The sequence below is a fragment of the Serratia sp. CY37869 genome, assembly GCF_052168895.1.
Lineage (GTDB): Bacteria > Pseudomonadota > Gammaproteobacteria > Enterobacterales > Enterobacteriaceae > Serratia > Serratia ureilytica.
Window position 1 is genome coordinate 448,852 of the sequence record NZ_JBJNLU010000002.1, and the last position, 446,970, is coordinate 895,821.

At 58.7% G+C, this 446,970-nt stretch carries 446 protein-coding genes and 1 other annotated feature (2 of these 447 cut by a window edge); of the genes, 243 read left to right on the plus strand and 203 right to left on the minus strand.

Annotation, left to right across the window (positions count from 1 at the left end; genetic code table 11):
* Together hlyD and cecR are read right to left on the minus strand one after the other, a co-directional pair.
* Window positions 1-516, minus strand: partial view of a secretion protein HlyD gene (hlyD, locus tag ACJ8J1_RS12425; RefSeq protein ID WP_033642244.1) — the 5' portion only. 471 nt of this gene lie to the left of the window's left edge; 516 of the gene's 987 nt are visible here — the first part of the coding sequence; its start codon is at window positions 514-516; its stop codon lies off the left edge, out of view.
* Between the two features lie 18 nt (window positions 517-534).
* Window positions 535-1,233, minus strand: coding sequence for a transcriptional regulator CecR (gene cecR, locus ACJ8J1_RS12430; protein ID WP_033642245.1), 699 nt, complete (start codon window positions 1,231-1,233; stop codon window positions 535-537).
* A gap of 297 nt (window positions 1,234-1,530) precedes the next feature.
* Here cecR and rhlE point away from each other — a divergent pair, with 297 nt between their 5' ends.
* From rhlE to dusC, 3 genes are all read left to right on the plus strand, one after another.
* A complete protein-coding gene (rhlE, locus tag ACJ8J1_RS12435; protein ID WP_033642246.1) occupies window positions 1,531-2,910 on the plus strand; it encodes an ATP-dependent RNA helicase RhlE in 1,380 nt (459 codons plus the stop codon).
* Between the two features lie 113 nt (window positions 2,911-3,023).
* Window positions 3,024-3,983, plus strand: a complete 960-nt coding sequence (locus ACJ8J1_RS12440; protein WP_033642247.1) for a D-2-hydroxyacid dehydrogenase family protein — start codon at window positions 3,024-3,026, stop codon at window positions 3,981-3,983.
* An 84-nt stretch (window positions 3,984-4,067) separates the two neighbouring features.
* Window positions 4,068-5,000 carry a tRNA dihydrouridine(16) synthase DusC gene (gene dusC / locus ACJ8J1_RS12445; RefSeq protein ID WP_033642248.1) on the plus strand — a complete coding sequence of 311 codons (933 nt, stop codon included), beginning with the start codon at window positions 4,068-4,070 and terminating at the stop codon, window positions 4,998-5,000.
* Between the two features lie 41 nt (window positions 5,001-5,041).
* Here dusC and ACJ8J1_RS12450 read toward each other — a convergent pair whose 3' ends face one another.
* From ACJ8J1_RS12450 to ACJ8J1_RS12490, 9 genes are all read right to left on the minus strand, one after another.
* Window positions 5,042-5,308, minus strand: a complete 267-nt coding sequence (locus ACJ8J1_RS12450) for a hypothetical protein (protein ID WP_033642249.1) — start codon at window positions 5,306-5,308, stop codon at window positions 5,042-5,044.
* Window positions 5,309-5,554: 246 nt separating this feature from the next.
* Window positions 5,555-6,601: a ferric ABC transporter ATP-binding protein gene (gene fbpC / locus ACJ8J1_RS12455; protein ID WP_033642250.1), complete on the minus strand. Its 1,047-nt coding sequence runs from the start codon at window positions 6,599-6,601 to the stop codon at window positions 5,555-5,557.
* Between the two features lie 11 nt (window positions 6,602-6,612).
* Complete coding sequence (locus tag ACJ8J1_RS12460) at window positions 6,613-8,691, minus strand: ABC transporter permease (RefSeq protein ID WP_033642251.1); 2,079 nt, start codon at window positions 8,689-8,691, stop codon at window positions 6,613-6,615.
* A gap of 67 nt (window positions 8,692-8,758) precedes the next feature.
* On the minus strand, window positions 8,759-9,790 hold the full coding sequence (locus tag ACJ8J1_RS12465) for an ABC transporter substrate-binding protein (protein ID WP_033642252.1): 1,032 nt from the start codon (window positions 9,788-9,790) through the stop codon (window positions 8,759-8,761).
* On the minus strand, window positions 9,787-11,115 hold the full coding sequence (gene uhpC / locus ACJ8J1_RS12470) for an MFS transporter family glucose-6-phosphate receptor UhpC (RefSeq protein WP_258007692.1): 1,329 nt from the start codon (window positions 11,113-11,115) through the stop codon (window positions 9,787-9,789). The genes ACJ8J1_RS12465 and uhpC overlap by 4 nt, the downstream gene beginning before the upstream one ends.
* Window positions 11,116-11,175: 60 nt before the next feature.
* The gene (locus ACJ8J1_RS12475; RefSeq protein WP_033642254.1) at window positions 11,176-12,717 is read right to left on the minus strand and encodes an MASE1 domain-containing sensor histidine kinase; all 1,542 of its coding nucleotides are present in this window, start codon (window positions 12,715-12,717) and stop codon (window positions 11,176-11,178) included.
* Window positions 12,717-13,346, minus strand: coding sequence for a response regulator transcription factor (locus ACJ8J1_RS12480; RefSeq protein WP_033642255.1), 630 nt, complete (start codon window positions 13,344-13,346; stop codon window positions 12,717-12,719). Before ACJ8J1_RS12480 ends, ACJ8J1_RS12475 begins: the two co-directional genes overlap by 1 nt.
* Window positions 13,347-13,469: 123 nt before the next feature.
* On the minus strand, window positions 13,470-14,234 hold the full coding sequence (locus tag ACJ8J1_RS12485) for an arylamine N-acetyltransferase family protein (protein WP_033642256.1): 765 nt from the start codon (window positions 14,232-14,234) through the stop codon (window positions 13,470-13,472).
* A gap of 89 nt (window positions 14,235-14,323) precedes the next feature.
* The gene (locus ACJ8J1_RS12490) at window positions 14,324-15,613 is read right to left on the minus strand and encodes an oligosaccharide flippase family protein (RefSeq protein ID WP_442520346.1); all 1,290 of its coding nucleotides are present in this window, start codon (window positions 15,611-15,613) and stop codon (window positions 14,324-14,326) included.
* Between the two features lie 155 nt (window positions 15,614-15,768).
* Here ACJ8J1_RS12490 and ACJ8J1_RS12495 point away from each other — a divergent pair, with 155 nt between their 5' ends.
* On the plus strand, window positions 15,769-16,620 hold the full coding sequence (locus ACJ8J1_RS12495) for an ATP-grasp fold amidoligase family protein (protein WP_033642258.1): 852 nt from the start codon (window positions 15,769-15,771) through the stop codon (window positions 16,618-16,620).
* Window positions 16,621-16,686: 66 nt separating this feature from the next.
* On the plus strand, window positions 16,687-16,830 hold the full coding sequence (locus tag ACJ8J1_RS12500; protein WP_154219865.1) for a hypothetical protein: 144 nt from the start codon (window positions 16,687-16,689) through the stop codon (window positions 16,828-16,830).
* Window positions 16,831-16,861: 31 nt separating this feature from the next.
* Here the strand turns inward: ACJ8J1_RS12500 and ACJ8J1_RS12505 are convergent, their stop codons facing one another.
* Window positions 16,862-18,682: a hypothetical protein gene (locus ACJ8J1_RS12505; protein ID WP_033642259.1), complete on the minus strand. Its 1,821-nt coding sequence runs from the start codon at window positions 18,680-18,682 to the stop codon at window positions 16,862-16,864.
* Between the two features lie 200 nt (window positions 18,683-18,882).
* A complete protein-coding gene (locus ACJ8J1_RS12510; protein WP_033642260.1) occupies window positions 18,883-19,782 on the minus strand; it encodes a LysR substrate-binding domain-containing protein in 900 nt (299 codons plus the stop codon).
* Between the two features lie 116 nt (window positions 19,783-19,898).
* On the opposite strand from ACJ8J1_RS12510, the gene ACJ8J1_RS12515 reads away from it, so the two are divergent.
* Window positions 19,899-20,678 carry a HalD/BesD family halogenase gene (locus tag ACJ8J1_RS12515; RefSeq protein WP_033642261.1) on the plus strand — a complete coding sequence of 260 codons (780 nt, stop codon included), beginning with the start codon at window positions 19,899-19,901 and terminating at the stop codon, window positions 20,676-20,678.
* A 37-nt stretch (window positions 20,679-20,715) separates the two neighbouring features.
* On the opposite strand, the gene ansP is transcribed toward ACJ8J1_RS12515, so the two are convergent.
* On the minus strand, window positions 20,716-22,182 hold the full coding sequence (gene ansP / locus ACJ8J1_RS12520) for an L-asparagine permease (RefSeq protein WP_033642262.1): 1,467 nt from the start codon (window positions 22,180-22,182) through the stop codon (window positions 20,716-20,718).
* Window positions 22,183-22,614: 432 nt separating this feature from the next.
* The gene (locus tag ACJ8J1_RS12525) at window positions 22,615-23,052 is read right to left on the minus strand and encodes a PACE efflux transporter (RefSeq protein WP_033642263.1); all 438 of its coding nucleotides are present in this window, start codon (window positions 23,050-23,052) and stop codon (window positions 22,615-22,617) included.
* Window positions 23,053-23,164: 112 nt separating this feature from the next.
* Between ACJ8J1_RS12525 and ACJ8J1_RS12530 the strand changes: the two genes are divergently transcribed.
* Window positions 23,165-24,058: a LysR family transcriptional regulator gene (locus ACJ8J1_RS12530; protein ID WP_033642264.1), complete on the plus strand. Its 894-nt coding sequence runs from the start codon at window positions 23,165-23,167 to the stop codon at window positions 24,056-24,058.
* Between the two features lie 16 nt (window positions 24,059-24,074).
* On the opposite strand, the gene ACJ8J1_RS12535 is transcribed toward ACJ8J1_RS12530, so the two are convergent.
* Window positions 24,075-24,638 (minus strand): DedA family protein, encoded by a 564-nt coding sequence (locus tag ACJ8J1_RS12535; RefSeq protein ID WP_015377041.1) that lies wholly within the window; start codon window positions 24,636-24,638, stop codon window positions 24,075-24,077.
* Between the two features lie 50 nt (window positions 24,639-24,688).
* Window positions 24,689-25,366, minus strand: coding sequence for a DJ-1/PfpI family protein (locus tag ACJ8J1_RS12540; RefSeq protein WP_442520347.1), 678 nt, complete (start codon window positions 25,364-25,366; stop codon window positions 24,689-24,691).
* 91 nt (window positions 25,367-25,457) lie between these two features.
* Here ACJ8J1_RS12540 and ACJ8J1_RS12545 point away from each other — a divergent pair, with 91 nt between their 5' ends.
* The 3 genes from ACJ8J1_RS12545 (at window position 25,458) to pbpG (ending at window position 28,632) form a co-directional block, all read left to right on the plus strand.
* Window positions 25,458-26,402: a GlxA family transcriptional regulator gene (locus ACJ8J1_RS12545; protein ID WP_033642266.1), complete on the plus strand. Its 945-nt coding sequence runs from the start codon at window positions 25,458-25,460 to the stop codon at window positions 26,400-26,402.
* A gap of 45 nt (window positions 26,403-26,447) precedes the next feature.
* Window positions 26,448-27,551, plus strand: a complete 1,104-nt coding sequence (locus ACJ8J1_RS12550; RefSeq protein WP_033642267.1) for an adenosylhomocysteinase — start codon at window positions 26,448-26,450, stop codon at window positions 27,549-27,551.
* 151 nt (window positions 27,552-27,702) lie between these two features.
* The gene (gene pbpG, locus ACJ8J1_RS12555; RefSeq protein ID WP_033642268.1) at window positions 27,703-28,632 is read left to right on the plus strand and encodes a D-alanyl-D-alanine endopeptidase; all 930 of its coding nucleotides are present in this window, start codon (window positions 27,703-27,705) and stop codon (window positions 28,630-28,632) included.
* 34 nt (window positions 28,633-28,666) lie between these two features.
* On the opposite strand, the gene ACJ8J1_RS12560 is transcribed toward pbpG, so the two are convergent.
* The gene (locus tag ACJ8J1_RS12560; protein ID WP_025301952.1) at window positions 28,667-29,122 is read right to left on the minus strand and encodes a GNAT family N-acetyltransferase; all 456 of its coding nucleotides are present in this window, start codon (window positions 29,120-29,122) and stop codon (window positions 28,667-28,669) included.
* Between the two features lie 76 nt (window positions 29,123-29,198).
* Here ACJ8J1_RS12560 and ACJ8J1_RS12565 point away from each other — a divergent pair, with 76 nt between their 5' ends.
* From ACJ8J1_RS12565 to ACJ8J1_RS12575, 3 genes are all read left to right on the plus strand, one after another.
* Window positions 29,199-29,603, plus strand: a complete 405-nt coding sequence (locus ACJ8J1_RS12565; protein ID WP_033642269.1) for a VOC family protein — start codon at window positions 29,199-29,201, stop codon at window positions 29,601-29,603.
* Window positions 29,604-29,686: 83 nt separating this feature from the next.
* Complete coding sequence (locus ACJ8J1_RS12570; protein ID WP_230079615.1) at window positions 29,687-30,652, plus strand: alpha/beta fold hydrolase; 966 nt, start codon at window positions 29,687-29,689, stop codon at window positions 30,650-30,652.
* 120 nt (window positions 30,653-30,772) lie between these two features.
* Window positions 30,773-31,693 (plus strand): DUF808 domain-containing protein, encoded by a 921-nt coding sequence (locus tag ACJ8J1_RS12575; protein WP_033642270.1) that lies wholly within the window; start codon window positions 30,773-30,775, stop codon window positions 31,691-31,693.
* Window positions 31,694-31,735: 42 nt separating this feature from the next.
* Here the strand turns inward: ACJ8J1_RS12575 and ACJ8J1_RS12580 are convergent, their stop codons facing one another.
* From ACJ8J1_RS12580 to ACJ8J1_RS12605, 6 genes are all read right to left on the minus strand, one after another.
* Window positions 31,736-31,819, minus strand: a complete 84-nt coding sequence (locus ACJ8J1_RS12580; protein ID WP_016928643.1) for a membrane protein — start codon at window positions 31,817-31,819, stop codon at window positions 31,736-31,738.
* 103 nt (window positions 31,820-31,922) lie between these two features.
* Window positions 31,923-32,465, minus strand: a complete 543-nt coding sequence (locus ACJ8J1_RS12585) for a GNAT family N-acetyltransferase (protein ID WP_033642271.1) — start codon at window positions 32,463-32,465, stop codon at window positions 31,923-31,925.
* A 154-nt stretch (window positions 32,466-32,619) separates the two neighbouring features.
* Window positions 32,620-33,432: a MetQ/NlpA family lipoprotein gene (locus ACJ8J1_RS12590; RefSeq protein WP_033642272.1), complete on the minus strand. Its 813-nt coding sequence runs from the start codon at window positions 33,430-33,432 to the stop codon at window positions 32,620-32,622.
* A 130-nt stretch (window positions 33,433-33,562) separates the two neighbouring features.
* Window positions 33,563-34,414: a DUF1460 domain-containing protein gene (locus tag ACJ8J1_RS12595; protein WP_033642273.1), complete on the minus strand. Its 852-nt coding sequence runs from the start codon at window positions 34,412-34,414 to the stop codon at window positions 33,563-33,565.
* Window positions 34,415-34,518: 104 nt separating this feature from the next.
* Entirely contained in the window at window positions 34,519-35,061 is a 543-nt protein-coding gene (locus ACJ8J1_RS12600) for a GNAT family N-acetyltransferase (RefSeq protein WP_033642274.1), read from the minus strand.
* Window positions 35,061-35,528: an acyltransferase gene (locus tag ACJ8J1_RS12605; RefSeq protein WP_033642275.1), complete on the minus strand. Its 468-nt coding sequence runs from the start codon at window positions 35,526-35,528 to the stop codon at window positions 35,061-35,063. The genes ACJ8J1_RS12600 and ACJ8J1_RS12605 overlap by 1 nt, the downstream gene beginning before the upstream one ends.
* A gap of 204 nt (window positions 35,529-35,732) precedes the next feature.
* Here ACJ8J1_RS12605 and ACJ8J1_RS12610 point away from each other — a divergent pair, with 204 nt between their 5' ends.
* Complete coding sequence (locus tag ACJ8J1_RS12610; protein ID WP_019453944.1) at window positions 35,733-36,323, plus strand: Yip1 family protein; 591 nt, start codon at window positions 35,733-35,735, stop codon at window positions 36,321-36,323.
* Window positions 36,324-36,385: 62 nt separating this feature from the next.
* Here the strand turns inward: ACJ8J1_RS12610 and ACJ8J1_RS12615 are convergent, their stop codons facing one another.
* Window positions 36,386-37,237 (minus strand): DMT family transporter, encoded by an 852-nt coding sequence (locus tag ACJ8J1_RS12615; protein WP_033642276.1) that lies wholly within the window; start codon window positions 37,235-37,237, stop codon window positions 36,386-36,388.
* A 548-nt stretch (window positions 37,238-37,785) separates the two neighbouring features.
* Between ACJ8J1_RS12615 and ACJ8J1_RS12620 the strand changes: the two genes are divergently transcribed.
* The 3 genes from ACJ8J1_RS12620 to ACJ8J1_RS12630 are packed head-to-tail and all read left to right on the plus strand — an operon-like array spanning window position 37,786 to window position 40,542.
* Window positions 37,786-38,565, plus strand: a complete 780-nt coding sequence (locus ACJ8J1_RS12620; RefSeq protein WP_228287460.1) for an ABC transporter ATP-binding protein — start codon at window positions 37,786-37,788, stop codon at window positions 38,563-38,565.
* Window positions 38,566-38,581: 16 nt separating this feature from the next.
* The gene (locus ACJ8J1_RS12625) at window positions 38,582-39,538 is read left to right on the plus strand and encodes an ABC transporter substrate-binding protein (protein ID WP_047572261.1); all 957 of its coding nucleotides are present in this window, start codon (window positions 38,582-38,584) and stop codon (window positions 39,536-39,538) included.
* Window positions 39,535-40,542 (plus strand): FecCD family ABC transporter permease, encoded by a 1,008-nt coding sequence (locus tag ACJ8J1_RS12630; protein WP_033642279.1) that lies wholly within the window; start codon window positions 39,535-39,537, stop codon window positions 40,540-40,542. Before ACJ8J1_RS12625 ends, ACJ8J1_RS12630 begins: the two co-directional genes overlap by 4 nt.
* Before the next feature lie 13 nt (window positions 40,543-40,555).
* Here ACJ8J1_RS12630 and ACJ8J1_RS12635 read toward each other — a convergent pair whose 3' ends face one another.
* From ACJ8J1_RS12635 to ACJ8J1_RS12655, 5 genes are all read right to left on the minus strand, one after another.
* The gene (locus tag ACJ8J1_RS12635) at window positions 40,556-42,079 is read right to left on the minus strand and encodes a flavodoxin domain-containing protein (protein WP_033642280.1); all 1,524 of its coding nucleotides are present in this window, start codon (window positions 42,077-42,079) and stop codon (window positions 40,556-40,558) included.
* Window positions 42,080-42,084: 5 nt separating this feature from the next.
* Complete coding sequence (locus ACJ8J1_RS12640; RefSeq protein WP_023447580.1) at window positions 42,085-42,510, minus strand: PAS domain-containing protein; 426 nt, start codon at window positions 42,508-42,510, stop codon at window positions 42,085-42,087.
* Between the two features lie 219 nt (window positions 42,511-42,729).
* Window positions 42,730-44,436 (minus strand): D-lactate dehydrogenase, encoded by a 1,707-nt coding sequence (dld, locus tag ACJ8J1_RS12645; RefSeq protein WP_033642281.1) that lies wholly within the window; start codon window positions 44,434-44,436, stop codon window positions 42,730-42,732.
* Between the two features lie 126 nt (window positions 44,437-44,562).
* A complete protein-coding gene (map, locus tag ACJ8J1_RS12650) occupies window positions 44,563-45,357 on the minus strand; it encodes a type I methionyl aminopeptidase (protein ID WP_033642282.1) in 795 nt (264 codons plus the stop codon).
* Window positions 45,354-45,557 (minus strand): ParD-like family protein, encoded by a 204-nt coding sequence (locus tag ACJ8J1_RS12655; protein WP_006324220.1) that lies wholly within the window; start codon window positions 45,555-45,557, stop codon window positions 45,354-45,356. The genes map and ACJ8J1_RS12655 overlap by 4 nt, the downstream gene beginning before the upstream one ends.
* A 168-nt stretch (window positions 45,558-45,725) precedes the next feature.
* Between ACJ8J1_RS12655 and ddlA the strand changes: the two genes are divergently transcribed.
* On the plus strand, window positions 45,726-46,829 hold the full coding sequence (ddlA, locus tag ACJ8J1_RS12660; RefSeq protein WP_015377061.1) for a D-alanine--D-alanine ligase: 1,104 nt from the start codon (window positions 45,726-45,728) through the stop codon (window positions 46,827-46,829).
* 34 nt (window positions 46,830-46,863) lie between these two features.
* Here ddlA and ACJ8J1_RS12665 read toward each other — a convergent pair whose 3' ends face one another.
* Window positions 46,864-47,643, minus strand: a complete 780-nt coding sequence (locus ACJ8J1_RS12665) for an ABC transporter substrate-binding protein (RefSeq protein WP_033642283.1) — start codon at window positions 47,641-47,643, stop codon at window positions 46,864-46,866.
* Between the two features lie 34 nt (window positions 47,644-47,677).
* The gene (locus ACJ8J1_RS12670) at window positions 47,678-48,832 is read right to left on the minus strand and encodes a methionine aminotransferase (protein WP_033642284.1); all 1,155 of its coding nucleotides are present in this window, start codon (window positions 48,830-48,832) and stop codon (window positions 47,678-47,680) included.
* A 118-nt stretch (window positions 48,833-48,950) separates the two neighbouring features.
* Here ACJ8J1_RS12670 and ACJ8J1_RS12675 point away from each other — a divergent pair, with 118 nt between their 5' ends.
* From ACJ8J1_RS12675 to ACJ8J1_RS12685, 3 genes are all read left to right on the plus strand, one after another.
* Window positions 48,951-49,871 carry a LysR substrate-binding domain-containing protein gene (locus ACJ8J1_RS12675; protein ID WP_033642285.1) on the plus strand — a complete coding sequence of 307 codons (921 nt, stop codon included), beginning with the start codon at window positions 48,951-48,953 and terminating at the stop codon, window positions 49,869-49,871.
* Window positions 49,872-49,983: 112 nt separating this feature from the next.
* A complete protein-coding gene (bglX, locus tag ACJ8J1_RS12680; protein WP_033642286.1) occupies window positions 49,984-52,281 on the plus strand; it encodes a beta-glucosidase BglX in 2,298 nt (765 codons plus the stop codon).
* Between the two features lie 71 nt (window positions 52,282-52,352).
* Window positions 52,353-53,276: a DUF7916 family protein gene (locus ACJ8J1_RS12685; protein WP_033642287.1), complete on the plus strand. Its 924-nt coding sequence runs from the start codon at window positions 52,353-52,355 to the stop codon at window positions 53,274-53,276.
* A 55-nt stretch (window positions 53,277-53,331) separates the two neighbouring features.
* Here the strand turns inward: ACJ8J1_RS12685 and ACJ8J1_RS12690 are convergent, their stop codons facing one another.
* Window positions 53,332-53,847, minus strand: a complete 516-nt coding sequence (locus ACJ8J1_RS12690; RefSeq protein ID WP_033642288.1) for a hypothetical protein — start codon at window positions 53,845-53,847, stop codon at window positions 53,332-53,334.
* A complete protein-coding gene (locus tag ACJ8J1_RS12695; RefSeq protein ID WP_050594407.1) occupies window positions 53,844-54,647 on the minus strand; it encodes a winged helix-turn-helix domain-containing protein in 804 nt (267 codons plus the stop codon). The genes ACJ8J1_RS12690 and ACJ8J1_RS12695 overlap by 4 nt, the downstream gene beginning before the upstream one ends.
* Window positions 54,648-55,010: 363 nt before the next feature.
* Here ACJ8J1_RS12695 and ACJ8J1_RS12700 point away from each other — a divergent pair, with 363 nt between their 5' ends.
* From ACJ8J1_RS12700 to ACJ8J1_RS12710, 3 genes are read left to right on the plus strand one after another with little or no spacing between them, the layout of a single operon-like run.
* Window positions 55,011-55,163, plus strand: a complete 153-nt coding sequence (locus ACJ8J1_RS12700; protein ID WP_154219866.1) for a hypothetical protein — start codon at window positions 55,011-55,013, stop codon at window positions 55,161-55,163.
* Between the two features lie 36 nt (window positions 55,164-55,199).
* Window positions 55,200-56,486 carry an O-antigen ligase family protein gene (locus tag ACJ8J1_RS12705; RefSeq protein ID WP_181006753.1) on the plus strand — a complete coding sequence of 429 codons (1,287 nt, stop codon included), beginning with the start codon at window positions 55,200-55,202 and terminating at the stop codon, window positions 56,484-56,486.
* Window positions 56,483-57,085: a helix-turn-helix transcriptional regulator gene (locus ACJ8J1_RS12710; protein WP_049866660.1), complete on the plus strand. Its 603-nt coding sequence runs from the start codon at window positions 56,483-56,485 to the stop codon at window positions 57,083-57,085. Before ACJ8J1_RS12705 ends, ACJ8J1_RS12710 begins: the two co-directional genes overlap by 4 nt.
* A 41-nt stretch (window positions 57,086-57,126) precedes the next feature.
* On the opposite strand, the gene ACJ8J1_RS12715 is transcribed toward ACJ8J1_RS12710, so the two are convergent.
* Window positions 57,127-57,927 (minus strand): alpha/beta fold hydrolase, encoded by an 801-nt coding sequence (locus ACJ8J1_RS12715; protein WP_080273373.1) that lies wholly within the window; start codon window positions 57,925-57,927, stop codon window positions 57,127-57,129.
* A 238-nt stretch (window positions 57,928-58,165) separates the two neighbouring features.
* Between ACJ8J1_RS12715 and ACJ8J1_RS12720 the strand changes: the two genes are divergently transcribed.
* The 5 genes from ACJ8J1_RS12720 (at window position 58,166) to ACJ8J1_RS12740 (ending at window position 63,657) form a co-directional block, all read left to right on the plus strand.
* Window positions 58,166-58,921 carry a CDP-diacylglycerol diphosphatase gene (locus ACJ8J1_RS12720; RefSeq protein ID WP_033642291.1) on the plus strand — a complete coding sequence of 252 codons (756 nt, stop codon included), beginning with the start codon at window positions 58,166-58,168 and terminating at the stop codon, window positions 58,919-58,921.
* Window positions 58,922-59,089: 168 nt separating this feature from the next.
* Window positions 59,090-59,614: a MarR family winged helix-turn-helix transcriptional regulator gene (locus ACJ8J1_RS12725; RefSeq protein ID WP_080273375.1), complete on the plus strand. Its 525-nt coding sequence runs from the start codon at window positions 59,090-59,092 to the stop codon at window positions 59,612-59,614.
* Window positions 59,611-60,942, plus strand: coding sequence for a c-type cytochrome (locus ACJ8J1_RS12730; protein WP_089194420.1), 1,332 nt, complete (start codon window positions 59,611-59,613; stop codon window positions 60,940-60,942). Before ACJ8J1_RS12725 ends, ACJ8J1_RS12730 begins: the two co-directional genes overlap by 4 nt.
* 16 nt (window positions 60,943-60,958) lie before the next feature.
* Window positions 60,959-61,411: a (2Fe-2S)-binding protein gene (locus tag ACJ8J1_RS12735; RefSeq protein ID WP_033642292.1), complete on the plus strand. Its 453-nt coding sequence runs from the start codon at window positions 60,959-60,961 to the stop codon at window positions 61,409-61,411.
* 2 nt (window positions 61,412-61,413) lie between these two features.
* On the plus strand, window positions 61,414-63,657 hold the full coding sequence (locus ACJ8J1_RS12740) for a xanthine dehydrogenase family protein molybdopterin-binding subunit (RefSeq protein ID WP_033642293.1): 2,244 nt from the start codon (window positions 61,414-61,416) through the stop codon (window positions 63,655-63,657).
* 38 nt (window positions 63,658-63,695) lie between these two features.
* On the opposite strand, the gene ACJ8J1_RS12745 is transcribed toward ACJ8J1_RS12740, so the two are convergent.
* From ACJ8J1_RS12745 to lsrK, 6 genes are all read right to left on the minus strand, one after another.
* Entirely contained in the window at window positions 63,696-63,998 is a 303-nt protein-coding gene (locus ACJ8J1_RS12745; protein ID WP_033642294.1) for a hypothetical protein, read from the minus strand.
* The gene (locus ACJ8J1_RS12750; protein ID WP_033642295.1) at window positions 63,995-64,630 is read right to left on the minus strand and encodes an AAA family ATPase; all 636 of its coding nucleotides are present in this window, start codon (window positions 64,628-64,630) and stop codon (window positions 63,995-63,997) included. Before ACJ8J1_RS12750 ends, ACJ8J1_RS12745 begins: the two co-directional genes overlap by 4 nt.
* A 271-nt stretch (window positions 64,631-64,901) precedes the next feature.
* Window positions 64,902-65,243 carry an HNH nuclease YajD gene (yajD, locus tag ACJ8J1_RS12755; protein WP_004939576.1) on the minus strand — a complete coding sequence of 114 codons (342 nt, stop codon included), beginning with the start codon at window positions 65,241-65,243 and terminating at the stop codon, window positions 64,902-64,904.
* A gap of 54 nt (window positions 65,244-65,297) precedes the next feature.
* Window positions 65,298-66,215 carry a LysR family transcriptional regulator gene (locus ACJ8J1_RS12760; protein WP_033642296.1) on the minus strand — a complete coding sequence of 306 codons (918 nt, stop codon included), beginning with the start codon at window positions 66,213-66,215 and terminating at the stop codon, window positions 65,298-65,300.
* A 59-nt stretch (window positions 66,216-66,274) separates the two neighbouring features.
* Window positions 66,275-67,459 (minus strand): MFS transporter, encoded by a 1,185-nt coding sequence (locus tag ACJ8J1_RS12765; protein ID WP_033642297.1) that lies wholly within the window; start codon window positions 67,457-67,459, stop codon window positions 66,275-66,277.
* Window positions 67,460-67,678: 219 nt separating this feature from the next.
* Window positions 67,679-69,244, minus strand: coding sequence for an autoinducer-2 kinase (gene lsrK, locus ACJ8J1_RS12770; RefSeq protein ID WP_033642298.1), 1,566 nt, complete (start codon window positions 69,242-69,244; stop codon window positions 67,679-67,681).
* A 193-nt stretch (window positions 69,245-69,437) separates the two neighbouring features.
* Between lsrK and lsrG the strand changes: the two genes are divergently transcribed.
* The 3 genes from lsrG (at window position 69,438) to ACJ8J1_RS12785 (ending at window position 71,400) form a co-directional block, all read left to right on the plus strand.
* Window positions 69,438-69,731, plus strand: a complete 294-nt coding sequence (lsrG, locus tag ACJ8J1_RS12775; RefSeq protein WP_033642299.1) for a (4S)-4-hydroxy-5-phosphonooxypentane-2,3-dione isomerase — start codon at window positions 69,438-69,440, stop codon at window positions 69,729-69,731.
* 87 nt (window positions 69,732-69,818) lie between these two features.
* Entirely contained in the window at window positions 69,819-70,724 is a 906-nt protein-coding gene (locus ACJ8J1_RS12780) for an EamA family transporter (RefSeq protein ID WP_033642300.1), read from the plus strand.
* Between the two features lie 82 nt (window positions 70,725-70,806).
* Window positions 70,807-71,400: a LysE family translocator gene (locus tag ACJ8J1_RS12785; RefSeq protein WP_033642301.1), complete on the plus strand. Its 594-nt coding sequence runs from the start codon at window positions 70,807-70,809 to the stop codon at window positions 71,398-71,400.
* Here the strand turns inward: ACJ8J1_RS12785 and ACJ8J1_RS12790 are convergent.
* Complete coding sequence (locus tag ACJ8J1_RS12790; protein ID WP_033642302.1) at window positions 71,376-72,203, minus strand: AraC family transcriptional regulator; 828 nt, start codon at window positions 72,201-72,203, stop codon at window positions 71,376-71,378. The genes ACJ8J1_RS12785 and ACJ8J1_RS12790 overlap by 25 nt on opposite strands.
* Window positions 72,204-72,272: 69 nt before the next feature.
* Between ACJ8J1_RS12790 and ACJ8J1_RS12795 the strand changes: the two genes are divergently transcribed.
* Window positions 72,273-72,491 (plus strand): DUF7661 family protein, encoded by a 219-nt coding sequence (locus ACJ8J1_RS12795; RefSeq protein ID WP_033642303.1) that lies wholly within the window; start codon window positions 72,273-72,275, stop codon window positions 72,489-72,491.
* A gap of 8 nt (window positions 72,492-72,499) precedes the next feature.
* Here ACJ8J1_RS12795 and ACJ8J1_RS12800 read toward each other — a convergent pair whose 3' ends face one another.
* The 5 genes from ACJ8J1_RS12800 to ACJ8J1_RS12820 form a co-directional block, all read right to left on the minus strand.
* A complete protein-coding gene (locus tag ACJ8J1_RS12800) occupies window positions 72,500-73,348 on the minus strand; it encodes a PA4780 family RIO1-like protein kinase (RefSeq protein ID WP_033642304.1) in 849 nt (282 codons plus the stop codon).
* A gap of 120 nt (window positions 73,349-73,468) precedes the next feature.
* Window positions 73,469-74,959 carry an alpha-amylase gene (gene amyA / locus ACJ8J1_RS12805; RefSeq protein ID WP_033642305.1) on the minus strand — a complete coding sequence of 497 codons (1,491 nt, stop codon included), beginning with the start codon at window positions 74,957-74,959 and terminating at the stop codon, window positions 73,469-73,471.
* A gap of 112 nt (window positions 74,960-75,071) precedes the next feature.
* Window positions 75,072-75,728, minus strand: coding sequence for a DUF799 domain-containing protein (locus ACJ8J1_RS12810; protein WP_033642306.1), 657 nt, complete (start codon window positions 75,726-75,728; stop codon window positions 75,072-75,074).
* Window positions 75,725-76,081, minus strand: a complete 357-nt coding sequence (locus ACJ8J1_RS12815; RefSeq protein WP_016928606.1) for a DUF4810 domain-containing protein — start codon at window positions 76,079-76,081, stop codon at window positions 75,725-75,727. The genes ACJ8J1_RS12810 and ACJ8J1_RS12815 overlap by 4 nt, the downstream gene beginning before the upstream one ends.
* A gap of 18 nt (window positions 76,082-76,099) precedes the next feature.
* On the minus strand, window positions 76,100-76,771 hold the full coding sequence (locus tag ACJ8J1_RS12820) for a CsgG/HfaB family protein (RefSeq protein ID WP_033642307.1): 672 nt from the start codon (window positions 76,769-76,771) through the stop codon (window positions 76,100-76,102).
* Between the two features lie 481 nt (window positions 76,772-77,252).
* Between ACJ8J1_RS12820 and ACJ8J1_RS12825 the strand changes: the two genes are divergently transcribed.
* Window positions 77,253-78,158: a bifunctional helix-turn-helix transcriptional regulator/GNAT family N-acetyltransferase gene (locus ACJ8J1_RS12825; RefSeq protein ID WP_033642308.1), complete on the plus strand. Its 906-nt coding sequence runs from the start codon at window positions 77,253-77,255 to the stop codon at window positions 78,156-78,158.
* 85 nt (window positions 78,159-78,243) lie between these two features.
* Window positions 78,244-79,542, plus strand: a complete 1,299-nt coding sequence (locus ACJ8J1_RS12830) for an SLC13 family permease (RefSeq protein ID WP_033642309.1) — start codon at window positions 78,244-78,246, stop codon at window positions 79,540-79,542.
* Here the strand turns inward: ACJ8J1_RS12830 and dapF are convergent.
* The 3 genes from dapF to bhsA (ACJ8J1_RS12845) form a co-directional block, all read right to left on the minus strand.
* Complete coding sequence (gene dapF, locus ACJ8J1_RS12835) at window positions 79,517-80,392, minus strand: diaminopimelate epimerase (protein WP_033642310.1); 876 nt, start codon at window positions 80,390-80,392, stop codon at window positions 79,517-79,519. The genes ACJ8J1_RS12830 and dapF overlap by 26 nt on opposite strands.
* Before the next feature lie 113 nt (window positions 80,393-80,505).
* Complete coding sequence (bhsA, locus tag ACJ8J1_RS12840; RefSeq protein WP_033642311.1) at window positions 80,506-80,763, minus strand: multiple stress resistance protein BhsA; 258 nt, start codon at window positions 80,761-80,763, stop codon at window positions 80,506-80,508.
* A gap of 193 nt (window positions 80,764-80,956) precedes the next feature.
* The gene (gene bhsA / locus ACJ8J1_RS12845) at window positions 80,957-81,214 is read right to left on the minus strand and encodes a multiple stress resistance protein BhsA (RefSeq protein ID WP_033642312.1); all 258 of its coding nucleotides are present in this window, start codon (window positions 81,212-81,214) and stop codon (window positions 80,957-80,959) included.
* 176 nt (window positions 81,215-81,390) lie between these two features.
* On the opposite strand from bhsA (ACJ8J1_RS12845), the gene ACJ8J1_RS12850 reads away from it, so the two are divergent.
* Window positions 81,391-82,035, plus strand: a complete 645-nt coding sequence (locus ACJ8J1_RS12850) for a TetR/AcrR family transcriptional regulator (protein WP_033642313.1) — start codon at window positions 81,391-81,393, stop codon at window positions 82,033-82,035.
* A gap of 738 nt (window positions 82,036-82,773) precedes the next feature.
* On the opposite strand, the gene ACJ8J1_RS12855 is transcribed toward ACJ8J1_RS12850, so the two are convergent.
* From ACJ8J1_RS12855 to ACJ8J1_RS12870, 4 genes are all read right to left on the minus strand, one after another.
* The gene (locus ACJ8J1_RS12855) at window positions 82,774-83,592 is read right to left on the minus strand and encodes a MetQ/NlpA family ABC transporter substrate-binding protein (protein ID WP_033642315.1); all 819 of its coding nucleotides are present in this window, start codon (window positions 83,590-83,592) and stop codon (window positions 82,774-82,776) included.
* A 19-nt stretch (window positions 83,593-83,611) separates the two neighbouring features.
* Window positions 83,612-84,280, minus strand: a complete 669-nt coding sequence (locus ACJ8J1_RS12860) for a methionine ABC transporter permease (protein WP_033642316.1) — start codon at window positions 84,278-84,280, stop codon at window positions 83,612-83,614.
* Window positions 84,273-85,298: a methionine ABC transporter ATP-binding protein gene (locus ACJ8J1_RS12865; RefSeq protein WP_033642317.1), complete on the minus strand. Its 1,026-nt coding sequence runs from the start codon at window positions 85,296-85,298 to the stop codon at window positions 84,273-84,275. The genes ACJ8J1_RS12860 and ACJ8J1_RS12865 overlap by 8 nt, the downstream gene beginning before the upstream one ends.
* A 266-nt stretch (window positions 85,299-85,564) precedes the next feature.
* Window positions 85,565-86,008: an acetyltransferase gene (locus ACJ8J1_RS12870; protein WP_033642318.1), complete on the minus strand. Its 444-nt coding sequence runs from the start codon at window positions 86,006-86,008 to the stop codon at window positions 85,565-85,567.
* A gap of 242 nt (window positions 86,009-86,250) precedes the next feature.
* Between ACJ8J1_RS12870 and ACJ8J1_RS12875 the strand changes: the two genes are divergently transcribed.
* The 3 genes from ACJ8J1_RS12875 to ACJ8J1_RS12885 all read left to right on the plus strand — a co-directional run bounded on the left by ACJ8J1_RS12875 (window position 86,251) and on the right by ACJ8J1_RS12885 (window position 88,952).
* Window positions 86,251-87,123, plus strand: a complete 873-nt coding sequence (locus ACJ8J1_RS12875; protein WP_033642319.1) for an oxygenase MpaB family protein — start codon at window positions 86,251-86,253, stop codon at window positions 87,121-87,123.
* Between the two features lie 163 nt (window positions 87,124-87,286).
* Window positions 87,287-88,390: a suppressor of fused domain protein gene (locus ACJ8J1_RS12880; protein WP_033642320.1), complete on the plus strand. Its 1,104-nt coding sequence runs from the start codon at window positions 87,287-87,289 to the stop codon at window positions 88,388-88,390.
* A gap of 34 nt (window positions 88,391-88,424) precedes the next feature.
* Window positions 88,425-88,952, plus strand: coding sequence for a cysteine hydrolase family protein (locus tag ACJ8J1_RS12885; RefSeq protein ID WP_033642321.1), 528 nt, complete (start codon window positions 88,425-88,427; stop codon window positions 88,950-88,952).
* 32 nt (window positions 88,953-88,984) lie between these two features.
* Here ACJ8J1_RS12885 and ACJ8J1_RS12890 read toward each other — a convergent pair whose 3' ends face one another.
* On the minus strand, window positions 88,985-89,860 hold the full coding sequence (locus tag ACJ8J1_RS12890; protein ID WP_033642322.1) for an NAD(P)-dependent oxidoreductase: 876 nt from the start codon (window positions 89,858-89,860) through the stop codon (window positions 88,985-88,987).
* Window positions 89,861-90,150: 290 nt separating this feature from the next.
* Between ACJ8J1_RS12890 and trpS the strand changes: the two genes are divergently transcribed.
* The 15 genes from trpS (at window position 90,151) to urtE (ending at window position 110,914) form a co-directional block, all read left to right on the plus strand.
* Window positions 90,151-91,158, plus strand: a complete 1,008-nt coding sequence (trpS, locus tag ACJ8J1_RS12895) for a tryptophan--tRNA ligase (RefSeq protein WP_033642323.1) — start codon at window positions 90,151-90,153, stop codon at window positions 91,156-91,158.
* A gap of 117 nt (window positions 91,159-91,275) precedes the next feature.
* A complete protein-coding gene (gene phnC, locus ACJ8J1_RS12900; protein ID WP_033642325.1) occupies window positions 91,276-92,109 on the plus strand; it encodes a phosphonate ABC transporter ATP-binding protein in 834 nt (277 codons plus the stop codon).
* A gap of 41 nt (window positions 92,110-92,150) precedes the next feature.
* Window positions 92,151-93,083 (plus strand): phosphonate ABC transporter substrate-binding protein, encoded by a 933-nt coding sequence (gene phnD, locus ACJ8J1_RS12905; protein ID WP_004939482.1) that lies wholly within the window; start codon window positions 92,151-92,153, stop codon window positions 93,081-93,083.
* A 78-nt stretch (window positions 93,084-93,161) separates the two neighbouring features.
* Window positions 93,162-94,025, plus strand: coding sequence for a phosphonate ABC transporter, permease protein PhnE (phnE, locus tag ACJ8J1_RS12910; RefSeq protein WP_033642326.1), 864 nt, complete (start codon window positions 93,162-93,164; stop codon window positions 94,023-94,025).
* A complete protein-coding gene (gene phnE, locus ACJ8J1_RS12915) occupies window positions 94,022-94,921 on the plus strand; it encodes a phosphonate ABC transporter, permease protein PhnE (protein WP_033642327.1) in 900 nt (299 codons plus the stop codon). The genes phnE (ACJ8J1_RS12910) and phnE (ACJ8J1_RS12915) overlap by 4 nt, the downstream gene beginning before the upstream one ends.
* Window positions 94,922-95,152: 231 nt before the next feature.
* Window positions 95,153-95,617 (plus strand): DUF1456 family protein, encoded by a 465-nt coding sequence (locus tag ACJ8J1_RS12920; protein ID WP_004939471.1) that lies wholly within the window; start codon window positions 95,153-95,155, stop codon window positions 95,615-95,617.
* Between the two features lie 192 nt (window positions 95,618-95,809).
* Window positions 95,810-98,953, plus strand: coding sequence for a right-handed parallel beta-helix repeat-containing protein (locus ACJ8J1_RS12925; RefSeq protein ID WP_033642328.1), 3,144 nt, complete (start codon window positions 95,810-95,812; stop codon window positions 98,951-98,953).
* 252 nt (window positions 98,954-99,205) lie between these two features.
* Window positions 99,206-101,035: an allophanate hydrolase gene (atzF, locus tag ACJ8J1_RS12930; RefSeq protein WP_033642329.1), complete on the plus strand. Its 1,830-nt coding sequence runs from the start codon at window positions 99,206-99,208 to the stop codon at window positions 101,033-101,035.
* Between the two features lie 2 nt (window positions 101,036-101,037).
* Window positions 101,038-104,658 (plus strand): urea carboxylase, encoded by a 3,621-nt coding sequence (gene uca, locus ACJ8J1_RS12935; RefSeq protein ID WP_033642330.1) that lies wholly within the window; start codon window positions 101,038-101,040, stop codon window positions 104,656-104,658.
* A 14-nt stretch (window positions 104,659-104,672) separates the two neighbouring features.
* Complete coding sequence (locus ACJ8J1_RS12940) at window positions 104,673-105,383, plus strand: GntR family transcriptional regulator (protein ID WP_033644224.1); 711 nt, start codon at window positions 104,673-104,675, stop codon at window positions 105,381-105,383.
* A gap of 35 nt (window positions 105,384-105,418) precedes the next feature.
* A complete protein-coding gene (gene urtA, locus ACJ8J1_RS12945; RefSeq protein WP_033642331.1) occupies window positions 105,419-106,687 on the plus strand; it encodes an urea ABC transporter substrate-binding protein in 1,269 nt (422 codons plus the stop codon).
* Between the two features lie 56 nt (window positions 106,688-106,743).
* On the plus strand, window positions 106,744-108,324 hold the full coding sequence (urtB, locus tag ACJ8J1_RS12950; RefSeq protein ID WP_033642332.1) for an urea ABC transporter permease subunit UrtB: 1,581 nt from the start codon (window positions 106,744-106,746) through the stop codon (window positions 108,322-108,324).
* Window positions 108,324-109,400, plus strand: coding sequence for an urea ABC transporter permease subunit UrtC (gene urtC / locus ACJ8J1_RS12955; RefSeq protein WP_033642333.1), 1,077 nt, complete (start codon window positions 108,324-108,326; stop codon window positions 109,398-109,400). Before urtB ends, urtC begins: the two co-directional genes overlap by 1 nt.
* Entirely contained in the window at window positions 109,397-110,203 is an 807-nt protein-coding gene (gene urtD / locus ACJ8J1_RS12960; protein WP_015377102.1) for an urea ABC transporter ATP-binding protein UrtD, read from the plus strand. The genes urtC and urtD overlap by 4 nt, the downstream gene beginning before the upstream one ends.
* Before the next feature lie 12 nt (window positions 110,204-110,215).
* A complete protein-coding gene (urtE, locus tag ACJ8J1_RS12965) occupies window positions 110,216-110,914 on the plus strand; it encodes an urea ABC transporter ATP-binding subunit UrtE (RefSeq protein WP_033642334.1) in 699 nt (232 codons plus the stop codon).
* A 7-nt stretch (window positions 110,915-110,921) separates the two neighbouring features.
* Here the strand turns inward: urtE and ACJ8J1_RS12970 are convergent, their stop codons facing one another.
* Complete coding sequence (locus ACJ8J1_RS12970) at window positions 110,922-111,221, minus strand: type II toxin-antitoxin system RelE/ParE family toxin (protein WP_033642335.1); 300 nt, start codon at window positions 111,219-111,221, stop codon at window positions 110,922-110,924.
* Window positions 111,206-111,469: a type II toxin-antitoxin system ParD family antitoxin gene (locus ACJ8J1_RS12975; RefSeq protein WP_004939442.1), complete on the minus strand. Its 264-nt coding sequence runs from the start codon at window positions 111,467-111,469 to the stop codon at window positions 111,206-111,208. Before ACJ8J1_RS12975 ends, ACJ8J1_RS12970 begins: the two co-directional genes overlap by 16 nt.
* Window positions 111,470-111,603: 134 nt before the next feature.
* On the opposite strand from ACJ8J1_RS12975, the gene ACJ8J1_RS12980 reads away from it, so the two are divergent.
* On the plus strand, window positions 111,604-112,116 hold the full coding sequence (locus tag ACJ8J1_RS12980) for a DUF2165 family protein (protein WP_033642336.1): 513 nt from the start codon (window positions 111,604-111,606) through the stop codon (window positions 112,114-112,116).
* A gap of 22 nt (window positions 112,117-112,138) precedes the next feature.
* Here the strand turns inward: ACJ8J1_RS12980 and ACJ8J1_RS12985 are convergent, their stop codons facing one another.
* The 4 genes from ACJ8J1_RS12985 to ACJ8J1_RS13000 form a co-directional block, all read right to left on the minus strand.
* Window positions 112,139-112,651, minus strand: a complete 513-nt coding sequence (locus tag ACJ8J1_RS12985) for a GNAT family N-acetyltransferase (RefSeq protein ID WP_033642337.1) — start codon at window positions 112,649-112,651, stop codon at window positions 112,139-112,141.
* Window positions 112,652-112,675: 24 nt separating this feature from the next.
* Window positions 112,676-113,023, minus strand: coding sequence for a type II toxin-antitoxin system RelE/ParE family toxin (locus ACJ8J1_RS12990; RefSeq protein WP_080273376.1), 348 nt, complete (start codon window positions 113,021-113,023; stop codon window positions 112,676-112,678).
* The gene (locus ACJ8J1_RS12995) at window positions 112,983-113,243 is read right to left on the minus strand and encodes a type II toxin-antitoxin system Phd/YefM family antitoxin (protein ID WP_016928576.1); all 261 of its coding nucleotides are present in this window, start codon (window positions 113,241-113,243) and stop codon (window positions 112,983-112,985) included. The genes ACJ8J1_RS12990 and ACJ8J1_RS12995 overlap by 41 nt, the downstream gene beginning before the upstream one ends.
* A 68-nt stretch (window positions 113,244-113,311) precedes the next feature.
* On the minus strand, window positions 113,312-114,547 hold the full coding sequence (locus ACJ8J1_RS13000) for an FAD-dependent oxidoreductase (protein ID WP_033642339.1): 1,236 nt from the start codon (window positions 114,545-114,547) through the stop codon (window positions 113,312-113,314).
* Window positions 114,548-114,827: 280 nt separating this feature from the next.
* Here ACJ8J1_RS13000 and ACJ8J1_RS13005 point away from each other — a divergent pair, with 280 nt between their 5' ends.
* Entirely contained in the window at window positions 114,828-115,697 is an 870-nt protein-coding gene (locus ACJ8J1_RS13005; protein ID WP_033642340.1) for a LysR substrate-binding domain-containing protein, read from the plus strand.
* Here ACJ8J1_RS13005 and sseA read toward each other — a convergent pair.
* Complete coding sequence (gene sseA / locus ACJ8J1_RS13010; RefSeq protein ID WP_033642341.1) at window positions 115,694-116,539, minus strand: 3-mercaptopyruvate sulfurtransferase; 846 nt, start codon at window positions 116,537-116,539, stop codon at window positions 115,694-115,696. The two genes, ACJ8J1_RS13005 and sseA, sit on opposite strands and share 4 nt — an antisense overlap.
* 107 nt (window positions 116,540-116,646) lie before the next feature.
* Here sseA and ACJ8J1_RS13015 point away from each other — a divergent pair, with 107 nt between their 5' ends.
* Window positions 116,647-117,069 (plus strand): NUDIX hydrolase, encoded by a 423-nt coding sequence (locus ACJ8J1_RS13015; RefSeq protein WP_033642342.1) that lies wholly within the window; start codon window positions 116,647-116,649, stop codon window positions 117,067-117,069.
* A 10-nt stretch (window positions 117,070-117,079) separates the two neighbouring features.
* Here the strand turns inward: ACJ8J1_RS13015 and ACJ8J1_RS13020 are convergent, their stop codons facing one another.
* The 3 genes from ACJ8J1_RS13020 to ACJ8J1_RS13030 all read right to left on the minus strand — a co-directional run bounded on the left by ACJ8J1_RS13020 (window position 117,080) and on the right by ACJ8J1_RS13030 (window position 120,285).
* Window positions 117,080-117,745: an epimerase gene (locus tag ACJ8J1_RS13020; protein WP_033642343.1), complete on the minus strand. Its 666-nt coding sequence runs from the start codon at window positions 117,743-117,745 to the stop codon at window positions 117,080-117,082.
* Window positions 117,742-118,767: an AraC family transcriptional regulator gene (locus tag ACJ8J1_RS13025; RefSeq protein ID WP_033642344.1), complete on the minus strand. Its 1,026-nt coding sequence runs from the start codon at window positions 118,765-118,767 to the stop codon at window positions 117,742-117,744. The genes ACJ8J1_RS13020 and ACJ8J1_RS13025 overlap by 4 nt, the downstream gene beginning before the upstream one ends.
* An 81-nt stretch (window positions 118,768-118,848) precedes the next feature.
* Complete coding sequence (locus ACJ8J1_RS13030) at window positions 118,849-120,285, minus strand: aminotransferase-like domain-containing protein (protein WP_033642345.1); 1,437 nt, start codon at window positions 120,283-120,285, stop codon at window positions 118,849-118,851.
* A gap of 180 nt (window positions 120,286-120,465) precedes the next feature.
* Here ACJ8J1_RS13030 and ACJ8J1_RS13035 point away from each other — a divergent pair, with 180 nt between their 5' ends.
* From ACJ8J1_RS13035 to ACJ8J1_RS13045, 3 genes are all read left to right on the plus strand, one after another.
* Window positions 120,466-120,648 carry a DUF1127 domain-containing protein gene (locus tag ACJ8J1_RS13035; protein WP_071845081.1) on the plus strand — a complete coding sequence of 61 codons (183 nt, stop codon included), beginning with the start codon at window positions 120,466-120,468 and terminating at the stop codon, window positions 120,646-120,648.
* A 9-nt stretch (window positions 120,649-120,657) separates the two neighbouring features.
* Complete coding sequence (locus tag ACJ8J1_RS13040; RefSeq protein WP_033642346.1) at window positions 120,658-121,281, plus strand: glutathione S-transferase family protein; 624 nt, start codon at window positions 120,658-120,660, stop codon at window positions 121,279-121,281.
* Between the two features lie 227 nt (window positions 121,282-121,508).
* The gene (locus ACJ8J1_RS13045) at window positions 121,509-122,639 is read left to right on the plus strand and encodes a Gfo/Idh/MocA family protein (protein WP_033642347.1); all 1,131 of its coding nucleotides are present in this window, start codon (window positions 121,509-121,511) and stop codon (window positions 122,637-122,639) included.
* A gap of 101 nt (window positions 122,640-122,740) precedes the next feature.
* Here ACJ8J1_RS13045 and ACJ8J1_RS13050 read toward each other — a convergent pair whose 3' ends face one another.
* The 3 genes from ACJ8J1_RS13050 to ACJ8J1_RS13060 are packed head-to-tail and all read right to left on the minus strand — an operon-like array spanning window position 122,741 to window position 125,872.
* A complete protein-coding gene (locus ACJ8J1_RS13050) occupies window positions 122,741-124,612 on the minus strand; it encodes an amidohydrolase (protein ID WP_033642348.1) in 1,872 nt (623 codons plus the stop codon).
* A 21-nt stretch (window positions 124,613-124,633) separates the two neighbouring features.
* On the minus strand, window positions 124,634-125,179 hold the full coding sequence (locus ACJ8J1_RS13055; RefSeq protein WP_033642349.1) for an antibiotic biosynthesis monooxygenase: 546 nt from the start codon (window positions 125,177-125,179) through the stop codon (window positions 124,634-124,636).
* Window positions 125,180-125,227: 48 nt separating this feature from the next.
* Window positions 125,228-125,872, minus strand: coding sequence for a hydrolase (locus ACJ8J1_RS13060; protein ID WP_004939390.1), 645 nt, complete (start codon window positions 125,870-125,872; stop codon window positions 125,228-125,230).
* 140 nt (window positions 125,873-126,012) lie between these two features.
* Here ACJ8J1_RS13060 and ACJ8J1_RS13065 point away from each other — a divergent pair, with 140 nt between their 5' ends.
* The 9 genes from ACJ8J1_RS13065 (at window position 126,013) to ACJ8J1_RS13105 (ending at window position 133,762) form a co-directional block, all read left to right on the plus strand.
* On the plus strand, window positions 126,013-126,924 hold the full coding sequence (locus ACJ8J1_RS13065; RefSeq protein ID WP_033642350.1) for a LysR substrate-binding domain-containing protein: 912 nt from the start codon (window positions 126,013-126,015) through the stop codon (window positions 126,922-126,924).
* Between the two features lie 41 nt (window positions 126,925-126,965).
* Entirely contained in the window at window positions 126,966-127,340 is a 375-nt protein-coding gene (locus ACJ8J1_RS13070; RefSeq protein ID WP_033642351.1) for a cell envelope integrity TolA C-terminal domain-containing protein, read from the plus strand.
* 140 nt (window positions 127,341-127,480) lie between these two features.
* Window positions 127,481-127,957: an OsmC family protein gene (locus tag ACJ8J1_RS13075; protein WP_033642352.1), complete on the plus strand. Its 477-nt coding sequence runs from the start codon at window positions 127,481-127,483 to the stop codon at window positions 127,955-127,957.
* Between the two features lie 89 nt (window positions 127,958-128,046).
* Complete coding sequence (locus ACJ8J1_RS13080) at window positions 128,047-129,078, plus strand: fatty acid desaturase (RefSeq protein WP_033642354.1); 1,032 nt, start codon at window positions 128,047-128,049, stop codon at window positions 129,076-129,078.
* A gap of 40 nt (window positions 129,079-129,118) precedes the next feature.
* Complete coding sequence (osmF, locus tag ACJ8J1_RS13085) at window positions 129,119-130,048, plus strand: glycine betaine ABC transporter substrate-binding protein OsmF (protein WP_033642355.1); 930 nt, start codon at window positions 129,119-129,121, stop codon at window positions 130,046-130,048.
* A 61-nt stretch (window positions 130,049-130,109) separates the two neighbouring features.
* Window positions 130,110-131,270 (plus strand): ABC transporter permease, encoded by a 1,161-nt coding sequence (locus ACJ8J1_RS13090; protein WP_033642356.1) that lies wholly within the window; start codon window positions 130,110-130,112, stop codon window positions 131,268-131,270.
* A complete protein-coding gene (locus ACJ8J1_RS13095; RefSeq protein WP_033642357.1) occupies window positions 131,267-132,202 on the plus strand; it encodes an ABC transporter ATP-binding protein in 936 nt (311 codons plus the stop codon). Before ACJ8J1_RS13090 ends, ACJ8J1_RS13095 begins: the two co-directional genes overlap by 4 nt.
* Entirely contained in the window at window positions 132,199-132,972 is a 774-nt protein-coding gene (locus ACJ8J1_RS13100; protein WP_033642358.1) for an ABC transporter permease, read from the plus strand. Before ACJ8J1_RS13095 ends, ACJ8J1_RS13100 begins: the two co-directional genes overlap by 4 nt.
* Before the next feature lie 28 nt (window positions 132,973-133,000).
* Window positions 133,001-133,762 (plus strand): phosphate/phosphite/phosphonate ABC transporter substrate-binding protein, encoded by a 762-nt coding sequence (locus ACJ8J1_RS13105; RefSeq protein WP_080273377.1) that lies wholly within the window; start codon window positions 133,001-133,003, stop codon window positions 133,760-133,762.
* 6 nt (window positions 133,763-133,768) lie between these two features.
* Here ACJ8J1_RS13105 and ACJ8J1_RS13110 read toward each other — a convergent pair whose 3' ends face one another.
* The 3 genes from ACJ8J1_RS13110 to ACJ8J1_RS13120 all read right to left on the minus strand — a co-directional run bounded on the left by ACJ8J1_RS13110 (window position 133,769) and on the right by ACJ8J1_RS13120 (window position 135,340).
* On the minus strand, window positions 133,769-134,488 hold the full coding sequence (locus ACJ8J1_RS13110; RefSeq protein ID WP_033642360.1) for an SDR family oxidoreductase: 720 nt from the start codon (window positions 134,486-134,488) through the stop codon (window positions 133,769-133,771).
* A gap of 106 nt (window positions 134,489-134,594) precedes the next feature.
* A complete protein-coding gene (locus ACJ8J1_RS13115; protein WP_033638702.1) occupies window positions 134,595-134,972 on the minus strand; it encodes an HVO_A0114 family putative DNA-binding protein in 378 nt (125 codons plus the stop codon).
* Between the two features lie 2 nt (window positions 134,973-134,974).
* Window positions 134,975-135,340 (minus strand): DUF6516 family protein, encoded by a 366-nt coding sequence (locus ACJ8J1_RS13120; protein ID WP_004939355.1) that lies wholly within the window; start codon window positions 135,338-135,340, stop codon window positions 134,975-134,977.
* A gap of 98 nt (window positions 135,341-135,438) precedes the next feature.
* Here ACJ8J1_RS13120 and ACJ8J1_RS13125 point away from each other — a divergent pair, with 98 nt between their 5' ends.
* The gene (locus ACJ8J1_RS13125) at window positions 135,439-136,350 is read left to right on the plus strand and encodes a LysR family transcriptional regulator (RefSeq protein ID WP_033642361.1); all 912 of its coding nucleotides are present in this window, start codon (window positions 135,439-135,441) and stop codon (window positions 136,348-136,350) included.
* Here ACJ8J1_RS13125 and ACJ8J1_RS13130 read toward each other — a convergent pair.
* The 4 genes from ACJ8J1_RS13130 to ACJ8J1_RS13145 form a co-directional block, all read right to left on the minus strand.
* Entirely contained in the window at window positions 136,338-136,514 is a 177-nt protein-coding gene (locus ACJ8J1_RS13130) for a hypothetical protein (protein WP_162997235.1), read from the minus strand. The two genes, ACJ8J1_RS13125 and ACJ8J1_RS13130, sit on opposite strands and share 13 nt — an antisense overlap.
* Window positions 136,515-136,617: 103 nt before the next feature.
* Window positions 136,618-137,541, minus strand: coding sequence for a drug/metabolite exporter YedA (yedA, locus tag ACJ8J1_RS13135; RefSeq protein WP_033642362.1), 924 nt, complete (start codon window positions 137,539-137,541; stop codon window positions 136,618-136,620).
* A 108-nt stretch (window positions 137,542-137,649) separates the two neighbouring features.
* Window positions 137,650-138,144: a DUF2878 domain-containing protein gene (locus tag ACJ8J1_RS13140; RefSeq protein ID WP_033642363.1), complete on the minus strand. Its 495-nt coding sequence runs from the start codon at window positions 138,142-138,144 to the stop codon at window positions 137,650-137,652.
* 177 nt (window positions 138,145-138,321) lie between these two features.
* Window positions 138,322-138,975: a helix-turn-helix transcriptional regulator gene (locus ACJ8J1_RS13145; protein ID WP_033642364.1), complete on the minus strand. Its 654-nt coding sequence runs from the start codon at window positions 138,973-138,975 to the stop codon at window positions 138,322-138,324.
* A gap of 103 nt (window positions 138,976-139,078) precedes the next feature.
* Here ACJ8J1_RS13145 and ACJ8J1_RS13150 point away from each other — a divergent pair, with 103 nt between their 5' ends.
* The 3 genes from ACJ8J1_RS13150 (at window position 139,079) to ACJ8J1_RS13160 (ending at window position 141,758) form a co-directional block, all read left to right on the plus strand.
* Entirely contained in the window at window positions 139,079-140,533 is a 1,455-nt protein-coding gene (locus ACJ8J1_RS13150) for an MFS transporter (RefSeq protein ID WP_033642365.1), read from the plus strand.
* A gap of 134 nt (window positions 140,534-140,667) precedes the next feature.
* Window positions 140,668-141,237: a helix-turn-helix domain-containing protein gene (locus ACJ8J1_RS13155; RefSeq protein ID WP_033642366.1), complete on the plus strand. Its 570-nt coding sequence runs from the start codon at window positions 140,668-140,670 to the stop codon at window positions 141,235-141,237.
* A 2-nt stretch (window positions 141,238-141,239) separates the two neighbouring features.
* Entirely contained in the window at window positions 141,240-141,758 is a 519-nt protein-coding gene (locus tag ACJ8J1_RS13160; protein WP_033642367.1) for a GNAT family N-acetyltransferase, read from the plus strand.
* A 3-nt stretch (window positions 141,759-141,761) separates the two neighbouring features.
* Here the strand turns inward: ACJ8J1_RS13160 and ACJ8J1_RS13165 are convergent, their stop codons facing one another.
* The 3 genes from ACJ8J1_RS13165 to ompC all read right to left on the minus strand — a co-directional run bounded on the left by ACJ8J1_RS13165 (window position 141,762) and on the right by ompC (window position 144,733).
* Window positions 141,762-142,592 carry a 5'-nucleotidase, lipoprotein e(P4) family gene (locus ACJ8J1_RS13165; RefSeq protein WP_050594410.1) on the minus strand — a complete coding sequence of 277 codons (831 nt, stop codon included), beginning with the start codon at window positions 142,590-142,592 and terminating at the stop codon, window positions 141,762-141,764.
* Window positions 142,593-142,607: 15 nt separating this feature from the next.
* Window positions 142,608-143,456 (minus strand): GNAT family N-acetyltransferase, encoded by an 849-nt coding sequence (locus ACJ8J1_RS13170; protein ID WP_033642369.1) that lies wholly within the window; start codon window positions 143,454-143,456, stop codon window positions 142,608-142,610.
* Between the two features lie 179 nt (window positions 143,457-143,635).
* The gene (ompC, locus tag ACJ8J1_RS13175; RefSeq protein ID WP_033637639.1) at window positions 143,636-144,733 is read right to left on the minus strand and encodes a porin OmpC; all 1,098 of its coding nucleotides are present in this window, start codon (window positions 144,731-144,733) and stop codon (window positions 143,636-143,638) included.
* A gap of 240 nt (window positions 144,734-144,973) precedes the next feature.
* Here ompC and ACJ8J1_RS13180 point away from each other — a divergent pair, with 240 nt between their 5' ends.
* The 4 genes from ACJ8J1_RS13180 (at window position 144,974) to dinG (ending at window position 148,734) form a co-directional block, all read left to right on the plus strand.
* Window positions 144,974-145,630, plus strand: coding sequence for a glutathione S-transferase family protein (locus tag ACJ8J1_RS13180; RefSeq protein WP_033642370.1), 657 nt, complete (start codon window positions 144,974-144,976; stop codon window positions 145,628-145,630).
* A 124-nt stretch (window positions 145,631-145,754) separates the two neighbouring features.
* Window positions 145,755-146,087 carry a carboxymuconolactone decarboxylase family protein gene (locus ACJ8J1_RS13185; protein ID WP_033640942.1) on the plus strand — a complete coding sequence of 111 codons (333 nt, stop codon included), beginning with the start codon at window positions 145,755-145,757 and terminating at the stop codon, window positions 146,085-146,087.
* Window positions 146,077-146,469, plus strand: coding sequence for a tautomerase family protein (locus ACJ8J1_RS13190; RefSeq protein ID WP_016928540.1), 393 nt, complete (start codon window positions 146,077-146,079; stop codon window positions 146,467-146,469). The genes ACJ8J1_RS13185 and ACJ8J1_RS13190 overlap by 11 nt, the downstream gene beginning before the upstream one ends.
* 66 nt (window positions 146,470-146,535) lie before the next feature.
* The gene (gene dinG / locus ACJ8J1_RS13195) at window positions 146,536-148,734 is read left to right on the plus strand and encodes an ATP-dependent DNA helicase DinG (RefSeq protein WP_033642371.1); all 2,199 of its coding nucleotides are present in this window, start codon (window positions 146,536-146,538) and stop codon (window positions 148,732-148,734) included.
* On the opposite strand, the gene ACJ8J1_RS13200 is transcribed toward dinG, so the two are convergent.
* Complete coding sequence (locus ACJ8J1_RS13200) at window positions 148,735-149,169, minus strand: Lrp/AsnC family transcriptional regulator (RefSeq protein WP_033642372.1); 435 nt, start codon at window positions 149,167-149,169, stop codon at window positions 148,735-148,737.
* 136 nt (window positions 149,170-149,305) lie between these two features.
* Between ACJ8J1_RS13200 and ACJ8J1_RS13205 the strand changes: the two genes are divergently transcribed.
* The gene (locus tag ACJ8J1_RS13205; protein WP_033642373.1) at window positions 149,306-150,214 is read left to right on the plus strand and encodes a DMT family transporter; all 909 of its coding nucleotides are present in this window, start codon (window positions 149,306-149,308) and stop codon (window positions 150,212-150,214) included.
* A 3-nt stretch (window positions 150,215-150,217) separates the two neighbouring features.
* On the opposite strand, the gene prpR is transcribed toward ACJ8J1_RS13205, so the two are convergent.
* On the minus strand, window positions 150,218-151,819 hold the full coding sequence (gene prpR / locus ACJ8J1_RS13210; RefSeq protein WP_033642374.1) for a propionate catabolism operon regulatory protein PrpR: 1,602 nt from the start codon (window positions 151,817-151,819) through the stop codon (window positions 150,218-150,220).
* 244 nt (window positions 151,820-152,063) lie between these two features.
* Between prpR and prpB the strand changes: the two genes are divergently transcribed.
* From prpB to ACJ8J1_RS13230, 4 genes are all read left to right on the plus strand, one after another.
* A complete protein-coding gene (gene prpB / locus ACJ8J1_RS13215; protein WP_033642375.1) occupies window positions 152,064-152,954 on the plus strand; it encodes a methylisocitrate lyase in 891 nt (296 codons plus the stop codon).
* A 33-nt stretch (window positions 152,955-152,987) separates the two neighbouring features.
* Window positions 152,988-154,151 (plus strand): bifunctional 2-methylcitrate synthase/citrate synthase, encoded by a 1,164-nt coding sequence (prpC, locus tag ACJ8J1_RS13220; RefSeq protein WP_015377141.1) that lies wholly within the window; start codon window positions 152,988-152,990, stop codon window positions 154,149-154,151.
* Between the two features lie 50 nt (window positions 154,152-154,201).
* Complete coding sequence (locus ACJ8J1_RS13225) at window positions 154,202-155,653, plus strand: bifunctional 2-methylcitrate dehydratase/aconitate hydratase (protein ID WP_033644225.1); 1,452 nt, start codon at window positions 154,202-154,204, stop codon at window positions 155,651-155,653.
* Between the two features lie 79 nt (window positions 155,654-155,732).
* Entirely contained in the window at window positions 155,733-156,362 is a 630-nt protein-coding gene (locus ACJ8J1_RS13230) for a LysE family translocator (RefSeq protein ID WP_033642376.1), read from the plus strand.
* Here the strand turns inward: ACJ8J1_RS13230 and ACJ8J1_RS13235 are convergent.
* Window positions 156,359-157,198, minus strand: coding sequence for a helix-turn-helix transcriptional regulator (locus tag ACJ8J1_RS13235; RefSeq protein WP_033642377.1), 840 nt, complete (start codon window positions 157,196-157,198; stop codon window positions 156,359-156,361). The two genes, ACJ8J1_RS13230 and ACJ8J1_RS13235, sit on opposite strands and share 4 nt — an antisense overlap.
* Window positions 157,199-157,297: 99 nt before the next feature.
* Between ACJ8J1_RS13235 and ACJ8J1_RS13240 the strand changes: the two genes are divergently transcribed.
* The 4 genes from ACJ8J1_RS13240 to ACJ8J1_RS13255 are packed head-to-tail and all read left to right on the plus strand — an operon-like array spanning window position 157,298 to window position 162,309.
* Entirely contained in the window at window positions 157,298-158,722 is a 1,425-nt protein-coding gene (locus ACJ8J1_RS13240; RefSeq protein ID WP_033642378.1) for an MFS transporter, read from the plus strand.
* A 57-nt stretch (window positions 158,723-158,779) separates the two neighbouring features.
* The gene (locus ACJ8J1_RS13245; protein WP_033642379.1) at window positions 158,780-159,409 is read left to right on the plus strand and encodes an FMN-binding negative transcriptional regulator; all 630 of its coding nucleotides are present in this window, start codon (window positions 158,780-158,782) and stop codon (window positions 159,407-159,409) included.
* 37 nt (window positions 159,410-159,446) lie between these two features.
* Window positions 159,447-160,406: a DNA-binding protein YbiB gene (gene ybiB / locus ACJ8J1_RS13250; protein ID WP_033642380.1), complete on the plus strand. Its 960-nt coding sequence runs from the start codon at window positions 159,447-159,449 to the stop codon at window positions 160,404-160,406.
* A gap of 46 nt (window positions 160,407-160,452) precedes the next feature.
* Entirely contained in the window at window positions 160,453-162,309 is a 1,857-nt protein-coding gene (locus tag ACJ8J1_RS13255) for a M3 family metallopeptidase (protein ID WP_442520348.1), read from the plus strand.
* A 62-nt stretch (window positions 162,310-162,371) separates the two neighbouring features.
* Here ACJ8J1_RS13255 and ACJ8J1_RS13260 read toward each other — a convergent pair whose 3' ends face one another.
* The 3 genes from ACJ8J1_RS13260 to ACJ8J1_RS13270 form a co-directional block, all read right to left on the minus strand.
* Window positions 162,372-163,007, minus strand: coding sequence for a carbonic anhydrase (locus ACJ8J1_RS13260; RefSeq protein WP_004939270.1), 636 nt, complete (start codon window positions 163,005-163,007; stop codon window positions 162,372-162,374).
* A 285-nt stretch (window positions 163,008-163,292) separates the two neighbouring features.
* Entirely contained in the window at window positions 163,293-163,553 is a 261-nt protein-coding gene (gene bhsA, locus ACJ8J1_RS13265; protein ID WP_015377148.1) for a multiple stress resistance protein BhsA, read from the minus strand.
* A gap of 166 nt (window positions 163,554-163,719) precedes the next feature.
* Window positions 163,720-164,349, minus strand: coding sequence for a flavin reductase family protein (locus tag ACJ8J1_RS13270; protein ID WP_033642382.1), 630 nt, complete (start codon window positions 164,347-164,349; stop codon window positions 163,720-163,722).
* Between the two features lie 118 nt (window positions 164,350-164,467).
* Here ACJ8J1_RS13270 and rlmF point away from each other — a divergent pair, with 118 nt between their 5' ends.
* The 5 genes from rlmF (at window position 164,468) to ACJ8J1_RS13295 (ending at window position 169,431) form a co-directional block, all read left to right on the plus strand.
* Window positions 164,468-165,433: a 23S rRNA (adenine(1618)-N(6))-methyltransferase RlmF gene (gene rlmF / locus ACJ8J1_RS13275; protein ID WP_181006754.1), complete on the plus strand. Its 966-nt coding sequence runs from the start codon at window positions 164,468-164,470 to the stop codon at window positions 165,431-165,433.
* 295 nt (window positions 165,434-165,728) lie between these two features.
* Complete coding sequence (locus ACJ8J1_RS13280; RefSeq protein WP_033642383.1) at window positions 165,729-167,033, plus strand: methyl-accepting chemotaxis protein; 1,305 nt, start codon at window positions 165,729-165,731, stop codon at window positions 167,031-167,033.
* 180 nt (window positions 167,034-167,213) lie between these two features.
* On the plus strand, window positions 167,214-167,783 hold the full coding sequence (locus tag ACJ8J1_RS13285) for a TetR/AcrR family transcriptional regulator (protein WP_033642384.1): 570 nt from the start codon (window positions 167,214-167,216) through the stop codon (window positions 167,781-167,783).
* A gap of 11 nt (window positions 167,784-167,794) precedes the next feature.
* The gene (locus tag ACJ8J1_RS13290) at window positions 167,795-168,433 is read left to right on the plus strand and encodes a GNAT family N-acetyltransferase (RefSeq protein ID WP_033642385.1); all 639 of its coding nucleotides are present in this window, start codon (window positions 167,795-167,797) and stop codon (window positions 168,431-168,433) included.
* Window positions 168,421-169,431, plus strand: coding sequence for an alpha/beta hydrolase family protein (locus ACJ8J1_RS13295; protein WP_033642386.1), 1,011 nt, complete (start codon window positions 168,421-168,423; stop codon window positions 169,429-169,431). The genes ACJ8J1_RS13290 and ACJ8J1_RS13295 overlap by 13 nt, the downstream gene beginning before the upstream one ends.
* A 2-nt stretch (window positions 169,432-169,433) precedes the next feature.
* Here the strand turns inward: ACJ8J1_RS13295 and ybiO are convergent, their stop codons facing one another.
* From ybiO to dps, 6 genes are all read right to left on the minus strand, one after another.
* Window positions 169,434-171,650: a mechanosensitive channel protein gene (gene ybiO, locus ACJ8J1_RS13300; protein WP_033642387.1), complete on the minus strand. Its 2,217-nt coding sequence runs from the start codon at window positions 171,648-171,650 to the stop codon at window positions 169,434-169,436.
* A 154-nt stretch (window positions 171,651-171,804) separates the two neighbouring features.
* Window positions 171,805-172,527, minus strand: a complete 723-nt coding sequence (gene glnQ, locus ACJ8J1_RS13305) for a glutamine ABC transporter ATP-binding protein GlnQ (protein WP_004939230.1) — start codon at window positions 172,525-172,527, stop codon at window positions 171,805-171,807.
* A complete protein-coding gene (gene glnP / locus ACJ8J1_RS13310; RefSeq protein WP_004939229.1) occupies window positions 172,524-173,183 on the minus strand; it encodes a glutamine ABC transporter permease GlnP in 660 nt (219 codons plus the stop codon). The genes glnQ and glnP overlap by 4 nt, the downstream gene beginning before the upstream one ends.
* A 103-nt stretch (window positions 173,184-173,286) precedes the next feature.
* Window positions 173,287-174,030: a glutamine ABC transporter substrate-binding protein GlnH gene (gene glnH / locus ACJ8J1_RS13315; protein WP_033642388.1), complete on the minus strand. Its 744-nt coding sequence runs from the start codon at window positions 174,028-174,030 to the stop codon at window positions 173,287-173,289.
* A 339-nt stretch (window positions 174,031-174,369) separates the two neighbouring features.
* Window positions 174,370-174,636, minus strand: coding sequence for a DksA/TraR family C4-type zinc finger protein (locus tag ACJ8J1_RS13320; protein ID WP_033642389.1), 267 nt, complete (start codon window positions 174,634-174,636; stop codon window positions 174,370-174,372).
* Window positions 174,637-174,778: 142 nt separating this feature from the next.
* Window positions 174,779-175,282: a DNA starvation/stationary phase protection protein Dps gene (dps, locus tag ACJ8J1_RS13325; protein WP_016928514.1), complete on the minus strand. Its 504-nt coding sequence runs from the start codon at window positions 175,280-175,282 to the stop codon at window positions 174,779-174,781.
* A 357-nt stretch (window positions 175,283-175,639) separates the two neighbouring features.
* Between dps and ACJ8J1_RS13330 the strand changes: the two genes are divergently transcribed.
* Complete coding sequence (locus tag ACJ8J1_RS13330; protein ID WP_033642390.1) at window positions 175,640-176,191, plus strand: shikimate kinase; 552 nt, start codon at window positions 175,640-175,642, stop codon at window positions 176,189-176,191.
* Here the strand turns inward: ACJ8J1_RS13330 and nanQ are convergent.
* Both nanQ and rhtA read right to left on the minus strand, forming a co-directional pair.
* Window positions 176,173-176,640, minus strand: a complete 468-nt coding sequence (gene nanQ, locus ACJ8J1_RS13335) for an N-acetylneuraminate anomerase (RefSeq protein WP_033642391.1) — start codon at window positions 176,638-176,640, stop codon at window positions 176,173-176,175. The two genes, ACJ8J1_RS13330 and nanQ, sit on opposite strands and share 19 nt — an antisense overlap.
* Window positions 176,641-176,772: 132 nt before the next feature.
* Window positions 176,773-177,660: a threonine/homoserine exporter RhtA gene (rhtA, locus tag ACJ8J1_RS13340; RefSeq protein ID WP_033642392.1), complete on the minus strand. Its 888-nt coding sequence runs from the start codon at window positions 177,658-177,660 to the stop codon at window positions 176,773-176,775.
* A gap of 400 nt (window positions 177,661-178,060) precedes the next feature.
* Between rhtA and ompX the strand changes: the two genes are divergently transcribed.
* On the plus strand, window positions 178,061-178,579 hold the full coding sequence (ompX, locus tag ACJ8J1_RS13345) for an outer membrane protein OmpX (protein ID WP_019454480.1): 519 nt from the start codon (window positions 178,061-178,063) through the stop codon (window positions 178,577-178,579).
* An 86-nt stretch (window positions 178,580-178,665) separates the two neighbouring features.
* On the opposite strand, the gene ACJ8J1_RS13350 is transcribed toward ompX, so the two are convergent.
* The gene (locus tag ACJ8J1_RS13350; RefSeq protein ID WP_033642393.1) at window positions 178,666-179,649 is read right to left on the minus strand and encodes a nitrilase family protein; all 984 of its coding nucleotides are present in this window, start codon (window positions 179,647-179,649) and stop codon (window positions 178,666-178,668) included.
* Window positions 179,650-179,740: 91 nt separating this feature from the next.
* On the opposite strand from ACJ8J1_RS13350, the gene ACJ8J1_RS13355 reads away from it, so the two are divergent.
* Window positions 179,741-180,613, plus strand: coding sequence for a LysR family transcriptional regulator (locus tag ACJ8J1_RS13355; protein ID WP_033642394.1), 873 nt, complete (start codon window positions 179,741-179,743; stop codon window positions 180,611-180,613).
* A 4-nt stretch (window positions 180,614-180,617) separates the two neighbouring features.
* On the opposite strand, the gene ACJ8J1_RS13360 is transcribed toward ACJ8J1_RS13355, so the two are convergent.
* From ACJ8J1_RS13360 to ltnD, 6 genes are all read right to left on the minus strand, one after another.
* Complete coding sequence (locus tag ACJ8J1_RS13360; RefSeq protein ID WP_033642395.1) at window positions 180,618-181,148, minus strand: GNAT family N-acetyltransferase; 531 nt, start codon at window positions 181,146-181,148, stop codon at window positions 180,618-180,620.
* A gap of 63 nt (window positions 181,149-181,211) precedes the next feature.
* The gene (locus ACJ8J1_RS13365) at window positions 181,212-182,582 is read right to left on the minus strand and encodes a GntP family transporter (protein ID WP_033642396.1); all 1,371 of its coding nucleotides are present in this window, start codon (window positions 182,580-182,582) and stop codon (window positions 181,212-181,214) included.
* Window positions 182,583-182,688: 106 nt separating this feature from the next.
* Window positions 182,689-183,465 carry a 2-oxo-tetronate isomerase gene (gene otnI / locus ACJ8J1_RS13370; RefSeq protein ID WP_033642397.1) on the minus strand — a complete coding sequence of 259 codons (777 nt, stop codon included), beginning with the start codon at window positions 183,463-183,465 and terminating at the stop codon, window positions 182,689-182,691.
* A 3-nt stretch (window positions 183,466-183,468) separates the two neighbouring features.
* Window positions 183,469-184,101 (minus strand): 3-oxo-tetronate 4-phosphate decarboxylase, encoded by a 633-nt coding sequence (gene otnC / locus ACJ8J1_RS13375; protein ID WP_089194452.1) that lies wholly within the window; start codon window positions 184,099-184,101, stop codon window positions 183,469-183,471.
* Window positions 184,098-185,357 (minus strand): 3-oxo-tetronate kinase, encoded by a 1,260-nt coding sequence (otnK, locus tag ACJ8J1_RS13380; protein WP_080273378.1) that lies wholly within the window; start codon window positions 185,355-185,357, stop codon window positions 184,098-184,100. Before otnK ends, otnC begins: the two co-directional genes overlap by 4 nt.
* Complete coding sequence (gene ltnD / locus ACJ8J1_RS13385; protein ID WP_033642399.1) at window positions 185,357-186,271, minus strand: L-threonate dehydrogenase; 915 nt, start codon at window positions 186,269-186,271, stop codon at window positions 185,357-185,359. The genes otnK and ltnD overlap by 1 nt, the downstream gene beginning before the upstream one ends.
* Window positions 186,272-186,554: 283 nt before the next feature.
* Here ltnD and ygbI point away from each other — a divergent pair, with 283 nt between their 5' ends.
* Window positions 186,555-187,331: a DNA-binding transcriptional repressor YgbI gene (gene ygbI, locus ACJ8J1_RS13390; RefSeq protein ID WP_033642400.1), complete on the plus strand. Its 777-nt coding sequence runs from the start codon at window positions 186,555-186,557 to the stop codon at window positions 187,329-187,331.
* Between the two features lie 13 nt (window positions 187,332-187,344).
* Here ygbI and ACJ8J1_RS13395 read toward each other — a convergent pair whose 3' ends face one another.
* The 4 genes from ACJ8J1_RS13395 to ACJ8J1_RS13410 form a co-directional block, all read right to left on the minus strand.
* Window positions 187,345-187,539 carry a hypothetical protein gene (locus ACJ8J1_RS13395; protein ID WP_154219752.1) on the minus strand — a complete coding sequence of 65 codons (195 nt, stop codon included), beginning with the start codon at window positions 187,537-187,539 and terminating at the stop codon, window positions 187,345-187,347.
* Between the two features lie 179 nt (window positions 187,540-187,718).
* Window positions 187,719-188,486 (minus strand): molybdopterin-dependent oxidoreductase, encoded by a 768-nt coding sequence (locus ACJ8J1_RS13400; protein WP_033642402.1) that lies wholly within the window; start codon window positions 188,484-188,486, stop codon window positions 187,719-187,721.
* Window positions 188,479-189,084, minus strand: coding sequence for a cytochrome b/b6 domain-containing protein (locus tag ACJ8J1_RS13405; protein WP_033642403.1), 606 nt, complete (start codon window positions 189,082-189,084; stop codon window positions 188,479-188,481). The genes ACJ8J1_RS13400 and ACJ8J1_RS13405 overlap by 8 nt, the downstream gene beginning before the upstream one ends.
* A 13-nt stretch (window positions 189,085-189,097) precedes the next feature.
* Complete coding sequence (locus ACJ8J1_RS13410) at window positions 189,098-189,724, minus strand: hypothetical protein (RefSeq protein ID WP_033642404.1); 627 nt, start codon at window positions 189,722-189,724, stop codon at window positions 189,098-189,100.
* Window positions 189,725-189,864: 140 nt separating this feature from the next.
* Between ACJ8J1_RS13410 and ACJ8J1_RS13415 the strand changes: the two genes are divergently transcribed.
* Together ACJ8J1_RS13415 and ACJ8J1_RS13420 are read left to right on the plus strand one after the other, a co-directional pair.
* Window positions 189,865-190,536, plus strand: coding sequence for a heavy metal response regulator transcription factor (locus ACJ8J1_RS13415; protein WP_021504273.1), 672 nt, complete (start codon window positions 189,865-189,867; stop codon window positions 190,534-190,536).
* The gene (locus tag ACJ8J1_RS13420; protein ID WP_033642405.1) at window positions 190,533-191,951 is read left to right on the plus strand and encodes a heavy metal sensor histidine kinase; all 1,419 of its coding nucleotides are present in this window, start codon (window positions 190,533-190,535) and stop codon (window positions 191,949-191,951) included. Before ACJ8J1_RS13415 ends, ACJ8J1_RS13420 begins: the two co-directional genes overlap by 4 nt.
* Before the next feature lie 13 nt (window positions 191,952-191,964).
* Here ACJ8J1_RS13420 and ACJ8J1_RS13425 read toward each other — a convergent pair whose 3' ends face one another.
* Together ACJ8J1_RS13425 and ACJ8J1_RS13430 are read right to left on the minus strand one after the other, a co-directional pair.
* A complete protein-coding gene (locus ACJ8J1_RS13425; RefSeq protein WP_033642406.1) occupies window positions 191,965-193,431 on the minus strand; it encodes a sensor histidine kinase in 1,467 nt (488 codons plus the stop codon).
* A gap of 3 nt (window positions 193,432-193,434) precedes the next feature.
* A complete protein-coding gene (locus ACJ8J1_RS13430) occupies window positions 193,435-194,148 on the minus strand; it encodes a response regulator transcription factor (protein WP_016928494.1) in 714 nt (237 codons plus the stop codon).
* Window positions 194,149-194,298: 150 nt separating this feature from the next.
* Here ACJ8J1_RS13430 and ACJ8J1_RS13435 point away from each other — a divergent pair, with 150 nt between their 5' ends.
* The 4 genes from ACJ8J1_RS13435 (at window position 194,299) to ACJ8J1_RS13450 (ending at window position 196,582) form a co-directional block, all read left to right on the plus strand.
* Window positions 194,299-194,910 (plus strand): cytochrome b/b6 domain-containing protein, encoded by a 612-nt coding sequence (locus ACJ8J1_RS13435; RefSeq protein WP_016928493.1) that lies wholly within the window; start codon window positions 194,299-194,301, stop codon window positions 194,908-194,910.
* A gap of 10 nt (window positions 194,911-194,920) precedes the next feature.
* Window positions 194,921-195,697, plus strand: a complete 777-nt coding sequence (locus ACJ8J1_RS13440; protein ID WP_033642407.1) for a molybdopterin-dependent oxidoreductase — start codon at window positions 194,921-194,923, stop codon at window positions 195,695-195,697.
* A 59-nt stretch (window positions 195,698-195,756) separates the two neighbouring features.
* On the plus strand, window positions 195,757-196,047 hold the full coding sequence (locus ACJ8J1_RS13445; RefSeq protein ID WP_033637682.1) for a pentapeptide MXKDX repeat protein: 291 nt from the start codon (window positions 195,757-195,759) through the stop codon (window positions 196,045-196,047).
* Between the two features lie 64 nt (window positions 196,048-196,111).
* Entirely contained in the window at window positions 196,112-196,582 is a 471-nt protein-coding gene (locus ACJ8J1_RS13450) for a YkgB family protein (protein WP_033642408.1), read from the plus strand.
* A 44-nt stretch (window positions 196,583-196,626) separates the two neighbouring features.
* On the opposite strand, the gene ACJ8J1_RS13455 is transcribed toward ACJ8J1_RS13450, so the two are convergent.
* Window positions 196,627-198,666 (minus strand): choline transporter, encoded by a 2,040-nt coding sequence (locus tag ACJ8J1_RS13455; protein WP_033644228.1) that lies wholly within the window; start codon window positions 198,664-198,666, stop codon window positions 196,627-196,629.
* A 400-nt stretch (window positions 198,667-199,066) separates the two neighbouring features.
* Here ACJ8J1_RS13455 and betI point away from each other — a divergent pair, with 400 nt between their 5' ends.
* The 3 genes from betI to betA all read left to right on the plus strand — a co-directional run bounded on the left by betI (window position 199,067) and on the right by betA (window position 203,048).
* Complete coding sequence (gene betI / locus ACJ8J1_RS13460; RefSeq protein ID WP_033642409.1) at window positions 199,067-199,669, plus strand: transcriptional regulator BetI; 603 nt, start codon at window positions 199,067-199,069, stop codon at window positions 199,667-199,669.
* 14 nt (window positions 199,670-199,683) lie between these two features.
* Window positions 199,684-201,156, plus strand: a complete 1,473-nt coding sequence (gene betB, locus ACJ8J1_RS13465) for a betaine-aldehyde dehydrogenase (RefSeq protein WP_016928486.1) — start codon at window positions 199,684-199,686, stop codon at window positions 201,154-201,156.
* Between the two features lie 224 nt (window positions 201,157-201,380).
* Window positions 201,381-203,048, plus strand: coding sequence for a choline dehydrogenase (gene betA, locus ACJ8J1_RS13470; protein WP_004939099.1), 1,668 nt, complete (start codon window positions 201,381-201,383; stop codon window positions 203,046-203,048).
* Between the two features lie 109 nt (window positions 203,049-203,157).
* On the opposite strand, the gene ACJ8J1_RS13475 is transcribed toward betA, so the two are convergent.
* The 3 genes from ACJ8J1_RS13475 to ACJ8J1_RS13485 all read right to left on the minus strand — a co-directional run bounded on the left by ACJ8J1_RS13475 (window position 203,158) and on the right by ACJ8J1_RS13485 (window position 206,296).
* Window positions 203,158-204,783, minus strand: coding sequence for an FMN-binding glutamate synthase family protein (locus tag ACJ8J1_RS13475; RefSeq protein WP_004939096.1), 1,626 nt, complete (start codon window positions 204,781-204,783; stop codon window positions 203,158-203,160).
* Window positions 204,784-204,967: 184 nt separating this feature from the next.
* A complete protein-coding gene (locus ACJ8J1_RS13480; protein ID WP_004939094.1) occupies window positions 204,968-205,558 on the minus strand; it encodes a LuxR family transcriptional regulator in 591 nt (196 codons plus the stop codon).
* Window positions 205,559-205,579: 21 nt separating this feature from the next.
* Window positions 205,580-206,296 carry an EAL domain-containing protein gene (locus ACJ8J1_RS13485; protein ID WP_016928483.1) on the minus strand — a complete coding sequence of 239 codons (717 nt, stop codon included), beginning with the start codon at window positions 206,294-206,296 and terminating at the stop codon, window positions 205,580-205,582.
* Window positions 206,297-206,810: 514 nt separating this feature from the next.
* Between ACJ8J1_RS13485 and ACJ8J1_RS13490 the strand changes: the two genes are divergently transcribed.
* The 4 genes from ACJ8J1_RS13490 to ACJ8J1_RS13505 all read left to right on the plus strand — a co-directional run bounded on the left by ACJ8J1_RS13490 (window position 206,811) and on the right by ACJ8J1_RS13505 (window position 211,783).
* Entirely contained in the window at window positions 206,811-207,338 is a 528-nt protein-coding gene (locus tag ACJ8J1_RS13490; protein WP_004939088.1) for a fimbrial protein, read from the plus strand.
* 66 nt (window positions 207,339-207,404) lie between these two features.
* Window positions 207,405-208,088 (plus strand): fimbrial biogenesis chaperone, encoded by a 684-nt coding sequence (locus ACJ8J1_RS13495; protein ID WP_033642410.1) that lies wholly within the window; start codon window positions 207,405-207,407, stop codon window positions 208,086-208,088.
* Between the two features lie 27 nt (window positions 208,089-208,115).
* On the plus strand, window positions 208,116-210,731 hold the full coding sequence (locus ACJ8J1_RS13500; protein ID WP_033642411.1) for a fimbria/pilus outer membrane usher protein: 2,616 nt from the start codon (window positions 208,116-208,118) through the stop codon (window positions 210,729-210,731).
* A gap of 11 nt (window positions 210,732-210,742) precedes the next feature.
* Window positions 210,743-211,783, plus strand: coding sequence for a fimbrial protein (locus ACJ8J1_RS13505; protein WP_033642412.1), 1,041 nt, complete (start codon window positions 210,743-210,745; stop codon window positions 211,781-211,783).
* Window positions 211,784-211,857: 74 nt separating this feature from the next.
* On the opposite strand, the gene ACJ8J1_RS13510 is transcribed toward ACJ8J1_RS13505, so the two are convergent.
* The 5 genes from ACJ8J1_RS13510 to ACJ8J1_RS13530 form a co-directional block, all read right to left on the minus strand.
* Window positions 211,858-212,316, minus strand: coding sequence for a helix-turn-helix domain-containing protein (locus ACJ8J1_RS13510; protein ID WP_033642413.1), 459 nt, complete (start codon window positions 212,314-212,316; stop codon window positions 211,858-211,860).
* 205 nt (window positions 212,317-212,521) lie between these two features.
* Entirely contained in the window at window positions 212,522-214,102 is a 1,581-nt protein-coding gene (locus ACJ8J1_RS13515; RefSeq protein WP_033642414.1) for a malate:quinone oxidoreductase, read from the minus strand.
* A gap of 460 nt (window positions 214,103-214,562) precedes the next feature.
* Window positions 214,563-215,990 carry an alkaline phosphatase gene (phoA, locus tag ACJ8J1_RS13520; protein ID WP_033642415.1) on the minus strand — a complete coding sequence of 476 codons (1,428 nt, stop codon included), beginning with the start codon at window positions 215,988-215,990 and terminating at the stop codon, window positions 214,563-214,565.
* A 131-nt stretch (window positions 215,991-216,121) separates the two neighbouring features.
* Window positions 216,122-216,829, minus strand: coding sequence for a glutathione S-transferase N-terminal domain-containing protein (locus tag ACJ8J1_RS13525; protein WP_033642416.1), 708 nt, complete (start codon window positions 216,827-216,829; stop codon window positions 216,122-216,124).
* A gap of 74 nt (window positions 216,830-216,903) precedes the next feature.
* Window positions 216,904-217,587 (minus strand): ArsR/SmtB family transcription factor, encoded by a 684-nt coding sequence (locus ACJ8J1_RS13530; protein ID WP_033642417.1) that lies wholly within the window; start codon window positions 217,585-217,587, stop codon window positions 216,904-216,906.
* Window positions 217,588-217,762: 175 nt separating this feature from the next.
* Here ACJ8J1_RS13530 and ACJ8J1_RS13535 point away from each other — a divergent pair, with 175 nt between their 5' ends.
* Window positions 217,763-218,110, plus strand: coding sequence for an antibiotic biosynthesis monooxygenase family protein (locus ACJ8J1_RS13535; RefSeq protein ID WP_033642418.1), 348 nt, complete (start codon window positions 217,763-217,765; stop codon window positions 218,108-218,110).
* A 35-nt stretch (window positions 218,111-218,145) separates the two neighbouring features.
* Here the strand turns inward: ACJ8J1_RS13535 and ACJ8J1_RS13540 are convergent, their stop codons facing one another.
* Complete coding sequence (locus tag ACJ8J1_RS13540; protein ID WP_033642419.1) at window positions 218,146-218,877, minus strand: isochorismatase family protein; 732 nt, start codon at window positions 218,875-218,877, stop codon at window positions 218,146-218,148.
* Window positions 218,878-219,009: 132 nt separating this feature from the next.
* Here ACJ8J1_RS13540 and ACJ8J1_RS13545 point away from each other — a divergent pair, with 132 nt between their 5' ends.
* Both ACJ8J1_RS13545 and ACJ8J1_RS13550 read left to right on the plus strand, forming a co-directional pair.
* The gene (locus ACJ8J1_RS13545; protein WP_033642420.1) at window positions 219,010-219,906 is read left to right on the plus strand and encodes a LysR family transcriptional regulator; all 897 of its coding nucleotides are present in this window, start codon (window positions 219,010-219,012) and stop codon (window positions 219,904-219,906) included.
* Between the two features lie 169 nt (window positions 219,907-220,075).
* Window positions 220,076-220,573, plus strand: a complete 498-nt coding sequence (locus ACJ8J1_RS13550; protein WP_033642422.1) for an AAA family ATPase — start codon at window positions 220,076-220,078, stop codon at window positions 220,571-220,573.
* 32 nt (window positions 220,574-220,605) lie between these two features.
* On the opposite strand, the gene ACJ8J1_RS13555 is transcribed toward ACJ8J1_RS13550, so the two are convergent.
* The 4 genes from ACJ8J1_RS13555 to ACJ8J1_RS13570 all read right to left on the minus strand — a co-directional run bounded on the left by ACJ8J1_RS13555 (window position 220,606) and on the right by ACJ8J1_RS13570 (window position 222,809).
* Window positions 220,606-221,112 (minus strand): GNAT family N-acetyltransferase, encoded by a 507-nt coding sequence (locus tag ACJ8J1_RS13555; RefSeq protein ID WP_033642423.1) that lies wholly within the window; start codon window positions 221,110-221,112, stop codon window positions 220,606-220,608.
* A gap of 62 nt (window positions 221,113-221,174) precedes the next feature.
* Window positions 221,175-221,432, minus strand: a complete 258-nt coding sequence (locus ACJ8J1_RS13560; RefSeq protein ID WP_004939031.1) for a YjhX family toxin — start codon at window positions 221,430-221,432, stop codon at window positions 221,175-221,177.
* 233 nt (window positions 221,433-221,665) lie between these two features.
* Complete coding sequence (gene cynS, locus ACJ8J1_RS13565; protein ID WP_033642424.1) at window positions 221,666-222,136, minus strand: cyanase; 471 nt, start codon at window positions 222,134-222,136, stop codon at window positions 221,666-221,668.
* A 19-nt stretch (window positions 222,137-222,155) separates the two neighbouring features.
* Window positions 222,156-222,809: a carbonic anhydrase gene (locus ACJ8J1_RS13570; RefSeq protein ID WP_033642426.1), complete on the minus strand. Its 654-nt coding sequence runs from the start codon at window positions 222,807-222,809 to the stop codon at window positions 222,156-222,158.
* 111 nt (window positions 222,810-222,920) lie between these two features.
* Between ACJ8J1_RS13570 and cynR the strand changes: the two genes are divergently transcribed.
* Window positions 222,921-223,871, plus strand: a complete 951-nt coding sequence (gene cynR / locus ACJ8J1_RS13575) for a transcriptional regulator CynR (protein ID WP_033642427.1) — start codon at window positions 222,921-222,923, stop codon at window positions 223,869-223,871.
* Here the strand turns inward: cynR and ACJ8J1_RS13580 are convergent.
* Together ACJ8J1_RS13580 and ACJ8J1_RS13585 are read right to left on the minus strand one after the other, a co-directional pair.
* A complete protein-coding gene (locus ACJ8J1_RS13580) occupies window positions 223,795-224,226 on the minus strand; it encodes a hypothetical protein (protein WP_019454439.1) in 432 nt (143 codons plus the stop codon). The genes cynR and ACJ8J1_RS13580 overlap by 77 nt on opposite strands.
* Window positions 224,227-224,284: 58 nt before the next feature.
* Window positions 224,285-224,752, minus strand: a complete 468-nt coding sequence (locus ACJ8J1_RS13585; RefSeq protein WP_033642428.1) for a winged helix-turn-helix transcriptional regulator — start codon at window positions 224,750-224,752, stop codon at window positions 224,285-224,287.
* 63 nt (window positions 224,753-224,815) lie between these two features.
* Here ACJ8J1_RS13585 and ACJ8J1_RS13590 point away from each other — a divergent pair, with 63 nt between their 5' ends.
* Together ACJ8J1_RS13590 and ACJ8J1_RS13595 are read left to right on the plus strand one after the other, a co-directional pair.
* Entirely contained in the window at window positions 224,816-225,043 is a 228-nt protein-coding gene (locus ACJ8J1_RS13590) for a tautomerase family protein (protein WP_033642429.1), read from the plus strand.
* Window positions 225,044-225,179: 136 nt separating this feature from the next.
* Window positions 225,180-226,772, plus strand: coding sequence for an ABC-F family ATPase (locus ACJ8J1_RS13595; protein ID WP_033642430.1), 1,593 nt, complete (start codon window positions 225,180-225,182; stop codon window positions 226,770-226,772).
* A 51-nt stretch (window positions 226,773-226,823) separates the two neighbouring features.
* Here ACJ8J1_RS13595 and moeB read toward each other — a convergent pair whose 3' ends face one another.
* Together moeB and moeA are read right to left on the minus strand one after the other, a co-directional pair.
* Window positions 226,824-227,579 carry a molybdopterin-synthase adenylyltransferase MoeB gene (moeB, locus tag ACJ8J1_RS13600; RefSeq protein WP_033642431.1) on the minus strand — a complete coding sequence of 252 codons (756 nt, stop codon included), beginning with the start codon at window positions 227,577-227,579 and terminating at the stop codon, window positions 226,824-226,826.
* A 2-nt stretch (window positions 227,580-227,581) separates the two neighbouring features.
* A complete protein-coding gene (moeA, locus tag ACJ8J1_RS13605; RefSeq protein ID WP_033642432.1) occupies window positions 227,582-228,820 on the minus strand; it encodes a molybdopterin molybdotransferase MoeA in 1,239 nt (412 codons plus the stop codon).
* A gap of 157 nt (window positions 228,821-228,977) precedes the next feature.
* Between moeA and ACJ8J1_RS13610 the strand changes: the two genes are divergently transcribed.
* The 6 genes from ACJ8J1_RS13610 (at window position 228,978) to gsiD (ending at window position 236,176) form a co-directional block, all read left to right on the plus strand.
* Window positions 228,978-229,514, plus strand: coding sequence for a DUF924 family protein (locus tag ACJ8J1_RS13610; protein ID WP_033642433.1), 537 nt, complete (start codon window positions 228,978-228,980; stop codon window positions 229,512-229,514).
* A 358-nt stretch (window positions 229,515-229,872) separates the two neighbouring features.
* Window positions 229,873-230,829 (plus strand): isoaspartyl peptidase/L-asparaginase family protein, encoded by a 957-nt coding sequence (locus tag ACJ8J1_RS13615; RefSeq protein ID WP_033642434.1) that lies wholly within the window; start codon window positions 229,873-229,875, stop codon window positions 230,827-230,829.
* A 19-nt stretch (window positions 230,830-230,848) separates the two neighbouring features.
* On the plus strand, window positions 230,849-232,726 hold the full coding sequence (locus tag ACJ8J1_RS13620) for a dipeptide ABC transporter ATP-binding protein (protein ID WP_033642435.1): 1,878 nt from the start codon (window positions 230,849-230,851) through the stop codon (window positions 232,724-232,726).
* 23 nt (window positions 232,727-232,749) lie between these two features.
* Window positions 232,750-234,285: a glutathione ABC transporter substrate-binding protein GsiB gene (gsiB, locus tag ACJ8J1_RS13625; protein ID WP_033642437.1), complete on the plus strand. Its 1,536-nt coding sequence runs from the start codon at window positions 232,750-232,752 to the stop codon at window positions 234,283-234,285.
* A 52-nt stretch (window positions 234,286-234,337) separates the two neighbouring features.
* Window positions 234,338-235,258, plus strand: coding sequence for a glutathione ABC transporter permease GsiC (gene gsiC, locus ACJ8J1_RS13630; RefSeq protein WP_025302141.1), 921 nt, complete (start codon window positions 234,338-234,340; stop codon window positions 235,256-235,258).
* Between the two features lie 9 nt (window positions 235,259-235,267).
* Complete coding sequence (gene gsiD / locus ACJ8J1_RS13635; RefSeq protein WP_171403307.1) at window positions 235,268-236,176, plus strand: glutathione ABC transporter permease GsiD; 909 nt, start codon at window positions 235,268-235,270, stop codon at window positions 236,174-236,176.
* A 142-nt stretch (window positions 236,177-236,318) separates the two neighbouring features.
* Here the strand turns inward: gsiD and fghA are convergent, their stop codons facing one another.
* From fghA to ptrR, 3 genes are read right to left on the minus strand one after another with little or no spacing between them, the layout of a single operon-like run.
* Complete coding sequence (gene fghA, locus ACJ8J1_RS13640; protein ID WP_015377214.1) at window positions 236,319-237,161, minus strand: S-formylglutathione hydrolase; 843 nt, start codon at window positions 237,159-237,161, stop codon at window positions 236,319-236,321.
* Between the two features lie 14 nt (window positions 237,162-237,175).
* The gene (locus ACJ8J1_RS13645; RefSeq protein ID WP_033642438.1) at window positions 237,176-238,300 is read right to left on the minus strand and encodes an S-(hydroxymethyl)glutathione dehydrogenase/class III alcohol dehydrogenase; all 1,125 of its coding nucleotides are present in this window, start codon (window positions 238,298-238,300) and stop codon (window positions 237,176-237,178) included.
* Between the two features lie 30 nt (window positions 238,301-238,330).
* Window positions 238,331-239,251, minus strand: coding sequence for a putrescine utilization regulator PtrR (ptrR, locus tag ACJ8J1_RS13650; protein ID WP_016928453.1), 921 nt, complete (start codon window positions 239,249-239,251; stop codon window positions 238,331-238,333).
* 105 nt (window positions 239,252-239,356) lie between these two features.
* Here ptrR and ACJ8J1_RS13655 point away from each other — a divergent pair, with 105 nt between their 5' ends.
* The 7 genes from ACJ8J1_RS13655 to mglC all read left to right on the plus strand — a co-directional run bounded on the left by ACJ8J1_RS13655 (window position 239,357) and on the right by mglC (window position 247,729).
* Window positions 239,357-240,514: a YbfB/YjiJ family MFS transporter gene (locus ACJ8J1_RS13655; RefSeq protein WP_033642439.1), complete on the plus strand. Its 1,158-nt coding sequence runs from the start codon at window positions 239,357-239,359 to the stop codon at window positions 240,512-240,514.
* 244 nt (window positions 240,515-240,758) lie between these two features.
* Entirely contained in the window at window positions 240,759-241,424 is a 666-nt protein-coding gene (gene folE / locus ACJ8J1_RS13660; protein WP_004938969.1) for a GTP cyclohydrolase I FolE, read from the plus strand.
* Window positions 241,425-241,503: 79 nt separating this feature from the next.
* Window positions 241,504-242,676: a DUF418 domain-containing protein YeiB gene (gene yeiB, locus ACJ8J1_RS13665; protein ID WP_033642440.1), complete on the plus strand. Its 1,173-nt coding sequence runs from the start codon at window positions 241,504-241,506 to the stop codon at window positions 242,674-242,676.
* Window positions 242,677-242,803: 127 nt separating this feature from the next.
* Complete coding sequence (gene galS / locus ACJ8J1_RS13670) at window positions 242,804-243,841, plus strand: HTH-type transcriptional regulator GalS (RefSeq protein WP_033642442.1); 1,038 nt, start codon at window positions 242,804-242,806, stop codon at window positions 243,839-243,841.
* A 265-nt stretch (window positions 243,842-244,106) separates the two neighbouring features.
* A complete protein-coding gene (gene mglB / locus ACJ8J1_RS13675; RefSeq protein WP_033642443.1) occupies window positions 244,107-245,099 on the plus strand; it encodes a galactose/glucose ABC transporter substrate-binding protein MglB in 993 nt (330 codons plus the stop codon).
* A 99-nt stretch (window positions 245,100-245,198) separates the two neighbouring features.
* Window positions 245,199-246,707, plus strand: a complete 1,509-nt coding sequence (gene mglA, locus ACJ8J1_RS13680; protein ID WP_004938959.1) for a galactose/methyl galactoside ABC transporter ATP-binding protein MglA — start codon at window positions 245,199-245,201, stop codon at window positions 246,705-246,707.
* 11 nt (window positions 246,708-246,718) lie between these two features.
* Window positions 246,719-247,729, plus strand: coding sequence for a galactose/methyl galactoside ABC transporter permease MglC (gene mglC / locus ACJ8J1_RS13685; RefSeq protein ID WP_033642445.1), 1,011 nt, complete (start codon window positions 246,719-246,721; stop codon window positions 247,727-247,729).
* A gap of 919 nt (window positions 247,730-248,648) precedes the next feature.
* On the opposite strand, the gene sanA is transcribed toward mglC, so the two are convergent.
* The 8 genes from sanA to metG all read right to left on the minus strand — a co-directional run bounded on the left by sanA (window position 248,649) and on the right by metG (window position 258,410).
* Window positions 248,649-249,392 carry an outer membrane permeability protein SanA gene (sanA, locus tag ACJ8J1_RS13690; protein WP_004938948.1) on the minus strand — a complete coding sequence of 248 codons (744 nt, stop codon included), beginning with the start codon at window positions 249,390-249,392 and terminating at the stop codon, window positions 248,649-248,651.
* A gap of 169 nt (window positions 249,393-249,561) precedes the next feature.
* Window positions 249,562-251,259 (minus strand): NAD-dependent malic enzyme, encoded by a 1,698-nt coding sequence (locus ACJ8J1_RS13695; RefSeq protein WP_004938945.1) that lies wholly within the window; start codon window positions 251,257-251,259, stop codon window positions 249,562-249,564.
* 221 nt (window positions 251,260-251,480) lie between these two features.
* The gene (gene cdd / locus ACJ8J1_RS13700) at window positions 251,481-252,365 is read right to left on the minus strand and encodes a cytidine deaminase (RefSeq protein WP_033642446.1); all 885 of its coding nucleotides are present in this window, start codon (window positions 252,363-252,365) and stop codon (window positions 251,481-251,483) included.
* Window positions 252,366-252,502: 137 nt separating this feature from the next.
* Window positions 252,503-253,198, minus strand: coding sequence for a CidB/LrgB family autolysis modulator (locus tag ACJ8J1_RS13705; protein WP_033642447.1), 696 nt, complete (start codon window positions 253,196-253,198; stop codon window positions 252,503-252,505).
* Window positions 253,195-253,602: a CidA/LrgA family protein gene (locus ACJ8J1_RS13710; protein ID WP_033642448.1), complete on the minus strand. Its 408-nt coding sequence runs from the start codon at window positions 253,600-253,602 to the stop codon at window positions 253,195-253,197. Before ACJ8J1_RS13710 ends, ACJ8J1_RS13705 begins: the two co-directional genes overlap by 4 nt.
* 138 nt (window positions 253,603-253,740) lie before the next feature.
* Window positions 253,741-254,955, minus strand: coding sequence for an MFS transporter (locus ACJ8J1_RS13715; protein ID WP_033642449.1), 1,215 nt, complete (start codon window positions 254,953-254,955; stop codon window positions 253,741-253,743).
* 131 nt (window positions 254,956-255,086) lie between these two features.
* On the minus strand, window positions 255,087-256,154 hold the full coding sequence (locus tag ACJ8J1_RS13720) for a sugar ABC transporter substrate-binding protein (protein WP_033642450.1): 1,068 nt from the start codon (window positions 256,152-256,154) through the stop codon (window positions 255,087-255,089).
* Window positions 256,155-256,382: 228 nt separating this feature from the next.
* On the minus strand, window positions 256,383-258,410 hold the full coding sequence (gene metG, locus ACJ8J1_RS13725) for a methionine--tRNA ligase (RefSeq protein WP_033642451.1): 2,028 nt from the start codon (window positions 258,408-258,410) through the stop codon (window positions 256,383-256,385).
* A gap of 159 nt (window positions 258,411-258,569) precedes the next feature.
* Between metG and apbC the strand changes: the two genes are divergently transcribed.
* Window positions 258,570-259,682, plus strand: coding sequence for an iron-sulfur cluster carrier protein ApbC (gene apbC / locus ACJ8J1_RS13730; protein WP_033642452.1), 1,113 nt, complete (start codon window positions 258,570-258,572; stop codon window positions 259,680-259,682).
* A gap of 44 nt (window positions 259,683-259,726) precedes the next feature.
* Here apbC and ACJ8J1_RS13735 read toward each other — a convergent pair whose 3' ends face one another.
* The gene (locus tag ACJ8J1_RS13735; protein ID WP_033642453.1) at window positions 259,727-260,356 is read right to left on the minus strand and encodes a phosphatase PAP2 family protein; all 630 of its coding nucleotides are present in this window, start codon (window positions 260,354-260,356) and stop codon (window positions 259,727-259,729) included.
* Between the two features lie 232 nt (window positions 260,357-260,588).
* Here ACJ8J1_RS13735 and udk point away from each other — a divergent pair, with 232 nt between their 5' ends.
* From udk to dcuC, 4 genes are all read left to right on the plus strand, one after another.
* Window positions 260,589-261,230 carry a uridine kinase gene (udk, locus tag ACJ8J1_RS13740; RefSeq protein WP_033642454.1) on the plus strand — a complete coding sequence of 214 codons (642 nt, stop codon included), beginning with the start codon at window positions 260,589-260,591 and terminating at the stop codon, window positions 261,228-261,230.
* Window positions 261,231-261,355: 125 nt separating this feature from the next.
* Complete coding sequence (gene dcd / locus ACJ8J1_RS13745) at window positions 261,356-261,937, plus strand: dCTP deaminase (protein ID WP_019454407.1); 582 nt, start codon at window positions 261,356-261,358, stop codon at window positions 261,935-261,937.
* A 44-nt stretch (window positions 261,938-261,981) separates the two neighbouring features.
* Window positions 261,982-263,814: an outer membrane assembly protein AsmA gene (asmA, locus tag ACJ8J1_RS13750; RefSeq protein WP_033642455.1), complete on the plus strand. Its 1,833-nt coding sequence runs from the start codon at window positions 261,982-261,984 to the stop codon at window positions 263,812-263,814.
* Window positions 263,815-263,986: 172 nt separating this feature from the next.
* Window positions 263,987-265,339 carry an anaerobic C4-dicarboxylate transporter DcuC gene (gene dcuC / locus ACJ8J1_RS13755; RefSeq protein WP_033642456.1) on the plus strand — a complete coding sequence of 451 codons (1,353 nt, stop codon included), beginning with the start codon at window positions 263,987-263,989 and terminating at the stop codon, window positions 265,337-265,339.
* A gap of 31 nt (window positions 265,340-265,370) precedes the next feature.
* On the opposite strand, the gene ACJ8J1_RS13760 is transcribed toward dcuC, so the two are convergent.
* The gene (locus tag ACJ8J1_RS13760) at window positions 265,371-266,954 is read right to left on the minus strand and encodes a TerC family protein (protein WP_033642457.1); all 1,584 of its coding nucleotides are present in this window, start codon (window positions 266,952-266,954) and stop codon (window positions 265,371-265,373) included.
* A gap of 644 nt (window positions 266,955-267,598) precedes the next feature.
* Between ACJ8J1_RS13760 and galU the strand changes: the two genes are divergently transcribed.
* From galU to rfbD, 25 genes are all read left to right on the plus strand, one after another.
* A complete protein-coding gene (gene galU, locus ACJ8J1_RS13765) occupies window positions 267,599-268,498 on the plus strand; it encodes a UTP--glucose-1-phosphate uridylyltransferase GalU (protein WP_033642458.1) in 900 nt (299 codons plus the stop codon).
* Between the two features lie 40 nt (window positions 268,499-268,538).
* Window positions 268,539-269,432 (plus strand): sugar phosphate nucleotidyltransferase, encoded by an 894-nt coding sequence (locus ACJ8J1_RS13770; protein ID WP_033644230.1) that lies wholly within the window; start codon window positions 268,539-268,541, stop codon window positions 269,430-269,432.
* A gap of 297 nt (window positions 269,433-269,729) precedes the next feature.
* Window positions 269,730-270,866, plus strand: coding sequence for a polysaccharide export protein (locus ACJ8J1_RS13775; RefSeq protein WP_033644231.1), 1,137 nt, complete (start codon window positions 269,730-269,732; stop codon window positions 270,864-270,866).
* Window positions 270,867-270,869: 3 nt separating this feature from the next.
* A complete protein-coding gene (locus ACJ8J1_RS13780) occupies window positions 270,870-271,304 on the plus strand; it encodes an arsenate reductase/protein-tyrosine-phosphatase family protein (protein ID WP_033642459.1) in 435 nt (144 codons plus the stop codon).
* 15 nt (window positions 271,305-271,319) lie between these two features.
* The gene (wzc, locus tag ACJ8J1_RS13785; RefSeq protein ID WP_033644232.1) at window positions 271,320-273,512 is read left to right on the plus strand and encodes a tyrosine-protein kinase Wzc; all 2,193 of its coding nucleotides are present in this window, start codon (window positions 271,320-271,322) and stop codon (window positions 273,510-273,512) included.
* A complete protein-coding gene (locus ACJ8J1_RS13790) occupies window positions 273,512-274,630 on the plus strand; it encodes a glycosyltransferase family 4 protein (protein ID WP_050594411.1) in 1,119 nt (372 codons plus the stop codon). The genes wzc and ACJ8J1_RS13790 overlap by 1 nt, the downstream gene beginning before the upstream one ends.
* Window positions 274,631-274,658: 28 nt before the next feature.
* The gene (locus ACJ8J1_RS13795) at window positions 274,659-275,873 is read left to right on the plus strand and encodes a lipopolysaccharide biosynthesis protein (protein WP_071991637.1); all 1,215 of its coding nucleotides are present in this window, start codon (window positions 274,659-274,661) and stop codon (window positions 275,871-275,873) included.
* Window positions 275,860-277,029: an O-antigen ligase family protein gene (locus tag ACJ8J1_RS13800; protein WP_033642461.1), complete on the plus strand. Its 1,170-nt coding sequence runs from the start codon at window positions 275,860-275,862 to the stop codon at window positions 277,027-277,029. The genes ACJ8J1_RS13795 and ACJ8J1_RS13800 overlap by 14 nt, the downstream gene beginning before the upstream one ends.
* Window positions 277,019-278,212, plus strand: a complete 1,194-nt coding sequence (locus ACJ8J1_RS13805; RefSeq protein ID WP_080273379.1) for a glycosyltransferase family 4 protein — start codon at window positions 277,019-277,021, stop codon at window positions 278,210-278,212. The genes ACJ8J1_RS13800 and ACJ8J1_RS13805 overlap by 11 nt, the downstream gene beginning before the upstream one ends.
* Before the next feature lie 4 nt (window positions 278,213-278,216).
* Entirely contained in the window at window positions 278,217-279,233 is a 1,017-nt protein-coding gene (locus tag ACJ8J1_RS13810; protein WP_033642463.1) for an acyltransferase family protein, read from the plus strand.
* A 1-nt stretch (window position 279,234) separates the two neighbouring features.
* The gene (gene gmd / locus ACJ8J1_RS13815; protein WP_033642465.1) at window positions 279,235-280,266 is read left to right on the plus strand and encodes a GDP-mannose 4,6-dehydratase; all 1,032 of its coding nucleotides are present in this window, start codon (window positions 279,235-279,237) and stop codon (window positions 280,264-280,266) included.
* Between the two features lie 11 nt (window positions 280,267-280,277).
* Complete coding sequence (locus tag ACJ8J1_RS13820) at window positions 280,278-281,156, plus strand: GDP-mannose 4,6-dehydratase (RefSeq protein ID WP_071991638.1); 879 nt, start codon at window positions 280,278-280,280, stop codon at window positions 281,154-281,156.
* Between the two features lie 11 nt (window positions 281,157-281,167).
* Window positions 281,168-282,277, plus strand: coding sequence for a glycosyltransferase family 4 protein (locus tag ACJ8J1_RS13825; RefSeq protein ID WP_033642467.1), 1,110 nt, complete (start codon window positions 281,168-281,170; stop codon window positions 282,275-282,277).
* A gap of 107 nt (window positions 282,278-282,384) precedes the next feature.
* Window positions 282,385-283,818, plus strand: coding sequence for an undecaprenyl-phosphate galactose phosphotransferase WbaP (wbaP, locus tag ACJ8J1_RS13830; RefSeq protein WP_033642468.1), 1,434 nt, complete (start codon window positions 282,385-282,387; stop codon window positions 283,816-283,818).
* Window positions 283,819-284,032: 214 nt separating this feature from the next.
* Window positions 284,033-285,433, plus strand: coding sequence for an undecaprenyl-phosphate glucose phosphotransferase (locus tag ACJ8J1_RS13835; RefSeq protein ID WP_103681963.1), 1,401 nt, complete (start codon window positions 284,033-284,035; stop codon window positions 285,431-285,433).
* A gap of 18 nt (window positions 285,434-285,451) precedes the next feature.
* On the plus strand, window positions 285,452-287,329 hold the full coding sequence (locus tag ACJ8J1_RS13840; RefSeq protein WP_146049821.1) for a right-handed parallel beta-helix repeat-containing protein: 1,878 nt from the start codon (window positions 285,452-285,454) through the stop codon (window positions 287,327-287,329).
* Between the two features lie 308 nt (window positions 287,330-287,637).
* Window positions 287,638-290,253 carry a beta strand repeat-containing protein gene (locus ACJ8J1_RS13845; RefSeq protein WP_033642469.1) on the plus strand — a complete coding sequence of 872 codons (2,616 nt, stop codon included), beginning with the start codon at window positions 287,638-287,640 and terminating at the stop codon, window positions 290,251-290,253.
* A gap of 380 nt (window positions 290,254-290,633) precedes the next feature.
* The gene (locus ACJ8J1_RS13850; RefSeq protein WP_033642470.1) at window positions 290,634-292,400 is read left to right on the plus strand and encodes a type I secretion system permease/ATPase; all 1,767 of its coding nucleotides are present in this window, start codon (window positions 290,634-290,636) and stop codon (window positions 292,398-292,400) included.
* Between the two features lie 54 nt (window positions 292,401-292,454).
* A complete protein-coding gene (locus ACJ8J1_RS13855; RefSeq protein WP_033642471.1) occupies window positions 292,455-293,786 on the plus strand; it encodes an HlyD family type I secretion periplasmic adaptor subunit in 1,332 nt (443 codons plus the stop codon).
* A 2-nt stretch (window positions 293,787-293,788) separates the two neighbouring features.
* On the plus strand, window positions 293,789-295,165 hold the full coding sequence (locus tag ACJ8J1_RS13860; protein WP_033642472.1) for a TolC family outer membrane protein: 1,377 nt from the start codon (window positions 293,789-293,791) through the stop codon (window positions 295,163-295,165).
* 274 nt (window positions 295,166-295,439) lie between these two features.
* Complete coding sequence (locus ACJ8J1_RS13865; protein ID WP_033642473.1) at window positions 295,440-296,864, plus strand: mannose-1-phosphate guanylyltransferase/mannose-6-phosphate isomerase; 1,425 nt, start codon at window positions 295,440-295,442, stop codon at window positions 296,862-296,864.
* Window position 296,865: 1 nt separating this feature from the next.
* A complete protein-coding gene (gene cpsG, locus ACJ8J1_RS13870) occupies window positions 296,866-298,239 on the plus strand; it encodes a phosphomannomutase CpsG (protein ID WP_033642474.1) in 1,374 nt (457 codons plus the stop codon).
* A 190-nt stretch (window positions 298,240-298,429) separates the two neighbouring features.
* Window positions 298,430-299,443, plus strand: a complete 1,014-nt coding sequence (gene galE / locus ACJ8J1_RS13875) for a UDP-glucose 4-epimerase GalE (protein WP_033642475.1) — start codon at window positions 298,430-298,432, stop codon at window positions 299,441-299,443.
* Between the two features lie 662 nt (window positions 299,444-300,105).
* Window positions 300,106-300,639, plus strand: a complete 534-nt coding sequence (gene rfbC, locus ACJ8J1_RS13880) for a dTDP-4-dehydrorhamnose 3,5-epimerase (RefSeq protein ID WP_033642476.1) — start codon at window positions 300,106-300,108, stop codon at window positions 300,637-300,639.
* A complete protein-coding gene (gene rfbD, locus ACJ8J1_RS13885) occupies window positions 300,639-301,517 on the plus strand; it encodes a dTDP-4-dehydrorhamnose reductase (RefSeq protein WP_033642477.1) in 879 nt (292 codons plus the stop codon). The genes rfbC and rfbD overlap by 1 nt, the downstream gene beginning before the upstream one ends.
* Window positions 301,518-301,605: 88 nt before the next feature.
* Here rfbD and ACJ8J1_RS13890 read toward each other — a convergent pair whose 3' ends face one another.
* The 7 genes from ACJ8J1_RS13890 to ACJ8J1_RS13920 all read right to left on the minus strand — a co-directional run bounded on the left by ACJ8J1_RS13890 (window position 301,606) and on the right by ACJ8J1_RS13920 (window position 310,626).
* Window positions 301,606-302,430: a glycosyltransferase gene (locus ACJ8J1_RS13890; RefSeq protein WP_046686728.1), complete on the minus strand. Its 825-nt coding sequence runs from the start codon at window positions 302,428-302,430 to the stop codon at window positions 301,606-301,608.
* Window positions 302,411-303,496 (minus strand): glycosyl transferase, encoded by a 1,086-nt coding sequence (locus tag ACJ8J1_RS13895; RefSeq protein ID WP_033642478.1) that lies wholly within the window; start codon window positions 303,494-303,496, stop codon window positions 302,411-302,413. Before ACJ8J1_RS13895 ends, ACJ8J1_RS13890 begins: the two co-directional genes overlap by 20 nt.
* Window positions 303,493-304,605, minus strand: a complete 1,113-nt coding sequence (wecB, locus tag ACJ8J1_RS13900) for a non-hydrolyzing UDP-N-acetylglucosamine 2-epimerase (RefSeq protein ID WP_033642479.1) — start codon at window positions 304,603-304,605, stop codon at window positions 303,493-303,495. The genes ACJ8J1_RS13895 and wecB overlap by 4 nt, the downstream gene beginning before the upstream one ends.
* A 69-nt stretch (window positions 304,606-304,674) precedes the next feature.
* Window positions 304,675-305,727 carry a glycosyltransferase family 4 protein gene (locus ACJ8J1_RS13905; RefSeq protein WP_033642480.1) on the minus strand — a complete coding sequence of 351 codons (1,053 nt, stop codon included), beginning with the start codon at window positions 305,725-305,727 and terminating at the stop codon, window positions 304,675-304,677.
* Window positions 305,717-308,482, minus strand: a complete 2,766-nt coding sequence (locus ACJ8J1_RS13910; RefSeq protein ID WP_052752680.1) for a glycosyltransferase family 4 protein — start codon at window positions 308,480-308,482, stop codon at window positions 305,717-305,719. Before ACJ8J1_RS13910 ends, ACJ8J1_RS13905 begins: the two co-directional genes overlap by 11 nt.
* Window positions 308,475-309,809, minus strand: a complete 1,335-nt coding sequence (locus ACJ8J1_RS13915) for an ABC transporter ATP-binding protein (protein ID WP_033642481.1) — start codon at window positions 309,807-309,809, stop codon at window positions 308,475-308,477. The genes ACJ8J1_RS13910 and ACJ8J1_RS13915 overlap by 8 nt, the downstream gene beginning before the upstream one ends.
* Complete coding sequence (locus ACJ8J1_RS13920) at window positions 309,799-310,626, minus strand: ABC transporter permease (RefSeq protein ID WP_033642482.1); 828 nt, start codon at window positions 310,624-310,626, stop codon at window positions 309,799-309,801. Before ACJ8J1_RS13920 ends, ACJ8J1_RS13915 begins: the two co-directional genes overlap by 11 nt.
* Before the next feature lie 1,027 nt (window positions 310,627-311,653).
* On the opposite strand from ACJ8J1_RS13920, the gene gndA reads away from it, so the two are divergent.
* Window positions 311,654-313,060 (plus strand): NADP-dependent phosphogluconate dehydrogenase, encoded by a 1,407-nt coding sequence (gndA, locus tag ACJ8J1_RS13925; protein ID WP_004938815.1) that lies wholly within the window; start codon window positions 311,654-311,656, stop codon window positions 313,058-313,060.
* A 74-nt stretch (window positions 313,061-313,134) separates the two neighbouring features.
* Here gndA and hisIE read toward each other — a convergent pair whose 3' ends face one another.
* From hisIE to hisL, 9 genes are all read right to left on the minus strand, one after another.
* Window positions 313,135-313,755 (minus strand): bifunctional phosphoribosyl-AMP cyclohydrolase/phosphoribosyl-ATP diphosphatase HisIE, encoded by a 621-nt coding sequence (hisIE, locus tag ACJ8J1_RS13930; protein WP_015377251.1) that lies wholly within the window; start codon window positions 313,753-313,755, stop codon window positions 313,135-313,137.
* Window positions 313,749-314,525, minus strand: coding sequence for an imidazole glycerol phosphate synthase subunit HisF (hisF, locus tag ACJ8J1_RS13935; protein WP_033642483.1), 777 nt, complete (start codon window positions 314,523-314,525; stop codon window positions 313,749-313,751). Before hisF ends, hisIE begins: the two co-directional genes overlap by 7 nt.
* The gene (gene hisA, locus ACJ8J1_RS13940) at window positions 314,507-315,244 is read right to left on the minus strand and encodes a 1-(5-phosphoribosyl)-5-[(5-phosphoribosylamino)methylideneamino]imidazole-4-carboxamide isomerase (protein WP_033642484.1); all 738 of its coding nucleotides are present in this window, start codon (window positions 315,242-315,244) and stop codon (window positions 314,507-314,509) included. The genes hisF and hisA overlap by 19 nt, the downstream gene beginning before the upstream one ends.
* A 5-nt stretch (window positions 315,245-315,249) precedes the next feature.
* Complete coding sequence (gene hisH, locus ACJ8J1_RS13945; protein WP_021504315.1) at window positions 315,250-315,840, minus strand: imidazole glycerol phosphate synthase subunit HisH; 591 nt, start codon at window positions 315,838-315,840, stop codon at window positions 315,250-315,252.
* On the minus strand, window positions 315,840-316,907 hold the full coding sequence (gene hisB / locus ACJ8J1_RS13950; protein ID WP_015377254.1) for a bifunctional histidinol-phosphatase/imidazoleglycerol-phosphate dehydratase HisB: 1,068 nt from the start codon (window positions 316,905-316,907) through the stop codon (window positions 315,840-315,842). The genes hisH and hisB overlap by 1 nt, the downstream gene beginning before the upstream one ends.
* The gene (gene hisC / locus ACJ8J1_RS13955; RefSeq protein WP_033642485.1) at window positions 316,904-317,992 is read right to left on the minus strand and encodes a histidinol-phosphate transaminase; all 1,089 of its coding nucleotides are present in this window, start codon (window positions 317,990-317,992) and stop codon (window positions 316,904-316,906) included. The genes hisB and hisC overlap by 4 nt, the downstream gene beginning before the upstream one ends.
* The gene (hisD, locus tag ACJ8J1_RS13960) at window positions 317,989-319,296 is read right to left on the minus strand and encodes a histidinol dehydrogenase (protein ID WP_033642486.1); all 1,308 of its coding nucleotides are present in this window, start codon (window positions 319,294-319,296) and stop codon (window positions 317,989-317,991) included. The genes hisC and hisD overlap by 4 nt, the downstream gene beginning before the upstream one ends.
* 4 nt (window positions 319,297-319,300) lie before the next feature.
* Window positions 319,301-320,200, minus strand: a complete 900-nt coding sequence (gene hisG, locus ACJ8J1_RS13965) for an ATP phosphoribosyltransferase (protein ID WP_015377256.1) — start codon at window positions 320,198-320,200, stop codon at window positions 319,301-319,303.
* Window positions 320,201-320,271: 71 nt separating this feature from the next.
* Window positions 320,272-320,398: a sequence feature (His leader region), on the minus strand.
* The gene (gene hisL, locus ACJ8J1_RS13970) at window positions 320,374-320,421 is read right to left on the minus strand and encodes a his operon leader peptide (RefSeq protein WP_100396937.1); all 48 of its coding nucleotides are present in this window, start codon (window positions 320,419-320,421) and stop codon (window positions 320,374-320,376) included. (Overlaps the previous feature by 25 nt.)
* A 229-nt stretch (window positions 320,422-320,650) precedes the next feature.
* Between hisL and ACJ8J1_RS13975 the strand changes: the two genes are divergently transcribed.
* The gene (locus ACJ8J1_RS13975) at window positions 320,651-321,475 is read left to right on the plus strand and encodes an SDR family oxidoreductase (protein ID WP_033642487.1); all 825 of its coding nucleotides are present in this window, start codon (window positions 320,651-320,653) and stop codon (window positions 321,473-321,475) included.
* Window positions 321,476-321,481: 6 nt separating this feature from the next.
* Here the strand turns inward: ACJ8J1_RS13975 and ACJ8J1_RS13980 are convergent, their stop codons facing one another.
* Window positions 321,482-322,396 (minus strand): LysR family transcriptional regulator, encoded by a 915-nt coding sequence (locus tag ACJ8J1_RS13980; RefSeq protein ID WP_033642488.1) that lies wholly within the window; start codon window positions 322,394-322,396, stop codon window positions 321,482-321,484.
* 250 nt (window positions 322,397-322,646) lie between these two features.
* Here ACJ8J1_RS13980 and speB point away from each other — a divergent pair, with 250 nt between their 5' ends.
* From speB to ACJ8J1_RS14000, 4 genes are all read left to right on the plus strand, one after another.
* A complete protein-coding gene (gene speB / locus ACJ8J1_RS13985) occupies window positions 322,647-323,579 on the plus strand; it encodes an agmatinase (protein WP_033642489.1) in 933 nt (310 codons plus the stop codon).
* Between the two features lie 76 nt (window positions 323,580-323,655).
* Window positions 323,656-325,041 (plus strand): sodium:solute symporter, encoded by a 1,386-nt coding sequence (locus ACJ8J1_RS13990; RefSeq protein WP_033642490.1) that lies wholly within the window; start codon window positions 323,656-323,658, stop codon window positions 325,039-325,041.
* 16 nt (window positions 325,042-325,057) lie between these two features.
* The gene (locus tag ACJ8J1_RS13995; protein WP_033642491.1) at window positions 325,058-326,485 is read left to right on the plus strand and encodes a purine-cytosine permease family protein; all 1,428 of its coding nucleotides are present in this window, start codon (window positions 325,058-325,060) and stop codon (window positions 326,483-326,485) included.
* A complete protein-coding gene (locus ACJ8J1_RS14000) occupies window positions 326,482-327,294 on the plus strand; it encodes a nitrilase-related carbon-nitrogen hydrolase (protein WP_033642492.1) in 813 nt (270 codons plus the stop codon). Before ACJ8J1_RS13995 ends, ACJ8J1_RS14000 begins: the two co-directional genes overlap by 4 nt.
* A 76-nt stretch (window positions 327,295-327,370) precedes the next feature.
* Here ACJ8J1_RS14000 and ACJ8J1_RS14005 read toward each other — a convergent pair whose 3' ends face one another.
* Both ACJ8J1_RS14005 and ACJ8J1_RS14010 read right to left on the minus strand, forming a co-directional pair.
* Complete coding sequence (locus ACJ8J1_RS14005; protein WP_033642493.1) at window positions 327,371-328,354, minus strand: magnesium and cobalt transport protein CorA; 984 nt, start codon at window positions 328,352-328,354, stop codon at window positions 327,371-327,373.
* An 11-nt stretch (window positions 328,355-328,365) separates the two neighbouring features.
* Window positions 328,366-328,785, minus strand: coding sequence for a GNAT family N-acetyltransferase (locus ACJ8J1_RS14010; protein ID WP_033642494.1), 420 nt, complete (start codon window positions 328,783-328,785; stop codon window positions 328,366-328,368).
* A gap of 131 nt (window positions 328,786-328,916) precedes the next feature.
* On the opposite strand from ACJ8J1_RS14010, the gene ACJ8J1_RS14015 reads away from it, so the two are divergent.
* Window positions 328,917-330,017: a PQQ-dependent sugar dehydrogenase gene (locus ACJ8J1_RS14015; RefSeq protein ID WP_033642495.1), complete on the plus strand. Its 1,101-nt coding sequence runs from the start codon at window positions 328,917-328,919 to the stop codon at window positions 330,015-330,017.
* A gap of 13 nt (window positions 330,018-330,030) precedes the next feature.
* On the opposite strand, the gene ACJ8J1_RS14020 is transcribed toward ACJ8J1_RS14015, so the two are convergent.
* Both ACJ8J1_RS14020 and ACJ8J1_RS14025 read right to left on the minus strand, forming a co-directional pair.
* A complete protein-coding gene (locus ACJ8J1_RS14020; protein WP_033642496.1) occupies window positions 330,031-330,651 on the minus strand; it encodes a glutathione S-transferase family protein in 621 nt (206 codons plus the stop codon).
* Window positions 330,652-330,742: 91 nt separating this feature from the next.
* On the minus strand, window positions 330,743-331,399 hold the full coding sequence (locus tag ACJ8J1_RS14025) for an HAD family hydrolase (protein ID WP_033642497.1): 657 nt from the start codon (window positions 331,397-331,399) through the stop codon (window positions 330,743-330,745).
* A gap of 107 nt (window positions 331,400-331,506) precedes the next feature.
* On the opposite strand from ACJ8J1_RS14025, the gene ACJ8J1_RS14030 reads away from it, so the two are divergent.
* Together ACJ8J1_RS14030 and ACJ8J1_RS14035 are read left to right on the plus strand one after the other, a co-directional pair.
* Window positions 331,507-331,743 (plus strand): hypothetical protein, encoded by a 237-nt coding sequence (locus ACJ8J1_RS14030; protein ID WP_071845076.1) that lies wholly within the window; start codon window positions 331,507-331,509, stop codon window positions 331,741-331,743.
* Window positions 331,688-332,710 (plus strand): isopenicillin N synthase family dioxygenase, encoded by a 1,023-nt coding sequence (locus ACJ8J1_RS14035; protein WP_033644235.1) that lies wholly within the window; start codon window positions 331,688-331,690, stop codon window positions 332,708-332,710. The genes ACJ8J1_RS14030 and ACJ8J1_RS14035 overlap by 56 nt, the downstream gene beginning before the upstream one ends.
* Before the next feature lie 59 nt (window positions 332,711-332,769).
* Here the strand turns inward: ACJ8J1_RS14035 and ACJ8J1_RS14040 are convergent, their stop codons facing one another.
* Together ACJ8J1_RS14040 and ACJ8J1_RS14045 are read right to left on the minus strand one after the other, a co-directional pair.
* Window positions 332,770-333,915 carry a trans-sulfuration enzyme family protein gene (locus tag ACJ8J1_RS14040; protein WP_033642498.1) on the minus strand — a complete coding sequence of 382 codons (1,146 nt, stop codon included), beginning with the start codon at window positions 333,913-333,915 and terminating at the stop codon, window positions 332,770-332,772.
* 12 nt (window positions 333,916-333,927) lie between these two features.
* A complete protein-coding gene (locus ACJ8J1_RS14045) occupies window positions 333,928-335,295 on the minus strand; it encodes a pyridoxal-phosphate dependent enzyme (protein WP_033642499.1) in 1,368 nt (455 codons plus the stop codon).
* 467 nt (window positions 335,296-335,762) lie between these two features.
* Here ACJ8J1_RS14045 and ACJ8J1_RS14050 point away from each other — a divergent pair, with 467 nt between their 5' ends.
* The gene (locus tag ACJ8J1_RS14050) at window positions 335,763-336,968 is read left to right on the plus strand and encodes a serine hydrolase (protein WP_033633487.1); all 1,206 of its coding nucleotides are present in this window, start codon (window positions 335,763-335,765) and stop codon (window positions 336,966-336,968) included.
* 102 nt (window positions 336,969-337,070) lie between these two features.
* Here ACJ8J1_RS14050 and ACJ8J1_RS14055 read toward each other — a convergent pair whose 3' ends face one another.
* From ACJ8J1_RS14055 to ACJ8J1_RS14065, 3 genes are all read right to left on the minus strand, one after another.
* The gene (locus ACJ8J1_RS14055) at window positions 337,071-337,562 is read right to left on the minus strand and encodes a fimbrial protein (protein ID WP_226772988.1); all 492 of its coding nucleotides are present in this window, start codon (window positions 337,560-337,562) and stop codon (window positions 337,071-337,073) included.
* 19 nt (window positions 337,563-337,581) lie between these two features.
* On the minus strand, window positions 337,582-338,400 hold the full coding sequence (locus ACJ8J1_RS14060; RefSeq protein ID WP_033644236.1) for a fimbrial protein: 819 nt from the start codon (window positions 338,398-338,400) through the stop codon (window positions 337,582-337,584).
* Between the two features lie 232 nt (window positions 338,401-338,632).
* Window positions 338,633-338,965 carry a hypothetical protein gene (locus ACJ8J1_RS14065; RefSeq protein ID WP_046686743.1) on the minus strand — a complete coding sequence of 111 codons (333 nt, stop codon included), beginning with the start codon at window positions 338,963-338,965 and terminating at the stop codon, window positions 338,633-338,635.
* Between the two features lie 664 nt (window positions 338,966-339,629).
* On the opposite strand from ACJ8J1_RS14065, the gene ACJ8J1_RS14070 reads away from it, so the two are divergent.
* The 9 genes from ACJ8J1_RS14070 (at window position 339,630) to ACJ8J1_RS14110 (ending at window position 348,004) form a co-directional block, all read left to right on the plus strand.
* On the plus strand, window positions 339,630-340,151 hold the full coding sequence (locus ACJ8J1_RS14070) for a fimbrial protein (RefSeq protein ID WP_025302212.1): 522 nt from the start codon (window positions 339,630-339,632) through the stop codon (window positions 340,149-340,151).
* A 78-nt stretch (window positions 340,152-340,229) separates the two neighbouring features.
* Window positions 340,230-340,766, plus strand: coding sequence for a fimbrial protein (locus ACJ8J1_RS14075; protein ID WP_033642500.1), 537 nt, complete (start codon window positions 340,230-340,232; stop codon window positions 340,764-340,766).
* Between the two features lie 47 nt (window positions 340,767-340,813).
* On the plus strand, window positions 340,814-343,348 hold the full coding sequence (locus ACJ8J1_RS14080; RefSeq protein ID WP_074446877.1) for an outer membrane usher protein: 2,535 nt from the start codon (window positions 340,814-340,816) through the stop codon (window positions 343,346-343,348).
* Between the two features lie 79 nt (window positions 343,349-343,427).
* Window positions 343,428-344,192 (plus strand): fimbria/pilus periplasmic chaperone, encoded by a 765-nt coding sequence (locus ACJ8J1_RS14085; protein ID WP_103681969.1) that lies wholly within the window; start codon window positions 343,428-343,430, stop codon window positions 344,190-344,192.
* A gap of 74 nt (window positions 344,193-344,266) precedes the next feature.
* Window positions 344,267-344,905 carry a fimbrial protein gene (locus ACJ8J1_RS14090; protein ID WP_033642502.1) on the plus strand — a complete coding sequence of 213 codons (639 nt, stop codon included), beginning with the start codon at window positions 344,267-344,269 and terminating at the stop codon, window positions 344,903-344,905.
* A gap of 50 nt (window positions 344,906-344,955) precedes the next feature.
* The gene (locus tag ACJ8J1_RS14095) at window positions 344,956-345,510 is read left to right on the plus strand and encodes a fimbrial protein (protein ID WP_033642504.1); all 555 of its coding nucleotides are present in this window, start codon (window positions 344,956-344,958) and stop codon (window positions 345,508-345,510) included.
* 24 nt (window positions 345,511-345,534) lie between these two features.
* Window positions 345,535-345,957, plus strand: a complete 423-nt coding sequence (locus ACJ8J1_RS14100) for a hypothetical protein (RefSeq protein ID WP_046686746.1) — start codon at window positions 345,535-345,537, stop codon at window positions 345,955-345,957.
* Window positions 345,954-347,342, plus strand: a complete 1,389-nt coding sequence (locus ACJ8J1_RS14105; protein ID WP_033642505.1) for an FKBP-type peptidyl-prolyl cis-trans isomerase N-terminal domain-containing protein — start codon at window positions 345,954-345,956, stop codon at window positions 347,340-347,342. The genes ACJ8J1_RS14100 and ACJ8J1_RS14105 overlap by 4 nt, the downstream gene beginning before the upstream one ends.
* Window positions 347,339-348,004, plus strand: a complete 666-nt coding sequence (locus ACJ8J1_RS14110; protein WP_033642506.1) for a response regulator transcription factor — start codon at window positions 347,339-347,341, stop codon at window positions 348,002-348,004. The genes ACJ8J1_RS14105 and ACJ8J1_RS14110 overlap by 4 nt, the downstream gene beginning before the upstream one ends.
* Window positions 348,005-348,058: 54 nt before the next feature.
* Here ACJ8J1_RS14110 and ACJ8J1_RS14115 read toward each other — a convergent pair whose 3' ends face one another.
* The 4 genes from ACJ8J1_RS14115 to deoC all read right to left on the minus strand — a co-directional run bounded on the left by ACJ8J1_RS14115 (window position 348,059) and on the right by deoC (window position 353,398).
* On the minus strand, window positions 348,059-349,426 hold the full coding sequence (locus tag ACJ8J1_RS14115; RefSeq protein WP_033642507.1) for an L-serine ammonia-lyase: 1,368 nt from the start codon (window positions 349,424-349,426) through the stop codon (window positions 348,059-348,061).
* A 93-nt stretch (window positions 349,427-349,519) separates the two neighbouring features.
* Entirely contained in the window at window positions 349,520-350,818 is a 1,299-nt protein-coding gene (locus tag ACJ8J1_RS14120) for an HAAAP family serine/threonine permease (RefSeq protein WP_033642508.1), read from the minus strand.
* 981 nt (window positions 350,819-351,799) lie between these two features.
* Window positions 351,800-352,564 carry a DNA-binding transcriptional repressor DeoR gene (gene deoR / locus ACJ8J1_RS14125; protein ID WP_033642509.1) on the minus strand — a complete coding sequence of 255 codons (765 nt, stop codon included), beginning with the start codon at window positions 352,562-352,564 and terminating at the stop codon, window positions 351,800-351,802.
* Window positions 352,565-352,717: 153 nt separating this feature from the next.
* Window positions 352,718-353,398 (minus strand): deoxyribose-phosphate aldolase, encoded by a 681-nt coding sequence (deoC, locus tag ACJ8J1_RS14130; RefSeq protein WP_033642510.1) that lies wholly within the window; start codon window positions 353,396-353,398, stop codon window positions 352,718-352,720.
* 217 nt (window positions 353,399-353,615) lie between these two features.
* Between deoC and ACJ8J1_RS14135 the strand changes: the two genes are divergently transcribed.
* Window positions 353,616-354,449 (plus strand): hypothetical protein, encoded by an 834-nt coding sequence (locus tag ACJ8J1_RS14135; protein ID WP_033642511.1) that lies wholly within the window; start codon window positions 353,616-353,618, stop codon window positions 354,447-354,449.
* A 39-nt stretch (window positions 354,450-354,488) separates the two neighbouring features.
* Here the strand turns inward: ACJ8J1_RS14135 and ybjG are convergent, their stop codons facing one another.
* Both ybjG and ACJ8J1_RS14145 read right to left on the minus strand, forming a co-directional pair.
* The gene (gene ybjG / locus ACJ8J1_RS14140; protein ID WP_033642512.1) at window positions 354,489-355,094 is read right to left on the minus strand and encodes an undecaprenyl-diphosphate phosphatase; all 606 of its coding nucleotides are present in this window, start codon (window positions 355,092-355,094) and stop codon (window positions 354,489-354,491) included.
* Between the two features lie 5 nt (window positions 355,095-355,099).
* Window positions 355,100-355,834, minus strand: coding sequence for a phosphatase PAP2 family protein (locus ACJ8J1_RS14145; protein WP_033642513.1), 735 nt, complete (start codon window positions 355,832-355,834; stop codon window positions 355,100-355,102).
* 291 nt (window positions 355,835-356,125) lie between these two features.
* Between ACJ8J1_RS14145 and eco the strand changes: the two genes are divergently transcribed.
* The 5 genes from eco (at window position 356,126) to ACJ8J1_RS14170 (ending at window position 360,999) form a co-directional block, all read left to right on the plus strand.
* On the plus strand, window positions 356,126-356,638 hold the full coding sequence (gene eco / locus ACJ8J1_RS14150; protein ID WP_033642514.1) for a serine protease inhibitor ecotin: 513 nt from the start codon (window positions 356,126-356,128) through the stop codon (window positions 356,636-356,638).
* 415 nt (window positions 356,639-357,053) lie between these two features.
* Complete coding sequence (locus tag ACJ8J1_RS14155; protein ID WP_033642515.1) at window positions 357,054-358,535, plus strand: phospholipase A(1); 1,482 nt, start codon at window positions 357,054-357,056, stop codon at window positions 358,533-358,535.
* Window positions 358,532-359,305 (plus strand): ankyrin repeat domain-containing protein, encoded by a 774-nt coding sequence (locus ACJ8J1_RS14160; RefSeq protein WP_033642516.1) that lies wholly within the window; start codon window positions 358,532-358,534, stop codon window positions 359,303-359,305. The genes ACJ8J1_RS14155 and ACJ8J1_RS14160 overlap by 4 nt, the downstream gene beginning before the upstream one ends.
* A gap of 88 nt (window positions 359,306-359,393) precedes the next feature.
* Entirely contained in the window at window positions 359,394-360,167 is a 774-nt protein-coding gene (locus ACJ8J1_RS14165) for an ankyrin repeat domain-containing protein (protein ID WP_033642517.1), read from the plus strand.
* Between the two features lie 88 nt (window positions 360,168-360,255).
* On the plus strand, window positions 360,256-360,999 hold the full coding sequence (locus ACJ8J1_RS14170) for an ankyrin repeat domain-containing protein (RefSeq protein ID WP_033642520.1): 744 nt from the start codon (window positions 360,256-360,258) through the stop codon (window positions 360,997-360,999).
* 408 nt (window positions 361,000-361,407) lie between these two features.
* Here the strand turns inward: ACJ8J1_RS14170 and ACJ8J1_RS14175 are convergent, their stop codons facing one another.
* The 3 genes from ACJ8J1_RS14175 to ACJ8J1_RS14185 form a co-directional block, all read right to left on the minus strand.
* Window positions 361,408-362,442, minus strand: a complete 1,035-nt coding sequence (locus ACJ8J1_RS14175; protein ID WP_442520349.1) for a phage integrase — start codon at window positions 362,440-362,442, stop codon at window positions 361,408-361,410.
* Between the two features lie 109 nt (window positions 362,443-362,551).
* Entirely contained in the window at window positions 362,552-363,877 is a 1,326-nt protein-coding gene (locus tag ACJ8J1_RS14180; RefSeq protein WP_442520350.1) for a KAP family P-loop NTPase fold protein, read from the minus strand.
* Between the two features lie 51 nt (window positions 363,878-363,928).
* Complete coding sequence (locus ACJ8J1_RS14185; protein WP_442520351.1) at window positions 363,929-364,501, minus strand: phage repressor protein CI; 573 nt, start codon at window positions 364,499-364,501, stop codon at window positions 363,929-363,931.
* 141 nt (window positions 364,502-364,642) lie between these two features.
* Here ACJ8J1_RS14185 and ACJ8J1_RS14190 point away from each other — a divergent pair, with 141 nt between their 5' ends.
* From ACJ8J1_RS14190 to ACJ8J1_RS14200, 3 genes are read left to right on the plus strand one after another with little or no spacing between them, the layout of a single operon-like run.
* Window positions 364,643-364,873, plus strand: a complete 231-nt coding sequence (locus tag ACJ8J1_RS14190) for a regulator (protein WP_442520352.1) — start codon at window positions 364,643-364,645, stop codon at window positions 364,871-364,873.
* Window positions 364,874-364,902: 29 nt separating this feature from the next.
* Complete coding sequence (locus tag ACJ8J1_RS14195; protein WP_442520353.1) at window positions 364,903-365,412, plus strand: phage regulatory CII family protein; 510 nt, start codon at window positions 364,903-364,905, stop codon at window positions 365,410-365,412.
* A gap of 17 nt (window positions 365,413-365,429) precedes the next feature.
* Complete coding sequence (locus ACJ8J1_RS14200; protein WP_442520354.1) at window positions 365,430-365,627, plus strand: hypothetical protein; 198 nt, start codon at window positions 365,430-365,432, stop codon at window positions 365,625-365,627.
* Between the two features lie 31 nt (window positions 365,628-365,658).
* Here the strand turns inward: ACJ8J1_RS14200 and ACJ8J1_RS14205 are convergent, their stop codons facing one another.
* Window positions 365,659-365,847 carry a hypothetical protein gene (locus tag ACJ8J1_RS14205; RefSeq protein WP_442520355.1) on the minus strand — a complete coding sequence of 63 codons (189 nt, stop codon included), beginning with the start codon at window positions 365,845-365,847 and terminating at the stop codon, window positions 365,659-365,661.
* 150 nt (window positions 365,848-365,997) lie between these two features.
* Here ACJ8J1_RS14205 and ACJ8J1_RS14210 point away from each other — a divergent pair, with 150 nt between their 5' ends.
* The 8 genes from ACJ8J1_RS14210 to ACJ8J1_RS14245 all read left to right on the plus strand — a co-directional run bounded on the left by ACJ8J1_RS14210 (window position 365,998) and on the right by ACJ8J1_RS14245 (window position 370,198).
* Window positions 365,998-366,177: a phage filamentation protein Fil family protein gene (locus ACJ8J1_RS14210; protein WP_072265516.1), complete on the plus strand. Its 180-nt coding sequence runs from the start codon at window positions 365,998-366,000 to the stop codon at window positions 366,175-366,177.
* An 11-nt stretch (window positions 366,178-366,188) separates the two neighbouring features.
* A complete protein-coding gene (locus tag ACJ8J1_RS14215) occupies window positions 366,189-366,491 on the plus strand; it encodes a hypothetical protein (RefSeq protein WP_128868858.1) in 303 nt (100 codons plus the stop codon).
* A 64-nt stretch (window positions 366,492-366,555) separates the two neighbouring features.
* A complete protein-coding gene (locus tag ACJ8J1_RS14220; RefSeq protein ID WP_442520356.1) occupies window positions 366,556-366,849 on the plus strand; it encodes a DUF2732 family protein in 294 nt (97 codons plus the stop codon).
* On the plus strand, window positions 366,849-367,073 hold the full coding sequence (locus ACJ8J1_RS14225) for a TraR/DksA C4-type zinc finger protein (RefSeq protein WP_442520357.1): 225 nt from the start codon (window positions 366,849-366,851) through the stop codon (window positions 367,071-367,073). The genes ACJ8J1_RS14220 and ACJ8J1_RS14225 overlap by 1 nt, the downstream gene beginning before the upstream one ends.
* Before the next feature lie 122 nt (window positions 367,074-367,195).
* Window positions 367,196-367,477, plus strand: a complete 282-nt coding sequence (locus ACJ8J1_RS14230) for a DUF5405 family protein (RefSeq protein ID WP_442520358.1) — start codon at window positions 367,196-367,198, stop codon at window positions 367,475-367,477.
* On the plus strand, window positions 367,474-369,690 hold the full coding sequence (locus ACJ8J1_RS14235; protein ID WP_442520359.1) for a replication endonuclease: 2,217 nt from the start codon (window positions 367,474-367,476) through the stop codon (window positions 369,688-369,690). Before ACJ8J1_RS14230 ends, ACJ8J1_RS14235 begins: the two co-directional genes overlap by 4 nt.
* 80 nt (window positions 369,691-369,770) lie before the next feature.
* The gene (locus tag ACJ8J1_RS14240; protein ID WP_102780101.1) at window positions 369,771-369,953 is read left to right on the plus strand and encodes a hypothetical protein; all 183 of its coding nucleotides are present in this window, start codon (window positions 369,771-369,773) and stop codon (window positions 369,951-369,953) included.
* Window positions 369,954-370,000: 47 nt separating this feature from the next.
* Window positions 370,001-370,198: a hypothetical protein gene (locus tag ACJ8J1_RS14245; protein ID WP_060442994.1), complete on the plus strand. Its 198-nt coding sequence runs from the start codon at window positions 370,001-370,003 to the stop codon at window positions 370,196-370,198.
* Between the two features lie 100 nt (window positions 370,199-370,298).
* On the opposite strand, the gene ACJ8J1_RS14250 is transcribed toward ACJ8J1_RS14245, so the two are convergent.
* A complete protein-coding gene (locus tag ACJ8J1_RS14250; RefSeq protein WP_076740541.1) occupies window positions 370,299-371,195 on the minus strand; it encodes a LysR family transcriptional regulator in 897 nt (298 codons plus the stop codon).
* A 129-nt stretch (window positions 371,196-371,324) separates the two neighbouring features.
* Between ACJ8J1_RS14250 and ACJ8J1_RS14255 the strand changes: the two genes are divergently transcribed.
* A complete protein-coding gene (locus tag ACJ8J1_RS14255) occupies window positions 371,325-371,897 on the plus strand; it encodes a flavin reductase family protein (RefSeq protein WP_076740403.1) in 573 nt (190 codons plus the stop codon).
* 246 nt (window positions 371,898-372,143) lie between these two features.
* On the opposite strand, the gene ACJ8J1_RS14260 is transcribed toward ACJ8J1_RS14255, so the two are convergent.
* Window positions 372,144-372,683, minus strand: coding sequence for a GNAT family N-acetyltransferase (locus ACJ8J1_RS14260; RefSeq protein WP_128868859.1), 540 nt, complete (start codon window positions 372,681-372,683; stop codon window positions 372,144-372,146).
* A 591-nt stretch (window positions 372,684-373,274) separates the two neighbouring features.
* Between ACJ8J1_RS14260 and ACJ8J1_RS14265 the strand changes: the two genes are divergently transcribed.
* The 3 genes from ACJ8J1_RS14265 to ACJ8J1_RS14275 are packed head-to-tail and all read left to right on the plus strand — an operon-like array spanning window position 373,275 to window position 375,131.
* Window positions 373,275-373,529, plus strand: a complete 255-nt coding sequence (locus tag ACJ8J1_RS14265; protein ID WP_071605322.1) for a type II toxin-antitoxin system HicA family toxin — start codon at window positions 373,275-373,277, stop codon at window positions 373,527-373,529.
* Window positions 373,526-373,870, plus strand: a complete 345-nt coding sequence (locus tag ACJ8J1_RS14270) for a type II toxin-antitoxin system HicB family antitoxin (RefSeq protein WP_233496209.1) — start codon at window positions 373,526-373,528, stop codon at window positions 373,868-373,870. The genes ACJ8J1_RS14265 and ACJ8J1_RS14270 overlap by 4 nt, the downstream gene beginning before the upstream one ends.
* A 43-nt stretch (window positions 373,871-373,913) precedes the next feature.
* Window positions 373,914-375,131, plus strand: coding sequence for an FRG domain-containing protein (locus ACJ8J1_RS14275; protein ID WP_128868611.1), 1,218 nt, complete (start codon window positions 373,914-373,916; stop codon window positions 375,129-375,131).
* Between the two features lie 34 nt (window positions 375,132-375,165).
* Here ACJ8J1_RS14275 and ACJ8J1_RS14280 read toward each other — a convergent pair whose 3' ends face one another.
* Both ACJ8J1_RS14280 and ACJ8J1_RS14285 read right to left on the minus strand, forming a co-directional pair.
* Complete coding sequence (locus ACJ8J1_RS14280; protein WP_442520360.1) at window positions 375,166-376,200, minus strand: phage portal protein; 1,035 nt, start codon at window positions 376,198-376,200, stop codon at window positions 375,166-375,168.
* Window positions 376,200-377,972, minus strand: a complete 1,773-nt coding sequence (locus ACJ8J1_RS14285) for a terminase ATPase subunit family protein (protein WP_442520361.1) — start codon at window positions 377,970-377,972, stop codon at window positions 376,200-376,202. The genes ACJ8J1_RS14280 and ACJ8J1_RS14285 overlap by 1 nt, the downstream gene beginning before the upstream one ends.
* Before the next feature lie 142 nt (window positions 377,973-378,114).
* Between ACJ8J1_RS14285 and ACJ8J1_RS14290 the strand changes: the two genes are divergently transcribed.
* From ACJ8J1_RS14290 to ACJ8J1_RS14375, 18 genes are all read left to right on the plus strand, one after another.
* Window positions 378,115-378,930 (plus strand): GPO family capsid scaffolding protein, encoded by an 816-nt coding sequence (locus ACJ8J1_RS14290; RefSeq protein WP_442520362.1) that lies wholly within the window; start codon window positions 378,115-378,117, stop codon window positions 378,928-378,930.
* 42 nt (window positions 378,931-378,972) lie between these two features.
* Window positions 378,973-380,184, plus strand: a complete 1,212-nt coding sequence (locus ACJ8J1_RS14295; protein WP_442520363.1) for a phage major capsid protein, P2 family — start codon at window positions 378,973-378,975, stop codon at window positions 380,182-380,184.
* A gap of 2 nt (window positions 380,185-380,186) precedes the next feature.
* On the plus strand, window positions 380,187-380,846 hold the full coding sequence (locus ACJ8J1_RS14300) for a terminase endonuclease subunit (protein WP_442520364.1): 660 nt from the start codon (window positions 380,187-380,189) through the stop codon (window positions 380,844-380,846).
* Window positions 380,847-380,939: 93 nt separating this feature from the next.
* Window positions 380,940-381,428, plus strand: a complete 489-nt coding sequence (locus ACJ8J1_RS14305) for a head completion/stabilization protein (RefSeq protein WP_442520365.1) — start codon at window positions 380,940-380,942, stop codon at window positions 381,426-381,428.
* Window positions 381,428-381,631, plus strand: a complete 204-nt coding sequence (locus ACJ8J1_RS14310) for a tail protein X (protein ID WP_442520366.1) — start codon at window positions 381,428-381,430, stop codon at window positions 381,629-381,631. Before ACJ8J1_RS14305 ends, ACJ8J1_RS14310 begins: the two co-directional genes overlap by 1 nt.
* A gap of 4 nt (window positions 381,632-381,635) precedes the next feature.
* Window positions 381,636-381,845, plus strand: coding sequence for an HP1 family phage holin (locus ACJ8J1_RS14315; RefSeq protein ID WP_031231709.1), 210 nt, complete (start codon window positions 381,636-381,638; stop codon window positions 381,843-381,845).
* Entirely contained in the window at window positions 381,829-382,341 is a 513-nt protein-coding gene (locus ACJ8J1_RS14320; protein ID WP_033649040.1) for a lysozyme, read from the plus strand. The genes ACJ8J1_RS14315 and ACJ8J1_RS14320 overlap by 17 nt, the downstream gene beginning before the upstream one ends.
* A complete protein-coding gene (lysB, locus tag ACJ8J1_RS14325) occupies window positions 382,338-382,766 on the plus strand; it encodes an Rz-like lysis system protein LysB (protein WP_442520367.1) in 429 nt (142 codons plus the stop codon). The genes ACJ8J1_RS14320 and lysB overlap by 4 nt, the downstream gene beginning before the upstream one ends.
* Window positions 382,660-382,890, plus strand: coding sequence for an Rz1-like lysis system protein LysC (gene lysC / locus ACJ8J1_RS14330; protein ID WP_442520368.1), 231 nt, complete (start codon window positions 382,660-382,662; stop codon window positions 382,888-382,890). The genes lysB and lysC overlap by 107 nt, the downstream gene beginning before the upstream one ends.
* Window positions 382,862-383,335 carry a phage tail protein gene (locus tag ACJ8J1_RS14335; protein WP_442520369.1) on the plus strand — a complete coding sequence of 158 codons (474 nt, stop codon included), beginning with the start codon at window positions 382,862-382,864 and terminating at the stop codon, window positions 383,333-383,335. The genes lysC and ACJ8J1_RS14335 overlap by 29 nt, the downstream gene beginning before the upstream one ends.
* Window positions 383,322-383,768, plus strand: coding sequence for a phage virion morphogenesis protein (locus ACJ8J1_RS14340; protein WP_033649043.1), 447 nt, complete (start codon window positions 383,322-383,324; stop codon window positions 383,766-383,768). Before ACJ8J1_RS14335 ends, ACJ8J1_RS14340 begins: the two co-directional genes overlap by 14 nt.
* Before the next feature lie 73 nt (window positions 383,769-383,841).
* Window positions 383,842-384,471 (plus strand): phage baseplate assembly protein V, encoded by a 630-nt coding sequence (locus ACJ8J1_RS14345; protein ID WP_442520370.1) that lies wholly within the window; start codon window positions 383,842-383,844, stop codon window positions 384,469-384,471.
* 15 nt (window positions 384,472-384,486) lie between these two features.
* Window positions 384,487-384,753: a hypothetical protein gene (locus ACJ8J1_RS14350; protein ID WP_442520371.1), complete on the plus strand. Its 267-nt coding sequence runs from the start codon at window positions 384,487-384,489 to the stop codon at window positions 384,751-384,753.
* Window positions 384,750-385,100, plus strand: coding sequence for a GPW/gp25 family protein (locus ACJ8J1_RS14355; RefSeq protein WP_060457481.1), 351 nt, complete (start codon window positions 384,750-384,752; stop codon window positions 385,098-385,100). Before ACJ8J1_RS14350 ends, ACJ8J1_RS14355 begins: the two co-directional genes overlap by 4 nt.
* A gap of 4 nt (window positions 385,101-385,104) precedes the next feature.
* Window positions 385,105-386,013, plus strand: a complete 909-nt coding sequence (locus ACJ8J1_RS14360; RefSeq protein ID WP_442520372.1) for a baseplate assembly protein — start codon at window positions 385,105-385,107, stop codon at window positions 386,011-386,013.
* Window positions 386,006-386,539: a phage tail protein I gene (locus ACJ8J1_RS14365; RefSeq protein ID WP_015379109.1), complete on the plus strand. Its 534-nt coding sequence runs from the start codon at window positions 386,006-386,008 to the stop codon at window positions 386,537-386,539. Before ACJ8J1_RS14360 ends, ACJ8J1_RS14365 begins: the two co-directional genes overlap by 8 nt.
* A 9-nt stretch (window positions 386,540-386,548) precedes the next feature.
* Window positions 386,549-389,176 carry a phage tail-collar fiber domain-containing protein gene (locus ACJ8J1_RS14370; protein WP_442520373.1) on the plus strand — a complete coding sequence of 876 codons (2,628 nt, stop codon included), beginning with the start codon at window positions 386,549-386,551 and terminating at the stop codon, window positions 389,174-389,176.
* A gap of 1 nt (window position 389,177) precedes the next feature.
* Window positions 389,178-389,723: a tail fiber assembly protein gene (locus ACJ8J1_RS14375; RefSeq protein WP_442520374.1), complete on the plus strand. Its 546-nt coding sequence runs from the start codon at window positions 389,178-389,180 to the stop codon at window positions 389,721-389,723.
* A 145-nt stretch (window positions 389,724-389,868) separates the two neighbouring features.
* Here ACJ8J1_RS14375 and ACJ8J1_RS14380 read toward each other — a convergent pair whose 3' ends face one another.
* A complete protein-coding gene (locus ACJ8J1_RS14380) occupies window positions 389,869-390,105 on the minus strand; it encodes a hypothetical protein (protein WP_442520375.1) in 237 nt (78 codons plus the stop codon).
* Window positions 390,106-390,828: 723 nt separating this feature from the next.
* Between ACJ8J1_RS14380 and ACJ8J1_RS14385 the strand changes: the two genes are divergently transcribed.
* The 8 genes from ACJ8J1_RS14385 to ACJ8J1_RS14420 all read left to right on the plus strand — a co-directional run bounded on the left by ACJ8J1_RS14385 (window position 390,829) and on the right by ACJ8J1_RS14420 (window position 397,803).
* Window positions 390,829-391,998: a phage tail sheath protein gene (locus ACJ8J1_RS14385; RefSeq protein ID WP_342205854.1), complete on the plus strand. Its 1,170-nt coding sequence runs from the start codon at window positions 390,829-390,831 to the stop codon at window positions 391,996-391,998.
* 15 nt (window positions 391,999-392,013) lie between these two features.
* A complete protein-coding gene (locus ACJ8J1_RS14390) occupies window positions 392,014-392,523 on the plus strand; it encodes a phage major tail tube protein (protein ID WP_043148035.1) in 510 nt (169 codons plus the stop codon).
* 54 nt (window positions 392,524-392,577) lie between these two features.
* A complete protein-coding gene (locus ACJ8J1_RS14395; protein ID WP_060431370.1) occupies window positions 392,578-392,859 on the plus strand; it encodes a phage tail assembly protein in 282 nt (93 codons plus the stop codon).
* Window positions 392,860-392,891: 32 nt separating this feature from the next.
* On the plus strand, window positions 392,892-393,014 hold the full coding sequence (locus tag ACJ8J1_RS14400; RefSeq protein WP_026142543.1) for a GpE family phage tail protein: 123 nt from the start codon (window positions 392,892-392,894) through the stop codon (window positions 393,012-393,014).
* Window positions 393,007-395,859 carry a phage tail tape measure protein gene (locus ACJ8J1_RS14405; RefSeq protein ID WP_442520376.1) on the plus strand — a complete coding sequence of 951 codons (2,853 nt, stop codon included), beginning with the start codon at window positions 393,007-393,009 and terminating at the stop codon, window positions 395,857-395,859. The genes ACJ8J1_RS14400 and ACJ8J1_RS14405 overlap by 8 nt, the downstream gene beginning before the upstream one ends.
* A gap of 4 nt (window positions 395,860-395,863) precedes the next feature.
* Entirely contained in the window at window positions 395,864-396,340 is a 477-nt protein-coding gene (locus tag ACJ8J1_RS14410; RefSeq protein ID WP_342094551.1) for a phage tail protein, read from the plus strand.
* Window positions 396,337-397,485 (plus strand): phage late control D family protein, encoded by a 1,149-nt coding sequence (locus ACJ8J1_RS14415; protein ID WP_442520377.1) that lies wholly within the window; start codon window positions 396,337-396,339, stop codon window positions 397,483-397,485. Before ACJ8J1_RS14410 ends, ACJ8J1_RS14415 begins: the two co-directional genes overlap by 4 nt.
* 99 nt (window positions 397,486-397,584) lie before the next feature.
* On the plus strand, window positions 397,585-397,803 hold the full coding sequence (locus ACJ8J1_RS14420) for a DNA-binding transcriptional regulator (protein WP_072265518.1): 219 nt from the start codon (window positions 397,585-397,587) through the stop codon (window positions 397,801-397,803).
* A 293-nt stretch (window positions 397,804-398,096) separates the two neighbouring features.
* Here the strand turns inward: ACJ8J1_RS14420 and ACJ8J1_RS14425 are convergent, their stop codons facing one another.
* Window positions 398,097-399,785, minus strand: a complete 1,689-nt coding sequence (locus tag ACJ8J1_RS14425) for an aspartate:alanine antiporter (RefSeq protein WP_004938680.1) — start codon at window positions 399,783-399,785, stop codon at window positions 398,097-398,099.
* Window positions 399,786-400,079: 294 nt separating this feature from the next.
* Between ACJ8J1_RS14425 and ACJ8J1_RS14430 the strand changes: the two genes are divergently transcribed.
* On the plus strand, window positions 400,080-400,469 hold the full coding sequence (locus ACJ8J1_RS14430) for an inner membrane protein YbjM (protein ID WP_033642521.1): 390 nt from the start codon (window positions 400,080-400,082) through the stop codon (window positions 400,467-400,469).
* A 39-nt stretch (window positions 400,470-400,508) separates the two neighbouring features.
* Here the strand turns inward: ACJ8J1_RS14430 and ACJ8J1_RS14435 are convergent, their stop codons facing one another.
* Window positions 400,509-400,772 carry a GrxA family glutaredoxin gene (locus ACJ8J1_RS14435; protein ID WP_004938676.1) on the minus strand — a complete coding sequence of 88 codons (264 nt, stop codon included), beginning with the start codon at window positions 400,770-400,772 and terminating at the stop codon, window positions 400,509-400,511.
* A 230-nt stretch (window positions 400,773-401,002) separates the two neighbouring features.
* On the opposite strand from ACJ8J1_RS14435, the gene ACJ8J1_RS14440 reads away from it, so the two are divergent.
* From ACJ8J1_RS14440 to rlmC, 9 genes are all read left to right on the plus strand, one after another.
* Window positions 401,003-401,317, plus strand: coding sequence for a YbjC family protein (locus ACJ8J1_RS14440; protein WP_033642522.1), 315 nt, complete (start codon window positions 401,003-401,005; stop codon window positions 401,315-401,317).
* A 57-nt stretch (window positions 401,318-401,374) separates the two neighbouring features.
* Window positions 401,375-402,277: a 30S ribosomal protein S6--L-glutamate ligase gene (rimK, locus tag ACJ8J1_RS14445; protein ID WP_033642523.1), complete on the plus strand. Its 903-nt coding sequence runs from the start codon at window positions 401,375-401,377 to the stop codon at window positions 402,275-402,277.
* Window positions 402,278-402,413: 136 nt separating this feature from the next.
* Window positions 402,414-402,893, plus strand: coding sequence for a YbjN domain-containing protein (locus tag ACJ8J1_RS14450; protein ID WP_004938666.1), 480 nt, complete (start codon window positions 402,414-402,416; stop codon window positions 402,891-402,893).
* Window positions 402,894-403,299: 406 nt separating this feature from the next.
* On the plus strand, window positions 403,300-404,409 hold the full coding sequence (gene potF / locus ACJ8J1_RS14455; RefSeq protein ID WP_033642524.1) for a spermidine/putrescine ABC transporter substrate-binding protein PotF: 1,110 nt from the start codon (window positions 403,300-403,302) through the stop codon (window positions 404,407-404,409).
* A 120-nt stretch (window positions 404,410-404,529) separates the two neighbouring features.
* A complete protein-coding gene (gene potG, locus ACJ8J1_RS14460; RefSeq protein WP_033642525.1) occupies window positions 404,530-405,663 on the plus strand; it encodes a putrescine ABC transporter ATP-binding subunit PotG in 1,134 nt (377 codons plus the stop codon).
* A 24-nt stretch (window positions 405,664-405,687) separates the two neighbouring features.
* Window positions 405,688-406,650: a putrescine ABC transporter permease PotH gene (gene potH / locus ACJ8J1_RS14465; RefSeq protein WP_033642526.1), complete on the plus strand. Its 963-nt coding sequence runs from the start codon at window positions 405,688-405,690 to the stop codon at window positions 406,648-406,650.
* On the plus strand, window positions 406,647-407,492 hold the full coding sequence (gene potI / locus ACJ8J1_RS14470) for a putrescine ABC transporter permease PotI (RefSeq protein ID WP_033642528.1): 846 nt from the start codon (window positions 406,647-406,649) through the stop codon (window positions 407,490-407,492). Before potH ends, potI begins: the two co-directional genes overlap by 4 nt.
* Window positions 407,493-407,653: 161 nt before the next feature.
* Window positions 407,654-408,133 (plus strand): YbjO family protein, encoded by a 480-nt coding sequence (locus ACJ8J1_RS14475; protein WP_047024958.1) that lies wholly within the window; start codon window positions 407,654-407,656, stop codon window positions 408,131-408,133.
* Window positions 408,134-408,201: 68 nt separating this feature from the next.
* Window positions 408,202-409,329, plus strand: a complete 1,128-nt coding sequence (rlmC, locus tag ACJ8J1_RS14480; protein WP_033642530.1) for a 23S rRNA (uracil(747)-C(5))-methyltransferase RlmC — start codon at window positions 408,202-408,204, stop codon at window positions 409,327-409,329.
* Here rlmC and ACJ8J1_RS14485 read toward each other — a convergent pair.
* The 8 genes from ACJ8J1_RS14485 to ACJ8J1_RS14520 all read right to left on the minus strand — a co-directional run bounded on the left by ACJ8J1_RS14485 (window position 409,326) and on the right by ACJ8J1_RS14520 (window position 414,580).
* On the minus strand, window positions 409,326-409,610 hold the full coding sequence (locus ACJ8J1_RS14485) for a type II toxin-antitoxin system RelE family toxin (RefSeq protein ID WP_033633469.1): 285 nt from the start codon (window positions 409,608-409,610) through the stop codon (window positions 409,326-409,328). The genes rlmC and ACJ8J1_RS14485 overlap by 4 nt on opposite strands.
* The gene (locus ACJ8J1_RS14490; protein ID WP_004928423.1) at window positions 409,600-409,851 is read right to left on the minus strand and encodes a type II toxin-antitoxin system Phd/YefM family antitoxin; all 252 of its coding nucleotides are present in this window, start codon (window positions 409,849-409,851) and stop codon (window positions 409,600-409,602) included. The genes ACJ8J1_RS14485 and ACJ8J1_RS14490 overlap by 11 nt, the downstream gene beginning before the upstream one ends.
* Window positions 409,852-409,952: 101 nt before the next feature.
* Window positions 409,953-410,687 (minus strand): arginine ABC transporter substrate-binding protein, encoded by a 735-nt coding sequence (gene artJ / locus ACJ8J1_RS14495; RefSeq protein ID WP_015377297.1) that lies wholly within the window; start codon window positions 410,685-410,687, stop codon window positions 409,953-409,955.
* Window positions 410,688-410,886: 199 nt separating this feature from the next.
* Window positions 410,887-411,555 carry an arginine ABC transporter permease ArtM gene (gene artM, locus ACJ8J1_RS14500; protein WP_033650651.1) on the minus strand — a complete coding sequence of 223 codons (669 nt, stop codon included), beginning with the start codon at window positions 411,553-411,555 and terminating at the stop codon, window positions 410,887-410,889.
* Entirely contained in the window at window positions 411,555-412,271 is a 717-nt protein-coding gene (gene artQ, locus ACJ8J1_RS14505) for an arginine ABC transporter permease ArtQ (protein WP_033642532.1), read from the minus strand. The genes artM and artQ overlap by 1 nt, the downstream gene beginning before the upstream one ends.
* A 9-nt stretch (window positions 412,272-412,280) precedes the next feature.
* Window positions 412,281-413,012, minus strand: coding sequence for an arginine ABC transporter substrate-binding protein (gene artJ, locus ACJ8J1_RS14510; protein ID WP_033642533.1), 732 nt, complete (start codon window positions 413,010-413,012; stop codon window positions 412,281-412,283).
* Window positions 413,013-413,044: 32 nt separating this feature from the next.
* On the minus strand, window positions 413,045-413,773 hold the full coding sequence (gene artP / locus ACJ8J1_RS14515) for an arginine ABC transporter ATP-binding protein ArtP (protein WP_089192582.1): 729 nt from the start codon (window positions 413,771-413,773) through the stop codon (window positions 413,045-413,047).
* A gap of 264 nt (window positions 413,774-414,037) precedes the next feature.
* Complete coding sequence (locus ACJ8J1_RS14520) at window positions 414,038-414,580, minus strand: lipoprotein (RefSeq protein ID WP_033642535.1); 543 nt, start codon at window positions 414,578-414,580, stop codon at window positions 414,038-414,040.
* A 159-nt stretch (window positions 414,581-414,739) separates the two neighbouring features.
* On the opposite strand from ACJ8J1_RS14520, the gene ACJ8J1_RS14525 reads away from it, so the two are divergent.
* Entirely contained in the window at window positions 414,740-415,063 is a 324-nt protein-coding gene (locus tag ACJ8J1_RS14525; RefSeq protein ID WP_004928400.1) for a heavy metal-binding domain-containing protein, read from the plus strand.
* A gap of 53 nt (window positions 415,064-415,116) precedes the next feature.
* On the opposite strand, the gene ACJ8J1_RS14530 is transcribed toward ACJ8J1_RS14525, so the two are convergent.
* Window positions 415,117-416,682 (minus strand): DUF3300 domain-containing protein, encoded by a 1,566-nt coding sequence (locus tag ACJ8J1_RS14530; protein ID WP_033642536.1) that lies wholly within the window; start codon window positions 416,680-416,682, stop codon window positions 415,117-415,119.
* Window positions 416,683-416,869: 187 nt separating this feature from the next.
* Here ACJ8J1_RS14530 and ACJ8J1_RS14535 point away from each other — a divergent pair, with 187 nt between their 5' ends.
* Window positions 416,870-417,706 (plus strand): N-acetylmuramoyl-L-alanine amidase, encoded by an 837-nt coding sequence (locus ACJ8J1_RS14535; protein ID WP_033642537.1) that lies wholly within the window; start codon window positions 416,870-416,872, stop codon window positions 417,704-417,706.
* Here the strand turns inward: ACJ8J1_RS14535 and ACJ8J1_RS14540 are convergent, their stop codons facing one another.
* Window positions 417,707-418,717 carry an NAD-dependent epimerase/dehydratase family protein gene (locus ACJ8J1_RS14540; protein WP_004928393.1) on the minus strand — a complete coding sequence of 337 codons (1,011 nt, stop codon included), beginning with the start codon at window positions 418,715-418,717 and terminating at the stop codon, window positions 417,707-417,709.
* 158 nt (window positions 418,718-418,875) lie between these two features.
* Window positions 418,876-420,315: a DUF2867 domain-containing protein gene (locus tag ACJ8J1_RS14545; RefSeq protein WP_033642538.1), complete on the minus strand. Its 1,440-nt coding sequence runs from the start codon at window positions 420,313-420,315 to the stop codon at window positions 418,876-418,878.
* A 150-nt stretch (window positions 420,316-420,465) separates the two neighbouring features.
* On the opposite strand from ACJ8J1_RS14545, the gene ACJ8J1_RS14550 reads away from it, so the two are divergent.
* Window positions 420,466-420,813, plus strand: coding sequence for a DUF1294 domain-containing protein (locus ACJ8J1_RS14550; protein ID WP_033642539.1), 348 nt, complete (start codon window positions 420,466-420,468; stop codon window positions 420,811-420,813).
* 29 nt (window positions 420,814-420,842) lie between these two features.
* On the opposite strand, the gene ltaE is transcribed toward ACJ8J1_RS14550, so the two are convergent.
* From ltaE to ACJ8J1_RS14575, 5 genes are all read right to left on the minus strand, one after another.
* Window positions 420,843-421,859, minus strand: coding sequence for a low-specificity L-threonine aldolase (ltaE, locus tag ACJ8J1_RS14555; RefSeq protein WP_033642540.1), 1,017 nt, complete (start codon window positions 421,857-421,859; stop codon window positions 420,843-420,845).
* Between the two features lie 75 nt (window positions 421,860-421,934).
* Window positions 421,935-423,656, minus strand: a complete 1,722-nt coding sequence (gene poxB, locus ACJ8J1_RS14560; protein WP_033642541.1) for a ubiquinone-dependent pyruvate dehydrogenase — start codon at window positions 423,654-423,656, stop codon at window positions 421,935-421,937.
* A 198-nt stretch (window positions 423,657-423,854) separates the two neighbouring features.
* Entirely contained in the window at window positions 423,855-424,856 is a 1,002-nt protein-coding gene (hcr, locus tag ACJ8J1_RS14565; protein ID WP_033642542.1) for an NADH oxidoreductase, read from the minus strand.
* Between the two features lie 55 nt (window positions 424,857-424,911).
* Window positions 424,912-426,561, minus strand: a complete 1,650-nt coding sequence (gene hcp, locus ACJ8J1_RS14570; RefSeq protein ID WP_033642543.1) for a hydroxylamine reductase — start codon at window positions 426,559-426,561, stop codon at window positions 424,912-424,914.
* 181 nt (window positions 426,562-426,742) lie between these two features.
* Window positions 426,743-427,639 carry a lysine exporter LysO family protein gene (locus ACJ8J1_RS14575; RefSeq protein WP_033642544.1) on the minus strand — a complete coding sequence of 299 codons (897 nt, stop codon included), beginning with the start codon at window positions 427,637-427,639 and terminating at the stop codon, window positions 426,743-426,745.
* A 187-nt stretch (window positions 427,640-427,826) separates the two neighbouring features.
* On the opposite strand from ACJ8J1_RS14575, the gene ACJ8J1_RS14580 reads away from it, so the two are divergent.
* Window positions 427,827-429,485, plus strand: a complete 1,659-nt coding sequence (locus tag ACJ8J1_RS14580; RefSeq protein WP_033642546.1) for an ATP-dependent endonuclease — start codon at window positions 427,827-427,829, stop codon at window positions 429,483-429,485.
* Between the two features lie 14 nt (window positions 429,486-429,499).
* Here ACJ8J1_RS14580 and ACJ8J1_RS14585 read toward each other — a convergent pair whose 3' ends face one another.
* A complete protein-coding gene (locus ACJ8J1_RS14585) occupies window positions 429,500-430,453 on the minus strand; it encodes a VirK/YbjX family protein (RefSeq protein WP_033642547.1) in 954 nt (317 codons plus the stop codon).
* A gap of 194 nt (window positions 430,454-430,647) precedes the next feature.
* On the opposite strand from ACJ8J1_RS14585, the gene macA reads away from it, so the two are divergent.
* Both macA and macB read left to right on the plus strand, forming a co-directional pair.
* Window positions 430,648-431,763: a macrolide transporter subunit MacA gene (gene macA, locus ACJ8J1_RS14590; protein ID WP_033642548.1), complete on the plus strand. Its 1,116-nt coding sequence runs from the start codon at window positions 430,648-430,650 to the stop codon at window positions 431,761-431,763.
* The gene (gene macB, locus ACJ8J1_RS14595; protein ID WP_033642549.1) at window positions 431,763-433,709 is read left to right on the plus strand and encodes a macrolide ABC transporter ATP-binding protein/permease MacB; all 1,947 of its coding nucleotides are present in this window, start codon (window positions 431,763-431,765) and stop codon (window positions 433,707-433,709) included. The genes macA and macB overlap by 1 nt, the downstream gene beginning before the upstream one ends.
* A gap of 87 nt (window positions 433,710-433,796) precedes the next feature.
* On the opposite strand, the gene cspD is transcribed toward macB, so the two are convergent.
* Complete coding sequence (gene cspD / locus ACJ8J1_RS14600; RefSeq protein ID WP_004928349.1) at window positions 433,797-434,018, minus strand: cold shock-like protein CspD; 222 nt, start codon at window positions 434,016-434,018, stop codon at window positions 433,797-433,799.
* A 355-nt stretch (window positions 434,019-434,373) separates the two neighbouring features.
* On the opposite strand from cspD, the gene clpS reads away from it, so the two are divergent.
* Window positions 434,374-434,694, plus strand: a complete 321-nt coding sequence (gene clpS, locus ACJ8J1_RS14605) for an ATP-dependent Clp protease adapter ClpS (RefSeq protein ID WP_004928347.1) — start codon at window positions 434,374-434,376, stop codon at window positions 434,692-434,694.
* 27 nt (window positions 434,695-434,721) lie between these two features.
* Entirely contained in the window at window positions 434,722-437,001 is a 2,280-nt protein-coding gene (gene clpA / locus ACJ8J1_RS14610) for an ATP-dependent Clp protease ATP-binding subunit ClpA (protein WP_025302261.1), read from the plus strand.
* Window positions 437,002-437,206: 205 nt separating this feature from the next.
* Here clpA and infA read toward each other — a convergent pair whose 3' ends face one another.
* From infA to ACJ8J1_RS14640, 6 genes are all read right to left on the minus strand, one after another.
* Window positions 437,207-437,425, minus strand: a complete 219-nt coding sequence (infA, locus tag ACJ8J1_RS14615) for a translation initiation factor IF-1 (RefSeq protein WP_002211347.1) — start codon at window positions 437,423-437,425, stop codon at window positions 437,207-437,209.
* Between the two features lie 105 nt (window positions 437,426-437,530).
* Window positions 437,531-438,256, minus strand: coding sequence for a leucyl/phenylalanyl-tRNA--protein transferase (gene aat / locus ACJ8J1_RS14620; RefSeq protein ID WP_033642550.1), 726 nt, complete (start codon window positions 438,254-438,256; stop codon window positions 437,531-437,533).
* Between the two features lie 29 nt (window positions 438,257-438,285).
* Window positions 438,286-440,025 (minus strand): heme ABC transporter ATP-binding protein/permease CydC, encoded by a 1,740-nt coding sequence (gene cydC, locus ACJ8J1_RS14625; protein WP_033642551.1) that lies wholly within the window; start codon window positions 440,023-440,025, stop codon window positions 438,286-438,288.
* Between the two features lie 2 nt (window positions 440,026-440,027).
* The gene (cydD, locus tag ACJ8J1_RS14630) at window positions 440,028-441,794 is read right to left on the minus strand and encodes a heme ABC transporter permease/ATP-binding protein CydD (RefSeq protein WP_033642552.1); all 1,767 of its coding nucleotides are present in this window, start codon (window positions 441,792-441,794) and stop codon (window positions 440,028-440,030) included.
* 240 nt (window positions 441,795-442,034) lie between these two features.
* Window positions 442,035-443,006, minus strand: a complete 972-nt coding sequence (gene trxB, locus ACJ8J1_RS14635; RefSeq protein ID WP_019454557.1) for a thioredoxin-disulfide reductase — start codon at window positions 443,004-443,006, stop codon at window positions 442,035-442,037.
* A 158-nt stretch (window positions 443,007-443,164) separates the two neighbouring features.
* Complete coding sequence (locus ACJ8J1_RS14640; RefSeq protein ID WP_129993320.1) at window positions 443,165-443,605, minus strand: hypothetical protein; 441 nt, start codon at window positions 443,603-443,605, stop codon at window positions 443,165-443,167.
* A gap of 55 nt (window positions 443,606-443,660) precedes the next feature.
* Between ACJ8J1_RS14640 and lrp the strand changes: the two genes are divergently transcribed.
* Window positions 443,661-444,155 carry a leucine-responsive transcriptional regulator Lrp gene (gene lrp / locus ACJ8J1_RS14645; RefSeq protein ID WP_004928318.1) on the plus strand — a complete coding sequence of 165 codons (495 nt, stop codon included), beginning with the start codon at window positions 443,661-443,663 and terminating at the stop codon, window positions 444,153-444,155.
* A 120-nt stretch (window positions 444,156-444,275) separates the two neighbouring features.
* On the plus strand, window positions 444,276-446,970 hold the 5' portion of the coding sequence (locus tag ACJ8J1_RS14650) for a DNA translocase FtsK 4TM domain-containing protein (RefSeq protein WP_033642553.1). 962 nt of this gene lie beyond the right edge of the window; the window shows 2,695 of its 3,657 coding nt (coding positions 1-2,695); its start codon is at window positions 444,276-444,278; its stop codon lies off the right edge, out of view.

Sequence of the window (446,970 nt, forward strand, 5' to 3'; positions counted from 1 at the left end):
GTATTGCGACAGTTTGTCTTTCGCCGCTTGCAGATTGGCCAGCGCCTGATTGCGGGCGGTGCGCGCATCCTCCAGCGCGTCGGCGGAGGTGGCGTTTTTCGCCCACAGCCCTTGCTGGCGCTTCAGGAAACTGTCGGCGTAGGCGAAAGCGGACTGGCGCTGCGCCATTTCTGACTGCACCTGGGCTATCTCTTCGCTGCGATAGCCGGCCTGCAGCAGCGACAGTTTGGCGCGCGCGCTGCCGACGTTGGCTTCGGCCTGTTGCAGCGCGTTGCGGTAGGGAGCATCGTCCAGCTTGCCGAGCAGCTGGCCCGGCTGAACGGTATCGCCTTCATCCACCGTCAGCGACGCCAGGCGGCCGTCGACGCGAAAGCCGAGGTTGACCGTGCGGATATCGACGTTGCCGTACAGCGTCAGCGGCCGCTCTTGCTGCTGTTGGTAATGCCATACCCCGTAAGCGACGGCCGCGATCAGCAGAATCAACAACACGATCAAGGCACTGCGTTTTTTGTTCATAACACTCCCTGCCTGAATTTACGCGCCGTGACGTTGGCGCAGCCCAATAACTAAAATCTCGATATGCTCGCTCAGCACCGCCGCGATTTGCGCCGCTTCGCCCTCACCAATCTCTTGCCAGCCGGCCTGACGGCGGATGGTCTCCCGCGCTACGCGGAACGACAGCACCTCGCCGATCAGCGCATGGGTATGCAACACGAGGCGGGCGGCGCGTTCGTCGATGCCGGTGGCGGCCGACAGCAGGCGGCACAGCCGTTCGTGCATCGGCGCGATCACCTGGCGGTGGATCAGCGGGTAGGCGTCGGTTGGGGCAAGCTGTTCGCGCGACATGATTTTGCTCAGATTCAACGTGTGCGGCTGGGTCATCAGCTCGCTGAAGGCCAGCAGGCCACGCTGCAGCAAACGCAGCGCCGCGTCGGGCGATCGCTGTGCGGCAGGCTGCTGCCCAAAGCGATCGACCTCTTCGGCCAGCGGGGCGAACGCCTGCTGGATGAAATCGGCGAGCGACTGCGCCACGGCCAGATACAGCCCCTCTTTGGAGCTGAAGTAGTAGGTGATGGCGGCGATATTCTGGCCGGCGCGCTGGGCGATATCGCGGGTGGTGGCGCCCTGCAGGCCATATTCACCGAACAGGTCGGTCGCCGCGGCGAGCAGTTGCCGACGCGTTTGCTCGCCGCGCGCCCGGCCGGCAGCCTGATGAGGGACGGAAGCTGGCATAGGTCACGCTCAAAGTTAATCAATCATATGATTAACTTTATGCCAGATTGTTTAAAACGCAACCGCTAACCACAATGAGTTATGTGACCGACTTCAGATAATGCTGAATTTACGGCAGATTGTGCTCTCTGCACGTAAAAGTGCTTTTTATTGCGCGACTTCTGTTACAATCGCCGCCTGGTGCACTGCAGTTTGTGCCAATCCCTCGTGGTCATGCTTAATGCCCCGTCTGATCATCCTCCCAGGAAACTGCACCGAACACTGTTAGGTTAGGGGGGATCTGGAGTTTTTCTCTTTATGTCATTTGAAACCCTCGGCTTAAGTGCTGAAATTGTGCGCGCTGTTGAAGAACAGGGCTATCGCGAACCGACGCCAATTCAGCGTCAGGCTATCCCTGTCGTGCTGGAAGGTCGTGACCTGATGGCCAGCGCCCAGACCGGCACCGGTAAAACCGCCGGTTTTACCCTGCCGCTGTTGCAGCTGCTGAGCAAGCATGACCATCCGGTCAAAGGCCGTCGCCCGGTGCGCGCGCTGATCCTGACGCCAACCCGTGAGCTGGCGGCGCAGATCGGCGAAAACGTCGATGCCTACAGCAAACACCTGCGCCTGCGTTCGCTGGTGGTGTTTGGCGGCGTGAGCATCAACCCGCAGATGATGAAGCTGCGCGGCGGCGTCGATATCCTGGTGGCGACGCCGGGGCGTCTGCTGGATCTGGAACATCAGAACGCGGTTGACCTGTCCAAAATCGAGATTCTGGTGCTGGACGAAGCGGACCGCATGTTGGACATGGGCTTTATCCATGACATCCGTCGCGTGCTGGCCAAGCTGCCGGCCAAGCGCCAGAACCTGCTGTTCTCCGCCACCTTCTCCGACGACATCAAGGCGCTGGCCAACAAACTGCTGCATAACCCGGCCTCGGTGGAAGTGGCTCGCCGCAATACCGCGTCCGAGCAGATCGAGCAGAGCGTGCACTTCGTCGACAAGAAGCGTAAGCGGGAACTGCTGTCGCAGATGATCGGCGAAGGCGACTGGAAACAGGTGCTGGTCTTTACCCGCACCAAGCACGGTGCCAACCACCTGGCGGAACAGCTGAACAAAGACGGCATCACCGCTGCGGCGATCCACGGCAACAAGAGCCAGGGCGCCCGTACCCGTGCGCTGGCCGATTTTAAAGACGGCCGCATCCGCGTGCTGGTGGCGACCGACATTGCGGCGCGCGGTCTGGATATCGACCAGTTGCCGCACGTGGTGAACTACGAGCTGCCTAACGTGCCGGAAGACTACGTGCACCGCATCGGCCGCACCGGCCGCGCGGAGCGTACCGGCGAAGCCATCTCGCTGGTGTGCGTGGATGAACACAAGCTGCTGCGCGACATCGAGCGTCTGCTGAAGCGTGAAATTCCGCGCATTGCGTTGCCGGGCTACGAGCCGGATCCGACCATCAAGGCCGAGCCGATCATCAACGGCCGCCAGGGTGGCGGACGCGGCGCGCCGCGCGGCAACGGCGGTGGCCAGCGTTCCGGTAACGGCGGCGGTCAGCGTAGCAGTAACGCCAACGGCGGCCAGCGTGAAAACCGTGGCAACGGTAACGGCAACGCTCGCCCGCAGGGTGACGGCCAGCGCCGTTCCGGCGCGCCGGCCTCGCGTCGCCCGCGCAACCGCAAACCGGCCGAATAAGCCCGATTGCGCAAAAGCAAGCCGCCTGTATGGGCGGCTTTTTTTTTGCCTGGCGGAACGACATTTTCGTACTAGGCTGGACGGTGGCTATCCCTACATTCCAGGAGACGGAGATGAAATTGAAGTGCGCAATTCTCGATGATTACCAGCAGGTGGCGCTCAAGATGGCGGACTGGTCGGCGCTGGCCGATCGGGTGGAGGTGTCCGCCATCAGCGCACACTTTACCGATGAGACGGAGCTGGCGGTGCATCTGCAGGAGTGCGACATTCTGGTCATCATGCGCGAACGCACGCCGATGACCGCCTCGCTGCTGGCGCGGTTGCCGCAGCTGAAGCTGCTGATCACCTCCGGCATGCGCAACGCTTCTATCGATTTGGCCGCCGCCGCCGAGCGCGGCGTGGTGGTGTGCGGAACCAGCAGCGGATCGGCGGCGCCGATGGAGCTGACCTGGGCGCTGCTGCTCGGGCTGGCGAAGCATATCGTGCCGGAAAGCGTCGGGCTGAAAAACAACGGCCCATGGCAGCGGGATCTCGGCGTTACCCTGCAGGGGAAAACGCTGGGGCTGCTGGGGCTGGGCAAGATCGGCGGCCAGATGGCCCGGGTGGCGCAGGCGTTCGGCATGCGGGTGTTGGCCTGGAGCCAGAACCTGACGGCGGAACGGGCGGCGCAGGAGGGGGCCCTACTGGCGCCGTCCAAACGGGCGCTGTTCGAGCAGAGCGATTTTGTCTCTATCCACCTGGTGCTGAGCGATCGCAGCCGCGGGCTGGTGGGGCGCGACGAATTGGCAGCAATGAAGCCCACCGCTTACCTGATCAACACCTCGCGTGCGGCGATCGTCGATCGGGCGGCATTGGTGGACGTGCTGCAACAGCGGAAGATCGCCGGCGCCGGGCTGGACGTGTTCGAGACGGAGCCGCTGCCGGCCGACGATGTGTTTCGTCAACTGCCCAACGTGCTGGCGACGCCGCATGTGGGTTACGTGGCGGACGATAACTACCGCGCCTACTTCACCGAGGCGGTCGAGGACATTGCGGCGTTTCTCGCCGGTCAACCGATCCGTCGGCTGGGCTGATGGCGTTTTTAATGCCCGCAGAGGCTTGTCTGGCGCGGGCATTCACCCGTATCATTGCGGGTCTTTTTTTAGCTGGGATTGGTCATGCGCGTATTATTGGCTCCGATGGAGGGCGTTCTCGACTCTTTGGTGCGTGAGTTACTCACCGAAGTGAACGACTACGATCTGTGCATCACCGAATTTTTGCGCGTGGTCGATCAGCTGCTGCCGGCCAAGTCGTTCTATCTGCTGTGCCCGGAGCTGCGTCACGCCAGCCGCACGCCGTCGGGCACACTGGTGCGGGTACAGCTGCTGGGGCAGTACCCGCAGTGGCTGGCGGAGAACGCCGCGCGCGCGGTGGAATTGGGCTCTTACGGCGTCGATCTCAACTGCGGCTGCCCGTCCAAGCTGGTGAACGGCAGTGGTGGCGGGGCGACGCTGCTCAAAGATCCGGAATTGATCTACCAGGGCGCCAAAGCGATGCGCGCGGCGGTGCCGGCCCATCTGCCGGTCACGGTGAAGGTGCGCTTGGGCTGGGACTCTTCCAATCGCAGCTTTGAAATCGCCGATGCGGTGCAGCAGGCGGGCGCCAGCGAACTGACGGTGCACGGCCGCACCAAAGAGGACGGCTATAAGGCGGATCGCATCAACTGGGCGGCGATCGGCGAGATCCGTCAGCGGCTGAGCATCCCGGTTGTCGCCAACGGCGAGATCTGGGATTACCAGAGCGCGCAGGATTGCCTGCAGACGACCGGCTGCGACGCCATCATGCTGGGGCGCGGCGCGCTCAACGTGCCGAACCTGAGCCGGGTGGTGAAATATAACGAACCGCGCATGCCCTGGCCGCAGGTGGTTGAGCTGCTGCAAAAATACGTCCATCTGGAAAAGCAGGGCGACACCGGCCTGTATCACGTGGCGCGCATTAAACAGTGGCTGGGTTATTTGCGTAAAGAATATGATGAAGCAACTGAACTGTTCAGCGAAATACGCGCGTTGACGACGTCCGGGGATATTGCGCGCGTCATCTGCCGCAGCTGAAAATAAACCCGCGCGTGGCGGGTTTATTTAAATCGGCATTATCAGGCGGCTTTATCAAGACGGTTTAATTCTATCTCGATATCCTGAATGGTTTTTTCCAGTCCTTCCAGACAGGCGCCCTGTTTATTCAATAGGTCGTTAATGGCTTCGGCGAATGCCTTATTTTTGCATTCCCCCTGATCGAAGGCCAGCCAGTGTGCGGAGAGCGTCTCGATATTCGACTGCGCGTAGTGGCGCATTTCCTTCAGCTGGGAAGCGACATTGCGTAAATTATCCAGCTGCGCCTGTGCATTTGCATTGTTGCTCATGAATTTCTCCTTGAGTTGGCCGTTAAATAATTTCGACTGCGGGATCAAGCTTACCCTATTTAAATAAAAATATCACCCTGAGTGGTCTGGGTGGTTATTTTTGAGTGGGTGTGGCTATATTTATTTTTCGGCTGAACAAGGACTTGGGTGGAATTGTAAAAATAGATAAATACGGTGTTTTTGGCGATTATTTTCGGCCATCCCGTTCGGGATGGCCGTTATTCTACCCCTTAAGCGTGAGGCCGACTATGCCGCGTCCGCCAGCATAAACATGCCGTAGGGGTGAATTTCCAGATAATACTGCTCGCCGACGTTCGGTTGCAGGCGGGTGGCGTTAACCTGCAGCAAAATCTGTTGCCCGTGCCACGCCACCGTCACCTCATACTGCGGCCCCATGTAGGCGACATGCTGGATCTCGCAGCGCTGGCTTTCATCGCCATGCTCGCTCAGCGTGATCGCTTCCGGCCGCACGCCCACCGTGCCGGCGCCCTGGGCGGCAAAGTGCGCCGGGCGCGGCAGGCGATAGCCGCTGATATCGACATGATCGGCGCTGAAGCTGGCCGGGAACAGGTTGGCGTCCCCCATAAAGCTCGCCATAAAGCGCGAGGCGGGCTGCCGATAGAGATCCTGCGGCGAGCCCATCTGCATGATATGCCCCTTGTTCATCACCAGTACGGTGTCGGAGACTGCAAAAGCCTCGCTCTGATCGTGGGTGACGTACAGCGACGTGATATCAAACTGCTTTTGCAGCTCGCGGATCTTTTCGCGCATGCTGCGGCGCAGGTTGGCGTCGAGGTTGCTCAACGGCTCGTCGAACAGCAGCACTTTCGGCTTGAGGATCAGCGCGCGCGCTAGCGCCACGCGCTGCTGTTGGCCGCCGGAGATCTGATCGACATAGCGATCGTCGAACCCCGCCAAGTCCACCATCGCCAGCGCTTCCTGCACGCGCGCTTTCACTTCGGCGCGCGGAATGCCGAGCATCTTCAGGCCATAGCCGACGTTCTCCCCCAGCGACATGTGCGGGAACAGGGCATAAGACTGGAATACCATGCAGATGTCACGCTGCTGGATGGAACGATGGGTGACGTCTTCACCATCAATGAATATCTGCCCGTCGCTCGGTTTTTCCAGCCCGGCGACCAGGCGCAAAATGGTGGTCTTGCCGCAGCCGGAAGGGCCGAGCAGCGTCACCATTTGCCCCCGTGGGATGGTGAGCGTGATGTTATCGATTACCGTGTTGCTGCCGAACCGTTTGGAGACGTTACGCAGTTCAACGAAATTTTTCTGGCTCATCATGGGCTCCATTACGCCTGGTTTTTGGCTTTTGAACGGGAGATGCGTGCCTCGCCGATCAGCCAGTCAAAGAGGAAAATAATCGCCAGCATCACCACGATCAGAATTGAACCGTAGGCGATCGCCACGCCGTATTCGCCGTCTTCCACGCGGTTGAGGATGTAGGCGGTGGCCACGCGGGTATCGGGGGTGACCAGGAAGACGATGGCGCTGACGGTGGTGATGGCGCGCACGAAGCTGTAGATCAGCGCCGACAGGATCGCCGGGCGCAGCAGCGGCAGCAGGATGTGCGTGATGGTGCGCAGCGAGCCGGCGCGCAGGCTGAGCGAGGCTTCGTCCAGCGATTTGTCTATCTGGCCCAGCCCGGCGATCCCGGCGCGAATGCCCACCGGCACGTTGCGCATCACCATCGAAATAATCACGATGGCGGCCGTCCCGGTGAGGTACACCGGCGCGCCGTTAAAGGCGAGAATGTAAGAGACGCCGGCCACGGTACCCGGCACCGCAAAGCACAGCATGGTGGTGAACTCGATGGTCTTTTTGCCCTTGAACTGTTGGCGCACCACGATCCAGGCGATCAGCAGGCCGAACGCGGCGGTGATCGGCGCGGCGATCCCGGCGTACAGCAGCGTGTCGAGCAGCGAAGGCCACGCGCCGTCGCTCATGCCCTGGCCGAACAGTTTGATGAAGTTATCCAGCGTCAGCGTGTAATCCACTCCCCAGTTGACGGTGAAGCTGCCGTAGAAAATGCTGCCGTAAAGCAGGGCGTTAAAGGCTACCCACACCGCCAGCAGCGCGATCACGCCCCACACCAGCGTGACCGGCAGCGGCTGCACGTCGCCGCGATACGATTTGCCGGACACGGTGACGTAGGAACGTTTGCCGATCCACATATACTGGATGCAGAACACCAGCAGTGAGAACAGCAGCAGGAAGGCGCCGAGGGTGCTGGCGGCCTGATAATCGAGCTGCGAACCGGTGATGTAAAAATAGATTTGCGTCGCCAGCACGTCGAAGTTGCCGCCGAGCACCAGCGGGTTGCTGAAATCAGCCAGCGATTGCACCACCACGATCAAAAACGCGTTGGCCAGCGCCGGTTTCAGCAGCGGCACGAACACGCCGTTAAAGGTTTGCCAGCGGCTGGCGCGCAGGGTGTAGGAGGCCTCTTCCAGCGAAGGATGAATGGTCTTGATCGCGCCGTCGAGGATCATGAACGCCATCGGGGTGAACGCCAGCACCTGCGCCAGCCAGATGCCGGTAAAGCCGTACAGCCAGTTGGTGTTGGTCAAACCGAACCAGGCCACCATCCACTCGGTGACATAGCCGGAGCGCCCCATCATCAGCGTGACCCCCAGGCCGACGACGAACGGCGGCGTGACGATGGGCAAGATGGAGAAGATGCGGCCGATAATGGCGCTGCGCTTGGCGATGCGGGTAGTGTAAATTGCCAGCACCAGGCCGAAAAAGGTGCAGCCGGCGCCCACCGCGATCGACAGGGCGATGGAGTTGAGGATCACCTGAATGATATGCGCCTGCGACAGCACGTTCATAAAGGCCAGCGGCGCGAAAGCGCCCGTCTGGTCGGTGAACATCGGAATGAAAATCGCGATGCTCGGCCAGACGATGAAGACGCCGATCAGCGCCACGATGGTGACCAGCGCGCCGATAACGAAACGGTCGCCGCCCAGCCAGTCGAGGCGGGTCAGCGCCAGCGTCATGATGGCGCCCAGCGCGGTCAACTGCACCAGGGTGGCGTAGCCTAAACCGCGTCCCGCCACCGTGGCGCTGACAACGATAAAGGCCATGCACAGCAGCGCCCAGCCGGCATCGAACGCGTGGCGGCGCCGCTGCTCACGGCCCGCCGCAGCGTAAGGGCGCAACAGCAGCAGGCTCGGCAGCAGGCACCAAAGCCAGCTGATATTGCGGTGTGACCAGCCGTAGGCCGCGAGGATCTCTTCGCCGGTGGACTCCAGCAGGCCGTAATCCAGGCTCCAGCTCGGCAGCAGGGCGAACGCCAGCCAGCCAAGCAAAACCCAAAGGGATATCGCATCTCGTTTTTTCACGAGATGGAGTGCATGTGTATGTGACATAAGTTTCCCGGATGTTCAGGCCGGGCAAGCCGTGAAGCTTACCCGGCAACAGGCGCAGAATGTGGGCTTATTTACCCATCTTGACTTCGCTGACCCATTTATTGATCAGCGCCTTGCGGACCTCGGTCGAACCGTACTTGTCCATGTCGTAGTTGATCAGCTTCAGGTCGTCGAGCTTCAGCGAGTTCGGCGAGGTATCGGCGGTGGTGTTGGTCAGGATCTGATAGGACTTGCCTTGCTTCCACGCCAGCTCCTGCGCCTCTTTCGACAACACCCAATCCACGAACAGCTTGGCGTTGTCGAGGTTGCGCGCGCCTTTGAGGATGCTGACGCCGCCGATTTCGTAGCCGGTGCCTTCACACGGCGAGATAAGCTCAAGCGGCGCGCCCTGTTCCTTTTCGAGCGAGTAATCATGCAGGAAACCGATGCCGATCGCCGTTTCGCCGCGGGCGGCGTTGCGCGCCGGGGCAATGCCGGACTTGGTGTACTGCGAGACGTTGGCGTTCAGCTGTTTGAGGTAAGCGAACGCCTGATCGTCTCCCCACAGCTGGGCAAAGGTCGCCAGCGCGGTGTAGGCGGTGCCGGAGCTTTGCGGATCGGCGATTTGAATCTCGCCTTTGTATTCCGGCTTGGTCAGGTCTTTCCAGCACTTGGGCACCGGCAGATTTTTCTCTTTCAGGCGCTGGGTATTGACGCCAAAGCCGAGAATGCCGACGTAGACCGCCGAGGAGTAGTTGCCTTTCAGCTTGGCCGGATCGCGGAATTGCGTCATGACCTGGTCGAGATTCGGCGATTTGTACGGCTGCAGCAGCCCCATTTCACCGGCCTGGGATTGCGGATCGAGCGTGCCGCCGTACCAGACGTCCGCCTGCGGGTTCTTCTTCTCGGCGTCCACTTTTGCCAGCGTGCTGCCGGAACCGTTGCGGATGAACGCGGTTTTCACGTCATATTTCTCGCCGAAGGCTTTGGTTTCCGCTTCGCACATTTCATTGGTGGCGCTGCAGTAGACCACCAGGCGGCCCTTGGCGTGCGCGGCGCTGCTCAGGGTCGCCAGCGCGATGCCGGACGCTATCAGGGTAGTGACCCACGTTTTTTTCATTGTTTTATCCTTCTCTCGGTAGAGGTGGTAACGCTCGCCATCAGCAGCGGCATCAGCAATAAACCCATAAGAACAGCGGCGATCGACAGCAAACTGAACATGCCTGACCAGCCGTAGCCTTCGATGACCCGCGACAGCGGCCAGCCCGCCAGCGCCGCCCCCAGATAGGCGAACAGGCCGAGAAAGCCGGTGATGGAGCCCGCGGCGCCTTTGTGCCCGCATTCCACGGCGGCGAGGCCAATCAGCATCTGTGGGCCGAAGACAAAAAAGCCCACCGCAAAGAAACAGCCCGCCAGCAGCGCGTAGTGATGCACCGGCGCCAGCCACAGCGCGGCGACGGACACCATCAGCCCGAGCGTGAACAGCAAAATCATCGGCGCGCGCTGCCCGCCGAACAGCACATCCGAGCCCCAGCCGGCGAACAGCGCGCCGAGCAGGCCGCCTATCTCGAACAGCATCACTGTCGCATTGGCGCTGAGCAGGTTGACGCCGTGGCTTTCCGTCAGCCACAGGTTGCCCCAGTCGTTCAACGCAATGCGGATCAGGTAGACCAGCACGTAAGAGACGCCGAGCAACCAGATCATCGGGTTCTTCAGCATCGTGGTGCGCAGCATCCGCCACAGCCCCATCGGCGGGCTTTGCTGTTCCTGGCGCAGCTCCAGCGGATCGTGGCGCCACTGGCCGACCGACGGCAGGCCTTCTTCCTGCGGCGTGCCTGTCAGCTGCCGCGTGAGCCAGATGCCCAGCACCATGCTGACGGCCCCCGGGATCAACATCGCCGCCTGCCAGCCCCAGCGCTGGGCGGCGAAGGCGCTGATCAGCGGCACAATCGCGCCGCCGAGGTTGATCGACATATTCCAGCAGCCCCACCAGAAGCCGCGCTCGTTGCGCGAATACCAGTGGGTCAGCAGCCGCGCGCAGGGCGGCCAGCCCCAGCCCTGAAAGAAGCCGTTCAGCGCCCAGACCGCCAGCAGCAGCGTCAGCGATTCGCCGAAGGCGAACGCCACGTTCAGCAAACCGGTGGCGAACAGGCCGATCCCCATAAACCCGCGCTGCCCATGGCCGTCGTGCCACAACCCGGCGACGAATTTCGACAGGCCGTAGCTCAGATAAAACAGCGAGCCGAGCAGGCCGATGTCTCCTTTATCCAGCCCCAAATCCGTTTGCAGCGCCGGCAGCACGTAATTCACGCTTTTGCGCGTCAGGTAAAAGGCGGCGTACCCGATGACCATGTACAGCAGCAGCCGCGGGCGCAGCGCGCGGTAACGATGATCGATTTCAGATGCTGAGCGTGCTTGCATAGCCGCCTCCCTGGTGCTGACTATAAGAAGGTGAAAAGGAAAGGGGATGAGATAAAGTCCGGAGTGGCTAAGACTTTTTCCTAGTTAGTCGGCGGTTTGTTGCAAATTTGTGGGCAGGTTAACAATTACCCGGGTGCCGCGCTGCGTTTCCAGCGTCAGTTCGCCGCCGAGCGCGCTGACCCGTTCGCGCATTCCCTGAATGCCGAAGCCCGGCGCGTTGCCCGCATGGATGCCGACGCCGTTGTCCCGTACCTCGAGGTGCAACATGGCGCCTTGCTGATACAAAACGATGGCGACTTCGCTGGCCTCGGCGTGTTTGCACACGTTGTTGAGCAGCTCTTGCAGCAGCCGGTAGAGGGTGAAGCGCACCGTCTCGCCGGCGGGCGTGTCGGTCAGGCGGTAGTCGAAACGGCAACGGATGCCCCGTTCGCTAAAGGCGAATTCGCTCAGCAGGTGGTGAAGCGCGTCTTTGAACGCCAGCTCGTCCAGCGCGGGCGGGCGAAGTTGGCGCAGCAGCTGGCGCGTGGAGTGATGAATGCGCCGGGCGAGATCGCCTATCTGGTTCGCGGCGGCCTGGGTTTGCGCCGGATCGCGCGCCCGCTTGACCAGCTGCGACTGAATTTGAATGGCGGTGATGTTCTGGCCGATTTCATCGTGCAGCTCGCGCGCCAGGTTCTTTCGCGTGTCTTCTTCGGTGTGGATCAGTTTTTCGGTCAATGCCCGCCGCGCCGCCAACTCTTCTTCCAGGCGTCGGCGATAGTGGTGCAGGTTTTGCGCCAGGTGCTGCTGACGGCTGATGGCAATGCCCAGACCGATGCCGAGCAGCGCCTGGGTCGCCAGAAAGATTTCCAGCTCGACCAGATTGCCGAACCCCACGCCGACCTGCCGCGCGAGGGTGATCATCATGCTGCCGAGCAGGCCGGACAGCACGCCGCCCTGCCAACCGAACTTCCACGCCATCACCACGTTCGGCAAAAACACCACGATCAGCAGCAGGCGCTCGATTTCCGGCGACAGCACCATCTGCGTACCGATGCCGATAACGAAAAACAGGCTGCACCAGATGATTAAGGACGCGCGCAGCGGCGGGTTGGCGGTGTCCAGCCCCAGCAGATGGTAGCGGTGCTGCTGGCGCAGAAATTCAAAGATCAGGTAGACGAACGGGGTCAACAAAACACCGCCGGTAAACGACGCCAGGCCGAGCAGCATCGCCGGGCTCTGCGCGAAAGGCGACAGCAGGGCGGTATTGAGCAGCGAGGCGGCGGTCACTGCGGCCAGCAGCAGCGTCAGCCGTTGCCAGTAGAGCGGAAAACGGCGCCAGAATCGCTGCGCGAGCGCGGCCGGGAGCAGGGTGATGAACGGCGCGGCCAGCAGGCCATAGCCGCTCAGCAGGCGTTCGCCGTGCAGCCAGAACAGCAGCAGCACCGGCGGTATTATCAGGGCGAGCCAATAGCGGCGCGCCAGCAAGATCAGCAGCGCGAGATAGACACCGTGGGGCAGAAACAGCGCCGCCTGATTGCCGTTGTGGGTCAGATAGAAGCCGAGCGTCCACAGCATCAGCCAGCCGCTGCCCCAGGCCAACAGGATAAACAGCGAGATAACCCAGCGCCGTGAGCGGAGTGACATCAATGCCCCGCCAGCAGCTGATGATCGAGGGCGAAATGCACCAGCTCAATGGTGCTGTTGCACTGCAGCTTGCCCAGGACGTTGGCGCGATGTACGTGTACCGTTTTATGGCTGAGATCGAGCTTGAAAGCGATCTCCTTTACGCTGTCGCCTTTGACCAGCAGCTCGAAGATTTCACGCTCGCGCGGGGTCAGCACTTCCAGCGCCGTGGCCGGCTGCTCGCCGCCGCGCAGCGCCCGCAGCGCGTCGGCGCACAGGTAATGGCCGCCCATATCGACGGAGCGCACCGCCTGCACCAGCTCTTCCGGCCCGCAGCGTTTGGTCAGATAACCGCTGGCGCCGGCATCCAGCGCGCTCTGCACGAAGGTGGGGGAGTCATAAATGCTGAGTATGATCGCGCGAAACTGCGGCTTCTGCGCCCGCAGGCGTTTCAACAGGCTCAGGCCGTTTTCATCCGGCATAGCGATGTCCATCACCGCGACGCTGACGTCGTCGCGCAGCAGCGCCGGCCAGGCCGCCGCCGCGCTGCTGTATTGCCCCGCCACGTCGATGTCTGCTTCGAGGCTGAGCAATTGCGCAAAGCCGGAGCGCACCACCACATGGTCATCGACCAGTATCACACGGATCATTTTTCGCACTCTGTTGCCGAATCATGATCCTATGATGCCTGCCGCCGCGATGCTGGCAATCAGCCAAGCACGGTTATGCAATCGATGTAACAGAATCGTAATAAAAGGACGCCGCCCGCGCCGTCAACGATCCACATCGATGGCGAAATGCCGCCACAGCGCGGCTCGCCGTTCCTCTTCCGAATGCAGCGTCGTTTCGTGGCGTTGATGATCTTCGGTCACGATCAGCTTCATGTCGCTGAGGGTCACTCGGCCCAGTTCGGTCGGCCGTGAACACACCAGGCGCTGGGTGAAGTGCGACTGCGGCGAGGTGCTGTGGAAGTGGCACATCTCATCGAATTCATGCGGTTCGCGCGGCTGAACGGTAAAGCGATACAGGGTTTTGGCATGCGAGCGCTGGTCGCCGTTGCGGCGTTCCAGCAGGTAATATTCGCCTTCCCGCTCCAGGTGGAAGGTGCCGCTGGCCTGCGGTTGCGGCTCGGCAACGACGATTTTGAGCGGCGTCAGGAAGGAATCGCCGAAACCGACGTCCACCAGCCAGGCCTGGCCCGCCAGATCCACCCGCAGCGCCAGATGGTCGTAGGGTGGGCCGAAATGGCCGTCGCGCGCGCGGATCTCGCCGGAGATAAAGCTCACCCTGAAACCGATCTCCCGCAGCAGCAGGGCGAACAGCGTATTCAGCTCATAACAGAAACCGCCGCGGTTACGCTCGACCACTTTGCTGAACAGCGCTTCGGGCGCCAGCTGAATACCCTGATGATAAATAATGCTCAGGTTCTCGAACGGCACGCTCAGCATGTGGCGATGATGCAGCTGTTGCAACGTGGGGAGATCGGGGCGGGCGACGCCGGTAAAGCCGATATGCTGCAGGTAGCGTTGGGTGTCCACAGGGTGTCTCGCATGAGAAAAAGTAGGCTTAAAATAGCGGGCTTTGTGGCGTTTGTGAGCGCATTACGTGCTGCGCCTCGGCAGCCGGATTACTTTCCCGACGGGCGTCTTAGGTAAAGCGCCGGGTTCAGTGAGCGCAGATGCATTTTCAGTACGGCACCCCGCTGAAAGAGATAGTTGAGTACGGTCAATGACAGCAGTTCGGTCAGCAAGGTGCTGTAAGCGGCGCCCATCATGCCGTATTGCCGAATCAGGCCGTATGACAGAGGAATGTTAATGATAAACACCAACAACATTTTGCGGGAAAGGAAGCTGTAACCGGAAAACAGCACGATGTATTTATAGGCCACGGTCCCCAGGGCGGAGAGCAGGGTGGCGACGGCCAACACCCCCATGGCGGCATAGGCCGCCAGGTATTGCTCGCCGTACAACAGTGCGATGACCGGTTTGCCCAGCCAAACGATCCCGGCGACGATGGCTAAGGCGATGGCCAGCACCAACCCATTCAGTTTGGCCGCGGCGCGCATCGCGTCTTCGCGCCGATAGGCGAATATTTTCGCGAAGAACGAGGTGATGACGGCATCGGTAACGAACATCCAGGCGGTCGCCAGGGTAATGGCGACCGAGTAAATGCCCAGCACCGCGGCGGAAACGAACCACATCAAAAACAGCTGCGCCAGCCGGGTATAGATGGCGATGGAAACATTGGATACCGCCAACGGCAGGCCGCTGGCGAGCAGATAGCGCACATATTTGCGCCGAATACGGCCGGGGGCCGAAAAGCCCGGATGGCGGCGATGATAAAGGTGATGACGGATCAGATAGGGGATGAGGTACACCATCACGATAGGGATGGCCAGAAAGTACAGGTGCAGATCAAAAAACACGATCAGCCAGCGAGCCAATAATGCGCTGGCTAAGCCGGCCACGTTGGCCAGGGTATTGAAACGCGATTCCAGCCGGGCGTCATGGTAAATGGCGAAGACGTCTTTGAGTGAAAAAAACGAGGCCAGGAATGTGGCGGCGCAAAAGTAAAAGGTCGTGAAGTCTTCCCGCAGCCCGGTATAAAGCAAGATGATCGCAGAAAAGGCCAGGAAACAGGCTTGCCTCAGCCGGTTGGTGGAGAACATCAGCGCTGCGCCGGAGCGCGGATTACGGCTAATGCGTTTGAAGAGGATGGTGTCCGACCCCAGCAGCGCCAACGTTTGGGTAATGGCGAAAATCGCCGTGGCAAAGGTAATCTTTCCGAAGCTTTCCGGCCCAATATATTTGGCAATGTAGGCGGTGATGAATATAACGCCGAGGATTGATACCGTCTTTTCCGCTATCATCCAGGAAGCGTTTCTTATTATGCTGAAGTCTATGATCTTTAGTTTCACTGACGCTTCCCTGAATACCTTATGATATAGGATTATTCCGTTTTTTATCCTTTAATAATCACCAAGGCTTTTTTTATATTTTACAATTGAAGTCAATTGCATTTAAACTTTAGCTGGGTCTTTTGTTATGTTGGATTAATGGATGAATCAACGGAATGAGAAAATTCGTAAAATACCTCTATAAGGTTTCGCCTGACTTTATTTATTATCAGCTGTCGCATTATTTTGCTCACGGAAGCTTTGTCAACTTTTTGAATCCTAAAAGTTTTTCCGAAAGGATTTACCACAGAATGCGCTACCCGCGCGAAGAGTTCAGCCTGTTGGCGGACAAGGTGGCGGTGAGGGATTATATATCCAGTCGCGTTTCGGAAAAATACCTAACGCCGGTCATCATGATAACGGAGAACTTCACTGAGCAAGACTATTTGTCGTTGCCTCAATCTTTTGTTATCAAAACAAATAATGCCTCGCAGCAAGTTAAGATTGTCAGAGATAAAGCGCGAGTGAGTTATGATGAGGTTGCAAGCACTCTCAAGAAATGGTCAAAAATAACGTATTGGAAGCGCTTTCGTGAGAAGCACTATGCGAAGATCCCACTGCAAATTGTGGTTGAAAACCTGTTGGACATCGAACGCGACGGTGAATTGATCGACTATAAAGTGCATGTTTTTAACGGCAGCCAGCCTTATCTGTTCGTGGAGTTGCTGCGGGGCGGCCCGGAGCCGACGTCGCTGGAGTTTTTGGACCGCCATGCGCATCACTGCTTTTTTACCCAGAAAGATATTCCCCAGATCAACACGTTGCACGCGAAGCCTGACTTTTGGGATGAGATGATTGAGGTCGCCCAAGCCGTTGCCGCCGATCTGGACTACTGCCGGGTCGATTTCTACCTGACGCAAGACAGGCTCTATATCGGCGAGCTGACGCTCACCCCCGGTGCAGGCAATGAAGTGTACCAACCGCGCGCCACGAACCTGCTGCTGGGCGAGCTGATGGCCAAAACCTGAACGCTATGCCGAGCGTTGGGCCAGTTCCCGCAGCCAGCCCAAAAACGCCGCGGCGTTCCTCTTCGAATGCAGTGTCGTTTCGTGGCGCAGGCGATCTTCAGTCATGAAGCGCATCCCAAGTTGGATGCGTTGAAAACAGGACAGGAAAGAAATAGCGGGAAAGCCACCGGCGCGTTTTACAGCATCGACGGCGGTTATTCCGCGCATTAACAAAAACAGGCCCCTGATGGGGCCTGTGCAGTTACCAGGATTTATGCGGGTTGCGGGAGACGATGTCGATCTTTTGACACAGCAGTTTGGTAATGTCCACCGAGGTTGGCTGAGCGGCGCTGCCGACAAAGTTTTTCAGCACGATGGCGATGCGGGCGTAATTAACGTAGCCCTCAGGCAGCGGCAAATACTCGGCAACGTCGAGCGCGGTAATGCGATCCGAGGTCATCGTTGCTGAAGTGGTCGGGGTGACTGTGCCGGTGCGCCCCCACTGACAGACTTTTTCCAGCAAGGTGGTGACGCCGGCATCGCCGTTCAGCACATACTTTCCTTGGTAGGTGCCGATTGTGACATCAAGGCTGTTCTGGCCTTTTAGGTTTGCCAACGTGGCGCGCCACAGCACCAGATCGTTTTTCGCGATCGGGAAGTAGATCTCGATGCGCTTGTCGGCCGTTGTCGCCGTTTTGGTGGTGGCGGTGAGCACGCCGTTTTGCAGCGTTACTGCCAAATCGGCGGTTTCCGTTTGCGAAACGCGTGCGCCGCCGAAGGCGTAGACATTATTCAGCGCCAGCGCACTGCTCTCTTTCCAGGTGGGTTCCGGCAGATGGTTGACGCCATCGCCCAGATAGAGCAGACGCCACATGTTGACATAGCCAGGCGCGACGATCTTTTTCATTTCGATGTGGTTGTTGGACCAGCCTTTTTTAATGTCGGCGTTCACCAGATCGAACCCATCGATATAACATTTTCCGCTCAGATCGCTGGATTTATCGAAGTAGAAATATTCAACGTATTGATAAGGCACCTTGCTGCCGGTATCGGTGTTGTTAGTCATCACGCTGTGCCATTGGCTGTCTTTGATTTTTACCGTGCCGCCGTTGTCGCTGGTAAATACCGGTCGATAGTTGCGGCAGTTGGCGTTGCCCCATTCGAAGTGGCAGTTTTTAAAGTCAAGCGTGCCGCCTTTGAGATCAAACAAGCCGTAATCGGTATTGGCCAACTGTTCGGTTTCATTGTTAAAGCCGCTGTAATCGAAAGAGCAATCTCGGAAGGCCAAAGTATGCACGCCCTGATAGTAGTTTCGGCTGTCGCCGAACAGGCATTTGTAGAAGACGATTTTTTCGCCGGCGTTGGCGGTGGTTTCCGACCAAATTGGCCACACACAACCGCGCACCATGATGCTGTGCCAGCTCTGAATATAGGCGTTGTTGCCGAAGACGATGCCCTTGTGCAGGTTAGTCAGCCAGACGTTTTGCACCAGCAGTTGGCAGGCCGGCAGGCCGTGCATGTTCGAGGCATCGCTGTAGACGCACAGGCCGCGCAGATTGGCCGCCGCGCCGGGCGCTCCGACGATGCGCAGGTTGTAAATCGCCGGCGCACCCAAAGAGTATTGCACGCGTACGCACTCGATATTGGCCGCGCTGCTGAAATCAAGAATGGTGCCCTTAAAATCGACGGCGTTTTTCCATAGCTTCAGGTTGGCGGTGGTTTTACAAGGGCGTACGCCGCCGGGGCCGACCAGAGTAATCCCCGCAGGGGTCGTCGGGATCGGCAGTTGCCACCACTCTTCGCCTTTGACCTGCAAGAAGTTGCAAGCGCGGGTGATGGTCAGAGAGTAATCCAGCTCATCGCCCGGCAGGTGCCACCAATCGATGCTGTAATCGCCGTCATTGATGGTGCGCTTCCAGCGGCGGTTTTGCGCGTCGACGAGCAGGGTAACACCGTTATCCTGACTGGTGGAATCCGCGTCGTCTCGGGTAAATACGCCATGGTGGTAGCGGTTTTCGAGCATCACTGCGGTTTCGCTGCCGGCATAGTTGCGCAGATTGGCATAATCATTTAATGAAATCATGGAATAACCCTCATTTGGTACGATAAGAGGCCGATGCAATATGTGGCAGTTGCAGAGGCGGAGGCTTAAGTAAGTGGCATTGTGACCGAAGAGGGAGCCCGTTCATGATCCCGGTCGGCAGGAATAAATTAACAGGCTAAGGCGAGGGCATTAAGCGTCCAGGGTTGTGTCTGACGCCAGCAAACATCACGTTGCGGATTTTAGGTGCTGGCGGCGAGGGCGAGTGCTTGCAGCCAGCCCAAAAACGCCGCGGCGCCGGGTTTTTCCAGCGTGCGCGGCGGGTAAACCACGTAGTAGGGCTTGCTAAGCGGCAGCGCCGGTTCGGCCAGGGTGACCAGCCGGCCTTCCGCCAGTTCACGGGCGATCAGCCGCCGCTGGCCGAGCAGCACCCCGCGTCCCTGCACGGCGGCGTCGATGGCCAGCGAAGTCAGGTTATAGGTCAGCCCACGGCGCGGCGGCGGCGACCGGTCGGCGGCGGTGAACCATTCGTGCCAGCCCGGCAGAAACTGGCTCTCCTTGCCCCAGTCGACGTGAAGCAGCGGCAGCTGCGCCCAGTCGCCGCGATCGCGCAGCGCCGGGCTGCATACCGGCTGCACCCGATCCTGAAACAGCTGCACCTTTTCCTGCAGCGGATAATCCTGATCGCCGAAGCACAGCGCGAAATCCGCCGCCGAATGGGCGAAATCGACCGCCGCATGGGTCGCGTGCAGCCGCAGATCGCCGTCGGGGCACTGCGCCAGCCAGTCGCCCAGCGCCGGATTCAGCCATTTAGACGCCAGCGCCGGCAGGGCGAACACCGTCAGCGCCTGTTTGCCGCGCTGGCGTTCGACGTGTTGCTGCGCCACGCGCAGCGTTTCAAACGCCTCCTGCACGTAGGCCAGGTAGTCCGCGCCCTGTTCGGTCAGCGTGACGCCGCTTTTAGCGCGAATGAACAGCGTGATGCCCAGATGTTGTTCGAGCTGGCGGATCTGTTGGCTGACGGCGGCGGCGGTCAGCGCCAGCGCATCCGCCGCACGGGCCAGGCTGCCGGTGCGAGCGGCGGTTTCGAACGCCAGAATGGCGCTCAGCTTGGGCAAGCGCGCGCGGGACGGTGAGTGCATGGGCAGGGCTATCGCTAAGAATTGGTTAGCTTATCCATAACGTATTTTTGTTATGGCGGCAATGCGGCATTCGCTACAGTGAGAGGCATCCGGCTATCGCACACGAGGGGAATGTCATGCCGCAACTTGCCGATATTATCGATCTGCCCGCCCATCCCATCGACGACGCCGAGTTCCGCGCCCGTTGTCGGCAAACGCTGGAACGCAGCGGTGCGTTAGTACTGCCGGGATTTCTGCGCGCCGCCGCGCTGGCGACGGTGCGGCTGGAAGGCGCCGAACAGCACCACGCGGCGTTTTACGCCACCAGCAAACACAACGTGTATCTGCGGCCGCAGGACGACGCGCTGCCGGCCGATCACGCGCGCAACCGGCTGGTGGTGTCGTCCAAAGGCTGCATTACCGACGAAGATATTCCGCCGCAGTCGCCGCTGCGTGCGCTGTACGACGCTCCGGCGTTTCGCGCGTTCCTCTGTGCGGTGCTGGATGAGGCGCAGCTGTATCCCTACGCCGATAGGCTGTCGTCGATCAACCTGCATTACGCCCACACCGGCCAGGAGCTGGGCTGGCACTTCGACAATTCGTCGTTCGCCATCACGCTGCTGATCCAGAAACCGGCGGCGGGCGGGCGTTTCGAGTACGTGGAGAACCTGCGCGATGCCGATCGCGGCGAGATGAACTATGCCGGGGTCACGCAGGTGCTGGACGGGGAGCGGGCGGCCAAACGGCTGGCGATGGAGGAGGGGGATTTGGTGCTGTTTCGCGGGCGCAACGCCATGCACCGGGTGACGCCGACCGAAGGCGACATCACGCGCATGCTGGTGGTGCTGGCCTACAATGCGCAGCCGGACGTGATGCTGTCGGAAAGCGCCAGAATGACGTTCTACGGCCGATTATAGCGGATAAAAAAACCGCCCCGGAGGGCGGTTTGTCGAATCAGTGCGGGTTTTGTTCTTCGTGAGCCTGCTGTTCCAGCTTCACTTCCTGCGCGCGCTTGCGCAGGCCGAACCAGCCCAGCGTCAGCAGCACCGCCAACACCGGAATGGTGGCGATGGTCCAGGTGCCGTTCGGGTAGTCGAAGGCCATCATTACCACCACGATCAGCAGGAACGCCAGCGTCAGCCACGAAGTGAACGGCGCGCCCGGCATTCTGAACGACACCGGCTGAGCGCGGCCTTCGCGCACGGCTTTGCGCAGGCGCATCTGGCAAACGATGATAAACGCCCAGGAGGCGATGATGCCCAGCGAGGCGATGTTCAGCACGATCTCGAACACCTGCGACGGCACCAGGTAGTTGAGCACCACGCCGATCACGTAGATGCCGCAGGTGACCAGGATGCCGGCGTAAGGCACCTGCTGGCTGCTCATTTTGGCCATCAGCTTCGGCGCGGAGCCGCCCATCGCCAGCGAACGCAGGATGCGGCCGGTGGAGTAGAGGCCGGAGTTGAGGCTGGACAGCGCAGCGGTCAACACCACGATGTTCATGATGGTGCCGATGTAAGGCACTCCCAGCTTGCTGAAGAAGGTGACAAACGGGCTTTGGCCGGCCTGATAGGCGTTCCACGGCAGCAGCAGCACCAGCAGCACCACGGAGCCGACGTAGAACAGACCGATACGCCAGATCACGCTATTGATCGCTTTAGGCATCATTTTGGCCGGATCTTTACACTCGCCGGCGGCGGTGCCGATAAGCTCGATGCCGGCGAAGGCGAAGATCACCCCTTGCACCAACACCAGCGCAGGCAGCAGGCCGTGCGGGAACATGCCGCCGTTTTCGGTGATCAGGTGCATGCCGGTGGTGTGGCCGGCCACCGGCGTGCCGGTGCCGAGGAAGACAACGCCGACAATCAGGAACAGCGCGATGGCGGCGACCTTGATCAGCGCGAACCAGAACTCCATCTCGGCGAACCACTTCACGCCGATCATGTTCATGGTGGCGACGATGCCGAGCGCGCCGAGGGCGAACAGCCACTGCGGCACGTCGGCGAAGGTGCCCCAATAGTGCATGTACAGCGCAACGGCGGTGATGTCGACGATGCCGGTCATCGCCCAGTTGAGGAAATACATCCAACCGGCGACGTAAGAGGCTTTTTCACCGAGGAACTCGCGAGCGTAAGAAACGAAGCTGCCGCTGGAAGGGCGATGCAGCACCAGTTCGCCCAGCGCGCGCAGGATGAAGAAAGAGAAGATCCCGCACACCAGATAGACCAGCGCCAGCGCCGGCCCGGCCAGTTCGAGACGGCCGCCGGTACCGAGGAACAAGCCGGTGCCGATGGAGCCGCCGATGGCGATCATTTGGATTTGCCGGTTGCCCATGCTTTTGTGATAACCGGATTCATGAGAGTCTAGCCAGCGTCTTCTGGCGGCGTGTTTTTCATCCGCAGACTGTTTTTGTGAGTGCATTATCCGTCCTGTTTACCTGTCTATGTTAACCCTGCTCTTACCGAGAGCAAACGATTGCTATGACCAATCGTCATGAGAATGAGGTCGTGGCATCATTCCGCTGTTTATTGTGTATACAGCCATCATTAAAATAACGGCGAAGCATGCTACCTTTTCTCCGTAATGGTGGCAAAAAATACTGCGCATAAAACGTGAACAAGTGTGTTTATTTTTTAATCCAAATATAAAAGGATATATTATTCAAAAAGATGTGATGTTTTATCAAGACGGAAATATCGAGGAATAAAAAGTGATTAAAATCACAAAATAATAATTACCGTGCAAATTACAGGGTGTTGTTCTTATATTTCGCGGTGAGAAATAAGGGGAAAGGAAATGGCGACCCGCGCAGAAAATGGCATCAGCAGCGGGTCGGTGGGCGCGTAACGAGTCTTAGGCCGATTCGCTGGCCGGCAGAGCCGATGCGGGCAGGCCGAACAGCTTGTCGAATGCCCAATTGAACACGAAGGTATAACAAGGAATGATGACGATCAACGCCATATCCAGCAGCAGCGCCTGCCACAGCGTGATGCCCATCCACCAGGCGATCAGCGGGATCAGATACACTACCAGCGTCAACTGAAAGCCGACGGCGTGCAAAATGCGGCGTTTGAGCGTGCGGGCGCGCGACACCTGGCGGCTTTCCCACCACTCGAATACATAGTTGTAAATAAAGTTCCAGCTTACCGCGATGGTGGTGATCACCACTGCCAGCGGCCCGGTGCTGCTTGGCGCATGGCCCGACAGCAGCGCCAGCCCCAGCGCCGAGATCGCCATGCCGATGATTTCATAAGCGGTGACATACACCAGTTTGCGTTTGACGCCTTGCATCGTTTTCTCCCGATCTGTTTTTAGTTGCCTCTGTGGCGACGGCGGCTAAGATAACGTCAATCACATTGATAGAAAAAGTCAGGAGTTGTCAGTTAATCTGACAGGTTGAACAATGAATTTTTCCAGCGACAACATCGAACTGTTTTTGGCGGTGCTCGATCGCGGCTCGTTTTCCGCCGCCGCCCGCGCGCTGCGGCGCGTGCCCTCCGCCGTCAGCATGGCCATCGCCAACATGGAGGCGGAACTCGGTTTCGCCTTGTTCGACCGTTCTCACCGTGAACCGACGCCGACCGCGCTGGCGTTGGCCCTGGCGCCGCACGCCCGCCTGATCGCCGGGCAGCTCAAGCAGCTGCAGGTGCATGCCATCGAACTGTCCCAGGGGCTGGAGAGCCGGCTTTCGATCGGCGTGGCGTCGGATATCAACGGCGCCGGCCTGCTGGCGGCGGTGAAAACGCTGTCGCAACGTTATCCGCTGCTGAACATCGAAGTGCTCAGCGCGCCGCAGGACGACGTGTTGCACATGCTGCACGAGGGGCGCATCGGCGTTTGTCTGGCGTTCGGCGGGCTGAACGTCAACAGCGCGGAACAGTTCCACTTCGTGGGCGCGGAATCGCTGGTGGCGATGCTGTCGCCGCAGCACCCGGCGCTGGACGGCGCGGCGGGCGAGCTGTTTCTCGAGGATCTGGTCAACGTGCGGCAGATCATGGTGGCCAGTCGCGATCTGCCGATCGGCGATCTGCGTCCCCAGGTGGCGGAGGCTTACTGGCGCACCGACAGCCTGCCGATGGCGCTGAACATGGTGGAAGCGGGCCTGGGGTGGGGCAATTTTCCGCTGTCGTTGGCCGAGCCGCTGCTGGCGCAGGGGCGGTTGGTGCGGCTGAAGTTCAAAAACACCAAGAACGAGCTGCGCTTGCCGATGCATTTGATCTGGCTTAAGAATCGCCCGTTGGACAAAGCGGCGCGCGAACTGGTCGCGCTGATGCGCGAGGCGCCGCAGGAAAGCTGACGCCCGCTGTGTTTGCTTACTCCGGGTGGCGTTTACGCCACCAGAAACGCACCAGCAGGATGGCGGCGATCGCCAGCGCGACAAACAGCAGGCTGGAGAGCTTTTTGTCGAAGCCGGTAACGAAGCGTTCGATCGCCTGGCCGCCAAAATAACCGAGCATGACGAAGATCGTCGCCCATAAAATGGCGCCGAGGATGTTCAACGGCACGAAGCGCGACGGCGGCAGACGGCTGGCGCCGATCAACACCGGGCCGATGATGCGGAAACCGTACATGAAACGCACCCCGATAACGAACAGCATCGGGTGGCGGGCGATCAGCCTTCTGGCGCGCGCGATGCGCTTTTCCTGTCCCTTGAGCCGCGAGATGACGCGGCCTTCAAACCGGCGGCCGGCGAAGTACAGCAGCTGGTCTCCCATCATGCCGCCCAGCGCCACCACTGCGATCACCCACGGCCAGTGCAACAGCCCTTCATGAGCGGCGATGCCGCCCAGCAGCGTGATGGTTTCCCCTTCCGCCAGGCAGCCGATAAACAACGCCCAGTAACCGTAGTCCGTAATATAGTGGGCTAAATCGGTCATTCCTTACTCCTTATGTGGCTGACGCATAAGGGCAAGTATACGCCCGATTGCTAACCTTGGGCGATCTGGGCCACCAACGCTCTGCGCCGCTGAAGGCTCTCCGCCATCTGCGCCTGTACCCTGGCGTAAATGTGCGGCGGGGCCAGTTCCGGCGTGCCGCCCTCGAACGGCGGCGCCGGGGCGTATTCCAGATAGAGCTGGATCATTTGGGCGGTCTCTTCGACGTGCAGTTCGGCGATCAGCGCCAGCGCGAAATCGATGCCGGCGGTGACGCCGCCGCCGCTGATCACATTGCCGTCGCGCTCCACGCGCGCTGAGCTCGGCACGGCGCCGAACAGCTTCAGGCTGTCGCGCATCGACCAGTGGCAGGCGGCGCGTTTGCCTTGCAGCAGACCGGCGGCGGCCAGGATCAGCGAACCGGTGCACACCGAGGTCAGGTAGCGGGCATCGGCGCCCAGCCGACGGATCTGCTGCATGAAGGCCTCATCTTGCAGCGCCTGGGTGCAGCCGCTGCCGCCCGGCACGCACAGCACGTCGCAGCGCGCGATCTCCGGCAGCGGGCGCAGCTGGGTGAAGTGCAAGCCTTCCGACTCGACATCCGCGCCGTCTACCGAGGCGACGACGATTTCCGCGCCCGGCATGCGGCGCAGGAACTGCAAGGGGCCCGTGAAGTCGAGCTGGGTGACGCCTTGATAGATGGGAAATACAATCACGAGTGATTCAGACATGATATTCGCCTCATTTTTATCGTTGGACCTGGGTCATAATAGCCGCCCTGTTTTTGGCTGATATGACAGATAACCCTCAAAAAGCGCCATCATGAAAACGATCGGTTTTGTGGTTTTTCCCGGTTTTAACCTGCTGGACTTTGCCGGGCCGCTGGCGGCGTTCGATAACGTCAGCCAGTTCACCGACCCGCCGGCCTACCGCTGTGTGGCGATCTCGCCGCAGGGCGGCATGGTCGCCAGCTCGGCCGGGGTGGAAATCGCCACGCAGCCGTGCGGCGACGAGCGTTTCGATACGTTGGTGGTGGCCGGCGGCAGCGGCAACGTGATGGCGGCGCAATCACCGGCGCTGGCGGCGTTCCTGGCCAACCAAAGCCGACGAGCGCGGCGCATCGCCAGCGTATGTACCGGCGCGTTTATTCTGGCGGCCTGCGGGCTGCTGGACGGCAAGCGCGCCACCACTCACTGGTATCACGCGGCGCGGCTGCAGCAGAACTACCCGCGCATTCGCGTCGACAGCAACCGCATCTTCATTCGCGACGGGGATATCTGGACCTCGGCCGGCATCAGCGCCGGCATCGATCTGGCGTTGGCGCTGATCGAAGACGATCTGGGCGCCACCCTGGCGGCGGCCGTGGCGCGGCAGCTGGTGGTCTATCACCGCCGCCCCGGCGGGCAGTCGCAGTACTCGCTGCTGCTGGCGCTGAATCCGTCGTCGGATCGCATGCGCACCGCGCTGTCGTACGCGCGCGAGCATTTGCATCTGCCGCTGTCGGTGGCGGATCTGGCCGACGCCGCCTGCCTGAGCGAGCGGCAATTCGGCCGGCTGTTCCGCGCCGAAACCGGGCAGACGCCGGCCAAGGTGATCGAGCAGCTGCGGGTAGAGGCGGCCAGAGGGCGTATTGAAGAGAGCGCCGAACCGCTGGAGGCGATCGCCCGCTCGGTGGGGTTCAGCGATCCGGAGCGTATGAGGCGGGCGTTTATCCGCGTATTTGGCCTGTCTCCGCAGGCGATCCGCCGGCTTGGCCGCGCGGGATAACTTTTTTGCCACGCCTGGCGGCGGGGCGCATCAGAGGAGCAACGGATGTATCAGGATTTTGAGAGCGAATTGAGCTGGGCGATGCGTCATATGCCGCGCACCCGGGCGGCGGTGGCGGCGTTGCCGGACCTGCACGGGGTGCGGTTGGCGTGCAATATGCACCTGGATCTGAAAATGGCGCCGCTGGTGGCCGGCCTGCTGGACAAGGGCGCGGCGATCTTTCTGACCACCTGCAATCCCACCACGGTACAGAACGACGTGGTGGCCTGGCTGGAACGGCGGGGCGCGCAGGCTTACGCCTGGCGCGATATGAACGCCGGCGAATGGTCGGAATCTTTCGATCGCGCGCTGGCCTGGCGGCCGACTCACCTGTGCGAAATGGGAGCGGATCTGACCACCCGTCTGCACCAATCGCCGAACGGCCCGCAGATCGTTGCCGGGCTGGAGGCCACCGGTTCAGGCATCAGCCGGTTGAACGGCGTGGCGCCGCGCTACCCGATCTTCAATTGGGACGATCTGCCGGTGAAAGAAGGGTTGCATAACCGGCACATGGTTGGGCTGACCGCCTGGCATACCTTCTTCCAGACCACCCATTTGACGCTGCACGAGAAGCGCGTGCTGGTGATCGGTTACGGCCTGGTCGGGCAGGGCACGGCGGCGGCGGCCAGGGCGTACGGCGGCCAGGTGATGGTGGCGGAAATCGATCCGGCGCGTGCGCTGCAGGCGCGTTATGACGGCTGGCAGGTGGTGGATCTGGCGAGCGCGGTCGCGCAGGCGGACGTTATCGCCACCGCGACCGGCGCGAAAAACGTGCTTTCGGCGCAGCATCTGCAACAGGCGCAGGACGGCGTATTTATCCTCAACGTCGGCCACGTGGCCGAAGAGATCGATGTCGGCTTCCTCAAGAGCCTGCCGCACCACGAGCCGATGCCTTATGTGAATGCTTACCAACTGAATGAAAAGACGGTCTATTTGCTGGCCAATGGCTCGATGTTCAACCTGACCGCCGGCTATGGCGACAGCCTTAACGCTTTCGACGTCACGCTGGCGGTGATGGCGGCCGGCATCGGCCATATCGTCGGCGCGGGAGCGCGGCAAACGCCGGGGCTGTACCTGTTGCCGCAGTCGGCGTGGCAGCCGGCACTGTAACTTTTTCCCCGCGGGCGTTCATCCCAGAGCGCCCGCGGGCTGTACCGATTTTCGGCCGACAGAATTTGTCACAAATCCGCCATACAATCCCAGTGCCAAGCGCTGAACCCTCACATATAATTCGCTGAATTCAAGCCCCCATTTCAGAGTAATGCCTGTGAAAATACGTGTTTTGGTTCTGACTCTGCTCGCTTTACAGACGGGCGCGGGCTTTGCGCCGCGCGCGCTGGCCAGCGACAACGCCGCCGCCGTGCACGCCACCCAGCCGGAGCTGGCTTCCGGCAGCGCGATGGTCGTCGATATGCAAACCCATAAGGTGATGTACGCGCGCAACCCGGATGAGGTGGTGCCGATCGCCTCGATCACCAAGCTGATGACCGCTATGGTCACGCTGGACGCGCACCTGCCGCTCGACGAGATGCTGTCGGTGGACATCCACCAGACGCCGGAGATGAAAGGGGTGTATTCGCGGGTGCGGCTGAACAGCGAAATCAGCCGCAAGGATATGCTGCTGCTGGCGCTGATGTCGTCGGAAAACCGCGCGGCCGCCAGCCTGGCGCACCACTATCCGGGCGGCTACAGCGCCTTCATCAAAGCGATGAACGCCAAGGCCAGGGCGCTCGGCATGACCAATACCCATTATGTGGAACCGACCGGGCTCTCTATTCATAACGTGTCGACGGCGCGCGATCTGACCAAACTGCTGATCGCCACCAAGCAATATCCGTTGATCGGCCAGCTCAGCACCACCACCGAACGCATGGCCAGCTTCAAGGATCCCAACTACACGCTGCCGTTCCGCAACACCAACCACCTGGTGTACAACCCGAAATGGAACATTCAACTGACCAAGACCGGCTTCACCAACCAGGCGGGGCACTGCCTGGCGATGCGTACCGTGATCGGCAACCGCTCGGTGTCGCTGGTGGTGCTGGACGCCTTCGGTAAATACACCCACTTCGCCGACGCCAACCGTCTGCGCAGCTGGATTGAAACCGGCAAGGTGACGCCGATCCCGGCCGCCGCCCGTGACTATCGCCGCCAAAAAGACGCCCGTCTGGCGAAGAACGACAGCGAATAACCCGCCTGGCGGTCCGCCCGTTTGCGGCGGGCCGCTATCGGCCCTCGGGCCGTCTGATGACAAATCCCCGCTCGCGATCGCCGTCGAAGCCCGCTTTCAGGTAGAGCTGGTGCGCGCCGGTGCGTTGCTGCCCCGACAACAGCATCACCTTGTAACAGCCTTTTCGCCAGGCCAGCTGCAGCGCGTATTCAATCATGGCGAGCGCCACGCCGTGGCCGCGGTAGGGCTCCGCCGTCACCACGTGTTCGATGACGCCGAACGGTTGTGCCTGATGCGCCAGCCCCGGGATCAGCGCCAGCATGCAGGTGGCGATCGGGTGATCTTCTTTCGCCGCCACCACCAGACGGATCGCCGGATCGTCCAACAGGCGTTGCAGGGTACGGCGCGCATCGTCGGCGCGCAGCGGCGCGTCCTGCGGGCGCAGCTCGCGATATAAGGCTAACAGGCCGTTGAGATCGTCCGGCTGCGCCAGGCGATGAATGATGCTCATGGTTGCTCCTTTCCGCCGCTTCAACGGTAATCCGCTATCCTCCATTAATACCACAACGTTTGCCGGAGGGGATGTTATGAGTCAGGTTTCGACCTTTGTCATGTTCCAGGGAGAGGCGCAGCGGGCGATCGATCTCTACAGCCAGGTGTTCGAGCGTTTTCGGCTCATGCAGGTGCAGCATTACGATCCGACGCCGGACGGCCGGCGGTTGATCAAGCATGCGTCCATCGATTTTGATCGGCAGAACCTGGTGTTTACCGATAGCCCGATCAGCCATGACTTCAGCTTTACCCCGGCGGTGTCGCTGTTCATCAACCTGACTAACGAAGAAGCGTTGGAGCGGGCGTTCCACCGGCTGGCGGAGGGCGGCAAGGTGCTGATGCCGCTCGATGACTACGGCTTCAGCGCCCGTTTCGGCTGGCTCAACGATCGTTTCGGCCTTTCCTGGCAGCTCAATGTGCCGGCGGGCGATCTGCCCTGAGCTCAGCGCGCGGCGTGCAAAAGGGATGGTAGCGCCTACTGTTGTTTCATATGCTTATCGCCATGGCGGCAGGGCTCTCTGCCGTGGGCAATACCGACAACATCATGGAAAGGTGCGCTTTGATTGATTTTGACCGCTATGTTGAGCAAGCGAAGTCTTACGGCGAGTGGCCGGGCGGGCATGTGGACATGTCGTCCGGTTGCGTCGAGGGGTTGAGCTATCGTCTGTATCGGCACGCAGCCGAGAGTGAAGACGCGATCGTGGTTTATCACGGCGGCGGGGTTAACAGCGCCGCCGGGTATGACATTCTTGCGCGCCAGCTGGCCGCCGAGCCAACGCTCGCGGTGTGTCTGGTGGATATCCGTGGACATGGCGATTCCACGGGAGAGCGGGGGACGGTTGAGCGGCCTGAGCGTATTTGGCGCGATGTCGATGTCATCCTGGTGGAAATGCGCCGCCGGTTTCCGTTGGCGCGCAGGCACCTGCTGGGCCATTCGAGCGGCGCCGGCATGTTGCTCAACTACCTGACCCGTTACCCTGGCGAACAGCAGGCGGACAGCCTGATCATGCTGGCGCCCGAGCTGGGGCCATTTTCCGGGATGGCCCGCGATCTGGCGGCGACGGCCCGTTTTGCGCAGGTGCGACAATGGCCGTTTGTCGCCAATGCGCTCAGCGGCGGGCGCTGGTTTGGGCACGTTCGGGCGGTCAGCCTGAATTTTCCCCCGGCTGTGCTGGCCGCCGCCCCCGATTTTGTCTGCCAATACAGCGTCAATATGGCTAACGCGTTGACGCCTCGCGCCCCGGCCAGGCAACTGGCGGCGCTGCGATTACCGACCTTGCTGCTGGCGGCAGCGCAGGATGAGTTGTTCAATGCGCAAGCGATGCAGCGCTTCGTCAAACAGCATGGCAACGCCCAAACCGCCTTTGGTTTGCTTGAAGGCAGCACGCATTTATCGTGCGTATTTGATGCCCATCCCCTTGTCCTTCAACATATCTCGCGTGCGGCCGCTACCGGATCCGATGAGGGGCCGGCGGGCGAGGGGGTTTAACGTCGGCGCGGGGCGGCCATTGCTGGCCTGGCGTTTTCCTCTCTCATCCTATATCCCTGCATGGCGCTTAACCGCTATGCTAAACAAATAATAAATGTGAATGTAAAAGGATGAATCATTTTGGCAGGAAGTAGCTTACTCACTCTCATCGACGACATCGCCTCATTGCTGGACGATGTCTCTTTAATGAGCAAGATGGCGGCGAAAAAAACCGCCGGGGTGCTGGGGGACGATCTGGCGCTCAACGCGCAGCAGGTCACCGGCGTTAAAGCCGACCGCGAGCTGCCGGTGGTGTGGAGCGTCGCCAAAGGCTCGCTGATCAACAAGGCGATCCTGGTGCCGTTGGCGCTGCTGATCAGCGCCTTCGCGCCCTGGGCGATTACGCCGCTGCTGATGGTGGGCGGCGCCTACCTGTGTTACGAAGGGTTCGAAAAGGTGTTCCACAGCCTGAGCCCCGGCAAGGCGGCGCAGGAGGAGACATCGGACGGGCCCGGCGCCAATGAGGACGCCGCGGCCTATGAAAAGCGCAAGGTGAAAGGGGCGATACGCACCGATTTTGTGCTGTCCGCCGAGATTATCGCCATCACCTTGGGCACGGTCGCCGGCGCCACCTTCAGCCAGCAGGTGATCGTCTTGTGCGGCATCGCCGTCGTGATGACGCTCGGTGTGTACGGCATTGTCGCCGGCATCGTCCGCCTGGACGATCTGGGGCTGTATCTGAGCCGCAAACGCAGCGCGGTGGCGCGCTCCCTCGGCGGCGGCATCGTGCGCGCCGCGCCTTATTTGATGAAAACGCTGTCGATCGTCGGCACTGTCGCCATGTTTATGGTCGGTGGCGGTATTCTGACCCACGGTTTGCCGCCGGTGCATCATCTGTTCGAAGACTGGGCCTCGTACACCACTGTGGTGCCGACGTTTGGCCATCTTTTGCAGGGGGTGATCCCGGCGCTGTTGAACGTGGCGTTCGGGCTGGTGGCCGGCGGTGTCGTGCTGGCGGTGGTGTCGGCGCTGGGCGCCGTGCGCGCGCGTTTCAAGGCTTGATGAAAAGTCTCGCCCCGGGAGGGGCGGGACGTATCAGACGAATTAAAAGATCAGTTTGAGAACGCCGGTAATCGTCAACAAACCCACGATGAAGATGATGGCGACAATCCACAGAATAATTTTCATTGGCTTCTTCCTTACCGGTTAAAGGTGGGGCGCGATTGGCGCTAACTTAATGAAATCATTCTTCACTATAGACGCTATCTCTCTATCGTGCGTCGTCATGCCTTCACGGGCGCCGCTTGTCGCCCGCGCCCAGCGCGCGCTGCATAATCTGCGTGTCGCGCCATTCCCCCAGCTTGAACCCCACCGCTTTTAACGTTCCTGCACTGGTGAAGCCGAGTGACTGATGCAAGGCCAATGAGCCGCGGTTGGCGGCGGAATCGCCGACGATCGCCAGCATCTGGCGCCAGGGGCCTTGTTCGCAGCGGGCGATCAAGGCGCTCAGAAGCGCTCTGCCGATGCCTTTACCCTGTTGCCCTTCGGCGATGTACACCGAGTCTTCCACGGTAAAGCGGTAAGCCGGCCGGGGGCGATAAGGCGTGGCATAACAGTAACCCACAATGACGCCTGCGCTTTTCGCCACCAGCCAGGGCAGGCCGGCCTCCCGCACCTTGCTCAGGCGCAGCTGCATTTCCGCCAGCGTCGGCGGCTGCTCTTCAAATGAGGCCGCGCCGTACAGCACGTGCTGGGTGTAAATACGCAGCACGGCTGCCATATCGTCCGGTGTGGCGTCAAGAAGGCTGAGTACGGGGGCGGAGAGCGTTGTCACGTGTCTGTTTACCTTGAAAATCAGCGGATAAACGCCATTATGCGCGCTGCTCGCCGCCGGGATAAATCGGGTTTTCTTATGGTGAGATAAGAAAAGGCGATGATGAGCGGGAAGGGGCTCTTTGGGGAGAGCCCCTGAGGCGGTTTGCCTGGCATTACCAGCCTTTCACCGCGCCGCCGTTGAAGATTTTTTCGGCGGCTTTGGCCACTTCATCCGATTCATAGGCCTTGATGAAGTTCTGCACGTTCGGCGCGTCCTTGTTGTCTTCGCGAGTGACGATGATGTTGGTGTACGGCGAGTCTTTATCTTCGATGAAGATGCCGTCTTTGGTCGGCGACAGGCCGGTTTGGTTGATGTAGGTGGTGCTGATGACGGCGACGGTGACCTTCGGATCGTCCAGCACATGCGGCAACTGCGCGCCTTCCAGCTCCATGATCTGGTAATGATGCGGGTTGGCGCTGATGTCCAGCGCGGTAGGCAGCAACCCTTTGCCAGGCTTCAGGCTAATCAGCCCGGTTTTTTCCAGCAGCAGCAGGGCGCGTCCCAGGTTGGTCGGATCGAGCGGAATGGCGATCACCGCCCCGTCCGGCAACTCTTTCAGCGATTTTATCTTTTTGGAGTAGCCGGCCATCGGGAAGACGAAGGTATTGCCGACCGCCACCAGCTTATAGCCGTGATCTTTGTTTTGCTGTTCGAGGAACGGGCGGTGCTGGAACACATTGGCGTCCAGTTCGCCTTTGTCGGTGGCGTCGTTCGGCAGCAGCGAGCCGCTGAAACCGACCAGTTCGACGTCCAGCCCGTATTTCTCTTTCGCCACCTGCCTGGCGACTTCTGCCACGTCTTGTTCCGCGCCGTTGATGACGCCGACTTTGATATGGTTTTGGTCGGTTTTTTGATCGCAGCCCTGAAGCGCCAAGACGGCGGCGAAGGCCGCCGCCAGAGGGGTGATACGCCAGCGTAAGGTCATCGAACTCTCCCTGAAAAGAACAATAAAATCAGTTGGTTTTTGTTCTTACAGCTAAGCCTGAACCGCCGATGAAGTCAAACGCTCGTTCAGCATAAACGGCTATAGCTTATAGCCGTTATGCGATGGGGGATTATCGGCTGAGCGAACGCAGCACCACGATGCCCGGCGTGGCCATCACATAATCCATAAAGGGTGAATCGACGACCTGCATGTTGGCCTTGCGCGATGAGGCGTTGCGCAGCACCGGGCCGTTGTCGGTCATGACGAAGATGCCGGTATGGGTCACGTCCAGCCCGGCGAGGTTGGTGTAAATGCCGATGTAGTCGCCGGTGCGCAGCTGGGCCAGCACCTTGTCGTCGACGCGGTCGCTGGGAATGTAGGTCACGCTGCGCTGCACGACGGGCAAGCCGGGCAGGTAGCTGCCGCCGTCGGCTTTCTGATTGAGGTTTTTCACGAGGCTGACGGCGTGCGGGCTGAGCTGGGCGGTGATGTCTTCGGCCACTTTTTTCGGCCGCTGCGCCCAGTCGGTGAAGAAGTGTTTGCGCTGCGGGAAGGCGATTTTGCCGTCGACATAGCGGATGTCCACCAGGCGCTGAACGAACTCGGCTTCGCTGCGGGCGGTGCTGAGCGCTTCGACATAATCGATGTAGGTGAAGCAATCCAGCCCGCGGAAGTCGATCACCAACTGCTCGGGCGTGCTCTGCGAACCGATCAGGCGGTTGGCGAGATAGGGCGTGCCGAGGAATTCGCGCGAAATCAAATCGACGGTGCGGCCATGCGGCTGCGCGGCGGGCCAACCGGCGCGCAGTGCGAGGATCTCACGCAGCTTGCTGCGGGTGCTGTCATCCATCTGCGGTTGCAGGTTCGGCGGCGAAACGGCGGCGTCGGTCGGCGGCGTTGCGGGGGTGACGGCGGTGGGGCGATCGGCGCATCCGCTCATGGCGATAGCTAACATCAGTAAAACAGCCTTGTTCTTGTTCATACGGCCCTCCATGGGTGTCGCTGGTTTATCAGAGTAAGTGATAACAGTTCTCATCCGATGGTAGGGGTTAAAAAGTAAACATAACCTCAATGGCAATCGATAAATCAGTAACCGATTTCGCTATTGAACGGCAAATACCAGAACAGCGCGATTTCGTGATCGGCGATCTCCGGTTCGGCGCGGTACAGCAAGCGATCGATGCCGCCGAGGATAAACCCATAGTGCTGGTAGCAGCGGCAGGCCGCCAGGTTGTTGTTCTGCGTTTCGAGCATCATACCTGAGGTTTCCTGCTGCCGCGCCCACTGTTTGGCGCAGTCCAGCAGCGCCCCGGCGATGCCTTGGCGGCGCGCGTCAGCGCTGACGGCGATCTCGTCGATCAGGGTGTAGCCGTTCCAGTTTTTGCTCAGCGTGATGTGGCCAACGGCGTCGTTCTGGCGATAAGCCAGGAAGGTCACGCTGTCTTCGTTGGCGAACGGCGCCAGGGGATAGCGTTTGCGAAACGGCGCCACCGGGCGGGTTGGCCAGCTGTCCACCGGGCTGTCGAACTGCGGCAGGGCGTAACAGGCGATGGTGAAGCTGAAATCGCCGCGGGCCAGATAATCGTCGGGCAACGTCTCAATGGCCGCGATGCGGATGGTCGGGTTCATTACGGCAGCTCCCGCAGCAGACGCGCCGGGTTGCCGGCGTAGATCCCCTTGCGGGTGATGTCGCGGGTCACGACCGCCCCGGCGCCGATCACCGCGTCGCTACAGATCGTCACCGCCAGGATCGTGGCGCCGGAACCGATGGACACCCGATCGCCGATGCAGGTGCGCCCCCAGCTGGCCGGATCGGCGTTGGGCGCGCCGTCTTTGAACAGATCGTTGGCGAAGGTGACGCCGTGGCCGACAAAGCACGCTTCGCCGAGGGTAACGTATTCGCAGATAAAGCTGTGCGACTGAATTTTACTGCGCGCGCCGATGCTGACGTGGCGCTGGATCTCGACGAACGGGCCGACGAAGACATCGTCGCCGAGCCGGCAGCCGTAAAGATTGCAGGGTTCTACCACGGTGACGTTGCGCCCGGCGTCGACGTCGACGATCCCCGCCTGGCGGGTGATGATAGCGGATGACATAACCTTCCTCACAGCCTGGGTTTAATGGGGGGAGTATAAGACAAAGCGCCGCGCCTTTCGCTTTCCGCACGTTTTTTCGCCAAAAGACTATAATTAGTACAGGGGAGAGAGCCCCGTGGCCGCAATCCTCGCACGGGTAGCTGTCCGTCAGAGGTGTGAAATTCGTTCGCCGATCGCGGCCTACGGCGAGATAGGAGGTGTCTCATGGTCAGTCATGTTTGGGGACTTCTGGCGCATCCCAGCGCCGAGTTCGAACAGATCAAAAGCGAGAATGAAAGCGTCTCGCACCTATACACCCATCACGTGTTGCTCTTGGCAGCAATCCCGGTGGTCTGCGCCTTTATCGGCACCACCCAGTTGGGCTGGCTCTCCGGCGAGGGACATGCCATCAGGCTCGACATGTTTACCGCGTTTTATACCGCCGTGGCGTTCTACCTGCTGATGCTGGCAGGCGTAGCGGCCATGGGGAAAGTCATTCACTGGATGGCGCGGCGTTATGAATCGCGCCCAAGCCTGCACCGCTGCATGGTGTTCGCCGGCTACGTGGCGACCCCGATGTTCCTCAGCGGGGTAGTGGCGCTTTATCCGGTCGTCTGGCTGTGTCTGTTTGTCGGCATTATCGGCCTGTGCTATTCGGGCTATCTGCTGAATCTGGGGATCCCGCACTTCCTGAATATCGACAGTAAGGAAGGGTTCATCTTCTCCAGCTCGACCTTCGCCATCGGCATTCTGTTGCTCGAGCTGCTGCTTGGGGTGACGGTGCTGCTGTGGGGGTACGGTTCCTGGTTGTTCTGAGTTAACGGTTGTTGTTATCGCCCCCGCGCCGGTGGAACGGCGCGGGGGCTTTTGTTTTTAGGCTATGCGCGGCGGAAAACCAGCATCACGCCGAGCACGATGCCCGCCATGCCCAGCAGGCTCAGCGCGGCCAGCGCGTGGCCGAGCAGCAGATAATCCAGCAGAGCGGTGACCGCCGGGATCAGGTAGAACAGGCTGGTCACCTGCACCAGGTTGCCGCGCTGGATCAGCCGATACAGCAAGAACGTCGCCAGCACCGAGATCACCACCGCCATCCACAGCAGCGGCAGCACGAACTCAGGCCGCCATTCGACCCGCAGCGGCTCAAACGGCAGCGCCAACGCACACATCAACAGCCCGACGGCATACTGCAGCGGCAACACCGCCAGCGGCGGCTGCGTCATGCCCTTTTGCAGCAGGGTGCCGGCGGTCATGCAGCCCAAGGCGATAAAGGCGAACAGCATGCCGCTCAGCGAGAAATGGGCCACCATCAGGCTTTGGTACACCACCAGCGTCAGCCCCGCCAACGCCAGCGCCAACCCGAGCGCGCGCAGCCCGGCGCAGCGCCGTTCGGTAATGAACTGGGTCAGGATCGGCTGTACGCCAAGCAGCGTGGCCAGCACGCCGGGGGTAATGCCCCGTTCGAGGGCCAGCAGATAGCAGATCTGATAGCTGCCGATCATCAGCACGCCGATCAACGCGACGCGCCGACGGGTGCCGGCGGCGGGCAGGCACTGGCGCTGCCACAGGCCGATGGCCAACAGCACCGCCAGCGCGATGGCGCAGCGGAAGAACAGAAAAGCGAAGGCGGAGGCGTGCTCCAACCCCCAACGGGAGAAGATCGCGCCGCTGCTCCAAAGCAGGACGAACAGCGTAGCCAGGCCGGCATTGGCCCAGAGAGAAGGTAATCGCATATCAATTTCACCTGTCGTGAAAATTACAGGCTCCGGCGCGCGCGGCGGTCTACGCCTGAACGCAATAAATCAACATAAGCCGGAGGTAAAAGTCGGTGTGGCTTAGCGCACGACCACAAGGCGTGGCGGGTAAGCGGCAACCGCGGAAACGACAGAGAAAACGGCGGGTGGAGCGGAGGAAGCACACAGCAAAACGACGGCCGGAACGGTCGCGTTTGTCGGATCTGTGCTGTGCGCCAGGTAGGTCATGTGAGTTCCAGAAAACCGTGAATGAAACCAATCGCTTCAAACATAGCCAAGTTCAGCGTGGCGTGCAACCGAAAATCACAGAATCATAAATGATAATGAAAATCATTATCATTAAATTAAAGGTGTGCTATGTTGCTGCAAAAACGCAGTTTTAGCGCCAGCGCGAGGCGCAAGGGGGTAGGCTCCCCGCCGCCGTTTCCCGTCATGCGTGCGGCAAGAGACTTTACGATTCATTTTTGCAGAGGGCGCGCAATCGTGATAAAAATATTGATATGTTATAATATAACAATTAACACATAATGAATTCAGCTCACGACATCCTCCATGTTGATGGGGTTAGCCTGACCGGCCACGGCGGGGCCTCGATACTCTACAACATCCATTTCACGTTGCGCGCCGGTGAGAAGCTGGCGGTGATCGGCCCTAACGGCAGCGGCAAATCCAGCCTGTTGCGCACGCTGATCGGCGAAACGCGGCCGGACAGCGGCGAGATTTACTGGCGAGGGCGCGCTTTGTCCGGCTTGTCGGCGGCGGAACGCGCCAGAAGCATCGCCTTTCTGGCGCAAAACGATCTGCCGGATTTGCGGCTGTCGCTGGAGGACTATGTGGCGTTAGGGCGTTTGCCGCATGGCGAACGGCCCGCGGCGGGAAAACGCATCGTTGACGAGATCATCGGGGAAACCGGCCTGGCGCCGCTCAGGCACCATCCGTTGGGGCGGCTCTCGGGCGGCCAGCGTCAGCGCGCTGCGTTGGCCCGGGCGTTGGCGCAGACTCCCGACCTGTTGTTGTTGGATGAGCCGACCAATCACCTCGATCCTCCCGGGCGTTCGGCGCTGCTGTCGTTAGTAAAACATAAAGCCATCGCCGTGATTGCGGTGCTGCATGACCTGCCCGTGGCGGAGGCGTTCGCCGATCGGATCCTGGTGCTCAACGAAAGCCGCCAGGTGGCCTGCGGCTCGCCCGCGGCGGTGTTGCAAACCCCGGTAATTCTGCCGGTGTTCGGCATGCACAGTTTCAGCGTGGCGCATCCCGTCAGCGGGAAAACGCTGCGTATTTTTGAAGTTCCCCATTGCGCTTGATAAACCAGAGAGAAACATGAACATACGCGTATTCCCCTTGCTCCTGCTGTTGGCCGGCGGAGCGGCAGCGGCTGAAAAATTTCCCGTCACCGTAGAAAGCTGCGGGAAGCCGATCACCTTCAATCAGGCGCCGCAGCGCGCCGTCATCAACGACATCAATATGGCCGAGATGGCCTTTGCGCTTCATCTGCAGGATCGGATCGTCGGGCTGACCGGCATCACCGGCTGGTACAAATTGACGCCTGATTTCAAGGCGGCGATGGGCGCCATTCCCGAACTGGCGCCGAAGTATCCCGCTCTGGAAACGTTGCTGGCGGCGCAGCCGGACTTTTTCTTCGCCGGCTGGAATTACGGCATGAAGATCGGCGGCGACGTCACGCCGGAGACGCTCGCGCCGTTCGGCATCAAAACGCTGGTGCTGAGCGAGAGCTGCGTACAGGCCGGCGGTCGGCCGCAGAAGGCCGATATGAACCTGCTGTATGACGATGAGCTGAAGCTCGGCAAGATTTTCGGCAAGCAGCGAGAGGCCGCCGAGCTGGTTGAGGGCTGGCGCCGCCGGTTAGCCGCGCTGCCCGCCAGACCGGCGGGGCAGGCGCCGCTCAAGGTGTTCGTGTATGACTCGGGAGAAGAGAAGCCTTTTACCAGCGGTAAATACGCCATGCCGACGGCGATTGTCGAAGCGGCGGGCGGCCGCAACGTGATGGACGGTTTGGCGGCGAGCTGGACGACGGCATCTTGGGAGGCGGTGGCGGCGGCGGAACCCGACTTCATCATTCTGCTGGATTATCAGACCGGGTCAGGCGCCGAGGCGCTGCGGCGTTTCCTCGAGTCTCATCCGTTGATGAAGTTGACGCCTGCGGTACGGCACCATCGTTATCTGAAACTGCAGTATGCGGAGCTGACGCCGGGGCCAGCCAACATCGGCGCGGTGGAAAAGTTGGCGCGGGCGCTGTACGCGCCGGAGGCTGAATGAACTCGCCGACACGGCGGTTTATGGTGCTCGCGCCGCTGGCGCTGTTGACGTTGTGCGGATTAATGGTCTGGAGCCTGCAATTGGGCAGCGTCGCGCTGTCATGGCGGCAGGCGTTGGCGGCGTTAGGGATAGGTTCGGCGCCGCTTTCCGGCATGCTGGACACTATCGTCGTGCAACTGCGCGTGCCTCGGGCCTTGTTGGCGGCGTTGACCGGCGCCGGGCTGGCGATGACCGGCGCGCTGCTGCAGACCACCACCCGCAATGAGCTGGCCGATCCTTTTTTGTTTGGGCTCTCCTCCGGCGCCGCCGCCGGCGCGGTGCTGGTCATCACGCGCTTCGGCGATGCGCTGGGCGCGCTGACGTTGCCGCTGTCCGCTTTCGTCGGCGGCATTCTGTCCGCGTTGGCGGTGATGATCCTGTTTCGCGTCAGCCGGGTCAGGCGCGCCGAGCAGCTTATCGTCTGCGGCCTGGCGGTCTCATTTTTGTTCAGCGCGCTCACCAGCTATCTGGTCTTTTCCGGCGATCAGCGGGCGGCCGGTTCAGTGTTGTTCTGGTCGCTGGGCGGCTTGGGGTTGGCGCGTTGGGATAATCTGTTCATTCCGCTGGTGAGTTTCGCGCTGCTGGCCGGATTTACGGCGCTGCGTTGGCGGGCGCTGGACGCGCTGCTGGCGGGCGAGCAAACCGCCCATTCGATGGGAGTCAACGTGGTGCGCCTGCGCACCGAGACCTTTCTGTGCTGCGCATTGTCTACGGCGTTTCTCGTTTCGCTGACGGGCGTGATCGGTTTTGTCGGGCTGATGGTGCCTTATCTGGCCCGGCGCCTGGTAGGTGTGCGCCACCGCTTGTCCGTGCCGATGTGCGGCCTGCTGGGGGCGATGCTGCTGACCGGCGGCGACATGCTCAGCCGCAGCCTGATCCCCAATCAGGAGCTGCCCATCGGCATCATTACGGCGGGGCTGGGGGGCGCGTTCATCGTCTCCTTGCTGTTGCGCGCGGAGCGGTGAACGCCGCCCTGTCTCAATAGAGTTCCAGGTGCAGGCGCTGCTGCTCAATCAGCGTCTGCCACAGGTTTTCCGCCCCGCAGGCTTGCTCCAGCGCCGTCGCCACGGCATGTTCCAGATACTGGCGATTGCCGCACAGGTAGACATGCGCGCCCCGTTGCAGCAGGCCGCTGACGGCATCGGCGTGATCGTCGATGGCGTGTTGCACGTAATACTTGTCGGCGGCGTCGCGCGAGAATGCCGTGATGAGCCGTGTGAGTACGCCCGTCGCGTTCAGCGTGACCAACTCCTCGCCATACAGGAAGTCTTCATCGCGCCTTTTCTCACCGAAGATCAGGACGGTTTCACGCCGTTCGCCCTGGGCGGCCATTTCGCGCAGTAAGCCAATCAACGGTGCGATGCCGGTACCGGTACCGATAAGCAGCACCGGCAAGGCGGTGTCGCGCGGCAGGTAAAAGCCGGGGTTGGCGCGGCAGAAGAGGCGGAAAGGGCCGGGGTGCTTGAGCAGCCAGCCGGTCGCCGTGCCGCGCCGCGTGCGGCCGCCGCGTTCATAACGCACGTCGCGCACGCACAGATCGAGGCTCTCTTCCCGCGTTGCCGAAGCGATGGAGTAGGCGCGCGGCAGGCAAATGGGCAGCAGCGCCAACAGGTTCTCCAGCGTGATCGCGTGCGGCGGGCAAAAATCGTGCAGCACGTCCAGCAGATCGGCGCCGTATAGATAACTCTCCAGGGATTTGCGCTGACGGATCTTGAGCAGGCTTTTGAGCTCTTCGCTGTCGGCCAACTGCGCCAGTTCGCGCAGCGTCGTTTTGCTGATCTGGCGCAGCTCCCGGCGCCGCAGCGCGTCGATGGCCTCCGGCCTGCCGAGCCACTCTGCCAGCCGGATCAATAATCCTTCGTCGTTCTCCGGCAACAGATAGACGGTATCCCCTGCCCGGTAAACGATGCCGCTGCCGGCGATATTCAGCCGCAGATGCCAGGCTTGCGGCGTGCGTGCGCTAAGCGGCCGCCGTTCGAGGAGGGCGGCGTTGAACGCATGGTCTTCACCGTAGGCGGTCACGCGCAGATGCAAATCGCGGCCCGCCTGGGCATCGCCGGCCAGCACCTTATCCAGCGTCGTTAGCCAGGTGGTGAAGAACCGTTCGACGTTAACGTCGGCGTCAACGCGATTGATGATGGCACGGGCGCCGTATTGCGTCAGGCACGCATCCAGCGCCTGGGTAAACCCGCAGAAATGCGGGTAAGCGGTGTCGCCGAGACCGAAGATGGCGTAGCGCAACCGGTGGCGATCCGGCCATTGCGCCAGTGCGTCGGGGAAACGTTCGGCGTTGGCGGGCGGTTCGCCGTCGCCAAATGAGCTCGAGACAATCAACAGGGCGTCGCGTTTGCCCACATCGGCGGGCTGGATGGCGTTGAGTTCTTTAACGACGGGGCGGTAGGGTTGCAGGCTGCTTTGTTCACCCAGGCGCATCGCCAGCGCCCGGGCGTTGCCCGACTCCGAACCGTAACCAATCAGGATGCGTTCGATAAAGTCGGCCATGGCGGTTACTTGTCGTAGTGGTTGTCGAACTGTTCTTTGGCGAATTCCACCGATTCGAAGTCGGTCATCAGATCGTTGATCACGCGGCGGATGCTGATATAGGCCTCGATATTGCCCTGGGCGTCATACAGCGGCTGCACCGTGGTGTCGACCACGTACAAGACGCCGCCCTTGCCGACGTTCGGGATGATGCCGGTCCAGATGCCGCCCGCCTTGATGGTGTCCCACATCGCTTTATAAACCGCTTTCGGCACGGAAGGGTGACGCACGATGCTGTGGGGCTGGCCCACCAGCTCTTCCCGGGAAAAACCGGTCAGCTGGCAAAACAGATCGTTGACGTAGGTGATGGTGCCCTGCAGATCGGTGGTGGAGATCACCATCACTTTATCCAGAGCGGCCAACAGCTGGGCGGAATCGAGGGTCTGACTCATGGTAGGTTCCTTCTCATTAACTTCGCGGTGAATGCCACGGCGGACGTCATGTATCCGTCATGACAGTTTTGTAATTGATTCTCATTTGCGATGAATGGTAATCGGGAATTTTATAAGTTGCAATAAAAATGCATCTTTAAGGACGCAGAAAGATCGCGATGAGGCAGGCTGGGGGGAGGAAGCCCGCGCCGGGTGCGGCGGCGGGCCTATCGGGCGGTCTTAGCGGGGGTCTTCGGCCCAGCCTTTGCGTTTGCTGGTTTTGCCGATGCCGGGGTTGAAGCTGTTGGTCGGATCGGCGGTGCGGTAGAACGCCTGCAGATCCGCCTTGGCGTGGTACAGGTGGCCGACGTTATGCTCCGCCGGGTACTCGGCGCCGCGCCGGTTGAGGATCTCGAGCATCTTTTCTTTCAGTGCATGGCTGTCCACGCCTTTTTTCACCACGTAGTCCTGGTGGAAGACGTGGCACATAAAGTGGCCGTAATACAGCTTATGCACCAACTGACTGTCGATTTCCGGCGGCAGCGTTTCGAACCAGTCGGTGTCGTTGCGGCGCAGGGCGATGTCCAGCGCCAGAATATCCTCCACCTTGTCGGCGTGCACCGCGTGGTAGCGCACGGCGGCGCCGGCGGCGGCGAAGCGGTGCAGGAAAGCCTTTTTGCCCTCGTCAGGCGTGCAGGCGAAGAAGGCACCTTCGGCCTGGGCGAAATAGTCGGTCAGGTAGCGCTGGGCCTCTTCCACGCCGGGGCCGGCCATCTTCAGCAGCAGATGGTGTTCGAAACGTTCGCGGTATTCCTTCATGCGTTTCGGCAGGTGGCTCGGCGCCAGATGGCTCAGGCCCTGCATCAGCCGATCGGTCAGGTTGTGCGGCAGCAGCGGCAGCTTGTTGAGGCTGGCGTCCATTCGGCCCTTCAGGGTGAAGAAGCGCGGCATCTGATCGGTGCCGAGCTTGTCGATCATCATGAAGGTGTCTTTGCCGTACACCTCGGCGATGTCGAAGATATCGCGGTGCATGTATTCACCGGCCACCGGCAGGTTTTCGAATTTGCTCAGCATGTGGCGGCGCAGTTCGGTCAGCACCGCGGTGTCGTTGGTGCCGATATAGAACACCTGCTCTTTGCCCTCTTTCTCGAAGGTGTCGAGCCGCACCGCGAACACCGCCAGTTTGCCGGCGCAGCCGGAGGCTTCGTACAGGCGGCGTTTGTCGGCGTTGAAGCGGGAAGGGGTGTTGGCGTCGACGTCGCGCACCCGGCTGGCGTACTCGTTATCCGAGGCGCGCAGCTCGCCGTATTCGACGTCGCTCGGGCGATAGTCGCCTTTTTCCAGCCGGGTGAGGATCTCTTCCGGCGTGTCGCCAAGCCGGATGCCCAGATGGTTGACCAGGCGCAGCTGGCCGTCTTCCCCGAGTTGGGCGTACAGCGCCATTTCGGTATAGGCCGGGCCGCGTTTCACCAGCGAGCCGCCGGAGTTGTTGCACACGCCGCCGATCACCGAGGCGCCGATGCAGGAAGAGCCGATCACCGAATGCGGTTCGCGGCCGTAGGGCTTGAGCAATTTCTCGAGGTGGTGCAGGGTGCTGCCGGGGAAGCCGACCACCTGCTTGCCGTTGTCCAGCACCTGAATATGGTCGAGGCGCAGGGTGCTGACGATGACGATGTCGCGATCATAGTCGTTGCCGCTGGGGGTTGACCCTTCGGTCAGGCCGGTATTGGCGGCCTGCATGATGACGATTTTGTCGGCGGCCACGCAGGCCTGCAAAATGCGCCACAGCTGCAGCAGGCTGGTGGGAAACACCACCGCCAGCGCCTGGCCTTCGCCGGAGCGGAACCCTTTGCGATACCGCTCGGTGTTGCGATCGCCGGTCAACAACTGCGGGCCGCCGACGATGTCCTTAAGCTGGTTGAGAAACGCCTGATTGCCTGACTGCATGCTGCCTGTCTCCCTGTCATCCCCGTCGCTTTAACCGCGGCGCCGGAGTGCCGCGCAGTCAGCTAAGAGGCTATCAATTAAATAACTTATCAAGCCATTAGCTTATTAAGCTAATGGCTTGAGGATTTAGTAGCGTTCGGCGTAACCGGCCCGACGCTCTTCGTCGCGCAGCGTCAGGATTTCCACGCCGTCGGCGGTGACCGCTACGGTGTGTTCCCACTGCGCCGACAGTTTTTTGTCGCGCGTCACCACCGTCCAGCCGTCTTTCTTCTGCTTGATGCGGCGGTCACCCTGATTGATCATCGGCTCGATGGTGAACACCATGCCTTCCTGCAGCGCCATGCCGCTGCCGGGTTGGCCGTAGTGCAGCACCGCCGGCTCTTCGTGCATGTCGCGGCCGATGCCGTGGCCGCAATACTCCCGCACGATGCTGTAGCCGGCCTGCTCGGCGTGGCGCTGGATGGCGTGGCCGATATCCCCCAGGGTCGCGCCCGGTTTCACCGCGCGAATGCCCTGCCACATCGATTCATAGACGTTGTTCACCAACCGTTTAGCCAGCGGCGTCACCTGGCCGATGCAGTACATCTTGCTGGAGTCGGCGATGTAGCCGCCGTTTTCCAGCGTGATGTCCACGTTGACAATCATGCCGGAACGCAGGATTTTGCTGGCCGACGGCACCCCGTGGCATACCACGTCGTCTACGGAGGTGTTGAGCACATAGGGGAAATCATACTGCCCCTTGCTGGCCGGGCGCGACTTCAGTTCTTCGACGATAAACGCCTCGGCGCGGTCGTTAATCTCCATGGTGGAGATACCTTCGACGATGACCTCATCGAGCATAGCAAACACTTTAGCCAGCAGAGCGCCGGAATGGCGCATTTTGGCAATCTCTTCCGGCGTTTTAATCACAATCTGTTTCACCCGACAATCTCCTTCAGCGTCAGCGCATTATCTTTCATCATTTTTTTTACCAGTTGCGGGTAGGTCAGTTCCGGATGGAACTCCGCCAGCATGCCGATCTTGATCCAGTACTCGGCCTGCGCGTTGATCGAACGCGTCATGGTCAGGCTGGCGAGGCGCAGATCGTCATGCAGCGCGTCCGAAATTTTTACGATGCCCATCGGCGTCTCCATAAATGAACGATATACGAAGTGTATACGTTTTGGATGGTCGCGATGTGGCATTCTGTGGCGTAAGAAGATTCTGGTAACAACGATTGCCGCCGCCAGGCAATGCGTTTATTGTGATGAACGACTTTTTTGCCATGATTTTTCAGAAGGATTTAAGGCGTGACTAAACTACGTGTTGGGGTGATTTTTGGCGGTAAATCGGCGGAGCATGAGGTGTCGCTGCAGTCGGCCAAAAACATTGTGGATGCAATCGACAAAGAGAAGTTTGACGTCACGCTGCTGGGGATCGACAAACAGGGGCAGTGGCACATCAACGACGCCTCCAACTACCTGCTCAACGCCGAGAACCCGGCGCTGATCGCGCTGAACCGCTCGAACAAGAACGTGGCGCTGATCCCGGGCCAGGAAAAACAGCAGCTGATCGAAGCGGGCAGCGCCGGCGCGCTGGGCCAGCTCGACGTCATCTTCCCGATCGTGCACGGCACGCTGGGGGAAGACGGCTCGCTGCAGGGGCTGCTGCGCATGGCCAATATGCCGTTCGTCGGCGCCGGCGTGCTCGGCTCGGCGGTCAGCATGGATAAAGACGTGACCAAGCGCCTGCTGCGCGACGCCGGGCTGGCGGTGGCGCCGTTCGTCACCCTGACGCGCGCCAACCGCGCCGGGTTCACGTTTGAGCAACTGAGCGAGCGCCTCGGCCTGCCGCTGTTCGTCAAGCCGGCCAACCAGGGCTCGTCGGTCGGGGTCAGCAAGGTGGAGAACCGCGCCGAGTTTGACGCGGCGGTGGCACTGGCCTTCAGTTTCGATCATAAAGTACTGGTGGAGTCGGCGATCGTCGGCCGCGAGATCGAGTGCGCGGTGCTGGGGAACGACGATCCGCAGGCCAGCGTGTGCGGCGAGATCGTGCTGAGCGACGCTTTCTACTCCTACGACACCAAATACATCAATGAGCAGGGCGCTCAGGTGGTGGTGCCGGCGGCGATCGCGCCGGAAGTGAGCGACCACATCCGTGAGGTGGCGCTGAAGGCGTTCCGCGCGCTGGAGTGCTTCGGGTTGGCGCGGGTGGATGTGTTCCTGACGCCGGATAACCAGGTGGTGATCAACGAGATTAACACGCTGCCGGGCTTCACCAACATCAGCATGTATCCCAAGCTGTGGGCCGCCAGCGGCGTCAGCTACCAGGCGCTGATCACGCGCCTGATCGAATTGGCGCTGGAGCGCCACCAGCAGGATCGCGCGCTGAACAGTTCGGTGTTCGATCGCTAAACGCGGCAGGGGGCGGCGGTGCCGCCCCCGTCCATCACTTCACCGTCACGTCGATATCGCCGAAATACTTCTTAGACAGCGCCGCCACCGTGCCTTGCTGTTTCACTTTGGCGATGGCGGCATCCAGTTTTTTCTTCAGCGCCTCATCCCCTTTACGCAGGCCGAAGGCGATGCCTTCACCGAGGATCTTGTCGTCGCGCACCGCCTCGCCGACGAAGGCGAAGCCTTTGCCGTCCGGCTGTGACAGGAAGCCGCTTTGCCCCGAGGGCGCCATCACCAGCGTGGCGTCGAGCCGACCGGCCGCCAGATCGAGATACACCTGATTCTGATCCTGGTAAGACACCACATCCACGCCCGCCGGCGCCCAATGGTTTTTGGCGTAAATCTCCTGAATCGAGCCTTGCAGCACGCCCACGTGTTTGCCCGCCAGCGCTTTGGCGTCCGGCAGCAGGCCGCTGTCGGCCTTGGCGATCAGGCGGTTCGGCACCTGATAGATGGCGTCGGTAAAGGCGATCGCCTGGCGCCGCTGTTCGGTCACGTTCATCGCCGAGTTGATGGCGTCGAACTTGCGCGCCTGCAGCGCCGGGATCAAGCTGTCGAACGAGGTTTCCACCCAGCTGCATTGCAACTGCGCGGCGGCGCACACCGCGTCGCCCAGTTCAATGTCGAACCCTTCCAGTTTGCCGCTGGCGGATTTGGATTCGAACGGCGGATACAGCGCTTCCAGACCGAAGCGCAGGCTGTTTTCCGCCGCCAGAGAAGAGCCGGCGGCCAGCAGGCATCCGGCGGCGAACAGCGTTTTCAAAGCTTTCATAGGCAGTACCCCTTTCCCATGGTCGGACAAAAAATTACGCCTGGCTCAGGCGGCGCGCGCCTTCCAGCAGGGTCTCGTTATCTTTGGAAAAACTCAGCCGAATAAGGCCGGTATCGGTGCCGTCGCTGTAGAACGCCGACAGCGGGATCGTCGCCACCTTCGCTTCGCGGATCAAGCGCACGGCGAAATCATTGTCGCTTTCGTGACTGAAGCCGCTAAAGCGGGCCAGCATGAAGAAGCTGCCGCGGCTGGGCAGCAGCTCAAAGCGCGAATCCTGCAGGGCGCTGGCCAGCAGATCGCGCTTTTGCTGGTAAAACGCCGCCAGCCCCAGGTAGCTCTGCGGGTTGGCGAGCGCGGCGGCGAAGGCGTGTTGCATCGGCGTATCGGCGGAGAACACCATAAACTGGTGCACCTTGCGGATCTCGTCCATCAGCGCCGCCGGCGCCAGGCAGTAGCCGACGCGCCAGCCGGTGACGTGGTAGGTTTTACCGAACGACGACACGATCACGCTGCGTTCCGCCAGCTGCGGGTAGCGTGCCATGCTGTGGTGAATATCGCCGTCGAACACCACGTGCTCGTAGACCTCGTCGGACAGGATCACGATGTCGGTGTCGCGGGTCAGGGCGGTCAGGCGGTCGATATCCTGCGCGTCGAACACCGCGCCGGTCGGGTTGTGCGGCGTGTTGACGATGATCATGCGCGTTTTGCCGTTGATGGCGGCGGCCACTTCGTCCCAGTCGACGCGAAAGTCCTGCAGCGACAGTTTGATCGCCACCGGCGTGGCGCCCTGCAGGCGCACGATCGGCGCATAGCTGTCGAACGCCGGTTCGAAATAGATCACCTCGTCGCCGGGATGCACCAGTGCGCTGATCGCCGAGTACAGCCCTTCGCTGGCGCTGGCGATCACCGTGATTTCTTCGTCGGCGTCATAGTGCGCGCCATACAATCGTTCAGCTTTTTCCGCCAGAGCAGCACGTAACGTCGCCACGCCGCTCATCGGCGCGTATTGGTTATGACCTGCGCGCATGGCTTGCGCCGTTGCCTCGATCAGCTGCGGGTCACCGGCGAAGTTGGGTGCGCCCTGCGACAGGTTGAGGGCCTGATGTTCGGCGCTGAGTTGGCCAATGACGGTGAAAATGGTGGTGCCGACGTCCGGCAGCTTCGAGCGGGATGAGCAGGCGCTCTGCATGATGGGCTCCAGGCAAACAGGGAAGTGTTGAGCGATTAAGCATCAGGCGGCGTAGGCGGACAAGGGAAAGTTTGTCATACTTGTCATGCACTACGATCATACCTAATCGAGGCACGCTATGCCGATATCCCTGCCGTCGCTCGACGTATTGAAAACCTTTGTGGTGGTGGCGCAACGCCTCAACTTTACCCATGCCGCCCGGCAGCTGCACCTGACGCAGGGGGCGGTCAGCCGGCAAATTCTCGGGCTGGAACAGCGTCTGGGCTATCCGCTGTTCAGCCGTCAGGCGCGCGGTTTGGCGCTGACGCCGCAGGGCGCGCAGCTGCTGGCGCCGGTACAGCAGGCGCTGGGGCAGTTGGATGAAGCCCTGACGCGGGCCGCCGCCCCGCCAGGGGCGCTGCGCATCAAATGTCCGACCTGCGCCATGCGCTGGGTGCTGCCGCGCATCATTCGCCTGCAAAATGAACGGCCGGACATGCATATCGAGCTGACCGCCTCGGTGTCGCACGGCCTGGATTTCAGTACCGAGCAGTTTGACGCCGCGGTGGTATTCGGCCGGCCGCCGAGTAAAAAGCTGACCGCGCACTTGCTGTTCGACGAAATCCTTACGCCGGTCTGCACGCCGACGTTCCTGCCGCCGGCAGCCCGGTTGACGGATTTGACGGACAAAACCCTGTTGCACCCGACACGCGATCGGCGCGACTGGCTGCGCTGGCTGAAGGCGGCGGGCGCCGATGCGTTGCCGTCCGGCAAGGCCCAGCATTTCGATACCCTCGATCTGGCGATGAGCGCCGCGCTGCAGGGATTCGGCATCGCCATCGGCGATCTGTGCCTGCTGGAGGAGGATATTCAGGCGCAGCGCATCGTAACGCCGTTCCCGCTCTGCGTCAGCAGCGGCGCGGCCTATTATTTGGTCTATCCTGAACGCACGGTGGCGCCGCCGACGTTAACCGCGCTGGTCGATTTTCTGGCGACGGAGGCCGCCGACAGCCGCGCCCGGCTGCAGAATTACCTGCCGATAACCTGTAATGCTTTGTAAACATTAGCGATGCGAATTCCCTTGGCGATGAAACAGAGTGTGGCAAACTGTTTCTTCACTCCGATTAAACTCCGCGGCGTTGGCGGCGGAAACACGCCTGAGATAAAACAAGATGAAATGGCTTTGTGTGGTGAGTATGTTGTCCGGTCTGGCCCTCAGCCCGGTTTTTGCGCAGGAAACGCCGATAACGCAGGGCATTCACGCCCAGCAGCGCGACGCCTTCGTGTCCAATTTGATGAAGCAGATGACGCTGGAAGAGAAGATTGGTCAGCTGCGGCTGATCAGCGTCGGGCCGGATAACCCGAAAGAAGCGATCCGCGAGGGGATCCGCAAAGGGCAGATCGGCGCCATCTTCAATACCGTCACCCGGCCGGATATCCGGGTGATGCAGGATCAGGCGATGCAGCTCAGCCGCCTGAAAATCCCGTTGTTCTTTGCCTATGACGTGGTGCACGGCCAGCGCACCGTGTTCCCGATCAGCCTGGGGCTGGCGGCCAGCTTCGATCTGGAAGCCATCGCGCTCAGCGCCCGCGTGGCGGCGCAGGAGGCCAGCGACGACGGCCTGAACATGACCTTCGCGCCGATGGTCGATATCACCCGCGATCCGCGCTGGGGCCGGGTCTCCGAAGGCTTCGGCGAAGACACCTGGCTGGTCTCGAAAATCGCCAAGGTGATGGTCGATGGTTTCCAGAACGGCGATCCGGCCAAACCCGGTTCGGTGATGGCCAGCGTCAAGCACTTTGCATTGTACGGCGCCGTCGAAGGCGGCCGCGATTACAACACCGTCGACATGAGCCCGCTGCGCATGCATCAGGACTATCTGCCGCCTTACAAAGCGGCGGTGGACGCCGGCAGCGGCGGAGTGATGGTGTCGCTCAACTCGGTGAACGGCGTGCCGGCCACCGCCAACCCGTGGCTGCTGAAAGATCTGCTGCGCGAGCAGTGGGGCTTTAAAGGCATCACCATCAGCGACCACGGCGCGATTAAGGAACTGATTAAGCACGGCGTGGCCGCCGACGCGCGCGACGCGGTGCGCCTGGCGATCACCTCCGGCGTCGACATGAGCATGAGCGACGAGTTCTACGACAAATACCTGCCGGGTCTGGTGAAAGACGGGCTGGTGCCTGAAAGCGATATCGACCGCGCCTGCCGCGACGTGCTGAACACCAAGTATGACATGGGGTTGTTCACCAATCCTTACGTGCATTTGGGCCCGGCGGGTTCCGATCCGCAGGACACCAACGCCGAAAGCCGTCTGCATCGCGCCGAAGCGCGGGTGGTGGCACGTAAAACAATGGTGCTGCTGAAGAACGATAAGCAGACGCTGCCGCTGAGCAAACAGGCGACCATTGCGCTGGTCGGGCCGATGGCCGACAGCCAGCGCGACGTGATGGGCAGTTGGTCCGCCGCCGGGGTGGTCAAGCAGTCGGTCACCCTGCGCGAGGGGCTGGAGCGGGCGGTGGGCGATAAGGCGCGCATTCTGTACGCCAAGGGCGCCAACGTCACGCAGGATAAAGGCATCATCGACTACCTGAACGAGTATGAGCCAGCGGTGGCGTTCGATACCCGTTCGCCGCAGCAGATGATCGACGAAGCGGTGCAGGCGGCGAACAAGGCCGACGTGGTGGTGGCGGTGGTGGGCGAATCGCAGGGCATGGCGCACGAGGCCTCCAGCCGCGCCGACATCACGATCCCGCAGAGCCAGCGCGATCTGATCGCCGCGTTGAAAGCCACCGGCAAGCCGCTGGTGCTGGTGCTGATGAACGGCCGCCCGCTGGCGCTGAGCTGGGAGAGCGAGCAGGCGGACGCGATGCTGGAAACCTGGTACAGCGGCACCGAGGGCGGCAACGCGGTGGCGGACGTGCTGTTCGGCGACTACAACCCGTCGGGCAAGCTGCCGATGACCTTCCCGCGCTCGGTCGGCCAGATCCCGATGTACTACAACCACCTGAACACCGGCCGCCCGTTCGGCAAGGAGAATCCGGGCAAGTACACCTCGCGCTACTTCGATTCGCCGAACGGCCCGCTGTATCCGTTCGGTTACGGCCTGAGCTACACCACCTTCAGCCTGTCGGATCTGAAACTGTCCAGCCCGACGATGGCGCGCAACGGCAAGCTAACCGCCAGCGTCACGCTGAAAAATACCGGCAAGTACGACGGCGCCACGGTGGTGCAGCTGTATCTGCAGGACGTGACCGCGTCGGTCAGCCGGCCGGTAAAAGAGCTGCGCAACTTCAAGAAAGTGACGCTGAAGGCCGGTCAGTCGCAGCAGGTTGAGCTGCCGATTAGCGAAGACGATCTGAAGTTCTACAACGCCAGCTTGAAATGGGGGGCGGAGCCGGGCAAATTCAACGTGTTCGTCGGCCTGGACTCCGACAACGTGCAGGCGCAAAGTTTTACGCTGAAGTAACCCTGTCCCCCTCGTTCGCCGCGCTGAGCGAGGGGGCATCCATTCCCGCTAACGTCATCGGAGCTTGCCTCATGAAACGCTATCTGGACTGCAGCGCCAGCGATCTGGCCGATATCGGCAAAGCCGACCTGCTCTACGCCATCCGCGCCAGCGAAGGGCGCATTTTGGTCAGCGAAACCATCGCGGTCACTCAGCCGCTGCTCAATAACGTCACCAATGCCGAGCTGGCGGCCAGCCAGGGCGCCGACCTGCTGCTGCTGAACCTGTTCGACGTCGACCAGCCGCACATCGCGGGCCTGCCTGCCGACGTGCCGCCGCAGGAGGCGCTGCGCACGCTGCAGCGCCTGACAGGGCGGGTTATCGGCGTGAACCTGGAGGCCGTCGATCCGGCCTTCGCCAGCGAACATAACGATTTCTGGCAGATGACGGCGGGGCGCGCCGCCACCGCCGAGAATGCCCGCAAGCTGTATCAGCTCGGCGCGCGCATGCTGGTGCTGACCGGCAACCCGAACAACGGCGTCAGCAATCAGGCGATCGCCGCCGCGCTGAAAGCGATTCGCGATGAAGTGGGCGACGAGATGGTGCTGGTGACCGGCAAGATGCACGGTGCCGGCATTGTGCGCGAAAGCGGCAGCCAGCTGATCGGCGAGCAGGACATCGCGCTGTTCGTGGAGAACGGTGCGGATATCGTGCTGTTGCCAGCGCCGGGTACCATTCCCGGCATGTCGCAGGAGAAAGTGGCGGCGCTGATCGCCTTTGCCCAGCGGCAGGGGGCGCTGGCGATGACAGCGATCGGCACCTCGCAAGAGGGGGCCGACGTGCAGACCGTGCGGCAGATTGCGCTGATGAGCAAAATGGCCGGCGCGGATCTGCACCATATCGGCGATACCGGCTATTTGGGGCTGGCGCTGCCGGAAAACATCTTCGCCTACAGCGTGGCGATTCGCGGCGTGCGCCACACCTACAGCCGCATGGCGCGTTCAATTAACCGCTGAAATGGCTGCCGCTTGCGGGCTTTTCTTCCGATAGGCAACACTCGCAACGCATAGCCTAATAACGCCGGCAGACAAAGGTCGGGCTTTGAAGCGTACTGACCACATACAGGTTGCCGAGTACGTGTTCGACGGCGACATGGTAGGAGATTCGGGGATCTTCCGACTGCAAAAAGGTCGCCCAAAGGGGGGCGGGAACCGTATCTCCGGCATGTTTACGGTCGGCGGCGAATCGTAGCGTGTACCCATCGCCGCCGCCATCCTCTTCAGCCGCCTCATCGCCGGGGGTGTCATACACATAGTGAAGTTCGCGGTTCAGCACATAGGTCTTTTCTTGTCGCTCGATAAAGCCATTGAGCCTGATAAAGCCAGTGCCGTTGTGGTAGAGGAAAAAATACATCTTTGCTTTTAAAACCGCGGCGGGCTCCATGGCTGGGCCATAGCGGTTGCGCGCGGTGATCTCCGCTTCGCAACGCAGTAAGGTTTTAGGATGGTGCGACAGCTGGGCGACCTGGCTTGCCAGGGGTGCCATCAGCAATAACAAGCCGACGATAAAGCGTGTTTTTTTGTTCATGGCGTCATACCGTCGGTGTTTTTGATCGTGCGGCACCGGCCATATTGACCGGGTTGCGCCAGATTGCAGATGGCGATGAAGGTGACCTGAAAAGGAAGATTGGGGTTGGCGATTTTGGTGTAGAACAGATCGGCGGGCGTTGTGCCGCAGTCGGTCGCTTCAGCTTTCAATGCAGCGGCAATTTGCGCTTGCGTTTCACGCCGGTCGTTCAGCGCGGCGGTTTCCAACGTAAAAACGTTGCACTGCTCATGGCGATAAAAAAAATCGACCTGGGCGTTTTTGAACGCGTGAACCGGCCGGTTGAACCACAATAAAGCGCAGACGAGGCTAAAGCACGCAATCATCATCAATGCTGCGGCAAGGGGCGCTTTATTTGCCTGGCAGATATTCCCACGCCGTTTTAACAGTGCGCCGGCCCGGGTCAACAGGGTGGGAATAACCGCTTTTTGGTTTTCCGGTGAGCGCATGTTTTCGCATGAGGTAATTTCCGCTTCAAGAATGAACCCCAGTTTGGGGATGGTAATAATGATTTGCGGATCCAGCGCCAGCGATTCAAACGCTTTTCTTATCTCACTGATGCAACCATTCAGATTATTGTTTGAACCCACAAAACCATTATCTTCCCAGACCCGCTGCATCAAATGCCTGCGGGTGAGCATCTCTTTATGATGGGTAACCAACTCTAACAACAAGCGGGTGGCAGGGTTAGATAACGGCATAAAAGATTCCCGTTCATTGATGATGAACAATGCGCGTTCGGCAGGTGAGAAAATAATCATCTGATTAATGACGTATTCCATAATGTGCTGCTTGCCCTTATAGCGACGGCGAAATTTAGCGAGGACAGAGTTATCTATTATTTTTCACCCGTCAAGATGATGGCGATTTTTTCATGTTGTGAAATTTTTGGCGAAAGTTCAAACGTACGGGGGGCGCCAGTTTTATAATATTAGGTTTTCTTTGTTTTGGTTTTTAATTCCTTATTTTTATTATCTTTAGGAATTAAAAACTGTTTTTATGGTTAAATTTAATACATATATCTTGATTTTGGCTGCGGCGATACTATGGAACTCGCTGGGAAATGCGACAGGATTTTGCCGGTAATCCACGTTTAAATTGCGGGCTTTCTTTGCTTGAAGCCTGAATGGCCAAGAGGAAAAGGTATGTTTAAAAGAAACTGGACGCTTTTACGCTACAGGCGAAAGCTTTTTGAAGCTATTCAATCTGTCGGGATTGTGATGGCGATAGTTACCGGGCTGGTGTTGCTGACAGGCATTTCTTTTATTGCAATTGAAAAATGGCTTAGCCTTTTCTGATGGTTTTTCAGATAGATATTTTGGGATGAAATTATTATGTCTATTCCATGTTTAAAGTTCATGGTGATGGTCTATGTCAGCGTATTGATTTTGTTGGGTGGCTATATTTATCACTATGATATGAACTATTTCTCGCTGACGTTTCCATATTCTCTTGTGATTGGGGTTGTGCTGTTTGCTTTATTGGGCGTCGGCGGCGCGCTCCTTTTTTTGCGAAAAGCGTGGGGGATGACCCCCGCGTGTTTTTTCTTTGCGCTGGGCGCGGTGATATTGCTGCTGCCCCTTTTTTATTCTCGTGCCGAGTGGGGCGTGCTTACCGTGGGGCGAATGGCCTGCCTGTTTGGCAGTTGGATTATTTACTTTATCCTATTGCAATATCGGGTCATGCAACACGTGCGTATTGCGTTTATCTATACGCTGGTATTAGCCGCAGCCGTGGGAGGCATTTGGCTTTTTTCCTCCCCGGCCGAGGCGGCGGCAGGCTATGCCGGCAGCGGGGGGCGTTGGCCGGATGCCGCGAGCAGTTTATTGGCGAGCGGATTATTGGCGGGATGGGGTCTGACGGTGTTGCCTCGGTTCCGCATGTTGCGCCGAGATAACGAGCGATGGCGTATTTTACTCTTGCTGCCGCTCTTGATCGGTTTATCCGCCGCGCTGGGCTGGGGGGCATCGCAGACCGTTTGTCTCAGCGTGCTATTGGGTGCCGCGCTGTTGACCGTGATGTTTGTGCGCAGATACCCGCTGCATTGCGTGCTCGCGCTGCTGATGACGGCATTGGGATTCTGCCTGGCGATATTGGCGGATGAATTGAACGCCGGCGTTCGTTTGTCGAATGCCGCGCCGTGCTGCGATACGCTGCTTGACTCGCTGGCGCTGGTGGTAGAGCGGCCCTGGTTGGGATGGGGCTATGGCCGATTCGAGCATGGCTTTGAGCATTTACAGGCCCATGCGCTGCCCGCGGTGGCGCGGGCAGGCGCAGCGCGGCAACCCTATAATGAGCTCCTGCTGTGGTGGATAGAAGGCGGCGTCGTTGCGTTGGCGGGCATGCTGTGCCTGCTGGCGGGCGTGGCGGCGCTGGTGCGCCAAACATGGCGACGGGAGCGCATCGCCGCCCGCTTGCACAGCCCGGCCGCCGGGGAAGAGGCCGCGTTGGCGACGAGCGGCATTCCCTTGCTGCTGTGCGCGCAGTTTTCCTACCCGTTCGGGCTGTCGCTCATCCAATGGGCGGTTTTGACGCTGCTGCTCGTTACGTTGGATGGGCGCAGCAGGCTCAATGCCGGCCGGTTTTGCCGGTTTGTTTTCGCGCGGAGGGAAACGGCGTGAACACGGTCATCAATATCGCCTTCCTGGATATCGACCGCTTTTTTGTCGCCGGGGCGTATCGGGCGTTGAGCGACTATTTTAGTGAACGTGGCATCGAGGCGCGCTGCAGCGAGCCGATGAATGCCGACCTTGTGTTCCAGGCGATCGCCAAAGGCGACATGGCGCGTTTTTGCCATCCTCCCCATGCTCCTCACGCCCTTTATCTCGCCGTTTACGATCTCAGAGAAGCCCGCATTCGCGCCATTTCGGGGTGCCTGAGGGAAGCGGGCAGGGTGTACCGCAATGAAGGCGTCGCAAAGCTGTTGCACACGGTAGCGCGGGTGATAAAAGGCCGAACCGGCGGCGCCTGCGGTTTTTCTTGTTGCGCCTGGTGCCAGCCGTTGCCATTGACGCCGCAGGAAAAACAAGTGATGCGTTACCTGAGTTGGGAAATGACGCCGACCGCCATTGCCCGTCGGCTTCGGGTCAGCATCAAGACGGTGAGCACGCATAAACGGGCGGTGATGAGAAAGATGCATTTTCAGCGCGATGCGGAGCTTTACCGCTGGTTGCGTCTGGGGGGATTCGGTCAGGGAAATGGCGATAGCCACGTCGTCTGAGCGATGGCATGGCAGGTCCGGGCCTGGCGGCCCGGAGCGACTTACCAAAACAGCGGCGTGGTGCTTTCGGCAAGAAACGCCAGCAGCGTTTCATTGACCGCCGCCGGATTTTCCTTGTTGCTGATATGCCCGGCGTTGGGGATCAGCACATGTCGGCAGCCGAGAAGATCCGCCATGCGCTGGCCTTCCGCCGGCGGGCGCGGCTTATCCTGCGCGCCGGTGATGACGATGCTGGCGGCGGTGATGTGTTCCAGCAGCGCCAGCTTGTCGGGGCGGCCGAAGATCATCCGGCCCAGCGGCACGATGCTTTCGCGCAGGCGCTCGGCGGGCAGGCTTTGCAGATGGGCCAGCAACGGCTGCGACAGCGCAGCGGGCACTTCGTCGGAATAGAACTGCGCGGCGATATATTCCAGCAGCGGCGACGTGATGGCGCCGGCCTGTTCCACGGCGGCCAGCATGCCCATATAGCGCTGCCGCGCCTCTGGAGTTTCGTCGCCCAGGTAGCTGTCCAGCAGCGCCAGCACTTTCACCCGCTCCGGCGCCAGCGCCGCCAGTTCGGCGCCCCACATGCCGCCGACGGACAGGCCGACGATGCCGAACTCTTCAATATCCAAATGATCCATCAGCGCCAAATGATCGGCGGCGATATCCGACAGGCTGTTTCGCCCGGGTGGCAGCGCCGGTGAATCGCCGTGGCCCCAGAGATCCGGTACGATCAGGCGGTAGCGTTTAGCCAGCGCTTCGAACTGCGGTGCCCACATATTCAGATCGAACAGATAGCTGTGGCCCAGCAGCAATGGAAAGCCTGAACCTACGTCGAGATAATGCAGGGATTTGCCCATCGTTGGCATCTTATCGGTTCCTTATATAAAAAGAGTCCCGGCTGCTTATATCACACTCATATTCAACCCACGGTATTAATTTACCTTAAATTACTCAGGTGGAGGCTTATTTTTAATTATCCATTGCTAACAAGACGTCAATAAAAGGTGACATTAAGGATAATATTCTGGTCGATGCCGGAGCCTTGGTTTATGCTGGCGCTCCTTTCGGTATGGAATAGATAAACAGGGAGTCGCGATGAAAAGACTTTTCAGACTATTAATTATTTTGCTTGTCATTTTGCTGCTGGCGGCGGTGCTGTGGTGGTTCTTCGGGCGTGGCAATCCGAATGCGCTGTGGCAGATAGTCAGCCAACAGTGCGTGCCCAATCAGCAGCAGAACCACGATCCTGCACCCTGCTTAAAGGTGGATTTAACCGAAGGATATGTCCTGTTTAAGGACAGCAAGGGCCCTTACCACGATCTGGTGATGCCGACCGAAAAGGTCAGCGGCATCGAGAGCCCGATATTGCAAGCGGATCGAACGCCGCCTTATTTCGCCCAGGCCTGGAATAACCGCGAACATATATCCAGCGAGCTGGGTAAACCGTTAAAAGACGCATGGGTTTCTCTGGCGGTCAATTCGAAATATGGCCGCTCTCAAAATCAGTTGCATATTCACGTTGCCTGCTTGCGCCAGGATGTCTATAACGCGCTGGGGGAACAGGCTGAGCAATTAGATCAACAGTGGCGGCCGCTGGCGGTGAAATTGGTCGGCCATCAATATCTGGCCAGAAAATTGGCGGGCACCGATTTAACCCAGGAAGATCCTTTCCGCTTGTTGCAAAACTACGTGGTCGAGCAGGGCGACAGCATCGGCAATTACGGCCTGGCGCTGGCGGTCAGCCCGCAGGGCGAGATGCTGCTGTTGGCAAACCGTTTGAAGTTGACCGATCTCAACCTGGGGTCGGCCGGTGAAATTCAGGACTACCGGTGCGAGGTCGCGGGGAACTGAGTTTTTCTTATCGCTCCCCGTCGTTGGGGAGCGTACGCCGTGCGATACAAACTAACCAAATGTATTAACTCGCTTTTATTTTATTCTCCCTCCTCTGCTTGATCCTGTTCTCATGTTTGATCTACTATTTGTTTGTACAAGCAAATAAATAATCGAGAGTAACCCGACATGTCACAACCACGCAAACTTCCTGCTGCACTGGGCATCCATCTGGATGTGACCAATCGCCTGTGGCGCACGGCGATGGACCAGTCGGTGAAAATGACCAATCTGACGCGCCCGCATTGGCTGGCGCTGAGTGCGATTGCCGATCTGGGGGATGGCTGCACGTTGAAAGACGTTTCGCAGCATTTGAACGCCGAAGTCTCGACGATGTCGCGCGCGCTGCTGTTTCTGGAAAAAAATCGGCTTATCGCTCGCGATGCTCTGTCCGAAGATAAGCGCGCCAAAGGGGTGAGAATGACCGAGGCCGGGCAGGAGATGCTGGCGCAGTTGGATCATTCCAGCCAGCAAGCGCGGCAAAAACTGCTCAACGGCATTTCGGCCAACGATCTGGAGGCTTTTTACCGCGTATTGTTTGGCATCAAGCATAACGCGATAGCGATGCTCGAACAGGAAAATCTGTTGCCGGACGAGTTTGCTCTTCTGGCGGAGGAGCGAGCGGGGGCGATGAAGCCGGAAGGTGAAGCGTGAACGGCCGCTGGCGGAGAGCACAACAGCTGTGCGTTATCGCGTTGGGGATCTTCTCCTGCTCGGTCTTCGCCAGCCAGAATGACCAACAGGTCATCGCACGGGGAAAATATCTGGCTACCGCCGCAGATTGCGCGGCTTGTCACCGCGGCAGCAATCAACAGGACGCCCCCTATGTCGGCGGTTATGCCATCGCGTCGCCGATGGGCGACATCATCGCCAGCAATATCACGCCCGCCAAAGGAACCGGCATTGGCGACTACAGTGAACAAGAGTTTCGCCGCGCGTTAACGCAGGGCATTCGGCGGGACGGCCAACCCTTGTATCCCGCCATGCCTTATACCGCTTATCGGGGGCTGAGTGATGACGATCTGCACGCGCTGTATCGCTATTTTATGGCCGGTGTCGCACCGGTCGATCGTGCGGTGCCTGAGACCCAACTGACGTTCCCTTTTTCCTGGCGTTATGCGATCCACGGCTGGAACTGGCTGTTTCTGAAAAAGACGCCCGTCGATGCAGACGAGAGGAAGGCGCGTGGCCGCTATCTGGTGGATGTGTTGGGGCATTGCTCGGCGTGTCACAGCCCACGTAACGGGATGATGGCGGAACGCGGCGATCGCTATCTGGCAGGAGGAGAAGCCGGCGGTTGGATCGCACCGAATATCACCTCGGATCCCGTGAGCGGCATCGGCGGCTGGAGCCAGAAAGAATTGGTGCAGTATCTGCGTACCGGCCGCAATGACAAAGCTCAGGCTGCCGGCGGCATGGCGGAGGCGGTGGAGCATAGCCTGCGTTTCCTGAGTGACGACGACCTCGGCGCCATCGCCGATTGGCTTAAACAAACGCCGCCGATCGTCACCGTACAAGGAACGAAAGCGGCCTATCAATATCAGGGGGGCGGTAAAGGCCGTGCCGCCGGACAGGCGCTGTATGCCGTTTCCTGCGCCAGCTGCCATCGTCTGGGCGGCGAGGGGGCTTATGACGGCCATTTCCCTTCTTTGACGCACAACACCACCGTAGGCAGCGAACGGGCCAATAACCTGATCATGGTGATGCTGTATGGCGTGCAGCGTCAGGGGGAGACGCTGCAGACCTGGATGCCGGGGTTCGCCGATAGTCTGGATGACCGGCAACTGGCTGAATTGGGCAATTACGTATTGCAGCAATTCGGCAATCCGGCGGTCAGGATAACGCCGGAGCAAGTGGCTCTGCAGCGGGCGGGCGGTGAAAAACCGCTGTTGATTACGTCATTGCCTTATGTGTTCTGGGGCGGCGTATTGCTGGTATTGATCGTCATTGGGGCGTGGGTGAAACGTCGGGTGAAGCACTGATCCAAGAGAGGATGGCATGAAGTTCAATCTGAACGGCCAGGCGGTCGAATTTAACGGCGAGCCGGATACGCCGCTGCTGTGGGTGATCCGAGAACATTTTAAATTAACCGGCACCAAGTTCGGCTGCGGTATCGGCGCCTGTGGCGCTTGTACGGTACATGTCGACGGTAAGGCTGTGCGTTCATGCTGTTATCCGCTGCAATTGGTGCGCGATCGGCAGGTGACCACCATCGAAGGGCTGTCCATCGATCGCCGTCATCCGGTGCAGCAGGCCTGGATTGCGGAGGACGTGCCGCAGTGCGGCTACTGCCAATCAGGCATGATCATGGCGGTCAGCGCGCTGCTGGCGGAACACCCGAGGCCGGACGATCGGCAGATAGATACGGGCCTGACCAATCTGTGCCGCTGCGCCACTTACCACCGGATCCGTGCGGCGGTGCACCGCGCCGCCGACAAGGGAGAACCCTGAGTATGGCGATCACCCGCAGAACCTTGATAAAAGGCAGCGCGTTGGCAGTGGCCGCCATGTTGCTGCCGATATCGACGCGCAGCCTGGCGGCCGTGGTTTCACAAGACGTGGCGCCACCGGACAATCAGCATGAATTGAACGATTGGATCTGGATCGACCGCGACGGCCGCATCGTCATCGGCGTGTCGCAATGTGAGGTTGGACAGGGGATTTATACCGGCCTGGCCGAAGTGGTGGCGGCGGAGATGGATGCCGATTGGGCGCAGGTGACGGTGAAATTCGTCACCGGCCGTGACGCTTACCGTCAGGTTGCCGGGGGCGAGGCTTTCGCGCAGTTTGTCGCCGCCTCAACCTCCATGACCAAATTTTATCAGCGTGCCCGGCTGGCCGGCGCACAGGCGAGAGATTTCTTTCTGCGGGCCGGCGCAAAACATTTCGCGCTTTCACCATCGCAGTGCCGCACGGAGAAAGGCTGGGTGCTTGAGAAAGGCGGGAAGCGCAAGGTCGCCTATGGCGATTTGGTGCGCTATGCCGCCGAACTGCCGTTGGATCCGCAGCCTGCTTTAAAGAGTGAGGCGCAAGAGCGAGAGAGTGTCATTGGCAAGCCGCTGTTGCGGGTCGATACGCCGGAGAAAGTGGACGGCAGTGCGATTTACGGTATCGATATCGACTTGCCGGAGATGCTGATCGGCGTCCCCTGGATGGTGCCCGATCTCAGCGGAAAGCTGGTCGCCGTACGTAATGAACGGCAGATTCGGGCCATGCCGGGCGTGGTGGATCTGGTGCTGACCCGACAGTGGTCGATGAACAACATGGTTGGATTGGATCACGATATGTCGCTCAATACGGTGATCGTGGTGGCGGCGAGCTACTGGCAGGCCAAAAAAGCGGCGGATTTGCTGGAGGTCGACTGGCTGCCGGGCGCAGGAAAAGCGCTGACCGGCAGCGTGATTGCGGCGGAGAATCTGACGATGCTGGATGGCGATACGCTGGTGTCGGCGGTCGATCGCGGCGAGGCGTCGGCGTTGATTCGTGGCGCTGAATCAGGTTCGCGCTTGCATGAGGCGCGTTACAGCGCACCTTATGTGGCGCACGCCACCCTGGAGCCTTGCAATGCCACCAGCCATTACGGCGAGGGCCGTATCGAAACCTGGGGCCCTTTCCAGGGGCAGGACATGGTGCGCAACGTTCTGGCGAAAATGTTCGGGCTGAAGCCGACGGATGTGGTGGTGAATACGACCTATCTGGGGGGGAGCTTTGGGCGCAAATATCTGCCGGATGCCGTGATGCATGCTACCGCCGCCTCCCGGGCGGTGGGGAAACCGGTCAAAGTGGTCTATCCGCGCGAGATCGACATGCGGCATGAATACTATCGTCCGGCCTGCATCAGCCATTATCGGGCGCTGTTGGATGAAAACGGCTACCCGCAGGCGCTGTGGGCGCGCTATGCCGGGCAGTCGCTCTTCTGGCAAATGCGGCGCGAAACGGTCAACGAGGCCGGGGGATGGGATGAAAGTATGGTGGAGTGCGTTTACAGCACGCCGTATCGCATCCCTCATCTGAAGGTGGAGGCCGGCATCGTCGAACAGCCGATCTCCCTGAGCTATCTTCGCGGTGTCGGCAGCGTCGCCAGTCTGTTCTTTTTGGAAAGCTTTATCAGCGAACTCAGCCATAAGGCCAACCGGGACGAGTATTCGTATCGGCGGCATCTGTTGCAGGACAGCCCGGAAGCGTTGCGCGTCCTGGACGCCACCGCCACGGCGGCCGGTTGGCAGCATGAACCGCCGTCGGGCGTTTCTCGCGGTATGGCGTGCAATATTTGGGTCGGCCGCAATAATGCTTTCACCACCTACGTCGGTTTGGTGGTTGAAATCGCCATTCAGGAGGGGCGACTACGGGTGCTGCGCGCGGTATGTGCGATTGACTGTGGCAAGGTGATAAACCCGAACCTGGTGCGCGCCAACGTAGAGGGCGGCATCGGCTTTGCGCTGACCACCTGTCTGCACAGCGAGCTGCATTTTGAACGGGGCGGCGTGGTGGAAGGGAATTTCGATCGCTATCCGCTGCTCGCGATCGCCGAAATGCCCAAGGTGGAGGTCGTGATACTCGACAGCGCGCGTGCGCCGCAGGGATGCGGGGAAGTGTCGACTGCGGTGGTCGCCCCGGCGATGGCCAGCGCGCTGCATAAGGCCACCGGCAAAACCTATCGTACTATGCCGTTCCCACGCGAGTTCTCGTCGGTGTAACGGCCCGCCGGCTCGATCAGCCGGCGGCTGCCGTGCGGTCAGAGCTTTTTCAGCAGCGCTAGCAGTTGCGCTTCGCTTTTCTCCGCCAATCCGTCGATCGCCAGTTTGATGATGTCGGAGCGGGTGATACGCACGATGCCGTTGCGCGCCGCCTGCACGATCACTTCATCGATAGCCTCAATGTGGTTGTCCGTCAGGCTGACGGAAATCGCCTTATAAGTACGCTTGCGGCCGGCCGGCTTGGCTTCCGGCGCGGGAGCCGCAACCGGCAACGTATGCGAGGTGGCGCTGTTGATGAATTCGTCTTCCGACATGCGGTGGGTGGGGGTGCGTTTCTTCACAGGATCACCTCTTTCACCAGGCATTCAATTTCGGTCTGCGCCTTTTCATTGTTCGCTTCGTGCACGGTGATGGCTTCACCCCAGGCGTCGCGGTAAATCTTGCGGTCGCACAGGCGATTGCTCACCAGGGTGAACTCCGGGTATTCACTCAGCACCTGCGCCGCTTCGTTGGCTTCATTAATGAAGATATTGGTCGGGCACATGTTCAATACGATGTAGCCTTTGACCTTCTCGTTGTATTCCTGCGCGGTGGAGAACATCTCCGACAGATAGCCGATGGTGTCGAGATCCATCTGCGAAGGGCGCAGCGGCGAGAGGAACAGATCGGCGGCCAGCAGGCCGGAGCGCAGTTCGGCGCTGTCGCGGCCGGCGGTATCGACGATCACGTAGTCGTAATGGCGATCGAGCTCCAGCAGCGTTTCCTTGATTTTACCCGACGCGGCCACCACCGGAATGTGCGGCAGCCCCTCGACGTTCTGACGGTCGTTGTACCAGGTCATGATCGATTTCTGGTCGTCGGCATCGACGATGATCGCCGACTTGCCTTGCTTAAGAATCAGATACCCGGCGATATTCACTGCTTTCGTCGATTTGCCGACGCCGCCTTTTTGCGAGCCAATCAGAACAATCATGCTGCCATCTCTCAAGTTATTAAGCAGGTAACTTATTAAGTTAATGTGCTTATTAGGTTGATAATCAAACAGGTTAACAAGAACAACTCGCGAACAATATGCACCAACTGCGGCGGCTTGCCAAGCCAGTATGTTGTTAACTGCGCAGCTTATTTTGCGGTGAATGGACCGGATGGGTAAGTAGGAATTCTCTGGGAAGTGGCGGAACGGAAGAGTCTTTTGTTAATTTAACAGCTTAATAAGTTAGTGGCTCATTAAGCTGTCGATGGCGTTACTTCTTCATCATCGCCTTCAGGTTGGCGAACGGGTTGTGGGTGGCGACGCCGATATCTTTTTGCGCATCTTCACCGGCCACCACCGTCGAACCGTATTGATCGGCCTCGGTGTATTTCGAGTGTTCGTGGTCGTGGCAATACAGACACAACATTTCCCAGTTGCTGCCGTCTTCCGGGTTGTTGCTGTGATCGTGATCGATGTGGTGCACCGTCAGCTCGCGCAGGTTGGAATAAACGAATTCGCGCGAGCAGCGCCCGCATACCCAGGGGAACAGTTTCAGCGCTTTTTCGCGGTAGCCGGTTTCCAGCTTCGCATAGTTTTTGGGGATATAGGCCATGGTGGTCGTCCGTCGGAAATCAATATGCGGCCAATAATACCACAGTGCGTGCGGCTACAACGTGCGGCTCATCTTGCCGCTGTCAAACGTCTCCACCGCCCAGTCGATGAACGCCCGCAGCTTGCCGCTGAGGTGGCGATTGGACGGGTAGACCACGTACATCTGCTCCGGCGGCGGCTGCCAGTCGTGCAGCAGGCTGACCAGTTCGCCGCGCTCGAGGTGCGGCTGCGCCATAAACCGATAGATCTGGATGATGCCCAAGCCGGCCAGGCTCGCCGCCAGCAGCGCGTTGCCTTCATTGATGCTGACCGGGTAGCGCTGTTGGATGGCGATCTCTTTGCCGCGCTCGACATAGCGTTGCGGATGGATGCGGTCGTTGACCGGATGGCGGTAGTGCACCATCGGAAAACCCTGTTCCAGATCGCACGGATGGCGCGGGGTGCCGTGGCGCGCCAGATAGGCCGGGGTGGCGCAGCTGACCCAGTCCAGATCGAACAGACGCCGGGCGATCAGGCTGGAATCGGCCAACGGACCGCTGCGGATCACGCAGTCAGCGCTGTCGCTGATCAAATCGATAACGCGATCGCCGATGCTGAGATCGATCTGGATTTGCGGGTAGCGTTCCAAAAAGCCGGGCAGCGCCGGCAACAGCAGTTGGCGGGCGGTGCCGCTGCCGGTATCGATGCGCAGCACGCCCTGCGGAGAATTCTGCGACTCGGTCAGACAGCCCTCCATCTGCTCCAAATCCGCCAGCCATTTCACCGTATTCTGGTAATAGCATTCGCCTTCGCGGGTGACCGACACGCTGCGGGTGGTGCGCTGGAACAGTTTGGTCTGCAGGTGATCCTCCAGATTTTGGATCAGCTTGGTGACCGTCGCTTTCGGCATGCCCAGCGAATCGGCGGCGCGGGTAAAGCCGCCGGTTTCCACGACGCGGTTAAAGACCCGGATAGCGAGCAAATGATGGTCCATAGGTTCTCAACGCCATGCCCCGGCGGTGGCCGGGGCATGTTTCTGCAGATAGATAATGATTAACACTGTTTAGCGCCAATCGCGCCGGAGCGCAAGCTGAGGCCAAATACCAGCGTGGCGGAGAGGATCAGCGCGCCGCCAAACAGCATGGCGCTGCTGACGCCCTGCCAGTCCACCACCTCGCCGCCCAGCAGTGCGCCGGAGGCCAGCGCGATCTGGATGACGCACACCAACAGCGCCTGACCGGCTTCCGGCGCCTGCGGCACGGCGGCGAACATCCAGTTGGTGGCGCAGACCGGCACGGCGCCAAAGGCCAGCCCCCATACCAGCACCATCAGCGTGGCGCCGGCGAGGCCGCTGAGCAGCGGCGAAACGATCAAAATGCCCGCCAGCATGGCGGCGATCAGTATGAAGGTGGCGCGCAGGCTGTGTTCCGCCAGACGCTCGCCGAGAAAGGTGCCCAGCAGGCCGATGGCGCCATAGGCCAACAGCTGCAGCGAGATCGCCGATGGGCTGAGCACGAACACCTGCTGCAGCAGGGGCCGCAGATAGGTATAGGCGGCGAAGTGGCCGATGAACAACAGCACGATGGCGATCAGGCCGATGCGCGCCATCGGCAGGCGCAGCGGCAGCACCAGATCGCGCGGCGTGACCGGTCGGGAAGGCGGTACCGACGTGAGCAAACGCAGCTGCGCCAACAGTACGCCGACTGCCAGCGCCGCACCGCCGAAGAAGGCGGCGCGCCAGCCGAACAGATCGCCGATCAGGGCCCCGGCCGGCACGCCGCATACCGCGCCGACCGAGATGCCGCTGAGGATCAGCGCAGTGGCGCGGCCCTGGCTGGCTTCCGGCACCAGATGGCGGCCGTAGTTGGCGGCGAACGACCAGAAGCCGCCGACGCAGATGCCCAGCAGCACGCGGCCCAGCAGCATCATCGGGAAGTTGATGGCCAGCGCCGCCACCAGGTTGGACACCATCAGCAGCAACGACAGCCCCAGCATCAGCAGGCGTCTGTCCAGCCGGCCGGAAGCCAGACTCAATACCGGCGCGGCCACCGCCGCCACGATGCCGGGCATGGTCACCATCAGCCCGGCGGTGCCGGTGCTGACGCCGAGCGAAGGGGCGATGTTGGTCAGCAGGCCGATCGGCAAAAACTCGGTGGTGACCATGACAAAACAGGCGACCGTCAGCGAGAAGATCGCCGGCCACGGGGATGATGCAGGGTTATCTTTATTATTCAGCATAATGCCGCTCTTCTCAGGTGAATGCGCAGGCCGCGCTCGGGGCGCGGCGTGATCAAAGTCACAATCTACGGCAGGCTGAAGGCGCAGATAAATCCATCTGCGGTGGTTACACTGTTTCTGAGGGGGAACAATGACGGCAGCGAGTTAAAACGCGGCTTGCGCCGCGCCGAGGGGAAAGGAATAAAACGGTATAAGGTTATGACCGGGCCGCGCGCGGCGCTAGAGCCCAGGCGCTTTCCACAATGAGGTGGTCAGGCCGCTATCCACCAGCGTCAGCTGATCGGCGTAAATCCGCCGCCAGTTTTCTTTCTGTTCCTGATACCGCGCATGGTTGGTGAGATCCGGCTGATGCTCGCGCTCCCAGCGCACCAGCTGCTCGCCGGTTTCGGCCAGCGACGCGTAAAGCCCGGCGCCGACCCCGGCGGCGATCGCGCAGCCCAGCGCGGTGGCTTCTTTCACCACCGGCACCCGCACCGTCAGGCCGGTGACGTCGCTGAGGATCTGGCTCCACAGTTTGCCCTTCGCACCGCCGCCGGCGAACACCAGCGAGCGGGCCTGCACGCCGGAGAAGGCGGCGATCTGCTCCAGATTACAGGCTGAGACGATGGCGGCATTCTCCTCCAGCGCGCGGAACAACGTCTGTTTGTTGCAGCGTTCAGGATCGATAGACATGTTGATGAATGACGGCGCCGCGTGATACCAGGTTTTGAAATGCATGGCGTCGGAAAAGATCGGCATCACGCCGTAGGCGCCCGGCGGCACCCTGGCCGCCATCTCTTCCAGCAGGCTGTAAGCGTCGATCCCCAGTCGCTCCGCCAGCAGTTTCTCTTCGGCGCAGAAAGCGTCGCGGAACCAGCGCATGGTCAGGCCGGTAAAGAAGCTGATGGATTCCGCCTGCGCCATGCCGGGAATGACATGAGGGTTAATGCGGATGTTCATTTCCGGATCGATGGCCGGTTCCGGCAGGTTGACGATTTGCTGCCAGAAGGTGCCGCCGAGCACCGCCGTCTGCCCGGCGCGCACGATGCCGAGGCCCAGGCTGCCGAGCTGCACGTCGCCGCCGCCCATCACCACCGGGGTGCCGCGCAGCAGCCCGCTCTCCTGGGCCGCCTGCTCGGTGACGCGCCCCAGCACGACGCCGGTCTCTTTCACCGGCGACAGAATATCGGCGCGCAGCCCGGCCATATCGAGCAGCGCCGGCCGCCAGTCGCGGCTGGTCAGATCCAGCATGCCGGTAGTGCCGGCGTTGGAAGGATCGACCGCCAGCTCGCCGCTCAGCATGTAGGCCAGCCAGTCGCTGATCATGGTCAGCGTCGCCGCCTGGCGATAGATGTCCGGCCGGTGGTGCGCCAGCCACAGCAGGCGCGGCATGGCGCTCAGCGCCAGCGTCTGGCCGGAGTACTGGTAGACCTCACGTTCGAAGCCGTGGTTGTGCAACTCTTTCAGTTCGCTGACTTCATGGCTGGCGCGCGCATCGACATTGGCGCAGGCCCAGATCGGCACGCCGTTGCGATCGTACAGAACGATGCCTTCACGCATCGAGCAGCAGGCTACCGCACGGATCGCCTGCGCGCTCAGCCCCGCGCGCTGCAACGCCTGGCGGATGCACTGGCAGGCCAACTGCCAGTTGCGGTTGAGATCGAATTCCATCGAGCCGGGCACGCCCGGCACCGCGAGGTGTTGCCACTCGGCCTGGCCGTGCGCGATCTGATTGCCCGCCAGATCGAAGATCACCGCGCGAATGCTGCCTGTTCCTGCGTCCAGCGCCATCAAGTAGTTATCCATAGCCTATGCTCTCAGGGGGAGGAATAGTAACTATAGATGCCGCCGTCTTCCCTCGCCGGGGGCGGGGTGGGCATCGCCGGTGCGATTTGTGAGCCAGGCGGCAAAATTGCCGTTGCGGCAGGGCAATCGACGGGAATAAACCTATGGTTGGAAAGCGCCATGCTGCGGCGCGCCGTTTAAACAAGGAGCTGTCATGCACGTCACATTGGTAGAGATCAACGTTAAACAGGATAAGATCGACGAATTTATCGACGTTTTCCGCGCCAATCATCTGGGGGCGATCGAAGAGCCGGGCAACCTGCGTTTCGACGTGCTGCAGGATGAGCATATTCCGACGCGGTTTTACATCTACGAAGCCTATCGCGACGAGCAGGCGGTGGCGGCGCACAAGCAGACCCCACACTATCTGCAGTGCGTGGAGAAGCTGGAAGCGCTGATGACCGGCCCGCGCAAGAAAACCACCTTCATTGGCCTGATGCCGGAATAAACGCCGGCGTTTGCCGGTGTCCATGCGCCCGGTTTGGTTGTAACCTGCAAGGCAAAGCGAATTTTCAATGGGATAAGCGGGGCGAGGATGACATTGCGCGATCGGCTGTTGGCGCTGTTGGTGGTGGTGATCTGGGGCGTGAATTTCGTGGTAATCAAGTTCGGCCTGCAGGGGATGCCGCCGTTCCTGTTGGCCGGGATGCGTTTTTTACTGGTGGCGTTGCCGGCGATCTTCTTTATCCCGCGCCCGACCATCCCGTGGAAATGGCTGTTGCTCTACGGCATGACCATGAGTTTCGCGCAGTTTGCCTTTCTGTTTGTCGCCATCAAGGTGGGCATGCCGGCGGGGCTGGCCTCGCTGGTGTTGCAGGCGCAGGTGTTCTTCACCCTGCTGTTGGGTGTCGTGCTGATGGGCGAAAAGCTGCGCGTCAATCATTTCGTCGGCATCGCCATCGCCAGCGGCGGCATGCTGGCGCTGGCGCAGGCCAGCCTGCATAAGCCGGGCAGCGGCGCGGTCCCCCTGGCGGGCCTGTTGCTGACCCTGGCGGCGGCGTTCTCCTGGGCGCTGGGCAACCTGACCAACAAGAAGATCCTGGCCGGTTTCCCGCAGCGCAATATTTTGTCGCTGGTGGTGTGGAGCGCGCCGATCCCGGTACTGCCGTTCCTGATTTGCAGCTGGCTGTTCGACGGCCCGCAGGCGGTGCTGGCCAGCCTGAGCCATGTGCAGGTCGGCACCTGGCTGGCGGTTGCCTATCTGGCGTTCGCCGCCACGCTGTTCGGTTATTCGGTGTGGGGCAGCCTGCTGGGGCGCTACGAAACCTGGCGCGTCGCGCCGCTGACGCTGCTGGTGCCGCTGGTCGGGCTGTTCGCCGCCTGGCTGCTGCTGGACGAAGCGCTGTCGCCGGCGCAGTTCGGCGGCGCGTTGCTGGTGCTGGCCGGCATGGCGGTCAATACCTTCGGGTTGCCGCGCCGACGGGCCGTCGCGGTGCGCTAAACCTAACAGGGCAATTCTGTTCAATACGTTGTCGGCGCGGCCCGGCATTCTGGCGCCTGTGAATTTTTCCTCAGGTGCCCTCATGAATAATATCTACCTTTCCATGGCCGCATTTGCGCTGGCGGCCTCCATCACGCCCGGCCCGGTCAACATCGTCGCATTGAGCGCCGGGGCGCAGTTCGGCTTTGGCGCGACCCAGCGTCACGTGTTCGGCGCCACGCTGGGGTTTACCCTGTTGCTGGTGCTGTTGGGTTTGGGCATGCACCAACTGCTGATCCTGTGGCCGGCGTTGACCCGCTTGATCCAATGGGCCGGCGTGGCCTTCCTGCTGTTTATGGCCTACCGGCTGGCGTTTGACGACGGTAGGCTGGGCAACGGCGAGGCGCAGGCGCCTTCCTGTTGGTACGGCGCGCTGATGCAATGGCTGAACCCCAAGGCGTGGCTGGCGTCGGTGGCCAGTCTCGGGGCGTTTGTCGGCGACGGTGACATCCGGTTGCTGTGGCAGTTCGCCGGGCTCTACTTCGTGATTTGCTATGCTTCGGTGGCCTGCTGGGCTTACGTTGGCGCGATGTTGCGCGGCCTGCTCAGGCAGGCGCGCAACGTACAACGCTTCAATCGCGCGATGGCGGCGTTGCTGGCGGCCAGCGCCTGCTATCTGTTGGCGGAGGGTTTTTGATACTGGCCGGGTGTCGCGGCCAGCAGCTGTTTGAAGGTGCGCTGGAAGTGCGCCTGATCGGCAAAGCCGCTTTCGCTGGCGGCTGCGGCGATCGGCAGGCCGCTTTTCAATAGCCGATGGCCGTGCTGCACGCGGCGATTGACCAGATAGGCGTGCGGCGTCATGCCGTAGCGCTGGCGGAAGGCGCGGATCAGGTAGGAGGGCGAGAGCGCGGCGGCGTGGCAAATGTCTTCCAGCGTCAGCGACTGAGTGCAGTGCGCGTCGATAAACGCCGCCGCCGCTTCCAGTCGGGGGTGCGGCGGCGTCTCCGGCTGGCGGCCGCTGCCCAGCGCGAGCTGCAGGGCGCTGAAATACTCCACCAGGGCGATCTGTTTTTCCAGCGCGCCGCACTGCGCGTTCGTCAGCAGCGCGTACAGTTGGTTCAGCCCGTTGAACAGCGCCGGATCGCGGCTGAGCGGCCGGCTGAAGGGGACAAAGCGGTCGCCGTCGCCGCCCATCATTTCCTGCTGCAGCGCGCCGAGCCAGGCGAGATCGAGATAGAACATGATGTATGACCAACGGCGGTCGGCGATCGGGTTGCAGGCATGCGCCTGCTGCGGATTGATGATCACCACATCGCCGGCGCCGACCTGCATGCGCCGCTCGCCGTTGACATAGGTGCTGACGCCGCCGGTGATGGCGCCGATGGAAAAGAATTCGTGGCTGTGCAGGCTGTAGCACACTTTGCGGCCATCATTGATGGCGCGCGCTTCGACAAAAGGCAACTGCGGGTCGCGCCAGAACTGGGGCGTTTTTTCACTCATGCGCTTTCCTTTTCACTGCGGCGGCATCACAGTGTTATAGCCTGAAAGCGACGAAAAGGGGAATGGCGGATGATGATTTTTAACGTGTTCGGCCGCCTGGTAGGCGTGAAGCGTATCGGGGACGAATGGCGGCTGTTCCGCGTGACGCTGCCGGAGCGCAAATATGCCCCCAGCTACGATATCGTGTTGCCGGCGGATCTGCGCGAAGAGGAGATCGCCGGCTATCTGGGGGATATCTATCACGAAGCCGCGACCCCGCAGCGGCCGGACGTGTTTCGCGTCGAGTAGCGCGGGCGTTACTCTTCCGCGTTGCGCGCCATGAGGCGGCGCTGATGTTCCTCGCTGGCGGCCTGGATCTCTTCCAGCACCGAGCCGACGTCGGCGCGCTTCTGAATTTCGCTGAATCGGCCGCTGAGGACGCTGTCCGGCGTCAGCGTGCCTTCCTGATACAGCGCCCAGATCTCTTTGGCATATTGGCTGTCGCGCAGCTCCGGCGCAAATTGGCCGTAATATTCCGCCAGATTGTCGATATCGCGCTCGAACATGCTTTTGGCGTGGTTGTTGGCGGCGGCGTCCACCACCTGCGGCAGATCGATGATCACCGGCCCGTCTTTATCCATCAGCACGTTGAATTCCGACAGATCGCCGTGCACCAAGCCGGCGCACAGCATGCGCACCGCGTAGTTCATCATCAGAGCATGATCGGCGCGCGCCTGTTCCGGCGTCAGGATGACATCGCTCAGACGCGGCGCCACCAGGCCTTCCTCGTCGGTGATCAGCTCCATCAGCAGCACGCCGTCCAGGCAGATGTCCGGCTGCGGCACCCGCACCCCGGCCCTGGCCAGCAGATACAGCGCGTCCACTTCGGTGTTCTGCCAGGCTTCTTCCTGTTGCTGACGGCCGAATTTGGAGCCTTTGCTCATGGCGCGCGCGTCGCGGCTGTTGCGCACCTTGCGCCCTTCCTGGTAGTGCACGGCCTGCTTGAAGTTGCGCTTCTCGGCTTCTTTGTACACTTTGGCGCAGCGGATCTCATCGCCGCAGCGCACGATAAACACGTCGGCTTCTTTGCCGCTTTTCAAACGGCGGATGACTTCGTCGATTAATCCGTCATCCACCAGCGGCTGGAGTCGTTTTGGAATTTTCATGCAGCCTTGTACCCTATTTAGGCTCCGGTGTGAATGGCTTGCGCAGTTGATAGCGTAAGTTAGACCCGAAAGGCAAACATTAGTTTTGCCGCCGCGGCATCATTGCGCGGCGGCGGGCGTTCACAGGCTGCCTGTCGGCACCCAGACGCTGACGCTGCCGGCGTTGACCGGGAAATGGGCGCTGCCCTGGTCGTCGGTGGTGATTTCCTCCTGGCGGTTACCGAGGAAATCGCGCCAGGCGGTGCGCGCCAGATCGGCGCCGAGCGCGACCGTCTTGCCGCTTTCGCCGCCGTTGGTCAACACCACCACGCAGCCGGGGGCGTCGGCGGTGCCGGCGCGGCTGAAGGCCACGCAGTGGCTGTCGTCGAAGTAGTCGGTTTGCGGGCCGTTGGCGAAGCGCTGGCGGGCGGCAATCAGCTTCTCCAGCTCTGGGATCGCCGGCATGTCAATCTGGTACTCGCCGCCGTCACGCCCTTTATCGCGGTAACTGGCGCCATAAAGGTCGGGGTAAAACACGCAGGGCACGCCCTGTTCGCGCAGCAGGATCAGCGCGTAGGCCAGCGGTTTGAACCAGGGTTCCACCGGCGCCTCCAGCGATTGCAGCGGCTGGGTATCGTGGTTGGCGACCAGCGTCACCGCGTGGGCCGGATCGGCGGCGGTCAGGGTATCGGTGAAGATCTGCGCCATGTCGAAGCCGTCGCCCTGTTTTGACGCCTGATGAAACTTCAGGTGCAGCGCCACGTCGAACAGCATCACTTTGCCGTCCACCAACTCGATGTATTGTTGCAGCGCGCTGAGATCGTGCGACCAGTATTCGGCGACGATAAACAGATCGCGCTGCGCGCTGTCGCGCACGTGATCCGCCCACTCTTTGAAGAACCAGGCGGGAATGTGTTTGGCGGCGTCGAGGCGGAAGCCGTCGCACGGCAGCGTGTCCAGCAGCCAGCGCGCCCAGTATTTGAGCTCCTCCGTCACGGCGGTATTGCGGAACTCCACGTCGGCGCCCATCAGGTAGTCGTAGTTGCCTTTCTCGTCGTCGACCTGATCGTTCCAGCCGTCGTCGCCGTAGTCGTTGGCGATTTTAAACACCCCTTTATCGTCCGGCTGCTCAACGTAATCGACGCCGCTGAAGCATTTGTAATCCCAGATAAACTCGGAATGCGCGCCCTGGCGGCCGGGGAAGGTAAAGCGGGTATAGGCCAGCGCGTCGAAGCCCTGGTCGTCAATGTCGTTGCGGTTGTTGGCGTCCACCTTGAACACGTGCACCCGTTCTTTCTCGTCCGCGCCGAGCTTGTGGTTGAACACCACGTCGTAGAGCACCCCCACGCCGTGTTCGCGCAGCGCAGTGGCGGCGTGTTCGAGCGCCGCCTTGTCGCCGTATTTGGTGGCCACGCTGCCTTTCTGGTCAAACTCGCCCAGATCGAACAGATCGTAGGTGTCGTAACCGACGGAGTAACCGCCGGAAGCGCCTTTGTAGGCGGGCGGCAGCCACAGATCGGTAATGCCCAGTTCGGCGAGGTGCGGGGCGCGTTCGGCGGCCTCCTGCCACAGTTTGCCGCCGTCGGGGTAGTACCAGTGGAAGAATTGCAGCAGGGTGGTTTTTTTCGTCATGAGCCAGCGTCCCGGTTAGCCAGAAGGAAAGGAGCAGTTAAAGCATGGGCTACTTTTGGCAAAAGGGACAAGTTTGGCATAGGCGGCCCGAGAAGGCCGCCCGAGAGACTGCTTAACGCTGGCTGGCGTAATGAGGCGAGCGCGGGCCATAAAGAATGGCGCCGTTCTGACCTGTTGCCGACAGGAGGCGAGTGTTGGCGATGGCACCAATGTCGAACCCTTTGTCGCTGATGGTATCCGCGATTTGTGAAATCGCGGCGCTGATCACCATGCCCAGCAGGCCACCGGAATTGTTGTTGCCTTCGTTGCTGGATGCGGTGGCGGTGCCGGCCCACAGCTGTTTGCCGTTGCGCAGGTCAACCAGGCGAGCGGCTACGGTAACGCGAGTTTCGCTGCTGATCACCATGTAGCTGGTACCGTATTGCGTGACATCCAGGTACAGCACGGTGTCGGCGCCGAAAATCTGGTGCAGTTTTTTCGGACTGACGGCGCGGATGTCGTTGGCGTTGGTTAGACCGTTTTGCAGGAAGGTTTCCTCCACTACAGCGACCGGCAGCACATAGTAACCGGCCTCGGCCAGCGGTAAGGTTGCACTGGCGAGCACGCTGTGGCTGGCTTTGACATCCGGCGACTGATTAACCGGCGGCAAGACCAGGATCGACTTCGGCTTGCTCTCATGGAATGCCGCATAGTCATAAGGCGTTTGCTTGGCACAGCCGCTCAGCAACAGGATGGCGGTAACGCTGAGGAAAGTGAGTACACGCTTCATTTAAAGCTCCCCTTATCCTTGGCCATCAGGAAATTCATAAACGGTGCCGATTCCGGGAACAGCGTTTTTTCCGTGTTGAATTCACTCATGGCTTGTCCGTCGTTGCCGGTTTTGCTGTACAGCAGCCCCAGTTGCGCATGCAGCCCCGGCGGTACGGCTTTATCCTTGGCGCGGGATTTCTCGACGATCTCTTTCAGCGTAGCGATCTGCTGCTCAGGGCTTTGCCCATCCTGCTGGTAGTATTGATAAAGAGAAGTTTGGTAGCCATCCCAATTGTAAAGCGTTTTCGGCGCGGCGCAGCCGGCCAACAGGGTCGCTGCAAACAGCGCCCCGCCCATTTTTTTAGTTATCATCTTTCTGCTTCTAGTCCGTTAGTTAGCAGGGCGCCATGCGCCGTTTTCGAGACCGGTAACCAGGTTATTGACGGCTTCACGCACGGCCAGATCCAGCACCTTGCCGTTAAGGGTGGAGTCGTAGCTGGCGGTGCCCCCGAAACCGATGATTTCGCGATTGGACAGTTCGTATTCACCGGCGCCCTGAGAGGAATAGACGACTTCTGAGGTCTGTACGTTCACGACGTTCAGATTAACTTTGGCGTAAGCGACCTGTGATTTACCACGGCCCAAAATGCCCCACAGCTGATGATCGCCGACTTCTTTGCGGCCGAATTCAGTGACATCGCCGGTAATCACATAGTTGGCGCCTTTCAGCGTTTGTGCTTTCCCTTTAATGCCGGCTTCAGTTTTCAACTCTTCCATGTTGGCGCGATCCAGCACGTTGAAACGGCCAGTCTGCTGCAAATGCGTGATCAGGATAGTCTTGGACTGATTGCCCAGCCGATCGACGCCATCGGAGAAGATGCCATTCATGTAGCTGGAGCGGTTGTCGAATTTACCGACGGCGATAGGGCTGCGTGGGCCCTGATAAGTGGTGTTGTAGGAAGCCACTTTCGGCACTTCCAAAGAGCGGGAGGATTCGGTCGCGCAGCCCGCCAGCAAAGTGACGGAAAGGGCGACGGAACAGACGGCGAGTGATTTTTTCATTGGCATGCGATCTCTCCATGAGCATAAAACGGCGCGGGAGCAACCCGCGCCCGATGTTTCCATAACGAGCGTTGTCGCCGTTATGGAAGCGCCGCGATCCTGCCATGAATATGTAACAAATTACAACAAGATATCGGCATTAATGCCGCTATTAACATTGTTGTAACCTATTGTAATGCAATGGATTGATATCGATTTTTTCTCTTATCCGCAGATTTTTTCACGATTGTATGTTTTTTAACTGGTTTATTGTTTTATCAACATTAAATTAATGAATTTTTATTCTGATTTTTTTGAATTAATCAGTTTACTGTATTGGGTAATGTAACGTTTTGCATCAGCTCCTCTGTTATACCGGGGTTCATGGCGGTTTGATGATCCGTTAAGGTAGTGAGAATTAGGTAACACTATCAACTAAATCTCATTTTTTATCGGTAGCTAATTGGGGATATCAATTGTGAACATCAGGGATTTCAGAGCATTGGCGCGCAATTTGGTCAGAGAATTCGGCATGTTGAACAAGCAGAGCAACGGCTCGCGCTTTTCGCCGCTGCAGATCCATCTGATGATCGAAGTCAGCGAGCAGCCGCTGGGCGTCACCGAGCTGGCGGCCCGGCTGTGCATCGACAAGGCCAGCGCCAGCCGGGCGCTGCGCAGCCTGGTGGCCGCCGGCGTGATAGAAACGGTGGATCATCCGGATGACAGGCGGCACAACCTGCATCGGCTGAGTAAACAGGGCGGCAAGGCGCTGGCCGGCATCGAGAGCGACGCCGACGGTTTTATGCAGGCGGCGCTGGCGCAGTTGGATGACGATGAGCTGGCGAGCACCACTGCGGCGATGAAAAAGATGACCGCGGCGCTGCGGAGCGCACGCAAACAGCGCGACGCCAATCTGCGGGTGCGGCCGATCGCCGAGCGCGACGATGCGGCGATGGCGGCGATCATTCGCGAGGTGTTTCGCGAGTACGGCATGGACAAGATGGAAGGCGTCAGCCTGCACGATCCCGATCTCGATCGGCTGACCGGCCTGTATCGCGACAACGGCGGCCGCTACTGGGTGCTGGAGCGGGACGGGCAGGTGGTGGGGGGCGTCGGCATGGCGCCGCTGGCCGGCGAAGAGCCCGGCTATTGCGAGCTGCAGAAACTGTTCTTCAAACCCGGCGCGCGCGGGTTGGGCATGGCGCGCTATATGGTGGTGCAGGCGCTGAAGGCGGCCCGGGCGGCAGGGTATCGCTATTGCTATCTGGAAACCACCGAACAATTGAAAGAGGCGATCGGGTTGTATTACGCGCTGGGTTTCACGCTGCTGACGGAACGGCGCGGCAATACCGGCCACCACGGCTGCAATGTGTGCATGCTGAAAAATCTGCAGAACGACGATATGTGAGCGGTTTCAAGGTTAACGCCCGCGCCTTGTGTCACCCTGTTAACCGTTTGATAACAATCACAACGTTTTATCAGGGAGGAGAATTATGTTGGGGGATCCCATGGCGCTGTCTGCGCTGGTCACGCTGGTGGTCATCGCGCTATGGGCCAGCGCCCGTTTGCCGGAGTATTTGGTCGCGTTGCTGTTCTTTGCGGCGGTGATGGTATTGCAGCTGGCACCCGCCGCGGTGACCTTTTCCGGTTTCGCGTCTTCCGCATTCTGGCTGGTGCTCAGCGGTTTCGTGTTGGGCACCGCCATCCGCAGCACCGGCTTGGCGGATCGCCTGGCCAACCGACTCTTGCCGCATCTGGCCGGTTCCTGGCCGCGCCTGGTGGGCGGCGTGGTGGCGATAAGCTACGCGTTGGCGTTTGTCATGCCCTCCAACATGGGGCGGATTACGCTGCTGATGCCGATCGTCATGGCGTTGGCCGAGCGCGCCGGTCTGACTGAAGGTTCGCGCGGCCGCATCGGTTTGGCGCTGGCGGTGGGGTTCGGCACCTTCCAGCTTTCCGCCAGCATCCTGCCGGCCAACGTGCCTAACCTGGTGATGAGCGGTGCGGCGGAAAGCGCCTACGGCAGCCACTTCGCTTATCTCTCTTATCTGCTGTTGCACGCTCCGGTGCTCGGGTTGGCCAAAGGCGCGCTGCTGACGCTGTGCATCTGCGTCCTGTTCCGTGCCCGGCCGCAGCCAGTGGCGGCCGAGGCGGGGCAAACGCCGCTCAGCGCCGCCGAGTGGCGGCTGATCGCGCTGTTGGGCATTACGGTGCTGCTGTGGATGACCGACAGCTGGCACGGCATCGCCCCGGCCTGGATAGGGTTGGCGGCGGCCTGCTTCTGCCTGTTGCCGCGCATCGGTTTTCTCAACGGCGAGCAGTTCGCCGCCGGGGTCAACGTGCGCACCTGTATTTACGTGGCGGGGATCCTGGGGCTGACCGCATTGGTCAGCCACTCGGGGCTCGGCGATCGGTTGGGCGGCGCGCTGCTGGCGATGATGCCGGATCTGCACGGCAAGCCGTTTACCGCATTCGGTTCACTGGTGGGGATCACCGCGCTGTTGAATTTCGTGGTGACCGCCAACGGCGTGCCGGCGCTGTTTACCCCGCTGGCGCAGGCGTTGTCCGCAGGCAGCGGCTTGCCGCTGCTGACGGTGCTGATGACCCAGGTGATCGGTTACGCCACGCCGCTGTTGCCGTATCAGGCCTCGCCGATCGTGGTGGCGATGGGGATGGGCAAAGTGCCGGCGCGCGAAGGGCTAAAGCTGTGCCTGCTGTTGGCCGCGCTCAGCTTCGCACTGCTGGTGCCGTTGGACTATCTGTGGTTCAGGCTGCTGGGGTGGATCCCGTAAACAGCCCCGCGCCGCCGGCAAAGCAGTCTTCGTCCAGCGTCAGGGTGGCGATTTTATGCACCGGTCCGCGCATGCTGACCTGAAAATCGCCGCTGAAGGCGATCTGCAGTTCGCCGCCCGGCATCCGCACACTAACCCGCTCGCCGACTCGTCCCAACTTGCGCATCACGCTGGCGGCGGCGCAGCTGCTGCTGCCGGAGGCGAGGGTAAAGCCGGCGCCGCGCTCCCAGATGCCGATGCGCAGCGTCTGGCGATCGACCACTTCCACCAGTTGTACATTGGTGCGTTTCGGGAACAGCGGATGGCGCTCAATCTGCGGTCCGAGCCGATGCACCTGCGCCAGATCCAGTTTTTCCACCGGCACCACGCAGTGCGGGTTGCCCATCGACACCAGCGAAACGCTTAACGTCTCCTCCTTCAGGGGCAGCGGATAGTTCAGCGCCTCCGGCAGATCGATCAAGGCCGGCAGCGCCGCCGGGCTGAAATTGGCGCGCCCCATCTCCACGGTTATCTGATGCGCGTCTTCCGCCACCTGGCAACGCACGTCGCCGCCGGCGGTGTGCACCAGAAACGGCTGATGCGCCACGCGCTTGCTGTCGAACAGATACCGCGCGTAGATACGCAAGCCGTTGCCGCTTTTCTCCGCTTCGGAGCCGTCCGGGTTGATGATGCGCAGGGTGGGATTGACGGCGTCGCCGCTGTCGATCAGCAGGCCGTCGGAACCGATGCCGTAATGCGGGTGGCACAGCAGGCGGATTTGTTCCTGGCTCAGGCGATCGGCGACCGAACGGTGGCATACCAGGTAGTCGTTGCCCAGACCGTGATATTTGTGAAACAGCAGGGGAGTCATGACGTTGCTCGGCTCAGCGGGAAGAGGTCGCTACAGCTTACAACAGAACGTTGGCGTTAAAGCAAACAAAAGGCGGCCTGAGCCGCCCTTTTGCACGATTGCCGATCCGGCCATTAATTGTAGATGATCGCGGTGCCGTGCAGTTTGTTGTCACCGGTAGTGGCGATGATCTGGAAGGATTTGGCACCCGCCGCGTCGGCTTTGGCCGCCAGTTTGTTTTCCAGGCTGCTCAGGTCGGACGCGCCGCTGACGGTAACGACGCCGGCTTTTTGCAGGTCGGCGGGTTGCGTGTTAACCAGTTCGGCGGCGAAGCTGCCGAAGGAGGCGGAAGCCAGTGCGATGGCTGCGATGGTCATTTTCAGGTTTTTCATGGTCTTATTTCCTATCAGTGTTCTTTACGATGTTTGTTTTGTAAGGTCGTTAAATTAATTAACGATCGATAATTTAATGTTAGATGCCGGTTTGACGGATTGCAAGTATTTTTTTAATGCTCGTTAATTAATTTTTTTTACGCCCTGGCGTTGTGAGCAATAAGGGTATGCAGTCCACAGGCTTAATACTTTGTTATTGATAGATTTCTGCAGTGCCATGCAGCTGGTTGTTGCCGCCGGCGCTGGTGATGCGGAAGGATTTGGCGCCGGCCTGATCGGCTTTGGCGGCCAGGCTGTTTTCCAGCGAGGTCAAATCGGACGCGCCGCTGACGGTGATGACGCCCACTTTTTGCTGGTCGGCCGGTTGGCTAGTGACCAAATCGGCGGCGAAGCTGCCGAAGGAAACGCTGGCCAGAGTGAGGGCGGCTAAGGTTAGTTTTAAGCTTTTCATGATGTTAATTCCTTTTCGATAACGGTCAATAGAGGGTTTTAATCCGGTTCGCTAATTTTTATTAACGATCGATAACTAAATGCTAATCGGTTCTCGACGAGGGCGCAATATTTTTTTATAATGATCGTTAAGTTATTTGTGCTAAGCCTGCTGTGGAGCGGGATAGGAGAGGAACGATGAGCATCAATGAAGCGGTCTGCGGCAAGAAAAGCCGTGGCAGACCCAAACAATTTGATCGCGACCGGGCGTTGGAAAGCGCACTCGATCTGTTCTGGCGGCACGGGTATGAAGCCACCTCGCTGGCCGATCTGGTGGAAGTGACCGGCGCCAAGGCGCCGACGCTGTATGCCGAGTTCGGCAACAAAGAAGGGATGTTCCGCGCGGCGGTGGAGCGCTATCTGCAAAAATACACCACCTGCACCAACCAGTTGTTGGAACAGGATGTGCCGGTGGCCGAGATCGTCGAGGCTTACGTGCGTTCTTCGGTTCAGGTCTTCACCGATCCCGATACCCCCTCCGGCTGCTTTATGGTGTGCGCCTCCGCTGCGCTGTCGTCCGCTTCCGACGACGTCGCCCAGATGCTGCGCAAAAAGCATCATGCGCAGGAAGCGGCGCTGAAGGCCTGCTTCGATCGCAAGGTGCAACAGGGCGAGCTGCTGGCGAAAACCGATACCGCGCTGCTGGCGAAATACGTGATTTGCACCATTGAAGGCATGTCGGTGCAGGCGCGAGAAGGGGCAAGCCGGGACGATCTGTTGCGGTTGCTGGAGGCGCTGATGCTGGTGTGGCCGCGGCTCAGCCAGATTGGCAATAAGGTGTAGAAACAGGCCCGGTTTTTACCGCAATGCTGATCAGTTAATCCTGAGTGGCATTTTTTTATCCAGCTTCTGGGCGTTCTGTGCAGGGGAATTGCCGTAAATGTCCTGCATTTCTCTATGGCCAACATGAACGGCAATTGGAGGGGCCGATGGCGCGGCCCCTCCACCCGCGCCTTTGCTTAACACCGTCTGTCCGCTATGCGGATACCCTCGCCGCGCCTGCATTGTCTGGCGGGTCGGCTGCGACAAACGTCCCTGTTAGTCTCGCCTCAACCGGCCTTCCCTGGCCGGTTGCCCCTGACAACGCCGTCTTGCTCGGCAGCCGGTGATGCGCGCCCAAGGTCAACACCTGAGCTGGCAGCTACCGGGAAATCTGTCGCTTATGAGGTTGTGGTAGAGAAGTTGGAGATGAGCACGGTGTTGGGCGCCCTTGAAGACGCCGAACGCAGACGTAGCGCATTAGGCGAAACCGCCATGGACGGCGGTTTCAGGTGAGACAGGCAGGGACGCCTGTCGCAACCGGCCTCAATGCGCTATGGCGGAGGGAGGGGAGTTGGCAAAGCCAACCGTCTGACAGGGCAAAGGCGCGGGTTGCCAGGGGCCGCGCCTTCGGCCCCTGGCTCGGTCGAGGTGTGGAAGCCACATGGGGCATCTCACTTTTATCGACCGAAAATTTCACGAACGCCTGCATAAAAACGCTAACTGACCAGCATTACGGTTTTTACCGGGCCGTATACAGCGTCACTGACTGACCGGGATCACCGCGCCCTGGTACTTCTCGCGGATAAAGTCTTGAATCGGCTTGGAGTGCAGCACTTTCACCAGCGCCACGATCTCCGGCTTGTTCACGTCGGCTTTGTGCACGGTGATGATGTTGGCGTACGGGTTGTTTTCGCCGCTTTCGACCGCGATCGGATCCTTGGTCGGATTCAGCCCGGCGTCGATGGCGTAGTTGGCGTTGATCACCACGGCGTCACCTTCGTTGTTGTTGTACATCTGCGGCAGCAGCGCGCCTTCAACGTTAGCCTGGAACTTCAGGTGTTTCGGGTTTTCCACCACGTCGGCGATGCGTGCATCCACCTTGCTCACCCCTGGCTTCAGCTTGATCACGCCTTCCCGTTCAAAGATTGACAGAATGCGGCCTTCTTCCGCCACCGCGTCGCGCATGATGATTTTGCCGTTTTCCGGCAGATCTTTCAGGCTCTTGTACTTCTTCGAGTAGATGCCGATAGGCTCAATATGGATCGCGCCGGCGCTGACGAAGTCGTAGCTCTTGTCGTCGGCGTGGTCTTTCAGCACCGAGTTCAGGTAAGGCACGTGCTGGAAGTAGTTGGCGTCGATGTCGTGGCTGGCCAGCGCGGTGTTCGGCAGGATGTAGTCCTGGAAGCGCTTGATCTGCAGATCGATGCCTTCCTTCGCCAGTATCGGTTTGGCCTGTTCGAGGATCTCGGCGTGCGGCACGTTGGAGGCGCCAACCACCAGCTTGGTCGCCGCGGCGGCGCCGTAAGAGGCGAGGGTGGCGACAGAGGCGAAAGCCAACATCAGTAGGTGCTTTTTCATCATCGTTTTCCTTGGTTAATTAACGTTTATCGAGCGTTCTTGTCAGGGTGTCGCCAATGAACTGAATGACGAAAACGATCAGCAGGATCGTCAGCGTCGCCACCAGCGTCACGTCACTGTGGTTGCGTTGGAAGCCTTCCAGATAGGCCAGGTTGCCCAGGCCGCCGGCGCCGATCACCCCGGCCATCGCGGTGTAGCTCACCAGCGCGATCAGGGTAACGGTGATGCCGGAAACCAGCGCCGGCGAGCTCTCCGGCAGCAAGACGCGGAAAATCAGGGTGCGGTTTTTGGCGCCCATCGAGCGCGCCGCTTCGATTACCCCTTTGTCGACCTCGCGCAGCGCGATCTCCACCAGCCGGGCGTAGAACGGCGCGGCGCCGACGATCAGCGCCGGCAGGGCGGCGTCCGCGCCGAGAATGGTGCCGATCAGCGACTTGGTGAACGGGATCAGCAGCACGATCAGAATGATGAACGGAATGGAGCGGAAGACGTTGACCAGCACGGAGATCAGGGTGTAGACCGTGCGGTTTTGCAGCAACTGCCCCTTCGAGGTTAAAAACAGCAGCACGCCGAGCACGATGCCCAGCACCAGCGTGGCCAAACCGGCGATGCCGGTCATGTACAGCGTTTCCCAGGTGGCGTCCCACAGTTGGTCCAGACGCAGGTGGGGGAACAGGGATTCAATCATGTTGGATAACCTCGACGGCGATGTCTCTTTCGTTCAGCAGGCTGAGCATGTCGGCGACGTGTTGTTCGTTGCCTTCGGCGTGGATGTACAGTTCGCCGAACGAACCGTTGAGGGTGTGGCTGATCTTGCCGTGCAGAATGTTGACGGTGAGCGGGTAGCGCCGAATCACCTCGGCGATCACTGCCTGATGAGTTTGTTCGCCAACGAAGGTCAGCTTGAAGATCGCCCCCGGCAGGTGGGCGGTGAGCTGCGGGTTGAAGCTCTCAGCCGTGTCCGCATACTGCGACACCTGTTTGACGAACTGCCGGGTGATCGGCTGCTGTGGCCGGGTGAACACCTCGAGCACCGGCCCCTCTTCGACGATGCGGCCGTTTTCCATTACCGCCACGCGGTGGCAGATTTTGCGCACCACGTGCATTTCGTGGGTGATCAGCACGATGGTCAATTTCAGCTGGCGATTGATGGCCAGCAGCAGGTCGAGAATGGCGTCGGTGGTTTGCGGATCGAGCGCCGAGGTGGCCTCGTCGCACAGCAGCACGCTCGGGTTATTGGCCAGCGCGCGGGCGATACCGACGCGCTGTTTCTGGCCGCCGCTGAGCTGCGACGGGTAGGCGTTTTCGCGCCCCTGCAGGCCAACCAGCGCGATCAGTTCCGCCACGCGCGGGGCAATCTGCGCCTTGGGGACGCCGGCTATCTGCATGGAAAAAGCGATGTTTTGGCTGACGGTGCGCGACCACAGCAGGTTGAAGTGTTGGAACACCATGCTGATTTTCAGCCGCGCCTGGCGCAGGTGGCTGCCTTTGGCGCGGGCGATATCGAATCCGCCCACGTCAATGCGGCCGCTGGTGGGCTTTTCCAGGCCATTGAGCAGGCGGATCAGCGTGCTTTTGCCGGCGCCGCTGTAGCCGATGATGCCGTAAATTTGCCCGGCTTCTATCGCCAGGCTGACGTCGTCAACCGCCACGACGCGGCCCTGTGCGCTGTCAAAAGTTTTGCAAACGTTCGAAAGAACGATCATAGCGAAGCGGATCCTTATTGATACATCACAGCATTCCGTCCGGGGCGCGTCGCGCCGGACAAGGATCGTTCGGCTTTTCGGCGGGGCACAACCCGGCGGGAAGTGACGGACGGAACCTCTGTTGCGGGTGAATACCGGGCAATCCTACCGAGGGTTGATAGTGACAGGAAGAATGTAAAATCTATTACTTATTCTGATTTGATATATTAGGCGGCGGGCGAGAGAAGGGGGAGAAAACCGGCCGCAGGGCGGCCGGCGGGGGCGGACTAGCGTTTTTCCAGCTTCATGTGCAGCAGCGGGAACGGGTTGCCCTGGCCGTCGAGCGGTGAGCGGCCGGTGATGACAAAACCGTAGTGGCGGTAGAAGCCGCTGGCCTGCGGATTTTGCTCGTTCACGTCCAGCTGCAGCTCATCGTGCAGCGTTTCCGCGTGGGTGAGCAGCGCTTTGCCCACGCCTTTGCCGCGCTGATCGGCGTCGATAAACAGCATCTCCACCTTGTTGCCGTTCAGACCGATAAAGCCGCAGGGATGCCCCGGCTGCTCTTCGGCCACCCAAACGTTGACCGCCGGCAGATAGTCGTTCAGCACCAGCGGGAACAGTTGTGCGATGTTGTCTTCGGTTAAAAAGTGGTGAGTGGCGCGCACCGAACGCAGCCAGATATCTGCCAATTGCGCGTTGTCTTCCGCCGCGCGTGCTCTGATGGTAATCATCGAACTCTCTGCTATCTAAGTTGAAGGAAAAGAAACTAGATAGAGGTTTTGTGGGGTTAGTGCCGAATTAACGTGGGTTAACGCCCTGCAAAGCGCCTCTGCAGTGGATCGAATAGGCCCGCCTGGTTGCAAGCGGTATAACAACTGTAATTCAGTAAGTTAAAGCTTTCAACCGCCGCAGGGCGCAATGAGGCGCTCGCCGCGTGATACACTGGCCGCTGAATGAGCAAGAGGGCGGCAGGATGGAAGCGGTACGCGCAGCGATAGAAAAACAGGTGCTCAGCCTGACCGGGTTGGCGCTCGGCGGCGTCGATTTTGAGAATCCGCCCGGCGATCCGGGGCTGTTCGGCCCGCAGTCTGTCATCTGGCAGGTACACCGCGATTTCACCCCGATGCTGTGCGGCGGCGTCAGCGCCTTGCTGTTGCAAATGCTGCACCCGTTGGCGCTGGCCGGCGTATGGGAGCACTCCAACTTCCGCGACGATATGATTGGCCGCCTGCGCCGCACCAGCCAGTTCGTGTCGGTCACCACCTTCGGCCCGACCGCCGAGGCGGAGCGGCTGATCGCCAAAGTCAAAGCCATCCACCTGCGGGTGACCGGCGTCGGCAGCGACGGCACGCCCTATGCCGCCAGCGATCCGGCGCTGCTGACCTGGGTGCACGTGGCGGAGAGCAGCCGTTTTCTGGCCAGCCACCTGCGCTACCGCAACCCGCATCTTTCCCGCGATTTGCAGGATCAATACTATCGCGAAGCGGCGCGCGTGGCCGCCGCGCTGGGGGCGACCGCTATCCCTCAGTCCTGCGCGGAAGTAGACGACTATCTGCAGGCGATGCGGCCGCAGCTGGTCTGTGACGAACGCACCCAAGAGGTGGCGCGCATTCTGCTGAAGGCGCCGGCGCCGAGCGCGTTGGCGCGCCCGCTCGGCGGGGTGGTGATGCAGGCGGGCATCGATCTGTTGCCCGATTGGGCGCAGCGGCAGTTCGGCTTTCATCCGGGCGCGTTGCGGCGGCGGCTGGTGCGAACGGGGGCTGCAGGCCTCGGCAAAGTGCTGGGCGCGTCGATGCGCAACGGTTCCTATCAGCGCGCGGTGCGGCGCATCACTCAGGCGTCATGAGCCGCAGCCGCTATAATTAACCTTTGTTTATCTTCGTTTACGGCCGTTTTTGAGACTTTTACGGGTGATCCGGCCAGTAATGCGTTTTACACTTGAGGGCAAAGCCACATTCCATTTTTTGCGCGCAGCCGATTCTGCCGCGCCCTGACCCTATTGAGGTGATATGAACGAGTCATACGTACTTGCTGAAGTCAGCAATGAGAACCAGACGCTGGTCGCGGTGGTTCAGCAAGATCACCGGGCAGCCTATTTTTACATCTATCCCGCCGAAGCCTACAGCGATCGCTATCAGGTGCGCGCCTGCTGGCTGCGCAATCTGGCCGCCGCGCCGTTGCAGGAAGATCGCGCCGCGCTGGAGCAGGGGCAACCGCCGATGCTGGCGGCGGAATTTTGCCGCAACCTGGAAGGGGAAGCGCCGCTGAACCCGGAAGGGCTGATGGTGGTGTGGAGCGAAAGCGACGACGGCGCGGCCCTGTGGTATTACGGCCAACTGCTGGCGGTGATCCCCGGCTGGAGCCTGTATATCGACCATTCGGTGTGCTATTCGGCCAGCTGCATCAAGGAGAGCCCGTTGGCCTATCCGCTCGGTTCGGCCTCGACCAACACGCAATATGCGCAGGCGGAAAGCACCCGCCAGTTTTGGCGCAGCTGGCAGCGTGAAGAGGGCAATCCGTGGCCGAAGATGCAGCGCGATTTTCAGGCGCGCTATGAGCAGCATTTCGGCCCTTCGGTAAAATACTACGCCATCGATCAGGGCAAGTGGCCGCCGATGGCCATCACTCAGCACGAGCGCGACGGCATCTATTACTTCCTCACCATGGGCGTCAGCATTCGGCCGATGCCGTGGGTGGAGATCCTGTTCAACGATGAGGCTTCGCGCTATCGCCGCATGGAGATGGCGATCGCCATCGACAGCCAATACATGACCGAAGACAACGCGGTGCAGATGGCCAGCGCGCTGGCCGGTTTCGCTCACGCCCCTTGGGCGCGGCTGACCTGGATCGGCGAAGGGCATACGCTGGAGTCCGACGTGGCGCCGTTGGGCTATGAAGGCTATATTTTATCGTCGTCCTTCTACCCGCATCACGCGCACCTGACGTTGCCTCAGCAGTATGGCGACCCGGTGAACCTGTTCTGGGCCAGCCCGGTGTTTACCGCCGAGCGCCAGCTGGCGCACGCCACGCCGAACGGCGGGCACGATCTGGTGCACAGGCTGCGCGAGCAGGGCGTCGACCATATTTTCCGCCCGCGCCAGCCGGTGTGCTGACGCGACTTGTCTTGTCTTCTCTTCGGGAGCCGCCATGACCAGCGCGCTGTTGATTATCGATGTGCAGGAAGGGTTGTTTACGCCGCCGCCGGCGGATGCCGCGGGCACCGTTGCGCGCATCAACCAACTGAGCGAGCGCGCCCGCCAGGCGGGTGTGCCGGTGATCGTGATTCAGCACCATACGCCGGACGACGAACTGCCGCACGGCAGCGCCGCCTGGCAAGTGCTCGCGGCGCTGAAGGTGGCGCCGGGCGACCATCGGGTGGATAAAACCACGCCGGACTCGTTCCTGCGCACTTCGCTCGGCGCGTTACTGATCGCCAACGGCGTATCGCAGTTGGTGGTTTGCGGCTACTCCACGCCGTTTTGCATCGATACCACGGTGCGCAGCGCGGCGGCGCACGGTTATCCGGTGACGTTGGCGGCGGATGCGCATACCTGCCACGACAAATCCTATGCCGATGGTTTGCTGATCCGTACCCACCATAACGAGACGTTGTCGAATATCGACAGCTTCGGCGTGCCGATCCGCGCCGTGCCCGCGGCGGACATCGTGTTCTGAGTACGGAAAACGGGGGCCAACGCCCCCGTTCGTTATTTCAGGCCCGCTCGTCGCGCCGCTACCTTGGCCAGCGCCGCCCAGTCCAGATCCGCATCCCCCTGCGCCATCGCGTCGAGGAAATTGTCTTTCAGCACCCCGGCGAACGGCATCGGCGTATGGCTGTCGGCGCCGGCGGCCAGCGCCAGCCCGACGTCCTTCAGCCCCAGCGCCAAGCGGAATCCGGCGGGTGAATACTTCTCGGCGGCGATCAGCGCGCCATAGCCCTGATAGGCCGGGGCGGCGAAGACGGTACCGCTCAGCATCTGCAGGTAGTCGGCGCCGGAAACGCCGTAGTTGCGCACCAGCGCGCTGCCTTCCGCCATCGCTTCAATGGCGCTGGCCAGGGTAAAGTTGGTGGCGATTTTGACCACGTTGGCCTGCGCCGGATCGGCGCCGAAGTGCCAGGTTTTCTGGCCGAGGGCATCGAACAGCGGCTGCGCTTGCTTCAGTAGCTCGCTATCGCCGGCCGCCAGAATATTCAGCTTGCCGGCGGCGGCCACGTCGACCCGTCCCAGCACCGGCGCGGCGAGATAGCCGATGCCGTGTTCCGCATGCAGCGCCGTCAAACGCTGGGCGAGTTCGACCGAGATGGTTGCCATGTTGATATGCAGCGCGCCCGGTTTCATCCGTTGCAGCAACCCGCTGTCAACCACCACCTGTTGCGTGGCGGCATCGTCGGCCAGCATGGTGATCAGCACGTCGGCATCGGCCAGCTGCTCCGGCCGTTCGGCCTGCTGCGCGCCGGCACTCACCAGCGGCTGCGCCGCCTGCGGCGAACGGTTCCATACCGTCAACGCAAATCCCGCCTTCACCAGGTTAGCCGCCATGGCGCTGCCCATCCCACCCAGTCCGGCAAATCCGATCTTCATCATGCGCTCCTTTTTCAGGTTGAAGGTTTTACCCTAGCGCGCCAGGCCAGGAACGCAAATGCCGGAGTGTAACGCCGTCTTACGCGCCGGCGGCGGGCTATTGACGCGCTGCCGCTGCGGGTATACCTTGATGGCATGAATATATCGATGCACTCCACCCACAATCAGTCATGGTGGCGCCTCTTCTGAGGCGGCACGAGTATTCACATCTCTTTTTAATGCCGCCGGTTTGGCGGCATTATTTTTTGTGGCGTTGATCCGGCGGTCTACAGACCTTCAGGAGCACTGTCATGAGCTACACCATTCTTACCGGCGATCGCGCCACCGGCCCACTGCATTTAGGCCACTTCGTCGGCTCGCTGCGCCAGCGCGTCGAACTGCAGCACCAGCATAACCAAACGGTGATGGTGGCGGATCTGCAGGGCCTGACCGACAACGGCAACAACCCGCAAAAAATCAGCGCCAACGTGCTCAACGTCGTGGCCGACTATCTGGCGGTCGGCATCGATCCGCACAAGACTACGATCTGCCTGCAGTCGGCGCTGCCGGCGTTGGCCGAGTTGACGATGTACTACCTTAATCTGGTCAGCGTGGCGCGGCTGGAACGCAACCCGACGGTGAAAAGCGAAATCGCCGAGAAGGATTTCGCCCGCAGCCTGCCGGCCGGTTTTTTGATCTATCCGGTCAGCCAGGCGGCGGACATCACCGCCTTCGGCGCCACCCACGTGCCGGTCGGCGAGGATCAGCTGCCGATGCTGGAGCAAACCAATGAGATCGTGCGGCGTTTCAACCACATCGTCGGCCAACCGATATTAACGGAGTGCCAGCCGCTGTTGAGCAACGTCGGGCGTCTGCCGGGGCTGGACGGGCAGGGCAAGATGTCGAAATCGCGCGGCAACGCCATCCAGCTTGGCGCCGGCGCCGACGAGGTGCATAAGGCGGTGATGAGTATGTTCACCGACCCCGGCCATCTCAACGTCAGCGATCCCGGCCGGGTGGAGGGCAACATGGTGTTCACCTACCTGGACGCCTTCTGCGAAGACGCCGCGCTGGTGGCGGATCTGAAGGCGCACTATCGGCGCGGCGGGTTGGGGGACGTGAAAATCAAACGGCTGCTGGAGGATTGCCTGCAGAGCCTGCTTGAGCCGATCCGCACCCGCCGCGCCGAATTCATCGCCGATAAAGGCGAGCTGACGCGCATCCTGCAGCACGGTACCCGCCGCGCGCATCAGGTCAGCCAACAGACGCTGCAACAGGTCAAGACGGCGCTGGGGCTGGACTTCTTCACCCTGGCGTGAGGCGAACGCCGGGGCGGCACGCGTCACGCCCCGGCCATAAAACGATCATCCCACTGTCATAAACTTATCCGTTAATAGGTGCCCATAATGATTAGCCACTGAAACCAGAGAAATCATATGGCTCAGGCACTGTTAAAATTGGCACAGCACGACTTTCCAGGGCAGCACGCCGCCGCATCCCGCAAAGTGTTATCGGTAAAGGGGCTCGGCAAGGCCTACAAAGCGCAGCAGCGCGTGCTGGATGACATCAATTTCGATCTGCACGCCGGCGAATTCGTGGCGGTGATCGGCCGTTCCGGCGCGGGCAAGTCCACGCTGCTGCACACCCTGAACGGCACCATTCCTTCCAGCTGCGGCGAGATGCTGCACTTCGAAGACGATGGTGCGGCGCAGGATATCGCTCAGCTGGCCGGCCGCCAGATGCGCCAGTGGCGCGCGCGCTGCGGCATGATCTTCCAGGACTTCTGCCTGGTGCCGCGGCTGGACGTGATGACCAACGTGCTGCTGGGCCGTCTGAGCCATACGTCCACTCTGAAATCCTTCTTCAAACTGTTCGATGACGCCGACCGCGCTCGCGCCATCGAGCTGTTGCAGTGGCTCAACATGCTGCCGCACGCGCTGCAGCGCGCCGAGCACCTCTCCGGCGGCCAGATGCAGCGCGTCGCCATCTGCCGCGCGCTGATGCAAAACCCGCAAATCCTGCTGGCCGATGAGCCGGTGGCGTCGCTCGATCCGAAAAACACCCGCCGCATCATGGACGCGCTGCAGAAAATCAGCGAAGACGGCATCGCGGTGATGGTGAACCTGCACTCGGTCGAACTGGTGAAAGAGTATTGCTCGCGGGTGATCGGCATCGCCCACGGGAAGATCGTGTTTGACGGGCATCCTTCGCAACTGAACGAACGGATCCTGCACCAGCTGTATGGCGAAGAAGCCAATCAGATCCATTGAAGCACTTTTGACCTTTACCCTTTACACACAAGGCACACCTAATGAAAAAAGTATTGAGTCTGACCACCCTGATGGCCGGCGCGATGATGGTATTTAATGCTGCCGCAGCGGATGCGCCGAAAGAGCTGAACCTGGGCATTCTCGGCGGCCAGAACGCCACCCAGCAGATCGGCGATAACCAGTGCGTGAAGCAGTTCCTGGATAAAGAGTTGAACGTCGATACCAAGCTGCGCAACTCGTCCGACTATTCCGGCGTGATCCAGGGCCTGCTGGGCGGCAAGATTGACCTGGTGCTCAGCATGTCGCCGTCGTCGTTCGCTTCGGTTTACATCAAGGATCCGAAAGCGGTGGACATCGTCGGCATCGCGGTTGACGACGTCGACCAGTCGCGCGGCTACCACTCGGTGGTGGTGGTGAAGGCCGGCAGCCCGTACCAGAAACTGGAAGACCTGAAGGGCAAGGCCATCGGCTTCGCCGATCCGGATTCCACCTCCGGCTTCCTGATCCCGAACCAGGCGTTTAAAAAGCTGTTCGGCGGCACGGTCGACAACAAATACAACAACACCTTCTCCAGCGTCACCTTCTCCGGCGGCCACGAGCAGGACATCCTCGGCGTGCTGAACGGCCAGTTCGAAGGCGCGGTGACCTGGGCGTCGATGATCGGCGACTACAACACCGGCTACACCAGCGGCGCGTTCACCCGCATGATCCGCATGGATCATCCGGACCTGATGAAACAGATCCGCATCATCTGGCAGTCGCCGCTGATCCCGAACGGCCCGATCCTGGTGAGCAACTCGCTGCCGGCCGACTTCAAGGCCAAAGTGGTCACCGCCATCAAGAAGCTGGATAAAGACGATCACGCGTGCTTTATCAAAGCGATGGGCGGCAAACAGCACATCGGCGACACCACCCTGGCGGAATACCAGACCATCATCGATATGAAGCGCGAGCTGACCAAAGGCGACCGTTGATTCCCGGCTGCCTCGGCCGCCCGAATGAAGGGGTTCAGCATGCTGAACCCCTTGTTCCATAACGATGGAAGACCTGTTTTGAATACCGATTTCGCACACTATTACCAACGGATCCGCAGCAAGCAAAAGCGCGAAGCGCTGCTGTGGTCGCTCGGGCTGGTGGTGCTGTACCTGGGCGCCGGCAACCTCGCCGAGTTCAACCTGCACACCGTCTGGGTGTCTATTCCGCACTTCTTCGACTACCTGGCCGAAACCGTGCCGACGCTGCACTGGCACCTGCTGTTCGCCGATGGGCGTACCGAAGGCTCGCTGGCCTACTGGGGCTATCGCCTGAACATTCAGCTGCCGCTGATCTGGGAGACCCTGCAGCTGGCGCTGGCGGCGACCATTTTCTCGGTGCTGGTGGCGACCGTGCTGGCATTTCTGGCGGCCGGCAACACCTATACTCCGGCCTCGGTGCGGCTCGCGATCCGCACGCTGGTGGCGTTCTTGCGCACCATGCCGGAGCTGGCGTGGGCGGTGATGTTCGTGATGGCGTTCGGCATCGGCGCCATTCCCGGCTTCCTGGCGTTGGCGCTGCACACCATCGGCAGCCTGACCAAGCTGTTCTACGAATCGCTCGAAACCGCCTCCAACAAACCGGTGCGCGGGCTGGCGGCCTGCGGCGCCACGCCGCTGCAGCGCATGCGCTTCGGCCTGTGGCCGCAGGTGAAGCCGGTGTTTCTCTCCTACAGCTTCATGCGGCTGGAGATCAACTTCCGCCAGTCGACCATTTTGGGGCTGGTGGGGGCGGGCGGCATCGGCCAGGAGCTGATGACCAACATTAAACTCGACCGTTACGATCAGGTCAGCATGACGCTGCTGCTGATCATCGTGGTGGTTTCCGTGCTCGACTACGTGTCGGGTGAGCTGCGCAAGCGCGTGGTGGAGGGGGCAAAATGACAGCGGGCACTCCGGCATCGGCGGAAACGCTGCGCCAGTTGAAACAGCAGCATCCGGCGATCTTCGCGCAGCAGGGGCGCTACCTGCGCACCGTCGGCCTGATCGCCTTGGCGATCGTGCTGTACTACGTGTTCTTCTTCCTGGTCTTCGGCATTAGCTGGCCGCAGTTTATCAACGGCTGCCAGCAGCTGGGGCGCTATTTCCTGCGCATGTTCGTCTGGCATGACTTCGCCAACTGGCCGTTCATGTACTACTTCCAGCAGATCGGCATCACCATCGCCATCGTGTTCGCCGGCACCATCACCGCGTCGCTGATCGCGCTGCCGCTGTCGTTCTTCGCCGCGCGCAACGTGATGTCGACGCCGCTGCTGCGGCCAATTTCGGTGCTGGTGCGCCGCTTGCTGGACGTGCTGCGCGGCATCGACATGGCGATCTGGGGGCTGATCTTCGTGCGCGCCGTCGGCATGGGGCCGCTCGCCGGGGTGTTGGCTATCGTGATGCAGGACGTCGGGCTGCTGGGTAAACTGTACGCCGAAGGCCATGAGGCGGTGGACAAGTCCCCCAGCCGCGGCCTGACGGCGGTGGGCGCCAACGGGTTGCAGAAGCACCGTTACGGCATCTTCACCCAGTCGTTCCCCACCTTCCTGGCGCTCAGCCTGTACCAGATCGAGTCCAACACCCGCTCAGCGGCGGTGCTGGGCTTCGTCGGCGCCGGCGGCATCGGCCTGGTGTATGCGGAGAATATGCGGCTGTGGAACTGGGACGTAGTGATGTTCATCACCCTGATCCTGGTGGTGGTGGTGATGATCATGGACAAGGTCTCGTCGATGCTGCGCAACAAGTACATCATCGGCGAAGATATCCCGCTGTATCAGCAAAAAAGCCAAATCGATTGAGAAACCCCTTGCCGATCCCTATACTGCCGCACATTCAAGGTGTGCGGCCATACCCGTCATACTTGGAGCTGCCTCTTTGTTGGCTGCATTTGCGCGCCCCGGTCACATAGTTAACTATGCTTCGGGGGCTTACAAATTTGCCGCCGCGATGCAACTCCAATTATTTTGGGTATGGGGCATTTTTTTACAATGCGCACGTCCCCGTTAGACAAGTAAAGGCAATGCAATCCCATGATGAACAACGACGTGCTGCGCAGCGTGCGCTATATGCTGAGCATTAACAACGCCAAAATGGTCGAGATTATCAAACTGGACGATTTCGAGGTGGCGGTGTCGGCGATGGACGCTTACGTGATCAAAGAAGGCGAGCCGGGCTACGAGAAGTGCCCTGACGAAGTGATGGCGCACTTCCTCAACGGCCTGGTGTTCTTCAAGCGCGGCAAGGACGACAAGTTCCCGGCGCCGGCGGTTGAACTGCCGATCACCAATAACCTGGTGCTGAAAAAGCTGCGCGTGGCGTTCGAGCTGAAAGATACCGACATGCACCAGATCTTCACCGCGGTGGACTTCCGCATCTCCAAGCCGGAGCTGAGCGCGCTGTTCCGCAAAGAGGGCACCAAGAATTACCGCCCGTGCGGCGATCAGATGCTGCGCTACTTCCTCAAAGGGTTGGCGCAGCGCGTTCGCGGCGAGTAACGCGCAGCGTTCACCGAACATCAGGCGCAATCGCAAGGTTGCGCCTTTTTTATTGTCTCCTCCCTCCTACCTTTGTTGTACTGGCCCTCAGCCACCCGCCATCGATGGAGGGCGTGCCGCCCATCCGGTTACTTTTTTAGGGTTCGTTCAATTCAATGTCGATTGAAACGTAAAATCCAGAGGAGTAATTCAATGGCTCAAATGTCAAAAGAAGATCCGCAGTTCAACGCAAAAAATGTCGCTGCTCAGGTCAATGACGGCGGCGAATTCGCTGAATATACCCCTGAGCAGTTCGGCGCCGTAGGCGATGGCCTGGCTGACGATCGAGATGCCGTTAGCGCCATGTTCGCTAAAGTGGCGATTGACGCCGCTAACTCGATGAAAAAACGCCAGGTCAGAATGGCGAATGTCTATCGGTTGACGTTGGGTTCGGCTTGGCAGTCTCTACAGATCCCCAGCAACTGCCATATTTATGGCGGTGGTGAAATTCACCTGGATGACGATACGCCTCAAATCAACATTTTTAATACCGTGGAACAGTCGAATTTCATCGTGGAAGATCTGAGGATCACGAGAAAGGTGACTCAGAAAGATGCAGATCCTATTTGGTGGTATGCCACTCGCGCGTGTACCGGCATGGCTTTCACCCGTTGTGAAAACTTCACCGTGAGAAATTGCGTCATCAGCATGCATACCGATGCTTTGGGCCTTTCTGACTGTACGTCAGTTACCCTTGAGAACAATTTACTTAAAGATCTGGGTGAAGAACCTATCGCCGTTCGTGGCGGACGCCATATTACAATCCAGAATAACGAACTGACGAATCACCAAGGTGACGGGATCTTGCTGAAAACGGGCGTGAACCGAGATGCTTATGACATCTTGATTGTGAACAATCATATTCATGATGGACATAAACCCGCTAAACCCGCTGGGGCCGGGCATACGCAAAGAGGGGGCGGGGTGACATTGAATAATGAAGTGACCGGCACGCCTCATTCATTCACTAACCTGACCGTTGCCAATAACCATATTGTTAATACCAGCTATGGCATCTCGCTGGGTGGAATCAGTGACATTAATATCTCTAATAACTACATCAAAACGATCGAAAGGTTCGGCATTCAGATCGACTATTCCTTAGTGAATAACCCCACCAAAATCCCTACGAATAATTCACGAATTATCGGGAATCACGTTGAAGATACCGTTGAGAATGGCATCGACTATCACGGCAATAACGATATTTCTGTCGCTGAGTCCGTTATCGCAGATAATTTTTTAAATTTCTGCGGCACCTCCAATTCCTCGGCCTTCAATGGCATTGCCGCAACGGAGGCGACCCTCTCAGGCAATATTATCAATAATTGCAAGGTTGCCCTGTTCACCAATAGCTGCGTGATGACCGGCAACAAGATAACCAACTCCGGATGGACCAGCAGCCAGGTATGGATCAAGCTGTACGGCGACCGTACGGTGTTTTCCGGCAATCGGGTCACGGACTCTGGGTTTGGTTATATCCGTTTCTTGAATGGGAAAAACGCCATTATTGAAGGGAATGTGATTAAACTTGCTTCTCCCGCTCGGGCGCTGGAGTTAGGCGGGGCATTTGACGAAACGACTCTCATTGGCAAGAACGTCTGGGATTGCGCTTTTAAACCGATTCTCTCTACGCTTGCAGGGGTAACGGGCAATCAACTCATTCAGTATTCCTTCCCGAATGAAGGCGTGCCCCACATTACCCCTCAGATGTTCGGCGCGAAGGGCGATTGGAATGATACAGCTGGCGTTGGTACGGATGATACGCAGGCGTTTAAACAGGCTATCGCTTATGCGATTAGCCAAGGCTGCAAGAAGCTCTATGTTCCTGCCGGCAACTATTACATTACAGATACCTTAAATTTAGGGGGAGAAAACTACACCGGAGATAAAGGCATTGCGATAGAGGGTGAAAATTGGATTAGTACGAAATTCTTCTTTAAGCCGACGTCTAATGATCATGCGTGTTTTGAGTCGAAAGGCGGTTCCGGGATCCATACCAACAGATATATCAGCGATGTGACGATTACGCCGGCCAAGGGCGCGTTATATACGGGCACCGGCTATCGGATCAATGGTTCCTGTTTCATGCGGCATGAAAGATTGCTGATTATGAAGTTTTTTGTGAACTTACATCTGTTGAACGGCTATGCCGGTGCGTTTACCGAGTTCGTCAGTTTTCACTCTTGCCGGTTCCACCGTGGCTTGTCGAACATCTTGATGGAAAGCAATGGCGGGGATAGCTCCTTCCACGGCGTGGGGTTCCATGAAATTCAATGTCAGATCAAGGTCTCCGGCAATCCGGGCGATGGTGGCACAAATACGGATGCCGGCGTGGGGCTGGAGTTGAGAGGAAACGCCAACAGCGTAACGTGGTACAACGGTTTCTGCTATATCCACCTGTTCGGCGGCGTCGGCGCTACGGCGATCAAACTCACCCGAACCAACACCGATAACATCCTGGGGCAGTTTACTTGCGAAGGTGAAACTATTCTTCAGAGTGATGGAAGCACCTTTGAATGTCGGGGCGGTTTCTATAACGTGGGTAATACCACTTACAATGTGGCTGCAGAACCGGTAAACGGCATCGCGGCGGCATTTGTGTTTGATAACATGCTGAGCAATACGACAAGATTCGCCAACGCGGCAATCGCCGATATGGCTCCTAGGCAACTTCCGTGGTCCTTGGCGGACAGGGCCAGCCATGGCGCTTATCCGGCCATTTTCCATGGTATCAAGGACGGCTCCGATAACCTGTTCTATGCCGCCAAAGGAGGGAGTACCAGCTACCATTACTTTGGCGGCATTTCTCCAGGCAATAACCTTCAGGGGTTTGAACCGGGCGTCAGGTTGGCTCAGGACGGGGCTTCTTTAATTAGTTTTTCACCTAAGTTTACGCTTGGCGCTAATAACAATACGACCAGCAGCGGCGTATCCATCTCCCCGGCGGATTTTTCGCCGCAGAAGGATATCGCGACCGCCTTAGGACAACCCTCATTTAAATGGAGCGGGTTGTACACCAAGCAGTTAACGGTTGCGGATAATGGCATCTATCCGGCCGGTAACGGCGCTTATCCTATTGGTGGGCCGAATAACCAATTCTCCTCCGGCCACATAAAAGTGTTGAATATTTATGATTCAGCGAACGTGAACGGAGATCCTGTAGGTGTCAGAGTTGCTGTCCCCGCTTCGGCCGTTGCGCCCGGTAAAATAGGCCAATGGTCGGCAGACTCCACGTTCTTTTATGTTTGCACGGCGGCCAATACCTGGAGAAGGGTAGCGCTCACCACATGGTAGGTACTGAGCTTGCGGCTGACGGCTGACCTATCCCCATCGGCCTGTGGGGCGGCGTGTGCGTCGCCCCGGTTTTTCCTCTGCGTCATCCCGCCATTGCACTCTTTTTGTTCTCCCGCTGCGCGCCGCTGGTGCAGCCCGTTTGCCGCTGCTGTCATAAGTTTTAATTATAATTTATTGAAATCATGAGATTAAAAATTGGCACGCCGGTTGCTCTGTTGAATCCCATCTTGTGTACCAGATGGAATTCAGTCGATGAGCGAACCTGTTGTAGCGTGCGGTTTTACCCTCAGTGAATGGCAACACCATTACCAAACCCGCCCGGCGGGCGAACGCCTTGCCTGCGTCAGTGCGACGATCGAAACGCTGGTCGCCGGGCTGAACCCAGACGATAACGCCTGGCTGTATCTCGCCACGCCGGCGCAGCGCGAGCAGCAGTACCGGCAGCTGGCACAGAGGCTCGAGGCGGTCGCCGGCGATCTCAGCCGCCTGCCGCTGTTCGGCGTGCCCTTCGCCATCAAAGACAATATCGACGTTGGCGGCTGGCCGACCAGCGCCGCCTGCCCGGCGTTCACCTATCAGGCCGCGGCGGACGCCACCGTGGTCGCCCACCTGCGCGCCGCCGGGGCGATTGCCCTTGGTAAAACCAACCTCGACCAGTTCGCTACCGGGTTGGTAGGCACTCGCTCACCGTATGGCGCAGTGGTCAACAGCTTCGACAGCCGCTACGTCAGCGGCGGTTCCAGCTCCGGCTCCGCCTCGGTGGTGGCGCGCGGCCTGGTGCCGTTCGCGCTCGGCACCGACACCGCCGGTTCGGGGCGCGTGCCCGCCGGGTTCAACAACATCGTCGGGCTGAAGCCGACCAAGGGGCGGTTGTCCAACCGCGGCGTGGTGCCGGCCTGCCGGTTGAACGATACGGTGTCGGTCTTCGCGCTGACGGTGGCCGATGCCGCGCTGGTGGCGGAACTGGCGAGCGGCTTTGACGCGGCAGACCCGTATTCCCGCCCCGATCCGCATACCGCGCCGGCGGATATCCCCGCCGCGCCGCGTTTCGCCGTTCCCGCCCAGCTGGAGTTTTTCGGCGATGTTCAGGCCGAGCGGGCGTTTCACCGAGCGCTGGCGCAGCTGCAGGCGGGCGGCGCCACGCTGGAACCCCTCGATTTCGCGCCGTTTCGCACTCTGGCGGAACAGCTGTATTACGGCCCCTGGGTGGCGGAGCGCACGGTGGCCATTGAGCAGGTGCTGGAAGCGAGCCCGCAGGCCATCGATCCGGTGGTGCGCGGCATCGTCGGCAACGGCCTCGGCTACAGCGCCTGCGACGCCTACAAGGCGGAATACCTGCGCGCCGAGCTGGCGCGGCAAATCGCCCAGCGGCTGGCGCCGTTCGACGCGCTGGTGGTGCCGACCGCGCCCACTATCCGCACCCTGGCGGAGATGGCGCAGGAGCCGGTGCTGTTCAATTCGCAATTCGGCACTTACACCAATTTCACCAACCTGGCCGATCTGAGCGCGCTGGCGCTGCCGGGGCCGCTGCGCGAAGACGGTCTGCCGGCGGGCATCACCCTGATTGCGCCCGCCTGGCATGACCGGGCGCTGGCGGCGTTTGGCGTGCGCTGGCAACGGCAAAGCGCCTTGCCGCTCGGCGCTATCGGTCGGGCATTGCCGCCGCAGCCCACGCCGGCCCCGTCTTTGGGACACGTGCGTCTGGCGGTAGTGGGCGCTCACCTCAGTGGCATGCCGCTCAACGTCCAGCTGACGCAGCGCGACGCGGTGCAGGTGGAGCAAACCGCTACCGCCCCCTGCTATCGCCTGTATGCGCTGGCCGATACCGAGCCGCCGAAGCCGGGGCTGGCGCGCGCGGCGCAGGGGGCGGCGATCCGCGTTGAGCTGTGGGACATTCCGCTGGCCCGTTTCGGCGAGTTTGTGGCGGAAATCCCGGCGCCATTGGGCATCGGCACGCTGCTGCTGGCGGACGGCCGGCGGGTGAAGGGGTTTATCTGCGAAGCCTGGGCGCTGGAAGACGCGACGGATATCACTGAGTTTGGCGGCTGGCGCGACTATCTCGCCAGCGTTAAGGGGGCATGAACATGTTTACTACCGTACTGATCGCTAACCGCGGCGAAATCGCCTGCCGCGCCATTCGCACCCTGAAACGCCTGGGCGTAACCAGCGTGGCGGTCTATTCCGACGCCGACCGCAATGCGCCGCACGTCGCCGAGGCCGACAGGGCGGTGGCGCTCGGCGGCGACAAGGCCGCCGACAGCTACCTGCGCATCGACAAGATCCTCGCGGCGGCAGCGGCCACCGGCGCGCAGGCGATCTACCCCGGCTACGGCTTTTTGTCCGAGAGCGCCGAGTTTGCCGACGCCTGCGAAGCGGCGGGCATCGCCTTTATCGGCCCGACGGCGGCGCAGATGCGCGAGTTCGGCCTCAAGCACCGGGCGCGCGAGCTGGCGGCGTTGGCCGGGGTGCCGATGACGCCGGGCACCGGCTTGCTGGAGAGCGTTGAGCAGGCGGTCGCCGCCGCCGCGCGCATCGGCTACCCGGTGATGCTGAAAAGCACCGCCGGCGGCGGCGGCATCGGCCTGACGCGCTGTGACGACGAGGCGGCGCTGCGCGACGCGTACGACAGCGTCAAACGGCTGGGAGAGCAGTTCTTCCGCGACGCCGGCGCCTTTATCGAACGCTTCGTCGATCGGGCGCGCCACGTCGAGGTGCAGATTTTCGGCGACGGCCAGGGGCGGGTGGCGGCGCTCGGCGAACGCGACTGCTCGCTGCAGCGGCGCAACCAAAAGGTGGTGGAGGAAACCCCGGCGCCGCACCTGCCGGCGGCGACCCGCCAGGCGCTGCATCGGGCGGCGGTGGCGCTGGGCGAGTCGGTGAATTACCGCAGCGCCGGCACCGTGGAATTCATTTATGACGCCGCGCGCGACGAGTTTTACTTCCTGGAAGTGAACACCCGCTTACAGGTCGAGCACCCGATCACCGAAATGGTCACCGGCCTGGATCTGATCGAAGGCATGCTGCAGGTGGCGGCGGGCGACGCGCTGGATTGGGCGGCGCTGCAACGCACGCCGCAGGGTGTGGCGATCGAAGTGCGCCTCTACGCCGAAGATCCGCTGAAAAACTTCCAGCCCAGCCCCGGTGTGCTGACCGAGGTGCATTTCCCCACCGACGTGCGCCTCGACGGTTGGGTGGCGACCGGCAGCGAAGTCTCGGCGTTTTACGACCCGATGATCGCCAAGCTGATCGTGCACGGCGCGGATCGGGCGCAGGCGCTGGAAAAACTGCGCGTGGCGCTGGCGGCGACCCGTTTGCACGGCATCGCCACCAACCTCGATTATCTGCGGCAGGTGATCGCCACGCCGCAATTTCAGCGCGGCGACGTTTGGACGCGTCTGCTGGACGATGTGCGTTTCCAGCCGCACTGCCTCGAAGTGCTGCAACCCGGTACCTACAGCAGCGTGCAGGATTATCCCGGCCGCCTCGGCTATTGGGACATCGGCGTGCCGCCGTCCGGCCCGATGGACGACTTCGCGTTCCGGCTGGCCAACCGCATCGTCGGCAACCACCCGGCGGCCGCCGGGCTCGAGTTTACCCTGCAGGGGCCGACGTTGCGCTTTCACTGCGACGCCACCATCGCGCTGACGGGTGCCAGCTGCCCGGCCGATTTGGACGGCGAAGCGGTCGCTTACTGGCGGCCGATCGCGGTGCGGGCCGGGCAGGTGCTGACGCTGGGGCGCGCCACGCACGGCTGCCGCACCTATCTGGCGGTACGCAACGGCTTTGACGTGCCGGTGTATCTCGGCAGCCGCTCCACCTTCGCGCTGGGCCAGTTCGGCGGCCACGCCGGGCGCACCTTGCGCGTGGCGGACATGTTGGCGATCGCCCAACCGGCGCTGGCGGCCAGCACCACGCCGGCGCCGATCGCCGCGCCGCAGGCGATGGACGACAGCCTGATCCCGCACTACGGCGACCAGTGGCACATCGGCGTGCTGTACGGGCCGCACGGCGCGCCGGACTTTTTCACTGCCGAATCAATAGAGGCCTTTTTCGCCACCGACTGGCAGGTGCATTACAACTCCAACCGCCTCGGGGTGCGCCTGTCGGGGCCGAAGCCCGAGTGGGCGCGGGAGGACGGCGGCGAAGCCGGTTTGCATCCTTCCAACGTGCACGACTGCGAGTACGCCATCGGCGCCATCAACTTCACCGGCGATTTCCCGGTGATCCTGACCCGCGACGGGCCCAGCCTCGGCGGCTTCGTCTGCCCGGTGACCATCGCCAAGGCCGAGCTGTGGAAAGTGGGGCAGGTGAAGCCGGGCGACCGCATCCGGTTCCATCCGATCGGCTTTCGCCAGGCGCAGTCGCTGGAACAGGCGCAGCTTGGCAGCATCGAAGCGCTGGCGGCGGTGAAGGCCATCACCCTGCCGCCGCCGGATCTGGCCCCGGCGGAGACCGTTTCCGCCGCGGTGCTGGCGGCGCTGCCGGCGGCGGAAGGGCGCCCGGCGGTGGCGTATCGCCAGGCGGGGGACGGCTACATCCTGATGGAGTACGGCGACAATGTGCTCGATCTGGCGCTGCGGCTGCGCATTCATCTGCTGATGCAGTCGCTGCGTGAGGGGGCGATACCGGGCGTGGCGGAGCTGGCGCCGGGCGTGCGTTCGCTGCAGATCCGCTACGACAGCCGGCAGATTAGCCAGGCCGACCTGCTGCAGCGCCTGCTGGCGCGCGAACGGGCGCTGGGGGACGTCAGCCACCTGAAGGTGCCGACGCGCACCGTGTGGCTGCCGATGGCGTTTGAGGATTCGGCCACGCTGGGGGCGGTGGATCGCTATCAACAGACGGTGCGCGCCTCGGCGCCCTGGCTGCCGAACAACGTCGATTTCATTCAGCGCATCAATGGCCTGAGCCGACGCGAGCAGGTGCGCGACATTCTGTTCGACGCCAGCTACCTGATCCTCGGGCTGGGCGACGTCTACCTCGGCGCGCCCTGCGCGGTGCCGCTCGATCCGCGCCATCGCCTGCTGAGCTCCAAATACAACCCGGCGCGCACCCACACCGCCGAAGGGACGGTCGGCATCGGCGGCATGTACATGTGCATCTACGGCATGGATTCGCCGGGCGGTTACCAGCTGGTGGGGCGCACGCTGCCGATCTGGAACAAGTTTCTCAAAAACCCGCAGTTCACCGCCGGTGAGCCCTGGCTGCTGCGCTTCTTCGATCAGGTGCGCTTCTACCCGGTCAGCGAGCGAGAGCTGGACGAGCAGCGCGAAGCGTTCCGTGAAGGGCGCATGCAGGTGCGCATCGAAGAGAGCGAGTTCGACTTCGCCGCCTACACCCGTTTCCTGGCCGACAACGCCGAGGCGATCGCCGACTTCCAGCATCGCCAGCAGCAGGCGTTCAGCGCCGAAGTGGCGCGCTGGCGCAGCGATGACGACGAGGCCGAGGCGCAGCTGTTGCCGCCGGAGGAAGAAGACGCCATCGACGGCGATCTGGTCAGCGCCGATCTGAACGGCAGCGTGTGGAAGATCCTGGTGGAACCGGGGCAGGTGGTGGCGGCCGGGCAGCCGCTGATCGTGGTCGAGGCGATGAAAATGGAGCTGGCGGTCACCGCGCCGCGCGCCGGGATCGTTAAACGCATCAGCTGCCGGCAGGGGCGGCCGGTCGGGCCGGGCGACGCCCTGCTGTGGCTGGAAAAGGCGGTCTGAACGGAGGAGCGATGATGCAAATCACCAACGGAGAGCACAAGGCGCGCCCGGAAGGGTTGGCGGAGCGCATTTATCTGCAGCTCAAGGCCGACATCTTCGAGTTTCGCCTGCTGCCGGGCGATCGCTTCAGCGAAAGCGACGTGGCGCAGCGCATGGCGGCCAGCCGCACGCCGGTGCGTCAGGCGCTGTTTCGGCTGGAGCGCGAAGGCTATGTCGAGGTGTTGTTTCGCAGCGGTTGGCAGGTGCGGCCGTTCGACTTCGCCTACTTCGAAGAGCTGTACGACCTGCGCATCGTGCTGGAGCAAGAGGCGGTGAAACGGCTGTGCGAACGCCCGGCCGGGGAAACGCCGGACGCGCTGGCGGCGCTGAGCCGTTTTTGGACCGAAGCGCCGCGCCTGGCGGACGGCAAGGCGGTGTCGCAGCACGATGAGCAGTTTCATCAGGCGTTGGTGGCCGCGGCGGGCAACGGCGAAATGGCGCGCATTCACCGCGAACTGACCGAAAAGATCCGCATCATTCGCCGGCTGGATTTCACCCAGCAGGCGCGGGTGGACGCCACCTACCGCGAGCACGCCGCCATTTTGCAGGCGATCCTGCAGCGGCAAAGCGGAGCGGCGCAAACGCTGCTCGGCGAGCACATCGCCGTCAGCAAGGCAGAAGTGCGAAAAATAACGCTGCACATGTTGCACCAGGCGCGGGCTCAGCAGCCTGCGCGCTCGGCGTAACGATTTTGATTTCATACACATCAGGAGTTTGAACTATGCAACGTCGTCGTTTTATCAAAGCTTTTGCGCTGTCCGCCGCCGCTGTCGGCCTGGGCCTGGCCTGGAGCGCGCAGGCCGCCGACACCATCAAGGTCGGCATTCTGAGTTCGCTCTCCGGCACCATGGCGATTTCCGAGACGCCGCTGAAGGATGTGGCGCTGATGACCATCGACGAGATCAACGCCAAAGGTGGGGTGCTCGGCAAAAAGCTGGAGCCGGTGGTGGTGGATCCGGCCTCCAACTGGCCGCTGTTCGCCGAAAAGGCGCGCCAGCTGCTGAGCCAGGACAAGGTGGCGGCGGTGTTTGGCTGCTGGACTTCGGTGTCGCGCAAGTCGGTGCTGCCGGTGTTTGAGGAGCTGAACGGCCTGCTGTTCTATCCGGTGCAATACGAAGGCGAAGAGATGTCGCCGAACGTGTTCTACACCGGCGCGGCGCCGAACCAGCAGGCGATCCCGGCGGTGGAATACCTACTGAGCGAGGACGGCGGCGGCGCCAAGCGCTTCTTCCTGTTGGGCACCGATTACGTCTATCCGCGCACCACCAACAAGATCCTGCGCGCCTTCCTGCACAGCAAAGGCGTGCAGGACAAGGATATCGAAGAGGTCTATACGCCGTTCGGCTACAGCGATTACCAGACCATCGTCGCCAACATCAAGAAGTTCGCCGCCGGCGGCAACACCGCGGTGATTTCCACCATTAACGGCGATTCCAACGTGCCGTTCTACAAAGAACTCGCCAACCAGGGCGTCAAGGCCACCGACGTGCCGGTGATCGCCTTCTCGGTCGGCGAGGAAGAGCTGCGCGGCATCGACACCAAGCCGCTGGTGGGCAACCTGGCGGCCTGGAACTACTTCGAATCGCTGGATAACCCGACCAACAAACAGTTTGTCAGCCAGTGGAAAGCCTACGCCAAGGCGCACAATCTGCCGAATTACGCCACTGCGGTCACCAACGATCCGATGGAGGCCACCTACGTCGGCCTCCACATGTGGGCGCAGGCGGTGGAAAAGGCCGGCACCACCGACGTCGATAAGGTGCGCGCGGCGATGGCCGAGCAAACCTTCGCCGCGCCGTCGGGCTTCACGCTGACTATGGACAAGACCAATCACCACCTGCACAAGCCGGTGATGATCGGCGAGATCGAGGGCAACGGCCAGTTCAACGTGGTGTGGCAGACCGAAGCGCCGGTGCGCGCGCAGCCGTGGAGTCCCTATATCGCCGGCAACGACAAAAAACCGGATTACCCGGTGAAAGGCGGCAAGTAACGTCACTCAGCGCCGGCGCGGCTCGACGCGCGCCGGCCCAACAGAAGAGGCAGCTGATGCAATCTCCGTTTTTATCCTCTCTGCGCGCCGGGCTGTGGCTGTTGTGCGTCTGGCCCCTGCTGGCGCAGGCCGGACCGGCCGATGAGTTCGCGGCGGCCACTCGCGCGCAGCAGGCTAAACTGCTGCAGGCGTGGGCGGCCGAGTCGGACGCCGCGCGCCTGCCGTTGCTGCAGGGGCTGCAGCAGGAAACCGTGGTGATCGACGGGGCGAAACGCGCCTTTATCCGCCAGGGCGACCGCTATCTGCCGCTTGAAGGTGAGGCGGCCCCGGTTGGCGAGCCGAAGAAGGTGTGGCTGAACAACCGGCTGCGCATTCTGATCGCCAACGCGTTGTCGGCGCAGCGGTTGGTTAGCGCGGACGCGGCGGTGCGGCTGCAGGCGGCGACCGCGCTGCAGCGCGAGGCGCAGGGCGAGCAGTTGCCGCTGTTGACCCGGCGGCTGGCGCAGGAGAAAGACCCGCAGGTACGCGACGCGCTGAGCATTGCGCTGGCGAACCTGCAATTGGCCGACGCCAGCCCGCAGGTGCGCTTCAATGCGGTGCGGCTGCTGGGGGAATCGGGCGAGCCGGAAACCCGCGCGCGGCTGCAAGCCTTGACCGACGCGGCCAATGAGCCGGACGCCGCGGTGCGCGCCGAGGCGCAGCGCAGCCTGCAGCGCGTGCAGCACCGCCTGATGATCGGCGATCTGCTCGGCCAGGCGTTCAGCGGCCTGTCGCTCGGTTCGATCCTGCTGCTGGCGGCGCTTGGCCTGGCGATCACCTACGGCCTGCTCGGCGTCATCAATATGGCGCACGGCGAAATGCTGATGCTCGGCGCCTATTCCGCCTATCTGGTGCAGGGGTTGTTTCAGCAATTTGCGCCGCAGTGGCTGGCGCTCTACCCGCTGGCGGCGCTGCCGGTGGCGTTCGCCATCACCGCCGGGATCGGTATGCTGCTGGAGCGCACGGTGATCCGCCACCTGTACGGCCGACCGCTGGAAACCCTGCTGGCCACCTGGGGCATCAGCCTGGTGCTGATCCAACTGGTGCGGGTGCTGTTCGGCGCGCAGAACGTCGAGGTCGCCAACCCGGCGTGGCTGTCGGGCGGCGTGCAGCTGTTGCCGAACCTGGTGTTGCCGTGGAACCGCATCGCGGTGATCGCGTTCGTGCTGCTGGTGCTGGCGTTGACCTGGCTGCTGCTGAACAAAACCCGGCTCGGCATGAACGTGCGCGCGGTGACGCAAAACCGCGCGATGGCGGCCTGCTGCGGCGTGCCCACCGGCCGGGTGGACATGCTGGCCTTCGGGTTGGGATCCGGCATCGCCGGGCTTGGCGGGGTGGCGCTGTCGCAGTTGGGCAACGTCGGGCCGGAGCTGGGGCAAGGTTACATCATCGATTCGTTCCTGGTGGTGGTGCTCGGCGGCGTCGGCCAGCTGGCGGGGACGGTGGCGGCGGCCTTCGGCCTCGGCATCGTCAACAAGATCCTCGAGCCGCAGATCGGCGCCGTGTTGGGCAAGATCCTGATCCTGGTGCTGATCGTTCTGTTTATTCAAAAGCGTCCGCAGGGGCTGTTCGCCCTTAAGGGCAGGGTGATTGACTGATGAGCCAACCATTGACCGTAACCGGCGTGCAGAAAGCGCCCCGGCTGGCGTTGAGCATCGGCGGGCTGGCGTTGCTGGCGCTGCTGGTCATGCCGTTCATGACGTTGTTGCCGGCGGGTCATCCGCTGGCGGTGTCCACCTATACCCTGACGCTGGCGGGCAAGATCCTGTGCTACGCGGTGGTGGCGGTGGCGCTCGATCTGGTGTGGGGCTATGCCGGGCTGCTGTCGCTCGGCCACGGGCTGTTCTTCGCGCTCGGCGGCTACGCCATGGGCATGTACCTGATGCGGCAGGCGGCGGGAGACGGGCTGCCGGCGTTTATGGCGTTCCTCTCCTGGAACGAGCTGCCGTGGTTCTGGAGCGGCACCCAGCATTTCGCCTGGGCGCTGTGCCTGATCGTGCTGGTGCCGGGCCTGTTGGCTTTCCTGTTCGGCTACTTCGCCTTTCGCTCGAAAATCAAAGGGGTGTACTTCTCGATCATGACCCAGGCGCTGACCTATGCCGGCATGCTGCTGTTCTTTCGCAACGAGACCGGTTTCGGCGGCAATAACGGCTTTACCGGTTTCACCACGCTGCTCGGCTTTCCCATCACCGCCGCCGGCACGCGGGTGGCGCTGTTCCTGGCGACGGTGCTGCTGCTGGCCGCCAGCCTGGCCATCGGCTTTGCGCTGGCGCGCAGCAAGTTCGGCCGGGTGCTGACCGCGGTGCGCGATGCGGAAAACCGCCTGACCTTCTGCGGCTACGATCCGAAGGGCTTCAAGCTGTTCGTCTGGACGCTGTCGGCGGTGCTGTGCGGGCTGGCCGGCGCGCTCTATGTGCCGCAGGTCGGCATCATCAACCCCGGCGAAATGTCGCCGACCAACTCGATCGAGGCCGCCATTTGGGTCGCCCTCGGCGGGCGCGGCACCCTGGTGGGGCCGCTGCTCGGCGCCGGCATCGTCAACGGCGCCAAGAGCTGGTTCACCATGGCCATTCCCGAATACTGGCAGTTTTTCCTCGGCCTGATGTTTATCGTCGTCACGTTGTTTCTGCCCAAAGGGGTGATTGGCCTGCTGCGTCGGAGGAAATCCTCATGAAGGCGATGCAAGTGACCGACGAACTGTTTACCCATCCGCTGCCGGCGGACAAATACCGGCAGCAAACCGATCCGGTGTTGCAGCTCGACAACGTCAACGTCAGCTTCGACGGTTTTCGCGCGCTGACCGATCTGTCGCTGCGCATTGGCGTCGGCGAACTGCGCTGCGTGATCGGCCCCAACGGCGCCGGCAAGACCACGCTGATGGATGTGATCACCGGCAAAACCCGGCCGGACAGCGGCAGGGTGTTTTACGACCAGACCGTCGATCTGACCCGGCTGGCGCCGATGCAGATCGCCCATGCCGGCATCGGCCGCAAGTTTCAAAAACCGACGGTGTTCGAGGCGCTGACGGTGTTCGAAAATCTGGAGATCGCCCAGAAAACCCGCAAGTCGGTATGGGCCTGCCTGCGCGCCCGTTTAAGCAGCGAACAGCGAGACCGCATCGACGAGATGCTGAAGACCCTGCGGCTGGGGCACGAGCGCCACCGGCCCGCCGGGCTGCTGTCCCACGGGCAGAAACAGTTTCTCGAGATCGGCATGCTGCTGGTGCAGGAACCGCACCTGCTGTTGCTCGACGAGCCGGCGGCCGGCATGACCGACGCTGAAACCGACTACACCGCCGAACTGTTCCGCGAGCTGGCGGGCAAGCATTCGCTGATGGTGGTGGAGCACGACATGGGGTTTGTGGAAACCATTGCCGATCGCGTGACGGTGCTGCATCAGGGACAGGTGCTGGCGGAAGGATCGCTGGCGCAGGTGCAGGCCGATGAACGGGTGATTGAGGTATATCTGGGGCGCTGAGGAGGCGTAATCATGCTGCAGGTAGAGGAATTGAATCAGTATTACGGCGGCAGCCACATTCTGCGCGGCCTGTCGTTCGAGGCGCGCATCGGCGAGGTGACCTGCCTGCTGGGGCGCAATGGCGTGGGCAAGACCACGCTGCTGAAATGCCTGATGGGGCTGATCCCGGCGCGCAGCGGCAGCGTCCGTTGGCGGGGCGAAACCATCACCGGTAAAAAGCCGCATCAGCGGGTGCAGGCGGGCATCGCCTATGTGCCGCAGGGGCGGGAGATTTTTCCGCGCCTGACGGTGGAGGAAAATCTGCTGATGGGGCTGGCGCGTTTTTCCGGCGCCGACGCGCGCGCGGTGCCGGATCCGATCTATGAACTGTTTCCGGTGCTGCGGCAAATGAAGGATCGGCGCGGCGGCGATCTTTCCGGCGGGCAGCAACAGCAGCTGGCGATCGGCCGGGCGCTGGCCTGCCGGCCGCAGCTGTTGATCCTCGACGAACCGACGGAAGGGATCCAACCTTCGGTGATCAAGGAGATCGGCGCGGTGATCAAACAGCTGGCGGCGCGGGGCGATATGGCGATCCTGCTGGTGGAGCAGTTCTATGACTTCGCCGCCGACCTGGCGGACAGCTATCTGGTGATGTCGCGCGGCAGCATCGTGCAGCGCGGCGCCGGCAGCGCTATGGAACAGGACGGCGTACGCGGGCTGGTGGCGATTTAACGTTGGGTCAGCTGAAAAAGGATTGGCTGAGCGGATCGCGGGAATGATGCAGCACTCTGATGATATTCACCTCCCGCCTGTGCTGTCGAGAATAAATCAGGTGGTTGGCGACGGGCAATACCCATAGGCCGGGGCCGATTGCATCGATGTTTTTGCCGAGTTGGTGGTGGCTAAGGTTATCGAAAGCCTGATGCAGGCGGCGCAGATAATCTTCGGCCACCTGCAAGCCAAAGTGCGCCAACCCGTAAAAATAGATCTCTTCCATATCGTCCAACGCTTTTGGACGAACGGTTACTCTCCTGCGCATCCTTTTGCTTTGCTCCGTATTCTTTCCATGAACACATCACGATCCCATTCGACGGCTTCGCCGCTGTTCTCTCCTTCGGCGATCAAGCGCCTAAGCTCTTCCAGTTTTGAGGCGGCGGTACGTTCGCGCAAAGTGCGCACGGATTCGCGGATGACTTCGCTGGGCGTTCGGTAATCGCCGCTGGCCACCAGGTCTTCGACGAAGCTACGCAGTTCGTCACCCAGATCTACCGTTAGTGTTCTGCCCATTGTTCCTCCTCACTTTCGGCTATGCTGCGTCATTGTAAGATTAGTTCTTACATTGTGCACGTCAAACTATCAGGATCTCAATAGCGGTCCCGTCATGAGGACGGGAGCCACCCGTTTATTCATTAAGGATAACCATGAACGAAATCACTGTGTCACGCCTCGGTTGCATCGTCCTGTCCCTGTTTCCGGCCCTGTGGGGGCTGTTCAGTCTGTTGAACAATACGGCGGATTTCGCCGGCACCGCGCGCAATGCGGTGGGGCCACTGCTCGCCATGCAGGATACTTATCAAACGCCGGGGCTGATGTGGCGCGCGATCAGCGCCGACTGGGCCTGCATGTTGGGGTTGGCGGTCATCACCGCGCTGGAAACGCTGGCCGGCCTATTCGCGGCGGCGGGCGTGGCGCTGATGATCGGGCGATTGAAAGGCCCTTACGCCGCCTTCGCCAAGGGCAAAGCCTGGGCGATGCTGGGGGCGCTTTGCGCGATAACGGTGTGGGGCGTCGGCTTTATGGTGGTCGCCGGCGACTGGTTTATGGCCTGGCAGGCCAAGAAGGATCCGCTGGCGGTGCAGCTGGGGGCGCTGATCTACCTGGCGCCCAATGCGTTTGCCTTGCTGTTCCTGATGCTGCAGCGGGAGCCGCGCTAAACGACGGCGGAGCGGGGCGCGGTTACAGCGCCTTGCTCATATACCAAATGCCTATCGAGCCCTGGGCGCTGGTGTAGCAGGTCTCGCCACAAATGCTCAATCCTTGACGCTGATAAAAACGTTGGGCGCGGGTGTTGCGTTGCAGCACTTCCAGCCACAGCGTTTTTTGCCGACGGTCGATAGCCCGCTGCTGCACCTGTTCGTACAGGCGCTGGCCATAGCCGTTGCCGGCATGGCCCGGCAGAAAATAGATTTTCTGCAGCTCTGCGCCGATGTGCTCGGTTGGTGCCAGCAGGCTGTCGAAGTTCACCCGCGCATAGCCGACGAGGGCGTCATCCTCATGGGCCAACAGCCAGCACACGTCGGGATCGCGCAGCGTCCGTTCCAGCGCGGAGACGGAAAAATCCTCCGCCAGAAAGGCCTCCAGCTCGTGCGGGTAGCGCCACAGCTCACCGAAGTGGGCGCGGTAGGTGCGGATGCCGATATCGCGCACTTGCGTTAAATCTTCCAGCAATGCCTGACGAACGGTGAACATCAGTGCCCCTTTGAGTAAGAAAAATTACAGCCGTTGTTCCAGATGGCGGTGAGGCACCATCGCCTGATGCAGAATGGCGAGAACGGTGATGCCGGCAGGGCGGTTGCGGTAGTAGATCCTATGGCTGGCGTAAGGAAAACTGCGTATCTCTTCGCCCAGATCGTGGAAGTGAGCTTTACCCGCTTCCGGCATATCTGCCAAATGATGCATGACCTCTCTCAACTGCTCAAGATAGCGGCGAGATTGCGCTTGGCCCCAGTGCTCGATGGTGAAATGACGAATAGCCAGCAGATCTTGTTGGGCCTGCGGGGTGAGGCGAAACGCGGGTATCTCAGTCTGTTTCATCGGTGAGCAGACGGTTGAAGAAGGCATCGCCGTCTACCGCCTTACCGGCGTCTTCCTCGGCGGTAGCCTGCGCGATTTTTTGCTGCAGTGCGCTTAATTTGAGATCTTCCAGCGCCTGGTAATCTTCTACAGACATGACGACGGCGACCGGTTTGCCGTTGCGATTGATTTGCACCGGTTCACGCTGCGCCTTGAGCAGCAAATCGCCGAATTGGGTTTTGGCCTCGTTCGCGGTGAGTGCGTACATTTAATCGCTCCAGTTAATTAAATCGTTCGATTTAACCATTATACGGCGCGATGAAAAAATCACCAATGCTATTCCGGCGGGCAGGTTTCGTTGGACAGATGCCGCGGTGTTTCACGGCGAAAACCCAGGCCGATGATGCGGCCGAACAGGCGCGGCAGCCAGCGGCTGTTGCCGACGCGGGCGATCAAGCGCGAGCCGCCCGCCGCGCGGCGTTCGCCCGGCTTGCGCTGGCTCATTTTGATCTGCAAAAACTGGATGGCGCGAGTGGGGAATTCGCGCCGGCGCTGCACGCTCAGCAGATGCTTCAGCTGCAGCCGATGCTGGCGCAGCGGCGGGATCAGGGCGTTGGCGGCGGCCACCGCGTCCTGAATCGCCAGGTTGACGCCCACGCCGCCGATCGGCGACATGGCGTGCGCGGCGTCGCCGATGCACAGCACTCCCGGTTTGGCCCAGCGATCCAGACGATCGATGCGAATGCTCAGCAGTTTGACCTGATCCCACTCGACGATCTCCTGCAGGCGATCGTCCTGGAACGGCGCCACCTCGGCGAGGTGCAGTAAAAATTTCTCCAGCCCGCTGTGGCGGATCGCATCGAAGCTGCCTTTGTCGATCGAGTAACCGCACTGCCAGTAGTCGCCGCGATCGATCATGATGAAGTTCTGTTTCGGCCCGGTGTGGCCCATCGACCAGGCCGGATCGCCCGGCTGCTTGCTGAGCTTCATCCACAATACGTCGCGCGGCGCGCCGAAGGATCGGCTGCTGAGCGCCGCCTGTTCGCGCACCACCGAGTTGCGGCCGTCGGTACCGACCACCAACTGGCTGCGCACGCGGATCGGGCCTTCTGGCGTGTCGGCCAGCACACCGCACACCTGGCCGCGGTCGTACAGCAGCTGGTGAACCTGCGTTGAGGTCAGCAGCCTGAAGTTGGGGAAGGCGGCGGCCTGCTGGGCCAAAAAGTTGAGGAACTCCCACTGCGGCATAAAGGCGATAAATTTGCAGCGCGTCGGCAGGCGGGTGAAATCCGCCAGCTTGATGTCGCGTCCGGCGACTTCGGCGTGCAGAGATTCCGCGCGCTGATGCGGCAGCGTCAGCAGCTCGTCGAGCAGGCCCAGTTGATGCATGACTTCCAGCGTCGACGGGTGAATGGTGTCACCGCGAAAATCGCGCAGGAAATCGGCGTGCTTCTCCAGCACCGTCACGTCGATCCCCGCCCGCGCCAGCAGATAGCCGAGCATCAGCCCGGCGGGGCCGCCTCCCACGATGCAGCAGGTGGTGGCGTAAGGTGTGATTGGTGATGACGACATGACGGTTGACCCCGGAGAGCGACCCGCATCCCGCGAGCCGCAAATGAATATGCAATATTGATAATGATTATCAATATCACATTGAGCTGTCAACCCGCAGCGCAGTGTGGTCAAAGGGAGCGGACAGAGGGGCGGAACCGGCGGGCAGGGTAAAACGGTATTGCATCGCGAGTATAAGGATTCTCCGGAAAGACATTGACCCGGAGCGCGTGACACGCCATCTTTATCAGTAAAATCGGTATTATTTTGATTGATGGTTCAGAAAATCAGGATGGTCAGCATGGGGCGGATAACGTTCGATCTCGAGGATTTGCGCAGCTTCGTCACCGGCGTCGAGCTGGGCAGCTTCGCCAAGGCGGCTGAACGGCTGGGGCGTTCGACGTCGGCGGTCAGCGCCCACCTGAAAAAACTGGAACAGCAGGTTGGCGCGCCGATCCTGCGCAAGGCCGGGCGCGGCATGGTGATGACCGAGACGGGGGAGACCCTGCTCGGTTACGCGCGCCGCCTGCTGGAGCTTAATGACGAAGCCGCCGCCGCGGTGCGCGGGCTGGATCTGCAGGGCACGGTGCGGCTGGGGCTGCAGGAGGATTTCGGCGAGACGTTTCTGCCGCAGGTGTTGGGCAGCTTCGCGCGCGCCAATCCAAAGGTGAGGATCGAGGCACGCATCGCGCGTAATGCCGAGCTGATCGACTGGGTGCTGAAAGGCCAGCTGGATCTGTCGCTGGCGTGGGATGGCGGTCTGAGCACGCCGTTTCATCAGGCGCTGGGGCAGCGGCAGTTGCACTGGATCGCGTCGCCCGGCTTCGCGCTGGCGCCCTGGCGAGAAGGGGATGAGCCGTTGCCGTTGGTGATGTTCGATGCGCCCTGTCTGATGCGCAGCGCGGCGACGCAGGCGCTGGATCGCGCCGGCATACCCTGGCGCATCGCCTTTAGCAGCCGCAGCCTGAACGGCGTGTGGGCGGCGGTGAGCGCCGGGTTGGGCGTTACGGTGCGCACGGCGGCGGGCTTGCCGCCCGGCCTGTCACCGCTGGCCCCCGATCTGCTGCCCGCTCTCGGCCAACTCGGCGTGGTGCTGCACCGCGCCGAGGATCAGCCTTCGGCCGCCGTGCAGCGGCTGGCGCAGATCGTGGTCGAGCGGATCGAAACTTAATCTTGGGCGATAGGCTGCTTGCCGCTCAGCTGGCCCCATTCGCTCCAGGCACCGTCATACAACTTGACCTGCGGCGCGCCGAGCGACAGCAGGCCAAACGCCAGCACCGCCGCCGTCACGCCGGAGCCGCAGCTGGTGATGATTGGGCCGTTGATGTCCACCCCTTTGTCGCTGAAGGTTTGGCGCAGCGCTTCCAACGATTTGAAGCGGCCGTTTTCCAGCAGCTCGCCGTACGGAATGTTGATGCTGCCGGGAATATGGCCGCGGTGCAGGCCGGGGCGCGGCTCTGGCGCTTCGGCATAAAAGCGCGGCGCGGCGCGCGCGTCGAGAATTTGCACCGGCGTGCCTAACGCTTGCTCCACTTGCCGCATATCCACCACCGCGTCGGCGTTGAATCGGGCGTTGAACGTCTGCGGGGCAGGCTGCGCCGGGCCGGTTTCCAGCGCTTGCCCCAGCGCGGTCCAGCCGTTCAGCCCTTCATCCAGCACATAAACGCGCTCGGCGCCGAAATTGCGGAAAGTCCACCAGCCGCGCGGTGCGGAGAACTGGTTGCCCTCGTCGTAAATCACCAGGGTATCGCGCTCGCTGATGCCCAATTGGCCCGCCGCCGCGGCGAATTCCGCCGCCGTCGGCAACATGTGCGGCAGCGCGGTGTTTTTGTCCGCCACCTCGTCGATATCAAAATAGACCGCGCCGGGGATATGGCCGCGTTCGAACTCGGCAAGCATGTCTTTTTTCGGCGTCAGCCCGACCGGCGACATCCGAACGTCGATCACCACCAGATTTTCATCGTTGATATGTTGCGCAAGCCATTGGGGAGTCACCAGAAACGGAGAGTTCATCGTCATTGTTCGCCTGTTGTGAAAACGGATTTTCACTATACACCAGGCCGCGCGGGGATGAAGTATGATGTTCAGTCAAAGGCGATGGGGCCGGGAGCGGAGAAATCATGACGGACGAGGCGTTTGGCGGGGCCAAGATCGCGCTGCTGTGCGACGGTCTCTTGCTGGTTTACCAACGGGACGACAAGCCGGGCATTCCGTGGCCCGGTCAGTGGGATCTGCCCGGCGGCGGGCGGGAAAACGGCGAAACGCCGCTGCAGTGCGTGCAGCGGGAAACGCGGGAAGAGTTCGGCGTGGCGATCGCCGAACACCAGGTTGTCTGGCGGCGGCGCTACGCCGGCATTTTGCCCGGCTCCCCGCCGACCTGGTTTATGGCCGGCGAGATCGCCCCGGCGCAGATCGCCGCCATTCGCTTCGGCGACGAAGGCCAGCGCTGGCGGATGATGCCGGTGGCGCAGTTTATTGAGCATCCGCAGGGCATCGAGCATCTGCGCCGCCGGGTGGCGGAGTATTGGCGGCGGCGCGGTTGATGACGGTATTTCAGCGCGTCGCCAGTTGATTGATCTGCGGCGGCTCCAGGATGCGCAAGGCCGTTTCCCGGCGCGCCACCGCCAGCATCGCCAGCCCGATTCGTTCGGTGCTGCTCACCTGCGCGGGAAACAGTCGCAATGCGCCGAGCCACAGCGGCTTGAACAGCCGATAAATCAGATCGTATGCGCGGACTTTGGAGCGAATGCCGTGCAGCGGCACAATGGCGCCGGGGCGGAACATCACCGCGTGGAACGGCAGCGCCAGCAGCGCGTTTTCGGTGGCGCCCTTGACCCTGGCCCACATGCTGCGGCCGCGTTCGCTGCTGTCGGTGCCGACGCCGGAAACGTAGAGGAAGACCATCGTCGGATTCAGCCTCGCCAGCGGGCGGGCGGCGGCCAGCGTCAGATCGTAAGTCACCGCGCGATATTCGGCTTCGCTCAGGCCGGCGGACGAAATCCCCAGGCAGAAGAAACAGGCGTCATAGCCGGCGAGCTGCGGCTCCAGCGCCGACAGATCACGCAGATCGGGCAGGGAGAGCTGGCGCAGCTTGGCGTGGCTCTGCGCCACCGGACGACGGCCGATGCTGAGCACCTCGCTGACGCGCGGATCGCGCAGGCATTCCCGCAACGCGCCCTGGCCCACCATGCCGCTGGCGCCGAAGATAATCACTTTCATGCTCTGTTCTCCCACTGGCCGGCGGTGCGCTGCATGCGCCAGCGGCTGGGCGTCAGCGCTTCCCACTGAATAAAGGCGCGGCTGAACGAATTCAGCTCTTCGAATCCCAGCACAAAGGCGATTTCCCCTGGCTCAAGATCGGTCTCCGCCAACAAGCGGCAGGCGGTGCGGTGGCGGGTTTTGTCCAACAACTGCTGGTAGCTGTAGCCGTGCCGTTGCAGACGGCGCTGCAGCGTGCGTGGGCTGAGATAGAGCTCCGCGGCCACGCTGTTGACGCTGGGGCGCTGGCCGCGCATGCTGCGGCCGAGGATCGTCATCACCTGTGTGGGCAAGTCTTGCTCGGCGCGCGCTTCGGCCAACTCGGCCTCCAGCTCCGGCAGCAGCAGCGCCAGCATGTCCTGGTCGTGGGTGATAAGCGGCTGCTGCATCAGCGCACGGTCAAATACCAGCACGTCCAGCGGCGCGTCGAATCGCACCGGGCAGCCGAAGTGGCGCAGCAGCGGTGAGTGGGGATCGCGACGGCGGGTCACCTCAAGCGCCTTGGGCTGCAGCGGTAAACCGGTGCCACGGCGGCACAGGGTGGTGATAGAGGCGAACATGGTGTCTATCAGCAATTCCGGCGTATGGTCCTCGATCATCGTCCAACGCGTATGCAGCCGAACGCTGTCGCCATCTTCCTCCAGCATCAGTTCTTCCGGGCACACCAACCGTTTGTAGCGCGCGACTTTACGCAGGGCCTCGCCCATCGTGGCGGAGTGCAGTGCGGCGACCGACGCGATATCGTAATGCTCCGGCGCGACGTCGCCGCCCAGCCGCAGGCCAAAGGCGGGATCGTCGCTCAGTTGGGCGAGGGCGCGCCAGACGGCGAAGAACTGGTGGGTGGTCAACCGCACTTTTACGCGCCGCTCGCTGAGCAGCCCGGCGGGCAAGCCGGCTAACTGACCGACCCGTTCGAGATCGACGCCTTGCGCCGCGAGGCGCACCGCCAACGCGTTGGAAACCGGAATTTGATCGCTGCTCATGGTTGTTGCCTGCCAGTGGTAAGAGAAGGCATTACTCTAAAACAGCCTGTCCGTGCGCCGATAATCCGATCGCGTCAAGATTTAATCCGATTGCGCCAAACTGTCGGTCGGCATCAGCGCCTGGATGGTGGCGCCGACCCGTTGTACCGCCTGTTCGATCTCCGTCGTCAGCGTCGGCGCATAGTTGATGCGCAGACAGTTGCGATACTTGCCGGCGGCGGAAAAAATGCTGCCGACGGCGATTTGCACGCCTTGCTGTTCAAGATGGCGGTTCAGCCGCAGGGTGTCGAACGCCTCGTCCAGTTCGATCCACAGCATAAAACCGCCGCGCGGCCGGCTGACGCGGGTGCCGGCCGGGAAGTATTTCAGGATCAGATCGGTCATGCGGTCGCGGTTTTGCTGGTAGCGGGCGCGCATGCGCCGCAGGTGCTTCAGATAGTGCCCGCCGCGGATGAAGTCGGCGATCGCCAGCTGCGGCTGCGTGGCGGTGGCGCCGGAGCCGATGAACTTCATGTGCAGCACCCGCTCCAGATAACGGCCGGGCGCGATCCAGCCCACGCGCAGCCCCGGCGCCAACGTTTTGGAAAACGAGCTGCACAGCAGCACGCGGCCATCTTCGTCGAACGATTTGATGGTGCGCGGCCGCGGGTAGTGATAGGCGATGTCGCCGTAAACGTCATCCTCGATGATCGCCGCGTCGTGGCGCTGCGCCAGCGTCAGCAGCCGCTGTTTATGGGCGTCGGGCATGATGTAGCCCAGTGGGTTGTTGCAGTTGGGCGTCAGCAGGACGGCCTTGACCGGCCACTGTTCCAGCGCCATCTCCAGTGCCGCCAGGCTCACGCCGGTCAGCGGATCGGTGGGGATTTCCAGCGCTTTGATGCCCAATCCCTTCAGCGTTTGCATGGTGCCGTGGAAACAGGGGGAATCGACCGCCACGATGTCGCCGGGTTGGCAAACGGCGCGCAGCCCGGCGGAGATCGCTTCCTGACAGCCGGTGGTGATCAGCAACTGATCGGCGCCGATTTGGCAGCCGGAATCCAGCAGCAGGCGAGCGACCTGTTCGCGCAGCGCGGTCACGCCCTGGATGCTGTCGTAATACAGGCTGCGCAAGTCGCCGTGACGGGCGGCGTTGCGCAGGGCGACGATCAGCGGTTTCATCGTCGGCTCGGCGATGTCCGGCATGCCGCGCCCCAGTTGGATCAGGCCCTCGCGCGGCCGGGTGCGCACCAGTTCCAGCACCTGTTCCCATTGCGAAATGTCCACCGGCCGCTGCGTCGGCGCCGTCATGGCGGGCAGCTCGGCCTGCGTGCGCTGCGCATGCACGAAGTAGCCCGATTTCGGTCGCGCTTCCACCAGGCGCCGTTCTTCCAGCAGGCGGTAGGCTTGTTGCACCGTGCTGATGCTGACGCCGTGTTCCAGGCTCAGCGCGCGCACCGAAGGCAAGCGGTGGCCGACCGGATACAGCCCTTGCTGAATGCGTTGGCTGAGAATGGCGGCCAGCGTGGCGTAGCGTGTCATACAGATATCCCTCATCAGGAAAAGTAACCGAAAAACCGGTACAGATGCCTCAAAAGTAAACCATTCAGCGCATTTTGGTATGCAGCTGTATGAAAAAAATAGCGCTAACGTGCATCTGTATTGTTTTTTGCCCGGCGCGCATCATCACAACAAGGCGAAAACATCAGGGGGAATAATAAGATGGCTCTGTTTGATGGCATGACGACGTGGCGACGGGGAGGCTGGTCACGCTGGCGTTGGTATTTGTTGCGTCGCAGAACGCGCAGAGAGTTACTGCTGCTGAACGACAGGCAACTGGCGGATATCGGCCTGACGCGGGCGGATGCCTGGCGAGAAGGGTATAAACCGTTCTGGAGAGAATAAGGAAAGCGGATGCTGAAATTATTGGGCAAAGCCTCATCGATCAACGTGCGTAAAGTGCTGTGGACCAGCCATGAGCTGGGGCTGACGCTGGAACGGGAAGACTGGGGCAGCGGCTTTCGCTCCACGCAGGAACCCGAGTTTTTGGCGCTCAATCCCAACGGCCTGGTGCCGGTGCTGATCGACGGCGCACGGGTGCTGTGGGAGTCGAACACCATTTGCCGCTATCTGGCGGGGCGGGAAGGGCGCCGCGATCTGCTGCCGCAGGAACCCGGCGCGCGCGCGGCGGTGGAGATGTGGATGGACTGGCAGGCCACCGATCTGAACGGCGCCTGGCGCTATGTGTTCATGTCGCGCGTGCGCGGGCATGCGGATTACCAGGATGCCGCCAGCCTGGCCGCCGCCGAGCGCGAGTGGAATCGGCTGATGGGCTTGCTGGATGCGCATTTGGCGCAGCACGGCCCTTACGCCGCCGGCGCCGCCTTCACGCTGGCGGACGTGGTGCTGGGGCTGTCGCTCAATCGCTGGCTGATGACGCCGTTCGAGCGGCCGGAGTATGCGGCGCTGGCGGCCTATCAGCAGCGCCTGCTGCAACGCCCTGGCTACGTTCAGCACGGTGCCAACGGTTTACCGTAATATGAAATAAATGGTTCATTTTACCTTATCCGGATACGGCAACGCCGCGTTCGGATTTTCCTTTTGCATCATCCTGTCAACGTTTCATGAACGACATCACGAATCCGAACTTTCTTTTTCCGTGCGCTTGTTATTGAAATTTATATTCCATATAAAACCGTTATCAGCTGGCGCGTTTCACTCAGGGCGCCGGGTTTCAGGCAAGATTTCGGTCACGGGAGAGGATGATGAAACAGGTACGCGTTGGGTTAATCGGCACCGGCTATATCGGGCGTTGTCACGCTATCGCTTATGCGCAGGCCCCCACGGTATTTCCCCTTAAAGGGGATCTGGTGCTGGAGATGCTGGCGGAGGTGACGCCCGAGCTGGCGGCGCAGCGCGCGGCCGAGTTCGGCTTTGCGCGTTCGACCGGCGACTGGCGGCAGCTGGTGGCCGATCCGGCGATCGACGTGGTGGACATCTGCGCCCCCAACTTCTTGCACAAAGAGATGGCGCTGGCGGCGATCCGCCACGGCAAGCACGTGTATTCGGAAAAACCGCTGGCGCTGGACGCCGCCGACGCGGCGGAGATGGTGCAGGCCGCCCGCGCCAAGGGGGTGAAAACGCTGGTGGGTTTCAACTACATGAAGAACCCCACCAGCCAGCTGGCGCGCGAGATCATCGCCAACGGCGAAATCGGCGAGGTGGTGCATTTTTACGGCACCCACAATGAGGATTACCTGGCCGACCCGCGCACGCCGATCGACTGGCACTGCCGCCGCGCCAGCGCCGGGCTGGGCGCGTTGGGGGATCTGGCGGCGCACATCGTCAATATGGCGCACTACCTGGTGGGCGATATCGTGGCGGTCTCTGGCGATATGCAGACCGTGATCAAACAGCGGCCGGATCCGCAAGACCCGTCGCGTATGCATCCGGTGGAAAACGAAGATCAGGCCAGTGCGCTGTTGCGTTTCGCCGGCGGGGCGATGGGCACTATCGAAACGTCGCGCATCGCCTGCGGGCGCAAGATGGGGCTGACCTATGTGGTTACCGGCACCAAAGGCACGCTGAGTTATACCCAGGAACGGATGGCCGAACTGAAGCTGTATCGACACGATGAACCGGCGGAGCGGCAGGGGTTCAAGACGTTGCTGGTGGGACCGAAGCACCCGGACTATGCGGCGTTTTGCATCAGCGCCGGGCACGGCATTGGTTTTAACGATCAGAAGACGGTGGAGATCCGCGATCTGGTCAACGGCATCGCCGCGGGCGATCGCATGTGGCCGGACTTTGAAGAGGGCTGGAAGGTGTCGTGCGTGCTGGACGCGATAGCCGCCTCCGCCGAGCAGCGGCGCTGGCTGGAGATCAACCGCGATTGAAAAGGAAATGGCGCTCTCCGCGGACAGCGCCATTAATTTGTTATGTTGCCAGCTTAATAGCTTATTAAATTAATTTTATAATAAGTTATTGGCTTGATAACTTAGAACGAGAAACACGAACAGCCGAACGCGCCCCAGAAGGCATTCTCGTCCGACACCGGGATGCTGGAGCGGCGCGCGATGTCATGCTGGTGCGCGTGCACGCCGCACGGGCCGCAGCATTGGTGCGCCTGGCTCACTACCCCGACGCGGGCCGCCGCCGACGGCGGCGCGGAGCGGTAATGGCCCGGCACCTGGGTGACCGGCGACCACTCCGGCAGCACCGGCAGCGGCGGCGGCGCCAGCGGCGAGAAGCTGCCGGCGGCGTAGACCACCTTGCCGTCCACCACCGTCATTACCGACTCGATGCCTTTGATCTGCTCTTCCGGCACGCTGAAGTAGTCCTGCGACAGCACCGCCAAATCCGCCAGTTGGCCGACCTTGATCTGGCCTTTCTTGCCCTGTTCGGTGGAGAACCAGGCGCTGCCCTGGGTCCACAGCATCAGCGCCGTTTCGCGATCCAGCCGGGCGCTGTCGTCGTACATCGCCATGCCGCCGACGGTGCGGCCGGAGACCAGCCAGTACAGCGCCGTCCACGGGTTGTAGCTGGCGACGCGGGTGGCGTCGGTGCCCAGCCCGACCGGCAGCTCGGCCGCCAACATTTTCGCTACCGGCGGCGTATGTTTGGTGGCTTCGATGCCGTAGCGGTCGGCGAAATATTCCCCCTGGAACGCCATGCGGTGCTGGACCGCAATGCCGCCGCCCAGCGCCTTGACGCGCTCGATATTGCGTTCGGTAATGGTTTCGGCGTGGTCGAACAGCCAGTGCAGGCCGTTGAACGGAATATCGCGGTTCACCTTCTCGAACACGTCCAGCATGCGGCTGATGGATTCGTCATAGGTGGCGTGCAGGCGGAACGGCCAGCGGTGCTCAACCAGATGGCGCACCACTCGCTCCAGCTCGTCTTCGGTGCCCGGCGGCAGATCCGGGCGCGGCTGCAGGAAGTCTTCGAAGTCGGCGGCGGAAAACACCAGCATCTCGCCGGCGCCGTTGTGGCGATAGAAGTCGGTGCCCTGGCCCGGTTTGAGCATGTCGGTCCACAGCTCGAAGTCTTCCAGTTCCTGCTTCGGCCGCTGGGTGAACAGGTTATAGGCGATGCGGATGGTCAGCTGCTTTTTCTCGTGCAGCTCGGCGATCACCTGATAATCCTCCGGGTAGTTCTGGAAACCGCCGCCGGCGTCGATGGCGCTGGTGAGGCCGAGGCGGTTCAGCTCACGCATAAACTGGCGGGTGGAGTTGACCTGCTGTTCCAACGGCAGCTTCGGCCCTTTCGCCAGCGTGGCGTACAGGATCATGGCGTTGGGTTTGGCGATCAGCATGCCGGTCGGGTTGCCGTTGGCGTCGCGCTGGATCTCGCCGCCCGGCGGGTTCGGCGTGTCTTTGGTGTAGCCGACCACTTTCAGCGCCGCGCGGTTGAGCAACGCGCGATCGTATAAATGCAGAATAAATACCGGCGTGTCCGGCGCCGCCTGGTTGATTTCGTCCAGCGTCGGCATGCGGCGTTCGGCAAACTGGAACTCGGTCCAGCCGCCGACCACCCGCACCCATTGCGGGCTCGGCGTGCGCAGCGCCTGCTCTTTCAACATGCGCAGCGCGTCGGCCAGCGAAGGCACGCCTTCCCAGCGCAGCTCCAGGTTGTAGTTCAGGCCGCCGCGGATCAGGTGCAGGTGCGAGTCGTTCAGGCCCGGAATGGCGGTGTGGCCGTGCAGATCGATCACCTGGGTTTCCGGCCCGGCGTGTTGCATGACTTCGCCTTCGCTGCCGACCGCCAGAAACTTGCCGTCGCGAATGGCGACCGCCTGCGCGGTGAGGTTTTGGCGGTCAACGGTGTGAAATTTGCCGTTGGTGAGGATCAATGAAGCGTGGTGGTTCATAACATTCTCCCGGCGAACCGCCTAGCGGCGGATCAGCCATTGATGAAAAACGCGAGTCACGATGGGCATCCACAGGTACACCACCAGGGCGACCACGGTGGCGTCATTGAGAAAATGGCCGAGCAGCGTGCCGTTCAACTGCGGCAGCGCCAGCCCCCAAAACCAGGGCACCAGATTGGTGGAAGGGAAGATCACCAGCAGGGTGATGATGAACTGCTTCCACTGGGGCGGTTGGCGCACGCCGGGGTTGGGCGGGGTAAACCAGAACTCCGCGCCGGGGCGGATCTCGATATGGTCATTCTCCAGCAACAGCGGAGTGACTTCTTCGATGTATTGCTTGCGCAGCGGCGAGTTGAGCCAGCGGTAGAGATTATCGACATTGTCGAAGCGGACCAGCACCGTATAGGCCTGTTCGCTGTCGGATGGGCGGATGATGTTGACGCCCAGATGGCCGGTGAAGCCCGCGGCGTCCGGCATGATGCGGTTCAGCCAGGCCTCATAGGCCTGCTCGTTCCCCGGCGCCAAACGGTGGGTGATCACCAGCGTGACATGCTGCGGATGGGCCATAAAACCGACTCCTGAAAATACCCCGGCGCGGGGCCGGGGCAGGGGGAATTATTTCACCGTGCGGGCCGGTGCGTGGTGCACCATGGTGTAAGCGTAGTCGACGCCCATGCCGTACGCGCCGCTGTGTTCGCGCACCAGCGCCATCACCGCGTCGTAGGTGTCTTTGCGCGCCCAGTCGCGTTGGTACTCCAGCAGCACCTGCTGCCAGGTCACCGGTACGGCGCCGGCCTGCACCATGCGATCGATCGAGCGCTCGTGCGCATCGACGGAGGTGCCGCCGGAGGTGTCGGTCACCACATACACTTCATAGCCGGCTTCCAGCGCCATCAGCGCCGGGAAGGTCAGGCACACTTCGGTCCACAGCGCGGAGATCACCAGCTTTTTGCGGCCGGTGGCTTCCACGGCTTTGACGAAGGCCGCGTCTTCCCAGGAGTTCATCGAGGTGCGTTCAATCGGGGTGATTTCAGGGTGTACCGCCAGCAGCTCCGGCCAGATATAGCCGCTGAAGCTTTCGGTTTCGACCGAGGTGAAAAGGGTAGGAACGTTGAAAATCTTGCCTGCCTTCGCCAAACCAACAACGTTGTTTTTCAGTTGCTGACGATCAATATTAGCCACGCCGAAGGCCATTTGCGGTTGATGATCGATAAAAATCAGTGCGGAGTTGTCTTTATCAAGCAGTTGAAACTTGGACATAATTTACCTTCCCAGTGATATTTCGGTTGAACATCTGATGAGTGTAACGCCGATAAAACCCATGGTAGGCAGAGGGCGATTTCAAAGATACCGCAGAATTTTTGCCGACTTGTTGAGTTTTTTTATACACGGGAGAAAACATGAGATTAAACCTGGAAGCGCTGCTGATTTTGGATGCGCTGGACCGGCACGGATCTTTCGCCGCCGCGGCCGCCGCACTGTTTAAAACCCCTTCGGCACTGAGCTATATGGTGCAAAAGCTCGAGAACGATCTCGACATCACCCTGCTCGATCGCTCCGGCCATCGGGCGAAGTTCACCGATACCGGCAAGCTGATGCTGGAAAAAGGGCGGGTGCTGCTGCGCGCGGCGCAGGATCTGGAACAGCAGGCGCGCTATGTCGAAAACGGCTGGGAAAGCGAGATCACGCTCGGGATCGACGCCTCCTTCCCGTTTGCCCGCCTGTTGCCGCTGATAGAAGAGTTCTACCGGCAGCATCACCATACCCGGCTGCGCTTCAGTCACGAGGTGCTGGCCGGCTCCTGGGAGTCGCTGGTTTACGGCTGCGCCGACATTATTATCGGCGCCATCTGCGAGCCGCCGTCGCGGGTGGGCTATGCGTTCAGCCGCCTGGGGCAGCTGGATTACGTGTTCGCCGTCGCGCCGCAGCATCCGCTGGCCGCGCTGCCGGAACCGTTGCCGAAGGATGAGATCCGTCAGCACCGGGCGGTGGTGGTGCGCGATACCTCGCGCGTCAACGCGCCGCAGAGCCTGAACCTGCTGGAAGAGCAAGACACGCTGACGGTCTTCGGCTTCGACGCCAAGCTGCAGGCGCAGTTGGCCGGGCTGGGCTGCGGCTATCTGCCGCGCGCCTTGGCGGAACCTTACCTGAACAGCGGCGAACTGGTGGCGAAACGCGTCGAATCGGAACGTTGCAACGACATCGCCTACTTCGGCTGGCGGGAAAGCGCCAGCGGCCTGGCGGCCAAGTGGTGGCGCGAGCGGCTGCAGCGTTACGCGGATGACGGTGAGGCTTACCCAGCGGCGCAGTAAGGGCGCTCGATAAAGATTAATCCCCAATAAGGACATAGGGAATGAAAAAGACACTAAGCCTGTTGGCGCTGTTACTGTTGAGCGGCTGCGGCGCGGGCGCCGGGCGTCAGGCCGGCACCCCCTTGCCGTCGCCGCAGACCGAGGCGCCGGTTGCGGCGCCGCTCAGCTATCCGGTGCGGGTGCATAACGCGGTGAGCCGCGAGCTGCGTTTGCCGGAGCATGCGCGCGGCCAACGCTGCACCATCAGCATCCGTCTGCGGCCGGACGGGAAACTGGCGAGCAGCAAGATCGTAAGAGGCGATGCGCCCTTGTGCGCAGCGGCCAACGAGGCGGTGCAGCGCGCGCAGTTTCCGCCGATGGCCAGCGCCACTGAATACGCGTTGTTCAACGCCGTGGTGCTCGATTTCGTTCCCTGAAGGGATGTGACCGACGGGCTGCCTGCGCGGCCCGTTTTTTCTCGTTTCGTCGTTTGCGTATTCACGCTTTTCCGCCAATAGTGTTCTCCGGGCATGCACCCAGACAATTTTTCATTGGCCGGCCAACGGGAGCAAAAGACATGAAAGGCGAGCATCATTATCAGGTCTCGGTGACCTGGCAGGGAAATCTGGGCGCAGGCACGGAAGATTATCGCGCTTATGGACGCGATCACCTGATCGGCGCCGTGGGCAAGGCCGATATCGCCGGCTCAGCCGATCCGGCCTTCCGCGGTGACGCGACGCGCTGGAATCCGGAGGATTTGCTGGTAGCATCGCTCAGCGCTTGCCACAAATTATGGTACTTGCATCTGTGTGCCACCTCGGGAATTTCGGTGCTGGCCTATCAGGACGATGCCGTGGGCGTGATGCGCGAAGACGCCGCGCGCGGCGGCTTTTTCACCTCGGTGACGCTGCGGCCGCAGGTCACGGTGCGCGACGGCGACGATCTGCAACTGGCGCAACAGCTGCATGAGAAGGCGCATCACCTGTGCTTTATCGCCAATTCGGTGAATTTCCCGGTGGCGTGCGAACCGCAGGCCGCGTACGCAACCCGCTGAATTTTCACTTAGCTTTGCCATTTTCGTTATTTTGAACGCCGCTACGGCTCGCGGATACTGGGAGAAAATCTCTCACCGCGAGCCGCAGCATGTCCCATGCCCACTATTTGCACCCCGAACAGCGCGAACGAATCAGGCAGCTTTATCGGCGCCGCTATTGGCGAATGGAATTGCCCACCTGGGGGATCATGGCGGCGGTGTACGGCGGCTGGTTCGGCGTGGCGCTGGGATGGCAAACGCTGGGCCCGTGGCTTGGCGCGCCGCTGTTGATTCTCCTGACCACCTGGTACCTGTCGTTGCAACACGAGCTGATCCACGGCCATCCGACGCGCTGGCCGCGCGTCAATCAGCTGTTCGGCCTGTTGCCGCTGGCGGTGTGGTATCCCTATGGGCTGTATCGCGATTCGCATCTGCGCCACCACCGCAACGACCACCTGACCGATCCGCACGAAGATCCCGAAAGCTATTACTTCAGCGCCGCGCAGTGGCGGCGCTATCCCCGCCTGTTGCCGCTGCTGGCCGCCGTGCGCAATACGCTGATCGGCCGGGTGCTCCTCGGCCCGGCGTTGGATATCGCCGCGACCCTGGCTGGGGCGGTGAAAGCGCTTGCCGCCGGGGAGTGGCGTACCTGGGTGATGTGGGGAGTGCACCTGTCGCTGTTGGCGATGTTGCTGAACTGGCTGCAGGCGCAGGGTATCGGTGCGGCGTTTTACCTGCTGGCCATCAGCTACCCGGCGCTGGCGCTGACCAAGGTAAGATCGTTTTTTGAGCATCGCGCCGTGGACGCACCGCAGGCACGTTCTATTATTAATGAGGCGGGCCAGCCGTGGCGGCTGCTGTTTCTCAATCTGAACTACCATTTAGTGCATCACGATCTGCCCGGCCTGCCCTGGTATGGTTTGCGCGAAGTCTATCTGGCGGAGCGTGAGGCATATCAGCGGCGCAGCCAGGGATTTGTCGCGCAGGGCTACGGCGAGTGGCTGCGCGATTACGCCCTGACGCCGATCGACGTCGGCGTGCATCCGCTGAGCGCCGGCGAACGGCGGGAGGAACGCGGTGCCCGGCCGAAGAAAAACTTTATTGCGCGCTGGAAGCGTGTTTCTCAGGATTTTCCAACCTAACCGGCCCATGAGCCGGAAAACATATAACCAGAGGAAAAGTATGGCAATCACCTTATCACGCGGACGTTCCTTTGCCGTCGCGCTGGCCCTGCTGGCCACCGGCGGTCTGGCGCAGGCGGCCGACTCGGTGCGCGTCGGCTCCAAGATCGATACCGAAGGTTCGCTGCTCGGCAACCTCATCGTGCAGGTGCTGGAAGCCAACGGCATCAAGACCACCAACAAGCTGCAGCTCGGCACCACCAAGGTGCTGCGCGGCGCCATCACCTCCGGCGAGATCGACATCTACCCGGAATACACCGGCAACGGCGCGTTTTTCTTCGCCGATGAGAAAGATCCGGCGTGGAAGAACGCCCAGGCCGGCTTCGAGAAGGTGAAGCAGCTCGACTACGACAAAAACAAAATCGTCTGGCTGGATGCGGCGCCGGCCAACAACACCTGGACCATCGCCATTCGGCAGGACGTGGCGGAGGCCAACCATCTGAAGACGCTGTCGGATCTCGGCAAGTGGATCAACGGCGGCGGCAAGTTCAAGCTGGCGGCCTCGGCGGAATTTATCGAGCGGCCGGATGCGCTGCCGGCGTTCCAGAACGCCTACGGTTTCAAACTGAATCAGGATCAGCTGCTGTCCCTGGCCGGCGGTGACACGGCGGTGACCATCAAGGCGGCGGCGGAGCAGACCTCCGGCGTCAACGCGGCGATGGCCTACGGCACCGATGGCCCGGTGGCGGCGCTGGGGCTGCAGACGCTGGCGGACCCGAAAGGCGTACAGCCGATCTACGCACCGGCGCCGATCGTGCGCGAAGCGGCGCTGAAGGCGCACGCCAATCTGCCTGAACTGCTGAAGCCGGTGTTCGCCTCGCTGGACGGGCCGACGCTGCAAAAGCTCAACGCGCAGATCGCCGTGGAAGGCCAGGACGCCAAACAGGTGGCGGCCGCTTACCTGAAAGAGAAAGGGTTTGTTAAGGGATAATGCCGAGGTGCCCCCTCTGCCGTCGGGAGAGGGGGTAAACCGAGGGAGCCGGAGCGTTTCTTTGACTATCGCCGTAAAACATCGCGTCTTGTTGACGCTGTTCGTGCTGTTGCTGCTGGCCGCGTTTGGCCTGCCGTTCCTCAGTTATGCCCCCAATCGCCTGTTGTCGGGCAAAAGCCTCTCCTTGTTCTCCTTGCTGCACGGCCCGGCGCTGTGGCTGCTGTTGCCGCTGGCGGCATTGGCGATCCTCAGCCTTTTGCCGCCGACGCGGGGGCGGGCGCTGCTGGCGGCGCTGGCCGCCTGCGGGGTGCTGACGCTGGCCTTCTGGATCAGCGGGCAGGCTGCTGAACGTTTGGCGCAAGAGGGATCGCGCCTGGCGCGCACCTCCTGGGGCAGCGGATGCTGGCTGACGATGGCGCTGAGCCTGCTGATCGCCGCCGACGCCATGGCGCGCCTCACCGCGTCGCACCTGTGGCGCATGCTGGGCAACGCGCTGGTGCTGGTGCCGCCGGCGCTGCTGCTGTTCGGGCATCAGCTCGATCAGCTGTCGCTGCTGAAGGAGTACCACAATCGCCAGGAGGTGTTTGACGCCGCGCTGCTGCAGCACCTGACGATTCTGCTGGCGACGATGGCGCCGGCGCTGGCGATCGGCGTGCCGCTCGGGGTGCTGTGTTTTCGCTCCGAACGCTGGCAGCGGCCGATTTTCTCCGCGCTGAACATTATCCAGACCGTGCCGTCCATCGCGCTGTTCGGCCTGCTGATCGCGCCATTGGCGGGGCTGGCGACGGCGGTGCCCTGGCTGGCGGAGCACGGCGTCAGCGGCATCGGCATGGCGCCGGCGATCGTGGCGCTGGTGCTGTACGCGCTGTTGCCGCTGGTGCGCAGCGTGGTGGCGGGGCTGCAAAGCGTGCCGGCCGGGGTGATCGAATCCGCCACCGGCATGGGGCTGACGCGCGGGCAGATCTTCCTGCGCGTGCAGCTGCCGTTGGCGCTGCCGCTGTTCCTGACCGGCGTGCGCATCCTGGCGGTGCAAACCGTCGGCATGGCGGTGGTGGCGGCGCTGATCGGCGCCGGCGGCTTTGGCGCCATCGTGTTCCAGGGGCTGCTCAGCAGCGCGCTGGATCTGGTTCTGCTGGGGGTGATCCCGGTAGTCATGATGGCGGTCATCGTCGATTCGCTGTTTAAATTTTGGGTTTCAATCCTGGACGTATCGCGCCGATGATTCACTTTGAGCAAGTCAGCAAAATTTTTCAGGGCAAGCCGGCGGTGGACGATCTCACGCTGCACATCGCCGAGGGCGAATTCACCGTGTTGATCGGCACCTCGGGTTCCGGCAAGTCCACGACGTTAAAAATGATCAATCGCCTGATCGAACACGATCGGGGCAAGATTCTCTTTGCCGGCGAAGAGATCCAGTCGTTCAACCCGCAGGATCTGCGGCGGCGCATGGGCTATGCGATCCAGTCGATCGGCCTGTTCCCGCACTGGACGGTGGAGGAGAACATCGCCACCGTGCCGCAGCTGCTGAAATGGCCGCGCGCGCGCATTCGCGATCGGGTGACCGAACTGCTGGAGCTGTTGCATCTGGAGCCGGATCTGTTTCGCCGTCGCTACCCGCACCAGCTTTCCGGCGGGCAGCAGCAGCGGGTCGGAGTGGCGCGCGCGCTCGCCGCCGATCCCGAGGTGTTGTTGATGGACGAACCGTTCGGCGCGTTGGATCCGGTCACCCGCGCGGCGCTGCAGGCGGAGATCGCCCGCATTCATCAGATCTCGGGCCGCACCATTGTGCTGGTGACGCACGACATCGACGAGGCGTTGAGCCTGGCGGATCGCCTGGTGCTGCTCGATCAGGGGCGGGTGGTACAACAGGGCACGCCGCTGACGCTGTTGACCGCCCCGGCCAACGACTTCGTACGTGACTTCTTCGGGCGCAGCGATCGCGGCATCAAGCTGCTGTCGCTGGGGACGGTGGCGGAGCGGGTGCGGCCCGGTGTCGCCGGGGGCGAACCGATCGCCGCCGCCATGAGCCTGCGCGAGGCGCTGTCGGTGTTTGTGGCGCGCGGCAGCGACTGCCTGCCGGTGGTGGATGAACGGGGCGAAGCGTTGGGGGTTCTGCACTTCCACGATCTGATCGCCGGGCAGGCGCTGTCATGAGCGGGCGTCTCTGGCGCCTGCTGCGCGATCCGCTGCCCTGGACGCTGGCGCTGCTGTTGGCGCTGGTGTTTGGCATGGATCATCTGCGCGGTCTGTTTGCCGCCTGGTTCCCCGATCTGGACCGGCCCATTTATCAGCAGGACAGCTTTATCGCGCTGGTGGGGGCGCACCTGTCGCTGGTGGCGATCTCCAGCCTGATTGCGGTGGCTCTCGGCGTGGCGGCGGGCGTCGGCGTGACCCGACGCGGCGGCCGGGAGTTTCGTTCGCTGCTGGAAACGGTGGTGGCGGTGGGGCAGACCTTCCCGCCGGTGGCGGTGTTGGCGGTGGCGGTGCCGGTGATGGGCTTCAGCGAGCAGCCGGCGATCATCGCGCTGGTGCTGTACGGCTTGCTGCCGATCCTGCAGGGCACGCTGGCGGGCATCGAATCGGTGCCGCCCGCCACGCGCGAGATCGCCCGCGGCGTGGGGATGAGCGCCTGGCAAATACTGTGGCGGGTTGAACTGCCGCTGGCGGCGCCGGTGATTGTCGCCGGGATCCGCACGTCGGTGATCATCAACATCGGCACGGCGGCCATCGCTTCCACCGTCGGTACCAAAACGCTCGGTTCGCCGATCATCATCGGCCTAACCGGGTTTAACACCGCCTATGTGATCCAGGGCGCGGCGGTTGTGGCGTTGTTGGCTATTATCACCGATATGCTGTTCGAACGTTGGGTGCGTTATCTCACCGCCTGGCGTCAGCAGACGCTGGCGGCCACTCCGGCGGGGTAAGGGGGAAATGATGCAGGTGTCTCTACCGATGTACGGCGTTGGCCGGGAGCAGGCCGACGCTTTCTGGCAGGTCTTGCGCGGCAAGCTGCTGCGGCTGGGGCTGCCGGCGGCGCCGGAACGGCTCAGTTGGCCGGACGATTTGGCGCAGCATTGGCGGCGCGAGGATCTCTTGCTCAGCCAAACCTGTGGTTATCCGTTGGTCAGCAGCCTGCCGCAGGTGCAGCTGATCGGAACCTATCATTATCGGGTGGAAGGGTGCGACGGGCCTAATTACCGCAGCTGGCTGGTGGTGCGCGCGGGCGACTCCGGCGAACGGCTGGCGGATTTTCGCGGCCGGACGGTGGCGTATAACAGCACCGATTCCCAGTCCGGCTACAACGGCTTGCGCGCGCTAATCGCGCCGCTGGCGCAGGACGGGAAATTCTTCGGTGCGGCTATTGCCTCCGGGGCGCATTATCAGTCGCTGAAACTGATCCGCAGCGGGCAGGCGGATATCGCCGCCATCGATTCCATCAGCATGGAACTGCTGCGCCGCGCGCAGCCGCAGGCGCTGGAGGGGCTGAAAATCATTGGCCGCACGGCGGCGGTGCCGGGTTTGCCGCTGATCACCGCAGCGGGCACGCCGCCGGAACAGGTGGACATCCTGCGCGCCGGCGCCCGAGCGATGCTGGATGAGGCGGTCAGCGACCGCCTGCTGATCGGCGATTTCAGCCTGGTGCCGCGCTCGGCTTACCAGATTATCACCGTGCTGGAGCAACAGGCCGCCGCACAGGGCGTAACGGCGCTCTAGCCGCCGTTACAGCAGGCCGCCGCCGTCGATGTCGATCACGCTGCCGGTGACGAAACCGTTCTCCATCGCCAGCAGGTAACCCGCCGCGACGTCGGCCGCCTGGCCGATCCGGCCGACCGGCAGGCTGTCGCTCACGCGTTCGAACAGCGCCTGACGCTGCGCGGCGCTCATGCCGTCGTAGGCTTCGGTGGCGGTAATGCCGGGGCTGACCACGTTCACCCGCCGCGGCGCCAGTTCCTTCGCCAGCTGTTTACCGACCGCTTCCAGCGCGGCATTGATGCCGGTTTTGATCAACTGACCGCCGAGGTATTTGCGCGACAGCTGGCCGGAGGTCAGGGTGATGGAGCCCTGCGGCGCCAGCGTCGGCAGCGCGGCCTGCACCGCGCGCAAGCTGCCCCAGAATTTGACGTTGAAGTCGGCCTGCGCCTGCTCAAAAGCAGTCTCCGCCAGCGGTTTCGCCTGCACCAGCGGCCCGGCGGTGATCACCAGATGGTCGAAAGCGCCGACGGCGGCAAACAGCGCATGCAGCGACGCTTCATCGGTCAGATCGGCCTGCATCAGATGCAGCGCGTCGTTTTTCTCCCCGGCGTGGGGAAGGCGGCGCGAAGCCAGCACCACTTCAGCGCCGCGCGCCGCCGCCGCGTAGGCCACCGCGGCGCCAATGCCGCTGGTGCCGCCCAGGATCACCAGCTTTTGTCGTTTCAGGGGGGAGTCAGGAATTGTCATGTTAAGGCCTCTTTTTAGGTAAGTTTCAACGGGATCTATCTTTCCTGATTGAAAATCACCTAACAATCGGCCTTGCTGACAAACTCTTATTAATATTTTTTAAAGATCATGCGGCGCTAAAGCGGGCGTTTAGCTTCTGATCCACGATGATTTCGAAATCGGTAAACAGCGCTCGGGGTTTCACTGAACGCCCCTGTTTTTCCAGTGCCACCAGGCCGTGCCCGCTCAGCGTTTTCAGCGTGGTGGACAGATTGCTGACCTGGCGCCCCGACAGTTCGGCCAACTGGCTGATGGTCTCGGGGCGGGCAGTGTCGATCAGACGCAGCAGGGCAATATTCTCGTTGCTGAGCACCTGGGCCAGCGCAATCATTGACGTAAACCACACTTTGGGCTCACGTTCCTGTGGCTGGTATTCCCCTTTTGCGATCGCCAGTGTGCGCTTGCGAATCAGTTCTTCAGGCATCACGCCAATCAGTGCTTTCATCATCAACCTCGGTTTTCTCTCTTGCGTATGACTTCGTCTATCCGGGTAAAAAAATCTTCCACCAACTGATAGGCGGAATGAAACTCGTAGGGTGAGCCTTTGTCCGTCGGGGAGTCATGTTGGTGATCGTAAACGACGCGGCCCGAAAATTTACCTTTGCGGGGGGTTTTAATGGCATGCGCGTTGTCTATGCCAAAAACCCGGGTATTGTGGTTATCATGCAAGGTCAAATTGTAACGGATGCCGTGAGGGATAAAGGCCGTTTGGGTCACCGTCCAAGCCTCGATTTTCCACCAATAGCCATCCTCACGATTGACCCGCGTGCCATGCAGGCTAAGGATGTAGTCCAGTCCGTTGTGTTCATCCATTGATCAAAGCTCCATTTATTATGATCTAATCATAACTGTTGGGCGTTTTATCGTCAATCCGATACGCCGTGAATCCGGCTCTCTAAGAAGGGAAATACATGACCTCATTTGTCGATCTCGAGGTGTTTGTCCGCACGGTGGACGGCGGCAGTTTTTCCGCCGCGGCGCGCGCGCTGGACATGACGCCGGCGGCGGCCAGCATTGCGGTGAAAAGGCTGGAGCAGCAGTTGGGCGCGCGGCTGCTGGTGCGCTCCACCCGCAGCCTGAGGTTAACGGAGGAGGGGGCTCGCTATCTCGACAGCGCGCGCCTGGCGCTGGGCGCGTTAGCCGAAGGAGAGCAGGCGATCCGCGAGAAGCATCAGGGGCTGTCCGGGGTGCTGCAGATTTCCGCGCCGTCGGATTTTGGCCGCAATTTGCTGCTCTGCTGGCTGGATGAGTTCCGCCTGCAGCATCCGCATATTCAACTGCAGCTTCTGATCAACGATCGGCAGGCCGACCTGTTCCGCGAACCGGTAGACGTGGCGTTGCGCTTCGGGCCGCTGGCCGACTCTTCGCTGGTGGCGCTGCCGATCTTGCCGCAGCATCGGCGGTTGATCTGCGCCAGCCCGGATTACCTGCGGCGTCACGGCGCGCCGCAAACGCCGGCCGATCTGGTTCGGCACAGCATTCTGGTGTATCAGCCCAGCGGCAAACGGCAGGTAGAATGGCGGCTGTGGCGCGGTGAGGAGGGGGTCGAAGTGCCACTGAACGGCAGCTATTTTACCGATGACGGCGAGGTGGCGCGGCGCTGGGCGCTGGCGGGGCACGGCGTGGTGCGCAAGTCGGCGATCGACGTGGCGGCCGACATTCACGCCGGGCGGCTGGTGCAACTGTTGCCGGAATGGCGCAGCGACGCGGTGCCGATCAATCTGGTCTGCCCGCATCGTTCGCAGGTGTCGGAACGCGTCAGGCAGCTGCAGCGCTTTTTACAGCAGCGCTGCCAGCGTTGGATGGACGATCACTTGGCCTGAAGGGTTTCGGTTTGCGCCGGCGTGGCGGCGGTATCCCCGGAAGGCGCGCTTTCTTCGTGCGGGGTGGTGGAACGGGTGTAGATGTTCAGCCCGGCGAGGAATACGCCGCCCAGAGAACCGAAGGCGCACAGGGCGATGACGATGACGAACGCTTTTTTCAGCATAGGAATAATTTCGCAGGTTGCTTGGAACAGCGGGAATTATAGCCCCTTCGCCGGGTGAAACAAGAATCGTTTTTAACGGCGGCCCGCAGACCGCCCTTTGTGATCACCGCCGTTCGCAGTCGATGGCCTGTACGTTGGCCGGGCGGGCGAACAGGTATTTTCCCAGCGTCACCAGCACCACCGCCGCCACGATGATCACCAGCGCCAGCCACTCGCGCGGCGCCAGCGATTCGCCGGCAAAACCGATGCCGAGCAGCACCGCCACCACCGGGTTGACGTAGGCGTAGCTGGTGGCGACCGCCGGGCGCACGTTCTTCAACAAGAACATATAGGCGCTGATCGCCAGCATCGAACCGAAGACGATCAGATAGCCCAGCGCCAGAAAGCCGCCGGTGCTCGGCATCTGAACGAGGCGCTCGCCGCTCAGCTGGCTGGCTGCCAATAACACCACGCCGGCGAGCAGCATCTCCGCCGCGCCGGCCATCGGCCCGGCCGGCAGCGAGATGCGCGATCCCAACACCGATCCGAAGGCCCAGCTGGCCGACGCCAGCAAAATCAGCAGCGCGCCGGTCGGATTGCCCACCAGGTTGTTGCCGGTATTAAGCAGCACGATGCCCACCAACCCGAGCGCGATGCCGGCCCATTCCAGCTTGGTGTTGCGCATGCCCCACAGCAGGCTGAAGCAGAGGGTGAACAGCGGCACCGTCGCCACCATCACCGCCGCGATGCCGGACGGCACGTGTTGGTGTTCCGCCACCGTCACCAGGCCGTTGCCCACCGCCAGCAGTAGAATGCCGATGGCGCCGGCGGCCAGCCATTGCTTCGGCGTCGGCAGCGCGTGGCCGCGCCAGGCCAGGAAACTGAACAGTACGATGCCGGCTAGCAGAAAGCGAATCCCGGCCATCATCAGCGGCGGCCACTGTTCGACGCCCAGACGAATGACGAAATAGGTGGAACCCCAAACGATATATAACGTGAACAACGCCCCGATCAACGGCAGGACGCTACGGCTTTGTTGGCTAAGCATAGGATTGTATTTTGCGGGAATGATTATTATTAGAACGCTCAGTAAACCCGATCGGGCAACCGATAAGCAATGGCCTGCGGCATTATTTTTCCGGCGGCCGAAAGCCGTTCAATGGCCTTGCTGTTTCCACTGCAGCCAACTGACGGCCGGCAGATAAATCGACCAGCCGATGGCCAGCAGCAGCAGCATGAACTCCGGCGGCATGCCGGGCAGCAGGGCGTCCAGTTTCCAGGACACGGCGTAGGCGAAGGGGCCGAGGGCGGCGCCCAATACCGCCAGCGGCCAGGGCGCCGCTCTGACCACGTCCAACAGCCAATACCACCAGCAGCCGAAGCCGATCCATAGCGCGATGGTCCAGAGCGGCAGGCCGTGTTGCCCGCTGTAATGCAGCACGCCGCTGTAGCTCCACAGACCATCCATGCCGATGCCGCCCAAGGCGGCCAGGGCGGCGCCCTTGCGGCGGGCGGCGGGGGTAAAGATCAGCGCCAGCGCCGCACCGGCCAGCAGTATGCCGTTGAGCCGATCGCGAGTCAGCAGCGCCAGCAGCCAGCAGACGCCCAGCCCCAGCGTCGCCAGCCAGAATCCGGCATGCGGCTTCTTCATCGTTCAACTCCCGTGGGGTTACTCTGCCGCCGTGCGCAGCGCGCCGACGGAGGTGTCAGAACGGGCGCGGGGCCCGTTGTTTGCCTGAATATTCGATAATTCAACCTTAGAAGGGAAGGTGCGGGGTGCACAAGCAGAATAATCTGTACCGGTTGAAAACGCGGGCAAAAACCGGTGTTACAAGAGAGAAATCCGGTAAGCGCAGCGGCGAGAGCCGGCCAGAATGTGTTCGGCGCGCTCAACCTGCGCCTGCAGCACTTCGGTGAAGATGCTCAGCTCAGCGCGGCAGAAGCCTTGGCAGACGGTGGCGGCGGCGCAGATCGGGCAGTGGTTTTCCACCAGCAGATAGGCGCCGTCTTCCTCCTGACGCCATTCGGCCATATACCCTTCGCGGCAGCGGATCTCGGTGAGACGCGCCACGCGTTCGCGCAGATCGGTGGCGCCGATCATCGCCTGCTTGTAGTTGATGCGGTTTTCCTGCTCACGGGTCTCGATCAGCAGGTCGATCGCCTGTTCACCCAGCTTGTCACGCACGGTGCGCAGCAGCTGCACCGTCAGATCCGCATGGGTGTCCGGAAAGCGTGCGTTACCGGCGGCAGTCAAATGCCACAGCTGCACCGGGCGGCCCACGCCGCGCGTTTCCGCGATCGCTTCGACCAGCCCCTCTTTCGCCAGCTTGACGAACTGCTGGCGGGCCGCTTCACCGGTGGTGCCGAGCACTTTTCCTGCGTCTGAGGCTTGCTGCGGGCCGCGGGTCTTCAATAGCGTCAGCAAACGGTCACTGACCGATTGTGCGGTGCTGCCGCCATTTTCCAAGTTTATTCTTGACATATTTCTCCGCCTCGCCCTAACTTATTCCAAGATAACTCTTGTTAAATTTAACGCAATCTCATGACCAACTCAATGCCATTCCTCTGAAAACAGGACAACAACCGTGATAACCCATGACGATAGCCGCTGGAGCGACCTTTTCTCCGGCAAAAATGCGGCCAGTGCGATCGCGCTCTCGCTTGGCGTGGCGCTGCATGCCATCAATATTCTGGTCGCCACCACCATTCTGCCCTCGGTGGTGCAGGATATCGGCGGTCTGGATCTCTATGCCTGGAACACCACGCTGTTCGTGGTGGCGTCGATCCTCGGCTCCGCGCTGTCGGCCCGCTTGCTCAGCGGCTACGGCGCGCGCAACGCCTATCTGGTCGCTTCGCTGTTTTTCATCGCCGGAGCGGGGCTGTGCGCGCTGGCGCCGAGCATGCCGGTGATGCTGATCGGCCGCACGGTGCAGGGATTCGGCGGCGGGCTGATCTTTGCGCTCTCCTACGCGATGATCAATCTGGTGTTCGAGCAGCGATTGTGGCCGCGCGCCATGGCGCTTATCTCGGCGATGTGGGGCATCGCCACGCTGGTCGGCCCGGCGGTAGGCGGCATTTTCGCCGAGTTGCACGCCTGGCGTTGGGCCTTCGGCATTCTGCTGCCGATCATGGCGCTGTACGCCGCGTTTACCTTCCTGATCCTGCCCAAGGGCCAGGCGCAGCAGGCGGCCGCGCCGCTGCCGACCGCGCAGCTGCTGTTGCTGACCGTGGCGGTGCTGGTGGTGTCCGCCGGCAGCCTGGCGCACAGCGTCTGGATCAACCTGGCGGGCATCGCGCTTTCGCTGGTGCTGATGGCCTGGCTGATGAAGCGCGAGGCGCGCTCGCGCGCGCGCCTGTTGCCGCACGGTGCGCTGCGGCGCGGCTCATCGTTGGCGGCGCTCTATATTACGGTGTCGTTGCTGGTGATCGGCATGACCAGCGAAATCTTCGTGCCCTATTTCCTGCAGTTGCTGCACGGCCAGTCGCCGCTGATCTCCGGCTATATCGCCGCGACCATGGCCGCCGGCTGGACGTTGTCCGAAATCCTCAGTTCCGGCTGGCGCGGGGCGGGCATTCGCCGGGCGATCGTCAGCGGGCCGCTGTTCGTGCTGGTGGGCCTGCTGGCGCTGGCGATCCTGATGCCGACGCCCTCCGGCGGTCACTGGCAGGCGCTGACCCCGATCGTCATCGCGTTGTCGCTGGTGGGATTCGGCATCGGCTTCGGCTGGCCGCATCTGCTGACGCGCATTTTGCAGGTGGCGCCTGAAGCGGACAAAGACATCGCCGGCGCCTCGATCACCACGGTGCAGCTGTTCGCCACCGCATTCGGCGCGGCGCTGGCGGGGATGATCGCCAACCTGGCGGGGCTGAACGATCCGGGCGGCGCGGCGGGCGCGGCATCGGCGGCGCGTTGGCTGTTCCTGGCGTTCGCGCTGGCGCCGCTGCTGGCGGTATTCAGCGCCTGGCGCTGCGCCGCGATCGCGCCGCCGGCCGCCGAGACGGGCAATTTTGTACCCAACCCGTCCTCGCGCGAGTGCTAGAACGCTTCTCCTCATTCGGCGATGTTTGCGGTGATCCTGGCGTTATTCCTGCGCGACATTGTTAAAATTCGCTTGCTATATCTCTAATTTGAGATTATTTCTCTTATATGGGATTTTCAAACGGAGTGTGAACGATGGATAACGGTCTGGACAATGCCGACCTGAGGTTGGCGCAGCGGCTGGCGGATTTGCGCCAGCAACGGGCGTGGTCGCTGGAGGAGCTGGCGCAGCGCACTGGCCTTAGCCGGGCGACGCTCTCGCGGGTGGAGCGCGCCGAGACCAGCCCGACGGCGTCGTTGCTGAACCGGCTGTGCGCCGCCTATGGGTTGACCATGTCGCGCCTGCTGAGCGAGATCGAAGACGAGCCGCCGGAGCTGTTGCGGCCGCAGCAGCAACCGGTGTGGGTCGATCGCGCCAGCGGTTTTCACCGTCGCTCTGTTTCTCCCCCCGCTGCGTTGTATAAGGCTGAATTTATCGAAGCCCGGCTTGATGCCGGCGCGCAGATCGATTACGACCTGCCGTCGATTCCGGCGCTGGAGCACCATCTCTGGCTGCTGTCCGGGCAGCTGGAGTTGACGCTGGAAGGGCGCGTTTTCCGGTTATCATCCGGCGACTGCCTGCGCTACCGCCTGTTCGGCGCCTCCCGTTTCCATGTCCCCGGCGATGAGCCGGCCCATTACACCCTCGTTATTTGCAGGCCATAGCCATGATTGAATTGCAACAGTGGGACGCCGGCGCGGCGCAAAGCGCCATTGCCGAATTGGCCGAAATGCTGCACGCCAGCGTGGCGCACGGCGCCAGCATCGGTTTTGTCATGCCCTTTACGCTGACGCAGGCGCAGGCGTTTTGGCAGGGGTTGCTGCCGGCCATCGCGCGGGGAGAGCGTGCGATGCTGGTGGCGCTCGCGAACGGCCGGCCGGTCGGCACCGTGCAGCTGTTACTGGCGATGCCGGACAACGGCCGTCACCGGGCGGAAGTGGTCAAGCTGATGGTGCACCCGCAGGCGCGGCGGCAGGGCGTCGCCCGGCTGTTGATGCAGGAAGTGCAGGCGCTGGCGGCGCGTCATCGCCGCAGCCTGTTGGTGCTGGATACCCTGAGCGGCAGCGCGGCGCAGGGGCTGTACCGTCAATTGGGGTTCGAGGCGGCGGGCGACATCCCGCAATACGCCCGCGCCAGCGACGGCGGGGCGTTGGAGGCCACCTGCTATATGTACAAACTGCTGTGAGGGTTAGCGCCCGCGCCAGGCTTTGATCGCCTGCTGGCGCACCTGCAGCTTTTGCTGCGGCGTCAGCTTGTTGTAGTCGCGAGCCAGGCCGCTTTCCCAGTCGCCGTACATCGGGTTGGGCAGCACGATGAATTCGGTGCCGAACTTGGCCTGGTTCTCGCTGACGAACGCCCGGCGCTGCGCATTGTCCTGGTGGTAAGTCGCGGCGCCGAAGTCGTTCAGGTTGTCGCCCGCGTACACCACGATGTCATAGCCGGCTTGTTTGATGGCGTCGAAGCGCGCCTGTTTATTGGCGGTGTCGGTGCTGAGCAGCACGGTTTTTTCCGACAGGCCGGTGAAACCGAGCTTCTGCATGTTGGCCACCGTGGCGGCGTAGTCGCTCTGTTTACGGTTCGACACGTAGAACATGGTCCCCTGATGGGCGTTAACATAGCGGGCGAACGCCACTGCGCCCGGCACCGCGGCGGCCTGTTCGGCCTGCGTCCATTTGGCCCAAGTCGCGCCGTCGTACGGTCGGCCCTGCTGCGCCTGCCAGCCGGAGTAGGCGCTGTTATCCAGCATGGTTTCATCCAGATCGACCACCACCGCCTTTTTACGGCCTGGCGCGGCCCTGGCCTGATCGAAGGCGCGTTGCGCGCTGTTGAACGCCTGATGTGCCAGCGCCTGGTATTCGCCGGACTGTTGGAACCAGTTGACCGCCAGCACCGATTGATCTGCCAACCGCTGCTGGGCCTGGGCGTCGGTGTGCGGCGGCTGCGCGCAACCGGTCAAGGCCAGCAGCGCGACGCCCATCGCCGCGCCGAGGGTGAGTGTGCGTACCTGTTTTCCTGCCATTGTTATCTCTCTTTTTTATTGTGGACTGTCCAGCAGCATATCCATCTCGAACTGACGCAGGGGATCCTGCCGCCAGCCAAGATGCGTAAAGAAGGGGGCGGCCACCTCGGGCACAAAAACGTTGGCGGTCAGCGGCAAAGGGGCGAACTGCGCTTGCAGAGCGGCCAGCAAGGCGCGGGCATGCCCCTGGCCGCGATGCTGCGGCGGCACGTAGATCAGGCGCAGCCAGCAGTGCTCGGCGCCGGGCATCACCACGGCGTAGGCTTGGCGTTCGAGGGTATAAGCGCGCGGTTTGCCCGGCAGTTTGAACAGCGATTCGGGGGCGATCAGCCAGGGCAGGTCGGTGGCGCCTTCCGCCGTCAGGCGATGGCTGACGGTAAGCGGATCGACCGCCTGCAGCACCGCATTGCCTGGCGGCACGGCCGCCGGCGCCTGATGGCCGGTCAGGGTGCGCACGATGCGCAGCCCGGCGCGGTGGTACAGCGCCAGCGCGGCTTCGTTGCCTTCGATCACTTCCAGCGACAGCCGATGATCGCCGCGCTGACGGGCATCCGCTACTACCCGCTGCATCAGCGCCTTACCCAGCCCCTGGCCGCGCATCTCGGGGCGTACGGAAAAGGCCGCGATCCGGCTGTGCCGGCCGCGGCGGGCGATCAGCGCCACCGCCACCGGTTCATTGCGATGGGTGACGATCAGGCTGTCGTTCAGGCTGAGATCTTCGGCGCCGAAGCGGGCGGCGAAGGTCGGCCCGTCGAGGACGAAACGCACGATGTAGTTTTCAAAACAGTGGTTGAGGATGTTCGCCAGTTCGTCGCTGCTGTAGCGCACGGCGTTGTGATAGTTAAACCGACCGTCGTTATGCATGGCTGATTCCGCTCGGGGGAAAGCTATACATGTAGACCCGTTTGTTTGGCAAGGCAAGCGGGGGCATTCGCCGGCGGGGAAAATAAAAACAAAAAAGCCGGACGCAGCCGCCCGGCGAAATAAAACTCTGGGTATCAAGTGACGCTAAAGTTTGCAGTGGTGGTTATCCATTCATCACATCAGAACTGATAGGTCAGGGCGACGGCAATCACGTTGTCGTCTTTCAGACCCAGCTTATTATTGCTGTCGAGCTGGTTGATTTTATAATCCACATAGGTCGACATGTTCTTGTTGAAATAGTAGTACGCGCCGACGTCGATATATTTCACCAGGTCGGTATCGCCGATGCCTTCAATATCTTTGCCCTTCTGCTGAACGTAGCCCAGCGATGGACGCAGACCGAAGTCGAACTGATATTGCGCAACCAGTTCCAGGCCTTCGGCTTTATTGGCGAAGCCGCTGACGGAAGTGGAGCGGTTATTGATGGTGGCGGTGCCGGAAATTGGCGCGATGTTGCGGCTTTCCGAGTAGGTCGCGGCCAGGTAGACATCGTTGTTGTCATACTTCAGACCGGCGGCCCAGATATCGGCCTTGTCGCCTTTACCGAAGGTGCCCGCTTTCTGACTGGCGGTGCGGTTGGAAGAGGCATAGGCGGCGCCCACGCTCAGGCCGTCGATGATTTCATAGCTGGAGGAAAGACCCCAGCCGTCGCCGTTAGCCTTGCTGGCGGAGCGGCCGTCGTTTTCGTTCTTGCCCTGATACTGGACGGCGAATTTCAGGCCGTCGACCAGACCGAAGAAGTTGTTATTGCGGTAGGTGGCGACGCCGTTGGTGCGGCCGTTCATGAAGTTGTCGGTTTTGACGTACGCGTCGTCGCCGAATTCAGGCAGCATATCCGTCCAGGCGCCGACGTCGTAAATAATGCCGTAGTTGCGACCGTAGTCGAAAGAACCAAGGTCTTTATATTTCAGACCGGCGAAGCCCAGACGCGTTTTAGTGTCTTTGGTGCCGTCGGATTCAGAATGGTTAGCGGCGATCTGATATTCCCACTGGCCGTAACCGGTCAGCATATCGTTAATCTGAGTCGCGCCTTTAAAGCCGATACGGACGTAGGTTTTATCGCCATCGTTGCCGGCATCATCGGAGAAATAATGCAGGGCTTTCACACGACCGTAAAAATCGAGTTTGTTGCCGTCTTTATTGTAGATTTCTGCTGCCTGTGCCGCTTGCGCAAGTAAAAGTGCCGGAATAATAACGGCCAGAAGATTACGTTTCATGGGTTACCCTGCTTTATTCGATTAAAAGACGCTATCATCAGTTGCATTGCTGCTTTACTGTGCCGTCCGGTTGTTGGCGGCGGAGAATTTTTACCGTAGTAATGTGATCTATTTATGACAAAAAATTCATTTTCATGTCGAACGATTAAAAAAGTCGCGCAAAGGGTGAATTTTTTCTGCAACCGACGGTCGGCGGCTGGTCTACAGTTACCGATAGCCTGATCGGTTTCCGGAGGAATCATGCACGATACTTATACATTGTTCGGTACGCAGGGGTGTGGCTCGACCATCGTGGCCGCCGCGTTGGTGCTGACCGCGTTCCCCTGGGGCTACGAGGAAGTGGATTACACCCAGGAGGGCCCGGAGCGGGATCGCCTGTTGGCGTTGAACCCGCTCGGTCAGGTCCCCACTCTGGTGCTGCCTGATGACGAAGTGATGACGGAGAGCGCGGCGATTATCCTGCTGCTGCACGATCGCGCGCCGCACGCCGAATTGGCGCCGCCCGGCGGCTCGCCGCTGTTGCCGCGCTTTTTGCGCTGGCTGTTGTTCATCAACGCGGAGATTTATCCCACTTTCACCTATGCCGACCATCCGCAGCGCTGGCAGCCGAAAACGGAAGGGGCGGAACAGCTGAAAAACGCAGTGATGGATTATCGCGAGCGTTTATTGCGGCAGTTGAACGCCGCCGCAGGAGCGTCTGGCCCGTGGTTTCTCGGCAAGAGCTTCAGCGCGCTGGATCTGTACGTGGCGGTGATGTGCAACTGGCGGCCGGGCCGCGCGTGGTTCCGGCAACACTGCCCGCGACTGTACGCCATTGCCGAACGGGTGGAACAGCGGCCGGAGCTGAATGTGCTGCTGAGCGCCCATTTCGACGGCGTTGCCCCGCTGGAACCGTGACATCGCCCCGCCGCCCGGCGGGGAACCCTCCCGTTTTTCTGAACCGAGACTGCCGAAAATCCCGATTTTCACTCGCCTCGCTGGCGGGTAGCGTAAGGCTATCCGCAACTGACAGGAGAGTGTGATGCCATCAAAATCCCAGGCCGGGCAACAGGCGTTCGGCGATATCGCCCCCAAGCTGGCGCAGCTCAGCGACAGCGTCTTGTTTGACGATGTCTGGCAGCGGCCGGCGCTGAGCCCGCGCGAACGCAGCCTGATCACCGTCGCCGCGCTGGTGGCGCTTAACCGCGTGGAACAGCTGCCGTTTCACCTGCAACTGGCTCAGCGCAACGGCGTGGCGCATCAGCAGCTGGCTGAGCTCATCACCCACCTGGCGTTTTACGCCGGCTGGCCCGCGGCGGCGTCGGCCGTGGCGCGCCTGCGCGAGCTGGAACCGGAGGCGCCCCATGCCGTTTAGCCGCATCGCCCTGCATCAGGGCAAGTCCGCCGACTATCTGCAAACCTTGTCCGACAGCCTGCATCAGGCGCTGGTGGAGGCCTTCGAGGTGCCGCCGACGGACAGGTTTCAGGTGATCGATCAATACCGCCCCGGCGAGCTTATCTACGATCGCGACTATCTCGGCGGGCCGCGCAGCGCGGATTTCGTGCTGTTTTACATCACCGCCGGGCGGCCGCGCGACAGCGACACCAAGCGGCGTTTCTACCGACGGCTGGCGGCGCTGCTGGCGGAAAAGCTGCGGCTGAACCCCGAGGATGTGATGGTGGTGATCGCCACCACCCAGTTGGACGAGTGGTCGTTCGGCGGCGGTCGCGCCTCGATGATCGATCCGCAGGCGTAACTCGGGCTGACGCCGCCGGCGGTCTGTGGGACAATAGTGCCATCATTTCGTTTAGATAAGAGTTGAATGGCGCTCTCCTCCGCAGTTAAAGATCAGATTGGCCAGTGGTACAAAGCCCTGCAGCAGCAAATACCGGATTTCATTTCCCGCGCGCCCCAGCGTCAGATGATCGCCGAGGTGGCGAAGACGCTGGCCGGCGACTACCCGCGCCATCTGGCGATCGAGGCGCCGACCGGCGTCGGCAAAACGCTGTCTTACCTGATACCGGGCATCGCCGTCGGGCGGGCGGAGAGCAAACCGCTGGTGGTCAGCACCGCCAACGTGGCGCTGCAGGATCAGATCTACAGCAAGGATTTGCCGCTGCTGAAGAAGATTATTCCCGATCTGAAATTTACCGGCGCCTTTGGCCGCGGGCGTTACGTCTGCCCGCGCAATCTGGCGGCGATGAGCACCGACGTTAGCCAACAGGGCGATCTGACGCTGTTTCTCGACGACGAGCTGGCGCCGTCCAGCGGTGAAGAGCAGGCGCTGTGTCAGAAACTGACCAAGGCGCTGGCCCGCTTTGAGTGGGACGGGCTGCGCGATCACTATCAGCAGAGCATCGACGATCCGCTGTGGGCCAAGCTGAGCACCGACAAGGCCAACTGTCTGGGGCGCAACTGTCACTACATTCGCGAATGCCCGTTCTATATCGCTCGCAAAGAGATCGAGAGCGCCGACGTGGTGGTGGCCAACCACGCGCTGGTGATGGCGGCGCTGGAGACGGAATCGGTGCTGCCGAACCCGAAAGAGCTGCTGCTGGTGCTGGACGAAGGCCACCATTTGCCGGAGGTGGCGCGCGACGCGCTGGAGATCGACGGGGAAATCACCGCGCTGTCGACCAACCTGCAGTTGGACATGATCGTGCGCCAGGTCGAACAGTGCATGACGCAGTACCGGCCGAAGAATCCGCCGGGGCTGGCCAACAGCGAACGGCTGAAAAACCATTGCGAGGAGCTGCGCGAGCTGGTGCAGATCTTCGAGCATCAGGTCAGCGCCTATCTGCCCGGCGACAGCGTGGCGGCCGAGCACCGTTTTGAAATGGGCGAGCTGCCCGCGGAGATGGTGGAGAGCTGCGCGCGGCTGTTCAAACTGACCGATGCGCTGCGCGGGCTGGCGGAGTTCGTGCTTAACGATCTTACCGAACAGACCGGCAAGCACGACATCATGCGTCTGCACCGCTCGATCATTCAGATGAGCCGCACGCTGGGCTATCTGGAGGCGATGAGCAAGCTGTGGCGGCTGGCGGCGCTCGACAAGTCGTCCAACGCGCCGATCTCCAAATGGGTCACGCGCGAACTGCGCGATAACGTCACCCATCTGTATTTGCACTGCGTCGGCATTCGCGTCAGCGATCAGCTGGAAAAGCTGCTGTGGCGCAAGGTGCCGCACGTGGTGGTCACCTCGGCCACGCTGCGTTCACTGAACAGCTTCGCGCGTTTGCAAGAGATGAGCGGGTTGAGCGAGAAGGCCGGCGATCGCTTCGAAACGCTCTCATCGCCGTTCAATCACGTCGAACAGGGCAAGATTGTCATTCCGCAGATGCGCTATGAACCGGCGCTCGCCAATGAGGCGGAGCACCTTGAGGAAATGGCGCGGTTTTTCCGCGCCGAGCAGGCGAGCGGCAAGCACAAAGGCATGCTGATCCTGTTCAGCAGCCACCGGGCGATGCAGACTTTCCTCAGCTACGTGACCGATCTGCGGCTGATGCTGCTGGTGCAGGGCGACCAGCCGCGCTACCGGCTGGTGGAAGAGCACCGCAAGCGGGTGGAGAAGGGCGTCGCCAGCGTGCTGGTGGGGCTGCAATCGTTCGCCGAAGGGCTGGATCTGAAAGGCGAACTGCTGACCCAGGTGCATATTCACAAAATCGCGTTCCCGCCGATCGACAGCCCGGTGATCATCACCGAAGGCGAGTGGCTGAAATCGCTGAAGCGTTATCCGTTCGAAGTGCAGAGCCTGCCGAGCGCCTCGTTCAACCTGATCCAGCAGGTCGGCCGCCTGATCCGCAGCAACCAATGTTACGGCGAGATCGTGATCTACGATCGCCGGTTGCTGACCAAAAATTACGGTTCGCGGCTGTTGGCGTCGTTGCCGGTGTTCCCGATTGAGCAGCGCGCGGTGCCGGAGGCCGACAAGGCGCATCTGGCGGCGCTGAAATCCGCCGCCGACGCGGCTAAAAAAGAGAAGAAGCGCGGCAACCCGTTCGCCCGCAAACGGCGGCGTTAATCAGAGCAGCGGCGGCAGGCGGCGCTTGACCGGCGTGGTTTTCACGATCGAGGTGTTGCTCTGCGCGTGTTCGGCCAGCCGATCGAGGGTGTGGTCGAGCTGTTCCATCGAGTGCGCCACCAGCCGCACGATAAAGCAGTCTTCGCCGGTCACCTTATCGCATTCGACCACTTCCGGGATCGTCTGAATCAGCTGTTCGACCTTCTTCAGCATGCCCGGCAGCGGCTTGATGCGCACCAGCGACTGAAAGGCGTAACCCACCGCCTGCAGATTGACGTTCAGGGTATAGCCCTTGATCACGCCGCTTTCCTCCAGCCGCCGCAGTCTTTCCGACGTGCTCGGCGACGACAGGCCCACCTGCGCGCTCAGCGTCTTCAACGATGCGCGCGCATCTTCCGCCAGAATGGTCAGGATTTGGCGATCGATATCATCCATAACGCCTCCGTTAGGTATTTTCTTTATTGTAGCTGCGAGAAAAAGGCAGTTAAGCATATCTGCCTTTTTTATGCTATGGAAAGCCGCCCTGCGAAGCCGCAAGCTATGTCTCTGGGCAAGCTTTGAGGAACGCAGAATGAATGCAGAGATAAAACGCGGCTCGCTGGAGATGGCGGCGGCGATGCTGATTTCCGGCTCCATCGGCTGGTTTGTGCTGATGTCCGGCCAGCCGGTGGTCAACGTGGTGTTTTGGCGCTGCGCGGTGGGGGCGCTGGTGCTGCTGGCGGTGTGCGGCGCGCTGGGCCAGCTGCGCCGCGATGCGCTGACGCGCGCCACGCTGCTGCTGGCGATCGCCGGCGGCGTCGCGCTGGTGATCAACTGGCTGCTGCTGTTCGCCGCCTATTCCTATGCCTCTATCTCCATCGCCACCGCGGTGTACAACACCCAGCCGTTTATGCTGGTGGGGCTGGGGGCGCTGTTTCTGGGGGAACGGCTGACCGCCCGCAAGTTGCTGTGGTTGGGGCTGGCGTTCGGCGGCATGATGCTGGTGGTGCTGGCTCAGCCGCGGCAGGCGGGGGAGCAGAGCCATTATCTGGCGGGCATCGCGCTGGCGCTCGGCGCGGCGTTTTTCTACGCCCTGATGGCGCTGGCGGCCAAGCGGCTGAAGGGCACGCCGCCCCATCTTATTGCGCTGATCCAGGTAACGGTGGGGGCGGTGATGCTGCTGCCGTTGGTGGATTTTCATGCGTCGGCCAGCGTGGGGCAGTGGGGGATGCTGGCGACGCTCGGCGTGTTGCATACCGGCCTGATGTACGTGCTGATGTACGGCGCGTTGCAGAAGCTGCCGACCCACCTGATCGGCTCGCTGTCGTTCATCTACCCGATCGCCGCCATGCTGGTGGATCGCCTGGCGTTTGGCCACCGGCTGTCGGCATGGCAACTGCTGGGGACGGCGATCATCCTGCTGGCGGCGGCGGGCATGAACCTGTTGGGCGAGCGGCGAGCGCGACTGCTGCCGGCCTCGGACGGCCGGCGCGCCGGCTGATGCTCAGTTCGGTTTTTTCAGCCAGCGCCATAAAGTGGTGCGGCTGATCCCGAGCAACCGGGCGGCGGCGGCGTGGTCGCCTCCACACCGCGCCAGGGCTTCGCGGGCGGAGACGGGCGCCGCCTGCGTCTCGGGCGGCGAGACCGCCGCCAGCTCCGGCAGCAGCCACTGCAGGGTCTCGCCGCTCGGTGCGACGCCGGTGCTCAGCATCAGCGCCACCCGCTCCATCATGTTGCGCAGCTCGCGCAGGTTGCCGGGCCAGGCGTAATGACCCAGCGCGGCGTAACACCCGGCCAGGGTGGCGCGCAGCGGCTCCGTCAGCGGCACGTCGAGCGCCGCCAGCGACTGTTTCAGAAAGTGTTCCGCCAGCATTGCGATATCGTCGCCGCGCGCCCGCAGTGGCGGCAGTTGCAGCCGCAGGGCGCTCAGGCGGTAAAACAGATCGGCGCGAAAATCGCCCTGTTGAATCGCCTGCTCCAGGCGGGTGTGGGTGGCGCTGATGACGCGAAAGTCGACCTTTACCGGCTGTTGCCCACCGACCCGAGTGATGGTTTTTTCTTCCAGCGCCCGCAGCAGCCGGGTTTGCAGGTGCAGCGGCATTTCGCCGATCTCATCCAGAAACAGGGTGCCGCCGTTGGCGGTTTCCAGCAGCCCGCGTCGGCCGCCGCGCCGTGAACCGGTGAAGGCGCCTTCCTCATAGCCGAACAGCTCCGCCTCCAGCAGCGATTCGGCGATGGCGCCGCAGTTGATGGCGACGAACGGCGGCGTCGCGCCCCTGGACGGCGCGCCGCGCCGGGAAAAGTATTCGCGGTGGATCGCCTGCGCCGCCAGCTCTTTGCCAGTGCCGGTTTCGCCTTCAATCAACACCGCCGCCGGCGAGCGGGCGTACAGCATGATGGTGCGCCGGGTCTGCTCCATCTGCGGGGAGTCGCCCTGTAAATCGCTCAGCCCATAGCGCGGCTGCAGGGTATCGCGTGCGGCGTAATCGCCGCCGCGTTTGCCGCCGCCCAGCATCAGGCGCGTCACGTCCAGCGCGTCGCTGAAGGCGGCGCGCAGGGTGGCGGCGGAATAGAGAAAAATGGCGGTGAGCCCGGCCTCTTCCGCCAGATCGCTGATGAGGCCGGCGCCGACCACCGCCTGAATGCCGGCGGCTTTCAGCTCGGCGATCTGGCCGCGCGCGTCCTCTTCGGTGACGTAACTGCGCTGCTCCAGCGGCAGATCGAAGGTTTGTTGGAACTCCAGCAGCGCGGGCAGGGGCGTTTTGTAGGTGATGACGCCGATCCGATCGGCGGTTCTGCGCGCCTTGCTCAGCGCCTGCAGCAGATCGAAGCCGCCGGGCTTGACCAAAATGACCGGCACCGACAGGCGGCTTTTCAGGTAAGCGCCGTTGGAGCCGGCGGCGATGATGGCGTCGCAAGGCTCGCTAGCCAGGCGAGCGCGGATATGCTGCACCGCCTCCTCGAAGCCGAGATGGATCGGGGTGATGGTCGCCAGGTGGTCGAACTCGAGGCTGATATCCCGGAACAGATCGAACAGGCGGGTGATGGAGACGGTCCAGATCACCGGTTTGTCCGGCGTGCGGGACGGCGTGATGTGATCGCTCATGATGAGTTACCGAATGAAAGTGGCTGCATTAGGTGTAGCCTTGTTTCAGTCATGTTTCAAATATGCCGACTGAAACCGCGATTGAAACGTTAACTGAAACGTTTTTTATCGCTTGGTCTGCCCAATGGCGATGCGAATTTTATAACTCACTTATTTTTATCGCTTTTAATTTTTTCCTCGCCAAAGTGCAACCTGGCCCGCCTCTTGCTCTATCTGTTCCATCTAGCTAATTGGAGAGAACGTCATGACGCTGCGCTCACCTGGGCTCGCCTTTCGTCAGGCCCTGAGTAAAGAAAAACCCTTGCAAATCGCCGGCGCGATCAACGCCAACCATGCCCTGCTGGCCCAGCGGGCGGGGTTCCAGGCCATCTATCTTTCCGGCGGCGGCGTGGCGGCCGGTTCGCTGGGGCTGCCGGACCTGGGTATTTCGACGCTGGACGATGTGTTGACTGATATTCGCCGCATCACCGATGTCTGCCCGCTGCCGCTGCTGGTGGATGTCGACAGCGGTTTCGGCGCATCGGCGTTCAACGTCGCCCGCACGGTGCGCTCGGTGAGCAAGGCCGGGGCGGCGGCGCTGCATATCGAAGATCAGGTCGGCGCCAAGCGCTGCGGCCATCGGCCCAATAAGGCCATCGTCTCCACCGAAGAGATGGTGGATCGCATCAAGGCGGCGGTAGATGCGCGCAGCGATCCGGACTTCGTGATCATGGCGCGCACCGATGCGCTGGCGGTGGAGGGGCTGGAGGCGGCCATCGAGCGCGCTCAGGCTTACGTGGCGGCCGGGGCCGACATGCTGTTCCCGGAAGCGATTACCGAGCTGGGCATGTACCGCCGCTTCGCCGAAGCGACGCAGGTGCCGATCCTCGCCAACATCACCGAATTCGGCGCGACGCCGCTGTTCACTACCGAGGAGCTGCGCAGCGCCCAGGTGGATATGGCGCTGTATCCGCTGTCGGCCTTCCGAGCGATGAATCGGGCGGCGGAGCGGGTGTACCGCGCCCTGCGCGAGGAGGGCACGCAGAAAAACGTCATCGACACCATGCAGACCCGCAACGAGCTGTATGAAAGCATCAACTACTATTTGTTCGAAGAGAAACTCGACGCTCTGTTCGCTCGCCAACGCGACGAATAAGCGCCATTCACGCAGAAGCCAAATGAGGACAGTATGAGCCAAGCGATCCCCCCGCAAAGCCCGACTGGCGTTAAGCCGAAAAAATCCGTGGCGTTATCCGGCGTGCCCGCCGGGAATACCGCGCTGTGTTCCGTAGGGCGCAGCGGCAACGATCTGCACTACCGCGGTTACGACATTCTCGACCTCGCGCGCCACTGCGAGTTTGAAGAGGTCGCCCATCTGCTGATCCACGGCAAGTTGCCCAACCGCGACGAACTTCATGCCTACAAGCAGCGGCTCAAAGCGCTGCGCGGCCTGCCCGCCAGCGTACGCACGGTGCTGGAGGCGCTGCCGGCGGCATCTCACCCGATGGACGTGATGCGCACCGGCGTTTCGGCCCTCGGCTGCACGCTGCCGGAAAAAGAGCAGCACGGCGCGGCCGGCGCGCGCGACATCGCCGACCGCCTGCTGGCGTCGTTGGGATCGATGCTGCTCTACTGGTATCACTACAGCCACAACGGCGAGCGCATTCAGCCGGAGACCGACGACGATTCCATCGGCGGCCACTTCCTGCACCTGCTGCACGGCGCAGCACCTTCCGCCAGCTGGGAGCAGGCGATGCACGCGTCATTGATCCTGTACGCCGAGCATGAGTTCAACGCCTCGACCTTCGCCGGCCGGGTGATCGCCGGCACCGGATCCGATGTCTATTCGGCGATCGTCGGCGCCATTGGCGCGCTGCGCGGGCCGAAGCACGGCGGCGCCAACGAGGTGTCGCTGGAGATCCAGCAACGCTATGAAACGCCGGACGAAGCGGAAGCCGACATTCGCCGCCGCATCGACAACAAAGAGGTGGTGATCGGCTTCGGGCACCCGGTGTATACCGTCTCCGATCCGCGCCATCAGGTGATCAAAGAGATCGCGCTGCGCCTGTCGCAGGAAGCGGGTGCGATGAAGCTGTATGACATCGCCGACCGGCTGGAAAGCGTAATGCGCGACACCAAAAACATGTTCCCCAACCTCGACTGGTTCTCGGCGGTGTCTTACCACCAGCTGGGGGTGCCCACCGAAATGTTCACGCCGCTGTTCGTCATGGCGCGCGTCAGCGGCTGGTCGGCGCACATCATCGAGCAACGGCAGGACAACAAAATCATTCGCCCGTCCGCCAACTATACCGGGCCGGAAGCGCGAGCCTTCGTACCGCTGGATCAGCGCTGAGCGCCGGTCGTTATCGTGTCGTTTTCACTCTGGAGCCTTTGGGAATCATGATGCTTGAGTCTGCCAATACCCGCCGTCCGCCATTCGATCGCGAAATGGTCGATATCGTCGATTATGTGATGAAAGAGGCCGTCGATACCCCGGCGGCGTACCGCACCGCCCATTATTGCCTGCTCGATACCCTCGGCTGCGGGCTGGAGGCGCTGAGCTACCCGGCCTGCAAGAAACTGATGGGGCCGGTGGTGCCGGGCGCCGAGGTGCTGAACGGCAGCCGGGTGCCCGGCACCCGTTTCCAGCTGGATCCGGTGCAGGCGGCGTTCAATATCGGCGCCATGATCCGCTGGCTCGACTTTAACGACACCTGGCTGGCGGCGGAGTGGGGCCACCCGTCGGACAACCTGGGCGGGATCCTGGCGGTGGCCGATTGGCTCTCTCGCCAGGCGGTGGCGGCGGGCAAAGCGCCGCTGACCATGCGGCAGGTGCTGATCGCCATGATCAAGGCGCATGAGATCCAGGGCTGCCTGGCGCTGGAAAACGCCTTCAATCGGGTAGGGTTGGATCACGTGCTGCTGGTGAAGGTGGCGTCCACCGCGGTGGTGGCGCAGCTGCTCGGCCTGAGCCGCGAGGCGATCCTGAACGCGGTGTCGCTGGCGTGGGTGGACGGGCAGTCGCTGCGCACCTACCGCCACGCGCCGAACGCCGGCACCCGCAAATCCTGGGCGGCGGGGGATGCGACCGCCCGCGCGGTGCGGCTGGCGCTGATGGCCGCCACCGGTGAGATGGGCTATCCCTCGGCGCTCACGGCACCGACCTGGGGATTCTACGACGTCTCGTTCAACGGCAAACCTTTCCGCTTCCAGCGGCCGTACGGCGCGTATGTGATGGAGAACGTGCTGTTTAAAATTTCGTTCCCGGCGGAGTTCCATGCCCAGACCGCCGTGGAGGCGGCCATGACGCTGCATCGTCAGATGCAGGCCGCCGGCAAAACCGCCGCCGACATCGCCGCAGTGAGCATCCGCACTCACGAGGCCTGCCTGCGCATTATCGACAAGCAGGGGCCGCTGGATAACCCGGCGGATCGCGATCACTGCATTCAGTATATGGTGGCGATCCCGCTGCTGTTCGGCCGGCTGACGGCGGCGGATTACGAGGACCGGGTGGCCGAAGATCCGCGCATCGACGCATTGCGTAGCAAGATACATTGCCATGAAGATCCCGCCTTCACGCGCGATTATCACGATCCGGAAAAACGCTCGATCGCCAATGCGCTGACGGTGGAGTTCGCCGACGGCAGCCGTCTGGATGAGGTGGCCGTGGAGTATCCTATCGGCCATGCGCGGCGGCGCGAAGAGGGCATCCCGCTGCTGATCGAGAAGTTCAAAACCAACCTGGCGCGCCAGTTCCCGGCCCTGCAGCAGCAGCGCATTCTTGAGGTGTCGCTGGACCGGCAGCGGCTGGCGCAGATGCCGGTCAACGAGTATCTCGATTTGTGGGTGATCTGACGCGAGCGGCGCTGACAAGCCACGTCGGCGTCGCTATGATGGACGCTCCATCCCCGTCCGTCTTCTTATCAGGTGATTCATGATTGATGCTACAACGCTGTTGTTGTTTTCCGGTGCCTGCGTGGCGCTGGCGCTGACCCCCGGCCCGGATATGCTGCTGATCGCTTCGCGCAGCGTCAGCCAGGGGCCGCGGGCCGGTTTCGCTTCGCTGGCGGGCATTCAACTCGGCACTTACTGCCATGCGCTGGCGGCGGCGCTGGGGTTGTCGCAACTGTTCGTCGCGGTGCCGCTGGCTTACGACGCGGTGAGAATGTTGGGCGCAGCTTATCTGCTCTATCTGGCGTGGAAAACGTTGCGATCCGGCAGCAGTCTGCAGGCTTCCGCCGGGTTGCAGGCGGTGCCGACGGCGCGCATTTTCCGACAGGGGCTGCTGACCAACATCCTCAACCCGAAGATGGCGCTGTTCGTGTTGGCGCTGTTCCCGCAGTTTATCGATCCGCGCGCCGGCTCGGTGGTGGTGCAGATGCTGGCGCTGGCGACGGTGCTGAATCTGGTCGGCTTGCTGATTAACGGCGGGGTGATCCTGGCGGTTAGCGGCATGAAAAGCCGTTTCGTCGGCCGCCGTTTCAGCGCCCGCTGGCCGAACTACCTGCTGAGCGGCGTGTTCGCCGGGCTGGCCTGCAAACTCATTTTCGACAGCCGTCGTTAATCCTCGCGCAGCAGCGCTTCAAACGCCGTGCTGGCCGGTTCGTCCGGCAGCGCGCTGTACATCACCAGCCGCAGATGGTTCTCTTCGTCGACGATGAAAGAGGCATGGTCAAAGGTGACCGGGCCGATCTCCGGGACGACGAAGCTGCGCCGCCCCTGACAGCGTCCGTGAATGTCATGCTGCCGCCAGAGCCGGCGGAACGGCGGCGACACCCGCTCCAGCGCCTGCACCCGTTGGCGCATCACCTCATCCTCCGGCGCGCGGGCATAGTCGCGGCGGAAGCTGGCCAGGATTTGCGGCGCCTGCGCCTGCCACTCCAGCAGGCGCTCATTGAGCTGCGGATCGGCAAACAGCATCCACAACATGTTGCGCTCTTGCGCCGGGCGATCGCCGATGGCGAACAGCCGCTGTGCCGCCGGATTCCAGGCGATGATGTCCCAACTCAGGTTCATGACGTAGGCCGGCCGCAGCGCCAAATCGTCCAGCAGACGCCGCACCAACGGCGAAACCTGGCACCACTGATGCCCAACCGGCACCGGCGGGCGCTGATGCGCCAATAAGAACAGGTGGTAGCGGCCGGCGGCGTCGAGCTGCAGTACCCGCGCCAGATTTTCCAAAAACGTCACCGACGCATTGATTTCCCTGCCTTGCTCCAGCCAGGTGTACCAGGTGAGGCCGACGCCGGCCAGCGCCGCCACCTCCTCGCGCCGCAATCCCGGCGTGCGGCGGCGGCTGCCGCTCGGCAAGCCGACCGCCTCTGGCGACAGCTGTTCTCGCTTTTGCCGCAGAAAATCCCCCAGTTCGTGGCGGGTGCGTTCGAGGGTGCGTGGGGACATATCGGCCGTCCTGTTGCTGTTAGTAATAGTATAAGTGGCTATATAGTAACAGTTTAAACCTTGTTCCATACTGCGGCCATCATAATCTCTGGAGGTGGTATGGAACATTCATTATCTGGTGAGCGGCGAGGGCTGCCCGGCCTGCCGGTGCTGCTGTTGGGCGGTTTCGTCACGGTGTTCGATCTGTTCGTGGTCAACGTGGCAGCGCCGGTGATCCAGCGGCAGTTCGCCGCCGATTTCGCCGGGGTCGGTTTGATCGTCGCCGGTTATGAGCTGGCGTTTGGGGTGCTGTTGATCGCCGGTGGGCGCCTGGGCGATCGCTTCGGGCGTCGGCGCTTGTTCGGCCTCGGCATGCTGGGATTCACGTTGAGCTCTCTGCTGTGCGGGCTGGCGGGATCGCTCGGCCTGCTGATCGCCGCGCGTATTCTGCAGGGGGCGACGGCGGCGCTGTTGTTCCCGCAAATTTACGCCTTGATGCGGGTGCTGTACGAGCCGCAACAGCGGCGACGCGCCTTCGCCTGGCTGGGCATGACGTTGGGATTGGCGGCGATCTTCGGCCAGATCCTCGGCGGATTTATCATCGAGGCCAACCTGTTCGGCAGCGGCTGGCGCATGATCTTTTTGATCAATTTGCCGATCGGCGCACTGGCGCTGTGGGCGGTGCGGTGCATTCCCGAATCGCGGGTGGCGCAGGCGCAGCGGCTGGACGGCGTTGGCCTGTGGCTGGCGGCGACCGGCCTGTCGCTGTTGCTACTGCCGCTGCTGGAGGGACCGGCGCGCGGCTGGCCGTGGTGGATAGCGCCGATGTTGGCGTTGGCGATGCTGACGCTGTGGGGCTTCCTGCGTTGGGAGCGGCGTCTGGCGCAGCGCGGTGACGATGCGGTGCTCGATCCGGCGCTGTTCCGCCAGGCGGGTTTCGCGCCGGGTATGGCGGTGGTGCTGGCGATTTATGCCACCGCTTCCTCGTTTTTCTTGTGTTTCGCGCTGCTGCTGCAGGCGGGGGCGGGGCTGACGCCTTTTCAGGCGGGCAGCCTGTTCGCCCCGGCCAGCGCGGCCTTTATGTTGGCGTCGATGCTGGCGCCCCGGCTGGCGCAGCGGTGGGGCAACGGCGTGCTGAGCGTGGGCGTGGCGATTTACGCCGCCGGGTTGGCGCTATTGATGGCGCAGGCGCTGTGGGGTGAGGCGCTGGCGCATCCGCTGCGGTTGCTGCCGGGGTTGGTGGTGCTGGGGTTCGGTCAGGCGCTGAGCATGACGCCGCTGCTGAATCTGGTGCTGGGTTTGGCGCAGGAGCGGCAGGCGGGGATGGCGGCGGGCCTGGTTGCCACCGTGCAGCAGGTGGGAGGCGCGTTGGGCATCGTGGTCAGCGGCGTCGGTTTTGTGCCGCTGTTGGCGAGCGGCGGCGCGGCGGAGCGCTATGCCCAAGCCTTTGCCGGCGCCATGGTATTTAATCTGTTGGCGATGGGCGTGGCCCTGCTGTTGTTAAACCGGATCACTCGAAATAGCCAGAAAGCGGATCTTAAGTAGGCCGCCGGCGGGTGCTTTACTGTTGTCATCATGAGAGAGCGATAAGGAGCCGCACTGATGTTTCAACCCGCCGCATTTCGCGAAGACGATCTGGATGCCCAACTGGCGTTGATCCGCGCCCACCCGCTGGGGCTGTTGGTCAGCCACGGCGAGCACGGATTGACGGCCGACCCGCTGCCGTTTGTGGCTGATGTCGAGCAGGGGCAGCTGCGGCTGCGGGCGCACCTGTCGCGCGCCAACGAGCACTGGCGGCGGTTGCGGCACGCCGCGGAATGCCTGGTGATCTTTCAAGGCCTGGAAGGTTATGTGTCGCCAGGCTGGTACCCGAGCAAACGCCAGACCGGCAAGGTGGTGCCGACCTGGAATTACAGCGTGGTGCAACTGTATGGCGTGCCGACGGTGACGGACGATCCGGCCTGGCTGCGCCGCCAACTGATCGACCTGACGGCGCAACAGGAAGGGCGCCGCCCGGCGCCCTGGCGGCTCGACGACGCGCCGGCCAACTACATCGCCGCGCAGCTTAAAGGCATTGTCGGTATCGAGATCGCCGTCACCCGGCGCGAAGGCAAATGGAAGATGAGCCAAAACCGCAGCGCCGACGATGCCGGCGGGGTGATCGCCGGGCTGCGCGAGGGCGATGACGCGCAGCGGCGACTGGCGCAGGAGGTTGAGCGGCGGCGCGGATAGGGTATGCTAACTGAAGGGCAGCCAGGGGAACCTTCGGATGGATTACACCAAAATTATCAAAGAAATAGGCCGCGGCAAAAATCATGCGCGCGACCTGGATCAACAGACCGCTTTTCAACTGTATCAGGCGATGCTGGCCGGGGAGGTCCCCGAACTTGAGCTTGGCGGCATTCTGATCGCGCTGCGCATCAAGGGCGAAGCCGAAGAGGAGATGCTGGGGTTCTACCAGGCGATGCAGCAGCAGGTATTGTCGCTGCAGGCGCCGCAAGGGCGCCCGCTGCCGGTAGTGCTGCCGAGCTACAACGGCGCGCGCAAGCAGGCCAACCTGACGCCGCTGCTGGCGCTGCTGCTGGCGAAAGTGGGCCTGCCGGTGGTGGTGCACGGCGTCCTGGACGACAGCACCCGCGTGACCAGCGCCGAGATTTTCCGCGCTCTGGGGCTGCCGTGGTCGGAACAGGCCGCTCACGCCCAGCGGCGTCTCGATAACGGCGAGGCGGTATTCATGCCGGTTTCCACGCTGTCGGCGCCGTTGGCGCGGCAGCTCGGGCTGCGTTGGCGCATGGGGGTGCGCAACAGCGCCCATACGCTGGCCAAGCTGGCGACGCCGTTTGGCGAACAGGATGCGTTGCGCCTCGCCAGCGTCTCACATCCGGAGTATGTTGGCCGGGTGGCGTCGTTTTTCCGCCAGATCGGCGCCCGCGGGTTGCTGATGCACGGCACGGAAGGCGAGGCCTACGCCAACCCGCTGCGCTGCCCGCAAATTCACCACATCGTCGGCGGCGAACAGCAGGTGCTGCTGGAGCGCACCTTGCCGGATGAAACACCGGCATTGCCGGCGGCGAAAGACGCTGAAACCACCGCGCGCTGGACTGAACGCTGTCTGGCGGGCGAGGTGGCGATCCCGCAGGCCATCCAGCGGCAGGTCGCCTGTTGCCTGGTGGCCGCCGGCGAGAGCGAGACGCTGGAGCAGGGGCTGCAGCGTCTGCGTCAGGCCTAAGCGCGGCTATACTGGGATATTTCCTCATCGGCTGAGAAGGACGGTTATGCAACAGGCTCTCGATTACTTCAATCAATTGAACCAGGATTACCTCGACGTTCACCGCGCCAAAGAAGAGCTGTTCTGGCAAAACTACATGGGCACCGGCGGTGAAGACGTGTCGGCGCGCTTTTCCGCCGCGGAAAGCGCCTATAAGCGCTTCGTCGCCGAACCGCGCCGGCTGGCCGAGATCCGCAGCCTGCTGGCCGGATTGGAAGCGCTGCCGCAGGAGGCGCAGCGCGATGCGCTGATCCACGGCCTGCAAGGCTGGCTGCGTTTCTTCGACTGTAACGCCATTGAAGATCCGCAGGCGCAGGCGTTGTTGGATCAGATCATCCACGCCGAATCCGATCTCTACTCGCGCCGCAAGGGCTATCAGGTCACGCACCTGAACGCCGACGGGCGGCGGGTGGCGGCCTCGCTCGGCGAGCTGCTGACCAACCAGGCGACCAACCCGAACGAAGACTCTCGCCGCAGCTCGCAGCAGGCGCTGCGCGATCTGGAGCAATGGCTGCTGCATAACGGCCTGCCGGAGCTGATCGGCCTGCGCAACCGCTTTGCGCGCCAGATGGGTTATCGCAACTATTTCGACTACAAGGTGAACAAAACCGAGCGCATGACGCCGGAGCAGCTGTTCGCCATTCTGGATCGCTTCGAGCGGGAAACCCGCGCGGCCAACGCACGCAGCCTGCGGCAGCTGGCGGCCGACAAGGGCGACCAGGCGCTGGAGCCGTGGAACGTACGCTTCGCCAATGCCGGCGACGTTACCCGTCAACTGGATCCTTACTTCCCGTTTTCTCGTTCGCTGGAACGCTGGGTCGACAGCTTCAAACGTCTGCACATCGGTTTTGGCGGCGCCGAGATGAATCTCGATCTGCTGGTGCGCAAAGGCAAGTATGAGAACGGCTTTATGCACGGCCCGGTGCCGCCGTTTGTACGTCAGGGGGAATGGGTGCCGGCGCGCATCAACTTCACCAGCCTGGCGCAGCCGGGGCAGGTGGGCAGCGGGGCTTATGGGCTCAACACGCTGTTCCACGAGGGCGGCCATGCGGCGCACTTCGCCAACATTCGCCAGAATGCGCCGTGCTTCTCGCAGGAGTTCCCGCCGACCTCGATGGCCTATGCCGAAACCCAGTCGATGTTCTGCGACAGCCTGCTGGACGACGCCGACTGGCTGAAACGCTATGCGAAAAACGCCGCCGGCGAAGCGGTGCCCGATGCGCTGATCGAAGCCGGCATCGCGGCGCGCCAGCCGATGCGCGCGTTCAACGAGCGCCACATCCTGCTGGTGCCGTACTTCGAGTGGGCGCTGTACCAGTGGGATGACGAGCAACGCACGCCGGAAGCCATCACCGCACTGGCGCGCGAGGTCGAGCAAAAGATCCTCGGCATCAGCGGCAGCCCGCGCCCGACGCTGGCGATCCCGCACCTGCTGTCGCTGGAGTCCGCCTGTTCCTATCAGGGTTATCTGCTGGCGATGATGGCGGTGGAGCAAACCCGTCACTTCTTCCTGCAGCGCGACGGTTACCTGACGGACAACCCGGCCATCGGCCCGGATCTGGCGCAACACTACTGGTTGCCGGGCAACAGCGTCAGCCATGACGACACGCTGCGCAGCCTGACCGGCGAAGGGTTTAATCCGGACTATCTGGCGCAGGCCTGCAACCAGACGGTGGCGCAGGCGTGGCACGAGGCGCAGCAGACGATGGCCGCCGCGGCCAAGCGCCCGCAGCCGCCGGCAGATTTCGATTTGCAGGCGCACATCCGGGTGGTGGATGGCGAGACGGTATTGGCGGACAACGCTGAGGGTGACGAACGGATGTGCCGCGACTTCGCTGCGGCGATAGAGGCGCGCTTGGCTTAAGGCGGATAATAAAATCCACGCCGCGGCGTGGATTTTATTTAATGGCTAAACCGGACGCTATTTTATTCGAAATAGACGTCGGGATTATCGGCCAAAGACACGAAGCTCTTGGTGTTTCTATCCAGCGTGCGAATTTCGCCGCTTTCGATGTCGTACACCCAACCGTGCAGGCGCAGCCCGCTGTTGCGCAGACCCACCGCCACAGAAGGGTGGGTTTTGATATTATTTAGCTGAGCAATAACGTTCTCTTCGACCATAGCGTTAACTTTGTCTGTTTCGCTATTCCACGTTTTCTTTTCGACCACCGCTTTTGCCGCATCGGCATAGTGCAGCCAGTGAGCCACGGCAGGCATGGGATCGAGGCACTGGCAGGAGGCTATCGCTTTCATTGCGCCGCAGTTCGAGTGGCCACAAATCACGATATCGGTAACCCCCAACGCCACCACTGCATACTCGATGGTGGCAGACACGCCGCCCGGCTCCGGGCCGAAGGAAGGGACGATGTTGCCGGCGTTACGGATAACGAAAAGCTGCCCAGGTTCTTGCTGTGTGACCAGCTCGGGCACTAAACGGCTGTCAGAGCATGAGATAAACAGCGCTTTGGGATTTTGGCTGGAGGCAAGGCTGCGGAACAGTTCCTTGCGCTGCGGGAAAATCTCTTTCTGGAAACTGAGGAAACCTTCAATGATATGTTGCATACAACGTTCTCTGCATCTGTAGTCTACGTAACATGATAATCATCCTCTCCCGTTAGTCCAGCTATGGGCAGGTAAAAAAATGTGTGTGCAAGCCCCGCAAACCCCATTGAATACAGGGTTTCTGCCTGTTGGCGACAGAATTTTCCGGCTCGTTTACGCGTGGGGTGCTGACAAAGCGGACGGCAAAAAACTCGCTGTCTTACCCATTCAGCGCTAATGCACTTGAACATAAAAAAAGCCCGCCGGGGTGATAGCCGGCGGGCTTTTTGACGTCTGGGGCGGCGATTATTTGTAGATAACCGCGGTGGCGTGCATCAGGTTATTGCCGCTGGTGGAGGTGATGGTGAAAGCTTTGGCGCCCGCCGCATCGGCTTTGGCGGCCAACTGGGATTTCAGGCTGCTCAGGTCTGTTGCGCCGCTGGCGACGATCACGCCGGCTTTTTCGAATTGGGCGGCATCCTGCGCGCTGACGTGTTCAGCGGCGAAAGTGGTGAAAGAAACGGTAGCCAGAGCGATAGCAGCAGCAAAAGTTTTGATGGTTTTCATGTTCGTCATTCCTGTCAAAGCGGATTAGGGAGAAGGGAGTGCCTTTCGATGGGAAGATTATTGCGCAGGAGAAGACGTGATGAAATCGGAGAGTGTTGATAGTTTTGTTCAGATTTTTTGATTGTTAATCCCCCCGTTTACATCCGAGATAAACGGGGGGAGGCGATCAGCGCGTCGGGCGCGTCAGATCGAAACGGTGCTGCTCGGAAATGCCGTAGTAGGCGCTCGGGCCGCCGGCGCGCAGGATCGGTTCGGCGGCGGCGGTCTGGTAAACGCCGTGTTCATCCAGCAGCGCCGGATCGAGATGCACCGCCACCACTTCGCCCAACACCAGCCAGGTCTCCACCTGTTCCCCGGCGGCGGTTTGCAACTGAATGCATTGGGTCAGGCGGCATTCGAAGTTCACCGGGCTTTCGGCCACGCGCTCGGCTTTGACCCGGCGCCCGGGCAGCGGCGTGACGCCGGCGAAGGCGAATTCGTCCTCACCGCGCGGCAGGTTGATGGAACTGTTGTTCATCGCTTCCGCCAACGGGCGCGTCGCCAGGTTCCAGACGAACTCGCCGGTTTCCACGATATTCGCCACGCTGTCTTTCCAGCCGGTGCTGGCGAAACCGATGATGGGCGGGCGGTAGTTGAAGCAGTTGAAAAAGCTGTAGGGCGCCAGATTACGCAAGCCGGCGGCGCTGCGGGAAGAGATCCAGCCGATGGGGCGCGGGCCGACGATGGCGTTCAGCGGATCGTGCGGCAGGCCGTGGCCGGCGGCGGGTTCATAATAATAACGAGATTCACGGCTCATGGGGGCCCCTGTGGCAATCGATGAAGCTTTCATTGTGCCGGGTTTCCCGCCGCTGCGCCATTCCGGGCCGGATGTGTTATCTTACGCGCCGGAAATACCTTCAAGAGAGCCCGTCACGGTGGAAAAAAAGAAAACCTTCCCGCAGCAGAAAAGCGGCCTGCATCCGCGCAACCGTCATCGTTCGCGCTACGACTTCCCGGCGCTGATCGCCAGCTGCCCGGCGCTGGCGCCGTTCGTAAAACCGAACGCCTGGGGCGATGTCTCGGTGGACTTCGCCGATCCGGCGGCGGTGAAAATGCTCAACCGTGCGTTGCTGCAACACTTTTACGGCATCGAACACTGGGATATTCCGGCTGATTACCTGTGCCCGCCGATCCCCGGCCGCGTCGACTATCTGCACCACCTGGCGGATCTGCTGGCGACCAGCAACGGCGGCGAGATCCCGCGCGGCAAGGGCGTGGCGATCCTCGACGTCGGCGTCGGTGCCAACTGCATTTACCCGATCGTCGGCCTGCGCGAATACGGCTGGCGTTTCACCGGCTCCGAAATCGATCCGGTGTCGTTGAACGCAGCCAAAATGATCGTCGAGATGAACCCGACGCTGCGCAACAGCGTGCGTCTGCGGCTGCAAAAACAGCCTGAACTGATTTTTAGCGGCATCATCGGCGCGGCCGAGAAATTCGACGCCACTCTGTGCAACCCGCCGTTCCACGCGTCCGAGCAGGAAGCGCGCGCCAGCACCCGCCGCAAGCTGCATAAATTGGGCAAAGGGGAAGTGGCCGACAAGCCGGTGCAAAACTTCGGCGGCAAGAACAACGAGCTGTGGTGCGAAGGCGGCGAAGAAGCCTTTGTGCGCAAGATGGTGGAAGAGAGCGTCAGCAAGGCCAATAACTGCCTGTGGTTCACCTCGCTTATCTCGAAAAACACCACGTTGCCGGCCATCTACCATGCGCTGAAAGTGGCGGGGGCGGCCGAGGTGCGCACCATCGAGATGGCGCAAGGGCAGAAGATCAGCCGCTTCGTCGCCTGGACTTTCCATGACGCCGAGCAACAGGCCGCCTGGGCAGCCGAACGCTGGCGTTAATCTTCCCGGCGCCGGTTATCCTGCCGGCGCCGACAAAAATCCGCATTTTACCTTTCAATTTTCATCACTTACGTTATTCTCAATACAGTTATTCATAATAAAAATCTTAGGTTGTTGGTTTATTTAAATTCGAATAATTACTTTACTGAATAAATAAATTTAATCCGGTTAAGAGCAATAACCAGAAGGATCGGCGCTGCCCGCTCCTTCCGCGATGGCACGTCTGCGTGTGGGCGCGGCATGTGGCCAGACAAAATAAGAAAAGCGCGATCATCTGCCACAAGGACTACACCCTATGCTGTTACAATTCAGTCAGTTAACTACCCACAAAGGCGCCGAGCTGAGCGCGATAGAACACGCCGTTCCCATGATTGTATTCTCGCCCGACGGCACGGTATTACGCGCCAACGATCTCTTTCTCAGCACGCTCGGATTTCAACGCGATGATGTGATAGGCCGGCATCACCGTATTTTCTGCGATCCGAACTATGTCGCCAGCCCGTTATATCGCGAACATTGGGAGACGCTGAATAAAGGGCAACCCATCACGGACACGATAAAGCGCATCGCGAAAAACGGCGAGGCGGTGTGGCTGCAGGGCACCTATGCGCCGGTGCTGAATAAACAGGGTAAGGTGGTGGAAATCGTCAAGATCGCCAGCGAAGTGACCGAGCGAGTGACCCAGGCGCAGGAACACCGCAGCCTGCTGGCGGCGCTGAATCGCTCGATGGCGATGATTTCTTTCACGCCGCAGGGCGACATTGTCAGCGCCAACGACAATATGCTGGCGCTGATGGGCTATCGGCTGGAAGAAGCGTGCGGGCAGTCGCATGCGGTGCTGTGCCCACCGGCGTTCGCCGCTTCCGACGACTATCGGCGGCATTGGCAGCGCCTGGCGCGCGGCGAGTTCATCACCGGGCGTTTTGAGCGCGTCAACCGGCGCGGCGAACGGGTCTGGCTGGAGGCCAGCTATAACCCGATCCTCGACAACGACGGCCAGGTGGTGAAAGTGGTGAAGATCGCCCAGGACATCACCCGGCTGATGCAACAGCAGCAGCATGAAGAAGAGATGGTGCGCAACGCGCATCATCTGTCGCTCGATACCGACCGGCAGGCGGCGCAGGGCGCGGTCATCGTGCAGCAGGCGGTGAAGGGCATGCAGCAGGTCGAAGCGGCGGCGCGCGAAACGTCGGACGTGGTCACCGAGCTTGGCAAGTGCTCTCAGCAGATCGGCACCATCGTCGAAGCCATTCGTAAAATCGCCTCGCAAACCAATCTGCTGGCGATTAACGCCTCCATCGAAGCCGCCCACGCCGGTGAGCACGGGCGCGGTTTTGCGGTGGTGGCCAACGAGGTGCGCACGCTGGCGGAACAGTCGCGCAAGGCGGCGACCGAGATCGAACGCATGACCAAGTCTATCCAGCAAGGCGTGGCGGCGGCGATCGCCGGCATGGCGACCTGCGTGGAACAGGCCGGCGGCGGTGTGGCATTGACCCATGACGCCGGAGAAGTGATCAACCAGGTCAACATCGGCATGCATGACGTCGTGAAACTGATGCAGGCGTTTACGTCGGTGAAGCAGGGCGACGCGCTGCACTGAGTTTGCCGGGCGCCGCCCCTGAAAGCGGGGCGGCGCTTGTCTCTTCCCACCGATCTCTGCACCGTTGAGCCGCGGTTCAATTTTACCGGTCTATGCTAGACTTGAAAGTGAACGAACGTTCGTTCATTTTTTTGTATCAATTTACGGCGCCCAGCGCCCTCATTGCTTCGGGAGCTGCCGATGGGAAACCGAGAAAAGATTGTCGACGCTGCGCTGCACAGCTTTACCCATAAGGGATTTCACCAGACCAGCATGCGGGATATCGCCCAGGCGGCGGGCGTCAGCGTGGGCAACCTCTATAACCATTTTTCCGGCAAGGAGGCGCTGATCGGCGAGATCGCGCTGCTGGAAAACGGCGTATTCGCCGAGTTCGCCGCCGCATTGCGGGCCGAGAAAAAGCGGCCGAAACAGGCGCTGTCGGCCTTTTTCACCGCCTATCACGCTTTTGTCGCCGAACCGGACAATGTGCAACTGTCGGCGGAGATTGTGGCTGAAGTGGCGCGTAACCCGGCATTGGCCGAGCCGTTCAGCGCCAACCAGCGGCAGTTGATTGAGGCGCTGGCGACGACGATCGCTGAGGCTCAGCAAATCGGCGAGATCGCGCCGGCGATAGCGCCCTTGCCGCTCGCGCAGCTGGTGCTGGACGTGATCGAAAGCCAGGCTTGGCGGCAGGCGATCTTCGCGTCGCCTTCGCCGGAGGCGATCACGCCGGTGCGGCTGTTGGAACAGCTGCTCTACCGCCAACCCTAGTCGAGGTTGATATGTTGCACATTGAGCCTTATCGCGACGCTGACCGCCTGCAAACGGCGGCGTTGATCTACGCCGCGTTCTGCGACAAATTCCAGCGCGCGCGCAGTCTGAGCGCCCGCCTTCAGTGGCGTCTGTTCTATCGGCTGTGGCGTTGGCGGCAAAGCGGCAGCCGGGAGCGCAGCTTCGTGGTGAAACAGGATGAACAGGTGGTGGCGGTCTTTGCCCTGAATGCCATCGATGGCGAGAACCGCGCTGGGCCACGTCCGCGCGCCTTGCCGATTTGGCGGCTGTGTCGCCGCTATGGCTGGCTGAACGTTTGGCGTATGTATCTGCAAATTGCGGTGTTGCAGCACACCCCGGCGGCCGATGAGCTGTATCTTTCCTACCTGGCGGTGGCCGAGAGTCAGCGCGGCAAAGGGGTGGGCAGGCGACTGCTGCAGTGGATGAACGACTACGCCGCCGAACAAGGCGCAGGCCGGCGCCTGAGCCTGCACGTCAGCCGGCGCAACGTGGATGCGCAGCGCCTGTATCGGCGCTGCGGTTTTCAGGTGCGGCGCGAAGAACATTACGCCTCGCTGGGCTTGTTGTTCGGCCAGGCCGATTGGGTGTTGATGGAGAAACGCAGCGGGGAGGCGACGTGCGCAGAATAGGGCTGTGTCTCGTGGCGCTGCTCTTGCCGGTGCTCGGCTGGGTGATTTACGTCAACGACTTTCGCTTTGTCACCGAACCGGTCGTGGTGACCGCCGGTGGCAATCGGCTGACCGGCACGCTGGTGCTGCCGGAGCATGCGCCGGTGAAGCCCGGCGTCGTGGTGTTCGTGCACGGCGATGGACCGGCCAACGCCAGCCGCGACGAAGGCTATTACGGCATTTGGGAGACGATGGCGCAGCAGGGCTATGCGGTTTTATCCTTCGATAAGCCGGGCGTGGGCGGCTCCGGCGGCAACTGGCTGCATCAGACCATGGCGGATCGCGCGCGGGAAACCGTCGATATCATCGACTGGGCCCGGCGGGACGGGCGCTTCGATGCGCGCTGCGTGGGGCTGTGGGGCTCCAGTCAGGCGGGGTGGGTAATGCCGGAGGTGGCGCGTTTGCGCCCCGACATCGCGTTTACGCTGGCGGTGGCGCCGGCGATCAACTGGCTGCGGCAGGGGCGCTACAACACTCGGGCGGCGATGGCGGCGGCAGGGGACGATGAAGCGTCGATCGCCGCGCGCGAGGCGCACTGGCGCCACATCCAAACGCTGCTCGAACAGCCGGACGGCTACGAACAGTACCGCCGTGAGTCTGGCGCCGCCGCTGCATTGAGCGCCGACCGCTGGCGCTTTATTCGCGCCAACATGGCCAGCGACGCGACGGCGGGATTGCGGCATTTCGCCACGCCGGTGCACCTGATCCTGGGCGGGCGCGACGTCAACGTGGACGCGGACGAAACCGAGCGCGTGTATCGGCAAACGATCCCGGCCTCGCTGCTGACGGTGACGCGCATCGACGAGGCCGATCATGTGATGGTCAAGCCGCTGTTCGCGCGCCATCCGTGGCTGATCAACGTGGTGGGCCTGTTTGCCCCGCGCTCGGTGCAATACGACGCCTACCGGCAGGACGTGGCGGCCTTCTTGGCCGCTCAGCCCTGCGGGCGCGGGCGCTAACCTCAGATCGCCGCGGGCGGCGCCTGCTCGTCATGCGGCTGCGGCGCGCGGGAAATCTGCATCGCCTGCTGCGGCATGCCGATGCCGGCCCGATCGAAATGGATTTTCACCAGCCGGTCGAGGGCGTATTGCACCACCCACTGTTTCAGCGCCTGCGTGCGCACCGTCACGCGGGTGGTGAACGAACGATCGCCCAGCGCTACCACGCCGTTGAAGACCGGCTCGCCAATCAGGAAATGCTTCACCTGTTCATCCTGCTTCAACGCCGCGATGGCCTGATGCAGCACCTCATTGACCCGATCGATGTCCTCGTCGCGGCTGACGGTATAATTGGCGCGATACACCCCGAACTCACGCGCATAGTTGGCCAGCGTGGTGATCGAAGAGTACGGCACGATGTGATAGACGCCGTAGTCGTCGCGCAGGCCGATCGAGCGGATGGTCATGCGCTCCACGGTGCCGGTGATGCCGCTGACGGTGACGTATTCGCCGGTGTTCATGCCGTTTTCGAACTGGATGAACACGCCGGTGATCACGTCTTTCACCAGCGTCTGGGCACCGAAGCTGATGGCCAGCCCCAGCGCGCCGGCGCCCGCCAGCAGCGGCGCGATGTTCAGTCCGACCTGCGACAGCACGATCATCACGGTGATGGTGCTGATAACGATAGCCAACACGTTGCGAAACAGCGTCAGCAGCGTGCGTTCGCGCGCGCTCGGCCGCACGCCGTTGCTCAGCTCCAGCGCCAGGCGGTGCTCGATGATGCTGGCCATCAGCGTCCAGCTAAACACGGCGATCAGCAGGATCAGCAGAATATGCACCAGCCCGCCGAGCGTCCGCTGGCCATTTTCGCTGCCCGCCCATTGATACAGGTTGATCAGATGCCACGCATCAAGCAGAAACAGCGTCACTGCCAGCACCACCATCACCCGCAGTATCTTCAACCCGTTGGGGATGTAAGAGTTGATGCGCCGCTCGAGCATCGGATAGCGCAAATTGACGTCGGTCGGTAGCGAAATGCGGCGGAAAATCCAGCGGGTCAGCATGCCGGACAGCAGAGCGCCGACACCGACCACCAGCAGGCTTTTTACCGTGGCGCTCATCATAAAGCGCAGGCTGTTGCCGATGTCGAACTGGGACAGCACGAACAGCACCAGAAAATAGGCGATCGCCAGCAGGTGCCAGACATGCCCCAGCCCGCGCAGGATCACGCTGAAAAACGCCATCGACCGTTCGGCCAGCAGGTTGATCTGTTGCTGTATCGGTTTGCGGTTGTGCAGGATCAGCCAAATGGCGTATAGCGTCAGCGCCAGCATTACCACCAGGTTGACGGCGGCGGCGGCCGAATAGCTGACCTGCACCGCCACCACCGGCACCACCACCATCAGGCCATAGCCGATCAGGCCGCTGAGCCAGGCGAGGCGGGTGTTCCAATAGCGTGCGCTCCGATCGCTGAAGGGGAACGGGCGCAGATAGTCGAAGCTGGGGGCGAAAATCAGCCGCAGCACCGCCTTGAAAAATTCAATGACCGCGAAGGCGCTGAGAAACAGGGTCTGCAGCCGCAGGATGGTGGCGCTGTCGGCGTGGACGTGGCGGGCAAACAGGTTGCCTGCCGCCAGCGCCAGCAGCAGCACCAGCAGATCGATGGCGAAAGCGCCGAGAATGGCGGCGGGGCGCTTATACCACGGGCCGCGCTGCAGCCTGGCGTTGTGCCCCCAACTGCCCATGCGCTTGTACAGCGGCGCGATCAGCCGGCGGATCAGGTGGAACAGCGCAAAGGTGACCGCCACCGTCAGCAGAAAGTAGCCCAGCGCGCGGAAAAAGCCGGCGGGATTGAAAACGCGCTTCGGGCCGGAATCGATCAGCTTTTGCAGCGCGCCGAGCTTCTGGTTAAAGGTGCCGATGCCTTCCTGCGCCAGCGAGTTCAGGCTGTCGCTCAGCGTAGCGGGCGTCGATTCCTCCGGCGTTGCCGGCGCGGCGGCCGCAGCGTCGCCGGCGGTCTGTTTCAGGTGGTCGATGAGTTCCGCGCGCGCTTGGTCGTCTTGCAGCAGATCGGCCAGCGCGGCGTAGGCGGCTTTCTGCTGCTCGCTCTTGTCGGCGGGCGCAGGCGGCGCGTTTTGCGCCAGCGCCGGTGGTGCGAAGACGCTCAGGGTCAACAGCAGCAGGAAAAGCAGGTGTTCTCGCAGATGAGAACCTCGTCGGGAGTCTGCGTTTGGCGGCATGGTTCCTCTCTTTGGCGTTCTGTGATCGGCGGATGTCAGAGCAATACGATGAAAAACAATCAATATAGTAGGAAAGGAAACGCGATGGGGCGTGGGAGAGCGTGCGGAATGAAAGCGGCGGGCGCGTGGCGCGCCCGCCGTTAAACCGCCAGGATCAGGAAACGTGCTGCAGGAATTCCTGCAGACGCGGGCTCGGCGGATGGTTGATCAGATCGTGCGGGTTGCCGTCTTCGGCAATCCGGCCCTTGTCGATAAAGATCAGGCGCGACGCCACTTTTTCGGCAAAGCCGACTTCGTGGGTGACGATAACCATCGTCATGCCTTCCTCGGCCAGGTCTTGCATCACCTTAAGCACTTCGTGGCGCAGCTCCGGATCGAGCGCGGAGGTCGGCTCGTCGAACAGCATCATTTTCGGCTTCACCGCCAGCGCGCGCGCGATCGCCACGCGCTGCTGCTGGCCGCCCGACAGTTCGGACGGGTAGTGGTGGGCGCGCTCCGCCAGACCGACCTTGGCCAGCAGCTCGCGCGCCAGCTTTTCCGCATCGGACTTCTTCGCGCCGCGCACGCGGATCGGGCCGAAGGCGACGTTTTCCAGCGCCGTCAGGTGCGGGAACAGGTAGAACTGCTGGAATACCATGCCGGCTTCCTGGCGGATCAACCGATCGTCTACTTTCGGATCGTTGGCTTTCAGGCCATCGACGATCAGATCGCCGCTGGTCACCTCTTCCAGCTTGTTGATGCAGCGCAGCAGGGTGGATTTGCCGGAGCCGGACGGCCCGATGATCACCACCACTTCGCCTTTGTCGATCTTCAAATCGATGTTGTGCAGCACCTGGGTTTGGCCAAAATGCTTGGAGACGTTTTTAAATTCAATCACAGGATTTTCATCCTTCTTTCCAGACGACGCAGCACGAAGCTCAGCACCAGAGTAATAATCAGGTAGATAACCGCCACGGCGCTCCAGATTTCCAGCGCGCGGAAGTTACCGGCAATAATTTCCTGACCCTGACGGGTCAGCTCCGCCACGCCGATCACGATGAACAGCGAGGTATCTTTGATGCTGATGATCCACTGGTTGCCCAGCGGCGGCAGCATGCGGCGCAGCGCCAGCGGCATAATGACGTAGCGGATGGTTTCGCGGCGCGACAGGCCGAGCGCCAGCCCGGCTTCGCGGAAACCGTTATGGATAGACAGCACCGCGCCGCGGGTGATTTCCGCGATGTAGGCGCCGGAGTTGATCATGATGGTCACCACCGCCGCGGTGAACGGATCGATGCGCAAATCGGTGAACGCCATCGGCAGGGCGAAGTAGATGAACATCACCTGCACCACGATCGGCGTGCCGCGGATCACTTCGATAAACACCAACGCGATGTGGTTGGCGATCCATCCGCCGTAGGTGCGGGCAAAGCCGGCGACGAGGCCGATGATCAGGCCGCCAATCAGACCGAGGACCGAAATCCACAGGGTCATTTTGGCGCCCTCTAACAAGATAGGAATGGCGGGCCAGATGGCGCTCCAGTCGAACTGCATGATATTTCTCCCGGTGATCCCAAACGTGGGTATCAGATACAACGAAGCGCAGGGGGTTAAGCGACCCCCTGTGCTTAAGTTAATAGCGTGCCAAGTTCACCGCTTACTTAGGTTCGGTGCCGAACCACTTCTTGTAGATTTCGTTATAGGTGCCGTTCTCGCGCAGGGTTTTCAGCGCGCCGTTCACCTTCTCGCGCAGCTCGTCGCTGCCTTTAGGGAAGGCGATGCCATACTGCTGCGCTTCCAGCGAATCGCCGACGGTTTTGAACTTGCCGGCGCCGGCCGTCTTGATGAAGTATAAGATGTTTGGCGTGTCGTGCAGCACCGCGTCGGCGCGCTTGGTGCCCAGTTCCATATAGGCGTTGTCAATGTTCGGGAACTGACGCAGATCCTTGGTTTTGATGTGCTGCTTGGCGTAATCCACCGAGCCGGTGCCGCTTTTGACCGCCACCACTTTACCGTTCAGATCGTCGATGCCTTTCACGCTGTTGTTGTCGGCATTGACCATGACCAGCAGGCCGCTTTTGTAGTAACCGTCTGAGAAGTCGATGGCTTTCTTGCGCTCATCGGTGATGGTGATGCCGGCCAGCGCCAGATCGACGTTTTTGGTCTGCAGCGCCGGAATGATGCCGCCGAAGTCCATCGGTTTCAGGGTGTAGTCCAGCTTCAGCTCTTTGGCGACGGCGGCCCACAGGTCGATGTCGAAGCCGACGTATTTGTCGCCTTGCTTGAACTCAAAAGGAACGAAAGCGGTGTCGGTGGCGACCACCAGTTTGTCTGCTGCGTGGGAACTTACGGCAAAGGCCAGGGAGAGTGCGGCCAGGGAGACTTTAAAAATCGACTTCATGAGAGGAATTCCTGTACAGGTTGCGGATTACCCATTTTTTATATTGCAGTTGGTGCCATGAAAAAATCGTGCCATGTTTTCAACTAATATAAAAACAAAGAGTTACTGCGTGATGTTGTGCCGTGATGGCGAATAGTTATGGTTATGCACCACAATGAGGCACCGAAATGGTGCGTAAGAATTATCTTGGTGCACGGGGCTATCATTAACCAAATTTTGGCTGTGAAACAACCGTTCTTTAACGTTTTTGCTTCAATATTGATAACTAACTCTAACTTTCATGATCCATTGACGGTGCAAGCGTGACTGCGAGAGGGGGAAAAAGGGGAGCAGATAATGCTAGCGCAACTGGCTGTCTTTGCTGCCGCGCCGGTTGTACAGGCTGCTGGCCGCGTGTTTTTTGTCTTGTTCGGCCTGGCAGGTGACACAAAAACGCACCCCCTTCAGCGCCTTGCGGCGCGCCTCGGGGATCGGTTCTCCACATTCCTGGCAATAGCGCTCGCTCTCGCCATGCCCGAGCGCATCACGCGCACGCTGCACCGCATCGTCGACGGTAGAATCAATCTGATCTTGTACGGCGCCGTCCGCCGCCCAGCCGCTGGCCATCATGACCTCCTGACAAGGGAAACCTACCGTTTAATATGGGCCGTTTTTTGCACAATTCAACGGCCGCGCAAAAGAAAACAGGCCGGGCGAAGCCCAGCCTGTTCTGCCCGGCACGACGGGCGGTCTGCAACGCGCTGCGGCGTTATTCGATGTTGGATTCGATGAACCACAGGAACTTATCCAGATCGCGCGAGGCGGCGGTGAACATGTCGGCGGTGTCTTCGTCTTCCACTTCGGTAATGGCCTTACGGATGTCATTCGCCACCGCGCCGTAGCGATCGGCCAGCGCTTTCAGGTGTTCTTGCACGCTGTGGATATTGGTCGGATAGCTTTTCAGCGGCGTGCGATCGTTCACCACCTGTACGGTGCCCAGCGCCACGCCGCCCAGCTGCACCACGCGCTCGGCGAAGGTGTCCTGGTGCTCGATGATGGCGGTGCGGAAGCCGTCCAGCATTTCATGAACCGCGATAAAGTTCGCGCCACGCATGTTCCAGTGCGCCTGTTTGGTGATCAACGAAAGATCGATGAATTGCACGACCTGATGGTTCAGCGCCTTGATGGCGGCCAGTTTGATTTTTTCGTCCAGATCGTTACGGGTATACAGCAGATCAGAAGATTTCGTTTTCACCAGTTTAGCGGTACTCATATCAGATATCCTCTTGATTAGTCGTTGTCCTATTACGTTACGGGATTAATTATAGCAGGGCTGTTTATTTTTGCCGGACGAAAATGGCTATTGCACAAATAGGGTTAGCCTACGAATAATGGGTCTTGTTGAATTTTTACTTAATACAACACCATGAAAAATATAATTATTTATCATTCTCTGATTTATTGTTTATGGCTGTGAAAATTTACCCTGGTTATTTTATTTTTTCGCCTGCGGGCTTCGGCTAAATATCCGCTTTGTTATCGTGGTGTTAATTTCTCATCCATTCATATTGATAGCGGTAATTGGTGCCGCTACAGTAGGGCAATTATCCTCTCTCTTTATAGGCGAATAATGAAAATTAACGTCGTCGGCACCAGCGGCAGCGGTAAAAGCACCCTGGCGCGTCAACTGGCGGAACGGCTTGGCGTGCCCTATATCGAGATGGACAGGCTGTATTGGCGGCCCGAATGGCAGGGAACGCCCGATGACGCGTTCCTGGCGCGGCTTGAACAGATGCTGGCCGAAGCGGGGGATGGCTGGGTGCTGGACGGCAATTACAGCCGCACGCAGCCGATCAAGTGGCGCGAGGTCGATTATATTCTGTGGCTGGACTACGGTTTCGGCCGCACGCTGTGGCAGGCCGTGCGCCGCGCGTGCCGACGCGCGGCCGGCAAAAGCGAGCTGTGGCCGGGCACCGGCAATCGGGAAAGCTTCCGCCGTTCTTTCTTCAGCCGCGAGTCGATCGTGCTCTGGACGATCCGCACTTACTCGAAGAACCGGCGAAAATACCTGGCGGAGATGGCTCGTCCCGACGCCGGACGCCGTTTCGTGCGCCTGCGTTCTCCCCGCCAGGCCGCCGATTTTCTACGGGCGCTGCCGCAGGTTCACAGCAGCAGACGGTGATGGATCCTCACCACCGCTTTCTTGATTTGCTGTGGCCGCTGCCACACGCAGCCGGTCTTGTGCGGCTCCATCTGGAAAAAGAGGGCGAACATGCCGTGCGTCATGTGCAGTGTTTGCGGGTGGCGTTTGATGTCCAGCAGCAGCAGATCGCTATTTTCCGCGTGGGGTTGTTCGCGATGTCCGTTGCCCGCCAGACCGTATTCGATGCGCTCTTCACCGCTGATCAGCAGATGCAGCGCAATGTATTCCTGATGCATTTCGGCGCGCTTTTCCGCCGCCGGCGCGGTGGTCAGCGTCATCACGTCCATAAAGATGTTGTCGCCGTCGATCGGGTGATGCCCCAGCGCCAGTTCTGGCAGGTCGCATCGGCGCAATTCGGTCAGGGTTGAAACCAGCGCCGGCGCGAGTCCGCGGCCGAAGCGTGGGTTGAACAGGCTGTTGTGAATCACTGTTATTCTCCATGTGAGCGAAAGTCCAAAGAGCCTGCGATACAGGCTAAGGGGAAGTATGCCGACTTGTCACGAGGAAAACAGTTAACCCGCCTGCATTCCGACGTTGCGGTCTGCAGGCGAGTCGGGTCATCAGGAAAGGCTTTCGAGGCGAGGTTTGGGGCGAATGGTGAGGGCGGAGCCCATGGAGGCGGCGATGATCGCCGCCAGCGCCAGCCATTGCACGCCGCTCAGGTGTTCGCCGAGGAACAGCATGCCGGATAACGCCGCCATCGCCGGTTCCAGGCTCATCAAGGTGCCGAAGGTGCGCGCCGGAATTTTGGGCAGCGCGATGATCTCCAGCGAATAAGGCAGCGCGGTGGAGAGGATCGCCACCGCCAGCGCTATCGGCAGAATCTCAACGTTGAACAGCACGCTGCCGGTTTGCCAGGCGCCGATCGGGCAGAACACCAACGCGGCGATCAGCGAGCCGAGCGCCACCGTGCCGGGGCCGTGATCGCCGCCGGCCTTCTGGCCGAAGATGATATAGACCGCCCAGCAGGCGCCGGCGCCGAGCGCGCAGGCGGCACCGAACGGGTCGATTCCGCCTACGCTGTGACCAAGCGGCAGCAGGAACCACAGCCCGGCGATCGCCAACGCCACCCAAAGGAAGTCAATCGGCCGCCGCGACGAGAACATGGCCACCGCCAGCGGGCCGGTAAACTCCAGCGCCACGGCGATGCCGAGCGGCACGGTGCGCAACGACAGGTAGAACAGGTAGTTCATCGCGCCGAGCGACAGGCCGTAAATCAACAGCGGCAAGCGGCTGCCGGCGGCGATGCGCATGCGCCACGGGCGGAAGATGATGAACAGAATCAGGGTGCCGATGAAAAGACGCAGCGTCGTGATGCCTTCCGCGCCCACGATCGGGAACAGGCTTTTGGCCAACGAAGCGCCGCTCTGGATCGACACCATGGCGATGATTAACAGACAAATGGGCAGCAGCGCGGAGGGCGCTCTGCCGGCAGTAGATAACGACATCCTTAACGGGCCTTTTATGCGCCGTTCCTCAGCCTTGAGAAAACGGTCGAAACGGGGATGCGAGCAGTGTAAATGAAATGGCGAAAATCTGTCTGAGAAAAGCGCGCATCGCGGTGAAATCCGCCGATCCTCGGATGAGATGTGGCGGATTTGGTCAAAAAGTGCGCTTTTTCTTAAGAATTATCTGGATATTAAATAGGTGATTTTTGTCACAGAAAGTCGTAGAATACGGCCGAAAATAGAGCGAAAAGAAGAAGATACACTGTTCTTGAAATCTTCTGTTACACGATATAAAGCATTAGACACTCATTTCAAGGCAGAGTTTCACGCTAATTTTTGTTATATTTTCAAAGCATGAACAAATGGATGTACTTAATAATAAAACGCGTTTGAGGTGGTTATGAAAAAAATTGCATGTCTTTCCGCAGTAGCAGCTTGCGTATTAGCAGTTAGCGCAGGTACCGCATTCGCTGGTCAGAGCACCGTATCCGCTGGCTATGCGCAGGGTGATTTCCAAGGCGTTGCTAACAAAGCCGACGGTTTCAACCTGAAATACCGTTACGAGTTCGACAACAACCCACTGGGCGTAATCGGTTCCTTTACCCACCTGGAAAAGGACGGTTCTCAGGACGGTTTCTATAACAAAGCTCAGTACAACTCTATCTCTGCCGGTCCAGCATACCGCATCAATGACTGGGCGAGCATCTACGGTCTGGTTGGCCTGGGTTACGGTAAATTCACTACCAACGCTCAGAACGGCACTTCTCGTCACGACACCGCTGACTACGGCTTCACCTACGGCGCCGGTCTGCAGTTCAACCCAATCGAGAACGTTGCCCTGGATGTCGGTTACGAGCAGAACCGCATTCGCAGCGTTGACGTTGGCACCTGGAACGTTGGCGTAGGCTACCGCTTCTAAGTGTGTTCGTGCCTGCGGGCATGAACCTGCGGCCTTGTTTGCCGCACCCATAAAAAATCCGCCTCCGGGCGGATTTTTTTTATCTGTCATTCACCGCCGCGCCCCGTCGGCTGCGTCGAAAAGCGCGCGCTGCGGGCATCGCGCTCGTAGCCTTGCGGCTCGGTCAACAACCCGTACAGCTCGGGGCGCCGCCCGTAGATCCAGCGGCGACCGGTGCTGAGCGGGATTAGCGTCAGATCGAGCTCGGCGCTGACCATCCGGTCTTCCGCCGCCCAGGTCTCCGCCACGATCCGGCCGTAAGGATCGAGGATCATCGCGTTGCCGGTGCGTATTTCATCGTCATCTCGGCCCACGCCGTTGCTGAACAGCAAGAACAGCCCGTTGTCGTGAGCGCGCGACGGCAGCCAGCGCATCAGCCAGCCGCGGCCGTGTTCGCCGCGAAAGGCGGCTTCTATCGCCTGCGGATCTTCCACGCGCCGCTGCCACAGCGCCTGCGGGATCGGCTTCATGCCGTGCGGGCTGCGCGAATGGGTGCCGCCGGTCTGGTGCGGGGCGATCAGCACCTCCGCGCCCAGCAGCGCCGTTGCGCGCACATTCTCCACCAGATTATTGTCCCAGCAGATCAATACGCCCACGCGTACGCCCCAGGGGGTATCGAACACCGTATAGCGGTCGCCGCTGGCGATAGCCGGGTGCTCGAAGGCGTGCAGTTTGCGGTGCACATGCAGTTCGCCGTCCGGCAGACAAACGGCATAGGCGTTGTAACACCGGCCGTCATCGCCCAGCTCGATCAGCCCGACGCCAATCGCCATGTTGTAACGCTCAGCCAGCGGGCGAATGCGCGCCAGCGAAGGGCTGCTCACGATCGGCTCCGCCAGCGCCCGCACTTCGGCGTCGGACAGATGGCGCACGTGCCAATAGCCGGTGACGCACATTTCCGGGAATGCCAGCAGTTGTATCTGTTGTTCGGCCGCTTCCGCGATAAAGCGTTCCATGGTCGACAGGTTGTAATTCTTGTCATTGGCATGATGCTGGAATTGCACCGTGGCGGCGCGTAATGAGGTGGTCATGGGATCTCTCCGGTTGGGGTCTGCATTGATTACAGCAGGCGAATTGATTACTGTATAATCAATTAAATTCCTTATTTGATAACCTAATGGAATGGATATAAAACAACTGCGCGCCCTGGTGGCGCTGGCGGAGCAGGGCAACTATCGGCAGGCGGCGAGCCTGCTGTGCATCAGCCAACCGGCGCTGAGCAAGCAAATTCAGGCGCTGGAAGCCCAGCTTGACGTTCGGCTGTTCGAGCGCGGCCGACAAGGGGCGGTGCTCACTGCCGGCGGGCGGCGGCTTTACCCGGAGGCGCAGGCGCTAGTGGAGCAGTATCAGCAGTTTCAGCGGCGCGCGCGGCGGGTGGCGCTCGGGGAAGCGGGGCGGCTGGCGCTGGGGTTTGGCCTGTCCAGTTTTCATCTGGCGCCGCAGCTGGTGGCCGCCTTTCGCCAACGGTTTCCCGAGGTGGCGATTGGCCTCGAAGATCTGCCGTCGGAGCGGCAGTATCAGCTGTTGCTGCAGGGAGAGTTGCAGGCGGGGTTCGTGCGCTTGCCGGTCAATACGCCGCTGTGCGGCGTCGCGTTGTTGAGTGATCGGTTGGTGCTGGCCGCGCCGGGCGCGCTGGCGCTGCGCGCCGACGAGCTGATGACGCGTTTCAATCAGCTGCCGCTGTTGCAATTGACCCCTAAACGCGGGCGCGGGCTGAGCGATCAGTCGCTGCGGTTTATCGCCGCTCACCGCCTGACGCCGAACGTGGTGCAGCAGGCCGGCGACATCCAGACGCTGTTGGCGTTGGTCGCCGCCGGCGTCGGCATCGCGCTGCTGCCGCACAGCATCACACATATCGCGCCGGCCGGCATCGACATTTTACCGCTGAGCGGCGAGGAGACGGAGTGGCAGGTCGGTATCGCCTGGGATCCGCAGCGCACCGACGCGCTGCGGGACAACTTCATTCAGACGGCGTTGGCGGTGCAACGCGCTTAGGCATTCAAAGCAGGCAGTGCATCACCACGATCGGGTTTTGATGGTACTCGCTGCGGTGGCTTTCGCTGAAGCCGACCTTTTTCGCCAACGCCAGCGAAGCCTGGTTTTCAGGCGAGATGATGCAGACGGTTTTTTCCCCCGGCAGGTGCGTTTTCCCCCAGGCCAGCGCCGCCCGCAGCGCCTCGGTGGCATAGCCTTTGCCGTGCGCTGAACTCACCAGCGTCCAGCCCATCTCCGGCGCATCGAGCGCCGGGGTGATGTCGCGCAGGAAGTTAGAGAAGCCGATGCTGCCGAGGTACTCGCCGCTCTGCTTGTCACGCACCGCCCAATACCCGTATCCCAACAGCGCCCAGTGGCCAACGTAGCGCATCAGGCGCCCCCAGGAGTCTTCCCGGTCGCGTGGGGTGCCGCCGATATAGCGCACCACCAGCGGGTCGGCCCACAGCGCGGCCAGCGAGTCGAAGTCGTCCAGCGTGTGCGCGTCCAGCCGCAGGCGTTCGGTGATAAGCGTGGGCGCGGTGTTGATTACGGTCATGTTGCTGCTCCTGCACAGGATGAAAGGCGATGAAAAACAACGGCGTTCAGTATGCCAGAGAAATCACGCCGCCAGCCACAACAGCCAGGTGAACAGGAAGCCGCTCAGGCCGAGCAGGGTGGTCAACACCGTCCAGGTCTTCAGGCCATCGGCCACCGACAGCCCCAGATAGCGCGTGACGATCCAAAAACCGGAGTCGTTGACGTGCGAAAGCCCGAGCCCGCCGAAACAGGTCGCCAGGGTTACCAGCACCAGCTGCAGCTGATTCAAGCCGCTGACCGCTTCCGACAACAGGCCGCCGGTGGTCAGGATCGCCACGGTGGCGGAACCCTGCGAGGCGCGCAGCGCCAGCGAAATGATAAACGCGGCGGGCACCAGCGGCAGGCCGATGGCCGTCAGCACTTCCGCCAGCGCCTTGCCGACGCCGGACTCCACCAGCACCTTGCCGAACACGCCGCCCGCGCCGGTTACCAGGATCACCACCGCGGCGGTCGGCAGCGCGGCCCCCATCACGTCGCCGGCGTGTTGCAGGCTCCAGCCGCGGCGCAGCGCCAGGAAATAGAAGGCCAACAGCAGGGCGATCATCAGCGCCACCGCCGGCGAGCCCAGCAGCGACAGCGCGTCGCGCAGCGCCGAGCCGGCCGGCAGCAGGGTGGCGGAGACGGTGCCGAGCATGATGATGGCGATCGGGATGACGATCAGCGCCGCCACCAGGCCGGCGCCGGGCGGGTTGATGCGATCGCTGAGCGGCGCGTGATCTTCCGGACGCGGCTCCGGCGCCGCCAGCTGCAGCTGTTCCAGCACCTCTATCGATAACGGATAGGTTTTGCGGTTGAGGTAGTTGGCGGCGAAATAGCCGATAACGCCGACCGGAATACAGATCGCGAGGCCGATAATGGTTAGCCAGCCGATGTCGGCGTTGAGCAAGCCGGCGGCGGCGACCGGGCCGGGGTGCGGCGGCAGCGCGACGTGTACCGTCAACATCACGCCGGCCATCGGCAGGCCGAACTTGAGCGGCGACACTTTGGCGACCTTGGCGAAGCCATAGATAATCGGCGCCAGAATGATAAAGCCGACGTCGAAGAACACCGGAATGCCGAGAATAAACGCGGCGAGGGTCAGCGCCGCGACGGTATGTTTCGGCCCCAGACCCTGGCTGAAACGCTGCGCCAGCGACTCGGCGCCGCCCGATTGTTCGATCATGCGGCCGAGCATCGCCCCCAGACCGATGATGATGGTCACCGAGCCGAGCACGCCGCCCATTCCGGCGGTCATCACTTTCATCACTTCGCCGGTCGGAATGCCGCTGGCCAGCGCCACCAGCAAACTGACCACCAACAGCGCGACAAAGGGCTGCACCTTCGCCTTAATCACCATCAATAACAGCAGCACCACGCCGAGTACGGCAATCAGCAACAGCAGAGAGGTAGACATGAAAAAAGCCTTTCGTTGGGTAAGCGTTGGGCACCGCGATCGCCGCGTGGCGATACGGGTGCGTTTCATTGTTATAAAATCGATTTCCTGGTGTCGGCGTGCGGCTTTAGCGGTAAGGCTTCAGCCAGCCGAGCCCGGCGGCGGTGTCGCCGCGCGGGCGGTATTCGCAACCGATCCAGCCCTGATAGCCGAGCGCATCCAGTTTGTCGAACAGCCACGGGTAATTCAGTTCGCCCTCGTCGGGCTCATGACGATCCGGCACCGAGGCTATCTGGATATGCGCGTAGCGCCCGGCCAGCGTCTCCAGCAGCCCGCTGATATTGCCGTCCACCAACTGCGCGTGGAAAAAATCGAACTGGATGAACACGTTCGGTCTTTCGATCGCCGCCACCGCTTCCGCCGCCTGATGCTGACTGGCGAACAGGTAGTCGGGCTTGACCGGCGGGCTGAGCGCCTCGATCAGCACCTTGACGCCGTGCGGCGCAAAAGCGTCTGCGGCATAGCGCGCATTGGCGATAAAGGCGTCGAGATAACGCCGTCGATCCGCGCTCGCGGGCACCACGCCGGCCATCAGGTGCACGCAGGGGCAGGAAAGGGCGATGGCGTAGGCCAGCGCGCGATCGATATCGGCGCGCGCATCCCGCTCGCGGCCCGGCAGCGCCGCCAGCCCCCATTCGCCGGCGGCGGCATCGCCGGGCGCGGTGTTGAACAGCACCTGTTGCAGGCCGTGTTCGCGCAGTTTCTCGGCCAACAGATCGGCGGGATGCTCGTAAGGGAACAGGAATTCCACCGCGCTGAAGCCCTGTGCGGCAGCGGCGGCAAAGCGATCGAGGAACGGCACCTCGGTAAACATCATCGACAAATTGGCGGCAAATTTAGGCATGGTTCAGCTCCGTAATTCGGCAATTTCATCAGCGGTCAAATAGCGGATCGGACGATCGCCGAGGGTGAAGATCAGCCGCGCCGCATCTTCCATCTCTTCGGTATTGTCCGCCGCCGCTCGCAGGTCTTTACCCGTCACCACCGGCCCGTGGTTGGCCAGCAAAAAGGCGCGGTGGGTCGGCGCCAGGCGGGCCAGATCCTGCGCCAGCCTTTCGTCGCCGGGCCGGTAGTAAGGCACCACCGGCACCTTGCCGACGCGCATCACCACATAGGGGGTGAACGGTTTGATGGCGTTGTCGGCGTCCAGCCCCTGCAGGCAAGAGAGCGCCGTGAGGTAGGTGCAATGCAAGTGCACGACCGCTTTGCATTCCGGGTTGTTCAGATAGAGCGCCCGATGAAAGCTGATCTCTTTCGACGGTTTGTCGCCGGAGAGCCAGTCGCCGTTCAGGCTCACTTTAGACAGGCGATCGGCCTGCAACTCGCCGAGACAGGAGCCGGTCGGCGTCGCCAGCAGCGCGCCGTCCGGCAGCATCAGCGAGAGGTTGCCGGCGGAGCCGGTGGCGTAGCCGCGTTGGAAAAACGAGGCACCCAGGCGCACCATCTCTTCACGCGCCTGCTGTTCAATCGTCATGCTCATACCGGGAACTCCGTTTGCGCGCGCGCGAAGAAGGCTTCATCGCCAAAATTACCCGATTTCAGCGCCAGGGAAATGGCCCGATCGCTGGCGCGCACCCAGGGAACGCCGGGGGAAATGCTGGGGCCGATATGGAAGCCGCGAATGCCCAGCGCCTGCGTCACCACGCCGGAGGTTTCGCCGCCGGCGACGATAAAGCGGCTGAATCCCAACTGGCGCAGTTGCACCACCAGCTCGGCGAACAAGGCTTCCACCGCCTCGCTGGCGGCGGCGCCATGCCGTTGTTGCGTTTGCTGCAGCGACTCCGGCGATGCAGTGGCGTAGATCAGCGGGGCAAGCGTTTCTCCGGCATGGCGCTGCGCCCAGTGCGCCAACTCGACGGCGTAGGCGGCGCGCGTCTGGGGATCGAAGCAACGGTCGATATCGATGGCCTGCGCCGCCGCGCGTTCGCGATAGTGCGCCACCTGCCGGTTAGTCATGACGGAGCAGGAGCCAGACAGCACCGCCGCCTTTTCCCCCTGCGGCGCGCCGGCCGCCTCTGCCGAACGTTCGCCGTTCTGCGCCCATTGCCGCGCCAGGCCGATCGCCAGGCCCGAACCGCCGGTCACCAGCTTCATCGTTTTCAACGCTTCGCCCTGGGTAAGCAGATGCCGTTCGTTGAGCGTGTCCAGCACCGCGTAGCGCACGCCTTCCTGCGCCAATTGCTGCAGCTTCTCGCTGACTGCCTCGGTGCCGCGATCCATTTCCGCCGCCATCACCAGCCCACAGCGTCCGGCGGCCTGGGATTCCATCAGGCGAAGCAGGTTGCTGTCGGTCATCGGCGTGACCGGGTGATGACGCATGCCGGACTCAGACAGCAGCTGTTCCCCGACGAACAGGTAGCCCTGATAGACCGTGCGGCCGTTTACCGGCAGCGCCGGGGAAACAACCGTGAAATTTTCCCCCAGCGCGGCGAGCAGGGCGTCGGTCACCGGGCCGATATTGCCCTGTGCGGTGCTGTCGAAGGTGGAGCAGTATTTGAAGTAGAACTGGCGGCAGCCCTGTTTTTGCAGCCAGGCCAGCGCTTGCAATGCCTGTTCGATCGCCTGCTCTGCCGGGCAGGAGCGCGATTTCAGGCTGATGACGACCGCCTGAGCGTCGACCGGCGTTTCGTCCTGCGGCACGCCGTTCAACTGCACCGTCGGCAGGCCGTTTTGCACCAGAAAGCTGGCGATGTCGGTCGCGCCGGTAAAATCATCCGCGATTACGCCGAGCTGCATCAGAGCGTCTCCTTTTTCTGCGGCAGATCGATGCCGGCAAAGATTTTGATTACCGCGCTGTCATCTTCTTTACCGTAGCCGGCGTTGCTGGCGGCGGTAAACATGGTGAAGGCGGTGGAGGCCAGCGGCAGCGGGAAATGCAGCGCCTTGGCGGTATCCGCCACCAGCCCCAGATCCTTGACGAAGATATCCACCGCCGATTTGGGCGTATAGTCGCCGTCGACCACGTGGCGCATGCGATTTTCGAACATCCAGGAGTTGCCGGCGGCGTGGGTGACGACGTCATACATGACGTCCAGCGGGATGTTGGCGCGAGCGGCCAGCGCCATGGCTTCCGCCCCGGCGGCGATGTGCACCCCGGCCAACAGCTGGTGGATGATTTTTACCGTCGCGCCCAGGCCGATGGTTTCGCCGATGCGGTAAACCTTGCCGGCGATGGCGTCCAGCACGGGTTGCAGGCGCGCGAAGGTGGCGTCGGCGCCAGCGGCCATCACCGTCATTTGGCCTTCTTCCGCCTTGGCCGCCCCGCCGGAAACCGGCGCGTCCAGCATCGCCAGGCCGTAGTCCAGCAGCCGTTGCTCGATCTGTTTGGCGTCATCGGCGGAAATGGTCGAAGACACCATCACCGCCGTGCCCGGCTTGAGCTGCGGCGCCAGGCCTTGCTCGCCGAACAGGATTTGCTTTACCTGCGCGGCGTTTACCACCAGCAGCAACACGGCGTCCAGCTCGGCGGCGAAGTCGCGCGCGCTGGGGGCCGTTTGTTTCGCGCCGGCCTGTTGCAGCGCCGCCAGCGCCTGCGGATTGAGATCGGCGCCGTAGGTGGTCAATCCGGCGCGGAGGCATGAACGCGCGGCGCCCATGCCCATCGCCCCCAGCCCGATGACGCAAACGGCATAATTCCCTGGGTGTGTCATACTGCACTCCTGTTAATTTTAGTGATAATTTGTTTTGTTGTGTTAAATGTAAGCGCTTGTCGGTCGATTATCCGCGATCGTTATCACAATAATTAACAATGCGTGAAACGGATTTTTCGTGCGATTTCTGGCCTAAATCAACATTACTATTATGTTTTTAAATAAGTTTATGTTTGGCTGGCCTAACTGCGCTGGCCGTCACGCTGCGAGAAATAAGGGCTATCGGCGAACGAAAATTGACGTAAAATCACAATTATTATCACCGCAGCAACGAGAGGGAACCGTGATACCTGTAGAACGCCATCAACAAATTCTTGCGCTGGTATCCGAACGCGGCGTCGTCAGTATCGCCGAGCTGACCGAACGGCTGGGGGTGTCGCATATGACGATCCGCCGTGACGTGCAAAAGCTGGAAGAGCAGGGGGCGGTGCAGTCGGTCTCGGGCGGTGTGCAGGCGCCGGAACGGGTGGCGAGCGAACCTTCTCACCAGACCAAAGAGGGGATGTTCGGCCGGCAGAAAATCGCCATCGGTCGGCTGGCGGCGCGGCAAATTCCCGCCAACAGCTGTATCTATCTGGATGCTGGCACCACCACGCTGGCGCTGGCGAAACAGATCGGAGAACGTGACGATTTGACGGTGGTGACCAACGACTTTGTCATCGCCGGGTTTCTGATAGAGCATAGCCAGTGCCGAATCATCCACACCGGCGGCACCGTGTGCCGGGAAAACCGCTCCTGCGTCGGCGAGGCGGCGGCGCAGGCGCTGCGCGGTCTGTTTATCGATCTGGCGTTCATCTCCGCCTCTTCGTGGAGCATGCGCGGCCTGTCGACGCCGAACGAAGATAAGGTGATGGTGAAGAAGGCCATCGTCGAGGCCAGCCGCCGCCGCATTCTGCTCAGCGATACGTCCAAATACGGCAAAGTCGCCACCTATCTGGCGCTGCCGATCGCCGCCTTTGACGCCATCATTACCGATGAGGGGTTGCCCGCCGCCGCGCGGGAGGCCATTGAGCAAGCGGGGATTGCATTGCTGACGGCGGAAAAAGAAGAAGAAGAATAAGAACGAACCGGAATCAGGATGAAAGTTCGGTATCGATGCTACGTGCGGGCGGTTCACTGGCTTCAACGCCGCCGCGTTCACGCCATTCGCGGCGCCTTTGTTCAGCCCATTCTTCGTGGAAGGCTTGCATCTCTTTTTGGTGACGTTCCTTCATGCTCATAGGGATTGGGTGGGATTCTGCCGTTAACAGGCGGGATTTCGATGACATATAATCCGTCCTCAATAAGCGCTTGGTTGTACAAATAATGTACGCGATGCGCATGTTTTTTCAAGAGCGAGTCATAAATTCTGGCTAATGCCGGCCTGAGCGGTACGCTGAAAACCAATAATCGCGACGGAGAAGATCCTCCAGCAGTCGATGAGGCTTATGCGCAGCGCCGCGCAAAACTAAATGCCGCTGAACCAGTTGTAGCCCTGATCCTCCCAATAGCCGCCCGGATTGACGTCGCTGACGAAGATCGCGGCGATATGTTTGGCGTTTTTGAACCCCAGCTTGGTCGGCACGCGCAGCCGCAGCGGGTAGCCATAGTCCGCCGGCAGCGCCTTGCCGCCGAAATCCAACGCCAGGATGGTCTGCGGGTGCAGCGCGGTGGCCATGTCGAGGCTGGCGTAGTAGCGATCGGCGCATTTGAAGCCGACGTAACCGGCATTCAGATCCGCGCCGACGTGCTGCAGAAAGGTGCGCAGCGGCACGCCGCCCCATTGACCAATGGCGCTCCAGCCCTCAATGCAGATCAGACGCGTGATCTGACTTTGCTGCGGCAGCCGCTGCAGCTGTTCCAGCGTCCAGGGCGCTTTTTTCTCCACTTTCCCCGCGACCTCAAGCCGGTAGCCGGCGAGATCGATCTCGGGGACGTTGTATTCCGGGTAAAATGCGTTAAAGGGGAAAGGGTGAGTGATCTGGTCCGGCCGGTAAATTTGCGCCAACCGCTGGCCGCTGAACAGCCAGGCCTGCACCCGGTCGTTCCAGCGCGACATGGCCCACAGCACCTTATCCACCCGATCGCCGTCTTGCAGATTACACCCGGTCAGCATGGCGATGCCGCCCAGCGTCAGCCCGGAGCGCAACATCAGCCGGCGTTGCAGATTGACCAGCTGCTTTTTTTGGTCCGGTTCCAGCGTCGGCGCGGTTGCCCGCTGTTTTTTCTCATTCATGTTTGCCACCCGTTATCATCGCCCACAGGGTTTTAGGCACGACAGCCACCATAAATACGTGGATCACCACAAACAGGCCGATGCCGGCCATGGCGAAGAAATGCACGTAGCGCGCGAAGTCGAAGCCGCCAAACAGCGCGACCAATCCCTGCAGCTGAACCGGTTTCCAAATCGCCAGGCCGGACAGCACCAGTAATAGGCCGAGCGCCAGTACGCCGAGGTACATCAGTTTCTGAATGGCGTTGTAGCGGCCATGCCGGTGGTGCAGGCGCAGCGTCATCGCCAGCCAGATATCCTGCCGCAGCGCGTCGGCGCGAAGCGGCAACAGATCGCGGCGAAAATGGCCGCTGAACAGGCTCCACAGCAGATAGCAGACGGCGTTGAGCGCCAATAGCCACATCACCGCCAAATGCCAACCAATCGCGCCGCCCAGCCAACCGCCCAGCGTCATCTGCGGCGGAAAGCGGAAATCGAACAGCGGCGAGGCGTTGTAGATTTCCCAACCGCTCATGAACATGCACACCATGGCGAACAGGTTGATCCAATGAGTGATTCGAACCGGCCAGCGATGCACCGGCCGCGACGCGTTGGTTTTCATGGCTTTCCTCCGGTTACATCGGCGGCACGGTGCCGTCTTTGCCGGCGGAAATGCGGGTGGCGATGCGTTCGCCCTTATCGTTGACGGCGGAGAACAGCACAATGTGCACGCCCGGTTTCAGCAGGCTCAGATCGCCCGGATCCAGCGTCACGATCGGCACGTCTTCCGGTACGACGACGGTTTTCTGCTGGTTGCCGTAGGTGACGGTCAGGGTGCGGCCGTTGGATTTCACCAGTTTACCGACGGTGCCGTTAGTCATGGTATCCACTTTGCCGTCGGCGGATTCCCAGGCCGAATGCCCTTCGCCGGTGCCGCGCAGGCTGGCGGCGAACACGTGCACTTCCAGCGCTTTGAGCGTGCCGTCCGGCTGCGGCACGGCGGCGGTGCCGATAAAGCTGTCCGGTTTGATATCGTCCAGCGTGGCTTTGGAAACGCTGAGCACTTTGGTCTGATCGTTCAGCTTGACGCTGAGTGTCTCGCCCTTGCGGTCGGTCAACTGCAGATTGCCGTCGGCAACCTGCGTGATGGTGCCGCGCAGCGGCGCAATCACCTTGCCCGGCGGTTGGGCGGCGGCGGCCAATCCGCTGGAAAGCAGTAACGTGGACAACAGTAAACCGGCTATACGATGACGGGTAATCATAACGTTCTCCTGAAATGAGTTTGCCGGTTAAGCATGGTTGACCTACTGGGTCAGCGCCATGGCCGTTTGATGACATTAATGTCATCAAGTTTGTCCGCCGAAGCTGCTAGTATTTTTGCAGACGTAACGAGGTGGTGAGCATGCGAATACTGGTAGTTGAAGACGATATCGGCACAGGGGATTACCTGAAGAAAGGGCTGGGGGAAGCGGGCTACGGCGTCGATTTGGCGCGCACCGGCACCGACGGGCTGTTTCGCGCGTTGGAGCAGGACTACGATGCGATCGTGCTCGATGTGATGCTGCCGGGGCTGGACGGTTGGCAGATCATCGAGGTATTGCGCAAGAAAAGCGACGTGCCGATCCTGTTTCTCACCGCCCGTGATGGCGTGCAGGATCGCATCCACGGCCTGGAGCTGGGCGCGGACGACTATCTTATCAAGCCGTTTTCCTTTACCGAGCTGGTGCTGCGTTTACGCACCTTGCTGCGCCGCGGGCCGGCGCGCGAAGCCGATCATTACGCTATCGCCGATCTGCAGTTGGACGTGTTGCGCCGCCGGGCGGTGCGCCAGGATCAGGTGATCCCGTTGACCAATAAAGAATTCATGCTGTTGCATCTACTGGTGCGGCGCGAAGGCGAAGTGCTGTCGCGCACGCAGATCGCCTCTCAGGTGTGGGACATGAATTTCGACAGCGACACCAATGTGGTTGACGTGGCGATCAAACGCCTGCGCGCCAAAATCGACCGGCCGTTCGACGTCAAGCTGATCCACAGCGTGCGCGGCATCGGCTATGTTTGCGAGCCGCGCTCGTGAACGCCCGAGCTTCACGTCGGCCGGTGTCGCTGACGCTGCGCACCGCCACGCTGTTCGCGCTGGTGGCCGCCTGCGTGGTGAGCGGGGCAGGCTGGTATCTGTTCGGCGCGATGCGCCAGGAAATGACGCTCCGCAGCGATCTGCAGGTGACCGGGCGCGTAGAGTATTTCCGCCATTTACTGGGGCAGCGCTTTCCTTTGGCGCGCCTGACTGCCAATAACGGCCTGTTCGAAAATATGCTGGGCAATGAACAGGATGTGTTGATTTTCCAAATCCCGGGGCAAAAGCCGCTCATCAATGTGAATCCGGCCAGGGTGGCCCTGCCGCCGATCGCGCCGACGCCGCCCGAACAGGCGCAGACGCTGGCCGCCGTGCGCGGCGGGGAGACGGCGCAGGGGGTGCCGCTGCGCGCGGCATCGGCGATGGTGCGTCTGGAAGACGGCAGTTTGCTGCAGATCTCCGCTGCGCACGTCATGGTCAACGAGCAGAAGATGCTGGCGCGTTACCTGTGGCGCATTGTCGCGGCGGTCATTGTGGCTTTCCTGCTGATTGCGCTGCTGGGCTATGGGGTCATGCGCCGGGGATTGAAGCCGCTATGGCGCATGGCGGCGCAGGCGTCCGAGATCGCGCCCAATACATTGTCCACTCGCCTCAGCGAACAGGGGGCGCCGAAGGAGTTGCAGCAGCTGACCCGGTCGTTCAATGCGATGCTCGATCGGTTGAATGAAGGCTATCAGCGGCTGACGCAGTTTTCCGCCGATCTGGCCCATGAGATCCGCACGCCGGTGGGCGCGTTGATGGGCCAGTGTCAGGTGGCGCTGTATCAACCCCGCAGCGTGGAGGAGTACGAAACCCTATTGTCGAACAATATGGACGAGCTGGAGCGTATTTCGCGCATGGTGGAAAACATCCTGTTTCTGGCGCGCGCCGGTGAGGCGCAGTCTGCGCTGAACTACAGTCGTCTGGAGGTGGCGGCCGAGCTGCGGCGGGTGGCGGATTATTTCGAAGGGCTGGCGGAAGAACGCGGCATCGCGCTGAGCTGCGAAGGGGAAGGAGAGCTGAAGGCGGACGCGATGTTGTTCCAGCGGGCGCTGAGCAACCTGGTGGCCAACGCGGTGCGTTATGCCGACGAAAACAGCCTGATCGTGTTGCGGGCTGAACGGCGCGCCGATGCCTGGTGGGTGCAGGTCATCAATCAGGGGCCGCCGATCGCGCCGGCGCATCTGGAAAAGCTGTTCGATCGTTTCTACCGCGCCGATCCCGCGCGCAGCGCCGGCAGCCACGCCAGCGGCCTCGGGCTGTCCATCGTGCGCGCCATCATGACGCTGCACGGCGGTGAGGTGCGCGCCGAATGTATCGAGCGCGCGCCTGTCGCCAGCCTCATTTTCAGCCTGCGGTTCCCGCTAGCGCAATAACCGATATGCCGGATTAACGCGGCGGAATGGCAAAGCGGAAGCAGGCGCCGCTTTGTGGTTGTTCTATCAGCTGAATGTCGCTGTCGTGCAGTTGCAGAATGCGCCGCACGATCATTAACCCCAGCCCGCCGGCGGGGCGTCGGGCGCCGCTCAGGATAGACGGCCGCACGAACAGATCGGCGCGCAGCGTCTGCGGAATGCCGGGGCCGCTGTCGCTGACCTGCACCATCACCTGGTCTTCCTGCCGCCACAGCCGCACGCCGATGTCGCCGCCGGGCGGCGTATGGCGAATGGCGTTGTCCAACAGGTTGGTCAGCACCCGCTCAATCATGCTGAGATCGGCGAACACCGGCGGCACGCCGGGGGCGATGTCGGCGTGCAGCCGCTGGTTGCGCGCCTCCGCCGCCAGCTCGAACTTCTGGAACACGTCCTGCAGCAGCTCGCTGAGGGAGAAGGGTTCTTTCTGCGGTTTCACCACGCCATATTCCAGCCGCGCCAGTTCGAACAACTCCTGCGCCAGCTTGCCCACCTTGCGGCTCTGCGCCAGCGCGATCTCCAGATAGCGCCGCCGATCGGTGTCGCTTAGGGTGGCGGCCTTGACCGACAGCGTTTCCAGATAGCCGTGCAGCGAGGTGAGCGGAGTGCGCAGATCGTGTGAGACGTTGGCGATGAATTCGCGCCGCAGCCGATCCTGCTGCGCCAGCGTTTGCCACTGTTCGGCGAGGCGCTGCGCCATGCGGTGGAAGGCCTGTTGCAGCTGGCTGACCTCGTCGCGCCCGGCCGGCACCGCCGGCAGCGCCGCGTAGGCCTGCACCGCCTCAATGCCGCCGCTGTCCAGCGCATTGACCTGACGGGTCAGGCGCCGGATGGGGCGAGTGACCCAGTAGAACGCGAAACCGCCGGCCAGCAGGCTGAACAGCACCATCACCCCGGAGGTCCACAGCGCCATCCTGGCCGCCGAGTTGAACTGGGCATTGCTGGCCAGCGCCGTGTACTCTTCACCGAGCAAGACCACATACAGATAGCCCTCGACCCGGCCGTCGACCTTCAGCGGCGCAACGCTGAACACCTTGCGCCCGTCCGCGCTGCGCGGATCGTCGCCGTACACCGGCATCTGCGCGCCATCGAGCAGCGCCTGCAGCGGCGCCAGCGCGACCCGCTGCCGCTTCAGATGCCCGGCCGGCGCGGCGTTGCCGATGATTGCGCCCTGATTGTCGAGCAGATAAACCTCAACGCTGGGGTTCACCGCCATCAGCTGATCGAACAGGGTATGCACCGCCTGTGGATCCGGCCCGTTCACCCCCAGCAGCGGATTGCTGTCGGCGATATGCTGCGCCAGGTTGCCGGACAGGCGCTGGATCACCGCCTGGCTGTACTGGGTATTGCTGCGCACCTGCATCCAGCCGGAAAAGGCGCAGCCGATGACGATCAGCAGCGCGAAGATAATCGTGAGGCGTTGCGCTAACGTAAGGTTTTTCATGGCTCACTCTTGCGGCGCGGCCGCGAATTTATAGCCCATGCCCCACACCGTGAGGATGCGCTCGGGTTCTGCCGGGTTGCGCTCGATCTTGATGCGCAGCCGGTTGATATGGGTGTTGACGGTGTGCTCATACCCCTCGTGCTGATAGCCCCAGACCTGATTCAACAGGCTGAGGCGCGAGAACACCTGGCCCGGGTGGCGGGCGAAAAAGTACAGCAGGTCGAATTCGCGCGGCGTCAGCTCGATCGGCTGTTGGTGCAGGCGCACTTCGCGGGCGATGGGATCGATGGTCAGATCGTTGAAGCTGAGCGCGCCGGCGTCCATGCGCAGGTTGCGGCTCATCGCCTCCTGGCGGCGAAACAGCGCCTTGACCCGCGCCACCAGCTCCAGCATGGAAAAGGGTTTGGCCAGATAGTCGTCGGCGCCCAGCTCCAGCCCCAGCACGCGGTGCACCTCGCTGGAGCGCGCGCTGGTGATGATGATCGGCGTGTAGCGCGTCATGGTGCGCGCCCGGCGGCAAATCTCCAATCCGTCTACGCCCGGCAGCATCAGATCGAGGATCAAGGCGTCCCAGCCGCCCTGTTCCAGCATCGCCATGCCCTGATTGCCGTCGGCGGCGTGGCTGATGGCGTAACCCTCGTCACGCAGATGCAGCTGCAGCAGCTCGGCGATGTCGCCGTCGTCCTCGACGATCAAAATTCGTTTTGGCTTGTCCATTCTCATTACCGCTGATTGCCCGATTCTCTCTGAAGTCTACACAACCGTCATCGGCGGAGTTATCACATTTTATTTAACTCTGCGTGAGGTCTTGGGGAACAAATCCGGGGAATACTCGGTTCATCGCATCGTTAGCTGGCAGGAATCGTTATGAGCCTCACCCTCACCCCGGAACAACGACAGACCGTACATCCGCTGTGGCTGCGGTTAACGCATTGGCTGAATGCGCTGGCGATGCTGATCATGGTGACCAGCGGTTGGCGCATCTACAACGCTTCGCCGCTGTTCAACTTCAGCTTTTTCAACGAGCTGACGCTCGGCGGCTGGCTGGGCGGCGCGCTGCAGTGGCACTTCGCCGGCATGTGGCTGTTTGGCGTCAACGGGCTGTGCTACCTGCTGCTTAACCTGACCAGCGGGCGTTTCAAACGCAAATATTGGCCGCTCAGCCCGAAGCAGTTTCTCGCCGATGTTGGCGCGGCGTTGCGCGGCAGGCTGCAGCACGCCGATCTGCGCCACTACAACATGGTGCAGCGCGTGGCCTATCTGTCGGTGATGCTCCTTGGCGTGCTGAGCGCGCTGTCCGGGCTGGTGCTGTGGAAATCGGTGCAGTTTCCGCTGCTGCGCACGCTGCTCGGCGGCTATGAGGCGGCGCGCTATATCCACTTTTTCGCCATGTCGGCGCTGGTGGCCTTCGTCGCGATCCATCTGGTGATGGTGGCGCTGGTGCCCCGCACGCTGCTGGCCATGCTGCGCGGACGTTAAGGAGTTCACGATGAAAAAGGATAAACAGATCATGACGATCGTTGAAGGGCAGGCGATCGTCAAAGAAGCGCAGCGCTTGTTGACCGCGTCGTCCCGCCGCCGCTTTCTGCGCAACGGCCTGACGCTGGGCGGTATCGCTATGCTTACCGGCTGCGATCTCAGCGGCAACGCCAACGTCGAGCAGGCGCTGAGCCGTATTTCGCACCTCAACGATCGGGTGCAGGGCTGGCTGTTCAACGGCGATCGCCTGGCGCCGGTCTACCCGGAGTCGATGATCACCCGGCCATTCCCGTTCAACGCCTTTTACGCCGAGGAGGACGCGCCCGACATCAACGGCGACGACTATCGGCTGGAAGTGGCGGGGTTGGTGCAGGACAAGCGCGCCTGGAGCCTGCCGCAGCTGCATCGGATGGCGCAGGTTAGCCAGGTGACGCGTCATATTTGCGTCGAGGGTTGGAGCGCCATCGGCAAGTGGGGCGGCGTGCCGTTCGCCAACTTTCTTAAGGTAATCGGCGCGGATCTGAGCGCCCGCTACGTCAGCTTTAAATGCGCCGACGACTACTACACCAGTATCGACATGGCCACCGCGCTGCATCCGCAGACGATTATCGCGCTGACCTACGATGGCCAGACCTTGCCGCGCAAGTACGGCTATCCGATGAAGCTGCGCATGCCGACCAAGCTGGGCTACAAGAATCCGAAGCACATTCAGGTGATCGAGGTCACCAACCGCTTCCCGGGCGGTTACTGGGAAGACCAGGGTTACAACTGGTTTGGCGGCAGCTGAGGCGGCCGCCGGCCATTCTCCGGCACTCCGGTGCCTTTGACATTACGGAAGGAAATACCATGAAAAAGTTATTCGCAATGATGATGTGCAGCGCGCTGATGCTGGGCGTGGCCGGCGCCAACGCCGCGGACGGCATGAGTAAAGACGCGATGAAAAAGGACGGCATGAGCCAGATGTCGCACGACGGCATGGCGAAAGATGGGATGAAGAAAGAGTGCATGGGCAAGGACTGCATGAAGAAAGACAAAATGGGCAAAGACGCCATGAAAAAGGATGGCATGGCGAAAGACGGTATGGCCAAAGATGGCATGAAGAAAGACGAGATGAAAAAGGATGCGATGGGGCACTAAGCCGCCTCACCCCGCGGCCGCAAGCGGCAAACCGTGGCGGCTGCGGGCAACATAAGGAGAGAGGATGATGTTGGCGACATGGCTGCGGCGCTTTCGGCGCTCGAACGGGGACGTTATCTTTATACGCGCGGCGCTGGTGGTGATCTTCGCCGCCTTCGGCTACGCCAAATGGTTTGATTACGAGGCGCAGGGGCTGGTGCCGCTGATCGGCAACAGCCCGCTGCTGAGCTGGATGCATCAGGCGTTCGGCATTCGCGGCGCCAGTTATGCATTGGGCGTCGCCGAATGGAGCTTCGGTTTACTGCTGCTGGCGGGATTCTGGTCGCGGCGTCTGGGTTTGCTGGGGGCGATCGGATCGACGGTGACCTACCTGACCACGCTGACGCTGATCTTTTCCACGCCGGGCGCCTGGGAGCCCTCCGCCGGCGGTTTTCCCGCCATGGCCGGGGCCACCAGCTTTTTAATCAAGGATCTGGTGTTGCTGGCCGGCTCCCTGGTGCTGCTGAAGGCCGATTTGCCGGCCGAGCAGGCATAAAAAAGGGCGTAGCCTGGCTACGCCCTCTGGATATTTCTCGGCCGTCACATATCCGGGAAGGTCAGGGTGCCCCCCGGCGCTTCGCGATGAATGTGCAGGAAGTTCAGGTGCTTCTCGTACTGGTCGAGAATATCGCCAATCACCTGTTCCTTGCTGTAGTCCATCAGGTCGTTGCCCTGGGTGCCTTCCATCAGGAAGGTTTCCAGCCGGTAGTAGTGCGACTTGCCGGAGCGGGCACGGTAGGTGAAGCCCGGCACCGAGTAGCGCATCGGCCAGATCTGATAGATAAAGTTCTGTTCCTCGCCCAGGTGCACCAGCAGCTCCAGGTGGTTCAGGCGTTCGTCTTCGGTCGGCGGCACTTCGCTGAACTCCACTTTCGCGCCGCGCAACTCCAGCTCGCGCGCCACGTCCTGCATCGCCGGACGGCAAACCTTATCCAACATTTTCTGCGTGTACTGCGTGCCCGGGTAGTTCATCACCCGCGACAGACGCTGTTTCCAGTTGAGCACGTCGTGGCTGGAGACCGGCACCGGCGCCAGGGTGCTGAGCGCGCTGGCCTTGCGGTAGTCCTCCACCCGCAGCGATTTGTACAGCCCGGCCATCACGAAGAAGATCACGAAGCTGAACGGCAGGCCCATGATCACCGTGGTTTTCTGCAGCGCCGGCACGCCGTCGGTCATCAGCATGCCGATGGTCAGCAGGCCGATGGCCACCGACCAGAAAATCCGCAGCCAGTTCGGCGCATCATTATTGATGTCGGCCAGGCGCGAGGTGAAGTTACCCAGCACCAGCGAGCCGGAGTCCGCCGAGGTGACGTAGAACAACAAGCCGGTGATGGTGGCCACCGAGGCGCTGAAGGTGAAGCCGGGGTATTGCGCCAGTAGGCTGTAGAAGCCGCGCTCCGGGAACTGCATCACTTCCTGCGCGAACTCGACGTTGCCGTGGATGATCTGGTACAGCGCGCTGTTGCCGAAGATAGACAGCCACAGCAGGGTGAACACGAACGGAATGATCAGCGTGCCGACCACGAACTGGCGAATGGTGCGCCCGCGCGAGATGCGCGCCAGGAACAGGCCGACGAACGGCGACCACGCCACCCACCAGGCCCAGAAGAACAGCGTCCAGTTGTTCATCCACTCCACCGGCCGATCGAAGGCGAAGCTGTTGAGCGTCATGCCCATAAAGCGGTTGACGTAATCGCCGACGTTAAGCACCAGCGCGTTGAGCAGGAACTCGGTGTCGCCGAAGAACAGCACGAACAGGATCAGGCCCAGCGCCAGCAGCACGTTCAGCTCGGACAGGATGCGGATGCCCTTGTTGACCCCCGAGGTGACCGAGATGGTGGCCATGATCACCGACAGCAGGATCAGCGAGCCCTGCACCGTCAGGTTTTCCGGGATCTCGAACAGCACCTTGAGGCCGTAGTTGAGCTGCACCACGCCAATGCCCAGCGTGGTGGCGATGCCGAAGATGGTGCCGAGCACCGCGGCGATGTCCACGCTATGGCCGATCGGGCCGTTGATGCGTTTACCGAAGATCGGGTACAGCGCCGAGCGAATGGTCAGCGGCAGATTGTAGCGATAGCTGAAGTAGCCGAGGGCGATGCCCATCAGCGCATACATCGACCAGCCGGTCAGGCCGTAGTGGAACAGCGTCCAGACCATCGCCTGGCGCGCGGCCTCCAGCGTTTGCGCGTCGCCTTCCGGCGGCATCATGTACTGGGTCACCGGCTCGGCGACCGAGAAGAACATCAGGTCGATGCCGATGCCGGCGGCGAACAGCATCGCCGCCCAACTCATCAGGCTGAACTCCGGTTTGGACTGTTCCGGCCCGAGCTTGATAGAACCGAAGCGCGAGGCGGCGATAAACACCACGAACACGATGTACAGCGTCGCCGCCAGCAGGTAGTACCAACCGAAGGTGGTCGACACCCAATTCAGCGTGCGGGTGATCCACTGCCCGGAGAAGTCGGTGAAAAAGATGGTCATCAGCGAGAAGGCCAGGATCAGCCCCGCCGAGGTGAAGAAAACCACAGGGTTGAGGCGGTCCTGCTGCGGTTTGGAGGAGGTTTCGCGTGTTGTCATCGTCATCCTCTGAACTGAGTAAAATCGTGCCGCTCCGCATTTCGGGGCGCGTTGGCGCCGCCGGAAAACGGGCGAATGAAGGCGGCGGCCATCCCCATGGGAATGGCCTGAACGATGCCGCTTTCGCCTGCTTATGAAGCACCGGAGCGCTTCGCGGCGGGAACCGCTTACAGCCACTGATTTTGGTCAGATTCGTTAATTACCTCACAAAAATCAGCCAGTTCCACAACCAGAAAATACATTTTTTTAACCAGGCGGCAATAAAATATATGCAATTTTTATTGAACGTTCAATCAAAAAAAAGTTTAATAGTCCTCATGATGACCTGAATCACGGGCGAAACGGCAGTGAAATTTGCCCGCTGAGATAAGGCCGAAGTCGGTTTTGTGAGAGTCGAAATATGCCAAAGGTAGGAATGCAGCCAATCAGAAGGCAGCAGTTGATTGATGCCACGCTCGCCGCGGTAAACGAAGTGGGAATGCATGACGCCACCATCGCGCAGATCGCGCGGCGGGCCGGCGTTTCCAACGGCATCATCAGCCATTATTTCAAGGATAAGAACGGCCTGCTGGAAGCCACGATGCGCTATCTGATCAGCCATCTGGGCGAGGCGGTGAAGCTGCGGCTGCAGGCGCTGACCGACAACAGCCCGGCGGCGCGGCTGCAGGCGATCGTCGCCGGCAACTTCGACGACAGCCAGATCAACAGCGCGGCGATGAAGACCTGGCTGGCCTTTTGGGCCAGCAGTCTGTACCAGCCGCAGCTCAACCGCTTGCAACAGGTGAACGGCCGTCGGCTCTATTCCAACCTGTGTGCCGAGTTTCGCCGCGTTATGCCGCAGCCGCAGGCGCGGTTGGCGGCCAAGGGGCTGGCGGCGCTGATCGATGGGCTGTGGCTGCGCAGCGCGCTGCGCGGCTCCGCGTTCAATCAGGCGCAGGCGCTGGCGCTCACGACCGAATACATCACGTTCCAACTCCGGGGGCAAACGCCGCCCGGAGGATAACTCAAGGAGATCCTATGTCCCGTTTTGGCTTGCAGAAGCTCTATATTCATGGCGCCTATGTAGACAGCACCGCTGGAAAAACCTTCAACGCCATTAACCCGGCGAACGGCGAAGTTCTGGCTGAAGTCCAGTCCGCCGGCGCTGAAGACGTCGATCGTGCGGTGGCCAGCGCGGCCAGCGGGCAGAAGGTGTGGGCGGCGATGACGGCGATGGCGCGTTCGCGCATCCTGCGTCGCGCGGTGGATATTCTGCGCGAGCGCAACGATGAACTGGCGGCGCTGGAAACGCTGGATACCGGCAAAGCGATGTCGGAAACCACCGCTGTGGATATCGTCACCGGCGCTGACGTGCTGGAGTACTACGCCGGCCTGATCCCGGCCATTGAAGGCGAGCAGATCCCGCTGCGCGATACCTCGTTCGTCTACACCCGCCGCGAGCCGCTGGGCGTGGTGGCCGGCATCGGCGCCTGGAACTACCCGATTCAAATCGCGCTGTGGAAGTCCGCGCCGGCGCTGGCGGCGGGCAACGCGATGATCTTCAAGCCGAGTGAGGTCACGTCATTGACGGCGTTGAAGCTGGCGGAAATCTACACCGAAGCCGGCCTGCCGGACGGCGTGTTCAACGTGGTGACCGGCAGCGGGGCGGAAGTGGGGCAGTACCTGACCGACCATCCGGGCATCGCCAAAGTCTCTTTCACCGGCGGGGTGAAAACCGGCAAGAAGGTGATGGCCAACGCGTCGGGTTCGACGCTGAAGGAAGTCACCATGGAGTTGGGCGGCAAATCGCCGCTGATTATCTTCGACGACGCCGATCTGGATCGCGCCGCCGATATCGCCATGATGGCCAACTTCTACAGTTCCGGCCAGGTGTGCACCAACGGCACCCGCGTCTTCGTGCCGGCGGCGCTGCAGGCGCAGTTTGAGGCGAAAATCCTCGAGCGCGTGAAGCGCATTCGCCTCGGTGACCCGACCGATCCGCAGACCAACTTCGGGCCGCTGGTCAGCTTTGCGCACATGGAATCGGTGCTGCGCTTTATCGAGAGCGGCAAAAACAGCGGCGCGCGCCTGCTGTGCGGCGGCGAACGCGTCACCCACGGCGAATTCGGCAAGGGCGCTTATGTGGCGCCGACGGTGTTCAGCGACTGCCGCGACGATATGGAAATCGTGCGCGAGGAGATCTTCGGGCCGGTGATGAGCATCCTCAGCTACCAGAGCGAAGAGGAAGTGGTGCGCCGCGCCAACGACACCACCTTCGGCCTGGCCGCGGGTGTGGTGACCCACGATCTGGCCCGCGCGCACCGCGTGATCCACCAGTTGGAAGCCGGCATTTGCTGGATCAACACCTGGGGCGAGTCGGCGGCGGAAATGCCGGTCGGCGGCTACAAGCAGTCCGGCGTCGGCCGCGAGAACGGCCTGACGACGCTGGAACACTACACCCAGATCAAATCGGTGCAGGTTGAGCTGGGCGAATACGCCTCGGTATTTTAACTATCCCCGTCGTCTTTCAAGCTACAGCGTTGTTGGCTGCGAGCGCAGACCCCAGTCACTTACTTGAGTAAGCTCCTGGGGCTCTGCGCCCTTGCCGCCTAGCTGTAACTCGAAATCCATAGGGGATATATCTTTTTCGCATCCAAAACTGCCTTGTTATATTCAGCATGCGGAATTCAAGCCATTCGCATCATTCAGGCATACGAATATTTAGGAGATAATGAATGGAATTTGACTACATCATTATCGGTGCCGGTTCAGCCGGCAACGTGTTAGCCACCCGATTGACCGAGGACGCCGACGTCAGCGTCCTGCTGCTGGAAGCCGGCGGCCCGGATTACCGGATGGATTTCCGTACCCAGATGCCGGCCGCGCTGGCGTTTCCGCTGCAGGGCCGCCGCTATAACTGGGCGTATGAAACCGATCCTGAGCCGCACATGAACAACCGCCGAATGGAATGCGGCCGCGGCAAAGGGCTGGGCGGTTCATCCCTGATCAACGGCATGTGTTACATTCGCGGCAACGCGATGGACTTCGACAACTGGGCCAAGGCGCCGGGTCTGGAAGACTGGACCTATCTGGACTGCCTGCCGTATTTCCGCAAGGCGGAAACGCGCGATATCGGCCCGAACGATTACCACGGCGGCGATGGCCCGGTGAGCGTCACCACGCCGAAGGCCGGTAACAACGAACTGTTCCATGCCATGGTGGAAGCCGGCGTGCAGGCGGGCTATCCGCGCACCGACGATCTGAACGGCTATCAGCAGGAAGGGTTCGGCCCGATGGACCGCACCGTGACGCCGAAAGGGCGCCGCGCCAGCACCGCCCGCGGTTATCTGGATCAGGCCCGTTCACGGCCGAACCTGAAGATCGTTACCCATGCGCTGACCGACCACATCGTGTTCGACGGCAAGCGCGCAGTGGGCGTTAACTATCTGCAGGGCGACAGCAATCAACTGACCCATGCCAAAGCGCGCCGCGAAGTGCTGCTGTGCGCCGGCGCCATCGCCTCGCCGCAAATTCTGCAGCGTTCGGGCGTCGGCCCGGCGGCGCTGCTGAAAAGTCTGGACATCAACGTGGTGCACGATCTGCCGGGCGTCGGAGAGAACCTGCAGGACCACCTGGAGATGTATCTGCAGTATGCCTGTAAGAAACCGGTGTCGCTGTACCCGGCGTTGCAATGGTTCAATCAGCCGAAAATCGGCGCGGAATGGCTGTTCAACGGCACCGGCGTCGGCGCCAGCAACCAGTTCGAGGCCGGCGGTTTCATCCGCAGCCGTGCAGAGTTTGCCTGGCCGAACATTCAGTATCACTTCCTGCCGGTGGCGATTAACTATAACGGCAGCAACGCGGTGAAAGAGCATGGCTTCCAGGCCCACGTCGGTTCGATGCGTTCGCCGAGCCGCGGCCGGGTGCAGGTGAAGTCGAAGGATCCGCGCCAGCACCCGAGCATTCTGTTCAACTACATGTCGACCGAACAGGATTGGCAGGAGTTCCGCGATGCTATCCGCATCACGCGCGAAATCATGGCGCAGCCTGCCCTGGACGAATACCGCGGCCGCGAGATCAGCCCAGGGCCGGAGGTGCAGACCGACGAGCAGCTGGACGCCTTCGTGCGCGAGCACGCCGAAACCGCCTTCCACCCGTCCTGCTCGTGCAAGATGGGCGAAGACGAGATGGCGGTGGTCGACGGCCAGGGCCGGGTGCACGGCATGGAAGGATTGCGGGTGGTGGATGCGTCGATTATGCCGCTGATCATTACCGGCAACCTGAACGCCACCACCATCATGATCGCCGAAAAGATCGCCGACCGCATTCGCCAGCGCGCGCCGTTGCCGCGCAGTACCGCCGACTACTACGTCGCCGGCGATGCGCCGGTGCGCAAGCAGTAACCGACACGCCCTCTCGCCGTTGAGGGGGAGGGCCGCCGTAGCAAGCAACCCCTCTCCATATGCTCTTCCCCAAGGCGAGGGGGCAACTCTCTTTTTATTCCTTATCCCATCATGCCGCCGGCAGCGAGATTGCCTGATCGAAACTGTTGGGCGTCGCCATGCGCCACATGCGAGCGTAGAACTCGCTTTTGATCTCCGGCTGCAGCAGCGCGCCCGGCTCCAGGTAGTAATAGATATCGGCGTACACCTTGATCTCGGTCGGCGTGATGCGGCGCAGCATATGGTGTGAGGTCAACTGCTCCGGGCGGCTGACGCCGGCCGCCGCCAGCATGTCCGCCAGCGCTTTCACCGTATTTTGATGGAAGTGATAGACGCGTTCCGCCTTGTTCGGCACCACCAACGCCTTCTGACGCAGCGGATCTTGCGTCGCGACGCCGGTCGGGCAGTGGTTGGTGTGGCAGCTTTGCGACTGGATGCAGCCGACGGCGAACATAAAGCCGCGCGCCGAATTCACCCAGTCGGCGCCGAGCACCAGCACGCTGGCGATGTCAAAGGCGCTGATGATCTTGCCGCTGGCGCCAATCTTGATTTGGTCGCGCAGGCCGCAGCCCACCAGCGTGTTATGCACGAACAGCAGCCCTTCGCGCAGCGGCATGCCCATATAGTTGGAGAGTTCGAGCGGGGCGGCGCCGGTGCCGCCTTCCTTGCCGTCCACCACGATGAAGTCCGGCAGAATGCGGGTGTGCAGCATCGCCTTGACGATGGCGACGAACTCCCACGGGTGGCCGATGCACAGCTTGAAACCGACCGGTTTGCCGCCTGACAGCTCGCGCAGCTGCTGGATGAACTGCATCATTTCCAGCGGGGTGGTAAAGGCGCTGTGCGAGGCCGGCGAGATGCAATCCACGCCTTCCGGCACGCCGCGGGTGGCGGCGATTTCCGCATCCACTTTTTTCGCCGGCAGAATGCCGCCGTGGCCCGGTTTGGCGCCCTGGCTGAGCTTGATTTCAATCATTTTCACCTGCGGGCTTTGCGCCTGTTCGGCAAAGCGGCGCGGATCGAAATGGCCGTCGGCGGTGCGGCAGCCGAAATAGCCGCTGCCCAGCTCCCACACCAGATCGCCGTTGTTTTCGCGGTGATAGCGGCTGATGCTGCCCTCACCGGTGTCGTGGTAGAAATTGCCTTTGGCCGCGCCGAGGTTGAGTGCGCGAATGGCGTTGGCGGAGAGCGCGCCGAAGCTCATCGCCGAAATGTTGAAGATTGACGCGGAGTAGGGCTGGCGGCAGTCGGCGCCGCCGATGGTGATGCGAAAACTGGTGGGATCGGCGGCTTCCACCGGCCGCATCGAGTGGCCGATGCATTCATAACCGGTTTGGTACACGTCCAGCAGGGTGCCGAACGGCTTGTCGCCCATCTCGTTTTTCGCCCGGCGATACACCAGCGTGCGCTGGGTGCGGGAGAACGGGATTTCTTCATTATCCTGCTCGAGGAAATACTGGCGCAGTTCCGGGCGGATGAACTCGAAGAAGAAGCGCAGGCGGCCGATGATCGGGTAGTTGCGGCAAATGGCGTGGCGCTGCTGCGTGAGATCGTAGATACCCAGCACCATCAGGCAACCGCAGGCCAGGGCCGGCAGCCAGAACCACGGATGGTTGTGCATCATGATCAAGAAAACCAGGGTGAGCAAGATGCTCAGCACAAAGCAGGTATAGCGGCTGAATAAGGACGACTTCATAACATCTCCTGATGTTTATTTTTAATCCACACGACATGACTCACGGATAATCCGTGTGCAAATCGTAGCCAACAGGAGAGGATGTTGTGTGTCTGTTGCTGCTTTGTCGCCGGTTGTTACATTAATTTAACTCGGCGAGGGGGCGGGTTGCCGCGCGGCGTACCGCGCAACAAACCAGGGCGTGTTATTTGCCGGCGACGAAGATGGTGCTCATGCTACGCAGCCGCAGCTTTTTCATCGCGCTGTATTTCTGCGAGAAGATGGTTTTCGGGTGCGTGCCGCGTTTTTCCGCGATATGCAGCAGGCTGTCGCCGCGCAGCAGATTGAAGATCACGTCGCTTTCCGCCGGGCTTAGCTCGCGGGTTTTCTGCACCCGGATACCGCCCGGCTCTTTGCTTTCCAGCAGCCGCTGGATTTTTTCCTGCAGCGAATAAAGCGGAATGCGGGTGGAGACCAACTCGACGGAAATCCCCAGGATCGACAGCAGTTTCACCACGCGCTCGTCGTCATAGAACACCAACAGGCGCGTTTTGCTGTTGTACTGCTGGTGCAGGGACACCAGGCTTTCGATCACGTTGACGCTCTGCTCCAGGTTTTGCGAGGTGAAAATCAGCGCGATATCGTGCTTGGTGATCTTTTCCGCTTTGGCGCCGCCGTGCATGAAATCGGAAAACAGGCGGATATCGTACGCGCCGTAGTGTTTCTTCAACAGCACCGACAGGCCAACATAGCTGTACTTACACTCACTAATCACAAGAACGTTGTTTTTAGACATAGGGCAAACACCAATACCGAGTTAAAAGTATTCAGCTGTAAGAAGCGAGTTCAAATCCTTGATGCTGGATTCCTTCCACAGCTTTCCCTGCAGTGCGTAATATGGCATTTCATCCAGCCATTTCTTGTGTTCGGGAGTTTCAACTCCTTCGATAATTACCTTGTAATGATTAAGGTAAAAGAAGCGCAGTAACGCGCGCATCAAGCCCTCGCCGCCGGACTTTTTCATAAAGTCCCAAAGCAGAAAACGATCGAGCTTAACGAAGCGGAACTGGCTGTTGTACAACGCGGAAAAACCCGCATAGCCAGAACCAAAATCATCGAGCCAAAATGAATAACTATTCAATGACGGATCGCCGTGCACGCGATCTTTCACCAGCCGGGTTGAATTCTCGCTGATCTCAAAATGAATACAGCGCAGGGCATTAATTCTTTCGGCAAAGTGAGTATTCGCCAGCGATTGCAGGGAATAATCGTCAACATTCAAAGTGGCTATCACTTGGTTTTCATGAAACCAGTGTTTGTATTTATCGATCAGATTTATCTGATCCATCAAAATCTCAATCCGGGTAGCGCTGTCGGCATGGCGAAAGAACTGTTCAGGAGAAAAATGGGCATATTCGCTATTAAACGTAAAGCGAGACAGGCATTCAACGGCCAGCAATTGTCCCGATTTCGCGAACATTGGCTGGAAAACATAATTAATGCCGTTATTTTTCTCTCTGAAAGAACCGCTCATTTCCCAATCCTTGGATTGATATTTAACTTGTTGATTTTAAATGATTAAAAAGAAAGTTACTCCGTATTTTTTGGTAAATTTCTTATTTAAAGCGTCAGGATGGCCGAAACGTGTCGACAGACCATTTAACGCGGAATTCGTGCCAAAGTCCAAACGTCGCAATCTGTTACTAAATGTAAATATTCGGGATAATATTCTGATTTTCAGGCCTTAACGCAAAATGTTGAACTCTGCAGCTTTCCCAAACACAGATTATTCCTATTCATATGAATCGTCAACATCGATCGATAGGTATCCGCCGATAGTTTATTCCTATCAAGAGGGGGCTTATGAATGTTTTAAACGATTTAACATTAAGAATATGCTTAGTCTATATTTCGTCCGGCAATGAGTTCATCGAGGCAACGCTCCTTTTCAGCAAGGGAGTGCTATCGCTGAGTGTATGCTCAGTGGCGGCAATATATATATAAGCCCGCCACTGAATCGATTATTTTATTGTTCTATGGAGCTGGAAATGAAAAAAGTATTATTGCCTTTGGCTGCCCTGGTATTGTCTGCAACTGCTTCCAACGCAATGGCAGCAAACGGCAACGTTAAATTCACCGGTGAAATTGTACAGTCCACCTGTAAAGTTGTTGATAAAGACCAGAATAAAGAAGTTTACCTGGGTAAATATCCTACCACCGCTTTCCCAACTGCCGGTTCTACCAGCGGTGCTAAAGCTTTCGATATTAGCCTGGAGAAATGTGAAGCGGGTAACTACACCCTGCGTTTCGACGGTAACACTCCAGCTGGCCACCCAGAGCTGTTGGCTGTAACTGGCGGCGCAACTGGCGTTGGCGTTGAAATTCTGGATAACAACGGTTCTACTCTGCCAATCTCTCAGGAAGTGGCTACCCCAGCTACCGTAACTGTTGCTGCTGATGGCGATAACCCAGGCGCTGCGACTTTCAACCTGCGCGCTCGTTACAAATCCTTCCAGGATCTGGTAACTGCCGGTCAGGCAAACTCTAACGCTACCTTCACCATCGAATACAAATAATTCGCTGGCAGGATAGATAGAGTTATTGGCCAAGGATGGCTAAATTTTGAGAGTTGAGACATTCCGATGAAAAAAATTCTGACTGGTATTTTATTCGCATTCTCTGTTAATGCCTTTGCCGGCATTCAGGTTGATGCGACGCGTGTCATCTATAACAGTGCAAGTAAATCCGCATCGCTCTCAATCAGCAATGACAGCGACGATACCTACATGGTGCAAACCTGGCTGGATACTGGCGACGCAAGCCAGATGCCTAAGAATTTGCCGATCGTGGTGACACCACCCATTTTGAAGCTGGCTGCCAAGAAAGACGCCATTTTGCGTTTTATTTATTCCGGCAGCGGTTTGCCGCAGGACAGAGAATCTCTGCTCTGGGTTAACGTACAGGAAATTCCGCCAACGCCTAAGCAAGATAACGTGCTGCAGGTGGCGATCCGTACCCGTATCAAGCTGTTCTACCGCCCGGATTCGTTGAAAACCAACCTGCAGCAGCAGGCAGAAGCGCTGAAATGGACGCGCCAGGGCGGCAACTTGGTCGTGACCAACGATGGCCCGCTGTTCGTCACGCTGGGCGTATTGAACCTCAAGAGCGGCGGTAAAAGCTGGAAAGTGAACGCCGACATGGTCAAGCCACACGACAGTCTGCGTATTTCCCTGCCTCAGGGGGCGCAATCAGCCAGCAATATGTCGTTTACCTATATCAACGACTATGGCGGTCACACCGAGATTAAAAACGTCGCACTGAATTGATTTGAAGCACTTCAAGGAATGAAAGAAATGGCACACAAAAGAATAACAACCCTCGCGCCAAAACGTTTGGTGAAGCTGATTAATGGTGTAATTTATTTTTCTGCTGTGCCTTTTTCATTCTCACATATGGCCATGGCGGAGGAGCAGTTCAACACTTCCTTCATCCATGGCGATGACAATATCGCCCAGGTGGCGTCGTTGGCCAGCGGGGATGATATTCTGCCGGGTAAATATCCGTTTGATATCTATCTCAACGGGCAGCGTATCGATCACCGTGAAATCGAGTTCAAGAAAGAATCCAAGGACTCTCCTGTCGCCCCGTGCCTGACGGCGGCGGACTATCAGGATTACGGCGTAAAGCTGCCTGGCGATCTGACCACCGCAGGTGCCGAGCAATGCTACGCATTGCCGCAGCAGATCTCCGGCGCCAAGCTGAACTATGACGCCGCCGTACAGCGTATGGATCTGGAAGTGCCGCAGGTGTTTCTGATCCCGCGTCCGCAAGGCGCCATTTCACCGAAAGTTTACGATCGTGGCATCAATGCCGGCTTTGTTAACTATAACTTTAGCGGCACTCATAACCGCTACGGCAACAACCAGAACGACAAGACCTCAGACTATTACTTTTTGAGTCTCAACAACGGCCTCAATATCGGCGATTGGCGCCTGCGCAACAACTCGACGTTGAACCAACAGTCGGGCGCCGGTACGCATTGGAAGAACATTTCCAGCTGGGCGGAAACGGACATCGTTTCTCTGCGCAGCCGTCTGGTGATCGGCCAGACCAACACCAATAACAATGTTTTCGACAGCATTCAGTTCCGCGGTGTGCAGATGTCCAGCGCCGACGACATGCTGCCGGAAAGCCAGCGCGGCTATGCGCCGGTGGTGCGCGGTGTGGCGACGACCAACGCGCGCGTTGAAGTGCGTCAGAACGGCTATACCATTTACAGTACCAACGTGCCGCCAGGGCCGTTTGCGCTGACGGACATTTTCCCAAGCACCTTGAGCGGTAACCTGGATGTGACGGTCATCGAAGCCAACGGTTCGAGAACCTCATTCGTCGTGCCATTCTCCTCGGTGCCGAACATGCTGCGCGAAGGGATTTGGAACTATCAGCTGACCGCCGGTAAATACCACGACGGCACCAGCCGCTATCAGCCCAAGTTTGTACAAGGTACCTTGTCGCACGGCATGTCGTATGACATCACGCCTTACGGCGGCGTGCTGGTGGCGGAAAACTACCGTTCAGCGGTTGTGGGCCTGGGTAAAAACCTGGGGAACTGGGGGGCCGTTTCCTTTGATATGTCCTATTCCGACACCAACCTGGTGAACGGCGATGACAAGCAAGGGGAAAGTTTCCGTTTCCTGTATTCCAAGTCGCTCAACGATTGGGGGACGGAATTCCGCATTGCCGGTTACCGTTACTCGACCTCCGGCTATTATGATTTCTCCGATGCGGTTGCCGAGCGCGAACGCTATGAGAACGGCTATTACCGTAACGATTACTACGATCAAAACGATCGCAACCTGGGCGTGCCGGACTGGGCGGAGTCGCGCCGTCGCAGTTATTATACCAGCCGGTTCAACAACAAACGCCAGCGCGTTGAGCTGTCTGTCAACCAGCGCATCGCCGGTAATTCGACGCTGTACGCCAACCTCAGCAACCAGTCTTACTGGGGCGGGTCCGGCGAAGATCGCACCGTTCAGACCGGTTTCAACAGCAGCTATAAAAATATCAGCTATGGCGTCTTCTATCAGGACAGCCGCAGCAACTACGGCTATAAAGATCGCAGCGTCAACCTGACCGTATCGATTCCGTTCAGCTTCTTCAGCAAGGATTCGTCGGATATGACCGCCAGCTTCAACGCCGGCCACAGCAAGCAGAGCGGCAATACCTACAGCGCCGGCCTGAGCGGTACCGCGCTGGATGACAACCGCTTGAACTATGCGGTGCAAAGCGGCCATGATCGTTATTCGGGCCAAACCAGCTCGGCCAACGTCGGTTACCAGGGCAGCATGGGGAACATCAATGCCGGTTACAGCTACAGCAAAGATTATCAACAATCTTCGTTGGGCGTGGCGGGCGGCATCGTCGCACACTCCGGCGGCGTGACGTTGACCCAGCCGCTGCAGAACACCTTTGTGCTGGTGGAAGCCAAAGACGCCAAAGGCGTTCGCATCGAAAACCAACCGGGCGTCGCCATCGACCGCTTCGGTTACGCGGTAATGACCTCGGCGTCGCCATACCGTCATAACCGCGTGGCGCTGCGCACCGAAGATATCGGCAACGGCCTGGATATCCCGATGGCGGCGCGAGACGTGGTGCCGACTTACGGCGCAATCACCCGCGTGAAGTTTGAAACGCACACGGGCCAAAGCCTGTTGGTGCACAGCAAGATGGCCGACGGCAGCGTACCGCCGATTGGCGCCAACGTCTTCAGTGCGGACGGCAAGAACAACGGTACTGTCGGTACCAACGGCGATATTTATATTTCAGGGGCTTCCGCAGGGGATCGCCTGCTGGTGAAATGGGGCAACGACGCGGGCGAAAGCTGCTCACTGGTGGTGCCGGAATTGAAAGCGGCGACCGAACAGCTGATGGGTTATCAGGAACTTTCGTTGACCTGCGGAAAACCGTAAAAGGAAAGGATATGTCTTCTTTGTTAAAGCACAAGAATCTCGGGTTGGCGGCTGGGCTGCTGGTCACGCTGGGCGCGTTTTCTCAGAGCAGCTATGCGCTGTCTTGTAAGCAGAACGGCAGCATTCGCCAGGATATCGTGCTGGATAAAGCCATCAAGGTGTCGACCGCCAACACCGCGCCGGGCGCGTTGCTGTGGCGTTCGCAGACTTTTACTTCTACCTTCCAATGTACGGATGACTGGAACAACCCGAAAGGGGAGAACGCCTACCTGTACTGGGATCCGCAGTCCCGGATGAGTCAGATCCATAATTCGATCGAAGTGGGTGTCACTTATCAGGGGATTGATGTCAAACCGACTAAAGGCGCACGTCAGGACGTCGGTCCCGGCACGGAATGTCGCCGTTCGGGCAGCCGTTGTTTGTCTCCGGCCAGATCGCTGACGGTAACCGTGTCTTACGCCATCTACATTAAAGCAACCGGCAAGGCGCCGCCGGCCGGCGGCAAGATCAACGACAACAACTCGTACTCGGTATTTCAGGTTGATGGCGTCGGCGGCTTGAACGGCACGCCGAACAGTAACTTTAACGCCTACATTTCCGGGCTGGGCAACATTCAGTTTATTTCCTGCAACCCAAAAATTACTGTGGTGGCCAACAACGGTTCGACGGTGAATTTCGGTACTATCCCGCGTCAGAATGCGGTGGTGGGTAAAATCGAGAAACAGGTACCGTTCTCGGTGGCCGCCAATATGTCCGATCCGACGACCGGACAGGACTGCCAGGGGGAGACGCTGCAGGCCAGCTTCAGCACCACCTATCCACTGCAGGATAACAGCGTGATCCTGCCGACCAGCGACAGCGGTTTCGGGATTTTGATCTCGCAGGCGGCGACGCCGAATACGCCGATCATGATGAACAGTCCGGTCGATCTGGGCCTGGTCAACGGCACCATCGTTGAAAAGAACTTTATGGCCAGCCTGAAATGGTTGAGCACCAACCCGAAAGTGGGGCCGTTCAGCGCATCGGCGAATATTGACGTCACCTTCAAATAATTCGGTGTCTCGTCAATAAAGAAAGGGTTCAGTTCTCGCGAACTGAACCCTTTTTTGTGCCTTTACCATGAGGATTAACGCAGCCCCATCCAGCTGGTGCATACGCCTTCCGGCAGTTTGCCAGCAAACCAGTGCGGTAAGGCGGGGGCGTCGCGGTGTTGCTCAGTCTGCGTCTGCGCCGGCTGCGCCGGCCACTCCGCGACGTCCCAGCGGGTGGTGCGGCGATACACCGCCGGGGTCTTGCCGAACTGTTTCTTGAAGGCGCGCGAGAACGACGGCTGAGAATCGAAGTGGTATTGCAGGGCGATATCCAGGATCGGTCGTGGGGTGGAGCGCAGTGCCTGCGCCGCCTGCGACAGGCGCCGCTCGCGGATATAGCTGCCGAGCGCGTGGCCGGTGGTGCTGCGGAACATGCGCTGCAGGTGCCATTTGGAGTAGCCTGACTTGGCGGCGACGTTATCCAGCAGCAGCGGTTGGTCCAGATGAGTTTCAATCCAGTCTAGTAAATCGTGAATGATATTGACGCGATCCATGGTTTTAGTTCTCCCGCAAAAACGACATTCAGGTCACAGTGACTTAGCTTAATTATCCAAGAATATGCTTTGATAATAGGCGTGACTACGCCGTTACGCAAGGGTAAACCGGGGGTAAATAGGTGGCCAAAAATGCTCTTTGAGCGGCAGGGGTATAGAAAAAAGGCCGCATAAAGCGGCCTTGTCAGCAGGAAACCACGGGGAATCAGTTAGTTTCCGGTTTCACTTCAATGTAGTTCAGACCCAGCACGCTGCTGGTGTAACCGCGGATCTTGTTGGTCATCTCGATATCGCCGTTCAGCTTGTGGCCGTAAGACGGGATGATCTCTTTCAGCTTGCTCTGCCATTCCGGCGTCGCCACTTTGTCTTTGAACACGGTTTCCATCAGATGCAGCATGATCGGCGCAGCGGTAGAAGCGCCCGGCGAAGCACCCAGCAGAGCGGCGATACTGCCGTCTTCAGAACTGACGACTTCGGTGCCGAACTGCAGCACGCCGCCTTTATCCGCATCTTTCTTGATGATCTGTACGCGTTGGCCCGCGGTCCACAGCTTCCAGTCTTCCTGCTTGGCGTCCGGGAAGTACTCTTTCAGCGCGGCGAAGCGGTCGTCGTCGTTCATCATCAGCTGGCCGACCAGGTATTTCACCAGATCGAAGTTATCCAGACCGACGTGGGTCATCGGCATCAGGTTCGAGGTGCTCAGCGAGTGCATCAGATCGAACAGCGAACCGTTCTTCAGGAACTTGCTGGAGAAGGTGGCGAACGGCCCGAACAACAGCACGCGCTTGCCGTCCAGCATGCGGGTATCCAGGTGAGGCACGGACATCGGCGGTGAACCTACGCTGGCCAGGCCATACACTTTGGCCAGGTGCTGGTTGGCGATCTCCGGGTTGGTGGTGACCAGGAACTGGCCGCCGACCGGGAAGCCGCCGTAGCCGTCGGCTTCTGGGATGCCGGACTTCTGCAGCAGGGTCAGGGACGCGCCGCCTGCGCCGATGAACACGAACTTGGCGTTAACGGTGGTTTCTTTGCCGTCGCGGTTCAGATCGGCAACGGTCACGCTCCAGGTCTGGTCGGCGTTGCGCTTGATGTCGCGCACTTCGTGGCTCAGGTTCAGCTTGAACTTGTCGCTGGCGCTCAGCGCGTCAACCAGCTGGTGGGTGATCACGCCGAAGTTGACGTCGGTACCCAGCGGCATGCGGGTCGCGGCGATTTTCTGCGCCGGATCGCGGCCGTTCATCACCAGTGGCGCCCACTGCTTGATCTGCGCAGGATCTTCGGAGTATTCCATGCCGCGGAACAGGGTGCTGTGCTGCAGCGCCGCATAGCGTTTACGCAGGAAGTTGACGTTGTCGTCGCCCCACACGAAGCTCATGTGCGGCACGCTGTTAATGAAAGATTTCGGATCTTTCAGGACATTGTTTTTCACCTGATAAGACCAGAACTGGCGAGAGATTTCGAAAGACTCGTTGACCTTCACCGCCTTGCTGATGTCGATGGTGCCATCGGCTTTTTCCGGCGTGTAGTTCATTTCGCTGAAGGCGGAGTGCCCGGTACCGGCGTTGTTCCAGCCGTTGGAACTCTCTTCCGCTACGCCGTTCATGCGCTCGTACATGTCGATGGTCCAGGTCGGCTCCAGCTCATGCAGATAGGTACCCAAGGTGGCGCTCATGATGCCGCCGCCGATCAGAACCACGTCGACGGTTTTATTCTTCTCTTCAGCCGCCGCCTGTTGCGTAACGCCAAACAGGCTGAGACTGAAAATCAGGACGAGTAATTTTCTCATTGAATTAAATCTCTTGTGTGTAAATTCTACTCATTGCAGGTGAAAGAATTTAGCGGGAGTTACCCTGGAAATAATGAAGCCGACCGCCCGGCGAAAGCCGATAGGCAGCAATAATGCCTTTTTGTTAATAGGGTATTTAACGAAAAGTGAACTATTGCAGGCCGTCCGGATGCAAATTGATCGGTTCACGTTACTGGCGGGGTATTATTGTTTGCGAGAATGTTAAAAACTACTTTTGTAACTAAAAAAAATGAATATAAGCAAAAAACGGCCGGTTGCTGTCGCAGGAATAAACAGAGAGGGAAGAAAGGCCGTATAACCGCGTTATTTTCATGGGTTAATTGCCGCGTAATTAGACGTTATTTCGTTATCACACAATAATTGCGGTTAAATTGCAAATACCTAGCGGTAACCAATAATAAATGGCCGCCGTGGCGGGCGGCCATCGTTCAGGGGTCGGTTACTTGATACCCATCGCATCGCGCATGGTGAAGAACAGATCGGTCTGATCGGTCAGGCCCACTACGTTGGCGGCGTGCGGGCCGTAGGCCGCGACGCGCAGCTGGGTGCCGGTGTGTCCCTGAGATTCCTCTTCAGAGTTGCCGTAGCTGAGGGTCATCGGCGCGCCGTCCTTGGTGGTCAGCTTTTGGGTCAGGCCCGGCGCTTTGGCGTCGGCGGAGACGATCTGGCTGGCGTGCGCGTGGTCGGCGGTGACGATCACCAGCGTGTTGCCGTCGGCGCGGGCGAAGGCCAGCGCTTTTTGTACCGCTTCGTCCAGATCGACGGTTTCGCCAATCTGCCCGCACGGGTTGGCGGCGTGATCCTGTTTATCGATCGACGCGCCCTCTACCTGCAGGAAGAAGCCGTTCGGGTTGTCTTTCAACAGCGCGATCGCTTTTTCGGTCATCGCCGCCAGCGTTGGCGTGGCGGCGGTGCGCGCCGGGTTGTTTTCGCAGGTCACTGCCGGTTTGTCGAGGTTGCCATGGTAGCTGGCTTTCGGCCCCAGCCAACGCACCGGCATATTGCCGTCGGCGAACAGCCCCAGCAGCGGTTTTTGCTGGTTGGCGAGGGTAACGGCCTGCAGTTCGTCGGCGTTGCTTACCCACTGATAACCCTGCGCCGCCGCCTGGTCCTTCAGCGATTTTCCTTGCCATTCGCCGCTTTTTGCCAGCTGGTTGAACGATTTCGCGCCGCCGCCCAGCGTGACGTCGGCGCGGGTTTTCAGCAGTTGTTCGGTGATGGAGCCACGGCCGCCATTTTCCAGCGCGTTAGCGGCGCATTTCTCGCTGGTTTCCTCCGGGCCATAGCACTTGCGTGAGATGACGTGCGAGACCAGCGCCGCCGGCGTGGCGTCTTGCAACTCGGCGGTGGAGACGTTGCCGGTGGCCTTGCCGGCCGCCTTGGCGATCTCCAGCAGCGTCGGTTGATCCTTGCCGTTCACGTCCACGCCGAGCGCGCCGTTATAGGTTTTCACCCCGGTGGCCCAGGCGGTGGCGGAGGCGGCGGAGTCGGTCACGTAGTCCGGCTTGTGGGTTTTCCTGTCCAGCGAGTAATGGGTGTATTGTCCGGTCAGCGGCAGGGCGTCGATGCCCTTGAAGTAACCGCCTGCGCCTTCGGCGTAGTTGCGCGCGGCGGTGATCTCGGAATCCCCCATGCCGTCGCCGATCAGCAGGATCACGTTTTTCGCCGTTTTGTCCGACAGCGATGCCTTCAGCGCGGCGGTCTGATCGCCGGTCAGACGGCGGGCGCCGCCCGGTTCGACGAGGTTGCCGCGCGCGGCGCGATCGGTCAGGCCATCGGCATTGGCCGAGGTTTCCGCCGCGATGGCGGAGGAACAGAGCAGGGCGGACAGTACGGCGCCGGCGATCAGGGATACAGCAGGTTGCATGGGGTAAGCTCCTTGTCGTAATACAACAATGTAAATAACATCAAATTGTTACGAAAGGAGAGTAGAGCAGAGGGATGACAATTTTATGACAGCGGAAGGCGGGACGGCCCGGCGGCCATCCCGTTTGACGATCAGGCCGCGCGCGCCGGGATAGCGAGCCCGCGCTGCACCGCCGGGCGCGCCAGACCGCGCTCCAGCCACTGCGCGACGCGAGGGAAACTGTCGAACTCCACCAGTTCGCGCGCCTCATAGAAGCCGATCAGGTTGCGCACCCAACCCAGCAGCGAGATATCGGCGATGGTGTACTCCGCGCCCATGATCCAGTCGCGGCCTTCAAGTCGCGTTTCCAGCACGCCGAGCAGGCGTTTCGATTCGTTTTTGTAGCGCTCCAGCGGCCGCTTGTCTTCATATTCGCGCCCGGCGAATTTATGGAAGAAACCGAGCTGGCCGAACATCGGGCCGACGGCGGCCATCTGGAAGAACACCCATTGAATGGTTTCGTAACGCTGCGCCGGGTCCTGCGGCAGGAAACGGCCGCTCTTTTCCGCCAGGTAGAGCAGAATGGCGCCGGATTCGAACAGCGGCAGCGGCCGGCCGCCGGGGCCGTCGGGATCGATGATCGCCGGGATCTTGCCGTTCGGGTTCAGCGCCAGGAATTCCGGCGTCCAGGTTTCGTTGTTGCCGATGTCGATCAGGTGCGCTTCATAAGGCAGGCCGATCTCCTCCAGCATGATGGAGACTTTGACGCCGTTCGGCGTCGGCAGAGAGTAGAGCTGCAGCCGTTCTGGATGCTGAGCCGGCCAGCGTTTGACGATCGGGAATTGGGTGGAATCGAGCATGGAAACTCCTCGGGTTGGCGGGGTCGCTTAAGCGTACCCCTAGAGTATTGCAGTAAAACTACCCTGTCGCCGGGTTACACCGTGAGGTCAAAATGTGCGGCCAGCGCTTTTTTACCGGCGGGGGTCAGCTGCAGCTCGCGGCTGTCGAGCCGGCGAAGGATCCAGCCGCGTTGGATAAAGGCGGCTAACAGCGCGGCGCCCAGCGCGCCGCCGAGGTGAGATCGGCGTTCGCTCCAATCCAGGCAGCCGCAGGCGAAGCGGCGGCGGGTGGGCGCGGGGGAGCAATCGACGCCCAGCCGCGCCAGCGCGGCCTGACCGATGTCGCTTAACCGGTAGTCTGCCTCGCCGGTCAGCCAGTTCAGCGCATGCAGCCGATCGTGCAGCTTCACCGCCACCTCGCCCGCCATATGGTCGTAGCAGGTGCGAGCATATTGCAGCGAGGTGGGCGTGCGGCTTTTCAGCGACGGGCGCGGCACGCCCGCCAGCGCCATCAGGCCTTCCAGCGCTTCGGCTACCGGTTGCCCGGCCAGCCGAAAATAGCGGTAGCGCCCCTGTTTGACACAGGCAATCAACTGCTGCTCCAGCAGCTTCGCCAGATGTGCGCTGGCGGTAGACGGAGCGACCTCGACCGCCGCGCTGAGCTCGGTGGCGGTGTAGGCGCGCCCGTCCATCAACAGGCACAGCATGCGCGCCCGGGTGCGGTCGGCGATGGCGGCGCTCAGCGCCGCTAAACGATCTTCTATCTCGATGTTATACATACTTCGAGGTTAGACGAAGTATGGCTGTGCGTCCATTGCTAGCCTGTGGTCATCGCACTTTGGTGCTGTGCGGCCGTATTCGCTGGATATTGATGAGCGGGCGTTGAAACCGGTGCAGTGGCGCCATTCTTACCCTGCGCGCGTACCGTAATTTTACCGTTGAGAGGAGAAGATAATGATCGCCGTGATTTTTGAACTGCAGGCCGCCGATGGGCAGCGCGATACCTACCTGGAGTTGGCGGCGGCGCTGAAGCCGCTGCTGGCGCAGATCGACGGATTCATTTCCATCGAGCGCTTTCAAAGCCTGGCCGATCCTGCGCGCTTGTTGTCGCTCTCTTTCTGGCGTGACGAGGCGGCGGTGCAGCAGTGGCGCAATCTCGAGCAGCATCGCGCGGCGCAGGCGCGCGGCCGTGGCGAGGTGTTGGCGCAGTATCGGCTGCGGGTGGCGGAGGTGGTGCGGGACTACGGGTTGGAGAGACGCGATCAGGCGCCGCAGGATAGCCGTGGCTATCACCGCACCTGAGAAAAAGCCCGCCGCCGGCGGGCTTTCTTCGTCCGTTATTTCGCTTCGCTGCCCACCTTCATCGCCCCGGCGTAGCTGGCGCCCATCCCCCAGGCAGCGCCGTGGTCGCGGGCGATCTGCAATACGCCTCCCGCCGTGGCTTTGCGGCTCCAGTCCTGCTGCCATTCCAGCATCAACGCCACCCAGTTGATGGGCGTTGCGCCCGCCTGTATCAGGCGCTGCATGGCGTTGTTTTGGCTGTCTGGCGTAATGTCGCCGGTGACGTCCGACAGAATATAAACCTCATATCCCTCGCCCAGGGCGGACAGCGCCGGCAGCATCACGCAGCTGGCGGTCCACAATCCGCCGATGATGATTTTCTTGCGGCCGGATTGTTTAATCAGATCCACTACGCGCCGATCCTGCCAGACGTTGATGGCGGTGCGATCGTACACCTGCAGATCCGGACGTGCCTGCGTCACCTGCTGGAATACCGGCCCGGCGAAGCTTTTGGCGTTGGCCGAGGCCAGAATGGTCGGCACGTTGAACACCTTGGCGGCCTTGGCGATACCGGTGGCGTTATTCACCAGGTTGGTTTGGTCGATAGAGGAAATGGTCATGCCGAACATGTCCTGCAGATCGACCAGCAGCAGCAGACTGTTCTCGGCCGTCAGCGGCTGCACATAACCCGCCTGGCGGCTGTCGGCGGCGGGGGATTGCGCCAACGCGGCGACGGGGGCGGCGGCGGCGCTCAGGCCGAGCATCAGGGCGAACAGGGTCTTTTTCATTATTAACTCCATGATTATCAGTAGATTAAATTCACTTCCCACTCAGGGAAGCGGTTGAATAAAGTCTACTGAGGTTGTTGAGGTTAATAATCTGTGTTTTATTGAATTTATAATTAACCAATAGGACATAATGTGGACGTGCTACTGACGATGCGCGCCTTTCGCCGCGTGGTTGAGCGCAACAGTTTCTATAAGGCGGCGGAGGATCTGGCGATCACGCCGGCGGCGTTGAGCAAGCAGATTAAGCAGTTGGAAAGTCGGTTGGGAACGCTGTTGCTGGTGCGCACCACCCGCAGCATGAGCCTGACCGAAGCCGGGCAGCTCTATTACCAGGAAGCCTGCCGGTTGCTTGGCGAGTTCGACGCGCTGGAGCAGACGGTTGCAGCCAGTGCGCAGCAGGTCTCCGGCACGCTGCGGGTCAATGCGCCGCTCTCGTTCGGCCTGACGGTGCTGTCGCCGCTGCTGCCGCCGTTTATGCAACGCTACCCGCAGCTGCAGGTGGAACTGACGCTGGACGACAGGGTATTGGACGTGGTGGCGGCCGGTTTCGACATTTCCTTGCGCATTCGCCGACGGCTGCCGGATTCTTCCCTCAGTGCCCGGGCACTGGGTGAAGTGCACCAGCGAATTTGCGCCGCACCCGGCTATTTGGCGCAGCACGGCGTGCCGCAAACGCCGAATGACTTGCCGCGTCACAGCTGTCTGGCCTATTCCCTGGCGGAAAGGCCGGGGCAGTGGCAGTTCACCGCCGGCGAGGAGAGCCTGAGCGTGACGTTCACTCCCCGATTGATCGCCAACAACAGCCTGATGCTGCGGGACATGCTGGTGGCGGGACTGGGCATCGGTTCGCTGCCGTCGTTCGTGGCGGATCCCGAAATCGCCGCCGGTAGGCTGGTGCGGCTGTTCCCTGAACAGATTGCCGAAGCGCATCAGGTCTTCGCGGTTTACCCGACGCGCCGGCATGTGCAGCAGAAAGTGAGTTTATTCACCGAGTTTGTGCGAGAACAGGGATTGATGACGGCGAATTGACAACGCTGCACGGGTTGTCATATTCATTAGCTATGAAAAAATCCTACCGCCCATTCGTGCAAATTATTATCACCCTTCTCCAGAGGGTGGGATAGCGCGTGTGTCGCCAATAAAAACCCGCCGGCAGGCGGGTTTTTTTATCCCCTTCCGGCAACGACCGGAGAACGTCATGAAAACCTACCCTGCAGTTTTACACCTGATGTGCGGCAAGGCCGGCGCAGGCAAATCGACGCTGGCGCAGCGTTTGGCCCAGCAACCGCAAACGCTGTTGCTGAGCGAAGATGCGTGGCTGGCGACGCTGTATGAACAGGAGATGGCCAGCCTGCAAGACTACGCGCGCTGTTCCGACCGGTTGCGACGAGCGCTGGGCGGGCACCTCGTTCAGCTGCTGCGCGGCGGTTGGTCCGTGGCGCTCGATTTCCCGATGAATACGCCGGACAGGCGGCGCTGGGCCAAAGCCTTGGCGGAGGAGGCCGGCGTCGCGCACTGCCTGCACTTTCTCGACGTCAGCCATGCGCAGTGCCTGAGCCGGATAACGCTGAGAAATGCGCGCGGCGAGCACCCGTTTACACTGAGCGAGGCGGAGTTTGAGCACCTGGCGCAGTACTTTGTTCCCCCGGCGGAAGAGGAAGGGATGACCGTCTTGCGTTATGGCGAACGGGACTGAAAACCGGCGCCATGACGGCGCCGGCAACAGGGTTAGGCTTCGGCGTTAAACGCGTTGTGGAAGGTGACCTCCGCGCACGGCAGCGCGCCCTGGAAGGCGACGGCGCGGAAGTAGTTTTGCGGCACGCCCGGCAGGGTCAGCGTGCTTTGTGCCTGAAAGCCGAAACGGCCGTAATAGTTCGGATCGCCCAGCACTACGCAGCCTGCGGCGCCACGATCCTGCAGCTCGGCCAGCAACTGGCGGATCAGCCGGCTGCCGATCCCCTGGCCCTGACAGGCCGGCAGCACCGACACCGGCGCCAGCCCGTACCACCCGGCGGCGCCGTTGCTGATTACGACCGGCGAGATGGACGCGTGCCCGATCGGTGTGCCATTTTGCTCGGCGACCAGCGACAGGGTGAGAGCTCCCGCCGCGCGCAGCGCATTGACGATAAACTGCTCGGTGTGGCTGCTGTGTTCGGCATGCAAGAATGCGGCGGCGGTCAGGGTGGCGATGGCGCCGACGTCGGCCGGCGTTTCGTGGCGTAACGTGATGTTCATGGTTATATCCTGATTAAATAAGGCTGTGCCGACCGGGCTGCCTGCCCGGTCGGTATCGATGATTAACGGTTATCCAGCTGCGCCCGCACGGCCTTGAGCCCGGCGAAGGTGACGCGATAAGGGCGCCCCTGGCGAGAGAGGATCAGGCGTTTGGTTTTGAGCTTGGTGAAAACGGCCAGCGAGCAGTCGGCCAGGCCGAGCCCTTCGCGGGTGTAGCATTCAACGTGGGTGACGCGACCGGCGTCGTTGCGGGTGAAGGCGATATAGCCGCCTTTGGCCAACACGTGCAGCACGCGTTGTTCCGCTTTGGAAATGTTCATGTTGGGAGATCCTGTAATAACCCCAGATACGCGCATCCCCGCGCAAACGCGCGTCGGATACGTCAGAGTCCCTCGCCATGCGGCAAGGAAGCGACTATCGGGTGGTTACAATCTCCAACATACAGGCCTCGGGCAGTGAAAAACGCCAGGGCGGCGTTTCAGCGCAGTTAATGTAGCCAATGGCCGGTTGGCTGTCAATTTGCCGGCGACGCGGGCCGCCGGCGCAAGGCCAATCAGAAAGGCTTGGTCGGCAGGTATTTGCCGTCCAGGGTGATCACCGCGCGTTCGCCGCCCTCCGGATCGGGCACCTTCTTGATATCCAGCTTGAAGTTGATGGCGCTGATAATGCCGTCGCCAAACTGCTCGTGCACCAGCGCTTTCAGCGTGGAGCCGTAGACCTGCAGCATTTCATAGAAACGATAAATGGTCGGGTCGGTCGGCACGCCGCCGGGAATGCTGCCGCGCAGCGGGATGGTTTGCAGCAGCTGCACCGCTTCTTCATCCAGCCCCAACTTGGCCGCCACCGTGCGCGCCGCCGGTTCCGGCAGCGCATGCTGCCCCAGCAGGGCGGCGGTGACGAACGCCAGACTGAGACCGGTGCCCTCGGCCAGCGCTTCGAACGTCAGGTTATGGCGGATCTTGGCGGCCATGATGGTGTCGGTGAGCGCTTCGCGCGGGGCGGCGTTGTGCAGAGAGTGTGTCATGTTGGCTCCTTTTGTGGGCTTAAAAACGGGCGATCGCCGGCGTGGCGGTCACCTCGGGATGGGTGGCGAGCGGCACGAAGCGGCGGGTTTCGCCGTCCAGCGCCTCGATAGCGCCGCTGGCGATGTCATAGACCCAGCCGTGCAACGCCAAGCGGCCCTGATCCAGCGCCAGGGCGACGGAAGGATGCGTTTTGATGTTGTTGAGCTGGGCGATGACGTTCTCGCGCACCATCGACGCGACCCGCGCTTCGTCGCAGGCGTGCGGATAAGCCTGATTGACCGCCTTGGCGGAATCGGCGTAACGCAGCCAGCCGGCGACCGTCGGCAGGTGATCCAGACACTGGCAGGTGGCGATGGCGGTCATCGCGCCGCAGTCGGAATGGCCGCAGATCACGATATCTTCCACGCCCAGCGCGGCGACGGCGTACTCGACCGAGGCGGTCACCCCGCCGGGTTCGGGGCCGAAAGACGGCACGATGTTACCGGCGTTGCGGATAACGAACAGATCGCCCGGCTCGCGCTGGGTGACCAGCTCCGGCACCAGGCGGCTGTCGGAACACGAGATAAACAGGGTGCGCGGGTTTTGGCGGGTCGCCAGCCGCTGAAACAGCGCCGTGCGTTCAACAAAGGCTTCGCGCTGAAACTTCAGGAAGCCTTCAATCACCTCTTTCATTGTCTTTCTCCCTGGGGGGTAAGCGATGACGGCATGATGAACGCTTCTGGCTATAGGGTCTAAGACCCATTTATAATGCTGGCTATAGGTTTTACTAATAGCTGGGGCGCTATGCTGCTGCGACATATCCGATATTTTCTGGCCGTTGCCGAACAGGGCAATTTCACCCGCGCCGCCGAAGCGCTGCACGTCTCGCAACCGACGCTCTCCCAACAGATCAAACAGTTGGAGGATGCGCTGGGAGCGCCGCTGTTCGATCGCAGCGGCAGAAGGGTGCAGCTGACCGACGCCGGTGAGGCCTGGATGCGCTATGCTCGCCTGGCGCTGCAGGATCTGGACGCCGGCGCGCGGGCGATCCATGACGTGGCGACGCTGGCGCGCGGCCATTTGCGGCTGGCGATGACCCCGACGTTCACCGCCTATCTGGTGGGGCCGACGATCGATGCGTTCTATCGCCGCTACCCGGGGATTACGCTGAGCATTGAGGAGATGGCGCAAGAACGAATCGAGGCGCTGCTGGCGCAGGATCGGCTGGATCTGGGGATTGCCTTTGAGATGGCGCAGTCGGTGGAGGTGGAAGCCTCGGTGTTGTTCAGCGAGACGCTGGAGCTGATGGTCGGCGCCGATCATCCCCTGGCGGCGCGGCGTCGGCCGCTGACGCTGGCGGAGTGGCGACATCTGCCGCTGGCCTTGCTGAGCGGCGACTTCGCCACGCGTCAGTTTATCGATCGCTACTGCACGCAGTTGGGGTTTCGGCCGCAGGTGGCGGTAGAGGCCAATGCGCTGGGCGCCATCGTCGAGATCGTGCGGCGCGGGCAGCTCGCCACGCTGTTGCCGGCCGCGATTGCGCGCGAGAACCGGCAGTTGAAAAAGGTGGCGCTGGCCAACGCCATGCCGGCCCGTCAGGCGGTATTGCTGCAGCGCCAAGGCGCTTACCGCAGCGCCGCCGCGCAGGCGTTTATCGCCGTCTTGCAGCAACAGGGCGTTACGCCAACGCACTCCAGCGCTGCGTCATCCCCAGCAGATGCACCAGCCCGAAGCCGAGGCAAATCAGCGAGCTGACGACGATGAAGCGTTGGCTGCGGCCGGTATCGCGCAGGGCGAAAGGGCCGGCGACACCGCGCAGCAGGTAGATAAAGGTGATAATAAACAGCGCGGGCCGCAGCAGCGGCAGCGGCGCGATCAGGCCCGCGCCGGACAGCGCGTACAGCGCCCAAATAAACAGCACCAGCGCGATGCCGGCGGTGACGACGGCCGGGAACTTTTTACCCGCTTCCGCCGCCTTAATGAAGCGATCGCCGGCGCCGCATAGCCGATAGCCGCGCGGCCCGGCGGCGATCACCCAAATATGCAGCAGGGCGGCGATGGCGCTCAGCGCGGCGCCGATCAGCAGCGCGGTGTTATAGAGGTGTGGCATGGTTCAGCATCCTTGTCCTAAATCAGTCTGGTATCAAGCGTAGACCAGAATGGGTAAGTCAGGCCGGGGGGAGCTCAACGGCCGACATTTGCAGCGCGTCTTCAGGCACTACGTGCGCCTGCGCATCGATAAATGCCAGCTGCACCGGCAGCCCGCTGCGTTTATCCACCAGTTGAACGTGGGGGCTGTCATGCAGAATATGCCGGTGGCCCCATGCCATCAGCGCAACCAGGATAGGCCCCAGGCTGCGCCCCTTGTCCGTCAAGACATATTCATGTCGTTCGCGCTCGCCCGGCTCCCGGTAAGCGCGTTTGGCCAACAGTTCTTGTTCTACCATGGCATTCAGACGGTTGCTCAACGCCTGGCGTGAAGCGCCGATATTCTCGCGCAGCTCTTCAAAACGGCGGACGCCGTAGAATGACTCGCGCAGGATCAGTAACGTCCAGCGATCGCCAAGCAGATCCGCGGCCTGCGCCAGCCCGCACAGGGCAAGAGAAACGGTAGGGAGATCGGGAGATTTTGACATGGGCATTTTCCTTCGCTAATCTAAGTCTTGTTTTTAGACTTATCTATATTCAAGGAGAGTATAATGCCATTTGTTAATGTGCAAACGGTGAAAGGCATGCTGGATGAACGGCAAAAAAGCGAGTTGCTGTCCTGCATTACCGAACTGCTGGTAGAGATAGAAGGGCGAGGCGATCCGGCGTTCAGGCAGTCGGTTTGGGTCCGAATCGATGAACATGCGCCCGAACAATGGAGCCTGGGCGGCGTACAGCCGACGGCGGCGATGATTGCCGCGAAGTTCCCGCCGCGTTAATTCAGCTATGCCGCCTGCGAAAAGGATCGGATGCCGCAGGCGCTCAAAATGTCACCGAAACTTCCCGCGATCTCTGTACCCCGTTGTGGCATAATGCGCGCCAAATCACATTCCCTATGTATAAAGAGCGAGCGCTGTGTTAAGCACTAACAACATCACCATGCAGTTCGGCAGTAAGCCGTTGTTTGAAAACATCTCTGTCAAATTCGGCGGCGGCAACCGTTACGGCCTGATCGGCGCCAACGGCTGCGGCAAGTCCACCTTTATGAAAATCCTCGGCGGCGATCTGGCGCCGAGCGGCGGCAACGTGTTCCTCGATCCGAACGAGCGCCTGGGTAAACTGCGTCAGGATCAGTTCGCCTTTGAGCAGTACAGCGTGCTGGATACCGTGATCATGGGCCACACCGAACTGTGGGCGGTGAAGGAAGAGCGCGACCGCATCTACGCATTGGCGGAGATGAGCGAAGAAGACGGCTATAAAGTGGCCGATCTGGAAGTGGCCTACGGCGAAATGGACGGCTACAGCGCCGAAGCGCGCGCCGGCGAACTGTTGCTCGGCGTGGGTATTCCGGTTGAGCAGCACTATGGCCCGATGAGCGAAATCGCGCCGGGCTGGAAGCTGCGCGTGTTGCTGGCGCAGGCGCTGTTCTCCGATCCGGAAATCCTGCTGCTCGACGAACCGACCAACAACCTGGACATCGACACCATTCGCTGGCTGGAAAACGTGCTCAACGAGCGCAACAGCACCATGATCATCATCTCGCACGACCGTCACTTCCTGAACATGGTCTGCACCCACATGGCGGATCTGGACTACGGCGAACTGCGCGTTTACCCGGGCAACTACGACGAATACATGACCGCCGCCACCCAGGCGCGCGAGCGTCTGCTGGCGGACAACGCCAAGAAGAAGGCGCAGATCAATGAGCTGCAATCGTTCGTCAGCCGCTTCAGCGCCAACGCCTCCAAATCCAAGCAGGCCACCTCGCGCGCTCGCCAGATCGACAAGATCCAGCTGGAAGAGGTGAAAGCCTCCAGCCGCCAGAACCCGTTCATCCGCTTCGAGCAGGACAAGAAGCTGTTCCGTAACGCGCTGGAAGTGGAAGCGCTCACCAAGGGCTTCGATGAAGGCCCGTTGTTCAGCAAGCTGAACCTGATGGTGGAAGTGGGCGAGAAGGTCGCGGTGCTGGGCGCCAACGGCATCGGTAAAACCACCCTGCTGAAAACGCTGGTGGGCGACGCACAGCCGGACAGCGGCACCGTGAAATGGTCGGAAAACGCCCGTATCGGTTACTACGCGCAGGATCACGAATACGAGTTCGACGACACCCTGACCGTGTTCGACTGGATGAGCCAGTGGAAGCAGGAAAAAGACGACGAGCAGGCGGTGCGCAGCGTGCTGGGCCGTCTGCTGTTCAGCCAGGACGACATCAAGAAGAAAGTGAAGGTGCTGTCCGGTGGTGAGAAGGGTCGCATGCTGTTCGGCAAGCTGATGATGCAGCGCCCAAATATTCTGGTGATGGACGAACCGACCAACCACCTGGATATGGAATCCATCGAATCGCTGAACATGGCGCTGGAGATGTACGAAGGCACGCTGATCTTCGTCTCCCACGACCGTGAGTTCGTCAGCTCGCTGGCGACGCGTATTCTGGAAATCACCCCGAACAAGGTGATCGACTTTACCGGCAACTACGAAGACTATCTGCGCAGCCAGGGCATCGTATAACCCTCGCGGCAACGCATCAGGGCGGGAATTACCCCGCCCTTTTTTTATCCGTCATTCTCCGCCGCACACCTCGCAGTGCGGATCCTTCGGCAGTTTCATCTCGCGGAACTGCATGCTCATCGCATCGAACATCAACAGCTTGCCGCGCAGCGGTTGACCATACTCGGCCAGCAGCTTGATGGCTTCCATCGCCTGCAGGGTGCCGATAGTGCCGACCAGCGGCGCCATCACGCCCGCTTCGACGCAGGTGAGGGCGCTGTCGCCGAACAACCGGCTCAGGCAGCGGTAGCAGGGCTCGCCCGGCTGATAGGTGAACACGCTGAGCTGGCCCTCCATGCGGATCGCCGCGCCGGAAACCAGCGGCCTCTGCTGCGCGTGGCACAGGCGGTTCAGCGCGTCGCGCGCCGCCACATTATCGGTGCAGTCCAGCACCAGATCGCAGGCGGCGATCTCTGCTGTAACCGCATCGTCTTCCAGACGACCGTCGATGGCGTCGATGCGGATATGCGGATTGATGGCGCTCAGTTCCTGCCTGGCGGAGGCGACTTTGCTCTGGCCGATGCGATCGTCGCGGTGCAGGATCTGGCGCTGCAGATTGGAGAGCGAGACGGTGTCGAAATCCACCAGCACCAGATGGCCGACCCCGGCTGCCGCCAGATAAGGCGCGGCGGCGCAGCCCAGCCCGCCCAGCCCGGCGATCAGCACGCGGGCGGCCTTCAGCTTCTCCTGGCCGTCGAAGTCAAAGCCGCGCAGCACGATCTGGCGGTTGTAGCGCAGCGCTTCGGCATCGGTCAATTCCGGCAACATGTTCAGCTCCTCAGCAGGGCGTTGAAAGGCTCAATCTCCACCGTTTCACCCGCCGCCACCGAACCGCGTTCGCGCTCCAGCACGATGAAACAGTTGCCCTGGCTGTAGGAGCTGAAGACGTGCGAGCCCTGGTGGCCGGTGGTGCTCACCTCCAGTTCGCCCGCGGCGTTGCTGCTGAACACGCCGCGCTGAAAATCGAGGCGGCCCGGCGATTTCTTCAGCGGCGTCAGCGCCCGCGCGCGCAAGCGCGGCGGCAGGCGCCAGTCGCTGTGGCCGGCCAGCTTCGCCAGCAGCGGTTGCACCAGTTGGTAGAAGGTCAGGGCGGCGGAAACCGGGTTGCCCGGCAGGCCGCAGAACCAGGCGTGGCCCAGTTTGCCGAAGGCGAACGGTTTGCCGGGTTTGATCGCCAGCTTCCAGAAGCTGACCTGGCCCAGCTCGTCGAGCATCTGTTTGGTGTAGTCGGCTTCGCCGACCGAGACGCCGCCGCTGCTGATCACTACGTCGGCCTGGCTGTCCGCTTGTTCGAAGGCGGCGCGCAGCGCATCGCGATCGTCGCGGATAATGCCGAGATCGAGCACGTCGCAGCCCAGCTGCTCCAGCATCAGGCGCACCGCGAAGCGGTTGGTGTCATAGATTTGGCCCGCCTGCAGCGGCTGGCCGACCGGCTGCAGTTCGTCGCCGGTGGAGAACACCGCCACCTTCAGCTTACGCATCACCTGCACTTCGGCGACCCCGAGCGAGGCCAGCAGCGGCAGCTGCGCGGCGCCCAGCTTCACGCCGGCCGGCAACACGCTGGCGCCTTGGCGAATGTCTTCACCCGCCAAACGGATATTCTGGCCGGCTTCTACCGGGGCGGTAAAACGCACGCCCTGGTCGCTCACTTCGGCCTGCTCTTGCATGATCACCGCGTCCGCCCCGGCCGGGATCGGCGCGCCGGTCATGATGCGCACGCAGCTGTTGGCCGGCCATTCACCGTCGAACGGCGCGCCGGCGAAGGCTTTCCCGGCGACCGGCAGCGGCGCATTGGCCGCCAGATCGGCGAGGCGCACCGCATAGCCGTCCATCGCCGAGTTGGTGAACGGCGGCACGTCGAGGGGCGAGACCACCGGCGCGGCGGTGATGCGGCCGGCGGCGGCGGTCAGCGCGACGGATTCGGTCTGTTGCAGCGGGGCGATCTGCCCGAGCATTTTTTCCAGCGCTTGCTCCAGGGAGATGAGATCGGAAGTATGGCAATGATCCATAAGGGGAACTCCGTAATCAGGGTGCGCATTGATAGCGACAAAGTGCGGGTATTATGGCAGAGAACGCCGGGGGGGAGAACGGGTTATGCCCGCCATCTTTCGCACTGCGGCGCTGGGGCGATCGGGTATAAACTGCGTAAAACAGAGGAGAATCATGATGCATAAACAGGTTATCGAGTTCTGGTTCGACGAGATCGAACCGGTGATGTGGTTCAAAAAGGACGATGATTTCGATCGTCTGCTGCACAGCCGTTTCGGCGAAATCTGGCGGGCGGCGGCGGCGGGGGAGCTGGCGCACTGGCGCGACACCATCGAAGGGCGGTTGGCGGAGGTGATCGTGCTGGATCAGTTCAGCCGCAACCTGTTCCGCGGCACGCCGCAGTCGTTCGCCTGCGACGGCATGGCGTTGATTATGGCGCAGGAGGCGATCCGCAGCGGCGAGTGCGAACGGCTGAGCCGCGAGCAGCGCGGCTTCCTTTATCTGCCGTTCATGCATTCGGAATCGCCGCTGATTCACCAACAGGCGCTGGTGTTGTATACCGAGCTCAATAACGGCGATCAGCTGGAATTCGAACTGCGTCATAAGGCGATCATCGATCGTTTCGGCCGTTACCCGCATCGCAATGCGATATTGGGGCGCATCAGCACGCCGGAAGAAGAGGCCTTTTTACAGCAACCCGGTTCCGGTTTTTAATCGCGGAGTATCTTCGCCCGGCCGGGAAAAAAACGGCAGGCCGGGCGTCGAAATAATGATTATTCAGCGTGAACGTTTATTTCATGACCCCATACCGCTATTTCCTCTCGCGAAATTACCAATAATCCCAGCCGCACTCTCAGCGGTTTGCTGCTTTTTATAACCTGCTGTTTTTATTCCAATAAGATATTTCAAGGTGCGAAACGGTCTAAGCGGACTACGCTAAAAGTGGGGCGTGGACGTTATGCTGTACTTCCACAGTCGGGCTAAATAGCATCGAAAAAAGACTGAATAATAATGATACCGCGCTCAGCTTATTCGCTGTGCTACGGCGGGATTAACACAGGGTGTCAGGCAAATGAGCAAACCAGTGATTGCCATTCATGGCGGCGCGGGCGCAATTACCCGGGCGGCGCTGAGTGCGGAAAAGGAACGGCAGTACATTCAGGCGCTGTCCGAGATCGTGGCCGCCGGTCAGGCGATATTGGCACAGGGTGGCAGCGCGCTGGACGCGGTGACCGAAGCGGTGCGGCTGCTCGAAGAGTGCCCGTTGTTCAACGCCGGCAAAGGCTCGGTGTTTACCCATCAGGGCACCCACGAACTGGACGCCTGTGTGATGGACGGCCGCACCTGCGACGCCGGCGCTGTCGCCGGCGTCAGCCGTGTCCGCAACCCGGTGCTGGCGGCGCGCGCGGTGCTGGAAAACAGCGAACACGTGCTGTTTGCCGCCGAAGGCGCCGAGAAGTTTGCCGCCGCCCACGGCCTGGAAATGGTTACTCCCGACTTCTTCTTTACCCAAGAACGTTTTGATCAGTTGCACCGCGCCCAGGCGGAGCAGGGGCGGGTATTGCTCGATCACGACGGCGCGGTGCAGGCCGGCGAGCCGCTCGATCCCGATCGCAAATTCGGCACCGTCGGTGCGGTGGCGCTGGATGCGCTGGGCAACCTCGCCGCCGCCACTTCCACCGGCGGCATGACCAACAAGCAGGCCGGGCGGGTAGGCGACACGCCGATCATCGGCGCCGGTTGCTATGCCAACAACGCCACCGTGGCGGTCTCCAGCACCGGCACCGGCGAAATCTTCATGCGCGGCGTGGCGGCCTATGACGTCTCCGCCTTGATCGAATACGGCGGGCTCAGCCTGCAAGAGGCCAGCGATCGGGTGGTGATGGAGAAGCTGCCGGCGCTGGGCGGCAGCGGCGGCATGATCGCCGTCGATCGCCACGGCAATATCGCGCTGCCGTTCAACAGCGAGGGGATGTACCGCGGTTTTGGCTATGTCGGCGATGCGCCGTCCGTCGGGATTTACCGCTAAGCGTTCACCGGGAGGGTGCATGACCGACGTTTCACTTCGACCCGCCGCTGGCGGCGGGCCGTCATTGCCGCCGCAGCGGGTGCTGACGGTGCGCGATCTGAGCATCAGCTTTCCTCAAGCGGACGGCACCGTAGACGCGGTGCGCAACCTGTCGTTCGATCTCGATCGCGGCGAGACGCTGGCGATCGTCGGCGAGTCCGGCTCCGGCAAATCGGTCACTTCGCTGGGGCTGATGCGGCTGGTGGAGCAGGGCGGCGGGCGTATCGTCAGCGGCGCCATGACGCTGCGCCGGCGCGACGGCGCGCTGCTCGATTTGGCGTGCGCCTCGCAGCACACGCTGCGCACGGTGCGCGGCGCCGACATGGCGATGATCTTCCAGGAGCCGATGACCTCGCTCAATCCGGTATTTTCGGTCGGCGAGCAGATCGCCGAATCGCTGCGTTTGCATCAGGGCATGGACCACCGCAGCGCGCGCCAGGAGGCGCTGCGCATGCTCGATCTGGTGCGCATTCCGGAGGCTAAAGAGGTGCTGGGGCGCTACCCGCATCAGCTTTCCGGCGGCATGCGTCAGCGGGTGATGATCGCCATGGCGCTCTCCTGCAAGCCGGCGTTGCTGATCGCCGATGAACCCACCACCGCCCTCGACGTCACCATTCAGGCGCAGATCCTGCAGCTGATCCGCGTGCTGCAACAGGAGATGCAGATGGGGGTGATCTTCATCACTCACGACATGGGCGTGGTGGCGGAGATCGCCGATCGGGTGTTGGTGATGCGCCGTGGTGAACAGGTGGAACAAAATCGGGTGCGCGAGCTGTTCGCCGCGCCGCAACAGGCCTATACCCGGGCGCTGCTGGCGGCAGTGCCGAAGCTGGGGGCGATGGCCGATCGGCCGCTGCCGGCGAAGTTTCCGCTGCCGGACGGCGGGGGCGATGAAGCGCCGCAGGATACCGTACCGCCAGACGCTGCGCCGATCCTGCGGGTAGAGCATCTGGTCACGCGTTTTGATCTGCGCGGCGGATTGTTTAATCGGGTCACTCGCCGGGTGCACGCGGTGGAAAACGTCAGCTTCGATCTTTACCCCGGCGAGACGCTGGGGCTGGTGGGCGAGTCCGGCTGCGGCAAGTCCACCACCGGGCGTTCTTTGCTGAAGCTGGTGGACAGCCAGAGCGGCACCATCACCTTCGCCGGGCGGCGAATCGATCGGTTGAAGGGGCCGGCGCTGCAGCACCTGCGGCGCGATATTCAGTTCATTTTTCAAGATCCTTACGCCTCGCTCGATCCGCGCCTGACGGTCGGTTTCTCCATCATGGAGCCGCTGCTGGTGCACAACGTGATGCGCGGCCGTGAGGCGGAAAGGCGGGTGGCCTGGCTGCTGGAACGCGTCGGTCTGCAGCCGGAGCATGCGCGCCGCTACCCGCACGAATTTTCCGGCGGCCAGCGCCAGCGCATCTGCATCGCGCGCGCGCTGGCGCTGAACCCGAAAGTGGTGATCGCCGACGAGGCGGTCTCGGCGCTGGACGTGTCGATTCAGGCGCAGATCGTCAATCTGCTGCTCGATCTGCAGCGCGAGTTCGGCATTGCTTTTCTGTTCATTTCACACGATATGGCGGTGGTGGAGCGCATCAGCCACCGGGTGGCGGTGATGTACCTCGGGCAAATTGTCGAGATCGGCCCGCGGCAGGCGGTATTCGACAATCCGCAGCACCCCTATACCCGCAAACTGATGGCGGCGGTGCCGGTGGCCGATCCCGCTCATGCCCACAAACGGCAGCCGCTGCCGGCCGATGAGATCCCGAGCCCGGTGCGCGCACTGGGCGATGAACCCGTTACCGCACCGTTGGTGCAGGTTGGCGCCGGGCACTTTGTCGCCCGCCACCCGATCGCCGGTGCTTTTTAAAGACCTCAGGAGAGACAAGCGACATGAAGCACACATTCAAACGCAATGCGCTGTTGGCCGCCATACTGCTGGCGGCGGGAACCGGCCCGGTTTGGGCGGCGAAGGACGCGGTGATCGCCGTGGCGTCCAATTTCACCACTCTCGACCCTTACGACGCCAACGACACGCTGTCGCAGGCGGTGGCCAAGTCTTTCTATCAGGGGCTGTTCGGCTTCGACAAGGACATGAAGCTGGTGAACGTGCTGGCGGACAGCTATGAGGTCAGCAAAGACGGCTTGACCTATACCGTCAAACTGCGCCAGGGCATCAAATTCCACGACGGCACCGCGTTCAACGCTGAAGCGGTGAAGATCAACCTCGATCGTGCCAGCAACCCGGACAGCCACCTCAAGCGCTACAACCTGTTCAAGATGATCGACAAAACCGAGGCGGTGGACGCCAATACGGTGAAGATCGTGCTGAAGGCGCCGTTCTCGGCGTTCGTCAACAATCTGGCGCACCCGGCGGCGGCGATCATCTCCCCGGCGGCGCTGAAGCAATACGGCAAGGAGATCGGTTTCCATCCGGTCGGCACCGGGCCATATCAGTTCGTGACCTGGAACCAGACCGATTTCGTCAAGGTGAAGAAGTTCGACGGCTACTGGCAGCCGGGGCTGCCGAAGCTCGACAGCATCACCTGGCGCCCGGTGGTGGATAACAACACCCGCGCGGCGATGCTGCAGACCGGCGAGGCGACCTTCGCCTTCCCGATCCCTTACGAGCAGGCCAAGGTGCTGGAGGGCAACGCCAAGCTGAACGTGGTGGCTGCGCCGTCGATCCTGCAGCGTTACATCAGCATGAACGTCACTCAAAAGCCGTTCGACAACCCGAAGGTGCGCCAGGCGCTGAACTACGCGATTAACAAGGACGCGCTGATCAAGGTGGCGTTCGCCGGTTATGCGGTGCCGGCGGAAGGGCCGGTGCCGCCGGCCATCGATTTCGCCGCCCGCTACAAGCCGTGGCCGTACGATCCGGCCAAGGCGCGCGAGCTGTTGAAAGAGGCCGGCTACCCGAACGGCTTCACCACCACGCTGTGGTCGTCCCACAACCACAGCACCGCGCAGAAAGTGCTGCAGTTCACCCAACAGCAGCTGGCGCAGGTGGGGGTGAAAGTGACGGTAACGGCGATGGATGCCGGGCAGCGCGCGGCGCAGGTGGAGAGCGTCGGGGTGAAAGACACCGGCGTGCGGCTGTTCTACACCGGCTGGTCGGCCTCGACCGGGGAAGCGGACTGGGCGCTGTCGCCGCTGTTCTCCACCCAGGCGGCGCCGCCGAAGCAGTTCAACACCGCATTCTACAGCAACCCGCAGGTGGACAAGGATCTGACCGACGCGCTGGCGACCACCGATCGCGCCGAGAAGCAGAAATTGTATCAGGACGCGCAGGATCGCATCTGGGCCGACGCGCCCTGGATCTTCCTGGCGACCGAACGTTTGTTGTCGGCCAACAGCAAACAGCTGAGCGGTTTCTACGTGATGCCGGATACCTCGTTCAACTTTGATAACGCCGATCTGAAATAAGGCGCCCATCCCCGCCTGCGGCCCGACGGCGGCGGGCGGGGGAAGGAATGAGATGCTCAATTATTTTCTGAAACGACTGCTGGGCCTGATCCCGACGCTGCTGATCGTGGCGGTGCTGGTGTTCCTGTTCGTCCACCTGCTGCCGGGCGATCCGGCGCGGCTGGCGGCGGGGCCGGAGGCCGACGAGGCGGTGGTGCAGCTGGTGCGCAAGGATTTGGGGCTGGATAAGCCGCTGCCGCAGCAGTTCGCGCACTTTTTCGTCAACGCGCTGCGGGGCGACTTCGGCATCTCGATGGTGTCCAAGCGCCCGGTGAGCGAAGAGATCGCCTCGCGCTTTATGCCGACCTTCTGGCTGACCGTGGCCAGCATGCTGTGGGCGGTGGCGTTCGGTCTGGCGATCGGCGTGGTGTCGGCGGTGTGGCGTAACCGTTGGCCGGATCGCCTCGGCATGACGCTGGCGGTGTCGGGGATCTCGTTCCCGGCCTTTGCGCTCGGCATGCTGCTGATGCAGGTGTTTTCGGTCGAGCTGGGGTGGCTGCCGACGGTGGGCGCCGACAGCTGGCGGCACTACATTCTGCCTTCTATCACTCTGGGGGCGGCGGTGGCGGCGGTGATGGCGCGTTTCACCCGCGCTTCGTTCGTCGAGGTGTTGCAGGAGGACTACATGCGCACCGCGCGCGCCAAGGGCGTGCGGGAAAGCGTGGTGGTGATGAAACACGGCCTGCGCAACGCGATGATCCCGGTGGTGACCATGATGGGGCTGCAGTTCGGTTTCCTGCTCGGCGGTTCGATCGTGGTGGAGAAGGTGTTCAACTGGCCGGGGCTGGGGCGCTTGCTGGTGGACTCGGTGGAGATGCGCGATTACCCGGTGATCCAGGCCGAGGTGCTGCTGTTCTCGCTGGAGTTCATCCTGATCAACCTGCTGGTGGATATGCTGTACGCGGCGATCAACCCGGCGATTCGTTACCAATGAGGACGCGGCATGATTAAGCATTGGCGGCGCAGCGCCGCATTGAAGGCGATGCCGCTTATCGACCCCAACGCGGTACGCACGCCGTGGGGCGAATTTTGGCGGCGTTTTCGCCGCCAGCGGGCGGCGCTGGTCGCCGGCCTGTTGGTGCTGCTGCTGATTGCGGCGGCGCTGCTGGCGCCTTATCTGGCGCCGTTCGATGCGGAAAATTACTTCGATTACGACCGGCTGAATGAGGGGCCTTCGCTGGTGCACTGGCTGGGCGTAGATTCCCTCGGGCGCGATATCTTTAGCCGCATCCTGATGGGCACGCGCATTTCGCTGGCGGCCGGGGTGTTCTCGGTGCTGGCGGGTGGGGCGATCGGCACCCTGCTGGGGCTGCTGGCCGGCTACTATGAGGGCTGGTGGGATCGCCTCACCATGCGCGTCTGCGACGTGCTGTTCGCGTTTCCCGGCATTTTGCTGGCGATCGGCGTGGTGGCGATCATGGGCAGCGGCATGGCCAACGTGATCGTCGCGGTGGCGATCTTCAGCATTCCGGCCTTCGCCCGCCTGGTGCGCGGCAATACGCTGGTGCTGAAGCACCTGACCTATATCGAGTCGGCGCGCAGCATCGGCGCCTCGGACTGGACCATCATCCTGCGGCACATCCTGCCGGGCACCCTGTCTTCGATCGTGGTCTATTTCACCCTGCGCATCGGTACCTCGATCATCACCGCCGCCAGCCTGTCGTTTTTGGGGCTGGGCGCCCAGCCGCCGACGCCGGAGTGGGGGGCGATGCTCAACGAAGCGCGCGCCGATATGGTGATCGCGCCGCACGTGGCGATCTTCCCCAGCCTGGCGATATTCATCACCGTGCTGGCCTTCAACCTGTTGGGCGACGGATTGCGCGACGCGCTCGATCCGAAACTGAAGGGGTGATGCTTTAACGTATGGCGCATATTTGAACGGGCTCAAATGACGTCTCAGTGCCATTATCCGTTCAATAAGCTGTATTGTTAGCACGAAGATGATTGATGGCTTTTGAAGAAATCCGGGCGGTTAAACCGCCCGGATTTTTTTATCAGCGGAACAGGTGCTCGGCGTGGAAACGCAGGTGATCTTCCACGAAGGTGGCGATGGTGAAGTAGCTGTGATCGTACCCCGGCTGAATGCGCAGCGTCAGCGGCCAGTCGCGCTGGCGCGCCAGCTCCGCCAACCGTGCCGGCTGCAGCTGGTCGGCCAGGAACTGGTCGTCGTCGCCCTGATCGATCAGCACCGGCATTTTCTCCGCGCCGCTGGCCAGCAGATGGCAGCTGTCGTACTGCAGCCACTGGCTTTCGTCGCTGCCCAGATAGGCGGTGAACGCCTTGCGGCCCCACGGCACCTGGCACGGGTTAACGATCGGTGCGAACGCCGATACCGAGCGGAAGCGCTGCGGATTGCGAAACGCCATCATCAGCGCGCCGTGGCCGCCCATCGAGTGGCCGAAGATCGACTGACGATCGCTGACGCTGAAGTGCTGTTCGATCAGCGCCGGCAGTTCGGCGCTGATGTAGTCGTACATGCGGAAATGGCGATCCCACGGCGCCTGGGTGGCGTTCAGGTAGAACCCGGCGCCCTGGCCCAGATCGTAGCCTTCGTCGTTCGGCACCTCGTCGCCGCGTGGGCTGGTGTCCGGCATCACCAGCACCAGGCCCAGCTCGGCGGCGATGCGCTGCGCGCCGGCTTTCAACGTGAAGTTCTCGTCGTTGCAGGTCAACCCCGACAGCCAGTACAGCACCGGCGGCGGGTTGTCATCGCGCGGCGGCGGCAGGTAGATGCTGAATGTCATGTTGCAATTCAGGCTCTGCGCCGCGTGGCGATAGCGCTGCTGCCAGCCGCCGAACATGCGGTGCTCTTCGAGAAGTTCCAATGACAACGTCATCTCTGCCTCCTGGCTTATTGGTCGAAGTGGATGACGGAACGGATCGATTTGCCTTCGTGCATCAAATCGAACGCTTCGTTGATCTGCTCCAGCCCCATGGTGTGGGTGATAAAGTCGTTCAGCGCGAATTCGCCGTCCAGATAGCGCTCGACGATGCCCGGCAGCTGCGAACGGCCCTTGACGCCGCCGAACGCCGAACCGCGCCAGACGCGGCCGGTGACCAGTTGGAACGGACGGGTCGAGATCTCTTCGCCGGCGCCTGCGACGCCGATGATCACCGATTCCCCCCAGCCCTTGTGGCAGCATTCCAGCGCGGAACGCATCACGTTGACGTTGCCGATGCACTCGAAGGAGAAGTCGACGCCGCCGTCGGTCAGCTCGACGATCACCTCCTGAATCGGTTTGTCATAGTCTTTCGGGTTGATCAGATCGGTAGCGCCCAGCTTGCGCGCCAGATCGAACTTGCTGGTGTTGATGTCGATGCCGATGATGCGGCCCGCGCCGGCCATCTGCGCGCCGATGATCGCCGACAGGCCGATGCCGCCCAGGCCGAAGATCGCCACGGTGTCGCCCGGTTGCACTTTGGCGGTGTTCATCACCGCGCCCATGCCGGTAGTGACGCCGCAGCCCAGCAGGCACACTTCCTCCAGCGGCGCTTCCTTGTTGATTTTCGCCAGTGAAATTTCCGGCACCACGGTGTATTCGGAGAAGGTGGAGGTGCCCATGTAGTGGAAGATCGGCTTGCCGTCCTTGAAGAAGCGGGTGGTGCCGTCCGGCATCAGGCCTTTGCCCTGAGTGGAGCGGATCGCCTGGCACAGGTTGGTCTTGCCGGATTTACAGAATTTGCACTCGCCGCACTCCGGGGTGTAGAGCGGGATCACGTGATCGCCGACCGCCACGCTGGTGACGCCTTCACCGACCGCTTCCACCACGCCGCCGCCCTCGTGGCCGAGGATCGCCGGGAACACGCCTTCCGGATCTTTGCCGGACAGGGTGTAGGCGTCGGTGTGACAAACGCCGGTGGCGACGATCCGCACCAGCACTTCGCCTTTTTGCGGTGGCATCAGCTCGACTTCTTCGATCTTCAGCGGCTGGTTCGGGCCCCAGGCAACGGCGGCGCGGGTTTTGATCATCTCCATCATAGTCTCCTCAGTGGTTTTCTTTTTAAATCAGGCGATATCGACAACGTCTGATAAATCGTTGGGGGTGCTTTCATCAACAGCGGCGGTTTCCGTCTGTTCAATAATCAATTCTTTCAGCGCGCGCACGTTCGGCCCGAACGCGTCGCGGCGCCACAGCAGCCAGGTGGCGGTGTCGGCCACGTCCGGCGGCAGGGTGTGAACCCGAACCCGCTCATGGCCCGGCAGCAGGCTGAGCACCGAATGCGGGATCATCGCCAGCCCGGCGCCGCTGGCGACGCAGGCCAGCATGGCGTGATAGGACTGGATCTCCATGATCTGCCCCGGCCGCGCGCCTTCGCGCTTGAACCAGGCCTCCAGCCGCAGGCGGTAGGAACAGCTGGCGCGAAAGGCGAACAGCGTTTCGCCGTTGGCGTCTTTGGCGCTGTGGATCGGCGCGTGATCGAGACAGGAGATCACCACCATATGTTCAGGATAGGCGATGCAGCCGTTTAGCTCGTCATAGGGCACCGGGCCGTCGACCAGCGCTGCCGCCAGCGTGCCGGCGCGCACCCGATCGGCGATTTCGCCGGAGGTGCCGGTAGTCAGCGACAGAGACACCTGCGAGAAACGCTGGTGGTAAGCCGCCAGCAGCGAGGGCAGGCGGGTGGCGGCGGTGCTCTCCATCGAGCCGAGAGCAAAGTTGCCCGCCGGTTCGCCGGCATGGGTGATGCTCATCGCCTCGTCGCTCAGCGCCAGGATGCGATTGGCGTAGCACAGAAAGTTATGGCCCATCGGCGACAGGCGCAGGCGCTGTTTTTCGCGGATAAACAGATCGGCGCCCAGCTCCTGCTCGAGCTGGCGCAGCCGGGTGGTCAGATTCGACGGCACGCGGTGCAGCTGCTCGGCGGCGCGGGCGACCGAGCCGGTTTCCGCTACGCAGCAGAACATGCGAAGCTGAGTCAGATCCATAATATTCTCGTTTCGTGATGAACTTGATAACTATTATTCAGTTTTTGTGAGTTTAATACTGCGGCATGATACTGGCAACTTTCTTTTAACCTTTTGGATACCGGTATGGCTTTACGTATTGCCTTGAGCGGGTTTGCCGCGCTGATCGTGGCGATGGGCATTGGCCGCTTCGCTTTCACCCCTCAGGTGCCGCTGATGATCGCTGACCACCAGTTCAGCCTGACCGGCGCCGGGCTGGTGGCGGCGATCAACTATTTGGGCTATTTGTGCGGCGCCTACGACGCGATGCGCGCCACGCGCCACGTCGAGCGGCGCCTGTGGCTGGGCGTATGGGGTGCGATGGCGCTGACGCTGCTGTCGGCGTTGGCGCAGGATGAATGGACCCACGGCGCGCTGCGCTTCGTCATCGGCTGGGCCAGCGGCTGGGCGATGGTGCTGGTGGCGGCCTGGACCAACGAGCGGTTGGCGCACTACGGCCGGCCGGCGCTGAGCGCGGCGGTGTTCGCCGGGCCGGGCGCCGGCATCTTCCTCAGCGGCATGCTGGCGGTGGGCATCAACGCGCTGGGGCTGACGGCGGCGCAGGCCTGGCTGGTGTATGGCGGGCTGGCGCTGGTGCTGGTCGGGGGGATTAGCGCCTTTCTGCCGCGCAGCGGCGAGCTGCATCGCCCGGACGTGGCCCCGGAGCCGCTGCTGCTGACGCCGGCGCTCAAGCGTCTGGTGTGGAGCTACAGCCTGGCCGGCTTCGGCTATATCCTGCCGGCGACCTTCTTGTCGCAGATGGCGGCGGCGCGTTTTCCCGACAGCCTGTTCGCACAGTTCGTCTGGCCGGTGTTCGGCGGCGCGGCGGTGCTGGGGATCGTTATCGGCATTGTGACCCGCCATCGGCTGACTACCCAAACCCGGTTGGCGATCACGCTGTGGGTACAGGCGCTCGGCGTACTGAGCGCCGAAGTGGTGCCGGGCGTGGCCGGCCTGGCGCTCGGGGCGTTGCTGACCGGCGGCGGTTTCCTCTGCGTGGTGCAGCTTGCCCTGCAGCACGGCCGTGAACTGGCGCCGCGCCATGCGCGCTACATGGCCGGATTGCTGACCACCGGTTATGCGATCGGCCAGCTGGTTGGGCCGATGCTGTCGGCGCTGTCGACCGCCTTGGCCCATCGGTTGGAACCGGCGCTGTATGTGGCGGTGATAGCGCTGTTGGTGGCCGGAGGGCTGGCGGTGAATACCCCGGCGCGGCGGTTGGCGCAAAAAACGGCGACTCGGTGATTAAAATCCATACAAAAAGCGTGGAGACCCGCAGCCGGCCTGATTGTGCTAAATGCGAAGATTTCACCTCTGGATGAAGCACTATCACTGGATAATCGCCGCGCTCTCATCTACAGTGGGGGCAAAATCTTGACCGGGTTCACGTTATCCACCACGAAAACTCTGCCGTCACGAGAGCAAGCAATTCGCCGGCCGCACGCCCTATCAGGCCGCCGGCGGGTTCCGTCCGCAGGAGAACAAATACATGACATCATTAAGTAAAGAAGCCGCGCTGGTGCATGCGGCACTGGAAGAGCGTGGTCTGGAGACACCGCTGCGCGGGGAAGTGCTGGATCGCGAAACGCGCAAGCGTCGCATCAAAGAGCACATGACCGAAATCATGCAGCTGCTGAATCTCGATCTGTCTGACGACAGCCTGGCGGAAACGCCGCATCGCATCGCCAAAATGTATGTCGACGAGATCTTCTCCGGTCTGGACTACGCCAACTTCCCGAAAATCACCGTCATTGAGAACAAAATGAAGGTGGATGAGATGGTGACGGTGCGCGATATCACGCTGACCAGCACCTGTGAACACCACTTCGTCACCATCGACGGCAAGGCCACCGTGGCCTATATCCCGAAAGACTCGGTGATCGGTCTGTCGAAGATCAACCGCATTGTGCAGTTCTTCTCCCAGCGTCCGCAGGTGCAAGAGCGCCTGACCCAGCAGATCCTGGTTGCGCTGCAGACCCTGCTCGGCACCAATAACGTGGCGGTATCGATCGATGCAGTCCATTATTGTGTCAAAGCGCGCGGCATTCGCGACGCGACCAGCGCCACCACCACCACCTCGTTGGGGGGGCTGTTCAAGTCCAGCCAAAATACCCGCCAGGAGTTCCTGCGCGCGGTGCGCCATCACCAGGGGTGATGGCGTTGCGGGGCGACTCGCAAAACGACAACAGGCGCCTGCGGGCGCCTTTTTCATGAGCGGAAGACAGCGATAAAAAATGAACAGTCATCCTCTGCCGCGCATCGCTACGCTGGACTGCGTGCGCGGCATCGCCATCCTCGGCATCTTATTGCTGAACATCAGCGCCTTCGGCTTGCCGAAGGCCGCCTACCTCAATCCGGCCTATCTGGGGATGCCGTCATCGCGCGACGCCTGGACCTGGGCGCTGCTGGATCTTTTCGCCCAGGCCAAGTTCCTGGCGATGTTCGCGCTGCTGTTCGGCGCCGGGCTGCAAATGCTGCTGCGGCGCGGCAAAAGCTGGATCCGCGCGCGGCTGTCATGGCTGGTGCTGTTCGGCCTCGCGCACGCCATCTTCCTGTGGGACGGCGACATTCTGCTGGCTTACGGGCTAATCGGCTTAGTGTGCTGGCGCATGATCCGCGAAGCCAAAGACACATTCCAGCTGCTGAAAACCGGCGTGGTGCTCTACCTGATCGGCGTGGCGGTGCTGCTGCTGCTCGGTTTTGTCTCGCACGGTGAACCGGGCAGCTTCTGGCAGCCGGGCGTGGCGGAATTGCAGTACGAGAAGTTCTGGAAGCTGCAGGGCGGTTTCGAAGCCTGGCGCAGCCGCGCCGATCTGCTCTCGTCCAGCCTGCTGGCCATCGGCGCGCAGTATGGCTGGGAGCTGGCGGGGCTGATGCTGTTCGGCGCCGGGCTAATGCGCAGCGGCTGGCTGCGCGGCAGCTATTCCTCCGGCTATTACCTGCGGCAGGCGGCGTGGCTGTTGCCGCTGTCCGTGCTGATCCAACTGCCGGCGGTGGCGCTGCAATGGCAGGTGCATTGGGAGTATCGCTGGAGCGGTTTCCTGCTGCAGGTGCCGCGCGAGCTGGGCGCGCCGCTGCAGGCGCTGGGTTACCTGGCGCTGTGTTACGGTTTCTGGCCCGCGCTGTCGCGTCTGCGCATCGCCCACTGGCTGAGCCAGGTGGGGCGCATGGCGCTGAGCAACTACCTGTTGCAAACGCTGATCTGCACTACGCTGTTTTATCGCTTTGGCCTCTATGAGCAGTTCGACCGGCTGCAGCTGTTGGCGTTTGTGCCGCTGGTCTGGTGGGTCAACCTGGTCTTTTCCGCACTGTGGCTGCGTTACTTCGAACAGGGGCCGATGGAATGGCTGTGGCGCAAATTGACGCAGATGGCCGCCGGTGAAACGGAATCCAAAGCGCTGAAGTGAGCGCCCATCGGCAGGTTAAAAAAATGTATGTAAACGTTTTCTTTCCTGTGACGTAATTCACGCAGCGCTGCGGGTCAATCGGGGTAGGATAGCGCCACCGGCCACTACCCCGATTTCAGGATCCCGCATGCCTCCAGTTCATCCGATCACTATTCGCGACGTGGCGAAACGCGCCGGCGTCTCCGTGGCGACCGTGTCTCGCGTGCTCAATCACAGCGCGCTGACCAGCAAAGAGACGCGCGAACAGGTGCTGCAGGCGGTGGCGGAACTGGGCTACCGCCCCAACGCCAATGCACAGGCGCTGGCGACCCAAAGCAGCGATACGCTGGGCGTGGTGGTGATGGACGTGTCCGATCCGTTCTTCGGCGCGCTGGTGAAAGCGGTAGACACGGTGGCGCAGAAACACCACAAGTATCTGCTGATCGGCAACAGTTATCATCAGGCGGACAAAGAGCGCCATGCGATCGAAGTGCTGATCCGTCAGCGCTGTAACGCCCTGATTGTTCACGCCAAAGCCTTGAGCGACGCCGAACTGATCGGCTTTCTGGAGCAGGTGCCGGGCATGGTGCTGATCAATCGGATTATCCCCGGCTATGAGCCGCGCTGCGTTGGGCTGGACAATGTCTGCGGCGCTGACATGGCGATGCGTCTTCTGCTCTCGCAGGGCCATCGGCGCATCGGTTATCTGGGCTCCAATCACCCGATCGAAGACGGGCCGCTGCGTCAGCAAGGCTATGCGCAGGCGATGGCCGCCGCCGGGCTGGCGACGCCCGACAGCTGGCGCGCGTACGGTTCGCCGGATCTGCAGGGCGGCGAGGCGGCGATGGTCGAGCTGCTGGGGCGCAACTTACAGCTGAGCGCGGTGTTTGCCTACAACGACGCCATGGCCGCCGGCGCCATGGCGGTGCTGAAAGAAAACGGTATCACGGTGCCGCAGCATTTTTCGCTGATCGGCTTCGACGACATTCCCATCGCGCGCTACACCAGCCCCAAACTCACCACGGTGCGTTACCCGATCGTCTCGATGGCCACGCTGGCGACCGAGCTGGCATTACAGGGCGCAGCAGGCCTGGCGGAGCCGCAGGCGAGCCATCTGTTCATGCCGACGCTGGTGCGGCGCCATTCTGTCGCCCCCTGGCAAAGTGAGGCGACGGTCACTCTCTGACGATTTAATCTTGTGTAACCGTTTTCAATCTGTGAGAAAATTCACAGAATATTAACATCGCGCCGTCTATGCTCTAGGCGTTTTCAGGCGCAAAGGCCCTTGCCGCTGTAACCGTTTATCTCGCGCTGACACAGCATTTCTCGGAAATAACAAGATCCACGGACGACAGGTGTTGAGTGGAAATCGCCTGGCCTGGGGTGCGCGCACTGCCGGTGACCATTGGCTCAAAGACGAGTAATACCCTACACAGAACCGGAGATTGACAATGAATAAGAAGGTTTTCACCCTGGCCGCCATGGCCGCTGCCATGATGTTTGGCGCCGCAGCCCATGCTGATACCCGTATTGGCGTCACGATTTACAAATACGACGACAACTTCATGTCAGTGGTGCGCAAAGCGATCGAGAAAGACGCCAAGGCTTCACCGGACGTTACCCTGTTGATGAATGACTCGCAGAACGACCAGTCCAAACAGAACGATCAGATCGACGTGCTGCTGGCCAAGGGCGTGAAAGCGCTGGCGATCAACCTGGTCGACCCGGCCGCGGCGCCGGTGGTTATCGATAAGGCGCGCGCAAACGATATCCCGGTGGTGTTCTACAACAAAGAACCTTCCCGCAAAGCGCTGGACAGCTATGACAAGGCGTATTACGTCGGCACCGACTCCAAAGAGTCCGGTGTGATCCAGGGCGAACTGATCGCCAAACACTGGAAAGCCAATCCGGCCTGGGATCTGAACAAAGACGGCCAGATCCAATTCGTGCTGCTGAAGGGCGAGCCGGGCCACCCGGATGCCGAAGCGCGCACCACCTACGTGGTGAAAACGCTGAACGAGAAAGGCATCAAGACCCAACAGCTGCAGTTGGATACCGCGATGTGGGATACCGCGCAGGCGAAAGACAAGATGGACGCCTGGCTCTCCGGCCCGAACGCCAACAAGATCGAAGTGGTGATCGCCAACAACGACGCCATGGCGATGGGCGCGGTGGAAGCGCTGAAAGCGCACAACAAGACCAGTATTCCGGTGTTCGGCGTGGATGCGCTGCCTGAAGCGCTGGCGCTGGTGAAATCCGGCGCGATGGCGGGCACGGTGCTGAATGACGCCGACAATCAGGCGAAGGCCACCTTCGAGCTGGCGAAAAACCTGGCGGCGGGCAAACCGGCCACCGAAGGCACCCAATATAAAATCGAAAATAAAGTCGTGCGTATTCCTTACGTCGGCGTAGATAAAGACAACCTGTCTCAGTTTGTTAAATAAGAATTGAGATCCCGCTAAGACCCCGCCTGCGGCGCCAACACCAGGAATACCGCCGGCGGGGATGTTTACGACTGCAAGATCGTTAAGCCAGGTGTATTTATGGCCGATAGCTCACGCGAATTTCTGCTGGAAATGACGGATATCTGTAAGTCATTTCCCGGCGTCAAAGCCTTGGACAATGTCAATTTACGCGTCCGTCCGCACTCCATTCACGCCCTGATGGGGGAGAACGGCGCGGGGAAATCGACGTTGTTGAAATGCCTGTTCGGCATTTACAAAAAAGACAGCGGCAGCATTGTATTTCAGGGCCGGGAAATCGACTTCAAGAGCTCGAAGGAAGCGCTGGAGCACGGCGTTTCCATGGTGCATCAGGAGCTGAACCTGGTGCTGCAGCGCACCGTGATGGACAACATGTGGCTGGGACGCTACCCGACCAAAGGCCTGTTCGTCGATCAGGACAAGATGTTCAAAGACACTCAGGCGATCTTCGACGAGCTGGATATCGACATCAACCCGCGCGAAAAGGTGGGCAACCTGTCGGTGTCGCAGATGCAGATGATCGAGATCGCCAAAGCGTTTTCCTATGACGCCAAGATCGTCATCATGGACGAACCGACCTCTTCGTTGACGGAGAAAGAGGTCAATCACCTGTTCACCATCATCCGCAAGCTGAAAGAGCGCGGCTGCGGCATCGTCTATATCTCGCACAAGATGGAAGAGATCTTCCAGCTGTGTGACGAGATAACGGTGCTGCGCGACGGCCAGTGGATCGCCACCCAGCCGCTGGAAGGGCTGGATATGGACAAGATCATCGCCATGATGGTCGGCCGCTCGCTGAGCCAGCGTTTCCCCGACAGGCAGAACACGCCGGGTGAGGTGATCCTCGAGGTGAAGAACCTGACGTCGCTGCGGCAGCCTTCGATCCGCGATGTGTCCTTCGATCTGCACCAGGGCGAGATCCTCGGCATCGCCGGGCTGGTGGGCGCCAAACGCACCGACATCGTCGAGACGCTGTTCGGCATTCGCGAGAAGGTGGCGGGCACTATCAAGCTGCACGGCAAGGCGATCGACAACCACAGCGCCAACGAAGCGATTAACCACGGTTTCGCGCTGGTGACCGAAGAGCGGCGATCCACTGGGATTTACGCCTACCTCGACGTGGGTTTCAACTCGCTGATCTCCAACATCCGCAATTATAAAAACAAGCTCGGTCTGCTGGACAACGCGCGGATGAAGAGCGACACCCAGTGGGTGATCGACGCCATGCGGGTGAAAACGCCGGGGCATCACACCCATATCGGCTCGCTGTCCGGCGGCAATCAGCAAAAGGTGATCATCGGCCGCTGGCTGCTGACGCAGCCGGAGATCCTGATGCTGGATGAACCGACGCGCGGCATCGACGTGGGCGCCAAGTTCGAGATCTATCAGCTGATGACCGAGCTGGCGAAGAAGGGCAAGGGGATCATTATCGTCTCGTCCGAAATGCCGGAGCTTTTGGGGATCACCGACCGCATTTTGGTGATGAGCAACGGCCAGGTTGCGGGCATCGTTAATACCAAGCAGACCTCGCAGAATGAAATCTTACGTCTCGCCTCCCTGCACCTTTAAGGATTCGAATTATGAACGCGCTAAATAAAAAAACCTTATTTACCTATTTCAAGGAAGGCGGCATTTACGTGGTGTTGCTGGTGCTGTTGGCCATCATCATCATTCAGGACCCCACTTTCCTCAGCCTGATGAACCTGAGCAATATCCTGACGCAGTCTTCGGTGCGCATCATCATCGCGCTGGGCGTGGCGGGGCTGATCGTTACCCAGGGCACCGACCTGTCCGCCGGGCGGCAGGTGGGGCTGGCGGCGGTGGTGGCGGCCACGCTGCTGCAGTCGATGGATAACGTCAACAAAGTGTTCCCGCACATGGAAACCTGGTCGATTCCCGTGGTCATCCTGCTGGTGTGTGCGGTCGGCGCGGTGATCGGCCTGGTTAACGGCCTGATTATCGCCTACCTCAACGTGACGCCGTTCATCACCACGTTGGGCACCATGATCATCGTCTACGGCATCAACTCGCTGTATTACGATTCGGTCGGTGCGTCGCCGGTCGCCGGCTTCGATCCGAAGTTCTCCACCTTTGCCCAAGGCTTCTTGCGCTTTGGCGACTTCAAGCTGTCGTACATCACCTTCTATGCGCTGATTGCCATCATTTTCGTCTGGATCCTGTGGACCAAGACCCGCTTCGGCAAGAACATCTTCGCCATCGGCGGCAACCCGGAAGCGGCCAAGGTCTCCGGCGTCAATGTGCCGCTGAACCTGATCATGATCTATGCGCTGTCCGGCGTGTTCTATGCCTTCGGCGGCTTGCTGGAAGCGGGGCGCATCGGCAGCGCCACCAACAACCTCGGTTTTATGTATGAGCTGGACGCCATCGCCGCCTGCGTGGTGGGGGGCGTCTCGTTTGCCGGCGGGGTGGGGACGGTGTGGGGCGTGGTGACCGGGGTGATCATCTTTACCGTCATCAACTACGGCCTGACCTATATCGGCATCAACCCGTACTGGCAGTACATCATCAAGGGCAGCATCATCATCTTCGCTGTGGCGCTGGACTCGTTGAAATACGCCAAGAAGAAGTAGATTTACCGCAGCACAGACGACAAGGCCGGCCTATTGCCTAATGCTGGTCAGTTAGCGTTTTTTTGAAGTACTCGAGTCGTTTTCGGTCGATAAATGAGAGGTGCATCATGAGGCTCCAGCACCTCGACCGAGCCAGGGGCCGAAGGCGCGGCCCCTGGCAACCCGCGCCTTTGCCCTATCAGACGGTTGGCTTTGCCAACGTTACTCAGCCCATCCCTGGGCCTCGCCCCTTCGGGGCCGCTGCAAGCAGCGTTCAAATCTGCTCCAGGCAGATTTGTCCTCTCTCCGCCATACCGCATTGAGGCCGGTTGCGACAGGCGTCCCTGCCTGTCTCACCTGAAACCGCCGTCCATGGCGGTTTCTCCTAATGCACTATGCCTGCGTTCGGCGTCTTCAAGGGCGTCCAATACCGTGCTCATCTCCGATTTCGCTTCTCTGTCATAACCTCATAAGGGACAGGTTGCCCGGTAGCTGCCAGCTCGGGTGTTGGCCTTAGGCGCGCATCACCGGCTGCCGAGCAAGACGGCGTTGTCAGGGGCAACCGGCCAGGGAAGGCCGGTTGAGGCGAGACTAACAGGGACGTTTGTCGCAGCCGACCCGCCCGACAATGCAGACGCGGCGAGGACAAATCTGCCGGGAGCAGATTTGAACGCTGCTTGCAGCGGCCCCGAAGGGGCGAGGCCCAGGGTGGGCCGAGTAATTTCCGCACAGCGGACAGACGGTGTTAAGCAAGGGCGCGGGTGGAGGGGCCGCGCCTTCGGCCCCTCCAATTGCCGTTCATTGTAGTAACAGAGAAATTCGGGGGATTTACGGCAATTCATCCTGCACGTCACGTAAAGAGACTGGATAAAAAATACCAGTCACGCTTAAGTGACCGGCATTAGGCCTATTTTTCCGGCTTTTTTGGGCGTTTGCCGCGTCAAGGCTGTTTGGCTTTCTGCTTCTCTTCTTTCAGCTTGTGCTCCAGCTCCACCAACTGTTCCGGCGAGACGGCGGGATAACCCTGGGCGTCTTCCGGCACGGTGTGCATGGCGGAGATCGGGATCAGCGGGCCGAGGAAGCGCGGCTCGCGCTTGAGGATGTACAGATCGGTCAGCGCGCCCAGACGGGCGAAGATCTCGCGGGCGCGCACCGTCATCATGTCCTTTGGCGACGGCACCGCGTAACACTGCGCCTGAATGCCCATGTGCAGGGCGATAAACAGCGCGCGCTCGCAGTGGAAGCGCTGGGTGATGATGATGAAATCGTTGGTGTCGAACACCTTGCGGGTGCGCACGATGGAATCCAGGGTGCGGAAGCCGGCGTAATCCAGCACGATATCGCTCGGCGCCACGCCGGCGGCGATCAGATCGCGGCGCATGGTCATCGGTTCGTTATAGCTTTGCTGGGCATTGTCGCCGCTCAGCAGCAGGTATTTTACCTTGCCGCTGTTATAGGCGTTGATCGCTCCCTGAATGCGGTAACGGTAATACTGGTTGATCACGCCGGTGCGATAATACTTGGCGGTGCCGAGCACTACGCCGACCTGGCGATGCGGCAATTCCTGCAGTTCGTCGTAGACGTAAGGCGCGGTTTTCCAGCTGATCCAGCGATCGAGCGCAATAGCCGAGCCCATCAACACCGCAATGATGATGAACAGGCTGATTATCAGGCGTTTCCACATGTTGTTGCCTTACGCGCGCCGGGCTGAAAAAGATGGATCAAGGCTACTTTACCTGACCGACCGACGCAAGACGCGAACCGCCTGAAGCACGCGCGTCGCCGCATTTTTCGGCGGTTTTGCCGCACAAAAAAGCCCGGCGGAGCCGGGCTGGGTCATTTCAGCGCGTCAATCAGAACGAGGTGCGCTTATAGCTGCGGTACTGCGGCCGCCAGAAGTTGTGCTCGATGGCTTTCGACAGTGCGTCTTCGGAGGTGACGATCGCCACACCCTGCAGCTGCGCCGCTTTGCCCACTTCCATGGCGATGCACTTGGATACGCCCTGAATATCGTCGATATTCGGCAGCAGCGCGCCGTGGCCGTCGGTCGCCAGCGGCGAACAATCCGCCAGCGCGCGGCTGGCGGCCATCAGCATGGCGTCGGTGACGCGGGTGGCGCCGGAGGCCAGCACGCCCAAACCGATGCCCGGGAAGATGTAGGAGTTGTTGCACTGGGCGATCGGGTACAGCTGCTCTTTGTAGCTTACCGGCGCAAACGGGCTGCCGGTCGCGACCAGGGCGGCGCCGTCGGTCCAGTTGATGATGTCTTCCGGACGGGCTTCCACGCGCGAGGTTGGGTTGGACAGCGGCATCACGATAGGGCGTTCGCAGTGCTTGTGCATCTCGCGGATCAGCTCTTCGGTAAACAGCCCCGGCTGGCCGGAAACGCCGATCAGAATGGTCGGCTTGGCGTTGCGCACCACGTCCAGCAGCGAGATGGCGTCGCTGGCGGTTTCCCAACCGGCCAGGTTGTCGCTCTTCTGCACCAGCTTGCTCTGGAAGTCGAGCAGGTTCGGCAGTTTGTCGGTCAGCAGGCCGAAACGGTCAACCATGAATACGCGGGCGCGCGCTTCGTCTTCGCTCAACCCCTCGGACTTCATCTGCGCGATGATCTGCTCGGCGATGCCACAGCCGGCGGAACCGGCGCCGAGGAAGGTGACGGTCTGATCGCGCAGCTGGCTGCCGGCGGCGCGGCTGGCGGCGATCAGGCTGCCGAGGGTGACCGCGGCGGTGCCCTGGATGTCGTCGTTAAAGCAGCAGATCTCGTCGCGGTAGCGGTTCAGCAGCGGGGTGGCGTTGTTCTGCGCGAAGTCTTCGAACTGCAGCAGCACGTTCGGCCAGCGGCGTTTGACCGCCTGAATAAACTCTTCGACGAAGGCGTGGTATTCCTCGCCGGAGATGCGCGGATGGCGCCAGCCCATGTACAGCGGATCGTTGAGGCGCTGCGGGTTGTTGGTGCCGACGTCCAACACTACCGGCAGGGTATAGGCCGGGCTGATGCCGCCGCAGGCGGTATACAGCGACAGCTTGCCGATGGGAATGCCCATGCCGCCGATGCCCTGGTCGCCCAGGCCGAGAATGCGTTCGCCGTCGGTCACCACGATCACCTTGACGTTCTGCTTGGTGGCGTTTTGCAGCATGTCATCGATGCGATCGCGGTTCGGGTAGGAGATGAACAGCCCGCGCGCGCGGCGGTAGATATCGGAGAAGTGCTCACAGGCCTCGCCGACGGTCGGGGTGTAGATGATTGGCATCATCTCGCTCAGGTGCGAGTCCAGCAGGCGATAGAACAGGGTTTCGTTGGTGTCCTGGATGTTGCGCAGGTAGATGTGCTTATCGTTATCGTTCTTGAAATCCTGATACTGACGGTAGGCGCGTTCCACCTGTTCTTCGATGGTCTCCACCGCTTCCGGCAGCAGGCCGTGCAGGTTGAAGTGGCTACGTTCTTCCTCGGTGAAAGCGCTGCCTTTGTTCAGCAGCGGAAATTCCAGCAGAATCGGGCCGGCGTAAGGGATGTAGAGCGGGCGTTTGCTTTCGTATTCTAGTTCCATCAGTTTTACTCTTCACGTATCAGATAACTGTATTGCCGACGATCCTAAAAGATAAAGAGAAGATGTACAGCATTTGTTGCCCGATGATGAACCAGGTTGGCGTAATTATCGACAATCAAATGATTTTTTAACTAAAGAAAGTGTCTCTGGCGGCGTCGGGGCATTGTATTTGGCGGGCGGTGCTGTTAACGGCGGAACCGGATGGCCCCGCCGTCGTGCGCTTAGAAGGCGGCGCGGCTGACGTTTTGGCAACCCAGCGCCGCCAGGGTGACGCGGGTGGCGTCCCATTGGCTGATGCTCGCGTCCTGCGGCTCGGCCAGGACGGCGCGACGGATAGCTCGGCAGTCGCCGCCGGAGAGGTTCAGCAGGATCAGCGCGGCCTGCAGCGGCGGCAGGCTCGGGTTAAAAGCGGCGTTTTCCGCATAGCGGCCGGCGTAGATATTGCCGTCTGCCGTTTCCAGCGCCACGCCGCTGTGGGCGTTGCTGTACGGCGCGTGGCTCCGGTTGGCCGCCGCCAGCGCCGCTTGCGTCAGCGCATCGTTCAGCGGCAGTTGATGCCCGTGATTGACCTCGTCCATCAGCAGTGAAGCGACATCCAGATCTTTCGGGCCGAAGGCGTCCGGCAGATAGTCCGCCAGCGTGGCCGGCGCGCGGCCAGGTAAACGGATTTGCAGCGCGCCGCCGCTGTTCAGCTCATTCATAAACTGGCGGCAGTGGCCGCACGGCGTATAGTTGACGGTGATCGAGGCCAGCGCTTTTTCGCCGCGCAGCCAGGCGTGAGTCACTGCGCTTTGTTCCGCATGTACGGATTGCTGCAGCGGCGCGCCGCTGAATTCCATATTGGCGCCGAAATAGAGATTGCCGCTTTGCCCGCGCGCGATGGCGCCGACGTGGAAATGCGATATCGGGGTTAACGAGCAGGCCGCCGCCAGCGGCAGCAGCGCGAATGCCAGCGCGTCATCGTCCAACCCACAACCTGAGCGGATCGCCGCCGCTTGCTCGGCCGTGAACATCGCCGGAAAGTCGGACGCGTCCAGATAGGGCTGCAGGGCGGATTGCAGTGTCGCGGGCAGTGCGCTGAAAGCGGTGTGAAAACGCGGATGCATGGAAGGTCTCTCTACAGGTTAACGGGATCACATTCTAGGCAGGCCAGAGACATTAAAGTGTGATCAATATCTCTTAAATGATGAAATCAATGTAATAAAAGGCGTAAATGCGAGATGTATCGCAAGTTTCATCCTGATCAACCGAACAGATGCAACAGCACCGGAAACACAAACGGCGCCAGCAGCGAGGTGATGATGCCGCAGATCACCAGCGCCAGCGAGCCGAAGGCGCCCTCCTGATAGTCCATCTCCGCGCAGCGCGCGGTGCCCAGCGCGTGGGAAGCCGTGCCCATCGCCAGGCCACGCGCCGAGGGGGTCGTGATTTTCAACAGGTTGAACAGCGTGTGGCCGAACACGGCGCCGAGGATGCCGACGAAAATAACGCAAACCGCGCTGATCGCCGGAATGCCGCCGAGCGAGTCCGCGACGGCCATCGCGATCGGTGTAGTGACCGATTTCGGCAAGATAGAGGCGGCGATTTCCGGCGTGGCGCCCAACCACAGGGCGATGGCGCCGCCGCTGATCATGGCGGTCAGGCTGCCGATGAAGCACACCGTGATAATCGACTTCCAGCGCGCGCGGATTTGGTGCAACTGCTCATACAGCGGGAAGGCCAGCGCGACGACCGCCGGCTGCAGCAGATCGTTGAGGATCCTGCTGCCCTGGAAGTAGCGCTCATAGGAAATGCCGCTGAGCAGCAGCAGCGGGATGATCACCGCCATGGAAACCAGCAGCGGATTGAGCAGCGGCATGTTCAACTTGCGCGCCAGCCAGCGCGCGGCGAAATAGACCGCCAGCGTCAGCGGCAGCGACCACCAGATTTCGTGGATCATGAGTTGCCCTCCGTGTCGTCGGGCTTGCCGGCAATGCGGCGCTCGCGGTGAAAATAGTGTGAGGTATAGCCGACCACCACCAGCACCATCAGCGTGCTGATCAGGCAAGAAATGACCAGCGGGCCCAGATGCGCGACGATCTGGTCGTAATATTTCATCACGCCGACGCCGATCGGCACGAACAGCAGCACCATGTAGCGGATCAGCAAATGACAGCCGGGTTTAACCCATTTGGCCGGCAGGATCTGGGTGGAGAGCAGCGCGAACAGCAAGAGCATGCCGATGATGCTGCCGGGAATGGCGAAAGGCAGCAGCGCCGCCACTGCGTTGCCGACGAACAGACACAGGTAGATGAGGAGCAGGGCCCTGAGGTATTTCCAGCACAGTGTGAGCACGTTGGCCATTGTCTTTTCCCGTTTAACTGACGCATTCATCATACAATTAAACTGTGAGCCACGCCACAGATCGCACTATGAATTCTCGCTATGCCTGCCATGCGCGATCGGCGGGTTGACATCCTGCTTTGAGAGTTGCAGGCAGGGTCAGCGCGCGTCTTCGGCCGTTGCCGCAGAACGTTCAGCCAAACGATGGCCGAGGAAGAAAAACAGCAGGCTGAGCAGCGCGGCGACGATCAGCATCACGAACATCAGCGGCGGCGCGGCGTAGCTGAGCATGACCCCGCACAGCACCGGGTTGATGGCGCCGCCCAATGCGCTGAGGTTCTGTACGCCATAGTAGCTGCCTTTCAGGTGCGGCGGCGCGATAAAGTCGATGAACATGTATTCCACCGGGATAACGATGATCTCGCCTAAGGTAAACACCGCCATCGCCGCCAGCCATAGCCAGACCGCCTGGCCGGCCACCATAAAACCGAGCAGCCCGACGATGAAAAACAGCGTGCCCAGCGCCAACCAGCGCAGCATATTCTCCTGGCGCATGCCGCGGCTGAGCAGGTATTGCAGGGCGATGACGATACCGGCGTTGACGATCATCACCAACCCGATGATTTTGTAGGCGAACTCGGCGCTGGAGACGGTGATCAGGTACTGCGACAGATAGCCCGTGAACTGACCGAACACCACCGCGCCCAGCGTGCTGCCGAGGGTGAAGTAGATCAGCCGTCGATCGCTTCGCAAGATGGCCAGCGTTTGACGGAAGTTGGCCAGCGCGGCCGGTGCGGCGGCGCTGGGTGCCGGGCGCTGTTCACCACCGCGCAAGCGCAGGCTCAGCGCCGTCACCGTCGCCAGCGCCAGGCCGCCTGACAGGTAGAACGGCAGCAGCGAACTCAGCCCGGCCACCAGAACGCCGAGCGCAGAGCCGATCGCCCAGCCGACGTTGACCAGCGTGTAGTTGATTGAGAAAGCCTTGATGCGCTGCTCGACCGGCAGCCAATCGGCGAAACAGGCCTTAATGGTGATGCTCAGCACCGAATAACAGGTATGCAGGATCGCCAGCACCACGATCACGCCGCCGGGACGCGGGATCCAGGGAATGGCGAAGAAACTCAGCGCGAACAATAAAATCGACAGCAGGATCAGGCGGTTTTTGCTGAATTTGTCCACCAGATAGCCGCCGTACAGGCTGGCGATGATGCCGAGGGTGAGGCTGACGCCCAGGATCACGCCCACGCTTTTCGGCAACAGCTGGAAGTGCTCGGTGAGGTAGATGGTGATGAACGGCAGCGTGACGCCGCGGCCGATGGTCAACACCAGCGAACTGGCCAGCAGTACGTTGATCAGCGAGGGGAATCCCTTCATTTGAAACCTGTTTATGCATACAGTTATTGGGCGATGCAGATAACATAGCGCATTTTGGCGGGGACGGAAGGGGGCTGCCGATATTTATCTGAAAAACAGAGGCTGCGTCGGCAGCCTCGTGAAAAACAGCATTATTTACCGTGTTCGGCCTGCAGCGTGGCGAACCACGGCTGAACGAAATCGCTGCTGCTGCCCCAGCCGGGGATGATCTTCGCCAGGCCGGCGACGTTGACCGGCCCCGGTTGCGCCAGCAGCAGCGCCTGCGGAATGATCGCCGCTTTGAACTGATAGTTGTCCGGCGTGCTTTCCCCGGCGATCTTGTTGGCCACCAGGCGCAGGTTGACCGCGCCGATCAGCTTCGGATCCACCGCCACGCTGACCTGCCACGGGCTGCCGGCCTCGCGCATCAGCTGTAAATCCTGATTGGAGATATCGATGCTGTACAGCTTGATTTCGGTGCGGCCGTTCTCTTTCAACGCCTTGTAAGCCCCTTGGGTAAAGGCGTCCCAGGTGCCCCAGATGGCGTCGATCTTGCCTTTCGGGTATTTCGCCAGCACCGCGCCCACCTTGTTGGCGGTATCGCCCTGCACGTCGGATGAGACCGCGCCGATCGATTCCAGCTCATGAATGCCCGGATGCTGTTTCAGCAACTGCTGATAAGCGGCCTGACGGCGCTCCATCGGCGGGAAGCCGGCCACCCACAGCTTGACAATATTGGCCTGGCCGTTGAAATCCTTCACCAGTTGGCCGAAGGAGGCATTGGCCAGTGAAGCGTCGTCCTGCTGCGAGACGGTGACGCCGGGAACGCTGCCGCTGACGTCGGTATCGAAAGCCGCGACGGCGATGCCGGCCGCCGCGATGCGCTTGACCAGGTCGGTGGAATAGGGGGCTCGCCCCTGCGAGAGAATGATGCCGTCATATTTCTGGCTGATAGCCTGATTGACGAAGTCCTGGAAGCGCGCGTCGTCGCCATTGCTGAGGAAGGTATCCACCTTAAAGCCCAGCTTGCGCCCTTCCTGAATGGCGCCCGCCAAAAATTGCGTGGTGTTGTCGTCGGATCCGAGGTTGCGGATCACCGCGATGCGCACCGGCCCCTGATGCTGAGCGATGGCGGCGGGTACGGTGGCGTTTTCCGCCGCCTGCAGCGGCAGGGCGGACAACAGACTGAGGGCGAGCAGCGAAGTCTTGAGGTTTTTCATTATTATAGGCTCCAAAAAAGCAGGGAAACGATCCCGGTGAAGGTCTGTTATAGCAGTCTTTCTGTCTGGACGTCTATTTTGGGTTTCGGAGCATCATAGCCGGATGCGGCGGGCAGGGGAATCAGGGCGGTTATGACTTTTTCTTCATGCTTATAACGTGGGGGTTGGGGCAATAAAAAAAAAAGGGCCGAGCAAGCTCGACCCTCCCTATGCCGCGCATCTGCGCGATTACTTGACCTGCATGCCAGGCTGCGCGCCGCTGTCCGGGCTCAGCAGGAAGATCTCTTTCCCGCCAGGGCCTGCCGCCATCACCATGCCTTCTGACACGCCGAAGCGCATTTTACGCGGCGCCAGGTTGGCGACCATGATGGTCAGACGGCCTTCCAGCGCTTTCGGGTCCGGGTAAGCGGAGCGAATGCCGGAGAAGATTTGGCGCGATTCGCCGCCCAGATCCAGCTGCAGCTTCAGCAGCTTGTCGGAGCCCTCGACAAAGTCGGCGCTCTTGATCAGGGCGATACGCATGTCGACCTTGGCGAAGTCGTCGAAGGTGATGGTTTCCTGGATTGGATCGTCAGCCAGCGGACCGGTCACCGGCTTGGCGGCGGCCATGTCTTCTTTCGAGGCGCTGACCATCGCGTTGACCTTGTCCAGATCGATGCGGTTGAACAGCGCTTTGAATGCGTTCACCTGATGGCCCAGCAGCGGCTGCGGGATCGCGTCCCAGCTCAGCTCGGCGTTGAGGAACGCTTCGGCGCGTTCGGTCAGCGAAGGCAACACCGGCTTAAGGTAAGTCATCAGCACGCGGAACAGGTTGATGCCCATCGAGCAGATGGCCTGCAGATCGGCGTCGCGGCCTTCTTCCTTCGCCACCACCCACGGCGCCTGCTCATCCACATAGCGGTTGGCCAGATCGGCCAGCGCCATGATTTCGCGGATGGCGCGGCTGAACTCGCGGGCGGCGTAGGCTTCGGCGATGCTCTGGGCCGCGTCGACGAAGGTCTGGTACAGCGCCGGATCGGCCAGGGTGTCGGCCAGCTTGCCGCCGAAGCGCTTGTTGATAAAGCCGGCGTTGCGCGAAGCCAGGTTCACCACCTTGTTGACGATGTCGGCGTTGACGCGCTGCACGAAGTCTTCCAGATTGAGATCGATGTCGTCAATGCGGGAAGAGAGCTTGGCGGCGTAGTAATAGCGCAGGCAATCGGCGTCCAGGTGCTGCAGGTAGGTGCCGGCCTTGATGAAGGTGCCGCGCGACTTGGACATCTTGGCGCCGTTCACCGTCACGTAACCGTGCACGAACAGGTTGGTCGGTTTGCGGAAGTTGCTGCCTTCCAGCATCGCCGGCCAGAACAGGCTGTGGAAGTAGACGATGTCCTTGCCGATAAAGTGGTACAGCTCGGTGGTGGAGTCTTTGCGCCAGAACTCGTCGAAGTCCAGATCGCCGCGCTTGTCGCACAGGTTCTTGAAGGAGCCCATGTAGCCGATCGGCGCGTCCAGCCAGACGTAGAAGTATTTGCCCGGCGCATCCGGAATTTCGAAGCCGAAGTAAGGCGCATCGCGGGAGATGTCCCACTGCTGCAGGCCGGATTCGAACCACTCCTGCATCTTGTTCGCCACCTGCTCCTGCAGCGCGCCGGAGCGCGTCCACGCCTGCAGCATTTCGCTGAAGGCCGGCAGGTCGAAGAAGAAGTGCTCGGAGTCGCGCATCACCGGCGTCGCGCCGGAAACCACGGACTTCGGATCGATCAGTTCCGTCGGGCTGTAGGTGGCGCCACACACTTCGCAGTTGTCGCCGTACTGGTCTGGCGATTTGCATTTCGGGCAGGTGCCTTTCACGAAACGGTCCGGCAGGAACATGCCTTTCTCCGGATCGTACAGCTGAGAAATGGTGCGGTTCTTGATAAACCCGTTTTCTTTCAAGCGGCTGTAAATCAGGGTGGACAGCTCACGGTTTTCATCGCTATGGGTCGAATGATAGTTGTCATAGCTGATGCCAAAGCCGGCGAAATCCTGTTGGTGCTCCTGGCTCATCTCCGCGATCATTTCTTCCGGTTTAACGCCCAGTTGCTGCGCTTTCAGCATGATCGGCGTGCCGTGCGCGTCGTCCGCGCAGATGAAATGCACTTCGTGGCCGCGCATTCGTTGGTAACGCACCCAGATATCCGCCTGGATGTGCTCGAGCATGTGGCCGAGATGGATGGAACCATTTGCGTACGGTAGCGCGCACGTCACCAATAATTTTTTCGCGACTTGAGCCATAGTGAGAACTTGCTTTCTGTAATGAATAAAAGGGCCTTCGATGTTAACCGATCGCGCCCTTCGCTGCTAGGGCGGTTTCTTACAGGTTATACGCGCCAGCCGCCGCGCAGTTCTGGTATGCTTAGCCGGAAGCTACCCATTCAAAATCAAGGAGCCGGGATGAACGCAAAATCCCCTGAGCAGACCAACCCCGAAGTTCTGCGCGCCCTGGTGACCGGTGTACTGGCCGCCTTTGAACACCCGACGTTGAAAAACAACCTGACCGCATTGAAGGCTATCCATCACTGCGCGTTGCTGGACGATGTACTGCATATCGAACTGACGATGCCCTTTGCCTGGCAGAGCGGCTTTGAGGCGCTGCAGGCGAGCGTCGGCCCCGAACTGCTGCGCGTGACCGGCGCTTCCGCTATCGACTGGAAGCTGAAACACGATATCACGACGCTGAAGCGTGCCAACGGCCAAGCCGGGATCAAAGGCGTGCGCAACATCATCGCCGTCAGCTCCGGCAAAGGCGGAGTGGGGAAATCCAGCACCGCCGTCAACCTGGCGCTGGCGCTGGCCGCCGAAGGGGCCAAGGTCGGCATTCTGGACGCCGACATTTACGGCCCGTCGATCCCCAATATGCTGGGCACCGAACATGAGCGGCCGACCTCGCCGGACGGGCAGCACATGGCGCCGATCATGGCGCACGGGCTGGCGACCAACTCCATCGGTTATCTGGTGACCGACGACAACGCCATGGTGTGGCGCGGCCCCATGGCCAGCAAGGCGCTGATGCAGTTGCTGCAGGATACGCTGTGGCCGGATCTGGATTACCTGGTGCTGGACATGCCGCCGGGCACCGGTGACATCCAACTGACGCTGTCGCAGAACATTCCGGTGACCGGCGCGCTGGTGGTCACCACACCGCAGGATATCGCCTTGCTGGATGCCGCCAAAGGCATCGTAATGTTCGAGAAAGTGCATGTGCCGGTACTGGGCATTGTCGAGAACATGAGTGTGCATATCTGCAGCAACTGCGGCCACCATGAGCCGATCTTCGGCACCGGCGGCGCCGAGAAGCTGGTGCAGAAATATAACAGCCGTCTGCTGGGGCAGATGCCGCTGCATATCTCGCTGCGTGAAGATCTGGATCGCGGTACGCCGACGGTGATCAGCCGCCCGGAGAGCGAATTCGCCGAGAGGTATCGCCAGCTCGCCGGCCGCGTGGCCGCGCAGATGTATTGGCAGGGCGAGGCGATCCCGACGGAGATTGCGTTCCGCGCGCTGTAATCTGTTTGCGGCAGTGAAAGAACCCGGCTTAACGCCGGGTTTTTTTATGGGGTACGGGTAGGCTTGTGCAGGTCGGCACGGATATAAGGGCGTTCGATCTGCGCCAGCGTTTTGGCGATATGTTCCAGCAATCCCTGGGTGGGGGCCGGCTGCCGCTGCCCCATCAGCGCCAACGGCAAGGCCAGCGCAATGGCCAAATGCGACCAGGCAAGCTGTGGTCGCGCTTTCCCTCGTTGCAGCCATAAAAACAGTGCGCTGGCCAGGTAGCCTAAAATCAGTCCGCTGATGACCTCGGATACCGAATGCACGCGGATTTCCAGGCGCGACACGCCGATGGTGAAAGGCAATATCCACCCGGTCAACAACGCGATGCTGCGCACTGGATGGGAAAATCGACCGGTTAAAGCCCAAAGCAGCGGCGGCCAGATGCTCGCGGCGAGGGCCGAATGGCCGCTGAATCCAGTGAAGTCATAACTTGCGCTACCAATGCCCCAGCCCATAAAGGCCAACTTGGACAGGCAGACCAGCCCGCCGGTGAAACCGAAGATCAGCGCCCATTGCCAGCCTGCCGCGCGAGTGGCGGGAAACACGATCAGCAACAAAAACAGAATCAGCGCGCAGGGCAGCAGCAGCATGCTGTCGCCGAAAAAAGTCAAAAAATACCAATCCAGCACATCACTCTCCGATGAAAGACTACGGGGTCCCTAAGTCAGCGCAGGAGTGTAACCTGTTGCGGGGCATTGCCCTAGCCGTGAGATTCTTAAAATGTCATATCGCCGGTACGGCGCGATAGCCTGAATTCGCCCGCCGTCGCGCAATATACAGTGGCGCAAACCCCGACGACTCCCTATAATTGTCGCGTTTTAGTTCCCTCCCTTCACATTACGAAATCAGGTCTTTAATTTTATGACTGACAATCCGCATCAGTGCGTCATTATTGGTATAGCTGGCGCATCTGCCTCCGGAAAAAGCCTTATTGCCAGCACGTTGTACCGCGAACTCCGCGAGCAGGTCGGCGATGAGCACATCGGCGTTATTCCAGAAGACAGTTACTATAAAGACCAGAGTCACCTGACCATGGAAGAACGGGTCAAAACCAACTATGACCACCCGAGCGCCATGGATCACAACCTGCTGTTCCAGCATTTGCAGATGCTGAAGGCCGGCAAAGCGATCGAACTGCCGCTGTACAGCTACACCGAGCACACGCGCAAGAAAGAAACCGTCCACCTGAAACCTAAAAAAGTCATTATTCTGGAAGGGATCTTGCTGCTGACGGATATCCGCTTGCGCCAGGAGATGAATTTCTCGATCTTCGTCGACACGCCGCTGGATATCTGCCTGATGCGCCGCATGAAGCGCGATGTCAACGAGCGCGGCCGCTCGATGGATTCGGTGATGGCGCAATACCAGAAGACCGTGCGCCCGATGTTCCTGCAGTTTATCGAACCTTCCAAACAATACGCCGATATCATCGTCCCGCGCGGCGGCAAAAACCGCATCGCGATCGATATTCTGAAAGCCAAAATCAGCCAATTCTTTGAATAATGCCGCTTAATGGCCGGAAATGTGTATTTCCGGCCGGCGGCCAACTATTTGCACCCCGGCGTAGACCTTTCGCCCGTTGTGTGGCAATTTTTGTTTAGTTACGCGTTTTGATGGAGAAGAGAGACATGAGACTGTGCGACCGCGATATAGAAGCCTGGCTGGATAGCGAGAAACTGGTGATTTCCCCACGTCCGCCGCTCGAACGCATCAACGGGGCCACAGTAGATGTCCGTTTGGGCAACCAGTTCCGCGTATTCAGCGGCCATACCGCGCCTTTTATCGATCTCAGCGGGCCGAAAGACGAAGTCAGCGCTGCGTTGGATCGCGTGATGAGCGACGAGATTGTCCTGCCGGAAGGCGAGGCGTTTTTCCTTCATCCCGGCGAGCTGGCCCTGGCGGTGACGTTCGAATCCGTGACGCTGCCGGACGATCTGGTGGGGTGGCTCGATGGCCGTTCTTCTCTGGCGCGCCTCGGGTTGATGGTGCACGTCACTGCGCACCGTATCGATCCGGGCTGGCACGGACGCATCGTGCTGGAATTTTACAACTCCGGCAAGCTGCCGCTGGCGCTGCGGCCGGGCATGCTGATCGGGGCCTTGAGCTTTGAACCGTTGTCCGGCCCGGCGGCCCGGCCATACAACAGCCGGCAGGACGCAAAATATCGCGATCAGCAGGGCGCAGTAGCCAGTCGAATCGACAAGGACTAACGGCGCGGGATGCACCGTCGGTGTGGCGCTGACAAGAGGGTGGCATGAGAAGATTACTGACGACATTGGCGATTTTACTGGTGGTTGTGGTGGCGGGGATGTCCGCGCTGGTACTGCTGGTCAATCCGAATGATTTTCGCGGTTACATGGTCAAAAAGGTCGAGCAGAAGAGCGGCTATCAGCTGACGCTCGAAGGCGACCTGCGCTGGCATATCTGGCCGCAGCTCAGCATTTTGGCCGGGCGCATGACGCTGACCGCGCCGGGCGCGAAAGCGCCGGTAGTGAGCGCGGAAAATATGCGCCTCGATGTCAAACTGTTGCCTCTGCTGTCGCATCAGCTGTTTGTGAAACAGGTGATGCTGAAAAACGCCGTCATTCTCCTCACGCCCGATAGCGAAGAGCATTCGCAGATGGATGCCCCGATCGCGCCGGCCGGCACTGGCACAGACGCGGCAGATGCGGCCTGGAAGTTCGATATCGATAATCTGCGGGTCGTGGACAGTCTGCTGATTTGGCAGCGCGCCGACAATGAGCAAATTAATGTCCGGGATATCAATCTCACCCTGCAACAAACGCAGACGCGACAGGCGCAGCTGGAACTTTCCAGCCGGGTCAATCGCGATCAGCGCGACCTGACCTTCAGCATGGCGGCCGATGTCGACTTGCAGCAGTTCCCTCGCCAGATTGGCGCCAAAGTCACCCAGTTCAATTATCAACTGGCGGGTGCGGATATTCCGAACGGCGGTATTCAGGGAGAGGGCAATGCGCAGGTGGTCTATCAGCAGACGCCGGCGCAGATTGCCGTCAGCCAGCTGAGCGTCAGTGCCAATAACAGCCAATTGACCGGCGATATCAGCGCCACGCTGGGGGCGGTGCCCGGCTATGTGGTGAACCTCAATTCGGCTAACCTCGATCTCGATGCGCTCTCCGGCTGGCAATCCAGCACCAATACCGCCGAACAACCCGCTGTGACTTCCGCGCCGGTGATCGCCAGCCAGGTTGACGATCGGCAGCAGAATTTAGAGGCGCTGCGCGATTTCAATGCGCAGTTGAATCTGCAGGCCGCGCAGTTGACCTATCGCGGTATGAACGTCACTCAGTTGGCCGTCGTGGCGGACAACCAACGCGGACTGCTGACGCTGCATAAACTCGCCGGACAATTGGCCGGCGGTGATTTCTCCTTGCCGGGCTCGCTGGACGCGCGCGGCAATAAACCGGTGATCAGCGTGCAGCCGGCGCTGAACCAGGTTGAACTGGGCACGGTGCTCAAAGCCTTCGACATGCCGCAGATGTTGATCGGCAAATTCAGCATGAAAGGAGATTTGACCGGCGATCGCCTCTCTTCACAGTCATTTGAGCGCCGCTGGCGCGGTACGGCGCAGCTGGCGATGCAGGATGCGCAGCTGCATGGCCTGAACATTCAGCAGCTGATCCAGCAGGCTGTGGCGCGCAACGATAACAGCGTGCGCGGGCAAGACAGCTATCAGCGTTATACCGAGGTCAAAAACGTCTCGGCGCAGGCCAGTCTGAATCAGGGCACGATCAAGCTCAGCGGTCTGACGGCGGATTCTCCTTTGCTGGCGCTGACCGGCGCCGGCAGCATCGATATGCCGGGCAAACAGTGCGATATGGCGCTTAACGTGCGCGTCACCGGCGGATGGCAAGGGCGCGGCGAGCTGATCGAGCAACTGCAAAAAACGCCGATCCCGCTGCGGGTCTATGGGCCGTGGCAACAGCTCAACTATCAACTGCAGGTCGATCAGGTGTTGCGTAAAACGCTGCAGGATCGGGCTAAAGATGCGCTGAACAAATGGGCTGAAAAGAACAAGGATTCGCGCGAAGGTCAGGATCTGAAGAAGCTGCTCGACAAGCTGTAATCCCTCCGATGCGGGCCACAGTGTGGCCCGCGTCAATATCGAGGTTCCCGCGATAATTTCTCTCCGTTACCTTGATGAAGGTCATGAAGACCTCTGCTCAGTTTGTGCAGAGTAAGGGCCAGTTTTGCTATTACTGTGCGCTTGAGCGCGAAAAATGACGAGTTGAGGAAACATGATAGAGCTCCTTATTGGCGCCGCAGTCGCGGCGGGCGTGGGCCGTTACATTATCAAGGGATATTCCGCTACCGGCGTCTTGTTGGTGGGAGGGCTGCTGCTGCTCGGCATCAGCGCCCTGATGGGGAAAACGCTGTTGCCGTCCGGCGCCGCCTCAACCGGCTGGCGCGCGACCGACATGATCGAATACGTCAAGATTTTGCTGATGAGCCGCGGCGGCGATCTCGGCATGATGATCATGATGCTGTGCGGCTTTGCCGCCTACATGACGCATATCGGCGCCAACGACGTGGTGGTCAAGCTGGCCTCACGCCCGTTGCAGATGATCAATTCGCCTTATCTGCTGATGGTGGCGGCGTATTTTGTCGCTTGCCTGATGTCGCTGGCGGTCTCTTCCGCCACTGGCCTCGGCGTGCTGCTGATGGCGACGCTGTTCCCGTTGATGGTGAACGTGGGCATCAGCCGCGGCGCGGCGGCTGCCATTTGCGCTTCGCCGGCGGCGATTATTCTGGCACCGACCTCCGGCGACGTGGTGCTGGCGGCCAAAGCGGCGGAGATGCCGCTGGTGGACTTCGCGTTCAAAACCACGCTGCCTATCTCGATTGCCGCCATTGTCTGCATGGCTGTGGCGCATTTTTTCTGGCAGCGTTATCTCGACAGAAAGAGCAATGAACAGCATCACATCATGGACGTCAGCGAAATCAAAACCCATGCGCCGGGATTTTACGCGATATTGCCGTTTACACCGATCCTCGGCGTGCTGATTTTCGACGGCAAATGGGGACCGGAGCTGCACATCATTACCGTGTTGGTGGGTTGCATACTGTTGGCGGCATTGATTGAGTTCGTGCGCAGTTTCAGCGCGAAACAGGTATTCAGCGGCCTGGAAGTGGCTTATCGCGGCATGGCGGACGCATTCGCCAGCGTGGTCATGCTGTTGGTGGCCGCCGGGGTCTTCGCGCAAGGGTTGAGCACCGTCGGCTTTATCAGCGGGTTGATCGGGCTGGCGCAGTCGTTCGGCACCGGCGGTTTGATCATGATGTTGGTGCTGGTGGTGATCACCATGCTGGCGGCCATGACCACCGGCTCCGGCAATGCGCCGTTCTATGCGTTTGTCGAACTGATCCCGAAACTGGCGGCGCAAATGGGCGTTAACCCGGCTTATCTGGTGATCCCGATGCTGCAGGCGTCTAACCTCGGCCGCACGCTGTCGCCGGTCTCCGGCGTGGTGGTGGCGGTCTCCGGCATGGCGAAAATCTCACCGTTCGACGTGGTGAAGCGCACTTCGGTGCCGGTGATTGTCGGGCTGGTGGTGGTGATCGTGGCGACGGAGTTGCTGGTTCCCCAGTAAAACCAAGGCCGGGCAATGCCCGGCCTCAATGTTAAACCTCGTAGTCCTCCGGTGGGGGAGGCGGGGTGATCTTCACTTTCAGGATACGGTGGCTGTTGACCTCCAACGGCTCGAACAGGTAGTCACCGATCGTGATTTGTTCGCCTTCTTGCGGCACGCGCTGGCTGTGTTCCATCAGCAGCCCAGCCAGCGTGTGGTATTCACGCTTTTCTTCCAGTGGCATCGGCAGGTACAGCACCAGATCTTCCAGCGGCATATAGCCGTTGGCGGTCCAACTGCCGTCCTCGTTTTGCTGAATGTCGTGGCGTGCATCCACCTCTTCGCCGGCCTCCGGCAGGTTGCCGGCGATGGTTTCCATCACGTCCGTCAGGGTGACGATGCCTTCGACGGAACCGAACTCATCGACCACAAAGGCAAAGTGCGTCTGTGCCTGGCGGAATTGCTCAAGGGCGCTCAAAAGCGTGAGCTGTTCCGGGAAGATCAACGGTTGGCGTATCAGCGCGCGCAGATCCAGCGGCGCCTGCGCCAGCTGCTGTTTGAGGACGTCGATAGTGTGGATAACGCCCAACGGCTCATCGCTGGCGCTGCTTTCTACCACCACGATGCGCGTGTGTTGATTGCGCTCCAGCAATTGCGTCAGCTTCTCCTGCGGATCGTTCAGCTCAAGGTATTCGACGTCGTGACGCGAGGTCATGATGCTGCTGACCGTGCGCTGCGCCATACCCAGCACGCGTTCGATCATGCGCCGCTCTTGCTGATTGAAGATCTCGCCGTTTTCGCTGTCGCTGTCGGCCAGCAGATTGGCGGAATGACTGTCGACCTCGGCTTCTTCATGTTTGCCGCTCAGCATGCGCAGCACCGCCTCGGCGGTACGCTCGCGCAGCGGCCGCACCTTCGACAGGAAACGACGGCGGTTGAACTGCGCCAGTTGGTTCAATGCTTCGATCATCACCGAGAAGCCGATCGCCGCGTAGAGATAGCCTTTCGGAATGTGGTAGCCGAAGCCTTCCGCCACCAGGCTGAAACCGATCATCAGCAGGAAGCTCAGGCACAGAATGACGATAGTCGGGTGAGCGTTGACGAAGCGCGTCAGCGGTTTGCTGGCCAGCAGCATCAGGCCGATGGCGATACAGACCGCGATCATCATCACCGCCAGGTGGTCGACCATGCCGACCGCGGTGATCACCGAGTCGAGCGAGAAGACGGCATCCAGCACCACGATCTGCGCCACCACCGGCCAGAAGCGCGCGCCTTTGCGTGTGCCATGCTGTTCTTCATCCTTGCCCTCCAGCCGCTCGTTCAGCTCCATGGTGGCTTTGAACAGCAGGAATATCCCGCCTACCAGCATGATCAGATCGCGGCCGCTGAAGGGGTGTTCTGCGACGATGAACATCGGTTTGGTCAGCGTCGCCAGCCACGAGATGGAGGCGAGCAACGCCAGACGCATCACCAGCGCCAGCAACAGACCGACGACACGAGCCTTATCTCTTTGTTGTTTTGGTAGTTTATCCGCCAGAATGGCGATGAAGACAAGGTTGTCTATACCCAGAACGATTTCCAGCACGACCAATGTGGCCAGGCCGGCCCAAATTGTTGGATCAGCGATCCATTCCATACGCCCAATTTCACCTGTAAGTTCTACGGCTTATGCCGCACGGGAATGATGGGCGCTGAGGCGGCAAAATTCAACTCTAATCCGGGGAGATGGTTGGAAACAGGTTATTTAGGTAGAAAAAACACCTAATAATTCAAAGCACATTCAAGTGTACTTGGCATCACGGAGAAACTGTGTATGAGAACGCTAACTGGGTTGTTCATAAAAGACACATGCTTTAAAATTCAATAATATCAACGTATTGAAATAGGCTTCTTATGTTATTATTTGCATAGCTCCAGCGCGTTAGTAGTCTTATTCTGAAAACACCTAGCCACGGGTATCTAAGGCTTGTATCAGCAAGTCAATAGTATAAGAATCTTAGCCATATAAGCGAAGATAACTCGCGTTTTTTGGTTATAAGGGCATAGATTCTCGTTGTTCTTCAAGCTGCGAAATACCAACGTGTGATGCGAGCTCTTTGTCATGCACAGAAGCGTGCTTAGCGTTCATTGGATTGCGTGCAGGAATTTTTCATAACAGCGTTTTGGCAGCTATAAGCCAAGGGCGGTAGCGTGTCTGCTCGAATAGTTTGCGTTGCCATGCTTTGCCTAAAATGTGTGATTTATACTATATAAATCAGCTAATTGCTTGTGGAAGTGGAAATGCAGAAAAGACTGAAAGCTGTGATCCCTGTGGCGGGTTTAGGAACTCGTATGTTGCCGGCAACCAAGGCGATCCCTAAAGAAATGTTGCCGGTGGTCGATAAGCCACTTATCCAATATATTGTCGGTGAGTGTGTCGCTGCCGGCATTAAGGATATCGTGCTGGTTACCCACTCTTCGAAAAATGCGATTGAAAACCATTTTGACACTTCTTTCGAGTTGGAAGCCGTGCTGGAAGCGCGTGTAAAACGCCAGCTGCTGGCTGAAGTGCAAAATATTTGCCCGCCGGATGTGACCGTGATGCAGGTGCGTCAGGGGCAAGCGAAAGGGCTTGGGCATGCGGTATTGTGCGCGAAACCCATGGTAGGGGATTCCCCTTTTGTCGTCTTGTTGCCAGATGTGTTGTTGGATGATGCAACCGCGGATCTTCGTACAGAAAACCTGGCTAAAATGATCCAACGCTTTGAGGCTACAGGGTGCAGCCAAATCATGGTTGAACCGGTACCAGAGCAGGATGTGTCAAAATATGGCGTAGTGGATTGTGCGGGAGTAGCACTGGTTGCAGGCGAAAGTGCGCCGATGTCGGCAGTGGTGGAAAAACCCGCACGCGAGGAAGCGCCATCTAACCTGGCGGTTGTGGGGCGCTACGTGCTTTCCGCTGCTATTTGGCCGCTGCTCGAGAAGACGCCTCCAGGCGCGGGCGATGAGATCCAGTTGACCGACGCTATCGCCATGCTGATGGATGAGCAAATAGTGGAAGCCTTCCATATGAGCGGTAAATCACACGACTGCGGCGATAAACTGGGTTATATGAAGGCCTTTGTGCAATACGGTCTACGCCATGCCACAGAAGGTGAAGATTTCTCGCGATGGTTGAAGCTGGCCTTGAATAACAACTAACATGTGGCTGAGTACGTTCACAAGATTGAAGAGGACGAGCATGACGAAGTTGAAAGCTGTCATTCCTGTCGCTGGCTTGGGTATGCATATGCTACCGGCGACTAAAGCGATTCCTAAAGAGATGTTGCCGATCGTCGATAAGCCTTTGATTCAATACATTGTTAATGAGTGCGTAGCGGCAGGTATCAAAGAGATCATTCTGGTTACGCATTCATCTAAAAATGCAATAGAAAACCATTTCGATACGTCCTTTGAATTGGAAGCGATGCTTGAGGCTCGCGTTAAGCGCCAGTTGTTGGATGAAGTCCAATCGATAACGCCGAAAGGCGTAACGTTGATGCATATTCGGCAAGGGCAACCTAAAGGGCTGGGTCATGCGGTACTTTGCGCCAAGCCATTGATCGGAGACTCTCCTTTCGTGGTGCTGTTGCCGGATGTGTTGCTTGACGATGCTAAAGCCGATCTGAAAAAAGATAACCTGGCGCATCTCATTTCCCGCTTTGAAGAGACGGGATTGAGCCAGGTGCTGATACAGCCTGTGGATGAGCGCGTTTTGCGCAATTACTCCGTTGTGGCGTGCCAGAACAATGTGTTGCAGCCAGGCGAATCTTCACCCATTACCGCGATTATCGAAAAACCGGACAGCGATGTTCAACTGAAGTCCAACTATTCAGCCGTTGGGCGCTACGTGCTTTCAGCCACTATCTGGCCCATTTTGGAAAAAACCGAGCCGGGTGCCTGGGGACGCATTCAGTTGACGGACGCGATTGCCGAATTGTTGAAACATCAGACGGTAGAAGCCACAGAGTTGGTTGGCGAGTCGTTTAACTGCGGTGAAAAGATGGGTTACTTGCGGGCATTCGTGACATATGGCTTGCGTCATCCAACGCAGGGTAAGGCCTTCCGTGAGTGGGCTGAACAACTCTCTCTGTAGCGTTTATCAATTACTCTCATGATGGCTGGTCTGGAGCGATATCCGACCGGCCTCTGCTATGTTTAGGCAAAAACGACGGTGCTTATGCTGCTCTTTTTATTTAAGAACTATGCAATAATGCTCCTAGGCTTTCAGTCTAACAAATCTGAATTCAACACTTGCTCAATGAAAGTGCGTTTTAGGATGTACTCATGGGAGCATTGATAACTCATTTCGCTGAGTGCCGCGGTAGGCGCCATGGTTGGCCTGGGACTTGGCATTACATGCATTTTTTACTTTGAAAGTGATGATAACTCGATGGCAAAAAAACAATGGAAACTGATACCGCTTCTGGTATCTATCAGTGTGGTCAGCGGCTGTACTATCGTGCCGGGCTCTCATCTTTCAACCAGTGGCAAAGACGTCGTAAAACAGCAAGATAGCGATTTTGATCTTGATAAATTGGTTAATATTTACCCGATGACCCCTGGTCTTATCGAGAAGCTACGGTCGAAACCCGTGGTTGCGCAGCCTAATTCCGCGTTAGAACGCGAGTTGCAAAATTACGAATACCGCATTGGCGTTGGCGATGTGCTGATGGTGACCGTTTGGGATCACCCAGAGCTGACGACGCCTGCGGGGCAATACCGCAGTGCCAGTGATACCGGCAACTGGGTTAACTCGGACGGAACAATTTTCTATCCATACATTGGCAAAGTGAAAGTTGCAGGAAAAACAGTCAGTCAGGTGCGCAGTGATATTGCTGGCCGTCTCGCTCAGTATATCGAGAGCCCACAAGTTGACGTCAGCATCGCCGCATTCCGTTCGCAGAAAGTTTATGTAACTGGTGAAGTGGAGAAATCAGGCCAACAACCTATCACTAACGTTCCATTGACGATTATGGACGCAGTGAATGCTGCGGGGGGGCTGAGTGCTAATGCGGACTGGCGAAATGTGGTATTGACACACAATGGCAAAGAACACCGTATATCCCTGCAGGCATTGATGCAGAAAGGTGATCTCACGCAGAACCATTTACTGTACCCGGGCGATATCTTGTATATCCCGCGCAATGACGATCTGAAAGTATTTGTGATGGGGGAAGTGAAAAAGCAGTCGACACTGCGCATGGACCGTAGCGGGATGACCTTAACTGAAGCATTGGGTAATGCAGAGGGGATGGATCAGGCAATGTCAGATGCAACAGGCGTATTCGTAATTCGACCTTTGCGAGGAAGTGAAGGGAAGAAGATTGCCAATATTTATCAGTTGAACGCCTCTGATGCTTCTGCGCTTGTTATGGGGACAGAGTTCCAGCTGCAACCCTACGATATTGTCTATGTGACAACGGCGCCTGTCGTTCGCTGGAATCGTGTGGTAATGCAATTGGTGCCGACAATCACTGGCGTACACGATATGACCGAAACGGTGCGGTTTATCAAACAATGGAACTAATATATGTTTGATTCTATTTTAGTTGTATGTGTTGGCAACATATGCCGCTCCCCTATTGGGGAGCGGCTTCTTAAGCAAAAGTTACCACAAAAAAAAATAGCTTCTGCAGGGCTTGGTGCTCTGAAGGGGCATTCCGCAGATGATACTGCCATCGAGGTTGCTTCAGAAAACAATCTCTCCTTAGAGGGACATGTTGCTCAGCAACTAACTGCTACGTTATGCAGACAATATGATCTTATTTTGGTGATGGAAAAGAAACATATTGATGCAGTAAGCCATATACAACCCGAGGTCCGCGGAAAAACAATGCTTTTTGGCCATTGGATAGGCAAAAAAGAAATTGCCGACCCCTATCGACAAAGCAAAGAAGCATTTGAGCACATTTATAAACTTATCGATGAGTCTGCTGAAAAGTGGGCTCAGGCGCTGAATAAATAATTTATAAGGCCTATGATGTTAGAAAAAAATAAGGGGGCGGTATCCCCAAACGTAGCGAAGAACGAAGATATAGATTTAGGTCGCTTGATCGGGACACTAATTGACCATCGCTGGTTGATTACAGGTATAACAACTATATTTGCTGTCGTCGGGTTGATCTATGTTGTATTCGCCACTCCGATATATCAGGCTGATGCCCTGGTTCAGGTTGAGCAAAATATGGGTAGCTCAATATTGAATGATATCTCCAAAGTCCTTCCTGATAGCCAACCAGTCTCTGCGACAGAAATTGAATTAATAAAGTCAAGGATGGTAATCGGTAAAACTCTGGATGAAATGAATTTAGATACCGAAGTTGAACCAAACTATTTCCCTGTATTTGGGAAAGGTTTTTCACGTTTAACTAAAAGTAGTTCCGAAAGGCCTCAAGTCGCGTTAAGCAGTTTACACGTTCCAGATTATTTGCTGGACGAGAAGTTAGATCTTACGTTCAAGAGCCACGATGCTTATGAACTATCATACTCGGGCGATAAGATACTCGAAGGCGTTGTGGGAAAATTGGCTACAGGGCATGGCGTGAGCATACTGGTCAGCGATTTCCGAGGAAGCGATGGCACTGGCTTCACGCTTAAAAAACGACCTCGCCTGGATGCCATCAATGATTTAGTGGATAGATTAACTGTTGCGGATAAAGGGAAAGATACAGGAATACTGGCCTTGAGTCTAACGGGTGATGATTCCGTTCAAATCAGAAAAATTTTAAACAGTATTATCAATAATTATCTGCAACAGAATGTCGAGAGGAAATCCGAAGAAGCGGGTAAAAGCCTGGAATTTCTTAAGGCACAGCTACCGCAGGTTCGACAAAACCTCGATTTAGCAGAAAACAAACTGAACCAATTTCGTCAGCAGAACGACTCTGTAGATTTATCTCTAGAAGCCAAGTCTGTATTGGATACGATGGTGGCGGTGGAGTCGCAGTTAAATGAATTAACCTTTAAAGAAGCCGAAATTTCTAAGTTGTATACGAAAGAACACCCGGCATACAGAGCACTGAATGAGAAGAGAGCAACATTAGAAAAAGAAAAGGCTAGGCTGAATAAACGCGTTAGCAATATGCCAAAAACGCAGCAGGAAATTCTGAGCCTAACGCGCGATGTCCAGGCTGGGCAAGAAGTTTACATGCAGCTGTTAAACAAACAGCAAGAACTAAGTATCAATAAAGCGAGTACGGTAGGCAACGTAAGGATTGTTGACTATGCGGATACGCAGCTGAAACCGGTAAAACCAAAGAAAATCTTCGTTATCCTGTTCGCTATCATTTTGGGAGCTGTTTCTTCGATAACGTTGGTGTTGGTCAAAATGTTGCTTCATAAAGGCATTGACAGCGCAGAAGAGCTGGAAAGCAATGGAGTGAACGTTTACGCAAGCATTCCACTGTCCGAATGGCAAAGCGCGAGGGATAAAGAGCTGAAGTTGCGTGGGAAAAAACTCAACACGCGCTCAAATGAGCTTTTGGCGACAGGGAATCCTGCAGACTTGGCTGTTGAAGCTATCAGGAGTTTGAGAACAAGTTTGCACTTTGCAATGCTCGATGCAAAAAACAATATTCTAATGATTTCTGGTGCGAGTCCGTCTATTGGTAAGACTTTCGTTAGCGTAAACTTAGCTGCAACTATTGCCCAGTCGGGTCAGAAAGTTCTGGTGATCGATAGCGATATGCGTAAAGGATATATTCACGATATCTTTGGCGTTAATGCGAACAATGGTCTTTCAACGATACTTGCCGGACAAGTCAGCCCTGCTCAAACTGTCGTTCATTCTACTGTTGCTAATTTAGATGTTTTGCCTCGAGGCAAAGTCCCGCCGAATCCATCTGAATTGTTGATGAGCGAGCGTTTCGAAAAGTTATTGGCTTGGGCAAGCGAAAATTATGATTTTGTTCTGGTCGATACTCCACCTATTTTGGCTGTAACTGATGCAGCAATTATTGGGCACCATGTTGGGACTTCATTAATGGTTGCCCGTTTTGATGTCAACACCGTCAAAGAAGTTGAAGTGAGTATTCGTCGTTTTGAGCAAAATGGAGTTGAAATCAAAGGCGTCATTCTTAACGCGATGGTCAGAAAGTTGGGCTCTTACTATTCAAATTATGGTTATTACCAATATGAATATAAAAGTGACAACAAAGGTAAGGATAAGCACTAATGAAAAAAGTGTTAGTTTTGACCAATGAGTACAGTCCCTTCAATGGAGGGATTTCTCGTTATACTCAAATGCTTGTTCAACATAAACCGGGAGATATTTCGGTTGAGCTTATCGCGCCAAGTTATCAAAAGGAAGAGTCAAAAGATCTCGGAACGCTAACGATAAATCGATATTCTGGTGGGAAATTTACATGGAAGGAGTTTCCTAAGATTATAAGAGAAGTAGCAGCAATCCAGCCTAGTGACTATGACAGAGTTCATGTGGCCGATTGGCCATTTTGGCTGGCGGTATGTTTTAGAAATAAATTTTTTCCCTGGAAAGAAAAAATAAAATTCACGAGCACGGTTTATGGGAGTGAGATCCTTAATTTTAAAAATGGCCGCATATCTCCATTTGTAAAAATACTGTCGCCATTTAAAGATGTCACGGCTCTGTATCCTATCAGTGAATATACAAGAAAGATCATGGTTGAGAACTTCCCTGAAAGTGAAGTGTTACCATGCAAAACTGTATTGCTGGGTATTGATGAGTCGTGGCGGAAAGAAATTGAGGTCGGCCATGTAGCATCGATTGATGAGGTTGATGCAGCGAGGGATTTTGTTTTAGTTACTGTCGGCAGATTGGACTCGAGGAAAGGGCATGACCTAATCATTAAGGCTATTTCTCAATCCGAATTGGCAGAGAAAATAACCTACAACATTATCGGAAGAGGAGACGATAGCTACAAAAAGCAGCTTAATGAACTGGCAGAGAAACATCGTGTCCATATCAACATTTTCGATAATTTAAATGATGATGAAGTTAAGTCTAAGTATCGTGGGTCTGACTTGTTTGTTTTAGCTGCGCGGACCGATGTTAGAAAGGTAGAAGGTTTCGGTCTCGTTTTTCTTGAAGCTGCGGCATGTGGAGTGCCTTCTTTAGCAACTAACGTGGGTGCGATACCAGAGGTAGTAACCTCGGAGTTAGGTGTAATAGTCGAGGAGTCAAGCGAGGGAATCGCAATGGCGATTCGTCAACTATATTACGATGCTGAAAAATTAGCCGCTTTGAAGAAAACATGCGGTAAGAAAGCAGCATCTTATAGCTGGGAAAAAACCGCTCAGGAAACTTTCGCATAATCCTAACAGGGTAGCAACGGGTAGTCTGATGAAAGGAAGTATAGTAAATATAGTATGCCAATTTGTAAAATTAGGTTTTCAGTTTCTGTATTTTACAATTGCAGCTAAAATGCTCGGTGCCGATAAGTTTGGCTTGTGGGCCTCTGTGTCCGCATTGTGTAACATCTTAAGTCCGCTTATTATTCTTGGTATTGGCCCCTGCATAATAAAAGTTCACGCTTCAGATAAAGACTTTAGTTTGTTTAGAAGTTACTACTATTTAGGTGCCTTGTTACTCGCGATTGGCACCTTGGTATTAACTCCTGTTGCTGCCTTGTTGTATAAAACCAACTATTCTACAGTTGCATTGGTACTAATCGCGGAGTTGTTCGTATTCAGGCAAATAGAATTACTATCACAAATGTATTTGGCGAAGGGAAATAAACTGGCATTCTCTTTATTCCCGGTCGCATTTATTGTTTTTAAATTGCTAATTGTCTTTGTTATATTTTGGTGGGGGGGTTCTGATGATTTTATTTATGTTAATTTTATTTCGTCATTAGTTTTCATTTTGCCAGTGATGTGCTGGGAGGAATTAAGAAGCGTCAAATCAAACTTGAAGCTTCAATTCCAGAAAGCTATACATATGATGAGAGAAGCGGTTTACTTTTCATTGGCAACAACGGCTAAAACAGTTTATACCGACTCGGATAAGGTCATTTTAGGGGCTGCTAACAACCTGAGAGACGTTGCGAATTACAATATTGCATATAAGTTGATCAGCTTGGTGTTTGTACCTGTTTCTGCGGTTTTATCTATTCAAGCTCCTACGCTATATCATCTGGGTTCCTTGGAAAATAAGGCCGCCCTTAGAGAAAAAATTAAAAGACTTATCGCGCTCTGTGTAGCAATGTCTTCGCTGATTGGTATTGGGATAATTATTTTTCTGCCGATTATACTGTCTTTCTTCGGGGATGAATATGCAAATGCTAAAAACATGGTCTATTTGTTATTGCCAGCCCCAATAATTATGAGTATCCACTACGTTTTCGCCGATGGGATAACGGCAATGGGTTACCAGAAGTTAAGAGCCTATATGTCTATTATAACTGCAGTTCTTAATGCGGTATTGGGACTTGTCTTTATACCAATGTACGGAGTGGCTGGGGCCGTAGGTATAACGTTATTTTCTGAAACTCTTCTTCTTGTCCTTTTCTCATCTGTCTACATGTCGAAGCTAAAGAAAAAATATGTTGAACATTAAAATATCTTGGTGGGGAATATATGTAATTACTGCGTTTGTGCTAGGTTGCATAAAGATCAATATCGGCAATGGTGATATTTACTTTATAGATCTATTTAGCGCGATGACGTTCTTTTATGTAGTGGTTAACATCCCACACTCTATTCGTACCAAATCCTTCATTTTTATTATTAGTTATGTGCTTATTTGTTGTTTGATTTCGATCAACTCTTCAATTAGACATGGTGTGCAGCTTCCCACTATAGTTGGAATGGTTCGGTATTTTGAATATTTAATTTGGGGTATAGCCTTTTTCATTAAATATCAGCATAACTACGATGCTGGAAAGATACCTATCGAAGTTAAAATACTGTATTTCTTCCTTCTTTTTGTTTCTGTGTTGCAGTTCTTTGGTTCAACAATCTATCTTGAGTCATGGCAGGAATTTAACTTTAAGTATGGTGATGGCTTTCGTGCCCCAGGTGTGTTTTTACATCCTAATATTAACTCATTTTTCCTTTCTTTCTTCCCGCTTTTGTATTTCTATGGGAAGAGGGATAATACTAGAATTCAAATATTAGTGGCTGCAGTTATAACTCTTGCCTTAGTTTTAACGAATAGTCGCGGCAACTTTGCTATAGCAAGTATTGCATTTGTTATGTTATATGTGCGCGGTATAAAGATAACACTTTTAGCTACTTTTTCAGTTTTAGCTGTGATAGCAATATCTAGCTATATTGACTATTCAGGTTTAGCTGGCTGGCTTCGTTTGGATTCAAATTATTCACTGACGGATAATACATCATTCACATTGCGCTTGGAACTGTGGGAAAGTGCTTTGAAGATGTTTTATCAGTCTCCAATATTGGGCCAAGGATTTAAACAGTTTCCAGTGCTGACTGATGTATTTATCTGGGGCGACTCAGGCAATGGTGTAGAAGAAGTTAAAACACATGCTAATTCATTTATTTTAGGTTCTCTGGCAGAGAATGGTTTGGTCTTTACTCTTCTTATCCTGTATAGAATGAAAAAGATACTCGCTGAATATGGCTTATCATTCTTCTTACTATTCTCATTTATCTTGATGTATGACGATCTATTCCATGATCCATACTCAATGACTTTGCTTTTATTTATGGCAATTTCCTTAACTAGGTATAAACAGGATGAAAAGTAACCAGGTATTGGGCGTGATTTGTAATAACAGAATGCTGTCAGATGCGAATGGCGATTATTGGGTAAGTAAACAAACATACGGTGATAGTTTTTGGATTCGATACTTGGCGGTTTTTTCCGTAGTTAGGCCTATATGCCGAGTCACTAAAGTTAATAAAGTGCCGGATGGTTGGGTGAAAATTACACTTGAAAATGTGAAGCCCATTCCTATTACCGGTTTTGAGGGAATTGGGCAACTGATAAAAGTTTTTAGTGTTTTAAGAAAAGAGTTACTTAATTCGATCAATATAGTTGATAAAGTGATTGTCCGTGGTCCGACGATTCTTTCCTCTGTGATCCAAGATTGGTTCATGAAAAACGATACTGCCTATGGTATTGAGGTTGTTTCTGATCCTTGGGATGATTTTGCTAAGGGCTCTTACAAACATAAGTTAAGGTTTTTTCTACAGCAGTTTTCTTATATCACATTCAAAATGCTTGTAAAAAATGCCTATGTTATTTCATATGTGACATCGAGTTATCTACAGAATAAATACCCAGCTAAAAATGCGACTTTCAGCACTAATTACTCTTCCATTTCATTGAAGTCATCCGATATTGTGGACCAAGAAATTCGTGTGTTCCCTCGTGGTGACATATGGCACGTTGGTCTTATCGCACGGCTAGATACTCCCCATAAAGGTGGAGATGTCCTTTTGCGAGCGGTGAGGAAGTGTTTGACTGCGGGAGCTCAGCTCAAATGTACCATTGTCGGAGATGGGAAGGAGTTGGCAGTTCTTAAAGAACTCGCTTTGAAATTAGACATTGTCGATCGTGTCGTGTTTCCAGGCGCAGTCTCTACTAAATCTGATGTGTTCAAGTACCTTGACAGTTTTGATATATTTGCACTTCCGACTCGCCAAGAGGGGCTGCCTAGAAGTGTTATTGAAGCCATGGCGAGAGGTCTACCTTGTCTTTCAACACCTATTGGTGGCGTACCGGAGATTGTCAATGCTTCTGAATTGTTCGAGTTGGATAATGTTGATGAGTTGGCGAAAAGAATAATAAATCTTATTGATAATCCAGATTATTGCGTTCTGCTTTCAGAACAGAACTTGCAGAAAAGCCAAAACTATGAGGAAACTGAGCTGGAGGTTAGGAGGAATAAGCTTTACTCAGTTTTAATGGAAGCGCCTGTAAAGTGAATTTATGATGAAATCAAATAAACTTACTGCGATACAAATTATGCGTGGTGTAGCAGTATTACTGGTTCTTTTTTTTCACTCCACAGAAAATTTTGTCGCTAAAAACTTGAACGGTCCGGTATTCAACGCAGGACAGTCAGGTGTTGATTTATTCTTTATCATTAGTGGATTTATTATATTTTACTCGGCAAAGAACAAAGTTGGCTATCCTGGCGCGATTTCTTTTATGAAAAGTCGTTTATTGAGGATAGTTCCTAACTATTGGTTTTATACATTTGTTTTTGCTACGTTGTTGATTTTATTTCCAGATAAGTTTGACCGCTCGACATTTGAAGTAACTCATTTTGTATATTCTCTCCTTTTTATTCCAATGAAAGATAATATTCCTCCTCTCGTCTCATTGGGTTGGACTTTGAACTACGAAATGTATTTTTATATTGTATTCTTTTTCTCGATTGTTTTACTGAGCAAGCTAAGATTTTTTTTCGTTTCAGTGTTAATCTTGTTTGTATATCTATCTTCTTACTCTATGGAGTTGAATGATTTTTATAAGAATGATGTAGTTTTTGAGTTTCTTCTAGGCGCAATACTCTATCTTTATTATTCAAAGGGTTATCACCATAGTTTTAAGATGCCTTGGTATGCATTCTGTATCATATTAATATTGCTGATTTGTGTTATGAGCGTAGCCGATACCAATTTACGGTTTGTAAATTTTGGCATTCCTTGCTTTTTTATTATATTTTTATCTCTTCATGTGAACTTCAATGAAGGAAGCATTTTAGAAAAGATTGGTGGATCATCTTATTCCATTTATCTATCGCATGCGATCTCTATGCCCTTTATTATTAAAGTCTTGATGGTTTTAGGTCTTAACTTCTACCTCTCTGTGGGGCTTTCTATCGTCTTTTGTTTGTTTGTTGGTTGGGTTGCATATCAGGTTTTGGAACGCAGAGTATTGGATCCTTCCTGGTGGAATTCAAAGGAAGTAATTCAATTTTTTATATCATTAAGGAAATAAAATGAAAGCTATTGTTACAGGTATTACAGGTCAAGATGGCGCATATTTGGCTGAGTTACTTCTGAGCAAGGGATATACTGTTTACGGTACATATAGAAGAACGAGCTCAGTAAATTTCTGGAGAATAAAAGAGCTTGGCATTGAAAGTAATAAGAATCTCCATTTAGTTGAGTATGACTTGACCGATCTTAGTGCCAGCATTCGTCTACTACAGGAAACGGGCGCTACCGAGGTGTACAATCTGGCTGCCCAGAGTTTTGTTGGTGTTTCTTTCCAACAGCCAGTAACTACCGCTGAAATTACAGGGATTGGTCCTCTGAACTTACTTGAGGCCATTAGGATTGTTAACCCAAAAATTCGTTTCTACCAGGCATCTACGTCAGAAATGTTTGGCAAGGTGCAAGAAATTCCACAGGTTGAATCTACACCGTTCTACCCTCGTAGCCCATACGGTGTAGCTAAGTTGTACGCACACTGGATGACAGTTAACTACCGAGAGTCCTACGATATCTTCGCGACAAGTGGTATTTTGTTCAATCATGAATCTCCACTTCGTGGCCAAGAGTTTGTTACGAGAAAAATTTCAGATGGCATCGCGAAGATTAAGTTGGGACTATTGGATAAAATTGAACTAGGTAACCTAGACGCTAAAAGGGATTGGGGGTTCGCTAAAGATTACGTCGAAGGTATGTACCTCATGCTGCAGGCTGACAAGCCTGATACGTACGTGCTTGCCACTAATCGTACCGAAACTGTTCGTGATTTTGTTTCACTGTGCGCTAAAGCAGCAGGTATGGATATCGAATGGTTCGGTCAAGGCGAAGATGAGTTTGGCGTAGATAAGAATACCGATAAGACGATAGTAACAATCAATCCTAAATTCTATCGTCCTGCTGAAGTTGAACTTTTGATCGGTAATCCAGTTAAGGCTCAAAATGATTTAGGATGGAAGCCGAAGACAACACTTGAAGAGCTCGCCAAAATGATGGTAGAGGCAGACCTGCAGAGAAACACTAAAGGCTATTCTTTCTAAAGGTACGCTAAATGAAAATACTCGTCACTGGGGGTAATGGATTCACTGGAAAGTATGTGGTCTCGGCTTTTGAAGCGGCGGGTTATCAAGTATTGGTAGGGGTGCGCAGCACCCCTGTATTAGATAAAGAAGTTTTATTTAATATCCTAAACAAAGATAGCCTGTGTGAAACTTTATTAAAATACAGACCTGATGGAATAATTCATTTAGCTGGAAGTGCATTTGTAGGTGAGGGTGACTCCAGCGTTTTTTATTTAAATAATACGGTTGGGACTCTCAATCTTATCGAAGCGATAAAGCTTTCTGGTATAGATATAAAGAAAGTGATAGTTTCAAGTTCAGCTAATATCTATGGTAACCCTACCGTTTCCACTATTGATGAGAGCATTGAGCCTATTCCCGTTAACCACTATGCCTCTAGTAAACTTGCGATGGAAAGCATGCTAAAGGGATGGTATTCTCAAATCCCTGTTATTGTCACCAGGCCTTTTAATTACACAGGGGTTGGTCAGGGAATAAACTTTCTTGTCCCGAAGATTGTGTCACATTTCAAACGGAATTGTGATGTAATTGAGCTTGGGAATATTGATGTTGAACGGGATTTTTCTGACGTTTCAGAAATTGCTACTTGTTACTTAAAGCTTTTTGAAAGCGAGCATACCTCTACGGTTGTTAATTTATGTTCTGGTAATTCGACCTCTTTGAAAAAAATAATTGAGGATATGGAGTCTATCAGTGGGCACCGTATGGAGGTACGAATTAACCCTGCGTTTGTTCGTAGCAATGAAATAAAAATTTTGCGTGGGGATAATGCAAAACTTAGAAATATGATTAATTTTGCCCCTTCAGGTATATTACATCATACGTTAGATAAAATGTTTAACTCGTAAATGTGAAAACTATGAAAATTGCTATTGTCCATGATTGGTTAGTCACTTATGCCGGTGCGGAAAGAGTCCTCGAAAGAATGCTCAAAGTGTATCCTGATGCTGATGTGTTCTCTATGGTGGATTTTTTAGAAAAAAGGGACTTCATACAAAATAAAAAAGTTGTTACGAGTTTTGTGCAAAAACTTCCTTTTGCGAAGAAAAAGTACAGAGGGTATTTACCGTTAATGCCTTTTGCTGTTGAGCAATTCGATCTTTCAAAATATGATGTCATTATTTCAAGCTCGCATGCTGTGGCAAAAGGGGTTATAACCGGCCCAGATCAGTTACATATCTGCATGTGTTACAGCCCTATTAGATATGCTTGGGACCTCCAGCACCAGTATTTGAAAGAGTCTAATCTAGAATCTGGGGTTAAATCGTTTTTCGCACGTTATTTTTTGCACAAAATCCGCCTTTGGGACATTAGAAGCAGTTATGGTGTAGATCATTTCATTGCGATATCAAACTTTATAAAACACAGAATTAACAAATGCTATCGTCGTGATTCAGATGTTATTTATCCGCCTGTTTTTGTCGATGATTTCTCAACAGTTTTTAACAAAGATGATTTCTATATGACATCTTCTAGGCAGGTGCCATATAAAAAAATTGATCTGATTGTCAAGGCATTTAATGAGATGCCTGAAAAAAAGCTTATTGTGATTGGAGATGGTCCACAGCATAAATTGATCAAATCGATTGCTGGAAAAAATATCACTATCATGGGCTATCAGAACTTTGAGGTTCTAAAGGATCACCTGGGTAGAGCAAAAGCGTTTGTTTTTGCTGCTGAAGAAGATTTTGGTATTGCCCCATTGGAGGCTCAGGCATGCGGCACTCCCGTTATTGCATATGGAAAGGGCGGCGCAACGGAAACAATCATTGCTGATGGTGATAATGCGACGGGGGTATTCTTTAAGAAACAAAGCGTGGAGGATATCATTGACGCGGTGAATAGATTTGAGTCGATGAATATATCTCCAAGCGCGTGTCGTGATAACGCAGAGCGTTTTTCCACTGCAGTTTTTGATAAACAGTTCAAAGAGTTTGTTGAGTGCAAAATCAGTCAAAAATGGAGTTAATAAATTTAAAAAAACAATCTGCGGAGTGCGCTATTTTAGCGCATTCATTTAAATGAATTTAAGGGATGTCTATATGAATATTCATCAGGCTTGGTGTAGGCTTTTCTATGAAATTATCTAATGGTTTTGCTTCCGCTTTCATTTCTAAAATTTCACTAGCGCTGTCAGATTTTTTATTTTTCAATGTTTCTATATTAATTGCCTATTATTTTATAGCAAACACCTTTGGGAATTTTTATGAGTTCGTTCCTGAAGGGGAAATGGGAATAAGGGTCTTCGCTCATTTCATCTTTTCTATATTGTGTGTATTATGGTTCTGGACAAGATTGAGGCATTATACTTACAGGAAACCATTTTGGTTCGAGTTAAAAGAGATATTCAGAACGCTAATCATTTTTGCGGTTCTGGATTTGGCGCTCGTTGCATTTTCAAAATGGAATTTTTCTCGATATCTCTGGCTCATCACGTGGGTGTCCATTCTGATACTTGTACCCATTGGCCGTGTGGTTGTTAAAAAATGGCTTAATGCTATTGGTTTATGGAGAAAACAGACAATCATTATAGGCTCGGGTAAAAATGCATTTGAGGCTTATGCAGCCTTACAGAGTGAGGCCAATCTGGGTTTTGATGTTGTCGGCTTTGTCTGTGTGGATGAGTCCTGTGATAACGAGTATTTTGGCATACCCGTAATAAAGAGTGAAGCGGAACTCTGGTGTATTACTGATGCTGACAATACTCAATTTATTGTGGCCCTAGAGTTTGAGCAAAACCTCCTTCGTGATTGGTGGTTAAAAAACTTAGCTATAAACAATTGTCGTTCAATTTCCGTGATCCCTACTTTACGAGGTGTTCCTTTGTATGGCACGGACATGTCATTTATTTTTAGCCATGAGGTTATGATTCTCAGAGTAAATAATAATTTAGCCAAACGTACGTCTCGGATTATCAAAAGAACCTTCGATATCATTGGTTCCTTGTTAATTATGTTACTTTTGTCACCTCTTCTGTTGCTCATTGCATATAAAGTTTCTCGGGATGGGGGGCGTTCAATATATGGCCACGAACGGGTTGGTCATAATGGGGAAAAGTTTAAGTGTTTGAAGTTTCGCTCGATGGTGGTAAATTCACAGGAGGTACTGGAGAATTTATTGGCTAACGATCCCGAAGCTCAAGCGGAGTGGAAAAAGGATTTCAAACTGAAGAATGATCCAAGAATTACACGTATAGGTCATTTTCTCAGAAAGACCAGTTTGGATGAATTACCCCAACTTTGGAATGTGTTTGTTGGGGAAATGAGTTTGGTAGGACCCCGTCCTGTGGTCGAAGAAGAACTTGAACGCTATGCTGGCGATGTTGACTATTACTATATGGCAAAGCCAGGAATGACTGGTCTTTGGCAAGTTAGTGGCAGGAATGATATTGACTATGATACTCGTGTTTACTTCGATGCTTGGTACGTGAAAAATTGGGCTTTGTGGAATGATATTGTAATTCTTTTTAAGACGATATCTGTCGTGCTTAAAAGGGATGGCGCCTACTAGCTTGATGGTATTGATTATTTTTTTTATTTTTTAAAAGCCACTCTGAGAATATTTCTTTATCAGTGCATGTAATTTGTGTGCTTATACTGGAATGTTGCTCTGAGTGGTTTTTTTTGTCTGATAACACCGACAAAGTCACATAAAAAAAAGCTTGTGTTAGACAATGCTAAAAATGATTCCTATACTTTTAAAGGTGGCTTATTGAAGGTATGTTATGGACAGTTTTTCAAACTCCAAGTCAAAAACAAAGACTAATACATCCGTTATTTCTGTTTTTCAACGGCTTCTTGATTTATTCTCTGTGTTTCTGGGCTGGCAGCTTGCAACCACTTTTGGTAGTGAAGATGTAAGCCTGTTAATTGTTTTGTTTGTTATCATTGCGTTTCAATTCATTTCTGACGTAAATAATGCATACACCACATGGAGAGGAGAGCATCTGCTGGTAAACATTTATCGCGTTGGTGTTAATTTTTCACTGGCGCTAATCTTATGTGGTACATGTTTCTATTTTTTCTATGATATTAAACCGAAGCTAGTCTCTTTTTCTCTTTTTTGGTTTTTTACTTCGTTATTGCTTTTTCTGACTTCGGCTATATTCATTAGATTGCTTTTTTGGTTCTTAAGAAAAAAAGGCATGCGCATAAAGAAAGTCGGTATTTTTGGTGAGTCTGAAAGTGCATATCGTTTGTCTCAGCACTTTAATAGCTACCCATGGCTCGGGTTCTCTCTTCATGGATTTTACAATAACTCAGGGACTGAACACATTGGTGATAATCTGATTAATCGTTTAGGGAATGAAGATAAATTGTTTGCTGATGTTCAGAAAGGTCTGGTGAATCACGTATATATTGCTACAGACTATTACAATGACGAAGAGCTCAAAAGGATATTATCAAAACTATCAAATACAACATGTAGCGTAAACTATATACCTAATGCGATTTCTTATGGTCTTCTCAGAGCTGTCAATACTGAAATAGAGGGGGTTTCAATAATTTCTGTTTATGATACATCATTTAATGGTGTCAATATGCTAACTAAGCGTTGTTTTGACGTATTTGCTTCAATGTTACTAATAATCTTCTTTTCGCCATTAATGGTGCTTATTGCTTTATCCGTTATGGCGACCTCACCTGGGCCTATCCTCTTTAAGCAAAAACGCTATGGCCTCGAAGGTAAAGAAATTAATGTTTTGAAGTTTAGGACGATGTATTGCTCATCCGATGATACAAATTTCAGACAGGCTACTCCTGACGATCGGCGAGTGACCGTCATTGGCCGTGTTTTGCGTAAAACTTCCCTTGATGAATTACCACAACTTTTTAATGTCTTCTACGGCTCGATGTCGCTCGTTGGCCCCAGACCCCATGCCATTGCGCATAACGAGGAGTTTCGGAAGTTGATTCATGGTTACATGTTGAGACACAAAGTTAAACCTGGAATTACTGGATGGGCGCAGATTTGTGGTTGGCGCGGTGAAACAGATACGTTAGAAAAGATGACAAAGAGGATAGAGTATGATTTGTTCTACATTAATAACTGGACGTTGATGTTAGATATAAAAATACTGATTATGACTATTTCACGTGGCTTTCTTAATAAAAATGCTTATTGAATGACCAGGAGACGTGTTATGAATAGACGTTTTTTTTTAAAGGAAGTTAGCCTGTTGGCTTTGTGGGTTAGCGTTGAAGCCCGTTTTTCTCTTTCCTTAGCCAAAAGTCTTTCTGCTGAAAATCCGCAACTAATAACACTTGAGTCAATTAAAAAAAGTATCATGCCTGACAAGCTTGGGAGTGTGATAGCGAGAGTTTCCGCCTCTGACTACTCCGGCTCCTCTACCGTTCGATTGAATCGTGAGTCTTCAGAGGATAATAAGGATATGGCAGGTAAGGGGTGGTCTGATATAGGGATAATAAATAAGAAAGCATTACTGTTTGATTCTGAAGGAAAAGCTTTTTCTCTGATGGCCAAAAGTGGTTTCTTTTCCATCGAAAGTCTTGGCGGAGGTATCGGTACTGACGACAGTGCGCTGATGGAGATCGCTCAACATTTATCTACGCAGCCCGTTCAATTGGTTAAAGATAAAGTTTATTACTACGGCAATCCGGTCAGTCATTCCGGAGGAGCTGGATGGATCGGAAATAATGCGACGATAAAATGCCTCTCTACATCATCTGATGCTCCTCGGTTTCCATTTATCACTTCTCCTGTGACAGCTGACAATACACCCAACGATACCCTGCATTCGAGCTCAGGAGTACGAGGTGTAGTGTTTAAGGATCTAACTATCGATACTGATTATCACGATACTACTGGAAAGGTTGGATTCCTCTATGCAGAGAATACACTACATGATTGGAGTGATTGTCTTTTTGATAATGTAAGTTTTAAAAATGCTAAATTTGATAATCTTGCCATGCAAAAAAACTGTCATGATATAGTATTTAAGAACTGTTCATTTACCAACTCTGGGCAAGATAGTGTCGTGGTCAGAAAAACGTGCTATGAGATCAAGTTCATTGATGGATGTTTTTTTTCAGATACCGCAAAAGTGCAATCTGGCGGTGATGGTGTTGTTATAAAAGGGCGTGGTATTAGCGTTATAGGTTGCAGGTTTGAGAATATTGGCCTCGGTAAAAAAGGGGCTGCGATTGCCAATAATGCTGAAGATGCGGATAACGCACAAGAGTCTAGTGATGGCGTGTTTAATGATAACTACTTTCTCAACTGCTATGGTGGTCTTGGGATTGGCACGGTAAAAAGCTCACTGGCTTTCTCAAATAACTGGATATCAAATGTCACAGCTTCTGGTAATACATTTGAAAATATAAAAAAAGTTGCTATTGGTGCAAGATATGTTCGTGGTTTTATTTCTAACAATAATATTGTGAAGAACCAGTCGAGTGCAAGGGATTTTTCAATAGAGCTGCTCCATGTCGCTGATGCTGATTGTGATTTTTCTGTCTCACAGATTGAGGGGGGAGCCATTCATCTACGTGATTGTTCCGGGAAAATTAAATTATTGGCAAATAATGTTGCTATCTCTGGTTTCAATAATGCCGTTTTTATCGAGAAAAGCCATGATGTTGTGGCAGATTTGACCGTAAACAATTCCGGCCGTGGTGGAGGCTACATTGATACCCTGAGCAGCAGTTCAATTTCTATCAAGTCTTCGATGACGAAAGGAGTTGCTCTCCAGGTGCTAAATGCTACAAGCTCTAAAATCAGTGCGGTAGTTAGAGACTCATTACTTGATGGTATCTTTTTGAAAGACTTTAAAAATATTACTCTGAAAGCAGATGTAAAAAACAGCGGTAAAAATCAAAAGGGAAAATATAATGCCGTTGCTGTATTTTCAGGAAACGGTGTGAAAATAGATTTGTCTTCCGATTCTGGCAACTATTTGTATGATTTATTTGTCGACAAAAGTGCTACTCAAGTTGAGGTTGCTGATAGTTTATCTGTGTTAAAAACTAACTACTCAGATGCCGATTTACGAGGTAAGTAGTCACTATATTGATTATTGTCAAGGCTACTATTTTATGATGGGATTCATAAATCCGCACTGAGAAAAAATAAATAATCGGTCTTCTCATCTGTTTTTATTAGCTGTGTTTGCTGTATTATATTGATAAATAATAAAAAATCTCCGCCCAACAATATGTTTCTGCGTTACTTGACAAACTTTTGGTTACCTCCTTTATTTAGTCTGTAGAGATGTAAATCCTTTCTCTGCAAACCTTATGATTCGGACATTTTCCCTCATCATTCGCTCGTTCGGATGATTTTGAGGTTAGTTTTCTAAAGGGGTAATTTATGGCTTCTCTAGCGAATCAGCAGACCGCTGCTGCGATTTTTTACGCGGTTTTAGGACGCAACCCAAGCGAGTACTCGTTCAAAAATTTTGGCGAGAGTCTCGAAACGGGTCAGTACACAACTAGCAGTTTTGTTAATTTGTTACTGACAAGCGTTGAAGGTACTGCTCTTTATCAAGGGAAAAGCAGTACGGATATTGTGACGAAGGTTTATACATTGGTCTATGGCTCTACGCCAAACTCAACAACTGTTACCGATCTGTTAGCTATCGGGAGCTTGCCAGTTGTCCTTGCGTCTATCGTTGATACAGTGCTGCATTATCAGGGATATGATGCGTCATTGCTGAGTTCACAGCTCGCATTTACTAACAAAGTGAACTCAATTCTCTATTCATCGACAGCTAGTTTACCTCCACTGAATCTACAGGAACAAATTGCAGCATTGTACCTAGGAATACCGGGAAGAGAAGTTGACTCTAGCGGCTTGAAATACTGGAGTACAGATTTGTTGCGAGGGACTAGCTACGTTGATGTCATCAAAAAACAGTTGCTAACTTCTGAATACCTACAAAAAGTTGGTTCGCTTTCAGGTGATGCATATATTCAACATGTTTATACTTTAGTTCATGGCATTGCTGCTACCCCACAGCAATTAGCGGTATATTCAGCACTTGGGTCTGATAAAGCTGTTATTGCTCAGGCCATCATCAACGACCTGCGGAACTCGACTGCCACTGATACCACAACTGTAACTCAACAGCATGGGTTCGAATTTGATATCGGTACCAGTCTGCTGTACAAAACGGCAGCTTCGCTGACCGCAACGGCTGCGGGCGGTAACGCTACGGGAACAGTAAATACCGGGGCTTCTCACCAAATTAGCAACGCCGAAACAGCTGTACTGACGAATGTCCAATTGAACGCCAATGCCGCCAGCCTGGTCAACCTGAAGTTCGCCGATCACTTGGCCAACCTGACCATCAACGGCACCAGCGCGGCAACGGTTAACCTGTCTGACAACGGTGTCAACCCAGGGGTTGCTGTCACCGTCAACAACGGCAACGTGATCCTGAATGCCAGCTCCGGCGCAGACAACGTGGTCGTTACTTCGACGGCAAACATCGCGACCGGCACGGCGAAGTTTAACCTCGGCGCCGGTAACGACAGCCTGCACTGGGCGGGCAACGGTGTTTCCGGTGGGGCGAACACTGTCGCGAACACGGTTAAGGCTGATGGCGGCGCAGGTACCGACTCCATCTCCGCCAACTTCATCACCAAAACCGTAGTGACTAACCAGAACGCCCTGGGCGTTCGCACCAGCACAGTGAGCAGCAACGCCAACAACTTCTCGAACTTTGAGCAGATTGATCTGACCGGCTATATCGGTAAGTCTGTCGGTACGCTGATTACGACACCGCTGATTGGTTCACCGACCACCACCAGCGTCACTACGCCAACCAACACCTTCGACTTTGGCCTGACCAACGGCACGTCTACGGTAGAAGGCACTACGGGCGGCACTGTCACCCAGAACGCAGCGGCGACCAACCTGGGGACGCAAGGCTTCGTGATCTCCGGCCTGGCTAACGTCAACGTCATCAACGCTGCCGGCGGTAACGCCGCGCAGCTGGAAGTGAAAGGGAATGCCACCGCTGCCAGCACGCTGAACTTTACCTTTGTGCAGAACGCCACCGATCACTTCAACATCAACTTTGATGCGGTGAGTTCTGCCAACGTGAATGCCGGCGCCATCAGCCTGAACAGCAGCAGCAGCCTGATTGGTGGTACTGCATTGAGTACGGTGAACGTGGCTTCGGGCGGGACCGGTAGTTTTGACAATATCTTGTCGTTGGCCGGCACCAATGCGCAGGTTCAGACCATCAACGTGACCGGTGATCACGCGCTGGATCTGACGCTGGGCAGCGGTTTTAGCAACGTGCGTGATATCAATGCATCCACTAACACCGCTGGTCTGAATCTCGACTCCAGCCATGGCGGCACCGGTGACGGCATTATCATTCAACTGCTGAACATTCTGCCGCTGAGCGTCGTCACTACCAACCTGCTTGCGCCTGTGCTGACGGCGTTGGGTCTGAACGGTTATCAACTGACCGTAGAAGGCTCAAGCGCTGCCGACACTTTGGGCGTGATTGGCAACACCACGCTGACCGGCGGTGCGGGTGCGAACATCTACGACATCAAAGCGAGTAATACGCAGGCCGGTGTGACCATCAAAGACTTTAGCAGCCTCAAAGACAAGATTGTCGATGTTAACCATGGCGGCCTGACTATCTCCAATGACGCCAGCGGCACGGCGGTCGCGGACTACGGCACGCGCTCAGCAGATACGCTGGATGCGCTGTTGGGGACCCTGGTGGGCGGTTTGACCAATGGCGTTATCGGCCTTCTGGGCGGTATTCTCGGTCTGGATGGCAACAACTCGCTGACGTCGAAAGTGGGTGTGGCATCCGTTGTATTCAGCGGTGGCGGCAATACCGCCAGCTCCTATGTGATTATCGACAACAATGATAACCACGCGCTGGATCTTAACGATACCGTCGTATACCTGACTGGCCAGAACCACCAGCAATTGGTGGATACTCTGCACTACGCCTAAGGGTAAAGCTGCAAGAACAAATAATTCCACATGGAACTATTTGGGGTTAAATAATGCGGGGGCGTAATCCCCCGCATGTTTAATTTTGTGAGCGGCGTCATTCTCTCTAAGTTATTCCATTTCGTTATCTTCCCTTCTTGCTTTTATTTTCTCATATCGCATTGTTTTATTTGGCTTTTGTCAGGCGCGTTGATCGGCTTTTTTTTTATGGCCCACCTTGCCGGTTTTCACTTTCTCTACCTATAGTTAACGAAAGTATCTGCAGTCTCGGGCATTTCTTTGAGGTGAGCCTTCTCGGGATAATTCTTTTTTTAGGAATTTCTTTAGGGAGGGGGTCAATGCGGATTGGACTGACAGTGCACATGATGTAAGGGCAGAACGTGAATCAATTTATCCCGCGCAACGAAATTGCGGATGTTATACGTACACGCAGCAAAGTCTTCTGGACCGTTGGTATATTTACTGCGTTTATTAACCTGTTAATGCTGGTTCCTTCCATTTATATGCTCCAGGTTTACGACCGGGTGCTGCCTTCGCGCAATGAAATCACGCTGTTAATGCTGACGCTGATCATGCTGGGCATGTTCGGCATGATGTCGCTGTTGGAATACGTGCGCAGCATGGTGGTGATCCGCATCGGCAGCCAGCTGGATATGCGTCTCAACACGCGAGTCTATACCGCGGCCTACGAAGCGAATCTGAAAAACGGTTCGTCTGACGCCGGTCAGATGCTGAGCGATTTGACCAATCTGCGCCAATTCCTCACCGGTAGCGCGCTGTTCGCCTTCTTTGATGCGCCGTGGTTTCCGATCTATCTGTTGGTGATATTCCTCTTTAACCCTTGGTTGGGCCTTTTCGCCCTGGTCGGTGCGCTGTTGCTGATCGCATTGGCGGTAATCAATGAAGTGGTTTCGAAAAAGCCGCTGGGAGAAGCCAGCAAGCTGTCGATCATGTCAGGTAATTTGGCCAGCACCAATCTGCGAAATGCCGAAGTGATCGAGGCTTTGGGGATGTTGCCTAACCTGAAACGTCGGTGGTTCGGTCTGCACCAGCGGTTCTTGAACAGCCAACGCATCGCCAGCGAACGCGCATCGCGGGTCACGTCAATCACCAAGTTCGTGCGTATGTCGCTGCAGTCCTTAGTGTTGGGCCTGGGGGGATGGTTGGCGATTGATGGGCACATCACGCCCGGCATGATGATCGCCGGTTCTATATTGATGGGGCGAACGTTGGCGCCGATCGAGCAGGTCATTAACGTTTGGAAAAGCTATAGCGCGGCCAAACTTTCTTATGGCCGCTTGGTCAAGCTGCTGGAAACGCATCCGCAGCGTGGTACCGGCATGTCGCTGCCGCGTCCGGAAGGTGTGCTCTCCGTAGAAGGCGTGACCGCCACGCCTCCGGGATCGAAAGGGGATGCGGTGCTGCATAACGTAAGTTTTGCCATTCAACCCGGCGATGTGCTGGGGATTATCGGTCCGAGTGCGTCGGGCAAATCAACATTGGCGCGCTTACTGGTCGGTATTTGGCCTGTGAGCGAAGGGATAGTGCGGTTGGATAATGCCGACATCTACCAGTGGAACAAAGACGAACTGGGGCCCTATATCGGCTATCTGCCGCAGGACATCGAGTTGTTCGCCGGCACTATCGCCGAGAACATCGCTCGCTTTAACGACATCGATTCAGAGAAAGTGATTGAGGCTGCCAAGCTGGCTGGTGTGCATGAACTGATCCTGCGTTTCCCTAACGGTTACGATTCGGTGATCGGCAACGGTGGTGCAGGGTTATCCGGCGGGCAGAAGCAACGTATCGGCCTGGCGCGGGCATTGTATGGCGATCCCGCGTTGGTGGTGTTGGATGAGCCTAACTCCAACCTGGATGATGCCGGCGAGAAAGCGTTGAACCAGGCCATCATGTTCCTTAAACAGCGTAATAAGACGGTGGTCCTGATCACTCACCGCACCAATCTGCTGTCGATGACCAGCAAGCTGTTGCTGTTGGTTAACGGGAACGTCAATGCATTCGGCCCAACGCAGCAGGTGCTGCAGGCGTTGGCGAATGCGCAAAAAGCGCAGGTGCCTCCGCAGGCGGTGCGTGCGGTGAACTCCGAGCCGGATGAAGGCGAAATCCCTAAAACTCAAATTAATTAAGCCGTGAACTTGCCCGGCGGCGCTTTTGCGTCGCCGACAGTCAAAGGAGTTGGTATGTCTACGCATATTGGCGAGCCGCAAGACTCGTATACTGAAGAGATCCCACAAGATGAACGGCGGTTTACCCGTATGGGGTGGCTGGTGGTCGGGATCGGTCTGTTCGGGTTTTTAGCCTGGGCGGCCTTTGCGCCGTTGGATAAAGGGGTGGCGTCGCCGGGATCGGTAACCGTTTCCGGCAACCGCAAAACGGTGCAGGCCCCGGCCAGCGGCATCATTAAGAATATTGCGGTCAGAGATGGCGACAAAGTGAAAGCCGGTGAGGTGCTGGTGCAGCTCAGCCAGGTGCAGGCTCAAGCTCAGGTTGATTCGCTGCGGGATCAGTACTACACCACGCTGGCGACAGAAGGGCGCTTGCTGGCAGAACGCGATGGGTTGAGCATAGTGACTTTCTCACCCATTTTGGACGCGGTGAAAGATAAACCTCGCGTGGCAGAAATCATTGCATTGCAAACGCAGCTGTTCGCCTCCCGCCGCCAAGCGCTGCAAAGTGAAATCGACGGCTATAAGCAGTCAATGGACGGAATCCGTTTCCAATTAAAAGGACTGCAGGATTCGCGCGGTAACAAACAGATCCAGCTTTCCAGCCTGCGTGAGCAGATGAACAGCATGAAGCAGTTGGCGGCGGACGGTTACCTACCGCGTAACCGTTACCTGGAAGTGCAGCGCCAGTTTGCCGAGGTAAATAGCAGCATTGATGAAACGGTGGGGCGGATTGGCCAATTGCAAAAGCAGTTGCTGGAATCACAGCAACGCATCGATCAGCGTTTCGCCGACTACCAGCGCGAAGTCAGAACGCAGCTGGCGCAAACTCAAATGGACGCCAGCGAATTCCGCAACAAGCTGCAAATGGCCGATTTCGATCTGGGCAACACCGCCATCACCTCACCGGTGGACGGCACCGTGGTTGGATTGAATATCTTCACTCAGGGGGGCGTCGTGGGAGCGGGTGACCACCTGATGGACGTTGTGCCCAGCCAGGCGACTTTGGTGGTGGATTCTCGCCTCAAAGTCGACCTGATCGATAAGGTGTACAACGGGTTGCCGGTGGATCTGATGTTTACCGCCTTCAACCAAAACAAAACCCCGAAAATTCCGGGAACCGTCACCTTGGTTTCCGCCGACCGCCTGGTCGACAAAGCCAATGGCGAACCTTACTACCAGATGCAGGTCACGGTCTCGCCGGAGGGCATGAAAATGCTCAGTGGCGAGGACATCAAGCCGGGGATGCCGGTGGAGGTGTTCGTGAAAACGGGGTCGCGCTCGCTGTTGAGCTATCTGTTTAAACCTATTTTGGATCGCGCTCATACTTCATTAACCGAGGAATAATTTTGATTCATTCAAAACGACAGGCTGCCGGTCTGGTTATCGGCACCCTTTTGTTTGCGATGTCTGCGCCGGTTTATTCGATAGGGATTTTAGACGCATATTCGCTGGCATTAGAAAAGGACCCGACCTTTCGGGCGGCTATAAAAGAGAAAGAAGCGGGAGATGAAAACGAAAATATCGGCAGGGCAGGGCTGCTGCCGAAGGTATCGCTGAACTACCAGAATTCGCCGCGCAACTGGCAAACTCAGAAGTACCCGCAAAGCGACTTTTTCGGCAATGTTTCGGAGGTTACCCGGCGGCAGCAATATCGCAGCTATTCCAGTTCGATCACGCTGACGCAGCCGCTGTTCGATTATGAAGCTTACGCCAGGTACAAAGCCGGCGTGGCGCAGACCATGATGTCGGACGAGCGCTATCGCGGTAAGTTGCTGGATTTGGCGGTGAGGGTGATTAACGCCTATGTCGAAGTGGCTTATTCCAAGGATCAAATCGCGTTGGCCGAAGCGCAAAAGGCGGCTTACAAGGAACAGCTGACTTTGAACGATCGCCTGATGAGCGCCGGTGAAGGTACCATTACCGACGTATCCGAAACTCAGGCGCGCTATAGCCTGGCTGAAGCACAGGTGATAGAAGCGCGCGATGCACTGGATGCCGCGCAGCGTGAATTGGAAGTAATTATCGGCATGCCGCTGAACCAACTGGATGAATTGCAGGTCTTGCGGCCGGGTAAATTCAAAGTGGCGCCGTTAATCCCGTCCAAGTTCGAAGAGTGGCAAAAGATCGCGTTGGAGAACAACCCTGTATTGGCCGCCTCGCGTCATGGCGTGGATGCTGCTAAGTATGATGTCGAAAGGAACCGGGCTGGCTTTATGCCACAGGTTCAGCTGTATGCTTCGCATTCGGAAAACGACTCCAGCAGCGACAACACGGTTAACCAGAAATACCGTACTGACAGCATTGGCGTGCAGGTCAGCATGCCTATTTATTCCGGTGGCGGTGTTTCGGCATCGACCCGCCAGGCAGCGGCGCGTTACGGGCAAGCGATGTATGAAATGGATGCGCAAACGGGCACCACGCTCAACGATCTGCGCAAACAGTACAATTTGTGTATTAGCAGCAGCGCTAAAGTGGCGGCCTATGAACTGGCGGTTCAATCGGCGACGACCCAGGTGACGGCGACCCGGCAAAGCGTGCTGGCGGGGCAGCGCGTCAACGTCGATGTGCTCAACGCCGAACAGCAGCTCTACAGCGCCCAGCGTGACTTGGCCTCCGCCAAATACACCTATATCAAGTCCTGGATTACCCTGCTGAGCGACTCCGGTACGCTGGACGAGAAGGATGTGTTGCGTGTGGCGCAGTATTTTGCCCGCAGTCGATAACAACATATTCACTATGAGCATTAATCTGAAAGAGCAGCACTATGCTGCTCTTTTTTGCGTTAATACGTTATGTTATCGGCTGGTGGTTCCTTCGATATTTATGCTTGCCTGACTAATTTCTATACATAACTTTCTGTTAAGGAACGGTAGGTTAGAGGGATACATGCTTTTCGCAAAGTGTAACAATTGGATGGTAATTGCACGATATTTAGTATGATGCTGCTGATACGTGGCGTCGTCCTTATAAGAATGATGACTGAGTAAAGGGTAGATAATGTCCAAACTAATTCCTGTGGTTATGGCCGGCGGTACTGGGAGTCGTCTATGGCCGATGTCGCGAGAATCGTTTCCTAAACAGTTTTTGTCTATTGATGACAGTGGTATAAGCCTGCTGCAACAGACGTTACAGCGTTTGTCAGGTCTGGCGGGCATTGAGGTTGCCGCCCCTCTGGTCATCTGTAACGAGGAACATCGTTTTTTAGTTGCCGAACAATTACGTGAAATTGGACAATTAGCGACCAATATTATTTTAGAGCCCGTAGGGCGTAATACCGCGCCGGCAGTGGCGCTAGCCGCTCATCTTGCTGCTGAGGAAGACGAAGACAGTATGCTTCTGGTGTTGGCAGCAGACCATCTGATCACCAAAGTGGATAATTTTCACGCGGCTATCCAGACTGCTATCTCGTTTGCAGACAATAACCAGCTGGTCACGTTTGGCATTATTCCTGAGCACCCTGAAACAGGCTACGGCTACATTAAGCGTGGTGAACACCTTTCCAATGCGTGTTTCAAAGTTGATTCGTTTGTTGAAAAGCCTCGTTTGGAGAAAGCGATCGAATACCTTGCCTGTGGTGATTACAGCTGGAACAGCGGCATGTTCATGTTCAAGACCGCCAAGTTCCTGCAGGAACTGCGGCAGTTTAGTCCTGAAATTTTCAGCACAACGCAGCAGTCTGTGATCAACAGTCAGCGCGACATGAATTTTATTCGGGTTGAGCAAGACATCTTCAAACATTGTCCGAGTGACTCCATCGACTATGCGGTGATGGAAAAGACGCAAGATGCGGTGGTGATTCCTATCGATGCGGGATGGAGCGACGTCGGCTCCTGGTCCTCGTTGTGGGAAGTATCAAAGAAAGATCATATGGGTAATGTCAACGTGGGTGAAATTATCTCGATCGATTCTAATGATAACTACATTTCCTCTGAGTCCGCGCTGGTGGCGACCATCGGGTTGGAAAACCTTGTTGTGGTCAACACCAGTGATGCTCTACTGATCGCTCACAAAGACAAAGTGCAGGATGTTAAGAAAGTCGTTGATGAGCTTAAAAAGCGCAATCTCCATCATTTCCGCAAGCATTCATCGTCATACCGGCCTTGGGGAAAAATTAGCGAGATCGATAACGGTAATTACTACCAAGTAAAAAAAATTGTAGTACGTCCATCCGAAGGTTTGTCTGTGCAAAGACATCATCATCGTTCCGAGTATTGGGTTGTTGTTAGCGGAACAGCTAAGGTTAGAGTGGATGATAAAGAGTTCTATCTCTCTGAAAATCAATCGACTTTCATTCCCTCTGGCTGTATCCATACGCTTGAAAACCCTGGAAAGATTGATTTGGAGATGATTGAGGTCAGGTCTGGTCAGTATTTGGGGGATGACGATATTGAACGACTGCATGACCGTTATGGAAGAAAATAACATGGAAAAATTAACTTGTTTTAAAGCTTATGACATTCGGGGAAAACTGGGTGAGGAGCTGAATGAGGACATCGCGTATCGTATTGGACGCGCCTACGGCGAGTTTTTGAAGCCCAGAAATATCGTGTTGGGAAGCGATGTGCGGTTAACCAGTGAAAGCCTGAAGCTGGCGTTGGCGAAAGGCTTGCAGGATGCGGGTACCGATGTTATCGACATCGGCTTAACCGGCACCGAAGAAATCTATTTTGCCACGACTTATTTGAAAACGGATGGTGGCGTGGAAGTGACCGCCAGCCATAACCCTATTGATTACAACGGCATGAAGTTGGTGCGTGAAGGATCCCGCCCAATTAGCGGCGATACCGGATTACGAGCGATCCAAGAACTGGCGGAGAAAAATCAGTTTCAGGCGCCGGCTGCAACGCGCGGTAGCTATGTTCGCCAGGACGTATTAGGGGCTTATGTAGAGCACATTCTGTCCTACGTCGACGTGAACAACTTCAAGCCATTGAAGCTAGTGATCAACTCGGGCAACGGTGCGGCAGGGCATGTGATCGATGCTATTGAGGCGCAATTGAAGGCGCGGGGTGTGCCGCTGGAGTTTATCAAGGTGCATCACCAGCCGGACGGCTCTTTCCCTAACGGTATTCCCAACCCATTGCTGCCTGAGTGTCGTGCGGATACCGCCGATGCGGTGCGTGAGCATGGCGCTGATATGGGCATTGCGTTCGACGGCGATTTCGATCGCTGCTTCCTGTTCGATGAAAAAGGCGATTTCATTGAGGGCTATTATATCGTCGGCTTGCTGGCGGAGGCCTTCTTGCAGAAACAGCCGGGCGCGAAGATCATCCACGATCCACGCCTGAGTTGGAACACCGTCGATGTGGTCACCGATGCCGGGGGCGTACCTGTGATGTCGAAAACCGGCCATGCTTTCATTAAAGAACGCATGCGTGCGGAAGACGCCATTTATGGTGGAGAGATGAGCGCTCACCACTATTTCCGTGATTTTGCTTATTGTGACAGTGGCATGATCCCATGGCTGCTGGTCGCTGAGCTGGTCAGTGTGAAGGGACAAACGCTGGGACAACTGGTACAGGATCGCATTGCCGCCTACCCGTCTTCCGGTGAGATCAATATCAAGCTGGCTCAGCCTGCCATGTCCATTGAAAGCGTTAAACAACACTATTTACCGCATGCCGATGAGGTGGACTACACCGATGGCATCAGCATGGCGTTCGCAGGCTGGCGTTTCAATCTGCGTTCTTCTAATACGGAACCGGTGGTGCGTCTTAATGTCGAATCGCGTGCCGATGTTGCGCTGATGCAAGAGAAAACTGACGAAATTTTGGCGCTGCTGGCCGCAGGAGCGTAATGTTTGTTTTGAAGGGTTGTGATAAGTCAGTGACGAGAGCGGTTTTACCGCTCTCGCTTCATGCCGTATTCAGAGAGCGGTATGATGTCTTTAGGGGAGGCGATGCAAGCCTGTTTAGGCGGCTTGGTAAGAGGCTTTCTTACAGAACGAAGAGATATTTTTCGGTACATCCGGAGTATAAGGGGTTGGAATGACAATTTTAGTCACCGGCGGCACGGGTTACATTGGTTCTCACACCGTTTTATCTCTGTTGGAACGAGGCGAAGATGTGGTGGTGTTGGACAATCTGTCGAACTCGTCTGCGGAATCGTTGCACCGTGTGGAAAAGCTGACGGGGAAAGCGGCGGTGTTCTATCAAGGCGATGTCCAGGATGAGGAATGCCTGCATCGGATCTTTGAAGCGCACCCGATTACGGCCGTCATTCACTTCGCTGGTCTTAAGGCGGTAGGGGAATCTACGCGTAAGCCGCTGGAATACTACCAGAATAACGTCACCGGAACACTGGTGTTGCTGGACGCTATGCGCCGTGCCCGCGTTCATGCGTTTATCTTCAGTTCGTCCGCCACCGTTTATGGTGCCAACTCGCCGGTGCCCTACGTCGAGACTACGCCAATCGGTGGCACGACCAGCCCTTATGGCACGTCTAAGCTGATGGTGGAGCAGATTCTGCAGGATTTTGCTAAGGCTGAGCCGCAATTTTCGATTATTGCTTTACGCTACTTTAACCCGGTTGGAGCCCATGAATCGGGCTTGATCGGCGAAGATCCGAACGGTATTCCCAATAACCTGCTGCCTTACATCTCGCAGGTAGCGATCGGTAAGTTAGATAAACTGGGGATTTTCGGTGGGGATTATCCGACGAAAGACGGTACGGGTGAGCGTGACTACATTCATGTCATGGATCTGGCCGAAGGCCATCTGAAAGCGATGGATCATCTGCCGAAGATCAATGGGTTTAAGGCCTACAACCTGGGGGCTGGCGTAGGGCATTCTGTACTGGCGATGGTTCAGGCGTTTGAGAAAGCGTCAGGCGTAACGATCCCCTATCAAATTTTGCCACGTCGCGAAGGCGATCTACCCGCGTTTTGGGCGAATGCCGATCTGGCTTACCAAGAGTTGGGGTGGAAAGTTAACCGGGGTCTCGATGACATGATGCGTGACACCTGGAATTGGCAGAAGAAAAACCCGCAGGGCTACCGTTAAGCATATCTGTTACCGGCGCTCAGAGAGGTGTTAGGCCAGCTGCAAGACAATCGAAAGCCAAGAGTGTGAGACTACCTATCGACGAGGGCTGATCACCCTCGTTTTTATGGGCTTTATCTGATAATAATCAGTACTTCCTTATGAAAAATCCGCGCTATCAGATTATACTGGTGCCATTGAAGATACTTTGTTGGGACGATATGTCGTTATGGCATAAAACCGCAGGGTATTGATGGTCACGGTATCTGGTGTGTGAATATGAGATGTTCCCTCCTGGAAATGCCTTGTTGAAGATCTGTTGAGAGAGACAAGAGCAGCGAGTATGTTAGCCTATCAGGCTTGTGAAGCGATAAACTCCACCATTTCTCTTACTTTGCATCAGTAAGGTACACTGAAGTTTTGCGCTAATGGTAGTGAGTATCAAGCCGTTGAGAGGAAGACGCTGTGGTTGGTCACGGATTTTATCAATCGTTTACCTCAAAATGATGCTTCCTGGCTCCCTTGTTTGCCTCTGTTCTCATGTTGTTAACAGGTGGCGATAAGGAGGATTAGGCTTTGTTTACGTTTTTCGCCATCGCGCCAATAAAGCTAAGATGTTGTAAGTGACTGTATTTTGCGAGAATTTTTGAGCACAAATTCTCGCGTCTTATGAGGTACGCAGAATGCAGGTTATCGATACTAAAATCGATGGAGTCAAAGTCATTCAACCAACGGTATTTAGTGATACTCGCGGTTTTTTTATGGAAACGTTCGAGAAGCGTCGCTTTCAAGACATGCTGGATATTGATTTGGACTTCGTCCAAGACAATTATTCACGCTCTTCTCGGGGGGTTTTGCGCGGACTGCACTATCAAGATATCAAGCCGCAAGGCAAGTTGGTTCGTGTGGTGCGAGGCGAAGTTTATGATGTTGCTGTAGATATTCGCCCAGACTCACCCACATTTGGCAAGTGGGAAGGCATTGTGCTATCGGAAGAGAACAAAACTCAGCTTTGGATCCCGCCAGGTTTGGCCCACGGTTTTGTCGTGCTCTCTGAGATCGCGGATTTTGAATATAAGTGCACGGATTACTATTCGCCAGAACATGAAAGGTGCCTGATGTGGAATGATCCCGATGTCGGCGTGGCCTGGCCTGTTCGGCACCCTGTTTTGTCGGAAAAGGACAAGAACGGCAAATTTCTCAGAGAACTGATTTAATGAGAGTTCTTTTAACCGGGGCTAAAGGGCAGGTCGGGCGCTGTTTTATCGATCGGGTACCCGCCGATTGGGTTATTTTAGCGGCCGACCGCAATACGATGGACATTTCCAAATTGGAGCAGGTTAAGGCCGTCGTCCAGGAGTTTAAACCGACGGCGATCATAAATGCTGCAGCCTATACTGCCGTTGATAAAGCGGAACAAGATTGCGAGGCTGCGTTGTTAGCCAACGTTGTGGGCCCAGCCAATTTGGCCTTGGTTGCAAAGGCAATGGATTGCCGACTGCTTCATATTTCTACAGATTATGTTTTTGATGGCCTGGGCAAGCTTCCCTACAATGAGTTGGCTGGTACCCGCCCACTGTGCATTTACGGGAAAACCAAGCGTGATGGCGAATTGGCCATCGTATCAGAAATGCAAGATGCGATAATTCTTCGCACTTCTTGGGTTTTCAGTGAATATGGCGAAAATTTCGTTAAAACCATGCTGAGGCTTGCTCGGCAACGTGAATCTCTTGATATCGTAGCCGATCAACGCGGTTGCCCGACATATGCGGGGGACATCGCAGACGCGATGATAAAAATGTTGCTTTGTGAGGTTCAGGGAGGGATTTATCACTTCTGCGGGGATGAAGAGGTCTGCTGGAGTGAGTTTGCGGAGCACATATTTAAAGTTGCTGCGGAGATGGGGGCGATTTCTCGCATGCCAAAGGTCAGTAAAATAACATCAGAGCAATATGTGACTTTGGCTAAACGTCCTAAATATTCAACCTTGAGTTGCAATAAAATCAATGAGATAGGTATTCCTGCTTCCAATTGGCAGTCAGCCCTGGAATACGTGATTTCTCGATTGAGAAAAATGGGTTACTTACAAGAGTAATGTCGGCACCGTGTGGGTGAGCATGATGTATTTTGTTATTTTCATGCTCACCCGACAGTAATTGGCGCATAGCTTATTCGCTATGGAGTTACCAAATTTTCCAGCCGTGAATATTAAAGAAAGTAATCATTGAGCGTGAAAATAGCTTAATATGCGCCCAGCCTTTTCGCGCCGCATGGCCACCGTAATGCACGACTTTGACATCAGGGACATAGGCTATTCTGGTAATTTTTGCCGTACGGATGCTGAGATCGAAATCTTCGAAATAAAGAAAGAATTTAGGATTGAATCCGGATAATTCTTTCAGTACGCTGTAGCGGAAAAACATAAAGCAGCCACTCACGATAGGCGGATCGAAATAAACATCGTGAGGCGTTAGCGTATCAGCCATTTCATAGCGTCGAAGATAACTTTTGAAAAAACGCTTTCCTTTAACCGAGGCAAAGAAACGCAATAAATATACAAATACAGAAGGGTATCGCTTACACAAATATTGTGTTTCCCCGCTCCCCCAGGTTGCATACGGCGTAATTAAGCCACATTCAGGGTGAGCATCCATGAAGGAGAATGCATTCTCTAATGCATTTTTATCCATCTCTAAATCGGGGTTTAAAATAAGGGTGTATTTTGACTTAATAGCTAAGCTTAAATTATGTGACACTCCAAAGCCAGGATTGTCTGGTCGTGATATGTAATTTCCGGGAATAACGTCAAGGAACTCTTTAATTAGCGAAGTGACTGCAGGATCAGTAGTTGGCGAGTTATCAACAACCAATAAATAACAGTCGCGTGCTTTAAAAACGTTTGTCTCAACAAGTGCGGCAAGGGTTTTTCTTAAATCTACAAGATTCGGTTTGAAAATTACTAATGAGATTGTAAGAAATTTTTCATCTTCAATAGCCGGTAAAGACATGAGAGAATCGTCCACTCCATCTTGGGATGTCGTTTGGTTTTTTAGGTGAAGGAAAAACTAGCGTGTTGTCAGGTATAGTAATGCCTAGCGTTGTGTCAGAATTGTAGGCTTCTTCTTTGTGATGCCATAGCATCTCGCCAAATGGAGTCGATAGGATGGCTTTTCCTGCCAACCTGTATTCGTAGAACTTAACAGGATCGACATATTTAGTAATGTCGTTCTGCAAAAATGGAATAATCACATAATCAAATGTGGATATCTTTTTCATTACCTGGGGGTGTGGGATAGGGGGTTCCAGGATGATATTTTGAGGTAAGCTTTCCGGAATTCCGGTTTTTCTTGGCCCTACGAGGTTTATGATTGCTTCCGGATTTTTAGTGGCCAACTCGAACACCCACTTCCAGTCAAACCAGCTTGCGATTGTGCCGATATAGCCAAATGTGATTTTTTCATGCGATGTTTTCGGGATATGAATTTTCTGCATGTCATCTGAACACGCATTCAACACCAACTCAGTTTTGCTGGGGGCGATAGACGAAAATTTCTCAATTAAGGCATGACTTGAACAGAATATGCGGTCAACTTGTTGGGCGATTTCTTTTTCAAGATTAGCCGTGTTTTTCTTTGATAGGCCAGAATAAAACGAAGGGAAATCATCCATGGCGTCATACCACACTTGCCGCCATTTAAATTGCTTGATAAGCATGTTGGCCAGCAGACAGGGTTTGCCGATAACCAGAATGGTATCTTCAGATATAAAATTCTTTATATCGTCAATGATTTTCTTTATTTTCCCTTGGTTGAGCAGCTTAAACAACGCAGGTATCGGCTCCACGGGGGCTACAAAACCCAACCGAGCCAGTTGCAGACCCTCTATCAAATCCAATCCTGCAGGTTCAGGGGCATGGCGGCCGGGGGTCAGATCGGCGAGGGTGGGAAAACGACTAGGATAAGGCTCAATCCACAAAAGTTCCTGGGTGGCATGGGTCAGCGCATATTTGGCGAAAAAATGAGGGCGCTGACTTATGCTCAACCAGGGAACAGCTGAAAGATAGACGATTTTCATTGGCATTGTTCAGTAAAGAAATTGCGGACGATACGGACGATACGCTGGCTGGACTCACCATCACCGTAAGGAGAGCTTCCTTTTGCCATTTCTTGATAGGCCTGAGGGCTATCAAGCAGCAAAGACGCTTCTCTTACGATGTCGGCTTGTTCCGTTCCGATTAATTTCACCACGCCTTCCGAGACGGCTTCTGGGCGCTCGGTATCACGACGTAAGACCAAGACGGGTTTGCCCAAGGCCGGAGCTTCTTCTTGCACGCCGCCAGAGTCGGAAAGAATCAGGTAGGCATTCTTCATGGCGGCAACGAAAGGGCCATAGTCAAATGGGCTGACCAGCTTAATTCTTTCGTGGTCTTTTAACAGACGATCCGTGACTTCGCGCACGTTTGGGTTGGGGTGAACGGGGAAAAGAATATAGATATCACTATACTTTTCAATAAGTTCAAGAGCTGCGTTGCAGATATTGACAATAGGTTGGCCGAAGTTCTCTCTGCGATGAGAAGTGATAAGAAGCATCCGGGCGTCTTGGGGAATATCGACGCCGATATCAAACGTCTTTTGTGCGGTCGTCAGCAAGGCATCAATCACGGTGTTTCCCGTAACGTGAATATGCTCTGCAGGAATGCCTTCGCGCAAGAGGTTGCTTTTAGATACTTCAGTCGGAGCAAAATGCAAGCGTGCTAAATGTCCGGCAAGAATACGGTTTGCTTCTTCAGGAAAAGGTGAATAGAGGTCGTGTGTACGCAGCCCCGCCTCGAGATGAGCGAAAGGCACTTTCTTGTAGAAACAGGCCAGTGACGTCACGAAGACGGTCGTCGTATCGCCTTGTGCGATAACCAAATCCGGTGCTGCCTCTTCGAGAGTTCGGTCGATGCTGGTCATCAGGCGCGCGGTCAACTCTGGCAATGTTTGCCCAGGTGTCATGACATTAAGATCATAATCGGCTTCAATTTCGAAAAGTTGGAAAGCCTGATCCAACAGGTCTCGGTGTTGGGCCGTCGCCAATACGCAAACGTCGAATTCACCGGAGGCATGAAGTGCCTTGATCACCGGCGCCATTTTTATCGCTTCCGGACGAGTACCCACAACGCACATAATTTTCTTTAACATGGTTGTCTCAATAATTAATATCCCCATACTGACGATAAAAATCGGTATGGGGAGGTGGAAATCGAATAGCTATTCGGTTCTGCGTAGCAATTCGTCCCAATCGTTCATAAAGGCATGGGCGGAAAATTTTTCTTTCAGAGCGGCAAGTGATGCTTTAGATTGCGCATAATTGTCAGATATAGAGGCTATTTTTTCTGACAATTGGCGAGCATCATGCAACGAGTAAGTAAACTCATTTTCACGCGTGGCAACTAAATAGTTATGTGCTTCGATATTGGACAAAACAACGGGGACGTCTGCACAAATCGCTTCTGAAGCCGATAAACCAAATGATTCTCCGGTTGATGGCGACACAAAAATCCCGTTGGCTTGAGAGATCGCCAACAGCAGCTTGTCCACATTCAAGAATGGCACTGGCGGCAAGCATACGGTGTCGCCCACTAGATTTCTGCTCTCCAGCTCGGCGTTGGTGTTGATTTCAGAAGACTGCGGGCCGCACAGAACTAGCATGTATTTTTCCGCGTGTCGTTCTTTTAAAATAACGAATGCGTCCAGTAATTCAGTCAGGTTCTTTAGCTTGTCCATCCGTCCCAGGAAGAGAATAGGTCTTCTCGACCATGTTGGCAGAGAGGGAATCGCATGCGGTTCTTGAGAGACATGATCCCAAGGAACGAAATTACGCAGCAATAACAATGGACAGGCACTTTTGTGCAATTCAGGCTCTAGCTGCTTCATAAAGAACGCGGATGGGCACAATATTGCCGAACAACTGTCCGGAATTTTATTCAAGTAAGCCCTGTTTTCTTTATAGGCTGTATGGCATTCCGCAAAGTATTTCAATTTGTGCGTATGGCAAAATGTCAGAGCCGCAGGGAAATCAATGCAAAAAATGAGGCTGTAATTTTGCGTTAATAAATAATCGAAGTTGATGATTTTGACATCGACATTTTTACAGTCCGAGAGTGCGGCGGTGATCGCCTTCGCCGCACCGGAATCATGAGTAAAAAGAAGGTCAATCTGATAGGTGCCTATATCGTTTAATAAACGGGCACGGGTGAGCATGACTTTCTCAACACCGCCATGCGTCGCCCAAGGATAGATAAATGCTATTTTACGAAGCATATAACTCCCTAATTCCTTTTCTTTTCAGAGTGTTCAACTCCATTTCTTCGAATCGGGCTGCCCAAGTGGTTTCTTGCAAGAAGGTTTCCAACTCGTCAGAGTGGCGCTCGCTATTGATTGTTTTCTCAAACAGATCGACAACGTCGCTGCCGTCAGAGAAATAGGTCATCGGATAGCGTTTAATATGCTCAATGCCGGTCACTAGAGTTGGTAAGCCAAAATAGAGGTACTCATAAATTTTGATCGGATCTACCGCTTGAGCCAGCTCGCCACTTTTGAATGGAATTAGGCCGATCGACCATTCTTTGACATATTGATGAAGGTCTTTTGGCATTACTTTGCCCACCAGTGTGATGTTAGCAATATTTTTCGCTTTATTGACCACCCACTCAGGCTCACCGTAACCAATGATCTCGAAGTGATATTGTGGGAATTGTTCAGCTAATTTAAATACGATATCCCAGTCGAACCACGAGTCCGTTAGATGGCCGAAATAGCCCACTTTGTTGCCGTTGTCTTTCGCTATATTACGTGTATCGCCCAAGACCTTCTCGGAATAGCCATTACCGACTACTTCAATATCACTGCGAAGATAAGCAAATTTGTCACGCAGTGATGGAGCAACGCCACAGACGTAATCGCTTTGTAGAATGAGGGTTTCTTCAATCTCTTTCTGGTACCAAGGAGCTTGTCCGACCTTATGGAAGCATTCCCATTCATCCATAATGTCATAGATGATGTTGCAGCCTTGCGCTCTAAACTCATAGAGCGGAGTGAGGAAGACTTTCGCCGGCATCGTGATGACAAAGAACGCGGTTTTGTCATGCAGATGACACTGACGGGTGTATTTCACAAAATCATACAGCGGAACCTGATAGACATTGTTCCAGACTTGCGAACAACCTTTCGACAACGTTTCCTGTGGCGTCCATTGCCAGGCGATAAAGATAACCTGATAGCCTTTTTCCGAGAAATATTTTGCCGCGTTGATTGGCCGTTGGTTCACCAGCTCATCGAATTCGAAGCTGCATGGAATGAAGACGACTTTCTCTGATTGGTTTACCGCTGCGACCCAGTCTGGAATGTCTTCAGGTGTAGAGGTATCCGTCATCGCGCTATTGCAAGCGTGCTCGAAGTGTTTTTGAACGTAACGGTGCCGCTGGGTCTGTAGTTTTAGCCTGACAGACTCGGGCAGTCTCCAATAAAGTGTTTTGGCCAGTTCATAGCGTTTGTCCGCTCTGGTCAGTGATTGAACGGCAACCTGAACCAAATATCGAAGTTTTTGCCCTGCACTCGGTGCAACCGCGTGAGGCAAAGTTCTGAAATAGTCTTCTTGTTTTGCCGCTACCGATGTCAGGAGTTGTACTAACGATTTAACGTCATTCTGCAAAGAGAGATTCTGTTCTTCCAACGCAGCTAACTTGGCGATGACATCATTCCCTGAACTTGCTGCATTAGCATTAACAGGGGTGTCCAGGGGAGCCTGGCTCGCTTTATCTTCCATTTTGACGGTCTCTTTCACGCTATCATCATGAGCGTTGATCTTGATACTGTTGGCGATCAGTTGGTTTGCTAGCGTTTTAAATATAGCGACAGTAAAGGCATTCGCGATCAAAAAACTTTCGTTTTCCTGTGATGATGGTGCCTTACACAGCTGCTGGTAGAGTTGCAGCGAATCACCGTTGTCGTATCGCTCTTTGTCCGGGAGAACCATATTCTCGAGGATTTGGCTCCAACGGCCATCGCTCTGGTATTCAATAAGCAAGTCTGGGGGCAGGGGACGAGCGGCGGCAAATTGCTCTTGAAGCACATCTTCTTCGGCATTGGCCAGATTTCTGCCTGAGAAATTACAGTAAGCGGCATGTTTAAAGGTTTCATCGTCCAGAATGCCTTTAATGCCGTCGTAGCCAACCAGACACACCGGAAGCTGGCTAATGCCGGCTTCCAGTACTCCGCGGCCCATGCCGGCAAACCCCGCGTATTGCGGCATGACGGAAGGGATGTCACTGACAACGCCTTTGAAACCAACCCATTCGTTGAAGTTATTATCGCTAACGTAGGTTTTTATAGTGTCTTCATCACTACCGGTACCGTAAATATCAATACCATGAATCATTTGGCAGCGGCTGGCGAAGTCAATGAACTTCATAATCCCTGCGGATTTATCCTCATCCAGCCTGCTGGCGATAAGCCATCTTTTCTCAACAGTCTCATCCGTGATAGCGGGATGCGTTTGGGCGGTGTCTATCAGGTTAGGAACGATCATCACCGAGGGGTGGTCTATGATCTCCGCCAATTGATCCGCCGTTTCCTGCGAAACGCAAAATATGGTATGTAGCGTTTTGAGAAAATAAATGGCCAACGCCTGATTATAAATATTCCGAGTAAAATGCTGCAGCGACAGAGGGCCGTGCAATGTTAATAGCGACGGTATTTTTTCGCAGTCTGCGGCGATAACGGCAGGGAAAATGCAGTCAAAAGGATGCACATGAATGACATCGATGCCTTTTTCTTTGATAACCTGTCGTATCAGGTCTACGCCTTGAACGAGTTGTTCGATAGAGCCGTTGCTTAAATGAATATTTTCATGGCACGAGCTCAACCCGTCAGGGAGTAATGACGGGTCTGCGACAACGGCGTACATAAGATGAACCTGGTAACCGTGGGCGACCAGATCCTTTACCTGAGTGTTGATATAGGTTTCCAACCCACCGATTGAGTAATACTGAGTTATGATAAGTATTGATTTATTCATGCTCTCCTGACCACTTTTCGAGTGATAAAGAAACAGGCAATGCGGCAATACCTGACATTGTCGTGCGAGGCTCTATAACCTTAAGGACGATCACGTCGGTTTTCTTATCAAGATAGGACATATCGGCGTGGCTGATGGCGTTGGCGATAGCGAGTGAAATAAAATAGCTGCCTTCGCACAGTGCCAGGTCAAGTTCAAACGTTGCCCTAAGAACATCTCCGCCTTTGGCGTTATGCATATTCTTCTTATGGTATAAGGTGCTGGTGCCAAATACCGTAATACCTTCAACGGTCTTAATGACCAAGCCGGCTTGCAGCTCTTCTATCGGCCCAAATACGCTGATATCGAAGCTGATGATGGCTTTTTCACCTACGCGGAATAGATCGCAAGGCTGATCGTGGGCATCTTTGATGATCCAACTTTCAATAAGGGCACCGCTGGTCAGTTCGCTTTCAGCTTGTATCTCGGCTTGTTCCGCGATGGAGGCCTCATGGGCGGCGACGCCGTCCTGGCTTTCTTTCTGGGGCGCGTTGATGGACTGATTGGTGTTTTTAGCAATGTTGTTCAGATAGCGCAGGTAAGTTTTTTCATCTGAGTACAGCAGGGCATGGTATTGGTCGATGATTTCTTTGGCACTGCCAATGGCTTCTACCCGGCCTTTTCGCAACAAAATGGCTCGCTGGCAAAACTTCTCCACGGTCGACGTGGAATGCGTCACCAGGATGATTGAACACCCTTGCGCGCGCAGCGATTCGATATAATCGAAGCATTTGCGTTGGAATTTCTCATCACCGACCGACAGCGCTTCGTCTACGATGAGCACTTCGGGCTTAATGCAAGCCTGAACGGCGAAGGCCAAACGCACATACATCCCGCTGGAGTAGGTTTTGACCGGCTGATCGATATGTTCGCCTATGTCGGCAAAGGCTTCGATCTCAGGGAATTTCTGTTCCATTTCACTGTGCGTCATACCAAGAATGATGCCGCTCAGATAAACGTTTTCACGGCCGGTAAACTCAGGATTGAAGCCCGCGCCGAGTTCCAGCAGCGCAGCCAGTTTGCCATTGACCTCAACGCTGCCCGAGGTGGCTGTCAAGGTGCCGGCAATAATTTGCAGCAGGGTACTTTTGCCTTCGCCATTACGGCCCAAAATGCCAAGCGTTTCACCGCGCTTAACGTCAAAAGAAACGCCGTTTAGCGCCCAGAACTCTTTGAAGAATGTACGGCGGCCTAAAGAAAGCATTTGGTACAAACGATGCTTAGGATTTGCATACATTTCAAAGCGTTTCGAAATATTTTTGACTGAAATTGCGAATTCAGATGACATCAGCAAACCCTTTACGCGTGAACATAAACCAACCATAACCTAACAGCATGATGACGAAAGAGATGAGGGTGTAAATGCCCCAGCTCCCCCAGGCGATATTTTTGCCCAGCATCATGCAATCCCTCGCTTGCTCAATGACATAAGTCAATGGACTGAGTTGCATGAAGATGTGATATGCGTCAGGCAACATGGAGATCGGATAGAAGATCGGCGAAAGATACATCAGAATCATGGTAAGCACGCCAATAACCTGAGCGATATCTTTCAAGTAAACGCCAAGCGAAGAAAGGAACCAGGATACGCCCAGAACCATCATAAGGAACGGTGCGATGATGACGGGTAGCCATAGAATGTGCCACGTAGGGATCCCTACGATAGCGACATAGAACAGCAACCAAACGACGAAGTTAATCACCATTTGGAATAAAGCTGTGCAGAGTGAAACAATGGGGAGTGTTTCAACCGGGAAGACAACCTTTTTGACGTAGTTGACGTTACTGACGATCAAATAGGGAGCGCGGTTAATGCATTCAGAAAAAAGCCCGAAGAAAATCAAACCGATGAATAATGCTAACGCAAATTCTCCTTTGGAATCGACTCCAGCACTCCAGCGAATTTTGAATACAACGCTGAAAACGAAGGTATAAATCACCATCATCAATACTGGGTTAATAAACGACCAAAGAAGCCCGATAAATGACCCTTTGTATTTACTGCCGATTTCCCGTTTAGAAAGTGAAATAACAAGATTCTTATTGGTGGCAAGTGTATGAAGACACCGATAAAAAGTCTTAACAAGAATAGAGAAAATATTCATTTAACACCTAGGCTATTGATTAACTTTTTTGACGTCATGGTTTAACTTTCTTCGCAATATAATCATGTAGAACGGATGCGTTATTGATATGACGGAGGGTGTGAAAATAGCTATAGGGCTAAACACACGTTTCCGTAAGCACTCCATGGAAAATACGCCAACATTTTCTCTCGGAGATTTTCACATCGTAAACAGAATCTGTTTCATTCCCGCGCAACCTGCATGGTATTACCGCGGGCTATTGTCCAGCGTGTTTCTATCTTACTGTAATGCCGGGGAACACATTAGTGATATATAAGGTTTTCTTCTGTTTTTCGATGCGTTCACTTCGGCAAAAAAACACCGCATTTCTCGATGAAACAGAAGTGAACACTGAATTCCCTGCATACAGATTGCCTGATTTTTAGGCTGGACATTGCTCTGCATAAGCGTTTTCAGCCTAAAAAAGCACGCTACCGCCCTTGGTAAGCGAGAACCAATAGAGGGTGGGGTTGTCAGTTTTCATTTATATGCTGAAACTATTTTCAGCAAAAATAGGCTAGAAAACCTTTATTATCCTACCACCAAATCACTTGTAATGCCTCTGGATTTTCAGGGTTTCAGTCTGTTCCTAGTAACCAGTGGTGACATATTCAAATGAGATATGTGCAATTGCTAGGAATTGTAGGATTACAGGCCAAAATGCAAGCGTGGCGCGTCATTGGATGGTTTCTTCCGAGGGTATGGAGCAGGTTCGGCGATGCGGTATCCTCATCTTGGTCCACATATTCTGGTTGATTTTTAACCGTTGACATGATGCGGCAGACCGCACATCCGAACCTTTTCTTTTCTGCAATGTTACCGGTAATGTAGCAATGAGCTCAGGGCGTATACAGAACTGCCAACTGTGCGTGATTTTGTAAAGATTGTTATGGCTGCGATAGGTACATGCTTAGGAATAATCATGTACAATAAAGCAATGCATCCCTACTATGTTGTATAACTATATGATTACAATGTAGTAATTATCTCAGACAGGAGTTCCTAAATGTCCAAGCAACAAATCGGCGTTGTCGGCATGGCGGTAATGGGCCGCAACCTCGCGCTGAACATCGAGAGCCGTGGTTACACCGTTTCCATTTTCAACCGTTCTGGCGACAAGACTGACGAAGTGATCGCTGAGAACCCGGGCAAAAACCTGGCGCCGTATTACACCGTTGAAGAGTTTGTCGAATCGCTGGAAAAACCGCGCCGCATCCTGCTGATGGTGAAAGCGGGCGAAGCGACGGATAAAACCATTGCCTCGCTGACTCCGCACCTGGACAAGGGCGATATCCTGATCGATGGCGGCAACACCTACTATCAGGACACCATCCGTCGTAACCGCGAACTGTCCGACCAGGGCTTCAACTTCATCGGCACCGGCGTTTCCGGCGGTGAAGAGGGGGCGCTGAAAGGGCCTTCCATCATGCCTGGCGGCCAGAAAGAAGCTTACGAGCTGGTGGCGCCGATCCTGGAGAAAATCGCTGCGGTTGCGGAAGGCGAGCCTTGCGTGACTTATATCGGCGCTGACGGTGCTGGCCACTATGTGAAGATGGTGCACAATGGTATCGAATACGGCGACATGCAGCTGATTGCCGAAGCCTATTCTCTGCTGAAGCAGGCGCTGAACCTGAGCAACGAGCAGCTGGCCGAAACCTTCGCCGAGTGGAACAAGGGTGAGCTGAACAGCTACCTGATCGACATCACCAAAGACATCTTCACCAAGAAAGACGAAGAGGGTAAATACCTGGTCGATGTGATCCTGGACGAAGCCGCCAACAAAGGCACCGGCAAGTGGACCAGTCAGAGCTCGCTGGATCTGGGCGAACCGCTGTCGCTGATCACCGAATCGGTGTTCGCACGCTACCTGTCCTCGCTGAAAGATCAGCGCGTTGCTGCCTCTAAAGTGCTGACCGGCCCGAAAGTGGCACCGTTCACCGGCGACAAAGCTGAGTTCATCGAGAAAGTGCGTCGCGCACTGTATTTGGGCAAGATCGTATCCTACGCGCAGGGCTTCTCTCAGCTGAAAGCCGCGTCCAAAGAAAACAACTGGGATCTGCACTACGGCGAAATCGCCAAGATCTTCCGCGCCGGCTGTATCATCCGTGCCCAGTTCCTGCAGAAGATCACTGACGCTTACGCGGCAGATGCCGATATCGCCAACCTGCTGCTGGCGCCATACTTCAAGCAAATTGCCGACGAGTACCAGCAGGCGCTGCGCGACGTGGTGGCCTATGCCGTGCAGAACGGTATCCCTACGCCAACCTTCTCCGCCGCGATCGCTTACTACGACAGCTACCGTTCAGCGGTGCTGCCGGCTAACCTGATCCAGGCGCAGCGCGACTATTTCGGTGCGCACACCTACAAACGCATCGACAAGGAAGGCGTGTTCCATACCGAATGGATGGAATAAGCCCACTCGTTGAGCGATAAAAAAAGCCGCCGAGGTTAACGCCCGGCGGCTTTTTTATTGCGCGTGATTTAATGTCACGCTTTTTTCTGATGCCGCTCGCGCAGCCGGCCGATCACCGCGCTCAGATCCAAATCCTGGTCCTGCAGCAGCACCAGCAGGTGATAGATCAGATCCGAGGCCTCGTTGGTCAGCTCTTCGCGATCGTTGACCGTGGCGGCCAGCGCGGTTTCCACGCCTTCTTCCCCGACCTTCTGCGCGATGCGTTTGGTGCCGCTGGCGTACAGGCTGGCGGTATATGAGCTGTCCGGGCTGGCATGCTTGCGCTCCGCCAACAGCTGTTCCAGCTGATAGAGGAACGTCCAGTCGCTGGCGGCCGGGTGGAAGCAGCTGCTGTTGCCCAGGTGGCAGGTCGGGCCGATCGGGTTGGCCAATACCAGCAGCGTGTCGTTATCGCAGTCCGGCGTGATGCTGACCACCTTGAGGAAGTGGCCGGAACTTTCGCCTTTGGTCCACAGGCGCTGCTTGGTGCGCGAAAAGAAGGTGACATTGCCGCTCTGCTCGGTGGTCGCCAGCGCTTCTGGCGTCATGTAACCCAGCATCAGCACTTCGCCGGAAACGGCGTGTTGCACGATGGCCGGCATCAGGCCGTCGGTTTTCTCCCAGTCCAGCTGGTTTCTCTGTTGTTCTGTCAGCACACGCGAATCTCCACGCCTTGTTCGACCAGGAACCTTTTCAGTTCGCCGATATTGATGATTTGTTTGTGGAACACCGATGCCGCCAGAGCGCCGTCGACGTCCGCATCGCGGAACGCTTCCAGGAAGTGCTCCATCGTGCCCGCGCCGCCGGAGGCGATCAGCGGCACCTTGCAGACCTCGCGCACCCGGCGCAGCTGCTGCAGATCGTAACCGTTGCGCACGCCGTCCTGGTTCATCATGTTCAGCACGATCTCACCGGCGCCGCGGCGCTGCACTTCCTGCACCCAGTCGAGGGTTTCCCACTGGGTGACGCGGGTGCGGCTCTCGTCGCCGGTATATTGATTGACGTGATACTTGCCGGTTTCACTGTCGAACCAGGTATCGATGCCCACCACGATGCACTGCACGCCAAAGCGATCCGCCAGGCGGCTAATCAGATCGGGATCGGCCAGCGCCGGTGAGTTGATGGAGATTTTGTCGGCGCCGAAAGACAGGATCTGGCTGGCGTCCTCGGCGCTTTTAATGCCGCCGGCGACGCAGAACGGAATATCAATCACCTCCGCCACGCGCGACACCCAGCTTTTGTCCACCACCCGGCCGTCGCTCGAGGCGGTGATATCGTAAAACACCAGCTCGTCCGCGCCTTCTTGCGCATAGCGCTGCGCCAGCGGCACGATGTCGCCGATGATTTCGTGGTTGCGGAACTGCACGCCTTTCACCACTTGCCCGTCTTTAACATCCAGACACGGGATTATCCGTTTTGCCAGCATGCAATCGCCTCCTCAACGCTAAATTTACCTTCCAGCAGGGCGCGCCCGACGATCACGCCGGCAACGCCGCTGCCGCGCAACTGGGCGATGTCGTCCAGATTGCCGATGCCGCCCGAGGCCTGGAAGGCCACTTGCGGATAGCGGCGGCTGATCTCCTGATACAGCGCCACGTTGGAACCGGCCAGCGTGCCGTCGCGCGAAATGTCGGTGCACAGCACGTGTTTCAGCCCGTAGGGCAGGAACTGCTCTACCACCTGTTCCAGAGTGGCGTCGGAATCTTCCTGCCAGCCGCTGATGGCCACGCGCTTCACGCCCTGCGCGTCGATACGCACATCCAGCGCCAGCACCAGCGCGTCGGCGCCGTAGCGTTCGAACCAGCTTTGCACTAACTGCGGTTGTTTCACCGCGGTGGAGCCGATCACCACGCGCGTGGCGCCGGCCTCCAGCAGGGCGCTGACGTCTTGCTCGTTGCGGATGCCGCCGCCGACCTGCACCGGCACGTTAACCCCCGCCAACAGCTTGCGCAGCAGCGGGATCTGGCGCGCGACCGGATCTTTGGCGCCGGTCAGATCGACCAGGTGCAGCACCTGGGCGCCCTGTTGTTGATAGTCCTGCAGGCGCAGCAGCGGATCGTTGCCGTAGTCGCGCTGTTGGCCGTAATCGCCCTGATGCAAACGCACCACGTTGCCGTCGATCAAATCCAAAGCCGGAATAATCATGCTGCCTACATCTCCAGAAAGTTTTTCAACAGTTGCGCGCCGGCCGCTCCAGATCGTTCTGGATGAAACTGCACGCCGAAGAAGTTGTCTTTTTGCACGGCGGCGGTGAAGGGCTCGCCGTAGTTCGCCTGAGCGATGGTGCTGGGGCATATCGGCATCGCATAGCTGTGAACGAAATAGAAGTAGGCGCCGTCATCGATGCCGCGGAACAGATGGTGGCCCGCCTGCGCGGATACCTGGTTCCAACCCATGTGCGGCAGCGGCAGGCCGAAGTCGGTCATCTGCTTTACCGGCGTATCGATGAGGCCGAGCGTCGTTATGCCGCCGTTCTCTTCGCTGCTGGCCGCCAGCAGCTGCATGCCGAGGCAGATGCCCAGCACCGGCTGAGTGCAGGCCCTGATCAGTTCGATCAGATCGCGTTCGCGCAGCTGATCCATCGCCGCCTGCGCGGTGCCGACGCCCGGCAGGAACAGCTTGTCGGCGCGCAGCACGATCTCCGGATCGCGGCTCACTTCCGGCTGATAGCCCAGGCGCCGCACCGCATAGGTGACGGAGGCCAGGTTGGCGCAGCCGGTATCCAAAATCACCACGTTCATCACAGCACTCCTTTCGAGCTCGGCAGGGTATTGCCCTCGACGCGGATCGCCTGGCGCAGCGTGCGGCCAAACACTTTGAACAGGCTTTCGACCCGGTGGTGGTCGTTTTTGCCTTTGGTCTTCAGGTGCAGCGTGCAACCCATGGTGTAGGAGAGCGAGCGGAAGAAGTGCTCGACCATTTCGGTGCTGAGATCGCCGACGCGCTGATAGTTGAACTCGGCCTTGTACTCCAGGTGCGGGCGGCCGGAGATATCCAGCGCGCAGCGCGCCAGACACTCGTCCATCGGCAGCACGAAGCCGAAGCGGGCAATGCCGCGCTTGTCGCCCAGCGCCTTGTTCAACGCTTCGCCCAGCGCCAGGCCGGTGTCCTCTACGGTGTGGTGATCGTCGATATACAGGTCGCCTTTGACGTCGATCTCCATGCGGAAGCCGCCGTGGGTGGCGATCTGATCCAGCATGTGGTCGAAGAAGCCGACGCCGGTTTTGATTTTGCTGCCGCCTTCGCGATCCAGCCAGACGTTGACATCGATCTGCGTCTCTTTGGTCACGCGGTTAACCCGCGCATGACGGTCGCGCAGGGTCAGCTGACGCACGATCTCTTTCCAGCCCAGCACGCCGCGCTGGTAGCGCAGCCCCTGAATGCCCATGTTTTCCGCCAGCTGCACGTCGGTCGGCCGATCGCCGATCACGTAGCTGTGGGCGGTATCGAGCACGCCGGGTTCGAGATAACCCTTCACCAGCGCGGTCTTCGGCTTGCGGCAGTCGCAGTTGTCCGCCGGCAGGTGCGGGCAGATCAACACGTCGGCGAACTGAATGCCCTGCGAGCTGAGGATCTGCATCATCAGGTTGTGCGGCGGATCGAAGGTTTCCTGCGGGAAACTGGCGGTGCCGAGCCCATCCTGATTGGTGATCATCACCAGCTGATACCCCGCCTGTTGCAGCGCCAGCAGGGAAGGGATCACGTCTGGCTCGAGCGCCAGCTTGTCCAGGCGGTCAACCTGGAAATCTTCCGGTGGCTCGGCGATCAGCGTGCCGTCACGATCGATAAAGAGGATTTTTTGGCTCACATTGGCTCCTGGCGAGTCTGGTTGGCGCCGGGCAGGGCGGACAAGGCGTCCACCACGCGTTGACATTCGTCGCGGGTGCCTATGGTGATGCGCAGGCAGCCGGACAACCCGGGCTGTTTGTTTTGGTCTCGTAAGATAATGCCCTGATCCCACAAGCTTTTAAACACATTACTTGAGGCGGTGAAGCGGGCCAGCAGGTAATTGCTGTCGCTGGCGAAAACCTGCTCGACGCAGGCGCATTTTTCCAGCTGTTGCTGCAGCCAGCTGCGGGTGGCGGCGATGTCGGTGACGCGCTGGCGCATGGTGCGGATACCTTCTTCGCTCAGCGCCTGCGCGGCGATATCCGCCACCGGTGTCGAGAGCGGGTAAGGCGCGATCACCTTCAGCAGCAGGGCGATCAGATCTTCGTTGGCGAGCGTAAAGCCGCAGCGCAGGCCGGCCAGCGCAAAGGCCTTCGACAGCGTGCGCAGAATAGCCAGGTGCGGATAGTCGCTCAGCCACCCGGCCACCGAGGCCTGCGGGCAAAACTCGATATAGGCTTCGTCCACCACGACGATCGCTTTGCCTTTGGCCAGCTCCAACAGGCTGCGCAGAGAGTCCGGGTCAATCAGGTTACCGGTCGGGTTGTTCGGGCTGCAGACGTAGATCAACTTCACGTTGTCCAGGCTGTCCGCGATGGCCGGCAGATCCAGCTGCCAGTCCTCTTTGGCGGCCACGGTGCGGCGCTCCACGCCAAAGGTTTCGGCGCTGACGGCGTACATGCCGTAGGTCGGCGGGCAGAACAGAATGGCGTCTTTGCCCGGCTCGCAGAAGGCGCGGATCAGCAGCTCGATGCCTTCATCGGCGCCGCGGCTGACCAGCACCTGCTCTTTCTTGACCCCGGCATAGGCGGCGTAGCGTTCGATCACCTGCGCCGGCTGGCACTCCGGATAGCGGTTGAAGGTTTGCGCGGTCAGCTGGAATTCCGGGGCGATCGGGTATTCGTTGGCGTTCAGCCATACGTCGCCCTTGCCGCCGAGGCGGCGCGCCGATTGATAAGGGGTCAGCTCGCGAACGTTGGCGCGCGCCAGTTTTTCGATGCTCATGCTTGCTCCTTCAGGGCGGCGACGCGCAGGGTCACGGCGTTCTTGTGGGCGATCAGCTGCTCGGCGGCAGCCAGCGTCTCGATGGTGGCGGCCAGGTTGCTGAAGCCCTGCGGCGTCAGCTCCTGCACCGTCATGCGTTTTTGGAAATCGGCCAGCCCGAGGCTTGAGCAGGTGGCGGTGTAGCCGTAGGTCGGCAGCACGTGGTTGGTGCCGGAGGCGTAATCGCCGGCGGACTCCGGCGACCAGTCGCCGAGGAACACCGAACCGGCGCTGGTGATGCCGTCCACCAGATCGCGCGCATTGCGGGTCTGAATGATCAGGTGCTCCGGGCCGTAACGGTTGCTGATGGCCACGCACTCCGGCAGATCGCGCGCCACGATCAGGCGGCTGCTCGCCAGCGCCTGACGGGCGGTGTCGGCGCGCGGCAGCTCGGCCAGCTGGCTTTCCACCGCGTCGGCCACCGCCTGCGCCATCGCCGCGTCCGGCGTCAGCAGGATCACCTGCGAATCCGGGCCGTGCTCGGCCTGCGACAGCAGATCGGAAGCGACAAACGCCGGGGTGGCGCCGGCGTCGGCGATCACCAGCACTTCCGAAGGACCGGCCGGCATGTCGATGGCCGCGCCGTCAAGGCGCTGGCTGACCTGCCGCTTGGCTTCGGTCACGAAGGCGTTGCCCGGCCCGAAGATCTTCGCTACGCGCGGCACGCTTTCGGTGCCGAACGCCAGGGCGGCGATCGCCTGCGCGCCCCCGACCTGAAACACTTCCTGCACGCCGCACAGCTGCGCCGCATACAGGATCTCATCGGCGATCGGCGGCGGCGAGCACAGCACTACCCGGCGGCAGCCGGCGATGCGCGCCGGCGTCGCCAGCATCAGCACGGTGGAGAACAGCGGCGCCGATCCGCCGGGAATATACAGGCCCACCGAGTCGATTGGGCGGGTCACCTGCTGGCAGCGCACGCCCGGTTGCGTTTCGACGTCCACCGGCGGCAGTCGCTGCGCGTTGTGGAAGGTTTCCACGTTGGCGACGGCCACCGCCATCGCCTGTTTGATGTCGTCGCCCAACCGCGCGGCGGCGGCGGCGATCTGCTCGGCGCTGACGCGCAGCGCCGAGACTTCCGCCTTGTCGAAACGGGCGCTGTAGTCGCGCAACGCCCGATCGCCGTTGGCCTTCACGTTGTCGAGGATCTCGTTCACCGTGCGGGTGATGCTATCGGAAGCGGCGATTGCCGGGCGCATCAGCAGCTCGGCCTGGCGTTCGGCGCTGCACGTTGCCCAATCGATCGGCGTGTTGAAGGTCGACATGGCGTTACTCCATCATCTTTTCAATCGGCAGCACCAGAATCGAGCTGGCGCCGAGCGCTTTCAGTTTTTCCATGGTTTCCCAGAACAGGGTTTCGCTGCTGACCATGTGCATCGCCACGCGGTTCTGCGCGCCGGCCAGCGGCAGAATGGTCGGGCGTTCGGCGCCCGGCAGCAGCGCGACGATCTCGTCCAGCTTCTCGCTCGGCGCGTGCAGCATGATGTATTTGGATTCGCGCGCCTGGATCACGCCCTGAATGCGGGTCATCAGGCGGTCAATCAGCTGCTGTTTGGCTTCAGGCATTTCGCCGTCGCGCTGGATCAGGCAAGCTTTGGAGCGGTAGATCACCTCCACTTCGCGCAGGCCGTTGGCCTCCAGCGTGGCGCCGGTAGAGACCAGATCGCAGATGGCGTCGGCCAGGCCGGCGCGCGGCGCCACTTCCACCGAGCCGTTCAGCAGGCAAGATTTGAAGCGCACGCCCTGTTTGTCGAGGTATTGCTTCAGCAGGTGCGGGTAAGAGGTGGCGATGCGGGCGTCCTGCAGGCTTTGCGGGCCGGCGTATTCGGCGTCGAGCGGGGTGGCCAGCGACAGGCGGCAGCCGCCGAAATCGAGGCGGCGCAGGGTGAAGTAGCGCGGGTCTTCACCCTGGGCGCGGCGGCTGAGCAGCTCTTCTTCCAGCACGTTCTCGCCGATGATGCCCAGATCGACCACGCCGTCCATCACCAGACCCGGAATGTCGTCGTCGCGCACGCGCAGGATATCGATCGGCATGTTTTCGGCGAAGGCGATCAGACGCTGCTGCTGCAGGTTAATCTTGATGCCGCAGCGCGCCAGCAGTTCCTGGGATTCATCGCTCAGGCGGCCCGACTTCTGCATTGCGATCCGTAAACGTGTCTTGTCCAGCATGGTAACCTCTGTTTAATCTGTAATTTTATGAATTTATTGTAAAAACTATTCTTTTCTGTCTGTCCGGAGCCAAAAAAAAACCCTCGGAAGAAATCTTCCGAGGGCTCTCTCTTGCGTTCTGCGCGCCACTGGAAGATTAACAAACCGTCTTCCAGCACACATCGCCTGAAAGACTAGTCAGGGTGATGGTGATGATGGTGGTTGAACTGAACGCGTGTCATGGTGTTTTCTCTCAGCAAAAGTCGGTAAAAAACCGTATGGCAATTAAGCTAAACTATCCGCTGTCCGCCGTGCAACTCTTTTTTATCGTCATAAATTTAATTTATTGAAACAGGTTGAGTTATTAGCCACACACGGCTTTACCTAACCTTAAGCCGGTCAGATTGTATCGCCGCGCGCAGTGGCGTAGCCTTAAGGGCAGGGCGCTGCGATCTTCAGGAGAGGAAGAGGATGAAAAAGGTAGCCATTATTGGTCTGGGTTGGTTGGGCATGCCGCTGGCGTTGTCGCTGATGGGCCGCGGGTACGACGTGGTCGGCAGCAAAACCACGCCGGACGGCGTCGAGGCCGCGCGGATGAGCGGCATCGAATGTTATCAGTTGGAGCTGACGCCGGAATTGATCTGCGACCCGGACGATCTGGCGTCGCTGCTGCGCGTGGATGCGTTGGTGGTCACGCTGCCCGCGCGCCGCACCGTCGAAGGCAGCGAGAACTATTTCAATGCGGTGCGCATGCTGGTGGACAGCGCAATGGCTTTCGGCGTGCCGCGGGTGATCTTCACCAGTTCCACTTCGGTGTATGGCGAAACCGCCGGCACGCTGCGCGAAGAGTCGCCGCTGCGGCCGGTCTCGCCGTCCGGCCGGGTATTGGCCGAGCTGGAGCGCTGGCTGCACGAGCTGCCGAATACCTCGGTGGACATTCTGCGCCTGGCGGGGCTGGTGGGCGCCGATCGCCACCCAGGCCGCTTCCTGGCGGGAAAACTCGATGTGAAGGGGGGCTCGCAGGGGGTGAATCTGGTGCATCAGGACGACGTCATCGCCGCCATCCAACTGCTGCTCAAGCTGCCCAAGGGCGGCCACGTGTACAACCTGTGCGCGCCGCGTCATCCGGCCAAGCGCGATTTCTATCCGGCCCTGGCCGAGCAGTTGCACCTGGAGCCGCCGCAGTTTGCCGACGAAGCGGAACAGGATGAGCGGCTGGTGGACGGCAACCGCATCTGCAACGAGCTGGGTTTTGAATACCAGTATCCCGATCCGGCGCGCATGCCGGTCAGTTAACGTCCGTCAGGCCCCGCACATGCGGGGCTTTTTTTCGCCGGCGCGCGCCAAATCCTCCAACAGCGCGTTCAACGCCTCGTCGGGTTGGACGGGGCGGCTGACCAGGCTGAGCGTGGCGCGGTAAGAGAGCGCCGTGCCGCCCAATTGCCGCAGCAGCCCTTGCTCCACCCAGCGCGCCGCATAGTGGGTGGGCAGATAACCGAGACAGGTGCCGCTCAGCACCAGATGGGCGACGCTCTCCATGTGGTGAGCCACCGCCGCCAGATGCGGCGGGGCGATCGGGCACAGCTGGTGCGCCAGCAGGTAGCCGCGTTTGACCCAGCGCGCGTTTTCAATCTGCTCGCGCTCGGGTTCTTCCACCGCGAACAGCGGGTGATCCTCACTGCAATAGATCGCCTGCGTCTCCTCCAGCCACGGTTGATAACGCAACGCCTCCAACTGCTGGCCAAAGTAGCCGATGCCCAGATCGAGCTGCCGGTGCAGCAGCCCTTGTTCAATCTCGTTCGGTGAACAGATGCGGCACTGCAATTGCACGTCCTGGTGGCGCCGCTGAAAGTGCTTGATGGCCTGACTGAACGGGTTGCCCGGCAGTGAAACCAGGTTATCCACCAGACCGATTTGCAGATCGCCGGTCAGCAGGCCGTTCAGCGACTGGCTGACCCGGGTGAAGTCGCGGGCGGCGTTGAACAAGGAGCGGCAGGCGATCAGCATGCGTTCCCCTTTTGGCGTCAGCCGGAAGCCGGAGCGCCCGCGCTGGCACAGGCGAAAACCCAGTCGCGTTTCCAGCGAGGCCAGATGGGTGCTGATGGTGGATTGGTTCATCAGCAGCGTTTCCTGTGCGGCGCTGACGCCCTGGGCTTCCGCCACCGCGACGAACACCCGCAACAGCTTCAGATCGATATCGCTTAGGTTAGTGAGCATCGCCCCCTCCGCAGAACGTCGGCCGCTTAACCCATTTTTAACATCGAAGAAATAGGCGCGGCGCTGAAGATATGGCCTTTCTTATGGCATGAGATTGAAATAAAAATCAACGCTTCAATGGGTTAGTTACATCGTGTTTTTCGATGTTTACATGCAAAAGCGGGAATGGTAGCCGGTGCGGTCAACGGGGTAGTCTGCGAATGTTGCTTAAATGTTTCAATTTATCGCAAGCCCAAGACAAGGAAACGCCATGCTGAACCAACCCCAAAGCGGCAACGACATGCCGCGCTTTGCCGGTCTCCCCACCATGATGCGCCTGCCCGCCGCCGATCAGGCGCGTGGTCTGGACGCCGCCTTTGTCGGCATTCCTCTGGATATCGGCACCTCCAATCGCAGCGGCACCCGCTATGGCCCGCGCCAGATCCGCCAGGAGTCGGTGATGATCCGCCCCTACAACATGGGCACCGGCTCCGCCCCATTCGAACGGCTGCAGGTGGCCGATCTGGGGGACGTCGCCATTAACCCCTACAGCCTGGCGGACAGCGTACGGCGCATCGAGGCGGCTTACCGCGAGATCCTGGCGCACGGCTGCACGCCGTTGACGCTTGGTGGCGACCACACCCTGACGCTGCCGGTGCTGCGCGCCATCGCCCGCCGACATGGCCCGGTCGGGCTGATCCACGTCGATGCGCATTCCGACACCAACGAGGAGATGTTTGGCGAACAGCTGGCGCACGGCACCACCTTCCGCCGCGCGTTTGAGGAGGGGCTGCTGGCGCCGGAAAAAGTGGTGCAGATTGGTCTGCGCGGCAGCGGCTATGCGGCGGATGACTTCGATTGGTCACGGCGCCAGGGCTTTCGCGTGGTGCCGGCCGAAGCTTGCTGGCATCGGTCGCTGACGCCGCTGATGGCGGAGATCCGCGAGCAGATGGGCGATGCGCCGGTTTATCTCAGTTTCGATATCGACGGGCTGGATCCGGCCTTCGCGCCGGGCACCGGCACGCCGGAGGTCGGCGGACTGTCGGTTTGGCAAGGGCTGGAGATCGTGCGCGGCTGCCGTGGGCTGAACCTGATTGGCGGCGACGTGGTGGAGGTGTCGCCGCCTTACGATCGTTCCGGCAATACGGCGCTGCTGGCGGCCAATCTGCTGTTTGAAATGCTGTGCGTGCTGCCGGCCCGCTGAGGCCGTCGTACTGACCCTGCCGGCGGAGCGGTTGCGTCGGGCCCCCGATAACAATAACAACGGAGTGGAGGTACCCATGAATCTCGATCTGCTGGTTGTGGTGATTTACTTTCTGGTGATAGGCGCGGTGGGGTGGATGGGCATTCGCCGCGCCAACTCCAAAGAGGCGTATCTGGTGGCCGGGCGCAACCTGGGGCCGGGGCTGTATCTGGGCACGCTGTCGGCGGTGGTGCTCGGCGGCGCGTCGACCATCGGCAGCGTCAAGCTCGGCTACACCTACGGCATCTCCGGCGTCTGGCTGTGCGGCGCGCTCGGGCTGGGCATTGTGGTGCTGAGTCTGGTGCTGGCCAAACCGCTGCTCAAACTGAAGCTGTATACCGTCAGCCAGGTGCTGTCGCGGCGGTATCACCCGGCGGCGCGGGTCACCAGCGGCGCGATCATGCTGGCGTATGACCTGATGGTGGCGGTGACCTCGATCATCGCCATCGGCAGCGTGATGCAGGTGATGTTTGGCCTGTCGTTCAGCGCGTCTATCCTGCTCGGCGGCGGGCTGGTGGTACTGTATTCGACGCTGGGGGGCATGTGGTCGCTGACGCTGACCGACATCATTCAGTTCATCATCATGACCGTCGGCATGATGCTGGTGCTGATGCCGATGAGCATCGTCAAGGCCGGCGGCTGGGAGGCGTTCACCAGCCTGCTGCCCGCCGGTTACTACCAGCTGTCGTCGATCGGGCTGGATACTATTCTGGTATTTTTCCTGATCTACTTCTTCGGCATTTTGATCGGTCAGGACATCTGGCAGCGGGTGTTCACCGCCCGTAGCGCCAATGTGGCGCGCTTCGCCGGGCTGGGGGCGGGCGTCTATTGCGTGCTGTATGGCGTGACCGGCGCGCTGATCGGCATGGCCGGCAAGATCGTGCTGCCGTCGCTCAGTAATACCGACGGCGCCTTCGCCGCCATCGCGCAGGCGGTGTTGCCGGTCGGCGTCAGCGGGCTGGTGGCCGCGGCGGCCCTGGCGGCGCTGATGTCCACCGCCAGCGCCTGCCTGCTGGCCTCTTCGACCATCGCACTGGAGGACGTGTTGCCGGCCATCCGGCGCAAACCTTCTGGCGGGCTGGCCGCCGGGCGCTTCACCACGCTTTTCATGGGCGCGGTCATGCTGGGGCTGGCGTTTGTGGTGCGCGACGTGCTGGCGGCGCTAACGCTGGCTTACAACCTGTTGGTGGGCGGCATGCTGATCCCGTTGGTGGGGGCTATCTTCTGGCCGCGCGCCACCAGCGCCGGCGCTATCGCCAGCATGCTGACCGGCAGCCTGTGCGTGGTGGGGCTGATGATCTGGCACGGCATCGACGCCAACAGCCCGATCTACGGCGGTCTGGTGGGCGGCGGCGTCGCCTTCGTGCTGGGCAGCCTGCTGAGCCGCCCGGCGCCGCAGCTGCAGACCCAAACCGAGCGTTGAAACGACGAGGTGGGACATGAACAATCGCAATGTGGCGCCACGCCCAAAAATTGAAGTGCGCTCGATAGACTATGTGCCCCGTCACGAGCGGCATGGCAAGGTTTGGCATCAGGCGCCGTTTTGGTTCACCGGTAATTTCGTTTTGACGACGATGGTGGTCGGTTTCACCGGCCCGGCGTTGGGGTTGGGCGCGCTTTATTCAATGCTGGCCATTGTCGTCGGCGTGGGGTTCGGCACGTTCTTCATGGCGTGTCATGCCAATCAGGGGCCGCGCATGGGGCTGCCACAGATGATCCAGTCGCGGGCCCAATTCGGCCTGCGTGGCGCCATCGTTCCCTTTGCCGCCGTGGTGTTTGTTTACATCGGCTTCAACGTGTTCAACGTTATTCTCGCGACCGATGCGATCAACACGGTATTGCCGGGTCATCGTCCGCCTTGGTATGCGTTGCTGATCGCGGTGGCCGTGCTGTTGGCGATCGTCGGCCACGATATGCTGCATGCGGTGCAGCGCTGGCTGACCTATGTGATGATGGCGGTGTTCGGCGTGCTGACGGTCGGTGCCGTGCTGTCGCTGCGGATGGACGCCGTCGTCGGCGCCGGGCATTTTTCGTGGGCGGCTTTTTTGATTCAGCTGTCGGCGGCCGCCGGCTACCAGATCAGCTACGCGGTGTATGTCTCCGACTACTCGCGCTATTTGCCGCATGAAACGCCGTCGGCCAACGTGATCTTTTGGACTTATCTGGGGGCGGCCGGATCGGCGCTTTGGCTGATGTCGCTGGGCGCGTTTCTGGCCTCAGCCTTACCGGCTCCCGATGCGATCGGCAGCGTACAGGCGGTGGGGAATGGCATCTATCCGGGGTTCGGCACGCTGGCCGTGTTGATCGCTGTGCCTTCGCTGGTCGGTATCATGGCGGTCAACTGTTATGGCGCAATGCTGACCAGCCTCAGCGCGATTGACGCGTTCCGTAAAGTGACGCCAACGTTGAAATTACGCATGGCCGGCATCGGCGTCGTCGCTCTGACGGTGTTCGCGGTGGCGTTGGCTATCCCGGCGAGCTATCTCGCCAGCTTCAATACCTTCGTGCTGCTGATGCTGTATTTCCTGGTGCCCTGGACGGCGGTGAATCTGATGGACTTTTACGTGGTGCGCAGCGGACATTACGCGATAGGTGAAATCTTCAACCCGGCGGGGATCTACGGCCGTTGGGGCGGCTCCGGTCTGACGGCCTACGCGATCGGCATGCTGGCGATGGTGCCGTTCATGACGTTGGGCTTTTACACCGGCCCCTTTGCTGTTTTACTGGGCGGCGCGGATATCGCTTTTCTGATCGGCTTGCTGGTGGCCGGGAGCGTTTATGTCGTCATGTGCCGAAAGCTCGATCTTGAAGCCGAACGGCGGGTGGCGTTGCGTTGCGAGGGATTATTGGAAGGAGAACGGGAGTGAAGGAAAAAATCAGCGTCGCATGCTGCCAGTTGGCGCTGCGGGTCGGGGAAGCGGAACATAATCGGGCGCTGTCCGCCCAGGCGATCCGCCGGGCAGCGCAGCGCGGCGCCAACGTCATCGTGTTGCCGGAGTTGGTGAACAGCGGCTACGTGCTGCGCGACAAGGCGGAGGCGCTGGCGTTGGCCGAGGCCGAAGACGGCCCTAGCCTCAGCCTGTGGTGTGCCCTGGCGAGTGAGCTGGATGTGGCGATCGTCGCCGGTTTTTGCGAGCGCCTGCCCGAGGGTGAGGTGGCCAACAGCGCGGCGTTGATCGATGCGCAGGGGGTGAGGGCGATTTATCGCAAAGCGCACCTGTGGCATGAAGAGAGTTTGATCTTTACCGCCGGCGATCGGCCGCCGCCGGTCGTCGAGACGCGTTTTGGCCGGTTGGCGGTGATGATCTGTTACGACCTCGAGTTTCCGGAGTGGGTGCGCTTGCCTGCGTTGGCCGGTGCTCAGCTGCTGTGCGCGCCGGTCAACTGGCCGCTGGCGCCGCGCCCGCAGGGCGAACGGCCGGCGGAGATGGTGAAGGCCCAGGCCAACGCCGCCGTCAATCGGCTGTTCATCGCGGTGTGCGATCGCTGCGAAACGGAGCGCGGCGTTGCGTGGATCGGCGGTTCGGTGATCGTCGACGCCGACGGCTATCCGTTGACGCAGAGCCTGACAGGCGAAGGCATGGTGCTGGCATCGATGGATATCGGCGTAGCCGATGACAAGCACATTGGCCGCCACAATCACGTGCATCGCGATCGGCGGCCGATGCTGTATTGAAGCGGCGGGGCGGTCGGTGGACCCGGCTGCTCCGCAGATCGTCTTCGCCGGTGGGGAAAATCCGCCGTTCTGGCGCTTACAGCCAGCCCGATTTCTTCAGTTTCTGATACAGGAAAATGCAGCCGACGGCGGTCACTCCCAGCGTGGCGTGATAGGCCCACGGGAACTTCAGTTCCGGCATGTCGGCGAAGTTCATCCCGTACAGGCTGAAGACCACCGTCGGGATGGCCAAGATTGCCCCCCAACCCGCCAGCCGTTTCACCACTTCGTTTTGTTTGACCGTCACCAGCGCCAGGTTGACGTGCATGGCGTTGGTCAGCATTTCGCGCATGTCGTCGATATTGCTGACCACCTGATGGGCGTGATCTTGCACGTCGCGCACGTAGGCGCGCAGCTCTTTCGGGATCACCTCTTCGTGCAGGCGGATCAGCTGGTTGCAAATTTCATCCATCGGCAGCGCGGCGTTGCGCAGCGCCAGCAGATGGCGGCGCAGGGTATAGACGTTCTCGATCGCCGCCTGATCGAACTCTGACTGAAACATGTTGGCTTCAATGTTCTCGATGGTGCTCTCGAAGCGCGCCACCACGCTGCGGTAGTTATCCACCACGAAGTCCAACACCGAATAGAGGGCGAAGCCCGGCCCGCGGCACATCTGCTTGTGGTTCTCTTCCGCCTTGGCGCGGATCGGCGCGTAACTGGGCGAAGCGCCGTGGCGCACCGTCACCAGAAAGTTTTTGCCGACGAAGAAGTGGGTTTCGCCGTATTCGATTTCGTCGTGCTCGCCCCACTGCGCGGTTTTCACCACGATGAACAGCGAGTCGCCGTAGGTCTCCAGCTTCGGCCGCTGGTGCGCGCACAGCGCGTCTTCGATCGCCAAATCGTGCAGCCCGAACTCCTCCTGCACCTTGCGCATAAACGCCGGCTCCGGCTGCCTTAATCCCAGCCAGATGAAGGTGTCGGGCTGTTTGACCACCTCACTGATATCGTCGATGGTCACTTCGCCCAGCCGTTGGCCGGCTTTGTACGCTACACAGTTCACCACCATGCTTTTGCTGTCCATCCGTCCATCCATTAATCAGTCAGCGTTTTGGTAAGTAAATAACACTCATGTTCCACCGGATACTCTTTCAGCGTCATTTGCAGCTGATAACCGAGCTTTTCGTAGAACGGCCGCGCCTGAAAGCTGAAGGTGTCGAGGCGGGCGTAGCGGCAGCCGCGCGCCTGCGCCTCGTGCTCGGCGGCGCGCATCAGTCGGCCGCCGAGGCCGCTGCCGCGCTGGGTATCCGCCACCCATAGCCACTCGACGCTCAGCCAGTTGCCCCAGGTTTCGGCGGTCAGGCCGCCGATCACCGCGCCGGCTTCGTCGCGCGCATAGACGCTGAGCGGCTTGCGGTGGCTGGCGTCGATATGCGGCAGGTTGTAAGCGCGCAGGCCTTGCCTGATCGCATCGAGGGTTTGTTCGTCGATCGCGTCGGTAACGGTAATGTCCATTTTTCCTCCTGGGTAATGGATTAACTTAAGCACATGGCGGCTAAAAGGCAACCCGTTGAAATGTAATGCAAACGACCGCGGCCGCTGAGTGGGCTACACTAAACGGGTCATTTCATCTTCAGGAGGACGCCATGCCCCGATTGACTCTGCTGGCCGGTTTGCTGCTGTGCAGCGGCCTGGCGCACGCCGCGCCGACGGTCAGCCAATTGCAGGACGGCCTGGAACACCCTTGGTCGCTGGCCTTCTTGCCGGCGGAACAAGGCCTGCTTATCACCGAACGGCCCGGCCGGCTGCGGCTGTGGCAGCAGGATAAAGGACTGTCGCCGCCGATCGCCGGTGTGCCGCAGGTCTACGCCGAAGGGCAGGGCGGCCTGCTGGAGGTGCTGCCGGCGCCCGATTTCGCCGCCAGCCGCCGGGTGTATCTCAGCTTCGCCGAACCGGGCGAGGGCGGCAAAGCCGGCACGGCGGTCGGCTATGGCCGCCTGAGCGACGATGGCGCGCGGCTGGAAAACTTTAAGGTGATCTTCCGTCAGCAGCCCAAGCTGTCGGTCGGCAATCACTTCGGCGGCAAATTGGCGTTTGATCGGCAAGGCTACCTGTTTATCACGCTGGGCGAAAACAATCAGCGGCCGACGGCGCAAGAGACCGACAAACTGCAGGGCAAACTGGTGCGGCTGACCGCCGAGGGCGCCGTGCCGCCGGACAACCCCTGGGTCGGCCAGGCAGGTAAACGCCCGGAGGTTTGGTCTTACGGCCATCGCAATCCGCAAGGGCTGGCGTTGAACCCGTGGAGTGGCGCAATCTGGGAGCATGAGCACGGCCCGCGCGGCGGCGATGAGCTCAACATCCCGCTGCCGGGTAAAAACTACGGCTGGCCGCTGGCCACCTACGGCATCAACTATTCCGGCCAGCCGATCCCCGAGGCGAAAGGGGAGCGGGTGCCCGGCACCGAACAACCGCTCCACTATTGGCGGGTTTCGCCCGGCCTCAGCGGCATGGCGTTCTATGATGGGCAGCGCTTCCCCGCCTGGCGGCACTCGCTGTTCATCGGCGCACTGGCGCAAAAGGCACTGATTCGCCTGACGCTGAAGGGGGACAAGGTGGTGGCGGAAGAGCGGCTTCTGGGCGATCGCGGCGAACGCATCCGCGAGGTGCGCAGCGGGCCGGATGGTTACCTGTATCTGCTGACGGACGAACGGGACGGCAAGCTGCTGAAGGTCGGGGCGTCGTAACGCCCCGCACGCGTCAGGTGAGTGCGCTCATCACGCCGCGCTGGTAGGCCGGGCGTGCGCGCAGTTGCTGATACCAGCGCTCCATGTTCGGCCGCGGGCGGCGGGCGATCGGCATTTCGAACCAGGCGTAGGCGAAGCTGCCGAGCGGGATATCGCCGAAACCGAACGCGCCGCCGGAGAGGTAAGGCTGGTGCGCCAGCGTCTGTTCGATGACGTCGAAGTGTTTTTCCAGCGTGGCGATCGCCGTTTCGATTTTCGCCATGTCGCGCAGCTCCGGCGCGGTGCGTATCAGGCCCCAAAAGACGATGGTGAAGGCCGGGACAATCGTCGAGGTGGTCCAGTCCATCCATTTCTCGGCGGCGGCGCGCGCCTGCAGATCTTGCGGATAGAACGTCGCGTCGCCGAATTTCGCCGCCAGGTAGCGCACGATGGTGTTGGACTCCCACAGCACGAAGTCATCGTCCTGCAGCAGCGGCACCAGGCCGTTCGGGTTCAACGCGCGGTAACTCTCTTCGTTGACTTTGCCGAACGCCCCGCCGGCGTTGATGTGGGTATAGTTGAGCCCCAATTCGGCGGCGCACCACAGCACCTTCCTGACGTTGTTCGAATTCTCACGACCCCAAATGGTCAGCATGGGATAACTCCGTTAGCGGATAATAAGGACCCTCTATACCTACGCCACAACGCGCTTTTTGTCACACCGCAGGGCACTTTTTGTCTGCCGCTCAGCGTTCCCAGCGGCACACTTCCCAGCCGCGCTCCGCCGCCAGCGCGCTCAGTTCGCTGTCGGGGTTGATCACCGTGGCGCTGTCGACGAATTGCAGCATCGCCTTGTCATTGAGAGAGTCGCTGTAGCCGTGGCTGTGCTCGAACTTCAGGTGCGGGTGCTGCGCCAGCCAGTGCTGCAGGCGGATCACCTTGCCCTGTTGATAGGTCATGGTGCCGTAGGTGTTGCCGGTGAAGCGGCCATCGCTGATTTCCACGCCGATCGCCAGCGCATCGTCGGCGCCGAGCTGTTCGGCGATCGGCGCCACCAGATGCTCGCCGGTGGCGGAGATCACCAGGATGCAGTCGCCGCGTTCGCGGTGCCACTGCAGGCGTTCGCGGGCGGCGGGATAGACGCGCGGCAGGATGTCGCGGCGGATGTAACGCTGCACCCAGCCGGCCACGGTTTGCACGCTCAGGCCGGCCAGCGGCGCCAGCGTGGCCTGCATGTAGTCCTCCATCGACAGCTTGCCCTGATAATAGAGCTGCATCAGCTGCTGCTCCTGCAGTTCCAGCTCCGCCGGCGCGAACCCCTGGCCGACCAGCCAGCGGATCCACAGGCTGGCGCTGTCATCGTCAATCAGGGTTTCATCCAGGTCGAATAAAGCTAAATCCATCAGTATTTCTCCGGCAGGCAGGGTATGAGGTCGTTTACAGGATAGCGGATAGCGCACGTCGCCAGCCAGCGGCGTCGGCGAAATTGCGCAGAGCATAAGAAACATTGATGACGGTTTTGCGACAGTTTGTTGAACGTTTGCATAACTTAGAACGCAACAATATTGGCCGCTCCGGCGAGCGCGGTGATAACTATGAAGCAAATGCAGCTACCCGCTGGGGAGTGACAATGTTGATTATTCGCCTGTATGGCAGCCCGATCGTGATCGGGGAAGAAGAGGAACCGCATGATGACGCATCTGACGACGCAGAAGACGCTGCCGCTGCTGGATCTTTCGCAGCTTGACGGTGATGCGCGCCAACGGCGCGCCTTTCTCGACGATCTGCGCGCGGCGGCTCGCGACGTCGGTTTTTTCTATCTGCGCGGCCACGGCGTGGACGGCGCGCTGAATGCGCGGCTGCAGCACGCCGCGCGGCAATTCTTCGCCCTGCCGGAAGCCGACAAGCTGGCGGTGCAGATGGTGCATTCACCGCACTTTCGCGGTTACAACCGGGCGGCGGCGGAACTCACGCGCGGGCAGCCTGACTGGCGCGAGCAGTTCGATATCGGCGCCGAGCGCCCGGCGCTGACGCTGTCTGATGACACGCCGCGCTGGGCGCGCCTGCAGGGGCCAAACCAGTGGCCGGCGGCGCTGCCGACGCTGAAACCGCTGCTGCTGCAGTGGCAACAGGCCATGACCGCCATGTCGCTGCGGCTGCTGCGCGCTTTCGCTTTGGCGCTGTCGCTGCCGGAGCAGGCGTTCGATCGCTTGTACGGCGAGAAGCCCAACGAGCACATCAAACTTATCCGCTATCCGGGGCGGGACGCCACCGGCAGCGCACAGGGCGTCGGCGCGCACAAGGACTCCGGGTTTCTCAGCTTTTTGCTGCAGGACGCGCAAAAAGGGCTGCAGGTAGAGGTGAGCGAAGGGCAATGGATAGACGCGCAGCCGCGTGAAGACACCTTCGTGGTGAACATCGGCGAGCTGCTGGAACTCGCGACCAACGGCTACCTGCGCGCCACGGTGCACCGGGTGGAAACGCCGCCGGCGGGGCGCGACAGGTTGTCGATCGCTTTCTTCCTCGGCGCGCGGCTGGACGCGGTGGTGCCGCTGTATCAACTGCCGCCGCAGCTGGCGGCGCAGGCGCGCGGCCCGGCCAGCGATCCGCTCAACCCGCTGTTTCGCGACGTGGGCGACAATTACCTGAAAGGGCGCATCCGCTCTCACCCCGATGTGGCGCACCGTTTTTATCAGGACGTCATCGGCGTCTGAACGCCGGGCGTAAAAAAGCCCGGCGCGTCGGCCGGGCTGATGGTGCGCTGATGCGGTGATTATTCCGCCAGCGCCTGCTGCAGATCGGCGATCAGATCTTCCACATCCTCAATCCCTACCGACAGGCGCACCAGCTGCGGCGTGATGCCGGTTTCCAAGCGCTGTTCCAGCGGAATGGAGGCGTGCGTCATGCTGAACGGCTGGCTGATCAGGCTTTCCACGCCGCCCAGGCTTTCCGCCAGGGTGAACAGGCGCGAACGCTGGATGACCCGGCGCGCATAGGCGTCGTCGCCTTTCAGCCGTACCGAGATCATGCCGCCGAAGCGCGTCATCTGGCGCGCCGCCAGCTCATGCTGCGGATGGCTCGGCAGGCCGGGGTAATAGACGTTTTCCACCTGCGGCTGGCTCTCCAGCCACTGGGCGATGCGCAGCGCGCTATCGCTGTGGCGCTGCATGCGCAGCGCCAGAGTGCGAATGCCGCGCAGCGTCAGGAAGCTGCTGAACGGATCGAGAATGCCGCCGACCGCGTTTTGCAGGAAACCGAGCTGTTCCGCCAGCGCCGGGTTATTCCCCACCGCCGCGACGCCCGCCACCACATCGGAGTGGCCGTTAAGGTATTTGGTGGCGGAGTGCACCACCACGTCAAAGCCCAGATCCAGCGGACGTTGCAGATACGGCGAGGCGAAGGTGTTGTCCGCCACGCTGATGAGCTGATGCTTTTTGGCGATCGCGGCGATGGCGCTCAGATCCGCCAGCTTGAGCAGCGGGTTGGTCGGCGTTTCGACCCAGATCATTTTGGTATCCGGCTCGATCGCCTGTTCCAGCCCGGCGAGATCCGCCGGCGACACGTAAGTCACGCGCAGGCCGGCGGTGCGGCTGCGCACTTTTTCCAGCAGGCGATAGGTGCCGCCGTACAGGTCGTCTACCGCGATCAGGTGGCTGTCTTTATCGAGCAGCTCCAGCACCGTGGAGCAGGCCGCCAGACCGGAGGCGAAGGCGTAGCCGCGGCTGCCGCCTTCCAGTTCGGCGATGGCGCTTTCCAGCGCGGTGCGCGTCGGGTTGGCGCTGCGGGAGTATTCGTAGCCGGTATGTTCGCCCGGTGCCGGTTGGGCGTAGGTGGAGGTGGCGTAAATCGCCGGCATCACTGCGCCGGTCGCGTCCGGGGTGTAACCGGCGTGAACGGTCAACGTATCAAACTTGGCCATAATGGATCCTTATTAACGTAATTTTTGGCGCCAGGCGTTAAGCACGTCTGTGCGGGTAATCAGGCCGAGGAAGCGCTCGCCGTCGAGCACCACCGCGACGTGGCCATGGTTGAAGGTGGCCTGTAATTCCTCGTAGCCGGCTTCCTTTTGCAGCGTCTGGACCTGCTTGGTCATCGCGCTGCCGGCCGGCAGGCTGAAGTGGGCGGCGTCGGCCTGGACGGCGTTCAGCAGATCCCACTCATCGATCAATCCGACCACCCGATCGCCTTCCAGCACCGGTAGCTGCGAGATGTCGTACAGCCGCATGCGGGCGTGCACGATCGCCAGCGTGTCGTCCGGCGCGGCGGAAACGGCGGCGCCTTCGTCGTGGCGATAAGCGATCAGATCGCGCAGATCGCCGTGCTGCGGTTTGCTCAGCAGGCCCTGCTCCAGCATCCAGTGGTCGTTATACATTTTAGACAGGTATTTGTTGCCGCTGTCGCAAACGAAGGTCACGACCCGCTTGGGTTCGGTTTGCGCGCGGCAGTAACGCAGAGCGGCGGCCAGCAGGGTGCCGGTGGAGGAGCCCGCCAGCACGCCTTCCTTGCGCAGCAGATCGCGCGCGGTGGTGAAGGCTTCTTCATCGCCGATGCGGTAAGCGTGGCGCACCTGGTCAAAGTCGCTGAGCGGCGGGACGAAGTCTTCGCCGATGCCTTCCACCAGCCAACTGCCCGCTTCGCCGATTTGGCCGTGGTCGAGATAGTCCGCCAGGATAGAGCCGGCAGGGTCGGCCAGCACGAATTCCGTCTGCGGCGAAACCTCGGAGAAATAGCGGCTCAACCCGCCCAGCGTGCCGCCGGAACCGACGCCGACCACGATGGCGTCCACGTCATGATCCATCTGCCGCCACAGTTCGGGCGCGGTGGTGGTGGTATGGGCCGCCGGGTTGGCCGGGTTATTGAACTGATCGATATAAAAGGCGCCGGGGATCTCCCCGGCCAGGCGTTTAGCGTAATCCTGATAATAAGCCGGGTGCCCCTTGCCGACGTCCGAACGGGTCAGCAACACCTCTACCCCCAACGCGCGCAGGTGGAAGATCTTTTCGCGGCTCATCTTGTCCGGCACCACCAGCAGCAGCTTATAGCCTTTCAGCGCCGCCACCAGCGCCAACCCCAGGCCGGTATTGCCGGCGGTGGCTTCGATGATGGTGCCGCCCGGCTGCAGTTTGCCGTCGCGCTCGGCCTGCTCGATCATCGACAGCGCCACGCGGTCTTTGATCGAACCGCCGGGGTTTTGGTTCTCCAGCTTGACGAACAGCCGGCACGGGCCGGTATCAAACTGGGTCAGTTCCAACATCGGGGTATTGCCAATCATCTCGATGACGGAATGGGGGATCGCCATGACTCATCTCCAGGATTATTCGGTATAAAAGTCGTTGTGCGGATGATAGCGCTGAGGATAAGCGCTTTAAAAAGAACAAATAACGGTTATATATGCCATTATGGAATATATTAATCTTTTTTAGACGTATGGAAGCGCAGATGTTTAGCGGTGCAGATGCTTGGCCGTTTAGCCGTGGATGGGGGCGAAAGTGCGCGTCTCGATGCTTTTTTGAACGATAAATGCGTGCCTGCGTACAGTTATGTAAAAATGCTGAAAATTCACGCTAAACCCTGCAAAAATAAGATAAATCACATAAACTCACAGCAAGGGCATTTTCGGTGTGTTGTGTTACCCGCTACGGGCGCCGCAGGGGGTTGCGGCCGGCACGCGCGCACCGGGCCACTCTCGCTGGTTGGCTTAAAACGTGAACATGTTTGAAAGTTAACGCTATTTCAATGGTTTTGAATGGACACTCTGGCGACGTCATGATGAAAAAAAACTTATCCACTTCCCTGAAAAAACTGACCTTCAGCGTAGGCATCCTGTTGCTGGCCGCCCCGGCCGTACACGCGGCCGAGCCGCCGGCGCCGCCGCAGGTAGACGCCAAGGCCTTCATTCTGATGGACTACAACAGCGGCAAGGTGCTGACCGAAGGCAATGCCGACACCCGTCTCGATCCCGCCAGCCTGACCAAGATCATGTCCAGCTACGTGATCGGCCAGGCGATCAAGGCCGGCAAGATCAAGCCGGAAGACATGGTCACCGTCGGCAAAGACGCCTGGGCGCCCGGTAACCCGGCGCTGCGCGGCTCTTCGCTGATGTTCATCAAGCCGGGCGATCAGGTGCCGGTGCTGGAACTGAATAAGGGCATCGTGATCCAGTCCGGCAACGACGCCAGCATCGCGCTGGCGGACTACGTGGCGGGCAGCCAGGATTCGTTCGTCGGCCTGATGAACAACTACGCCAAATCCCTGGGCCTGCAGAATACCCACTTCCTGACGGTGCACGGCCTGGATGCGGAAGGGCAGTACAGCACCGCGCGCGACATGGCGCTGTTGAGTCAGGCGCTGATCCGCGACGTGCCGGACGAATACGCGCTGCATAAAGAGAAAGAGTTCACCTTCAACAAGATCCGCCAGATTAACCGCAACCGGCTGCTGTGGAGCAGCAACCTGAACGTCGACGGCATCAAGACCGGCTACACCAGCGGCGCCGGTCACAACCTGGTGGCGTCCGCCACCGACGGCCCGATGCGCCTGATCTCGGTGGTGCTGGGCGCGCCGAGCGATCGCGTGCGCTTTAGCGAAAGCGAAAAGCTGTTGACCTGGGGCTTCCGCTTCTATGAAACCGCGACGCCGATCAAGGCCGATAAACCGTTCGTCACCCAGAAAGTGTGGTTCGGCGACGTCAGCGAAGTGCCGCTCGGCGTGGCGAAAGACGCCTCGGTCACCATTCCGAAAGGGCAGATGAAAAACCTGAAGGCCAGCTACAAGCTGACCCAACCGACGCTGGAAGCGCCGCTGGCGAAAAACCAGGTGGTCGGCACCATCGATTTCCAGCTGGACGGCAAAACCATCGAACAGCACCCGCTGGTGGTGATGCAAGAGGTGAAAGAGGGCAACTTCTTCAGCCGCATCTGGGATATGGTGATGATGAAGCTGAGCCAGTGGTTCGGCGGGATCTTCGGCTGAATAGCCTGATGTAAGGAGCGCCCCGGGCGCACCATCCTCGACCAAGCCGCAACGGAGACGTTGCGGCTTTTTTTATTTTCAGTATCCGGCCGAAGCGGCGCTTTAAAAATAGTCCACCAGCATGGTGGCGCCGCTGGAGAAGTCGCCTTCCGCCAGGGTGACGGCGCTGTTTTTCACCGGCACTGCATCAAGCGTCGGCGGATTGGCGTAGTCGATGTTCAGCGGCGTATTGATGGCGAAGGCCTTACCGTTGGCCAACAGCTTGATGCCCAATCCAGTGACGCTGCTGGTCAACACGCTGTTGTCAAAGGCCGCCGCGCTGCCCATGATCTTCATTTTCAACTGGCGGCTGTTATCCAGAAACTCGCATTTGATGCTGTAATCGATGCGTTGCATATAGCGGCTGCCGTCGATGCGTTTGATGCCGACCTTGCCGAAGTCGATATCGATGGTGCGCCCGTCGTTGATCACGCAAGGCGGAGGCGCCACTACGGTGGCGGTGATGTTGACTTTGGTGCCCTGATCGGCGGCCTGAGCGGCCGAGCTAATCAATTCCAGCGCCAACAGCAGGGCGCAGCCCGTTTTTATCGTCATGTTCATTCTGGCTCCCGTCTCAAGGTGCGCTGAAGATCAGCGTGGCCGAGCCCGACAGCGGACCGGTGGCGATGCTGGTGTAAGGGACATTGTTCTTCACCGGCACAAAGGTGACGGTGTCGTTACCCAGACCGTTGACGATGCGTGTTCTGAAGGCATTGTTGGGTTTCACCACCGCGCCGTTATACACCATCGCCACGCCGACGTTAGGATTGGTGGTCTTGATAAAATCGCTGGAGAAGCCGCTGGCGTCGCTGACCATGCGGATCAGAATATCCTGCGTCGCACTCTGGTCGTCGCATTGGTAGCTGAGCGCTTTGTCCTGTTTGATCTGGGCGTCGTTGGCGCTCTGGGTCAGGAAGTCCTGGCGGATCTGACCAAAATCGACATTAATTTGCTGGCCGTTGTTGATGGTGCAACTGGTGGTGACGAAGTAGGCGTCGTTGTCGGCGATCAGGCGCCAGCGATAAACGCCGCACTGTGGGCAGCCCGGTTGATCGTTGGTCTGAATAAAGTTGATTTGGCCGATGACGTCACCCTTATTCACCTTGATGTCCGGCGTTGGGAAACGGTTCAACACGATATAGACCCGGATGGCGACAGACTGGGTCTGCAAGCCGGTGAGGCTGAGTACGCTGATGCCGGCAGGCACCGGGGAGTTATAGTCGCTGCCGTTGATGGTCGTGCCGCTGCCGATCGAGCCAAAAATCGCGCCGTTCATCGACAGCGCCGGGCTATCGGTTTTGAGATAGTCGTACCAGCTCGCGACGTCGTTTTTACAGGTGACCTGGCTGACGTTGACGATTTCGTTTTTGCCATAAGAAAGCTGCGGCCCGATGCGAACCCGGACGTCAACCGGCGTGGCCGATCCCCCCGGGGGAATAAGTCCGCCATCGGACGTGCGGCAAGTAAATGCGTTGGCGTTGCCAAACAGCAGGAAGAAAGAGAGTGCCAGGCAGCAACGTAAAAATAGCAGGGCTGTTTTTCTCACGATAATATCCCGATATATATAAATGGTGTGCGGCGTTACTCCGCAATGAAATATTGCCAATCAGGCCGGCTGGCCATATTTATTCCGTTAAAGGAGAGTGAGATGCATCTTTGTTGGGTATGCCGTTGTTATCGCCACCGCCTAACAACGCGGTGGGATACCACCTCAACGAGTTGTTGATGGAGCCGTCCGTCACAATCACTTCTTGTCGGGCGACAAGATCCAATAACAGCCGTCGAGCCCGGTAAACACCGACGTTGACGGCATTGGCCAGTTGCCGTGTCGAGAGCCACTGCTGCTGTGGCGGCGGCCCGGCGACGGGACATTGACGGGGCGATTGCGCGAATAATGTTTGCAGCAGATCGTGCTGCAATTGCCGTATTTCCTTTTGTTTCGGAGATAACGCTTCCATAGCACTTCCTCTGTATTCCGATTGCCGTATTCCTAAGAAAAAACAAACATTCGCCGTCTACCAACAACGAGGTAAAACGCGAACAAAGAAAATTCCTATCTATTTATCAGGATTGAAAAAAAAGGCGTTGCCCGCCCCGTTTTTACCTATGTTCAGGCAGGGGGGGCGTCACGCAGAAACCTAAAATTTTGGTTTATTATATTCACAAAGTGCCACTTTGCGATCTGATTACTTGTGAATCTCGCAAAAACAGGATATTGCTCTATAAAAGTATTTTTTACGATCTATGAGCCTAAAAATAACAGTAAATTAACTTTAATTAGGAAATAAATTGCGAATGTTCGCCTTGATCAAAAAAAGCCTTTTTTTGCTGAGAGGCATTTGCCAGAATATTCATCGCCGGACAAGAAGGGCGGATTAGAAAGTATTGGCCCATGCTCGTTGTGATTTCGTTTATTTTTATAGGACGAATTCATTAATGGGTGGGCCGCTGCAGACTTACCGTTATCGACTTTTTATTGTCGGTGCCTTTGGGTTTTGGCAGTTAACCAACTAGCAAGATGCTAAAGAATCAGGGCTGCGCACATATAAGCGCGAGCAGGTTTCCTGTTGCTCTTTTTCTTGATTGGAATATGCATTTTTTCTTATAAGGAATATAGGTTCTATGAAACTTAACAAAATCATGATGGCTGCAGTGATTGCATTTGGCGCAAGTTCTTTTGCACAGGCAGCCGATCAGGGACACGGTAAGGTCACCTTCACGGGCTCTATTATTGATGCGCCATGCTCTATTGCGCCTGAGTCGATCGATCAGACCGTTGATCTGGGCCAGGTGTCCAACGTGGCGTTGAAAAACGGCGGCAAATCCAACCCGCGTCCGTTTGAAATCAAGCTGGAGCAGTGCGACATCACCACCCTGAAAACCGTTAAAACCACCTTCAGCGGCGTAGCATCGTCTACCGATAAGGATCTGCTGGGCATCGCGGGCACCGCCAGCGGCGCCGGCGTAGCCATCTCTTACAACGGCCAGCCGATCAAACTGGGTGAAGCGACTACCGCGCAGACTCTGAACACCGGCAACAACACCCTGCATTTCGCCGCCTACCTGCAGGGCGAAGGCGCTTCCGCCGCCATCGTTCCGGGCGACTTCACCGCCGTAGCCGATTTCACCCTGGCTTATCAGTAAGTGAGTCCGAAGGCTTAATCAACCAGGCATGGGGTTCGCCGCATGCCTGGTGAATCTCCCTGTCAAAGGAATGTCGCGATGTTTTTACCAAGGAATCGAGCGGGTGCCGTTCTTTTGGCGTCGTTGGCGTTTGCGCCCGGCTATGCAACTTCCGCCGCGCAGGGGTGGGGCAAGGTCAGTATGCACGGCGCCATTATCGACACCGCCTGCGCCATTGCCGCCGGCAGCCGCGATCAGACGATCGATATGGACACTCTTCCTCTCGGGCAGATCATTCGTGACGGCCAGGGGATGACCAAACCTTTCAGTATTGAATTGGTCAACTGCATTTTGGAACGGCCGGAAAACAAACCTGATTGGAAATTCTTTCAGGTCACGTTTGATGGTTATGCGGAAGGCGCTCTGTTTGGCGTACAGGGCGAGGCGCGCGGCGTCGCATTGAAGATAAAAGACAGCAACGGCACGCCGGTTATTCCAGGGAAACCCTTACCGATGGAAGGAATAATACCGGGAAATAGAGTGCTGAATTATTCCATGACGTTGATGCCGAATCATCAGCCGTTGAAGGCGGGAGCGTATTTTTCCACAGTGCGTTTTAAGCTGGATTATTTTTGATTTTTTCTCGTACTGACGGTTAATTCGTTATTGAAAGGACTTTTATTATGCTTTCACCGGCAGGGAAGTTATTTCGTCTTCAAGCTTTGGGGCTCTGTGTTGCCCTTTCTCTGGGAAATCCGATCGCGTTGGTCTATGCCGCCGACGTTATTCAATTCAATACTGACGTATTAGACATCAACGATCGTAAAAATATCGATCTGAGCCAATTTACGCGCAGCGGCTACATCATGCCGGGCGTTTATACCATGGTGGTGCACGTCAATAAGAACGACCTGCCGGAACAGCCGGTGACGTTTTTGGCGCCTGAGAACGATCCTAAAGGCAGTGAAGCCTGTCTTTCACCGGCATTGGTCAACCAACTGGGGCTGAAAGAAAAGCTGTTAAGCACGCTTAACTGGACACACGGCGGCCGCTGCCTTGACGCCTCCAGTCTGGCGGGGATGGAAGCGCGCGGCGATCTCGCCAGTTCCGCGCTGTATCTCAACATCCCACAGGCCTATCTGGAGTACAGCTCGGAAAACTGGGATCCGCCTTCTCGCTGGGATGACGGTATTCCCGGGCTGCTGTTTGACTATAACGTCAACGCCCAAACGCAAAAGCACCAGAAAGGCGGCAGCAGCTACAGCCTGAGCGGCAACGGCACCGGCGGCGCCAACCTGGGCGCCTGGCGCCTGCGCGCCGATTGGCAGGCCAACCTCAACCACCAGACCGGATCTTCTCAGCCGACTGACAAACAGTTCGACTGGAGCCGCTATTACGCCTATCGGGCGATCCCGGCGCTGCGTTCGCGGCTGACGATGGGGGAGGATTACCTGAACTCCGACATTTTCGACAGCCTGCGCTTTACCGGCGTCAGTCTGCGATCCGACGACAGCATGTTGCCGCCCAACCTGCGCGGCTATGCGCCGGAAGTGACCGGCGTGGCGAAAACCAACGCCAAGGTGGTGGTCAGCCAGCAAGGGCGCGTGCTGTATGAAACGCAAGTGGCGGCGGGGCCGTTCCGCATTCAGGACATCAACGACGCCGTTTCCGGCGAGCTGGACGTGCGCGTCGAAGAGCAGGACGGCAGTGTGCAGGAGTTCAAGATGAACACCGCCAACATTCCTTACCTGACGCGCCCGGGCACGGTGCGTTACAAGCTGGCGACGGGCAAACCGTCGGAGTGGGGGCATCACCTGCGCGGGCCGATGTTCGGCACCGGCGAGTTCTCCTGGGGCATCAGCAACGGCTGGTCGCTGTACGGCGGTGGCATCGCCGGCGGCGATTACAACGCGCTGTCGCTGGGGATCGGGCGCGATCTGATGGCGCTGGGGGCGCTGTCGTTCGACGCCACGCAGTCGCGCGCGCGTTTGCCGCAGGAGGGCACGCTTACCGGCGGTTCGTATCGGTTGAGCTATTCGAAGAACTTCGATGAATACGACAGCCAGGTCACCTTCGCCGGTTATCGCTTCTCCCAGGAGGACTTCATGAGCATGGGGGACTACCTCGATGCGCGTTACGAAGGGGGACGCAGCGGCAAGAGCAAGGAGATGTACACCATCACCTTCAACAAACAGTTCCGCGATCTGGGGCTCAGCACCTATCTCAACTACAGCCACCAAACCTATTGGGATCGGGCGCCGAACGATCGTTACAACCTGATGGTATCGCGCTACTTCGATATCGGCGATTTCAAGAACGTCAGCGTATCGCTGTCGGCCTATCGCAACCGTTACAACGAGCGCAACGACGACGGGATGTACCTGTCGCTGTCGCTGCCCTGGGGCAGCGCCGGGACGCTCAGTTACAACATGACGCTCGATCGCGAAGAGAACGCCCATCGGGTCGGTTACTACAACCGGGTCGATGAACACAACAACTATCAGATCAGCGCGGGCGCCGCGCGCAGTGGGGCGACCGCCAGCGGGTATTACAGCCATCAGGGCGATATGGCGCAGATCAACGCCAACGCCAGCTACCAGGCCGGCCGCTATAGCGCCGTCGGCATTGGCGCGCAGGGCGGCCTGACGATGGCGGCGGAAGGGGCGGTGCTGCATCGCGTCAATACGCCGGGCGGCACGCGCTTGCTGCTCGATACCGAAGGCGTCGCCGGCGTGCCGGTGCGTGGCTACGGCAGTACGGTGCTGACCAACCGTTACGGCAAGGCGGTGGTGGCGGATGTGAACAGCTACTACCGCAACAAGGCCAGCATCGATCTCAACAGCCTGGGCGACAACGTCGAGGCGACGCGTTCCGTGGTGCAGGCCACGTTGACCGAAGGCGCCATCGGCTACCGCAAGTTCGAGGTGATTGCCGGCGAGAAGGCGATGGCGATCGTCAAGCTGGCGGACGGCAGTGAGCCGCCGTTTGGCGCCACGGTGCTGAATGCCCGCAAACAGGAGACCGGCATCATCAATGACGGCGGCAGCGTTTACCTGTCCGGCCTCAACCCCGGCGAGCGCATGAGCGTGCACTGGAACGGCGCGGCGCAGTGTGAAATCCAGCTGCCGGCGCCGTTGCCGGCCGAAATGCTGATGAACACGTTGCTGCTGCCTTGCCGTCCTCTCACCGGTAACAAGCCGGCGGAGAACGCCAACTGATACCCCCGGCGGAGCGTGCTTCGCCGCTAAACCGCCGGGGCGGAATCGCCCGCCTTCGGCTGACTGGAACCGTGAAGACATGATGAATCTGACTATGACCAGAAAGACCGTTTCCCTTTTGAGCTCGCTCGCCGCCGCGTTGACGATCGGCGCGATCGGCCTGCCCGCCCATGCGGCTATCGCGCTGGATCGCACGCGCGTGATTTTCGACGGCGACCAGAAAACGGTCAGCCTCAACATCAGCAATCAGAATAAGCAATTGCCCTATCTGGCCCAGGGGTGGATTGAAGACGAGCGCGGCAACAAGATCCAAAGCCCTTTCACCGTGCTGCCGCCGGTGCAGCGGGTGGAGCCGGGCAAACCGAGCCAGGTGAAGATCCAGTCGCTGCCGGCGGCGCGTCAGCTGCCGCAGGACAGGGAGACACTGTATTACTTCAACCTGCGCGAGATCCCGCCGCGCAGCAATAAGCCGAACACGCTGCAGATAGCGTTGCAGACGCGCATCAAAATGTTTTATCGCCCGGCGGCGCTCGCCCCGAAAAAGAACGCCGCACCGTGGCAGGAGCAGCTGACGCTGACCCGGCAGGGCGACAAGTACGTGGTGAACAACCCGACCCCGTATTACGTGACGATCGTTGAGGCGAGCGCCGGCAAGGGCGGGAAAGGGGCCGCCGGCTTTGAACCGTTGATGGTGGCGCCGAAGGCCAGCGCCTCGCTGAACGTCTCAGCCGCGAGCCTCGGCAGCGGCCCGTCGCTGGCGTACATCAACGATTACGGTGGTCGGCCGCAGTTGAACTTCCGCTGCGCCGGCAATGCCTGCCAGGTCGTGCCGGTCGCCAAATGACGCGCCGCGCGCAAGCAGGGAAGACCAAGTCATGAACACAGCGGAGTGAACGAATCATGCAACGAAAGAACCCCATGCTGTTGGGAAAGGCCTATGAACGTCATCAGCGACGCACTATTGGCCTGACGGTGTTGGCCGCGCTGATGGTGCCGCTGACGGCGGGCACGATGTTGATGCTGATGCCGCCGGCCCGCGCGCTGGATAACTGGGACGTTGAGGGGGCGAACGGCACGCTCCACGTCTACGGCGCGTTAACGGAAAGCGCCTGCAGCCTGGAAATGACCACCGCCCGCCAGGAGGTATGGCTGGGCGAGACGGGAACGGCGCACTTCCAGCGCCCGGGCGATCGCGGCACGCCGGTCGCCTTCGAGCTGACGCTGAAAGACTGCCTGCGGGCGCCGGCGAGCAACCGCGACGCCTGGACCGGGGTTCTGGCCTGGAGCGGCAGCCAGCCTGCGGTGTCCGTCGCATTTTCCGCGCCGACGGATGACGACGCGCCGGGTCTGGTCAGGGTCGCCGGCGTCACCGGTTTGGGGTTGCAGTTGGCGGATGCCCGCGGTCTGCCGGTCCGCCTCGGCGCGCGCAACAAACCGGTATTGCTGACGCCGGGACAAAACACCCTGACGTATACGGTGACGCCGGTGCGCACTCCGGCGACGCTGAGCGCCGGCGCTTACCGCGCGGCGATCGATTTCCGTCTTTATTACGACTAATACGCCGCTTGCGCCTGGCAGGCGCAAGCATAACCAAAGGGAGTGGCGTCATGCGCGCGACAGAGACGAACCGGCGCCGAAGCGCGCTGCTGGGAGCCGGCATGGTGATGCTGGCCGGCATGATGGCGCAGCCGGCGGCTGCGGCGGAAAACATGCGCTTTCACGGTACGCTGGTGGCCGAGCCGTGTGTCATACAACCGGGGGATGAGGACATCCAACTGGATTTCGGCACCATCGTCGACAAATACCTGTACCTGAACACCCGCACCCACAGCCAAACCTTCGCGTTGCACCTGACCGAGTGCGATCTCAGCCTGGGCAATACGGTGGCCATTACGTTTACCGGTACTGAGAACGCCAAACTGCCCGGCCTGTTGGCGTTGGATGGCGGCAGCCTGGCGTCGGGGATCGGCATCGGGCTGGAGGACAGCAGCGGCAAGGCGCTGCCGCTCAATCGCGCCAGCGATAAATTCCGTCTGAACGCCGGCAACACCACACTCACGCTGCAAGCCTATGTGCAGGGAGAGCCGGAAGCCATCCAGACGAAGTCCATCGGCCGCGGCACCTTCAGCGCGGTGGCCACCTTCACGTTGGAATACGAATAAGCGCCTACAAGGACAAGAAACGCAATGATGAGAAAGCACGTCAATCACGCCCTGCGCATGGGGATGCTGTGCCTGTTGGCGTTGAGCGCCGCCGCTTGCCAAAGCCAAAAGCCGGGCAAGCCTGCCGTGAACACCCAAAATCAGGCTGCGCAACCTCCGTCAGAAGAGGTGTTGCGCAAGCAACGTGAGGCCGAGCAACTGCGGCAGTGTCAGGAGCAACTGGGCGCGTTGCGCACGATCAACGAGAAACAGTATCAGCGCTACAAACAGGCGTTCGACAGCCTGATGAGCGGCGCTTCCCAGTACGCCAACCTGCGCGCCCGGGTAAACGGTGACACGCAGGAGACGGTGGATGCGCTGTATCGCTACAAGGTCAACTATCTGTGTGCCGGGGTGAATCAGGCGGTGTTGACCGGGCTGGCGGATCGCGGGGAGCAGGTTAAATGAGGCTGCGTCTGCTGGGCTGTGTCGCTTTGCTGTTCGCCGGCGTCGCGCAAGCGGACGACGGCGTGCCGGCGCTGCTGCAGTTTGCCGAGCAGTATCAACGGCAGAATATCGGTCCGGCGACCGAAAAAACGGCGCCGGACGACCGTGAGTCAGGGAAAAAAAAGCGTGAGCCGGCGAAGCGCCTGTCGGACAACAGCCAATCCACCTCACCGGCCAAAACGTTTACGCTGAGCCAGGAATTATTGGCGCGCGATCAACAGCTGGCGCGCCAGCGAATGGCGCTGACGGCGCTGCGCCAGGAGCTCGCCGCGCTGCGGGCGGAGAAAGCGGCGCCACCCGTCGCGGCGTTGCCGGACTCGTCAACGCTTCAACAGTGGATCGCCGGGCTGGGCGCCGCCTGGCGCGGTTCGCCCGACGTGCAGCGCGCCGAGGCGCTGTTGCGTCAGGCGACGCAGGAAACCGCCAAAAGCAGAGCGACGGCGGCGCAGGCCGAACGGCGCGTCACCGAACTTGAGTCTGCCGCGCAGGCATCGGCACAAACGCTTGCACAACGCCAACGCGAGCACCAGGAGGCGTTGCACGCTCTGCGCGCCGCGTTGGAAGAAAGCGAGCAGAAGCGGGCCGGTGAGCAGAAGGCGACTCAGCAGGCGCGCGAAGACCTGCTGGCGTTGCGTAAGCGGCTGCAATGGGAGATGACGCCGGAGCAGTTGAAGGATGAACGCAAGCGTTTGTCCTATGCGGCGGGCAGTGCGCTGGGGCGGGATATTCAGGGGTTGATGACGGAGCGTCAAAGCTGGGGCGTGCCGGTGGATCGCGACAGCCTGTTGGCGGGCGTTATCGACAGCGTGTCGGGACGTTTGCAGCTGTCGCCGCAGGAACTGAATACGTTGACGGCGCAGGCGGATGCCGCCGCCGTGGCCGCGCGTGAGAAACGCGTTAACCAGCAGCGGCGGCGCGATGACGATTACCTGACGCAGTTCAGTCAACAAAAGGGCGTAAAGCAGTCGGCGATGGGCTTCTGGTATCGGGTGGATTATGCCGGGGAGGGGGCGCTGGCGCCAACGGCGGTGGTCGATGTTGTGGTGAAAGAGAAGCTGACCGACGGCACGGTGATCCAGGATATGGATCTGAGCGGCAAGGTGCTGTCGCAACCGCTGTCCGAATACCCGCCGCTGTTCCGGGAGGCGATAAGTCATCTGCACAACCACGGCTCGTTGACGATGGTCGTGCCGCCGGCGCTGGCCTACGGTGAAACCGGCTACCCGCCGAAGGTGCCGCCCAACGCCACCATGGTTTATGAATTGCGCATCGACAACAGCCAGGCGCCGGCAAAGGGCGTCCAGGCGGTTAAACGGGAAGCCGACACGGCGGGAGGGCAGGGATGAACACGATGATAAAAATCGCGTTATTTGATGAGAATCGATACTTCAGCGCCGGTTGGCAAGAGGCTCTGGCGCTGCACTTCAGCACTTACGGCAAGCGCACGCTGTTAGTGGATGCGCGGCAGGCTCATGAAGCCGATCTGGTGTTCTGCTATTTTCCTCCCGGCGTGCAAAGCTGTTTTTGTCACCTCTCTGAGGCGCAGCCCGTGGGGCGTAAAACGCTGTATTTCTCGTTGCGAACGCCGGAGGGACGGCATAAACGCACCGTCGGTAACCGCTGCTCGCTGGAGGCCGGCGTCATCTACCACGATATGCCGTTGGTTTCGGCGCTGTATCAGGTGAGCGCCGAGCTGGAGCGGCGCAGCAAATGGTCGGGCCGACTGAGCTGTGGCAGGAACTGCGCATGCCAACACCGGGGCTTGACGTTGCGCGAACAAGAGATCATGCGCTGCATGACGCGGGAGATGGGAGTCACGCAAATCGCCCGGATGCTGGATATTAGCGTGAAGACGGTCAGCAATCACAAGATGAGCGTCATGCGTAAAATGGGATTCCGGCGTAATGCCGAACTTTACGGCTGGCTGCGGCACAGCGCTCGTCCCGGGGCTGTGGGGCTTCGTGCGGGCATTCAGCCCGGCATTGCGGCAGGAAAGGATCGCTATTGAAACGGCGCCGGCCAAGTCACACCGGCCGGCGCCTTAAGTGCCTCGCCGTGGCGATCAGTTGCAGGCCACGACCTTGATCGCCAGCCCGCCCTGTGAGGTTTCGCGGTATTTGGCGTTCATGTCTTTGCCGGTCTCGTACATGGTTTCGATCACCTTATCCAGACAAACCCGCGGTTCGCTGGTCCGGCGCATCGCCATGCGTGCGGCGTTGACCGCCTTAACGGCGGAAATGGCGTTGCGTTCGATGCACGGCACCTGAACCTGGCCGGCGAGCGGATCGCAGGTCAGCCCCAAATGGTGCTCCATGGCGATCTCCGCCGCGATGCACACCTGCGCCGGGCTGCCGCCGAGCAGCTCGGTCAACCCGGCCGCCGCCATTGAACAGGCCACGCCCACTTCCCCCTGACAACCGACTTCGGCGCCGGAGATCGAGGCGTTCATCTTGTACAGCGCGCCAATCACGCCGGACGCCAGGAAATAGCGGGTGTAGGAGTTGGCGTTCACCGGGCGGATGAACTTGTCGTAGTAGGCCAGCACCGCAGGGATGATGCCACACGCGCCGTTGGTCGGCGCGGTGACCACGCGGCCGCCGGCCGCGTTCTCTTCGTTGACCGCCAACGCGAACATGTTGATCCAATCGACCACGTTCATCGGATCGATATTGTTCTTGTCTCCGGTCACCAGAATGCGGCGCAGCGCGGCGGCGCGGCGCGGCACTTTCATCGGGCCGGGCAGCAGCCCTTCGGTGTTGATGCCGCGCTCGATACCGGCGCTCATCACCTGCCAGACATCGGCGAAATGCGCGTCGATATCCGCCTTGCTGCGCAGCGCCAGCTCGTTTTGCATCACCAGGCCGGACAAGGACAGCCCGGTCTCCTTGCAATGCTGCTGCAGATCGTGCGCTGATTTGAACGGATAGGGCACCGGCGTAGCGCCCTCGGCTGACTGGCCGAAGTGCTCTTCGTCGACGATAAAACCGCCGCCGATCGAGTAATAGGTTTTGCTGTGCAGCAGGCGTTCACCGGCGAAGGCGCGGATGCGCATGCCGTTTTCATGCAGCGGCAGGTTGTCGCTGTGGAAGTTCATGCCGCCGTGCAGCGGGAAATCCACCTCGTGGTGGCCGTTGGCCAGCGGCAGGCGGCCGCGTTGCTCAACGTCGCGAATAAAGCCCGGAATGCTGTCGATGTCTACATCGTGCGGCAGGTTGCCGGCCAGGCCCATGATGATGGCGATGTCGGTGTGGTGACCTTTACCGGTCAATGACAGCGAACCGTAGACGTCGACCACCACGCGGGTGGTGTCCTGCAACTGCTGGTGCGCGATCAGCTCGTCGACGAACTGTTTGCCGGCCTTCATCGGGCCAACGGTGTGGGAGCTGGATGGGCCGATACCGATTTTGAAAATATCGAAAACGCTGACCATGGTCTCGCCTCCTTCTTCAGGTTTCAGGCGGTGAATACGGGAAATGGGGGAGTGCGGGAGGGCCGGCGCGCAAGCGGCGCCGGCCGGGCGTGATTAGCCGAGCAGGCTGAACACGATGGCAGAGATGGCGATCAGACCCATCACAACCACGAACACGTTGCTGATGTGGCCGCTGTACTTGCGCATGGCAGGCACTTTACGGATGGCGTACATCGGCATCAGGAACAGCAGCATGGCGATGATTGGGCCACCCAGGGTTTCGATCATGCCCAGGATGCTTGGGTTCAGGGTGGCGACGATCCAGGTGGTCACCAGCATGAAGATAGCGGTCATGCGGTTCAACTTGGCGGTGCTGACGGTTTTGCCGCGGCTCTTCATCGACTTGGCGACCAGGCCGTTGAAGCCTTCACGGGCGCCCAGGTAGTGGCCCAGGAACGATTTGGTGATGGCGACGAAGGCGATAACCGGCGCGATGTACTCGATCATCGGGTTGTTAAAGTGGTTGGCCAGGTAAGACAGAATCGAGATGTTCTGCGCCTTGGCTTCCGCCAGGTTTTCCGGCGTCAGGCTCAGCACGCAGCTGAACACGAAGAACATCACGGTCAGCACCATCATGATGTGTGCATAAGCCAGAATGCGGGAGCATTTCTTCTCGGCGTCTGCGCCGTACTCTTCGCGTTTGGCGACGGCGAAGGCGGAGATGATCGGCGAGTGGTTGAAGGAGAACACCATCACCGGGATTGCCAGCCACAGGGTCATGATCAGGCCGTGACCCGTGCCGGTACCGCTGCCGGACAGCGACACGTTTTCGAAGATGGCGCCGGTCCAGTTAGGGATCAGGTATACCGCCAGCAGCATCAGCACCGCCACGAACGGGAAGACCAGGATGCTCATGGTTTTCACGATGGCCTGCTCACCGAAGCGCACGATGGTCATCAGGCCGACGATCAGGATCAGCGACAGGATGGCGCGCGGCGGCGACGTCATGCCCAACTGGTGGGTAATGAAGCTGTCGACGGTGTTGGTGATCGCCACGCTGTAAACCAACAGAATCGGGTAGATGGCGAAGAAGTACAGCAGAGTAATCAGTTTACCGGCGGTGATGCCGAAGTGCTCTTCTACCACGGCGGTGATGTCTTCACCGGGATTTTTACCGGACAGAACGAAACGGCACAGGCCGCGGTGGGCAAAGAAGGTCATCGGGAAAGCGATGATGGCCATGATGATCAAAGGAATCAAACCGCCGATGCCGGCGTTGATTGGCAAGAACAGGACGCCTGCGCCGATGGCGGTGCCGTACAGGCCCAACATCCACATGGTATCCGTTTTACGCCAGGTAGTGCTGGAACCCGAAGCCGCAGAGGCAATTGTGCCGGTCTGTGTAGTGTCCATAAATATCTCCGAAGTGAACACGAATTTAAAATTAAAAGGCAAAACTTAAGGTTAAACCGTCAAACGTCCTATTCAGGCAACGCTTGCGGTAAGAATCAGGTGTTGCTTGCGGGGATGTTTTGGCGTCCCCCTGGTTGTTTATTGTGTTCATTACCACAGGCACAGCGCCGGGTAATTCACCAAAGACTTTTCACCGCCACGGGGTGATAAAAGTCGTTACCGCTGCCGACAGGTCTTTGCCTGTCGATTTTTGTTGGCGGCAAGATAACGATTTACAGTAGAAACAACCGTGATCCTGCTCTCAAATGCGTAATGTGTGCAGTTATCTGCTTTTTCATCGATTTTTCGCGCATTTGTTGCACATTTGTGTAAGATTTTGTGCTGAGAACGCTCTCATAAAAATTTCTGCGATTATGCGGCTTGTACAATAATCAGCCGGATAAAGCGCTGTGCTCAGCAGCAAGCCGAGCAATATATTTTATGCGTGGTTTTGGATCTAGCTAAAAACCCGGATTAAGCAGTTTTAGTGACGTAGATCACATTGTATTTTTAAGTCAAATGAGCTGTATTTATTTGTTTTTAAAGGAGTTTAATTGAAAAGCGCCGCTAGTAACGAAGGGAAATTACTTACGTGGTTAGCGGATAAAAATGCGTAACCATTCATCATATAAATAACAGATAGCTAACAGGTATTGGCGAGATTTGCTGCAATAGCCTAACCGGCCGTTTATTTAAACATCCCGGTCTTTGGCGCGATTTATCATATAAAAGCCATAAATAGTCGTTAATTCATCCAGCCGAAAGCGGGTTTGACCAGAGAGAAAATAATCACTCGGGTGACCTGTTGCATTTTATTAACCTGATGTTGCGTGAGGATAAGCGAAAAATGCGTATCGATTGCGCATTATTTGTTCACCTCGGGCTGTGGGAAAAGAGAGATTTCAGCGGCGCGCCGTCGTTTCCGACGGCGCTGAAGGGGGATCAATAGCGGGTAGCGATGGCGTTATCGTTGAAGAACGCCATGAAGTCGGCGTCCGGCTGGCGATCGGTGATCACCCGATCGAACTGCGTCAGCGGGCCGATACAGGCCGGCTTGATTTTGCCGAACTTGCTGTGATCCGCCACCAGGATCTTTTGCTGCGCCATCGCCATTGCGCGATGCTTCATCTCCAGCTCGTCGAAGTTAAAGCAGGTGGCGCCGTGCCGCAGGCTGAGACCGGCGGCGGAGATAAAGGCGATGTTCGGGCAGATGTGATCGAGCTCATTGCGGCCGCCGACGCTGGAAAAGATGTAGTTGTTCGGTTTGAACTCGCCGCCGCACAGGATCACCTTGCAATTCGGTTTGTCTTGCAGCGCCAGGAAGGTGTTCAGCGAATGGCACACGGCGGTGAAGGTCAGTTCGTCGGCAATGGCGTCTATGATCGTCGGGGTGGTGGTCCCGCAGTCGAAAAACACCGTGTCGTTTTCATTGATCAACGGCGCCGCCAGCAGGCCGATGCGCCGTTTCTCCATGACCTGTTTGGCTTTTTGATCGGAAACGAAGTAGTTGGTCACGCCGTTGCTGCGCGGATCGGTCACCACATAGCCGCCGAGCAGCACCACCGCCGCCGGCTCGGCGCTCAGATCGCGGCGAATGGTCATCTCCGAGACCCCCAGCAGCGCGGCGGCTTCTTTCAGGTGGATCTTGTCAGCGCGTTTTAACGCCTGAACTAACCGGTTGATACGTTCTTCGCGCCGCGTTTCCATAGATCCGTCTTCCCACAGGTAGTAGAGGTAAAAAAGCGTGCCGCCGTTTCCGGCGCTAAACACAACGATGCGGGGCAATATCGGGCCGCATCGGCCGCCCGTATTGTCCCGCATCGGAGTGTATTGGCTGCGCCCGTCAAGGCGCGCCGACGATCAGTAGCTGCCAGCCGCCGCCTGCGCGCCGGATACGATGGCAACGCCGGAGCTGGTGCCGATACGCGTGGCGCCGGCTTTGATCATCTTCTCGGCGGTGGCGCGATCGCGCACGGCGCCGGAAGCTTTCACGCCCATTTCGCTGCCCACCGTCTCGCGCATCAGTTTGACGTGCTCTTCCCGAGCGCCGCCGGTGCTGAAGCCGGTGGAGGTTTTAACGAAGGCGACATCGAGTTCGCGACACATTTCACAAACCTGGACGATCTGCGCATCGCTGAGCAGGCAGGTTTCCAATATTACCTTCAACGGGATCGCCGCGCAAACCTCGCGCACGGCGGCGATGTCGGCTTTCACTTCGTCCAGCAGGCCGCTTTTCAGCCAGCCGACGTTGATCACCATATCGATCTCTTGCGCGCCGGCGGCGATCGCCGCTTTGGCTTCAAAGGCTTTGGCGACGGTCAGGCCGGCGCCCAGCGGGAAACCGATCACCGAGCAGACTTTCACGGTGCTTTCCTGCAGCAGCTGGGCTGCCAACGGCACGTAGCCGGAGTTGACGCACACCGCATAGAAGTTGTGCTGCTGGGCTTCTTCGCACAGTTTGGCGATCTGCATTTCGGTGGCGTCCATGGCCAGCAGGGTGTGGTCGACATAGCGGGCGTAATCGATGTTTTCGGAGGTCATCGCGGTTCCTTAATGAAGTTGAGAAAAGAGCGTTGATAGAGGATGTGAAAATAATAACATTACAATGCAGGTAAACCTAGCGGGATTTGAAAAATGTCGACGAGATCATAGTTATTTCACTGTTATATGTATAACTTAGGGGAGATTTATTTGTTATTTAAATAACATTTTCAGCGGCCGCTCGCGGCCTGCGCGGGCGAAATGTCGAGGGAAAACGATGAAAATCAACATTGATCTGGTTCCTGCCGCGTTCGGGGCGCATCGGCAGGCGCTGTTCCGCAATGCGGATTTCGCGGTGAGCGCCCATCGCTGCGCAGAGCGCGGGCCAATGCTGACGCTGGCGAATCGGCGCGGGGCACTGACGGTCTTGCCGTATCAGGGCCTGGCGATTTGGGATGCTGAATTTGACGGTTACTCATTGAAATCGGGCCGCCGCAGCGGGCGGGGCGCCGGAAGAAAGCGCGATGATGTCGCCGCGTTCTGCCCCGCCTGGCCGAGTCACGACGGCGCATCGCTCCAGATGCAACGCGTGTGGCTGCAGCTGGCGGGCGACGAGCTGACGTTGCAGGGCGAAGGCGAGCGGTTGGGCGAGGGATGGCGCATCGGCCCGGCGCTGCGCTTGGCGGCGCAGAGCGCGCAGTTCGCCATTGAGATGAAAGTCACCAATCTGGCCGATCGGCCGCAGCCGCTGCGCTATGTGTGCCGCCTCAACTACGATTGCATTCCCGACGCGGTATTCCGCCAAAACTTGCCGACGCCGGCGCTGTTGGGGGAGGCGCTCGGGCAGGAACTGCTGTGTTCCGAGGATCTGTCTCGCTACGTGGACCGAGCCGAATTCTTTATGCTGGCGCCGCAAGGCCGGCGCTATGTAACGCGTTTCGCCACCGGGCAATTCAACTATGGTCTCCGGCGCATCGCCGTTCAGGGCAACCGGCAGTTGCTTTCCTTTATCCAGCCGGCAAACTGCCGCCCGAATGCGCCAGAGGGTGAGGGAGTGATGCTGGGAGCGGGAAAAACGCGGGCGTTCTGCGTGACCACCGGCGTGGTGTGAAATAAGCAGGGGCGGTAACGCCCCTGTCATGTTGTGCGGTTACTCTTTCACCCAACCGCGGCGAATGGCGAAGGCGAACAGGAAACGATACAGGCGCGACAGCCTGTCGGCGATGACATCGCCGAACAGATTCCACACCAGTTGGGCGAACAGGCAGCCCACCAGGCCGAGCAGGAAACCGCCGACCATATCCAGCGGCCAGTGCACGCCGAGGTAAACGCGTGACCAGGCGATGCCGACGGCGACGATCATCAGCAGCACGCCGGACCAAACGCGGTGCCAGAACAGGAACGCCAGCGCGAAGGTAAAGATGGCGGTGCCGTGATCGCTCGGGAACGAGCTGTCCGGCGCGTGTGGCAGGAAGGTATAACCGACGCCGGCGACGAACGGGCGCTCATGCGGCAGCAGCGCGCCGATAGCGGAAGCGGCAAGCATGGCGAACAGCAGCGCGATAGTGGTTTTCGCTACCACCTGGCGTTGCGAAACCAGCTGGCTTTGCGGCCCCCACAGCCAAAGACCGACGATCAGCAGCGGCACGATGATGATCAGATCGCGCGCCAAAAAGGTGGCGAAATCGATCATCCATTCAGGAGACGCCGGAGTCGCATTGATCCAGGCGAAAAGAAAATGGTTCAACTGTTCCATAACCGTTACCTCGTCTTGCGGCGCCAATAGCCGCTAACCGTCCAATAAATAGCCAACTGGCTTAACCAAACCCACCAACCCGCCCACAGGTTATGGGTAAGAAAATGTGCGCCGCGCATGATCTGACCAAAGCCCATCACCATGCCAAGCGCGATGCCGCCGCACCAACACCACCAGGCGAGGCGCGGACGCTGCGGATAAAACAGGAAAAACAACGCCATCACCGCGAAACCGCTCGAGGCGTGCCCGCCGGGGAAACAGCGGCCGGGGCCCGGCAGTGCCGGTACCGCGCCGAATAGCGGGAAAGACATCGCTTTGCCGCCGTACTCAATCAGATCCCACGGGCAGGAGTGCGCGCTGGTGGCTTTGAGAATGCCCACCACCAGCGGGCCGATGCCAATCAGCAGCATGGTCACGATCAGGCGCGCGCTGCGGCGATAGATGCCCCAAAACAGCGTCAGCACCGCCCCTACGATCACTATCTGCTTCAACAGGCGGTGATTGATCAGATCCAGCCAATAATTGTTTTGCCACGGGAAATGCCCGCTGGCGGCATCGTACCAATAGTTGCTGATCGCCCAATCCAGCTGTTCGTTGCGGGAGAGCCACAGAAACGCCAGACCGCTGATCAGCAGGCCAAAAACCTGCCAACGGTAAAAGGATGTCGACAGGGAGTAAAGGGCGGTTGTCTTAATTTGCGGTGTCGTTGAGGATTGATTTAATGACGATTCTGGATTCACGCGCAGGCTCGGTGACAGGATTGAATGACGTCACTGTAATAATTCTGTCTTAAGAAAACCTTAGTCCGCCGGCAAGAAAACCCTATCTGATACACCCGCTTGTGCGAAGGTAATCGCTTGTTTTTCTCGTCTTAACCCGAGGGTGTGCTGGCTAATTGCTCCGCTTAACGGTTTATATCAGGCGATTGTCACTATTTATCACCTATTGTAAAGAAGATTAAACCTGTGGCGGGCTTGGCGGTAGTGTATTAGTTTATAGTCGGATTATTTGACAAAGTGTAGGGATAAAACATGAACAAGGCATCCGTTGTATTTTCCGGCCTGCTGATGGCCGTTTCCGCTGGCGCTATGGCGGCGACCTCTGGCGATGACGCAGACATGAGCAAACAGCCGCTGGAAAAAGTCGCGCCTTACCCGAAAGCCGAGAAGGGCATGAATCGCCAGGTGATCTACCTGCCGAAGCAAGAGCACGAAGAGAACTACAAGGTAGAACTGCTGATCGGCAAGACGTTGGAAGTGGACTGCAACCGCCATATGATTGGCGGCACGCTGGAGACCAAAACCCTGTCCGGCTGGGGTTACGACTACCTGGTGCTGGAGAAGCTGTCTGAACCGGCCTCGACCATGATGGCCTGCCCGGACAATACCAAGACCAAGAAATTCATCGCCGCCAACCTGGGCGACGCCGCGATGCAGCGCTACAACAGCCGCCTGCCGATCGTGGTGTATGCGCCGAAAGACGCGGAAGTGAAATACCGCATCTGGAAAGCCGAAGACACCGTAAGCCAGGCTGAGCAGAAATAACCGCCGCCTGACGCCGCTCCGCTGGCCATTCCCGGTTGGCGGAGCCTTTCTCCTTCCTGTCTCCTTATCATTCCCGCATCTTTGACACTCGACTGATTGCTTTCGGACGTGGCTTTTAGGCGCGACATGGCAACGAAATACGCAAGTCAATACCTCTTCACAAGTGCACAGGAAGCACGCAGCTGCATGGATGGAAGAGGATGCGTGCGTATAGAAATAGAGCAAAGAAATCTTTACTGAAGTGTGATAATTTTGCGCATGCCCTATTAATGGAATGACACAGAAGATAAGGATATCCAATGCGTTATCGTTCGCTAACGCTCGACGAGCCCCGTAAAAGCCGCACACCTGGCGAGTTGCTTGATGATGGTGCGCCTGTGCCGACCACGGAACCCTGCGAGTGGGCAGGCACCGTATGAAACTGATTCATTTCTCCTCTGAACACACGGCGCCGGAAAGCTTTTCCAGGATACTTAACCCGACAGCAGCGCGGCATGAGCTGGAACGGCACTATTTGTTCGGCGGCGCAGCCGGCATATCGATAAGCAGCCGGTATCCTATTACCCGCAATACTCAATCCGGGATTGGCGTCACCGGTTATCGTGAGGACGTGGCTATGAAGCGCAGCGTACTCGATGAGATCAACCGGGGCGGCTTGCTGGCGATTGATCAGGGAATCGGCACCTGGACGCCGACGAAATATGCCTTTTACGTCGACGCGGAAGGCCGATTACAGCGCTACCCAGGCAGCTCTCTTCCCGCCTTTTATCCTACCGGGCGCGTGATCGCCCGCTATGAAGAAATGGTCAGCCGCTATGGCCACCGGGCAAAACCGACGGTGCTGCCGGCGAGGCAGAATACGACCCGGAATCCCCCTCTGCAACAAGCCATCGCGACCGCAGTGGCAACCGTTGCCGCCACGGTGCAGGCCATCCGCCCAATGACCAAGGCAGAACGCTGGCAAGAACGCCAGTACCTGATAGGGCGAGGCAACCGCAGCATTTACCCGGATGCGCGCATGGCGGCACAGCGCCTGGCGGAGAACAACGTCGCGGTCGAAAAGGCGAAGTTGGCTGAGAATGTCTATAAGACCACTAACCCGCTCAAGGACACGATAGACATCCCTGAAGGCTGGAAGGATATCAGTAACAATGATGGGGCGCTGGGTAAACTCGGTTTAAGCAAAGATATGCTCTATGACGATGAGGATACGCCGGGCTTTCTGGCTCGGGTTTATCAGCCTGATGAGAAGGTCTTTGGCAAAGCGATGAACCCGACGGTGGTGTTCCGCGGATCGCGTGCGCCCGAGTTCCCGGAGGGAATAAGCAAGGCTGCCCAGAAAGCGTTATTGAACGGCGATTTGTCAGGGATTAAAAACCTGAGTGACTGGTCAAATAACGGCGCTCAGGGGTTGGGGTTTAATTCTGAATACTATAAACAAGCCGTTATAATTGGCGATAAAATTTCGAAAGTATCAAATATTGACGTTGCGGGTCATTCATTAGGAGGCGGTATGGCCTCTGCGACCTCCATAGCCAGCGGCAAACCGGCTTGGACGTTTAATGCAGCAGGTCTGAATGCGGGAACCGTCGAAAAATACGGTGGCTCTATAATAGGCAGCGCCGATAATATTCAGGCGTATCGCGTAAAAGGGGAGCTGTTGACCAAGCTGCAGGAGGTTGATTTGTGGGAAGATGCCAAAGACCTTAAATTTTATCCCCCGGCGGTGATGGCGAAAGAGCGGTTGTCCATGTTGGCGCCTGACGCCGTGGGAGTAAAGCACACGCTTCCCGGTGGAACAGGTTCACTGCTGGATAAGCACGGTATAGACCAGGCGATACAATGCATTGAAAATGAGAAAGACGATGACATTGCCACAATCAAGGGACGAATATGAAAAAAATCATACTCATTATCACGATGCTAGTGTCTATGCTCATCATTCAGGGGTGCAAACAAGGTATGGATTTACAACCGCAGGATTATTTTGAAGGGACGCAGCTGGACATCGCTAACATCATCTACGAGGGTGACAGGCAAAAGCTGGATAAGGTTTTACCGACGGTAAGCAAAGAAACGTTAAATCGACCGGGCAAGGCGGAGATGACGTTGCTATTCTGGGCGATAAATAACGCTATCTTTGACAAGAACACGCCAGAGCGGCTTAAGATAATTACAGATCTGGTTAAGGCAGGAGCAGACCCACTGCAGCCAAGGCCGGAAGGGAGAAGTAGTCCCGCTGAATTTGTTATGAAAGCAGATAAGGGAATCTGGATAAAATCCATGTTAGATGGGGGGCTATCTCCTAATGCAAAAGATAAAGTCAACAATAAGCCAATTATATTTAAAAGTATTCTTGCGAAGAACACAGAGACATTAGAGGTCATGTTGGATTATGGCGCTGATATAAATATAAGAAATTCACTGGGTGATACGCTGCTCATCGATGCTTTAGATTATCACTCCTATGACCACGTCATTCTTCTATTAGAAAAAGGCGCCGATAGCGATATAAGGGGCAACTCGGGTTGGACGATGGGCAATCAACTGCAACGGCTGATTAATAGAAGTCCGGACGGCAGTGAGGCGAAAGCGTCTCTTGAGCGCATCAAAGACGAGCTAATTAAGCGTGGTGGGAAATGGCCACCTCTCCCTGTCAGTCAATAAGCCGTTCTCAGTATCCAAGGGCATAGAGGGATGCTGATACGGTGAAAAAGCAAAGTTGAACCGTGGTTACGCTTAAAATGGAGATGGCATGAGGCACAGCGCTCTTATCATTATCATGTTGCTGTCGATGCTCATGATGCAGGGATGCGAACAAGGTAGGGATCTACAGCCACAAGATTATTTTGAAGGGACGCAGCTGGACATCGCCAATATCATCTACGAGGGTGACAGACAAAAGCTGGATAAGGTTTTATCGACGGTGAGCAAAGAAACGTTAAATCGACCGGCCAAGGCGGAGATGACGTTGTTATTCTGGGCGATAAATAACGCTATCTTTGACAAGAACACGCCAGAGCGGCTCAAGATCATTACGGATTTGGTCAAGGTGGGGGCAGATCCACTGCAGCCAAGAACTGAGGGGGGGAGTAGCCCAGCTGAATTTGTTATGAAGGCGAATAAAGGCGTATGGATACAAGCTATGTTAGAGGGCGGGCTCTCTCCAAATGCTAAGGATAAGGTTCATAATCAACCCATTATATTCAATAGCATCTTTGCAAAAAATACAGAGACATTAGAGGTCATGTTGGAGCATGGCGCTGATATAAATATAAGAAATTCATTGGGTGATACGCTGCTCATCGATGCTTTAGATTATCACTCCTATGACCACGTCATTCTTCTATTAGAAAAAGGCGCCGATAGTGATATAAGAGGCAACTCGGGTTGGACGATGGGCAATCAACTGCAACGGCTGATTAATAGAAGCCCGGACGGTAGTGAGGCGAAAGCGTCTCTTGAGCGTATCAAAGACGAGCTAATTAAGCGTGGTGGGAAATGGCCACCTCTCCCTGTCAGTCAATAAGCCGTTCTCAGTATTCAAGGGCATAGAGGGATGCTGATACGGTGAAAAAGCAAAGTTGAACCGTGGTTACGCTTAAAATGGAGATGGCATGAGGCACAGGGCTCTTATCATTATCATGTTGCTGTCGATGCTCATGATGCAGGGATGCGAACAAGGTAGGGATCTACAGCCACAAGATTATTTTGAAGGGACGCAGCTGGCCATCGCCAAAACTATCTACGAAGGCGAGAGACAGAAGCTGAATGCGATGTTACCGACGGTAAGCAAAGAAACGTTAAATCGGCCGGCTAAGGCGGATATGACGTTGCTATTCTGGGCGATCAATAACGCTATCTTTGACAAGAACACGCCAGAGCGGCTCAAGATCATTACGGATTTGGTCAAGGCGGGAGCAGACCCATTGCAGCCAAGGCCGGAAGGGAGAAGTAGCCCGGCTGAGTATGTCATGAAAGCGGATAAAGGCGTCTGGATACAGGCTATGCTTGAAGGCGGACTATCGCCTAATGCAAGGGATGAAATAAACAATCAGCCAATAATTTTCAAAAGTTTTCAAGCGGTTAATACAGAGACATTGAGTACTCTAATAGCTTACAAAGCTGATGTTAATATCAAAGGCGCTATGAACCGAATGCCATTAATTAATGCGCTGTATAACAGTTGCCCAGAACACATTGAGGTTCTGTTGGCTCATGGAGCTAATCCATTAGCCAAAGATGATTTTAATGACAGCTTCCTCTCGCTGATTTCTGCGGAAATAGCTAAAGGGGATAAGAGCAATGCGTATATAAAGAAACTAATTAAAATTAAAGAAAAAATAAAACAGGTGAATTAGATAGTCTCGACTATCATGGGGGACAATGCTGGTCTTCTTCCAGTGCAGTAACATGACGTTATGATATACAGGAAGATGATGGAATGAGCCACCAAAGAGCACCCAGCCGACGGCGACGAGAGTGCTGTTGTTAAGTCCCGTTTGTGACGCCATCTCTTTGAACAGTGGCGAACCCACAAGCAGCGTTTCTATGTTGAAACCTGCACATTGATAGGGAGGCTGGCGTAAGCGACGCTCAGAGATAGGATGCTTTATGCCTGACGACGAGGCCGCGACAGCAGGTGTTGCGGGCTGCTTCAGGCAACAAAAAACCCGATTTCCTCACTACAATAATAAAATCAATAATTTACTTGTTTTATAAAGAGTTTTTATACCGATAAAGGGGGAGGAAATACGGGGATTGCCAACCTATGCCGCCACTTTGTCGCCACCTGGCATAGTCGCCAGCGGATTGAATTGCAGGGCTGTTTCGAGGTGCTCCGGTGCAAGGTGAGCATAACGCATAGTCATTTTGATATCATGATGGCCGAGGATGCGTTGCAACACCAGAATGTTGCCGCCAGACATCATAAAGTGCGCCGCAAAGGTATGGCGTAGCACATGCGTTAGTTGACCTTTGGGCAATTGAATGCTGGTGTTCTCAAGCGCGGCCATAAAGCGAAAATAGCATTCGCTGAATAGACGATCATCGCCCCGCGTTACCAACTTCTTGTACAGTGCTTTACTGATCGGAACGCTGCGATTCTTTTTGCCTTTGGTTCGGATGAACGTGATTTTATGCGGTGTTATCTGTGACCGGGTGAGGTTTTCCGCTTCTCGCCAGCGAGCACCAGTACTGAGGCATACCTCGACCACGAGCTGCAAATCAGAATCGCCTTTGCTGCAGGCTGCAAACAACTCTGTGATTTGTGAGTGCGTCAGCCACGCCATTTCCTTTTCTGCAACGGTAAACTTGCGCATGTTTTCCAACGGATTGGGCTGGTTCCATTCGCCTAGCCGTGCCAACTCGCTAAACATGCCGCTTAGGTAGCTTTGCTCAAGATTGACGGTCACAGGTTCTGCGCCGTTTTTCCACTTCTCGGAAAAGTAGATTTCACCGGACAAACGTTTATCACGATAATGCGCGAAGTCTTTAGCGGTGAAGGTGGTAGCAGGGGGATCGCCCAGGGCTTCGATCACAAGGCATAGTTTTCTGTAGGTACGTTCACCAGCAGTGAGAGATTGACCGTGCAGATTGTACCAAAGCTTGGCAACTTCACTCAACTTACGGCGATCAATCGCCTCGCCTAACCATGGTTTATTGTCTACCTGCTCCATAGTGAAGCGTTCAAACGCCAAGGCTTCACCCTTGGTTGCAAACTGCTTGCGTACCCTGCGGCCTTCACGGCCTGCAGGGTAGCATTCACATAACCATTTGCCAGATGATTGTTTCCTAACTGCCATTGTGATCCCTCTTGTAATTTCTGAGGGTATTTAACTGTATGTAAACACAGTGGTCAATGTTTGATTGCATTCAAATAAATAATTTAAAACTGTTAAGTTTATGTATTAATTATTTCATTTGGAGTGTGTCAATTGTATTGGCTACTATTTTAATCATGTTTTCAGGGCGATTGTATGAACCATTGGATAGGTTGTTAACATAATCAATCCACTTGATTCTTATCTCTTCAGTAGGAGTGTCATTACCGCCTGATTCTTGTATTAATGCATTTAATAATATATAAATAGGAAGGGGGTAGTTAGCTGTTCCATAAGGGATTCGATTGATGTTAAATGTTTTAAAAACACTATCTTTGTTAAAATTGTTTAAAGATATTTGTATCGCATTTTCCTTATCAAAACAGCAAATAAAAATCCCAATCACATAAAGAAATTTGCATGCTGGAACTATATCGTCTGTAATTGGATTCGGAGATATCGTTTGATATATTTCCACATGTCTAGCTAGTGTTTCTACTTCTCTTAGAGACAGTCCTTTTAATTTAATTAGGGAAGATATGAATTCTGACGTTGGATTGTCAATTTTGCTTAGTGTTTCTGATTTTGACGCTGTAGTAAACCAGTGAAGGGAGGATGAAAGGACATTGTTATGACTGTCTGGTTTAAAGTATGCTGGTAAATTAACGGTGAATCTAATGAATTTATCTAAATAACGTTTGGCATCAACTGAGTGACCATAAATATGATGGATGGATGCTTCTAGCTGTTTTGTATTTGTTACTAAAACAAAATGCACGTTATCAACTTCAAAAACATGCTTTATATTCTCGAGGATAGAAATGGCAAAGCTAGGTTTACATCGATCTAATTCATCTATAAAAATAACCATTGGTGTTTTTTTTGATATTTCAGTTAGGGCTTCTTTTAGTGCTCTGATGTTTTTATCTGACTCTATATGATCCTCTAATAAAGCCTCAATCGTTCCGTCTATTACTGCATTGCTTGAATCTTTGATAGCCTCTTGAAAATCTTCAGCCAGTTGTTCTGTATTCTGTTTTAACAGCCAGTTTGCCCCGGCTTTAAGAGTTGTTTTTAATCCAAATCTTATAGCAGGTAATGCTTTTTTAATTAAAGTGGAACGTTCTTCTTGAGGCAGTAGTGCTACTATAGCCGCAAGAAGGGTCAGTATTGGTGCATCAGTATGATCCTCATTAAATGCATCGATATACACCACTTTGTAACTATCAGTTTCTTTGCCAATCAGATGAATTAACTTGTGACAAAATTCACTTTTCCCAGTACCCCAGTCACCATCAATAATCATAGGGGAGACATCAATTTTTGAAGTTATTAACTTTATTATGTTATGCGCAATGTCACGTCTTAAATACTCATCTCTATCTTCAAAAGTCATCTCGGTTATTATGTGTTTCATTTTTTCTTCCTTAATTTTACTTTTAAGGGTTATAAGTTGCTCGTTCTTATTTTATACAGGGGAGAATACTGCAATTATTTTAGCTATCACATTTAATTCATTTATCATGCAAGTAAAAGAGCTCTTATGGTCAGATACGCTTGCTTTATTTCCAGGGATGCGAACTATTTCACGAATGCTAATATTTCCATCTATATCTATAAGCCATGTGCCATCATAAATTTCACCATAGGCATGAGTCGCAATGTATTGAATATTTCCATCAATAATCACAACAGGAGTTTTGATGCCTTGAGGAAGAAATGCTTTATCTAGTAAAAAGGTTTCGCCATCCTGTAGTTTTCTGTTCAGGAGCTTTTTACTCGGTACTGCCGCTGCATTAGGTGCTGAAACCACTGTTTGTTCAAACATGTCACCTTGCCCGTATGTTAACCAACGTACAGAGGCACCTGTATCTAAGGCACATTTCAAAACGTATTCCGCAGGAAAAGCGTTGCGGTTTTGCCTGTTCGCAAGAGCGCTCGCCGTGATGCCTAAGGCTTCACACAAAGCAAGCTTAGTTTTGACTCCGTAGGCTTTTACCATCCTTTCGATAACAGCTTTTGCGTCTTGATTGAATTCCATGAACTTCCATTTTGCCAATTTTTGAATTGACATTGTCATTTTGTGGTATTAAATTCACTTCCAATTTGGAAGGGAACACCTTTGTAACCGCTTATCACCACTTAACGCGACCCGCCACAGGTCATCGGAGGATCTTGCACTATGCGTAAAAACATTTCAATCACGGTTCCAACACCGCACGTAACCATAGAAAAATACTGTGAACTCACTGGGTTATCTAAGAATACTGTTGATGATATGCTCGCTGATGGGCGTTTGTCATCATACCGCCATCGCTTAGGTACTGGTGCAAAACGAGAGAAAGTACTCATCAACATGGTGAAGTTGACGCTCAGCGCTCTCTCGGAATGTGAATTTACAGTAAGTGTTTGAGATGTTGCCAGACGCAAAAGGGGAGAGAAATGTTTGATTTTGAAGTTTCAAAACATCCACATTTTGAGATGGCGTGTCGCCAGTTTGCTGTTCGGCAAAACCTTGTGCGCGTTGCTGAACAGATTGAAATGAAGCCGCAGATGCTCCGAAACAAGCTGAACCCAGAACAACCGCATCAGCTGAGTTGCACTGAACTTTTGGCAATCACTGACGCAACAGAAGACTCCAGCTTGGTAGATGCCTTACTGGCACAGTTGAACTGTTTACCTTCAGTGCCAATCAATGAGGCATGTGCTGGCAACATATCCACCTACGCATTAAAAGCAACGGCAGCAGTAGGTTCTGTTGCGGCGGCGGCGGTAGAAGGCGATCACAAAACGGCATCTCGTAAATCCGCTCTACTCGATAGCGTTAACACGGCGATCCGTCATTTGTCGCTAATCGGTCTGACTGTTCAAAATCGCATTCAATCCAATCCGGCTCTGGCCACAACCGTAGATGTTATCGGTGGCTTGGGTGCCGTGGCTGGATTGGCTTGATAACGAAAGGAGAGGGCATGCGGGAAGTTAAAAAAGATCGCATTGAGGCGGCACTTAAACAGCAAATTACAACGGCAAAACAGCGCACTCGACTCTTAAGAGTAATGCAAAAATCTTTAGGCAAAGAAGTTAAAAAAATGGGGTTGAAAGGAGTCCCAATGGAGGAGATTAAGCAAGTGATCGATGCTTTTATATGTCTAGGTGAAATAAAATAGGGAGGCCATTTTCAGACCTCGTGGATAGTATTCAGAAAAACTCGAGAATAGATTTATGGGTTACGGGCATTTTTTCATTCAACTTGGCACCCAGCTCCATATGTAACTCTTTCAGCTCTTCAGCGTGTGAGCTGTTCTTAATTGGTTCCTCAATGTCGTCGAGTATTCTATTTAATTCGGAAAGTAAAGATTTAATAGTATTGATATCACTATCTGACATGCAATAACTCCGTTGTTGGTTGGTTGGTTGTTTTTGGCGATTCGATCCTACCACAGCAACCATGTGCCGGGCATGGCTAAAACCCGGTTTTCATTCTCAACTGCCTATATTGTGGACTGTTGCGAATGGATTAATTAGGAGGGAAAATATATGCCAATGTCTATAGCCCCGCTATTGAAGCAACAAAGCCCATCACGGCATTTTGAACACGGTTTTATTGAACTGCCGGGCGGCAAGCGCTGGCGCCCACGTCACGATCAGGTTGCCTTGCTGCGTGGCCTGTCAACGGCTAAGCCAGTTTCACCGCTGCGTCGTTTTTTCTGCCGTTAATTGGGTCTGTCATGTTGTTGGCTAGTGAAACACAAAAAGCGATCGGTATTAAGCGCATTTCACAGATTAAGCGTGAGCTGTTCCCGCATAAGCGGAATCAGGCGCAAGAGGCTTTTGATAAGTCGCCGGAACATATCCGCAGAACTGTTTGTTTTCATGCCGGGTTGAAAGAGCGGCATATAAGAATGAAGTTTGCAGAAATGAGTTATTCAGAGCGTAAACAAATCGTGTGGGCGCTGAATGACCTGATTGATTTATCAAAAACCTTACCGCGATTTATCAGTGATGATGATTGCGAATTAAACGTTAATTAACCGCATTGCGTAATTCTGGCGTTAACCCGCCGGGCATCGCTTTGTCTGAAATAAGGAATTTACGATGAAAGAATCTTTGCTTCTTACTCCAACTTTAACCAGCTCGGCAAATAACGCCTTTCAGCGTGGTGTTGTCGCTGGTACTTGCCGCGCGGTTTCTACCTTAACAAATGAGTTTCAAGACTTGTTAGATAGCGCGCGTGTTGATGAACGAAAAAACCAATCTCAGGTAGCCGCTGCGCGTTTGGTTCGGCTGGCGGCTCACATCACCCAAGAGGGGTTAACAGCGGTCGAGGCTGTGGAGCTGTTGCGCCAAGAGGCTGAAGCCATCGAGCATCAAGCGCAGGAGCTGCACTAATGGCCGACTTGATGGACTACGAACAGGAGCGGCAAGCGCTGGTATTGGAGGCGCAGATTACAAATGTTCGCAAATCCTCAGCGCTGCCTTCTGCCTTTGTTTGCGAAGAATGTGATGCTCCGATTCCTGCCGCGCGTCGCGCAGCCGTTCCCGGCGTTGATACCTGCGTAAGCTGTCAGCAGATCCGCGAGACGCAAAGTCACCTTTACGCGGGGAAGGCATGACGGAGTTTTCTATTTTGTTCGGCCTGCTGGCGTTGCTGGCAGGTCATTTTATTGCGGCTGATTTAAGCGATTCAGAATTTGCACGCAGACCAGAAAACCAAAATTACGATTAAGGAAATAACATGGAAATTAAAATCGGCTCTGAGTTTGTTATCACCAGCGATAACCTGCAATTCATTCTTAATACGCTGAAGGTAGGGAAAACAGGAAAAAGCGAAGGTCAAGAACGTTACGAGGCGATCGGCTATTACCCTACGATTAACCAGCTTGTGAACGGCCTTATTCATCACAGCGTCCGTAATTCAAGTGTTAATAGCATTGCATCATTGGGCGCGGAGATAGGCCGCATTGGCAATTTGTGCCAAGAGGCTTTTGCTGCATGTGAGGCGGCGAAAGTTCAATGAGCCAAGCGGCTACCGCCTACGCTTACCCATGGAACGAACCGCGCCCGGCTGTTGCCGGGCCGGTAAGACCGCTTACCCGTGAGGAACTCGCTCAGGGGCAAGCTGTTTTAACCAATATTCGCCGCCTGCCGCGCTTCCTCCGCGCCATGTTCTTGACGCGTTACACCAACTTGCTAAAGAGCAAAGGGCTTCACGACGCCAACAAATGGCTGGTATTCCAGTTCGATCGCCGCATCTGGCCGCGCCTGCAAACGGTGAGCGCCAAGAACGCGATGAACCTCGCCGCGTCGATGCGGTTTTCTGCTGAAGTCGAAAACTTCGCAGCTCTGCCCGGTATGGATGATAAAGAGTTACGCCGCCTTGCTGATCGGGTGGCCGGTCAGCTTCTGCAGAATTACGAAGATTACTGCGATGAGTTTGTGGCGGAGAACGGCGGCGACAATGCCGGACTTTTCGAAGATGCCACCCAATCAGAATTTTATGGCCGCATTGCCGATATGGCGCGCGCTTTTAACATCACCCCGATGCACTGGCGCAAATACCGCAAAGGCAAACTGGATGCCCGGTCAGCGATTGCCAGTTTGTCACGGTTGGTTAATTCCGAGTGGTGGGAGCGCCAGTTGAAAGCCCAGCGCACGCAATGGCGCGAGGCGTTGTTGATCGCCGTCGGCAATGTGAACCGTGGGGCATCGTCCTACGCCAGTCGGCAGGCAATCCGCGATGTGAAAGCGCGCCGACAGTCCAATTTTGATTATCTGAACAGCCGCGAACTTGAGAACGTCGAAACCGGCGAACGCTTCAGCCTCATCGACAAGGTGATGGCAAGCATCTCTAACCCGGAAATCCGCCGCAAGGAGTTAATGACGATGATTGCCGGTGTTGAGGAGGCCGCCGCTATCCGTGGTGATAAAGGGATGTTTATCACCCTCACCACCCCATCTAAATATCACCCGACGCGTGCCGTCGGCAAGAACAGCCCAAAGGTGCATTTTAACCATAAGTGGGACGATGAAGCCTACACGCCAAAAGACGGCCAGCGCTATCTTGTGAAGCTGTTTAGCAAGATCCGCACGGCGTTTAAAGATGCGGGCCTGCAGGTCTACGGCGTGCGCGTTGTCGAACCGCACCATGATGCGACGCCGCACTGGCATATGATGCTGTTTACCTCTAAAAAACAGCGCCAGCCGGTGATCGACATCATGCGCCGTTATGCCATGGCTGAAGATGGCGACGAGCGCGGCGCTGCTAAAAATCGTTTTGACTGTAAGCACCTGAACAGAGGCGGTGCGGCGGGCTATATCGCTAAATACATTGCAAAAAATATCGACGGCTACGCGCTGGAAGGCGAACGCGATCATGAAACCGGCGAGCTGTTGACTGATACGGCCGCCGCCGTCACCGCGTGGGCGTCAACGTGGCGTATCCCTCAATTTCACTTTATCGGCCTGCCGTCGCGCGGGGTATGGCGTGAGTGTCGCAAGATCCGCTTTGTCAGTCTGGCCGAGGAGTTTGACGAAAGGGTGGAGGCGGTGCGTGCTGCCGCCGACGCCGGTCTTTTTGCCGATTATATTTTGGCGCAGGGTGGCCCCAACGTTGCCCGCGAAGATCAGACTGTGCGTGTGGCCCGCCGGGTTGCCGACGAGCGCAACGCCTATGATGAAGAGGTGCAGAAAATCGCGGGGATTTTTGCCCCGCACATCGGCGCCGATCGTGTTTATGAAACCCGCACCACGCAATGGCGCATCGTCGCTAAAGCCGTTGCCGTTGAGCCTTTGACTTTGAAAAGCGCCTCCGGCGCGCCTCGGAGTCCTGTCAATAACTGTGGGTTGGTCGGCAGCGGTGGCGCCGAAAATGCGCAGGATGGGGGGCCTGTAGAGGCCGTGGCGGTGATGGAACATGCACCGGAAACCCAGATTGACTGGGAAGACATGACCGTTGCACGGTCTGTTATGACGCGTTTACGGGCAAATGCCCCGCAGATAAACAGGCAGCAAAGAGGAATTGACTCATATAAGCGTATAGAGCCTGCTGCATCGGCCAGATTGACCACTGCCGAGCGCGATCGCGTATCCAAAATTTACTCAGAGCTGGCACTACACGGCATCGAGCCGGCGCGCTGGGAACTTGAGGCACTGGCGCGCGGCGCTAAAGTCAAATTTGGTGATATTTCAATGTACTATCCGGCGGTTAGCGATTGGGCGGGCTTCCAATAATTTCTTGCTCAATTAAATCCGATAAGCATATACTGTATATGCATACAGTAATTAAGCATCGGAGGGAAAGGGTGCAAGCAGTGGATGAAGTGGTTGTTTTAGAAAGAATTGAACTCATCGCCCGTCTGGGGGTTTGTTATGAGAGCCAAGCGAAAGACAAAGACATTGCACTGATATGGATTTCAGAACTGGCGGGGGAGATGAAAACCAGCATTGCCCCTGAAAAAGCAGAAGTGATCAGGCAGCTTGCCGCGATCTCTTAATCCATAGGTGACGTATGAGACGAGATTTAAACTTAGCCGGGGCGTTTATGGAGGCGCTGAACTTCAACGAGAACGGCAAGGGCCGCCGCATAAAGACCGTTGATTTCATTCACGCCGCAAACAGGCTCGGCACACACCTAACGCCTGAAGAGGCGAATTACTACATCAAGCACCAGTCCGGCCACGTTTTCAGGCTGATTGACGAGGGGCGTTATCAGCACAACACATATCTTTATCTGGGCTAAAAATTTTATTAGCTCAGACTTGATCTGATATTGTCACAGCACAGAGCTTAACCTAACGGGGCCGCTCTGTGCCAGAAACGGACGTTGCGCGGTACGTTAGTTATGATACGAAATGTTTGCGTAAAATTTTTTCTAATAGTGAAAAAATTACCGTAACCCTTTTTGGAGTAATCGTCTGATAAGGTCGATATAAATAAAATTGCCATTTCTCCTGTCGCAGTTCTGGCAGGGGTTTTATGAGTTGACCATTTGCTAAGTACTCTCTACAGATAAAATCGCTGGACTGTACAACCGTCTTGCCAGCCAAAGCGGCCTGAATTTCTACGTATGGGTCCGTAGTATAAAATTCAATATGACGAGGAGAAAAAGTATTCACCGCGTCACTCATAAATTCAAAGATTTTTTCCGTTTCAGGATTAAGTAAACCGCTGAATGGATAACGTTGCCGAAGATCTTCTAAATCCGTTGGTGCTCCTAGGCGCGCAACGAGTTCTGGGGATGCAACCAAAATATGTTCCACCTGCGTGATATTTTTAATGATAAAGTTTGGATTAGGTTCTCGCCCGACGCGTATACCTATATCGATACGATGCTCGACAGTATCAAGTTTCCTTATATCTAAACGCCAGTCGATAAATAATTCAGGATATGGGCGTAGCGCAGTCAATAGTTCATATAACACTTGTTCATGCTTTGGAAATCGAAGCGACGTGATACGGACAATGCCCTTCATTTCATTATCATCTTTCGCCGTCTGAAATAGTTTTTCCGAATCCTCTAGCAGTCGCCTGGCTTGAGGTAAAAAATGCTCGCCAAAACTTGTGAGAAAGATCGAGCGAGTATTGCGTCTGAAAAGAGGTTCATCAAGCTGTTTCTCCAGCTCAGCGATTGTTCGTGTTACAACCGATGGTGAAACCGAAAGCTTTATAGAGGCTTCGCGGAAGTTGAGGGTCTCAGCGGCGATGATAAAAAACTTCAGAGCATCAAGTTTGTTCATGATTGTTGTGAAAGTTGCAATAATGTTTTTTGATATTAGCAATTAATTTGCAATTATTCTAGGCATATAATCAAATTATCAAACAAGGAACCTATCGTATCTTTTTATCAGAACTTAGAAGAGTAACTTATGGCAATACAACCCGTAGAATTAAACAAAGCCTATCGTTTATTGCAGGTCGGGCCAACGACGATGATATCGGCTAAAAATAATGGTATTGAAAATGTCATGGCAGCTGCCTGGGTGGGATTAGTAGGCAATAACAAAGTGATGGCCTTTATAGGCCCACAGGCATTTACACGCGGTCTTGTCGAAAGAAGTGGATATTACGTTGTCCAGATCCCAGTAGTAAATCAGATGGAAATGGTTTTATATGCGGGCGGTCACAGTTATTCTGACACACCCGATAAAAATAGTAAAATCCCACTTTTTTATCAGAAAGAGTTCGATCTGCCTTTAGTTGAAGGTTGCGCTGGCTGGCTAGTCTGTAAGGTTATACCCAATGAAGAAAATGAAAAGCAGCACAACTTGTTCATGGGTGAAATTGTCGGAGCATGGAGTGATGACCGCGTTTTCAGGAATGGGCACTGGATTTTTGATGATGCGCCTGATGAATTACGTACTGTCCATTACGTGGCTGGCGGACAGTTTTACGCCATTGGAAAAGGTACAAAATTTAATTATGGTCCGGGAAAAGACTAATCCTTACTTCTGTATAAGTGTAGCCATATAACATGGTTACATAGAGGTAGGAGAATAAAAATCAACCAGCTTAAGATGTCCGCTCCTCGCTCATAGCTGCCCTTGATCGTCGATCCGATCACTCCGTGCCAGGCGTAGTCGGGGTATTTTTACCTTTTACCTAGGAACCCAAGAGAAAGTGCCAGCACTCCCACACATTCGTTAGTTCCATTAACGAATGTGTGGGACAGAGCCCCCTCTTTTTCATCAAAGAGAAACATTCACATTCGAAACTTTATACAGAACATGTTCGGACAGGGGATCACTTTGATTCAAGGCGGGATGGAAAAAATGTCCCTGCTTATGCATTCCTAGCCGTTTCATCAAATTTTCCGATGGAGAGTTATGAATCGAGGTGAATGAAACAACCTCGTCGAGTTTCAGCATATTAAATGCGTAAGCGAGAGCAGCCTCAGCCGCTTCTTTTGCAATCCCTTTATGCCAGAAATTTTTACTTAACCGCCAGCCGATTTCTGTGCAAGGTGAAAAATCGAAACGGTCTGGTTGATGGGCCAAACCAACAAATCCAACAAACTCATTAGTTGCTTTTAACTCAGTAGCCCAAATCCCCCATCCGTGATTTAGTTCAATATCCTCTTTAAAGCGCCAAGCTAACTTATCACTTTCCTCGTAACTCAAGGTTGCAGGGAAATACTTCATAACTTCTGGGTCAGCATTTAGTTTAGCAAATGGCTCTAAATCACTTACTTTCCATTGTCGGAGGATCAGACGATTAGTCTCTAACATTAATTATGGTCCTTTCAAAATATTAATGCCTCATCCTAATTCCACGCCTAAACTAAAGCAATGGAAACAGTAAATCTTTTCTGCTGGTAAAGTAACGCGCAGAGCAGTTCAGCAGCTTTCTCTACGTTTCCACTAATACTTGGGCAGCGGTCAACGTCAGCTCTTCGCTCAGAGCGGACTTTTAGATTTGATTGTGTGCTGCTAGCTCAAGTCTAAGCTAAATACCCTATGCATGCATTAGATGCATGAATTTGCATGATGATCCGGTGTGAGTTTTATCCCCACAGCGCCAGCACTGGCGCGGATCGTGCCTGATCATGCAAGTGCATTAAAAGCGACACGTGAAGCGGGCAGGCGAGGCGGGGATAGCATTGCGCGCAAGCCGTGTTTAACCCCTCTCAAAAGAGCCGCCAGCGTCCCGTCACGGCGATTTATCGCAATACTTGTATGAGAATGGGGTTTGATGTCGTGGCGCCATGATGGCGCTCTCAGGGGCTTACAGCGCACTGCATAATATCGCCAATCAGTGACACCAAAAAACGACACCATAATATTCTTGCAATAGTGTCATAAAGTGATACTATAAACCCCATGAACAAACGACACCAAAAAACGCTGTCAGATGTGTTTGCCCGGCCTGTCAACGGTTCTATAAAGTGGTCTGATATTGAGGCGCTTTTTACCGCATTAGGGGCGGAGATTCACGAAAGGGAAGGTTCTAGGATCGCGGTGCTGTTGAAAGGTGAAAAAAGAGTCTTTCACCGGCCACACCCCAGACCTACCACTGACAAGGGAGCGGTTAACTCCATTCGGATCTGGTTGGATAGCTTAGGAATAAAACCATGATGAATAACACACTGAAAATTGACGGCCATACGGCCGTCATCAACTTCGACCCTGAAATTGAAATGTTCCGGGGCGAGTTTGTCGGGCTGAATGGCGGCGCCGACTTCTACGCCTACAGCGTGGACGAGCTGAAGAAAGAAGGCGCGATCTCACTCGCGGTCTTTCTCGATGAGTGCCAAAAAGACGGCATCGAGCCTTACAAGTCGTACAGTGGCAAAGTAACGACACGCCTGTCGCCGGAACGTCATCAGGCGTTGGCTCTTGCCGCACAGGCCACCGGGCAGTCGATTAATGAACTGCTAAATGAGGGTGTCGATCTAGTTATCGAGAAGCACTCTTAATTTTAATTGGCCTACGTAAGTAGGCCAATTAACAGGAGGTAAAGTGGCTAATAATATTCATTGTGAATTAAAAAAAACAAAAGATGGGTTGTTTAATTATTCTGTAAAAAACAGAAAAGGCGAAATAATTTTCCAAAGTGAAGATTATACAAATAAACATGCAGCCATTACTAGTTTTGAAGTTCTTGTTGAGGCTCTTAGTAAAGACGAATATGAAGAGAAATACGAATTTGATAGTTTCAGGAAACCTTACATATCAATTGAAAATAATTATAATAACGTTGTAAAAAGCAAATCCTTTGAAAATTACTCTGAAGCTAAACTTTCATTTCTTAATTTGAAGAAAAACATCAATCAAATGAAGAATGATATAGATAGTATAAATTCAGAAAAGGTATCTGGAAAGGATAATAGAGTATCGAGTGTCGTTGATTTTATAACTAGAGTTTCGAAGGTAAAAAGGGAAAAAGGATGCCTTTATTATTTCAGAGGACATGCGAATTACCTTTATGAATTGGTTCCGGGGATATATAGAAAGGAAAAGAGATGGATTAATCATGAGCACAAGTTATTTAGAGAGATAATGCTTAAATGTCCATCCGATTTCAAAGGGAATAACACGACATTTCAGAATCTTGTTAAAATGCAGCACTATGCTTTACCGACCAGACTGCTTGACATTACCTCCAATGCATTAATGGCATTGTATTTTGCGTGCATTGGTGAGAGGGAGAAGGGACAGGATGGAGAGGTGATAATTTTCAAAATAAATGATTCCGATGTAAGATATTTTGATGATGTAGAAGTTTCTTTGCTTTCAAATTTAAGCAAGCAGGACTATTTGTTTAAAATAAAAAATAGGCTGCGGATAAGCAACATTCCAATCACACAATCAGATTCGTGGACGCAGCTTAACATTAAAAGAATAGTGGATGCAGTTCAACGCGATGGCTGTTATATAGACTCGGATATTACTTCTGGTGATTTCAATAAGGTTATTTGTGTTAAGCCTGAAATGGATAACCCAAGAATAATACGACAAGATGGAGCGTTTTTGCTCTTTGGTATGAATAATGAAAAGAAGATGCCGCCTACATTGCCAGATTCATATTTATATCAAGGTGATGAGGGTAAGCTTATAATAAAATCAGAGGAAAAAGAAAGGATAATTTCCGAACTTGAATCGCTAGGTATATCAGCAAGTGGCGTTTATCCAGAAATAGAGCATGTAGCATTACATATAAAAAACAAATACTCATAAGGTAAAAAGCCGCCAATCACTGGCGGCTTTTTGCTTATTCGGTCGGCAACTCATACGGCGCGAATTTAATCACCTCTTCCCCGATCCAGTCGTTCACCTCCTTCATGCGCTCTTGCAGTGGCGTTAGCTCGTTGCGTACAAACACCTGTGCGGCCTTTTTCACATCTCCGAAGCCGCCGGTATTGTTCGGGATAATCCCCATCATCTGCGGCGGTACGCGGTGCGCGCTTAGCAGATCGTCGCGGCTGGCATTCTTGATGTTAAAAAAGTCGTCCTTGGTGGCGACCTCGGATAGCGGCAAGATCTTAATGCCGTCCGGCTTGCCGTTCGGGGCGTACATGAACAGATTGCGGAAGTTCCCTAAGCCCTTTGTATCACGCATGGCTTGGCGCATTCTGTCAACGTCGCTGGTACTCTGCGCCGCGTCGGTCATATACAGGATGTAACCGGCGTGCGCCCCGTTCTGGTAATACTTACGGCGGAACAGCGTCGCCGCCTCGTTCAGCCAAGCGGAGTTAAGCGCGCTGAGGTATTCAGGCAGCCCATAAAGTTCTTGGTTAATATCCGGCTCAATCAGGTGAAAAACGCTGTCGGTCTTGAAACGGTGCGCCTCTTTCCAGTCCTGCACAAACCAGTAAGCGCCGCGTTCCACGCCGCGCCGCGTGTACTTGGCAGGGGAGGATTTCAGTTGCAGCGGTGCACCGAGCCGGTTTTGACGTTCTTCTAAATAGGCGTTGCCGAACACCAGATAATCCAGCGCATAGCGGCTAAATTCCTGCTGACTTAACAGCCGGTGTGGGATGAATGTAGACGCCAAAATGTTGCGCTTAACGTACATCGGCGAGCTGTGATGCACGGCGGCGCGCACGCTGCGCGCCAGCCCGTCGAATGAGATCGGTGGCTCGTACCACTTGCCATTGGTCGTGCACTCGATGTAATCCAGAATTTCCCGCTTATCCAGCACAGCTGACGGCTCGCCAAAGGTGAACGCCTCAAAATCCTGCTTGTGCTCTGCTGCCGGGGCTGGCGCCGGGGGGGTAAATGCCTTGCGGCCTTTGCGCTTACTCATCAGTAAAACTCCAAAATGTTCGGGCTGCTGTGGCCGCTGCCTGCAGTCAGCGGTTCGTTTAAGAGGGCGTGCATGATTGACCATGCAACATCGGCGTGGCTGGCTTCTTCGCTGCGGCTGGCGGTGTAGGTGGAACGCGCGCCGCTGGCGGTCATGGTTTTGCGGATCGCCATAAAGGCGGCGGTGATGTCGGTGTGGCTGGTGTCGTATTCCAGACAGCCGCGCCCGATGGTGTCTTTTGCCTTCAGCACCATGGCGGTTTTGATTTCCGGCGTGTATTTGATCTCCCGCGCGGCCGGGAAGAACTCGCGCACCAACTGGAAAACACCTTGGCCGACGGTGGTCGCATCGATGCCGATGTACTCCACGCAATATTTTTCGGTCAGGTCTTTAATCTTCTGGGCCTGAGCGGCAAAGTTCATGCCCTGCCACTGGTGGCGCTCGAGCACGCGGAACTTGCCCCCGGCCACCATTGGCGGCGCGATCACCGCGCACCCGGCGCTATCGCCGCCGTTGGCTTCCGATGGGTCGTAGCCGATCCACACCGGGCGATAACCGAACGGCCGCACGGCGTATGGGTTGAAGTCCTCCCACTCTTCCAGCGTATCGACCATGCAGCCTTGCAGCTCGGCGAACGGGAATACCGACGCGGTATCGTCCACAAATTCGCACATCAGCAGGTTCTGATACTCTGCCGGGCTGTATTCGAGCGACAGCTGATCGAGGTCGAACAGGTTACAGCCGCCGGTCAGCGCATCCTCAACCGTGACAATCTGGCGCCATTGCCCATCGCCGCACAGCACGCCTTTTGACAGGTGGCTGTGGCTGAGGTCGAGCTGAACGTGATCGGCTTTGCTGCGGCGGCCTTTGTTGAACAGTTCCCCCGACCAGAACGGATAAGCGGAGTGCGCCAGACTCGACGGCGTGGAAAAGTAGGTGGTGCGCCACCGCTTGTGCAGCGACATCCCGCTGGCGACTTTGCGCAGCTCCTGAAACTTCGGTATCCAGAAATACTCATCAAGATACAGATTGCCGGTGTAGCTCTGCGCGGTGCGCACGTTGGTGCCGAGGAACATCAGGCGGGCGCCGTTCGGCAGCACCATCGGATCGCCTTTCAGGTCAACCTCGACAAGCCGCGCAAAATCAATGATGTAATTGCGGAATACATGCGCCTGCGCCTTACTGGCCGACAAGAAAATCTGATTGCGGCCGGTGGTCAGCGCATCGAGTAATGCTTCGCGGGCAAAGAAGAACGTGGCGCCGATCTGGCGCGATTTCAGGATGTTGCGGATACGGTGTTGCAGCCCGGCGCGATACCATCCCATCTGATACTCGAAGGTGGTTTCTGTGAAGATGCTTTGCAGCTTCTCCACGGCGGCCTCGCTGAACACGTTGCGCTCGGCGGGCTTGCGCTCGCCTTTGTTGCGGTTGGCGACGTTCGGGTTTAAGTCCGCCTCGTTGCCGGTCGCCGAATAGCGATTGACCCGCGCCAGCCGTTCAATCTGGCGGCCCAACAGGTCGATTTCTTTGAAGTCTTTCCCCTCCTTGACGTCTTTCATGATGAGCTGAATCAACCGCGCTTCCATGCTTTGCTCCACGCGGGAAATGGGCGCGATGTCGTCCCATTTATCGCGTAGTTTCCAGCTCTGCACGGTCGGCCCCTTGAGGTTCAGCGTTTCCGCAATTTGGCGCACAGAGAAGCCCTGCCAGTAGAGCAAGGCAGCTTGGCGGCGCGGATCGCTGATGATGGTTGTTGCCGGTGTTGTATTCATGCCGACAAGGCTACGAAAGCGCCGGGCGGCTCGCATTAAGCCCTTGTTGTGCCTCAGATCTTCCAACCGCAACGCGTTGAGACGCGGCGCCATTCCCCCGAAACTAGCCCCGAACCCAATCACCACAACCGGAGCCGTTTACATGGCAAAGAAAGTTACTAAGTTTTTCCGCATCGGCGTTGAAGGCGACACCGTTGACGGCCGCGAGATCGGCGCTACGGATATTCAGCAGATGGCCGAGACCTACAGCCCGAAGGTGTACGGCGCCCGCATCAACATGGAGCACATCAAGGGGATTTTGCCGGATGGCTATTTTCGTCGTTACGGCGGCGTGGTTGAGCTGAAGGCCGAAAAAATCGACGAGCCGGACGAACCGCTGTTGCACGGCAAGTGGGCGCTGTATGCCAGTCTGGCCCCGACCGCCGATCTGGTGTCGATGGTCGGCGCGGGGCAAAAGGTGTTTACCTCGATGGAGATCCGCCGCGATTTCGCCAAGACCGGCAAGTCGTATCTGGTCGGGTTGGCCGTCACCGATGACCCGGCGAGCCTCGGCACTGACATGCTGGAGTTCAGCCGCCGCCACGAGAACGTCGAGTTCTCCGCGCCGCTGGAAGTCCATTTCGATTTTGAGCCGGTCGCTGACCCGGAAACCTCATTCTCTGCCCGCATCAAAGCGATGTTTAGCCGCAAGCAGGCCACCGACGATGTGCGCTTTGGCGAGATGGAAGGCGCGGTGATGACCGTGGCCGAGCAGTTGCAGGACGCAGACACCCGCTTTATCGAGAAATTCGCTGCACTGAGCGAGCAGGTTGCCGACCTCAAGCAACAGGTAAAAACCGGCAGCGATGCGTTCAGCGCGCTGCAAGCCCAGCTTTCCACCTCGGAAGATTTCAGCCAGCAGGCGCGCCCGGATGCCACCGGCGGCAACAGCGCACAAGACGTGCTGACCGATTGCTAAGGCAGTTACACCCGATAAAACCGAACAAAAACAGGAAGAAAAATGCGCAAGCAAACTCGTTTTAAATTTAATGCGTTTATGTCTCGCCTCGCCGAACTGAATGGCGTAGCAACCGGCGATCTGGATAAAAAATTCAGCGTTGAGCCGTCCGTCACGCAAACCATCATGACCCGCGTACAGGATTCCTCCACGTTCCTGACCCGTATTAATATCCTGCCGGTTAAGGAAATGAAGGGAGAGAAAGTCGGTTTAGGTGTGAGCGGCTCCATCGCCAGCACCACCGACACCGCCGGCGGCGATGAACGCGAAACGGCCGACTTTGCCACGCTGGACAGCGATGACTATTTCTGCCAGCAGGTGAACTACGATTTCCACATCCGCTACAACACTCTCGACTTGTGGGCGCGTTATCAGGATTTCCAGACCCGCTTACGCGATGCGATTGTGAAACGTCAGGCGCTCGACCGCATCATGATCGGCTTTAACGGTACGCATCGCGCCAAAACCTCCAACCGCGTCAAGTTCCCGCTGCTGCAGGACATTGCGCCGGGCTGGTTGCAGAAGTACCGCGAGAACGCGCCGGGCCGCGTGATGAATAAAATCGTGGGTATGGACGGCAGCGTGGTGTCTGAAAACGTCCGCGTGGGTGCCGGTGGCGATTACGCCAACCTCGACGCGCTGGTAATGGATGCCACCAACACCCTAATCGCGCCGTGGTATCAGGAAGATCCGGAGCTGGTAGTAATCTGCGGTCGTCAGTTGCTGGCCGACAAGTATTTCCCGCTGGTTAATCAGGAACAGCCCAACACCGAAGCGCTGGCCGCCGATCTGATTATCAGCCAGAAGCGCATCGGCAACCTGCCCGCTGTGCGCGTGCCGTACTTCCCGGCGGATGCGCTGCTGATTACGCGCATGGATAACCTGTCGATCTACTGGCAGGAAGACACACACCGCCGCCATATGGTGGAGAACGCCAAGCGCGATCGCATCGAAAACTATGAGTCCATCAACGAGGACTATGTGGTGGAGGATTACGCCTGCGGCTGTCTGGTGGAGAACATCGAGCTGTTAGCCGTCAAGCCGACCGAGCCAAAAACCAAGGCTGCACTGCTGAACTCTGATGATGACATTAAGGCGTTTGCCGGTGCCCTTGTTGAAGCCGTCAAAGTTGCCGCTGCGCCAGCGGAGCCTGTCACCGACGTGAAAGCCCCGGAGGAAGCACCGGCAGACGACAAAGCGAAAGGCGGTAAATAACCATGACCAGCCCTGCCCGCCGTCACCTTATGCGCCAGTCAGCGGTCGAGGCCGCGCAGCGGGAGAATGACCCGCTGCGCCACGCCAACGGCTATGAACTGATGATGCTTAAACTCTATGAAGATAAGCGAAAGCTCAAACAGGTGCGCTCAAACGAGCGTAAAGCCGAACTCAAGCGCCAACTGCTGCCGGAGTATGCCCCTTGGGTTGCCGGTGTACTGGCCGAAGGTCGCGGCGCGCAGGACGCCATTCTGATGACGGTCATGATCTGGCGTCTGGATGCCGGGGACATTCCCGGCGCGCTGGACATCGCCCGCTATGCGCTGCGCTATCAGCTGGCGCCGCCGGGCAAATTCGCGCGCTCCACGCCATACCTCATCGCAGAAGAGGTCGCCGAGTCAGCCACCCGCGCCTTTGAGGCCGGGGAGCCGGTCAACATTGACCACCTCATGCAGACGATAGAACTCACCGACGCAGAGGACATGCCCGACCAAGTGCGCGCCAAGCTGCACAAAATCACCGGGTACGTCTTGCGCGCGGCGGGCAGGGCTGAACTGGCATTGAACCACCTTAAGCGTGCGCTGCAGTTGCATAACGGCTGCGGCGTGAAAAAAGACATTGAACGGCTGGAGCGGGCAATACGCACCGCCGCCAGCCGCTGACAGAACGCGCCCCGCGCCGGGCGGCACGACGGCCGCGACAGGTTTCACCTCGTCAACGCCGTCGTCCACCGCCCCCTAACTTTCTGAGGTCATATGAGCACCGTTGTGATCCAACGGCCACGCCCGGACGCGCCAGCACCGCGCCCGGAGGATGAGCCGATCGTTAAAAACGTCTTTTTCTGGCCGGACATTGACCCGGCGGACGTGCGCGACGTGATGCGCATTGAAGGCACCATCACCGCCCCGCGCCTGCGGCTGGCAATTAAAAGCGCGATCGCGGAGGTCAACGCTGAATTGTTCACCTTCCGCCGCGACCATATGGCCGACGGCTATCAGCGGCTTGAGGATGTGCCGGGTGAACAGCTCGACGGCGAAAGCGTGCGGGTGAGCGAATACCGCAATGCCGTTAGCGCGATGACCATGGCGACGCTCTCGGAGCAATACCGCAGTTTCGACACCACCGCCACCGGCGGCCGCAAGGCTGATGTGGTCGAAGCCTCGATCGGCGAGCTGTGGCGCAACGCCCGCAACGCGATCAGTAACGTGGCCGAGCGTAGCCACTGCATCATCGGGCTGCTCTGATGAGAGTTTATGCCCTGCAGGGCGACACCGTTGACGCGATTTGCTGGCGCTATTACGGGCGCACGCAGGGCGTGGTTGAGCAGGTCTATTCGCTAAATGAAGGGCTGGCCGCTGCCGGGGTGATTTTGCCCCACGGCCACCCGGTTGAGCTGCCGGATGTGACCGCCGCGCCGCAGCGTGAAACCGTCAATTTATGGGATTAAAAACATGGAGCGCATCACCTCATTTTTAGCCTACGCGGTAGCGATGTTCCTCGCGTGGATCGGCAAGTATTCACCGCAGGACATCGCCTTTATGGTCGGCGCCGCCGTGGGCGTCGGCACGTTCCTCGTTAACTGGTACTACCGCCGCAAAAGCTACCAGCTGTTGAACAAATTGGGCGTCAGCCGGAGGGTTTACGATGAACTCAATCGCTAAACGCTGCAGTGTGGCCGCCGTGCTGGCGCTGGCGGTGCTGCTGCCGCAATTTAGCGCGCTGCAGATCTCTGAGGCCGGGTTGCGACTGCTGGCCGATTTCGAGGGCTGTCGTTTATCGCCGTACCAGTGTCAGGCGGGCGTCTGGACAAGCGGCATTGGCCACACGGCCGGGGTAAAGCCCGGCAAGGTTATCAGCGAGCGCCAAGCTGCCGTTAACCTCATCGCCGACGTGTATCGCGTGGAGCGCGGCATAGGGCGCTGTATGCCTGTCACGATGCCGCCGCCGGTTTATGACGCGGTGGTGTCCTTTGCCTTTAACGTCGGCGTCACGGCCGCCTGTGGCTCTACGCTGGCCGGTTTCATCAAGCGGCAGGACTGGCGCAGCGCCTGCCAACAGTTGCCGCGCTGGGTGTTCGTCAACGGCGTCAAATCGCCGGGGCTGGAACGGCGCCGGGCGGCGGAGCTGGCCCACTGCCTGATCGGGGCCGCGCCATGAGCCGCGCGCTCGGGTGGTTTCTGGTGCTGGCGCTGGTCGTCGCCGGTTGGATGAAATGGCAGGTTGTCACATTGGGTGAACGGCTGGAAAGCGCCCGGCAGGAGAACGGCCGGATAGCGGCGGCGCTGACCGATACCCGCGCGGCGATCGACACGTTGCAGGCGGCGGCCGGTCGGCTGGCGCAGGAAGAGGAAAAGTTAAGGGGCGACCTAAACGCCGCGCACCGGCTGGCGCTGACGCGCGAGCAGAAAATACAGAGGTTACTCAATGAAAATCAGCAATTACGGGACTGGTTTAACACTGCTTTGCCTGCTGACGTTGCCCGGCTGCACCAGCGCCCCGGCTTCACCGGCGCCGCGGATTATCTACGTTGGCTGTCCGAAAGTGAGTCTGTGCCAAATCCCGGCCAGCCACCCGGCGACTAACGGCGATCTGAGCGCCGATATTCGCCAGCTTGAAAACGCCTTGGCGGCCTGCGCGGTGCAGGTCGAATCGATAAAACACTGTCAGGAACAACACGATGTTAAAACCGCAACAGCTCCGCGCTGAGCTGACAAGCTGCCTGCCGTGGTTACAGCGCAACCCTGAAAACCTGCAAGTACGGGTAGAGCGCGGTAATGTGGCCTCCACGCTTGCCATCTCGCTGTCCCATGAGTACCGCTATACGCTGAACCTGCTGTTCTTGGACTATACCGGCGATCTGGATTTAATCATGGTGCCGATTCAGGCATGGCTACGGGAGAACCAGCCGGACGCCATGGCAACCGAGGAAAAGCGCCGCACCGGGATCACCTTCGCGAGTGACTTCAACAACAACGGCTCTTACGATTTCAGCGTATCGCTGCAGCTGACCGAGCGTGTAGTGGTCAGCGAACAGAACGGCGCACTACACGTTAAGCACCTGCCGGAGCCGCCGTTACCGGAGGACATCACACGGCCGATGCAGCTCTTTGTTCACGGCGAATTAGTGAGTGAATGGAATGAGCGAGCTTAACCCCTTTGACACTCGGCTGGCCGGGCTGATTGCCAAGCTGTCGCCGCAGTCGCGTAAGTCGCTGGCTGTTGCCGTGTCAAAGCGCCTGCGCGCCGGTCAACAGCAACACATCAAACGCCAGCAGGCGCCGGACGGCACACCCTACGCGCCGCGCAAAACTCGGCTTCGAAACAAAAAGCGCCTGCGCGATCGGGCAATGTTCTCCAAGCTGCGCACGGCCCGTTACCTGAAAGCCCAGGGCAACAGCGATGCGGCCGTGGTTGAGTTTGTCGGGCGGGTTCAGCGTATGGTCAATGTGCATCATTTTGGCCTGCGCGATCGGCCGACGCCGCACAGCGATGCGGTAAAATATGAGGCCCGTCCGTTGCTGGGATTTGGCCCGGATGACGTCAAAATCATAGAAACGGCCGTGATAGAACACCTCGCAGAATAACCCCCCTGTTGTGCCTCCGATCTTCCAACCTCATCGCGTTGTCGCCGCCCGCGCCGGGCGGCATCCTTCCAGCATGAACAATCAACACGACATTTTGCGCCTGCTGCGCAACCTGATCCGCATCGGCACCGTGAGCACCGTTGACCTTGATAACGGCCTGTGCCGCGTCGAAACCGGCGGCAATCTTACCGACTGGCTCAACTGGCTAACCTGTCGCGCCGGGCGTACTCGCAGCTGGTCGGCGCCTTCTGTGGGTGAGCAGGTGCTGATCTTTGCGCTGGGTGGCGAACTCGATACCGCGTTTGTGCTGTGCGGCATTTTCTCTGACGACTTCCCGGCCCCGTCTGCGTCGGCGGATGCGCTGCATATCGCATTCCCTGATGGTGCGGTTATCGAGTACGAACCGGAAACCGGCGCGCTGAGCGTGTCAGGGATTAAAACCGCCGACGTGCAGGCGTCGGAGTCCATCACCGCCAGCACCAAAGTGGTGATCGTTACGGCTGACAAAATCACGCTCGATGCACCGGAGGTGGTTTGCACCAACAAACTCACCACCGGCACGCTGGAAGTGCAAAAAGGCGGGGAGATGCGCGGGAACATCGAGCACAGCGGCGGCTCGTTCTCGTCGAATGGCATTGTTGTTGATAAGCACACCCATGGCGGCGTCCAGATCGGCGGCGGCAAGACTGATGAACCCTCTTAACCATCGGGAAAAACTATGCATACACCACCGAGGAGTCATTTTACTAAAGAGATCGGTTTAACCGGCATGTCTCGTGGACGCCAACAACAGATCACCGGGAAGGTGCTCTTTCAGGTTGAAACGCTGAAAGAACGCGAAACTGAGCAATGCGGGATTGTGACTGACCGGCAGTATTTCACCGCGTGGCGCGATGCCTCACTGGAGGAATCCTTCAAAGTTCAGCACGGAGTGGGGCTTGTTGCCCCTGAACTTGTAGCAAAAGCAAAGGGACGAGAAGCGTGAACAGCGCCAAATATATCGGCATGAACCGAGGCACCGGCCGCACGCTGACGGACATCGAGCATATTCGCCAGTCCGTGGCGGACATCCTGATCACGCCGCAGGGTTCGCGCCCGATGCGCCGGGCTTATGGCTCGTTGCTCTCTGAGCTGCTCGACCAGCCGCAGAACGACGCGCTGCGCCTGCAGATCATGGCCGCCTGTTACAGCGCGATTTTGGCGTGGGAGCCGCGCGTTAAGTTGACCGGCATCGCCTTTAATACCACTTTTGACGGCAAGATGGTGATCGACATCACCGGCACCCGCACCGATGCCCCCGGCGCGCTGTCGCTGTCTGTTCCTGTGAGCTGAAACCATGGCAACGATTGACCTTTCACAGCTGCCCGCGCCGATCGTCGTTGAGGTGCTGGATTATGAAGACATTTTGGCAGAGCGTAAGGCGACGCTGATTTCGCTTTACCCGGAGGAACAGCGGGAGGCCGTCGCGCGCACGCTGGCGCTGGAGTCGGAGCCGATCGTTAAGCTGTTGCAGGAAAACGCCTACCGCGAGGTGATTCTACGCCAGCGCGTCAACGATGCCGCGAAAGCGGTGATGCTGGCGTATTCCACCGGCGAAGACCTCGACCAGCTCGGCGCCAACTTCAACACGCCGCGACTGGTGATCGCCCCGGCGGATGAAAGTACTATCCCGCCGACACCGGCAATCATGGAAGCGGATGAAGATTACCGCCTGCGTCTGCAGGATGCTTTCGAAGGGATGAGCACGGCGGGATCGGCCGGTTCCTACCGTTTTCACGCCCGCTCGGCCGATGGCCGGGTGGCTGATGTGACGGCAATCAGCCCATCACCGGCTAATGTGACCGTCACCGTGTTGTCACGAGACGGCGACGGCACCGCCAGCCCCGAACTGCTGCAGGTTGTCCGCGATGCGCTGAATGATGAGGACGTGCGCCCGGTTGCCGATCGCGTCATCGTGCAAGCGGCAAAAATAACCCGCTATGGCATTGTTGCCACGCTGTTTCTCTATCCCGGCCCGGAGGTTGCGCCGATCCTCACGGAGGCCAAACAACGTTTGCAAAATTATGTACTGACCATGCGCCGCTTAGGCCGCAATATCCGGCGCTCCGGCATCATCGCCGCGCTGACCGTGGAAGGTGTTGAACGTGTTGAGGTTGCTCAACCGGCCGCCGACATCGTGCTGGATAAAACGCAGGCGGGTTACTGCACTGGCGTGAACATTACCCCAGGGCGCGCCGATGACTAACCGTCTATTGCCTGTCGGCTCATCACCGCTGGAAGTTGCCGCCGCCGCCGCGTGTGCCGAGCTGGAGCGCGTGCCGGTTCCCCTGCGTGATTTGTGGAACCCGAAAACCTGCCCGGTGCATCTGCTGCCCTATCTGGCGTGGGCGTTCTCTGTCGATCGCTGGGATGAGGCGTGGCCGGAGGACGTCAAGCGGGGCGTGGTTTCGGCTGCGTTCTACATTCACCGGCACAAGGGCACCATCGGCGCTGTGCGCCGCGTGGTTGAGCCGCTCGGCTACCTGATCAATGTCATTGAGTGGTTCCACACCGACGGCGCCGATCCTCCCGGCACCTTCCGGCTGGATATTGGCGTGCTGGAAACCGGTATCACCGAGGAGATGTATCAGGAAATGGAGCGCCTGATCGCCGACGCCAAGCCCCTGAGCCGCCACCTGATCGGCCTCAACATTTTGCAGGACATCCCCGGCCGGATTTACACCGGCGCGGCCGCCATTGATGGCGATGTCATTACCGTTTACCCCGGATAAGAGAAAATCATGAGCAAATACAAAGCGATTATTACCACCGCCGGGGCGGCCAAGATTGCCGCCGCCAGCGCGGGCGGCACGCAGTTGAAAATTGTCCGTATGGCCGTTGGTGACGGGAACGGCACGCTGCCGACACCTAACCCGGCCCAGACCAAGCTGGTCAACGAGAAATACCGCGCGGCGCTCAACGGGCTGACTATCGATAAGGCGCTGAAAAATCACATTCTGGCCGAGATGATTATTCCGGCGAATGTTGGCGGCTTCTGGCTGCGTGAAATGGGCCTCTATGACGAGGCCGGGACGCTGATTGCCGTCAGCAACATGGCGGAGAGTTACAAGCCGAAGCTGGAAGAGGGCAGCGGCCGCACGCAGACGCTGCGCATGATCCTGATTGTCAGCAGCACCGAGGCGATTCATGTGATCGCCGGTGGTGACACCGTGCTGGCGACCAAGGATTTTGTGGCCGACGCGATCGCCGCGCATGAGAAAACCCGAAACCACCCGGACGCCAGCACCACGGCGAAAGGGCTGGTACAGCTGAGCAGCGCAACGACCAGCACCGACGAAACGAAAGCCAGCACGCCGAAGGCGCTTAAAACGGTCAGCGATGCCAGCATGAAGAAGGCCGCCAATCTGTCCGACTTGCCCGACAAGGCCGCCGCGCGTGGCAATCTGGCGTTAGGTACGGCCGCGACGAAAAACGTCGGGGTAGATGGCGGGCAACTGATGGAGGTCGGAGCCTTTGGATTGGGAAGCGGCTCACGTCACCGGGAAGATGCGTATTGCAATCAGGGGGAAATCTATCGGGTTAATGGTTCATCAAAGAATGCACCGGGCGGCGATGTTTATGGCGTGCTGAGTTTGCCCTGCGACGGTGGCCCGTCGGGCGCGTATATGGCGGTACAAAACAACGGAAACGCATTCTTTGGCCGTTCAAATATCGCGGAAAACGGTGTGACTTGGTTTCAGGCTTACACCACCAAATTTAAGCCGACTGCGGCAGACGTCGGGGCATGGAGCAAAACAGAAGCCGATGGCCGTTTTCTGATGCTTTCCGGCGGCACAGTAAAAAAACTGGCGATTAAGCCCGGCAACGCAGAAACAGAGGGTAGCACACTCAATATTGAGGGAAATCAGCATACGCCATTGGTGATGAGCCGTCTCTCTGCTCAGGGAAATTTATCTATCGGCTTCCAAGTCGCCGGAAAGGCGTTAATGCGCCTTGGTGTTGGGGCTGATGACGAGTTGCATTGGGGGGCTGAAGCTAATCAGGCGTCGAACCCGCGCATTTATACGACAGCGAAGCCACCGACCGCCCAAGAAACTGGTGCGTTGACGGATGCGCAGGCCGTGCAGAAATACGCGCTGCGCTCTATCAAAGTCAACGGTAAGCCGTTGAGCGGCGATGTCAATCTGTTGGCCGGCGATGTCAACGCATGGAACAAAACCGAAGCCGACGGGCGATTTGTGAAACGTGCGGGCGACACCATGACCGGGGCGCTTGCGTTGCCGCGCGTGGTTTTCCCAAGCGAAAGCTTGCAGGCCACGAATGCTGACAGTGACCTCACACGGCCGGACGGTTTCACGCTTGAACAGCTCGGCGATAAATCAGTCGGCTATCCCCTGACTCGTGGCAATCTCGGCAATTTGATGACGTTCAAACTCAACAAATACCGGCATGTCCAATTTGCGATCGGCTCGGGTAATACGGAGTTTTGGCTACGTTCTCCTCGGGAAGATAATCCGGCGACGGCTAAGGCTTGGGCGCAGGTGTACACGACACACTACAAGCCGACGGCCGCTGACGTTGGCGCGCTGACGGATGCGCAGGCCGCGCAGAAATACGCGCTACGCTCTATCAAGGTGAACGGTAAGCCGTTGTCCGCTGATGTGAATTTGCTGGCCGGTGACGTTAACGCCTGGAATAAAACCGAAGCGGATGGCCGCTATTTGGCTAAAGCCGGCGGCAATATTACGGGCGGGGTATCGTCAAGTTCCTGGGTATCTGCTGCGGCGCTGACATCGGATTATCACGGCACCGGCGATAATACGAATAAAGCGCCGGAAGGCGCCGGAGCATACAACAATCAGCTTGGCACCCGCGCCCCTTTTTATCAGACTGATTTTCAGTGGGAAGTGAATAGCGGTGCGATTTATGTGCCACTGGTGAAAGGGAAATCAACCCGCAAGGGCAAGGGCTGGCCTACTGCAGTGAGCTACGGCTATTTGATGCCGGGTGAGAATATGCATGCTCACCCTATTATTCAGGCCATTGGCGACGGTGTGGAAAACGTTTGGCAGTTTAACACCCAAACAGGCGGCATCATTAGTGGGAAAATGGGCGAGTTCGCCAGTCAGGCATGGGTTAACAATGGGTTGAATGGTCGGGTTGATTGGCCCTCCTTTAACCAGCATGTTGGCGCCAGAGCGACAATTGACTGGGTTAATCAGAACTTTATTCAAAATGTCAGATACAGCGCGGAAACCCGGGTCGGCGCGACCGGGGTCTATACCTATCACGATAATACCGTACTAACTGGTTTCAATAATAAAGACGGCGATTACTCTGCCGAGGAGCTGTTTTGGAGCTACATCCAAATTTATAAAAATGGTCAGTGGATCACGGTAGGACGATAACATGAAGAATATTAAAAACTTTCAGCTCGGCGAGCCAAAAACACCGGAGCAATTAAAATTACGCAATCAGCATAATGCCATGTTCCTTTTCTCTGACGATGGTCAGGAGTGGTATTACTGCCAGACAGATTTTGCGGAGGATACGATAAAAGTTGCCTACGATGAAAAAGGGATTATCCGCAGCATTGCCGCCAACAACGATATTTCTACGTTGTGGCCTGTCGGGCTAAGCGTCGCGGAAGTGGCAAATACAACCGCCAATCGCCGGGCTGATATTTCAGGCGGTTGGGTATTTGATGGAAAAGCCATTGTTAAACGCAGTTATTCGCCTGACGAATATCAGGAACAAGCGAAAAAGGAACAGGTTGCCCGCATTGCGGCGGTGGCGCGGCATATCGCGCCATTACAGGATGCTGTTGATTTGGATATGGCGACCGAGGCAGAAAAAACGATGTTGGCGGACTGGAAAAAATACCGTGTGATGCTCAATCGTCTTGATATGAAGTCGGCCCCGGATATTGACTGGCCAGTGGTGCCCGGCGCCTAAGGAAAAAGCCCGCATAATGCAGGGCTTTTATTTTGAATATGGTAAATCGATTATGGCACCATTGTTATTACAACATTCGGTGCACCAATCAGGATGACGAACAACAGTATGCTTCCTATCGTAATTGCGGTTGCAATCTCGTTTTTCATCGTAATTTCCCCTGGTTGTTTTTAATATTACCCACAAAGGCTAAGGCTTTGCGGTGTAATTGAAAAGCATCGTTATCGGCTACTTTTTCCATTTCTGCAACTATTTGATGTAGAACATTTTCCGTGGTGAGTCTTTTTTGGCTGACAAGTACTTCTAAAACGCATTTGCCAAGGATGACACTAATTTCCTCTAAGCTATTTATCTCACTATCTGTAAGGTTATTAATGCTCATAAGGCCTCCAAGCAATGACCTTTCGGATTTGGCCGTTAATCCAGATGTCATCTTTAGAGTCCGCACTCCCATCATTATTTTTAAAAAGCCCACCGAAGCGGGCAAGGATTTGTCTCCGGTGTATCAGATGTTACAAAGGGTGTTATGAGGGATTGCGAACCCAGATAACTCTTTTAGGTTAGGAATATTCTGAATTAATGGCAAGCAATTACTTACGGTGAGGAATGAATTTAGGACAAAGCCTTAAAAAAATGCCCCACGGCGGGGCGAAATTTGGTGATGATAGCTGCATGGACTATTGTTCGTGACGACTAGAGGTATGTGTCGTCTATTGGCGACACTAAAGCAGTTTGGCAGGATGAACAAGCAAAAAATGCTGAAGTGAGCAATCTTAGGAAAAGTGCCATTTGAAAGTCCGTACTTTCGAACGGATACCGTTAGCGCCATGAAAAAAGCCCGCAGCGATGCGGGCTTTGTGTTTACGGCTTTCCCTGATGTTGCCGCGTTTGACCTTCAGACCTTACCCCGCCCGGCTCTCCGGCGTCCAATTGATTGCGTAGATCAATACAACGTAATTGATCGGCGCGAGCGATCGTTATTCCCTCCAAAATCCCCCAATCCGGCTCGGCCTGTTGTCTGGTCGGCCTTCCAGCACCCACCGCGTGCGGCCCGGCGAGCCGGGCGTCATTATGCCTGCACCTACTCACCACCCGGAGCAAATTAATGGGCGATTATCATCACGGCGTGCGCGTCGTCGAAATCAACGACGGCACCCGCGTTATTTCCACCGTATCGACGGCAATCGTCGGCATGGTCTGCACGGCGGAGGATGCTGACGCGTCGGTTTTCCCGCTCGATACCCCGGTACTGATCACTGACGTGCTGGCCGCTTCCGGCAAGGCCGGTAAAAAAGGCACGCTGGCGGCGTCGTTGCGGGCGATCGCTGAACAGGCGAAGCCGGTCACAGTGGTTGTCCGCGTTGCCACCGGCAAAGACGCGGCGGAAACCACCTCCAACATCATCGGCGGCGCGAACGCTGAAGGCCGCTACACCGGCATGAAAGCGCTGTTATCTGCACAGGCTGAGCTGGGCGTTAAGCCGCGCATCCTCGGCGTGCCGGGGCTGGATAATCAGGAGGTCTCGACGGCGCTCGCCGGGATTTGCCAGCAGTTGCGCGCGTTCGGCTATATCAGCGCATACGGCTGCAAAACCGTGCAGGAGGCTACCAAGTACCGCGACAATTTCAGCCAGCGCGAGTTGATGCTGATCTGGCCGGATTTTGTCAGCTGGAACACCACCGCCAACCAGAGCGACATCGCCTACGCCACCGCCCGCGCACTGGGCCTGCGTGCCAAAATCGATACGGAAACCGGCTGGCATAAGACGCTTTCAAACGTCGGTGTTAACGGCGTGACCGGCATCACCGCCAGCGTGTTCTGGGATTTGCAGGCGCCCGGCACCGATGCCGACCTGTTAAACCAAGCGTGCGTCACCACCCTTATTCGTAAAGACGGCTTTAAATTCTGGGGTTCCCGCACCTGTTCCGATGATCCGTTGTTCATGTTCGAAAACTACACCCGCACCGCGCAGGTGCTGGCCGACACCATGGCCGAGGCGCACCTATGGGCCGTTGACCGTCCGGTGACGCCTACGCTGGTGCGCGACATGATTGACGGCATCAACGCGAAATTCCGCGAGCTGAAATCCGCCGGGCTGATTATCGACGGTAATTGCTGGTACGACGAAAGCGCCAACACCAAGGAAACCCTGAAGGCGGGCAAGCTGTTTATCGATTACGACTACACGCCGGTGCCACCGCTGGAAGATTTAACCCTGCGCCAGCGCATCACCGATCGCTATCTGGCGACGTTTGCGGCATCCGTGAACCGCTAAAGGAGACGTTAGAACATGGCACTGCCGAAAAAACTGAAATACCTGAACCTCTTCAACGACGGCTACAGCTACATGGGCGTGGTGTCCTCGCTGACGCTGCCGAAGCTCACCCGCAAGCTGGAGAAATACCGGGGCGGCGGCATGAACGGTGCGGCCTCCATCGATATGGGGCTGGACGATGACGCGCTGGCCGTTGAGTGGTCGATGGGCGGCATTGATGAGCGGGTGCTGAAACAGTGGGGCGCCGTTGATGCCGTGCCGCTGCGCTTTGCCGGTTCCTTCCAGCGTGACGACACCGGCGAGGTGTCCGCTGTGGAAGTGGTGATGCGTGGCCGCCACAAAGAAATCGATTTTGGCGAGTACAAGCAGGGCGAGGATACCGAAACCAAGGTTTCCACCGAGTGTACTTACTTCAAGCTGACCGTGGACGGCAAAGAGCTGATCGAGGTCGATACCGTGAACATGGTCGAAAAGGTCAACGGCGTTGACCGGCTGGCCGAGCATCGCAAGGCGATCGGCCTGTAATTTTGGCGCCAGCCCGCAGGGCTGGCCCTTTTCCCCCTGATTTGAGAGAACACCATGAAAGACGTAAACGAAAATACCGTTACCCTCGACACCCCGATCCAGCGCGGTGAAACCACCATCACCGAGGTGCAGGTGATTAAACCGAACGCGGGCGCGCTGCGCGGCGTCGGGCTGGCGGCGATCGCTAATGCCGACGTTGACGCGCTGCTGGTTGTGCTGCCGCGTGTGACCGTGCCGAACCTGACCAAAGAAGAATGCGCGCGCCTGGAATTGCCGGACTTGGTGGCGCTGGCCGGGAAAGTGGTCGGTTTTTTGTCGCCGAACTCTGTTGCGTAATCCCCGACGCCCGGCTGGGCGTTGATGACCTGATGGCGGACATCGCGGTGATCTTCCACTGGCCGCCGTCTGAAATGGCCGGAATGACGCTCACGGAGCTGTTGAACTGGCGCCACAAGGCACTGCAACGCAGCGGAGTTAATCACGATGAGTAAAAGCCTGCAGCTACAGGTGCTGCTGAAGGCCGTAGACCAAGCCACCCGCCCGCTAAAGAGTATCCAACAGGCAAGCAAACAGCTTGCCGGTGACATCAAAACCACGCAGCAAACCCTCAAGGCTCTGGACGCGCAAAGCGCCCGGATTGAGGGATTTCGCAAGGCGCAGGGACAGCTTGCCGTTACCGGCAAGGCACTGAAGAAAGCCAAGGAAGAGGCGGCCGCGCTGGCCGTCCAGTTCAAGGCGACGGAAAAGCCCACGGCGCAGCAAGCGCGTTTACTGGAGGCATCGAAGCGCGCTGCCGCCGAGCTGCAGACGAAATACAACGGCCTGCGCCAGTCGGTGCAGCGCCAGCGTGACGCGCTCAATGCTGACGGCATCGCTACCCGGAACCTGAGCGCCGAACAGCGCCGGTTGAAGGCCAGCGCCAGCGAAGCCACGACAGCGCTGGGCCGCCAGCGCGGCGAGCTGGAACGCCTGAGCAAGAAACAAGAGCAGGTTAACCGCGTCGGCGCGCGTTACCGTGCCGGGCAATCGGCAACCGCGACTGTCCGTAATACCAGCGCGGCCGGGCTGGGTATCGCTACCGCCGGACTGGTCGCTGAAGGGGCGTTTATTGCGCCGGGGGTGCAGTTCGACAGGCAGATGTCAGACACGCAAGCCACGCTCGGACTATCGAAGAATGACCAGCAACTGGCCGCCATTCGCCAGCAGGCGCGGGATATAGGCGCCACGACCGCTTTTTCGCCGACGGATGTCGCGCGCACGCAATCCGTATTGGCGAAATCCGGCTTTAACGGCGATGCCATTCTGAAATCGACCGAATCAACGGTAAATCTGGCGCTGGCCTCCGATCTGGACATCGCCGACGCGGCCGACATCATCACCAACATGCAATCGGCGTTTAACATGCCGATAGACGAGATCCAGCGCGTCGCGGATGTGATGACCAAAGGTTTCACAAGTTCAAACAGCAATTTGATGGATTTTGGCGAGGCGATGAAGTACGTCGCGCCGATCGCCGAGGCGGCCGGGGCCAGTATCGAGGACACCACCGCCTTGCTGGGCGTGTTGGCCGATAACGGCATCAAGGGGTCTATGGCCGGTACGGCGGCCAGTGCGATGTTTACGCGGTTACAGGCGCCCGTCGGGCAGGCGGCTGATGCGTTGTCAGAATTGGGCGTAAAAACAAAGGACGGCAAAGGAAACATGCTGCCGATCGCGAACATCCTCAAGAAAATTAACGGCTCGTTTAAAACCAACAAGCTCGGCACCGCGCAGCAGGCCGAATACCTGAAAGTCATTTTCGGCGAAGAGGCGATGAAAGGCGCTATCAAGCTGATTGACGCCGCCGGTAACGGCAAGCTGAGCGAAAAACACAGCACCGTCACCCAGTCCAAAGGGGCTACGGCCCAGATTGCCCGAGTGAAGGTGGACAACCTCGACGGCGACCTGAAAAACCTGTTTTCGGCGTGGGAAGATGTTCGCATTGAGGTGTTCGACGGCCAGAATTCAGCGCTGCGCAAACTCACGGTTTCCGCCACCGAATGGCTGACCAAGGCCGGGGCATGGGTGAAGGCCAATCCTGAGCTGGTCGGCACGCTGGTGAAAGTCACGGCGGGCGTTACGGCCCTGATCGGTGGCCTCGCTGCGCTGGGCCTTATTGCATGGCCGGTGATGGCCGGGGTCAATATGTTGATTGCCGGGGCCGGGCTGCTTGGAACGGTCTTTACCACCGTCGGCGCCGGGATTGCGGCCGCATTCAGTGTGATCACCCTGCCGGTGGTCGCGGCGGCGGCGGTGATTGCCGGTGTGGCGTTGACTATCCGTAAATATTGGGAGCCTATCAGCGCCTTTTTAACGGGTATCGGCGAAGGCTTCAGCGCCGCTTTCGCGCCGATGCGCACTGCGCTTGTCCCGCTGGCAGGCGCATTTACGCCGCTGCTGAGCATGGTGCGCAACGTCTGGCAGTGGTTCGGTAAGCTGAACGAGCCAGTGAAATCTTCACAGGCCGAACTACAGACGGCCGCGCGTTATGGGCGCATGTTCGGTGAATGGATCGCGGCCGGATTGAGCCTGCCGCTGCAGCTGTTGGGCGGATTGCCCGGCCTGCTGACCGGCATCTGGGGCGTTGCGAGCGGTATCGCGGAGCGTGCCGCCGCCGTCTGGGACACCATCGGCGAGCGTGTTAACGCGGCATGGCTGGCGCTGAGCGCCGCCACGGTTCAGGCATGGGATCGGCTGACTGGCTGGCTTAATGGCAAATGGGAGGGGCTGGTAAACGGGGCTAAAGCGCTGCCGGGACAGTTCAAAGAAGCCGGGATGAACATGATCAACGGGGTCATTGACGGCATTAGCGAGCGCTGGGAGGCGCTGAAAGACAAGTTTTCCAGCCTCACGGATATGCTGCCTGACTGGATGAAGTTTGGCGACGATGAGGCGGAGGTTAACCCGGCGATTTCATACAACCGCCCGGCGCCTGAGCTGATGCCGGGGCCGGGGCCGGGCTATGCGGGGGCATTCGACAAGGGCGGCATCATCCCGCGCGGCCAGTTCGGCATCGTCGGCGAGCGTGGCCCGGAGATTGTCAACGGCCCGGCGAACGTCACCGGGCGCCGGAAAACGGCGGCGCTGTCGGCGGCGATGTTATCGCTGTCAACGCCGGTGATGGCGTCGGCCCCTGCTGCCGCACCCGCTACGGTGCCAGCCCCGATCACGATTCAGGTGTACGGCGCCCCCGGCCAAGACGCGGCATCTATTGCGCGCGAAGTCTCGCGCCAGCTCGAGGCCGAACGACGCAAACACGCGGCCGCCGCGCGCAGCCGCATGAACTACGAAGGGTAAAACCATGATGTTAACGCTGGGCCTGTTTGTTTTTATGCTGCAGACGCTGCCGTATCAATCCATGAACCGCAACGCGGAATATCGCTGGCCGAGCAACGGCCGCGTTGGCCTGCGCCCGGCGGCGCAATTTCTGGGGATGGATGAGGAAAAAATTACGCTGTCCGGGGTGCTGCTGCCGGAGATCACCGGCGGCCGCTGGTCACTGCTGACGCTGCAACTGATGGCCGAGCAGGGCCGGGCGTGGCCGCTGATTGAAGGCACCGGCACGATTTACGGCATGTTTGTGATCGAGTCGATTTCTGAAACGCACTCCGAGTTTTTCGCCGACGGCAGCCCGCGCCGCACAGAGTTCACGCTCAACCTGAAGCGGGTCGATGAATCCCTGTCGGCGATGTTTGGCGATCTGCGCCAGCAGGCCGGGGAGCTGTACGATAAAGCCGGAGAGATGGCCGCCGGTGCTATGGGAGGGTTGTTATCATGATCCCCGGCGTAAGCCTGCCAGCCGGGGCGCGAGTTGCCCCGGATTTCTCGCTGTTGCTACAGGATAACGACATCACGCAGAACATTCGCAAGCGGCTGATTTCTCTATCGCTGACGGATAACCGGGGCTTTGAGGCTGACCAGCTCGACATCGAACTGGACGACAGCGACGGACTGATGGCGATGCCTCAGCGCAATGCGGTGCTGTCGCTGGCGCTCGGCTGGCAAGGCTCGCCATTGACGCCAAAAGGCCAGTTTACGGTCGATGAGGTCGAACACCGGGGCGCGCCGGACACGTTGACTATTCGCGCGCGTAGTGCGGATTTTCGCGGCTCGCTGAACACCCGGCGCGATGAGTCCTACCACGACACCACTCTGGGCGACATTGTGCAGAAGGTGGCTGCGCGCAATAAGCTGAAAGCCTCGCTGGCCGCCGGTCTGGGCACCATAAAAATCAGCCATATTGACCAGACGCAGGAGACGGACGCGGCATTTATTACCCGACTCGCAACGCTCAACGGCGCGGTGGCGGCGGTGAAAAATGGCGCTCTGCTGTTGTTGCGACCGGGGAACGGCGCCACGGTAGGCGGGAAGCCGTTGCCGGTGTATACAATCACCCGGCAGGATGGCGATCAGCACAGTTTCAGCATTGCCGATCGGGATGCCTACACCGGCGTGACGGCGAGCTGGCTCAATACCAAACAGCCGAAGCCGAAGAAAGTGAAGCTGCAGCGCAAGCCAAAAGAGCAGCATTTACGTGCGCTGCAACACCCGAAGGCGAAACCGGGCAGCAGTAAAAAACCGGGGAAACCGGCGGAGGCAGCGAAAGGTGACTATCTGGTGGGGGCAGACGATAACGTGTTTGCGATCACCAAAATTTACGCCACCAAGGCCGCCGCGATGCGGGCAGCACAGGCGAAGTGGGAAAAGCTTCAGCGCGGTGTGGCTGAGTTCTCACTGTCGCTGGCGATGGGCCGGGCTAACATCACGCCGGAAACGCCGGTACGTGTCAGCGGGTTTAAAGCGGCGATCGATGCGCAAGACTGGATAGTGAGCAAAGTCACGCACAATTTGAGTAACGGAGGTTTTACGACGGCGCTGGAGTTTGAGGTTTTGCTGTCGGATGTGATTTATGAAGTCTCGTAATGTGAATTGATGTTTTGTAAATTCACTTAAAGGTAGTTTTGTTCTCGATCGGGCGGAGTATTATCGCGACAAATGAGAGATTGAGAAGGGAATATCAACATGATGCATTGCCCGCTTTGCCGAACTGCCGCCCATGCCCGCACAAGCCGCTATCTAAGTGAGAATACTAAAGAGCGTTATCATCAATGCCAAAACATAAATTGCAGTTGTACTTTTGTGACGTTGGAATCTATTCAGCGGCAGATCGTATCACCGGGCAAAGTTGATATCGCTCCGCCACACCCAACCCGAAGCAATCAGGGAACACTTTGGATTTAACAAGAAGCCTGCGAAAGCAGGTTTTTTTATGCCCGTAAAATGGCTGTCGCCACTTTGTCGCCACAGGGTAGTTATGTGCTTTGTGTGGCATTGTTTTATAAGGATATTTTTTCAAGGCAACAAAAAACCCGATAATCTTGAACCTAAAAGGCGGGATTATCGGGCTCCACAAAATGGGGACATCAAAGAAAAGCAGTGGCACTAATTCAGACTGCGGCCCCCAACGAAAGTTCTGGCCGGCGACAAAAAAATCAAAATATTTTTATCGCCGATCCATCTCTCCCGCTAATCGATCAGCCGAGTATGCCCGGCCATAGCACCACGATGAGTGAACCCGCCAGCGTTAACAGCACGTTAGCGATGGCGTAGGTGCCGGCGTAACCCAGCGCCGGGATGTTGCTGCGCGCGGTATCGCTGATGATCTCCATCGCCGGTGCGCAGGTGCGGGCGCCCATAATCGCGCCGAACAGCAGGGCGCGGTTCATGCGCAGCACGTAGGCACCGAACAGGAAGCAGATAATCACCGGCACCAAGCTGACGATCAGCCCGGCGATCAGCATCTGGCCGCCGACCGCGCCCAGGCTGTGGCCGATGCCGGCGCCGGCGCTCAGGCCTACGCCCGCCATAAACACCATCAGGCCGAACTCTTTCACCATGTTCAGCGCCCCCTGCGGAATGTAGCCGAAGGTCGGGTGGTTGGCGCGCAGGAAGCCGAGCATAATGCCGGACATCAGCAGGCCGGCGGCGTTGCCGATGCCGAACGAGAAGTTGCTGAACTGTATGGTGATCTGGCCGATCAAAAGGCCGATGATGAAGAAGGCGCAGAACGCCAGCAGATCGGTCACCTGGCTGTGAATCGAGATAAAGCCAATTTTCTCCGCCACGCTCTTCACCCGGCGCGCGTCGCCGCTCACCTGCAGCACGTCGCCTTTGTTGAGCACGATGCTGTCGTCGATCGGCATTTCGATCTGGCTGCGGATCACGCGGTTGAGGAAGCAGCCGTGGTCGGTCAGCTTCAGCTGGCTCAGGCGTTTGTTCACTGCGTTGCTGTTCTTCACCACGATCTCTTCGGTGACGATGCGCATGTCGAGCAGATCGCGATCGAACACTTCCTTACCGTTGCGGAAGCTCGGATCCAGCCGCGCGTGGGCGTCCGGGTAGCCGACCAGCGAGATCTCATCGCCCACCTGCAGCACCGCGTCACCGTCCGGGTTGGCCAGAATGCCGTTGCGGCGGATGCGTTCGATGTAGCAGCCGGTCTGGCGGTAGATGCCCAGCTCGCGCAGGTTCTTGCCGTCGGCCCAGGCCACCAGCTCGGGGCCGACGCGGTAGGCGCGGATCACCGGCAGGTAGACCTTGCGCTGGCTGTCGGTGTCCAGGCCGCGTTCACGAGCGATTTGCTGGGCGGAGGTGGACAGATCCTGGTGCTGCAGCTTCGGCAGGTAGCGCGCGCCAAAAATCAGGCTGACCAGACCGATCAGGTAGGTGAGGGCATAGCCGAGGCTCAGATGATCCTGCGCCGCCAGCAGCGCCGGGCCGTTGACGATGGTGTTGCGCAGCGTATCGCCGGCCCCCACCAGCACCGGCGTGGAGGTCATCGAGCCGGCCAGCATGCCGGCGGTCAGGCCGATGTCCCAGTGGAACAGCTTGCCGAGACCGATGGCGATCACCATCGCCGAACCGACCATCACCAGCGCCAGCATCAGGTAATTTTTGCCGTCGCGGAAGAAAATCGAGAAAAAGTTAGGCCCGGCTTCCACCCCGACGCAGAAAATAAACAGCATGAAGCCGAGATTCAGCGCCTCGGTGTTAATGGCGAAGTGTTGCTGGCCGAGCAACAGGGAAACCACTAAAACGCCAATGGAATTACCGAGTTGGACGGAGCCCAGACGGAGTTTACCGAGGCACAGCCCCAGCGCGAGTACCACGAACAGTAACAGAATGTAGTTACCGTTTAACAAACTAGCGACGTTTATGTTCACGGAGGATAACTTATTGTTTACCAGTAAGTGCTTGATATAGATAACTATAAGAGATAAATTCAGCCTTAAAACGACGTCATAAATCACCACCAGCAGAAAGCGAAGCGAACCATCGTTCGGCGGCGTTCATTCTAGACGCTATGACCGATGACAGCCAGCACAGAAAGCTGATTTCCTGCGCCGCCGTGCGCATTTAACTCTCTTTTGACCAAGGAAAAAATTCGGTTCAGCGTCACCTGACGGGTGGCCGGGCTGATTTCTATTGATGCGGTAATTGGGCGGGGGAGAATTCGCATGACGAGTTATCGATATTGGCTGGGCATTCTCAGCTGTTTTCTGTTGTTCAACCTGGTGTTTCTCGGCCAGCAAACCGGCCTGTTCGGCAGCACGGATCATGAGCACCACGGGGAAACCGGCCTGCTGCTGTTTGTGATCCCCGGCGCGATCGCCAGCTATCTGTCGAGCCGCAAGCGGCTGCTGTGTCCGCTGCTGGGGGCGCTTTATGCCTTGCCGCTCTGCCTGCTGATCCGTCACTTCTGGCTGACGCCGTCCTATTCGTTCTGGCAGGAGCTGGCTTACGCCACCAGCGCGGTGTTCTGGTGCGTGTTCGGCGCGATGCTGATGCTGTTCGCCCTCGGTCTGTTGCACACGCTCCAGCAGCTGCATCGGCGGCAGCGGCAATAAAAAAAGGCGCGTTAAGCGCCTTTTTTGTCGTTCAAAAACTTACTGGAACAGGTTCAGGTGTTCTTTAGCGTAAGCTTCGAAATCGGTGCAACCGCCGATGTGCTTCTCATCCAGGAAGATCTGCGGCACGGTTTCAACCGGTTTACCGACGGTTTTTTCCAGATCGGCCTTGGTGATGCCTTCCGCGTGGATGTCAACGTAACGGAAGTTGAAATCGTCGCGTTCTTCAGTCAGTTTTTCCGCCAGTTCTTTAGCGCGGACACAATAAGGACAGCCAGGACGCCCGAAGATTACTGCAAACATGCAACGCTCCTTAATTGGATTTTCAAAAAATTGTTCGCTACCGCAACGACATCCCGTCACCGAAAAAGTCATTACCTGCGTCAGATGGCGCCTACTATGCCCGTTGAGGCGGTGAAAAAAAAGCAGGAATTACCTGTTAATCTGATTCATGTAACCAATTAGTCTGCCGGGGCTGTCGCCGCCGACGGGAATTCACTACACTGGGGGCAGACCTTCTGGAGAAGAAAAATATGCGTTCATTCGGTGACTTACCGCGCCCGGTGCTGGTGTTGGAAGGGCTGGGCATCGTGATGCTGGTATTGGCCTACCTCAGCATTCACGGGCACCTGCAGCTGCCGGGCTGGCTGGCGTCGCAGCAGGCGGCGGTCGGCATGATTTTCCTCGGCGTGGCGCTGATGGTGCCGGCGGCGGCGTTTCTGGTATGGCGCGTGGTGCAGGGGTTCGGGCCGCTGATGCGCGGCGGCCTGCCGCCGGAAAACGATCGCCGTAAGCCGCAAGATGCGGACGCATCGAAAAATCATCAGGACAGCGATCCGCGCGCCTGAGCGCCGCGGCCGCTAACCCGCCTGCGGGGCAGGCGTTGGCCTTTTTTGGGGTGACGAGTGAAAATTGCCATTCTTTCTCGCGACGGATCGCTCTATTCGTGCAAGCGGCTGCGTGAAGCGGCGGAAGATCGCGGGCACAGCATCGATATCATCGATCCGCTTTCCTGTTATATGAACATCAACCCGGCGGCGCCGACCATTCACTATCGCGGCCGTCAGTTGGAGCGTTATGACGCGGTGATCCCGCGCATCGGTTCCGCCATCACCTTTTACGGCACCGCGGTGCTGCGCCAATTCGAGCTGCTTGGCAGCTACCCGCTCAACGAATCCGTGGCCATTACCCGCGCCCGCGACAAGCTGCGTTCGCTGCAACTGCTGGCCCGGCAGGGTATCGATCTGCCGATCACCGGTTTCGCCCATTCACCGGACGATACCGGCGATCTGATCGAACTGGTCGGCGGCGCGCCGCTGGTGGTCAAGCTGGTGGAAGGCACGCAGGGCATCGGGGTGGTGCTGGCGGAAACTCGCCAGGCGGCGGAAAGCGTGATCGACGCCTTTCGCGGCCTGAACGCCCATATTCTGGTGCAGGAGTACGTGCGCGAAGCGCAGGGCCGCGACGTGCGCTGCCTGGTGGTGGGCGGCCGGGTGGTGGCCGCCATCGAGCGGCAGGCGAAGCCCGGCGAGTTTCGTTCCAACCTGCACCGTGGCGGCAGCGCCCGCAAAGTGACCATCACCGCCAGGGAGCGGGCGATTGCGGTCAAAGCGGCGAACACGCTGGGGCTGGACGTCGCCGGGGTGGATATCCTGCGCGCCGAGCGCGGCCCGCTGGTGATGGAGGTCAACGCCTCACCGGGGCTGGAAGGGGTGGAAACCACTACCGGGCTGGACATTGCCGGCATGATGATCGAATACATCGAGCAGCGCGGCCGGCCGGGGTTCCGCCTGAAATCGGGCGGCTGACGGTACGCGCGTTGCGCTTTTCCCGCCGAGCAATATCTTAATTAGTGAATTAAGCCGCATTGATCGTGGCGTATCGGGTGAATATTCCGTAAGCTATGCGCCTTTTCGCGTTTTGAATATTGTGAGGCTGGTTATTATGGATTCACTCATTGTCCCCGATTTGGCGCTGTTGCGGCGCTGGCTGGATCAGTCGGGCATTTCTTTCTTTGAGTGCGATTCCTGCCAGGCGCTGCACCTGCCGCACATGCAGAACTTCGACGGCGTGTTCGACGCCAAGATAGATCTGGTGGACAACGTCATTCTGTTCTCCGCGCTGGCCGAGGTGAAGCCGACCGCGCTGATCCCGCTGGTGGCGGATCTGAGCCAGATCAACGCCAGCTCGCTGACCATCAAGGCCTTTGTCGACATTCAGGACGACAACCTGCCGAAGCTGATCGTCTGCCAGTCGCTGAGCGTGGCGGTCGGCATCACCTACGAGCAGTTCACCCACTTCATGCAGCAGGGCGAAGAGCAGGTCTCGATGGTGATCCTCGAGGCGCGGGCGAACGATCTGCTGTTTATGGGGGACGAAGAAGAGATCCCCGCTGGCGCCGTGCGTCAGCCGATGCTGCACTGATCCTCGCTGTACCTTAAGCATGCCGTCGCTCCGGCGGCATGTTGCCGTGATTCCCCTCCGCAATTAAATATTCTGCACTTTGGCCTCTGTCGCCCGATCTTTCTCGGCTTTTAAGCCGTTAATGCCGTATCACATAGAGAAAAATTGCATAAAAAATCGATAAATGGCGTTTTTTACCCTGGGGGCTGGCGGGTTGCGATGGCAGCGGCTATGCTGCTGATTCTGCAAAGGGCTTGCGATTTCCCTTGTAACCACGCGAGCAGGGCAGTGCAAAAAGGCGCATGCAATCATATGCATAGCCATTCATTTCGCGGTTGCAACGATTGCGCTCAATCAGGAAAGGTTTTGTATCGCTGCAGATACAAGTTCAATTCTATGATTTACCCTGTTTTGGAGGAAGTTACGGATGGTCACCCAACGTAAAAAGTGGTTATCGGGTGTGGTTGCCGGTCTGTTGATGGCCGCGTCCGTCACGGCGTCAGCCGAAGAGAAAACGCTGCACGTGTATAACTGGTCCGACTATATCGCGCCGGATACCCTGGCCAAATTCCAGAAAGAAACCGGTATCAAAGTGGTGTACGACGTCTTTGACTCCAACGAAGTGTTGGAAGGCAAACTGATGGCGGGCAGCACCGGTTACGATTTGGTGGTCCCTTCATCCAACTTCCTCGAGCGTCAGTCGCAGGCCGGCATTTTCGAGCCGCTCGACAAGAGCAAGATCCCCAACTACAAAAATCTCGATCCCGAGATGCTGAAGCTGGTGGCGCATAACGACAAAGACAACAAATACGGCATCCCTTACATGATGGTGACCACCGGCATCGGCTATAACGTCGACAAGGTGAAGGCGGCGTTGGGCAAAGACGCGCCGGTTAACAGCTGGGATCTGATCTTCAAGCCGGAAAACCTGGAGAAGCTCAAGAGCTGCGGCGTCTCCTTCCTCGATGCGCCGAGCGAGGTCTACGCCACCGTGCTGCATTATCTGGGCAAAGATCCCAACAGCACCAACGCGGCGGACTACACCGGCGCGGCCAACGATCTGCTGCTGAAGCTGCGGCCGAACATCCGCTATTTCCACTCTTCTCAGTACATCAACGATCTGGCGAACGGTGACATCTGCGTGGCGATCGGCTGGTCCGGCGACGTGATGCAGGCGGCCAACCGCGCCAAAGAGGCGAAGAACGGCGTGAATGTGGCCTATGCGATCCCGAAAGAGGGGGCGCTGACCTACTTTGACATGTTCGCCATGCCGGCGGACGCCAAAAGCAAGGACGCCGCCTACCAGTTCCTGAACTTCCTGCTCAAGCCGGACGTGATGGCGGACATCAGTAACCACATTTACTACGCCAATGCGGTGAAAGATTCCACGCCGCTGGTGAACGCCGAAGTGCGCGATAACCCGAACGTCTATCCGCCGGCCGATTTGCGCGCCAAGCTGTTCACGCTCAACGTGCAGTCGCCGAAGCTGGACCGTGTCATTACCCGCGCATGGACTAAAGTTAAAAGCGGGAAGTGATGATGGGGGAGCCCCCCATCGTCGGTAAACCGGCAGGCGGGTGTTTCCCGCCTGCATTGCCGTTTTGGGCCACGGCGCTCGCCGTGGTTTTGTGCCGCTTTACGCCGGAGAGCACCCCGATTGAACGACGCTATTCCTCGTCCTCAAGCCAAGTCGCAGAAGGTTTTCACCCCTCTGCTGGAAATCCGTAACCTCACCAAAACCTTCGACGGGCAGAATGCGGTCGAAGACGTCAGCCTCACCATCTATAAGGGTGAGATCTTTGCGCTGCTTGGCCCGTCCGGCTGCGGCAAGTCCACCTTGCTGCGCATGCTGGCCGGTTTTGAACAGCCGACGGAAGGGCAGATCGTGCTCGACGGGCAGGATATGTCGCATGTGCCGCCGTACCAGCGGCCGATCAATATGATGTTTCAGTCGTACGCGCTGTTCCCGCACATGACCGTGGAGCAGAACATCGCGTTTGGCCTTAAGCAGGACAAAATGCCGCGGGCGGAGATCGCCGAACGGGTGGCGGAAATGCTGGCGCTGGTGCACATGCAGGAGTACGCCAGGCGCAAACCGCACCAGCTTTCCGGCGGCCAACGGCAGCGGGTGGCGCTGGCGCGCAGCCTGGCCAAGCGGCCGAAGCTGCTGCTGCTGGATGAACCGATGGGCGCGCTGGACAAGAAGTTGCGCGACCGCATGCAGCTGGAAGTGACCGACATTCTCGAGCGCGTCGGCGTGACCTGCGTGATGGTGACGCACGATCAGGAAGAAGCGATGACCATGGCGGGGCGCATCGCCATCATGAACCGCGGCAAGTTCGTGCAGATCGGCGAGCCGGAAGAGATCTACGAGCATCCGAACAGCCGCTTCAGCGCCGAATTTATCGGTTCGGTCAACGTCTTCGACTGCGTGCTGCAAGAGCGCCACGACGATGCGCTGATCCTGCAAAGCCCGGGGCTGCGCCATGCGATCAAAGTGGATCCGGACGCCTCGGTGGTGGACGGCGTGCCGATCCAGGTCGCGCTGCGGCCGGAAAAGATCCTGCTGTGCGAACAGGTACCGGAAGACGGCTGCAACTTCGCGGTAGGGGAAGTGGCGCACATTGCCTACCTGGGCGATCTGTCGATCTACCACGTGAAACTGCACAGCGGGCAGATTATCAGCGCCCAGCTGCAAAACGGCCACCGCTTCCGCAAGGGGATGCCCACCTGGGGCGATGAAGTGCGTCTGTGCTGGGAAACTGACAGCTGCGTCGTGTTGACGGTGTAGTGGAGCCGGTGAGGAGTAACCCGTATGACCCTGCTTTCTGAACGCACGCCGGAGCCGCCGGCCAAAACGCCCGGCACCCTCAAGGTGCTGTTCCACCGCCTGCTGATGGCCCACGGCCGCAAGCTGGTGATCGCATTGCCGTATTTATGGCTGACGCTGTTGTTTATGCTGCCGTTCCTGATCGTGTTCAAGATCAGCCTGGCGGAGCTGGCGTTGGCGGTGCCGCCTTACACCGAGTTGATGAGCTGGGTGGACGGCAAGCTGAACATCGCGCTCAACTTCGCCAACTACCTGCAGCTGACCGACGATCCGCTGTATATCGACGCCTATCTGCAGTCGCTGCGCGTGGCGGCGGTTTCGACGTTGTGTTGCCTGATCATCGGCTATCCGCTGGCCTGGGCGGTGGCCCACAGCAAGGCGTCGACCCGCAACATCCTGCTGTTGCTGGTGATCCTGCCTTCCTGGACCTCGTTCCTGATCCGCGTCTATGCCTGGATGGGCATTCTGAAAAACAACGGCACGCTGAACAACTTTCTGATGTGGTTAGGGGTGATCGACCAGCCGCTGGTGATCCTGCATACCAACCTGGCGGTGTATATCGGCATCGTCTATTCCTACCTGCCGTTTATGGTGTTGCCGATCTACACGGCGCTGATCCGGCTGGATTACTCGCTGGTGGAGGCGTCGCTGGATCTGGGCGCCCGGCCGCTGAAAACCTTTTTCAGCGTGATCGTGCCGCTGACGCGCGGCGGCATCATCGCCGGCTCGATGCTGGTGTTCATTCCGGCGGTGGGGGAGTTCGTGATCCCGGAGCTGCTCGGCGGGCCGGACAGCATCATGATCGGCCGCGTGCTGTGGCAGGAGTTCTTCAATAACCGCGACTGGCCGGTGGCCTCGGCGGTCGCCACCATCATGCTGCTGTTGCTGATCGTGCCAATATTGTGGTTCCACAAGCACCAGAACAAGGAAATGGGAGGCCAGGCATGAACAACTTGCCGGTAGTACGTTCACCGTGGCGCATCGCCATCCTGACTGTCGGCTTTACCTTCCTGTATGCGCCGATGCTGATGCTGGTGATTTACTCCTTCAACAGCTCCAAGCTGGTGACGGTGTGGGCCGGCTGGTCCACGCGCTGGTATACCGAACTGTTTCACGATTCGGCGATGATTAGCGCGGTGGGGCTCAGCCTGACCATCGCCGCCGCCGCCGCCACTGCCGCGGTGGTGCTGGGCGCCATCGCCGCGGTGGTGATGGTGCGTTTCGGCCGCTTTCGCGGTTCGACCGGCTTTGCGTTTATGCTGACCGCGCCGCTGGTGATGCCGGACGTGATCACCGGCCTGTCGTTGCTGCTGCTGTTCGTGGCGATGGGGCACGCCTTCGGTTGGCCGTCGGAGCGCGGCATGTTCACTATTTGGCTGGCGCATGTCACCTTCTGTACCGCTTATGTGGCGGTGGTGATCAGTTCGCGCCTGCGCGAGGTGGATCGCTCAATTGAAGAGGCGGCGATGGACCTGGGGGCGCCGCCGCTGAAGGTGTTTTTCGTCATCACCTTGCCGATGATTGCGCCGGCGCTGATCTCCGGCTGGATGCTGGCGTTTACCCTGTCGCTGGACGATCTGGTGATCGCCAGTTTCGTCTCCGGCCCGGGCGCCACCACGTTGCCGATGCTGGTGTTCTCCAGCGTGCGCATGGGGGTGAATCCGGAAATTAACGCGCTGGCCAGCCTGATCCTGCTGGTGGTGGGCATTCTCGGCCTGATCGCCTGGTGGTTTATGGCGCGCTCGGAAAAACAACGATCGCGTGAATTGCAGCGGGCGGCCCGTAGCTGAATCGTAACAAACCTGCTATTTTTGCAATCAATAAGTATTGCAACTAACTACCTGACTTTACATGCGCCATTTGAATGGCTCCAATGAATTTCACACTGCCGCCAACAACGCGGCAATGTGAAAGGCGTAGGGGCAGTGGCGCGTCGTAGCGGAACACGGATATGTCAGACATGCTGAAAAGCGGGCAGGGAATAAGATCGACTTCGGATGCGCCGGTGCCGGTGATGGTGGCGGGCACCGCCATGGTGGCGATCAAGTGTATCAGCGTGGTGCTGCTGCTGGGCGAGCTGGGCGTCGACGGCGCGAAGGAGTTTGTCAGCACCAGCGCGCAGGCGTGGGATTCCACCTTTATCTTTCTGGCCGGGCTGATGCTGCTGTGCCTGCAAATCAGCTGCGGTTTTGCGGTGATGCGCGGCCGCAACTGGGGGCGCTGGGGCTACGTGGCCTGTCAGTGCATCGTGGTGCTTTACCTGCTGCTGGCCACCATCGGCAGCGTCTTCCCCGAGGTATTCACCGTGGAAGGGGAAACCAGCGGCCAAATCCTGCACGTTCTGATCCTGCAAAAGATCCCCGACGCGGTGATCCTGGCGCTGCTGTTCGTCCCCACCGCCAGCCGCCGCTTCTTCACCGCGCGCAAGTGAGATTTTAGGCGCGCGGAGTGGTAAACTCTGCGCCCTTAATTCGTCATCCTGGACTTCACGGTATCTTCATGCATTGCGCTTTGTATACGGCGGGCACCTGCCGTTCCTGTCAGTGGCTGGAAAAGCCCTATTCGCAGCAGCTGGCCGACAAACAGCATCACCTGCAATCGCTGCTGGCCGGGCGCGATGTCGCGCAGTGGCTGCAGCCGGCGGCGGGGGAACTGAGCGCATTTCGCAATAAAGCCAAGATGGTGGTCAGCGGCAGCGTGGAGCGCCCGCTGCTCGGCATGCTGCACCGTGACGGCACGCCGGTCGATCTGAGCGATTGCCCGCTGTATCCCGCCGGCTTTGCACCGATGTTTGCGGTGCTGAAAAGCTTCATCGCCCGCGCCGGCCTGACGCCGTATAACGTGGCGCGCAAACGCGGCGAGCTGAAATACCTGCTGCTGACCGAAAGCACGCTCGACGGCGGCGTGATGCTGCGCTTCGTGCTGCGCTCGGAAACCAAGCTGGCGCAGCTGCGCGCCGCGCTGCCGTGGCTGCAGCAGCAGCTGCCGCAGCTCAAGGTGATCTCCGCCAATATTCAGCCGGTGCATATGGCGATCATGGAAGGGGAGCGCGAGATCGCGCTGACCGAACAGCAGGCGCTGGAGGAACAGTTCAATCAGGTGCCGCTGTTCATCCGCCCGCAAAGCTTCTTCCAAACCAACCCGCAGGTGGCCGCCGATCTGTATGCCACCGCCCGCGACTGGGTGCGCGCGCTGGGTATCGACAGCATGTGGGATCTGTTTTGCGGCGTCGGCGGTTTCGGTCTGCACTGCGCGCAGCCGCAAACTCGCCTGACCGGCATCGAAATCAGCGCGGAAGCGATCGCCTGCGCGCGTCAGTCGGCGCAGCGATTGGGGTTACTGCAGGTCGATTTTCAGGCGCTCGATTCCACCCGCTTCGCCACCGCCGAAGGGCAGGTGCCGCAGTTGGTGTTGGTCAACCCGCCGCGCCGCGGCATCGGCCAGGCGCTGTGCGATTATTTGAGCCGGATGGCGCCGGATTACATTCTGTATTCCAGCTGCAACGCCGAGAGCATGGCGAAAGATATCGAGATGTTGCCGGGATACCGCATCGAACGGGTGCAGCTGTTCGACATGTTCCCGCATACCGCGCACTACGAAGTGTTGACGCTGTTGGTGCGGCGTTAAAGGCGCTTTTTGGCAGCCGTGTAAGCCGCTGAACGTTCGCGTTTGCCCACAGACAGGACCAGAACCACGATCTCCGTTTCCATGACGCGATATACCAAACGAAAGCCTGAGGCTCTGAGTTTGATTTTGTAGCAATCGGGCAAACCGGCGAGTTTGTTGGCGGGGACGTGGGGATTAACCAGCACCGATGCCAGCTTTTTTTTGAACTGTTCCCGGATCACCGGGGACAGTTTTTTAAATTCCTTCAGCGCATGTTCTTCGAATTCAAGCTTATAAGTCATCCAAATTGACCTTAATGCGTTTGCCGTTCATCCGTGAACGAACGATTTCAGCGAGTTCGATATCTTCCAGGTATTCCGCGATCGCCTCCCAGGTTTCCGGAGAGACGTAATATCCCGAAATCTTACCGTTGGTCAGGACGGCGACCGGTTGCCCTTGTGCCTCTTTAAGGGCGGCGTTGGGCGATTTTTTAAAATCGCTGATGCTGACTGCGGAGTCGGCGAGAATGGGTTGAACCGTCATGATGTTATCCTTGATGCTAAATTCAGTATCAAATTTAGCACTAACCGAATGGGGTGGCAATCGGATGGAGCCGCCGAAGGATGGCGACTCCACATGCGGACTTACTGCGGGAACCATTTGTCGTTGATGGCCTTGTAGGTGCCGTCGGCCTTGATGGCGTCCAGCGCGGCGTTCAGCTTGGCCAGCAGCGCCTGATTGTCCGGACGCACCGCGATGCCAAGGCCGGTGCCGAAGTATTGCGCATCGGTGATATGTTCGCCGACCGGCGCCAGCTGCGGGTTGGTTTTCAGCCACTCGTTCACTACGGCGGTATCGCCGAAGACGCCGTCGATACGGCCGTTTTTCAGCTCCAGAATAGCGTTCTGGTAGCTGTCGTAAGAGACGGTGTTAATCTCCGGGTGCTTGTCCTGCATGTATTTCTGGTGGGTGGTGCCGTTTTCCATGCCGAGCTTTTTGCCTTTCAGATCCGCCAGCGAGCTGAACTTGCCTTTTTGCGCGATCACAATCGCCGAGTTGGCATAGTAAGGTTGGGTGAAGGCGACCTGTTTGCTGCGCTCCGGCGTGATATCCATACCGGAAATCACCGCATCGTATTTTTTGAATTTCAGCGCGGCGATCAGGCTGTCGAACGCCTGGTTGGTGAAAGTGCACTGCGCCTGCATCTGTTTGCACAACGCGTTGGCCAAGTCGATATCGAAGCCGACGATCTGGTTGTTGGCGTCCAGCGATTCGAACGGCGGATAGGTGGCGGAGGCGGCGAAGCGGATAGTCTCGGCTGCGGTGGCGTTAAAGGTCATTCCGGCCAACATCGTCGCGGCAAGCAGCAGTTTTTTCATGCGTAGAGCTCCTGTCTGGATCCTGAAAGTGATTATTTCGCTATCGTTTGTTTTTACTGGTAATCGCCAGAGGTTTTTGCGAGGACACCTGCTGACAACCCTGCCACTGAGTGAATTAAAATGCAATATAAATGATTAAATATTGCAATGGGGATAAAAAAAGCCCCGCGCAATGGCGGGGCTGGAAAGGGGGATGGCTTCAGTTGCGGCGCTCAAACGCCAACGCGCGGCGCTCCACCAGCCGCATCAGCAGCGTCAGCAGGCCGTTGACGCACAGATACACCAGACCTGCGGCGCCGAACACCATCACGTCGTAGGTACGGCCGTACATCAGCTGGCTATAGCCCATCACTTCCATCAGCGTGATGGTGTAGGCCAGCGACGTGCTTTTGAACACCAGCACCACTTCGTTGGAGTAAGACGACAGCGCGCGCTTGAAGGCGAACGGCAGCAGAATGCGCAGCGTCTGCCGGCGCGACATGCCAAGCGCTTCGCACGACTGCCATTGTCCGGCGGGGATGGCGCGCACCGCGCCGTAGAACAGCTGCGTGGTATACGCCGCGCTGTTCAGCGCCAGCGCAATCATCGCGCACAGCCAGGGCTGCGACAGCAGGTTCCACAGCCACGGGTAGTCGCGGATCGCCGGAAACTGACCGGGGCCGTAGTAGATCAGGAAGATCTGCACCAGCAGCGGTGTGCCGGTGAACAGCGTCACATAGGCCTTGACCAGCGGCGTCAGAACCGGCGTTTTCAGCGTCAGGATCACCGTCAGCAGCAGCGACAGCAGCAGCGCGACCAGCAGCGCGGCGACGGTCAGGGTCAGGCTGGTATGCAGCCCTTTGAGGATTTCCGGTAAATATTCAATCATCAGACCGGCCCCCGCTCAAAGCGCGTGGCGCGCAGTTCAATGCGCTTGATGACGTATTGGCTGAACAGCGTCACCAGCAGGTAGATGGCCGCCGCGATCACGTACCAGGTAAAGGGTTCCTGGGTGCGGGTGGCGATGCTTTTGGTTTGCAACATCAGGTCGTTCACGCTGATCAGCGACACCAGCGCGGTGTCTTTCAGCAGCACCAGCCACTGATTGCCGAGGCCGGGCAGGGCATGGCGCCACATCTGCGGCATGATCAGGCGAAAGAAGATCGCCGCTTTGCCGAGACCCAGCGCCTGGCCGGATTCCCACTGCCCCTGCGGCACCGCTTTGAGCGCGCCGCGCAGCGTCTGCGCGGCGTAGGCGGAATAGAGCAAGGCCAGGGCGATCACCCCGCACAGGAACGGGCTGACTTCGAAATTATCGATCGCCAGCTGAATCGGCAACTGGAACAGACCGAGGTTAAGGGTAAAGCCGTCGGAGAGCATCAGCAGCAGCTGCGACGAGCCGAAATAGATAAACAGCACCACCAGGATTTCCGGCAGGCCGCGCAGCACGGTCACCCAGGCGGTGCCGAGCCAGCTGACGGCTTTCCAGCGGGACGATTCCCATACGGCGAACAGCATCGCCAGAATCAGCCCGAGGATCAGGGCGCAAACGGCAAGGCCGACGGTCATGCCGGCGGCGCTTGCTAAAGGTTGTAATTCATTCATCGGGGCGTATTACTGCTGGAACCATTTTTTGTAGATGGTTTCATAGGTCCCATCCTGCTTGATCTTGTCCAGGGCGGCGTTGAACTTGCCCTGCAGATCGGTATTTTTCTGGCGTACCGCGATGCCGAGGCCGGTGCCGAAGTAGTCTTTATCCGTTACTTTGGCGCCCACTGTCGCCAGCGCGTCATTCTGCTTCAGCCACTCGTTGACCACCGCAGTATCGCCGAACACCGCATCAACGCGGCCGTTCTTCAGATCCAAAATGGCGTTTTGGTAGCTGTCGTAAGGCACGGTGGTGATTTCCGGGTGCTTGTCGGTCAGGTATTTTTGGTGAGTGGTGCCGTTTTGCACGCCGACTTTCTTGCCTTTCAGCGCCGCCACGTCGGCGATTTTGCCTTTCTGCGCGATGAACAGCGCCGAGTTATCGTAGTACGGCTTGGTGAACAGCACCTGCTTTTCACGCTCCGGCGTAATGTCCATACCGGCCATGACCGCATCGAAACGCTTGAACTTCAGGCTTGGGATCAGGCTGTCGAACGCCTGATTGGTGAAGGTGCACTCGGCCTGCATCTCTTTGCACAGCGCGTTGGCCAGATCGACATCAAAACCCTGAATTTTGTTGCCGGCGTCAATAAATTCAAATGGAGGATAGGAGGCTTCGGTAGCGAAACGGATGGTTTCGGCTGCGGAGGCGGAAACGCTGATGCCGGCCAGAACGGCGGCGATTATTAGTTTTTTCATCGCAAACTCCCCAAATTACAGCAAGTTAATTGTTAGTGTGATAAGTAGTTGGCAAACTCGGTGGTCCGCGGCTGCGTGAAGTGGCTGCTGTCGCCTTGCTCCACCACATGGCCGTTTTCCATGTACACCACGCGGCTGGCGGTCTTGCGCGCCACTTCCACTTCGTGGGTGACGATCACCTGAGTGATGCCGGTGCCGGCCAGTTCGCGAATGATGCTGACGATCTGGGCGGTGATTTCCGGATCCAGCGCTGCGGTCGGTTCATCGAACAGCAGCACCTGCGGCTCCATCATCAGGGCGCGAGCGATCGCTACACGCTGCTGCTGGCCGCCGGAAAGGTGCAGCGGAAAGCGATCGGCGAAGTCGGTCAGGCGCAGACGCTTGAGCAGCTTGTCGGCGCGCTCCATCGCCTGAGCCTTGGTCAGACCCAGCACGCGGCAAGGCGCTTCGATCAGGTTCTGGACCACGGTGAGGTGAGGCCACAGGTTGTATTGCTGGAAGACCATGCCGACATTTTGCCGCAGTTCGCGAATGGCTTTTTCGCCCGGCGCCTGCTTGAAATCGAATTGGTTGCCGGCGATCTTTAGCTGACCCGAACGCGGCATTTCCAGCAGGTTCAGCACCCGCAGCAATGAACTTTTCCCGGCGCCGCTTGGGCCAAGCAGCACCAGGGTTTCCCCGGCTGGACATTCCAGCGTGATGTCAAACAGCGCCTGGTGAGCGCCGTAATAGCAATTGATACCGTTAAGTTGAATACTCATGCGCCAGAATTGAATAGACATTGATGCCGCAAATGTTAACTTCCACAGAATACTTATGCAATCTTTGTGCGTTAAAATTTATGAGTGTGCGGCGGGACAGTAAAAGATTAGCACAAGATACCGCGACTCAGGCCGAGGGAGGGGATTTGTGGCGCAGGCTGTGAGATCGGTAGCGAAATTTTTTCTATCGGACGAAATCTGAGCGGCGCAAGGGGAGACGGGAACGACCGACGCGGCGGGTCCGCGTCGGCCGGGGAGTGCGGGTTATCGGTTTTCCAGCACCTGACGCACGCTGCCGTTGGTGGCGTGTGCTGGAACATTCAGGTAGCGAATATCATCAACCACCCAGCAGGTGCCTTCGCGCACCATCAGCACTTCGTCTTGCCAGTTCACGGTACTGTTGGCGTCTTTCTGGTAGCTCAAGTCAACGCGCAGCGGGATGTTCTTCGCATCGGTGTTGGGAATGGTCGAGGCGCTGGCGACGGACGCGCTGCTTGGCCCTTGCGCGTTGCCGGAGAACAGATCGCCGGTTATCTGATGCTTGCCCGGATTTTGAGCGGCGCTGACCAGATCCTGATACAGCACTTTGCTCAGATAAGGCTGCAGCTGCGCCAGGCGGTTGCTGTCCGGCAGGCTGGAACCTTGCTGGATGCGCAGGTCATAGAACTTTTGCGCGACCGTATCCGGGCCGCCTTCCACACAGCTGCCGCTGCGGGTGCCGATATCCTTGTATGCCGGTTCCACCGTGGTACAGGCACTCAGCAACAGCGCTAAGGGTAAAACAGCCGCAATCGTTTTTGTTTTCATCTTATTACCTTATGTGAAAGTCTCTACCATGAAGACCGATAGCTTACAGTATAAATGCGTTTTTTGGCCTTGCATTCGTACTGCGTGCCATTGATTAAGCGAACATAATGCCAATCTTCTGGTCATAGATACGTTGAATTAATCAAACAAGGAGTTCTGATGCAGCTTTCAACTACCCCGACCCTGGAAGGGTTTACCATCACCGAATACTGCGGCGTCGTCACCGGCGAAGCGATCCTCGGCGCCAACATTTTTCGTGATTTCTTCGCCGGCGTGCGCGATATCGTCGGCGGCCGCTCGGGCGCTTATGAGAAAGAGCTGCGCAAGGCGCGCCTGATCGCATTCGAAGAGCTGGAAGACCAGGCGAAAGAGCTGGGCGCCAACGCGGTGGTCGGCATTGATATCGATTATGAAACCGTTGGTAAAGACGGCAGCATGCTGATGGTGACTGTCAGCGGCACCGCGGTGAAAGTGAGCCGCTAACGCCATGCTTTCTTTTCGCCCCGGCCATTCCGCCGGGGCGACATCCTCTTGATTTATCCCACCTTGTGCTGCTCGACGATTGGGCGGTGTTCCTGCGGCTTCGTGGGCACCGGCTCCTGGCGATGCGGCATCGGCTGAACGGACGTCTGATGGCGCTGCGGCGCCGGGGCCGCATGCGGCATGATGCGCTGTTGCGGCGCCGGCATCGGGCTTATCGCCGCCGGATGCTGCGGCGCTGCCGGTTCGCGGATCACCGGCTGAGCGACGTGTGGGGCCTGCAGAACCTGCGGGCGCGCGACGGCTGGATGCACCGGCGCAGCGGCCGGCATTGGATGCGTCTGTAGCGGCGCTGAATGTACGGCTGTCGGCTGCTGCGGGTGAGGTGCCGTCGGAACGGCATGCGTGAACGTCGGCGTGCTCATCGGCTGCTGTGCATGAGGCGCGATGACCGGCTGTCGCACGTGCGGGACGGCCGCTACCGGCTGGTGTATGGCTACCGGCTGCTGTACGTGAGGCGCCACCGGCTGGGTATGCGCAAAGTTCGGCAACGTCATCGGCGCGTGGGCCGCAGGCGCGACGTGCGGCTGTTGCGGCGCGCCGATGGGCGTCGGTTGAGTGACGCGGGGCGCCGGCGCGGCGGCGGTATTGTAGTTGTTCACCGTGCTGGTGCTGCTGCGATTCACAGTGTTCACGTTGTTATATTGGTTGATGTTGGTGACGCGATTCACCACGGTGGTGGAATGCGATACGTAGGGCGCATCGCGGTAGACCACCGGTTGGCGTCGATCGTCCCAGCGCATATCCCAGTTGTGCCAGCCGCTGTTGTGCTGATTGAACAATGAGGCGACCGCAATGCCGACACCGAAGCTGATCACGCCGGCCGCCAACATGTCGCCGCCGCTGTAGCCCGAAGGTTGATACCGATAGCTCGGATAGGCTGGGATCGGCGTGCCGTAGGCCACCCAGGGATCATAATGCGGGACGTAAACCGTATCCGGCTGGCTGGGTTCGATGACGATGGTTTCGCCCGGCGCCGCTACCACGCGCTGGCGATAGGGCTGCTGTTCGACATAATGCGTCGTCGGCGCCACGACGATGCGCTGCTGCGGGGTGTTTTTCAGCGTGCCTTGGCTGGCCGCCCGTTGACGCATCACCTGAATGGCGTTCATCACGTCGGTGGGATCGTTTAGGTAGGCGCTGCCCAGGGCGGTGGTCCAGGGGATGTTTTTCGCCATTTGATCGAGCACGTCGGGGAATTGCACCAGGCCGCGCACGCTGGGATCCCAGGGTTGAGCGTCGGCCGCTGAGCTGAGCGCCGCCGGTTGCAAGCCGCGGTTTTGCGCCAGCCAGGCATCCGCGGCGCTGATTTGGTCAGGATAGCCCGCGCCGGCCAACACCTGCGCCAGCAGCTTGTCGGGGAACAGCGCCACCGGGCTGACCAACTGGTACAGTTGATCGGCGCTCAGCGGCGTATAGGCCGGCGCGCTGGCACTCGTGACGGGCGCGGCCGAGGGCGGGGCGCTCCCGCCCATCGCATCGGCGACTTTTTGCCGATCGCAGCCGCTGAGCGGCAGCATGGCGGCACAGAGCAACCAGGACAGATAGCGTGGCGTGAACATGTTCGACTCCGCTCTTTCAGCGCAGATGATACTTTGAGACTATCATGGGCGGGAAAGGCCGCCAGCCGGGAGCAACACTCGCTTGCACATCGGCGCTATCTGTCATTATTTCTCGATGAGCGTGATGATTGGATACAGATCAATCGCGTCGCGTTACATCTTTCACGGACGTCAATCAGGAGGATAAGTGAAAATTTGGCCAGGGATCATCGCCGCCGTGCTGTTGGCGGGATGCCAAAATCCGCAGCAGGACACGCTCGTCGATCGTGGCGCTTACCAGCTCGAAACCTTGCATCAGGCGCAGGGCGCCGATCAGCGCATTCGGTTTCTGGTGATGCACTATACGGCGGAAGACTTTCATTCATCACTGAAAACGCTGACCGATGAACACGTCAGCGCACACTACCTGTTGCCGGCGCACCCGCAGCGCGAACACGGCAAACCGACGGTGTACCGGTTGGTGCCGGAGGCGATGCGCGCCTGGCATGCCGGCACCAGCGGCTGGCGCGGGCGCAGCAATCTCAACGACACCTCGATCGGCATTGAAATCGTCAACAAGGGTTTCACCCGCAGCATGCTGTTCACCCACTGGCAGCCCTACACGGCGGAACAGATCGCCGTGTTGATTCCGCTGAGCCGCGACATTATCCAACGCTATGGCATTCAGCCGCAGGACGTGGTGGGGCACAGCGACATCGCGCCGCAGCGCAAACAGGATCCCGGCCCGCTGTTCCCCTGGCGGCAACTGGCGCAGGCCGGCATCGGCGCATGGCCGGACGAGGCAGACGTGCAGCGGCTGCTGGCGGGGCGAGACAGACAGGCGCCGGTGCCGCTGGCACCGCTGCTCGAAAAGCTGGCGCGTTACGGCTACGCGATCGACCCGTCGTGGGATGCGCGGCAGCAGCGCAACGTGCTGGCGGCGTTTCAGATGCATTTCCGGCCCGGCGATGTGCGCGGCGAGCCGGATGCAGAGAGTGAGGCGATTATCGATGCGCTGCTGTTGAAGTACGGCGCGTGGCGTTGATTACAGGCCGTGCAGTTTGCCGTGATCTTTCAGCCAGCGGGCGGTGCGCGCGATGCCTTCTTCCAGCGAGACGATCGGCTGATAGCCCAGCTCTTGCTGCGCGCGGGTGGTATCGAGCGTGAGATCGAAGTTGAGTTTGGCGACGCCGTAATGGGTCAGCACCGGCTCCTTTTCGCTTTTGCTGCCCAGGCGCTCCATGCCGCGCGCCATCATGTCGAGCATCGGATAGGGGACGGAGCGGATGCGGCACTTCATGCCCAAATCGTCGATCAGCTGCTGCACCACGGTGCGAAGCGGACGCGGCTGCTGGTTGGTGATGTTGTAGGCGCGGCCGGACGGCGTGTCTTCTTTTAGCGTCGCCAGCCACATGGCGTGCACCGCATTCTCCAGATAGGTCATGTCCACCATCGCCGCGCCGCCGCGCGGCAGCAGCAGGTTGCCGTAGCGTTTGATCATCTGCAGCAACCGCGGCAGCATCACCTTGTCGTGCGGCCCGAACAGGCCCTGCGGGCGCAAAATGGTGAAATGGGTCTGCGGATTGGACAGCGCCAATTGCTGGATCACCTGCTCGCCGGCGGCCTTGCTGCGCGCGAACTCGTTGGCGTAACGCTGCGGGCGAAAGTCTTCGGTTACGTTGCGGTGATGGTGGTAGTCGAAATAGATCGCCGGGGAAGAGATGTGAATGAACTGCGCCACGCCATAGGCCGCCGCCCATTCGCCGAGGCGGCGGGTGGCGCGGACGTTGGCCAGTTCGAAGGCTTCTTCGGTGCCCCAGGGTGAGGTAAAGCTGGAGCAGTGCCACAGCACATCGACGTCCGCCAGCATCGCTTTGGCCTGCGAAGAGATCAGGTTGGTGAGATCGGCATGAATGAACTCCGCGCCCATTTTTTCCAGCAGGCCACCCATCGCCTGGTTACGACCGGTGGCGCGCACTTTGATGCCCTGGCGGCGCAGATATTCAACGGCGTTACGGCCTAACCCACTGGTTGCACCGGTGACCAATACCTTCATAACGGACTCTATTCTCACCCAAAATCGGAATACCGGCGGGCGCTTGCGGCGCTCCCAGCAAATAAGATGCCATTCTTCCGTGATTTCGTGCGCTATGCAATCGGAAAGCCCCGAAGCACAGCGGCAAACTGTGCGGTTGATCGACAAATGAACGGCATTCAGCGCTGTTGGCGGTCCAGGTTCTCGGCCAGCGTCGCGATGCGCTTCGCCATGCCGCGAAAAATGAACAGGTGCGCGGGCATCATGGCGAACCAATACAGCAGCCCGCTGAAGCCGGCCGGATGCCACCAGGCGCGCACGTCCAGCGTGCGGCGATCGCCGCGATCGGTAATGGTGAAGCTCAGCCGCCCCAGCCCCGGCGCCTTCATGCCGAACAGCAACGCCAGCTGCCGCAGCGGCTTCAGCGTGATGACTTTCCACCCGTCGATCTCGTCGCCCAGCGCCAGGGACGCGCGCGCCGGGCGGCCATAGACCACGCCGTTGCCGATCATGTCGTCCATGCGGGCGCGGATCCGCCACAGGATATTGGCGTAGAAATAGCCTTCCTCGCCCCCCAACTGCTGCACCGTTTGCCACAGCGCCTGGCTGGAAGCGGCGGTGTCGAGCGAACAACCGGCCTGTTTTGGATAGTAACCGTAGCCGGGGCGCCAGCGGGCCCGCGCCGCCGGATCGTAGCCCCAGTCGGCGGAATCGACCACCTCCTGTTCGCGCTGCAGCGTGGTGGCGACCGCCTGATCAAAGGTGTGCAGCCGCTGCGGGATCAGGGCCTGCAGCGGCCGGCCGTCGGCGGGCAGATCGTGCTTCAGCCCCTGGATCAGCGCGCGGGCGATCGGCGTTGGCACCGAGGTGATCAGGCTGATGAACCACACCGAAATCAGCCGCGTCGGCAAAGGGATCGGGATCAGCCAGCGCCGCTTGCCGCTGAGGGCGATAAAGCGTTTGAACATATCCTGATAGCTGAGGTATTCCGGCCCGGCAACGTCGAAGATGCGGTGCTCCTGCGCCGGGTGCGCCAGCAGATCGGCCAGATAAACCAGCAGGTTCTCCAGCGCCACCGGCGAGGACTTCGAACGCACCCAGCGCGGCGGCGTCAGCACCGGCAGGTTATAGACCATGTCGCGCATCACTTCGAACGCCGCCGAGCCGGGGCCGACGATGATGCCGGCGCGCAGCTCGGTCACCGGCACGCCGCTCTGGCGCAGGATCTCGCCGGTCAGGCGGCGCGCCGCCAGGTGCGGCGAACTGTCGTCGTTCGGCTGCAGCGCGCCGAGAAAGATCACCTGCTTGACGCCGGCATTGCGCAGCGCATCGCGCAGATTTTCCGCCGCCTGGCGTTCCTTCTCGATAAAGTCGTCGCCGTCGCCCATCGCGTGCACCAGATAGTAAAGCGTATCTATCTCCCACAGCGCCGCGCTCAGGGTTTCCGGGCGGTACAGATCGACATACAGGCAGTTGACCTGCGGCCAGTTCTGCTCCTGCAGCCACTCGATGCGCCGCGCGGCGGCGGTAATCTGGTGCCCCTGTTCGATCAGGTGCGGGATCAGGTTCTGGCCTATATAGCCGCTGGCTCCAAGAACCAGTACGCGTTGGGGTGTCATCGGGCCGCCTTGTGCGGTAGAGGATTGGCAGAACGACAGGATGCCAAATTCAGGGTTTAAATGCACTTTTTGTATGGGTATAAGCCGGTTGCATCCGCCGCGGCGCGAGTTCACACTACGCGCCCCTTATCGCACGAAAAACCGAATGCCATGAAACTCAATGTGATTTGTTACGCCCTGCTGGGCCTGGCGCTGATCGCCAGCCTGTTCTCGCCGCATCCGGTGTGGATGTGGCTGCTGTCGGCCAACCTGCTGACGTTTCTGATCTACGGCGGCGATAAGCTGGCGGCGCGCAAGGGATGGCGACGGGTGCCGGAGACGACGCTGTTGCTGTTCGGCGCGTTGGGCGGCTGGTTGGGCGCGCTGCTGGCGCAGCAGCTGTTTCGCCACAAGACCCAGAAGCAGCCGTTTAAAACCTGGTTCATCCTCAGCGTGGCGCTCAATCTGGCGGCGGTGCTGGGGCTGTGGTACTGGGTTTACGGCCGCTGGATCTTCTGAGTGCGGGGCGCGGTCTGCGCCCCGAGCGATCAGGCGTGCTGCTGAAGAAACTCCCGCCACAGTTCGACCACCCGCTGCAGATCCTGACGGCTGACGTCGAGGTGGGTCAGAATGCGCGTCAGCGGGCCGCTGCTGATCAGCACGCCGCGTTCGCGCATCCACGGGCCGAGTTTGGCCGCCAGCGCCGGCGTTTGGCGCAGGTACAGCACGTTGGTCTGCGCACCGGGATCGGCGATCTCTACGCCGATCTGCCGCAGCTGTTGCTCCAGCCAGACCGCGTTGTCATGGTCTTCGCGCAGCCGCGCGACGTTATGCTCCAGCGCGTAGAGGCCGGCCGCCGCCAAAATGCCGGCCTGGCGCAGCCCGCCGCCGGTCATCTTGCGCCAGCGCAGCGCGCGTTGGATGAAAGCCTCGCTGCCGCACAGCAGCGAGCCGACCGGCGCGCCCAACCCTTTCGACAGGCAAATGGTGAAGGTGTCGCAGTACTGCACGATCTCTTTTAGCGGCAGGTTCAGCGCCACGGCGGCGTTGAAGATGCGCGCGCCGTCGATATGCAACGCCAACTGCCGCTCGCGGGTAAACAGCCACGCCTGCTGCAGGTAGGCCTGCGGCAAGACTCTGCCGCTTATGGTGTTTTCCAGGCTCAACAGCCGGGTGCGGGCGAAGTGGATATCGTCGGGTTTGATGGCGGCGGCGAGCTTGTCCAGCGGCAGCGTGCCGTCGGCGTCGGCCTCGATCGGCTGCGGCTGGATACTGCCCAGCACCGCTGCGCCGCCGGCTTCGTATTTGTAGTTGTGCGCCTGCTGGCCGACCAGATATTCATCGCCGCGCTGGCAGTGGCTCAGCAGCGCCACCAGGTTGGCCTGGGTGCCGCTGGGCAGAAACAGCGCCGCTTCTTTGCCCGACAGACGCACCGCTTCCGCCTCCAGCGCGTTGACCGTCGGATCATCGCCGTAGACGTCGTCGCCGACTTCTGCCTGAGCCATCGCCTGGCGCATGGCGGCGCTGGGGCGGGTGACGGTGTCGCTGCGTAGATCGATAAGCATAGGGTTCCTGGAATATAAGGGAGAGGAAAAGGGTACATGGCATCATATACCCTTTATTTCACCGGGGCAGCTTGCTTAGCGCAGCCAGTTGGTTTTCGCCAGCTCGACCACTTCGTCGCCGCGGCCGTTGATGATGGCGCGCAGCATGTACAGGCTGAAGCCTTTCGCCTGTTCGAACTTGATCTGCGGCGGCATCGCCAGTTCTTGCTTGGCGGTGACCACGTCCAGCAGCGCCGGGCCGGGGTGCGCCAACATCTCCTGCAGCGCGCCGTCCAGATCGGAGGCTTTTTCCACGCGGATGCCCTTGATGCCCGCGGCATTGGCGATCGCCGCGAAGTCCGGATTATGCAGATCGGTGCCGTCGGTCAGGTAGCCGCCGGCCTTCATCTCCATCGCCACGAATCCCAGCACGCTGTTGTTGAACACCACGATTTTCACCGGCAGCTTGAGCTGCGCCAGCGACAGGAAATCGCCCATCAGCATGGTGAAGCCGCCGTCGCCGCACATGGCGATCACCTGTTTATCCGGCGCGGTGGCCTGAGCGCCGATCGCCTGCGGCATGGCGTTGGCCATTGAACCGTGGTTGAACGAACCGAGCAGGCGGCGCTTGCCGTTCATTTTCACGTAGCGGGCGGCCCACACCGTCGGCGTGCCGACGTCGCAGGTGAAGATGGCGTCGTCGCTGGCATAGTGGCTGAGCTGCTGCGCCAGATACTGCGGGTGGATCGGTTGGTCGTCGCCGGCGGTCGCCAGCCCGTCGAGATCCTTGCGCGCGTTGCGATAATGCTCCAGCGCCTTGTCGAGGAACGTCCGGTCGCGCTTCGGCTCCAGCTGCGGCAGAAGGGCGGTGAGGGTGGTGTGGATATCGCCCACCAGCGCCATATTGACCGGGCAGTGCGCGCCGATGCTGCCGGGATTGATGTCGATCTGAATGATGTTGGCGTTGGTGGGGTAGAACGCGCGATAGGGGAACTGGGTGCCGAGCAGCACCAGCGTGTCGGCGTTCATCATCGCGTGGTAGCCGGAGGAGAAACCGATCAGCCCGGTCATGCCGACGCTGTAGGGGTTGTCCCATTCGATATGCTCCTTACCGCGCAGCGCGTGCACCACCGGCGCCTGCAGCAGCTCGGCCAGCTTGACCACTTCATCGTGCGCGCCGGCGCAGCCGCTGCCGCACATCAGGGTGATGTTCTTCGCCTTGTTCAGCGTTTCCGCCAGCTTGTTCAACTCGCTCATCGGTGGCTGCACCAGCGGCAGCGCCGGGGTATGCCAGGTCAGGGTCGCGTCTTCCGGCGCCATGCGCAGCGCCACGTCGCCCGGCAAGACGACCACCGAGACGCCGCGGTTGAGGATCGCCTTGCGCATGGCGATCTCCAGCACGCGCGGCAGCTGTTCCGGGTTGGAGACCAGTTCGCAATAGTGGCTGCATTCGCGGAACAGCTCCTGCGGATGGGTTTCCTGGAAGTAGCCGCTGCCGATTTCGCTGGAAGGGATGTGCGCGGCGATCGCCAGCACCGGCACATGGTTGCGGTGGCAGTCGAACAGGCCGTTGATCAGATGCAGGTTGCCGGGGCCGCAGGAACCGGCGCACACCGCCAACTGGCCGGTGAGCTGGGCTTCGGCGCCGGCGGCGAAGGCGGCCACCTCTTCATGGCGGGTGCCCAGCCATTCGATGGTGCCCATGCGGTGCAGGCTGTCGCTGAGGCCGTTGAGCGAATCGCCGGTCACGCCCCAAATGCGTTTTACGCCGGCTTGATCCAGCGTTTTGGCGATCAGTGTGGCTACGGTTTGCTTCATGGTTCCCCCAAACATGGTTTGAAAAACGATGTGGACTCGATCCGGTGAGTGGCAGCAGAGCAACTGCAAGCATAGCTTACCGGCTGTGGACGAGATGCGGTCAGGAAGGGTAAAGAGCGTAGGACGGGGAAAAGTGTAACCGGGCTGGCCACGCGGAACTTGCCGATAAATGCCCCATCGCGGCGATGGGGCCAGGGATCACGCCAGCGTGACGTCTCCCTGCAGCTGGCAACTGCAGGCCAGCACGTAGCCCTGCGCTACCTCTTCCTCGCTCAACGTCATGGTGCTGGTGGTGGTGTAGTCGCCCTCGAGGAGGCGGGTTTTGCACGAGCCGCATACTCCGGCGCGGCAGGCGGCGTTGACCGGCAGGGCATTGGCCTCCATCGCTGCCAGCAGGGTGCTGCCGACCGGCACGCGGAATTCGCGCAGCGGGCGGGCGGCGCGCAGCGTCAGCCCTTCGGTTGCGTCAGCCTGTGCCGTCGGCGTGTGGAACTGCTCCTTATGGAAACGCTCGGCCGGCACGCCGAGCCGGCGACAAAGCAGCTCCACCTGATCCATGTAGGGCGCGGGGCCGCAGGTCATTACCGTGCGTTCGGCGATGTCCGGCGCCGCCTGCCGCAGCGTCTGTTCATCGATGCGGCCGCTGAGGTAGCCGGGTTGCAGATCCTGCTCGGCCATCAGCGTCAGGCGCAGCTGCGGATGGGCGGCGCACAGCGCGCGCCACTGATCGGCGAAAATCGTGTCGGCGGGCGTGCGCACGTTAACGATCGCGGCGATATCACAGGTTGGACGGTTGGCGGTCAGCCAGCGGCACATCGAGACGATCGGCGTCACGCCGCAGCCGGCCGCCAGCATCAGATAACGATCGGCCGGGTGGCGTTCGCAGCAGAATTCGCCCTGCGCGTCGGACAGCCACAGCGTGTTGCCGGGCTTGACCTCTTGCGTCAGCCAGCGCGATCCGACGCCGTCCGGCAGGCAGCGCACGCTGATGCTGAGAAAGCGGCTCTGGCCAGGCGAGGAGGAGAGCGTATAGGCGCGCAGCGTCTCCTCGCTGTTGCGAATGCTGACCAGCGCGAACTGGCCGGCCTGGTAAGGATAGAAAACGTCGCAGATCAGGTTCAGCGTCCAGACGTCGGCGGTTTCACGCCGGATGGAATGCACCTGCATGCGGTTCGGGCAAAGCGGAGTGGGTTGAGTCATCGGGCACCTCAAAAAGCAAAGGGGCCGGCGCAGGCGGCCCCATAACGTAACGGCATCAGGCGAGCAGCGCGGCGATATCCTGCTCGACGGTGGTGATCGGACGCAGGCCGAATTTCTCGTTGAGGATCGCCATCAGGTTGTCGGTCAGGAAGCCCGGCGCGGTCGGGCCGGTGACGATGTTTTTCACCCCCAGCGACAGCAGCGTCAACAGAATGACGATCGCCTTCTGTTCAAACCACGACAGCACCAGGCTGAGCGGCAGCTCGTTGACGCTGCAGCCGAGCGTATCCGCCAGCTTGACCGCCAGCATGATGGCGGAGTAAGCGTCGTTGCACTGGCCGACGTCCAACAGGCGCGGCAGCCCTTCCAGCGTGCCGAAATCCAGTTTGTTGAAACGGTATTTGCCGCAGGCCAGCGTCATGATCAGGCAGTCTTGCGGCACGCTGCGGGCGAAGTCGGTGAAGTAGCTGCGCTCGTCGCGGCTGCCGTCGCAGCCGCCGACCAGGAAGACGTGGCGCAGTTTTTTCTGCGACACCAGGTCGATAACCGTGTCGGCGGCGTTCAGCAGCGTCTGGCGGCCGAAGCCGACGGTGATCAGGTGCTCAATCTCGGTGTAAGGGAAGCCGTTCATGCCCTGCGCCTGGCGGATCACGGCGCCGAAGTCGTCGCCTTCCAGATGGTTGACGCCCGGCCAGCCGACGATGCTGCGGGTCCAGATGCGATCGCCGTAGTTGCCGACGTTAGGATCGATGATGCAGTTGGAGGTCATCACGATCGGGCCAGGGAATTTGGCGAATTCCGTCTGCTGGTTTTGCCAGCCGCTGCCGTAGTTGCCCACCAGGTGCTTGAATTTTTTCAGTTCCGGATAGCCGTGCGCCGGCAGCATTTCACCGTGGGTGTAGACGTTGACGTTTTGCCCTTCGGTTTGCTCGAGCAGCATGCGCAGATCTTTGAGATCGTGGCCGGAAATCAGAATGGCTTTCCCGGCCACCGGGCGCACGTTGACCGCGCTGGGCTGCGGATCGCCGTAGGCCTGGGTCTCACCGCGATCGAGGATCGCCATCACGTTGAAGTTCATCTTGCCGATGCCCATGGCGTTGTTCAGCAGGGTATCGACGTCGCGCGGCCGGGTGCCGAGCCAGGCCATGAAAGCGTGGTAGTCGGCATAAAGCTGTTCGTCGAACTGGCCGAGCACGTGCGCGTGTTCCATATAGGCCGCCGCGCCTTTCAGGCCATACAGACACAGCAGGCGCAACCCGTGGACGTCGTCGCCGACCTCGGCCTTGTCGCTGTCGAGGGCAAACTGCACCGCCTGCTGCAGCAGCGCAGGCATATCGTCGCCGGCCAGCTGCAGCGCCGCCATCGGGTGATCGACGCGCACGCCGGCATCCAGCAGCCGGCAACGGGCGGCCAGCGAGTCGCGCAGCAGCAGGGTTTCCCGCGCGTAACCGATGATGCGCTGGGAATCGAAGTTGACGTTGGTCAGGGTGGAGAAGAAGGCGCGCGGGGCGAAGCTGTCGATTTCGTGGTCGACGATGCCCAGCGAACGCGCCTGCAGCGCCCAGGCGGAGAGGCCCTGCAGCGCCGCCACCAGCAGATCCTGCAGATCGGAGGTTTCCGCCGTTTTGCCGCACATGCCCTGAGCATACGCGCAGCCGTTGCCTGCCGGGGTTCGAATGGTTTGTTCACATTGCACACAGAACATAGTCGCTTCCTTTTATTTTTAAAGTTGCATTTATAATGCTTGTTTAAAAGCATAGATCGGCGATCGGGGTTGCAAAAGGCTTTTGTGCGACTACTGCGGGCAAGTTTGATTTAGCGCAATTTTGCCGTGCGGATGGGAATTATTACCCTTTGGGGGCCGGGTGGCCCCCAAGGGGAAAGGATCAGGAGAACAGGGCGATCAGCACCGGCGCCAGCAGGCTCAGCAGGAAGCCGTGCACGATGGCGGGCGGCACCATGTCCAGTCCGCCGCTGCGCTGCAGCACCGGCAGGGTGAAGTCCATCGAGGTGGCGCCGCACAGGCCGAGGGCGGTGGAGCGGCTGCGGCGCACCAGCGTCGGGATCAGCATGATCGCCACCAGCTCGCGTGCCAGATCGTTGAAGAACGCGGCGCTGCCCATCACCGGGCCGTAGGCGTCGGTGATCAGAATGCCGGACAGCGAGTACCAGCCGAAGCCAGAGGCCATCGCCAGCCCGGCCTTGACCGGCAGCCCCAGCAGCTGCGCCGCCAGCGCGCCGCCGGCCAGAGACGCGACGACCACCGCCAGCGCCACCAGCGTGCCGCGGCGGTTGAGCACGATCTGGCGCAGCGTCATGCCGCTGTTGCGCAGCTGAATGCCGACCAGCAACAGCAGGAAGATCAGCGCATATTCGCTGCCTTTATGGGCGAACTGCAGCCATTGCCACTGCGTCAGGCCGAGCAGGAAGCCGCCGAGCACCACGCCGCACAGCTTGAGCGACTCCAGCGCCATATGCACGCGCGAAGGCAGCTTTTCCTGTTTATGGCTGCTGCGCCACGGCATGCGCCGCTCCAGCAGCGCCAGCAACAGCAGATTGGCGCAGAGAATGCAGAAGAAGAACGCTGCGCTGTACTGGAAGATCAGCATCAGATTGCTGCTGAGATTCTCCATAAACGCCAGGCTGATGCCCATGAAAAACAGGATCACATACACCATCCAGCTCAGCAGGCGGTTGATCAGCACCAGCAGCGGGCGATGGCGTAAGGGAATGAGGTAACCGACAATCAACGGTAACAGAATAATCAACAGTCCTGAGTACATGGTGCAACGAGTGTCCTTGAGTTTTGATGCGCGACGAACGGCGGCGAGGAGCACACGCTAACCAAAAGCCCGGCCGGAGTAAAGCGGCAGATTTGACGCTGGCCGCTTGACCTGCAAGGGGTTTTTTGACCATGCTCTGTGAAAGTCGCCTCATTGAAGAGGCGACGGCGCGCACGGGAGGCGGCGGATGTTCTTGGAGCGTATCGAAATTGTAGGTTTTCGCGGTATTAATCGGCTGTCCCTGATGCTGGACGATAACACGTTGTTGCTCGGCGAAAACGCCTGGGGTAAATCCAGCCTGCTGGATGCGCTGACGCTGCTGCTGGCGCCGGAGCAGAAACTGTATCGATTTGAAGCGCACGACTTCCATTTTCCCCCCGGTGAGGAGGCGGCCAAAGAGCGCCACCTGCAGGTGGTATTCACCTTCTGCGAGAAAGACATCGGCCACGCGCACCTGCCGCGCTACCGCCATCTGACGCCGTTGTGGGTCAAGGGGGAAGACGGCCTGAGCCGCATTCACTACCGCTGCGAGGGCGAGCTGGCCGATGACGGCACGGTGTGCACCTGGCGCGGTTTTCTCGACGCCGACGGCAACGCCTTTCAACTGCACCATATCGAACAGCTGGCCCACGCCATCATCCGCATCCACCCGGTTTTGCGCCTGCGCGACGCGCGCTTTATTCGCCGCCTGCGCCCCAGCAGCCTCGGCGATGAACGCAAACCCGATACCCAGGCGTTGGCGCAGCAGCTGGATCAGCTGACGCGCGAGCTGGTGCGCAATCCGCAGAAGCTGACCAACGGCGAGCTGCGTCAGGGGCTGGCGGCGATGCAGCAGTTGCTCGAGCACTACTTTGCCGAGCAGAGCTCGCAGGTGGCGCGGCCGCGCCGCCGCGGCGGTGAACCGGAGCAGGACGCCTGGCGCGCGCTGGACGGCATCAACCGCATGGTCGCCGAGCCGAACAGCCGCAGCATGCGTCTGATCCTGCTGGGCATGTTTTCCACCCTGCTGCAGGCCAAGGGCGACGTCAAGCTGGATCCGCACGCCCGGCCGCTGCTGCTGGTGGAAGACCCGGAAACTCGCCTGCATCCGATCATGCTCTCGGTGGCCTGGGGGCTGCTCAATCAGCTGCCGCTGCAGCGCATCACCACCACCAACTCCAGCGAACTGGTGTCGCTGGTGCCGGTGGAGCACGTGTGCCGGCTGGTGCGCGAGTCGGGCCGCGTCGCGACCTACCGTCTCGGGCCGCGCGGGTTGAGCGCCGAAGACGGGCGGCGCATCGCGTTTCACATCCGTTTCAACCGGCCGTCGTCGCTGTTCGCTCGCTGCTGGCTGCTGGTGGAAGGCGAGACCGAAGTGTGGCTGCTGAACGAGCTGGCGCGCCAGTGCGGCTACCATTTCGAGGCGGAAGGGGTGAGGGTCATCGAATTCGCCCAGTGCGGCCTGAAGCCGCTGCTGCGCTTTGCCCGCCGCATGGGCATCGAGTGGCATGCGCTGGTGGACGGCGACGAGGCGGGCAAAAAGTACGCCAATACCGTGCGCAGCCTGCTGGACAATCATGAAGACAACGAGCGCGATCGGCTGACCGCGCTGCCGGCGCCGGACATGGAGCACTTCATGTTCCGCGAAGGGTTCGGCCCGGTTTATCACCGGATGGCGTCGGTGCCGCTCAACGCGCAGATGCCGGTGCGCAAGGTGATCCTGAAAGCGGTCCACCACTCTTCGAAGCCGGATCTGGCGATCGAGGTCGCGATGCAGGCCGGCGAATGGGGCACGGACTCGGTGCCGCCGCTGCTGAAGAAAATGTTCTCACGGGTGATCTGGCTGGCGCGCGGCCGGGCGGACTGACGGCCCGCCGGGTGTTATCGGGCGCAGAAGTGCGCCGCCAATCCCTGTTCCAGCTCGTCCAGCAGCTGATAGCGGCGGCGATACTCGGCGCGCTTCTTGCTGGCGATCTCTTCGATCGGCTTGCGGGCGATGCGTTCGGGCAGCAGGAAATAGCCGCTGTCGAGCGGTTTGGCGCCCATCGACAGCCAGAACTGATCGTAATCGGCGTGCAGTTTGTCCTTCTTCTTACTCTGGTAACGCCAGTTTTGATAGATATGGGTGGCGTTGCCGACCGCCACAATCTGGCGGATGCCGAGGTGCCGCGCCAGCGTGCAGATGCCTTCCAGCACCAGCCGTTTAGGGAACAGGCCGTGACACTCTTTGGTGGTGTGCTGGATCTCGGCGTGCGGCACGTCATGGTTCGCGCCCTGCAGGCCGCCGATGAACAACGTCGGCTGCTGCTGATAATGCATCAGCGCAAAGGTGATCTCCGCCAGCATCACGCCGTTGGCGTTGCGCAGCAGCAGCGTGGCTTCCCCTTCCTTATTCAGTTTGTCGATCGCCGCCAGCTCCAGCGTGATCGGCGCTTCGTTCTTGCCCATCGCGCTGGCCAGCACGAAGGCGTGCGGGCCGAGGTGGCCGAGGCGCATCTTCAGCGGCATGCGCTGTACGATGAGATCGTAATGATCGCGCAGGGCGAACAGGCATTCGATCTTGCTCATGTTGGCCGCCAGGTAGGGACGATGCAGTTTGCACGGCAGGTTCGGCTGTGCGCTCAGGATCTCCTCCAGCAGCGGATTGCTGGCCAGGGTGCTGAGCAGGCCGCTGGTGGTGCGCCAGTTGAGCAGCGAACGGCCGAGAAACTTCAGGCGAAACGAGGTTTTTTTCCAGGCGTTGCTCGGTGCCTTTTCGCCATTGATCAGCGCCGTCATCAGTTGCCAGCCGTTAAGCGGCCGGGCGGAGGCGAGTGGGTAGCTGAGCTGTGACATGATGAAATCCTTGGCTGTGTTGAATGGCGCTATTTCATCAAGGCTTCACTAAACGGGAGTTCAATGCCGAACTGTAACCAAGCGTGTCTCCACATTGTGTTGAGCTAAGGTTTAGTTATTCCCTACGGTGCGTGCTAATTTAGCTCCGCCGCCGCAATGGGCGGTCGATATTCACAAGCACAGGCAGGTCAATTTTGACAGGGTTTAAAGGACATAAACGCCGCTGGATACTCGCACTGGCGGTGATTGCGGCGATTGCCGCGGCGGCCGTTTGGCACTTCCGCCATCCGGCGCCGACCGATTTCAAAACGGTAAAGGTCACCAAGCGCGATCTGCAGCAGAACGTGTTGGCGACCGGCCAGCTGGACGCAGTGCGCAAGGTTGACGTCGGCGCGCAGGTCAGCGGGCAGTTGGAAAAGCTGTATGTCGAGATCGGCGACAAGGTGAAAAAAGGTCAGTTGCTGGGGGTTATCGATCCGCAACAGGCGCAGAACAGCATCCGTGAAGGCGAGGCGACGCTGCGCGAGCTGCATGCGCAGCTGCTGCAGGCGCAGGCGGAACAGCAGCTGGCGGCGGTTACGCTGCAGCGCAACCAGGCGCTGGCCAAACTGCAGGCGGTATCGCGTCAGGATCTGGATCAGGCGGCGACGCAGCTGGCGGTGAAGAAGGCGCAGGTAGGCACCATCAATGCGCAGATCGCCCGCAACCAGGCCAGCCTGGATACCGCCAAGATCAATTTGGCCTATACCCGCATCGAAGCGCCGATGGATGGCGACGTGGTGCAGATCACCACGCTGCAGGGCCAGACGGTGATCGCGGCGCAACAGGCGCCGAACATTCTGACGCTGGCGGATCTCGGCACCATGCTGGTGAAGGCGCAGGTCTCGGAGGCCGACGTCATTAACCTCAAGCCGGGTCAGAAGGCCTGGTTCACGGTGCTGGGCGATCCGACCCGGCGCTTCGACGGCGTGCTGAAAGACATTCAGCCGACGCCGGAAAAGGTCAACAACGCCATCTTCTATTACGCGCGTTTCGAAGTGCCCAACCCGGAAAGGCTGCTGCGCTTGCAAATGACGGCGCAGGTGCACATTCAACTGGCCGGCGTCCAGCAGGCGCTGGTGATCCCGCTGGCGGCGCTGGGCGATCAGATCGCCGACAATCGCTACCACGTTTCGGTGCTGAAACAGGGCAAGGAAGAGAAGCGTGAGGTGGCCATCGGCCTGCGCAACAATATCGATGTGCAGATCCTCAGCGGGCTCGAGGCGGGCGATGAGGTGATCGTCAGCCGCGGCGGCGTGGAGGCCGGCTGATGGCGGCGCTGTTGCAGCTGAACGGCATTCGCCGCAGCTACCGTTCCGGCGAGCAGACGGTGGAGGTGCTGAAGGGGATCAGTCTGAGCATCGACGCCGGTGAAATGGTGGCGATCATGGGGGCTTCCGGCTCCGGCAAATCGACGCTGATGAACATTCTCGGCTGCCTGGACAAGCCGAGCGCCGGCGTCTATCGGGTGGCCGGCCAGGACGTGGCGACGCTGAGCGACGATGCGCTGGCGCAGCTGCGGCGCGAGCATTTCGGCTTTATCTTTCAGCGTTATCATCTGCTGCCTCACCTGAGCGCGGCGCATAACGTCGAGGTGCCAGCGGTGTACGCCGGGCTGGGCAAAGCGGCGCGGCGCGAACGGGCGGAGGCGCTGTTGCGCCGTCTGGGGCTGGGGGAGCGCGTCAACTATCGGCCGAGCCAGCTTTCCGGCGGCCAGCAGCAGCGCGTCAGTATCGCCCGCGCGCTGATGAACGGCGGGCAGGTGATCCTGGCGGATGAGCCGACCGGCGCGCTCGACAGCCATTCCGGCGAAGAGGTGATGGCGATCCTCAAACAGTTGTGCGCCCAGGGCCACACGGTGATCCTGGTGACTCACGATCCGGCGGTGGCGCGTCAGGCTGAACGGATCATCGAGATCCGCGACGGCGAAATCATCGCCGACTCCCGTCCGGCGCCGTCGGAGGATGCCCAGGCCAAGCCGCTGACGCTGGCCGCCGCGGCGCCTTCCTGGCGGCAGATGGGCGGCCGCTTTCGCGAAGCGCTGGTCATGGCCTGGCGCGCGATGGCGGCCAACAAGATGCGCACCGCGCTGACCATGCTCGGCATCATTATCGGCATCGCCTCGGTGGTATCGATCCTGGTGATCGGTGACGCCGCCAAGCAGATGGTGCTGGCGGACATCAAATCGATCGGCACCAACACCGTCGATATCTACCCCGGCAAGGACTTCGGCGACGACGATCCGACCTACCGGCAATCGTTGAAATACGGCGATCTCGACGCGCTGCGCGAACAGCCGTACATCAGCGCGCTGTCGCCGAGCATCAGCAGCAGCATGCGGTTGCGGCTGGGTAACGTCGACGCGGCGGCCAACGTCAACGGCGTCAGCGAGCAGTTCTTCCGCGTGTACGGCATGAGCTTTACCCAGGGCGTCGGCATCGACCCGATGCAGGTGCAGTCACAGGCGCAGACGGTGGTGATCGACGCCAATACCCAACGGCGGCTGTTCCCGCACCAAAAAAACGTGGTGGGCGAGGTGATCCTGGTGGGCAACATGCCGGCGACGGTGGTCGGCGTGGCTAAAGAGAAGCAGTCGATGTTCGGCAGCAGCAAGACGCTGAACGTGTGGGTGCCGTACAGCACCATGGCCAACCGGCTGATGGGCAACAGCTATTTCGATTCGATCACCGTGCGCATCCGCGACGGCTACGACAGCAAGGAAGCGGAACAACAGCTGTCGCGTCTGCTGACGTTGCGCCACGGCAAAAAGGACTTCTTCACCTATAACATGGACAGCCTGGTGCAAACTGCGGAGAAAACTACTCGCACGCTGCAGCTGTTCCTGACGCTGGTGGCGGTGATTTCGCTGGTGGTGGGCGGCATCGGCGTGATGAACATCATGCTGGTGTCGGTGACCGAGCGCACGCGTGAGATCGGCATCCGCATGGCGGTGGGCGCGCGTTCCGGCGATGTGTTGCAGCAGTTTCTGATCGAGGCGGTCTTGGTCTGCCTGGTGGGGGGCGCGCTGGGGATTACGTTGTCGTTCGCTATCGGTTTGGCGGTGCAGCTGGTGTTGCCGGGTTGGCAGATCAGTTTCCCGCCGGCGGCGTTGCTGAGCGCGTTCCTCTGTTCCACCGGCATCGGCGTGGTGTTCGGCTATCTGCCGGCGCGCAATGCCGCGCGGCTGAATCCGATCGATGCGCTGGCGCGCGAGTAAGTCACAGGCATAAAAAATGCCAGTCACACGGCGGCTGGCATTTTTATCGCAGTCAGAGTCAGTGCAGCGCGACGCTGCCGGAAGCGTTTAGGACAGCGCCTCGCTTTCCACTGGCACAATAAGACTGGCATGGTTGCCTTTGGGCCCTTGATGCACGTCAAAGCTGACCTGCTGGCCCGCCTTCAACGTTCTGTAACCATCCATCTTGATTGTGGAATAATGCGCGAAAATATCTTCGCCGCCGCCGGCTGGGCAGATGAAGCCAAAACCTTTGGCGTTGTTAAACCATTTAACAGTACCCGTCTCCATGCTTTTACATCCCTCGCAACGCTATTTTAAGTGAGATGAATAACTGATTTCGCACTCGCCGTGGGCGAGTAGCAGGGTGGACAAGGGGTGGTTAAAAGACCACCAGCCACGAATTTACACTCTAGAGCAAATGATCGGGGCGTCAAGGGATCGGCTTTTGTCGGCGGGGAGCAGTTCACCAAAGTTTGAAGCAGGTAACGCTATTGCCACGATTCAGTCACAATTGGCCCGTTTTTTTGCGCACGTTACAGTGCGGCGGGACGATGCCGAAGATGATAAAATAGTAACTATCCCCACTTTGAATAACCGAAACCTGTCCCCATATCAGAGGGCAGAGCAGAGAAGATGAGCAGCGATGGGCAATAACAACGATTGGCTAAACTTTGAACACTTGGCCGAAGAAAAACAAATCGATGCGGTAAAACCGCCGTCTATGTATAAAGTTATACTTAACAACGACGATTACACACCGATGGAATTTGTGATTGACGTTCTGCAAAAGTTCTTTTCTTATGATATTGAACGCGCAACGCAACTGATGCTCACGGTCCACTATCAAGGCAAGGCGATCTGTGGTGTTTTTACCGCCGAGGTGGCGGAAACCAAAGTCGTCCATGTGAACCGGTACGCAAGGGAGAACGAGCATCCGTTGCTTTGTACGCTGGAAAAAGCCTGAATAAGGCAATCTATTGGGGAGGTGCTTATGCTCAATCAAGAACTGGAACTCAGTCTCAACATGGCTTTCGCCAGGGCGCGTGAGCACAGACACGAGTTTATGACCGTGGAGCACCTGTTGCTGGCGTTGCTGAGCAACCCTGCCGCGCGAGAAGCGCTTGAGGCATGTACGGTGGATCTGGCCGCGTTGCGCCAGGAGCTGGAAGCCTTCATCGAACAAACCACACCGACGCTGCCCGCCGGCGAAGAAGAGCGCGACACTCAGCCGACGCTCAGCTTCCAGCGCGTGCTGCAGCGCGCGGTCTTCCATGTGCAATCCTCCGGCCGCAGCGAAGTGTCCGGCGCCAACGTGTTGGTGGCTATTTTCAGCGAGCAGGAATCGCAGGCGGCCTATCTGCTGCGCAAGCACGACGTCAGCCGTCTCGACGTGGTGAACTTCATTTCACATGGCACGCGTAAAGACGAGCCGGGCCAAGCGCCGAATGCGGAAAACCCGGTGAACGAAGAGCAGTCCGGAGGGGAAGACCGTATGGAAAACTTCACCACCAACCTCAATCAGTTGGCCCGTGTGGGCGGCATCGATCCGCTGATCGGCCGCGATCGTGAGCTGGAGCGCGCGATTCAGGTGCTGTGCCGTCGTCGTAAAAACAACCCGCTGCTGGTCGGCGAATCCGGCGTGGGCAAGACCGCCATCGCCGAAGGCCTGGCCTGGCGTATCGTGCAGGGCGACGTGCCGGAAGTGATGGCGGACTGCACGCTGTATTCGCTGGATATCGGTTCACTGCTGGCCGGCACCAAATACCGCGGCGACTTCGAGAAACGCTTCAAGGCGCTGCTCAAGCAGCTGGAACAGGATCAGAACAGCATCCTGTTCATCGATGAAATTCACACCATCATCGGCGCCGGTGCGGCTTCCGGCGGGCAAGTGGATGCCGCCAACCTGATCAAACCGCTGCTGTCGAGCGGCAAGATCCGGGTGATCGGCTCGACCACCTACCAGGAGTTCAGCAACATCTTCGAAAAGGATCGCGCTCTGGCGCGCCGTTTCCAGAAGATCGATATCACCGAACCGACGGCGGAAGAGACCGTTCAGATCATCAACGGCCTGAAGACCAAGTATGAAGCGCACCACGACGTGCGTTATACCGCCAAGGCGATCCGCGCCGCGGTGGAGCTGTCGGTGAAATACATTAACGATCGCCATCTGCCGGACAAGGCGATCGACGTGATCGACGAGGCGGGCGCCCGCAGCCGGTTGATGCCGGCCAGCAAGCGCAAGAAAACCGTCAACGTGGCCGATATCGAATCCGTGGTGGCGCGTATCGCTCGCATCCCGGAGAAAACGGTGTCGGCCAGCGATCGCGACGTGCTGAGAAACCTGGGCGATCGCTTGAAGATGCTGGTATTCGGCCAGGATCAGGCGATCGAAGCGTTGACGGAAGCGATCAAGATGAGCCGCGCCGGTCTGGGCCACGAGCGCAAGCCGGTCGGCTCCTTCCTGTTCGCCGGGCCGACCGGGGTCGGGAAAACCGAGGTCACCGTACAGCTGGCCAAGGCGATGGATATCGAGCTGCTGCGTTTCGACATGTCCGAGTACATGGAGCGGCATACCGTCAGCCGTCTGATCGGCGCGCCTCCGGGCTACGTCGGTTACGATCAGGGCGGGCTGCTGACCGATGCGGTGATCAAGCATCCGCATGCGGTGGTGCTGCTCGATGAGATCGAGAAGGCGCACCCGGACGTGTTCAACCTGCTGCTGCAGGTGATGGACAACGGTACGCTGACCGACAACAACGGCCGCAAGGCGGACTTCCGCAATGTGATCCTGGTGATGACCACCAACGCCGGTGTGCGGGAAACCGAACGCAAGTCGATCGGCCTGGTGCAGCAGGACAACAGCACCGACGCGATGGAAGAGATCAAGAAGGTGTTTACGCCGGAATTCCGCAACCGTCTGGACAACATCATCTGGTTCAACCATCTGTCTACCGAGGTGATCCAGCAGGTGGTCGACAAGTTTATCGTCGAACTGCAGGCGCAGCTGGATGCGAAGGGCGTCTCGCTGGAAGTGAGCGACGAAGCGCGCGACTGGCTGTCGGTGAAGGGCTACGACCGTGCGATGGGCGCTCGTCCGATGGCGCGCGTCATGCAGGAAAACCTGAAGAAACCGTTGGCCAACGAATTGCTGTTCGGTTCGCTGGTGGACGGCGGTTCCGTGAAGGTCGAGCTGGACAAGGACAAGAAACAGCTGACTTACCACTTCCTCAGCGCCGCCAAGCGCAAGGCGGACGAGGGCGCGGTGCACTAAGGCTGCCTGCAGGCAAAGAAAAAGCGATGCTTCGGCATCGCTTTTTTTATGGGTGAGATTCACCGTACAACAGAAACGAGTGAGCCCTCTCAGTTTACCTGCGCACCTGCAACCCGTTGTTTAACGTCGCTGCGGGGGTAAACGGAAAGGGCTCCCGAGGGATTACATCCTCGATGCCGCCAGCGTGTGGCGCGCGGTGAGCCGATTAACGGCTACGGAAGACAATGCGGCCTTTGCTCAGGTCGTACGGGGTCAGCTCTACAGTGACTTTGTCGCCCGTCAGGATGCGGATATAGTTTTTACGCATTTTACCGGAGATGTGTGCGGTTACCACGTGCCCGTTTTCCAATTCAACGCGGAACATGGTGTTGGGCAGCGTATCAAGAACGGTGCCCTGCATTTCAATATTGTCTTCTTTGGCCATCGAATCCTCTAGGTCTAACTACCTTAGTTTTTAACCGGCAAGATAATGCCGAAAAACCCCCATTATGTAAAGATGTGTCGGTGAACATTGCACCGTTTCCATCAATTAGTTTACTGGATAGGGCGGTTCAACCGGCTGTGGGGATATGACTTGCGGCGCCCAGCACGCCGGTGCCAAAGGCCGCCGTTGAAGGGTGCTGAGCTGCTGCAAGAATTGACGGCGCGGAATTTCACGCGCGCCAAGGCGGGCAGTGTGAGCGTTCAGCACCTGGCAGTCAATCAATTCCCCGCCATAAGCGGCAAAATGGCGGCAAAAGGCCATCAATGCGCATTTTGAGGCGTTGGTGACGCGGCTGAACATCGATTCGCCGCAGAACAACGCGCCCTGCGCCACGCCGTACATGCCGCCAACCAGTTGATCATCCTGCCAGACCTCCACCGAGTGCGCGTAGCCGAGGCGATGCAGATGCTGATAGGCGCGCTGCACCTCCGGGCCGATCCAGGTGCCTTCATCCGGCCGGTGGGCGCAGGCGGCGATCACCGCGGCGAAGTCGTGATTGAGCGTGATGCGAAACGGATCGTGGCGCAGAAAGCGTTTCAGGCTGCGGTTAAGATGAAACTCGGCCGGGAACAGCACCGCACGCGGATCGGGCGACCACCACAGGATGGCCTCTCCCGGCGAATACCAGGGGAAGATGCCGCGCTCATAGGCCGCCAGCAGCCGCGGCGCCGTGAGGTCGCCGCCGATCGCCAGCAGGCCATTGGGATCGCGCAGGGCGCCCTCAGGCGAGGGAAACGCCAGCGACTGCGGGGAGAGTTTAACGATGCGCATACAGGGTCTCTGCGTCCTCTACGGGCCGATTAAGGCGCCAGGTTGCTGATACGGTTGCGAAAGCGGGCATAGCGGCCCTGCTGGCGCATCAGGGCCGCGTGATTGCCCTGTTCGACAATCCGGCCGTCGTCCATCACGCAAATGCGGTCGAGATGTTCCAGGCCGTACAGGCGGTGCGTCACCAGAATCAGCGTCTTGCCCTGACAATGCCGGCGCAGCAGCGCCAGGATCTGCTGCTCGGTTTCGGCGTCCAGCCCTTCGGTCGGTTCGTCAAGCAGCAGCAGCGGGGCCGGATGCAGCAGCGCGCGGGCGATGCCCAGCCGGCGCTGTTCGCCGCCGGACAGCTGCCGGCCGCCTTCGCCGAGCCAGGCGTTCAGTCCGCCGTCGCCGGCCAGCAATTTGCCGAGCCCCACCTGCTGCAGGACGTCACTCAAACGAGCGTCGTCGGCATCCGGTGCGGCCAGCCGCAGGTTTTCCCGCAGCGTATCGCTGAAGATATGCACTCGCTGGCTGACGACCGTGGTCATTCGGCGCAGCGTGGTTTCATCATAATCCTCCAGCGGTTCGCCGTTGAGCAGAATTTTGCCGCCGTCGGTGCGCCAGGCGCGGGTCAGCAGCTGCAGCAGGGTGGACTTGCCGCAGCCGGTGCGGCCGAGCAAGGCGATGTGTTCGCCGGCCGCCACCTCAAGCGTGACGTCGCGCAGCACCGGCTGCGGCTGATCGGGGTAGGTGAAACTCAGCTGCTGCAGGCTGAGCTGCGCCCGATCGGCAACGGCCGGGCCAGCGGCAGGGAAGGTGACTTCCGGTTGGCGATCGATGATCTGTTTGACCCGCGTGGCGGAGGCGATCACCTGACCGAGATGCTGGAAGGCGCCGGCCACCGGCATCAGCGCTTCGAACGACGCCAGCGCGGCGAAGACAAACAGCGCGATCAACGCGCCGGGTTGGGTATCGCCGCCGATGCCCGCGGCGGTCAGCCACAGCAGCAGCGTCACCGTCAGCCCGCTGGCGAGGATCATCAGCGCCTGCGCCTTGCCGCTCAGCGAGGCCTGCTGCCACTGGCGGCGTTGCCACCGCTGTTCGGTGGCGTTCAGCGTCTGGCGGAAGTCGTTGACGGCGCCGAACACCACCAGTTCCGCCTGCCCCTGCAGCCAGGCGGTCAGGTCGGTGCGGTATTGGCCGCGCAGCGCGGTGAGTTGGCCGCCGATCGGTTTGCCGGCGCGATAGAACACCGGCGGCACCAGCAGCAGCAACAGCAGCAGAATGCCGCCCAGCGTCAGGGCGAGCACAGGATCCAGCCAGCTCAGGCCGTAAGTGACGACCAGGATCACCACCGCCGCGCTGATCAGCGGCGAGATCACCCGCAGATAAAGATGATCCAGCGTGTCCACGTCCGCCACCAGGCGGTTGAGCAGGTCGGCCTGGCGGAAACGGGCGATGCCGCCCGGCGTCAGCGGCAGGATCTTGCTGAAGGTGAACACCCGCAGGTGCGACAGCACGCGGAAGGTGGCGTCGTGGCTGACCACGCGCTCGGCGTAGCGCCCGGCGGTGCGGAAGATCGCCGCGCCGCGCACGCCGGCGGCGGGCAGCATGTAGTTGAAGGTTAGCAGGCCCGCCAATCCGGCCAGCGAAGAGGCGGCCAGGAACCAGCCGGAGAGCGCCAGCAGGCCGATGCTGGCCAGCAGGGTGACGATCGCCAAAATGATGCCCAGGCTAATCAGCAGGCTATGGCGGCGATACAACGCCAAAAACGGCAGCAACACGCGCATGATTAAAGCTCCCCGCGGCGGTGGGCGATCAGAGTGGCGAACAGGCCCGGTTGGGCGCTGAGGGTGGCGTAATCGCCCTGTTGCACGATACGCCCGTTATCCATCACCCAAATCTGATCGTAGTCTTCGGTATCTTCCAGCTGATGCGTCACCAGCAGGGTGGTTTGTTGATGCGAAGCGGCATTCAACGCCTGCATCACCCGTTGTTCGCTATGGGCATCGAGGCTGGCGGCCGGTTCATCGAGCAGCAGCAAGCGGCGCGGGCCGATCAGCGCCCGGGCGACCGCCACGCGCTGCGCCTGGCCGACCGACAGGCGGGCGGCGTTATCGCCCACTTCGGTGTCGAGCCCCTGCGGCAGATACGGCAACAGCTCGCTGACGTAGGCGTGTTCCACCGCCTGCTGCAGCTGCGTTTCATCGGCCTGCGGGCAGCCCAGCAGGATATTGGCGCGCAAGGTTTGCGCCGGCAGGTGCGGGTTTTGCCCGACCCAGCTCAGCTGCTGCCTCCAGTTCTCTGCGGACAGGTCACGCAGTTCGATGCCGTTGACGGTCAACGATCCACGGTAGGGCAGGAAGCCGAGCAGCAGATTGAGCAGCGAACTTTTGCCGGCGCCGCTCAGCCCGACCAGCGCCACGCGCTGCTGCGGTTGCAGGGTGAAACTCAGCGGCCCGGCCAGCAACACGCCGTTCGGCGACAGAATTTCCAATTCGTTCGCCTGTAGCGTCAGCGATTGATCGGCGGGCAACTTCCGCGTGCCGTTGCCCATCTGCTCGCCTTCGGCGCTGAGGAAGGTTTCCAGCGCTTCCGCCGCGCCGACCGCCTGCGCCTTGGCGTGATAGAAGGTGCCGAGATCGCGCAGCGGTTGGAAGAACTCCGGCGCCAGAATCAGCACCAGAAAACCGGAAAACAGCGTTACGCCGAGGCCATAGCTGCCGAAGTTGAGTTCGCCGAGGTAAGAAAAGCCGAAATACACCGCCACTACGGCGATGGAGATCGACGCGAAGAACTCCAGCACGCCGGAGGAGAGGAAGGCCATGCGCAGCACTTCCATGGTGCGGCTGCGGAAGTCTTCGGAGGATTTGGCGATCTGCGCGGTTTCGGCCTGCGCGCGGTCGAATAGCCGCAGGGTGTCCAGGCCGCGCAGGCGGTCGAGGAAGTTACCGCTCAATCGCGCCAGCGCCACAAAGTTGCGGCGGTTGGCGTCGGCGGCCCCCATGCCCACCAGCGCCATAAACAGCGGGATGAGCGGCGCGGTCGCCAACAGAATCAAACCGGCGGCCCAGTTGATCGGGAAGACGGCGATCAAGATCAGCAGTGGGATAAACACCGCCAGATACATCTGCGGCAGATAGCGCGAGTAATAATCCTGCATATCCTCGATCTGCTCGACGATGATGCTGGCCCAACTGCCCGCCGGTTTGCCCTGGATCCAGGCCGGCCCGAGCTGCTGCAGCTTATCCAGCACCTGCCGGCGCATGCGCTGGCGGATCACCTGCCCACACAGAAAACCGACCCGTTCCCGCAGCCAGCTCAGCAGCGCCCGCAGCGCGAACGCGACGGCCAACCAGATAAACGAAGGGATCAGTTGCTCACGCGGGGTGTGTTCGATGATCAGGGCGTGCAGCAGGCTGGCCAGCAGCCACGCCTGCGCCACGATCAGCAGGCCGCTGAACAACCCCAACAGCATGGAAAGGCGCAGCCAACGCTGCGCTAACGAACTCTGGGTTTTAAGCCAACGGGTTAACTGTTGCTGTCTGGTTTTTTTCATCAGATATGCGTCTGCGTCGCCGGCGCCCGTTTGTTACGGGCTGGGTTAACGTACTGTTAAATAATAGTGTTTGGCGCAATCGGCGACAAACAAGCGAGGCCTCATGTTACCTCGTGACCCAGCAGACTGAAAAGAATAAAGCGGGCAAATATGGCTATAACAGATGGGAGAGAGAGATTGCTGAGCCCAGAAACAAAAAAAGCGGCTCGAGAGCCGCTTTTTGCCGATGATGAAAACGTCTTAGCAGACTTCTGCGCCGGCGATGCCGTCCAGATAACGCTCTGCGTCCAGCGCCGCCATGCAGCCGGTGCCGGCGGAGGTGATCGCCTGACGGTAGATGTGATCCATCACGTCGCCCGCGGCGAAGACGCCGGGGATAGTGGTTTGGGTCGCATTGCCGTGAATGCCGGACTGCACCTTGATGTAGCCGTTTTCCAGCTCCAGCTGACCGCCGAAGATGCCGGTGTTCGGGCTGTGGCCGATGGCGATGAACACGCCGGCCAGTTCCAGCTCACGGGTTTCGTTTTCCGCTTTGGTGCTGCGGATACGCACGCCGGTCACGCCCATTTCATCGCCCAGCACTTCGTCCAGCGTATGGTCGGTGTGCAGCACGATGTTGCCGCTCTTCACTTTTTCCATCAGCCGGTCGATCAGGATTTTCTCCGAACGGAAGCTGTCGCGACGGTGGATCAGGTGAACCTCGGCGGCGATGTTTGACAGGTACAGCGCTTCTTCAACGGCGGTATTGCCGCCGCCGACCACCGCGACTTTCTGGTTGCGGTAGAAGAAACCGTCGCAGGTTGCGCAGGCGGAAACGCCTTTGCCCTTGAACGCGTCTTCGGAAGGCAGGCCAAGATAGCGGGCGGAGGCGCCGGTCGCGATGATCAGCGCGTCGCAGCTGTATTCACCGCTGTCGCCGAACAGGCGGAACGGACGCTGCTGCAGATCGACGCTGTTGATGTGGTCGAAGACGATTTCAGTCTGGAACTTCTCCGCGTGCTCGCGCATGCGCTCCATCAACGCCGGGCCGGTCAGGCCTTCGGCGTCGCCGGGCCAGTTTTCCACTTCGGTGGTGGTGGTCAGCTGGCCGCCTTGTTCCAGACCGGTGATCAGCACCGGGTTCAGGTTGGCGCGCGCCGCGTAGACGGCGGCGGTGTAACCGGCCGGGCCGGAACCCAGAATCAGTAATTTGCTATGTTTAGCCGTGCCCATGAATAACCTCTTTATTCCACAATGGCGGACAATGAAGCCGATTGTAGGGAAAATGGCGCAGTAAAAAAAGCGCCGGGCGACGTTGTTAACGATTTGTATGATAGTTGTCGCCTATTAATGCATCCGTTGTCGGTAAATCGGTCGTCGAACGCAGAAATTTAACTTATCAAAGCCGCATTCGGCCAGCGAATCGCCAACCGTGCAAAAACGGCGCACTCTGCGGCTTCCGCCGCTCCCGACCGGGGTTTATCAGCCAGCGATTCATAATCAAAAATGGGATGCAGACTTTTCATGACGGTACGTTGTTCTGATTTTGCTTCTTTTACTTTGACAATCCGCTGCGCATTTGCGAAAACATCATAGGAAGAAGAAATTATCCCCGTAACACCAGCAAATCGTACGTATTTGCGCCGCAAGGCGACGATACGCAGCGGGAGTGCGGAGCAGGGCGCGCAAGCGTTTGCTGATTTTTTCTCGACCGAAACATCGTTGCCGGCGCTGCGCGGAGTTGGACAGACAGGCTGCGCGGCGTGGAATGATGGTAGTGAAGAAGCACATGACAGGCATCGGGTCTTCGCTTGGAACGAACCCTTACACATTGACGTTGGCTAGGGTGTGGCAAGTGCACGGAAGAAAATAAGAGAGACAATAATAATGGCAGACAACAAGAAACGCCCGGGTAAAGATCTTGACCGTATCGACCGCAACATCCTGAATGAGCTGCAGAAGGATGGGCGTATTTCGAACGTCGAGCTTTCGAAGCGCGTGGGGTTATCCCCGACACCATGTTTGGAACGCGTGCGCCGTCTCGAGCGCCAGGGTTTCATTCATGGCTATACCGCATTGCTGAACCCGCATTATCTGGATGCGTCCCTGCTGGTTTTCGTGGAGATCACGTTGAACCGCGGCGCGCCGGATGTGTTTGAGCAATTCAACTCGGCAGTGCAGAAGCTTGAAGAGATTCAGGAGTGTCATCTGGTTTCCGGCGATTTCGACTACCTGTTGAAAACCCGCGTACCGGACATGTCGGCTTACCGCAAATTGCTGGGCGAAACCTTGCTGCGTTTGCCGGGGGTTAACGACACCCGTACCTACGTAGTGATGGAAGAAGTGAAACAGAGTAACCGTCTGGTTATCAAAACACGGTAAGGTGCAGGTGCAAAACCTGATTAAATTGGTTACACTCCTGTTTATTCATACAGTTTCGGCGCCGGGGCAGTTTCTCGGCGCTGTTGCTATGTCAGCTAACAGGAACCTGGAGAGCCTTTCTTGAGCCAGGAATATACAGAAGATAAAGAAGTTACCCTGAAAAGACTCAGCAGTGGCCGGCGTTTGCTGGAAGCTGTGCTTATCGTGGTAGCGATTTTTGCCGTTTACCTCATGGCTGCGCTGGTCAGTTTCAACCCGTCTGACCCAAGCTGGTCGCAGACCGCGTGGCATGAGCCGATTCACAATCTGGGCGGCGGTGTCGGGGCCTGGTTGGCCGATACGCTGTTCTTCACCTTCGGGGTGCTCGCCTACGCGATACCGCCGATCATGCTGGTCCTGTGCTGGGCGGCTTATCGCCAACGCAGCAACAGAGACTACATCGACTATTTCGCGCTTTCCCTGCGCCTGATCGGCACCCTGGCGTTAGTGCTCACCTCCTGTGGGTTGGCGGCGCTGAACGTTGACGATCTCTATTACTTCGCCTCCGGCGGCGTGATCGGCAGCCTGCTGAGCAACGCCATGTTGCCGTGGTTCAACGGCATCGGCGCTACGCTGGCGCTGCTGTGCGTATGGGCGGCGGGGTTGACGCTGTTTACCGGCTGGTCCTGGCTGGTGATCGCCGAGAAGATCGGCGGGGCGGTGTTGGGCGTTGCGACGGTGATGACCAATCGCTCACGCCGCGAAGAGCGCTATTTCGAAGATGACGAGCGTTACGTTGACGACGAGCCTGAGCAGGCAGGGAAGGGTGCCGCCGCAGCGGTTGCCGCGACCGCCGCCGGAGCAGCGGCCGCCGATGACGACGTGCTGTTCTCCGCGCCTTCGGTTACCGAAAGCGCCAAAGCGGCGGCGGAAGACGCCACCGATCCGTTGCTCAGCGGCCTGCGCGCCGACGATGGTGAGCTTGAAGCAGAAGCCGCACCCAGCGCGCCGGTGGCTTCGCCTGCACCGACGGTGAAGGCAGAGATCCACGAGCCCGTCGCTGCACCGATCGCCGCTCAGGCGCCGTCGGTAACGGTGGCGCCGGCCGCGCCGGCCTCGGTCAATCAGCACCCGGTAAGTGCGCCGGCGCAAGACGCTACGCCGCCGCTGTATTCCTTCGAGATCCCGGAAGAAACGCCTGCGCCTAAGGCGACGCGTCCTGTCGATCCTTATCAGGATGACGATGAGCCGCGCCTTGGCAACTGGCAAGAGCCGGCCGCGCCGCAGCCGCCGGCGCGTTCTCCCTTTGATTTTACCGCCGCACAGCGTGACAGCGTTGACATCGGCAGTTCGAGCGGTTTCAGCGCCACCGGCGCCAAACCGCAGCCGGATACGGCGGCAGCCGCTGCTGCGGGCGTTGCGGCGGCGACCTTTATGCCGGCCTTCACGGCGACCAGCGACGGCAATCCGCAGGTTAAGCAGGGCATCGGCCCTGAGCTGCCGCGGCCGAACCCGGTGCGCATCCCGACCCGTCGTGAGCTGGCTTCCTACGGCATCAAGCTGCCTTCGCAGCGTGCGGCCGAACAGGAACAGCGCCAGACAGAGGCGGAGCCTCAACAGCTGACGGCGGCGAACCCGCAGGAAGAAGAGGCGCTGCAAGAAGCCGCGCTGCGCCAGGCGTTCGCCGAGCAGCAAAGCCAGCGCTACGGCGAAAGCTACGCGTCGGAGCAGGATGATGAACAGGCTCAGCAGGAGGCTGAGCTGAGCAAAGCGTTCGCCGAGCAACAGAGCCAGCGTTACGGCGAAGACCAGCAGGACGACGAAGCGGCGCGGCAAGAGGCCGCGCTGCGTCAGGCATTCGCCGAGCAGCAGCAGGCACGCTACGGCCAGCAAGAACCGGCCCCGCAGGCGCCGGCCGCCAGTCCGGTCGATACCCGCAATGCTTTCAGCTTCTCGCCGATGGCGGATCTGGTGGACGATGGTCCGAGCGAGCCGATGTTCACGCTGTCGCCGCAGCTTGAAGAGCGCATTGAACTGGAAAGCGAACAAGAGGACGACGTGCCGTTCGGCCAGTTTGAGCCTGCGGCGCCGGCTGCTCAACCTCAGCAATCGCACCCTCAGCCTCAACAATACCAGCAGCCGCAGCAACAACCGTATCAGCAGCCGTCGCAGCAGCAATATCAGCATCAGCAGCCGCAGCAACAGCCGCAGGTGCAGCAGCCTCAGCAACCTCAGGCCGAGCAGCATCCGGCGATGGACAGCTTGATTCACCCGTTCCTGATGCGCAACGATCAGCCGCTGCAGAAACCGACCACGCCTCTGCCGACGCTGGATCTGCTGACCGAAGCGCCGAAAGAAGTGGAGCCGGTCGATTCCTTCGCGCTGGAACAGAAAGCGCGCCTGGTGGAGGCCAGCCTGGCCGATTATCGCGTGAAAGCCGACGTGGTGGACATCCTGCCGGGGCCGGTCATCACCCGCTTCGAGCTGGATCTGGCGCCGGGCGTTAAAGCGGCGCGCATTTCCAACCTGTCGCGCGATCTGGCGCGCTCGCTGTCGACTTCGGCGGTGCGCGTGGTGGAAGTGATCCCCGGTAAGCCTTATGTCGGTCTGGAGCTGCCGAACGCCAAGCGGCAAACGGTATACCTGCGCGAGGTGCTGGATTGCCCGGCCTTCCGCGACAACCCGTCGCCGCTGTCCATCGTATTGGGTAAAGACATCTCCGGCGAGCCGGTGGTGGCCGATCTGGGCAAAATGCCGCACTTGCTGGTCGCCGGTACCACCGGCTCCGGTAAATCGGTCGGGGTCAACGCCATGATCCTGAGCATCCTGTATAAGG

Excerpts from the sequence above, each read along its gene's own strand:
- cecR (WP_033642245.1), bottom strand. The coding sequence starts at position 1,233 with ATGCCAGCTTCCGTCCCTCATCAGGCTGCCGGCCGGGCGCGCGGCGAG.
- rhlE (WP_033642246.1), top strand. The coding sequence starts at position 1,531 with ATGTCATTTGAAACCCTCGGCTTAAGTGCTGAAATTGTGCGCGCTGTT.
- ACJ8J1_RS12440 (WP_033642247.1), top strand. The coding sequence starts at position 3,024 with ATGAAATTGAAGTGCGCAATTCTCGATGATTACCAGCAGGTGGCGCTC.
- dusC (WP_033642248.1), top strand. The coding sequence starts at position 4,068 with ATGCGCGTATTATTGGCTCCGATGGAGGGCGTTCTCGACTCTTTGGTG.
- ACJ8J1_RS12450 (WP_033642249.1), bottom strand. The coding sequence starts at position 5,308 with ATGAGCAACAATGCAAATGCACAGGCGCAGCTGGATAATTTACGCAAT.
- fbpC (WP_033642250.1), bottom strand. The coding sequence starts at position 6,601 with ATGAGCCAGAAAAATTTCGTTGAACTGCGTAACGTCTCCAAACGGTTC.
- ACJ8J1_RS12460 (WP_033642251.1), bottom strand. The coding sequence starts at position 8,691 with ATGTCACATACACATGCACTCCATCTCGTGAAAAAACGAGATGCGATA.
- ACJ8J1_RS12465 (WP_033642252.1), bottom strand. The coding sequence starts at position 9,790 with ATGAAAAAAACGTGGGTCACTACCCTGATAGCGTCCGGCATCGCGCTG.
- ACJ8J1_RS12475 (WP_033642254.1), bottom strand. The coding sequence starts at position 12,717 with ATGTCACTCCGCTCACGGCGCTGGGTTATCTCGCTGTTTATCCTGTTG.
- ACJ8J1_RS12480 (WP_033642255.1), bottom strand. The coding sequence starts at position 13,346 with ATGATCCGTGTGATACTGGTCGATGACCATGTGGTGGTGCGCTCCGGC.
- ACJ8J1_RS12495 (WP_033642258.1), top strand. The coding sequence starts at position 15,769 with ATGAGAAAATTCGTAAAATACCTCTATAAGGTTTCGCCTGACTTTATT.
- ACJ8J1_RS12500 (WP_154219865.1), top strand. The coding sequence starts at position 16,687 with ATGCAGTGTCGTTTCGTGGCGCAGGCGATCTTCAGTCATGAAGCGCAT.
- ACJ8J1_RS12505 (WP_033642259.1), bottom strand. The coding sequence starts at position 18,682 with ATGATTTCATTAAATGATTATGCCAATCTGCGCAACTATGCCGGCAGC.
- ACJ8J1_RS12510 (WP_033642260.1), bottom strand. The coding sequence starts at position 19,782 with ATGCACTCACCGTCCCGCGCGCGCTTGCCCAAGCTGAGCGCCATTCTG.
- ACJ8J1_RS12515 (WP_033642261.1), top strand. The coding sequence starts at position 19,899 with ATGCCGCAACTTGCCGATATTATCGATCTGCCCGCCCATCCCATCGAC.
- ansP (WP_033642262.1), bottom strand. The coding sequence starts at position 22,182 with ATGCACTCACAAAAACAGTCTGCGGATGAAAAACACGCCGCCAGAAGA.
- ACJ8J1_RS12525 (WP_033642263.1), bottom strand. The coding sequence starts at position 23,052 with ATGCAAGGCGTCAAACGCAAACTGGTGTATGTCACCGCTTATGAAATC.
- ACJ8J1_RS12530 (WP_033642264.1), top strand. The coding sequence starts at position 23,165 with ATGAATTTTTCCAGCGACAACATCGAACTGTTTTTGGCGGTGCTCGAT.
- ACJ8J1_RS12535 (WP_015377041.1), bottom strand. The coding sequence starts at position 24,638 with ATGACCGATTTAGCCCACTATATTACGGACTACGGTTACTGGGCGTTG.
- ACJ8J1_RS12540 (WP_442520347.1), bottom strand. The coding sequence starts at position 25,366 with ATGTCTGAATCACTCGTGATTGTATTTCCCATCTATCAAGGCGTCACC.
- ACJ8J1_RS12545 (WP_033642266.1), top strand. The coding sequence starts at position 25,458 with ATGAAAACGATCGGTTTTGTGGTTTTTCCCGGTTTTAACCTGCTGGAC.
- ACJ8J1_RS12550 (WP_033642267.1), top strand. The coding sequence starts at position 26,448 with ATGTATCAGGATTTTGAGAGCGAATTGAGCTGGGCGATGCGTCATATG.
- pbpG (WP_033642268.1), top strand. The coding sequence starts at position 27,703 with ATGCCTGTGAAAATACGTGTTTTGGTTCTGACTCTGCTCGCTTTACAG.
- ACJ8J1_RS12560 (WP_025301952.1), bottom strand. The coding sequence starts at position 29,122 with ATGAGCATCATTCATCGCCTGGCGCAGCCGGACGATCTCAACGGCCTG.
- ACJ8J1_RS12565 (WP_033642269.1), top strand. The coding sequence starts at position 29,199 with ATGAGTCAGGTTTCGACCTTTGTCATGTTCCAGGGAGAGGCGCAGCGG.
- ACJ8J1_RS12580 (WP_016928643.1), bottom strand. The coding sequence starts at position 31,819 with ATGAAAATTATTCTGTGGATTGTCGCCATCATCTTCATCGTGGGTTTG.
- ACJ8J1_RS12590 (WP_033642272.1), bottom strand. The coding sequence starts at position 33,432 with ATGACCTTACGCTGGCGTATCACCCCTCTGGCGGCGGCCTTCGCCGCC.
- ACJ8J1_RS12595 (WP_033642273.1), bottom strand. The coding sequence starts at position 34,414 with ATGAACAAGAACAAGGCTGTTTTACTGATGTTAGCTATCGCCATGAGC.
- ACJ8J1_RS12600 (WP_033642274.1), bottom strand. The coding sequence starts at position 35,061 with ATGAACCCGACCATCCGCATCGCGGCCATTGAGACGTTGCCCGACGAT.
- ACJ8J1_RS12605 (WP_033642275.1), bottom strand. The coding sequence starts at position 35,528 with ATGTCATCCGCTATCATCACCCGCCAGGCGGGGATCGTCGACGTCGAC.
- ACJ8J1_RS12610 (WP_019453944.1), top strand. The coding sequence starts at position 35,733 with ATGGTCAGTCATGTTTGGGGACTTCTGGCGCATCCCAGCGCCGAGTTC.
- ACJ8J1_RS12615 (WP_033642276.1), bottom strand. The coding sequence starts at position 37,237 with ATGCGATTACCTTCTCTCTGGGCCAATGCCGGCCTGGCTACGCTGTTC.
- ACJ8J1_RS12620 (WP_228287460.1), top strand. The coding sequence starts at position 37,786 with ATGAATTCAGCTCACGACATCCTCCATGTTGATGGGGTTAGCCTGACC.
- ACJ8J1_RS12625 (WP_047572261.1), top strand. The coding sequence starts at position 38,582 with ATGAACATACGCGTATTCCCCTTGCTCCTGCTGTTGGCCGGCGGAGCG.
- ACJ8J1_RS12630 (WP_033642279.1), top strand. The coding sequence starts at position 39,535 with ATGAACTCGCCGACACGGCGGTTTATGGTGCTCGCGCCGCTGGCGCTG.
- ACJ8J1_RS12635 (WP_033642280.1), bottom strand. The coding sequence starts at position 42,079 with ATGGCCGACTTTATCGAACGCATCCTGATTGGTTACGGTTCGGAGTCG.
- ACJ8J1_RS12640 (WP_023447580.1), bottom strand. The coding sequence starts at position 42,510 with ATGAGTCAGACCCTCGATTCCGCCCAGCTGTTGGCCGCTCTGGATAAA.
- dld (WP_033642281.1), bottom strand. The coding sequence starts at position 44,436 with ATGCAGTCAGGCAATCAGGCGTTTCTCAACCAGCTTAAGGACATCGTC.
- ACJ8J1_RS12655 (WP_006324220.1), bottom strand. The coding sequence starts at position 45,557 with ATGGGCATCGTAAAAATTTCGGACGCGCTGCATGACGATCTGCGCCTC.
- ACJ8J1_RS12665 (WP_033642283.1), bottom strand. The coding sequence starts at position 47,643 with ATGAAAGCTTTGAAAACGCTGTTCGCCGCCGGATGCCTGCTGGCCGCC.
- ACJ8J1_RS12670 (WP_033642284.1), bottom strand. The coding sequence starts at position 48,832 with ATGCAGAGCGCCTGCTCATCCCGCTCGAAGCTGCCGGACGTCGGCACC.
- ACJ8J1_RS12675 (WP_033642285.1), top strand. The coding sequence starts at position 48,951 with ATGCCGATATCCCTGCCGTCGCTCGACGTATTGAAAACCTTTGTGGTG.
- bglX (WP_033642286.1), top strand. The coding sequence starts at position 49,984 with ATGAAATGGCTTTGTGTGGTGAGTATGTTGTCCGGTCTGGCCCTCAGC.
- ACJ8J1_RS12685 (WP_033642287.1), top strand. The coding sequence starts at position 52,353 with ATGAAACGCTATCTGGACTGCAGCGCCAGCGATCTGGCCGATATCGGC.
- ACJ8J1_RS12690 (WP_033642288.1), bottom strand. The coding sequence starts at position 53,847 with ATGAACAAAAAAACACGCTTTATCGTCGGCTTGTTATTGCTGATGGCA.
- ACJ8J1_RS12695 (WP_050594407.1), bottom strand. The coding sequence starts at position 54,647 with ATGGAATACGTCATTAATCAGATGATTATTTTCTCACCTGCCGAACGC.
- ACJ8J1_RS12700 (WP_154219866.1), top strand. The coding sequence starts at position 55,011 with ATGTTTAAAAGAAACTGGACGCTTTTACGCTACAGGCGAAAGCTTTTT.
- ACJ8J1_RS12705 (WP_181006753.1), top strand. The coding sequence starts at position 55,200 with ATGTCTATTCCATGTTTAAAGTTCATGGTGATGGTCTATGTCAGCGTA.
- ACJ8J1_RS12715 (WP_080273373.1), bottom strand. The coding sequence starts at position 57,927 with ATGGGCAAATCCCTGCATTATCTCGACGTAGGTTCAGGCTTTCCATTG.
- ACJ8J1_RS12720 (WP_033642291.1), top strand. The coding sequence starts at position 58,166 with ATGAAAAGACTTTTCAGACTATTAATTATTTTGCTTGTCATTTTGCTG.
- ACJ8J1_RS12725 (WP_080273375.1), top strand. The coding sequence starts at position 59,090 with ATGTCACAACCACGCAAACTTCCTGCTGCACTGGGCATCCATCTGGAT.
- ACJ8J1_RS12735 (WP_033642292.1), top strand. The coding sequence starts at position 60,959 with ATGAAGTTCAATCTGAACGGCCAGGCGGTCGAATTTAACGGCGAGCCG.
- ACJ8J1_RS12740 (WP_033642293.1), top strand. The coding sequence starts at position 61,414 with ATGGCGATCACCCGCAGAACCTTGATAAAAGGCAGCGCGTTGGCAGTG.
- ACJ8J1_RS12750 (WP_033642295.1), bottom strand. The coding sequence starts at position 64,630 with ATGATTGTTCTGATTGGCTCGCAAAAAGGCGGCGTCGGCAAATCGACG.
- yajD (WP_004939576.1), bottom strand. The coding sequence starts at position 65,243 with ATGGCCTATATCCCCAAAAACTATGCGAAGCTGGAAACCGGCTACCGC.
- ACJ8J1_RS12760 (WP_033642296.1), bottom strand. The coding sequence starts at position 66,215 with ATGGACCATCATTTGCTCGCTATCCGGGTCTTTAACCGCGTCGTGGAA.
- ACJ8J1_RS12765 (WP_033642297.1), bottom strand. The coding sequence starts at position 67,459 with ATGCTGAATAATAAAGATAACCCTGCATCATCCCCGTGGCCGGCGATC.
- lsrK (WP_033642298.1), bottom strand. The coding sequence starts at position 69,244 with ATGGATAACTACTTGATGGCGCTGGACGCAGGAACAGGCAGCATTCGC.
- lsrG (WP_033642299.1), top strand. The coding sequence starts at position 69,438 with ATGCACGTCACATTGGTAGAGATCAACGTTAAACAGGATAAGATCGAC.
- ACJ8J1_RS12780 (WP_033642300.1), top strand. The coding sequence starts at position 69,819 with ATGACATTGCGCGATCGGCTGTTGGCGCTGTTGGTGGTGGTGATCTGG.
- ACJ8J1_RS12785 (WP_033642301.1), top strand. The coding sequence starts at position 70,807 with ATGAATAATATCTACCTTTCCATGGCCGCATTTGCGCTGGCGGCCTCC.
- ACJ8J1_RS12790 (WP_033642302.1), bottom strand. The coding sequence starts at position 72,203 with ATGAGTGAAAAAACGCCCCAGTTCTGGCGCGACCCGCAGTTGCCTTTT.
- ACJ8J1_RS12795 (WP_033642303.1), top strand. The coding sequence starts at position 72,273 with ATGATGATTTTTAACGTGTTCGGCCGCCTGGTAGGCGTGAAGCGTATC.
- ACJ8J1_RS12800 (WP_033642304.1), bottom strand. The coding sequence starts at position 73,348 with ATGAAAATTCCAAAACGACTCCAGCCGCTGGTGGATGACGGATTAATC.
- amyA (WP_033642305.1), bottom strand. The coding sequence starts at position 74,959 with ATGACGAAAAAAACCACCCTGCTGCAATTCTTCCACTGGTACTACCCC.
- ACJ8J1_RS12810 (WP_033642306.1), bottom strand. The coding sequence starts at position 75,728 with ATGAAGCGTGTACTCACTTTCCTCAGCGTTACCGCCATCCTGTTGCTG.
- ACJ8J1_RS12815 (WP_016928606.1), bottom strand. The coding sequence starts at position 76,081 with ATGATAACTAAAAAAATGGGCGGGGCGCTGTTTGCAGCGACCCTGTTG.
- ACJ8J1_RS12820 (WP_033642307.1), bottom strand. The coding sequence starts at position 76,771 with ATGAAAAAATCACTCGCCGTCTGTTCCGTCGCCCTTTCCGTCACTTTG.
- ACJ8J1_RS12830 (WP_033642309.1), top strand. The coding sequence starts at position 78,244 with ATGTTGGGGGATCCCATGGCGCTGTCTGCGCTGGTCACGCTGGTGGTC.
- dapF (WP_033642310.1), bottom strand. The coding sequence starts at position 80,392 with ATGACTCCCCTGCTGTTTCACAAATATCACGGTCTGGGCAACGACTAC.
- bhsA (WP_033642311.1), bottom strand. The coding sequence starts at position 80,763 with ATGAAAAACCTGAAAATGACCATCGCAGCCATCGCACTGGCTTCCGCC.
- bhsA (WP_033642312.1), bottom strand. The coding sequence starts at position 81,214 with ATGAAAAGCTTAAAACTAACCTTAGCCGCCCTCACTCTGGCCAGCGTT.
- ACJ8J1_RS12850 (WP_033642313.1), top strand. The coding sequence starts at position 81,391 with ATGAGCATCAATGAAGCGGTCTGCGGCAAGAAAAGCCGTGGCAGACCC.
- ACJ8J1_RS12855 (WP_033642315.1), bottom strand. The coding sequence starts at position 83,592 with ATGAAAAAGCACCTACTGATGTTGGCTTTCGCCTCTGTCGCCACCCTC.
- ACJ8J1_RS12860 (WP_033642316.1), bottom strand. The coding sequence starts at position 84,280 with ATGATTGAATCCCTGTTCCCCCACCTGCGTCTGGACCAACTGTGGGAC.
- ACJ8J1_RS12865 (WP_033642317.1), bottom strand. The coding sequence starts at position 85,298 with ATGATCGTTCTTTCGAACGTTTGCAAAACTTTTGACAGCGCACAGGGC.
- ACJ8J1_RS12870 (WP_033642318.1), bottom strand. The coding sequence starts at position 86,008 with ATGATTACCATCAGAGCACGCGCGGCGGAAGACAACGCGCAATTGGCA.
- ACJ8J1_RS12875 (WP_033642319.1), top strand. The coding sequence starts at position 86,251 with ATGGAAGCGGTACGCGCAGCGATAGAAAAACAGGTGCTCAGCCTGACC.
- ACJ8J1_RS12880 (WP_033642320.1), top strand. The coding sequence starts at position 87,287 with ATGAACGAGTCATACGTACTTGCTGAAGTCAGCAATGAGAACCAGACG.
- ACJ8J1_RS12885 (WP_033642321.1), top strand. The coding sequence starts at position 88,425 with ATGACCAGCGCGCTGTTGATTATCGATGTGCAGGAAGGGTTGTTTACG.
- ACJ8J1_RS12890 (WP_033642322.1), bottom strand. The coding sequence starts at position 89,860 with ATGAAGATCGGATTTGCCGGACTGGGTGGGATGGGCAGCGCCATGGCG.
- trpS (WP_033642323.1), top strand. The coding sequence starts at position 90,151 with ATGAGCTACACCATTCTTACCGGCGATCGCGCCACCGGCCCACTGCAT.
- phnC (WP_033642325.1), top strand. The coding sequence starts at position 91,276 with ATGGCTCAGGCACTGTTAAAATTGGCACAGCACGACTTTCCAGGGCAG.
- phnD (WP_004939482.1), top strand. The coding sequence starts at position 92,151 with ATGAAAAAAGTATTGAGTCTGACCACCCTGATGGCCGGCGCGATGATG.
- phnE (WP_033642327.1), top strand. The coding sequence starts at position 94,022 with ATGACAGCGGGCACTCCGGCATCGGCGGAAACGCTGCGCCAGTTGAAA.
- ACJ8J1_RS12920 (WP_004939471.1), top strand. The coding sequence starts at position 95,153 with ATGATGAACAACGACGTGCTGCGCAGCGTGCGCTATATGCTGAGCATT.
- ACJ8J1_RS12925 (WP_033642328.1), top strand. The coding sequence starts at position 95,810 with ATGGCTCAAATGTCAAAAGAAGATCCGCAGTTCAACGCAAAAAATGTC.
- atzF (WP_033642329.1), top strand. The coding sequence starts at position 99,206 with ATGAGCGAACCTGTTGTAGCGTGCGGTTTTACCCTCAGTGAATGGCAA.
- uca (WP_033642330.1), top strand. The coding sequence starts at position 101,038 with ATGTTTACTACCGTACTGATCGCTAACCGCGGCGAAATCGCCTGCCGC.
- ACJ8J1_RS12940 (WP_033644224.1), top strand. The coding sequence starts at position 104,673 with ATGCAAATCACCAACGGAGAGCACAAGGCGCGCCCGGAAGGGTTGGCG.
- urtA (WP_033642331.1), top strand. The coding sequence starts at position 105,419 with ATGCAACGTCGTCGTTTTATCAAAGCTTTTGCGCTGTCCGCCGCCGCT.
- urtB (WP_033642332.1), top strand. The coding sequence starts at position 106,744 with ATGCAATCTCCGTTTTTATCCTCTCTGCGCGCCGGGCTGTGGCTGTTG.
- urtC (WP_033642333.1), top strand. The coding sequence starts at position 108,324 with ATGAGCCAACCATTGACCGTAACCGGCGTGCAGAAAGCGCCCCGGCTG.
- urtD (WP_015377102.1), top strand. The coding sequence starts at position 109,397 with ATGAAGGCGATGCAAGTGACCGACGAACTGTTTACCCATCCGCTGCCG.
- urtE (WP_033642334.1), top strand. The coding sequence starts at position 110,216 with ATGCTGCAGGTAGAGGAATTGAATCAGTATTACGGCGGCAGCCACATT.
- ACJ8J1_RS12970 (WP_033642335.1), bottom strand. The coding sequence starts at position 111,221 with ATGCGCAGGAGAGTAACCGTTCGTCCAAAAGCGTTGGACGATATGGAA.
- ACJ8J1_RS12975 (WP_004939442.1), bottom strand. The coding sequence starts at position 111,469 with ATGGGCAGAACACTAACGGTAGATCTGGGTGACGAACTGCGTAGCTTC.
- ACJ8J1_RS12980 (WP_033642336.1), top strand. The coding sequence starts at position 111,604 with ATGAACGAAATCACTGTGTCACGCCTCGGTTGCATCGTCCTGTCCCTG.
- ACJ8J1_RS12985 (WP_033642337.1), bottom strand. The coding sequence starts at position 112,651 with ATGTTCACCGTTCGTCAGGCATTGCTGGAAGATTTAACGCAAGTGCGC.
- ACJ8J1_RS12990 (WP_080273376.1), bottom strand. The coding sequence starts at position 113,023 with ATGCCTTCTTCAACCGTCTGCTCACCGATGAAACAGACTGAGATACCC.
- ACJ8J1_RS12995 (WP_016928576.1), bottom strand. The coding sequence starts at position 113,243 with ATGTACGCACTCACCGCGAACGAGGCCAAAACCCAATTCGGCGATTTG.
- ACJ8J1_RS13000 (WP_033642339.1), bottom strand. The coding sequence starts at position 114,547 with ATGTCGTCATCACCAATCACACCTTACGCCACCACCTGCTGCATCGTG.
- ACJ8J1_RS13005 (WP_033642340.1), top strand. The coding sequence starts at position 114,828 with ATGGGGCGGATAACGTTCGATCTCGAGGATTTGCGCAGCTTCGTCACC.
- sseA (WP_033642341.1), bottom strand. The coding sequence starts at position 116,539 with ATGAACTCTCCGTTTCTGGTGACTCCCCAATGGCTTGCGCAACATATC.
- ACJ8J1_RS13015 (WP_033642342.1), top strand. The coding sequence starts at position 116,647 with ATGACGGACGAGGCGTTTGGCGGGGCCAAGATCGCGCTGCTGTGCGAC.
- ACJ8J1_RS13020 (WP_033642343.1), bottom strand. The coding sequence starts at position 117,745 with ATGAAAGTGATTATCTTCGGCGCCAGCGGCATGGTGGGCCAGGGCGCG.
- ACJ8J1_RS13025 (WP_033642344.1), bottom strand. The coding sequence starts at position 118,767 with ATGAGCAGCGATCAAATTCCGGTTTCCAACGCGTTGGCGGTGCGCCTC.
- ACJ8J1_RS13030 (WP_033642345.1), bottom strand. The coding sequence starts at position 120,285 with ATGACACGCTACGCCACGCTGGCCGCCATTCTCAGCCAACGCATTCAG.
- ACJ8J1_RS13035 (WP_071845081.1), top strand. The coding sequence starts at position 120,466 with ATGGCTCTGTTTGATGGCATGACGACGTGGCGACGGGGAGGCTGGTCA.
- ACJ8J1_RS13040 (WP_033642346.1), top strand. The coding sequence starts at position 120,658 with ATGCTGAAATTATTGGGCAAAGCCTCATCGATCAACGTGCGTAAAGTG.
- ACJ8J1_RS13045 (WP_033642347.1), top strand. The coding sequence starts at position 121,509 with ATGAAACAGGTACGCGTTGGGTTAATCGGCACCGGCTATATCGGGCGT.
- ACJ8J1_RS13050 (WP_033642348.1), bottom strand. The coding sequence starts at position 124,612 with ATGAACCACCACGCTTCATTGATCCTCACCAACGGCAAATTTCACACC.
- ACJ8J1_RS13055 (WP_033642349.1), bottom strand. The coding sequence starts at position 125,179 with ATGGCCCATCCGCAGCATGTCACGCTGGTGATCACCCACCGTTTGGCG.
- ACJ8J1_RS13060 (WP_004939390.1), bottom strand. The coding sequence starts at position 125,872 with ATGTCCAAGTTTCAACTGCTTGATAAAGACAACTCCGCACTGATTTTT.
- ACJ8J1_RS13065 (WP_033642350.1), top strand. The coding sequence starts at position 126,013 with ATGAGATTAAACCTGGAAGCGCTGCTGATTTTGGATGCGCTGGACCGG.
- ACJ8J1_RS13070 (WP_033642351.1), top strand. The coding sequence starts at position 126,966 with ATGAAAAAGACACTAAGCCTGTTGGCGCTGTTACTGTTGAGCGGCTGC.
- ACJ8J1_RS13075 (WP_033642352.1), top strand. The coding sequence starts at position 127,481 with ATGAAAGGCGAGCATCATTATCAGGTCTCGGTGACCTGGCAGGGAAAT.
- ACJ8J1_RS13080 (WP_033642354.1), top strand. The coding sequence starts at position 128,047 with ATGTCCCATGCCCACTATTTGCACCCCGAACAGCGCGAACGAATCAGG.
- osmF (WP_033642355.1), top strand. The coding sequence starts at position 129,119 with ATGGCAATCACCTTATCACGCGGACGTTCCTTTGCCGTCGCGCTGGCC.
- ACJ8J1_RS13095 (WP_033642357.1), top strand. The coding sequence starts at position 131,267 with ATGATTCACTTTGAGCAAGTCAGCAAAATTTTTCAGGGCAAGCCGGCG.
- ACJ8J1_RS13100 (WP_033642358.1), top strand. The coding sequence starts at position 132,199 with ATGAGCGGGCGTCTCTGGCGCCTGCTGCGCGATCCGCTGCCCTGGACG.
- ACJ8J1_RS13105 (WP_080273377.1), top strand. The coding sequence starts at position 133,001 with ATGTACGGCGTTGGCCGGGAGCAGGCCGACGCTTTCTGGCAGGTCTTG.
- ACJ8J1_RS13110 (WP_033642360.1), bottom strand. The coding sequence starts at position 134,488 with ATGACAATTCCTGACTCCCCCCTGAAACGACAAAAGCTGGTGATCCTG.
- ACJ8J1_RS13115 (WP_033638702.1), bottom strand. The coding sequence starts at position 134,972 with ATGAAAGCACTGATTGGCGTGATGCCTGAAGAACTGATTCGCAAGCGC.
- ACJ8J1_RS13120 (WP_004939355.1), bottom strand. The coding sequence starts at position 135,340 with ATGGATGAACACAACGGACTGGACTACATCCTTAGCCTGCATGGCACG.
- ACJ8J1_RS13125 (WP_033642361.1), top strand. The coding sequence starts at position 135,439 with ATGACCTCATTTGTCGATCTCGAGGTGTTTGTCCGCACGGTGGACGGC.
- ACJ8J1_RS13130 (WP_162997235.1), bottom strand. The coding sequence starts at position 136,514 with ATGCTGAAAAAAGCGTTCGTCATCGTCATCGCCCTGTGCGCCTTCGGT.
- yedA (WP_033642362.1), bottom strand. The coding sequence starts at position 137,541 with ATGCTTAGCCAACAAAGCCGTAGCGTCCTGCCGTTGATCGGGGCGTTG.
- ACJ8J1_RS13140 (WP_033642363.1), bottom strand. The coding sequence starts at position 138,144 with ATGAAGAAGCCGCATGCCGGATTCTGGCTGGCGACGCTGGGGCTGGGC.
- ACJ8J1_RS13145 (WP_033642364.1), bottom strand. The coding sequence starts at position 138,975 with ATGTCAAGAATAAACTTGGAAAATGGCGGCAGCACCGCACAATCGGTC.
- ACJ8J1_RS13155 (WP_033642366.1), top strand. The coding sequence starts at position 140,668 with ATGGATAACGGTCTGGACAATGCCGACCTGAGGTTGGCGCAGCGGCTG.
- ACJ8J1_RS13160 (WP_033642367.1), top strand. The coding sequence starts at position 141,240 with ATGATTGAATTGCAACAGTGGGACGCCGGCGCGGCGCAAAGCGCCATT.
- ACJ8J1_RS13165 (WP_050594410.1), bottom strand. The coding sequence starts at position 142,592 with ATGGCAGGAAAACAGGTACGCACACTCACCCTCGGCGCGGCGATGGGC.
- ACJ8J1_RS13170 (WP_033642369.1), bottom strand. The coding sequence starts at position 143,456 with ATGCATAACGACGGTCGGTTTAACTATCACAACGCCGTGCGCTACAGC.
- ompC (WP_033637639.1), bottom strand. The coding sequence starts at position 144,733 with ATGAAACGTAATCTTCTGGCCGTTATTATTCCGGCACTTTTACTTGCG.
- ACJ8J1_RS13180 (WP_033642370.1), top strand. The coding sequence starts at position 144,974 with ATGCACGATACTTATACATTGTTCGGTACGCAGGGGTGTGGCTCGACC.
- ACJ8J1_RS13185 (WP_033640942.1), top strand. The coding sequence starts at position 145,755 with ATGCCATCAAAATCCCAGGCCGGGCAACAGGCGTTCGGCGATATCGCC.
- ACJ8J1_RS13190 (WP_016928540.1), top strand. The coding sequence starts at position 146,077 with ATGCCGTTTAGCCGCATCGCCCTGCATCAGGGCAAGTCCGCCGACTAT.
- dinG (WP_033642371.1), top strand. The coding sequence starts at position 146,536 with ATGGCGCTCTCCTCCGCAGTTAAAGATCAGATTGGCCAGTGGTACAAA.
- ACJ8J1_RS13200 (WP_033642372.1), bottom strand. The coding sequence starts at position 149,169 with ATGGATGATATCGATCGCCAAATCCTGACCATTCTGGCGGAAGATGCG.
- ACJ8J1_RS13205 (WP_033642373.1), top strand. The coding sequence starts at position 149,306 with ATGAATGCAGAGATAAAACGCGGCTCGCTGGAGATGGCGGCGGCGATG.
- prpR (WP_033642374.1), bottom strand. The coding sequence starts at position 151,819 with ATGAGCGATCACATCACGCCGTCCCGCACGCCGGACAAACCGGTGATC.
- prpB (WP_033642375.1), top strand. The coding sequence starts at position 152,064 with ATGACGCTGCGCTCACCTGGGCTCGCCTTTCGTCAGGCCCTGAGTAAA.
- prpC (WP_015377141.1), top strand. The coding sequence starts at position 152,988 with ATGAGCCAAGCGATCCCCCCGCAAAGCCCGACTGGCGTTAAGCCGAAA.
- ACJ8J1_RS13225 (WP_033644225.1), top strand. The coding sequence starts at position 154,202 with ATGCTTGAGTCTGCCAATACCCGCCGTCCGCCATTCGATCGCGAAATG.
- ACJ8J1_RS13230 (WP_033642376.1), top strand. The coding sequence starts at position 155,733 with ATGATTGATGCTACAACGCTGTTGTTGTTTTCCGGTGCCTGCGTGGCG.
- ACJ8J1_RS13235 (WP_033642377.1), bottom strand. The coding sequence starts at position 157,198 with ATGTCCCCACGCACCCTCGAACGCACCCGCCACGAACTGGGGGATTTT.
- ACJ8J1_RS13240 (WP_033642378.1), top strand. The coding sequence starts at position 157,298 with ATGGAACATTCATTATCTGGTGAGCGGCGAGGGCTGCCCGGCCTGCCG.
- ACJ8J1_RS13245 (WP_033642379.1), top strand. The coding sequence starts at position 158,780 with ATGTTTCAACCCGCCGCATTTCGCGAAGACGATCTGGATGCCCAACTG.
- ybiB (WP_033642380.1), top strand. The coding sequence starts at position 159,447 with ATGGATTACACCAAAATTATCAAAGAAATAGGCCGCGGCAAAAATCAT.
- ACJ8J1_RS13255 (WP_442520348.1), top strand. The coding sequence starts at position 160,453 with ATGCAACAGGCTCTCGATTACTTCAATCAATTGAACCAGGATTACCTC.
- ACJ8J1_RS13260 (WP_004939270.1), bottom strand. The coding sequence starts at position 163,007 with ATGCAACATATCATTGAAGGTTTCCTCAGTTTCCAGAAAGAGATTTTC.
- bhsA (WP_015377148.1), bottom strand. The coding sequence starts at position 163,553 with ATGAAAACCATCAAAACTTTTGCTGCTGCTATCGCTCTGGCTACCGTT.
- ACJ8J1_RS13270 (WP_033642382.1), bottom strand. The coding sequence starts at position 164,349 with ATGAGCCGTGAATCTCGTTATTATTATGAACCCGCCGCCGGCCACGGC.
- ACJ8J1_RS13280 (WP_033642383.1), top strand. The coding sequence starts at position 165,729 with ATGCTGTTACAATTCAGTCAGTTAACTACCCACAAAGGCGCCGAGCTG.
- ACJ8J1_RS13285 (WP_033642384.1), top strand. The coding sequence starts at position 167,214 with ATGGGAAACCGAGAAAAGATTGTCGACGCTGCGCTGCACAGCTTTACC.
- ACJ8J1_RS13290 (WP_033642385.1), top strand. The coding sequence starts at position 167,795 with ATGTTGCACATTGAGCCTTATCGCGACGCTGACCGCCTGCAAACGGCG.
- ybiO (WP_033642387.1), bottom strand. The coding sequence starts at position 171,650 with ATGCCGCCAAACGCAGACTCCCGACGAGGTTCTCATCTGCGAGAACAC.
- glnP (WP_004939229.1), bottom strand. The coding sequence starts at position 173,183 with ATGCAGTTCGACTGGAGCGCCATCTGGCCCGCCATTCCTATCTTGTTA.
- glnH (WP_033642388.1), bottom strand. The coding sequence starts at position 174,030 with ATGAAGTCGATTTTTAAAGTCTCCCTGGCCGCACTCTCCCTGGCCTTT.
- ACJ8J1_RS13320 (WP_033642389.1), bottom strand. The coding sequence starts at position 174,636 with ATGGCCAGCGGCTGGGCGGCGGACGGCGCCGTACAAGATCAGATTGAT.
- dps (WP_016928514.1), bottom strand. The coding sequence starts at position 175,282 with ATGAGTACCGCTAAACTGGTGAAAACGAAATCTTCTGATCTGCTGTAT.
- ACJ8J1_RS13330 (WP_033642390.1), top strand. The coding sequence starts at position 175,640 with ATGAAAATTAACGTCGTCGGCACCAGCGGCAGCGGTAAAAGCACCCTG.
- rhtA (WP_033642392.1), bottom strand. The coding sequence starts at position 177,660 with ATGTCGTTATCTACTGCCGGCAGAGCGCCCTCCGCGCTGCTGCCCATT.
- ompX (WP_019454480.1), top strand. The coding sequence starts at position 178,061 with ATGAAAAAAATTGCATGTCTTTCCGCAGTAGCAGCTTGCGTATTAGCA.
- ACJ8J1_RS13350 (WP_033642393.1), bottom strand. The coding sequence starts at position 179,649 with ATGACCACCTCATTACGCGCCGCCACGGTGCAATTCCAGCATCATGCC.
- ACJ8J1_RS13355 (WP_033642394.1), top strand. The coding sequence starts at position 179,741 with ATGGATATAAAACAACTGCGCGCCCTGGTGGCGCTGGCGGAGCAGGGC.
- ACJ8J1_RS13360 (WP_033642395.1), bottom strand. The coding sequence starts at position 181,148 with ATGACCGTAATCAACACCGCGCCCACGCTTATCACCGAACGCCTGCGG.
- ACJ8J1_RS13365 (WP_033642396.1), bottom strand. The coding sequence starts at position 182,582 with ATGTCTACCTCTCTGCTGTTGCTGATTGCCGTACTCGGCGTGGTGCTG.
- otnI (WP_033642397.1), bottom strand. The coding sequence starts at position 183,465 with ATGCCTAAATTTGCCGCCAATTTGTCGATGATGTTTACCGAGGTGCCG.
- otnC (WP_089194452.1), bottom strand. The coding sequence starts at position 184,101 with ATGAGCATGACGATTGAACAGCAGGCGCGTGAAGAGATGGTGCGCCTG.
- otnK (WP_080273378.1), bottom strand. The coding sequence starts at position 185,357 with ATGCAGCTCGGCGTAATCGCGGATGATTTTACCGGCGCGACCGACATC.
- ltnD (WP_033642399.1), bottom strand. The coding sequence starts at position 186,271 with ATGACACACCCAGGGAATTATGCCGTTTGCGTCATCGGGCTGGGGGCG.
- ACJ8J1_RS13395 (WP_154219752.1), bottom strand. The coding sequence starts at position 187,539 with ATGTCATCGAAATCCCGCCTGTTAACGGCAGAATCCCACCCAATCCCT.
- ACJ8J1_RS13400 (WP_033642402.1), bottom strand. The coding sequence starts at position 188,486 with ATGAATGAGAAAAAACAGCGGGCAACCGCGCCGACGCTGGAACCGGAC.
- ACJ8J1_RS13405 (WP_033642403.1), bottom strand. The coding sequence starts at position 189,084 with ATGAAAACCAACGCGTCGCGGCCGGTGCATCGCTGGCCGGTTCGAATC.
- ACJ8J1_RS13410 (WP_033642404.1), bottom strand. The coding sequence starts at position 189,724 with ATGATTACCCGTCATCGTATAGCCGGTTTACTGTTGTCCACGTTACTG.
- ACJ8J1_RS13415 (WP_021504273.1), top strand. The coding sequence starts at position 189,865 with ATGCGAATACTGGTAGTTGAAGACGATATCGGCACAGGGGATTACCTG.
- ACJ8J1_RS13425 (WP_033642406.1), bottom strand. The coding sequence starts at position 193,431 with ATGAAAAACCTTACGTTAGCGCAACGCCTCACGATTATCTTCGCGCTG.
- ACJ8J1_RS13430 (WP_016928494.1), bottom strand. The coding sequence starts at position 194,148 with ATGGACAAGCCAAAACGAATTTTGATCGTCGAGGACGACGGCGACATC.
- ACJ8J1_RS13435 (WP_016928493.1), top strand. The coding sequence starts at position 194,299 with ATGAGCCTCACCCTCACCCCGGAACAACGACAGACCGTACATCCGCTG.
- ACJ8J1_RS13440 (WP_033642407.1), top strand. The coding sequence starts at position 194,921 with ATGAAAAAGGATAAACAGATCATGACGATCGTTGAAGGGCAGGCGATC.
- ACJ8J1_RS13445 (WP_033637682.1), top strand. The coding sequence starts at position 195,757 with ATGAAAAAGTTATTCGCAATGATGATGTGCAGCGCGCTGATGCTGGGC.
- ACJ8J1_RS13450 (WP_033642408.1), top strand. The coding sequence starts at position 196,112 with ATGATGTTGGCGACATGGCTGCGGCGCTTTCGGCGCTCGAACGGGGAC.
- ACJ8J1_RS13455 (WP_033644228.1), bottom strand. The coding sequence starts at position 198,666 with ATGACAACACGCGAAACCTCCTCCAAACCGCAGCAGGACCGCCTCAAC.
- betI (WP_033642409.1), top strand. The coding sequence starts at position 199,067 with ATGCCAAAGGTAGGAATGCAGCCAATCAGAAGGCAGCAGTTGATTGAT.
- betB (WP_016928486.1), top strand. The coding sequence starts at position 199,684 with ATGTCCCGTTTTGGCTTGCAGAAGCTCTATATTCATGGCGCCTATGTA.
- betA (WP_004939099.1), top strand. The coding sequence starts at position 201,381 with ATGGAATTTGACTACATCATTATCGGTGCCGGTTCAGCCGGCAACGTG.
- ACJ8J1_RS13475 (WP_004939096.1), bottom strand. The coding sequence starts at position 204,783 with ATGAAGTCGTCCTTATTCAGCCGCTATACCTGCTTTGTGCTGAGCATC.
- ACJ8J1_RS13480 (WP_004939094.1), bottom strand. The coding sequence starts at position 205,558 with ATGTCTAAAAACAACGTTCTTGTGATTAGTGAGTGTAAGTACAGCTAT.
- ACJ8J1_RS13485 (WP_016928483.1), bottom strand. The coding sequence starts at position 206,296 with ATGAGCGGTTCTTTCAGAGAGAAAAATAACGGCATTAATTATGTTTTC.
- ACJ8J1_RS13490 (WP_004939088.1), top strand. The coding sequence starts at position 206,811 with ATGAAAAAAGTATTATTGCCTTTGGCTGCCCTGGTATTGTCTGCAACT.
- ACJ8J1_RS13495 (WP_033642410.1), top strand. The coding sequence starts at position 207,405 with ATGAAAAAAATTCTGACTGGTATTTTATTCGCATTCTCTGTTAATGCC.
- ACJ8J1_RS13500 (WP_033642411.1), top strand. The coding sequence starts at position 208,116 with ATGGCACACAAAAGAATAACAACCCTCGCGCCAAAACGTTTGGTGAAG.
- ACJ8J1_RS13505 (WP_033642412.1), top strand. The coding sequence starts at position 210,743 with ATGTCTTCTTTGTTAAAGCACAAGAATCTCGGGTTGGCGGCTGGGCTG.
- ACJ8J1_RS13510 (WP_033642413.1), bottom strand. The coding sequence starts at position 212,316 with ATGGATCGCGTCAATATCATTCACGATTTACTAGACTGGATTGAAACT.
- ACJ8J1_RS13515 (WP_033642414.1), bottom strand. The coding sequence starts at position 214,102 with ATGAGAAAATTACTCGTCCTGATTTTCAGTCTCAGCCTGTTTGGCGTT.
- phoA (WP_033642415.1), bottom strand. The coding sequence starts at position 215,990 with ATGCAACCTGCTGTATCCCTGATCGCCGGCGCCGTACTGTCCGCCCTG.
- ACJ8J1_RS13525 (WP_033642416.1), bottom strand. The coding sequence starts at position 216,829 with ATGCTCGATTCCACCCAATTCCCGATCGTCAAACGCTGGCCGGCTCAG.
- ACJ8J1_RS13530 (WP_033642417.1), bottom strand. The coding sequence starts at position 217,587 with ATGTATAACATCGAGATAGAAGATCGTTTAGCGGCGCTGAGCGCCGCC.
- ACJ8J1_RS13535 (WP_033642418.1), top strand. The coding sequence starts at position 217,763 with ATGATCGCCGTGATTTTTGAACTGCAGGCCGCCGATGGGCAGCGCGAT.
- ACJ8J1_RS13540 (WP_033642419.1), bottom strand. The coding sequence starts at position 218,877 with ATGAAAAAGACCCTGTTCGCCCTGATGCTCGGCCTGAGCGCCGCCGCC.
- ACJ8J1_RS13550 (WP_033642422.1), top strand. The coding sequence starts at position 220,076 with ATGAAAACCTACCCTGCAGTTTTACACCTGATGTGCGGCAAGGCCGGC.
- ACJ8J1_RS13555 (WP_033642423.1), bottom strand. The coding sequence starts at position 221,112 with ATGAACATCACGTTACGCCACGAAACGCCGGCCGACGTCGGCGCCATC.
- ACJ8J1_RS13560 (WP_004939031.1), bottom strand. The coding sequence starts at position 221,432 with ATGAACATTTCCAAAGCGGAACAACGCGTGCTGCACGTGTTGGCCAAA.
- cynS (WP_033642424.1), bottom strand. The coding sequence starts at position 222,136 with ATGACACACTCTCTGCACAACGCCGCCCCGCGCGAAGCGCTCACCGAC.
- ACJ8J1_RS13570 (WP_033642426.1), bottom strand. The coding sequence starts at position 222,809 with ATGAAAGAGGTGATTGAAGGCTTCCTGAAGTTTCAGCGCGAAGCCTTT.
- cynR (WP_033642427.1), top strand. The coding sequence starts at position 222,921 with ATGCTGCTGCGACATATCCGATATTTTCTGGCCGTTGCCGAACAGGGC.
- ACJ8J1_RS13580 (WP_019454439.1), bottom strand. The coding sequence starts at position 224,226 with ATGCCACACCTCTATAACACCGCGCTGCTGATCGGCGCCGCGCTGAGC.
- ACJ8J1_RS13585 (WP_033642428.1), bottom strand. The coding sequence starts at position 224,752 with ATGTCAAAATCTCCCGATCTCCCTACCGTTTCTCTTGCCCTGTGCGGG.
- ACJ8J1_RS13590 (WP_033642429.1), top strand. The coding sequence starts at position 224,816 with ATGCCATTTGTTAATGTGCAAACGGTGAAAGGCATGCTGGATGAACGG.
- moeB (WP_033642431.1), bottom strand. The coding sequence starts at position 227,579 with ATGTTGCCGGAATTGACCGATGCCGAAGCGCTGCGCTACAACCGCCAG.
- moeA (WP_033642432.1), bottom strand. The coding sequence starts at position 228,820 with ATGGATCATTGCCATACTTCCGATCTCATCTCCCTGGAGCAAGCGCTG.
- ACJ8J1_RS13610 (WP_033642433.1), top strand. The coding sequence starts at position 228,978 with ATGCATAAACAGGTTATCGAGTTCTGGTTCGACGAGATCGAACCGGTG.
- ACJ8J1_RS13615 (WP_033642434.1), top strand. The coding sequence starts at position 229,873 with ATGAGCAAACCAGTGATTGCCATTCATGGCGGCGCGGGCGCAATTACC.
- ACJ8J1_RS13620 (WP_033642435.1), top strand. The coding sequence starts at position 230,849 with ATGACCGACGTTTCACTTCGACCCGCCGCTGGCGGCGGGCCGTCATTG.
- gsiB (WP_033642437.1), top strand. The coding sequence starts at position 232,750 with ATGAAGCACACATTCAAACGCAATGCGCTGTTGGCCGCCATACTGCTG.
- gsiC (WP_025302141.1), top strand. The coding sequence starts at position 234,338 with ATGCTCAATTATTTTCTGAAACGACTGCTGGGCCTGATCCCGACGCTG.
- gsiD (WP_171403307.1), top strand. The coding sequence starts at position 235,268 with ATGATTAAGCATTGGCGGCGCAGCGCCGCATTGAAGGCGATGCCGCTT.
- fghA (WP_015377214.1), bottom strand. The coding sequence starts at position 237,161 with ATGACGTTGTCATTGGAACTTCTCGAAGAGCACCGCATGTTCGGCGGC.
- ACJ8J1_RS13645 (WP_033642438.1), bottom strand. The coding sequence starts at position 238,300 with ATGGAGATGATCAAAACCCGCGCCGCCGTTGCCTGGGGCCCGAACCAG.
- ptrR (WP_016928453.1), bottom strand. The coding sequence starts at position 239,251 with ATGGATCTGACTCAGCTTCGCATGTTCTGCTGCGTAGCGGAAACCGGC.
- ACJ8J1_RS13655 (WP_033642439.1), top strand. The coding sequence starts at position 239,357 with ATGGCTTTACGTATTGCCTTGAGCGGGTTTGCCGCGCTGATCGTGGCG.
- folE (WP_004938969.1), top strand. The coding sequence starts at position 240,759 with ATGACATCATTAAGTAAAGAAGCCGCGCTGGTGCATGCGGCACTGGAA.
- yeiB (WP_033642440.1), top strand. The coding sequence starts at position 241,504 with ATGAACAGTCATCCTCTGCCGCGCATCGCTACGCTGGACTGCGTGCGC.
- galS (WP_033642442.1), top strand. The coding sequence starts at position 242,804 with ATGCCTCCAGTTCATCCGATCACTATTCGCGACGTGGCGAAACGCGCC.
- mglB (WP_033642443.1), top strand. The coding sequence starts at position 244,107 with ATGAATAAGAAGGTTTTCACCCTGGCCGCCATGGCCGCTGCCATGATG.
- mglA (WP_004938959.1), top strand. The coding sequence starts at position 245,199 with ATGGCCGATAGCTCACGCGAATTTCTGCTGGAAATGACGGATATCTGT.
- mglC (WP_033642445.1), top strand. The coding sequence starts at position 246,719 with ATGAACGCGCTAAATAAAAAAACCTTATTTACCTATTTCAAGGAAGGC.
- sanA (WP_004938948.1), bottom strand. The coding sequence starts at position 249,392 with ATGTGGAAACGCCTGATAATCAGCCTGTTCATCATCATTGCGGTGTTG.
- ACJ8J1_RS13695 (WP_004938945.1), bottom strand. The coding sequence starts at position 251,259 with ATGGAACTAGAATACGAAAGCAAACGCCCGCTCTACATCCCTTACGCC.
- cdd (WP_033642446.1), bottom strand. The coding sequence starts at position 252,365 with ATGCATCCGCGTTTTCACACCGCTTTCAGCGCACTGCCCGCGACACTG.
- ACJ8J1_RS13705 (WP_033642447.1), bottom strand. The coding sequence starts at position 253,198 with ATGATCCACGAAATCTGGTGGTCGCTGCCGCTGACGCTGGCGGTCTAT.
- ACJ8J1_RS13710 (WP_033642448.1), bottom strand. The coding sequence starts at position 253,602 with ATGGCCAACGTGCTCACACTGTGCTGGAAATACCTCAGGGCCCTGCTC.
- ACJ8J1_RS13715 (WP_033642449.1), bottom strand. The coding sequence starts at position 254,955 with ATGAAGGGATTCCCCTCGCTGATCAACGTACTGCTGGCCAGTTCGCTG.
- ACJ8J1_RS13720 (WP_033642450.1), bottom strand. The coding sequence starts at position 256,154 with ATGAAAAACCTCAAGACTTCGCTGCTCGCCCTCAGTCTGTTGTCCGCC.
- metG (WP_033642451.1), bottom strand. The coding sequence starts at position 258,410 with ATGGCTCAAGTCGCGAAAAAATTATTGGTGACGTGCGCGCTACCGTAC.
- apbC (WP_033642452.1), top strand. The coding sequence starts at position 258,570 with ATGAACGCAAAATCCCCTGAGCAGACCAACCCCGAAGTTCTGCGCGCC.
- udk (WP_033642454.1), top strand. The coding sequence starts at position 260,589 with ATGACTGACAATCCGCATCAGTGCGTCATTATTGGTATAGCTGGCGCA.
- dcd (WP_019454407.1), top strand. The coding sequence starts at position 261,356 with ATGAGACTGTGCGACCGCGATATAGAAGCCTGGCTGGATAGCGAGAAA.
- asmA (WP_033642455.1), top strand. The coding sequence starts at position 261,982 with ATGAGAAGATTACTGACGACATTGGCGATTTTACTGGTGGTTGTGGTG.
- dcuC (WP_033642456.1), top strand. The coding sequence starts at position 263,987 with ATGATAGAGCTCCTTATTGGCGCCGCAGTCGCGGCGGGCGTGGGCCGT.
- ACJ8J1_RS13760 (WP_033642457.1), bottom strand. The coding sequence starts at position 266,954 with ATGGAATGGATCGCTGATCCAACAATTTGGGCCGGCCTGGCCACATTG.
- galU (WP_033642458.1), top strand. The coding sequence starts at position 267,599 with ATGCAGAAAAGACTGAAAGCTGTGATCCCTGTGGCGGGTTTAGGAACT.
- ACJ8J1_RS13770 (WP_033644230.1), top strand. The coding sequence starts at position 268,539 with ATGACGAAGTTGAAAGCTGTCATTCCTGTCGCTGGCTTGGGTATGCAT.
- ACJ8J1_RS13775 (WP_033644231.1), top strand. The coding sequence starts at position 269,730 with ATGGCAAAAAAACAATGGAAACTGATACCGCTTCTGGTATCTATCAGT.
- ACJ8J1_RS13780 (WP_033642459.1), top strand. The coding sequence starts at position 270,870 with ATGTTTGATTCTATTTTAGTTGTATGTGTTGGCAACATATGCCGCTCC.
- wzc (WP_033644232.1), top strand. The coding sequence starts at position 271,320 with ATGTTAGAAAAAAATAAGGGGGCGGTATCCCCAAACGTAGCGAAGAAC.
- ACJ8J1_RS13790 (WP_050594411.1), top strand. The coding sequence starts at position 273,512 with ATGAAAAAAGTGTTAGTTTTGACCAATGAGTACAGTCCCTTCAATGGA.
- ACJ8J1_RS13795 (WP_071991637.1), top strand. The coding sequence starts at position 274,659 with ATGAAAGGAAGTATAGTAAATATAGTATGCCAATTTGTAAAATTAGGT.
- ACJ8J1_RS13800 (WP_033642461.1), top strand. The coding sequence starts at position 275,860 with ATGTTGAACATTAAAATATCTTGGTGGGGAATATATGTAATTACTGCG.
- ACJ8J1_RS13805 (WP_080273379.1), top strand. The coding sequence starts at position 277,019 with ATGAAAAGTAACCAGGTATTGGGCGTGATTTGTAATAACAGAATGCTG.
- ACJ8J1_RS13810 (WP_033642463.1), top strand. The coding sequence starts at position 278,217 with ATGATGAAATCAAATAAACTTACTGCGATACAAATTATGCGTGGTGTA.
- gmd (WP_033642465.1), top strand. The coding sequence starts at position 279,235 with ATGAAAGCTATTGTTACAGGTATTACAGGTCAAGATGGCGCATATTTG.
- ACJ8J1_RS13820 (WP_071991638.1), top strand. The coding sequence starts at position 280,278 with ATGAAAATACTCGTCACTGGGGGTAATGGATTCACTGGAAAGTATGTG.
- ACJ8J1_RS13825 (WP_033642467.1), top strand. The coding sequence starts at position 281,168 with ATGAAAATTGCTATTGTCCATGATTGGTTAGTCACTTATGCCGGTGCG.
- wbaP (WP_033642468.1), top strand. The coding sequence starts at position 282,385 with ATGAAATTATCTAATGGTTTTGCTTCCGCTTTCATTTCTAAAATTTCA.
- ACJ8J1_RS13835 (WP_103681963.1), top strand. The coding sequence starts at position 284,033 with ATGGACAGTTTTTCAAACTCCAAGTCAAAAACAAAGACTAATACATCC.
- ACJ8J1_RS13840 (WP_146049821.1), top strand. The coding sequence starts at position 285,452 with ATGAATAGACGTTTTTTTTTAAAGGAAGTTAGCCTGTTGGCTTTGTGG.
- ACJ8J1_RS13845 (WP_033642469.1), top strand. The coding sequence starts at position 287,638 with ATGGCTTCTCTAGCGAATCAGCAGACCGCTGCTGCGATTTTTTACGCG.
- ACJ8J1_RS13855 (WP_033642471.1), top strand. The coding sequence starts at position 292,455 with ATGTCTACGCATATTGGCGAGCCGCAAGACTCGTATACTGAAGAGATC.
- ACJ8J1_RS13865 (WP_033642473.1), top strand. The coding sequence starts at position 295,440 with ATGTCCAAACTAATTCCTGTGGTTATGGCCGGCGGTACTGGGAGTCGT.
- cpsG (WP_033642474.1), top strand. The coding sequence starts at position 296,866 with ATGGAAAAATTAACTTGTTTTAAAGCTTATGACATTCGGGGAAAACTG.
- galE (WP_033642475.1), top strand. The coding sequence starts at position 298,430 with ATGACAATTTTAGTCACCGGCGGCACGGGTTACATTGGTTCTCACACC.
- rfbC (WP_033642476.1), top strand. The coding sequence starts at position 300,106 with ATGCAGGTTATCGATACTAAAATCGATGGAGTCAAAGTCATTCAACCA.
- rfbD (WP_033642477.1), top strand. The coding sequence starts at position 300,639 with ATGAGAGTTCTTTTAACCGGGGCTAAAGGGCAGGTCGGGCGCTGTTTT.
- ACJ8J1_RS13890 (WP_046686728.1), bottom strand. The coding sequence starts at position 302,430 with ATGTCTTTACCGGCTATTGAAGATGAAAAATTTCTTACAATCTCATTA.
- ACJ8J1_RS13895 (WP_033642478.1), bottom strand. The coding sequence starts at position 303,496 with ATGAAAATCGTCTATCTTTCAGCTGTTCCCTGGTTGAGCATAAGTCAG.
- wecB (WP_033642479.1), bottom strand. The coding sequence starts at position 304,605 with ATGTTAAAGAAAATTATGTGCGTTGTGGGTACTCGTCCGGAAGCGATA.
- ACJ8J1_RS13905 (WP_033642480.1), bottom strand. The coding sequence starts at position 305,727 with ATGCTTCGTAAAATAGCATTTATCTATCCTTGGGCGACGCATGGCGGT.
- ACJ8J1_RS13910 (WP_052752680.1), bottom strand. The coding sequence starts at position 308,482 with ATGAATAAATCAATACTTATCATAACTCAGTATTACTCAATCGGTGGG.
- ACJ8J1_RS13915 (WP_033642481.1), bottom strand. The coding sequence starts at position 309,809 with ATGTCATCTGAATTCGCAATTTCAGTCAAAAATATTTCGAAACGCTTT.
- ACJ8J1_RS13920 (WP_033642482.1), bottom strand. The coding sequence starts at position 310,626 with ATGAATATTTTCTCTATTCTTGTTAAGACTTTTTATCGGTGTCTTCAT.
- gndA (WP_004938815.1), top strand. The coding sequence starts at position 311,654 with ATGTCCAAGCAACAAATCGGCGTTGTCGGCATGGCGGTAATGGGCCGC.
- hisF (WP_033642483.1), bottom strand. The coding sequence starts at position 314,525 with ATGCTGGCAAAACGGATAATCCCGTGTCTGGATGTTAAAGACGGGCAA.
- hisA (WP_033642484.1), bottom strand. The coding sequence starts at position 315,244 with ATGATTATTCCGGCTTTGGATTTGATCGACGGCAACGTGGTGCGTTTG.
- hisH (WP_021504315.1), bottom strand. The coding sequence starts at position 315,840 with ATGAACGTGGTGATTTTGGATACCGGCTGCGCCAACCTGGCCTCCGTC.
- hisC (WP_033642485.1), bottom strand. The coding sequence starts at position 317,992 with ATGAGCATCGAAAAACTGGCGCGCGCCAACGTTCGCGAGCTGACCCCT.
- hisD (WP_033642486.1), bottom strand. The coding sequence starts at position 319,296 with ATGTCGACCTTCAACACGCCGATCGATTGGGCAACGTGCAGCGCCGAA.
- hisG (WP_015377256.1), bottom strand. The coding sequence starts at position 320,200 with ATGCTGGACAAGACACGTTTACGGATCGCAATGCAGAAGTCGGGCCGC.
- ACJ8J1_RS13975 (WP_033642487.1), top strand. The coding sequence starts at position 320,651 with ATGAAAAAGGTAGCCATTATTGGTCTGGGTTGGTTGGGCATGCCGCTG.
- ACJ8J1_RS13980 (WP_033642488.1), bottom strand. The coding sequence starts at position 322,396 with ATGCTCACTAACCTAAGCGATATCGATCTGAAGCTGTTGCGGGTGTTC.
- speB (WP_033642489.1), top strand. The coding sequence starts at position 322,647 with ATGCTGAACCAACCCCAAAGCGGCAACGACATGCCGCGCTTTGCCGGT.
- ACJ8J1_RS13990 (WP_033642490.1), top strand. The coding sequence starts at position 323,656 with ATGAATCTCGATCTGCTGGTTGTGGTGATTTACTTTCTGGTGATAGGC.
- ACJ8J1_RS13995 (WP_033642491.1), top strand. The coding sequence starts at position 325,058 with ATGAACAATCGCAATGTGGCGCCACGCCCAAAAATTGAAGTGCGCTCG.
- ACJ8J1_RS14005 (WP_033642493.1), bottom strand. The coding sequence starts at position 328,354 with ATGGACAGCAAAAGCATGGTGGTGAACTGTGTAGCGTACAAAGCCGGC.
- ACJ8J1_RS14010 (WP_033642494.1), bottom strand. The coding sequence starts at position 328,785 with ATGGACATTACCGTTACCGACGCGATCGACGAACAAACCCTCGATGCG.
- ACJ8J1_RS14015 (WP_033642495.1), top strand. The coding sequence starts at position 328,917 with ATGCCCCGATTGACTCTGCTGGCCGGTTTGCTGCTGTGCAGCGGCCTG.
- ACJ8J1_RS14020 (WP_033642496.1), bottom strand. The coding sequence starts at position 330,651 with ATGCTGACCATTTGGGGTCGTGAGAATTCGAACAACGTCAGGAAGGTG.
- ACJ8J1_RS14025 (WP_033642497.1), bottom strand. The coding sequence starts at position 331,399 with ATGGATTTAGCTTTATTCGACCTGGATGAAACCCTGATTGACGATGAC.
- ACJ8J1_RS14030 (WP_071845076.1), top strand. The coding sequence starts at position 331,507 with ATGACGGTTTTGCGACAGTTTGTTGAACGTTTGCATAACTTAGAACGC.
- ACJ8J1_RS14035 (WP_033644235.1), top strand. The coding sequence starts at position 331,688 with ATGACGCATCTGACGACGCAGAAGACGCTGCCGCTGCTGGATCTTTCG.
- ACJ8J1_RS14040 (WP_033642498.1), bottom strand. The coding sequence starts at position 333,915 with ATGGCCAAGTTTGATACGTTGACCGTTCACGCCGGTTACACCCCGGAC.
- ACJ8J1_RS14045 (WP_033642499.1), bottom strand. The coding sequence starts at position 335,295 with ATGGCGATCCCCCATTCCGTCATCGAGATGATTGGCAATACCCCGATG.
- ACJ8J1_RS14050 (WP_033633487.1), top strand. The coding sequence starts at position 335,763 with ATGATGAAAAAAAACTTATCCACTTCCCTGAAAAAACTGACCTTCAGC.
- ACJ8J1_RS14055 (WP_226772988.1), bottom strand. The coding sequence starts at position 337,562 with ATGACGATAAAAACGGGCTGCGCCCTGCTGTTGGCGCTGGAATTGATT.
- ACJ8J1_RS14065 (WP_046686743.1), bottom strand. The coding sequence starts at position 338,965 with ATGGAAGCGTTATCTCCGAAACAAAAGGAAATACGGCAATTGCAGCAC.
- ACJ8J1_RS14070 (WP_025302212.1), top strand. The coding sequence starts at position 339,630 with ATGAAACTTAACAAAATCATGATGGCTGCAGTGATTGCATTTGGCGCA.
- ACJ8J1_RS14075 (WP_033642500.1), top strand. The coding sequence starts at position 340,230 with ATGTTTTTACCAAGGAATCGAGCGGGTGCCGTTCTTTTGGCGTCGTTG.
- ACJ8J1_RS14080 (WP_074446877.1), top strand. The coding sequence starts at position 340,814 with ATGCTTTCACCGGCAGGGAAGTTATTTCGTCTTCAAGCTTTGGGGCTC.
- ACJ8J1_RS14085 (WP_103681969.1), top strand. The coding sequence starts at position 343,428 with ATGATGAATCTGACTATGACCAGAAAGACCGTTTCCCTTTTGAGCTCG.
- ACJ8J1_RS14090 (WP_033642502.1), top strand. The coding sequence starts at position 344,267 with ATGCTGTTGGGAAAGGCCTATGAACGTCATCAGCGACGCACTATTGGC.
- ACJ8J1_RS14095 (WP_033642504.1), top strand. The coding sequence starts at position 344,956 with ATGCGCGCGACAGAGACGAACCGGCGCCGAAGCGCGCTGCTGGGAGCC.
- ACJ8J1_RS14100 (WP_046686746.1), top strand. The coding sequence starts at position 345,535 with ATGATGAGAAAGCACGTCAATCACGCCCTGCGCATGGGGATGCTGTGC.
- ACJ8J1_RS14105 (WP_033642505.1), top strand. The coding sequence starts at position 345,954 with ATGAGGCTGCGTCTGCTGGGCTGTGTCGCTTTGCTGTTCGCCGGCGTC.
- ACJ8J1_RS14110 (WP_033642506.1), top strand. The coding sequence starts at position 347,339 with ATGAACACGATGATAAAAATCGCGTTATTTGATGAGAATCGATACTTC.
- ACJ8J1_RS14115 (WP_033642507.1), bottom strand. The coding sequence starts at position 349,426 with ATGGTCAGCGTTTTCGATATTTTCAAAATCGGTATCGGCCCATCCAGC.
- ACJ8J1_RS14120 (WP_033642508.1), bottom strand. The coding sequence starts at position 350,818 with ATGGACACTACACAGACCGGCACAATTGCCTCTGCGGCTTCGGGTTCC.
- deoR (WP_033642509.1), bottom strand. The coding sequence starts at position 352,564 with ATGGAAACGCGGCGCGAAGAACGTATCAACCGGTTAGTTCAGGCGTTA.
- deoC (WP_033642510.1), bottom strand. The coding sequence starts at position 353,398 with ATGACCTCCGAAAACATCGATTACGCCCGCTATGTCGACCACACCCTG.
- ACJ8J1_RS14135 (WP_033642511.1), top strand. The coding sequence starts at position 353,616 with ATGAAAATCAACATTGATCTGGTTCCTGCCGCGTTCGGGGCGCATCGG.
- ybjG (WP_033642512.1), bottom strand. The coding sequence starts at position 355,094 with ATGGAACAGTTGAACCATTTTCTTTTCGCCTGGATCAATGCGACTCCG.
- eco (WP_033642514.1), top strand. The coding sequence starts at position 356,126 with ATGAACAAGGCATCCGTTGTATTTTCCGGCCTGCTGATGGCCGTTTCC.
- ACJ8J1_RS14155 (WP_033642515.1), top strand. The coding sequence starts at position 357,054 with ATGAAACTGATTCATTTCTCCTCTGAACACACGGCGCCGGAAAGCTTT.
- ACJ8J1_RS14160 (WP_033642516.1), top strand. The coding sequence starts at position 358,532 with ATGAAAAAAATCATACTCATTATCACGATGCTAGTGTCTATGCTCATC.
- ACJ8J1_RS14165 (WP_033642517.1), top strand. The coding sequence starts at position 359,394 with ATGAGGCACAGCGCTCTTATCATTATCATGTTGCTGTCGATGCTCATG.
- ACJ8J1_RS14170 (WP_033642520.1), top strand. The coding sequence starts at position 360,256 with ATGAGGCACAGGGCTCTTATCATTATCATGTTGCTGTCGATGCTCATG.
- ACJ8J1_RS14175 (WP_442520349.1), bottom strand. The coding sequence starts at position 362,442 with ATGGCAGTTAGGAAACAATCATCTGGCAAATGGTTATGTGAATGCTAC.
- ACJ8J1_RS14180 (WP_442520350.1), bottom strand. The coding sequence starts at position 363,877 with ATGAAACACATAATAACCGAGATGACTTTTGAAGATAGAGATGAGTAT.
- ACJ8J1_RS14185 (WP_442520351.1), bottom strand. The coding sequence starts at position 364,501 with ATGGAATTCAATCAAGACGCAAAAGCTGTTATCGAAAGGATGGTAAAA.
- ACJ8J1_RS14190 (WP_442520352.1), top strand. The coding sequence starts at position 364,643 with ATGCGTAAAAACATTTCAATCACGGTTCCAACACCGCACGTAACCATA.
- ACJ8J1_RS14195 (WP_442520353.1), top strand. The coding sequence starts at position 364,903 with ATGTTTGATTTTGAAGTTTCAAAACATCCACATTTTGAGATGGCGTGT.
- ACJ8J1_RS14200 (WP_442520354.1), top strand. The coding sequence starts at position 365,430 with ATGCGGGAAGTTAAAAAAGATCGCATTGAGGCGGCACTTAAACAGCAA.
- ACJ8J1_RS14205 (WP_442520355.1), bottom strand. The coding sequence starts at position 365,847 with ATGTCAGATAGTGATATCAATACTATTAAATCTTTACTTTCCGAATTA.
- ACJ8J1_RS14210 (WP_072265516.1), top strand. The coding sequence starts at position 365,998 with ATGCCAATGTCTATAGCCCCGCTATTGAAGCAACAAAGCCCATCACGG.
- ACJ8J1_RS14215 (WP_128868858.1), top strand. The coding sequence starts at position 366,189 with ATGTTGTTGGCTAGTGAAACACAAAAAGCGATCGGTATTAAGCGCATT.
- ACJ8J1_RS14220 (WP_442520356.1), top strand. The coding sequence starts at position 366,556 with ATGAAAGAATCTTTGCTTCTTACTCCAACTTTAACCAGCTCGGCAAAT.
- ACJ8J1_RS14225 (WP_442520357.1), top strand. The coding sequence starts at position 366,849 with ATGGCCGACTTGATGGACTACGAACAGGAGCGGCAAGCGCTGGTATTG.
- ACJ8J1_RS14230 (WP_442520358.1), top strand. The coding sequence starts at position 367,196 with ATGGAAATTAAAATCGGCTCTGAGTTTGTTATCACCAGCGATAACCTG.
- ACJ8J1_RS14235 (WP_442520359.1), top strand. The coding sequence starts at position 367,474 with ATGAGCCAAGCGGCTACCGCCTACGCTTACCCATGGAACGAACCGCGC.
- ACJ8J1_RS14245 (WP_060442994.1), top strand. The coding sequence starts at position 370,001 with ATGGAGGCGCTGAACTTCAACGAGAACGGCAAGGGCCGCCGCATAAAG.
- ACJ8J1_RS14250 (WP_076740541.1), bottom strand. The coding sequence starts at position 371,195 with ATGAACAAACTTGATGCTCTGAAGTTTTTTATCATCGCCGCTGAGACC.
- ACJ8J1_RS14255 (WP_076740403.1), top strand. The coding sequence starts at position 371,325 with ATGGCAATACAACCCGTAGAATTAAACAAAGCCTATCGTTTATTGCAG.
- ACJ8J1_RS14260 (WP_128868859.1), bottom strand. The coding sequence starts at position 372,683 with ATGTTAGAGACTAATCGTCTGATCCTCCGACAATGGAAAGTAAGTGAT.
- ACJ8J1_RS14265 (WP_071605322.1), top strand. The coding sequence starts at position 373,275 with ATGAACAAACGACACCAAAAAACGCTGTCAGATGTGTTTGCCCGGCCT.
- ACJ8J1_RS14270 (WP_233496209.1), top strand. The coding sequence starts at position 373,526 with ATGATGAATAACACACTGAAAATTGACGGCCATACGGCCGTCATCAAC.
- ACJ8J1_RS14280 (WP_442520360.1), bottom strand. The coding sequence starts at position 376,200 with ATGAGTAAGCGCAAAGGCCGCAAGGCATTTACCCCCCCGGCGCCAGCC.
- ACJ8J1_RS14285 (WP_442520361.1), bottom strand. The coding sequence starts at position 377,972 with ATGAATACAACACCGGCAACAACCATCATCAGCGATCCGCGCCGCCAA.
- ACJ8J1_RS14290 (WP_442520362.1), top strand. The coding sequence starts at position 378,115 with ATGGCAAAGAAAGTTACTAAGTTTTTCCGCATCGGCGTTGAAGGCGAC.
- ACJ8J1_RS14295 (WP_442520363.1), top strand. The coding sequence starts at position 378,973 with ATGCGCAAGCAAACTCGTTTTAAATTTAATGCGTTTATGTCTCGCCTC.
- ACJ8J1_RS14300 (WP_442520364.1), top strand. The coding sequence starts at position 380,187 with ATGACCAGCCCTGCCCGCCGTCACCTTATGCGCCAGTCAGCGGTCGAG.
- ACJ8J1_RS14305 (WP_442520365.1), top strand. The coding sequence starts at position 380,940 with ATGAGCACCGTTGTGATCCAACGGCCACGCCCGGACGCGCCAGCACCG.
- ACJ8J1_RS14310 (WP_442520366.1), top strand. The coding sequence starts at position 381,428 with ATGAGAGTTTATGCCCTGCAGGGCGACACCGTTGACGCGATTTGCTGG.
- ACJ8J1_RS14315 (WP_031231709.1), top strand. The coding sequence starts at position 381,636 with ATGGAGCGCATCACCTCATTTTTAGCCTACGCGGTAGCGATGTTCCTC.
- ACJ8J1_RS14320 (WP_033649040.1), top strand. The coding sequence starts at position 381,829 with ATGAACTCAATCGCTAAACGCTGCAGTGTGGCCGCCGTGCTGGCGCTG.
- lysB (WP_442520367.1), top strand. The coding sequence starts at position 382,338 with ATGAGCCGCGCGCTCGGGTGGTTTCTGGTGCTGGCGCTGGTCGTCGCC.
- ACJ8J1_RS14335 (WP_442520369.1), top strand. The coding sequence starts at position 382,862 with ATGTTAAAACCGCAACAGCTCCGCGCTGAGCTGACAAGCTGCCTGCCG.
- ACJ8J1_RS14340 (WP_033649043.1), top strand. The coding sequence starts at position 383,322 with ATGAGCGAGCTTAACCCCTTTGACACTCGGCTGGCCGGGCTGATTGCC.
- ACJ8J1_RS14345 (WP_442520370.1), top strand. The coding sequence starts at position 383,842 with ATGAACAATCAACACGACATTTTGCGCCTGCTGCGCAACCTGATCCGC.
- ACJ8J1_RS14350 (WP_442520371.1), top strand. The coding sequence starts at position 384,487 with ATGCATACACCACCGAGGAGTCATTTTACTAAAGAGATCGGTTTAACC.
- ACJ8J1_RS14360 (WP_442520372.1), top strand. The coding sequence starts at position 385,105 with ATGGCAACGATTGACCTTTCACAGCTGCCCGCGCCGATCGTCGTTGAG.
- ACJ8J1_RS14365 (WP_015379109.1), top strand. The coding sequence starts at position 386,006 with ATGACTAACCGTCTATTGCCTGTCGGCTCATCACCGCTGGAAGTTGCC.
- ACJ8J1_RS14370 (WP_442520373.1), top strand. The coding sequence starts at position 386,549 with ATGAGCAAATACAAAGCGATTATTACCACCGCCGGGGCGGCCAAGATT.
- ACJ8J1_RS14375 (WP_442520374.1), top strand. The coding sequence starts at position 389,178 with ATGAAGAATATTAAAAACTTTCAGCTCGGCGAGCCAAAAACACCGGAG.
- ACJ8J1_RS14380 (WP_442520375.1), bottom strand. The coding sequence starts at position 390,105 with ATGAGCATTAATAACCTTACAGATAGTGAGATAAATAGCTTAGAGGAA.
- ACJ8J1_RS14385 (WP_342205854.1), top strand. The coding sequence starts at position 390,829 with ATGGGCGATTATCATCACGGCGTGCGCGTCGTCGAAATCAACGACGGC.
- ACJ8J1_RS14390 (WP_043148035.1), top strand. The coding sequence starts at position 392,014 with ATGGCACTGCCGAAAAAACTGAAATACCTGAACCTCTTCAACGACGGC.
- ACJ8J1_RS14395 (WP_060431370.1), top strand. The coding sequence starts at position 392,578 with ATGAAAGACGTAAACGAAAATACCGTTACCCTCGACACCCCGATCCAG.
- ACJ8J1_RS14400 (WP_026142543.1), top strand. The coding sequence starts at position 392,892 with ATGGCGGACATCGCGGTGATCTTCCACTGGCCGCCGTCTGAAATGGCC.
- ACJ8J1_RS14405 (WP_442520376.1), top strand. The coding sequence starts at position 393,007 with ATGAGTAAAAGCCTGCAGCTACAGGTGCTGCTGAAGGCCGTAGACCAA.
- ACJ8J1_RS14410 (WP_342094551.1), top strand. The coding sequence starts at position 395,864 with ATGATGTTAACGCTGGGCCTGTTTGTTTTTATGCTGCAGACGCTGCCG.
- ACJ8J1_RS14415 (WP_442520377.1), top strand. The coding sequence starts at position 396,337 with ATGATCCCCGGCGTAAGCCTGCCAGCCGGGGCGCGAGTTGCCCCGGAT.
- ACJ8J1_RS14420 (WP_072265518.1), top strand. The coding sequence starts at position 397,585 with ATGATGCATTGCCCGCTTTGCCGAACTGCCGCCCATGCCCGCACAAGC.
- ACJ8J1_RS14430 (WP_033642521.1), top strand. The coding sequence starts at position 400,080 with ATGACGAGTTATCGATATTGGCTGGGCATTCTCAGCTGTTTTCTGTTG.
- ACJ8J1_RS14435 (WP_004938676.1), bottom strand. The coding sequence starts at position 400,772 with ATGTTTGCAGTAATCTTCGGGCGTCCTGGCTGTCCTTATTGTGTCCGC.
- ACJ8J1_RS14440 (WP_033642522.1), top strand. The coding sequence starts at position 401,003 with ATGCGTTCATTCGGTGACTTACCGCGCCCGGTGCTGGTGTTGGAAGGG.
- ACJ8J1_RS14450 (WP_004938666.1), top strand. The coding sequence starts at position 402,414 with ATGGATTCACTCATTGTCCCCGATTTGGCGCTGTTGCGGCGCTGGCTG.
- potF (WP_033642524.1), top strand. The coding sequence starts at position 403,300 with ATGGTCACCCAACGTAAAAAGTGGTTATCGGGTGTGGTTGCCGGTCTG.
- potH (WP_033642526.1), top strand. The coding sequence starts at position 405,688 with ATGACCCTGCTTTCTGAACGCACGCCGGAGCCGCCGGCCAAAACGCCC.
- potI (WP_033642528.1), top strand. The coding sequence starts at position 406,647 with ATGAACAACTTGCCGGTAGTACGTTCACCGTGGCGCATCGCCATCCTG.
- ACJ8J1_RS14475 (WP_047024958.1), top strand. The coding sequence starts at position 407,654 with ATGTCAGACATGCTGAAAAGCGGGCAGGGAATAAGATCGACTTCGGAT.
- rlmC (WP_033642530.1), top strand. The coding sequence starts at position 408,202 with ATGCATTGCGCTTTGTATACGGCGGGCACCTGCCGTTCCTGTCAGTGG.
- ACJ8J1_RS14485 (WP_033633469.1), bottom strand. The coding sequence starts at position 409,610 with ATGACTTATAAGCTTGAATTCGAAGAACATGCGCTGAAGGAATTTAAA.
- ACJ8J1_RS14490 (WP_004928423.1), bottom strand. The coding sequence starts at position 409,851 with ATGACGGTTCAACCCATTCTCGCCGACTCCGCAGTCAGCATCAGCGAT.
- artJ (WP_015377297.1), bottom strand. The coding sequence starts at position 410,687 with ATGAAAAAACTGCTGCTTGCCGCGACGATGTTGGCCGGAATGACCTTT.
- artM (WP_033650651.1), bottom strand. The coding sequence starts at position 411,555 with ATGATTGAATATTTACCGGAAATCCTCAAAGGGCTGCATACCAGCCTG.
- artQ (WP_033642532.1), bottom strand. The coding sequence starts at position 412,271 with ATGAATGAATTACAACCTTTAGCAAGCGCCGCCGGCATGACCGTCGGC.
- artJ (WP_033642533.1), bottom strand. The coding sequence starts at position 413,012 with ATGAAAAAACTAATAATCGCCGCCGTTCTGGCCGGCATCAGCGTTTCC.
- artP (WP_089192582.1), bottom strand. The coding sequence starts at position 413,773 with ATGAGTATTCAACTTAACGGTATCAATTGCTATTACGGCGCTCACCAG.
- ACJ8J1_RS14520 (WP_033642535.1), bottom strand. The coding sequence starts at position 414,580 with ATGAAAACAAAAACGATTGCGGCTGTTTTACCCTTAGCGCTGTTGCTG.
- ACJ8J1_RS14525 (WP_004928400.1), top strand. The coding sequence starts at position 414,740 with ATGCAGCTTTCAACTACCCCGACCCTGGAAGGGTTTACCATCACCGAA.
- ACJ8J1_RS14530 (WP_033642536.1), bottom strand. The coding sequence starts at position 416,682 with ATGTTCACGCCACGCTATCTGTCCTGGTTGCTCTGTGCCGCCATGCTG.
- ACJ8J1_RS14540 (WP_004928393.1), bottom strand. The coding sequence starts at position 418,717 with ATGAAGGTATTGGTCACCGGTGCAACCAGTGGGTTAGGCCGTAACGCC.
- ACJ8J1_RS14545 (WP_033642538.1), bottom strand. The coding sequence starts at position 420,315 with ATGACACCCCAACGCGTACTGGTTCTTGGAGCCAGCGGCTATATAGGC.
- ACJ8J1_RS14550 (WP_033642539.1), top strand. The coding sequence starts at position 420,466 with ATGAAACTCAATGTGATTTGTTACGCCCTGCTGGGCCTGGCGCTGATC.
- ltaE (WP_033642540.1), bottom strand. The coding sequence starts at position 421,859 with ATGCTTATCGATCTACGCAGCGACACCGTCACCCGCCCCAGCGCCGCC.
- poxB (WP_033642541.1), bottom strand. The coding sequence starts at position 423,656 with ATGAAGCAAACCGTAGCCACACTGATCGCCAAAACGCTGGATCAAGCC.
- hcr (WP_033642542.1), bottom strand. The coding sequence starts at position 424,856 with ATGACTCAACCCACTCCGCTTTGCCCGAACCGCATGCAGGTGCATTCC.
- hcp (WP_033642543.1), bottom strand. The coding sequence starts at position 426,561 with ATGTTCTGTGTGCAATGTGAACAAACCATTCGAACCCCGGCAGGCAAC.
- ACJ8J1_RS14575 (WP_033642544.1), bottom strand. The coding sequence starts at position 427,639 with ATGTACTCAGGACTGTTGATTATTCTGTTACCGTTGATTGTCGGTTAC.
- ACJ8J1_RS14580 (WP_033642546.1), top strand. The coding sequence starts at position 427,827 with ATGTTCTTGGAGCGTATCGAAATTGTAGGTTTTCGCGGTATTAATCGG.
- ACJ8J1_RS14585 (WP_033642547.1), bottom strand. The coding sequence starts at position 430,453 with ATGTCACAGCTCAGCTACCCACTCGCCTCCGCCCGGCCGCTTAACGGC.
- macB (WP_033642549.1), top strand. The coding sequence starts at position 431,763 with ATGGCGGCGCTGTTGCAGCTGAACGGCATTCGCCGCAGCTACCGTTCC.
- cspD (WP_004928349.1), bottom strand. The coding sequence starts at position 434,018 with ATGGAGACGGGTACTGTTAAATGGTTTAACAACGCCAAAGGTTTTGGC.
- clpS (WP_004928347.1), top strand. The coding sequence starts at position 434,374 with ATGGGCAATAACAACGATTGGCTAAACTTTGAACACTTGGCCGAAGAA.
- clpA (WP_025302261.1), top strand. The coding sequence starts at position 434,722 with ATGCTCAATCAAGAACTGGAACTCAGTCTCAACATGGCTTTCGCCAGG.
- infA (WP_002211347.1), bottom strand. The coding sequence starts at position 437,425 with ATGGCCAAAGAAGACAATATTGAAATGCAGGGCACCGTTCTTGATACG.
- aat (WP_033642550.1), bottom strand. The coding sequence starts at position 438,256 with ATGCGCATCGTTAAACTCTCCCCGCAGTCGCTGGCGTTTCCCTCGCCT.
- cydC (WP_033642551.1), bottom strand. The coding sequence starts at position 440,025 with ATGCGCGTGTTGCTGCCGTTTTTGGCGTTGTATCGCCGCCATAGCCTG.
- cydD (WP_033642552.1), bottom strand. The coding sequence starts at position 441,794 with ATGAAAAAAACCAGACAGCAACAGTTAACCCGTTGGCTTAAAACCCAG.
- trxB (WP_019454557.1), bottom strand. The coding sequence starts at position 443,006 with ATGGGCACGGCTAAACATAGCAAATTACTGATTCTGGGTTCCGGCCCG.
- ACJ8J1_RS14640 (WP_129993320.1), bottom strand. The coding sequence starts at position 443,605 with ATGTGTAAGGGTTCGTTCCAAGCGAAGACCCGATGCCTGTCATGTGCT.
- lrp (WP_004928318.1), top strand. The coding sequence starts at position 443,661 with ATGGCAGACAACAAGAAACGCCCGGGTAAAGATCTTGACCGTATCGAC.